Source organism: Chryseobacterium sp. WX (genome assembly GCF_029542485.1).
Taxonomy (GTDB): Bacteria; Bacteroidota; Bacteroidia; order Flavobacteriales; family Weeksellaceae; genus Chryseobacterium; species Chryseobacterium cucumeris.
Map to the genome: position 1 here is coordinate 1,672,473 of NZ_CP120710.1, position 461,373 is coordinate 2,133,845.

Sequence of the window (461,373 nt, forward strand, 5' to 3'; positions counted from 1 at the left end):
ATAATTCCACATTGCCCAGATTATCTGAAACGGCTTCCCAGATAATATTTTTCTTATCATCCAATAGTTTTATTTTCTCCCCTATTACCGGTTTTCTGTCTTTATTGACCAACTGAACTGAAATCCTTTTATCAGGAAAGAATTTCCATGTATTTTTATATTGATCCAGTGTAGGAACTGCAATATCTTTCCAATAATCCCACTTAGAAAAATCGTTAACTTCTCCTGCTGTGAGCTGGCCTGCTTTGGGAAGTTCTTTTTCAGGTTCTTCAGCTTCTTTTAGTATTTTCTCAGCATTGTCTGAAGATAACTTTTTGAGTTTTTTTATTTCATCGTTAGATAAACCTTTTGTGGTCATTATAACAACTCCGTTATTAGCTTTGCTTCCATACAGGGCAGTAGCTTCAAGCCCTTTCAGTACTTTTAATTCTTTTATTTTTTTTGGATCCAGAGTATTTAAAAATCCAGATTCTCTGCCTAAAACAACTCCATCAACAATATATAAAGGAGCCGTCGAGCGACCATCTATACTTCTTGAACCCCTTATTAATATTGCATCATGCTTTTTAATTCCGGTTGACACTTCTAACCCGGCAACTCTTCCAGCCAGTGAAGAAACGGCAGCCGGAGCATGCACAGGAATTTTATCTGTAGAAGCAATCATAACTGTTGAAGATGCTGTAACGGACTCATAACTCTTTTTAATCCCATACGCCGTGACAACAACTTCATCAATTTCTTGTGTTTTTAAGGTATCACTGTATATCTGAGGCAGAGATGCTGTTACTGTCTCAGAAGCTTCCAATGGTGGTATATTACAGATAGGATGAGATTTATAAGGATCTATTCCTGCAAATGATGAAGATTTAAGTTCTGTGGGAAGAGGTACTGTTACAGGCAATTCTTCTTTTCTGATATTCTCCTTGATGGTCCTGTCTATCTTTGCAATATCTGTTTTATTAATCGGGCCACCTGAGCTTGTATTCTCTGCAATTACAGGCTGTAAAGGTTCTGCAGTCTCTTTTTTATTCATAAAGTAAAAAGCCCCAAGACCAATCATCAAACTTGCTGCAATACCATAGGGCAGCCAAAGAGGAATGATTTTTTTATCTTCTTTTTTATCTAATTTCTCTTCAATCTTATCCCATACTTTCTCAAAACCAGGAAAAACAGCTGGCTCTTCTGAAAGTCTGGAAGCTTCATTGAATTGTTGATCTATATGATTATTTTCCATTGTTGTAAAAGTTTAAATGTTTTGATTCACTAGAAGTTCCTGCAGCTTTTTTCGTGCAAAATTGAGCTGGGATTTTGATGTTCCTTCGCTGATGGAAAGCATGGTGGCTATTTCCTTATGAGGATATCCTTCAATAGCAAAAAGATTAAAGATAGCTCTGCAGCCTTCCGGGAGAAAATTCAGTAAGCTCAGAATATCTTTTTCCAAGGAAAGGTTTTCCGTTGTTCCTTCAGAATGATCGGTGAAATTTTCTTCCAGGGAAATAAACAGTCCTTTGCTGGATCTTAGTTTCTGCAGGCATTCATTTACCGCAATTTTTCTTGCCCATGCTTCAAAGGTATCGGCATTCTGAAGCTGGGTGATTTTCGTGAAGATTTTGTAGAATGTATCGGCCAATACTTCTTCGATATCTTCATCGTTTTTCAAATAGCGCTTGCAGACTGAGTAAAGCCTGCCCGCCATTTTCTCGTAAACTATCCGCTGGGCATTGCGGTTGTTACGCTGGCATTCCAATAATAATTCTTGTTCCATAGTCAGGAGTTATACTATTATAGATGCAGAAACATTTGTGAGGGTTGGAAACATGATCAACATTTTTAAGCAAAGGGGCAAATGAGCTGATATGCCTATATTATTTCACCCTTTTTGTAATTTTTTTAATTTCAAATTTAACTTTTCCATCTGTAACAAATCTCTATTATCAACGACTTTTAATATAAATAATCTTTTTATAGTAATGAAAAATGCCAAAATTGCATCATTACTTTTTGTTTTGTCTGCAGGAAGTATGATGTTTGCCCAAGATGACTTAATCAACAAGTTAAAAAACAACCAATCACAAAATGCTAATTTTCAGTTCACAACGTTAAAAGACGTGGGTGCAACTTCTGTAAAGAACCAGGGTTCATCAGGAACTTGCTGGAGCTACTCCGGAAACTCTTTCCTTGAATCTGAAATGCAGAGAATGGGCAAAAAACCTGTAGATCTTGCTGAAATCTTTACTGCAAGAAATTCTTACCACGATAAAGCAAAATTATATGTTTTGAATAATGGCGCTATCAGCTGGGGTGACGGAGGAGAACTTCACGACGTAATCAATATGTACAAAAAATACGGAGCAGTTCCTCAGGATGTTTACACAGGATTAAAAGCTGGACAGACTACCAATAACTTTAAGGAAATGCAAGGCAAACTGAAACCAGTTCTTGACAGCCTTGTTCAGGCTTCTTCAAAAGGAAAACTGACAGATAACTGGATGGATTCTGTAGATGCTATTCTTGATGAATATTTAGGCAAAGTACCTTCTAACTTCACATATGAAGGGAAAAACTACACTCCGAAAACATTTGCTAAAGAAGTAGTAGGAATCAACCCTGAAGATTATGTGGAATTATCTTCTTATAAAGATTATCCATATTTTCAGAAATTTGTAGTTCCGATTCCTGATAACTGGAGCCACGATTCTGATTGGAATGTTCCGATGAAAGATCTTACTGCAATTATTGATAACGCTGTAAATAAAGGATATTCTGTAGGTTGGGCAACGGATGTTTCTGAGCCTTATTTCTCTTACAAAAACGGGGTAGCATACGTTCCGGACATGGATCTTGACCAGATTACTGCAGAGAACAAGCAGACTTTGTTTACAGAGCCTAAAAAAGATAAAACCATCACTGAAGACATGCGTCAGAAAGCACTTAACAACCTTTCTACAACGGATGACCATGGGATGCACATCGTAGGTTTGGCTAAAGATCAAACGGGTAAAGAATATTATATGGTGAAAAACTCATGGGGAGTAACCAATGACTTTGCCGGATATCTGTATGTAACAAGACCTTATGTTGAATATAAATCAACAGCAATACTTGTTCACAAAAATGCAATTCCCAAAAGCATCTTAAAGCAATTGAAACCAACTAAGAATATTGGTTTATAAGATAAAGAAATCATTTCTGCCATTTAATTAAAAGGTAGTTTTAGATATTTAAATCTGTTAAAACCCGCTTCTGGAAATTCCGGAAGCGGGTTTATTTTTAGAATATGTTATTTGAAAGAATATATTCCCATTTTTGCGCAAAATATTGTTTGATTTACAAAAAATATTATATTTGTATAAATCAACAAACTAATTAACATGAAAAATCTAAAGAAATTAACAAAATCGACATTAAAGAACATCATTGGAGGAAATGCTCCACAATGCGAAGGCGATACTGTTGCATGCCGACATAAAGCTGAAAATGGTGTTCCTGCCTATTGGTCATGTGAACCCGCTGCAACAGGATGCAGATTCTTATAAAATGAATTTAAGCTTTTAGAAAAGAAGCAAATAAAAACCCGATTTCAGAAATTCTGAAATCGGGTTCTTTAATAAATAGGTGAAAATTAAATATAAAATAAAGTGAATTACGCTAATTTATGACCATATTGAATCGTCAATTCCTCTTCCCAAGTGAATAAATTATGCTGTTAAAAAACCACTGCGAAACAAATTCACAATTCATTATTGATATTAAAATAAAACGCCCATACTTTCTGCTGAAAAATCAAGAAGGGCTTCCGTATTACCATCTTTGATCTTCTGTACCCACTGGTGATCCTGCAAAATAGCTCTTCCTACTGCAACAAGATCAAATTCCTCATTATCAAGTCTTCTGATTAGTTCTGTAAGATCTCTTTTTTCTGTTCCCTGCCCTGCAAAAGCATTAAGGAAATCTCCGTTCAAGCCTACAGAACCTACGGTAATAGTTGGCTGCCCGGTAATTTTTTTTGCCCATCCTGCAAAGTTTAAGTCAGAACCTTCAAATTCCGGTTCCCAGAAACGACGCTGTGAACAATGGAAAATATCTACTCCAGCTTCTTTTAATGGTAATAACCACTCTTCCATTTCATTAGGAGTAAATGCCAGTCTGGTTTTATAATCTTGTTGTTTCCATTGTGAAAGGCGGATAATAATGGTAAAATCCTCTCCCACTGCTGCTCTGATCGCTTTTACTACTTCTACAGCAAATCTGCTTCTTTCTTTCAATGTTTTACCGCCATATTCATCGGTTCTGGTATTGGTTACTTCCCAGAAAAACTGGTCGATAAGGTATCCGTGTGCACCATGAATTTCAATACAGTCGAAACCAAGGTCTTTTGCTGATTTTGCAGATGCTGCAAACTGCGCAATGGTATCCTGAATATCTTCAATAGTCATTGTTGAAGCCTTTTCCATTGGAACCAACGGATAGTCCTCAGACATTCTCGTATCTCCTACGTGCCAGATCTGAGGTCCCATTTTACCTCCATTCTGATGTACAGTATCAATAACATTTTTCCAGCCGTTTAAAGCTTCTGTACCATAGAAATCAGGAATATTCTGCATATTTTTTGATCCCGGTCTGTTGATCACAGTTCCTTCAGAAAGAATCAATCCTACTTCTGAAGCGGCTCTTCTTCCATAATAATCTGCGATGTTCTGTGTAGGAACTCCATTGTCAGACTGTGCTCTGGTCATTGGAGCCATTACAATTCTATTTTTAAGCTGTAAATTCTTGTATTGAAACGGTTTAAATAATGATGATGTGCTCATATTTAAATTTATATTTTATAATTGTTACACAAAGTAACTAATAATAGTTCACTTTTGTATCTTTTATATAAAAAATAGTGGTAACTTCGCAGTAACTTACATTAGTAACATCAAAGTAACATATGAAACTGCAGTTTCATATGATATTAAAATAAAGATCTCTCTATGAAAAAGAATGAATTAATGCAATACAGCTGCCCTCTGGGTAAGGCAATGGCCGCTTTGGGAAGCAAATGGAAACCTATTATAGTTCTTGTTATCAAGGACAGGAAGTTACGTTTCGGGGAACTGGCAGTACGTATTAATGTTATTTCCAGAAAGGTCTTGACCGATCAGCTGAGGGAGATGGAAACTGATGGATTGGTAATCCGTGAAGAGTTTAAAGAACTTCCTCCAAGAGTGGAATATTCTCTTACAGAAAAGGGATTGGCTTTGCTCCCTATTTTATATTTACTTGAGGAGTGGGAAGCAAAATATCAGGTGAAAGGACAGCATGAAGATAAAGATTGTGCTTTTCTGAATGAAGATGTAAAAAATAAAAAGGCTGTCAATGTGTGATAGCCTTTTATCTTGGATAGCACTTTCAAAAAGGTAAGTATATCACCAAAATGTAAGTATATAGTTTCAAAACCATTTCTGATGCAAATTTGCAGAAAAAATTGCATTATGAATTACAAAGAAATTGCAAAAGAAACCATTGGAAATCTCTACAGAGCCCATAACAGCATTAGAAAATCCGGTATTGATGAAAAACTGATTGCCTTAGTGGAGCTTCGGGTATCTCAGATCAATGGCTGTGCCTATTGCTGCAGTTATCATGCTAAAGAGCTCTCTGATTTTGGCTTTGAACAAGATGTCATCAACAGACTTTCGGGCTGGAAACACACCAATGTCTTTAATGACCAACAAAAGCTTGTTTTAGAATGGGCAGAAGCTCTCACTTATGGTAAAGATGGCTGGCTGGAAATTAAAACAAAACTTGCAAAGCAATTCACAGAACGGGAGATTGTGGAGCTTACGGCAAGTATAACGCTGATGAATACTTTGAATACACTAAGAATTGCTTTGGCGGAAGAAGATTAGCAAACAAAAACCGCTCCCCAAAGGAAGCGGTTTTAAATTTATCTAAAATCCCGATTAGAATATCGCTGGATATTTCTGAGGATTTGTTTCATTAAACATTGCGTAGATTTTTTCTACCATATCGTCTGCAGACGGCTTACTGAAATAATCACCATCACTTGCATAAGCAGGTCTGTGATCATTAGCAGAAATCGTCAACGGATCTGAATCAAGATATCTGAATGCCTTTTGCTTTTCAAGAATCTGTTGCAGGATAAATCCTGTAGTTCCCCCTTGTACATCTTCGTCAATCACGACTAATCTGTTGGTTTTCTTAACACTTTCAGCAATTTCGTGAGATAAATCGAAAGGGATTAACGACTGGATATCAATTACTTCAGCAGAAATTCCTAATTTTTCCAATTCATTAGCTGCTTCCGTTACAATCCTCCATGTAGATCCATAAGTGACCAAAGTAACATCTTTTCCTTCTTTTGTTACTTCAATTTTCCCTACAGGAACAGTGAATTCGCCTAAGTTATCCGGTTGCTTTTCTTTCAATCTGTATCCGTTCAGACATTCTACGATGATCGCAGGTTCGTCAGCCTGAAGCATTGTGTTGTAGAATCCTGCTGCTTTCGTAAGGTTTCTAGGAACCAATACCAAAATACCTTTTGAAAGGTTCAGTATACCAGCCATTGGAGAACCTGAATGCCAGATTCCTTCTAATCTGTGCCCTCTCGTTCTGATAATCAACGGAGCTTTCTGGCCACCTTTGGTTCTGTAATGCACGGTTGCCAGGTCATCACTCATTCCCTGTAAACAGTAAAGAACATAGTCTAAGTATTGGATTTCAGCGATTGGTCTTAAACCTCTCATCGCCATCCCAATTCCCTGTCCAAGAATTGTTGCTTCACGGATTCCTGTATCAGCGATACGTAGAGCACCGTATTTTTCCTGCATTCCTTCCAACCCCTGGTTGACGTCACCAATGTTTCCGGTATCTTCTCCAAAGATTAAAGTTTCAGGATATTTTTCAAAAATTTTGTCAAAATTGTTTCTGATCACCACTCTTCCGTCTACATCCTCAGAGCTGTCAGAATATACAGGCTTGATTTCCTGTACGTTTTCAGCCTTCCATTCAGACTGAGAATATAAGTGAGAAGAATAGTTGTCTTTTTCAACAGCAGATACTTCATTGTATTTCTGCATCAGCTGATTTCTTTCCGCAGAATTTGTTCCTCTTGTCGCCAGTAAAGTCTGTCTTACCAAATGGAAAATATCTTTCTTAGCTTTTGAAACTAATTTGTTGAAATGAGCAATATAAGTTTCCACTTCAGCATTTTGTCCTTTAAGATTTTCTACTAAAGGTAAAATAGACTGAATAAGTTCTGAAATAGCTTTCTGATAGTTTTCCCAAGCTACTTTTTGTCCTGTTTTTGCTGCTTTTTTCGCTTCTTCATCTATCGCCTCCAATTCTTCAGCAGTAGCAATTACTTCTTCTTTTCCATCAATTTCGATAGAATAGTTCAGAATCCACTCTTTGAATTTTGCCAGTCCGTCATACTCTGCTTCCCAAGCCAGACGTTCTTCGTTTTTATATCTTTCATGAGATCCTGATGTAGAGTGTCCCTGAGGCTGAGTAACGTCTACCACGTGCACTACCACCGGTACACTTTCTGTTCTTGCAAAATGTTCTGCCTTAGCATAGGCATCTAATAATGCAGGATAATCCCAAGCTCTTACCTGGATAATCTCACATCCCTGGTTTTCTCCTTCTTTTCTCTGGAAACCACTTAGCATTTCACTGATATCAGCTTTTGCTCTCTGATTTTTCGTAGGAACTGAAATTCCATATCCGTCATCCCAGATAGAAACGATCATAGGAACCTGAAGAGCACATGCTGCATTCAGAGTTTCCCAGAAGTGTCCTTCTGCTGTAGAAGCATCCCCAATAGTACCGAAAGCAATTTCGTTACCTTCTCTTGAGAATTTTTCTGAACCATCAAATTTTACGCTTTTATAGATCGTTGAAGCCTGAGCCAATCCCAATAATCTTGGCATTTGTCCGGCTGTAGGAGAAATATCGGAAGAAATATTTTTCTGAGCTGTCAAATCTTTCCAGCTTCCGTCTTCATTTAAACTTCTTGTTGCGAAATGCCCGTTCATTTGTCTTCCTGCTGAAGCAGGCTCTCTTTCCACACTGGTATCTGCATACATCTGTGCAAAGAAACTTTCTACTGTTAAGGCATCTATTGCCAATGCAAAAGTCTGATCCCTGTAATATCCTGAACGGAAGTCTCCATTTCTGAAAACTTTCGCCATTGCAAGCTGAGGAAGTTCTTTTCCATCCCCAAAAATTCCAAATTTAGCTTTTCCAGTGAGTACTTCTCTCCTTCCGAGATAAGACATTTCACGAGAGATCCTTCCTAACCTGTAGTCTCCAAGTATTTGATTTTTAAAATCTTGAAAGGATATTTGCTGTGTTTCAATATAGGTTGTTTGCATAGCTAAGTAAAAAAGTTTTTTAATCTTCAAGTATTTTGCTAATATACACTTTTTAAATTAATTTTAATTTTTAATAATCTTTTTTAAAAATTTGATAATAAAAAAAATTGTGCTTTATTTTGAAAAAAATTGTAAAAGATGGAAAAAAAATCACCCCATATCTTGAATGCGTCCAGCAATCTTTTAGGATTTTCATTAATCATTATTACGTCACTGAAAATCTCTAAGATCAGTCAGAATACGTATTTGGACGAATTTGCGGGATTTGCCTGTATTCTTTTTGCCTGTAGCTGTTTCTTTTCATTTCTGGCGATCAGAACTCGTAATAGAAAGCGGGAATCTACGTTTGAGAACATTGCGGATTATTTATTTTTAATCGCTTTATTTTGTATAGTTCTAGCCGTTATTATTGTAACTCTGAAAATTATTTAATTTAAAAATTTCGCTCAATACCGTAATTTAGAGTAATACATAAGGGCAATCATATAAAAATTTGAGAATTCAATAAAAAGCTCTTTCTCATTTTTTACACTGAATCCATATCAGATTCTGAATATAAAAGAGAAAGTGTTCTGTATACATTTCCAGTTTCCTGAAAACATATACAAAACACTTTAGTTTTAATTATAATAAAAGATAGATTTATATCTTCTGAACAGTTACATTGGTGACATTACCACTTCCAGTAGATCCTGTTTCTGTTGAAATGATCGTAGCATTTTGATTCGGAGCTGCTGTAAAACGAATCTGGTATCCGGCTGTGGGAGCTACCACTACAGTCGTATAATTCATCAGCTCACCTACAGTTCCTGAAGCAGCAACTGCATTATAATGGCTTCCTCTTCCCAGGTAATTAGCATCCGGTACAGGTCTGATACCAATAAGCAACTGAGTATCTGCAGGCATATTGGTAAAACTTGCCTGTAACGTTACCAGATAATTTCCAGGCTGGTTAAAAGTCATCACTCCAGTTCCGGTATTATAGGAATAGAAAGGAGAAGTTGCTATTGGTGCAGCGAATAATAAAGTCGTGATCGTAGAAGAACTGATGTTCTGATTCGCTGCTAAACGCGCATGAAACAGTGAATAAGCAGTAAAGTCTATAGTCTTCAGTACTCCGGTAGCATCAGCTACAACCACCCTGTCAGTTCCTCCGACCCCGATATTTGAATTAATATTACGAATACGGGCATTTCCGGACGCTACATCTAATTTTTCAGTGGGTGAAACTGTTCCAATCCCTACTTTTGCACCTGACGTTACACTGAAATCATTATCCTGTTGAGCCACAGAAGGAATTCCTGTTGCAGGATTGTCTTTAGAGCCGTCAATATGAAAAGTTGTTTGGGGATTTTGAGTACCTATTCCCACTTGTGCGTACGTGATAAAGCTTGAGCTGATAGCACACGCTATCATCATTGTCTGAATTTTTCTCATTATTTGTTGTTTTTTCTTACGACAAATTAACAAAAATTATATGAAACATCAATGAATTGTTAACAAGCACTTTATGTGAATTATGCAAAATGCTAGTTTACAGCAATTTAATACCATAAAAATACACAGATAATCACAACTAATTGAATTATTGAAAGATAGCTCTATTTATTTCAATAAAATTTACGTACCATACGGGAATAAAAGAAAATAAATGAATAAAAAAATCAGAACGGATAAAATATTAATGTCAGAATTTTCGCTCAATAACATAATCAAGCATAATATGCAACGATTTCCTTGCTTCAGAATCCGGAAATTCATTCAGGATATCTTTTGCTTTCTGCTGAAATTCTTTCATCACTGTAATGGCATAATCCAATCCACCTGAACTTTTAACAAATTCTATAAGCTCCTTTACACGTTTGGGATTGTTATTATATCGTTTTATGGTATCGAAATAATACTTTCTATCTTTTTCAGGCGCTATTTTCAAGGTATGAATCAAAGGCAGGGTCATTTTCTGTTCTTTAATATCAATTCCTACAGGCTTACCGATGACGTTTGAACTTAAATAATCGAAAAGATCATCTTTGATCTGAAATGCCATTCCGGTAAAAGTACCGAAATCCATCATCTTCTTGGCAAGAGCTTCGTTTGCATTATTGGAAAGAACTCCTATTTCACAGCATGCAGCAATCAGAGTTGCTGTTTTCTGCCGGATAATTTCATAATAAACCTCTTCTGTGATATCCAGTTTTCTTGCTTTTTCCAGTTGCAGAAGTTCTCCTTCAGACATTTCACGGATGGTTCTGGAAATAACCCCAAGCAGATCATAATCTTTGTGATCTGTAGATAGTAAAACTGATTTTGATAAAAGGTAATCCCCCACCAAAACCGCAATTTTATTTTTCCACAATGCATTGATTGAAAAGAAATTACGACGTTTAAAACTTTCATCCACCACATCATCATGTACCAGAGTAGCGGTGTGAATCAGTTCGATCATAGAAGCACCGCGGTACGTTTTTTCCGTCACCTCACCCACCAGTTTGGCACAAAGAAAGACAAACATAGGACGCATCTGCTTTCCTTTGGTGGTAACAATAAAACGGGTTACTTTATCCAATAAAGCTACTTTACTCTGCATTGACTCATAAAACTTCTGTTCAAAAAGTTTCATTTCATCATTGATCGGTCGTTTAATCTCTTCTACAATGTTTGCCACAATCTGCGATACTGGGTGAATAATTATTAATTCTCACAAAGATAATTTTTTTCGCTCAATTTTAAGACAAATTAATCTTTGAGTTGTTCTTTCGGGATAAAATAAAATGAAGGTTTTGTAGTTCCCAACGGAGATCTGAACTTTTCCCCTGAAATATAAATTCCCGTTTCATCTGCACTTATTCCCTCAATCTGTGCTAATGAAAGCGCAGTCCCGAGGTAATAGTGCTTTGGTTTTTCTTTAAAAAATATTCCGGGTTCTGTTTCTGTAAAAATATCTAAAAAGACTTCTGTTTTCTTTGTATATCCTATCAAATAAAGCTTTTTATCAAAATAAGAGGCATCTGTAACTACAAAACCTGTTTTATAGGTTTCTATTTTTTTTGCTTTTTGCAGTTCTGAGAGTTCAGGATCTACAATATAGTGCGAGGTTGCTTTTGAAGTCCATCCTTTGGTAAATAGGTGCAATTTTCCATTCAGATAAATCATAGCTTCTGCATCGAAATCGTTCTTTGTGTTTTTAGCAATAAATTCGGTCTGTTCAGGATAATAAAACAAAATTTTCGTTCCATCTAAGGCCCTTTCCGAACCTGGAATTTTAATGGCATTAGACTCATCGAGACGTTCGTATGGAACTTTGTAAATCGTCAGATCCTTTCTTGTTCCGGTATTGTTTCCGAAATCCCCGATATAAAAATTTTCTCCGTCATTGGCTAACGCTTCCCAATCTGTATTGATTAAGTTGGTTTTCAGTATCCTGATAATTTCGCCACTTTTTTTATCCAATTCAAAAAGTTCGGCAGGATTTCCACTGTCATTGAATGTATACAATCTTCCGTTTAAAATATTCAGTCCTGAAGTTTCCTGAATTTTATCATCCAGGTAGTTTATTCTGTATTTTTTTATTTTCAGAAAATTAGTCCGCTGGGAAAATGCAGATTGGCCAACGAAAAGAGCAACAATCAGAAGGAGTTTTTTCATAAGACAAAAATAAGGTTTTATTGTGAGTTAGAGAGTTGGAGGGTTTGCATGTGATGCGAGATACGGGTATCGGGATGTGGGATGCGGGTTTGAGAGGAGAGTGTGGATTCCTGCGGAATATAAATACTGTATAGCCTTTGAAAAATGTCAATTCTAAAAATAGAAAAACGGACTAAAATAGCCCGTTTTTCACTTAGATTTCTATTGATTTTAAATCAAAAGTTAAGCAGTTTTCTGCTCTTTCTGATTTTGCTGTTGTTCTTTCTTTTGTGCCTGTCTTGCAAAATACTCTTTCTGGTACTGCCTTACGGTTTTTCCTGTTCCGTCATGTCTCCATCCCGGAGAATTAAAGATATAATTGATTCTATCTGTAAATTTTAGTCCTGGCTGCTTAAGATCTTTCCAGATTTTTCTCCATTCATAAAATAATACCGTATCCGGTCTGTTATCCGGCATTTTTGGATAGATTCCATATTTCACGGGTACATTCGGATCTTCTTTTTGGAAGGTTCCAAATATTTTATCCCAGATAATGAGACACATTCCCATATTTTTATCCAGGTATTTTACGTTACAAGCATGGTGTACACGGTGATGAGAAGGCGTTACCAGAATATATTCCAGAAATCCCATACTCTTCACAGTCTGCGTATGCACCCATGTCCCATACACTTGTCCGATGGCGTATGCCACCATGATGTGCCAGGGATTGAATCCTAAAAATGCAAGCGGTGAAAAATACAAATATCTGTAAAGCGGCTGTAATACAGGGCTTCTGAATCCTGTTGTCAGATTAAAATATTCTGAACTGTGATGCGTAATATGTACTGCCCAGAATGCTCTGGAACGGTGGTCCACATAATGCAGCACATAATAGGCAAAGTCTGTGATGATAAAACATGCCAGCAAGTACCATACGCTAAGGTCCCAAGAGAAAAGCCTGTGATGGTAAAAGAAGAACATTACGCCCATGGCAAATGCCTTCATGATAAGGTCAAGACCAAAGTTCATCAATGCAAGATAAACATTGGTGGCAAGATCTTTTCCACTATATAACTTAGCTTCTGAAACGTGGCTGTAAATCATTTCAGCTAAAATAACAGTGGCATGCAATGGGATTGCCCATGCATACACATTTTCCAGCCCGTCCTCGCTCATAAGAAAATCCATCATCACAAAATAATTTGTGCAAAGGTAGGGTTTTAAGCTATTTTTTAAGAAAGTTTTAGGCTTTTTTTAAGGAAATTTTAATCTGTTGTTTTGTTGGCTAACTGTCCGCAAGCGGCATCAATATCACCTCCACGGCTTCTTCTGACCATTACAGTAATCCCTGCATTTTCAAGCTGACGGATATAATTTTCTTCTGCCTGTTTGTTGCACTGGTCATATTTTCCGTCCCCGATCGGATTGTATTGAATCAGGTTTACTTTTGAAGGAACCTGTTTGCAGTATTTGATTAAAGCTTTAATATCCTCATCGCCGTCATTGATTCCTTTCCATACACAGTATTCAAATGTAATAACAGAACCGGTCTTCTGATACCAGTACTGAAGAGCCTCCATAATATCCGTTAACGGGAATTTATCAGAGAAAGGCATGATCTCATTACGCTTGGATTCGATAGCAGAGTGAAGGGATAAAGCCAGCTTCACACGCAGTTCGTCATCTGCAAGCATTTTGATCATCTTAGGAATACCGGATGTAGAAACGGTAATTCTTCTTGGAGACATTCCCAAACCTTCCGGCTGGGTAATTTTTTTGATGGCTTCCACTACGTTTTTGTAATTCATCATCGGCTCTCCCATTCCCATAAATACGATATTGGAAAGCGGTCTGTCGAAATACATTCTACTCTGGCTGTCAATCAGAGCTACCTGATCTACAATTTCAGCAACTTCAAGGTTTCTCATCCTTTTCAGCCTTGCCGTAGCACAGAATTCGCAGTTTAATGAGCATCCTACCTGTGAAGATACACAGGCTGTAGTTCTTGTTTCTGTAGGAATAAGAACAGATTCCACCATCAGCCCGTCGTGAAGTTTCACTCCGTTTTTGATGGTTCCGTCAGAGCTTTTCTGAAGAAGGTCTACGGAAACAGGATTAATGGTATATTCTTCCGAAATTCTCTCACGAAGTGATTTTGAAAGATTCGTCATTTCGTCAATCGAATGGAGGTTTTTACTCCATAGCCAGTCATAGACCTGTTTCGCACGAAACGGCTTTTCTCCTAAAGATACAAAGTAGTCTTTAAGTTGGTCTAATGATAATGTACGGATATCTTTCATAATATTAAAGAGCCAAGTTAAAAGTAAAAGGTTTAAAGTTTAGTATTGTTAACTATTGCAGCCAAAATGTTTTTCAATTCGTTACTTTCATTCAATAAAGCTTTAAATTCCTCAGAATCATAACCATCTAATTCTTCTAAAACTCTAAGCCAAAAATGACTTTCTCTGGCTTCTCTCAAAGCAATTTTTACTTTATTTTTAAAATCTGCCTTAGAAGATCCTGCCTGGGATTCTTCATAATTAGCGCCTATTGAAGTAGCTGATTTTCCGAGCTGAAATCGTATTAATTTACTTTCAGAATCATTGGGAAGTGTTCTTAAAAACTTAAGACAATCAACTCCAAATGTAAAAGTTCTTATAAGTAAATCATTTTGTCTCATCTCTACTTCTATTACCTTTAACTTGGCTCTTTTTACTTTTTTTTATAGAATTAACATTGCGTCACCATAAGAATAGAATTTATACTTTTCTTTTACGGCTTCTTCATAAGCGTGCATTACGAAATCTCTTCCGGCAAATGCAGCAATCATCATGATCAGAGTAGACTTCGGTGTGTGGAAGTTCGTGATCATTGAGTTCGCTACACCAAAATCGTGAGGAGGATAAATGAATTTGTTTGTCCATCCGTTGAAAGCAGAGATTTTTTTGTTTGAAGAAACAGAAGTTTCCAGTGCTCTCATGGTAGTAGTACCTACTGCACATACTCTTCTGTGAGATTCAACTGCTTTATTAATGATGGCAGCGTTTTTCTCATCGATGATAATCTCTTCAGATTCCATTTTGTGCTTGGAAAGATCTTCTACCTCAATCGGGTTGAATGTTCCCAATCCTACGTGAAGGGTAACTTCAGCAAAATTGATTCCTTTGATCTCCAATCTCTTCATCAAATGCTTGGAGAAGTGAAGACCTGCTGTAGGGGCAGCCACTGCTCCTTCTACTTTTGCATAGATTGTCTGATATCTTTCTGCATCTTCCGGCTCTACTGCTCTTTTGATATATTTTGGAAGCGGAGTTTCTCCCAATTCTTTTAATTTCGTTCTGAATTCGTCGTAAGAACCGTCGAATAAGAATCTTAATGTTCTTCCTCTTGAAGTTGTGTTATCAATAACCTCAGCTACCAAAGACTCATCTTCTGTGAAGAATAATTTGTTACCAATTCTGATTTTTCTTGCAGGGTCTACCAAAACGTCCCAAACTCTGGTTTCTTTATCAAGCTCTCTTAATAAGAAAACCTCAATTTTAGCACCTGTTTTTTCTTTATTTCCGTAAAGACGTGCAGGGAAAACTTTTGTATTGTTGAAGATGAACAAATCTTCTTCATCAAAATAATCCACAACATCCTTGAATAATTTGTGCTCGATAGTCTGTGTTTTTCTATCAAGTACCATTAATCTCGCTTCGTCTCTGTGCTCTGATGGGTGTTCTGCTAATAATTCCGCAGGAAGATCAAAATTAAAATCTGATGTTTTCATTTTTTAAATTACGGTTTAAAAATTACTGAAATTACAAGGTGTAATTTTCGGAGTGCAAATATACGACATTGAACACCCCTTTGTCAAGTATTATTTACAATCAAATATAAAACCGTGATTTTACGGGGATTTCCAAGGCATAAAAAGAGTATTTTTGGAAAAATTAAAATTCAACATGGAATCTGTAAGTAAAATATACTTCATTGATAATCCGTATCCTAATGGCCACAAAATTGAAACCTTTAGCTGGAGCGGGCGGATTGATGAATATGGATTTATCTGGTTTGATTTTCATTTAAAAACTGAAAATTATTACGCCAATGACGATGAAAACGGGGAAGAAGACGACGAAGATCTGTCCGACTGGGACTCCAAAATCGTATGGAGAAACTATCATGCCTGTACACTCTCGTCCAACTATTGGAGTGAACAGAGAGGAATCAGAATTAATAACCTTGATGAAAAATTAGATTTCGATGCTGTTGTTCAAAATGATCTTTTCAGTAATGATCTTCCGTCTGAACAACATTCTGATGATGATGATCTTGCTTTCAACATCTACCTGCTGGGACATGATAGCTGTGCAGGACATCAGATCCGGTTTTCAAAAACAGAGAATAACCGATATGATATTACATGGACGGGCAAAATAGCACTGACCTACGCAGGCGATTATGAGTTTTCACATGATTTCAAAGCAGAAATTTTCAATACTGAATTTGAAGGTTTTCATTATCCTAAAACATGGTCATTAGAAAAAGCAACTGAAATGTTCAAAACCAGACTTGCCAATTTTGAAGCGTATGAATTTGTAGATCTGAATCCTAAAAGTAACAAAAGGGATTATAAACTCGACAAACTAAAGTAATAACACTATAAAAACAGCCAATTAAAAAATATCATTATGAGTAAATATTCAATTGAAGCATTTATCAACGAAACGAAAGAAAATCCGCAGCAAAGAGATTATTTTGAACTGGAAACGAAACATCTTCTGGAAATCAACCTTAACAATCAGGCAGTATGGACGAAAAGAGGAAGCATGGTAAGCTATGTGGGAAATATCAATTTTGAAAGACAGGGAATGCTGTCCGGAGGAATTGGAAATCTTTTAAAGAAAGCTATCAGCGGTGAAGGAGCCAGGCTGATGAAAGCAGAAGGAACCGGAAAACTATATGTTGCAGATTCCGGGAAGAAAGTCCGTATTCTATATCTGAATAATGAATCTGTTTGTGTAAACGGAAATGATATCCTTGCCCACGAACAAAGCGTCAAAAGCGATATCACCATGCTGAAAAGTATTGCAGGAATGATGTCCGGAGGACTTTTTCAGGCAAAACTTTCAGGAACGGGACATATTGCCATTACAACTCACGGAGATCCTCTTACATTGTTGGTTACTCCAGATACTCCTGTGTTTACAGATCCGAATGCTACTGTGGCATGGTCCGGAAACCTAAGCCCGGAACTGAAAACGAATGTTTCTTTCAAAAGTCTTATCGGCAGAGGAAGCGGCGAAGAGTTTCAGATGAAATTTTCAGGACATGGATGGGTACTGATTCAGCCTTATGAGGAGGTATACTATATGGAAAAATAAGACCAACAAAACTTAGAAGTGATTTAGAATTTTCGTAATAATTAAGATTTGCAGCCCATGAATACCCTTATAAAGCTATTTTTTGTGGTCATCATACTACCTAGCCTAATGATTGCCCAGACTTCAAAGAAAAATTACGAATATTCTATAGATCTTCTTCATATGTCCAATGATGAAGTCCGGGTATCTTTTTCGCCTCCAAAGAATAATCTTAAACAGGGCAAATTTATCATTCCCAAACTGATACCCGGGTTTTATCAGGCTATGAATTTCGGACAATATGTTTCTGATTTCACCGCCACCGATAAAAACGGTAAAAAAGTAGTAACCGAACGTCTGGATAAAAACAGCTGGATGGTACATGATCTCAATCGTGTAAATAAAATATCTTATCAGGTAGCTGACGGGTGGGACTCTCTGGAAAAAGAATCTAACGAAGCCAGATCTGCCGGCAGCATGTTTATAAAAGACAGTGTTTTTGTCATCAATTATAATTCTTTAGTGGGATATTTTGAAGAACTAAAAGATATTCCTTATAAGATTACCATTACAAAGAATAAGGATTTCTACGCATCTTCTGCTTTAAATTATCAACAGAAAAATAAGAATACGGATATGGTTTGGGCAAAGGATTACCGTGAACTGGTAGATTCTCCCGTTTTATATTCCGTTCCTGATACCACCTGGCTGAAAATAGGTCATACCAAAGTACTTGTCTCATTCTACAATAAAAAGGAAAGACATTACTCCAAAACGATTGCTCACGAAATAAAAAATATTCTGAAAAATCAGCAGGCTTATCTTGGCGGAACATTACCTGTCAACAAATATGCTTTTCTGATTTATTATGAATCTTCCAATGAGAACGGATTTTTAGGGGACGGACTTGAACATTCCCACTCTACGGTCTGCCTGTACCGTTCCGGAAGTATGAAGTTTCTTCCAAATGCTCTGAACAGAGTGGCTTCCCATGAGTTTTTCCATGTTGTTACTCCACTCAACATTCATTCAGGGGAAATTCAGCATTATGATTTCCTGAATCCTGTCATGTCTCAACACCTTTGGTTATATGAAGGGATGACTGAATATGCGACCATTCATATGCCTATCAAACAAAAAATGATCAGTCTGGAAGATTTTGAAAAAAGCCTGGAAGAAAAGATTGAGGGTATGAAAGCATTTGACAACACTCTATCTTTAACGGAAATGAGTAAAAAATCTATGGAAAGACAGGATCAGTATATGAACTTTTATATGAAAGGAGCATTAATCGCATTGTGTCTGGACATAAGACTAAGAGAACTTTCTAACGGGAAAACAGGAACTCAGGATCTGATGCAGATGCTTATGAAAAAATATGGAGCGGGTAAATATTTTAATGATGATGAGCTTTTTAATGAGATTACCAAAATGACCTTTCCGGAAATCCGTACATTTTTCAGAGATTATGTAGAGGGTACTCAACCCATTCCTTTAAAAGAGTATCTGGAAAAAGCAGGATTCAATTATGATGAAGCTACCGGAAAGGTAACTCCTGTTTCCAACCCCGATTCAAAACAAATTGCATTAAGAAAAGCCTGGATCAATCAATAAATTTTTACGCATATAACAAAGTATGTAAAAAAAATATAAATGATCAAAATAGAGAAAAAAGCGAAAATTAATAATCCATACGTCAACAATTCCAAAATCATTCAACTTTAAAATCCAACAAGCTACAAATTCTCACCAACTACTTCTGTTTCTTAATTCTCCTATTATCTATCACTTTATCGGGATTTACAAAAGTTTTAATATATTTAAGAAAAAAAATAGATGAACAATAGTAACTCCCGCAGAAACTTTCTTAAGACCGCAGCTTTAGCAAGCTTTGGGGCATTGGTTTTACCCAATTCTTTATTTGCTTATTCCAATGATTTTAAAACGGATAAAAAAGTCCGCGTCGGTTTTATCGGCGTAGGCCTTCGTGGCCAGGAGCATGTAAAATTACTGGCAAAACGTAATGATGTAGAGATTGTTGCGTTTGCAGATCCGGAGAAAAGAATGCTTGCTGCTTCTCAAAAAATCTTAAAAGACAACAATAAACCGGCTGCTCAGGAGTTTTCCAACGGGGAATATGACTATCGAAATCTTTTAAAATTAAAAACTATAGACGCTGTTGTGATTGCTACTCCATGGGAATGGCATCTTACCCAGGGCGTAGAAGCTATGCGTGCTAAAAAAATTGTGGGCATGGAAGTTTCCGGGGCTATAAAGCTTCAGGACTGCTGGGAATTTGTAAAGGTATATGAGGAAACGAAAGTTCCTATCTTCATGATGGAAAACGTGTGTTACCGCAGAGATATTATGGCCATCCTGAATATGGTCCGTAAAGGAATGTTCGGAGAGCTGGTGCATGGAAGAGGTGGTTATCAGCATGATCTGAGAGGCGTTCTTTTCAATGATGGAGTTAATCCGTACAATTCCGGGGCTGAATTTGGAGAAAAAGGATTCAGTGAAGCAAAATGGAGAACCGAACATTATGTAAAGCGTAATGGAGAGCTTTATCCTACCCATGGATTAGGTCCGGTTGCGATGATGATGGATATCAACAGAGGAAATCGTTTAACGAGGCTTTCTTCATTCTCATCAAAATCTGTAGGCCTTCATAAATATATTGTTGAACATCCAAAAGGAGGAGAAAACCATCCTAGTGCCAAAGTAAAATTCAACCAGGGAGATATTGTAACCACACAGATTGCCTGTGCCAATGGAGAGACTATCCTTCTTACTCATGATACAAGTTTGCAGAGACCATATGATCTTGGCTTCAGAGTTCAGGGAACTGAGGGATTGTGGCAGGATTTCGGATGGGGAGATTTCAACCAGGGACATATCTATTTTGAAAAAACAATGAACCATACCCACCGTTGGGATAATACTGAAAAATGGATGAAAGAATATGATCATCCAATGTGGAAGAAGTTTGAAACTACCGCTGCAGGCGCCGGACATGGCGGGATGGATTTCTTTGTAATGAATACTTTTATTGAATGTATCAAACGAAATATAGAATTCCCGATGGATGTATATGATCTTGCCCTATGGTATTCTATAACCCCATTGAGTGAAGAGTCTATTGCCAAAGGTGGTCAGGTAGTTGATATCCCTGATTTTACCAATGGAAAATGGAAAACCCGTAAACCTGTATTTGGAATGACTGATGAGTTCTAAGAAGACATTACTCATATTGGCAGGCGGGTTAGGCAGTAGGTACAAAGGACTTAAACAAATAGACGGAATACTTGATAACGGTTCCCCGATTCTTGAGTATTCTATCTTTGATGCTTTGGAAGCCGGTTTCCAAAAAGTAGTTATTATTGTCAACAAACTGATTCCTGAAAGTTATATTGAAAGGCTCAACAGCATTTCAAAAGCTAAAAATTTTGAATTGCTTTGGGTATATCAGGAGATAGATACCATTCCTATTTCACTGGAAGGCTTTGATTATCCGGATCGTGAGAAACCATGGGGAACTGCTCATGCTGTACTTTGTGCCAAATATTCAATACAGGAACCTTTTGTGATGATCAATGCAGATGATTTCTACGGAAAAGAAGCCTATCGACTGGCTGCTGATGAAATTAACCATCATTATATTTCAGATACACAATTAGGGATGATTGCTTATCCTGTGGGTACAACATTGAGTGGCAACGGTGCTGTAGCAAGAGGAATATGTACGTTGGATGCTGAAAATTATCTGATTAAAGTAGAGGAACAAACTTCTATTCAAAAGATCAATCATTCAATCATTTATGTTGAAAACGGAGAAAATATAAAATTAGATCCCGAAACATTGGTATCCATGAACTTTTTTATTTTCCATCCTCATATTTTTTGTTATCTGGAAGCCTATTTCTATGATTTCATAGAATCTGATCCACTGCCCAATCAGGAATTTTACATTCCTTCCGCAGTACAAAAAATGATGAACGAAAACAGAGTCAAAGTAAAAGTGAAAACATCTCCATCCCGATGGATGGGAGTTACCTATGCTGACGATAAAAAGGAAATTATAGATTTTCTGACTTCAGAGATTAAAAATAACAGATACCCGGAAGATTTATGGAGCTAAATGATATTATTGCTGCTTTTATAACGACGAATAATTACGAACTCACTTCTATTACTGATGGATTGATCAATACCACTTATCTTTTGGAGAATAAAGATCAGGGAAAAAAGTTTATTCTGCAGAAAATCAACAATCATGTTTTTAAACAGCCGGAAGTGGTCGTTAATAACCATTTAATGATCAATGAAGTGCTCAGGTCAAATAATTATCAATTTGAAATTATAGAACCTATTCCTTCTCTTGCCGGTAAAATTCTGGTAAAAGATAAAAATGGTCAGCCATGGCGTATGTTAAGTTTTGTAGAAAACAGCACTACATTCCTTACTGCTCCCTCCTTACAGACGGCTTTTGATGCGGCTAAAACCTTCAGTTATTTTCTCAATACGGTAAATACTGAACAATTACCTGCCATTGAAGATTCTCTTCCCAATTTCCTCAATTTTGAGAAGAGGGTTGCAGATTATAAAGACTCTTTAAAAAATGCAGAGCCTTATTTTATAGAAAATGCTAAGACTGAAATAGAAATCACCAACCAGCTTTTGTCCTTACCTGACCGATGGATTGAAATGGAGAAAAACAACCAGATCCCTAAAAGGATTATTCATGCCGATGTAAAAATCAGTAATATTCTCTTTGATCAGAACCGTAATCCATTAGCTGTGATTGATCTTGATACCATGATGATTTCTACTATTTTGTATGATTTTGGAACCATGATTCAGTCTTACACCAATACAACACAGGAAGATGACGGGACAGCCCAAAACAATTTCAACCCTGAAATGTATAAGGTAGTAAAAGAGGGATTCTTATTTCATTTAAAGGAAAAGCTGACGCCTGAAGAATATGAGAATCTTGATTATGCAGCACAAGTCGCTATTTATATTCAGGAACTTCGCTTTTTAACAGATTACCTTAACGGAAGTACCTACTATTCTATCATGCATCCTGAACATAATCTGGACAGGACAAAAAACCAGCTGGAACTGTTGAAGGGATTGAGAGAATATCTGGAAGCTAATGGGTTTCAGAGTGGGAAAGTTTGAGGGTTAGTTTTGTAAGACCATAGATTTCTAAAAAATGACAAAGGGTGCATATAAATAAAGCGCTCTGTTTGTCATTTCTCAGAAATCTAGCTTTATCTTCTCACTCTCAAACCCTGTCATTCCAAAACTCTCAAATTCTCCCACACTCAAACCAAAAAATCCAGTATTTTCCTCCACTCTTCCAGCTTTTTTTCAAAGGAAACGGTATGAAGCGGACTTGTAGAAGGCAATAAAAAAACGGGAAGTTTATAATTTTTCCCCAACAACTTTTGTAAGTTTTTGTAAGACTTTCCGCCATTGCAAAAAATAGCTTTTACATTCGGATGTTTTTCCAACAGTTCAGCAATCTGATTGGCTTCTTCATTCCTGATTTCAGAATCCAGGCTTCCTTTTCTCTCGCAGGAATCAATGACATCCCACAGGGCAATATGATGTTTCTTTATCGTTTCAATTCTTTGTTTGTAATCATCAGTAAATTCTTCCTTCAGTAATTCAAAAATGATTTTCCAGAATTTATTTTGCGGATGGGCATAATACTGCTGTTTTTCCAGTGATTTCACTCCGGGAATTGATCCTAAAATCAGAATTTCAGACTGAGCATCAATAATGGGTGGAAATGAAGAAATACGGCTTTGCATATTCAAATATAAAGATTTAATTTATTTTTAATTAGGCTGGAAGCCGGGAGCCTGAAGAAAGAAGTTATTGAGGTTTTGGCTAAAGTCATTGTTTTTTTAATTAAAAAAAACGGGCTAAAGCCCGTTTCTATTGATATTTTATATTGTTTGTCTACAAAGTTTCCTTCAGCCAGTCGAAGAATTCTCTCTGCCATACCAATCCGTTTTGTGGATGAAGTACCCAGTGGTTTTCGTTCGGGAAGTACACCAGTTTAGATTTTAATCCTCTTAATTTTGCAGCCTGGAAAGCTTCCTGACCCTGCTCGTAGGGAACACGGAAATCAATTCCTCCCTGAACAATCATAATCGGCTTGTTCCACTTTTCTACGAAGTTGCTTGGATTGAATTCTGTGTATGCTTTTGGAAGTGGTTTTTCCCATGGAGAACCAAGATCCCAATTTGCAAACCACAATTCTTCCGTAGTCAGATACCATGATTTCATATCAAATAAACCATCATGAGCGATGAAAGTTTTGAATCTGTTCTCATGAATTCCTGCCAGCATAAATACACTGTATCCTCCGTAGCTTGCTCCTACTGCTGCTACTCTGTCACCATCTACGTAAGATAAAGTTTTCGCAAAGTCTGTTGCCGCCAGATAATCTCTCATTGGCTGTCCGCCCCAGTCTTTGGAAATTTCTTCGTTCCATTTTGTTCCCCAGCCTGGCATTCCTCTTCTGTTTGGAGCTACTACGATATAATCGTTAGCTGTCATAAGAGCAAAGTTCCATCTTACACTGAAATATTGAGTAAGTGCAGACTGTGGTCCACCCTGGCAGTATACCAAAGTAGGATATTTTTTGTTCGGGTCAAAGTTCGGTGGATAGTGGAACCAAACTCCCATTTCTTTACCGTCTGAAGTTTTCACCATTTTAAGTTCAGATTTCCCCTGAGCCAGCTTAGCATAAGTTTCCTTGTTGGCTTCAGTAACCTGCTTCATTTCTCCATTTTTAACGTTTACAGAGAATAATTCTGTGGCATGGTTTACGTCTGTTCTTCCTACCAGGAGTGAAGTTTTATTATCTGTAAAGATTTCGTTAACGTCAAAATCTCCTTTGGTGATCTGCTGTACTTTTGCTGATTTTGAATCCAGCGAGAAAAGCTGTTTTGTACCTCTGAATGCCGCTGTGAAGTAGATTGTTTTTGAATCTGCTCCCCAAAGCACATCTCCTGAAACACTTTCGTCCCAACCTGAAGTAAGGTTAGTCGTCTTCCCTGACTTCCAGTCTAAGATTTTCACATCATTTTTATCTGCTTCATATCCGTCTCTGGCCATACTCTGCCAGATTAAAGATTTTCCGTCCGGGCTGAATTTTGGGTTTACATCATATCCTTTGTTGGATTCTGTAAGGTTTTTGGTAGTACCTGATGCCAGATCATAAGCAAAGATATCGGTATTGGTACTTGTAGCATATTCTTTACCACTTTTAGGTTTGGTAACATATAAAAGCTGGGCAGAATCCGGGCTCCAGATAAAATCTTCAGCACCACCGAAAGGTCTTTGAGGAGAATCCCATGTTTTTCCTTCCAAAAGGTCTTTCGCTCCTTCTACTTTATCGGCTGTATTCACTACAAATACATGGTTATATTTTCCTTCATTGAAATAATCCCAGTGTCTGTGGTTCAGATCCGTGTATACCTGCGCCGTTGTTTTAGGAGTATCGCTGAATTTATCTTTCCCCATTACTTTCTCTACCAATACCTGCTTGCTGAAAGCAATTTTCTTTCCGTCAGGAGAAATTACGATATTATCTGCTTCACCAATGGTATAAAATTCTGTCCAGGTTTTTCCGGCATCTTTGGAAAGATAAATTTTATCTCCTTCCTGAGCATAGATTCCGTTTTTATCCCACTGAATAAGTGCTTTTTTACCGAAATCAATTTTGGAAGACTGATGATTAAGAACATTCAGAAAATAGTTCTCGTTTTTCGTTTTCTCTGTTTTCAGGTCTACCTGTCCTACTTTATAGATAAGGGAACCCTGATCCGGTGAAACTGCCTGTACTCCAACTTTTTTCAAAGTCCAAAGGATTTCAGGCGTCATTACTTGTTGTGCATTCATTAAAAGCGGAGCTGCCAAAGCCAGCAGACTGTACTTAAGTTTCATATGTTGATATTCATTTTTTTTAACGGATTTATGAAATTGCAGTGATTTCATTCATCCTTTTATTAAATTCAAAGATTGCCAAAGTTAATATTTAAAATAAAAACGGACGAAAGAATTAACATTAAAATTCTTTTTTCACAGATGAGCTCTTTTCGGGGAAAACACCTACTTTTTAAATATGGGGATTTTCTCTGTTACTCTGCCTGTCTGAAATAGTGAAATTTACAATATCAGACGTCCGATATAACCAATAACAATCTAATTAAAATTTTACATTATGAGTACACCAGACACAGGCGATTTTAAAGCAACGCGTGTAGACGCAGGCGCACCCAATCTTTGGCACGTCCATGAAGGCCATTTCAAGTATGGATCTATAAAGGAAACGAGAGTCAATTTTGCAGGAAGGACTCTTGAACAGATCATGGCAAATATTGCAGAAAACGAACCGATTAATGCCCCTTACATGAAGAAAGATAACCAGAAACTGACTTACGAAGACTGTATTAAGTGGATTAAAAAGAACTGTTAAAAAAAGAATAGGCTGTCCTTTTGGACAGCCTATTGTATGTAATCGTTATTGGTATTCTATTCTCCATCTGAGAACATTGAATTCGCCAGAGAAGTTACAATTGATAATAATATACTGAAGATAAATGCCCACCAGAAGCCATCTACAACCATACTGTCTATGAAATAGTCTGCAATAAGGACAATTGCGGCATTAATTACCAGCGCAAAGAATCCTAAGGTAAGAATAGTCAGCGGAAGGCCAAACAGACTTAAAATTGGCTTTACAAATATGTTAAGAACCCCAAGCACAATCGCAAAGATGATGGCTGAAGAAAATCCTTCAAACTGTACTCCCGGTAAAATTTTAGTTAAAAGATAAGCAACAATTGCTGTAATAAAAAGTCGGATAATTAAGTTCATTGTGATATTTTTTAATGTTTATGGGGTTTGTTGAGCAAAAGCTATTCCATTTCGGAAAAAAAATGCTTTGAAACCCTTTATTGAAGGAATATCTTGTCTTTTATTTTCTCTTAATTTCTTATTTTATTTTCATCATGGTTACTAATGAGGTGGCTACATGACTTTCAGAATCAGAACCTTCGGTCTGGACATAGATTTCCGTTCTCACCACAACAATTTTCCCTCCCCCTTTGATAACATAGGATTTCGAAATCAAAGCATCACCCATTGCCGGACGAAGGTAGTTCACTTTCAATTCAACGGTCACTACATAACAGTCTTCCGGATAATGGCTCACAGCGGCATATCCTGAAGAAACGTCTACCAGAGAGGCGATCATTGCGCCATTGAACATGCCTGCTTTTCGGGTCATCATTTCCATCTTAGGGATCTTCATCGATATAAAATCAGTTTCTACTTCCAGCAGTTCTGCTTTATAGAATTTCAAGGTTTCCGAGCGGCTGAAGCTGTCTGTAATGAGTTTCTTTTTTTCTGGTGTCATGAATTTTATTTTAAACAAAGGTAAGCGCTATAAAGTTTTTGATCTCAATGATCTTTCAATTTTTCATTAAAAAGCCGCTCCATGAACAGGAAATGGCTTCTTTTCAAGTTTTTAAACCCTTCTTACACAACAAACGATAACTTTTCAGATAAACCTGACGCTTTCAGATGATGATCTTCTCTGATCATATCGGCTTCTTTTTCAACAATCATAATGGTAGGTGCGTTGGTATTTCCGGAAACCACATCCGGCATGATCGATACGTCAGCTATCCTTAATCCTTTTATTCCATATACTCTCAGTCTCGGATCTACTACAGAATGGCTGTCGATTCCCATTTTACAGGTTCCGGTCATATGATGATAGGTGGAACATGATTTTTTGATATGATCTATCACTTCCTCTTTTGTTTTTCCCATTTCACGGCATATTTCAACACATTGATAAAATGCTTCCAGATCGGATTCTTCAGAAAGAATCCTTATCAATCTGAGAGATCTGAACTGGAGCTGGCTATGATTTTATGTAAGCATCATGAGGAGATTAAAAGCGATGTGGATGGCTGGTATGAGAAGTTATTCCGGTAAAACTACCTGTCAAAAAAAGTGTAAGGCCGGATTTCTTCGGAATGAAATTTACGACGTTTAGTTTATTCGTACATAATGTGGTTTCGTAAGAATCTCTGGATAGATAGGTTGGAAAACGCAAAGTCGCCAATTGTCGCCAAACTATTTGTTTTTGAGGCGTTAAGATTTGATCTCCGATAAAATATAATATTGCTTTACATTTACAAAAAAATTTATTTAACTTTCCTATTATTGAATTCAAAAACTCACGTACTCCATTATGCTGAATGATTACAAAAAACACGAATTATTTGGGAAAACCCTGATACAGAAAATTGATATATCGGGATCCTTCAGGTATGATTTTCCGGTTTCGGAGCAAGCCTGCTTTCTGTATGTGCTTAAAGGTGAGTTTCAGTACAAAACAGAGGAACAGGAGTTTGATGTTTCTGCAAATTATTCTCTTTTTCTGAACTGTATCAGCTCCGGAAAACATATTCAGAACTCAGCGTCAGAAGATCATTGTGAGATTGTGATCGTTACGTTCTATCCTGAAATCCTGAAAAAAATCTATGACAGAGAATTGCCTTTATTACTGCAAAAACCTTCCGATATCGTTTCGAATAAATCCAATGAGAAAATAAACAATGACTTTCTGATTCAGAAGTATGTAGAAGGGCTGCTTTTTTATTTTGAAAACCCTTCCCTCGTTAATGAAGATATATTGGTTCTAAAACTCAAGGAAATCATTTTGCTGTTGGCTCAGTCACAGAATGCTAAGGCCGTTCAGCTGATCCTGTCACAGCTTTTCTCTCCCACCACTTATTCTTTTAAGCAAATCATTGAAGCGAATTTATTTTCACAGCTAACAATCGAACAGCTTGCTGAGCAAAGCAATTTAAGTGTATCATCTTTCAAAAGAGAATTTGCAAAACTTTACAATGATACCCCCGCCAATTATATAAGAAACAAAAAACTGGAAAAAGCCGCCGAATTACTTTTAATATCCGATGAACGCATTACCGATATCGCGTTCGAATGCGGATTCAACGATCTGGCCACTTTTACCAAAAACTTCAGCGATAAATTTCATATAACGCCATCCAATTACCGCCAGGAACGGAAAGGATGATAATCGTACCTTTTTAAAGATTATAAATGTATTTCCTGTTTTGATAAGGAGTTCTTTTCTGAACCAAAATCCCAAATTCTTGAACTAAATCACAAAATCATTTCTGTATTTCTATCGCAAATTTGTACCGTCAGTTACAGGGAACAATAATATACCTGCAGCTCATAAGTATCAATTTTAAAATATAATCAATATGAATCTATCAGGTTTAGGAATTTTTCACACTATTATTGGCGTAACAGCTCTTGTTGGCGCAGTGATAGGATTTATCAGATATGGTAAAATCAATCTGGCTAAGCCGTCAGGAAAAGTCTATTTTTATACGACGGCCGTCACTTCACTTACAGCATTAGGTATCTCCAAAAACGGAGGTTTTAATGCAGGACATGTGTTCTCATTATTTATCCTTGTTTTGATCACTGTGGCCTATTTTCTTTTTGCCAATAAAAAAGAAAGTAAGAAAGCCAGGTATTTTGAGAATTTCCTGTTGTCATTCAGCTTTTTTCTGTCGCTTGTCCCAACTGTTAATGAGACATTCACACGGGTTCCGATTGGACATCCTTTGGCCAAAGACATCAAAGATCCGATCATTGGGCAGACTCTTCTTGTTATTTTACTGCTTTTTATTGTTGGATCTGTTTTTCAGTTTATCAAACAGAAAAGAGAGAATGTTGAAGTTTCATGATGACACGGTATTTAAGAAACTGTAAAACCACCCCGTCAAAAATTCTTTGAATTTTTGCCACCCCTCCACTGGAGAGGAATTTTTACGTCTTTAGTTGGGGTATTTGTAAATAGGATAACTATTCTAATTCTAAAGATAAGTGTATGGTTGGCTTCCGCTGAATGACAAATACAACGTTTTGCTTATCCGTACACTTTGTCATTCCATAGAATCTATGTATAGATGGGTTGGAAAACGCAAAGGCGCAAGTTTTGCTCCTAAGTTTTATATTGTAAGACGCAAGGATTTTATCTCCGATAAAATGTGATAACATCAAAAGCTGAATCACCTATCTGAGCCAAGTTCATGCAATTATTTTATTATCTTTGAGAGAATGTTTATCTCATTCCATTATGTATAGCGTATACAAAAAACTATTGCGTTTGACTGGCAGTCAAAAGGCCACGGGTTCGAATCCCGTATTCTCCACTTGATAATTCTACTTAGTTTATTTTTTCCAAATGGTAGTTGATAATTTGGACCAAGTATACTATTGATTAGCTCAATTGTACCTGGAAATCATCACTTAAAGTCAAAACACCTTCTGTGATTGCTTCCGGGTGGGTAGAGAAGCCTTTTAATTTTGAAGTTTTTCCTTTTAATACCAAATCTAAAAGTTGTTTATCGGATAGTTTCTTGCCGAAGATTTCGAACGTAATTTTAAAACCGCAGTTTTTGAAATCGGAGCAGCCTACGGCGGTTTTTCCTTTGATCAGATTATGTTCTTTACATTTCGGGCATTTCGTTTCTTCCCAGGACTGAAGTTCTTTTTTCTGCGCAGGTTCTCTTTTTTTCTTCTCCTTGACTTCTTCTTTTTCTTCTTCCTGGAGGGTAATTACTTTTCCTTTTCCGTACACCACTTTTTCAGTGAGTTCTGTCACCATCTGAATCAGTTCTTCTTTGAAAAGATTAGCTTCATACTCTCCTTTTTCAATTTTACGAAGTTTGGATTCCCATTCTCCGGTCAGTTCCGGGCTTTTTAACAGTTCGTCTTCAATGGTATCGATCAGCTGGATTCCGGTTTGGGTAGCGATCAGATTTTTTCTTTTTTTCTCGATGTATTTTCTTTTGAAAAGGGTTTCGATGATGTTGGCACGGGTAGATGGTCTTCCGATCCCGTTGTTTTTCAGCATTTCACGCAATTCTTCATCTTCAACCTGTTTTCCGGCAGTTTCCATCGCTCTCAGCAGTGTTGCTTCGGTATAAGGTTTTGGAGGCGTTGTTTTTCCCTGGTGGATCATCGGATCGTGGGGCCCGGTTTCTCCTACAGTAAATTCAGGGATGGTTTGTTCTTCCTCTTTTTCTTTTTCCTTATCGGTGGTTTCTTCTTTAGGTTCTTTGGCGTAAACTGCTCGCCATCCTGCTTCAAGAACCTGTCTTCCGCTGGTTTTGAAAGGAATGGTTCCTACTTTTCCTTCTACCAAAGTATTGGAAATTTTACATTCCGGATAGAATACTGCTATAAAACGTTTTGCAATCAGATCATAAATCAGTTTTTCTTCTCTGCTCAAATTCTGAGAAGGCGGAATTTCCGTAGGAATGATCGCATGGTGATCGGTTACTTTGGTATCGTCGAAAACCGCTTTTGATTTTGGAATCGGAGCTTCCAGCAACGGAGCAATCAGATCCTGATAAGGATACATTTTCTGAAGAATTCCTGCAATTTTCGGATATAAACTGTCTGATAAGTAGGTGGTATCAACACGGGGATAAGTTACGTGCTTCTTTTCGTAAAGACTTTGCACATAATTCAAGGTATTTTCTGCTGAATATCCGTATTTTTTATTGGCTTCTACCTGAAGTCCGGTCAAATCGAAAAGTCGTGGATTTTTTTCTTTTCCTTCTTTAATTTCGAAAGAAACGATTTCAAATGGATTTACTTTAAGGTATTCCAGCCCTTTTTCTGCACGTTCCAACGTTTTTAAACGATCAATCGCTGCGTTGAAAATAACGTCACGGTATTTGGTTTTCAGTTCCCAATATTCTTCTGTGGTAAAGGCATCAATTTCTTTCTGACGCTGCACAAGCATCGCCAATGTAGGAGTTTGCACTCTTCCAATGGAAAGAACTGCTTTATTTCCGCCAAATTTTTTCGTAAAAAGCCTAGTTGCATTAATCCCTAACAACCAATCTCCTATGGCTCTGGCATTTCCGGCCAGATAAAGGTTTTTATAATCTTCTGCCGGTTTTAAACTGGCAAATCCTTCTTTAATAGCATCTTCCGTTAGTGAAGAAATCCATAAACGCTGAATCGGTTTGTTGCACTTTGCTTTCTGCAATACCCAACGCTGAATGAGTTCTCCCTCCTGCCCGGCATCCCCGCAGTTAATGACCTCATCACATTCTTCAACTAATTTTTCAATGACTTTAAACTGATTTTCAACACCTTTATTAGGGATCAGCTTGATTCCAAAGCTGCTGGGAATAATCGGCAGTGAAAAAAGGTTCCAGGATTTGAACTGTGGACCGTAATCGTGTGGTTCTTTCAGGGTACAAAGGTGTCCGAACGTCCATGTTACGCAATAGCCGTTTCCTTCCATATAGCCTTGTTTAGGCGTGGTAGCGCCCAATACTTTGGCGATATCTCTGGCAACACTGGGTTTCTCGGCAATACATAATTTCATGAACTCGGGTTTATTGGAGGAGTGCAAAAATCGGGATTTTTTTTGACTTTGCAAATTTCGTTGAATGTTGAGGTCTTAGCGTTGAGAAAGAGTAAATTACGTTTTGTTCTATAAAAGGAGTAAAGTTTTACAATATATTTTCACGCAAAGGTTATTGGATTCTATTATTTATTTGAGGGAGCAAAGAAATGCGGCTAAAGTCGCTGATGGAGCAGAAGGATAATCCATAAGCTTGGAAAGAATCAATTTCATTGATTCCATCTTTGCTCTCTTAAAATTTAAGGGAATATATATTCAACTTTGCGTTTAACAAATTGCTTTTTAGATATATAATCGTAATTATTTTTATACAAAAAGCCCTCTAAAAAAGAGGGCCGGATCAACAATGTAATGAAACTAGTTCATTATTTCTTTTTTACTTCTGAAATGGCATCGGAAATTCCTCCGCCTGCGGTTTCAAAGAAGGCAGGACCAGCCAGAAGATATACTTTTTCTAATTTTTTGGTGGTGGATAATTTGTGTTCTTTCAGGTAATTTTCAGAACGGTTGGCATGTACGATTCCTCTTACTACATTTCCCGCTACCAAAGCAGTGGGTGAATCTATTCCGGCGTCTTTCAGATCGCTGGCGAATGCAAAATTGGTAACGCCTAATCTCATAGCTTCACGGGCTGCCACTTCGCCTACGGAAGTCATTAAATCAGGAGTGAATTTATTACGGTCACCTAAACCGATCAGCAATAATTTCTTTGCAGACATCGATCCTGCAGGAGGTGTAATTAAAATCGTTTCCAAGGAATGTCCCTGAAACTGTCCTGCTTTTCTAAGGTTGGTCAGTTCTCCTTTTAAGGCCTCATCCAGATGAACCAATCCGTTCAATTTAGCAGGCAATGCCTGAGCGTTGAAGATGTCTCCTTCTGTATATTCGAAAACACAGGCTACCTGAAGCTGGGCGTCAGCAGACGATGGGCCCTGTACCAATCCTATCATGGAAATTCCGTCTACGGTTCCCCAGGTTTTGGAAGTTCCGATGGCTGTTGTTTTTGCAGGAGCTGTGGTTGTAATTTGTGCAAAGTTTAAGGTAGATAATGCTAAAGCTGCAATTACCAGTGATTGTTTTAGTGTATTTTTCATGTGATTTATTTTTTGTTGTTTGTTACGAGGTGCGAGTTGCGGGTTATTTTTGTTGCGGGTTTTAATTTTTGTTTGTTGGAATAACGCAAGGGCGCAAAGTTTTTTTAAGGTTTATGTTGTTAAGGCGCGAGTCGCTTCGCTCCGGCTAATTTTATTTCTTTTCAAAGGTAGTTTCTGTGATGGAGAGGTGCATTGATGTGGGATAATTGTTCAATTTATTTTCAAATGATCTCATTTTCAAATTTCAAATTCCTTGTGTGTGTTTAAAATTTAAATACAATTCTGGAATTGATGAAGAGTCCGTCTTTGTGGTTGTCGATTACATCGTTAATGAAAGCTCCGGTATTGAAATACTGTATTCCTGTATTAAAGGTTAAAAATGGATTGATCTTATAATTGAAACTTCCTAAAAATGCGGTTCCGATGTATCTCTTTTTTGAGTTGGAAGACGCCAGGTTTAGTGTTCCGCTGGGTCTGTAAATCCCGTCCTGGATAGAATATCTCCAGTTGAAAACTACGTCTGCCTGCACTGTTATTTTTTTACCTAAATCAATCGTTGCATAAGGATGAATATCAATTAAATTCACCGGGCCGATCTGAGGATTAAATCCAAAATACCCACCTTTCGGATACAATGGATTGAATGTTCCCAATGTTCCATCTCCTTTATTACTGTCTCCTGAAATATAATCGTTTCTAAGGTTGATGGTCGGTTTTCCTTTTACATTCTCAAACATGTATCCGATGTCTGCAGAAGCCGTCCATGCACTGATATTTCCTTTATTAAAGTTCCCAAACTGATAGGCTGCTTCAAAATTGTAAATAAGCCCTCCTCCATATTTCCAGAATCTTCCGCCAAAAGTATGCCTGTTCTCATCGGAAAGTCCATCTTCAAAACGTACATCCTTTCTGTGAATCCCCAGATAATAGAGCTCCAGATTTCCGCTTCTGGGAATAATCCATGTGTTGTAACTTCCCCAAAGGTTGATTGATTTTGAAGATTTGTTATCAAATGCTCCCGGACTTATTTCACTGGCAGCCATCATAAAGGCATCAGATCTGAAGTTCCCTCTTTTGTACATGAATTTTAATCCATCAAAATAGAGTCTTAAATTCGGACCTTCTCTTACCGAGATCAGTCTTCCGCTTCCATAATCAAGTTCCTGTCTTCCGGCACGTACGGTCAACTTTTCTTTATCATTTTTCAAAATATCAACATCAATGAAAAGATTCTGAATATTCAAATGGTCTTCGTCAATAGGTCTCGGACCATTCTTTCTTCCATTTTCCCATGCACTTCTCACCTGTCCGAAAATTCTTACTCTTGAGCCCAGATGCAGATCTGCATGTACACTGTATCTTTGAATCAGAAAAGGATTGCTTCCAATTCCCATTCTTCCCCAATCTTCATTATTAAAGTCTACAAATTCCAGTCTTGCTTCTCCTCCCAATGAAAGATAATTGTTGCTTTTTTCTGCAATCGGTATGTATTTGATGGAGTTGTAAAAAGTTTTTGCAGAGTCTTTATAGGAAGCATAATCTTCATCAAACCTCATCAGCTTAAACTGAGCAGAAATTTGAACGGGAATAAAAATCTGCAGCAACAGTACAATGGCGATCAGTTTTTTCATGATGATTTCTTTGTTAAATAATGATCCACCGAATATCTTCCAGCTCCCATAAACAGTAAAAACAGATAACATAAACTGTACATAAAAGGAGTATCTTTCACCAGTAAAGCATCATTCCAATGAAGTATAAAATATCCTGTAAGGGTAACTGCCAGGATTGGTAATACTGCAATTCTTGTGAAAAAACCAAAGATCACAAATACCGGAAATATCAGATTGGCTGCATCAGCAAAAAGACTGTTGAAAGCTTCAGGAAGATGCAGCGGGTTGGGTACCTGCTCTGCTTCTGAAACGCCTACTCCTATTTTTTTTAATCCGTGCGCTACGATTAATTCTACAGAAAGGAAGATTCTAAAAGCTAGAAGGGCAACATCTGTTAATTTTCTTCCGGGATTGGTATTGGTGATGATATGGATTAACTTTTTCATGATTGGAATGAATTTTAGCTATGAATTAAATTGATTGTCGTGATTGTATTAATGCTGGGTTGACCACCCCGTCAAAAATTCTTTGAATTTTTGCCACCCCTCCAAAGGAGGGGAATTTTCACCCCTTCAGTTGGAACGTTGGTTGATACTTGAATAATTAAAAACTTTTATGGCTAAAAAATTATTTTGTCTGATAGCCTCCGTAATATTTTACAGGTGACCAGTCGGGGATGACTGGAAGTGGTGCCGGAGCTGCTGTTTTGTAGGTTTCATCTCCGTATACAACTTTTCCGTCTACGATCGTCAATTTTGAGGTGATGTTTTTGATGTCTTCATCATTGACTGTGAAATAATCTTTATCCAGAATGGTAAGATCTGCAAAGTATCCTTTCTGTATTTTTCCTTTCTGATAGTCTTTAATGAGTTCGTATCCTCCGTAAGTAGAAAGTGATAAAGCAGTTTTTCTGTCCAGCGTATTTTCTTTACCCATCACCTGAGTTCCTCCTATTGTTTTTCCTGTGGTGATCCAGTATAAAGCTACCCATGGGTTGTAACTTGCGACTCTTGTTCCGTCTGTTCCTAATCCAACCGGAATTCCCATTTCCAGCATTTTTTTCACCGGAGGAGATGCCAAAGCTGGTTTTTTACCATATCTGTGGATGAAGCTTTCTCCCTGATACGCCATTCTGTGCTGTACTGCAATTCCTCCGCCCAACGCTTTGATTCTTTTCATATTATCTTCGGTAACGGTTTCTGCGTGGTCGATAAACCATACTAATCCGTTCAAAGGAGTTTCTTTGTTTACTTCTTCAATGACATTTAAAAATCTGGTGATACTTTCATTATACGTCGCATGAATTCTGAAAGGCCATTTGTTTTTTACCAGAAGACTTACCACCTCTTTCATATTTTTCTCCATCGTAGCCGGAAGTTCCGGTCGTGGGAAAAGAAAGTTTTCAAAGTCGGCTCCGTCTGATACCAGGTTTTCCCCTCCACCGTTGACATGATAATCGATTTCATTAAAATCATTATGACCATGGTCGTCAATTTCTACCATTCCAATCCATTTGGTGTAATCGGCAAGCTCAGATCCTTTTTTCTGGGCAAATAAATAGTAAGGAAGACGAACGGTAATTTTCCCTTGTTTGTTCAGCTGATCTGTTGTTCCGTAGTCATCCGGAAAATTCTGGAATCCTCCACCTGCGTCCATTACTGCAGTCACTCCCAATCTGTTCAGTTCCGTCATGTATTGAAGGGTAGAATTTACTTTTTCTTCTTCTTTCAGTTCCGGAAGTTTCGCTAATGTTGAATAAAGAATAAATGCATTCGGTTCTGCCACCAATAATCCTGTGGGATCTCCGTTATTGTCTTTTTCAATTAAACCTTGAGCAGGGTTTGGGGTATCTCCATTGATATTCAGTTCTTTTAATCCGGCTTTGTTCAGCCAGGCTTTTCCATAGAGATACATGATGAAAGTAGGCACATTTCCCGTAGCTTCATTAATTTCAGCCAGTGTGGGAAGTCTTTTTTCTTCAAACTGATATTCATTCCAGCCTCCAATGACTCTTACCCATTGTCCCTTCGGTGTTCTCTGAGCCTGTTCTTTCAGCATTTCCAAAGCTCTTTTTAAAGATTTCACACCATCCCAACGAAGTTCGGTATTGTAAAATCGTCCTCCTCTGATTACATGCAAATGGCTGTCAAATAAGCCTGGAATCACTCTGTTTCCTTTAGCATCAATGACTTTTGTATTGCCGTTTTTTAATTTTAAAATCTGGGCATTGGTTCCTACCTGTAAGATTTTATGGTCTTTGATGGCAACAGCCTGTACTTCCGGATTTTTATCATCCATTGTGGTAATCTTTCCATTGGTAATGATCATGTCTGCTTTCTGAGCATTCAGAATTCCTGCTGCCAAAACTGTGGAAAGGGTAAGTATATTCAGTAGTTTCATAATTTCAATATTTAAGTTTGAAGGTTTCGGCAGGCTTTCAGCCTGCCGAAACAGTTCCATTAGTGTTTTAACATTTCCTGAGCATACTGAATTCCAATACCGTAAGCTCCACCATGTTTTTTCATCAGATCATTAACAGGTTTGTATGTTTCTTTTCTAGCCCAGTCTCTCTGCAGTTCCAATACATACTGCACAGAAGTGATAGGATGTGCTCCTGCCTGAACCATACGGGTGATTGACTGATCGTGCGCTTCTTTAGAAATATCCCCAGAAGCATCTGTTACTACATATACATCGTAACCTTCGTCAATCGCTGATAATACAGGTCCTACGATACATACACTTGTCCATAATCCTGCGAAAACCAGTTTCTTTTTATTTTTTCCTGTAATGGCTTTATGGGCATTAACGTCTTCCCATGTATTCATGGTAGTTCTGTCTACATATCCGCTTGTTGCTTGCGGATATACTTCTGAAATTTCCGGGAAAACAGGTCCGCTGAATGACTTTTCTGCCACCGTTGTTACTACTGTAGGAACATTGAATATTTTTGATCCACCCGCTACCAGTGCCACATTATTTCTTAATTCTTCCATACTGATGCTTTTGGTTGCAAAAGCCATTTGTCCTTCGTGGTCTATAAGCACTACGGCATGATTGGTAGGATTTAATAATGATTTTCCGGGGTTTTGAGCTGATGCTGCTAATGATAATAAACCAGCTGCAAATGATAGGATTAATTTTTTCATAATAATTTAAAATTTAAGGGTTGTTATTTCTGTTTAATTTTTATAGTGTCATCGGTACTTCCATTAAAAGGATTTCTGTACCTTCCTGAAGGGTTTTGATCGTAATTTCCTGAATATCCCAGACTCCGAATCCATCTCGTTCTTCTATAATCTCACCGCCTATTTCTGCGCTTCCCTTCAAAATAAAAGCATAGACTCCGTTTCCTTTTTTTCTGATCTGATAAAGCGTTTCTTTATTCTGATCAAAAGTTCCCAGATGAAACCATGCGTCCTGATGAATCCATACACCTTCGTCATCTGCATTGGGGGAAAGGATCTGCTGAAATTGATTGTGACTTTTGGTTTTATCTAATGTAATCTGATCATATCTCGGCGTCACATTTCTTTTTTTCGGATAAATCCAGATCTGAAGGAATTTTACAAGCTTATCGCTGTTTTTGTTGAACTCACTGTGCATAATTCCTGTTCCTGCACTCATGACCTGAATATCTCCGCTTCTGATCACCGCTGTATTTCCCATGCTGTCTTTGTGTTCAAGGTCACCTTCCAAAGGAATACTGATGATTTCCATATTGTCGTGAGGGTGGGTTCCGAAACCTCTTCCTGCTTCCACTTTATCATCATTCAGGACTCTCAATACTCCAAAGTGCATTCTTTCAGGGTTATAATAATTGGCAAAACTGAAAGTGTGCTGGCTCAACAGCCATCCGTGATCTGCCTTCCCTCTTGTATCAGCTCTGTGGATCACAGAGTTTTCTTTTATTTTTGATTCTGTATTGGGAAGATGATTGTATCCGATCGGTTCTAGTGGTTCGATCTCATCGATATCATTTTTCATAGCGCTTGCCAAAGAAGCTGATGCTACAAACATTCCTGTTCCCAATAATCCTTTCTTTAAAAAATCTTTTCTGTCCATATCAGATTGTTATTTGTTCTTGTTTGATGAGACAAATTTAGAGAGACCGGAAACCCTGCACATTTAACTAGTTTAATAAATGACTTTTCAGCAAAAAAAAATGCCGGATACTTTTGTATCTGGCAGTATGAAGTATATTGGATTGCTTTTTTTGAAATCTCTGCAATCTGCAAGTATAAAAAACTAAGATTTATTTCTCCTTTGAAGCAAGACGCTTCCTAATGGTGCTTACAAATTCTTTTGAAACCCCAAGGTAAGAAGCAATGTAGTATTGTGCTACTCTTTGCGGGATGGAAGGGTATACTTTGATGAACTCAAGATATCTGTCTGATGCGGTTTTGGAAATGGTATTCACCAGTCGGCTTTGCAGGGTTGCCAGGTTCCTCTGAACCAGCATTCTGAAAACTCTTTCAAATTTGGGAACTTCCTGCAGCAGTTTTTCTTTTGTTGACGGGTTCAACATATAGATTTCCGAGTCTTCCAGTGTTTCGATAAAAACCTTAGAAGGCTTCTGTTCATGAAATGATGCAATATCACTAATCCACCAATCTTCGATGGCAAACAGTAACGTTACTTCGGAACCATTATCATCCAAACAATACATTCTCACACATCCTTTATGAATATACCCTTCAAACTGGCAGATTTCTCCTTCTCTGAGCAAAACCGTTTTCTTTGGAAACGACTGGCAAACAAGCAGATCTGTAAAGGTTTTTTCTTCTTCAGGAGTGATTGAAATAAATCGTGTAATATTTTTGATGATATTTTCAAACATGGCGTCAGGTTTATCCCTGCAAATTAGGAAAAAGACTGTAAACTTCATTCTTTAAAAGTCCACTTCCTCCTCCGTAATGATCGATTACTTTAACGTCCTTATTCAAACCGGCACAGAATATTTTTATATCTTTCTCAAAATCTTCTTCCAATCCAGAGCTTAAAAGGACAATATCCACTGTATTATTTTTTATATACTCATAGCAGAAATTTTCATCACTTTGTATGTCTGCTGTCCAGCCTTCATTGTTTTCTATAATTCTTTTTAAAGTATCCAGAATTTCCTGGTTCTTTCCTATGACTAAAAAATGTAATGTTTTCATGTTGTTGAAGGTTTAAAGTTTAAAATTCAAGGTTCAAGGTTCAGAGTTTAATGTTTATACTGCTTATGTAAAGGGTAAAATGACGATTTGGATTTCTGCGGAATGACATAGTGTGTGAATAGATAAAGTGCTTAGTTTTTCCATTCGTAGAAATCTAAACACTTTTACTCCCAAATGCACCCAATCAATAACCCGAATCTGGAAACCTGCTCTACCCTAACAACACTCAAACCCTATGACTCTCAAGCCCGAAACCCCATCTCGTAATATCTCTATAAATGCTTATTTCCTGTAATTTTTAATTCATTCAGATCCAGTTGTGATTCTGCTTTTCGGATCTCGTCATCACTGAAGAGTTTTTCGCGTTTCATTTTAAAGAGTTCTTTTCTCTGTAAGGCAAATATATCCATCATTACTTTATGATATTCGGCCATATCGTTTTGCCTGTTGGTACACATTTCAATAGAATTGAGATGATTCTGGTGAAGTTTGATATCACTTTCCAGCGTATTTTTAAGATTTTCAAGGAGACTATTGCTGTTCAACACCTCATTGTATTCGTTATCAAGCCTCTGAACGGCAAGTTTATCCAGTCTCATCTGAATTCCGGCCTGCTGTTCGTGAGAAGGCAAAATATGATCGATCTCCCCTATTTTTGTTAATTTAATAATCAAAGGTAATGTCAATCCCTGAAACACTAATGTCACAAAAATGACGACAAATGTGATAAAAATGATCAGATTTCTCATAGGAAACTCAGCTTGTGAATTCATCATCACCGGAATAGACAAAGCTGTTGCTAGGGAAACCACTCCTCTCATTCCTGCCCAGCCTATGATTAAAGGATTTTTCCATCCCGGACTCGGATCACGGCGGGCTTTTTCACTGAACCACCTTGGAAGGTGAGCTACGGGATAGATCCATAAAAGACGTACCACAATGACAATCAAACTTATAACCAAACCATATTTGATGCCTTCCATTACTGAAATTTCACCCAATCCATTGATGATATCAGGAAGTTCAAGACCTATTAATACAAAAACCAAAGCATTCATCACAAAGATGAGCGTGTTCCAGACTCCTGTCATATTGATTCTGGTAGTTCCGGTTTTGAAAATCTCATGAGCACGGAATGACATAAACAATCCTCCGCTCACTACCGCCATCACTCCCGAAAAATGGAAATGTTCTGCAGAAAGAAATAAAATATATGGCGTCATTACGGTAAGTGCCGCATCAATAGCAGGTGTTGTAGGTAAAAAACGGTGAATGGCATAAAAAATATGTGCTCCGGCAATTCCTACGACAATTCCCATTCCTGCTACCAGAAAAAACTGTCCTGTAGCTTCATGCATTGAAAACGCTCCTGTCATTACAGCAGCTAGCGCAAACCTGAAAACAATCAGTGAGGAAGCATCATTGATAAGACTTTCTCCTTCCAGTATAGCGAGGGTACGTTTTGGTACTTTTAATCCTTTTAAAACCGTAGTGGCCGCCACAGCATCAGGCGGTGAAACAATTCCTCCCAATAAAAAACCTAAAGCCAGTGTAAATCCCGGAATCAGCATTTGTGAAGTGTAAGCAACAACCAAAGATGTAAGAAATACCAACCCAAATGCCAACAAGCTGATGGGACGTTTCCATTTCCAGAAATCATTCCATGAAGTGTACCAGGCTGCTTCGTATAAAAGAGGTGGTAAGAAAATCAGAAATATAATCTCCGGATCCAGCTTTAAAACAGGAACTCCGGGAATAAGGCTGATCCCCAACCCGGCAAGTACCAGAAAGATAGGATAGGCAATTTTGATCCGTTGTGCCAGCATCACCAGCAGCATGACGAGTAATAAAAGGCCTAATATTAAAAGTAATTGTTCGTGCATGTTTTTTGAAGTTAGATTTCAGATTCTGATCATTTATGTTTGGGCTAAAGCCAGTGGTAAATTTATTTTTTTAAAGGCGGGCTAAAGCCCGCCGTTATTGAATATATTCAAAGTTAAAAGTACTTATTTAAAGATAACCGAGTTGGCCAATTCAATTTCTTCTTCGTTAATAGAATGTCCAAAATTGGCATATACTTTTTCTGTTACCTCCGCATTCATTTCTCTTAAAATATTGGCTGTAGCATATACTCTTTCTACCGGAACATGAAAATCAGGATTGCTGGTTCCCAGGAAAACCGGAGTCCCTGCAAAATCACCTTTATAATTTTCACGGTTGATTTTATCTCCAATCACGCCACCAATAATAGCTGCCGCTCCACCGAACTTCTGAGCATTGCGGGCTAAAAATTCAAGGGTAAGACAGGCTCCCTGGGAAAATCCGAAAAAGTATATATTTTCAGGTTTTATTCCTGAATTGACAACCGCTTTTACCGTTTCTTCAACCATTTCAAGAGCTGATGATAACCACGGTTCGTTTTGTTCCACCGGAGCTATAAATGAAAAAGGATACCAGGTGTGATTCAAAGCCTGTGGGGCTAGAAGTGCATAGTCTTTTACATTCAAATGCTGGGATAAACTCAGAATATCCTGAGCACTTCCTCCGCGTCCGTGAATCATGATCAAAGCTTTTTCCGCCTGATTTAAGGGTATTCCTGCTGTTTTTATATTTAAAGTATGACTCATTATTTCTATCTGAATTTTTCTGTTGGATAATCGATTTTGGGAAGAACTTCTTTCAAACGTTCTCTTCTTTTTTCAAACTGTAGCGGCAATTGCAGATCTTCACCTAAAAATGCAGCTTCTTCATCCACATCGAACCCTGGGCCTGAAGTTGCTATTTCAAACAAAACGCCTCCCGGTTCTTTAAAATATACGGAAGTAAAATATTTTCTGTCTTTCACTTCGGTATGCTCCAATCCGTATGCGTTGAGTCTCTTTACCATTTCCAGCTGGGACTCTGCGTCGGGAGTAGCAAAAGCCACATGATGAACGGTACCTCTTCCTGCTAAACCTTTTAAGGCATTTGGGGTAGAAAGCAGATCTACATATTTTCCCGGCATGTTGTCGGTTCCCAATCTCAATCGGTCAGGGCTTTCTTTGATTACTTTATGATCCATCTGGGTCGTCAGAAGTGCTGCTGTTCTTTCATAGGCATCCTGCCAGATTTCCACATGATGAATCCCTTTGATGGCATAATCTTTTGGAATATAACCATTGTAATATCCTTTTCTTTCGTCTTTACTATTAAAAACCAATTCCAGTCCCAGTCCGTCAAAATCTTCCAGGTAAATGAAAACTTCATCAGAAAATCTTTGCTGCGGCTGTTTGAAGGGAATATTAAACTGCTCCAGACGGTTCATCCAATAATCCAGGGCGTCTATAGAAACTGAAAAAGCAGTGGTATTAAGCATTCCTTTGCCATGTCTGCCATTAATCAGATCTTTACCATAGGGAAAAGTAGTCATAATCGTTCCCGGTGTTCCGTATTCGTCACCGAAATAAAAATGATAAACATCCGAGTAATCAAAATTAACCGTTTTTTTGACTAAACGAAGTCCTAAAACTCCTGTATAAAAGTCTATATTTTCCTGTGCATTGCCCGTAATTGCCGTAACGTGATGCAATCCTGTGATAAGTTTCATTGTGATAAAATTGTTAATTGGTTATTATAATGGAGGCGAGATTTCGGGGTTCGGGATTCGAGTTGATAAGTTCGAGAATAACTTTATTCATCTTCTGTTTTTAGCTCAAGATTCTCAAACCCTCTTCCCCTCAGACTCTCAAACTCGAATCTCAAAAACCCGAATCTCGAAAACCCGCATCCCGACTCTCAAACTCCCTACAGTTCTTCCTTCAACCATACATCATTATATTCTTCCGGATGACGCTTAAACTGTGCGTGAACATAGGGACATAGCGGCAGAATCTTTAAATCGTTTTCTCTTGCGTAGGAAACCAGTCTTTCCAGTAAGATTTTGGCAAAGCCTTTTCCTTCGTATTCCGGATTTACTTCGGTATGGTAAACGGTCAGTTTTTTTCCTATAACTGATATGTCCATTTTACCTGCTTTATGATCGTCTGAGAAAAGCTGAATCTCTCCTTTTCTTCCTTCTAAAACTATTTCTGTTCTTTCCATTTTTCTTGTTTTTAATTTTTAATTCAAAATTAGCATCTTTATAAGTTCTGACCGATGACCTATGATAAGTTCGGCAATACTCCTTCTATTTTCTCACGCATTCCTTCGTATTGAACAGGAAGTTTAAGGTTGGTTCCCAACTCTTCCAAAGGCTCATCTACAGTGAATCCAGGATTATCGGTTGCTATTTCAAACAAAACACCACCCGGCTCACGGAAATACAGTGAGTAGAAATAATCTCTGTTGATTTTTGGTGTGATGCTTAGTCCTGCGGATAAGGCTTTCTCACGATATTCCATCAAAACATTATCATCTTTTACTCTGAATGCAATATGGTGATTGGTTCCAGCTGCATTTCTACCTGCCGGAATGGTATCATTTTCAATAATATCAACAATATTAGCGGTATCAATAGCATCAGTTGCTAATCTGTATCTTTCTCCCTCCTGTTTCTGCAAATCATATCCTAAAATATCGGTCAGAACTTTAATGGTAGGATCTGCTTTTTTTAAGGTTAGAGTGACATTGTGAAAACCTTTTAATGCATTTTCATCTTTGATATCATCCGTGGTCCATACTTTTCTGTTGTCTTCAACTAATGGTTCTATTAACTGTAACTGAAGTCCGTCCGGATCTTTAAAAGAAATCATCTTTTCTCCGAATATTTCGCCTTCTTCCGTGGTTACATTAAGGTTTTGTAAATGGTTTTTCCAAAAGTCAAGACTTCCTTTGGGTACAGAATACCCGATATGAGTAGCCATTCCACTTCCATTGGTTCCTTTTCCTATTCCTTCCCACGGAAAGAATGTAAGAATGGTTCCCGGAGTTCCGTTTTCATTTCCGAAATAAAAATGATACGTTCCCGGATCATCAAAGTTTACGGTTTTCTTTACCAGTCTTACGCCTAAAACTTTGGTATAAAAATCTAAATTTCTTTTGGCGTTGTCTGCAATAGCAGTAATATGATGCAGACCTAAAATTCTATTGTCCATGTCTTTTAATTTTGATGCTAAATTACAGTGAACAAAAATCCTGTGCATTTAACTAGTTTAATAAATGCAAAACTCTCTTTTGGGAAACACATTTAAATTATTTTTTAAACATCCCACAACCAACCTTTACACAATTCTCAAAAAATTCAGTTTATTTTATGTTTTCCACAACCCCAATTACCGGTCAATTTCTATAGTATTTGAATTAAAAAGCATAAAAAATCGATAAACACTTTAAAATAATCAAAAAATAAAAACACATAAAACACTGAATTAAATACAGTTAATCCATTAACAATAATTTAATATTTAAAAAGCCTACTTTTTTAGTGGACTAATAAAAATTATATTATATATTTGCAAACGTATTCAGGAAATAAGACAAAATGAAGGCAGAATTAAAATATAATTCAATTAAGAAACATAACATCAAAAATATGATGAAGGATATGTGTATGCCTATACATCAAGAATACTGTGGTTGACCTTACTTTTATTTAGATATATTTTCAAAGGCTTTACCACGTGGTAGAGCCTTTTTTCATTGAACACAACAACATTAAAAACATAAAAATGAGCAATTCTAAAAACAAATGGTTAATTCCATTGGCGTTTACAAACATCTATGTGATATGGGGAATTACGTTTTTAGCTATTTCATTTGGCTTAAAAGGATTTCCGCCATTCATTCTTTCGGGGTTAAGATTTCTGGTTGCCGGAATTCTGATGATAGGTTATCTTCTGTCTAAAGGGGAAAAAGCAAATTCTCTGATCAACTGGAAGAAAAATACCATAACCGGTATTCTTATTCTTACCGGAGGAACCGGGCTTGTTGCCTGGGGAGAACAGTATGTAACGGCTTCTGAGGCGGCCATTTCTATTGCAACAGGACCATTTTGGTTCATTGCTATCGATAAGAAAAACTGGAAATATTATTTTTCGGATAAATTTATTCCGATAGGATTAGTGATCGGTTTCGTAGGGCTGATTATGTTTTTAAAGGGCAGTGTAAATTCTAATGCCCATGCATTGGCAGATGGAAACCTGCGTATTACTGCGTTTGTGGTATTAGGACTAAGCTCCATTGCCTGGGTATTGGGTTCATTATATTCAAAGAAAAATCCGGCTTCCCAATCTACGTTTATGAATATTGCCCAACAGCTTATCGTAGCGGGATTAGCCTCTTTCATTATCGCCTTTTTCAGAAGAGAATGGACTGATTTTTCAGTTTCTGCGGTTCCATTATCGGCATGGTTTGGGGTTCTATTTTTGATCTTCTTTGGATCGATAGTCGCTTATTTGTCGTACATTTGGCTTCTGTCCGTAAAACCCGCTGCTTTGGTAAGCACCCATACCTACATCAATCCTATTGTAACCGTGATTGCTGGCTGGATTGTTGCCCACCAAAGCATCAATGGAGGTCAGCTGTATGGTTTATTCATCATATTGCTGGGAGTACTTCTAACGAATGTCACCAAGTATTTCAGACTTTCAAAACGGGCCAAGGTCAAAATCAGAAGAGTAAGGAGATTTTTAAACAGAACGGGCAGAAGATATCAGCCTATTTAAAAAGTATATAAAATCAGAATGATAGAAATCAGAAACATATCAAAAACATTTCATCAGAAAAAACAGTCTTTCAAAGCACTGGATAAGGTAAGTCTTACTATAGATAAAGGAGATATCGTAGGAATTATCGGTTTTTCAGGTGCAGGAAAAAGTACGCTGATCCGTACCGTAAATCTATTGGAAAGACCGGATGAAGGACAAATTATTATTAATGGAAAGGATTTTACAAAGCTCAGTTCCCAACAACTTGCTGAGGAGCGTAAAAAAATCGGAATGATCTTCCAGCATTTCAATCTTCTTTCTTCAAGAACTGTTTTTGATAATGTAGCGCTTCCTCTGGAACTGGATCATACCAGCAAGGACGAAATCAACAGAAAAGTAAACGAACTCCTGAAGATCGTAGGCCTTGAAGATAAAGCCAATGATTATCCAAAAAGCCTTTCAGGCGGGCAGAAACAAAGAGTGGCCATTGCCAGGGCATTAGCCAATGATCCTCACCTTCTGCTTTGTGATGAAGCAACCAGCGCACTGGATCCGGCAACAACACAGTCTATTCTGCAGCTTTTAAGAGATATCAATCAGAGACTGGGAATTACCATCCTTTTAATTACCCACGAAATGGAAGTCATCAAATCGGTCTGCAACCACGTTGCTGTGATCGACAAAGGAAAATTATTAACAAAAGGAACTTTAAGCGAGATTATTTCGGATAAAGAACACCCGATCATCCGCCAGTTCATCAATTCAGACATCATGACCCTGCCACAGGAACTCAGCAGCAGACTGCAGAAAGAACCAAAAGAAGGTTTATTTCCGCTGGTCGAAATAGAACTTAACGAAAACATCAGTGTTGAACAGATTCTTTCAACACTATACAGCCAATATAAAATCCCTTATAAATTGTTAAAGGCAGATGTAGAATATTTTGGAAATTCCAATTTCGGTAAACTACTTTTACAGCTTCAGGGTGAGACTGAAGAAAACCAGCAGGCGATCTATTATTTCAACCAAAATAAAATTCAAAATACAGTAAAAGGATATGCTTAGTGATACGGTAATTGCCCTTTTGGCAAAAGGAACCTGGGAAACGGTTTACATGACATTTTTATCCGGATTCTTTGGATTTGTACTTGGACTTCCGGTAGGAATCATGTTATTTTTAACCAGAAAAGGACAACTGCTGGAAAATACAGCCTACCATAGAGGATTATCTATTCTGGTTAATATTTTCCGTGCCATTCCCTTCATTATTTTAATTGTATGGATGATTCCTTTCACAAGAATTCTTGCAGGAACTTCTATTGGAGTAAATGCCGCTTTGGTTCCTCTAAGTGTGGGAGCTGCCCCTTTTATTGCAAGACTTGTAGAGAACAGCCTTATCGAAGTTCCACACGGCCTTATAGAGACGGCAAGAGCTTTGGGAGCTTCTCCGCTGCAGATCATCAGAAAAGTTTTGCTTCCTGAAGCACTTCCTTCATTAATCAATAATGCAACCATCACTTTGATTACCCTGGTAGGTTACTCTGCAATGGGTGGTGCTGTGGGAGCTGGCGGGCTTGGACAGGTGGGTTACCAGTACGGATATATCGGATATGATATTGTTATTATGAATACCGTTTTGATTCTGCTTGTTCTTTTGGTTTTCATCATTCAGTTTATGGGCGACAGATTGTCAAAAAGATTTGATCACAGGTAGTTTTTGGGTGAGAGAGTTTGAGAGTAGGAGTGTTTGAGATCCGGGGTGCGAGTTTCGGGATATGGGGATGAATGAGATCATTTTTTACTCTCTTGCTTCAATAGTATTTAAATAAAAAAATAGAATGAAAAAAATAAAGATTTTTGGTTTAGTGGCTGCCGGAATATTGCTGTTCAGTGCCTGTTCGGGAAGAAAGGATGATCCGAACTTTATCCGTGTCGGGATCACTTATGGCCCGGAGCAGGAAATTGCTGAAGTAGCTAAAAAAGTGGCTAAAGATAAGTACAATCTTGAAGTGGAACTGATCCCTTTCAACGATTATGTAGTTCCCAATGAAGCTTTGACTAACGGAGATATTGATGCCAATGCCTTTCAGCATATTCCTTATTTAACAGAACAGTCAAAGCAGAGAGGATATAACCTTGTGCCTGTAGGAAATACATTTGTGTATCCTATTGTTGCCTACTCCAAAAAAATTAAGAATATCAGTCAGTTACAGGAAGGCAACACGATTGTTATTCCCAATGATCCTACCAATGGAGGACGTTCTTTACTACTTCTGCAAAAAAGCGGTTTGCTGAAATTGAAAGATGGTGTGGGACTTCTTCCCAAAGTAACAGATATTACGGAAAATCCGAAACAACTGAAGATCATGGAGATCGAAGGTGCTCAGATTCCAAGAGTTTTGGATGACAGAGATGTTGTTGTAGGGGTAATTAATAATAATTTCGCAGCTCAGGCAGGGTTGGATCAGGAAAAACAAGGTATTCTTGTGGAAGATAAAGACTCACCTTATGTGAATGTAGTCGTTGCGAGACCAGATAATAAAAACAGCCAGAAAGTAAAAAACTTTGTAAAGGCCTATCAGTCTCCCGAAGTGGAAAAGAAAGCCAAAGAAATTTTCAAAGGAGGTGCGGTAAAAGGATGGGATTGATGAGTGAGAGGGTTTGAGGATATTAGAGTTGTGAGAGTGGATTCGGGTTTTTCTTTTTCACCTGATAACTTCTCTTCAGTTTTTTCGCATTTACACCTGCAATATTTAATAATAAGCTGTCTGCAAATGGGTGGGCAGTTTTTTTATTTGTGAATTTTTTATTTTCTCAATTTGAGATAATAAAATTTTTGTCTATTTTTGTTTTTAATCAAATAGAAAGGCATTATGTTAAAGAAAACCGTCATTATAAGTTTACTCACCTTTATTTCTGCTTCTTATATGGCTCAGACCAATACTACCATCCCTGTTTATTTAGATGAATCCAAACCTGTAGAACAGCGTATTCAGGATGCATTATCAAGAATGACACTGGAAGAAAAAGTGGCTATGCTTCATGCACAGTCGAAATTCAGTTCACCGGGTGTACCAAGATTGGGAATTCCTGAATTCTGGACAACAGATGGCCCGCACGGGGTTCGTCCTGAAGTAATGTGGGACGAATGGGATCAGGCCGGATGGACCAACGATTCTATTATCGCCTACCCTGCCCTGACTGCTTTATCCGCAACATGGAACAAAAAAATGTCATGGAACTATGGGAAAGCATTGGGTGAAGAAGCCCGCTACAGAAAAAAAGATATTCTTCTGGGACCTGGAGTTAATATTTACAGAACTCCACTGAACGGAAGAAATTTTGAATACATGGGTGAAGATCCTTATCTGACGTCCAAAATGGTAGTTCCTTATATTAAAGGTGTGCAGTCTAATGGCGTAGCAACTTCTGTAAAACATTTTGCCCTAAACAATCAGGAAATGTTCCGTCATACAAGCAATGTGAATGTGGATGACAGAGCATTGTATGAAATTTACCTTCCTGCCTTTAAAGCAGCGGTAACAGAAGGTGATTCGTGGACGATCATGGGAGCTTACGACATGTATAAAGGCCAGTATGCCAGCCAGAATCAATATCTTTTAAACGATATTTTAAAGAAAGAATGGAATTATAAAGGCGTAGTGGTATCCGACTGGGGTGCTGTAAACAATACAGAACAAGCTATCCACAATGGTCTTGATCTTGAATTCGGTTCATGGACCAACGGACTTTCTGCAGGAACTAAAAATGCCTATGACAATTATTATCTGGCAAAGCCTTACCTTGATTTGATTAAAGCAGGAAAAGTAGGAACTAAAGAATTGGATGACAAAGTAACCAGATTACTTCGTCTTGCTTATAAAACAACAATGAACCGTAACAAGCCTTTCGGAAATATTGCTTCCGAAGAGCATAAAGCGGTTGCCAAAGAAATCGGAGAAGAAGGAATTGTTCTATTAAAAAATCAGGGAAATGTTCTTCCGATTGATGTTAATAAGGCTAAAAAAATAGCGGTTATCGGAGAGAATGCCATCAAAATAATGACTGTTGGCGGTGGTTCTTCATCTTTAAAAGTGAAATATGAAACACTTCCTTTAGACGGAATCAAATCCAGATTCGGAAAACAGGCAGATGTACAGTATGCAAGAGGGTATGTGGGCGATATCGGAGGAGAATATAACGGAGTAAAATCCGGACAGGATTTAAAAGACACCCGTTCTGAAGCTGAATTACTGAATGAAGCCGTAGAACTAGCTAAAAAATCAGATTATGTCATTTTTGTAGGGGGGCTGAACAAAGCAGATTTCCAGGACAGTGAAGGAAACGACAGAAAAAGTTACGGACTCCCATATAATCAGGATCACGTGATTTCTGCTCTTGCGAAAGCGAATAAAAACCTTGCCGTTGTTTTAGTTTCAGGAAATGCTGTGGCAATGCCTTGGATTAAAGACGTTCCGACGGTTGTGCAAGCCTGGTATCTTGGATCCGAAGCCGGAAATTCTATTGCAGCCATTTTAGCAGGAGATGCCAACCCATCAGGAAAGCTGCCGTTTACCTTCCCTGTAAAACTTGAAGACAATTCCGCCCATCAGCTGGGAGAATATCCGGGACAGAAAGATGAGCTGGCTGCAGGAAAAGGAAAAGACCAGAAAAATCCCATCAATATTACTTACAATGAAGGCATTTTTGTAGGATATCGTTGGCATGACATGAAGAATATAAAACCTCTTTTCAGTTTCGGACATGGATTGAGCTATACGACTTTTGAATTCGGAAAGGCAAAAGCAGACCAGACTACTATTTCACAGGACGGTAAAATTACATTTACAGTAACCGTTAAAAACACAGGTAAAAAAGCAGGAGCTGAAGTGGCCCAGCTTTATATCAGTGATTTAAAATCTTCTGTTCCACGCCCTGCAAAAGAGCTGAAAGGTTTTGAAAAAATATATCTGAATCCGGGAGAACAGAAAGAAGTGAGTTTCACTATTGATAAAACGGCTTTAAGTTATTTTGATGCTCAAAAACACGATTGGGTAGCTGAACCGGGAGACTTTGAAGCACAGATTGGAAATTCTTCCGATGCTATTAAAACCAAGGTAAAGTTTACCCTTAAATAAAACTGAGATTTAAGAGTATAAACTCTATTTATAATTATTTGATAGAATGCAAACAGATCCCGGATTGGGGTCTGTTTTTTTAATTTTTCTCCCAAAGATCAAAGAGATTTCACAGATTTTTATAGACAATCAAGGACGTGCCTCACTACTTCTAGCTTCTAACTAAAAATAAAAAGCAGATTCCAATTGGAAACCTGCTTTCATTTTTATCTAACAATTCCTGAATTATTTTCCACCGCCACCGTTTTTCTCTACGTCAGTTTTTGTATTTTCTTTTACTTTCTGGTTTCCAAAACGTTTTACAAAAGTAAGGGAAAAACCGTACCAGTCCCATTTTGAGTACTCTCTGAACGTTCCGTCCGGGCTATAAGTTGTGTTATCACCATAAGGTCTTTTAAAGATATTCATCAGCTGCATGCTTAGTTCCATCTGCGTTTTCGGGAATATTTTGGTCACTGAAATATTATGGAAAACATTGGTATTATTCGCATAAGAGTTTCCGTTATTCTGGTTGGCCAGTTCTACCCATGCACTCAGATTAATATTTTTATTGAAAAGATTCGTATAAGATACGTTGGCAGAAGCTCCCCAATAACTGATATAGTCTTTACCCCTTAGATCATTCTTTTGGTTGAAATCCTTATTATTAATGTAATACCATCCGAATCCGGCATTCACATTCAGTTTATTTTTCAGGAAATTCTGATTGGTATTGGCAAAAAGGTAATATTTTTCAACCTTTCCGTCGAAGTTTCCTGGCAATGAAACTGTTCTTCCGTTTTCCGTAACATAAGTTGTCCAATAATCCTGATTGGTGTGCATATATCTTGCAGAGATAAAATACTTTTTCAGGATTCCCAATTTCAGATAAAGCCGGTCATTCGGATTGGGATTCAGATAAAGATTTCCTCTGGAATAGGTTCCGTTAATTTCAGGAACGAGGAAAGGATTAAATTCAGAATACCAAGGTCTCCATATGCTTCGGTTATAGGTAAGACTTAAGTCAAATTTCTCTGAAAAATTATATTTCAGCAATAAATTGGGAAGAAAGGTTCCGTATGAATCTTTTCTCTCTGTGCCTGCAACATCCTGTCTTACTTTATAATCAATGTATTCATAACGTACTCCGATTCTTGTTTCCAGTTTTTTGAAGAATGTCTTACTATAGTTAACATATAAAGAGCTCAGATTATCCTCATAATGAAAGGTATCATTTCTCGCAAGATTGTAAAATTCTGAATTACTATCATTCATACTGAATCCATACAGACTATTAGGAATAACATGGTTGTTAATTTCCGTTTTCCCTCCTACTTCCATCGTTCCGCCGGATTTCCCTAAAGGCTGTGTATAATCTACTTTCAGATAATAATTACGCATCTGATTTGAACTGATAACTCCCAGCTGCTGATTTGAGCTGCCGGTTTGATTATGAATTTGTTTATCAATTAAATTGTCATTGTCATTGCTGGAGTAATTGGTTCCTAAATTAATATCTAAAATTCTGTTCTTTTCTTTATCATAATATTTATAGAAAGCATTGGTTCCCAGGTTACGGTTGAATCCCCATGTATTCTGAGTCTGAAGAAAAGAATCTCCAGGCTCTCCGTTATTGAAGATCATTCCATTAGATTCAGACAGAGACAAATTTCTGCTCTGTGAATACTCTGCTACAAATCCGATATTATTTTTATCATTCAGTTCAAATTCTGAAGTGGAAGAAATAGACGGACTTTCGTTTCTCATCACATTCTCCAAATTAAACTGAGTCAGTTTATTTGTTGCATAACGGTTATCCCATGTTTGAGTCTTTTGTACATAATTTCCGCTATTGTAGCCTCCTATAAAGGTTTGGGTAAACCTTTTCTTATGATAGTTCAGGTTGAAGTTCGTGTATTGTGAGTTCTTCGTACTTTGTCTGTTGTTGAGGGAGATGCTTCCTTTTATCCCTTCGTCATCTCTTTTTTTAAGGACAATATTGATCACGGATCCTGAAGTTTCATAACGGGAAGACGGGCTGGTAATCACCTCAATTTTCATCAGGTTATCAGCTGGAATTGTTTTAAGATATTCCTTCAATTCTTTCCCTGTAAAAACCGATTTCCTGTCATTGATGTATACCGTTACCATTTGCCCTTCGGCTTTTACCTCATCATTGTTATCAATACTTACCAAAGGCGTCATTCTAAGAACATCCCATGTTGTATTTCCTGCCAGAATTGCACTATTGGCTACATTGAATACAGTTCTGTCTATTTTCGATTCTACTGTTGGTTTTCTGGCTACCAGAGTAACAGCTTCGATTTCTTTTGCATTTCCCTTTACAGTATCGTTGGCTGCCGGAGCTGGAGCTTGCTGAGCTATTGCTAATGAGCCTGTTAATAGTGCTATTGGAAATAATAGTATTTTCATGTGAAATTATAGTTTTATCTATAAGACCACTAACTCCATAATTTCGTTACATCAAAAAAGAAAAAAATTAAAATAAATACTTAATTACCAACAAGATACCAATACTGAATTTAAACATAAATTCAAAAACACTACACATTATTCAATAAAAACAAGTAATATAAATCACATTTATAATAAATATTCTTAAAAAAGTATTTTAAACATAATTTCAATTTATCTTAAAAATGTTTTAAAATCTACCATAATTACAGGAATATTTTACTACCAATGTGTAAAATCAGTTTTTATTTAAAAGAAACCCCATAAAAAAAGCCAGGATCTCACCCTGGCCGTTAGCAATAGCAAATTTACAAGGAATAATATTAAAAAATATATGCTTAGTTTACATTTTCAAAATAATGGATAACGCCTACTTCCGGCAAACGAAGCGGGTCTTGATTAAAATCTGACTCTTTATTTTTACTGCTTTCCAGAAAAGAATTACTGAAAAGCGCATAAGAAGGCTGTTCTGCCACTCCGTTTTTTAAAAGCTGATGGGCTTCCACAATTGTTTTTCCATATAATTTTCTGAAGTTTCCAATATTGTACTGTGAAAAGGAACCGTAATGAACAATAAACTTGAGAGCCAGATCAATTTTCGTACTCAAACTCTTACTCAACTCCTCTATCTTCCTGTTGAACGCACTTCTCATCTTCCACAACATGGTTGAAATACTCTGGTAGGATGGATTTTCATCATAACGGTAAAATAAAATGGCATCTCCCTCAATCTCGGAAATTTCAAAATACTGATCGTTCACATCAATCAGTGTAGACAATAATTGTCTCACAATATACTCGCCAGTGTACAATTTTGTATTGAACACAAATTCGGTAAATCCGCTGAAATCCGGAATGAGAATAATCCCCTCTTGTATACTTGTCTTCATAATGATAATGGATTAAAAACCAGCTTTAGCATTACAGACGAAGCAGACTCAATTTTACTTTATCATTTTTAAGACAAAAAAAGAATTCTGTGGAAATTTTACTTCTATTTTTTAAACAACAATCATCAGATCCTTATCATATCCATTATATTTTTCGTCAATATAGCCATGAGGATTGCAGATAATTTCTGTTTCTCCGATTTTATATCTTACGGGAGTATGAATGTGCCCGTGAATCCAGTATAAGGGTTGGTACTCTTTAATTACATCTTCCAAATCAGAAGCATAAGCCGCTGTTAACGGATCTTCTTTATAATGTTCAGGAACAGATTGTATACTGGGTGCATGATGGGTAACGACAATATTTTTAAATTCTTTTGAGTCTTCAAGACTTTCTTTTAGCCATTGTTTTGAAAGCTGATGAATTTTAAAGGTATCCAAAGTTCTCATTTTCGAATAAGAAGGATCTCTTTTGATCATCTTATAATCATTCATTTTGGGCTGACAAAGCATTCCGTACTGAACAGGATTTCCAAAGATGGAAAAATCAGTCCACAGCGTTGCCCCGTGAAAACGAATTCCCTCAATATCAACATGTGAATTTTCAAGCACATGAACATTGGAGTTCGACGCCGCCTCTTTGATCTTATGAAGTGTTTTAGGGTAAGAGCCTTTATAGTATTCATGATTGCCCAAAACATAGATCACAGGTTTATTGGGTATTGCTTCTTTAATCCATTCAAATCCTTTGGTCCCCAGATTGATATCACCTGCCAGCACCACGACATCTGCGTGATCAAAACATAATTCCGTACTTCCAAATTCCCGATGAAGATCGCTGATGACCTGTATTTTCATGATATATAGTAAACAGCAAAGGTAATAAAGGGAAACAGAATAGCAAAAATCAAAAAAAAAGAACCGGCACCTAAGCACCGATTCCTTCCTCATATAGTTTGTATATTTTTAAGGCCGCCTGTTATGAAACGGCTACTTCTGCCTGCTTCACTTTTACGCTTTTCAATATAAAATAAAATAACATTCCGAGAGCCAGTAAAGCGTAACTGATCAAAATAATCAGATTTAAGCTTCCCACTGATAATTCTGACGGAAAGATCTGACTCATTAATGTCATGAATGACAATCCGATACCTGCTCCCAGAAAGTAACTTGTAGAGCTCAGACTTGATGCCAATCCGTAATGTGCAGGTTCCACATCCTGGATTCCCATCACTGAAAGTGCGGTAAAACAAAACGTCATTCCAACTCCGGAGATACATGCAGCTCCCAATAAAACTACGGTTAGCGGATGTCCTGCATAAACAGAAATCAGCAGCAATAATCCTCCAGCCAGCATAAATGACCATCCTAAAACACCCATTTGAGAGGAACTCAGACGTTTTGATATGTGCGGCAGAATAAATTTGGCCGTTAACGCAGACAGAATACTGAAGGGAACAAGCATTAATCCTGCAGAAGCAGCGCTGTAGCCCATATCTTTCTGAAGCATCAGTGAAATCAGGAATAAAAACCCGATAAAAAACGCTCCCAGGGTAAAAAATACCGCATTGGAAACTACTAAAGATCTATGTTTAAACAGTTTTAAATCTACCAAAGGCTCTGCAACGGATTTTAAACGGTAGTACACCATAACAAGCAGTACTAATGCTAAAACCAAAGAACCAGTTATCAGGAAAGGCTGTTCTTTAATATGAATCAATTCATGCGTTCCGTAAGTAAGACTTAAAAGCCCAAGGACCATCAATATTCCTGAAACCATATCTGTTTTCTGAGCGGTTTCATTTTTCTCATCTGCCGGCAGATAATAGTACGACAACACCAATGTAATTAAAAGAATAGGAACATTGATCAGGAAAACCCAATGCCAGCTCAGGTAAGTACTGATAATTCCTCCTACTGAAAGACCGCTTCCTGAACCAATGGCAGCAAATGAACTGAAAATTCCGATAGCACGGTTTCTCTCCTGTTCCCCTCTGAAGGTATTGGTCACAATCGATAATGCTGACGGCATTACTAACGCTGCTCCCAATCCCTGCAAAGCACGGAATATAGCAAGCACTTCAAAGTTTTGAGATAATCCTGCTCCTAGTGAAGTGAGCATAAAGATCAATGCTCCAAGGAGAAACATTTTCTTTCTTCCAATCTGATCGGAAAGCTTTCCTCCAATAATCAGAAATCCTCCAAAGAACAGTACATAAAGCGTCTGCAGCCACTGAACCGTCTCTGCTCCAATCTGAAACTGCTGCTGAATAGAAGGAATGGTTAAATTAATAATGGCAATATCCAACGCCTCTACAAATGTTCCTACCGATGCTAAAATTAATATTAAGTTCTTCCTTGTACCCATGTTTCAAATTTCCTGCAAAATTAAAATTAACAGAACGTATTTGAAAATTTAACCTTAAATTTGGAACAATATTGAATATTTCAAATATTTAAAAGAACAAAACACCTGATCTACCAGGAAAAACCTATAAAAACAGAACAAAATGGCAACTGAAAACTATATTCCTGATGAAAAAGACTTATCTATCCTCCGTCTTCTTCAGAAAGATGCGAAGATGAGTATCCGTGATATTTCGGCCAGGATCAATTTGAGTCCTACACCTACGCATGAGCGTATCAAACGTATGGAAAAACAGGGAATCATTAAAGAGTATACTGCTGTGGTTGACCGTAAAAAGGTTAATAAAGGGATGATGGTGATCTGTATGATCGCTTTAAATGTTCACAACAAGAAAACTGCGGGAAAATTCATTGAGGAAGTGGGCAGATTGAAGGAAGTGGTAGAATTTTACAATATCAGCGGGGATTTTGACTTTATGCTGAAGATCCTTGCTCCCAATATGGATGAATTTCATGAGTTTTTCGTGAACAAATTATCAGAAATTGAAGGAATCGGCCAGACGAAGAGCATTTTTGTCATGAACAGCATTAAGGAAAGTGTGCAGATTATTTAAGCTAAAAAGCAGCCGCGTATTGTACATGGCTGCTTTTTTCTTTTCAACGGAATATTCCGGATTAGCTTGTTGTTTATTTCCAGTAATTCCAGACTGAGCCGTCAAATACCGCCAGTGTTTTACTGGTTGTATCATAGCACATCATTCCCGGATATGGATTTTTTACATTAAGATGCGGCGTGGCTATCTGAGGAAGAATCATCGCTTTATTCTGAGATTCCAGCACCAATACGCCATCAGCAGAACTTGTAGCTTCACCCATAATCACTCCCTTCCCTGTTTCAGCAGAATTATTGGCAGCAATTGCACTTGAACTTCCGGTATCTGACAAGGATTTCCACGCATCATTTTCGTAGACCTTCACTTTATTATCTGTTACATCAAAGATGAATGTTCCGTTCACCAGAGATCCTGCAGGAAATCCTGAGGTAGCGGGAAGAATTAAACCTTTTGTATTTCCTGATGTATTATCAAAATCTAATATCGTACTGTTTCCATCTACAGTCTGTTTACCAATCGCTACTTGCGCAAAAACTGAATTGAAAACGATTAAAGCAACTGCTATACTTATATTTCTTATATTTTTCATACTATTTATCGGTTAGATTAATCATTACAGCTTCTTTCTACACATTTCCATTCCGTACCGTTATAAAGCTTTACACATTTATCCTGAATATCATACAGAAGCATTCCTTCTTTCGGTTCTGCGATGGCATCTCCGGGCTGTGGCGTCTGGCTTACATGCTGAACTCTGGTAATCACAAAACCTTTATTTTTTGATTCCATAGCCAGAAATCCATTAGGAATATTTTCAGGCCACGAATCGCTTTTCTGCTGTACGGTAATTCCGAATTTTGTATATCCGTCAGTGGTTCCTGAAATGCCGGGTTTTGTACAAAATCCATCGATCTCATCAATAATCAGGGGTGCATTTCCACAACTTGTTTTAGCTTCAGACAATCCTTCAGGCCAAAGAGAGGGACACATTGCTTTTGTTGCATTTGGTCCACAGAAACTGGAATTCCCCATTCCTAGTCCTATTACGGATCCCATGACAATAGCTACGATCTGGCTGTCATCACTGATGATGGAAGCTCCTCCTCCGCCACTTACGTCTGCTTTTGCAATACAGTACGCTCTCCCGGTAGGAATACCTACATATTCAACAGAAGGATAGGTGGTAGACTGTTGGGTAAATGTTCCGCAAATCTCTACCACACTGCTTGTTCCCATTTCAATAACTGAAGTTGTTCCAGGATAAAAACCACCAAATGACGGATCTTCCTGAATCACTGATCCTACAAGGGATAGAAAGGATTTCGCTCCTAATGTAATTTTTGAATTCTTCTGAGATCCGAAAGTTCCTACTTTCACTGTTCCTGTCGATTTAACACTTGCACCATCACCAATTTCCAATACTCCATCGACCTGGATACTATTGGATTGCAATTGTCCGGATTGAATGATAAGGGTTGCTCCGTTCGGGATGCTGATATTGGTAGTCACACTGAGGGTTCCGTTAAGACAATAGGTATTTCCGCTTGTGAGCGCCTGTCCGGTGTAAGGAATACACTGGGCATAAGCCGTTGTACTGAAGACGAACATTAATAAAAAAGATAATTTTTTATTAATATTTAAAAAAAATAGGTTATTCATACACATTTATAATACTTTAACAAATTATTATTGTTTAAATAAAAAATATTTAAATTTTCAACATCATCGACCCCACTAACAACAATTAACACACCAAACAACTGTTTAATTTTTTCGTTTTTATATGATATTTAAACACTATATATGACTGCCAAGGCTATCAAAAAACACTTATAATTGTTACACCACAACAAATTACACTCTTCACATCGCACCTATATTCAACAGAATTATTTTCTGGATTTTATTTTTCAAATGGTATTTTCTTTCCATGTTTAATAGAAATAATTAGGCATTTATTGATATAGCAAATACATCTTTCATACAAACACATCCTCAAAACATAGCCTTTTTTTAACCTTAGCTGTTTTTAACTGAATACAACAATAGATAATCTGAATAACAGACGTCCATTCAAATTCACATTAAAAACCGTAAATTTGCAGCATGAATAACGATACGATATGTGCACTGGCTACGGCCAATGGAATAGGTGCTTTAGGCATCATCCGTGTTTCAGGAAATGAAGCTTTATCTGTGGTTCAGAAAAGTTTTCCGGCCAAAAATCTGGAAAAACAGAAATCCCATACCATTCATTACGGTTATTTTATGGATGAGGAGGAAGCTATTGACGAGGTGATGCTTTCTATTTTCCTGGCTCCGAAAAGTTTCACCACTGAGAATTCTGTGGAGATTGCTTTTCACGGCTCTCCGCATATCGGAAAACGTATTCTTGAAACCCTGATCAAAAACGGGGCGAGAATGGCCAAAGCAGGGGAATTTACCCTTCGTGCTTTTATCAATGGCAGAATTGATCTTTCCCAGGCAGAAGCGATTGCTGATGTCATCGCCTCTGAAAATGAAGCTTCGAGAAAAGTAGCCATCAACCAGCTGAAAGGAGGAATCACCAATGAAATCTCTGTATTGAGGACTGACCTTTTAAATTTCGTTTCCTTAATTGAACTGGAACTTGATTTTGCAGAAGAAGATGTGGAATTTGCAGACAGAAGTGCCCTAAGCGGATTACTGGATAAAATTGAAGTCAAATTAAATTCGTTGATTGAAAGTTTCCAATACGGAAATGCCATTAAAAACGGAACTGCGGTTGCCATCATTGGAAAACCGAACGCTGGAAAGTCTACGCTGCTGAACTCCCTTTTGAAGGAAGAAAGAGCGATTGTGAGTAATATTGCGGGAACAACGAGAGATACGATTGAAGAAGTTCTTCATATTAAAGGTCACGCTTTCCGGTTAATTGACACTGCCGGACTTCGTGAAACGGTAGATGAAATTGAAGCAATCGGGGTGAAAAAAGCTAAAGAAAAGGTAGAAAACGCCAATATTCTGGTGTATCTGGCAGATGCTGCTACCGAGGATTTTTCTGAAGATATTGAAATGATCCAATCTCTGTTAAGAGAAGATCTGAAGCTGATTATCTGCGCGACAAAAATTGATGAAGTCACTCCTACCAAATATGAAACAGTAGAAGATATTTTCAGAAGTGCTATTTCTCACGAATTTGATTTTATCAAAATCTCAGCAGTTGAAAATCAGAACATCCAGGATCTGAAAAATGAACTTTCCTCTTACGTGGAACATTTAAAAACTGAAGAAAATAACGTTGTCATCACTAACCAACGACACTTTGAAGCCTTGAGAAAGTCGATGGATGCCGTTCATAAAGTGAAAGAAGCTATTTCTTTCCAGATCTCTACAGAATTACTGGCATATGAACTTAGAAATGCCCTGGAACATCTTGGCGAAATTTCCGGAGAAGTGACCAATGATGAGGTGCTGGGGAATATTTTTTCTAAGTTTTGTATTGGGAAATAAATTCAATCATATTTTAAGAATTTTGAGTTTAAAATAAAAAACAGCCTTTTTTTAGGCTGTTTTTTTATTTATTGAATTTCCTGTTCGTGGTCTCTGAGCTTTGGAGCTTTATTACTGTCTCAAAGTCTGGAGACTTTGCTGAGCGGTGTATATCTCAAATCTCAACATAATAGATGAAATGGGATCCAAATAGAGAGATAGAGTGGCATATTTATTTGAATTAAATAATATAGTCAATATTATGACTTGCAACCTATTTGTATTTAAAACTTTAAAGGATTAATTTCTATAAAAAAGACAGACTAATTAAAGCCTGTCTTTTTATATTGATTTTAAAAATCATACCCAATCCTAAAACTTAAATTAGGAACTACCTGAAGTGAATAGTCAGATTTTAAAATTTTACCCACTCCTAATCCTAATTGAAGTTCATAATTGAAATTTTTTGCAAAATTTCTTCTTAATCCCCATGTAGGAATCAATGAAATCATTGGATTTACTTCTATTCCATCAACATTTGAAATAACAAACCAATCAGGAACGAATCCAAGTTTTGCAGAAAGATAGTTTGCGGAATTATACTTAGTATTCTTGCTTTTATTATGCCTTTGATTAATATTGTAGTACCATTTGGGAGTTACGGACAAAGCAGGTGCTAATGCAAAACCTGTTTTAGAGTACAAATCTCCTCCCCAAATCCCCGCATTCAAATCGATCTCACTTCTAAGTGTAAATTGTTCAGAAAGATTGACTTCATTATAGACATTTGCACCAAAAAGTCCAGCTTGAACTCCAAAGAATGATTTTTTTATTGATGATTTTTCTTGCGAATACATTAGGGTTACAGTAAATACTAATAAAATTAGAAATATTTTTTTCATCATATTATTTTTTATAAAATTCATAATTCCCAGTGAGATTACCTTTTGTCCATTTACCATTCATTGATTTATCATTTAAATATCCTGAAAAACTTAATCCAGCTTTTGTAGTTGCATCAAATTTACCACTAATCATTACATATCCTGATATACTTTCAGAAATATTGGAAGTAGTATAATATATCGTTCCTTCCATGTTACCTGTATCAGATACGTTAAATTTTATTTCGCCAGATAAATCTCCCTTAAAGTTTCCGATGTAATTCCCTTGATATTTAGAGTTCGATTGTAACCTTAAATTCTCATCTGAAATACAAGAGGTAATTGCAAGGAAAAATACAAGAAAAAAATATTTCATAATTTTAATTAGCGTTAAGTTTTACTCCATGCCAAGCTCCATTTTTCTTGGCTATTCCATACATACTAACTGCTACAGCATCAGGTTTTGAAAAATTCCACTTATAGCTTGTTACATCAAGTCCATTCCCCGTTCCTCCTCCAAAAGTGTAAGTAACCTGAGGAGAAGCAATCCCAAAATCGAAAACTCTTTCGATAACATCTTGGTTGTTTTCTATCTGGCTGAAATCGTAATAGCGTACGTATGATGCACTATATGAATCTACAACAAAAAGAACTCTATTCAGCTTTTTGTTTTGTCCTTCAATAAAATTATTTGCCTGTTTCCATGCAGTTTCCCAAAACAACTTATCCAATTTTTCTTCTGTAAGACCTGTAAAATCAACAGTAAACTGAATAAGCCCATCTAATTTAGAGGCAAATGGTAACGACGGAATGTTTTGGTTTTTTGAAAAAGTAAAGGAAATACCATCCGATGTGGTGTACATATTGCTACCAAACCAGTATGCTTGCTTAGGGACTCCCGCAGGAGCACTCATATTCATTGAGTGGTTAAAAGTCCATTTGATTGAATTAACACCTATACCCAGTTGGTCTGCATTTTCTTTTCTCCATAGTCCAGTCCATCCTTTATATTGATGTTTAACCTTGCAACCTATCGCATAAACAAGATATAAATTCTGTGAATAGAATTTAACTTTAACTCTTCTTCTGCTTTCATACTTATCATATGTTGTCCATGTTTTTCCAAAAATATTTCCTAACCATGGCTTTTTAACTTCACCAATTGGCAGTTTTTCAACTATTGAAGCTATTGAAGGCTCTTGAGGAACAGTGGGAGGTCTAAAACCACCATTATTACCACTTGTGCTGCCGCCACCAGTAAAACCACCAGTGCCTCCACTTCTTCTAGGTACAGATGATCTAAAATAGCTAATTTTATTATCAGTATTTGGCAAAGTGATCAATTCATCATTTGCTTTATCAGAGATGAAACTATCTCTTGTAAATGTTTCAGTTGGAACTAAAAGATTAGAAGATATTTTTCTAACTTCAAGATAATTTTCGAGCCTGGAATAATTTTCTTCTGTTGTAACAAATAATCCAACATCAGTATATTTGTATATTTTATCTGCAACTTGTATTTCAGCCTTTCCATTTAGCATAGTAGAGTATACTTCATCACCTACAATTTCTTCAAGATCATCTATATCATCATAAATGTCTTCGTCAGAAACCGAAACTGTCTTCATGGCACGAGATGATTTTTTTTCTAAATATTCTATCTTTCTAGATTTTAATTCAGAAATAACTTTATTTTCATTTTTTTGAGTAATGACTGGAACTAAAGACTCAATTCCTTTCTCGTCAATAAAATTTTGAACTGATTCAAGGTTCTCTTTTTTTAGGTTTTTGTAAGTAGCGGATAATGATTCTTTGTTTGGAAAATATAATCTTCCATTTTTTACAGCCGCTTGATCAATTATATTAGTTTTATCAGATGATGTGTCGGTAAGTTCTTCACGACAGGAGGTTGTAAAAGCTAATAGGCTGAAAATAGCTATTTTAAATAGATTTAAATTTTTCATTTGTTCAAAATAATTTTATCTCATTTGTACTTTACATACAACGACAAATAGATTTTTATTGTTAATGATATTATTACAATTTGTAGCCTGTATGCTTTTTTAGCAGATAATTACCAAGCTCGAAATTATCTGCTCTTAAATTTAAGAGTTTCATCATTTTTGTTTTTTTGCAAATTTAAAAATTAAACTATTCGAGACAAATTTTTCACATTAAAAAGATTTATTGAAGCAAATTTTCTCGTCTTAACTGTTACAAATATATTTTGCATCAACTTCAAAACATGTCGTATTAAAAAAAGGTTTTGAGCTATTTAGCATTTCTCTTTTTTGAAATACTTTTGGACTGCATTTATGGTGAGTTTTAAAGATCTCATGAGGTAATATGCGCAACCGATATACAAAATGAAATACGCGAACAGTATCGAAACAAATGAGACATCATCCCAAATGCCGTACGGTTTAAATTTTAATTGTGGTATATGTAACATCATTTTGGTACATCAAAAGGGGTTTGGTTATTTTTCATAAACACAGATCCCATCCTTTTATACTTCATAAGCTTACCATTTGTACATAAATCGTAAATCCCATTTGCTTTCTGTTCTGAAATGTATAAAAAACATCACTTTCGTTGCAGTCATTATCTAGTGCAACATATTTTCTAAAGTCTTCAATAGTTGCATCGACTTTTTTCAAAAAAGATTGGATTTTCTTATCTGGCGTAGGTTCTAGACAGTTTGCTGGTAAATCACATTTTTTGTCTTTTCCCGTTTCTTGTGCAAAAATAAAGCGTTGATACTACCAACATTAAAGTAAAGACTAATTTTTTCTTTTTGTTATTCTTGTAATACTATTTCCGTTATCGAAAGTAGATCCAATTTCCTCTATCACAATCAAAAAATTCAAATCCAAAAACATAAAAACAGCCCTTTCAAGGCTGTTTTTTAAATTTATTTAAGTCTATCCACACATAACTCACGCTTTCCGAAGTCTACTGACTTTGTTTTGCAAAACAAATATTTTATAATTTTAAATCATTTATTCTAAAGGTGTATCAAATAAAAGATTTTTCATAACGCCAATTGTAAGCATCACTAAAAAGAAGAGTAAAAAATAGGCGAAGAAATTGACAAGTCGTTTTTTATTATCATGATTTTGCAACGTATTAGTACTATAACTATTTACAAAACTTCTTAGCCCTAAAGTAAATACAACTATAATTGATGTAAAGGTAATATAAAGGATAATAGATTGCTTTAGTTCAAAAAAGAATAAGATTACTAAAATATCTATTAATGCGATAATCCAACTTAATTTAAATATTTTAAAGGACGATATATTTTTTTCCAACATTAAAAATATTGAATTTGAAAATATAATGATAAGAAGTATTATTTGTAAAATTGTATTCATAAGATTGAGTATTAAAAATTAATCTGAGCAAGGATTGGGGAAAGCAATCTTTATATCAGCATCCAAACTCAGCCCATCTGTTGCTTTCCTGAAACGTCCGATCTCCAAAATCAGGAGACTTTGCATAACAGACTTCAAAAATAGCGAAAAAGGGTAATTCCCTGGTAATGGTCTACACGGTAACTTTATCAAAAAATAAGTACCATGGACGCAATTATTAAAAAACTATCAATTTTAAGTGTACTGATTTCACTGATGAGTTTCTGTTCCTTCCTGTTGGCACAGGTTTATCCAATCGGACAGATGTTTTTGACTACTTATGGTCAGTCTTTTACGATGTATAATACGGGCGTAATTGTTCAGGATGGCAATCCGGGAAATGCAGGTCAGGCCGTATATGATCAGACCGGAATTAATTATCTGCGCTTACCGTCTGCTGTTCCCTATCAAAAGGCTTTTTTCCTGAATTTCAATAAAAACATTATAGAGCTGGATTACAGATATGGATACCGCGTCGTGGGTTATTCCAATATTCCTGTTCCTCCTCCGCCAGTTATGTATCTGCCAAAACCTACGTATGATAATGAAATAGGAATTGAAACCGCTGAAGGACTAAGACCGCTACCTACCCAGATTATTGACGAGCAAAAACCTTATGGGGATGTCATGATGACCAGTGAGCAGAATGCCGTAGACTGTTATAAGAATTCTTTGAATTTTGACGGATCATTAAATCAGATGAAATTCGGGGATTGTATGGTAACGAATATGGCTGGTCAGAAAGAGCTTGAAATTTATAAATGTGCCAAAAACTCGGCAACCATGGAGGAACAGAGTCTTTGTATGCTGAGTATATTGGGCGGTTCAAAAGAAAAGCAGATTACTCAGGATATGTTGAAGTGCTATAAAGAATATGGCGGCAATTATGAAATGTATCCCCTTTGTTTTGCTGATAAAGTAAACGATCCTGAACTCAAGCAATTAGTTTCCTGCTTTAAAGATCAGGCCAACAGTGGCGAAATATCTTTTATGGGAACTGCCGTGTGTTATGGAGCAAGTAAACTTAATCTGAATACAGAAGCCCAGATAGCCGTTGAGTGCGCGGTAAGCACCGGAGGACAGCCGTATGCATTTGCAGGATGTGCGGGCGGCCAGTTAACCTATCGTGAATTAAATAAATGTCTAACAAACGGAGTTGGCGGTGATAATGGATGTTTCGGAAAAAATAATACGATCGTTAAAGGACTAAATCAAATTGGAGACGCTTTAAAAGGTCAGTTTGGTCCTAATAACGATATCGTCAAAACATGGAATACTACCGTGCATGATTTACAATATGGCCCCGGGAAAAATCATGAAGCGGTAAAAGTGGTCAGAAACATAAGCAACGAACTGGGAAAAGCGGGAACTAATGTAGCCAAAGAAATAAAAAAAGTAGTTCCCAAAATAAAAATCAAATGGTAATCAAGAAGGTAAAATAAAAACAGATGCACTTGTCTAAGTGCATCTGTACAATATTCTCACTGCATCTATTTCTTCAGCATTTGAAAATTATATTTTATAGGATTGAAAGGATTGACAGCCGTCCCTTCAACGGTTATTTTACTTGCAAGCAGTTCAAAATTCATATTTTGTGTGTTCTGCTTGGTAAACAACCCTTTTTTGGAAGCCGTAAATGTAATGACCACTTTCTTGCTTACTCCATCCACAGGAACCTGAACCGTTAATTCTTTAGGAAGAAGATTAAGTTCTATCTCCTTTTTATACTGATATAGAACCGCAGTATAATCCAGGTCATATTTTATTTTTCCGATGGCTGTTAAGGCCTGATTGGCTTTCGCAGGATCAGAAATTACTGAGTAAATAATCTCTTTCATAGGAAATTCCGAATAGGAAATCAGGTTTTTCTTGGCTGAAAAGGTAACCGCCGTTTCTCCGTTCACAGTTCCCTGGGATATCCCAGCTTTTCCAGTGTATTCACCGTTAAGATCATCAAAACTGATCGTCACAGGGTTAGGTTTTGGAGTATCATCATCATTACTGCAGCTTGCCAGAACAAAAGGAATAGCCAGTAAGACCACAAGCATTGATATCAATTTTACATGATTGAATTTTTTCATTTTGATTTTGAATTTATTATTTTGATTAAAAAATATTGTATTGAGTACTCATCTATATAAATACAGAATTTCCATATCCTTGCTTGGGATTAAAAAAAATAAATTCAATCAACTGATTTACTGCCTGTTATTTTTAATATTTAAAACAATTAAAAGCACTACTTTATGATTAATCATAAAAAAATCCAACATCTTTCTGATATTGGATTTTTGTATCGTTGAAGATATAACAGATCAGTTAACAGATCAACAGCAGTCTATACTCTCCATCATTTTCGACAGGTGCTCTGTGAACACAAGGCAATGCTTCCTGATCAGGATGATCTACTGCAATGCGCCAAAGATGACCAACCCCTAAATTGACAGGTTCTGCATGAGGCTTAGGCTGATAATGAAGATCAAAGAAATACTCTTTCAGGAAGTCTTCAAATTCGTATTCACTACCGTCATGTAATTTTCTGAGCTGTTCCCGGATTTCAGGAATTAAAATTTTCTGTTCCACCTGATCATTAGCTATGATATCACTTGCCGTCCCGTGATAAGTACAAAGAAAAGTATCCGTCCCGACAGGTGAACGGTCGACATGATAGGAGTACACATCTGTTGAAATAAAACCGAGCTCCTCATCGCGTTCATAACATTTAAGCAAATTAAGGACGGGAGATGCGCCGAAATCTGTTAATAACTGCAGGTCATTTAAAATAATTTCTCTCGCCATACTCCCCTCTTCTGACAATTCCAATGCTAAAAGATCTTCACTGGAAACTTCCGTAATATTATCTTTCAGCAGAAGCTTTGTGACAATTTCTTTAAAGTCACCCACTAAATTCCTGTGCCAGCAAATGGCATTCATAATGCCCTGAAAACGGGTATTTACAAGTTCAGAAAAAGAAGAAACCACACCTACCTGATGATGATCAGAAAACATATTGTTCATATATTGGAATAAACAGTTTAGCCGCTTAATTCTGTACAAAAATACGGAATAGGTTTTTCAAAACCTCCGTTACAAAAATTACGATAAGTTTTATTATGGAAATTTAATTTCCAGGTTGATCTTTTCTCTTCATATCGTATTTATTCCTAACTTAGAACAAGCTAATCGTCAACGAATTAATCTGATTAACCGTTATGCAGATTTCACCATCCGCCAGCCTTGCACCTTATATAAAAAGTTACACCGTTGTTACCATTGATAAGGATCTCAGAGATGAAGTATTTTATCCGAGTGGATATATAGATCTCATTATCAATATTTCCGGTGGTTTTGCCGCTACTGTTATCAATGGCCAACACAAAAACACTCCCGATATAGAATTATTGGGACATCTCACACTTCCCACCCGGCTTAGTGCAGCGAAAGGGACTTCGGTGCTTATTGCGAGGATATTTCCGCATGCCGCCACTTTATTTTTTTCTGACCCTCTTTCAGAATTCACGAACTATGCCACTGATATGTATGATGTAACGGGGAGTGAAAACAGAAATTTGTATGACCGCATTATGAATACAGGGGATCTTTGTTCAAAAATAAATGTTTTAGAAAAGTATTTTCTTCAAAAGCTGAAAAAAAATGAATCTCATCTTAAAAAAGTGGCCATCCTCCACGCGCTTAATCAACAGCTTTTCATGAATCAGAATGTATTGAATTTGCCTGTTATAGCACAAAGCTCAGGGCTATCGGAAAGATATATTCAAAAACTTTACCTTACGAATATGGGCATAAGCCCTTCTTCTTTTGCTTCAGTAACAAGATTTAACAAAAGTCTGCCAATGGTTCTCAACACCCCTGAATCACTCACAACGATAGCTTACCACTGCGGATATTATGATCAGGCTCATTTTATCAAAGAGTTTAAAAAATTCACTGGCATTACCCCTTCTGCATCCAGACATTCGCTGATCAAAAACGACACTGATCTCCAACAGGCTGTTAATATTGGTTTTTAGTTTGATTTTGCAGGATGATTACTGCTGAACATGTCCCGGTGCATCTTCCAGCCATCTTTTGTATTCTTCCAGATAACGATCACTTTTCCATCGTCCAGTTTGTTGCCCTTTAAATCTGTCATCTCATAATAACTTTCTTCGGTTACTGAGGTTCTGCCATCTCCATACAGATTTTGAATCATAAACTTAACATGTACTTTCGGGCCGTTTTTAAAGAAATCAAGTATTTGCTCTTTTCCACATAATGGGGCGGTATTGGGTGGAAAAAGACATGCATCATCGGTATATCTGCTAAGAATAGAACCGTCATTTTTATTGGCAAGTTCCGCGTAGATTGCATTACTGGCTTCTATAACCTTCCTTACCGGCTTAAGATCTTTGTTTTGGGCATCAGACCATGAAGTAAGGAGTAATAATAAGCTTAGAATAAGTATTTTTTTCATTGTAAAATTTTTATACAAAGCAAAACATTCCTCAAACCCAAAAATTGTAAAATTGCGAACAAACCGATATTTTTCAATAAAAAAACGGTGTCCTCTCCTGGAAAACACCGTTTTATATATAAGGTTATTAATTTTCAGTTTTGTTTTTTTACTTCTTCAATATCTTTTCTGTTACTGTTGAAGATTTTGTATGTAGTTTAATGTAATATACTCCTGTCTGAAGAGAAGATAATACGATCTGTTCCTGCATTATATTCAAAGTTCCCTGCTTGACCAGTTGTCCTGCTGCTCCAAAGATCTCATAAGAAACCAAAGGCTCTTTACTTTTGATCGTCAATACATCCTGAACCGGATTAGGGTATAATTGCATTCCTGCCTGAGCAGCCGTTTCTTCTACTGACATCTGGCTGCACGTTGATTTAGCAAATTTTGTAAAAAAAGACTGAGATTTCCCTCCTGCTACATTAACCGCCATTGTGTTGACGTTATCATTGGCATCCGTAAATAGCTGATCGTGAAAAAAACCTCCCACTACGTAGTTGCCATCGTTATCTGCAGCAACTGCTGTAAATTCATCTATAACATAATAGTTACTACGGATTTCTCCTGTTCCCAAGACCTCTCCGGTATCTTTATTAAGTCTCACCAATAAAGGATCGGATCTGTCTCCATCAGGACGTATCATTGCATAGCTTCCCCAGACATCAGACCAGCTTCCTTTGGCAAAGGCTATTTCATTTCCATTAATGGCAATTGTTCCTTTGGTAAAACGATAACCAAACTGAAGACCAGACATTGCTTCCGGAGTTTTTGCCCATTGTACTGCACCCGCAGCATTCATTTTCATAACAAACGGAACGGCTTCCACATAACTTCTCAGAGGAAATGTATAAGTTCCGAAAGTTGCAGGCACTGTTATTCCGTTAAAATACCGTCCTGAAATATAAATATCTGAAGTTACGGGATCTTTGATAATAGAATGAATTTCATCATCAGTACTCGTTGTACCGTTATTAAGTTCTTTTCTCCATACCTCAGCTCCGGTAGTACCATCAAAAGCAAACACATAAGCCGCTTTTGTAAAGGGAACATTATTATAGGAAAGATCAACCAGATTACTGAATCCAGGATCCATTCTTTTACCAGCAATATAATAACGATTCAAACTTTCATCGTATACTACATTCACTTTTCCCTCTCTACCTACAATATTTATTGCATCTCCTGTAATAGGAAGTAACAAAGGAGTTGCGGGGGTCATATTTCCGTTATCATAATTGAACTTGACCGCATAATACTGATAGGTTGATGTGAAGGTTGAAGGCACTGTAATTAATCCATTCAGATGTGTTCCTGCTCTGAATCCCATTACAGCATGAATATTTTTGGAAGAATCCATATACATCATCTGAACATCGCACATGCGGGAAAAATAATTAACATCTCCCTGTAAAGATTTGCTCCATGCCAGTGTACCGTCCGAAGTATTGTATTTTAACAGAAAAGCCGCTTTATGGGCCGGTTCTATCGTTTGATCATAATAAGTATACAGCGGTTGTGTATGAGTATCATCAAAGTGCATAGGAACAGCATTAGGATCTCCTGCATATGAATTGTTATAAAGGGTTGCCAACACATATAATCCACCATTATTATCTACTTTAATATGCCATGCATTTTCTCCATCTCCTGAACCGCCTATTGGCCTGGACCATCGTATATTTCCTGCGCAATCAGCAGAGAACAGAAAAAGATCACTAAGACCGTAATTGGTTACAGAAGCGCCATTCAGATTTTGTTCCTGTTCACGCATGGTGGCAAGAAAATAGGTATTATTGTTGTTGTCTACTACAATATCCCTTATGGATTCATCAAAGACATAATGAAAACCCGGATCAGCTGAACCTGTTAATCCTCCTGCCTGTTTTCCCCATTGCCACTGATAAGCCTGACTAAAAGATAATCCTGGTACTATCAGAAGTAATCCCCAAAGTTTGTTTTTTAATCGTATCATAAAATTTCATTTAATTATCACATACTATAAAAAAACAGTGCTCTCCGAAGAGAACACTGCTTTATAAGCTACTAATTTTTAATTAGTTTTCCTTGTAATGAGGTGTCTCCCGTTTGTACGATAACAATATAAACACCCTGCAGCCAGCTGGTAACCTCCACGTCTACCTCTCCGGAAGCCGTTTTCAGTTCCTTACGGAATTTGACATTGCCCATGGCGTCAAAAACTGTAACCTGTTTTGCCAGTAATTTTTCATTGCCCGTATTATACGAGATTTTCACTTTTTCCTTCGCAGGATTTGGTGTCATTTTCAGAGAAGAAACTGACGTTGCCGCCACACTTCTTCCTGTATTTTTCATACCCATCCAGTTAGGATCTACCGCTTTGGTAGTAAACTTACATGTTTCATTGGAGAATAAAATCTCATCCGCACCCTGGAAGTTTGAGTTTGGATAGAATGCCAATGGATTAGCGTTCATATCATACACTCCACCAGCAGGAATTGTAATAATAGATGGAAGATAAATTCCAAATCCATTAAGACTTGAAACGGTAAGACTTATCGGCTGGCTTCCGCCGTTGTAGATCACACCATACACATTATAGTGATCTCCTACCCATTTCATGTCTTTGATACTTGCTTCCAGTTTACATTCTGTTTCGTATCCACATTCTTTACCCGGATAGTAATTCATGGTTCCTGAAGTAAACTGACATCCCAGATGGTCAATCTGCAACTGATAAGTTCCTGCAGCACCAATGTACAACGGATAAATATAATCATTGTTTCCACTCTGGATGCTGTTTCCAAACAACAGCCAATCATGATGATCGAAGACTCCTTTTGGTCCTAAAACATAGTTCTTTCTAAGGCATTCATCATAGCATCCTGTTGGGAATACCCACATCAGACTTTCAAGGCTTAATGGAACCTGTACATTACCTACAACCTTACATCCACTTGGTGCCGTGTAGATAACCTGATAAGCACCACCTTCATTTACTGTAATAGACTGACCTGTCATTCCGTTGCTCCAGTTATAAACACCTGCAGACGGCCCTGATGCTGTTAACATCACCTGATAAGGCTGACAACCTACCATACTATAGGTTACAGAAATCGGTGCCGGCGGGCTATTTACAGTAACTGTAAAGCTTTTGCTGCTTGTACATCCTGATGTACCCGGAGTTCTTACTTCCAGCGTATACACATAAGTACCAGCAGATAATGGTCCTGTACTTATAGCAATAGGATAAGGAGAAGAAGCCCATGGTACAATCACAGAATTTCCTTTTTTCCACTGATATTCTAAGGTGTTATCCGTTACAATACCGGTAAGTACCGTTGAAGATCCTTCACAGATATTCGCTGTTCCTGATATATTTACATATGGAGGATTTTTAAGCGTTACCGGGATTGCTTTGGTACTCATAATACTTGTTGTACATCCATCTGATGATACCAGCACAGGCCAGTAATTACCAGATTGCGTAGGTGTGAATACCGGAGAGTTTGGTGCACCTGCAACAGGCTGAGAGCCATTCATCCAGATATACTGACTAGGAGATCCAAGTGTACTGGTAAATACAATATTAGGAGCACTTCCCATACAAGCCACAAGAGAAGGAGGTGCTATAGTACCATCCAGAGTAGCTTCTTTCACATTCACACCAATGACAGCAGAAGTATATTCACATCCCATAGGTGTTTTAATTTTCAGCTGAATGGTTTTTGTTCCTGCTGTATTATACGTTATTGTAGCACCTGATCCTGTCGTAATATAAGATGTACCATCAAAAATCCATGTGTAGGTATTTCCGGGAACATAATTTATTGGACTGAATGTTATAGGCGAACGGGCACACAACCAGGCTGGAACCAAGAAAGATGTATCAGGAATAGGAGCTAATGTAATAGTCTGCGTAGTAGTACATGTTGGCTTCCCTGGTGCAGAAACCGTCATTGTAAAGGTATAAGTACCTGGCGCAAGATTATAAGTAGCAGACTGTCCTGTTTGGGTAGGCTGTCCCGGCGAAGTGAACGTGTAGGTAATAGACGCCGGATTGATTTCAAATATTGTAGAAGTATTAAAAAGTGTTACACTATAACCATTTCCACTACATACTGTACTGATATTGAATTTAGGTTCATAGTTCTTTCTCACTTCTACCCCTTTGCTGTACCAGCATGAACCGTATCTCAGGCGTACAAAAACAAGATGTGCTCCTGCAAGATTAGTCTGATATACCGGTGAAGCTGTTCCCTGACCTGAAACTAAAGTAAGGAAAGTATCAGACAACCATTGGATTTCATCCGGAGTTCCATTGTACGTTAAACCAGAAACCGTAATGTTATTACAAGCAGTCCATGCCGGCACGAAGTTGATCTGAGGATTTGCTGTACAACTTCCACTGCTCGGGCATGATTGTGTTACATTAATATTCTGTGAAGAAACCACACAACCGTTAATATCTACAGCCTGCACTCTATACGTTCCAAAAGCACCTGCTCCTGAGATGGTATACGAGTTGGTAGTTGCACCAGATATAATACCATTATTTTTATACCATTGCCAGGATATGATATTGGTAAGTCCTGTAGAGCTGTTAGCCGTAATAGTATACGGTGTCATTGTGGTAGGATCACAAACTGCAATATTATATACCGGAGAAACAGTAATAATGGTTTCAGGATATACAATAAAATTAGCACTTGCAGTAGGTTTATAATTACATCCGTTAGTACCTGCATAAGTTACAGTAACTGTGTGGGAAACATTATTTCCTGAATTATTCTGGATATATCCGTTATTCGGGAAGCTGTAAACCCCAGACGGATTAAAGGCTGTCGTAAACGTTCCGCCAGCAAAAGTGAAAGTAACACTTGTGGCTGAAGTAATAGTTCCCTGATTTACTGTAAAAGTAAGATTTGATCCTAAACAAATTCCGCCAACATTGGTAAAGCTTACTACCGGAAGCGTAATTAAAGATACCGGCATAGTAATAATCTGTGTTACTCCACATTTTACTACTTTCAGAATAAGATCAGTAGTACTCGTTGAAGAAATCTCGTTGAAGTTTACGGTAATATTAGCTGTACCCTGTCCGCCTACTACACTTCCGAAGTTGGAACTGGCAAACGACCATTCCATAAAGTCAGGAACAATACCATTCAGGTTAGCACTGAAAGTTTGAGTACTGCTTGGGCAGAAAGGTCCTGGTTTTGGATTAATAACAATAGTACTAAGGTCTATTTTAGTTACGTTAAACGTTTTCGGAGCTGAAAGACATGCTGCACTGCTGATAGATTTGTTCTGTGCAGACACTGTATATGACGTTGCGCCGGCATTAAATATCACCGTAACAGATTGTCCTGCATTACTTCCTTGAATAGTTCCGTTGGTAACAGTCCAAACCGGTACCATTCCGGGATCCACTGAACTGATGGTATAAACATAAGGTTTTCCAGGACATACTTTTGTTTCTCCGGAAATGGTTCCGTTAGGTGCCTGTGGAATTGGTAATACCTTAATAATTCTTCCATTACTTTCACAACCTCCACCTTGCTTGGTAGCCGTCACAGTATATGTTCCTGCCGTAGCAAAGTTATAGTTGAATATTCCTGTCATGGGTGGAGAAGTATACGTAGATGTTCCTGTTGTTACTTTCCAGATCACCGGTAAATTAGGGACAGCTGTAAATCCCTGGCTTGTTCCGGCACAGATTTCATCCACACCACCACTTACCAATACTGGTGCTTCTACTACGATATCTATAGAAGCCTGTCCTTCACATCCCAATAAAGTATTAAAGTAATTTGCTGTAAGATGATAAGTCCCTGGCTGATTTGCGGAGAAAACAATTTCGTTTCTCTGTTGAGTATTCGTCAGCAGACCTCCCGCAGGACCTGTCACATTCCAGTTAACTTTGGTTGTTGGCCACTGAGGAATTGAACAAGTATACTGTCTGCCAGTACATATCACTCCCTGTCCTTTAATTTTTGCATTTTTTAAAACTACAGGAATTTTAATTGTCGTCCACTCAGGACATGCACATTCTGACATGTACATTACATATCCAAAGCCTTCAAGCGGATCTACCTGATCCCAAACCACTTCAATTTCATTACCGTTAATGTTGACAATTGATCCTCCGATAACTTTCCATTGTCCTTTGTTGCATCCATCCTGTACATTGTATTTTTCAGTACTCCCTTCACATACTACGGAAGCACAGTTGATCTGTACAGGATCAGCTTTTAATACCTTGATTTGTTTTTTAATTTTATCCTGGCAGCCGCACTTGTTGGTAACCGTCAGAGTAATTGTATAGTTTCCGGGATTAGCATACAAATGAGACGGCTCAAAAGCGGTAGAAGTTGTACCATCTCCAAAGTCCCAGAAGTAGTTAATGATATCCGATCCACCGTTCTGTTCAGAAAGATTGTCAAAATAGATCGTTGTATTCCTACATACAGTATCAGTCAGGTTTAACATTTCAAATTTAGCAATCGGCCTGTTAATCTTTTCGATACAAATGGTCTGGGTTTCCACAGTTCCGTCATTGTAGGTGATAACCGCCTGTAAAGATCCGTTCCCCGCTGCTCCCCAGCTTACATTCGCTACGGTATTCGCAGGTCCTGAAATAGCTGCTGTACCTCCTGAAACCGTCCATTGGACATTGGAAACATTCGGTCCCTGAATCTCGTATTTTACGGTTGATTGCTCACAGACCCGGAGACATTGGGATGAATTGATGTAGGAATAAGCGATTCCGTTGTCAGGGATCTGACCATCTTTTTCGCCACGGAATTCCTGGCATCCGACCTGAGCGGTCCATGTAATTCGAGCTTGAGCTTGTAGTACCCAGGGTACCAGAAGCCAACATAGCAGGAGCCATCTGAAGATGTGCTGCCTACCAAAATAGGTGTTGTTTTTCATAGTTATTAAAAAAGTGTTATTAATTTTTTGTCAAATTAGTAAAAATAATAATATAAAACTCATTTAATCGTGAAAAAACAACATTATTTCACAGTTGAATTTCAACAATATAGATAAATTCATACTTATATGCTATTTCACCAACTCATTAGTTATATAAAAAAAAATCATCTTTTTTTTAATTTCAGGGTCTCCAAGCCATTTTCAATCAAATAAAATCCTATTTTTTCTACCAATAAATCCCAAAATCAACAAGTAAAATTAAATTTAATTTATTTTTTACTAAATAATATCAATTTGTATTAAAATTAATCACATTCAAAACAGATAGAATAACAAGTTTTACCCATTCCTTAATTCTTAAAAAACTATATGTATTTCGACAACTTAATCTTCATTAAGCATTTCCTATTCATATCAATATCCATAAGGACAATCATTAGAATTGCCGACAAGATTAAAATAATTTATCTTTGTTTTTCAAGGCTTATCATAAACATTATATTCAACAACTCTTATATGAGAAACAAAAATTTTTTATTTTCCGCCAAAGGAATCTGTACTGCAGCTTTTCTTTCCTTAAACACAATCTTTTATGCACAGAAGACAGCAGATCTCTCAACCCTTTCAGAAAAAACATTAAATACCATTCTGGAAAAAAACAGAGCTTATTATACTCAGGGAAAAGTGGCAGATTACATTCCTGAACTAGGGAAAATGGATGCTAAAGCAATTGCCTTTTCAGTGGTTGATAAAAATGGAAAAGTATTCAACACCGGTGATGTAAGTAAGAAATTTACCATGCAAAGCATTTCCAAAATCATATCCTTAATGGTAGCCGTCAATGAAAAAGGAGAAACTCATATTTTTGATAAAATGGGATATTTCGGATCAGACAAGCCTTTCAACCATTTTTCCAATCTTGAAACCACAGGAAAGCCACTTAATCCAATGATGAATGCCGGAGCAATCCTTACCACTTCATTGATCTCAGGAGACGGAGAAAAACCATTCCTTAAAATCCTGGATATGGTAAGGTATATTACCAAAAACCCATCTATAGAATATAATAAGTCTGTTTACGAATCGGAAAAGTCAACAGGACACCGTAACCGTGGAATGTTTTACATCATGAAAAACAGCGGACTGATTTCAGGAAATGAAGACCAGCTGGACAACTATTTCAAACAATGCTCTATTGAACTTACTGCTGAAGATCTCGCAAAAATAGGATACTTCTTTGCCAACCAGTGTGTAAGATTTGACGGTGATGCCACTTATAAAAATGCAGATATGGCAAAATTAGTAGAATCACAGATGCTGACTGCCGGAATGTATGAATTCAGTGGGGAATACTCCAGAACTGTTGGTTTACCAAGCAAATCCGGTGTAGGAGGAGGTATTACGGTAAGTGTTCCGGGAAAAATAGGAATCGGAGTTTTCAGTCCTGCTTTAGATCAACATGGAAATTCTCTGGCCGGATATCATATGATTTTAGATCTGGCAAAACAGTATGGATTAAGTATCTTTTAAAGATTCTGGTACGTAAATTATCACAAAGGCTCCAAAACAAAATGTTTTGGAGCCTTTGCATAAAGGATTAATCATTCCTTCTCTTTAGTAAAAATGCATTTATTTTATCTGCCAGACCAACCAGCACATGTCCTTTATCTGGATCAACATAGGATTCAAAATCAGGAAGTAACCCTTCAAGTCTTTCTTTTATTTGTTGAGAATCCCTGACCACATCACCTGCTCCACCTATAAAAAAGACAGGCATGGTCATATTTTTCAATTCTTCATCAGAAAAGATATACTCCTTATCTATCCTTGCATTCACAGAGGACTGCATGAGGCTCATAAAGTCCAGAACAGACTGATCTATTTTTTGTGAACCCGTTATCAGTTTATTGATTTTTCTCTTCCCGGCATTTCCAAGTAGAGAAAAGAATATCGCTTTAAACACAAAGCTGCGCTGTGTTTTTACAATTCCTCCCGGAGAAAGAAGGACAAGCTGACTGATTTTTTCCGGATATCTGGCTGCAAACTTTATCGCAAGCCATCCGCCTTGAGACAATCCCAACAAAGAAGCTTTTGTTATTTTCAGTTGTTGGAAAACCTCAAACAGCCAATCACTGTAATAATTGCCTTTATAAGGAAGTCTGTTTTGTTCACTTTTACCTGGTTCCCCGATAATATCAATAGCATATACTTTGTATTCTTTGCTGTACAAAGCAAGATCCTTCATCCAGGATGCAGCGTTAGAATTAGCTCCATGAAGTAATATAAGTTTAGGATGATCTTCATTTCCATAACTGATAACATGGGTTTCTCCAAAGCTTGTTGGGACCGCTTGTTGACGGATATTTCCTTTAAAATTTGCTAATGCAGCATCATATTGCTCCATCACCCTTTCTTTGTGAGTACCTGATCTGAAAGTTGTTGTCTGTTTCATATATACCTGTTTTCTTTTGTTGTATTTTTTAAATCCAAAAACAAATTTCTGTATGACGCACCCCAAAAGTCAGATATCTTGAATCTGACTACAGTTATTCAAGATCGACCGGAAATTGGCCAATTTCAGAAAAGGAAGTCAATACGAATTGAGTATGGATAAGATTAGAAACCCGTTAAATCATCATAATTGCAAAAACAAGAGAAAACGAGCTTACTATTACAAACACAGGCATGTATAAATCATAATTTCATCAAATCAAATTATGATTGAGTTTTTAGGAGTACAAAAATACAAAAGTTTTATATAATAATCATAAAATACAATAAAAGCAATTGTTTTTTTTAAATCCCAGAAAGACCACCTATAGACATAACACATTAATAAACAGGTATTTTACCTTAAAAATAAAAAAAATACCAACCTTATGTATTTACTTTTTTTTATGAATTTCGGTAAGATATTTAAATTATTCTTAAAAATACCTATCTCTTTATTTATCAAAAAGATAGAAAAAGTTCATAAATAATTCAAATTAAATCACAATATATTGATTAATTTTATTTAAATTCGCTTTGTCATTTTATCAGATTGATAAAGGTAATTCTAACATTTCAGAACCGTATTCATTGTATATTATCTTTTTGTAATATACCTAAAAACAAATCTCTTGTTTTTGAAATATTTTATTTTTTATTCCTATATTTGCTTAACATTTTTTTAACTATAACCATTTATAGTTAAAATTTATAAGATTGTACCGGCCATGTTTCTAAGAATAAGGAAACAATAAATATACTTTAATAGCATTTGAACAATTGATATTTTCATATTAAAAAATCATTATCAAATAGCGTTTATAATTGAAGATATACGATTGTTTTATTATTTTTATTTCCTCATAACAGAAAATTGTTATTTATATGAATAACATTAGTGTTTTGCTATGAGATATCATTAACTATTTCTATACCGTAAATGCTATGAAAAACTTGACCAAAATCAGGCTGATGCCCTTTGAAAAGCCGGATATAATTACTACAATCCAAAATCTATCAACAAACGATAGATTATTAAATAATTACCATAAAACAATACATATTGTTAACGATTTAACAAAAACAATTTTTACTATATCATAGCAAAAAGTAATGATCTTAGCGAAAGACCTTGCATTCTGTTATGAAACTCTTGCTATCATTCAATAATTCAATTAACACGCCATGAAAAAATTAACCATTATTGGACTGACGCCTTTTGAAAAGCCGGACGTTAACCTTATATCCCGATTGCACCAGGCGGGTGCGTTCCCCGTACTAAGTTTAGGAAATGAGCTAACGAAAGCCCAGGAAGCGTTACATCAACTTGACGAGATAGACGTACCATCGTATGGTATTTATTTTTCTAACGACAATTTCACCACTCTGCAGATTCCGGAAAAAGTAAGATTTGCGATCCTACCGTTCGGAATGTCCACACCATTCAATGTACCTGCTATTTATCAGGTAACCAGTTTGGAAGAGGCCAGACAAGCTGAAGAATCAGGGGCACAAGGAATCATTATCAAAGGAAATGAAGCCGGTGGATTAGTAGGCTATGAATCCACGTTTGTATTATTCCAGCGTGTGATCAAAGAAATCCAGAGGATTCCGGTGTGGATACAGGGAGGAATTGGTCTCCATACTGCCGCCGCATCAAAAGCTTTGGGAGCAACAGGAATTGTTCTGGACAGCCAATTGGCGTTGTTCCCGGAAAGTTCAGTTCCTAAGGATCTGAAAGAAGTATGCTCAAAACTGAATGGTACAGAAACTAAGGTGATTGCTAACCATCGTGTATTGGTAAGACCTAACTCACCTGCTTTACCTGAAAATGCAACCGCTGAAGATCTGAAACAATACTTTACAGGTTTCGACCTTAGTACATGCTATATCCCTATGGGACAAGATATTTCATTAGCAACGGATCTGTATGAAGACTTCAAAACACTGAAAAAACTTATTTTCGGTTTCAAAGAAGCCATGTATGGACACCTGAAACAAGCCAAAGCACTTAAAGTAATTGATAAACACAACTCTTTAGCACAGGAACTGGGCTTGAGTTATCCTATCGCCCAAGGCCCAATGACCCGTGTGAGTGATGTTCCTTCCTTTGCCAATGCAGTAGCAGATGCAGGAGCCTTACCTTTTGTTGCTTTATCCTTATTGAAAGGAGAGTCTGCAAAATCTTTGGTAATGGATACCAAAAAACTGGCTGGTGAAAAAACATGGGGTGTGGGAATTTTAGGATTTGCTCCACAGGAATTAAGAGATGAACAGACATCCTATATATTAGAAGCAAAACCTCCTGTAGTTTTGATAGCCGGAGGAAGACCTGCACAGGCTAAAGTATTTGAAAAAGCAGGAATTAAATCATTTTTACACGTTCCTTCCCCTGCCCTTCTGGATATTTTCCTGAAAGAAGGAGCTAAAAACTTCATTTTTGAAGGACGAGAGTGTGGAGGTCACGTAGGACCCCTGTCCAGTACAGTTCTTTGGGAAAAACAAATTGAACGTATTTTAAAAGAAGATCATCCTGAAAACATCAGTGTCTTTTTTGCGGGAGGAATTCATAACGCTTTTTCAACGGCATTTGTTTCCATCATGGCTGCACCATTGGCTGCAAGAGGAGTAAAAATCGGGGTATTGATGGGCACAGCGTATCTGTATACCCACGAAGCTGTACAAACCGGAGCTATTCAGGAAGAATTCCAATCTCAGGCAATGCAGGCGAAGGATACCGTTTTACTGGAAACAGCTCCCGGACATGAAACCCGTTGTTTAAATACAGCTTTTGCCCACCATTTCAATACCGAAAAGGCAAAACTTCTTGCTGCCGGAATGGATAAAAAGCAGGTATGGGAACAACTTGAAAAATTGAATGTAGGCCGTTTACGTATTGCGGCTAAAGGTATAGAACGTCAGGGTGATAAATTGGTCAACATTCCTAAAGATGACCAACTGGACTTAGGAATGTATATGATCGGACAGGTAGCCACCATGCAGAATCGTGTGATCTCGCTGGCAGCACTTCATCAAAGTGTTGTAGACAATTACGAACATATTCAGGAGGCGGCATTACCGGAAGAACCCGTTTCTACGGAAAAACCGCTGGATATCGCTATCGTAGGAATGGAATGTATTTTCCCGGGAGCTAAAAACCTTGATGAATACTGGAGAAATATCATTTTAGGAAAAGACAGTGTTACCGAAGTACCGGATGAAAGATGGAATAAAGAACTTTATTATAAGCCGGATTCCAACGAACCGGATGTATCCCATTCCAAATGGGGAGGATTTATTCCTAAAATCGATTTCGATCCATTGGCATTTGGAATTCCGCCACAATCCCTTGCTGCTATTGAACCTACACAGTTGTTAACCTTATTGGTTGCCAAGCGTGCCATGGAAGATGCTGGATATGGAGAAAAACACATCAACAGAGAAAACATTTCTGTCATTATAGGTGCTGAAGGAGGTAATGACCTTGCCAACAGCTATAGTTTCAGAGGATATTATAAGCAGGTTTTCGGAGAACTTCATGAAGAAGTAAAAGAAGCCTTCCCACATACTACTGAAGATTCTTTTCCGGGTATTCTGGCAAATGTAATCGCAGGTAGGATTACGAACAGATTAGACCTTGGTGGAAGAAACTTTACGGTAGATGCAGCATGTGCTTCTTCTTTGGCAGCCATTGATCTGGCATGTCAGGAACTTGTATTAGGAAAATCTGATATGGTTCTTGCCGGAGGAGCAGATTTACACAATGGAATTAACGATTACCTGATGTTCTCGAGCACGCATGCCCTATCCAGAAAAGGAAGATGTGCTACATTTGATGATGACGCAGACGGTATTGCTCTTGGAGAAGGTATCGCTATCCTTGTTTTAAAAAGATACGAAGATGCTGTACGTGATGGTGACCGTATTTATTCAGTAATCAAAGGAGTTGGAGGATCCAGCGACGGAAAAGCCCTTGGATTGACTGCTCCTAGAAAAATAGGTCAGGTAAGAGCTCTGGAACGTGCTTATTCCCAGGCTGGGATCAGTCCTGCTTCTGTAGGCCTTGTAGAAGCGCATGGTACAGGAACGGTAGTAGGTGACAAAACTGAATTAAGTGCACTGACTAATTTATTCAGTCGCTCAGGAGCTTTACCAGGACAGACGCATTTAGGTTCCGTGAAAACACAGATCGGCCATACAAAATGTGCGGCAGGATTAGCAGGATTGATCAAGGCTTCCCTTGCAGTTTATCATGGTGTAAAGCCACCTACCCTTCACCTTCAGCAGCCAAATGCTTATTATAACGCAGAAACCAGTCCGTTTGCATTCCATGCTGAAAGTGGATTATGGGCAGAGAAAAACCGTTATGCAGGAATCAGTGCTTTCGGATTTGGGGGAACGAATTTCCATACCGTTATTGCGAACCATCCTAAACAGGACAATTCAATTGCCATGCAGTCGTGGCCTTCAGAATTGTTTGTCTTCCGCGGAGATACCTATGAAGAAGCGAAAGGACAGTCAAGCCAGGTTAAGGTATTATTAGAAATTAATGATGGTATTCCATTAAAAGATATTGCTTACAGTTTAAGCATCAGCTCAGAAAAACCAATCCAGTTCAGTATTGTCGCAGACACCGCTGAAGACCTGATGATGAAGCTTGAGTTAGTACTGCTAGGGATTGAGACAAAAGATACTTTCACCGTGAATAAAAAAGAAGGTAAAGTAGCATTCACCTTCCCGGGACAGGGCAGCCAGAGAATCAATATGGCTCGTGACTTATTTGTAGTTTTCCCGGCTATGCGTAAAATTATTGATGAATATCCTGAACTTGAAAAAGTAGTTTTCCCCTCTAAAACCTTTACCGAAGCTGATTTAAAACAACAAAAAGAAACCATTAAAGATACCCGTTTAGCACAACCACTTTTAGGAATTGTAGACCTTGCATTGGCAAAATTCCTAGAATCATTAGGCATTATCCCTGATATGCTGGCAGGCCACAGCTATGGTGAAATTCCGGCTTTATGCTTTGCAGGAGTATTTGGAGAGGATAAACTGGTGGACCTAAGTGTTAAGAGAGCTCAATCTATCTTAGATTCAGTAGAAGGCGGAGATCCGGGCTCAATGTTGGCAGCAAGTGCTGCTGCAGAACGTTTACGACCTATTATTGCTAAAGTTGAAGGATGCTATCCTGTGAATTTCAACGCTCCGACTCAATGTGTGATTGCTGGAAGTACGGAAGCTATCAATAAATTACTTGAAGTGCTTAAACAGGAAGGTATTTCTGCTAAAAAACTGGAAGTTGCCTGTGCATTCCACAGTCCATTACTAGCGAAATCCAAAGGTTTATACGCTGAAGTCTTAAAAGATCTTCCTTTCCAGGAAATGCAGATTCCTGTTTGGTCTAATACCACTGCAGAAGTATATCCAACGAATCCATCAGAAATAAAAGAAAGACTTACTGATCATCTGGTACAGCCTGTAAGATTTGTAGAACAGCTTCAGGCCATGTACAATGACGGTGCAAGAATATTCATCGAAGTAGGACCGGGAAAAGTACTTACCGGATTAACCAAATCCTGTCTTGAAAAAGATCAGCTCACCCTATATGTTGAAGACAACAGCCGTAATAAATTCAGCCATCTGCTTTGCATGCTGGCACAATATTTAGGAACAGGCAGAAGCTTTAACATTGATAAACTTTTTGACGGCAGAAGTGTTACGATTATTGATCTTAACCAACCTGAGCTTTACAAAAAAAAACCTGCTATCTGGCGTGTTAACGGGCAAACTGCCCACCCAACCACCGGTAATCTGCCATCTAATGGTGCATTACCACTTATAAACCCAATTCCCATGAACAATTTTACTAATAATCCACAGGCACCCGCAACGGAAGCCCAGTCTACTGCTGAACGCATGTTGCAGGAATATTTGAACAGCATGAAATTAATGATACAGGCACAACGCGATGTGATGCTTTCATTTATGGGACAGAATCCTCAGGCGTTCCCTGCTCCTGTATACCATTCACCAGCACCGGCTGCTGCACACCAACCTATATCTACGATTCCGGTTCAGCCAGTTCATCAGCAACCTGTAGCTGTAGCTCCTGTAAAACAAGCTCCGTCAAGAGATATTAAATCCCTATTACTACAGGTAGTAAGTGACAAAACAGGATACCCTCAGGAAATGCTGGGTATGGAAATGGACCTGGAAGCGGATTTAAGTATCGACTCTATTAAAAGAGTTGAGATCATCGGAACACTTCGTAACGAATTGGGAACTCTGGGCAACGGAAACACCAGCGAAGACACCGTTATGGAACAGCTGGCAGGCATAAAAACATTAAGCGGATTAGTTTCATGGCTTACTGAATTCTCAGGTGCTGAAACAACTGCTGCGACAGAAAAAAATGGATCTGCGGCCGAATCAGCGCCTTCAAAACCACAGGCTCAGCCGGTATTCTCACTGGAGGACCTTCAAAATGCTATTTTGAATATCGTGAGCGAAAAAACAGGATATCCAAAAGAAATGCTGGGGCTTGATCTTGATCTGGAAGCAGATTTAAGCATAGATTCCATCAAACGTATGGAAATCATCGGAGATCTTAAAACTAAGATCGGATTTGGTCAAAACCTTGAACAGGCTGATGATGTGATGGAAAAACTGGCAGCCATTAAAACCCTTCGTGGTCTGGCAAGCTGGATCAGCGAAATGAATGGGGAAACCAACGAAGCAGTTCCGGAAGCGAAAGAAGAAAATACTACAGAGCCAACTCAAAATGTATTGTCACGTCTTCGTTTTGACATCACTCCTACTGATGTTTCTAAAGTACAAAATACTGAAGTATTGCAGGGAAAACGTTTTGCCATTACACAGGATAACAGCAAACAAACTTCTGCGATCAAAGAAACTCTGGAAAAACATGGAGCTATCGTAGAAATAGTAGATACGGATAAAGATCTTTCAAATATCGACGGATTAATTATGTTAGACCTATTCTCTGCCGTTGATAAACCAAGTATTATCGATCATGTAGATCTGATCAAGAAACTGGATTTTGATAAAGCAAAATGGGTATATCTTATTTCTGATATTCCTGCACATATTCAGGAAATTACAGATGCAAGTATATTACGTCATCATCAGGGATATCCGGGACTTTTCAAAAGTTTAGCCAGAGAATTTGATAATACAACATGCAGACTCATCAGCCTGAGCACCCCTCAGGAAGTAGATCAGATTGCTGAAATTACATTGAAAGAGATCCTTACCAACGATAAACCTGCTGAAGTGATTTATAAAAATGATCAGAGACACCAGGTAGACATCATTCCTTCTCCATTATCCACGAGTTTACATGAGGCCCATATCCAGCTAGATCAAAAATCTGTGGTATTGGTATTGGGAGGCGCACAGGGAATCACTGCTGAATTGGTAAAACATATGTCTCAGGCTTATCCTTGCACCTATATTCTGGTAGGAAGATCGGCAGACCCGAGAAATGAGCTTTCGGCTAAAGACTTTGAGGGGATGAAAACCAAAGAAGAAATCAGAGGTTTCCTGATCAAGTCTGGCCAATTCACTTCTCCTGCAGAAATAGAAAAAGAAACGACGAAGATTTTCAAAAATAATCAGATCCTGCGTACTATCCGTGACATGGAAAACCTTGGAAACACCATCATTTACCAATCACTGGATCTTTGTGACGAAGAAGGTTTAAGCAATCTGATCAGCAGTATTTATGAGAAATACAACCGTCTGGATGGAGTCATCCACGGAGCAGGTCTTTTAGAAGATAAATTATTCAAACAAAAGACCACAAGCTCCTTCGGACGTGTATTTGATACCAAAGTAAAACCCCTTCGTGTATTGGCAGAACAACTTCGTTCAGACTGTCAGTTTGTAGTATTATTCTCAAGTATTGCTTCCGTATACGGTAACAAAGGTCAGACAGATTATGCCGCAGCCAACAGTGTACTGGATGATTACGCGAATGCTTTAAACAAAAGGTTAAAAGGAAAAGTAATCTCTATCAACTGGGGACCATGGAAAGGTGCCGGAATGGTCTCTTCCACCCTGGAATCTGAGTATGAGCGCAGAGGTATTTCAATGATTCCATTGGATGAAGGAAAAGAAATCTTCCTTAACGAGATTAAATATGGAACGGAAAGCCAGGTGCTGATCATGTCAGGAAATAATTGGTAAAACACTGTATAAACAAAGTATGAAAAAAACAGATGTTGCTGTAATTGGTCTATCCTGTGTCTTTCCCGGGGCACAGGATGCCAACACTTTTTGGCAGAATATTGTCAATAAAGTTGATTCTACCGAACTCGCTCCGGCGGATCGGATAGATCCGGTTCATTTCAGTGATGCCACAAGTCCCGTTGACCGTTTTTACTGTCAGCGTGGAGGGTTTATCCCTGATTATACTTTCGATCCTACCGCATTTGGTATTTTGCCATTAGCCGTTGAAGGAACGGAACCTGATCATCTGCTTACCCTTGATCTGGTACAGAAAGCACTGGAAGATGCAGGTATATTTCAGAAAAACATTTCCCTTGATAAAACGGGAATCATCATTGGTAAAGGAAACTACACAGGCCCAGGTGCGACCCGAGCTATAGAAATTGTAAGAACCGGAGAACAGATTTCTTCATTGTTACAAGAGTTACTGCCTCACGTTTCTTCTTCCGATATTGAAAAGGTAAAGCATGCATTTCAGGAACGTAAAGGTCGTTTTGCAGCAGATACTGCGATGGGATTAATTCCCAATCTTGTTGCTTCACTTGTCGCCAACCGTTTCAATCTGGGAGGTGCTGCATTCACTGTAGATGCCGCTTGTGCCTCTGCTTTAATTGCTGTAGATCATGCAGTGCAGGAACTTCAGAGAGGCCGTTCCGATATCATGATCGCAGGAGGTGTACACACAGGACAGAATGCTGCCTTCTGGAGTATTTTTGCCCAGCTGGGAGCGATGTCACGTCAGCAGCAGATCAAACCTTTCAGTATGGATGCTGATGGTCTGTTAATCGGAGAAGGTTGTGGTTTCGTAGTCTTAAAAAGACTGGAAGATGCCGTTCGCGATCAGGATAAGATCTATGCAGTTATTAAAGGCGTTGGCGTAAGCAGTGATGGTACCGGAACCAGCGTAATGAGCCCGTCCGTAAAAGGTCAGCTGAAAGCGTTGGAACAGGCTTGGATCAATGCTGATTTAGATAAAAATAAAGTGGGATACCTTGAGGCTCACGGCACAGGAACACCGCTTGGAGATAAAACAGAACTTCAGACCTTGGCTCAATTCTTTGGAAAAGAAGAAGCTGCTCCGGCTGCAGGTATCGGATCTGTAAAGTCCAATATCGGACATGCCATGCCAGCTGCCGGAATTGCAGGATTAATTAAAACCTGTCTTGCCTTACATCACGATACTTTACCACCAACCCTATATTGCGAAAATCCGACTTCGGAGATGCAGAATACAAGGTTTGAACCGGTACAGGAAGCCAGAAACTGGTCAAAAACAGGACTGCCAAAAGTAGCTGCGGTGAATGCTTTCGGATTCGGAGGAATCAATGCACACGTTGTTTTGGAAGGGTATGATATGCCTAAAAAAGATCAGGTATTGATCTTGGCCAGACCTACTCATGAAGAACTGCTATTTGCATTACAAAATAATGAAACAGCTATTGGCGAAGGAGATTTCAGAGTTGCGATATTCGATCCAATTCCTGCCAGAATAGAAAAAGCCATAAAAATTGTTTCCAAAAATATCATCTGGAAAAACAAACAGGATATCTGGTACACTTCTACCCCATTATTAAAAGATGGAGGTAAAGTAGCCTTTGTATTCCCTGGATTAGATGGTCTGGCAAAAGGTGAGGTAGAAACGGTAAGCCGTTATTTCGGATTATCAGCACCTATCGAAACAGAAGGTGAAGGGCTTCTAACCGATGCTTTAAACATTTTCAACAACTGCAGTATCCTTGATAATTCACTTAAAAAACTGGGAATTATTCCGGATATGAATGCAGGACACAGCTTAGGAGAATGGCTGGCCGGTTACTCTTCGGAATTAGCAGAAGCCAATTCTGTAAAAGCCTTAATTGATGTACTGAATCCTGAAACTTTTGAACTAAAAGATTCCAAGTTCATTGCCATAGGAGCCGGAATTGAGGTGATAAAACCTTTTATTGCTGAAATTTCAAACCTCTATGTTTCCAATGACAACTGCCCTAATCAGGTGATTCTTTGCGGAAGCAATGCAGCTCTGGATGAATTGGTTCCTCTGTTAAAAGCAAAACAGATCTTCCATCAGGTATTGCCGTTCCAGTCTGGATTCCACTCTCCTTTTATCGCTGATAAACTGGATGTGATCCTTGCGGGAATGGAAAAAGCACAGTTCCAGCAGACGAAAATTCCATTGTGGTCTGCTACTACCTTAGAACCTTATCCTGCAGATCAGGCAGCGATCAGAAAACTGAGTGCAGAGCATTTGGTAGAACCTGTTCGTTTCCGTGAACTGACAGACAAATTATACGAAGAAGGCGCAAGAGTCTTCATTCAGGTCGGTACAGGAGGACTGATCGGATTTATTGATGATACCTTGAAAGGAAAAGCATTCAGTACGATTGCTTCCAGCGTTCCAACCCGTTCTGCATTGGCGCAGTTACAGCGTGTAGTTGCTTCCCTATTTGTAGAAGGAAAAACAATTGCTCTTGACTTTCTGGAGATTCAGAATCATTCGAAAAAAGCTTCAGGAAAAGGTATTAAGCTGGAATTAGGTTCACCTATCATCCGTAATTTTAAAGAGGTGAAAGCGTTGGCTCAGTCTTTTGACACGCCAAAACAATATGCAGCAACAGCTTCAGCTATTGCTACAAAAAGCGGACATCCTCTGGTACAGGCATTTCAGGATAACGTTGCCGATATGATCCGTATGCAGGAAGAAGTATTGACTTTATTCCAGAACCGTCCGGAAATCACCATCCAAAGACCTGCACCTGTAGTTCATGCTGCTCCACAACCCGTAAGAAGTACAAATTTTACAAAAGATTTATATGTAACGCTGGAAAGTCATCCTTACCTGATCGATCACAGCTTATTGAGACAGCCTAAAGGATGGGCTCATGTAGCAGATATGGAACCGGTAATCCCGATGACTATGATCTTTGAACAGCTTGCAGAAATTGCAGAAGCAGAGATCCCGGGAACATTAGTTCATAAAATCATGAATGTAAGTGTATTCCAATGGATGAACGTGGCCAAACCTTTCGAAAAAACCGTAAAAGGAGAATGGCGTTCACCGAATCATGCCTATCTTGACATTGAAAACTTTGCCAACGCAGAAGTAGTCTTAAAATCTGCTCCTGTTCCAACACCTGACTTCAATCTTTCCATCGGTAATCTTTTACCTATCGAAAGAACCCCTGAAGAAATCTACGACATGCACATGTTCCATGGAGACCAATATCAGGGAATTACAGAAGTTTCTGCCGTAGGAGATAAAGGAATCATTGGGAAGATAAAAGGAAACGGAGGTAAAGGCTCATTGCTTGACAATGCAGGACAGCTATTCGGGCTTTGGCTGCAGCTTACTTTGGTGAAAGACCGTATTGCATTCCCTGTAAAAATCAGAGATATTGAATTCTTCGGAGATATGCATGATCAGGAAGGTATTTTTGAATGTACCTGCATGCTGACTGAATTGAATGATGAATTCGCCATCGCAGATATCATCCTGAAAAGAGACGAAAAAATATGGTGCGCGATTACCGGATGGCAGAACAGAAGACTGGAAATTGATGCCGCTTTATGGAATGTTTCCATGTCACCACTGCACAACAGACTTTCAGAAGAGATTGCTCCTGAAGTATTTTTCTTCCATCAGGCCTATACCAGAGTGGCTTCATGGGACTTTATCCTGAAAAGATATTTCAACCAGACGGAAAAACAGCATCACCAGCAGCTATTACCTAACAAAAAGAAAAACTGGATGGTAAGCCGTGTGGCGGTGAAAGATGCCGTAAGAAATCTTCTTCGCAAAGAAAAAAATCATGCCTGCTTCCCGATTACGTTTGAAATCCGTTCCGATGAAGTGGGGAAACCTTACCTTATCAGTGATTTTACAGATAACATCCATATTTCTCTGGCTCATAAAGGAAAAGAAGCTGTTGGGATCGCGAGATATGGAAAATCTGTAGGAATTGATATGGAACTGATGGAAGAACGCAGTTCAGGATTCTATGACATGGTATTTACCGACAAAGAATTAACCTTATTAAAAGACAGAGATCAGGCGGAGTGGACCACCCGTTTCTGGGTAGCCAAAGAAGCTTATGGAAAGTTTCTGGGAACAGGACTGAAAGGGAATCCTAAAGCCTTCGAAGTCGAATTGATAAAAGATGATCACTTGTGGATCAACAACATTGAAATCAAAACTATTAAACATAAAAATTATATTATCGGATGGACACTGTAAACGCAACATTAAAAATGAACCACGAAGAACTTTTTACTTTATTAAAAGGTTTTATTACTGAAGTGATAGGTGCTGAATTTGTAGAAGAGATGGACATTACTCCTGAAAGTTCATTCACCAGAGATCTTGAGATGGACAGCATAGAGATTGTCTCTTTCTCTGAAAAGATCAAGGCGCATTTTGGCGATCAGATCGACTTTACAGGTTGGCTATCATCTATGGATCTTGACCAGCTTATTAATCTTGACCTTAGTATGATCATCAATTATATCTACGAATGCCAATAATCACTGTCAATAACAGACAAGTTCATATACAGGAACTCAACAAAGGAGCCGAACAAACCGTGGTACTCATCCACGGTATGTTCAGTAACCTGTCCATTTATTATTTTAATATTGCCCCAATTCTGGCAAAACATTTCCATGTGGTGATGTACGATCTGAAAAGCCACGGTATGAGTGAACGCTTTCTGGATGGGTACGACCTTGACAATATGTCATCCGATTTAATAGGTTTAATAGATCACCTTCAACTGGAAAAAGTACACCTTGTCGGCTATAGTTTCGGAGGGCTTATTGCACTGAAAACAGCTTTAGAATACCCGGACCGCGTGAATCAGCTAGTGGTGATGGAAGCGCCGGATCCTCAGGATGAAAAAGCCCGTAACATCATTGATGAATACAGCAAAGAGTTTCTTGAGCATTACGTGGCCAACTTTACAGACACCACCAAAGTACAGATGGGCAAAAGACAAATGGAGAAGAACCACCGTATGTATGAATTTCTGTTTAACCAAACCAGCATTAAAGCAGATATGATTAAGGAAAAACATTTCCTGGGTGAAACCGACTTCAACAAATTGACAGCTCCTACTCTATTGCTTTATGGCGCTGATTCCAATTGCAGACCTACAGGTGAATGGCTGCAATCTCAAATCAGCGGATCTGAACTTGAATTAATTCCGGGCGATCACAATATTCCTATCCAGGAACCGAATCTGATTGCAGAAACAATCGCTCAATTTTTATCTAAAATCCTAACACAAAACCATGGCTAAATTTGCATTTATAGTTCCACCATTGACAGGACATGTCAACCCTACTTTAAGCATCGGTGCTACGCTGCTGGAAAGAGGACATGAAGTAGCCTGGATCAGCCTTGACCCTACTTTAGAGGCCAAACTTCCCGAAGGAGGAAAATTATTACTGATCCAGTACGATCAGACCGACGAAGAAAAAAAAGAAAGTGAACAATATCTCGATATTATCTCCAAAAAAGTAGTGTATGGTATAGACAGCGTTAAGTTCCTGTATGAAGAGGTTCTTATCCCGCTGAACAGACATTGCTATAATGGTATTGTTGCTTTATTAAAAATAGAGCAGCCCGATTTGATTATCGGGGATCATCAGTTATTTGCAGCTCCGGTTGCAGCCAAAACTCTTGGTATTCCTTATGCCACTTCTGTTACCGCTCCGGCAGCTATCAAAATTATGAATGAGCTTCCAAAAGTACACGAATGGGAAGTGAATCAAATCATTGATCTGCAGAAAGAACTCGGTTTCCGGGAAGAACGTTCTCTGGCCACTTCAGATTTGCTGACACTTGTTCTGACTTCCGGTTATTTCTTTGGGGAAATGGAAGATCTGCCGTCTCAATACCAATTCACAGGTCCGGTTCTTACGGAAAGACGTGTTTCATGTGAATTCGACTGGGAAAAATTAAAAAGCAAAGACAATAAAAAGATCTTGGTAAGTATCGGAACTACCTTCGATCACGATCATAAAAAGGCATTTTTCCAAAAGGTAATCGATGCTTTTAAAGATGAAGATTTAACCGTTGTAGTCGTTTCTGACCCACAGCTTTTTGAGCAGTGGCCGGATAACTTTATGGTGTATCAACAAGTTCCGCAACTGGATCTGCTGCCTCATCTTGACGGCGTAGTTTGCCATGGCGGTCATAATACCGTTTCTGAAACATTATCCAACGGTATTCCTTTGGTCGTGATTCCGATTGCGTATGATCAGTCGCATGTTGCAGGACGTGTGGTGCGTACAGAAGCGGGTGAGCGCCTGAATTTTAACCGATTTAAAGCCAATCACCTGAGAGAAGCGGTACAACAGATTTTAAATACTCCAAGCTACCGTGAAGCAGCTCAGAAAGTAGGTCACTCTTTTGTGGAAGCAGGAGGAGCAGCTACAGCAGCTAACTTATTGGAACAAGCGATATCAAAGGCTTCAAAACCTGAAAAACCGTCTAAATTTTTATTTGTAGTTCCTCCGTTTTTCGGACATGTGAGCCCGACTCTGAGTGTGGGAGCAAGTCTGATTGCCCGCGGACATGAAGTAAAATGGTTCGGGATAACCCCTTTAGACAGTAAACATATTCCTGAAGGAGGTTCTTATTTCTACCCTGAAGAAGATCTTGTTCCGTATCAGGAGGAAATCGCCCGTATCTTGAAAAGGCAGGATGACGGACCTGCATGTTCCGGTCCTGAAGTAATGAAGCTGGCTCTGGAAGAAACCTATGTTCCTTTCGCTAAAATGATGATGCCGGGATTAACGAGACTCACTGAAAGCTGGATGCCGGATGTAATCGTGAACGACTGTATCACTTTCGGAGGGGCTCTTTTCGCTCATAAACATCATATTCCTTGTGTAACGACAACACCTGTTCCTCCGGATGTGATGGGAGACACGGAAAAAAGTGCCCCTAAAATCTGGGAATGGCAGCAAAAACTGATCAAAGATCTGCAAAAAGAAGTAGGAATTCATGAGGAGGGAATTTATATCCATTCTCATAAACTGAATATGGTATTTACCTCTCAGGCTTTCGCTGGTTTTGAAACCGTTCCGCCTCATATGAAATTTGTAGGTCCTGTGAAAGGTCGTCCGAACGATGCTCCGTTTGACTGGGATAAACTGAATGCATCCACCACTCCAAAGATATTTGTGTCATTGGGAACACTGTTGGTAGATATCAGAAAAGCTTTCTTTGAAAAAATCATTGCTGCATTCAAAGACCAGCCGGTGACCGTGATTGCCGCTACTCCACCGGAAATCTTTGAAGAATGGCCGGACAACTTTATTGTGAACAGCTTTGTCCCTCAATCTGCAGTGATGCAGCAAATGGATATGGTGATTTGCCACGGCGGTTTCAATACCGTAAACGATACTTTCCGTAACGGTTTACCGATGTTGATCACTCCCATTGCATATGACCACTTCCATATTGCCAAACTGATTGAGCAGGCAGGCTGCGGAATCAGCATACGGTACAAAAGACTTCGTGTAGATGCCCTTCGTGAAACTGTTTTTGAATTATTGGAAAATCCAAAATACAGAACCGCTGCTCAGGAAGTCCGCAATACATTCACGCTTGCCGGAGGAAATGATAAAGCCGTAGAACTATTAGAAAATTTTGTACACGAACATTCAATATTAGCTTCAGTGTAGCCTATGAATCAACCTATTAAAAGAAGATTGCTATTTGGAGAACGTATGTTATTGGGAGACGGCTCAGAACCCTTTAACGCAGTTATTCCGTTCAGACTGAGAGGTACCTTTACTTTAAAAGATATCCAGCAGGCTCTGGCACGAATCCAAAATAAACACCCATGGCTGAGAACATTGATCAGCCATGATGAAAAAAATATTCCATGGTTTAATGTTCCTGAAAAACCTGTTTCTATTCCTGTAAGAATCGTCACCAGACAAAGTGAAGATCAATGGCAGGAGGAATCCAGGAGAGAATGGAACACCACTTTTAATTACGAAAAATTTCCCCTGATCCGGTTTATCTGGATCAAAGGGGAAGACGTTTCTGACATGCTGTTTGCGTTCCACCATTGTCTTTGCGATGGTGGTTCTGCAATGGCCTTTTTAAAAGAATTTCTTATCGTTCTGGACAATCCGTCTGCCGATATCGGGATAGAAAATCCCATAATGGGAATTCAGGATGTGGTTCCTTCCCCTATTCTGAACAGCAGAAGACAGAAACTGAAAGCCAGATTTATCGGAAGACTGGCTGCTACTGCCATCAAATGGCTTCCGGTAAACAAAAAACCTGTTGAAAGACAGAATGACTATCTGATCCATGGAAAACTGGATGAGGAAACAAGTCAGCAAGTGATCGCTTATTGCAAATCGCAGGAAGTTACTGTCAATACATTTTTGAGTGTTGCATTGTTACATTCATTTAAAAAAGTAAGAGGTAAAAAATCTTTCAATAAAGTTTCCTGCCCGGTAGACATCCGACGTTTTGCCAAACAGATTAAAGCAGATCATATCTTCGCTTTCGGGCTGATGATTGTGATTTCCTTGGATGAAAAGCTAAGCTTCACAGAGAATCTCCGTGCCATGCAGAAATCTGTAGAACAAAAAGCCTCAAAACTGGATCCTTATATCACCATGATGGTGATGGAGTCCGGACATGATGCACTGAAAAGTTTCACAAGGCTTTTAAAGAACGGAAAATCTTCCAACGACTGTATGTTTTCTAATCTGGGACCACTTCAGATTCCTCATGAGTATAAAGAGTTTACAGTAGAGACCATCTTCAGTCCGTCAGTCATTGGTCCGCTCGGAAACACCACAACTCTGGTGGTTTCTACTTACCGTGGAAGGATGGATTTCTCAATCATGGGAAGCGAAGGTTATATACCTCATACTGAAGTAGTAGCCATCCGTGATGAAGTTATCAGAACAATTCAATCACAAATAAAACAGACTGCAGTATCATGATCAAAAGACCTTTAATGATGGTGGAAAGGATCATGTATGTAGATCCGGAAACACCTTTAAATTGTATTTATACAGCAAGAATCAAGGGAGAAATTCCTGAAGAAAATTTTAAAACGGCTTTAATAAGAATCCAACAGAAACATCCTATTCTGAGAACCAATATTGATCATAACAAAGGACGCTACCCTTTTTTTATGGGACAAAGAGATATTGAACCTATTCCCCTTCGTATTGTGGAGCGTAAAACAGACGAAGATTGGTTTAAAGAATCTGAAAAAGGATGGTTTAAACTTTTTGAAACTCCCAAAAAACCACTTGCCGAAGTAGTATGGGTAAAAGGACAGGGTACTTCCGAAATCCTTTGGATTATGCCTCACTGTATATCCGATGGGACCACCGGTGTCACTTTACTACGTGAACTTCTAAGCTTACTGGACAATCCTTATGGTCCGTTAATTCCTTATGTTGCTTTTGAATCTGTTGATGACTTCCTGCCTTCGGACTTTAACATCGGAATAAAAAAATATAAGGCCGGTCTTTACCTTCTGTTTGCTAAAATATTCTTTTCCATACAGAAGAAAAGTAAAAAGAGAAATCAGGGAAAAAACTACGCCATTCATTGGAAAATGACTCCAAAGGACACCAAAATGATCACTGAAAAATGTAAAGCCAACGGAATTTCCGTGCATGCTTTACTTTGTTCTTCGGTGATGCAGGCGTTTCGTGATGTTCAGGGAGACCGCGCCAAAGGTAAGGTAATCAGTCCTGTAGATGTACGTCATTTTATCCCGGAAATTAAAGATGATCATTTGTTTGCTTTTGCCCCAACGGTAGAACTTTCCTTAAAAAAAGGCAGCCAGGATGTTCTGAGTAATGCCAAAGAGATCAAAAAGGATCTTATTGAGAAAATCAACAAGCTGGAAGCCCGTGAACTCCTTTGGATGGGTGAACATATGCATCCTGTTGTGGAACGTATGATCAACATGCTGAAGTCCAGCGAAGGCGGGCATGATATAACCTTATCCAATATGGGAAAGATCAATATCCCGAATGATTATAAAAATTTCAATCTGGAAACAGTTTTTAGTCCTACCGTGGCTTTCCCATGGCTGAATTCTAATACGTTAGTCACCAGTACATACAACCAACAGATGGACTTCACTTTCATGTCCAATGAAAATTTTCTTCCCAAAGAGGAAGCTCATCTGATAAAAGATAAAGCCATTGAGCTTTTGACCACCTCTCTATGAAATTTAAAATAAAGCCTCCGAAGCCCAAACCAATAAAGAAAACCACCCTCAAACGCTTTCTCATTAAGCGTACAATTTACTATGTCCTTCCGAATGTATTTTTTAATTTCATTATTGCCTATGCCAGTTTCAAGGAATTAGGCTACACGCATTTTTTCTCCGGGACCCAAAACCTGGCCCGTCTTACCCTGCCAATGGCCATTTTTCTTCCAGTGGTCCTTACCATTGATATCATCAAAAGAGTAACGGATGCCGCCAGCCAGGAAGCCATTGAGTTTACGGTAGATGAACAGTTGAATATTAAAAAACTTATGACCAGGCTTAGCATTGTACACGGTTTGATTACAGGACTATTGGTATTATCCTTACTCTTTATAGGACAGTATAATTTCTCAAAAGATTATAAACTGGATGCAACAGCAATGGCTGTCGTGGTGGGAACATTGGCAGGAATTCTGTCAGTGATTTTTGTATATCTGCCGGTTTGGAGGTTGAGAAGATGGATGTGCAAAGTGACATCAGTATCTGCAGAGACAAACCCTTGATTTTCGGACAAAAACAGCTATACCATTGTATATCATTTAATTAAAAAAAAAAAAAAGGATAACGATACCCGGATGATCATAAGGTCACCGGGTATTTTTACGCACAGACTCACTTAATTTTTTTCTTTAAAACTAGATATTTGGTAAATTTTTTATATTTATATGAAAAATTTGCAAGAATTTTTCTTGGACAGAATGACTAACAATGTATGTACAGAATAACGGATCAGTTAAAGAATATAGGATTCAGTATCAATCGTTTAGATTATCTTATCAACAGAAATAACAACAAAAGAGAATTCAACACCTTAGAATATTTTTGTATTTATATCATTCTGGAAGATATCCAGTTAACGATAGACAATGTTCCCTACCCGCTAAAAGGGGGAAATATTGCCTTTGTTGGCCCCCAAAAGAAAATCGTTTTTGGGGAAACCAAAAGATCGGATGTCTATTCCATTGCTTTTTCATCCAGTTTTTATGAAAGATCAACGAAAGACAGCCTTTTTATCAATTCGCAGCTTTTTTATAATTATAATTCTGAAATATTTATTGCTCCTTTCTTCAATGCAGAACAGATGAGGGTAATATTCCTGGAACGTATGGAAAGTTTCCGGAAAAAGGACGAAAGCCTATATATAGCTGCTGCCCATAATGCCATAGAAAGACTGATGCTGGATGCCCTTTTACATATTCCCACCGAAGAAATCAAAAAGGACATCAAATTTGACTATATGTACTATGTCAACCGGTTCAAAATTCTGCTGCAAAGAGATTACAAAAAGGCAAAGAAAGTGGCTTATTATGCGGAAGAACTTAATATCTCTTCAAGGAAACTGACTGAGATGACAGAGTATGTACTGGGCAAAACAGCCAAACATATCATTATTGAAAAACTCATTACTGAATGCAGAAAAGCCCTGAATTTTTCAAATTCCACGATCTCTGAAATATCTTATGATCTGGGTTTCAGCAATGAAGGAAATTTTACCAATTTTATTAAAAAACATACCGGAAAAAATCCCTCAGAAATGAAATAATTTGTATATTTACATAAGTAACCTTTTGGGGAAAAATACAGGTTATATGCTTGCAAAGTACATAATATTCATTTTGTTCTATTTTGCTATTACAAAATCATTTGCCCAGGCAGCAGACGGTTTAAGGCTTAACGTAAGGCTTTATCCGGTACAGATGCTTGCTATAGGCTCAGGATTTTCGGACGATGGGAATGAGTCTTCCTTCCGGGAGGTTCAGTCTGTAACCATCTCAAGCCCTACAGGGTTTCAGCTGAATGCAAAGTATGATGAATATCGAAGTACAATCGGTAATTCCGAAAGCAACAGAGAAAAGTTTGAAGAATATCCTCTTATTAACCATTCTAAAGGAGTGGTTCAGGAGCAATATCCTATTCAACATGAGATTGAAAATGCTATGGAAAATTTAAGCGTTAACAAAAGTGACGACGAAAATTTTTTAATATTAACTCTAATTTCTCAGTAAAAAATAAAGCAAGGCCTAAAAAAATAACTATGCATTGAATAATAATCTTGCAATTTATTCATTCCCTATATATTAAGTAAAATTAATGTTTAAGATTAATTAAGCATTCTTTTTACTTTATGGTGATTTTATCAGCATTTAAATGATACTTTTTATGTAATTATTCATAAAAAGTACTGATTAGTGCGCGCCTGTTTCTTCGTAAAAATTCACAAATAATAAGTATCTTTTCACAAAGGTCCTGATGTGCTTTGTATTTACCTTTGCATCCGCAATTTTAAAAACAAATAATACAAAAAACATCCTTAACCTTATGAAAAATTTGATCTTAGCTTCTTTTGCTATCCTGGGGTTCACAACATTACAAGCACAACAGAATGTAACCCTTAACGTGAGACTTAAACCTATTCAGACTCTTGTTGTTAACAACGCTCAAAAAATCGTTAACCTAGACTACGAAACCAAAGATGACTATGCCAACGGGGTATCTTCTCTTAACGCAGATCACTTAAGCATTTACAGCACAGGAGGATTCCAGGTAAAAGTAAAAGGTGGTAACGATGTACTACAGCAGGGAGGTAAAAACATCCAGGCTAACACGATCCAGATTATTGCAAGCGCAGGCTCGGACGCTGTAAACGGTGCCCAATATGCTCAGAATGTACATTTATCATCTAACGAAACTACTTTGTTAACTTCTTCTACCGGAGGTGTAGACAAAAAAATCAATATTGAATATAAAGGTGCAGGAAATAATACTTACCTGGATAACTATATCGCGGGACAAGGTCCAACAGTATATACTACTGAACTTACGTATACCATTATTTCTCAATAATAGATATCATTTTGTAATGATAAAGTGTTGTACCTACCACAGCACTTTATCAACATTTAAAAACTAATCTCCGTCATGAGCAGACTTTCTCTTCTCCTTTTCAGTCTTCTTTTCCTACTATCTTTTCACGGATATGCACAAACAGGAGTTTCGGTTTCACCGCCAAGACTGTACTTTGAGTCGGGAAACGGAAACAGCAATACCCAGACAATAACGGTAACAAATGTAAGTGCCAAAAATTCTCTGGACCTGGCTGTAAGTTTAGGAGATTGGGAATATGACGGCAAAGGTGAAAATGTAACGTATCCCGCCAATACCCTTCCCACGTCCTGCGCAAGTTGGGTTTCGGTCAAAAAAGAAGATAATTACTTTACGCTGGCTCCGGGAGAAAAAAAAGATATTGAGGTTACCATTACGGTTCCTAATGCACTTTCAGACCAACTGGCTGCCCATACGGCCGTTTTATATGTAAGCCAGATGAATCCGGTAGATGATGTGGATCATAAAGGCGCCAATATCAAGGTAAGCATCCGCTCAGGAATCAAATTATTCCACAAGCTGCCTGCCGCCAAAACGAAAAAACTTGAAATCCACAATCTGGTATACGGAAAAACAACCAATACAGTCAACCTCTTTTTTGAAAATCAGGGCGATATATGGGGCGACGGAAAAATTTACACTGACTTTGTGAATACCCAAACCGGAAAAAAAGTATCACTGGATCCGGTTATCTTTTATTCCATGCCCGGAAACAAAAGAGAGATGAATATCCCTCTTCCGGCAAGCCTTGAAAAAGGAAAGTACACCGCTTCTGTAATGATTGATTATGGAGACAACAACAATCTGGAATTAGGAGAATTAAGTTTCAGCTATGAATAGTAAAAAACTCTTCTGTTTCTTTCTGTTGATTTCCCTGAACTGCTTCTCACAGATCAATTACAACTCATGGGTGAACAGTTACCTGCAGATTAATTCCTACAGCGGAAATACCAATCCGGATGCATACACCTTTACCCTGGCCGGTAACGGCGCATTTAATATTCCTTACTGGAAAATATCCATGAAGCTGAAGCAGCCTATCACTTCTACGGACGGAAATTATACAATGCCTGCCAACAAGATATCATTTCAGCCGGTTTCCACATCAGGACAGGCTTATCCGGGACCTGTGCCCACCATTCCTCAGATCGGAATGCCGTTAAACACTTTTCTTCAGGCCAACCAGGAAGTCTTTTTAATTCCACAATCCAATGCAGCACTATACAACCAGCCGCCACATCCCAACGGTTACTATAACCTGCAGGTAAAATACAGCCTGACCGTTATGGGAGGATCTTATCTGGGAAGCTACCCTTCCTGGACCCGATTTAATGTTCCGGTTCAGTTTACAGCGTATGACCAGTACAACAATATTATCGGCAGGGCTGATCATAATTTCCAGATTCACATCGGAACGCTAAGCGGAACTCCGACCGATGTACCCGAAATGTCGCTTCAATTTTCCGCAAAAGCAGTCAACGGATCACTGGAATTCAAAAGTATGCCGGATTATATCAACGGAGTAAGTGTCACCTATTCCAATGGACTGATTGTAAAAAGCAATACCAATTACCAGATCAAATTACGTTCTCTTCAGGGGCAGTTCAGCTCTCCAGCCGGAAACTACATTGCTTTAGGAACCGTAAAAATGAATCTCATCCCCGTTTCTGGAAACAATGGGAATGTATATCCTATTCTGCTGAGTGCTTCTCCCCAGCTTATTGCGACTGGAGGCTCCACCGGAAATTCAAGCTTATATTACGATATCCGATATTCCACCAAAGCCAATGATGAAAGACTGATTAATGCCAAATCGGAAGAATATTCCACCACTCTTCAATACGAGATTATCCCCCAATAACCATGCTTCAAGACCTGTTCAAAAAAATCTTTTTCATTTTTTTGATTTCGTTTCAGATATGGATTCCGGCGCAAAGCAGTTCCGGGATAAGTCTTGATATCCGTAATGAATCCAGAACAGATAAAACAGGCATTCTGGATCTGATCATTGTCCTTGACAATCAAAGCACAAATGATTTCAAAGGAAAAATAAACATTACCATTCCTCAAGGTTTCAGAAATATTTCGGGCAACAGTCTTCAGGTCGAAATGAAATCCGGTGAACATCTTTTCATTCCGGTAAAAATTGTAGTCAGTAATAATGCCGTTTCGGGTGAATCCCGTATGGCTTTCCGTCTTTCTGACCAGCAGAATAAAACAATGGCGGAAAAAGAAATACCTTACACCGTTACTGAAAACAATGCCATGCGCATCACGGCAGAAACTCCTCTGATTTATGTGAATAAGGCTACCGATTCGGTAGAAGTAAGGGCAAGGGTTTCCAATCTTGGAAACAGAAAGCAGCATGTAACGGTTGTCTTTAAAATTCCGGAAGCTGAGCAGGGAAATGCTTTTATAGAGAAAACAGGAAGTATTGGCGTGCAGAAAGATTCAGTCTTTGTGTTCCGTTTTCTGCCTTCCAGAATCAGATCCCGAAGCACTCAGATTTCCGTTAATATTGCAGGTTTCAGAGAGCCGGACAGAGAAATATTCGGTAATACCAGTGTTTCCGTCCAGAATGTTTCTTCGGTGCAGCGTTATGAGGATATGGAATCCACTGCTTTTTCCAACTTTACGCGGAATACCATCACGGCAAGTTACAGGCATGCCGGAGAAAACCTGGACATGTATCAATTGGTAGGTTCCGGAGGTTTCAACCTTCCTTCAGGATATATTTTCATCCGGGGGAATATCTATACCATGAAGAACCAGAGCGATCCCATTGTCAACAATACCTATCTGACCTATCACAGGGAAAACAGTGAATTCACCATCGGAAACATCAATAAATTACTGGAACTTTCTCTATTCGGAAGAGGGCTGGAATATTCCTACACTTCTCCGGATAAAGACAAAAAAATTGAAGCAGGTTTTGTAGACCAGACCTACAGCCTGATCGAAAGAAATTCTTTTCTGAAATATGGTTATGGATTTTACACCAGAGGAACCCTTGGGGCTCAAAATGCTTCCCGCAATCTCTCCGGAACGTATATTTTCAGGGACGATCCTTATGAAAAAGCCAGACATCATGTAGCCGGAACAGACCTTCAGTATGCTTTCGGCAAAGACTGGAGAACCAATACCAAGGTCTATGGCGGACTGAGTTTCTACGAAAACAACCAGCCCTCCAAGCCTTCTTTAGCTTTGGAATCCCAATATTCCGGAATGATCAAAAAGGTCAATCTGAACGGAAATTATTTCTACAGCACAGATTATTATCCCGGAAACAGAAGAGGAATTTTACAGATTCAGCAGAATTTCTCTACCATGATTTTCAAAGATCATTATGTGTATGCCAACATTACAGCTTCCCATTTTTCACCTAAGTTCTACTTTTACGACAACACCCTGAATTCAAGCAATATAAGACTGGATACGGGAATCAACTTTCCTAAAAAAGGGAATTTCGGGATGGGACTTGGCTACCAGTATCAGGAAGAAAATTCCAATTCTTATAATAATTTCTTCAATGCCCAGCCTTACGAGAACACAAAACAGCTGAAAGCACAACGTTTTACGGAATACCTTACCTGGCTGAGCCCTGATAAGCAACACTCCTCCATCTTAAGCATGGAAACAGGATTGGTTCAATATCCCGACAACGACAAACAGCAGTTTCAGATGAAAGCAAGCGGAACTTACAGCTACAAATGGCTTACCGTGAACGGGATCTATCAGCATGGAAGTTATTTCCTTTCCGAATATGCTTTTTCAAAAATGATGAACCAGAACACTCCCTACAAAAAGCTTTCCCTTTCTGCTTTTGTGAATAAAAACTTCTTCAACCGTCAGCTGAATGTCACTTCAGGTGTTTCTTATACGGATGATGTTCTGTACGGAAAATCGCCTTCCGGCTTTATGAACCTGAAGTATTCAAGGGAAAAGTATGCCCTGTACCTGAACTCTTCCTACTTCAGTTATACTGCAGGAAGCTTCACCAATAATCTGTTGACCGTGGAAGCCGGTGTTACCGTCAACCTCAGAAACAGCACCCTTGATCCGGGTAAAAAGGGTGATATCAAAGCATTTGTCTATTATGACCTGAACGAAAACAATATCTATGATGAGGGCGACAAAGAAGCAGCAGGCTATCTCATTATGCTCAACAATATTTCATTTAAAACCGACCCGTCAGGTTCTATCAGCTATCGTTCTATCCCTTACGGAAAGTATGCCCTGAAACAGGTGATCCAGCAAGGCTGGTATTACGATGAAACCGAATTTACCGTAGACAAACATCACTACTCTTTTGAGATCCCTCTTCATCAAAACGGAACGACCCAGGGAAAAATAACCTATGATTTTGACACCAAAACAGCAGTAGATTTCACACCCAAAGTCGGAGGTATTCTTTTCAATATTTACCGAAACGAACAGTTAGTACATCATATCATCACCGACGACAACGGGGAATTTGCCTCCTTCCTACCTTCCGGAAACTACAGGATTGAGCTGAACAAAAACTCTCTGCCTTCCAACACCTATTGCGAACGCTCTACTGATACCTTCAAAGTGGAAGCCGGGAAAATAGTACAACTTGAGCCTTTTGTGATTAAGGTGAGGGAGAAGGTGATCAGGGTGAAGAAGTTTGGGAGTTAGAATAATGAAATATAAGTCACTTGTTCTTTACTGAGGTCTCACTGCAAGTAGAGACCTAAAATGGGCTGTTGAAAAGAGTATTTTATTAAAATCCGGAGAACAGAGGTTGACAGAATATTGGTTTAAAGAATGATGATGTAATTCCTTTTATTTTTGTGATATGAAGATTAAGGAGATAGCCCAAGACTATTGCTTTGGATTTAAATTCATAGTTTATTTTCATATACATGTTTTAAAAAATATTTTCAACATTTATATTCAAAATTTCCATAATAAACTGATATTTTCAACATAATTATGCCAAAGTTTTTACTATTTTTAAAGTTGAATTAAATTCGCTTTAGTAAATAATACCATGATAGATAAAAGTACAATAGAAAAGCTTATAAAATTTCGTGATGACAGAGACTGGGAACAGTTTCATAATTCAAAAGATTTAGCAGTCGCTTTATCTATTGAAGCTTCTGAGCTGTTAGAAATATTCTTATGGAAGGAAAACGAAGATTTTGATCAAGATAAATTAGAAGAAGAATTAGCAGATGTATTTATGTATGGTTTACTCCTTGCAAATAAAAATAATATAGATATCAATAGCATTATTTTAAAGAAATTACAGAGAAATAACGAAAAATATCCTGTAGAAAAAGCAAAAGGAAAATCAAATAAGTACGATGATTTGTAGTACAAGAAATGAAGAATTTTACAATTACAGAGGAATACGATTTTGATCACCTCATAGAAACAAAAATAAATAACAATCACAAAGACTACTTATCCTGGCCAATAGTTTATTTTTTGAAAAATAAAAAAACTAAAGCAGCTTATATAGGAGAAACTACAGATGTATTAACCAGAATAAATACCCATTTAAAGTCAGATGAAAAGAAACATCTTTCATCAGTAAATCTCATCTTAAGCAATTTATTTCACAAATCCGCAACTTTAGATTTAGAATCAAATCTTATAAAATACATTTCTGCTGACGGACAGTACACATTACAAAACGGTAATCTTGGTATTTCCAATCATCAATATCATGAAAAGAAAGTGTATTGGAATTTATTCAAAGATATCTGGGATGAACTAAGACAGCTAGGCATATCCCGACACTCTCTGGATTTTATCAATAACTCAGATCTTTTCAAATATTCTCCTTATAAATCTCTTTCCAAAGAACAAATCAAGGGATTGAAAATGATTCTAAACTGTTTGTTGGATGAAAATGCTAAGGTTAGTCTTATTCATGGAGGAGCGGGAACGGGAAAATCCATTTTAGCTATTTTTTTATTTAAATTATTAAAAACTAATTTAGAAGATTTTAATTACGCTGATTTTGATGAAGATGATGACGAGCTTTTTCTCTTATTAAAAAGAGTAAAAGAGAAATACACAGATTTGAATATGGCATTGGTTATTCCAATGGCATCATTCAGAAAAACGATTTCTAATGTTTTTAAGAATGTAAACGGATTATCACAAAAGATGGTAATAGGACCTTCAGATTTAGCACAAAATAAATATGACCTTATCATCGTTGACGAAGGGCATCGCTTAAGAAGAAGAGTAAATTTAGGTTCATACTTTGGAACGTTCGATCGTAACTGTGAAAAGCTAGGTTTAAATAAATTTACCGCATCGGAATTAGATTGGGTTATTATGCAAAGTAATAAATCTATTATTTTTTATGATCAATATCAATCTATAAAGCCTTCCGATACCCCTAAAGAAAGTTTTAAGAAATTAGAATTGGCTCCTTCAACCCGTGTTGAAAAATTAAAAACTCAGCTTCGGGTACGTGGCGGAAATAAGTATATAAAGTTAATTCATAAAATTTTTGATGCACCTTCTACCCTTTCTTTACAGCAATATAAAACAGATGACTACGAATTATATCTTTTTGATAATCTTTCTCAAATGATTAACAGAATAAAAGAGAAAAACGAACTTCATGGTTTATCAAGAATAGTAGCAGGATATGCCTGGGAATGGGTTTCAAATAAAAATACTGAGGCTTATGATATTGTTATTGGTGAAAATCAGTTAAAATGGAATAGTATTTCTGTAGATTGGGTAAATTCACCTAATTCTATAGATGAGGTAGGGTGCATCCATACCACACAAGGTTACGATTTGAATTATACAGGAGTCATTATAGGTCCTGAATTGGACTATGATTTTACATCCGGAAAACTTACTGTTGATAAGCAAAGGTATAAAGATAAGAATGGTAAAAACTCGATTAAAAATGAAGAAGAATTATTAGATTTTATTATCAATATTTATAAGACCATATTGCTGAGAGGGATAGAAGGCACTTACATTTATGCATGTAATGAAAATTTGAGACGCTTTCTCCAACAATTTATTCCACCTTATGCCCCTTCTTCCAATGAGGAAAAATTAATACAAATTTCAAATACTCCTACAGAAAGCTCAATTCCTTTCTACGATCTAAATATTGCGGCAGGCTCTTTTTCTGAACTGCAGGAATTAGAGAATGTAAAATATATAGAACTGGATAGTCTAGAAAATAGAGATGATTATTTTGCATGCACTGTTATAGGTGAATCTATGAACAAAATCATTCCTAATGGGAGTATTTGTTTGTTCAAAAAATATAGCGGAGGTTCTCGTAACGGCTTAATCACTCTAGTTGAAGGAAGAAACATTACTGACTTAGAATTTGGAAGTAATTACACTATTAAAGAGTATTCCAGCAAAAAAATTACTGATGAAGAAGGGTGGCATCATGAAGAAATAGTATTGCTACCTCAATCCTACGATTCTAATTTTGAGCCTATCATTCTTAGAGATGAGGAAACGATTGATTTTAAAACTCTAGGTATTTTTGTGAAAGTATTGAAAAAGTAAAAAAGGTTCAGCTCGCGCTGAACCCTTTTGTATCTTAAGTTATCCCTTCTCAATCAACCTCCCCATCATCTCATCCTTCTCCTTCAGCATCCTTTCATAAAGTTCCATCTTTTCTTCATGCAACTTCTTTATTTCTTCTAATGCTTTAAGCCATTTTTCAGAAGTATTAATTGTAGGGTTTATCTGAAACACTTGACCTGTAGCATGATCATTAACAGTAGTTACTGTATTTGCAATAATATTCACCGCATGCTCCTCATCAAATTCTGAAACGCTTCCACCAGAATTTTCAATACTTCAGAAATTCTTTTCAGTAAAGGGTCTTCAATAATTTCTTTCTGTTCCAGCAGAGAAACTTCCTTCTGGTTCCAGTGGTCCCCAAGGTCAAAAGCCAATGCTTCCTGCTTGATGTCCAGCATTTCTCTGAATCGTTTTACATTGCGTCCCTGATGTATTGTATGTTCCATGATAATTCAACATTTATGTATAGAAGAATATTTATAAAAATGCCCCTTAAAAAACAGCTTAATTATAATTTCTGTTCTCATGATGATGCTGTGAAATGGGATTCCTCTCCTATTTCGCCATTTCCGTTTTTATTCCCGCTTTTTTTCATCAAAAAGTCAGAAAGAATAAACCTTGTTATCTGGTTTTCATTTTCTGATGAACACCCTCTGAAAATCTTACAACACCCTGTTTTTCTATGCCTGGCACACGCTATATTTGATCATACAAACCCAAAAAACACAATATTATGGCACTAGACAATTTAATCAGTGTAAGCTTTTCAAAAAGTGATCTGGAAACGATTGATAAAGCAATTCAGGACATCCAGTCTGTACTGTTGGGAAAAACCATCAACCTTACTCCGGATCAGCGACAGCAATACGGAAGAATTGCAGAACAAAACAAGCTCTTCGTGAATAAAGCCAAAATCTATATGGAGAAATATGCCCAATATGTTCCTAACTTCTTGGATAAAGCAGAATTCGATAAAGATTATATCGCCAGAGAACAGATCGAACAAAGGCTGCAACAGCTGGATTCTTTAACAGAACAGCTTTCAGACACCAAAGTATTGCTGGATCACGATAACTATCATAACGCCATCAGTTTCTACCGAAGCATCAGATACCTTTCCGAAGAGAATGTACCGGGTACCAATGATATTTATGATGATATGAAGCAGTTTTTTGTGACGGGACAGACCTCAGGCCCCACTGAAACACCACCTGCATCCGGTTCAAACAACAATCAGTAAGAATAAATACTTTTTTGAGAGCACGTGAAAACGTGCTTTTTTGTGGTTATCTGTTTACCATATTTTGGTTGGGAATCGCAAAGACGCAAACTCTTATGATAAGGACGCTGTTTAAGGCGCAAAGATTTTATCTCCGATAAAATTGCTATAACCCAATATACTTACCTGCTGAAAATCTTTGATTTTCCTGCGCCTTACAAAACATATCAATATTGAAAACTTTGCGACCTTGCGTTTAAAACAAAATAATAAGCCATTGCATCTGAAGAAACAGAATATTTTAAAATGCAAAGGTTTTATTGATTCGAATTGATGATTGGAGGGAGCAAAGGAATGGTGGCTGTACCACTGATGAAGCCATATGAAAAGCGCGAATGATTCTTACAATAGTACTTTACTCCTCTTACCTCCTTCCTAACACCCTCCAGGGAGTATAGCAACCGTCTCCGCCCCTTTGGACAACGGTATCTACCCTCTTATATAAGTAGGTGGAACCCCTTATCCAAGTCCGTCTACCCCCTTACCCAAGGGGGTATATCCCCTTCATGAAGGGGGTGGAGACCGTTCATAAAGTCCCTCCAGGGGCTTGGTGAAGAGGCTAGAGGGACTTTGGAAGGGTCTTGGGATATTTCTGAGCAATGTTTATAGTGACTTTCAAGAAAATTTACGCTTTCCCGTAAGCAGAAACTGGAGATTTTCGTTATTATTGCCAAGAAGAGTAAAAACAGATTAACTAATACATCATGAACGATTATATTTCTTTTTTCCGGGAGATCCAGGCCCGCTCTAAGTTTGAGATGGAATATGAAAAAAGACATTCTAACAAATTAGCTTCTAAATTCAATGCTATGAAGTTCCTGAACTGGAACGAAAATAAAGTCTCCGAAATAATAGCATTTTTTCTGGATCCAAATGAAGACCATGGCCAGGGAGATATTTATTTGAAATTGTTCAAAGAAGAATTAGGATTGTATTTCCCTTATGATACTCCGAAAAAAGTTCAGGTTATTTTAGAAGATTCAACCTTTGAAAACAGACGAGTAGACATTGTCCTAAGGAACCAGGACCAATCAAGTGTTCTGGGAATTGAAAATAAAATTTATCCCTGGACAAAAGATCAGGAAAATCAGGTTGAAGATTACTTAAAATACTTACAGTATATCAGTAATAATCATTATCAGCTGCTCTATTTAACCCCAAAATCAAAGGAATTAACAGAGTACAGTGGTGGAAAAGAGATTGAAAGACTGATAGAAACAGGAAAACTCTATTTAATCAACTACGAAGAGCATATCATACCTTTATTAAAAGAATTTATAAAAAATACAGAAAATGAAAGAGTACGTTGTTTTCTGGTAGATTTTGAAAGTCAACTTATTGAAAATTATATGGGAAAAGAAAATTTAGACCTGGGTTCATTAAATCATTTTATCACTGAAACTGAAGAAAATATAGAAACGGCTTTTAAAGTATCCAATACTTTAAATTCGATTAAACAGGAAATGAAAAATCTTGTTGATCAGCAAATGTATCAACTTGTAGATGAGCTAACCGAAGAATTAAAAATGCGGATCATATATAATGAACAGTTTCATCATTTTGAAATTCCTGTCTTTAAAAACTTTTTCATAAAATTCAATTATGAAGAAGGTGGAGTTATTTATGGTTTGGTAAAAACACCTCAATATATGGATTCACACTACGATAAAGTATACCTGAATGATCTTAGAAATTATTTAGGCGTAAAATTCAGAACTTCACATTGGTGGCCTTTATTTTTCTTACAATATCACAACATAGAACATGATGCTGCATTCTGGATTGATGTTAAAAATGGTACATTTAAAGAATTTATGAAGAGTTTTATTATTACTGTTTTACAGTCACCTAATGAATTAAAACAGGATCTATAGTGTATATGAATTATTTCATGTGCCATATACTCAATAAATCTGTGTTTCCTCATGAGTAAAACTAAAGATTTTCTTATTATTGCTATCGAATATTTCCAAAAATTAAACATTCTAAATCAAAGCGTAATTCCTTTTATTCTGAATAATAATTAAAAAAGAACAAAATTTCAAAAAACCATGATTTCAAAACAAAAAACACAATACATTCAAAAAATATGGGATAATTATGTCGCTAATCAAAAAGTGCATGATACCAAAGGGAATGAGCTTCCTAATATTGACGAGGAAAGGCTCGCTGCAATTGTTGAATTAAAAAAATTCATCAATGACTTTCAGTCGGATAAAATTAATATTTATCAATTTAAGACCAATGTAGATAGTTTTAATAAAAGAAATAATTTGTGGGGATTTACTGCAACAAAAGGACAAATGTTTTTCAATCAATTAGTGAAGAATAGCGAATCCAATATCAAGGACTTAACCAAACTAATCCAAGAAACCATTGCCGAGCCTAAAAACCTGGAAGAAAGTTTTACTAAAATTGCTGCTTTAGAAAAATATAGCCAAAATATTTATTCAAAAGCAAAAGATAAAAGAAGGGCTCCTAATCCTGGTTCAGTATCTTATTTTCTGTCTTATTTCTGGCAAGTTCAAGATTATGAGAAGTGGCCCATTTTGTATACATCATTAATAAATTCTTATAGAGAGCTTGAACTTTGGAATGAAACGGAGAGCCAGGTTGAAGCATATAAATATTTTTACTTATTAAATGAAGAAATAAAAAAGCTTTTAGGCTCTTACTCCGGGAAGGATATAAACAACTGGTCAGCGGAGCATGCTTTCTGGAACTTTAAAGGGAATCCTAATAAACAGTCTCCTGCTAAGTTGAAAAAAGAAGAAGTCGAAATTTTAGAAGTTGAGGAGGAAAAGACCATTACAGTCAGTACCTCTTTCGAACTGACAGACTATCTGATTCCAAAAGTGGCTAAACTTATTGAACTGGGAAATGACAAAGAAAAATCATCTTCTTCAAAGGGAAGTGCTTATGAAAAACTAGTTTGCGAAATTTTTAAGCAACTGGATTTTGAAGTGAATATATTAGGACAGGGCTCAGGACGCAATCCTGATGCCATTATTAAACACAGTGATGATGATACTGCATTTCTGATGGATGCCAAAGCATATTCAAACGGCTATGCTCTTGGGCTTGATGACAGAGCTATCAAAGAGTATATTGATAAGATTATCCCAAGCTTACAAAAGGAACGATATAAAAAATTTGGGTTTATTATTGTCAGTAATTCATTCAAATCAAATTTGGATAGTTTCATTAATGAAATTACCTGGAATACAGATGTTAGAAGATTTATATTGCTAACTTCTGAGGCTCTATTATATTTACTGGCGTATAAAACAAAAAATAGAATTTCAACTTCTTCAATCATTGAAACTTTAATTAGTCTGGGAAATCCAATTGAGGCTAAAGACATCATTGGAAAGTTAGATGATGTTTAATCTTTTAATTGATCATTTTCTTACCTAAGCTGCTCCGGATTTAATTCTTTTAAAAGATTGATTGAAATATAAATTTTATAATAAAAAAGTTTAGATTCCTACGGAATGAATAGGTGGGTGTTTCTTTGTGAGTGCAGATCCACTTACTTGCTCCAGACAAAATACAAACTATTCGCTTAGACTATCCACAACGTTTGTCATTCCGTAGGAATCCAGGCACAAAAAGCTTGTGATAATGAATGAGGATAAAATAAGAGTTTAGATTCCTGCGGAATGACTAGGTGGGTGCTTATTTGTGTGTGCATAATCTCTTACTTGCCCCAGACAAAATACAAACTGCTCACTTAGACTATCCACACCGTTTGTCATTCCATAGGAATCCAGGCACAAAAAGCTTGTGATAATGAATGAGGATAAAATAAGAGTTTAGATTCCTGCGGAATGACAAGGTGGGTGTTTTTGTGTGCGTGCATAGCCACTTACTTGCTCCAGACATAATACAAACTATTCACTTAGCTTATCCATACTGTTTGTCATTCCGTAGGAATCCAGACGCAGAAAGCTTTCTGATAATTAGTGATGATAAAATAACAGTGACATCCTGCCGAATGACAAGCCGTGGAATAAAAACAAGTAAATCCAATTGAAAAACCAGTGGTACTATATTTTTTGTACCTTTTGTAAAACAAATACACAAATGACTGCGTTTTCAAAAGGAAGATATACCTACTATATCTATATTCTTACCAATAAAAACAGAAGAGTTCTTTATACAGGTGTTACAGGCAACCTACACAGGAGATTGTATCAACACAAAACGAAGCTAAATCCAGGCAGTTTCACTGCAAGATATAATCTTGAGTTTCTAGTTTATTATGAAAAATATGATTGGATTCACCATGCCATTCAAAGAGAAAAGGAAATCAAAAACTGGTCAAGAAATAAGAAACTTGAACTGATAAGGAGCACAAATCCTAATTTAGAATTTTTGAATTACCTGTTTGAAAACTGGATTTGATACGGATATTTTATATGAATTACAAAATTGGATATCGTCAGATTAATAATGTAGAAAGTTCATAGAGAATGTTTTAATTCGGAGGATAAAATAAGAGTCGATATTCCTGCAGAATGACAAGGTGGGTGTTTCTATGTGCACGCATAGCCACTTACTTGATCCAGACATAATACAAACTATTCACTTAGACTATCCACAACGTTTGTCATTCCGTAGGAATCCAGGCCTAGAAAGCTTTATGATGATAAGTGATGACAATATAAGAGTTTAGATTCCTGCGGAATGACAAAGTGGGCGCTTATTTGTGTGTGCATAATCTCTTACTTGCCCCAGACAAAATACAAACTGCTCACTTAGACTATCCACACCGTTTGTCATTCCGCAGGAATCTCAATATAATACGTTTAAGTTCAGGCTAAAGCCAAAGGGATGCTTTCTTATTAAAATGGCCTGAAGCCCATTTCTATTGAATTTCTGCTACAAACTAAGATAGAAGAGTGCTGCCGAGCCCAAACTCCTACGCCCTTCATAATACTTTAACACCCTTTATACCCTCTCCCCCGATAAATTTTCGTTCTTTTGCAAAAAGTTTTAATTTTTACCTAACCGCATGTCTAAGTTTGATGAAATCCGGTATTTCTATGATCAGGAAGTGAATGAGAGATTACAGAGCATAGCCCGTGATCCCATGATGAAAGCCTTTATGAATTTTACTTTTCCTGATACGGATGAGCAGGTTTGGCTGGAACAGTTTAAGCATGTTCATTCCATCAGTGATTTCCAGCATCAGTTTGTAGCCTTTGCCGTTCGCCAGATCCTTGCAAAAAGTTCTGACGGTTTAACGACTTCAGGATTTGATAAGCTGGATAAAAACACTTCTTACCTATTCATCTCGAACCACAGGGATATCGTTCTGGATACATCACTGCTTAATCTGGTATTGCTGGAAGGCGGTTATGTAATGACTGCTTCTGCCATTGGCGATAATCTTGTCCGTAAAAAGTTCTTAAATGTGCTGGCAAAACTAAACCGGAATTTTTTGGTACAAAGAGGTCTGCCACTTCGTGAACAGCTGACAAGCTCACAGACCATGTCTGAATATATTAAAGAGCTTCTGCTTCAGGAAAACCGTTCTGTATGGATTGCCCAGCGTGAAGGCCGTACCAAAGACGGCAACGATTCTACCCAGCAAGGGGTTTTGAAAATGCTTGCCATGGCAGCCGGAGATCAATCGGTTATAGATTATTTTAAAACATTAAAGATTGTTCCGATCTCCATTTCCTATGAGTATGACCCTACAGATTCGTTAAAAATGCCTCAACTGCTTGCACAGCACAGGGATGAGGAATATGTTAAAGGTAAAAACGAAGATTTTACCAACATCATCAGTGGAATTCTGGGTCAAAAAAAACGCATCCACCTTCATGCCGGTGATGTTCTGGATCAGGAACTGGATGAAATAGCAGCCAGCATTGATAATAAAAACAAACAGCTGCAGGCCATTGCACTGGTAATTGACCAATCCATCATCAGTAATTATAAGCTTTGGCCGACCAAGTATATTGCGTATGATCTTCTGCACAACACCAATACTTACGCTTCCGAATATACGGAGCAGGAAAAACAGTTATTTGTCCGCAGGCTTGAAATGCGTATTGATCCGTCTGATCCTGTTTCCAGAGAGTATTTCCTGGCCATGTATGCCAATCCTTTGGTAAATAAGCTGAAGCTTGAAGAAGAATCTGAAAACTAGTTGAGGATAAAATAAAGATAAAAAACCACTGCTCAATACAGTGGTTTTGTTGTATCCTTTCAGATTTTTATCTGAATTGCGACATAGAGTCTACTTCTATAATTGCATCTGCAAAAGCTTTTGGAGCTTCCTGCGGTAAATTATGTCCAATTCCACCTGTTAAGGTATGGTGTGCATATTTGCCTGTAAATCTGGAAGCATAACTTTCCGGTGCGGGAAATGCTGCTCCGTTGGCATCACCTTCCAGAGTAACCGTTGGAACTGAAATGGACGGAGATTTTGCCAGCCTGGCTTCAAGTGCATCATATTGTTTTTCTCCTTTTGCCAATCCCAGACGCCAGCGGTAATTATGGATCACGATATCTACATGATCAGGATTATCGAATGCTTTGGCAGAACGCTCGTAGATCTGGTCATCAAAAGCCCATTTTGGTGAAGCCGTTTTCCAGATCAGTTTATTAAAGGCTAAAGTATTGGCTTTATACCCCTTATACCCTCTTTCCGTTGAAAAATAATACTGATACCACCATAACAACTCGGCATTCGGAGGCAAGGGTTTTTCATTGGCCTTTGGGCTTCCAATCAAATAGCCGCTTACCGCTACCAGTCCGGTGCATCGTTCAGACCACAGGGCAGCCATGATATCTGCAGTTCTGGCTCCCCAATCGAAACCGCCAATGATGGCCTTATCGATTTTCAGGGCATCCATAAAAGCAATGATATCCAATGCAACAGCACTCTGCTGACCGTTTCGTTTTGTATTGGGAGAAACAAAGGTCGTTGTACCATATCCTCTTAAATAAGGGACCAGAACACGGTAACCTTTTTCAGCAAGTATAGCGGAGGACTCTTCAAAACTATGGATATCATAGGGCCATCCATGAAGCAGGATAACCGGTTTTCCATTGGCCGGACCCACTTCTGCATACCCAACGTTCAATAACCCGGCTTTTATTTGTTTTGTGTTCTGAAAAGCGGATCTGATGTTTTCCGCATCTTTATCACCCGTGGTATACGTCTGTGCGTGTAAAGACAATAATCCTGTTCCCATAAAAATAATCAGGGACAAAACGGATTGTATTTTTTTACTGAAGTTCAATGTAGTATTCATAATAGTGATGTTTTGTGATGGTAAAATTATAGTAAAGCAGAGCCGGAATAAGAACAAATACTTTGAACAGGTCATATTAAACGTTGAATACTGATTTTCGGGCGGTAAACAAGACAGCTTCCCTACTCTTCTTCATTATTTTAATTTCAAAAGAAAGAATTTCCGGGGTATAAAAAAGTACCACATCTTGTAAAAACATCATGATAATCATTCTATTAAAAGTAAAATTGTTTATATTTAATTAGATATATGCAAAAAAAATTTCATGTTGTAAAAGGCAGGATAATTGCAATACTCTACAAAATCACACAAAATAAGACTTATGAATATACAGTTAGACCCACAATCTAAGACTGAAAAAAATGCTGTTGATCATTTCCGTTCAGATGTTTTGAACGGACTTCAAAATGCTCCTAAAAAATTATCTTCAAAGTATTTTTACGATAAGATAGGTGATCATCTTTTTCAGGAAATCATGGCCATGCCTTCCTATTATCTGACCCGGTGTGAACTGGATATCTTCAAAAATAAAACAGATGAACTTCTTGATCTGCTTATTCCCGGAAACGAACCTTTCGACCTGATTGAATTAGGGGCAGGAGACGCCATGAAATCGACCTACTTACTTGAACAGCTGATCAGGAAAGGGATTGACTTTACTTACATGCCGATTGATATCTCAGGAAATATCCTTTCGATACTCCACAAAAAACTAAGCAATCAGCTTCCGGAAATGAAAATTACCTGTCTGGAAGGGGATTATTTTGAAATGCTTCAAAAAGCAGCTTCCTTATCGGACCGGAGAAAAGTTGTTTTATTTTTAGGAAGCAATATCGGGAATATGACTCCTGAAGAGGCTGAAGACTTCTGTCTGCATCTGAATAGCAATCTATCCCCAAAAGATCGTGTATTGGTAGGATTTGACCTCAAGAAAAATCCGCACATCATTCTGGAGGCTTATAATGACAAAGAAGGAATTACCGCTTCTTTTAACCTTAATCTTCTGACCCGTATCAACAATGAACTGGGTGGTGATTTCGATGTGAAACAATTTCAGCATTACCAGACTTATGATCCTGTTACCGGAGCCTGCAGAAGTTTTCTGATCAGCCTTATCAGCCAGGATGTTATGATTGACAATACAAAGATTTCTTTTGAAGAAAACGAACTTATCGATATGGAAATTTCACAGAAATTTTCTCCTGAAAACATCAGGGAATTGGGCGAGAAATCAGGTTTTACCATCACAGGAGAAATCAAAGATGCTAAAAAATGGTTTTTAGACAGCATCTGGCAGGTAAAATAAAAAGAGATGATACACACAGCCAATCTGCAAAAGTGAAAAAATAAAACATCCTTATTTCATAGAATTGTAATCATTAAAAACTAAAAGACATGACACCAGAGATCATCGCAAAAGATATTACCAAAAAGTATCGGAACATCCGCAGACGTTCTGAAGAAATCTGTGCTCCGCTGGAAATCGAAGATTATGTAGTACAGCCGATTGTAGATGTAAGCCCTCCTAAGTGGCATCTTGGTCATACCACCTGGTTTTTTGAGACTTTCATCCTTACCCCGCATTTTCCGGATTACAAGGTTTTTGATCCACAGTATAATTTTGTTTTCAACAGCTACTATGAAACTATCGGAGCAAGGGTGATCCGGACCGACCGCGGAAACCTCAGCCGTCCTTCTGTTTCAGAGGTGTATCAATATCGAAAATATGTAGATGAGCATATGGAAGCTTTTCTTGAAAGCTCATTTCTGACAGAAGCTCTTGAACCGCTGTTGGAACTGGGGCTTAACCATGAGCAACAACACCAGGAATTATTAGTGACTGACATTAAATATATTTTAGGGCACAATCCGCTTTTCCCGGCGTATACAAAAGAAGAAAAACCCGGAAAAAACAACTCCGGAGATCTGGAAATGCTCAGGTTTCCTGAAGGAGTCTATGAAATTGGATATAAAGGAGATGGATTTTGCTTTGATAATGAATTAGGAAGGCATAAAGTATATCTTACAGATTTTAAAATTGCCAGCCGGCTTGTCACCAATAGTGAATATTTAGAATTTATGAAAGCAGGCGGATATGAAGATTTCAGACACTGGCATGCTGAAGGATGGGATTGGGTGAAACAGAATGCTGCAAAATCTCCGCTGTACTGGCATTATATCGAAAATAAATGGATGTATTATACCCTCAATGGCTTACAGGAAATAGACCCTGACGCCCCATTGTGCCATATCAATTTCTACGAAGCGTCTGCTTTTGCCTCATGGAAAGGAATGCGTCTGCCTACTGAAGAAGAATGGGAAACGGCTTCCGTTTATTTTGACTGGGGAACACGTTGGGAATGGACGAATTCTGCTTATCTGCCCTACCCTCATTTTAAGAAAGAAGCAGGAGCTGTAGGGGAATATAACGGAAAATTCATGATCAATCAAATGGTCTTAAGAGGAGCTTCGGAAGCTACTCCTCCGGGACACAGCAGAAATACATACCGCAATTTTTTTCAGCCTAATTTAAAATGGCAGTTCACAGGAATCAGACTTGCCCAGTAATTTTTTGCCGATGATCACAGTAGAATCAATTTCAAAAAGTTTTAACGGAAAAAAGGCAGTAGATCAAATTTCTTTTCAGGCATTTGATCAGGAGATTCTTGTTCTTTTAGGAACCAGCGGATGTGGGAAAACAACCACGCTTAAGATGATCAACCGTCTCATAGAATCAGATTCCGGAAATATTTTCATAGATGGCAAAAATATCCGTGATCAGAAGGCTGAGGAACTGAGAATGGGAATTGGTTTTGTCATGCAGCATTCGGGGTTATTTCCCCATTATACAATTCAGCAGAATATTGCAGTAGTTCCTGAGCTATTGAAATGGGACAAAAAGAAGACGAAAAGGAAAACGGATGAGCTTTTGGCCAAACTCCATCTTTCTGAAGAGGTACTTTCCCGGTTTCCCCACGAGTTGAGCGGCGGACAACAACAGCGGGTAGGTATTGCAAGAGCTTTGATTGCAGATAATCCTGTTTTGCTGATGGACGAACCTTTCGGAGCGCTTGATACGATTACCAAGGCTGATATTCATTCGGAATTTAAATCTCTGGAAGAACTTAAAAGTAAAACTATCATATTGGTTACTCATGATGTACAGGAAGCCTTTGAGCTGGGTCACCGGATATGTCTGATGGATCAGGGAAAAATTGTACAGACCGGTACTCCCAGAGAAATGCTTTACCACCCTGAAAATGACTTTGTGCGTGATTTTTTCACCAAAAACCGTCTTTTATTAGAGTATAAAGTAACATCGTTACATCACATCAGCCCGTTTCTTATACCAGAAAATGTATACTACAGACCCAACGGTACGGGTAGTAAAAGTGTATGGGATATTTTACAGCAATTGAGTTCGGATCACCAAAACGCTGAAGTGTATGAAGAAGTGGTTAGAGCGTTTAATCAGTATAGAAAATCACAGATGGTATGACGCAGCAGCAGAGTCTTTGGCAATTTATTGCGGAACAGCACGAAAAATTAACCACCCAGATCATTCAGCATCTTGGGCTTACCTTTTTGTCTCTGCTTTTGGCTATCATTGTGGGAGTGCCATTAGGAATACTGATTTCCAGAAAAAAGAAGCTTTCCAGTCCGGTGCTGGGCATCGCCGGAATTTTACAGACTATTCCGAGTATTGCCTTGCTGGGATTTATGATTCCTGTTTTAGGCATTGGTCCGAAGCCCGCCATTGCTGCTTTATTGATCTATGCCCTTCTTCCCATTATCCGGAATACCTATACCGGAATTACGGGTGTAGATCCAGCTGTGATTGAGGCTGCAAAGGCCATGGGAATGAACAGAAACCAGCTTCTTTTTAAGGTAAAGCTTCCCTTGGCCATGCCGGTTATTATAGCAGGTATCAGGACCGCTGCTGTTATTAATGTTGGAGTGGCTACTCTGGCCTCTTTTGTGGCAGCAGGAGGTTTGGGAGAGTTTATCTTCGGGGGAATTTCGCTCAACAATACGAATATGATTCTGGCTGGAGCCATTCCCGCGGCATTATTAGCTGTTTTTCTGGATCAGATTATTGCCATGATCCAGAAATCGGGTTATCGGTTCTTTCAAAAACTAAAATATATTCTTCCTGTTATCCTTATTATTCTGGGAATAGGATATGTTCTGATTTTTGGGTCACACCGTACGATTAAAGCGGGTTTTACACCGGAATTTATGGGGAGACAGGATGGTGATATCGGGCTTCGCTCAGTCTATGGACTCAATGTAAATCCTCTTGTGGTAAGTGATGCGATTATGTATAAGGCTGCTTATGAGAATGAACTGGATCTGATCAGCGGATATTCTACAGACGGCAGAATCAAAGCGTATGATCTTTATGTACTGGATGATGATAAAAAAATATTTCCTCCTTATTATGCGGCTCCCATTATCAAGACCAAAACGCTGAAAAAATTTCCGGAGCTGGAGAGAACCTTAAACCTATTGGCAGGAAAGTTCACAGATTCCATCATGACAGACCTGAATTACAGAGCTGATCATCTCCATGAAACCCCGGAAAAGATTGCAAAGGAATTTCTCATCAGAAATAGTCTGTATAAAAGTCCTGGAAAAAGAAATTCCGGAACAGTCAGAATTGGTTCAAAAATCTTTGGTGAGCAATATATTCTCGCAGAAATGTATACGATGCTTATTGAAGGGTATACAGATTATAAAGTGGAAACGAAAACGGGTTTAGGGGGAACAAAAATATGTTTTGATGCGTTAATGAATGATGCCATAGATTTTTATCCTGAATATACCGGAACAGGGCTTCTAGTGCTTTTAAAACCTTCCACAGAGACCATCAGCAATGTGTCCAAAAGTCCTGAGACAACCTATGAATATGTGAATACCGAGTTTGAAAAACAATATGGGATTCAATGGCTGAAACCGTTAGGATTTAATAATGCTTATGCTCTGATGATGCGAAGAAAGCAGGCTGAAGATCTTCATATCAAAAATATATCTGATCTTACCCATTATTTTGATCAATAGTCTTTGAAATCCATCAGTTTTTTTAAAAACCCTATCTTCGTATCTGAAAAAATTGACAAAATGAAAAAAATACTATTGCTGGCTTCGGTTGTATTGGTTCTCCAATCATGTGTGGTAAGAACGGCTACAAAAGTAGTATCAGGTGCAGTAAGCTTAAGTTATAAAGCGGTAAAAGGTACAGTAAACGGGATTAGCTGGGCCGTAAGCAAGGCTAAGGGAAAGATAGATGAAGACCGTCTGGATGGTACCTGGAAAGTAGTAGGTGTTTACCGTGGTTCTTTTGAAGATTTTTCAAAAGATCAGAATCCGGACGGAACATTTACTTCGGAATGTACGGAAGGTTTTGATCAGATTGTTTTCAAGGCTAAAAAGTCTAAATTCAAGCCCGTACACTGCAGTACACAGGATGAAGATTGGGTAAAATATTCTATGGAATTCGGAAAAAATCCTTCAACGAAAGAAAAGGAGAATTATATAGAGTATAATTCCAACAATTATATATCTGTGATTGATGTGACTAATAAAACTATGGTTCTGGAAGGCAATCTTATGCCTAAACAGGGATTTTCCGGTGGTAAGTTATATCTTCTTGAAAAAGTAAAATAGAACTAAGGGCTGCATTTTTGCAGCTGCAGTTTCTGTTCACTGTTTAAACCTTCAAAACGATGCATAATCTTACTCCTTTCTTCGAAACAGCACTATATCCTTTGTTTGATCTTACCGATGAGGAGAAAGAAATGATCCTTGCCGAAGCAAAAGTATGGCATCTGGAAAGCAACAGTTATGTCATACGGGAAAACTCAACGGCAGACAGCCTTTTTTTTCTTCAAAAAGGAGTTATCAGAAGTTTTTATATAAAAGACCATAGAGAGATCAACACTGAATTTTTCTTTGAACACGATTTTTTTACAGCACTGACAAGCTATCTGACCGGCGAAAAAACATCTCTTAATTTTCAATGTCTGGAAGCTTCAGAAATTATTATTCTTCCCAAAAAACTGACAGACAAGCTTTTAAAAGATCCGAAATGGCATCAGTTCATGAATCAAATCCTTACGAAAGAGTTTATTAAAAAATGCCGCCGTGAAAGCTCTTTCCTGCTTCAGGATTCTTATGAACGGTATCTTTATTTTCTTGAACAGTTTCCGCATTCTGAAACCAGAATTCCTCTTTTCCATATTGCTTCTTATCTGGGGATGAGTCCTGAAACCTTAAGCAGGATCCGAAGTAAAAAAATAAAGCAAATTGATTTAAGTCAAGTAAACAGAATCTGATTTTCTTCACTTTTGTCTAAATATTTTAATAATGGACAAAAGGGTACAATTTGATTTTGAAGTGTATTTTACCAATGGGGGAAGCCTTAAAGGGGAAGAATTCAGACTTGACATTGCAGGAGATCATATTACAGACCAGGAACTGATTGATTATATTATTGATGATCTCCGGCTTCTTATGGCTGGTAAAGTCAATATCCTGAATAAGCAGGTCATTAACGAACCCCATAAAAGAAAGACTGTACAACAAAAACCTCCTGTGGAACGGCTGATCGATCTGAGCCACACGATTGAAGAAGGACTTATTACTTATAAAGGGCTTCCCGCTCCTCACATCTGTGATTATCTCAGCAGAACGGAATCTCAGAAATTGTATGAGGAAGGAACTTCGTTTCAAATTGGTAAGATTGAAATGGTTACGAATACAGGAACTTATATCGACTGTCCTTTCCACAGGTTTGAAAACGGAAAAGACACCGCTGAAATGGAACTGGAAAAACTGGTTGAATTAGAGGCGGTAGTAATCCGGATTCCTTATACGGAAACATTGGAGATTACAGATCAATATCTCAGAAACCGGGAAATCAGAAATAAAGCGGTACTTATCCATACGGGATGGGATAGCCACTGGAATACGGAGACGTATTATGAAAATCATCCTTACCTTACGCAAAGCGCGGCAGAATATCTTAAAGACTGCCAGGTAAAACTTGTAGGGATTGACTCTCATAATATTGATAACACAAAAGGCAAAAACCGTCCCGTACACACCATTCTTCTGGGCGATGAAATAGTAATTGCGGAGCATCTTTGTCGTTTGGAACAGCTTCCTGATGAAGGTTTTACCTTTACGGCTGCCCCTCCAAAATTCAAAGGAGCCGGAACTTTTCCGGTAAGGGCCTTTGCTTCAGTACAACAAAACTTATAAAGAGTTTCCTTGAAAACAGCTCAAGAAATTGATAATGAAGATTATTTTAAAAACCGTTCTGCAATAAAATACCCGCTTCCCACCACCAGTAGTGGCAGTGCTATTGAAATCAGGATTAAAGGCCAGGCAAAAATTCTGAAATAGGTATATAAACTTACTGAGGAAGGATCCTCAGGATCGTAGATCACAGTCTCTGTTTCTCCAATGGCCCAGGCCGAGGGATTGGTTCCTTCCGCCAGTTCAAAAGTATGTTCCATATTATTTTGGGACCGGAAGGTAAAGACCGGACTGAATACGGTTCCCTCTGATTCATATTCCCTTAATGAGGTAACGGTTGCCGTTGCCTTTTCTGCTTTTTTTAAGAATGAAAGAGTATTTTTAAAGCTCATTAATGCTGCTGCAAACAGAATGATTCCTGCTGTAAGGATGATATAATATTGCCACATAGCTTTCGTTTTTTTTCTGTCCATACTATTTCATCCTGAAAACATATATTTTGATTATCTTTCTTGTTTTCAGATTGATACCCCGAAGATACAAAGATTTATGACATCATTATTTAACCCTTAAAAAACAATCTGTTATCTGGTTTCTATATCTACAATTTGCTTTCCTTCATTACCCAGATAATGAAGAACCAACTTCTCATATACTTTATAACCGTCATCAATATTGGTAAAAATTATAATTCCCTTCCCTGAGCCGGGTATGATGATGGCAATACATTGTGTTCCCTGATCAGCTCCGCCGTGGGATAAGGCATAATCACCGTTTCCAAGGTCGTATATCTCAAACCCCAGTCCAAAATATTTTTGATCTTTTACTTTGACCTGTTTTTTGATCATTTCCTGAAAAACATCCGGTTTCAGATTTTTCTTATTCATGACACTGACCATAAAGTTGCCGTAATCTTCAACCGTAGTATAAAGATCATCAGCCGCATTGGCCGTTTTGTTTTTTTCGGTTGGATAAGGTTTACCATCTTTATCATATCCTATAGCCAATCTTGATTCGTCGGTATTCTGATCCCAGATATAATGGGTATCATTCATCCCGAATGGCTGAAAAACAAGTTCTTTTGCCAGCTGATCCAGTGATTTTCCAAGCTTTTTTTCCAGTGCTTTCCGAAGGTATTCAAAACCTTCTCCTGAGTATTGGTATCTGGTGCCGGGATCAAACTGAAAATTCAGCTTTTTATCTGCATTCATCCATCTCCAGTTCGGGAAACCTGTCTGGTGGCTCAGGATCATTCTGGTGGTTAATTTTTGATGCCGTGGATCATTAGAAATATCGGGATCTATCCAGTAAGTATCAAGAGGTTCGTCCAGTTTCCACTTGCCTGAACTTATCAGGCGTAAGGCTACCATAGCTGTAACGGGTTTGGTAAGAGATGCTACATTAAATAAGGCATTATGAGGTACTGGAATTCCTTTCCTGATCCCGCCAAAAACTTTTACCTGCTGTAATTTTCCATCTTCGATAATTCCTAATCCCAGCGTTGGAATATTGTTTTCTTTCAACCAGCTTTTCATCGACTGATCGTTATCAAACATGGTTTCACTATCGGTAGTCTGCTTCGGATGGTGATTAAAGCTCAATGAATTTTTAAGCTTCCACTCATCATTTTCCAGTATCCATAAATGGGTAAATTTTGCTTCCCCTACTAGTTTCTCCGCCTGGCTCCCCATCTTTTCATAAAACAGATGATCTCCATTCTGAATGGCAGCATAGATCTTCCCGTCTTTATACATAGGATAAACTTCTGTGCTTTTATCAACCAGTACTCTTTTGAGCTGATAAGTTTCCGGGGATTTGCACAATCCGTTTTTAAAATCAATGATAAAATTTTTCCTGTCTTCGAAACCTCCTTTGTCGTGGTAAAATTCAAAACTATCGCTCAACAGATTTTCCATCTGCTTGATGTTGCAGGTATTGTAGCCTGTAGAAAAAAACAGGCTGTCTTTCGACATAATGGTTTTATAAAGGGGATCTGTTTTTTCTATCTGTGCCTGCATGACACTCATGAACAGCATTAAAAAAGGAAGGGTGAACCTTGAAAACTTTGTCATTGTTATTTTTTGACAAAGATTCAATTTCCTTTTGTTTTTCTGCTAAAAATGAACCCGACAAAAACCCGACAAAGTCATGACAGGCTTTATATCATACTGAATTTCAGTCTGAAATAGAGTTTTTTATTCTTATCTATTTCGGCTGCATTTCTAAGGATGATAAATACATTGGAAAGCACAATCAGGATCATCAGGATCAGGGTAAACTGTTTTCCGAACTTTAAAAAGATGCCAAGCATGAAGGTAATAGGCGCCATCACTGTCCAGATCATCTGAACTGAAATAATCTGTCTGGCCAGGCTGTTTCTCTGCTTCATACTATGCATGAGAATAAGCGGAACGAAAATGTTCAGTGGTGGTAAAAGGGTAAAGATGAGTGAGGAAAGATTAATGATTTTAATGTATGAATAATTGATTGGAGCGTCCTCTTCTTTTGCTTCTATTTCAACCTCATCTGTTTCTGAAATTGCTGCCGGCTGATCCTGCTGCAATTCAATCTCTTCTATTTCCAGAGCCTGAGCCAGTGATCTTAACGTATGTCCCTTCGGCTCTGTTCCGGATTCTATCCTTTGAATGGTTCTTACGGAAATCTTGGATTGTTCTGACAGCTCTTCCTGGGTCAGATTTTTTTGTTCTCTTATGGCTTTTAGCTTGGACATCGTTGGGGATATTCTGAAAAAAATGTTTTGGCTAATTTACAGTTTTCCTTATTAAAATTTTTTCTTACATCTACTGATATTTAAATTATTAATCATATAAAAAATAAGTGTATTTTTATTTAAAAATAACTTTCTATTTTTCAGTTATTTACAAACACTAACACCACATCAGTTTATGGAAAATACACTATCCAAATCCGAAATCAGGAAGAATATTGCTACTTATCTGATTCTTACTCTGCTTTTCTGTCTTCCAGTCTATTATATGTGTATTCGTACAGGAAAACTTGGCGGCGGAATGATCTCTTATGCAACAATTGTCATGTGGTGTCCTGCTATTGCTGCATTTCTTACCTGCCGTATCCGGAATATCCCCATTTCTTCTCTGGGATGGAAATGGGGACTTACAAAATACCAGATCATGGCGTACTGCATCCCCCTTCTTTACAGCTTGGTTCCTTACCTCATCATCTGGATCAGTGGAGCTGGCGGTTTTTACAATCGTGAATTTGTCGCGGAAATTGGCAAAGGAATGGGCTGGAATCTTCCAGATGGTCTCACGATCATTCTGTATGTTATTCTGATGAGTAGTTTTGGCATGGTACGTTCAGTAGGCTCTGCATTAGGTGAAGAAATAGGCTGGCGTGGTCTTTTAACTCCTCAGCTGGCCAAAATGAATTCTTATACTGCTACTTCTCTTTGGATGGGTGTAATCTGGTCGATCTACCATTATCCTCTCCTGCTTTTTTCCAATTATAATACAGGCGGACCTAAATGGCTGGCTCTTCTATGTTTTACGGTTATGATATTTGCAGCTTGTTTCATCTTTACATGGTTAAGATTAAAATCCGGGAGTTTATGGACAGGTGTTATTTTACATGCCAGTCATAATCTTTTTATACAGTCTATTTTTACTCCTCTAACTGCAGATACGGGAAATACGAATTATTATATTGATGAGTTTGGTATTGCGCTGCCTATTGCAACGGCTGTTGTGGCTTATTTCTTCTGGAGGAAGAGGAAAGAACTGGAGGATGATCATCCACTTTCAGCAACCTCCTGATTAAAAAGACAGCCTTTTATTGAAAGGGCTGTCTTTTTGATATATTATTAATTTTGAAAAATCTATTCCGGAGCAATTACTTCAATAAGCCGTATTCTGCTGAGCAGATCTTGAAATATTTCCTGGGTATCTCTGCTCTCACCTAACGAAATACTTAATCCCTCTCCTTCCTTATCTTCATTTTTAAGGCCAATTCTACCTGCTTTTTGGCCTTCACTGTTACTTATTTCTTCAAACGGTATTTCGTTATCTTCAAACCATGATTTAATTTTTGCTACCGCAGAATTACTATTTTTGGATGTTCTTTGTAAAACTAACTGCTCCGGCTCTCCAAAGAATCCTTTAGCATTCTTATTCAATACAAACTGCACGAGAAATTTAAACTGATGCTTATCAGGTCTCGCATACCATCTGGCCTGGCTGTATCCGCCCAAATGATGACGAACGGGTATCTCATTCGGGATATTATCGTTGGCAAATACCTTTGTATTCATTATTTCATGATGGAAAGTAAGATCAGTTTTAATATTTCCACCTTCTGTCCTATATTTTTCAGCCCATTCACTTATTCCTTTAAACTCTGTTTCTCCCATTGTTCTGTAGAATGTCATCGTATGGAGATCAGGACTGCCTTCTGTTCCGTTTCTCAATAAACCAAGTCTTTGCCTCATAAATTCTTTACTTTTACTTCCGTTATCCCATCTTCTTTCATGAAATTTTTTGATAAAAAACAATTGCTGCAGATCCCGATATACAGAAGATGTAACAACCTGGGTATTCATAATGATATTAACTTCATGCCTTTCCTTTTCGCTGACATCCCCATACTTTTCTTTTCTTTCATTTTCATACTTGTCACTTTCCCACTGATCATGGTTGAATTTATAGTCTCCTTCAGATAGATAGTCTGCGTTATAAATGTCAAGTACCTGAATGATATCTTTTATATCTCCTCCCATCAGCTCCAGGGTTTCCAGCATCTTTCTTTCGTTTTCCCTGCTGTTTATAAAGTAGGTATTGAAGACCTCCTGCACAGTCATTGCTTTTATCTTTCCGTTTTTCAGCCTGATTCCTATCTTAGCTTTGTTATTTGTTCCTTTTGCACTGAAAAACAAATCGTTGTATTTTCCTATAATGCTCATAATCGTTTTATTTAAGGTTATTTATTTGATTTCTGAAATTTTTCTCTATTCTGACTTCCAGAGTTTTTATCCATATAATAACACAAATTTCTGCGGAAACATTCTGACTCGTTAAAGGGGGAAAACCCATTTTTAGAAATTCAGGGTTTACCCTTATTTACAGGTAATGTATTTGTTTATTTCATTCATTAAGTTCTTAGATATCGTAAAAGAGTCATGATTAAAATTTCACTCATAGGAGAATTCCCTTATTTTTTAAAATTCCGTTTTTTCCCTTAATGAAGATTTATTTTATTTAATGAAATTTGTATCAGACAAAAGAGATCAACAATCTCATAGTCAATATTTAAATCAAAAAAAATAGTAACCCATTAAAACCAGAATATGGCAGAAACAGTAAACACCCAGACTACAGATGCAGTAACGCAGACTAACGTTACGGTACTTGGTGAGTCTCCCGCACAGGCTATGAGTATGCTTTACCAGATGGCCACGCATGCCAGTGGAATTTCCATTCAGAATTCTGTGACAAACCAGCAGAACTTGAACCAGCTCAACCCTGCGATTGTTGCAGATGCCATTAAAATTTTAAAAGGATAATTTAAAACCTTACCATCATGAGTGAAAACAACAGTGAAACCCAACAATCCCAGGCAGCCAATGCTACCACTCCGGCGGAGAAAGCTGTAGTATTTGTGAACAGTGAGGTATTGGCTCCGCCTAAAGCTTCTCCAATGACCGGAGTAACCAAAGTAATGATAGAACAGTCTACAGGAATGATGGTTCAGGATTTACAGTCATTCTTAAAAGGATTTGAGCAGGTAGGTTTAATTGCATTGAGCAGATTGGCTAATAATTTATTGACCTACGGAACGACTTTCGGGCCGGCTCCGGGCAATAAAGAGACCTCTGTTCAGATGGCTGAAAATATTCAAGGCCAGGATGCAGGAAAAGGCAATGAAATGATGAAAGACTTATTCAAAATGGTAAGTGATTATGCTGAAGTAAAGGCAAAAATTTCCAATACTATTTACAATGTCAATGCGCTTCCTGTCTCAGAAGCCCTTCCTTCTCCCCCATCTTACACGGAAGTTTCCTCTGAGGCTGAAGATCCTGAAAAAAAAAACGAGTAGATCCAGTTCCGGAAGAAGTCTCATCAGAAAAAGAGAGTATGAGAAAAAGCTCTATTACGGCTGATCATGGGGGAAAATTAGTATTAAAGTCAGTTAAACTGACACAGCCACTCGTAAAACCAGAGATTAAAGAAGCGGTAATTTCTTCTATAGAAACGGAAGTTAATCCCAAGAAAAGAACAATAATAGCCCAACTCATTGAAAAAATTAAAATAAATAAGAGATGAATTACTCCTCAGCAACCAAACCTGCCAAAATTTTAAACCTGGAAAGTTTAAATGATTTGAATGAAAGACTTTATCTGACCAAAAGCAATGATATTCTTTATCTGAATCCCAAAAGTACAGATATAAAAAAGAGCGATCATTCGGAACGTTTTGTATTTAATCTTCAGACCTCGGACATTAATATTCAGCCTTCCATAAGACTCGTCAGCTGTATCAACAGATTAGGGAAAAGGTACAATCATTTTCAGTGTTTTGTAGTAGAACCTAAAGATCAATCAACGGGGATAGCTGTGATCATGGTCAAACTGGATGATCCAAAAGCCTTTTACTGTAATGTGAGAATTTTACCTCTCAGCACTTTAAGTGAAGTAGCTTCTCCGGAAATTGACTCAAAGCTTCTTACCATCAATCTTGAAAAATCAAAATGTATACTCAAAACCGATATTACGATTACACCGTCTAATACAGGGGAAGCACAGTATGCGGTACATGATGTGGATGTGTCAGCTATTTCGGAACTGGTAAGCCAGAATGAAATCATAGAATTAAAAAGAGAACTGGAATTCCAGGCTTCCAAATTGATTGCCCACTATTTTCAGGAAATCCTGAGTATTATAGTAAACGAAACAACTCCAAATAACGGTACACCACCCGTGATTCCGGATGATTATGTCCTGACTCTTCCTTCCAACCAGCTTAAAGAAATGTTGTCGGCCAGTGCCATCTCAGCATGTATCGCTCTGGAGATTACCGGATATAATGTAGTGAAAGAAATCAACCGGGACTGGAGATCTGCTGCTGCATTTATTAATTATCTGCTGTAAAAAACAGATGTTCTAATCTCATAAAAATATAAAGTATGCGCAGAAAAATCAGTAAGAAATCTCCTGCTCCCAGACCACCGGTGCCTGTGACAGAACCTGAAATGGTAGAAAAAGAAATCATGCCTTTTGTTTTAAGACATGAAGACGAAATCATTACTTATATCAAGGAGAAAGCCATCAAAGAGACCATGAAGTCCCTGGCTCCTCTTCTTGAAAAACTGGAAGAAGCCGTAAAACAGCATGAAGCAGCTCCTGTTCCTGTGGCCAGTCCACCACCACCTGATACTCCTGTAATGAATTATGAAGAACAGCTGAAAAAACTGCAGGAAGCCTCAACAGCAAAAATAAAGGAGAAAGAACTTAAAATAATGGAGCGAATGAATAAGCTGAATACAAGATTGGGTAATATCAAACCTTAGAACCAACAAAACGAATGAATATGAACGAAATTGATACAATCGTAACCGGAATGTCTACCGCAGTACCTCAGGCTATTTCTGCACAGGTAAGCGCACATTCCACCGGACAGATGCAAATCAATTCTGCATTGAACCAGCAACGGAATGCTATGACCGGGATCAGCTATTATGTGATGGGATTAAAAAAAATGAGTCCCAAAAATATAAAAATAAAGGAATTGGAGTCATTTAGAAAACAGCGTTTCTAATTCCTGTTCTACACAACTACGGATGCGGTTTATTTCTCTGCAAAGATGAAATCCGGTGCTCTCAGCATATATACAATCAGGTCAACATTTATTTTTGCACCGCCTTTCAGATGCTGTCAATGTACAAAAGCAATCATTCAGAATCCATCGTTAGCCCAAGGAATCCGGCATTGACGGCATACCTGCAGCAGGAATTTATTTTTGAGACAGATATTAAAAATAAAGACCGCATCCTTTTACAAAAAAAATATGCTTTAAACTCGCACAGGTTTTACAGATAGGGTTTCAACCATTGTATTCAGAGCCACCCTTCAGATCCAGTTTATTCATAACCTGTTAATACCAATGCTTTTGAAATATATTCATCTGCAGGATCTGTGGTGAGTTTAAAACTCCAACATAAAACTAGTTTACCTCAATAATTTATTAACCGAGATCCGATCTCAAAAAAAACAATTACCATTATGCCAGTTAATGAACAAATCACAGACGCAGTAACACAATCGAACGTAAAAGTAGTAGGAGAATCTCCTGCAATGGCACTAGCCAACGTGTATCAATCTGCAGCCCATTCTACAGGAATCATGTTTGAAAATGCGGTAAATACGCAAAATCAGCAGAACATTTTAGGCCAGGCAGCGACCACTCAGGGAATCCTGCAGATCTATAGCCTGGATACTGTAGCTGACGCAGTTTCTATTGCGAAGATCCTTAAGCCTTAATTTTTAAGCTATTTGATCCAAGTAATGACCTCAACCGGAAAGCCCGGTTGTTTTTAACCTAATAAACCTTACTCATTATGCCAGTTAATGAACAAATCACAGACGCGGTAACGCAGTCTAACGTAAAAGTAGTAGCAGAATCTCCCGCAATGGCGTTAAGTAATGTGTATCAATCTGCTGCACATTCTACAGGAATTATGTTTGAAAATGCAACAAACGCTCAAAATCAACATAATATTGTTACCCAGGCAGCCACTACTCAGGGTGTGACTCAAATCTACAGCAAAGACACCATCGCTGATGCTCTTTCTATTGCTAAAATTCTTAAACCTTAAACCAATTCTGCAGACCGCAGAATACATTAACCTGCCGGAAAACCCGGTAATTTTAACCCAAATAAACAATAATCATTATGCCAGTAAACGAAAAAATCACAGACGCAGTAACGCAATCCAACGTAAAAGTAGTAGCAGAATCTCCTGCAATGGCTCTAAGCAACGTGTATCAATCTGCAGCACATTCCACAGGAATCATGTTTGAAAATGCAATCAACACTCAAAACCAGCAGAATATTGTTACCCAGGCAGCGACTACACAGGGAGTAACTCAAATTTACAGTCTGGATACGATAGCCGATGCGGTTTCTATTGCTAAAATCCTTACTCCGTAATCACTTTTTACGAAACTATTATAATCAATTATCCGAACAGCCGGAAACTCCGGTTGTTTTTTAAACCAAAATAAACAATAATCATTATGCCAGTAAACGAACAAATCACAGACGCGGTAACGCAATCCAACGTAAAAGTAGTAGCAGAATCTCCTGCAATGGCGATGGCCAACGTATATCAATCAGCGGCCCATTCTACAGGAATCCTGTTTGAAAATGCAGTGAATACTCAAAATCAGCAAAACATTGTTACGCAAGCAGCAACGACACAAGGTATTGCTCAGATCTACAGCCTGGATACTGTGGCAGATGCAGTTTCTATTGCTAAGATCCTTAATCCTTAATCCCTTTTTGCGAATAGCTTAAATACCATTACCGTAACAACCGGAAATTCCGGTTGTTTTTAACCCAAATAAACAATAATCATTATGCCAGTAAACGAACAAATCACAGACGCGGTAACGCAATCCAACGTAAAAGTAGTAGGAGAATCTCCAGCAATGGCTCTTGCCAACGTATATCAATCTGCTGCCCATTCTACAGGAATTATGTTTGAAAATGCAGTGAATGCACAAAACCAGCAGAACATCTTAGGTCAGGCAGCCACTACACAGGGTGTTATCCAGATCTACAGCCTGGATACTGTGGCAGATGCAGTGTCTATTGCTAAAATTTTACATCCTAAATTATAGTGTTTTTAGATTTCTTGTTATCAGGGAGTACATTAATGTGCTCCCTGATTCTTTTTGGATCAAACTATTTATCAAATAATACAATCTCATCCGGATCTATCACCTTATTCTGTACGGCATAAATAACAAGTCCTGCCATATTTTTCACTCCGGTTTTGATCATGAGATTGGTCTTGTGAGTTTCTACCGTTTTGGGTGAAATAAACAGAGAATCTGCAATTTCTTTGGTGCTCAACTGCTGGCAGACCAGTCTTAAAACATCTATTTCTCTTTCTGTGAGTTCATTTCTGGAAAAAGCATGAAATTCCGGAAGCTTATTGGAAAGCTGGGTTCTCATAACATTAATCTGGTCATTGGAAAAATAATGTCCGGTATGATGAACTGTCTTGATTACGGATAATAATTCTTCGAGTTCAATTTCTTTGGGTAAAAAAGCATGAGCACCCATTTTCAGCATCTGCCCCATGAATGAACGACGGTAGAAACTGGAAAGAACAATGATTTTTGTTTCGGTTTCTTTTTTAGCAAGTTCAGCCATGACTTCAAGGCCATCTCCATTGGTCATCCGAAGATCCAGAATCAGGATATCTAAAGATGCAGAATCCTGTTCTTTAAGAAAATGATATCCGCCTGTTGAGGTAAGCAACACCTGAAAGTCTCCATTATTTTCAATATAATTTTTCAAAAGCTGTACAAACAGCAGGTCATCATCTACAATTCCGATTTTAATTTTTGAGTGTTCCATGTTTATTTTTATTGTAATGCCAGACAGGCAATGAATTTTGTACCTTTTTGAGGCTGTGTCTTAAGTTTATAAATTGCTTTAATTTTTTGAGCTCTGGACTGAATATTCCTCAGCCCGATCCCTCCTGACTGTTTTTCTATGATAAATCCGCAGCCGTTATCTTCTATGGTTAGTATCAGATAATTCAGAGAGATTCTTAGGGAAACATCTACTCTGGTAGCTTCAGCATGTTTTAAAATATTGGCGATCAGTTCCTGAACAATTCTGAAAAGATTAAGTTTTACAGGATTACTGATGGCCGTCCTTATTGTCATATGACGGAAAATAACCTCTACATTTTTATTGATCTGATCAAGATAGTCTGCAATTAAATCTTCCAGTTCTATCTCATCGAGATCAGGTGGCGTAAGATTATGAGATAACTCCCGGATCAGCTGCATTGATTTTTTTAAATCATGATTAAGATCTTCCGGTCTTTTATCATTGATATTCAAACGGATAAGATTCAATTGTGAAATAATATTATCATGAAGTTCTTCTGCCAGGCGTTCCCTGTCCTGTTCCTGCCAAAGCAGCATATTATCCCGATATTCTTTTTGGGTATTTCGGACCAGCTTTGAAACCTTTTGTTTGTTTTTCTTTATACTTTTCAAATAATTAATCACCAATAACGTAACGAATAGCGTTGTTAAAAAAAACAGCCCAATACCGATCCATATCCATAGAACTATCTGATCCTGATTTTCCCAAAGCCACATCCCAGATTAATAAATGCTATATAAAAAGACAATAATAAGATCCCTCTAAAAAGCCAGATAGGTGCTACCCAGCTCAGGTGATTGCTGATTAAAAAATTAAAGGTAGTGGATATGATACATTCTATAGAAAAAAACAGGAAAACAAGAATGTTCACAATAAACATATTCCTGTCTGCCCTGCCCTGCCTGATGATTTTCATAAAATAAGAGGCGGCATAGCTACAAATAATAATACTGGTGATAATATTGGAATAAAAAGTAATCCGTGTATTGTCTTGCACATATAACAGATTAGTAATCAATGCCAATATAGCATAACAATAGATCATCCATCTTAATTTAAGGGAAAGCTGGATATAATAATGATTATAAATCACGGTAAGAGTCATCAAACCAAAAAACTGACTTAATGTATAATTGTAGATATTGAGTGTATTTAATTTCATCAGCCGGTCCGTTAAGTCCGTCAGCTCCAGCATCAATTCTCCTGTGAGCAGTATAATCACAGGAAGTTTTGTCTTGATCCCTTCCTTTATCAATACAATCAGCCCGATACATAAGACCAGATTAATCATAATTTGTAAATACAGGGATAGGCTGTTATACGAAAACACTGGTACTTTGCTTCAGAAGTTGATAATCATTAAGAGTATCAATAATCGTAAAAGGAGGCCTTGGGGTGGAATAATTTTCAGCAGTCTCGCTCATATGATTAATGGCCAGACTTTTCACTGTAATGATTTCGATATGATAAGGGAAGTCGGGATCTTTTCTTTCCAGATCATCTGTAAGTCCAAAGAAACTGGTACAGGTCTGTCCTGCGGTAATTCCAATATTTTTATAATCTGAAAACGGTATGGAAATCAATTGAAAGATATCTTCTGTTTTCTGAGCCTGCAGCCAGGAAGTCCCAAACATGTTCCATCTGAAGTTACGGTTAATGGCTGATTCAGCAGTAATGGGAGGAACATCTATCACAATATCATTGCTGCTTTCTATTTTTGATTCACTGAATTCTACTAAGAAATCTTTAACAAGAATGGTATTGAAATGAGCATCTTTATCACTTTTAGAATCAATCAGGAAAAATTTCAGCCGACCTTCATGAATTCCTACATAAGCATGAATCATTTTGAAGTCATCAGTTCCAAAATTTTTTTCCCACAGTGCAATGTCTTCACCTGAAACGCTGAAGTGAGTTCCCTGATTCAAATAATTCAAAATTTCTGCTCCATTGGTATCAATTCCGTTTTTGTAGGAATCAATAAGATGTTTCCATTTTCTGATAGCTTCAAAGATGTTTTCAGTAGTCATGATAATATTTATTTGTGAATGATAATTATTTTATGAGTTGAAATTTACAAAAAAAACAGACTGATCTATTTTTTAAATCACATTCAGGTGGAAAATAAAATATAATTTGAGAAAAAAATACTTTTTCTTCTATCTCTGATAAAATTAAACCGGAAACACCACTTATCTTTGTACCGGAAATCCCTTTAAATATGTACTAACATGATTCCATTTCACGAGCTTATATTTTTTATTCTAGCCGCACTTATTTTAGTCATCAGCCCTGGTCCTAATATGATTTATCTGATTTCAAAATCTATAACGCAGGGAAAAAAATCCGGATTTATCTCATTAGCCGGAGTCGTATGTGGATTTTTATTCCATATCATCATGGTTTCATTTGGTCTTACAGCTGTTTTGCTGGCTGTTCCACTCGCGTATACCGTTCTTAAAACCCTGGGAACGGTCTATCTTTTATATCTTGCTTATCAAGCTATTAAACCCAAAAGCAAAAATATTTTTGATTTTGACAAAAATGTTGCTCATGATAGTCCCAAAAAGCTTTTCACCATTGGTTTTTTAACGAATGTACTGAATCCGAAAGTGGCTGTCTTTTACCTGTCTTTCTTTCCTCAGTTCATCAAACCCGAGTATGGCTCGATATTTGCCCAAAGTCTGGAACTAGGGATCATTCAGGTTCTGATCAGCTTCAGCATCAACTTTATCATTGTATTAACAGCTGCAAAAGTTGCTGTATTCTTTTCCAATAATCCGGTGTGGATAAAGGTCCAGAAATGGTTTATGGCCAGCGTATTAACTTATTTAGCTATAAAAATGGCATTTTCAAAAGCAAAATAAAATCCGGAACAGGTTCTTTTTCTGTTCCGAATTCCGGTGTATAATCATATAAAATCTGACTTGAAGAAACATCATGGTTATGCACCGCGAATTTGAGATTAAAATCCGGGATGTAAAACCGTGAAAATACGTAATTTTGCTGTTCCGTATTATCCTCATCAAAACAGGTTTAAAGATGAAACAGACCATTCCCACCTATGATTTAAATGGTATTACCCATCATCAGTTCCATATCAAAAGGATGGATAAACAGCCTTATGATTCTGGGGATATTCTTCTGGACAAAGGAATCCATCGGGACAGTCATTATATTTTCACCTGCATGGAAAGCGGGCATGTAAGAATGATGGTCGATTTTAAAACAGTTGAAGCAAGAGAGTCTACTATTTTCTGCGTATTGCCGGGACAGGTACATCAGGGACTTTTAATGAAAAATGTCTGCGGATGGTTTGTGGCAGTAAAAGCAGAACTTGTTCCTGACACGGTACGTTCTTTTTTTGATGAATCTTTGGGTGAAATACAGCCTCTGTCTGTGGATAAGAACCTTGTCAAAAACCTTAATACGACAGCCGGCCTACTTCATGCCTCATATACAAACGAAATGCTTTCCACTAAAGAAGGATTTCTCATCGTTCAATCGCTGCTTAATGCTTTTCTCGGAATGTTTGCTCTGATGTATTCCCGGAAGAATATTTCTCCGGCTTCAGATGAAAACCGTGCTTTACAGCTGTCAAGAGCATTCAGAATTTTGGTTCGGAAAGATTTTAAAACCATGAAAAGTCCATCTGAATATGCTGCAGCTTTAAACATTACAAGAGGATATTTAACGGAAACGGTTCGTGAAGTCACAGGAAAGCCTGTACAACATTGGATTCACCAGGAAATTCTGATTGAAGCCAAAAGATTACTGGTCTTTACCAATCTGAGTATAAAAGAGGTAGCTTATGAACTGGGATACAGTGATCACACCTATTTCAGCCGTTTGTTTTCAAAACTGGAAGACCGGTCTCCATCAGAATTCCGGAATCAGCACCAATAAATACTCGACCACGAATAGTCCAATTAATTCCCCGAAACCGCTATCGGTATTTTCTGATTTTGCAACGTCCTTTGCAATAAAAAATCACGTATGCCAAGCCTACCAAAATGGATCAATGACACCGTAGAAAATGTCTGGTCCTCAAAATTCAAAGAATGCACCGTTAACCATATAGAACAGATCACCAATGATCTCCGACTGATACGCTTTGAAACAGAATTAGAGAATGTTCCTTATGAACCTGCCTATGCCATCGGAATAAGAATCAACGACAGGGATTTCAGGAATTATTCTCCTTTTAATTTTAACAAAGAAACAGGAACTTTCGATGTTTTGTTTCATTTGCATGACATGTCTGCTGCAGGAAGTCATTTTGTAACCCGACTGAGAGAAGGAGATTCCATAAAGCTTTTAATGCCCAGAGGAAAACAATTCTTTACTCAAGGTGCCCGGATTCATTTTTCTCTGGGAGATGAAACATCATTGGGAAGTTCTCTTTCGATCAAGGAAGCTGTGGAGGAATCCGGTTCTTTGTTCATTTGTCTTCATGAGCTTGATGATTGTTCTGCTCTTGAAAAGCTTAATTTATATGGCTATCACTGTCCTAAAAACAATACCATGAGAATGATTGAAGCTTTGAATGATTTTCTGCGGGAAGAAAAAGAATCCATCTCTGATGATGAGGTTATCTTTTATCTCACAGGAAACGGAGAAAGAATGTCATTAATCAGAAAATTTCTTAAAGCCAGAGGCGTCTCTCCAAAATGTATCAAATCACAGGCATATTGGATTGAGGGCAAAAAAGGACTATAAAAATGGAGAAACAAACGCTTCTTCACTTTAATAATGAAACTTTATCTGATAATAAAAGACCCTATTACCAGATAAAGTTATCATTTTCTGTTACCAAAAAAATAAGGTGCAAACTATTTATGCTTCTTTCCTAATTCCTTCACTTTCCTAAGCCATTGAGTCCTCTGTTCATCTTTAGAATTTCTGATAATACCTACATAAGTCACTTTCACCGGTTTTACCCCACAGTATTCAAGGATAGATTTTCTAAGCTGATTTACGCTTGGTCTGCCAAAAAACAGACGGTAATACCATCCCGGTTGGTCTAATGTTGTTATGATATGTGCTGTTTTACCTTTTAAAAGCTTGTCCCACCATACCGAATTTTCACGGTATTTATAAGCCATTCCCGGTAAAAAAAGCCGGTCTATAAATCCTTTCATTATGGCAGGAAATCCTCCCCACCAAACCGGATGTACCCAAACGAGATGATCTGCCCACTGAATAATTTCCCAGGCTTTCAGTAAATCCGGCTCAAGCTCCATTCTTTTCTGATATCCAAACTGTAAATTGGGATTGAAGTTGAGATCCCGTATAACGATTTCCCGCACTTCTGCTCCTGCTTCTGAGGCTTCCAACCTGTAAGCTTCTGTTACCCCAAAATTGAACGAATCTTTATTGGGATGCCCGTTGATAATGGCTATTTTTTTCATGATTTCACATTAATATTGATAGAATCGTAGGCATTAAGCTGTGCCATTAATGATAAAGGCTCATGCAGCTGATGGCTGAAATACACCTTGTTTTCATGAGGATTTCTCAGCAGTTCTTCGGTGTGCAGAACAGCAGATAAAGCGGTTAATTCTGCTTGTCCTTTTTCACTCTGCAAACTCAGTTTCTTTTGTCCTGAATGATCATCAACTACAATTTCAAAGACCGACTGATCTCCGTTTCCACTGGACCCAAAAATCATTTTTCTTTCTTTTAAAGACAAAATATTGTAGATTCTGAGATATTGAAATGCTCCCAGCAGCCAGGTAATGAATTTTGAATTGTAGGTCATTTTCACAGTCACATCGGAAATTCTTTCCACTTTGTTGAGAATATACAAGTCGGGCACATCAAAATTATAGGCGCTTCTCTTCCCTATTCCAAAGGAAAAATTAAAAACTTCTGTATCTAAAAAATGTCTGATAGAAACCGCTTTATCATTCTTATAATGCACAAAAGGAACGGCTACATTTTCTGCCATAAAGTGAGCAGAACTCTCGCCTGCAAGATCCTTTACGGAATAATAGACAAAGAGTTTTACTTCATTAATATCTCCTGAGTCTGAAAGAATATTAGCCAATCCCGGGACAATCCCGCCCATCCATCCTGAGCTGAAGACAATTCTGCTGTTGATGTCTGATTTTCTGGCAATATCATAAGCTTTCACCAAAGCCGGAGTAGGTTTGGTAATATCCAGATAATCTATTTGATGATCAATGGCAAAACGAAGTACATGGTCTTCTTTATCATTCACAGAAAGAATGATGAGGTGTATCTTTTTTTCGGAAATAATTTTAAAAGAGGAAGGGTCTGTAACATCAATCTTCAGGTCTTTATCCGTTTTTCCGCCTTTTCTTCCCCCAATAAAAACAGTAACATGAGGATTTCTTGATTTCAGAATTCTGGAAATTGTTTTTCCCACCAATCCATTTCCTCCGATAATTAAAATATTTTGCTCCATAACTTTTTTTGACAAAAGTAGAGCGCTGCTGTTTCAATAAGCAGGACAAATGTCTAAAAAGAAATTTCCTTTCTGATACGGCTCAGGTGACGTTGGGTAATGCCAAGGTAGGAAGCCAGATACTGCAATGGAATGTTTTGAATATAATCAGGATGATTCTTTAATAATGTTTCATACCGCTGGCCGGCACTGTCTCTCTGGAGCTGGAAAAACCGTGTTTCAAGTTCAAGATATTCCTGCTCTGCGATAATCTTTAAAAATTTCGTCCAGCTTACACTATTTTTTACCAGTTCATCTACCGCTTCTTTTTTAAAGATAATCACCTCAGCATTGGTAATAGCCTGCATACTTTCTTTGCTTGGGCATCCGGAAACAAATGACGAATAGGCGGCGATCATATGATTGGGAAACCTGAAGCAATATGTCATATCTTTTCCCTCGTCAGAAGTATAAAAAGAACGGAAAATACCAGACTTCACCAAGCCTACTTCCTTACAAAGCTCTCCTTCCTGTATGAAATAATCATTTTTATTGATAAGTCTGAACTCAGAAAACTTCAGAAATTCTTCAATTTCATCTTCTGAAAACAGATTAAAGCTTCGAAAATAGTCACGTTCCATGATATCAAATAAGTTTCAGCGAAAATAAATAAAATACTTCTTTGTAAACGCAGCATTTTCATTTTTATAAAATTCTATTTTAAGAAAGCAAACACGGAGACTATCTCAAAAGTGAAATAATTTGGCTTTTGTCATTGACTATGTCGAATCTTCGATTTCTGACGAAGGAAAAATCTCATTAATAATCAGAATCGTGAGATTCTTCACTACATTCCTGAACTGCGTTCGCAGACTTTCAGTCTGTGTTCAGAATGACACTTTTAGACTTGGGATAGCCTCTTTTTAAAGAAGGAATAGTCATACAAATTTCAATTGAAAACAAAAAAAATCATCTCAGGACGAGATGATCTACCGTTTTGAATTTACTTGAGTTATTTATGAAGATATGAATGATGTTTTGTTGTAACAAAGATAGGTGAACCTTATTTTTTATGCATCAGTGGAATCCCTAAAATTATATCCGTAAAAATACGGTTGTATAAAAAGAAAAGCCCTGAAGGAAATACCTTACAGGACTTTTGGATTATCTAACAATATCCAGTTTAATGTTTATCATTCAAGGTTTAAAGTGATGATTGACACCTGATTTCACCTTTGAATGTTTATTAAAGAGGGCTTACCAGTTGCAGGAACCATTCTTTAACTTCTCCATCCAGGTGTGGAGCAAGCTTTTCTTCACAAGTTTTATGGTAACCATTCAGCCATGCAATTTCACTTTCTGAAAGCATCTCTTTCACCACAGTATCTTTGAAGAACGGGCAGAATGTTAATGTTTCAAATTCATAGAATGTTCCGTGAATTGTTTTCTCTGCTTCTTTTACTGCAATCAGGTTTTCATGACGAATTCCATAGTGTCCTTCAAGATAGTAACCGGGTTCATTTGAACAAACCATTCCCGGAAGAAGTTCCTGAGGGTTCAGATCTTTTCTGATGTTTTGCGGTCCTTCGTGTACATTCATGAAGCTTCCTACCCCATGTCCTGTTCCGTGGTTGAAATCTTTACCTTCCATCCATAGCGGAAGTCTTGCAATAGCATCCAGGTGTACTCCTTTTGTTCCTTTCGGGAATTTCACCATTGATAAGCGGATCAGTCCCTGTAATACCAATGTTGAATTTCTTTTAAACTCTTCCGAAGGTGTTCCCAGGGCAAAAGTTCTTGTAATATCTGTAGTTCCTTCAAGGTACTGGCCTCCTGAATCTACCAGGATCGTGTCCTCATTGGTAACTTCTTTACTACCTTCTTTTTTGGCAGAATAGTGCATGATAGCACCGTTATCTTTATATCCTACGATAGAACCGAAGCTTTCTCCGACAAAGTTTTCACCTTCTGCACGGAATCCTCTCAGTTTCTGACCGATAGAATATTCATTCATAGCTTCTTTTCCGGCATTGTGCGTTAGCCAATAAAGGAATTTCACCATCGCAACTCCGTCTCTTACCATTACTGTTCTGAAACCTTCCAGCTCAGCTTCATTTTTCTGGGCTTTCATAAGATTCCCCGGAACCGGAGCTTTAATAAACTGATTGTCTGATTTTAATGTTTCAAAAATCTGTTGGTTGCTGTTCGGAGAAACCAGAACTTTTTCGTTTTTGAAAGTCTTCAGATAATTGTAAAATTCTTCGTAAGGCATCATTTTTACAAAGGAATCATCCATTTGTTTTCTCGCAGCCACTTCCATCTTTTCTAATCCTGTGAACAGAACAGCGTCGTTTTTAGTAATCACAATGTATCCTAAGAATACAGGATTACTTTCTACATCACTTCCTCTCAGATTCAGTGTCCATGCCACATCATCAAGACTTGAGATAATGTGTACGGTAGCTTCCTGTTCTTCCATTTTCTGACGGATGGCAGCAATTTTATCGGATACTGATTTACCGGCTCTTTCTACCGGATGCACAAAAATCGGGTTAGCAGATGGAGTTCCTCTGTCTTTCCATACTTCTTTTAAAAGCGGAATATCTGCCAGCGTAATATTTTTGGAGTTGAATTTTTGAGAAAGCAGTTCCCAGTTGGCATGAGAGGCTGCAACAGCATTTACCGCCACTTTACCGCCTGCAGGAATTTCTGAAATAATCCAGTCGATATAATTGGGAGTTCCTTCCATTCCATCTTTGAAAAGATCAATTCCGGAACCTTCCAGCTCTAAAGCAGCTTGTGTAAAGTATCTTCCGTCTGTCCAAAGTCCGCCTTTATCTTTGGTAATTACCACAAAACCGGCAGAACCTAAGAAGCCGGAAAGCCATGCTCTCTCCTGCCATTCTTCAGGAAGGTATTCGCTCATATGCGGATCTGCAGAATATACTATAAATGCATCAACATTATTTTTCTGCATTTCTTCACGAAGCGCAGCAACTTTTTCCTTTGAAGTCATTCTTTTTATTTTTAACCACCGAAAGTTACAAAAAATTTGATGTAGGAAAGTAAATCTACCCGCTATTTTGCTTTATAATTCTTTATTGTCAAAGAGAGCAGCAAAAATCCAACCACTAAATATATTTCATAAAATATATCATTTTTAAGTAAAAAAAACTACCACATTATCAAAATAATAAATTTTTGGAAAGATTATTGCTACATTTTATTGCATGAAACAGCAAAACTACAATAACCACAGGAAATTTTATCCGCCACATCATTTTATTTATCTTCCATTGCTCATTATATTGGAGATTCTAGGAATTTATAAAATCTGGGACGACCCCGGAAATCAACTGATCTGGATATTGTTTTCTGTCGTGATTTTTTTGCTTTTTTATCTGGCATTTATGACAAGGCAGCATTATGCACTGGGACTTCAAAACCGTATGGTAGTTCTGGAATTTAAACAGCGTTATTTTGAGATCTTCAATAAAAGGTCTGATGAAACTGCTGAGAAACTGAAATTCGATCAGATTGCTGCCCTGAGATTTACCTATGATGATGAATTCAAAGAGCTTTTATACAGAGCACTGCATGAAAACATCTCAGGAGATGAAATTAAAAGGTCTATCAAAAAATGGAGAGCTGACCGGCTCCGAATCTAGTACACCCACAAAAATTGACACCTATGAAAAAATGGAGCTTTTACAGTATTACAATATTAATGTTGTTGACACTCACAAGTTGTGAAGCCGTAGAAACGATTTTTAAGGCAGGAATGTGGTGGGGAATAATCTTAGTCTGTGTGATAGTAGGAATTCTTTTACTGATTTTTTCGAAGGGTAAAAACTCTTAACCATGTTTTTATGGAGAAGAATACAGACTTGGAGATGATTTCTCACCTTAAGCCTTCAAAAATTGTTAAAATAATGAAGGATCCGGAAGCTTCTGCAAAGGCGGTACATCTCGTATATACCACCGATGCGGAAACCGCCGGAATTACCCGTAAGAAAACCGGAAAGAAATATTCCTATTATAAAGACGGGGAAAAAATAAAGGATAAAGAAGAAATTACCAGGATCAATAAACTGGTGATTCCGCCTGCCTGGGAAAATGTATGGATCTGTGCTCTTGACAATGGCCATCTTCAGGCCACAGGTTTCGATGTAAAAAAAAGAAAACAGTACCGCTACCACCCTCTTTGGAGTGCTTTAAGAAATCATACAAAATTTTACAGAATGCTTCAGTTCGGGTATGCATTACCGGACATCCGTCTGCATATAGAACAGGATCTTGCCCTGAGAAATTTTGAGAAACGAAAAATCCTTGCCTTAATTGTAAGCCTTATGCAAAGAACCAATATCCGTATTGGAAATAATGTATACGAAAAGCTGTACGGTTCTTTCGGCCTGACCACATTAAAGGATAAACATGTAAAGGTAAAAGGACAAAAAATTTCTTTTTCTTTTAAAGGAAAGAAAGGCATCATGCATCAAATCGACCTCAGGAGTCCAAGGCTGGCAAGGCTTATTCAGAAATGCAAGGATATTCCCGGGAAAGAGCTTTTTCAATATTTTGATGATGAAGGAAACCGTCATTCTGTAGATTCAGGGATGGTGAACGACTATATCAAAGAGATCAGTGGTGAAGATTTTACAGCAAAGGATTTCAGAACATGGTCCGGAACCGTAAGTGCTCTGATCGCTTTTAAAGAAATCGGATATGCGGAAAATGACACTGAATATAAAAAGAAGGTAAAAGAAGCCCTGGATATCGTGGCAGAAAACCTGGGAAATACATCGGCTGTCTGCAAAAAGTATTATGTTCATCCTTTAGTCATTAACCTTTATGAGAATAATAGTATCAAAAAATATCTTGATGAACTGGAAGTGATAGAAGAAAATGACGGAAAAGCCGATCTTACAAAAGAAGAAAGACTGGTGCTGAAGATTCTGGAAAATGAAAAGATGTAAGGGAGACCAATCAATAGTGAATGGTGAATTTGCTTCGCAGTGAATTTTTTATTCTGTACTTCAGCATCATTGACTATTCAGTTGCGCAGCAAAAATTGACCATTGACATTACACAAATTCGATTCTTTATATCAGACTGAAATCCTGCTGTTATTCAAAAACTGAACCCTGTATTCCTTTGGCGTAATTCCTGCAATTTTTTTGAAAAGCTGGGTAAAATGGGATGCGGTATGGAAATTCAGTTCGTAGGCAATCTCTGCAATATCTTTACTGGAGTGAAGTAGTGCTTTGCTGTAATTGATATCAATCTCATTGATCCACTGTTTTGGAGATTTTTGAGTAACCCCTTTGACACACTTATTCAGATAACTTTCCGTAACGGACAGTTTATCAGCATAAAAAGCTACTCTCTTTTCCCCAACATGATATTTAAACAGAAGATCACGGAACTGAAGAGACAGTTCCATGGGACGGGTTGCAGATTTGTGATGAGTATCAGAATCTGTGCTCAGCATTTTGATGAGAATCAAATGAAGCATTGTCACAACGACATTATTCACATTGAGATTATTCAACCATAATTCCTGTTCCATTATCGGAAGAAGCTGTGTGATGGTTCCGTAGGTCAGGCTATCCAGATTAAGGAAAGGGGTCATGAAAAATATACTGCTTTTATGTTTTGGCAGTTCCTGCTCAGACAAAATATTATTTTCATAAGCAAGGAAGAAACCTTCAATATCGTCTGACAGCTCTACGGTTGCGGTAATTGTTCCTTGTTTGATAAAGATCACGCCTCCTTTTTCAGCATGATATTCTTTATTTTCAAGATACTGTCGGATATGGCCATTGGTAACGAAAATAATAAAATTGAATGTGGTACGATACGGAATCACCGGCATCAGAATACCTTTAAGATAATTTTCTATCCGATACAGCTGTATATCAGCATTATTAGCCAATATCTTATCCGTAATATTCGGAAGAAAGAGCTTTTTATATTGAAAATTGGATAGTACTTCCATATCCTTGTTATGATTATTTAAAGTTATACAAAATATTTTAAAGCAAAGGAGGTAAGTAAAAGAGTGAAAAAGCTAAAGTGGAAAGAGTAAAGACCCCGAAACACGTATCCCGAAACCCATAATTTACTCTCTTCAACCCTTCTACTCTCAAACTCTCTCACCCTCTCACTCTACTACTCTCCCACTCTCATGTTTAGAACTTATAATACACTCCTACTCTCACTCCAAAAGGACTTCCTGGTGTATAAGTAAGATCTGTAATGGGTTCTGCTTCTCCTTTTAACTGCGTTTCTGTGGCAAACTGAGCTTCATTCCATTTTACATTGAAAAGGTTGTTCATCTGAATATTCGCTCCCCATTTCTGACGGTTATAAGAAAGCATCAAATCATTCACAAAATAGGCTTTCGTTCTGATGCTGTTATCCTCAACAGCGGGTCTTGCTCCCAGATATCTGTACTGAAGTCCCAGAGAAAAACCATTCAGGAAGTCCCAGTTGACAGATCCGGTACTGGTAACTACCGGAGCCAGTGGAACGTAGTCCTGACCTTTTTCTTCTTCAGTAAATCTGGCATGGGAATAATTGATATCTGCATTCAGGTAAAAATTTTCCAACGGCTGGAAACGAACACCAAGATCAGCCCCGAAACGTCTTGATTTTCCGGAAGGTTCTACTACTGCATCATCTCCTACATACACAAATTCCTGCTGAAGATCCATATACCATAATGCCGGAGTAATGATCAAGGATTTTAACGGGTGTAATCTCACCCCGAAGTCCGCTCCGATGGAGTACGGAAGGGTATTTTCGTTCTTATTGGGAACTACAACCCTCAGGTCATTGGAGTGGAAACCCATTCCTGTTTTCAGGAACCACATGACATTGTCATTCTGAGCATAGGAAAAATTCAGTTTGGGACTCAGTCTTGTTGCTTCTTTCGACTGTCCGGAAGGTAATTGCTCCACATCCAGCAGATTGTGCATATTAAATATAAAATGATCCACTCTCAAAGCTGGATTGATGGTCCATTTTCCTGTCTTCCATATCAATCCTGAATAGGCATGAAGATTGGTTTCCGTTCCTGTCACATCGGATAGTCTGTCCAGCAGAAGGTCTCTGTGATAAACATGATTAAGCTGCAAAGTATTAATATCATCATTTCTTAATCCGATTCCTGAAGTCCAGTTTAAAGAGCTGTTGGCAAAAGAAAAAGTCTTTGTATACTTTACTTCAGCACCGTAAATATTTCTTCCATCCGTCTGCTGAATTTCGTCTCCATGCTCTTTATCCTTTAAATTAAAGGTAAAATCGGAATACAGGTTGAAATTGTATTTTGAATAAAAAGCCATCGCATCAATCTGCTCGGAAGGAGAAATAATATGCTTAAAATTCATCTGGAGGTTTGTTCTGGAAGTTTTCCCACCTTCAGTAGGGTCTATACTACCCCATCGGCCAATGATTCCTTCGTCTACAGCACGTTCCGGAATCTGTCCGGAAGCATTCCATGAAGAATTGAATGTTGAAAACTGGATATTGAAGTAATCTTTGTCAGTCAGCCATTGATTGTATTTACCGAAGATATTAACCCTGTTAAAATTCTGTTTTACATCAAAAGGTCCGTCGGTATAGTTGTATTCCGCTGCCACATACGCATTCTTTCTACCAAGATCATCATGCAGAATATTGAACATTCCCAATACTCTTTTGGAGTTGAAAGAACCTCCTTCCAGTTTAATCATACTGTTTTTCAAACCATTGTAGGTCTGAAAATCAACATAACCAGCGGTATTAAAGTCCCCACGGTCCATGTAATAGGCTCCTTTTCCAAAATCGATATTGTTTACTGTTTCAGGAATCACAAAATGTAAATCAGAATATCCCTGACCGTGGGCGTGAGAAACAATGTTCACAGGCATTCCGTCTACATTGACGCTTACATCGGTACCATGATCCGCATCAAATCCTCTTAGAAAAAGCTGTTCTGCTTTTCCTCCTCCGGCATGCTGTGCAATAAATAATCCGGGAACTTTTCTCAACAGATCCTGCGCTGAATTGACCGGAAATTTATTCAGATCAACTTTTGTAATAGCAGACAGAAATGAACTGTGATTGATGGCTACTTCAGAAATCTGAAAGGGCTTATGCTGTAAAAAAATAACTTTATTTTTATCATCATCATTGGTCACCACCCATTTTACCTCATCGTATCCCTGACGGCTGATCACAAGGGTATCAGGAAGGGATTTTACAGGAACGGCAAATGTTCCGTCTGTTCCTGTGTGGGTATGGCTGTTTCCGTGGTCATATTTTACCAAAGCATCGGCAATGGGAAATTTGTCATCTGCATCTTTTATCAGCAACTGTTTTTCTGCTTCCTGCGCCATCATTTTTCCACTGAATGCCATAGCCAGAAATACGGCTGCTATTTTTGTTACTTTCATTTTTTAGTTTAATTATATTTTGATTTTAGAAACTAGAGGTTAGAAGTTAGAGGAATATCAATGGTGAATTTTGCTTCGCAAGTGAGTTGTCAATCATTATGAAAAAAACCGTAAACATTGAACTGTCTCACTCTTAAACTCTAAGACTCTCCAACTTTTTTATTTTTTTGTTTTAAGAAATACTTTTTGAATCAAAAGCGTAATCCAAGTTCCGGCTACAAATGGGAAAGTAAATACTCCGCCCACCATATCCAGGCAGTGATTGTCTATTAAAAGATCATCAATGACAATGGTAATGAGAACGGCGATCAAGACCCATAAACCATCCGTTTTTTTGACTCCGGAAAAAACAATTGCGGAAAGCACTGCATTAAATCCAAATAATCCCATGTGAATTTCTTTGATGGGTTCGCCATTCAACTGTGATAATCCTGCACCCAAAATAGACGCTGCCAATCCATATAAAGCAGCTATCGGAGAGCTAATAAAAACAGCCAGAAAGAAAATAATCCCGGAAAGCACTCCTCCCTGAAATATCACTTCCCCAAAGCCATTGGTACAGGTAAGAAAGTCATCATATTCTGAAGGAACCACTTCACTGCTTAGCATTTCAGAAGGCGGAATATTGGTAAAATGATGGAGTACAAATACCAATATCCATGTAATAATGATAAAAGGAAAAGTAAACACCGGTATTTTCTTTTGGATAAAGAAATGCTGAATAACAGCCGCCAATGCACCGCCCAAAACTATTAAAATCCAGATCAGCAAGGTTGTCTCAAATAGAAATGCCAATGCTACCCCTACAAGAGCTGCACTGAAACCATAAAGTCCCGCATTGATTTCAGATTTGTCATAATTAAGCTTCATTGCGATAAAAGTTCCGGCTGCTGTTGAAAGCAATACGGCCACTCCACACTGCCAGCTTCCCATAAAAATTCCTATTAAAAACAGAAGTCCTGTCCATCTGTTTTCCTGGAGCATAATCTGCCCGATTCCTTTTAAAATATTGTCTAAAAAAGGCAGTTTTTTGAAAAATTCGTCCATAGTTTTTTTAATTTATTAATAATGGGGTTGTTGCTTGTTTTTCGTTGCTAGATGCGGGTTGCAAGTTACGAGTTGTGGGTTGCGGGTTGCGGGGATTAGATTAAGATAAAAGATATGAGATTGACAGTTCTTCTTTTTCAGCTTCAATTTTTTCTTCAACCTTAAAACTCTCAAACTCTCCCGCTCGAATCCCGAAACCCGTTTACCATCCAAGAAAGACCATTCCAACTCCGCAAACAGTTACTACTGCTCCGCTTACCACGCCCATATATCTTTCCAGTTTTTCTGTATTGAATAGTGTTGAGTAACCATAGCGTCCCAAAAGAACCATTCCAAGCATGGTCAACACTGTTGTTGCTGTGAAAGAAGTGACCAGTACCGCAATTTCTGACATTGAATGTTTTACTCCTGAATAAAATAATAGGGGAATCAAAGGTTCACTTGGTCCCATCACGAAAATCATGAACAGGACAAGCGGTGTTACCTTTATTCTTTTTTGAGGCATTACGATTTCGCTGTGGTTATGTTCGTATACGTACACATCATCACCCATTACATCAAAATGCTTATGCGGTTTGTTTCTGATCGCCTGGATGAGGCCGTACACAAGGTAAACACCGCCAAAGATCAGCAGTGCCCATCCTGAGAAATTCCCTCTCATATCCTGAAACCAGGAGATTTTATTCAGCTGCCATCCGAGGAAAACGCCGATAAAACCTAAAATCAGAGAACTGAATACGTGTCCGAAACCGCAGACAACCGTTAATATGGCTGTTTTCATGCCGCTCCACTTCTTAGATTTTGAGATCACTATGAAAGGCAGGTAATGATCCGGTCCTGAAGCGGTGTGTATAAAACTTATTGAAACGGCGCTTACAAGAAGTGCCCAAACTGTACTATCCATTTTTTATTAATTCTGTTATTTCAGATTCTTTATTAAGTTTTGGCTGAAGCCAATGGAAGATTTCTTTTTGTTAAGCGGTCAAAAGCCCGCTTCTTGACAAGGACCTCTTTTTACTCCAACGACCAGAGAATCTCCTGAATATGCAGGAAGAAGTTGTACATCAACTCTCCTCCATGTCCCAAAGCTCTTACTACAAAACCATTTTCATCCATTGCAGAAACCCCTACTTCCATTTGCTCATGGTGCTGTGCGGCGGCTTCAACAATCTCTTTAATCAATCCATTTTTGTCTACATTTTCCTTTGTACTATAGAAGATCAGAGTTCCCTGGTGCGTATACTGTTCCAGATTTCCGATGCTGCTGATCGGGATCATGTCAGGTTGAATCAGAACGTTATCTTTCACCACAAGCTTGTTGTTATGATAGATTTCCATGATATTCTGAAAACGTTTCAGTTTAAAAACTTCTCCATAATGTTTTCTCCCACAGGTAATAATCTCGCTGATGATGATCTGACTGTTTTTACCGACATGAATATTGGCTTTACTTTTAAAGTTGGAATCCTCGTGAGGAACAATCGGATGAGGAACATAAGCGAAAGAAGTTTCATCCTCCATAGAAACATTGAGTTCCTGAAGCGCTTTTTTCTGCATGTTGAAAAGCCTTTGGTAGGATTGTGACTGCAACTGAAGCGCAGCTCCTTTTTCAAGTGCAACATCCAAATGATAGTGATCTCCATCCAGAATTCCCGGAGAGGAGCTCATCACCATCTGATAGAGCTTTTTGTCACTTTTTCGCTGCCCAACAGAAACTACTCTGAAAGGAAGCGAGACATAAAGGTCTTTCACATAGGATTCTCCTCCCTTAAATCCTGCAATAATTTTTAAATGACTATCCATTTATCTTACCAAATTCGGTTCTTCAATTTCTTCTAAAAGGGCATATTTTTTAATCCAACCAATTACTTTATCCAGTCCTTCATCTGTTTTGAGGTTGGTGAACACGAAAGGATTTCCTTTTCTCATTCTTCGGGCATCATTTTCCATCACTTCAAGGCTGGCACCTACGTAAGGGGCAAGATCAATTTTATTGATGATCAGTAAATCTGATCTTGTAATACCAGGACCTCCTTTTCTAGGGATTTTTTCTCCTTCTGCTACGTCGATGATAAAGATGGTAACATCTGCAAGGTCCGGGCTGAATGTCGCTGAAAGGTTATCACCTCCACTTTCAATCAAAACCAGTTCGATTTCCGGAAAACGTGCTGCCAGTTCGTCTACCGCTTCAAGGTTCATACTTGCATCTTCACGGATGGCGGTATGAGGACAGCCTCCTGTTTCTACTCCGATAATTCTGTCATGAGGAAGAAGACTATTTTTCGCCATAAATTCAGCATCTTCTTTGGTATAAATATCATTCGTGATGACTCCAAGATCATAAGTCCCGAATAATTTTCTGCTTAAACGTTCCAATAATGCAGTTTTTCCTGAACCTACAGGTCCTGCTACTCCTACTTTTATATATTTTCTGTTTTCCATTTTATTTAAATTTTATTTTTTAACGCTATATGCGCTAATTTTTTTTGATTGTGAATATTTTTCGATCGCAAGGACGTTTCACTCAATGGGCAATTCGTCAATTTGCTCTTTTACCTTTTACCTTCTACGACATATAAAGTCTTGAATAAAGCCTCTCATGCTGCATACATCTGATATCAAAGGCCGTATTACAAAGTCCCACCATGTCTCTGTCCAGATCTATAGTTTCTAAAGCTGTTTTTTCCATGACGGGATATAGTGAAAATAGAATATCCTGTCCATCCAGCTGTCCAAGAGGAACAAGCTTTACAGCGTTGGTAATCATCCCGGCAACCGAAGTGTAATAAAATCCTAAAAGGGCTTCGAACAAAGGAATTTTCATTAAATAAGCATACACTCCGAACACAATACAGTAATGAGAATTGGCTTCTTTATGCTGAATGGCTTTCTCAAAAGCTTCCATTAAAGGAGAATTTTCTCTTCTTTTGAAGATTTTAATCAGTCTGAGACCCAGTTTCTGGCTCGCCTGGCGGATTTCCTTTGGACATTTTATAGCATTACATTCATTATCCAGTTCTAAAAGCTGCTGCAAATCTCCCTTTTGTGCTGCATCATAAGCCAGTTTTACAAAAGCACCGTCATTGAATTTAAGGTTGTACTGAAGCATGTTCTGTACAAATTCTTTCGCGGTTGCCAGATCATGTACAATTCTTTCCTGCACATACGTTTCAAGTCCGTTGGAATGGGTATATCCTCCGATGGGAAGTGTAGGATCTGCAAGGTGAAGCAATCCTGACAGGAAATTTATATTATTCATCTTTCGGAGCCGCCATTTTTAAGATTTTTGTAAAGATTGTGGAGCCGAGACTTCCATGTCCATGAGGCTCTACATTAGATTTAAGAAGATTAAGCAGTTTCACAGATTGTTTCTCCGGTTTGAAACCACTTGCTTCCAGCCATCTGAACATCGGCATTTCAAAAGGGAGCAAAACTTTGTCATTCTGAATAAAAAGCGGAATATGTTTGTTCCCGATCTCATAACATACAGTTCCCATTTCCAGCAGTGAAACTGGTGACATCACAATAGCTTCCGTTTCCAGAACGTTGATTGCAATTATTTTTTCGGCATCCTCAAAAAGAATATCTCCTTCACGTAATCGTTGTCCTTCTCTGAGAAATTTGATGGCAACATCAATTCCCTGTCTGGTTTTTTTACGCTGGATTCTTTTGGTGGTTTCAAACCATTCCAGATCAAGATAGTCTATGGCTTTCTCCGTAGGATTTTCAGCAAGATTGCCTATGATTTGATTAATGATCATTTTTGTTTTTTTTTCTGAAGTCTAAGTTTTTGGAGATTCCCACCCCGAATGTTGAACCGCTGATTCCTGCTACGTAGCTTTTCGTCCAGCCTTCTTCTTTTGTTTTGGTCTGAAGCATTGAAAGTTCTGCAAATTTGAATTTCAGGGCCCAGCCTCCTCCTAATACTATTCCGATCAAAGGATAGGCACGAAGACGGAATCCGTTAAAATTCTGCATAGCATCCGCTGCTGTTGAAAGTTGCTGTCCCCAAACATAGTGGGCATCCACCTGACCAATCAACATAAAATATTTTCCAAGCATTACTGAAGGACTATACCAGATTCCTGCTTCATTTTGCTTGTAAACTACATTGTGGTCCACTGTATTCTGCGAGTAAGCATAATTAACTCCGATAAGATCATTATTATTGATGAAGTACCCTACTCCAAGCGGTGCACTGGAAACGGTACTGCTGCTGCTTGATGGTGTTGTAATTTTAGAATAGTCTAATGAACCGTACACCATAAACTGCCCTTTTGGTCCGTCTTCATCACTTTTAAGCCTGTGTCCGCCCAAAAACTGGGCACTTACATTACCGGAAAGTAATGACATTCCGGCTATCGCAAGAGAAACAACTGTTTTATTTAAATATTTCATTTTACACTTAGTTCTATAATTGTTTAAAATAGAGTCTGATAAATCTTTTTTTGTTGTTAAATAGACCTAACAGGTTTTTGAAACCTGTTAGGTTTATTTGTAAAATTTATCTTAGAACAAGTAATACAACTGTGTTAAAGGAAGTGTTTCTGCCGGTTCACAAGTGATGTATTCTCCGTCTACCGTTACTTTATAGTTTTCAGGATTCACTTCAATTAAAGGTGTCTTATCATTATGGATAAGGTCTTTTTTACCAATATTTCTACAGTTTTTCACCGGAAGAATCATTTTTTCAAGTTTGTAAGAAGCAATGGTTCCATTGTCAATTGAGATCTGAGAAACGAAGTTCGCACAAGTACCAAACTTAGCTTTTCCATGGGCTCCAAACATATTTCTGTAAATAATAGGCTGAGGTGTTGGAATAGAAGCATTAGGATCTCCCATTTTAGCAGCAATAACAAATCCTCCTTTTACAATCATTTCCGGTTTTACTCCAAATAAGGCAGGTTTCCAGATCACCAAATCCGCTAATTTTCCTTCTTCAACAGATCCTACATATTCTGAAATACCGTGTGCTATAGCCGGGTTGATGGTATACTTCGCTACATATCTTTTTGCACGGTAATTGTCATTTCCACTGTCTTTATCTTCAGTAAGATCACCTCTCTGCTCTTTCATTTTACTTGCCGTCTGCCATGTTCTGGTAATCACTTCTCCTGGTCTTCCCATCGCCTGAGAGTCTGAACTCATGATACTGAAAACGCCCATATCATGAAGAATATCTTCTGCTGCAATGGTTTCGGGGCGGATACGTGAATCTGCAAACGCTACATCCTCAGGAATGTTTTTACTCAAATGATGGCAAACCATCAGCATATCCAGGTGCTCATCAATTGTATTTACGGTGTAAGGGCGCGTAGGATTTGTTGAAGCCGGCAATACATTCGGATACATAGCAGCTTTAATAATGTCCGGTGCGTGACCTCCACCTGCTCCTTCTGTGTGGAAAGTATGGATTACCCTTCCGTTGATGGCTCTCATGGTGTCTTCAAGGAATCCTCCTTCATTCAGTGTATCTGTGTGGATGGCCACCTGAACGTCATATTTATCGGCTACTTTCAATGCTGCATCAATGGTTGCAGGAGTTGCTCCCCAATCTTCATGGATTTTCACTCCCAAAGCACCTGCTTCCACCTGCTCTTCAATGGGTTCTTCAGCGGAACAGTTTCCTTTTCCGAAGAAACCAAGATTCATAGGATATTCTTCTGCTGCTTCCAGCATTTTCTGCATATTGAATCTTCCGGGAGTAACTGTTGTAGCATTGGTTCCGTCATTGGGGCCTGTACCACCACCAATCATTGTGGTGATTCCGCTGTAAAGAGATGTTTCAATCTGTTGAGGGCAGATGTAGTGAATGTGAGTGTCAATTCCTCCGGCAGTTACAATATATCCTTTCCCTCCGTGAACTTCCGTTGAGGCGCCGATGATCATATTAGGTGTTACACCGTCCATCGTATCAGGGTTTCCGGCTTTTCCGATTCCTACGATCTTTCCGTCTTTGATTCCGATATCTCCTTTTACAATTCCCCAATGGTCAATAATTACCGCTCCTGTGATGCAAAGATCCAGAACGCCTTCGTCTCTTTTGGCCGTGACATTCTGTCCCATCCCGTCACGAACGGTTTTTCCTCCGCCGAAAACGGCTTCGTCTCCGTAATGGGTGAAATCTTTTTCGATTTCAATAATAATTTCAGTATCGCCCAGTCTGATTTTATCTCCGGCTGTAGGACCTAATATATTGGCGTATTGTTTTCTGTCTACGTGTAAGCTCATCTTAATGATTTTTAAAGTTTAACTCTTCAACTTTTGCAAGGCTTACTTTTTTCTGTTCTTCAGAATCTACCTGCCCATCGACAAGATTATTGAAGCCCATTGCTTTTTTGGTTCCTCCTATTTCTACCAATTCCACTTCTTTTTCTTCTCCCGGTTCGAAACGTACTGCAGTACTTGCTACAATATTCAGTCTCTTTCCGAAAGCTTTTTCCCGGTCAAAGCTCATCGCTTTATTAACTTCAAAAAAATGGAAGTGTGAACCTACCTGAATAGGTCTGTCACCTGTATTGGTTACTTTTATTTTCACAGTTTCTCTGCCTTCATTGCAGATAATTGTTCCTTCTTTTACAAAAATTTCTCCTGGTATCATAATCAGTAGTATTAGCGGATTGGATTGTGTACGGTGACCAACTTTGTCCCATCCGGGAAAGTGGCTTCAATCTGAACATCGTGGATCATTTCTGAAACGCCTGGCATCACATCTTCTTTGGTCAGAAGGTTGGCTCCTTCCTGCATCAGTTCAGCTACTTTTTTCCCATCTCTTGCGCCTTCAAGCAGAAAGTGGCTGATCAGAGCTATTGATTCCGGGTAGTTTAATTTAAGGCCTCTTGCCTTTCTTTTCAGAGCGAGTTCGCCTGCCAGAAATAGCATAAGCTTCTCCGTTTCTCTCGGTGTTAAGTGCATAATATTTTTTATTTAAAATTGGACAAACAATATCCTATTCACCTCTCCGTAAAGGCAAACAGACATGTTCAAAAATGTAAATCGGGAATGATTTTTACTAGTCTGTACTCATGGGAATACAAACCATAGCGGATCATTAAAAATTAAAAAGAATTAGCAGCCCGCTATCTGCAGGGAATGATACAGAATGTACCTTGGCGCTGTAATGTAAATACGGTTTTGAACGGCCGCAACCCGTGTGTTGTAAGTATAATCTGCAAAGAAATAGTGTAACCACTGCTGTGCAAATATTGAATAATCAAATTTTACTTTCTCCCAGTCATTGGAATCCTGTACATCCTGCGCATCTGAAAAACTATAGATTTCAGGCTGGGTCTGCTGATCAGATTTCTGTTGTAAAAGATGAATTTTTGAAAGGATATCAGAATATGGCTGAGTTTTACCCTTGTGTGCAAAAAGACCTGCACACAACGTTGAGAAAAATATCACAAAAGAGAAAAATAAAACTCTTTTTTTCATACCTGATAATAATGATGTAAAATTAGAATAATCTGATCCCTCCGGGTATCAAAAAAATTATTTAAAATGTTCAAAATCGCAACAAAAGTGAATTTATATAATTTTAACATTCCATTATAAATCCCTTATTTACAGCCATTAATAGCTATTTTTAAACTATGACAAATATTTTATTGTCCTAATTCCTATAATTACAATAAAATGACGCATTTTTTTCTAAAAGCTAAAAAATCATCAAAACATCCCAGGATTTAATAAAATCTATCATCAAAAAAAGCTTAAATATCATCAGAAAATTCATTTTATATTTTATTTGACAAAAACAGATGTCATTTTTTCTTTCTTTATAATTATTGTAAATTTGTATACACATCTTATTTAATTTAATAAAATAATAAAACGTAATATGTCAAAAGCAATTTCGCAAGTACCATTAGCGGTAAACGAGCCTGTAAACTCATATGAACCGGGATCTCCGGAAGTTAAAAGCCTTATCGACACGTATAAAAAAATGTGGGCTGAAAAGGTAGAAATCCCAATGATCATCAACGGAAAAGAAGTAAAAACTGAAACAAAAGTACAGCTTCAGTCTCCACAGGATCATACGCATGATTTCGGATTCTACTATCAGGGTGGTATGCAGCATGTGGATGACGCTATCAACGCGGCATTGGCAGCTAAACAGGAATGGAATGAACTAGGCTGGGAACAGCGTGCAGCAATTTTCTTAAAGGCAGCTGATCTTTTGGCTGGTCCTTACAGAGATGTAATTAATGCAGCGACAATGATCGGACAGTCTAAAAATGTTCACCAGGCTGAAATTGATTCTGCTTGTGAGTTTATCGACTTCTTAAGATTCAACGTAGAGTTCATGACAGAAATGTATGCTGAACAGCCGGTTTCTGACAACGGAATCTGGAACCGTGTTGAGTACAGACCATTAGAAGGGTTCTGCTTTGCGGTAACTCCATTCAACTTTACAGCGATTTCAGGAAACCTTCCGACTTGTATGGCCATGCTAGGAAACGTAGTGGTTTGGAAGCCGTCTGACAAACAGGTATATTCTGCAAAAGTCATCATGGATGTATTAATTGAAGCGGGTCTTCCTGCAGGAGTTATCAACATGATCTTTACTGATGGAAAGGAAACTGCTGAAAAAGTATTAGCGCACAGAGATTTCGCTGGTCTTCACTTCACAGGGTCTACAAAAGTATTCCAGGGAATGTGGAAAATGATCGGTGATAATATCCACAACTACAGAACATATCCAAGAATCGTTGGAGAAACAGGGGGTAAAGACTTTGTGATTGCTCACCCTTCTGCTAACGTAGAAGCTGTAGCAACTGCATTGGTAAGAGGTGCTTTCGAATATCAGGGACAGAAATGTTCTGCTGCTTCAAGAGCTTATATTCCTAAGTCTCTTTGGGCTGATGTGAAAAAAGTGATGGAAGCTCAGATGAGCACCATCAAAATAGGTTCTCCGGAAGATCCTTCTAACTTCGTAAACGCTGTCATCGACAAGAATTCTTTCGAGAAATGTAAAGGATATATCGACAGAGCTAATGCTTCAGGTGAAGCTACTGTAGCTATCGGTGGTAAAGTAGATGATTCTAAAGGATGGTTTGTACACCCAACAGTAATTGAAACTACAAATCCTCAATACGAAAGTATGGTAGAAGAGATCTTCGGCCCAATCCTTTCTGTATTTGTATATGAAGATCAAGATTGGAAAGAGACCCTTAAGTTAGTAGATTCTTCTTCTCCATATTCATTGACAGGTTCTGTATTCTCACAAGACCGTTACGCAATTAACGAAGCTTACAAGGCTTTAGAGAACGCATCCGGTAACTTCTACATCAATGATAAACCAACAGGTGCCGTAGTAGGACAGCAGCCTTTCGGTGGTGGTAGGGCTTCAGGAACTAATGATAAAGCAGGTTCAAAAATGAATCTTCTAAGATGGACGTCTGTAAGAAGCGTAAAAGAGACTTTTGTTTCTCCAAAAAACTACAAATATCCATACCTTGGGTAATTAATAAATAATGAGTAATAGGCAATGAGTAATTGTTGTCAGTTCTTTGAATACAGCCTCGGAATTTCGGTTTCGGGGCTTTTTTGTGGCGTTTGGGAGTTTGAGAGTGGAGAGTATGGTGGCAATAAAGTATTCCGGATTATCACTTTAAACTTTAAACTCCTAATATCTAATCTCTGTTACCTGTTACCTAACATCTTTTAACAAACTTTACCGATATTTTACGATTCTTCAGACCCTGTTAGGAATAATTGTTGATTTTCATTAATACAACACCACAAAATAGAAGAATATGAAAAAGTTATTGCTAACAGCCGTTGGAATAGGAATATTTGCAGTGAGCTGTGGAACCAAAGAATCGACAATGTCAACGAGTAGCCGGGATTCAGCGGCAGTAGGTAATACGCAGAAAAGTATGACACCTTCCACTACTGATACAATGACTACAAAAATGACGAATCCTGATACTACCAAGATAAAAAGGGATTCTATGGCAACGTCTCCTGTCAAGTAGTAATGATAACATTCAATCTAAAAATGGAAATCTGCAGATGAAAGCTCTGCAGATTTTTTTTGTTGAAAGATCAAAAATTAAAATATGAAGTGATAATTAAGTTTTGTTTTGAAAGATGCTTATTTTTTTTAAGTTTTCCTAAAACAAATGGATAGATTATTTACGGTTAGCTAGGTTAAGCCCAGCCCTATTTGAATCTTATTAAAACATCTTTTATCTTTTATCTTTTATCTTTTAATTAAATCCTTATATTTGATTAACATCAACAATAAAAATTAACTATTATGAGAAAATTATGGATAGGAACAGTTCTTGGACTTCTTTTCCTTGGAAGCTGTGCTCAAAACAAAGAAAAAAGAGAGGAATATAAAGATGCTCACGATAAAGATTCTTTAAGAAACAGAATGGGTGATTCTGCCGTAGCGAACTCCATACCTTCACCCGCAACCTCCGATACTTCAAAAGTAAAAACCGACAGTATAAAAGTTAAATAAAATCACAAATCCACAGAAGTTCTGTGGATTTGCACTTAAAAAAACTTGACTGAAAAAAAACCGGGCAATCAACCCCGATTATTGCATATGGCAGATATTCTGATCAGAATATTTCCTTTAAAAATTTAAAAATGGGAATGCAGTTTCTCTTATAATGATCTTAGTTCAGAAATGAAATAAAAGCGATAAGCTGTAACAGAATTGTCTTGTGCACTGCGAAACTGGCGCAAAGATATGATAGCAAGGGTTTCCTTTAAAATAATAGGTTGTTCATTTTCATGAAAATAGCAATATAGAATTGAATAAAATGCCCGTTTTTAATCATTTTCGGGAAAATGACTACTTTTATATGATCCGGGTTCATTATCCAGATATTTAATGTAAGCTGATGGAGAATAGTCTGTGACCGCCTTAAAGACTGCTGCAAATTTACTGTGGGAAGAAAATCCGCATTCATCAGCAAGGATACTTATTTTATACTGTCTGTACTTCTCATCATTGATCAGTTTGTCTACAATATAATTGATTCTTAAACGGTTGACATAGGTTTTGAAATCCGCATTTTTATGCTGATTGATTACATACGAAAGATATTTTGTATTGGTATTCAGTTCACCTGCAAGAAAAGAAAGGGACATGCCTTTATTGTTATAAAGATCACCTTTTTCAAAATCCTCAAGCAGTTCCAGCAGTTTTGATTCTGTTTCAGGGGTCATCAGAGAATCATTTCTTCTTCTGTCTGTCTCTGAATCTTTCTCATCTATTTCTTCCACAAAAATATTGGAAAACTCAAAATCACCAGATTGTTTTAAAGGATAGTGTGTCCTGTTACCGATCATGTTAAACTGAGTTCTGATGATATTTCTAAGCTTTGACCGCTGTTTCTTCTGTTTCCTTCTAATAAAAATAAACAGACCAACCAATGAAATGGACAGAATGACAATAGCGGCATTCTTTACTCCATTCATCTGCGCATTTTTTTTGTTAGCCCTTCCTTTTGGATTTTCAAAATCTTTTATGGCAAAACTCTGGTTACGGGCTGCAATACTATCATAAGCACGTATATATTTCACCGCATATAATGAAGCTTTAAAATTGTCTCCAATTCCTTCGTAATAATCATTAATATTGGAATAAACAGCTTTTTTAAGCTTAAGGCTCCTGGATGTATCTGCAATTTTTTCTGCTTTTTTAAGATATAGCTCAGCATCTTTCCAATTTTTCTGCTTCAGGCGAATGCCTCCTAATCCATTATACACCAACCCCAGTGTACAGCTTCCATTGTTCAGCAGGCTTTCTGCTTTTCGATAATAGTCTTCGGAAACAGCATAATCATTAAGCTTGAAATAGACATCTCCCAGCAGCTGATAAGAAGCTGCGGCTGTTCTGTTTCCGTTCTGGCTGTTTATTTTTCCAAAATATTTCAGAGAAGACTCAATATTACGTATTGCATTGGGAAAATTTCCCATTTCCATTTCATAGAAGGCCATTTCCTGATTCAGCAATCCTGCGGCTTCACTCCTTTTATGAAAATCAACAATCTGACCTGAAGCCTGAAGTCCTTTTATAATATATTTTTTTGATCTTTCATATAACCCTACCTGTCTATATTGCCGCGCAAGTAATCTGGTCACCACAGCCATCCATTCCGGGTCATTGATCTGATTGATTACCGAGTGGGCATTTTCACTGTAACAGATTGCTTTTTTAAGTTCACCTGCATGATGGTATAATTCTGAAGAAAGTACCAGGCATTTTATTTTCTCTGAAGGTTTTTGCGCCTTCATATAGAGCGAATCTGCAGTTTTGATTGCTTTGGGTAAATCTTTATACGCTGTAACAGAAGAGGTCTTCTCACAGATAAGATCAAAGTTATTTTTTTTCTGAGCGAATATGGGAACTGCTGTTGCCAGCAGAAATAAAAATTGCAAAAGACTTTTAGGCATAGAAAAATAAATTATTATTTTGATTTTATAATAATTCATCATTGATTTCACGGAGTGTCTTTTTGTTTTTTACAAAACTAGTGATATTTTATTTTTTATTAAAATATTATATTGAAATTTAATCATTTAACCCAGAATAGCAATTTACATTAATTTTAATAATAAGACTAAAATAATAGATGATTATCTTTAATATAATCTGATGCCTGTTTTAAAACCAAAGTTCCTGTATAATTATTTTCAATATGAACGGCTCATGTGTCATCATATTTATTACATTTGCATGGAATAAAAAGTTTTTATGAAAAAAATAGCAATACTTTCCTCAATCTTTATAGGGGTGCTTGCGTGGGCACAGGGAATTAAATTTGAAGAAGGCAATTTTGCCTCTATTCTGGCCAAAGCAAAAAAAGAAAAAAAACTGGTCTTTATTGACGCATATGCTTCATGGTGTGGACCTTGTAAACTGATGGTTAAAAATATTTTTCCACTTCAGTCTGTAGGAGATTATTACAATTCTCACTTTATCAATGCTAAAATTGATATGGAAAAAGGAGAAGGAATTGAGCTGGCCAAAAAATATAATGTAAAAGCATTCCCTACTTACCTGTTTATTGATGGAAATGGTGAAGCTGTACACAGAACTTTAGGATATGTGGAAGAAAAAGACTTTATCCAGTTTGCAAAAGACGCGGAAGATCCAAACAAAAGACTGACTTCTCTGAAGCAACAGTTTGAAAAAGGAGAAAAAGATCCTGAGTTTTTAAAGAATCTTGCGGGCCTTACCATGTATAACGATGCTGAGTTTGCCGGGAAAGTTCTTAACCGTTACTTTCAGCAGAAAACAAGTTTAGACCAGGAAGATATCCAAATGCTTCTTTCAGGAGTACAAACTACAGATAGTCCTTTGTATAAAATTTTCCAGGATAAGAAAGCTGATATCGTTAAATTCTTCCCGGAAGATAAATATGAAAAGTTTGATAAAAATATTAAACTGAATACTGTTTCTAAAAAAGCCTATAATCCGGATACAAAGAAATGGGATGATAACTATTTCATGGCTGAAACCCAAAAATTTCTAAGCAAAGAGGAAGCTGACAAGATCTTAAAAAGAATGAAAGCCAACAGAGCTTTGAAGAATAAAGATATTCCTGAATACGAAAAACTAATTCTTGACCTTTACAAAGATTATTCTGCAGTTGGCTCTGAAGAACTGAATTCTCTTGCCTGGAACTTTTTTGAAAATGTGAGCAATAAAGCTTCTCTGGAAAAGGCCATTGCATGGGCGCAGGAATCTGTAAAGAAAGACCAGAACTTTGCCAATACAGATACCTTAGCTAATCTTTACAATAAGGTTGGTGATAAGAAAAATGCAAAAATATGGGCCGAAAAGTCTATTGAACTGGCAAAAAGCACAGGACAAGATTCTTCCGACACAGAAAAATTATTAAAAAGCCTTTAAATAAGGCTCTGTTTATAATACAAAAAACCGCAGAACTGAGGTCCTGCGGTTTTTGTTTATTTTATTAATACTTAATTATTATAGACTAAAACCTGCATCTTGGTAAGCATTGATTCTACGTCACCATTATATCCAGAGTAAGTAGTAGGATTTACATTTACTTTTGCAAGACCTGACCAGGCGGCATACTGAACTTTAAAAGTATATGTACCCGCAGGAAGCGTCACCGATTTTAGAAAAGTTACCGGTGTAGGAAGATCATTCAAACCTCCTCCAGCTCCTATTTTAGTGGTATAGGCTGATGATATTTTAACATTATTCTGTGCTAAAATAAAAACCCCCTGACTGGAAACGCCACCACTAGGGAAATTAGTGGCATATCCAAGAATGGTAAACAGAAAAGTTTGGGTACGTCCTGTTGGCACCGTTAAGGTAATTGTTACTCCAGGTACGTCAATTGTTGTTCCCTGAGCTGCGGTTGCTTCGGTAGTTCCCTGCACATAATAAGCACTGTTAATGGTTCCACTTATCGTATTCAGGGTTTGCCATGAAGGAGCTGCCGCTGCACCATTAGAAGTTAAAATCTGACCGGTGGTTCCTGCTGAACCTGCAGTTGTGGCATTTCCTCCTACATTTAATTCATTCACTACCTGTAATGCACCGTTAACGTGCAAAGTTTTCTGAGGAGTAGAGGTTTGTATCCCCACCTGCGCACAGAAGGATAAGGGAACTAAAAAAGTTCCAAGTAATAAATAGTTTTTCATTTCTTTGTTTTTAGAATTTTTAACAGAATAAAAATACAATAAAAAATAATCGAAAAAATTATAGTATAATAAATATTTTCAATCAAAAACAATAAATTATATCACAATCTCTATAATTTAAAACTAATAAAAAGTTAAAAGCTTTATATAGCAAAAAAACCTAAACTAAAGCCTATGGTTTTTATTTTGATCTTAATTATTATAGACTAAAATCTGCATCTTGGTAAGCATAGACTCTGTATCCCCATTATATCCACCGTAAGTAGTAGGATTTACATTTACTTTTGCAGTACCTGACCAGGCAGCATACTGTACTTTAAAAGTATATGTACCCGCAGGAAGCGTCACCGATTTTAGAAAGGTTACCGGAACGGGAAGGTCTACTAATCCTCCTCCATTTCCTATTTTGGTGGTATACGCTGACGATATTTTAACATTATTCTGGGCCAGAATAAAAACCCCCTGACTGGAAACGCCACCACTAGGGAAATTAGTGGCATATCCAAGAATGGTAAACAAAAAAGTTTGGGTACGTCCTGTTGGCACTGTTAAGGTAATTGTTGCTCCAGGTACGTCAATTGTTGTTCCCTGAGCTGCGGTTGCTTCGGTAGTTCCCTGCACATAATAAGCACTGTTAATGGTTCCGCTTATCGTATTCAGGGTTTGCCATGAAGGAGCTGCCGCTGCACCATTAGAAGTTAAAATCTGACCGGTGGTTCCTGCTGAACCTGCAGTTGTGGCATTTCCTCCTACATTTAATTCATTTACTACCTGTAATGAACCGTTAACGTGCAAGGTTTTCTGAGGAGTAGAGGTCTGTATCCCCACCTGTGCACAGAAGAATAAGGGAACTAAAAAAGTTCCAAGTAATAAATAGTTTTTCATTTTTTTGTTTTTAGAATTTTTAACAGAATAAAATTACAACAAAAAACAATTGAAAAAATTACAATACTATAACTATTTTCAATCAAAAAATAACAAATTATATTGTAATTTCTATAATTCAAAACTAATAAAAAGTTTAATGATCTTTTTCATATTCAAATACCCAAACCAATTATTACAGTTAACATAAAAAAGTTAAAAGCTTTATATAGCAAAAAACCATAAACAATAGTTTATGGTTTTTTGACTTATTTTTTATCCTAGTTATTATATATTAAAATCTGCATTTTGGTAAGCATACATTCTGTATCCAGATCATATCCTGAATATGTAGTCGGATTTACATTCACTTTCGCAAGACCGTACCAGGCAGAATACTGTACTTTAAAAGTATATGTACCCGCAGGAAGTGTTACCGATTTTAAAAAAGTTACCGGAACGGGAAGATCATTTAGCCCTCCTCCACCAACTCCGATCTTAGTTGTATAACCTGACGATATTTTAACGCCATCCTGTAACAAACTGAAGACCCCTTGTGAACTATTTCCTCCAGAAGGATAATTCGTAGCATATCCCAAAATAGTAAACAAAAGTGTCTGTGTTCTTCCTGCGGGAACTGTAATGGTATAGGTAATTCCCGGCACATCAATAGTAGCGCCCTGTGCTGCAGTCGCTTCTGTAGTTCCCTGAACATAGACTGCTTTACTGACACTTCCGCTTATTGTATTCAGAGTCTGCCATGAAGGGGCAGCCCCTGCTCCCTGAGAAGTCAAAATCTGGCCGGAGGTTCCTGCTGAGCCAGCTGTTGTGGCATTGCCTCCAACATTTATTTCATTCACTACTTGTAGTGAACCATTAACATGTAAAGTTTTTTGGGGAGTTGTCGTTTGTATTCCAATTTGTGAAAACAAGGATAATGGAACTAGAAAAGTTCCAAGTAATAAATTCTTTTTCATCTTGTTAAATTTAAAGTTAATATATCTTATAAATCATGTCAAATGTGCAACATAAATTTAAATAAAATATTGACACCGTAAACAAAAAAAGAAATAAAAATCAAACTCATAATAAAGTGAATTATAAGCTATTAAAAAAGTGAGCCGGACTCAATATCCGGCTCACTTTTTATAATTCAAAATTAATATTCAAAAAGAACACTACCCCATGTGAATCCACTTCCAAATGCTGAAAGAAGTACAAGATCACCTCTTTTTATTTTTCCCTGCTCAATTGCTTCGCTTAAAGCAATGGGAATAGAAGCTGCTGTTGTATTTCCATATTTCTGGATATTGTTGAAGACTTTCTCATTCGGTAATCCGAATTTTTCCTGTACAAACTGGGCAATTCTCAGGTTCGCCTGGTGCGGAATAAACATATCAAGATCTTCAACCGTCTTTCCGGCTTTGTTCAAAGCTTCCATCATGGTTTCGGGGAATCTTGTTACCGCATGCTTGAATACGAAGTTTCCATTCATGATCGGATATACTTCTTTGTTCGTTACATTTTCAGGATCTTTTCTCATTCTGTCACTCCATCCGAATTTTGAACCCGGGAACTGGGTACAAAGATCGTCAGCATATTTTCCTTCAGAATGCATATTCATCGCTAAAATATCTCCTGCATTTTCATCTTCTGATGCAGAAAGAACGATTGCTCCTGCCCCATCACCAAAAATAACCGACACTCCTCTACCTTCGTCAGAAAAATCCAGTCCGAAGGAGTGAACCTCTGCTCCTACCACAAGAATATTTTTATAGGTACCTGATTTGATGAATGCATTGGCCACACTCATAGAATACACAAATCCTGAACACTGATTTCTTACATCCAATGCTCCGATCGTATCACATCCCAGCATATCCTGAAGCAGGACACCACATCCCGGAAAATAATAATCCGGTGAAAGTGTTGCAAAAACAATGTAATCAATATCTTTTGAGGTAAGACCAGCATTACGGATGGCTTTTTCTGCAGCTTTAAAACCTAGATAAGCGCTGGTTTCCTGAGAGTCATATCTGTTTTTTCTGTGTCTTCTTTCCTTGATACCTGTTCTTTCCGTAATCCACTCGTCATTGGTAGTCATTAGTTTTGCTAAATCATCATTTGTAACAACGTTATCTGGAACATAAAATCCCACACCTTTTATTGTACTTTTAATCATATAGTTTTTTAATTTTGGCAAAGATAAAACTTATTTAACACATAGTTTTTCAAAATATTAGTATTTTTACTTTATGCCAATTGATACGATATACAGAACCTCCCAGTGCGAATGGGTAGATGTAGAGGCTCCTACTTTAGAAGACCTGAAATTTCTTCATGAAAGATATGAAATCAACAACCTTCTTCTGGAAGATACGATGGACCCTAATCACCTTCCGAAATATGAAGAAGACGGGAATGTAAAATTCTTTTTACTCCGAGAAAGTACCGAACTGGAAAGAAAGAATTTGAATACCATCAGTGATATCAGCACCAAAATCGGAATCTTTCTTGTGGAAAATACCATTATTACTATCCACAGGATGAAAACCAGAAGTATTTCCGAGACCAAAAAAAAAGTGTCTTTGATTCAGGAAGATCTTAAACCTCAGCAAATCATGCTGATGATTGCTATATTGATCATGAAAAGTTTTGATGATGAATCTTTAAGCCTGTTCGAAACGATGGACAATATTGAGAATGAGATTTTCCTTAAAAATACCAATCATACCAGCCAGATCCGCCGTCTTTACAAGCTGAAACGAAAATCTGGATTAAACTCCCGCGTACTGGTAATTTCTACAGATGCTATTGATAAATTTAAACTGCTGAATTTACAGGACTCAGAAATTGTCGATTTGAAAGATAAGCATAAGGATGTAGTTGCCGATTTTGATCATTTAAACATTCAGATTACCAACCTTATTTCCATGTTCCTGGCACTTTCGGACCAAAAAGCCAACCAGGTGATGAAGGTGTTGGCCATTTATTCTGTTTACTTTTTACCCATCACTTTCATTGCCGGGGTTTATGGGATGAATTTCGATAATATGCCTGAGCTTCATCATAAGTATGGCTATTTTATAACATTGGGAGCGATGGCTACTGTTGTGATCAGTACGTTTATTTACGTAAGGCGAAAACAGTGGTGATTCGTTTTTATATCAATACATAGGCACAAAGATTTTGATTACCCAATTGATCATCTTTGTCTTTTACCGGCACATCCTCAAAACAAAATACCATGACTACCGAAAACCTCAACAAAATTTTGGAAGATCCTTCTCTTTCACAGACATCCAAAGATAAATTGCTTGCTTTACACGGGAATATAGCTGCCAAAGAATTCTCTGATCTTCTGGATCAGTCCGGTAATCAGTATATAGAATTTGTACAGGAAGGTGGCGGTGTGTGGGGAAGCGCACTGGTAGGCTATCTTTATGGTCTGGAAATATTCGGGATCCGTTTTCTGAAAGTAGCAGGAACGAGTGCCGGAGCTATTAACACCATGCTTATTGCAGCCTGCAAAACCAAAGAAGAAGCTAAAAGTGAGCTGATCAAGGATATACTTTTCAGCTGGAATTTTGCGGATTTTATGGATGGGAAAACGTATGTAAAAACGACGCTCCATGCTTTGCTGAACAATAAGGATTTCTTTAAGATCAATGCTGTTATTGCCGTTATCCTTTTTATTATTCTGATCAGCATTCCTTTTCTGGCACCTTCAACTACGATCCAGAATGCCAAACTGATGTTTCTGATTCCCTTGATTCCGGCTGTCATCCTCTTTTTCTGCATCCAAAAACTGTATAATAATTTCAGGAAAGAAAACAGCGGACTGAATCCCGGAAATATTTTTCAAAATACCATGCAAAATGCTCTGGATCAATTTGGAATAAAAACAGTTGCCCATCTTAACGAAAAATTCATTCAGAAAGAAAAAGACCTTAATCTCAGCTACCGCTATGGGAACGGGCAGGAATATTATCTCATGGCTTTGCAAAGCATTGAAAAAATTAAAGTCAAAAATCAGGAACATATCGACCAAACCCGATACAGAATTTTCTACGAAAGCGCCGTCAACAATGATTATTATAAAAACAATCCCTTCTACCTTCTGAAGTCTGAATATGTAATTATTACCACAGATATCAATGCTAAAATTAAAGTAGAACTTCCTACGATGGCCAATCTCTACTGGTCGGAAGAGGAACTGAAGCACATCAGCCCTGCTGAATTTGTAAGGGCTTCTATGGCAGTTCCTTTTTTCTTTGAACCTTTCCAGAAACAAATCAATAAAGATGATGATTCTGTAAAATATGCATGGAGATACTGGATGAATACCCAACCTGAAGACATCAACCCTGCAGGAGTTTTCATTGATGGCGGCAGTATTTCCAATTTTCCTATTGACTTATTTCATGCTGATGAAGTTTTTTATCCGAGAATGCCACTTTTTGGGGTACAGCTAACCAGTGATTCTGCCATTCTTTCTGAAAAAGGGAAAACCAGTGAAGAAATTCTTAAAACACCGTTCAGCTATGCTGGAAATATCATCAGCACTCTGAAAGGGTTTAATGATAAAACATTCCTTACCAAACATACTTTTTATAAGCTATACAGCATACAGACCGTTAACTGTGGGACCAGCACCTGGCTGAATTTCTTTATGAAAAGAGAAGAAAAGGAAGAACTCTTCAACAGAGGTTTTCAGGCTGCCCTTGATTTTCTCAACACATTTGATTGGGAAAAGTACAAATATGAAAGAATGATGCTTACGATGAAGGAGAAAAAAATACTCAAAGAAGAGGATACTCCTACGGTGGGATAAGGATTTTAGCTTTTAAATTTAATCAACATTATAAATAAAATACGATGACGAAATACATCTGCCAATGCTGCGGTGAAGAGAAAGAAGACTGGCCTGCGATAGCCTATAATGCCCCTTATTTCTATTACTGCTTATCGGAAGAGGAGTTAAAAAATACTGAACTTACCTCAGATGTATGTGTCGTTGAAGATCCTGAAGATACCCATAGATTTATCCGTACTGTTCTGGTACAGGAAGTTACGGATGACTGCAGAGATCTGGATTATGGAATCTGGGTTTCACTGAGTGAAAAAAACTTTAATGAATATGTTGAAAACTATGATAACAAGGAATTTGAAGCTGAATATTTCGGATGGCTTTCCACTTATCTTCCGGATTATGAGTTTGAGGAAAGTGTTCCTACAACCGTGGTAGTCAATAATTCTATCGGGCGTCCATTTGTTTATCCTCACCAAAGCTATGAGCATCCGTTTGTACACGACTTTTATAATGGCATTACAAAAGAAGAAGCAGAGAAAAGAATAAATAGGGTTTTAAATAAAGAATAAATGAACTGGATTATCAGAAGTACAAAAAAGGTTAAATTCCATACCAATCTTCAAGAGGTTTTGAAACCTATATGGAATGATCTTGCCATTTATAAATGGATTTTGACGGATTTAGATTTTATATCTGATCAGACTCTTCCCATTAATTTTGATGAAGATTATTTTGTGTTGGATCATCCGGAATTTGAACAGCTCTATCAAAGTAATACTCAGATCATTTGGGGGATCATTTCAGCCGTTCCAAATACTATTGAACCCGATACTTCAGCCTTTTCTATCTTATCTGTTGAAGATACAAGTGTTTGGAAATCTGATCATTTTTTAATTCAGGAAAGCATTTTAGAAATTATTGCTTTTGACAGCGGATATACCCTTGTGAAATTTAAAGATATAAATCTTTCAGATACATTTAAAGAATACTTCCAGGAACAGGCAATAGATCTGCAGAAGTTCAACGAGAAATATAGAACTGGAGTATGAAAAAATTGATCTCAGAAAAATTTCATATTATTCTTTTGATACTCACTTTAGGATGTATCATATTCTGTTTAATTAGTGCCAATTTAGGAACTAATGGCATCCTTAAAAACCCTAAATATACCATTGGAGAAGCTATATCAGACTGGCATCACAAAAACAATAATGGTGTAGGAATAGATTAAAAATATGATGTTAATGGTATTATCTATTCTAAAATGGCCAATTTCTCTTATAAGAAAGGAGATAAATTTCTGATCATTTTTGATTCTATAAAACCCAATAATTCAGCGATACTTGACATCTATTCTATTGAAAACTACCTTATAGATGTAAAAGTTCCTTCAAAAGGCTGGAATATCAGGATGTTCCCTTTAATATTGACAGTAATACCATAAAGAAATATGTACAGGACTGGAATGTGGAACCTTTTGAATACATACAAAAGTAAATTGAACCCGTTTTAATTCAAGTTCAATTTTACTCTCATTCAGTTATAAATTGTCCAGAAACTCCAGATACATCGGAACACTTCTGTTGATCCATTCATCGGAAGAATCTCTCTCAATTCCATAATACACGAATGGTTTTTTATAATCGGCTTTTATATAATCGAAAGTCAGTTCATAAGGTCGGAAAAGTTCATTCATCGTGTATTTATATTCCCCTGTTTCAGAATATCCATCTTCATCTATTCCTGCGGTAACAGCCAGTGTCATTTTCTTTCCGGCCAGTTTGAAACCGCTGTTACTTCCATACGCCCAGCCGTATAAAACGACTTCATCCAGCCATTGTTTTAAAAGCGGCGGGCTGCTGAACCAGTAAAAAGGAAACTGAAATACAATCTTGTCATACGATTCCATCATCTTCTGCTCTTCTGCCACATTGATTTTTCCATCAGGATAAGCTTCGTACAGTTGATGAACTGTGTATTTTTCAGGATATTTTTTTAACTCGTCAATCCATTTTTTATTAATCACTGATTTTTCAATATCAGGATGGGTAACAATTACTAAAGTCTTCATTCTGTTTAAATTTCTGTTACAAAATTACAACATGTAACTTACATTTTGTACATTAGCAACCTATTGTATGGTACTATAAAAAATGTAAGTAATGACTAAAATAAAGGAAACCTCTACCAATTTTGCCAATAAGAAAGCCCTTGCTGATGAATGTCCGGAAATCTATGCCTCCAACACTATCGGAGGGCAATGGGCATTGGCCATCTGTTGTTATCTGATCAATGGGAAAATGAGATTCGGAGAACTTAGAAAAAAGCTTCAAAATATTACTGAACGTATGCTTACACTTCAGCTCCGCAGACTGGAAGAAGACAAAATTATTACCAGAACCGTATATGCAGAAGTTCCGCCAAGAGTAGAATATGAACTTACAGAAATTGGCTATAAGTTGAAGCCTATCATTCTTGAATTTGAAAAATGGGGAAATGAGCATAAAGAACTGATGAAACAAGCATCAAAAGATAATTGAAAAATGAGATTCCTGCGGAATGACTGAGTGTATGCATAATGTTAAATACTTCTATCTGTCACTCCGTAGTAATCCCTATATATTATTTCACTGTTTTTTCTTCCACAAAGGCTTTTGAGCTAATACTTTTGCGTGAATCGGGCAGCTTTCATGATGAGCGCCTTTTAGATATCCGGTGCTCATAAGAAATTCGTTTACAATTTCTCCACCAGTGAATTTGAATGTTTTTTTGAAAAGCTTCATCCATTCCTGCAAAGTCAGTGGATGATGATGCTCCAGCCATTTTTCAAAAGAACCAAATTCCTTTTGTAATGCAATGATTGTTTTAGCATTTTCAATGGCAGCATTTACTTTTAGCTTATTCCTTATAATTCCCGGATCGCTCAATAATCTTTCACGGTCTTCTTCTGTATAATCTGCTATTTTCTGAATATCAAATTGGTCATATGCTTTTCTGAAACTCTCTTCTTTTTTCAGAACCGTTTCCCAGCTTAATCCTGCCTGATTGATTTCAAGAATCAGTCTTCCAAACAATTCATTATCATCATGAATAGGAAACCCATAATAATGGTCATGGTAATTTTTGTGCAGTTCTTTTCTACTTTCGGGCTGCATTCCTTCTATTGCTAAACAATAACTCATTACAATATATTTTCTGTTTTCGTTAAAAATTTGTCCACGGCTTCGTTAATATTAATTCCTGTACGGTCTGCCAGAACAATCAGCCACCAGATATTTTCGGCTAATTTATGCTCCAGTTCTTCTGCTGAATCTTTCTTCAGCCATGTTTTCTGATGGGACATTACATTCCTCCCTACCAATCCGGCATCGGTAAGATATGCAAGTGCATCTTCTTCCAATGACCATTCTTTTCCGTTGCTTTTTATTTCCAGCTGATGATACTTCTCTCTGATGTCTAAAGAACGTTTGACGATGGTATCAAAATTATTGGTGTCCATATTTCTCTGTTTTTAAGTAAAGACTTTCGAAAGGTAAAAATAAACCAGAGTTGTGACAACTGTCCGTCAGTAGTGATTTCAATTTTTAAATGTAATCATAATTCCCTTCATTTGATCTTCTTTTGCCCAGAATATTTAGTAGTTTTGAGAAGTTAAAAACGACATCATGAAATCTGTGTTTTTCTTTCTTTTTATTATATGTTCGCTCCTCTTCAAAGCACAGAATTTATATTCAAAAGCGTATGGAAATCCCCAAAACCCACCTGTTATTTTTATCCATGGCGGACCAAGCGGAGATGCTACTTTGTTTGAAGGAACTACCGCTCACATGCTTGCTAATAAAGGATTTTATGTGATCGTTTATGACAGACGCGGTGAAGGGCGCTCAAAGGATGAGAATGCTACCATGACATTCAAAGAAAGTTTTGAGGATTTAAAAGATATTTACACCACTTATCACCTCCAAAATGCAAATATACTTGCCCATAGTTTTGGTGGGATCATCGGGACTTTATTTACAGATCAGTTTCCTGAAAAAGTAAAAACACTTACATTGGCAGGAGCTTTATTTACCCAACAGGAAACCTATGATCATATTTTAAAACAGGCTAAAGAACATTTTAAAAATGATGCTGCTCAGCTTCAAGAGATTTCACAAATAGAAAGTCTGGAGAAAAATTCTGCTGCTTACAGAAAAAGATGCTATGATATGGCCGGGAAACTTGGCTTCTTTGATATGCCTCATCCTACTCCTGAAAGTGAAATGCTGAGAACGGAATACAACACAGGCGAATTTTACAAAAACAATATAAGAAATGCTGAGTCTCCTATTAAATTCTATCAAAATGAGCCTCAGAATAATCTGGATAATACCTCGGTTTTAAAAGATATTCGAAAAAAAGGAATTCCCGTTTTTGCAGTGTATGGTAAGAATGACGGCATATTTTCAGAAAAACAGATGAATGATCTCAAAAATATAGTTGGAAAGACAAATTTCAGACTCATTGATAACTGTTCCCATTACTTATTTGTTGATCAGCAAAACGATTTTTTAGAATTTATTAAGCTTACATTGAAATAAAGTGTAGTTTTGTAATCATGCACAATTCAGGAGTCCATATGAAAACCTATAAAGCAATCATTACGATGCTTATTTTGGTGTTTTCATTATCTCCTTGTTCTGTAAAAAGAAATGTTCTTGATATTTTTGACATTCAGTTCATAAGCGGACTGAATAAGATTAAAACAACCTCTTCAATTTCCTTTAGCTGTGATGTGGCATCTGCTACTTCCGGAATTTCGGTTTCAAAAAACAAAACTCAGAGCCAATACAAAAATTCTTTTCCTGGTTTTTCTTCAACAACCGGAAATTCTGTCGAAAAAAAGATTTCTTTCAATAACTACTCAGGGCATTCTACAGGTAACAGCCCACCGAAATATATTTTATTTAAAAGACTGAAGCTTAATCTGGTTTAAACTTTTTTTAAATCGAATTAAAAATCAGTTTTTTACAATACAATAGTAATTTCAATGAAACATATCTTAAACCGTCAGTCTTCGGAACTGGCCGGATTATACACTTTATCCCTCCGTATGGTTATCGGATGGACTTACTTTTCAGCGTTTTGGCGCAGATTGATCCTCGAAAACAAGCTTATTCCTGATGAAAAGGGATATATCGGGGAAAAATTCAATCACTTCTTACCCAATGCCCTGGGAATAAAACCAATTATTGAATACCTGGTAACTCATCCTGATGCTTTGCAACGCTCTATGATGATTTTTACCATTATCGAAGCCATTGTGGGTTTATTCATCATCCTCGGATTATTGACCCGCTTAATGAGTATAGGAATTTTCAGTCTTGCTCTAGGAATTTTACTAGGTTCCGGATGGCTGGGAACAACTTGTCTTGATGAATGGCAGATTGGTGTTTTAGGTATTGCAGGCGGATTTGTACTGTTTCTTACAGGAAGCGGATCTTATTCTCTGGACTATTATTTCATAAAAAACAACAAAAATTTCACCCAGAAAAGATGGTTTCAATGGTTGGGTTCAGGGAGTTTTCCTATTTCAAACCCAAAAGTTCTTGTACTGGCAGGCTCAGTGATTATATTCGGACTGACTCTCTTTACCAATCAATATTTTCATGGAGGTGTATGGGGAACACTGCATAATAAGTCTGTAAAACCTAAACTTGAGATTTCAAATATTTCTCATAACAATTCGAAGCTGACATTTGAAATCTACAGAACAGAAGGTGCTGATGTGTACGGTTCTTTTCTGATAGGTATTCATGTTCTCGACAAAAACGGAAAGATTTTAAAGGAACTTGATCATAAAGAACTCTCCGGAATTTCAAAAGAAAATATAAAGAATCATTATGTTGCCAAAGTGAAACCCGGAAAACACAGTCTTGTGATTCCGTTGGGAGCCAAGGCTGATGTTACCCTGAATATTGATGATATTTTTCAAAAAAATGATATCCACACTTTGAAACTGATTGATGTAAGTGGTATTGAGTGGGTAGAGAATATTGAATAAGGTTTGGGATTCGCGATACGAGGTTCGGGGTTCAGGGATTGGAGTTTATTATTATAACGTTTTATGATTTGGCTAAAGCCGTTGGAAGATATTTTTTTTGTAAATGGGCTTTCTTCGTCTACGCTCTTGATGATAGCCCATCCCTAATTAATTTTTCCTCTATGACTATAATTTTGTTAAATTAAAATCTGCAGAATCAACAAAATCTGCGAGATGCTTTATACATTTCGGGTAAAACCATTGGATATTCATTTACACAAAAAAGCGGACTTTAGTCCGCTTTTATTCATATCTGATGTTACTTTTCTGAAATAAAAACATGATAACTGCATGAGCTATCCGGATCAAGTTTGAGTACTTTTATATCCAATAAAACATCCAGTCCCATAGTGTCGCAAATGCCCTGTATAAAAGGTTTTATGACTGGCCATTTCAGCAGACCTGCAATTTGCAGGCTATGGGTTATTTTGTGGTAACGGTCTACTCCTTTAATGAGCAATTCGCATTTGTAGTCATTTAATTCTTTAAATTCAAAATTATATTCAGGACTGGATGTAAAAACTGCTCCCATCAATATTTTTGCAACAGCCGGAATTCCAGGCTGCAGATTGGGTTTTGCTTCAAGATTCCTCAGTGTCATTCTTGATCCCAGATCGTACATAAAAGTACTGGAAAGCTGTTCAATAGCTTCAGCTCCGTAAAGTTTTCCAATCTGTTTGAGCATACCTCCGTAAAAAGCCCCTGTAATATCAGAGAGGCGCTGGGTAAGCTCTGTAAAAGTTCCGGGAAAGAAATCTGCAATAAGCTGAGCCTGATTCATTTCAGGAAGATAGACGTCATTTTTTCTGAAATCTGATAATGCCGCATAAGTTTCCGGCAGTTGAATTTGATTCATATATAATAAGTTATTAGTGGCTTGAAATCATGATTTAGCTAAATAATAAAACGGAATACAATACTTCATACCGTTTTCGGATATTGGGAAATTGCCTTTATTAACTATAAAAAGCAAGTGAAGAACAGTCAGGTCTTTCAGTTCAATAACCGGAAATCAGATAAAGTGTGACACAACATTCCGGCAAATCCTTTTTGAATGGATTATTACAAGGTGAGGGAATTTATTCATATTTTTTTCATTTGGTGATGTAAAACTAGAAAAAATAAATAAACTCTCCAATAAGTGATATTATTTTTTATTTAACAAAATGAAAACAGAAAGTATTGTCTCTTATCATGTTAAGGCAGATACAACAAAAAAGACCTTCGAAATTTCGAAGGTCTTTTTTAAATCTAGTGCATGGCTTCACTCAAATCTATTTTTTCTTTGCTCTTTCTTTCTTTTACGAGTAAGATAAACGGAATACATATCAGGAATACGATTCCGAGGTAAAGAAATACATCCATATAAGATAAAACAGTGGCCTGTTTTGTTACAGATAAATCGAGCATTTTATAGGCGGCATTCATTGCTGCATCAGGAGTCATCCCTTTTGCTATAAAATTGGCTTTCAATGCTGCCAGTCTTTGCTGAACATCAAAACTGTTTTCGTCCAGATGGGAAATTAAGTTGTTTCTATACTTCTGCCCTGCATTGGCAATAAAGGTCGTGATCGCTGCAATCCCGAAAGATCCTCCCAGCTGTCTCATCATCCCTGTAAAGGCTGCTCCCTGACCGATCTCCTGCCCTTTCAGGGTACTTAATGACAAAGAGGTAATCGGAATAAATAATAATCCCAGCCCCGCACCTCTTACAATAAGCATCCAGAAGAAGGCATCTTTACTGGTATCCGGTGTCAGAATTTTGTATCCCCAGAAACTGTAAACAAAGAAGATAAATAGTCCTAATGAAACCAGGATCTGCTGTTTTGCTCCTTTTGCCAGTAGTCTCCCAATGATAGGCATCATAAAGGCTGTCGTTAATGCAGCCGGAATCATCAAAGCTCCTGACTGAAGTGCTGTCCATCCCAAAATACTCTGGGTGTACAAAGGAACGATGAATGTAGAACCATACAATCCGAATCCAAGAACGAATGACATCATAGTCCCGATTCTCAGGTTACTGTTTTTAAGCACTCTGAGCTCAACAATCGGGTACTTAAAGGTAAGTTCCCGCCAAAGGAATAGTATAAATCCTAAAATTGCTGCTACAGTGAAGGCTACGATCATTCCGCTTTCAAACCAGTCTTCTTCATGTCCTCTTTCCAGAATAAACTGTAATGAACCTACTGTTACTGCCAGCAGAGCAATTCCAAGCCAGTCAACATCTGAAGCTTTACGTTTTTCTGCATATTTCGGGCTTCTTACAAACTGAAGAGTCATCAGCGTTGCTGCAATCCCAATCGGAATATTAATATAGAAAATATAGGGCCAGCTGAAGTTATCAACGATGTATCCTCCAAGAGGCGGACCTAGTGTAGGACCGATAATTACCCCAAGGCCGTAAATAGCCTGAGCCATACTTCTTTTTTCAATCGGATAAGATTCCGTAATAATCGTTTGTGAGGTTACCAATAAGGCTCCACCCCCGATTCCCTGCATCAATCTGAAAAACACGAGTTCCCAGATATTGGTCGCATTTCCACATAAGAATGAAAATACGGTGAATATAATGATGGATGCCGCAAAGTAATTTCTACGCCCAAACTGCTGTGAAAGCCAGCTCGTCATCGGAACAATGATAACATTCCCGATGGCATACGCCGTAATCACCCACCCTACTTCTGAAAGCGTAGCTCCAAGATTCCCCTTCATTTCATTCAAGGCAACATTGACAATCGTGGAGTCTACAATTTCAAGAAGGGCACAAAGGATAGCCGTAATCGTAATAATTACTCTCCGCGCTCCATATTCTACTAATGAATCTTGCATAAGTTTTTTTCGATGTGAAAAATCAACGGCGAATTTTGCTTCGCAGGTGAATGGTGAATTGTAAAGCCTGCCGTTTTAATTGACAGCAAAGCTGATTCACTCATGACAACGAAGTTCATTGATTTTTAACAATTTTAAATATTATTTCAAAGCAACTTCTGCTTTCACGTTCATTCCTGTTCTTAATCTTTTGGCAATATTCTTGTCAAGATTTACAAAATCAATTTTTACAGGAAGTCTCTGAACTACTTTTACGAAGTTACCACTCGCATTATCCGGAGGAAGAATAGAGAAAGTAGCTCCAGTAGCAGGAGAGAATGAGCTTACTACTCCTTCAAATTCTTTATCAGGGAAGGCATCAATCTCAATTTTCACTTTCTGCCCTTCTACCATTTTATCTACCTGCGTTTCCTTAAAGTTAGCTACCACCCATTTCTGGTCATCTTTAACCAAAGCAAACAACTGTGCCCCAGCCTGCAGATACTGACCTGCCTGTGTAGGTACTTTTCCTACGTATCCATCTTCAGGAGCAAGGATTACAGTATAGGATAGATTCAATTTTGCATTTTCTACATCTACTTCTCTTTGTTTAGCAACAGATCCTGCCACACTGATTTGTTGTGAGCTTGCAGCCGTCTGAGAAGAAGCGATGTGAGTTTGCTGAGCAATTTGGTTTCTCTGATCCACTAAAACCTGCAACTGTCTGTCTGCAGATTGTTTTGCAGCCAAAGCCTGCTCATATTGTTGTTCTGTAATAGAATGGTCTTTTACAAGATTAGCATATCTTTTCAAATCCTGAGAAGTTTTCCAGACATTTACTTTTGCTGCTTCTATCTGAGCATTAGCAGTAACTACCGCTGCTTCAGAAGAACCGATATTTTTTGAAGTCGCTGTGGTAGTAGCTTCTGCATTGGAGATATTACTTTTAGCTGTAGATAATGCTGCCTGAGCCTGATCAAGAGCCATTTTCTGATCTCTGTTATCCAAAATCACCAAGGTATCTCCTTTCTTCACAAACTGGTTGTCTTTTACTTTCACCTGAGCTACATAGCCGGAGATTTTAGAAATTACCGGTGCCATATTGGAAGCAATCTGAGCATCATCAGTCTCTTCGTGATACTGTCCATAAGTAAAGGCTCTGTAACCGTAGATTCCTCCTCCGATTACTACTGCCGCTAAAATGATAGGAAAAACTAAACTTTTTTTCTTTTTAGGTTCAGCTGCCTGTGTATTATTATTTTCCATTTTGGTTTCGATCTGATTATTTAATTGTTAAAGTTCCTGTTGTCTGTAATAGTTTTCTGTATGCAAGTGCAGCATCTGCCTTGGCATTGATCACGCCAACATTGGCAGCAATCTGAGCTGCGTCTGCATCCAGCAATTCAGTCATGGTTGCCAACCCGTTGTCGTATTTATTTTTGGTAATTCTGTAATTTTCATTAGCCTGCTCCGCAGATTTTTCAAAAACAGCAATTCTCTTTTTTGAATAATCTGTGTTTTGATATTCTCTGTTGACATCAAGCTTGATGTTATCATTCAGTAATTCATCAGTTGCCGCAAGCTGCTTTTCTCTCGCCTGCGATTGTCTCAATGAAGAATTTTCTTTCCAAAGATTAGACAGGTTATAAGAAACCCCGATTCCTACATTGATGGCATTGTATACGGTAAGAAACTTAGGGATATCAGCTGCTACATAACCTCCTGTAAATGCGATGGAAGGAAGATTTTCTGCTTTTGCTGCCTTCGAACCTAATTCCGCTGCTTTTCTCTGCTGTGCCAGAGCCTGTAAATCCTTACGGTTTTCTCTGGCTTCGGTAACATAATAATCAACAGGTTTTACGTCTGATCCTTCTTCAATATAATTTTCATCTACTGTAAGTTCTGTAGTTTCAGGAAGCCCCAATAAAAGATCCATATTGATGTTGGCAATATTATAGTTATTCTTAGCTTCCAATAGTTGAAGTTCAATATTTGAAGTCTGAAGGTTCGCCTTTAATCTATCATTTCTTGCGATCAAACCATTATTTTCCATTTTAAGGAAGGTTTCATCTCTTTTTTGAGAAGCGGCAAGATTTTCTTCAAAAACTTTGATAGACTGGTTAGCTTTAAACAAATTGTTATAAGCCTGGGCAACGTTGTAAGCAATAGCAATTTTATCATTCTCAGTGCTTAGTTTAGACGCCTCTACAAGATATTTAGCGGACTGAATCCCATATTTGATTCTTCCGCCGCTGTAAATAGGAACGCTAAGGTTAGCAGAACCGTAAACTACCTGATGTATTTCAGGCCCGCCAGCTCCGCCTGCAACACCAGGAAGTTTTATATCAACATTGGGTTTTATCGGAAGGTACATATAGCTACCTGACACTTTTAATTCCGGTAGCTGTCTGTTTTTAGCCTCCAAAAGATCAGCTGTAGCCTCTTCGATCTTGGCTGCATCGATCTTGAGATTCTTGCTGTTCTGGATTCCCAGCTGCACGGCCTCGTCAAGAGTAAGTGTTCTTTTCTCCTGAGCATTTGCATTTGCTATTCCTACGAATAGTGATAATGCAATCACTGAGTTATTTATTCTCTTCATAACCTAAAAGGTCTTTTAGTAAATATTTAATATGTTTATTAAGTTCTGTGTAGTATCTTTCGTCAAAAGCTTCTTCATCTTCTGTTTCATTCAGGAACTCTTTATACATTTCTTTCGCATTAAATGCATAAAACAAAGTTCCGCTTACGGTAGAATGAAGGAGATAAATAGGTGGATTTTTGGTGAAAATTCCATTTTTAAGACCACTTTCCAATATTTGTGAATACATGGAAAGGAATCCCATTTTGGTTTGCTTCAAAAATTCTACAATCTGAGGATTTTTAGTATGCAGCTGCTCTCTCTGCATAATCCTGTAGAAGCACTTTTGAGTCTGGATCTTGTGAGAAAACTGATCGATTACTCTTTCAATCTTCTGCCATTCGTTGATGTCTGTTCTTCCCAAAAGATCTTTAGAAAAAAACTGACCTTCATTCATTCTGTATTCTACTAATTTCTCATAAAGTTTTTCTTTAGAGCCAAAATAATACGAGATCATAGAAATATTAACATTCGCATCCTTTGCAATTTCTCTGGTGGAAGTTCCTTCGAATCCCTTTTCTGCAAAGAGCTTCTCAGCTGCGAATAATATATTTTCTTCTTTTGAAATCATGTTAGTGTTCATTTTTCAGGGCGCAAATGTACACAAGTTTTAACACAAATCAAACGATTGATTGATTTTTTAATATAGATTTAATTTATTGCAAAGAAAAGACGTTTTCTATAATATATGCTGAATACGCAACAGAGGCAGTTTTTAATGGAAAACAATAAAAAGAGAGCTCATTTTTAATTCATATATGGGAAATATTTCAATGATAATTTTAATTATTTCCAGCCTATATTCAATTAAAGTATACATAAAAAAGGCAGGAAAGTAAAGCTAAAATGATAATCTCCAGAATAAAATAAAAACTCCGGCGTTAACCAGAGTTTTTATTTATGTACTTTTATGAATATATCTTGATAGTTTAATTCCCAGATCGGTCCAGACAATTTTGGGGTTTCCGTTTCTGGTAAGGTGAAGATCGGCTGTACTAATTTCCTCCAAAATACTCTCAATATTAGCCCCACTGATAAATTTTGAAAAGCCGGCCCAATTGAAACCGTTCGCATTGATCTTTTTGTAGACCAGATTTTCAGATTGATAGTTCTGAAGCAATGCCAGTCTGAAAATCTCAGAACAGTAATTAAGAAAATTTTTCTGTTTTTCCCTGTTCCATCCTGCAATTTCTCTTGCCCAGACAATAATGCTTCTGAGATATTCCGGTTTCTTCTTTACCATAAATGCATCTCTCACCCATTGTACAAAAAGCTTTTCAAACTCGTTGCTTTTATCTCCGGAATTCAACAATTTTATAGCCTCATTGAGATCTCCCTGAGCTTCATGAACAATCTCTCTCACTTTTTCTTCTGAAACAGAGAAATTCTTTTTAAGATAACTTTCTATATCTTCATCATTAATTCTCGGAATTTCTACAATCTGTGTTCTGGAAAGAATAGTTGGAAGAATATCGTTTGTACTTTCAGCTGTAAGAAGAATGACCGTTTTTGCTGGTGGTTCTTCCAAAAATTTCAAAAACTTATTAGAAGCGGCGACATTCATTTTATCTGCTCTCCACACGATAAGAATTTTGGTTCCTCCTTCATAACTTTTTAAAGAGAACTTCTGATTCTGGTCATCCACTTCATCCGCAGAAATAAATAACTGTTTATTTTCTGATTCTAAAAAAGCGGTCCAGTCATCATAACTTGCATAGGGTGAAGCCAAGATCATTTCTCTGAATTCATCAAATTTATTCTTGCTTAATGAGTTTTTATTGTCTGTAAAAACCGGAAAGCTGAAATGCAGATCCAGATGATTGAGATGCTCAACCTTCGCAGCAGCATGTTCGTTTTCCTGACTGAAAATTTCCCTTGCATAGGCCAGTACCATGGGCAGTGTTCCGTATCCCTCTTTTCCTACAAAAAGTTGGGCATGGCTCACTCTGTTTTCAGCAATGCTTTCTCTAAGAAGTTTTTTCAGATTCGTCTGTCCGGCGATGTTCTCCCAATTCATGTTTCAAAGATAAAAAATCTTATTTCATTTCATAAAATTAAGTCAGCTTAAAATGGATAAAAATGCAGATCCTACCTTTTGAGTTTCTTTAAATCTATAAAAATGAAGGATGCAGTCAAACCATTAAGAAGGATTGAAGAAATAAAGAATTATTAAGATGAATTATTCTGATTTTAAACTTAAGCGAAGCTTATCTTAATATCTTCATACAATCTCAATAACTCAAAATAAAGTTTATAAAGAAATACATTATAGGTAATATCAATAACAGGATTAGAGTAAAATATAAAATTAAATTTTACGCAATTTAATTTTAAGCAATACATTTGTTCAGTGAAATTATTCGTAAATTTATTACCATTTCACACCAATTTCAAATATTAAAATTGTAAACCAATGGATACTAACCTGGAACAAAAAATCAAAGGCATATTTCAGCAGCAGAAAGCCTTTTTCAAAACCAATCAGACAAAAAATATTGAATTCAGAAAAGCACAACTAAAAAAATTCCGGGATGTTTTTCTTCAGCATACCGATGCACTTTGTGAGGCTTTGAATACAGATTTGGGAAAAAGCAGAAAAGAAGCGGAATATGTGGAGATTCAAATAGTGATCAGCGAACTTGATTATTTGCTTGAAAATATTGATGAATGGGCAAAACCTACTTCCGTCCCCTCAAAACCACATCCTTCAGGCGCTGAAGTTGAGAGCAAAATAACCTATCAGCCTTATGGGGTTAACTATATTATCGGACCTTTCAACTATCCAGTTCAATTGACGTTCAGTCCGCTTATCGGAGCTTTGATCTCCGGAAATACAGCAATCATAAAACCATCCGAAAATACACCACATGTCGCGCAGGTGCTTGAAGATATTGTGAAAGCATCTTTTGATGAATCTTATGTAGCCGTTATTCAGGGAGCTATTGAGGAAAATACTCTTTTACTCAGCTTACCTTTTGATTATATTTTCTTTACAGGAAGCCCGAATGTCGGGAAAATTGTGATGAAAGCCGCTGCAGAACAATTAATTCCGGTTACCTTGGAACTTGGAGGAAAATCTCCTACCATCGTTCACAAAGATGCTGATCTTGATAAAGCTGTAGCCAGAATATCTTACGGAAAATGGATTAATTGCGGACAAACCTGTGTGGCTCCTGACTATATTTATATCCATAAATCTGTAAAAGATGCATTTATTGAAAAATTTAAAGCTCATTTAAATGCTGCTTATGAAGGGAATTCTTTGGGAAAAATCGGGAAGATTGTAAGCCAGAACCAAATTAAACATCTTGCAGGTTACCTTGAAGCAACGCCGGAAAAAGTAATTTATGGAGGACATTATGATCTTGAGACCCGTCACTTTGAAGCCACTTTAATGGATAATGTGAACTGGGATGATAAGGTGATGCAGCAAGAGATTTTCGGCCCTATTCTTCCTATTATGATCTATAATGATATTGAGGAAGCGTTGGAGGAAATCAATAGCCGCCCTAAACCATTGGCATTATATGTTTTCACAGAGGATCAGGAATTTGCCGATTATGTTTTAGACCACACCACAAGTGGAGATGCTGAGATTAACAGCGCTATTATCCACGTGGGGTCACATTACTTACCTTTTGGAGGTGTAGGAACTTCGGGAATGGGAAAATATCACGGAAAATTCAGTTTTGAATGTTTCAGCCACAGCCGTTCTGTTCTCCAGGTAAAATAATAGTATAAATGCTTATTCATATAAACCGGGACTGTTCATCATAGAACAGTCTTTTTTTACAAAACAGAATTGATATTTTTATGGCGGAAAAATTGCATTTTTCTTTTAAAGACAAGCCCTTAACAAACTTTAACCACATATAATTTTTACAATTCATTAATATTTAAGATATTTGCGCATTGTTTTAAAAATAAAGAATGAAAAAAATCTTTGTAGTATCATTCATATCAGTTGGATATTTTCTGAATGCGCAGAGTCTAAGCAACTCTCCTTATGCAACTTATGGAATTGGAGATGTGAAATATGATAATACGATCGAAACTACTTCTATGGGAGGTATATCTACTGCTTTTATTAGTGATTTTACCAGTAGTTTCAATTTTGCCAACCCGGCAAACAACGCCAATTTTGAACTTACGAGTATCAGACTGGAAGCTACCAACGAAAACAATTATTTCAAATCGAACTATAACGATATGAAATCTACAAAGCATTCTACGTATCTTTCCAATATTTCGATTGCATTTCCATTATCTTCAAAAGTGAAAATGGGGATCTCTTATCAGCCATACAGTTCTAAAAGCTACGACATCGTAACAGAACAGCTTGCCAGTGATAACACGACTCCTCTTTACAGAAATAATTTCAAAGGAAGTGGAACTTTGAACACAGCACAGCTTGCAGTTTCTTATAAAATCAATCAGGAATTATCAGTAGGAGCAAAAGCAAACCTTTATTTTGGAGATCTTAATGACCTAAATGAATTCCGAGCTTACAACAGCAACCTTGGTACGTATGCAGGTGAATACGTTAATGGATATGAGACTAAAAACAGAATCAGAAACTTTAATTTTACACTGGGAACAAGTTACCAGACTTTAAATACACGTACTGATAAAAAGTTCACGGTAGGAGCTACCGCTACTTTTGGTAATACAAGTAATATGACTACTCAATACACCAATAGTACGTACAGATATTCTGATGCTCAGGAAACGACTAAAGTTAGCGGATCAGAAACAATCATCGAACAAAAAGAAACGAAGTCTAAAAATCTTCTTCCATTACAGGCATCCTTAGGGGTTGGATACGGAAGTGAGAACCATTGGTTTGTATCAGGACAGGTAGATTATAAAAAAGGAGAAGATATCTCTTACTTTGGTAAAGATTTCAGTTTCCAGGATACGTACAGAATTTCTGCAGGGGGATGGTACCTTCCCAATTATAACAACTTCAGAAGCTACTTCTCAAGAGTAATCTACAGATATGGAGCATTTTATGAAAGAGGAAATCTGAATCTGGAAGGGAACAGTATTAACAAATTCGGTATTTCTGCCGGAGTAATGTTACCATTCAAAAACAGTAGTATCACCAGAATGAGTGGTCTTGAAATCGGATTAGAAGTTGGTAAGAGAGGAACTCTTAAGAACAACCTGATCAACCAGAATTTCATCAACCTGAGAATCGGCTTTAATTTTGCTGATAAGTGGTTCAGAAAGACTCTTTATAACTAAAATGAACTTTTCAAAAAAAATATCATATAAAAATATAGCATGCCTTTTTAGTTGTGCTATATTTTTTATATTGACATCCTGTGAGGAAGATCTTACCAAAAGAAATGGCAGTCAAAGCAAAAACTTTCCTTCACAGATCATCAACAACGCTAATATTATACAGCGTGATTCCGGCTTTATTACGTTAAAAGCCAAAGCACCCATCATTGAAAAATACGAACTGATTGACAGTCCATATGTAATAGCCAGAAAAGGAATTGACATTGAGTTTTTTGATAAAAAGAAACCTAAAGTTCCAGGAAGAATTACCGCTAAATATGCCCGTATTTTTGAATACAAAAAATTCTATGAAGCTAAAGGTGATGTAAAGATAAAAACCAATGAAGGACAGAGATTTGCCATGCAGAGTATTTATTGGGACCAGAAAAAAAACAGAATCTATACCAAAGATACGGTTTATGTTACCATGGAAGACGGTTCTACACTGGTAGGTGCCAACGGAATGACCGCCAAGGATGACTTTTCCGAATACACATTCTATAACAACTCCGGAGATTTCAGTTCCAAAAGAATTTCTGAAAATAAAAAATAAATCCAAAAAATAATGAAAGCGCTGGCTATTGGGTTGATGTCCGGGACAAGTCTGGATGGTTTGGATATCTGTCTCGCTGAATTTGAAAAGCAGGACACATGGACCTTTCAAATCCTTAAAGCTGAGACACTCTCCTATTCTGAGGATTGGGAAACTCAACTTAGAAACTCTATTCATCTTTCTTCTGAAGATTTATTGGAACTGCATTCAGGCTATGGTTTTTATCTTGGACAACAGGTTAAAAAGTTTATTCATCAACATAAGCTTGAAAATATTGACCTGATTGCCTCTCATGGCCATACTGTTTTTCATCAGCCTCAAAAAAAATTCACATTACAAATCGGCGACGGCAGAGCTATAAAACTGGAAACCGGACTTCCTGTTATCTATGATTTCAGAAGTCAGGACGTGCTTATGAAAGGAAATGGAGCACCTTTGGTTCCTATAGGTGATGAATTGCTTTTCTCTGCATACAGTGCTTGCCTGAACCTGGGCGGATTCTCCAATATTTCTTTACGTTCGGAAGGAAAAAGAATTGCCTTTGATATCGCCCCGGTAAATATTGTTTTGAACCATCTGGCCCAGCAACTGCATAAAAATTTTGATGAAAACGGAGCATTGGCAGCAAAGGGAAAAATAGATGAAACCCTACTGAATCAACTTAACGCCCTGGATTTCTATCAAACTTCACATCCAAAATCTTTGGGAATAGAATGGTGCCATCAACATATATTTCCACTTCTTGAAAATATTGAAACACTGGATGCACTGGCTACTTTTACGGAACATGCTGCCCAGCAGATTACCAATGTCATCAATCAATATAGTATAAAAGATATTCTTATCACCGGAGGAGGCGCTTACAACACGTTTTTAATTGAAAAAATAAGAGCGAAAACAAAAGCCGAAGTCATCATCCCTGAAAAAGAGATCATCAATTATAAAGAAGCCCTGATTTTTGCCTTTATGGGTGTTTTAAAAATGAATAACGAGATCAATGTGTTGTCTTCTGCGACTGGAAGTACAGCAGATCATTGTTCGGGAGTTATTGCTTAGATATTTTCATACTTGTATGTTACCGATCCTCGCTCCCGCACGAATCCCTTTGTGTGGAACTTATCCTGCTAATTCAGTATTTATTATTTGATGAATTCAGAATAATAAAGAGCTTCTTTTAAAAATATAAGATCATTAAAAACAAAAGTTTTTAGGAATTCAATCTGATGTTTTGATCTATAGTTTTAAACTAAATTACACGAAAGGATTTGTGCGGTAGCAAGGGATTTGACAAGCTTATATTATCAAAATATTCTGTCTCCCAATTTTAGAGGTATTTGGTATCCCTTGGGCTATACTTAATTTGTCAAAAGAACTTATTACATAAACCATTGTTCAACTACAGTGGTTTTTTCCTATCTTTTGTTAAATAAATTATTCAATGAAATATTGTATTCTTATAGCATTAATTTCAGTAACAAGTTGTAAAAAGAGTAATACATATAAAGGAGAAAAGACTCTAACAGATAAAGAAATTGCCATTTCCATAGCTGAAAGGAAATGGAAGCAAGTTTATGGTAAATCAGCAATAAATAAACAAAAACCATTTGTTGCAGAAAAGAAAAATGACAGCATTTGGATTGTACAGGGAAATCTTCCATCACCACCGGGAATAGGTGGAGTTGCTTATGCCGAAGTAAATATAAAATCAAAAAAAGTGGTTAAATATACGCATGGAGAATAAAAGCAGTATTCTTTATCACTTTAGGAATATCACAATAAGGTCAGATGATAAGAATTTATGTACTGAAGGGCTTTATTTGATTATCGGGAAAGAATTGAAGTTACAGACAGACAATCAAAAAACTGAAGATTACTTAGAAGTACTCAAATATCTTATTAACTACTGTGTAGATACTAATCTTGTGATTATGGACAGTCAAAATATTGGCTATTATTCATGGCTTTTACAATTCAGGCTGGATGAAGATAACTGCTATGATCTATATGAAGCAAACGCTGATGGTAGCGGTTTTAATAAAGGTTGTGACACGGCAATTTCAGTTGTTAGACAGCAAAGTGAAATGTGTTTACAATATGATCTTATTCCTCTATTTCCAAACTTCAATCAGTCAGTGGTTATATCAGATGGTGTTTATGAAGGAAAAGATATTGAAGGAATCAGATATGATTCGCCTCAGGGCGAAAGTGGCTGGTATCTTATCACAGACGACTATAATGATGATATTAAATCATTGAAGATGGTTCACTTTTATCATGTTGCTTTTGCCCGACCTGATATTTTACAATATCTGGCAATACCTTTCGGATACAGATTTATTATGAAAAACGGAAATGTTTAAATATGTAGAGATGAGGAAGAGTAATGCTCAAGCATGTTTCAAAAGGTTATTTTCCATTATTAAATGACATTGACAAAGAAAATTATAAATAAATAATTGACTAATCCTTTTAATTAATACTCAAGATTAGTGATTAATAACGGTGTTCTTATTGGGAACCCTTCGACAGGCTCAGGGTGACAAGTCAAATACCAGCCGAAATTTTTAAGCGTTGTCAGGCTGAGCCTGTCGAAGCCGTTATTGCTGAAAGAGATAGGATAATAATTACAAAAACAGGTATTTATTGATTGCCTGTCTTATTTTCGCCAACTTTCCTGTAAAAATAAAAAAACCTTCAGAAATGAAGGTTTTAATTATTTATAAGCTTCGATTTTATCGGTAAGCGTATTGATAAAGTTCTGTAAAGGTTTTTCTACCATCATTTTGATGAACGGATTGAATTTTCCTTCAAATAACATCTGAACTTCAGTCTGGTTTTCACTGATTGGGTTCAGTGTAGCGGTTAATGAGAAGTCCAGACTTGAACTTGCAGATCTTAAAACAGCTTTCTGATCGTCTACTTCATCAATTTTTAATGCGATTTCAGGCATTCCCTGTAATCCAAATTTAAATCCGTTATCTCTTGTTTCAAATTTCTGAAGACCGTCCGGCATAAAATCTTTATAATTTTCAGGTGATTTCAACAACTCGGTAAGTTCTTTAGATGATTTATTGACAATAATCTTTCGTCCTTCTAAATTCATTTTTTATTTTTGTATTAAATTCTTAACTATTACAAATGTATAAAGTTTTTGTCAACGAAAAAAAATTATTACTATCTAAGCATCCTGAAGAGCTTGAAAAAAAGCTTGGGTATGAAAATTATACCACTTTAGAAATCGCTTTGGATCTTCTGGAGAATACTTCTGTGCAGGAACTGAATGTGTATGGAGAGAATTTGGAAGAAATCTGGCAGGAGTTTCAGAAGCTTTTCAGAATTATAGAAGCTGCAGGAGGGCTTGTTAATAATCCTGAAGGTAAAATTCTTTTTATCAAAAGACTCGGCAAATGGGACCTTCCTAAGGGTAAGATGGAAAAAGGAGAATCCAGAGAAGAGTCTGCAGTAAGGGAAATAGAAGAAGAAACAGGTTTGAGTGATGTTGAACTTGTACAATTCATCAATACTACTTACCATATCTATGTAGAAAGAAATGGGGAGAAAATCTTAAAATGTACGCATTGGTTTGAAATGAACTTTGACGGCGAAGATACTTCCAAACCGCAAATAGAAGAAGGTATCACCGAAGTTGCCTGGAAAACGACCTCAGAAATTGAAAATGAAGTATTCCCAAGTACTTTTAAAAATATCAAACTGATCGTAAAAGAATTCTGGAATTTGAAGAAATCTTAAAAGCCGGAAGCTGGAAGAATGAAGCCGGAAGTTACTATCCGGCCAATTACCTCTTTAAGTGTTTATTGATCAATGAAATTTTATAAAGCTGAAGAAATAAGAGAACGGTCTTCAATTTCCTTCATGCACTCTCCTCTCCCAGCGCCCAGCTTCCTTACATTAAATAAAGTCGATCACTTTCTCCAGCGCAATTCCTCTGGATCCTTTCAACAATATGTTTTCCGACTGAATTATATTCTGTTTTAAATAGTCTGTTAATTCCGCTGTATTTTCAAAAGCAAGGCCTGAAGCATTCACTGCTTTAAAATGTTTTCCAACAGTAATAATCTCATTGAAATGAAGGTCCTGAGCTAATTTTAAGATGTTCTGATGCTCTTTCTCACTTTCATCACCCAATTCCAGCATATCACCGATAATAATGGTTTTACTGCCTTCAAAACTGATGAAATTATTCAGAGAAGCGGTCATAGAACTTGGATTGGCATTATACGTATCCAGAACCAAAGTCCTCCCCTCTTTTTTCACCACCTGAGATCTCATATTCGTTGGAGTGTAGAGTTCCAACGCATGTTTTATTTTTTCAAAGCTGATTCCAAAGTGAAGTCCTAAACTGGCAGCAGCACAAAGATTGGTAAAATTGTACTCTCCTGTCAGTTTTGAAACCGCTTTTACTCCCTGATAGATCAATCCTACAAAATGCTCTTCTGAAAAAGATTCAAAATGATAATTAGAGGTTTCTGCTCCAAAAGTAATTTTAGGAGAATAGTTTTCAGTTTTCTCTACCTGAATAGGATCGTTTTCATTAACAACAATAGTTCTGTTATTGTTTTTAAGATAATCATAGAGCTCAGACTTTCCTTTGATTACTCCCTCAAAGCCTCCGAATCCTTCCAGATGAGCTTTTCCAAAATTGGTAATATATCCGAAATCAGGTTGTGAAATAGTACACAGAAATTCAATTTCTTTCTGATGATTGGCCCCCATTTCAATTACGGCCATTTCATGTTCCGGTTTAATGGAAAGGATAGTCAGCGGAACTCCGATATGGTTATTCAGATTTCCAGCAGTATACTGAACATTAAATTTTTCAGATAGAACAGCGTGAATCAACTCTTTGGTAGTGGTCTTTCCATTACTTCCCGTAAGTCCTATAAAAGGAATAGCAAGCTTACTTCTATGATAGATTGCCAGCTGTTGTAAAAACTCAAGAGTAGATGGAACATAGAAAATATTTTTATCTCTGTTTTCAAATTCCGGAAGTTCAACAATCACTGCCAAAGCTCTGTCATCAATGGCTTTTTCGGCCAGCGTAGCTGCATTGAAATTCTCACCGGAAAAGGCAAAGAAAATATCATTCTCTGCTATTTTTCTACTGTCAATGGTTACTTTTGCCGCCTGCAAAAATAAAGGATAAAACTGTTCTATATTCATGTGGAAAATATATATCTTTTTTTAAATAGCATGCAATCGCCAAATCTATATAAGCGTTTTAAGCTTTTTAGTCCAAGCGATTTCACGAGTCAAAAATAAAAAAACCTTCCGAGAGTTCGGAAGGTTTTTTATAAGTATTTTTTGATAAATATTATCTTCTAGTTCTACTCTTATCGCTGGCTTTAGCATCCTGTGCAACACGGAATCCTACCCAACCATAAGCTCTGTTTTGATTTTTATATCTTCTTTGTCCCGGATCCAGCCAGTAAGCTGTATCCTGCCAAGAACCACCTTTTACCACTCTGACCTCGTTAGAAATTCCGGAAGTTCTTTCTTTAGTATCTTTCTGTAACTTCACTCTACCCGTTGCATCTACCACAAAGCTTTTCTTAGGAGCATTGTACATATCGAATCCTGCAGCAGAATCAGAAGCTCTGTAATATTCTAAAGAAGACTGTCTGTCACCATCTCTGTAGTTTCTGTAGTCAGCGATAGTTTGTCTTTCAAATTGTCCGGGAAGCCCTCTGTAAACTAATCTTCCGTCAGCTAAAGTATCGTATTTGATAGTACCTTCGTCGATCATTTTGTAAGTACCGTCACCGTTTCTTACAATCGCCTGAGGCATATTTCCTCTATAGTAGTTGAAATCGTTGTAATCTTCATCGATAATAGGTCTGTAAACGTCAGCCGTCCATTCAGAAACGTTTCCGTACATTCCATAGATTCCTAAATCGTTAGATGGATATTGTCTTACGTCAGAAGTCTGAGCAGATCCGTCATTCTTCCATCCAGCGATACCAGAATAGTCCCCTTTACCCATTTTGAAGTTTTCAAGGAACATTCCTCTATTTCTTCCTTTAGTACCTCTTAATCTTTCGATTTCAGGTTTTTTACCAAGATATTGGTTATATTCTCTGTTTTTAGCCATACCAAGAGCAGCATATTCCCATTCTACTTCAGTAGGAAGTCTGAACTTCTGTACCATTGCAGAATTTGGAGCTCTGTTAGCAGCCAGCAATCTCTGGTTGGTTGTTTTCATACCAGTTTTTTGCTGCATTCTTTTCTCATTGATGTATCCTTGCATTTCAGGATCATTCGCTTTGAATTTATCCATGTTGAAAGCAGTACCTCCCTGGTTATTGGATTCGTTGATATACAAATCTTTAGCAATAATACCAGCCTGCATTAAAGCTTTTTCGTTCGCTCTGTCTGACAGCCATTCACAGTATCTGTTTGCCTGAGTCCAGGAAACTCCTACTACCGGATAGTAATCAAATTCCGGAGAACGTAAATACGTTTCGTTATAATCGTTTCTTGCTAATTTGTTGTCCCATAATAAGGTATCCGGTAAAGCACCGTTATAGATCTCCTTAAAACTCGGGTCACTTGGTGGGAATACATACTTCAACCATGTAAGGTATTCGCGGTATTCGTAGTTAGTAATTTCAGTTTCACCGATAAAGAATGAACTTACCTGCATTCTGCGAGGTGTGTTATTCCAATCGTGCATAACATCATCTTTCACTAATCCCATTGTAAAAGTTCCACCTTCTACATATACCATCCCAGGCCAACCCTTCTGCTTCTGTTGCTTTCCTGCAAAAAACCAACCCTGTTTTTCGTTTGGTTTCCAACCTGTTTTGCTGACAAATTTTTTGGTACCGCCACCTTTGCTGGTTCCTGATCCGCCACAGCTGGTTAATGCAAGTGTAGAACTTAATGCTATTAATGAAAACAACTTTAGTTTTTTCATAGTCGATATAAATATTTTCAAAGTACAAAGAAAAAATAAATTATTCAATAAATCAAGTAAACATTTGATTTTTTTGAAAAACGTTAACAAATTAATTTTATTGTATCACAATTTAATTCTAAAATTTTCATTTATTTTGTAATTTAGCAATTTCAATAGTAAACATGAAACGAAAAATTACGATTTTATCTTTAATCGCTTTTGCATCAACACTTTACGCTCAAAGAAACACCATTGAATGGAATGGTTCTAAAATTCAGGATTTTGGTGACACAAAATTAAATCTTCCCAATTTTAAAAATGAAGGTTTTTCTTACAGCCAAAATAATGTTTTTATCGTAAGCAAGCAAAAAATTGGAGAAAAGCAATTAAAAATCTCAGACCTTGTTTGGGAAAACGTTTCTAACCAGGAATTGTTTGAACTGGATAAAGGCAGACTTCCGGATTATGATGTAGCAGATGTTTCCTATTATACTTTAGAGGGTGAAAGCTATGCCAGCATTAGTATTGCTTTATTTAAAAATGTAAAAGGACGCGTTCAGAGATTATCTTCATTTAATGTTTCAGAAGCTTCTTCTTTTATCAATACGACAGGAACTGTTAATAAAATAGGAACCACCGGTAATCCTTTATCAAGTGGAAATTTTTACAAGATAAAAGTAGACAAGTCCGGAATATTCAAAATCACTTCCCAGTTTCTAAAAGACAACGGAATCAATCCGAGTTCTGTAAATCCTAAAAATTTCAGAATTTATGGAAACGGGGGAATCATGCTTCCCGAATACAATCAGGATCCAAGATACGGAGCTTTACAGGAAAATTCCATTCAGGTAGTAGGTGAAGATGATGGAGTATGGAATGATAATGACTATGCGCTTTTCTATGCGCAGGGACCTGATGGGTATAACCTCTATGACACGGGCAATGGAAATGGTTTTAAAAGACACGATACCCGATTCAGTGAAAGAAGTAATAATGTCAAAAATATTTATGAAGATTTCTCCTATTATTATATCAACTTTGATAAAGGCGCGGGAAAAAGGGTTGCGACCGTAGACGGAAACCTTCCAGCCCAGCTGATCACAAGATATGACAGTTACCAGGTCATTAACAAGGATCAGAAAAATCTTTTAAAAGTAGGAAGAACATGGGTAGAGGATACTCCTTTTTCCAATGAAAAGACCATAACATTGACTACTAATTCACCCATACAGGCGAATGATGTAGTACGATACAGGACTCAGGTGGTGGCGTATAACTCCCAACAGAATACGGTTGATTTTAAAATCAACAATTTACATCCTCATCCGCTGCAAACTATTCCTACAGATACGCCAACCTATCAGTATACTTTCTATCCTGTAACGTATACCGGTACATTGACTAATCTTACCGGAAACCAGTTTACACTGGTTTATAATCCTGATATTTCCAAAAACCCAAATGGAACATTCTATTTTGATTATCTGGAAGTTCAGTATAAGGAAAACCTTACATTCAATGGTTCACAAATGAACTTCAGGGATTATTCAATTGTAAGTGGAAGCAATACAGACTACGGTTTCAGCATTACTAATGCAGCTAATATAGAACAGGTATGGGATGTAACGGATATTACCAACGCTAACAGAAGAGTGAATAAAGCAGGAGGCGGTTCTTTCAACTTTGCCTACACTGCTGCTGATCAGAATTTCAATAATGAATTTGTAGCTTTCCGTGCGGATGCTGCTTACACTCCACAGTTTGTAGGAAGAATTTCCAATCAGAATCTATCTGCAATACAAAATGTAGATTATCTTATCCTTACCGTACCCGAAATGATGGGGCAGGCACAGAGAATTGCCAGCTACCATCAAACCAAGAATAACTATAAGGTAGAAATTGTTGATATCAATAAAATCTACGAGGAATATGGCAGCGGAAGTAAAGACCTTACCGCGATAAGAGATTTCGTAAGCAAACTCAACACTCCTCTGGGGAGACTTCAATATGTATTTATTCTTGGGGATGCTTCATATGATTATAAAAACAGGGTTCCGAATAATTCAAACGTTGTTGCCAGCTACCAGAGTGAACAATCTTCAGATTACGTATCATCATTTGTGACGGATGATTATATCGTAATGACCAAGCCACAAACCACATTATTAATTGAAAACAATTTGCCGGATGTGCCTGTAGGTAGAATTCCAGCAGCCAATGTAAGTGAAGCAGGGGATATGATCAATAAGACACTGGCTTATAACAATTCCCTTCAAGGGCAGTCATCTCCTTTCGGAGACTGGCGTATGCGACTTGACTTTGTAGTGGATGATAATGAGGAAGGAGGAGGTCCTTTTCACAATGTAATGAACAATTCACTGGTGAATATTTTTGAACAGCCAGGCCAGCTGGATCTTAAAGAATATAATGTTAAAAAATTATACATGGATGCCTTTACCGCTCAGAGTACATCCGGAGGGCGAAGATATCCGCAGGTAAATCAGGCCATTTCCAACGCTATAGGAAACAGTTTGTACCTGTTTTATTTCGGACACGGAGGTATCAATGGTTGGGCACAGGAAAGAGTGCTGACCAGCACAGAAGTTCAAAATGCCAACAATTTTTCCAATGTATACAGCAGATTCCCTTTTGTATCTACCATCACTTGTGAATTCACATTATGGGATGAACCTTCCACCAACTCTGTAGGGGAACAGTTTATTAAAATGAAGCAGGGAGGCGTTTCTACCATGATTACTTCCAGCCGTGCTATTGGGGTAGATTATGGACGTGATTTTACCAATACATTCACTCAGAATATTTTTAAATTAACCAATGACGATTTTAATTCATTAGGGAACGCTCACTTAATTGCTAAAAAGCAAAAAGGGCCAAACAGCAACCATTTAAAAGTAAACTTCCTGGGTGATCCGGCTATGAAATTAAGCAGACCTCAAAGACTTTTGGTTATTGATAATATTGAAACTCCGGTTCCAGGATTGATCAGAGGTTTGGATTTTGTGAAAATTAAAGGACACATCAATAATCCGAACGGAACACTGAACAATACCTTCAACGGAAAAGTCAGCATCAATATTTTTGATAAGAGATTAAACAAAAAAACACTCAATAACAGTGGAATTTTAACTCCGGTTTTAGAATATACTGAAGAAGGAAGTGCGATTGTAAAATCTGCCGGAACTGCAGTAAACGGAGTATTCACTGCCGAATTCTATGTTCCTAAAGATATTAACTATGCTGTAGGACAAGGAAGAATACTAGCTTATGCTGACAACAAAGCAACAGATGTTTTCAACAACCAGGCTGTACAGGTAGGTGATATCAATCCTAATGGAATCAATGATAATCAACCCCCAAAAGTAAAGTTGTATATGAACAATACCAACTTTGCAGATGGTGGAATCACCAATCAGAATCCTATGCTTCTTGCCTGTCTTACCGACGATACAGGAATCAACTCAACAGGATCCGGTGTGGGACATGATATAACAGTATATCTTGACGGACAGATTATCAATACTGTTGTTTTGAATGATTTTTATGCTCCGGGAGAAGGAAACGGATGCTTAAACCCAAGTCTTGCTGAATATCAGAAAGGAAATGTAACTTACCCCTTCAGAAATCTGGCAATAGGACAACATCAATTAACATTTAAAGTTTGGGATATAAACAATAATTCTACAACTGCTACGTTAAATTTTGAAGTTAAAGATGAGTCCGATCAACACCTGACAATCAACCGTCCGTTGAACTGGCCAAATCCATTTACCAATAAAACGTATATTCAGTTTGAACACAACTGTGATGATATTCTGGATGTGAACGTGCAAATTTATACAATAACCGGAAGATTGGTAAGAACTTTATCGCAGCCAGTGGTTGCAGAACCGTTCCTACAGGGCTTTAGAACCCCTCGCCAGGCCATAGAATGGGACGGAAGAGATGATTTTGGAGCTACAGTAGCAAAAGGTACGTATATTTTTAAGATATTTGCAAAAAGTCAAAATCAAGAAAAATGCAAAGGAAGTGCTACAGCTGTAGAAAAAATGGTACTTTTGAAATAATTAAACAGAACAATAGATAATAATATTAATAAAAAACTGATAATATATAAAAGACAACATATGAATTTAACTACTAAACTGCTATTAGGATTTGGTTTGAGTGCTGGTTTTTTAGGCTATTCGCAAGATTTAGGTAAAGTAAACCCAGTTCTTACCGGAGCTCCTTTCTTAAGAATTGCACCTGATGCAAGATCGGGAGGTATGGGAGATCAGGGGGTGGTAACCTCTCCGGATGCATTTTCACAATTCTGGAATGCGGCTAAATACCCTTTCAGCAGGACAAGTTCTTCCGTAGGTCTTAACTATACGCCTTACATGGGAAAACTTACCAATGATGTATTCTTATTATATGCTTCGTTCCATAAGTTTTTAGGACAGGAAGAAAGATCTACAATCTCCGCGAGTATCTATTATTTCAATATGGGACAGGTAGACCTGACTCAATTGGTGGGTACAGAAATTGCTTCTATGGGTACATCAAAACCAAACGAATTCTCCATTGACGTTGCCTACGCTTTGAAACTTTCTGATTCATTCTCCGGAGCTGTTACCGGTAGATTTATCCGTTCAGACTTAGCCGGAGGATTCAACACAGATACAACACTTAAGGCTGCGAACAGTTTTGCAGTAGACGTTTCAGGATACTATACCTCTCCAAGATTCTCCAGTATTGGCGGATATGATGGTAAAATCAATGCAGGTTTAGCTATTCAGAACTTAGGTCCGAAACTGGATTATACAGGAAATGAAGAATCAAGATCTTATCTGCCTACTATGGCAAGATTAGGGGTTGGATACGATATGTACCTGGATGATATGAACAGAGTTGGAATCTCTGTGGAAGGTTCAAAACTATTAGTTCCTGGATCTGAGTATGCCGGAATAGACCCGAATACAAGACAGCCTATCTACCAGATCCCGAATGTAGGACCAATGGCTGGTATCGGAAAATCTTTCAAAAATAAAAACAGTATCATGTATAGTGGTGCTTTGGAATATTCTTATGACAATGCATTTTCTGTTAGAGGAGGTTACTTCCATGAAAGTGAAGAGCAGGGAGCAAGACAGTTTGCAACTGCAGGGGTTGGGTTAAGATACCGTTCTTTCGGACTTGATCTTTCTTACCTGATCAATATGTCTAAGATCAACAGTGCTTTGGATAACACGCTTCGTTTCGGTCTAACCTGGAACATCGGAGAAGAAACATCCAACAACGATCGTTAATAAAAGCAACAGCTCTATAAAAAAAGCCTCATACATTTTTGTATGGAGGCTTTTTTTATGTCAATCGTCAATGGTGAATTCGCTTCGCTTGTCAATTTTTTTACATCAAGCATTCACCATTCACTTTGGATTCGTGAATAGTCAATCGTCAATCCGCTCCGCTTGTCATTTTTTTTATGCTGCAAGCATTCACCATTCACTTTGCAAAGCAAAGATTCACTTTTGACCTTTAAATAATGTAATCGTATAGTCAAGAAGTTTTCCATCACCGTAGTCGCCATGGCCGGGAACTACAATTTTCACATCCGGATATTCTTTTTTTACTTTTTCAACGGTATTGGACCAGGCAGAAACATTGGCATCACCCAAATATCCTTTACCTGCCTCCAGCTCTTTTAATAAACAGCCTCCAAATAAAATATTCTCGTTTGGAAAATATCCCACAGCATTATCTTTTGTATGCCCTTCACCAAAAAATTTTGCAATGACATCTTTATTCCCGACTTTTAAAATAACAGAATCAGTAAAACTGTTTTCAGGAATAACAAAATTATTTTCTCTGGCCAGCTCAATTGTTTTCACATAGGAATAGGATGGAATATTCTTTTTATGGAAAGCCATTAATCCTCCCAAGCTATCATCATGAAAATGGGTTGGAACAATGGCCTTAATTTTCGAATCAAGATTTTCATTAATCCATTGTATCAGCTCTTCTGAACTTTTATCATTGGTAGGTGTATCAAAAACAACGGTTTCGTGATAATCTTTTACAATCAATCCATTACAGGGTACATTCCCGAAATCATTGGTCTGTTTAAAGGAGGTATGAATAAAACAATTCTCTGAAATCTGAGTAATGATCAGGGTTTTTGATTCATATATTTTCTTTGCTTTAAAACTGTTTTTGCTCTGTGTACTACAGCTTAACATAATCAAAGAAAACAAAATGACCAATATATTTTTACTGATGAAATTCATAAAATGATAATTTACGCTTGAGATAAGCTAAGATAGGAATTCGTGGAACAGGATTTGTTAGCTGTTGTGTTAAAAAATGACGAATTGTAAGTGGCGAATCATCCATATGTTTCATCTGTCAATTTATTTTAAATAATACTACATCTTAATTAAAAAAAATATAATATTTAAGTTAATAAAAGTCTCTTATTTATGGCGATTTTCTTAAATTCAATAGCTATTTTTGTAATATGAACTATTCGGCGGAACTAAAAAAATTTGTAACCAGTCAATATGTATATTCTGCGATCAGAATTACATTAGCTACTGTTCTGCCTTGTTTAGTCCTCGCCCACTTCGGGATTTTGAAAGAATACTTCCTTTTCCCTCTCGGAACCAGCTTTGTAGCTCTTACCGACCAGCCCGGTCCTTTTATCCGAAGAAGAAATGCCCTTACTTTTGCGATCTGCTGTTTTGTCTTTGTAGCACTTATTGCCAGTCTTGTGATGAATATTAAAGTACTGGTCATTCTGGAAGTCATTGTTTTCGGGATGTTTTTCTCCCTGATTGGCGTTTATGGCCAGAGATTGGCTGCAGTAGGCTCATTATCTTTGGTAGTACTGGCCATCTTTATTGACGGGCATCTTACAGGAAGCAATATCTTTAAAAGTCTGCTGATATTTGCTTCAGGCTGTATCTGGTTTCTGTTGATATTCCTTATTGTAACTACCATTCGTCCTTATAAACTGGCAAGCCAGATGATTGGCGAAAATTATCTTCAGCTGGCAGAGTTTTTAAAGATCAAAGCCAATTATTATCAGAAAAATCCGGATTTTAATAAACTGACCACTCAGGTTATTGCCAAGCAGATTGAAATAAAAAACCTTCAGGAAGATACCAGAGAAACCGTTTTCAAAACAAGAACTATCGTCAATGAATCTACGACCACCAGCCGTCTATTAATGCTGATGTTCCTGAACTCGATGGACCTTCATGAAAAACTGATGACCTCTGAAAGTGACTATCAGAAACTGCAACAGAGTTTTGAAGAAAGTATGATCCTGGTGAATATCCATGATTATCTTAATCTTCTGGCTGAGGAGATCACCAATATCGGAATTGCTCTTCAAAGTGGTACCAGAGCAAAGCCAATGTTTAACCTGGAACAGGAATTAAAAAGCTTAAATTATAATTATTTCGAACTCAGAAATAAGCAGCTTTCGCCGGACAATCTGGAAAATTTCATGATCCTGCGCCAGATCCTGATGCGTATCTATGAGATAACGAAAGAAATTAATGAGATCTATAAAGTATTTTCACAGGATATCAAACTGGCGAAAAGTTTATCTACAGGGCTAGACCTTAAAAAATTCATGCCTAATGAACCTAAACTTAATGCCAAGGTTCTAAGAAATAATATTTCCTTATCATCTTCCCATTTCCGCCATGCTATTAGAATTACAACAGCTCTGCTATTGGGATACGTTTTCTCTATGTTCGATTTTCTGGGACTGGGACACACGTATTGGATATTAATTACCATTACAGCGATCTTAAAACCCGCTTATTCCATCACTAAACAGAGAAACCTTCTCCGTCTCTATGGAACCATTGCCGGAGCAAGTATTGCTTATGCCATTCTGTATTTTGTACATATTAACGGCGTTTTATTTGCTATTCTGCTCATTAGTATGATCATGTGTTTCAGCTTTTTGAAAGGACGGTATTTCTGGGCGGTATTATTCATGACGATTTATGTTTTCCTTAGCTTTAATTTTTTAAATCCGGGGAAGGTTAATATTATTTTTAAAGACAGAATCCTGGATACTGCTATTGCGGGAATCATTGCTTTTGCAGTGTCTTATATCGTATTGCCTGTTTGGGAACACACCCAAAATCTGGATCTGATGAAAAAGTCTGCCGCAGACAACCTTATTTATTTCCAGAGTGTGATTTCTAAATTCTTAGAGGGAAAGTTTGATCTTGAAGATTATAAGGTAAAGCGAAAAAATGCCATTATTTCACTGGCCAATCTTTCTGATAATTTCCAGAGAATGATTTCCGATCCTAAAAATCAACAGAAAAAGCTGGAAGTTGTACACCAGTTTGTAGCTACATCACATTTGATTACGGCCTATACCGCTTCTCTGTCTCAATATTCCAAAAGTAATGAGCAATATCCTGAAATAGATGCTGAAAGCTGGAGCAGAAAGATTGAGGCAGAAATGCAGCAGACCTCTACCCTTCTCAGCGGAAATGATATCAACGAAACGTTGAAAATGGAAAGCCGCCTTGAGCCGGAAGATTCTTCCATTGAAGATATGCTCCTGAAAAGAAAAACAGAGATTGAAGAAAATGAAATTGTGGACCGAAGAGATCCTGATAAAATTTCACATTTAACCGAGCTTAAAAATATCCACGATATTCTGGAGCTGATCTATGATGTCGCAAAGGAACAGAGAAAAGTGATCGAAAAATATAAAAATGAAACTGAGCCTACTCCTCCACAATCGTAAAGCAGTAGTCATCAAAAAACTCTACCCTCGCTTTGAACTCATCTGAAAACTCATCATCATATACCCGGCAGCTTATTTTATGAAGATGCTTCAGCTCAAAAGGCTTTACTTCATAATTCTTTTTTAAAGACCAGTATTTTGAATGATGGATTTTGTACATACTTTCCTTCACACTCCATATAATGGTATAGAAAGTATCCGCTTTGTCTTCCGGAATAAATCCACGTTCATTTTCATAGGTGAATTTATCAATCACCCTTAAAATTTTAGGATTGAACTTCTCTACGTCAATTCCTATTTTATTTTTAGAAATAGCAATGGCTGCAAAGGGAAAAGAATGCGTAATGGAAATTTCCGCATCATTGGGAGAAAGAAAAGGTTCTCTTTCTTTATATAAAATTTTAGAATTAGGCTTTAATCCTTTCAGGAGCTTGCGAACCATCAGGACTTCCAGCAATTTTTTAGGATGATAATCTTTTACCTTCTCAGCATTTTCAGGCTCCAGAAGTTGGTTGATATCAAGTTCTTCACTTTCATCGTACTTCCAAACCAGAATTGTGGCATTATCATCTGAAAAATCTCTGTAGAGGGGCATTCTTTTTTTATTAGGCAAAAATAGTGAAAAGATGCGGAAGTTGAAAGTAATGGAAGATGGATGCCGGATGCTACCATTCGTGATAAAAAAAATTTTCAGACCGAAAAATCTGTTGAGGAAAAAACAAACTCTTTGTTTCCTTAATCTTTATAACTTCCAGCATCATTCTTCCAGCTTCCAGCTAATTATTTAGACTGATGATTCGCATCATTTCTATGCTCTATAATTTCCAGATTGGCATCCACAAAATAAGCACTTCCAAATCCGTTGACATAAGATCCTTTTACAGGTTGAAGGGCAATTAAAATAAAATCTCCCATGTCGGAAATTACCTCTACAACTTTGCCGTGAGTTTCTCTAAGTTTCGCAACAACAGCATTCCATACTTCAGAATCTCTTTCAATCTGAGAAGTAGTTGCATCAATAGTAAGGCGTTCGCGGGCATAGATCTGTTTGGTGGCAGATTCATCTTCAATAAACATAATGGATGTCTTTCTTCCGTCTGCAAGGTTTTTAGTATGTTTTGCCATGAAAGATACCAGAATATAGAATGTCTGATCTACCTGTACAAAAGGTGCATAGCTTGAATTAGGATTTCCTTCGGCATCAACAGTAGCAAGAATTACACTTTTTGAAGCATTGATCAGTTCCTGTACTTTGGGAGCAACAGGTTTGATTCTCTTTTCTGTATGGGTTTGATTCATAATATATTTGTTTATCAGCTAAAATTAGTTATTTATATTAAGACTAAATAATATTAAACTATGTTTAATCTCATAAACCTGAACTTGCTCGGTTGTTTTTATATCTTAATTATAAATCGTAATTTTGCCTTTCGTTATCAATTGAATTTTAAAACTATTCATTACATATGAGTACTACAACACAATACGTTCCTTATAAAGTTAAGGATATCTCCCTTGCAGAATGGGGTAGAAAAGAAATTACCCTTGCAGAAGCAGAAATGCCAGGTCTGATGGCTATCCGTGAAGAATACGGACCGTCTCAGCCACTGAAAGGAGCAAGAATCGCAGGATGTCTTCACATGACTATCCAAACGGCTGTGCTTATCGAGACTCTTGTAGCTTTAGGAGCTGAAGTTACATGGTCATCTTGTAATATTTTCTCTACACAGGATCACGCTGCTGCTGCTATTGCTGCTGCTGGAATTCCGGTGTATGCATGGAAAGGATTAAATGAAGAGGAATTTGACTGGTGTATTGAGCAGACTTTATTCTTTGGTGAAGACAGAAAGCCATTAAACATGATTTTGGATGATGGTGGAGATTTAACAAACATGGTTTTTGATAAATATCCTGAGTTCACAAAAGATATCAAAGGTCTTTCTGAAGAAACCACTACCGGTGTTCACAGACTTTACGAAAGAATGAAGAACGGAACTTTAGTAATGCCTGCCATCAACGTAAATGATTCGGTTACTAAATCTAAATTCGACAACAAATACGGATGTAAAGAATCTGCTGTAGATGCAGTAAGAAGAGCTACAGACGTAATGCTTGCTGGAAAAAGAGTGGTAGTTTGCGGATACGGAGACGTAGGTAAAGGTACTGCTGCTTCATTCAGAGGAGCCGGTTCTATCGTTACTGTTACTGAAATTGACCCGATCTGTGCACTTCAGGCTGCTATGGACGGTTACGAAGTAAAAAGATTAGACACTGTGGTAGACAATGCTGATATCATCATCACTACAACAGGTAACTTCAATATCGTAAGAGGAGAACATTTCCTTAAAATGAAAGATAAAGCGATCGTTTGTAACATCGGTCACTTCGATAATGAAATCGATATGGCATGGTTGAACAAAAACTACGGTCAGACTAAATCTGAAGTGAAGCCTCAGGTAGATATCTACACTATTGAAGGAAAAGAGGTAATCATCCTTGCAGAAGGTAGATTGGTTAACTTAGGATGTGCTACAGGCCACCCAAGTTTCGTAATGTCTAACTCTTTCTCAAACCAGACGTTGGCACAGATAGAGCTATGGAATAACTCTGCAGCTTACAAAAACGAAGTATATATGCTTCCTAAGCACCTGGATGAAAAAGTAGCTGCTTTACACCTTAAGAAATTAAGCGTAGAGCTTGAAACTCTTTCTCCTGAGCAGGCTGAGTATATCGGAGTAGACGTAAAAGGGCCATTCAAGCCTGAGTACTACAGATACTAGATCTTAACAAAACATGATATGATCCCACTATTTCTAAGATAGTGGGATTTTTTTATGGAGAGAAATAATCCATTCGTTATTTTTGTCCCCTAAAAAAATAACATGAAAAAATTCTTATTTCTGGGACTCATGAGTTCTGTGGTATTCTTTAACAGCTGCAGCAGTAATGATGATAATGAGGGAAACAATACCTCTTCTAAAGTATTGTTAAGCAAAGTCACAATAGTTTATTATGACAACCCATCGCAGCCGCAGACAAGCATACAAACTCTGGAATACAATAATCAGGGTGAGCTTATCAAAACAACATCAGCTTTAGGAACTTCCAAGTTCGAATATAGTAATGGAAAACCAACTAAAACCACATATTATAAACCAGATGGTACGGTAGACTATTACTCAGCATATAGTTACAATGGAGATCTGCTTACGACGGTTAAAGCCATTTATACTACTAATCCGGATTATAACAGAACCATTACTTATAATTATAATACCAACGGACAGGTAATTTCTTCATCTCTTTGCCAGTCACCAGCCTGTTCCAACCCCATCGTGGATACTTATACTTATGATGGAAACAATATTTCAACAGAAATTTCAGAAGGTGGAGGATCCAGCTACAGCACAAAAATTGTTTACTCATATGATGATAAACAGAACCCATACATCAATATCAACAAATATTTAAAAATTATGATGGGAAGAGCCTACGCTGTAAGTCAAAATAATTATCTGACGGAAAAAATCAGCTATAAAAGTAATGGAGTCTGGACACAAAATCAAACCCGAACTTCCACCATTCAATACAACAGCGCTGGTTATCCTACTGAGGTGATTTCAAAAGAAGCCAACGGAAATCTTTCAGCGAAGTATACTTACGAATATATCACTCAATAATAAGGCTTTAACTCTTCAAAATTTGGAGAGTTTTTTTATCTGATATATTCGTCATCAATTAAGCCTGTTTTTATAAATAATGAATATATTTAATCCTTATTTAATAAAACTTTTAAATACATGAAAAACCAATTATTTATCGGGTTGATGAGCTCATTTTTATTCCTCAACTGCAGTAGCAATAATGACGAAAATAATGAACCCAATCCTTCTGATTCTCAAATATTATTAAGTAAAGTCACTACAGTTTATTATACAAGTCCCTCCGGACCGCACACCAGTATTACAAAATTAGATTATAACAGTCAGAAACAATTACTTAAAATTACATCAGAAACTACAACCTCCGTTCTGGAATATGACGGTGCCGGAAAACCTTCAAAAATTACTTACCATAAAGCAGATGGTACCGTAGCTTATTATAAAACGTTTACTTATAATGGTGATCAGCTTACGATGATTAAGAAAATAGATCCAGATACTCACTATAATACAACAATGACGTATACCAATGGTAAAGTTACTGGAACTTCTACTTGTGAGTCTTCCAGTTGTCCCATTCCGTCTACCATGTCATATACTTATAGTGGTGATAATGTTTCGGAAGAAATTTCGGTTAGTGATGGTATCGGCGGTCCACATACTAATAAAAAAGAATTTTCATATGATAATAAGGTAAATCCCTATTCTTTGATGGGCAAATATTTTAGAATGATTATGGGAGGAGCAGAGTTTTTAAGTCAAAATAATTACACCACAGTAAAAATAAGTGGCAAAGATGGCACTGGAAACTGGAGTCAAATTATGAATTTTACCTATCAGATAGAATATAATAGTAATCAACTGCCAACTCAGGTCATGGTAAAACTGGATAATAATGATTATGCAAAATATACTTACGAATATATCACTCAGTAAAACAAGGCTCTCCATTTTGGAGAGTTTTTTTATGAGCTGATTCCCGCTATCCACTCATACTCCTCGCCCCAACCTACCCCAGCCTCTTACCCACCAACTCTCCCTCTCATGCTCCGGGGTAAACGCTGCTATCGGGGCTAGGAGAAAATGATGAATTATAATTGATAAATGATGAGTGATGAATGATGAATAGATTTATATTATTCAATGGTAACGGGTTATATCCTGAGTTTAGACGAAGGGAGCCTGAAACATACACCTACTTCATCATTTCATCCAGTATTTTTCCCATATTTTCCCTTTGTCAGAGCTCTATTTATAAAAAATGAATATCTTAGCCCTCTTAAACAAAACATTAAACTATGAAAAAACAAAGAGTATCGAATGCATTTGTAGCTGCGTCGTGGGTAGCATTGGGAGCAGGAATGATTGGCTTTATTGTCGGTCTTGCAAGAGCAGAAATGCTGCTGAATGAGAAGGGATATTATTTCACCATCCTTCTTTATGGTTTATTCGCTGTGGTTTCTTTACAGAAAGCAGTACGTGACAGATTAGAAAACATTCAGGTAACAGATATTTATTATGGAATCTGCTGGTTTGCTACATTATCATCCATTGTATTACTGGCCATCGGACTTTGGAATGCCACCATCCTTCCAAGTGAAAAAGGTTTTTATGCCTTTGCCTTTCTACTGGCACTCTTCGGAGCTATTGCAGTTCAGAAAAACACCCGTGATAATATGCTTCAGGAATAAAGTAAACTCTCCAAAACGGAGAGTTTTTTATTTAAATAATTTCATTGAAATTTATAAATTACTACAAACTTTACATTTAAGTTAAAAATATATTAAGTTTTTTGCTATTTTAGCTGTGCTTATTTCACAAACTAATGACATGTACAAAAAACTAATAATTTCTGCTCTGTTTATAGCAGCATTCCAACTTTCAAAAGCACAAAATGAGTTTATAACGATCTGGAAAACGCAAAACTCACAACTCATTAAATTTCCCGGCAGAGGAACCAATTTCAAAGTATATTGGGAAGAAGTAGGATATCCTCAGCATAATGGTACAATGAGTAATGTAACTTCCACGACCGAATTCATAATCAACTTGGGTGTACCTTTTAATCCTGTATCATCTCAAGCAAGTTACAGAATTAAAATCAGTGACGGCACTGGAAGTTTTGACCAGGTAAGATTCTTCGACAATACATTAACTCCCACTTACAATGCTCCAGACCGCTCAAAAATAACCCAGATTGCCCAGTGGGGAAATATAAAATGGAAAAGCTTTGACAATGCTTTTGTATACTGCGACAACATGGATGTTACAGCTACTGATGCACCGGACCTCAGCATGGCCACCAGTATGCGTCAGATGTTTTATTTGTGTATGTCACTCATCGGCAATCCTTCTTTTGATACCTGGAACACTTCTACCATCACCGATATGTATTATATGTTTGGTGACAATTATCTCTTCAACCAGCCACTGGGAAACTGGGATACTTCGAATGTTACGGATATGTCATATATGTTTGACTATACCGGATTCAACCAATCTTTGAGTAAGTGGAACACAGCGAAGGTGACCACCATGAGACATATGTTTCATGATTCTGGAAATTTTAACCAGGACCTTCAAAACTGGAATACCTCCAATGTTACTGATATGAGTGAAATGTTCTCTGGCACTGCTTTTAATCAAAATATCGGAAGATGGAATTTAAGTTCATTAACAACAGCCACCGGAATGTTTCTCAATTCTGCCATGAGCTGTGTGAATTATGATAAAACGCTTTTTGGATGGAGCCAGAGTTCATCAACACCCAGTAATATTAACTTATCCAGTGCTTCGCCATTAATCTATTCTCATGCCGATGCCGTAACTGCCAGAAATTATTTAATTAATTCTAAAGGATGGATTATATCAGGTGATGCTTACAACGGACTCTGCAACCAGACACTTTCAACGTCTGAAAAGGAGATCAGTAATAAACCTGCTATTTACCCAAATCCTGCAAAGGATGTGATTTATCTTAAAAATATTCAGCATCCGGTAAGTTTTATCATCACCGATATGAGCGGAAGAACTGTCGCCAAAGACAATCTTGAACATGAAAAGATTGCTATCGGACTTTTGACTCCGGGAAATTATATTCTACAAATTTTGACAAAGGATACAATTCATTCACTTCCGTTCATCAAACAATAAACTAATCATAAAACGATAACCATGATTCTAAAGAAAATTCCAACACTCATTTTTATTTTGTTACTATTTCTGGCAAAGGCACAAAATGAATTTATCACTATCTGGAAGCCGGCCTCTACAGTATTACCAGCTGTAAATGTAGATGCTCCTTATCAGGCAACTACACAGCAAATATGGTTTCCCGGAATTGGTGATAATTATGATATTTACTGGGAGGAAGTAGGCTATCCGCAACACAATGGTTCTCTTCTCGATGTAACTTCCACAAAACAGGTTCTTATAGACTTCGGGACGTCAATCGCAGAAAAAAATGATGCCAAATACAGGGTAAAAGTTACAAATGGAAATGGAACTTTCAGGCAGATAAAATTCGGAACGCCTCAACTATTTCCTGGTCCTGAGCAAGTTTTTCCTATCTGGCAGATCAATGGAAGTTCAGATAAAATATTAGAAATAGAACAATGGGGTAATATTTCTTGGACCACCATGGAGAGCGCCTTCAGTCTGTGCAGGCTTATGCAGCTTACAGCAACAGATACTCCCAATCTTAATAATGTAGAGGATGCTTCTTTCATGTTTTATGGCACAACCAGCTTTACGGGCGCCAGCTCTATGCAAAACTGGGATACTTCGAAAATTAAGAATTTTAGTTTTATGCTTTCTCTTTTATTTGATGTGAATCCTTCTGCTACATTAATAGAACAGTTCAACTCACCTTATCTGGACAGCTGGAATATGTCTTCAGCCACCAACCTCAGCTATATGTTTGGAAACAGAACAGTTTTTAACCAGACTCTCAATAGCTGGGATGTCTCAAAGGTGACCGATATGAGCTGGATGTTTGGCCAGTGCTTAAGTTTCAATCAGCGACTGGATAACTGGGATACTTCAAGCCTTGAGGACATGCATTTTATGTTTCATATGATTCCTGTTTTCAATCAGCCATTAAACTGGAATACTTCCAAAGTGACCAATATGGCGCATATATTTCATGGCTGTACAACCTTTAATCAGCCTTTAGACCATTGGGATATGACAAAAGTGACCAGAATAGACCAGATCCTTAATTTTGCTTCAGGTTTCAATCAGTCATTAGGAAACTGGAACTTAGTTTCTCTTAACAATGGTAATGCTGCTTTAACAATGTCTGGTCTTAACTGTGAAAATTACAGCAAAACCCTTATGGGATGGGCAGACAATCCCAATACAGCCAACAATGTTTCATTAGGTTCTGTACAAGGATTAAAATATGCGTCCAATGTATCAGACAAAAGGGATATTCTCGTCAATAAAGGCTGGTCAATAGTAGGTGATGTGGTGGGAAGCTGTTTACTATCTTCATCGGATATAAAGCTAAATAAAAAAACTCTGCTTTACCCTAATCCTGCTGTAGATGATATTCATATTGAAGGATTAAGTGATATAAAAAATTACAAGATTTATGATGCGAGCGGAAGACTGGTAAAGGAAGGAAATCCCAATAATGATATCATCAATGTAAGTTCCTTACCTAAAGGGAATTATATGATACAACTGATCATGAAAGAAAAAACAATTTCTTCAAAATTCATTAAGAAATAACTATAAAACCTCAATATGGTATTGAAAAAATTTTCGACAGGACTTTTTATTTTCCTGTTGTGTATAGTAAAAGCCCAGAATGAGTTTATCACGATCTGGAAGCCTGCTTCTACGGTAATACAGCCTGTCACTGTAAGTGCTCCCTACCAGGCAAGTTCTCAGCAAATATGGTTTCCCGGAATTGGTGAAAACTATGATATTTATTGGGAAGAGGTAGACTATCCCCAGCACAACGGTTCTCTTACCAATATAACCTCTACAAAACAGGTTCTTATTGATTTTGGTACATCAATCGCAGAAAAGAATGATGCAAAATATAGGGTAAAAGTGAGTAACGGGAATGGAGTTTTTCAACACATAAAATTTGGAGATGTACAAGAGGTTCAGCTTCAGGATCAGATTTTCCCGGTGTGGCAGATCAACGGAAGTGCAGATAAGATACTGGAAATAGAACAATGGGGAAATATTGCATGGACAACGATGAACAGTGCTTTCAGCCAATGTAAACTTGTTCAGCTTACTGCTACAGATATCCCAAATCTTAGTAATGTTGAAGATGCTTCTTATATGTTTTATGGCGCAAAAACCTTTACAGGTGCAAGCTCCATGCAAAACTGGAATACTTCTAAGATTAAGAATTTCAGATTTATGTTTGCGATTATCTTTGACAGTATCAATAACTCACTTCCTGATCAGTTCAACCCTCCTTATTTTAATAGCTGGAATATGTCGTCAGCAACTGATCTCAGTTTTATGTTTGGAGGAAGGGGAATCTTTAATCAGACCTTAAACAACTGGAACGTTTCTAATGTCACTGATATGAAATGGATGTTTGCTCTTTGTCCAAACTATAATCAGCCTATGGATAACTGGGATACCTCAAGCCTTGAAGACATCCGTTTTATGTTCCATTTTGATTCCAGTTTCAATCAATCCTTAAATAATTGGAATACGTCTAAAATTACCAATATGGCCCATGCTATTCATGGCTGCACGGCCTATAGTCATTCCCTGGAAAACTGGGATATGACCAAGGTTACCAGAATAGACCAGATTCTTAAGGAAACGCCCAACTTTAATCATTCCCTTGCAAGCTGGAATCTTGCCAGCGTTAATAACGGAGCCCAGGCTTTGATGCAGACAGGAATAGATTGTGAAAATTTCAGTAAAACACTTGCAGCATGGGCAGATAATCCTGATACTGCCAATAATGTTGATTTAGATATTGTAACCCCTTTGACTTATGCTTCCAATGCCGCAGATAAAAGAAATATTCTCATCAGCAAAGGATGGACGATGTCGGGTGATACGGTAGGAAACTGTTTACTGTCCTCATCAGAAGTCAGGCTGAATAAAAAACTTTCACTATATCCCAATCCCGCTGTGGATGATATTCATATTGAAGGACTAAGTGACATTAAAAAGTACAGAATTTTTGATGCAAGTGGAAGGCTTGTACTGGAAGGAAATCCTAATAAAGAAATGATCAATGTAGGATCATTACCGAAAGGAAATTATATTTTACAGCTCATTTTGAAAGATCAGACCATCTCTTCAAAATTCATTAAAAAATAAAGTAAAAAGCCTCGCTGAAAAGTGAGGCTTTTATTTTGAGTTGAAAAATAATCTATTGGTCAAAGTAATTAGGATGCTGGGCTTTGATATCATCTACTGTTCCCAGTACTTTATCTTTTAAAGAATCCTGATATTTCTGAAGTTTTGCAGCGACTTCTTCATTACCGCTTCCTAAAATTTTTGCAGCTAAAATCCCGGCATTCAAAGCTCCGTTCAAAGCTACGGTAGCTACCGGAATCCCACCGGGCATCTGAAGGATAGATAAAACAGAGTCCCATCCGTCTATAGAATTACTGGACAAAATAGGAACCCCGATTACCGGAAGTGTAGTACAACTCGCCACCATCCCCGGAAGATGTGCTGCTCCACCTGCTCCGGCTACAATGACCTTCAGCCCTCTTTCCTTAGCAGTTTTTGCATAATCGAACATTCTTTCCGGAGTTCTGTGCGCTGAAACTACTGTCAATTCATAAGGGATATCAAGGCTTTTAAGAAAATTTGCAGCCTGTTCCATAATCGGCAGATCACTCTGACTGCCCATAATAATTCCTACCATCTTCAATTTTATTAGATGTTCAAAGATAAAAAATAAAAATGTAAAGAGGAAAGAGTACAAAAAATCCGGGACACGATTTATGATTATAATTCCTAAAATAATTTAATCTTTCAATAGATCTTCCATTTAAAATGTAAAGAATTAATAAAGTTATTTTTGGCTCAAATTTTTCATCTGTACTCCTATAAATTACAGGATCTGTATCCATAAAAATCGCTGGAGAAATAGATATATTTGCTGTTACACCACATTAAAATTGAAAGATTATAAACTTACACTGGCTGTATGTACCGTTGCTATTGTCTGGGGTACTACGTTTTTATCAATAAGGGTTGCGGTAGAAACTATTCCTGCCTGGTTTGTCGCAGGAATACGTCAATTTCTTGCAGCGATTATCATGTTCCTTATTCTTACCTATAGAAAAGAATTCAAATGGATAGGCTGGACAAGCCTGAAATACCAGTTTATCTTCTCTTTATTAATGCTTGTGATTGCAAACGGAATGACTACAGTAGCGGAAGAGGAAGTTACCAGCAGCCTTACTTCACTGATAAGTGCCTGCTCTCCTATCCTGGTATTTTTCGGAAGTATGGCTTTAGGCCTGCAGAAATTCAGCTGGCGGGCTTTTACCGGAGTTGTTCTGTGTTTCAGCGGCATTCTTTTTATTTTCTGGGATGGCATTAATGATCTGAAAAACCCGGATTATGCACTGGGAATATTATTTTTATTCATTGCCATTGCGGGATGGGCTTCAGGAACTATTTTCACCAAAAAACTGAACATTCAAAGCGGAAATATCTCACTTAATCTCTTTTATCAGTTTGCCTTTGCAGGAATTATCCAGATAATTTTTGCCTTCCTTTTTTCAGAAAACTACAACTTCGGAAACTGGAGTCTGAAAAGTATTTCTGCGATGCTTTATTTATCCTGTTTTGGCTCTGTAGCGGCATTTTTTGCTTTTCATTATGCATTGACCAAAGTTTCTCCGGTTCAGGTATCCATCCTGGCCTATATTAATACGGTAATTTCCATTTTTTTAAGCTGGCTGATTCTTGATGAAAAAATTTCTGCCAAATTCATCATCGCTGCCATACTTATTATTGTTGGGGTCTTTGTGATCAATTACAATCCGGCCATGTTTAAAAAACAAAGAATCGAGTCGTAAATCAGAAAATAATATTCATTATTTCAACCCTAGATCCCGCTGTTTTTTAATGTATTAAATAGAATTAAAAGCAGATCAGTTATATGGGGATTTTCTATTTCCTTCATTTTTTCTTATATTGTATACTCCAACCGATACAATATGCTGAAAAACACATTTTTTTTATTGCTGGCTGCCTCTTTTCTATTGGTAAGCTGTGATTACAAAGAGAAGGAAAAGAACCTGACAGACAGGGAAAAACAACTTTTAGACAAAGAGAAATTATTCGCGAAGAAAGAATCCGAATATCAGTCACTTCTGAAAATGAGAGACAGTATTTTTTCCAAAAAAGATTCTGTAGTAATTGCTGCTGTATGGCCTACAGAAATTTCCGGCCCTTGGAATGGTAAAGTAATCTGTACAGAATCCAACTGCAGCGAATATGCTGTAGGCGACCAGCGTACTGACATCTGGGAATTCGATAATGATTCTACCCAGCCCATTACCAAAATCATCAATAACAATAATCTGGTAAGGCTGTATACAGGCAAGTTTGAAAACAATGAAATCAGACTGTCTTTCAAAACCGATTCTACAGCCAAAAAGAATGTAGAAATGAGCGTTCTTCTTAATGATATTTCAGACAACAAGATCAAAGGAACCAGAACCATTACTTCTGATGGCTGTACCGCCAAGTTCTCTGTTGAATTAGTACGTTCCACAAAATAAACACATATGATTTTACTGAGTATACACAACCTGAGCCTTCCTATAGAAGATCCGGTACTGAAGTTCCTGTTGGTACTGGTCATCATTCTGGCAGCCCCATTGCTGCTTAATAAAATTAAAGTCCCTCATCTCCTGGGACTTATCATTGCCGGAGCGATTATTGGTCCGAACGGATTCAATGTATTATCCAGGGACAGCAGTATTGTAGTAACCGGAACCACCGGGCTTCTATACATTATGTTTCTGGCAGGTCTTGAGATCGACATGGGGGATTTTAAGAAGAATAAATGGAAAAGTCTCACCTTTGGTATCTATACCTTTACAGTTCCTTTTGTACTGGGATATCTGGGAGGATATTATATTTTACACTTCTCTATGCTGACTTCCATTCTGTTTGCCAGTCTTTTTTCGTCTCACACGCTTATCGCTTATCCATTGGTGAGTAAGTTGGGAATTGCGAAAAATAAAGCAGTTAACATCACCGTTGGTGGTACGATGATCACAGATATTCTTGCTTTATTGGTACTTGCTGTGATTGTGGGAATGTCTCAAGGTGATGTGGGAACAGAATTCTGGGTTAAATTATCGGTCTCTTTTGTCGTTTTTGCCCTTATTGTACTTATTGTATTCCCTATTATAGGACGATGGTTTTTCAAAAGAGTGGATGATAAAATCTCACAGTATATTTTTGTACTGGTTATGATTTATCTGGCTGCTATGCTGGCTGAACTGGCTGGTGTGGAAGCTATCATCGGAGCATTCTTTGCCGGACTGGCGTTAAACAGACTTATCCCTCACACTTCTTCTCTGATGAACAGAGTTGAGTTTGTAGGAAATGCCATATTTATCCCGTTCTTTTTGATCAGTGTAGGAATGCTGATTGATTTTAAAGTTTTCTTCAAAAGCTGGGAAACACTTGAAGTTGCCGCAATTATGCTGGTTGCTTCTATCGGAGGAAAATACCTTTCTGCGGTTGCCACTCAAAAAACATTCAGACTAACCAAAGAGGAAGGAAAACTGATCTTCGGATTAAGCTCCGCTTCGGCAGCCGCAACACTGGCTTCTGTAATGGTAGGATACAACATCATCCTTTCCGAAACCGAAACCGGAGAACCTGTAAGATTATTAAACGAACACGTACTGAACGGAAGTATTCTCCTTATCCTGATTTCCTGTACCATTTCTTCTTTTATTTCCATGGCGAGCGCTCAGAAAATTGCGGAGAGTGATAATGAAGATACCGTTTCCGGAAACACCCATGAGGAAGAAAATATTCTCTTAGCCATCAACCACGAAGCCACTGTTGAGAGAATGGTGAATCTGGGAATTCTGATCAAAGCACATTCGAATACAGAAGATCTTTTTGCTTTGAATGTCATCAACGAAGACAAAAATGAATCTTCGGTAAAGAATGCGGAGAAACTTCTTCACCAGGCAGCAGATGCAGCCGCGGCGGCAGATGTGAAATTACAGGCTTTAAAAAGATATGACAATGATGTCATCAACGGGGTCAATAATGTGATTAAAGAACAGAAAATAACGGATCTTATCATCGGATTGGAAGATGAAAAAGGGTTCTCCCCTTCTTTTGTGTATAACCTTTACAATGGTTATCTGCAGAATGATGATGTGAATGTGCTGGTTTACCATGCTGCACAACCGCTTTCCACCATTAAGAAATATGCAGTGATGATTCCTGAAAATGCTCATCAGGAAGCAGGGTTCTTCCATGCATTGCTGAGAGTATGGAACATTGCCAGAAATTCCGGAGCTACAGTTGTTTTTTATGCTCCTGAAAACATTATTGATATTCTTCAGAAAATCATTAAAAAAGCCAATATAGAAGCTGAATTCATTATCATGAGCACATGGCAGGACGGAGAAAGAACCGCAGCACAGCTGAAAGATGATGAAGCCTTGATTATTCTGATGGCCAAGCGCGGTATGAAGTCATATATTCCAAGAATGAGACTGATCCCTGAACTGCTGAACAGGAATTTGAAAGACAATAATTACCTTCTGATTTTCCCTTTCTCGGAGTATGACAAAAACAGCCCTGAAATACGTTCTGTAGGAAATCACGGGGATTTTGTGGAGATTGGAAATGTGATTCAGAAGATATTTAAATAAAAAGGCTGGAAGAAGGAAGAAGGGTGCGAGAAGTTTCTTCTCTGCGAATAATCAATTTTTCTTTATGATTAAACAATTAAATCTTCAATAGCTTCCGAGCTTTAGCCCGATGTGAACCATAGGAAAAAATTAGCTTTACCGAAACCTAAAATTAAGTTTCGGCTAAAGCCAATTGAGTTGACAATTATTTTTAAACGGGCTAAAGCCCGTTTCTATTGAATAATCTTATAAATAAAAGGGAGCTGTTTTTAAAGTTAAAACAGCTCCCTTTTATTTATCTTAAATGATATTACTCAGCAATTACTCTTACCATTCCTTTTACCTGTACAAGCTTTTCCATAAGCTCTTCTCTGGAATCTGCAAGAACGTTGATATGTCCCATTTTTCTTCCCGGCTTGGTTTCAGTTTTTCCGTATAAGTGGATGTATGTTTCAGGAAGCTTAAGAACATCTTCCATTCCTTCATAGACTACTTTTCCGGAATATCCTTCTGCTCCTACAAGATTCAGCATTCCGCTGTAAGTGATGGCGTCAGTATCCGCTAATGGTAAATTTTTAACCACGCGGTACATTTGCTCAAATTGGGAATTAGTATTTCCTTCCTGACTCTGATGTCCTGAATTGTGAAGCCTTGGAGCAGTTTCATTTACCCATACTTTTCCTTCTTTATCAAGGAATAATTCGATGGCAAACAACCCCGGAGAGTTCACTGCAGCCAGAAATTTTTCAGTAATGGAATCAATCTGGTTCTGAACATCTTCCGTCAGCAGAACCGGACATACATTGAAATCCAATAGATTCAGTTTTGGATCGGCAACCATTTCCGTTACCGGGAAAATATTGGTTTCTCCTTTTTCGTTTCTTGCTACAATGACAGAAAGTTCTTTTTCAATATCAACAAGACTTTCAATGACAGAAGGTTCAGTCCATAGTTGCTGATAGTCTTCTTCCGTTTTGATCACCTGTACTCCTTTTCCATCATAGCCTCCGGTATTCATCTTCTGAACAAACGGCAATGGCATGATGATTTTCTCATCACTGTTCCATACCACCTGAAATTCCGGGCTTGGAATATCATGAGCTTTATAAAATTCTTTCTGAAGGATTTTTTGCTGAATTGTTTTGATGATATTGGCATTAGGAACCACTTTTATTCCCTGCTTTTCAAGTTCTGCCAGTGCATCAGCATTTACGTGTTCTATTTCAATGGTTACAACATCTTTATCTTTTCCGAAATTCAAAACTGTTTCATAGTCATTGAAATTTCCCTGTGTAAAATACGAGATATTATGACATGGTGCATCAGAGGCCGGATCCAGAGTATAAAACTCATCATCATACTTCAGTGCACTTTGTATCAACATTCTTCCCAGCTGTCCGCCTCCCAGAATTCCTATTTTCATTTTTTATTTTTATTAGATTTACTCTTATTGAATTTTATCAATTTTTAAATAGCCTAGCCCCATTGGGTTCTCTTGATTTTCTTCATCAGACTTTTGAAGAATGATTGCATATTTTTCTTTCATATACGCAGGAAGAATATCGCTCACATTGAAAATATCATCAATATCCACTCCATGCTTATCATCAATATGGCTTACTGCACCTTCAAATCCCATGGTCTGATAGAATTCTGTAGCTTTTGCTCTTTTAACAATCTCCCCCATAGACTGCCCTACCATTAAGTGCTGCTCATGAAATTCTTCAAAGAAACCAGGCTTATAACCTCCTAAATTCAGAAAAAACAACTGGTTTTCTGATGTCTTCTCTCCCTTTTCTACAATTTTCACCTTGTAACCGTCTGCAAATTTCACTTCCTGGTAACAATCCAGGTGAATTTTTCCTTCTGCTTCCTTCCAAAATTCTTTCATATCAGGAATCAGATCTTTCAGATTCTCCGCAATTCCGAAGAAAACATCGTGCTGCTCTATATTTCTGCCTTTGGGTGTTGCCCCGAGGATGACATAAAATAATTTCAATTCATTTTTCATGCATACAAAAATACGTTAAATTTATCTTTTTCAAATGTTTGGCAGACTACTACAATAATTTTATATTTGTAACATTATTTGTAGTATGTCAGAAATCATCATACTCTTCCTTGGCGCAATTTCCGCGGGTCTTTTAGGTTCACTTACGGGTTTAGGAGGGGGAGTTATCATCATTCCTTTATTAACGCTCGGTTTTGGCGTTCCAATGCATTATGCTATCGGTGCTTCACTCATCTCTGTGATCGGAACCTCTTCCGGTGCGGCTGTAGCTTTCGTAAAAGAAGGTTTTACCAATATGAGAATCGGGATGTTTCTCGAAATAGCAACCACCGCAGGCGCTATTGTGGGCGCTCTGGTTTCAGGAATCCTTAACCCGAATACCATCGGAATTATTTTCGCAAGTATCCTTCTTTTAACCGTTATTTTAAATCTTAAAGGGAAACCTGATCACCAGGAACCTTTGGTAAAAGGAAGTCTGGAGGAAAAGCTGAAACTGTACGGAACATTTCCCGATAAAGGAGTATTGAAAAGCTATTCTGCGAGAAATACAGTTCCCGGATTTTTGATGATGATGTTTGCAGGGGCCATGTCCGGGCTTTTAGGAATAGGTTCCGGTGCATTGAAAGTATTGGCGATGGACAATATGATGAAGCTTCCTTTCAAAGTATCTACCACTACCAGTAATTTCATGATCGGAGTAACGGCAGTGGCCAGTGCCCTGATCTATTTCCAGAGAGGTGAAATTATTCCTGTGATTGTAGCTCCTGTACTGATTGGAGTTGTGATCGGAAGTTTTATCGGTTCAAAAACGCTGATGGTATCGAAGACCAAAAAATTAAAAGTATTTTTTGCCATTGTGATTACCATTCTTTCCATTTATATGATGTATAACGGTATCAACAAAAGTTTCAGATAATGAAAAAGAATTTTACAGATGTAGATCTGAACCGTTCGGTAGGAAATCTTCTGAGACTGGGTGTTATTCTGTCTGTGGCTACATCATTGATCGGTTTTATCAAGTTATTTTTTGAAGGCTTTAAAATGCCCGAAAAATATACCAGCCTTGTCGTAGGTACTTCTTCTGAAAAGGTCTGGGGACATTTCTGGGACTCTCTATGTAAAGGAGAAGGTACAGCTATTATTCAGCTGGGTATTCTTTTGCTGATCTTCACTCCTCTGATGAGAATCGTTTTTGCTTTAATAGGTTATTTAAAAGAAAAAGACTACGTATATGTAGTGATTTCTTCTATTGTTTTAGCCATTATGGCGGTGAGTTTCTTTGCAGGTTACGCGCACTAATTTTTACATTTCATAAAACTCTAACGGCAGCTGGTCGGGATCCTGGGTAAAGAAAAATTCTTTTCCTGTGAATTCGTCTATGCGAATTTCTTCACAGTTTAATCCTTTTCTGATCAGTTCATTCCTCTTTTCCGTAACATTTTCTACCGAGAAAGCAAGATGCCTTAAACCACATGCTTCGGGACGTGACGGACGTTGGGGAGGATAGGGAAAGGAAAACAGTTCGATCACATAGTGGTCTCCTATAGCAAGATCAAGTTTATAAGACTGTCTTTCTTCGCGGTATACTTCACGGATGATATTCAGATCTAAAATTTCCGTATAAAACTTCTTTGAAACGGCATAATCTGAACAGATGATGGCAATATGGTGAATCTTCATTTTTATTTTAACCTGATTTTCAATTGAACTTTATTATTGTATTTCTTTACAGTTATCCTTTCTTCTTGTATCAATAATATACTGAATCTTCCATTCATTATTCTGCTTTACCAGCTGAAAACTGTTAGCCCCGCAGTGTGATAATTTTCCTTTTAAATAAAAAGAATACGGGGTAAACACAGTTGCCAGATTGCCATCTGTATGAATAGCTTCCACTATAATTCTTTCATCCAGATCTCCTTTTGTAAATTTGGAAACCGAAGCAATGAAATCCGAAATACTATCACTTTTCACAGTACCGTCCTTGGTGATGGTTTGAAGTACTGCACTCTCTGCAAAAGCGGATTTTACCAACTCAGGATCTGCATTTTTCATACCAAGAAACAGGTTTCGGATAGGTTTTTCAATATCTGTATTCTGCTGGCCTAAGCATGAAATACTGATCAGAACAAGAAATGCCATTATTTTATTCATAGTATAGATTTAGATAATTAAAAATAGATAAAATAAAATTTAAATTGATTAATAAATTTTAAAATTCATTTTCCTTAAATTGTGGTCAAAATTATTTCAGAGCTTTTTATATGTGGATTATTTACCTGACTCTGGCCATAGTTCTTCTGGTCATGACAATACTGCCAAAAATACAGCATTCTCACTGGATATTTAGGGTTCCTGAATTTGCCAAAATACAGGTTACCTACCTTATATTCTTTACTTTTTTATTAGGCTTTTTCACAGACTCTACAGAATATTTCTGGTATTATCAGGGGCTTCTGCTGGTTATGTTTATTCATCACGGCCAAACACTGATCAGATACACCCATTTCTATCCTGTAAAAAAACACAGACAGCGTCACAGATCTTCTGATAAACTACATTTTATTTCTGCCAATGTATATCAGTTTAATAAAGAGTATGAGAAATTCATAGGGCTTGTTAAAAAACATAACCCTGATTTTTTCATGACCATGGAAAGCAACAGTGACTGGGAGAAAGCAATGAGACCTCTGGAAAAAGAATATTCCTACCAGCATAAAGTGACTCTTGAAAATACCTATGGGATGCATTTTTATTCAAAAGTTGAGATTAAGGAAGCGAAAACCCATTATTTCGTTGCTGATGACATCCCGAGCATTGAGATCCATATGAAAACCGCTGATGGCTTTTCTTTTGTTTTCTTTGGGGTTCACCCGCCGCCGCCAAGTCCTACGGAAGAAGAAACATCAAAGGAAAGGGATGGTGATCTTTTAAGTACTGCCAAGCGTGTAAAAGATATTAAAAAGCCTGTTATTGTCGTGGGAGACTTCAATAATGTAGCCTGGTCGAGATCATCTGTCTTGTTCAGAAAAACAAGCCACCTGATAGACCCCAGAATCGGGCATTCTTTCGTTTCTACTTTCCATGCGAAATACCGTCTTTTAAGATTCCCTATTGATCTGATGTTTCACAGTGAAGATATTTTTATCCAACAGCTGAAGACCTTGGAAAATTTTGGTTCAGACCACCTTCCGGTATACTGTGAGTTTTTCATAGATCATCACAATGATGAACAGGAAGAACTGATAGAAACTGCAACTGCTGAAGAGAAAGCTGAGGCTGAAATCATGATAGAGGAAGGAAAGAAAGAAGATGGAGAACGCGAAGCTGTTGTTACTGAAGATTAATAAAAAAAGTGGGTTTTAGCCCACTCCTATTGATTTTTTTAATTTAAAATTTCATCACATCTTTCACTACTCCATTCTTTTGAGTATGTTGTAATAATTCAGCTTCAATGAAGGTTTTAATCTGTTCTTCAGATCCGTTACTAGGGAACAGAAGGTGAACATTCGCTCCGGCATCCAGTGTAAAGAATAATGGAAGTCCTGTTTCTCTTCTGAAATCCCAGATTTTATTGATGACTTCCAATGTTCCTGTTTTCATCAGGATAAAAGCAGGATCACTCATCATCATCATGGCATGCAGGGTAAGTGCTTCATGTTCTACCAATTTGATAAAGCTTTCCATATCTCCTTTTTTCAGGATGTCTTTCATGGGAATAAAATTTTCCCTTGCTTCCTGAAATCTTCTTTCTGCATAAGGATTCGTCTTCATCAGGCCGTGTCCTACTGTTGAAGAAACACTTTTCTGCCCTTCATGGATTAACAGAACCCAATCATTAAAATTTTTGAATACTTCATGAATTTCAGCATCGGGATACTGTACTCCGAACAAATCTGAACTTCCTTTTACCTCATCGGTTTCACCCCACACGACAAGTCCGTTGTATAGGCTTCGGCATGCACTTCCACTTCCTAGTCTTGCTAAAAATGAAGCTTTTCTCAAAGATTCTTCTTCAGAAGTTTTTCCTGTAAATGAAACATCCAATGCCATCAGACATTTTGCAATCGCTCCAAATCCTGAAGCAGAACTTGCAATCCCGGAACTATGCGGGAATGTATTCTCTGTTCTGATGATATATTTTCCTTTCAGAATCCATGGAAGATACTGTTCTATACTTCTGAAATATTTTTCAATTTTTTCGGCAAACTTCACTTCTTCATTTCCAGCCAGAAAAGTTTGTACTGAAAAAGGCTCATTCGCAGTAAATTCCATTGAAGTATTGGTCTTACAATGATTTAATGTGTAGCTGATGCTTGGGTTAGCAGGAATCTGATCAGCATATTTTCCCCAATATTTAATCAGGGCAATATTAGACGGACAGCTTTCCGAAACCGTTTGGGTATGAATGGTGAAATTTTCTTTTCCTATAAAATCCTGTGTTGTCATAGTTTACTTTAAGTCGTTATTTTGAATCACCCCAACAAAAATTCTTTGAATTTTTGCCACCCCTCCAAAAGAGGGGAATTTTCACGTCTTCAGTTGTAATTGATGTGAAAAAGGAGATTAAAATTTTTAATACATCTTCTCTATAATATCCGCATATTTTTTGATCACCACATTTCTTTTGACTTTCAGAGTGGGAGTAATTTCTCCTGTGTTGATGTCAAATTCAGCCGGCATTAGCGTGAATTTCTTCACTTTTTCATAATCTGCCAGGTGGCTCTGTAATTCTTTGATTTTTTCTTTGTAAAGATCGATTACTTTCTCATTTTTTACAGCATCTTCCCATTTGGTAAAAGGAATATTATTTTTCTTAATATAATCCTGTAAGAATTCGAAATTAGGAACAATCAGTGCTGAAACAAACTGTCTTCCTTCCGCAATCAGCATGATCTGCTGGATAAAATTATTGTTGGTCAGAAGGTTTTCTATCTGTTGCGGAGCGATGTATTTTCCGTTGGAAGTTTTCATCAGGTCTTTAATTCTGTCTGTGATGATCAGGTTTCCTTTCTCATCAAACTTTCCGGCATCACCAGTTTTGAACCATCCGTCTTCTGTGAATACTTTCTGAGTTTCTTCAGGTTTCTTGTAGTATCCTTTCATGATTCCGTTTCCTCTGGCCTGGATCTCATCATTTTCACCGATACGCATTTCTACTCCAGGAAGAGGCTTTCCACTGGTTCCATGCTCAAAGTGAGTTAAAGGGAAAAGGGTCAATGTTGCAGTAGTTTCCGTTAATCCGTATCCAACAGTTACGTGAATGCCCACCGATTCAAAGAAACGGGTAACTTCGGGTGATAATGAAGCTCCACCGCAAGGTAAAAACCAAAGTCTGCCACCCATTTTATTTTTAATTTTACTGAAAACCAGCATATCAGCTACAGATTCTTTGAATTTTAATCCAAAAGGAACCGGTCTTTCATTTCTTCTTAATTCTGCGGTCTCCCATCCGGTTTTAAGCGCCCAGTCAAAGATTTTCTTTTTCAGAGCTGAACCTTCTTCCGCTTTTTCAAGAACTCCGGCATATACTTTCTGGAAAAATCTTGGCACGGCACACATGGCGGTAGGTTTTACTTCTTCCAGTGCTTTGGCAACATTTTTCGGATCTTCAAGGAAATACACACGGGCACCACCGTACAAACAAAGTAAACTCCAGCTTCTTTCAAATACATGGCTTAAAGGTAAGAATGCCAATGAAAGTTCTTCTTCAAAGTTTTTAAACTTAAAAAATTCAAAGTGTGAGTCGAATGCTTTGATGAAATTTCCATGGGTAAGCATTACTCCTTTTGGAATTCCGGTAGTTCCGGAAGTATAGATTAATGTAGCGGTATCATCATTTTCTTTCTTACAGATCTCCAGCTCCGGCGAGGCTTTTGCGATAAAATCTTCAAGATAAAAACTATTGAACTCTTTCTTAATCCACACTGCTTTTTTAGAAACAATAATGGTTTCAAGATTGTTTTCTTTTTTATGTAAAAACTCAAGGCAGGCATCGTACTGCATCTGGTTTCCTACCAAAACGGCTTTAGCACCGGAATCGTTGATGATATGTTCTGCCTGTTCAGCATTATTCGTGGAATAAACAGGTACTGTGACAGCACCGATAGCCAGAGAAGCCAAATCCATAATCATCCATTCTGATGAATTGTCTGAATAAATCGCGACTCTGTCATTCTCCTGAACACCAGATTCTTTTAAAGCATTGGCTGTTTTAAAAATAATTTCACTGAATTTTTTCCAGCTCAGCTCTTTCCAGGCATCTTTCTTTTTAAATCCGATGGCCGCTTTTATAGGATGTTTTTCTACATTTTTAAGGATAATTGCCTCTGCAAGATTCATTTCTTCAGCTTTTTGTCGTTAATATAATTATTCAGGTGAAAGTCTATACTTTCTTTTACAGGAATAAACTGATAGTTCAGTTTTTCTTTGACTTTGTGATTGGAAATGGTGTTGAATGAAGAGATGGCCTCAATATTTGATTTGGTCACCATCCTTAGTTTGGGAATCAGCCATCCGAAAAGGGTGTTGGCTATTCTTCCTATATTCAGCTGGGTTTGGGTAAGAATTTTTGCTTCTTTAAGCCCCAGACGTGATCTTACCTGTTTGGCAAGTTCAGCATATCTGTTGTTTTCAGCGACAATAATAAAACGTTCTCCGAAAAGGTTATTTTCCATTAATCCGATAGCCGTATTGGCTACGTCCCTTACGTCAACATACGCAGAACCTCCTGAAAAGGTAAAGCTATTGTCTTCAAAGGTTGAGAAAAGCTCACCGCTGCTTTGGTTCCAGTTTCCGCTTCCTACGATCATGCCGGGATTAATGATCACCACATTCAGTCCTTCTGCTGACGCTCTCCATGCCTCCATTTCGGATAAATGCTTAGAGATGGCGTAGGCAGAATGTTCCAATTTTGGATTAAAGTCAGAATCTTCGTCCAGTTCTCCTTTTTCATTAAAGTTATCAAGAACGGCAACAGAACTTACGTGGAGAAATTTTTTAACCTCCGATCCTTCACAGGCAAACAATAGATTTTCTGTACCCTTGATATTGGTATGGTACATTTCTTTTTCATCTTTCGGATGAAAACTTACTTTGGCAGCACAGTGATACACCTCATCTACGCCTTGCAGTGCAGTTTTTAAAGAATCGAGATCATCAAAATCTACGTTTACCCATTCAATTTTATTGAAAAAATCGTCAGGATTCTCCGTATAAAAGCTGTATGAATGCTTTACTTCGTTTAAATTGCTGCCCGGCCTTTTGGAAGCACGTACACTTTTCCCTCTTTTAAGAAGTTCCAGTACAATTATTCTTCCCAGAATTCCGGTAGCACCCGTTACAAAAATCATTAATTATTTTACTTGATTGCTGACTAAAATATAACAATATTTTCTATCCGGCAATGCTTCCGGATCGGTAAAAATTATTTGGAAAAACCGTTTTTGCAAATTTGCGATTTTTAAAGCATAATTCAACTTAATTTAACCAATATTATCATTCCGAATACCACAAACCTGAAAATTTAAATCACAAAAGGGTATCCAAGTGAAAAGTCCTGAAAGAATTGACAACTTTCAGGACTTTTTATATTTAAAATTCTTTATTGCTTACGCCATTACCTCATTATTTCTTCTTGGCGCTTTGTCGCAGAGAACATCTGCAATGCTTTTGGAAATAAGGTTTCCATCTGTAAGATTATCCAGCCAGAAGAACTCTCCTGCCGCATTGATCTCGATAAAATAATATTCGTCTTCAGGGGATACAATCATATCTATGGCTCCATAGTCAACATTATAAATATCAAGCAGTTCAAGCAGTTTCGCTTCTACATCTGCCGGAAGTTCTGTTCTGCTCCATTTATCGATGAGATTAACCCCGTCTTTTCTCCAGTCTATTTTGGCATCTTCAGACTGCTGGGAATCTATTTCGAATGCATACACATCTCTTCCCACAATGGTAATACGAAGTTCTTTTTTCTTCTGAATCATCTGCTGAAACTGCATTGGGCAATACAATAATGAATCCAGCTCTTCCAGTTTATCTTCGCCCACAACGTTCGTAAACACTACATTTTCTACTCCATCTTCATAAATGGCAAAACCGGTTTGCATTTTAGCCACCACATTTTGATGCTTTATAATAAATTTCCTTGCCTCATCAGGATTGTTGGTAAGACATGTTGCAGGAATGGTCAGCCCTAATTTATCTGCAATTTTCAATTGTTCTTCCTTGCTGTCTAACCTTCTGTAAACACTTGGTTTTCCTAAAGAATAAACATCCACAGATTCAAAGAAACCAAAAAGAGTATTTCTGATTTCTCCCATAGCTGCACCGTAAAATTTTGAGTCCATTTCTTCTTTTAATCCTTTTCCGATATTGTAGGCTCTTCTGTACCAGATGGCTGAAATATCGTCCAAACGATGTTTTGCTTCAGGCGTTTCCAGATAGCTTACCCATTCTCCATCCTGGAAAATAGTGGACAGTTTGTTTTGTAATGGATAAACGTCCACATCAAAGCGAATGACTTCACAATTATTTTTTTCAATGTATTCTGTTACTTTTTCAATGGAAAAGTTATCTGCGGTATGGGTAATTATTAAAATTTTATTCATAGAAATTAATTCTTTTGATAAGGTTGTCGGCAATTCTTTCTGCGATGGGAAATCCCAGCTCTTTCTGAAGCATTCCCCATTCTCCCTGAGGATTGACTTCAAGGAAGTAATACGCACCGTCTCTTCCTTTGATCATATCAATCGCTCCTATATAAAGTCCCATTTCTTTCATCATGGAAGTGAGATTGGCTTTAATGGTATCAGGTAATTCGTATTCTTCCCAGAAATATCCTTCACGGGCAACTCTCCAGTCCGCATTTTCACTGTTATTGATTTTTCCTGTAAAAAACTCACCATCTACATACACGATTCGTAATTCATATTCTTTATCAATATAGGGTTGAAAAATCATCGGACAGTATGAAATATCTGAAAGGTGTTCCAGAGACTCTTCCTCAATAATGGTAGTGGAAATCATATTTTCCCCTGACATTGTTTTTGCGGTAACTCCGTGAAGCTTCGCTATGGCTTTTCCCTGGCAGTATTGATAGAAAAATGTCGTTATTTTTTCTTCGTCATTGGAAAAAATGGTTTTGGGAATGGTTAAGTTATTTCTTTGTGCTATTTTCAGCTGCAATATCTTATTTCCATCTATTTTTTTTTCATTTTCATAAGGGTTGATCCAGGGAATATGTTCTAAAGCTGTTATCAGGTTATACCTAAGGCTGCCATATTCGTTGAGAAAGATTTTTTCGTAATCCTGATCAAGCTCTTCGGGAGCGCTGATCTTCCATGCTTTTCTGTGCCATACGCCTTTGATATCATCAGAATGGATGGTATTTCCTGATTCGTCAGTCAATTCAAATGAATCTTCATGAATACTGATTTTCTGAAGGTGGTTCAGACGGTCAGAATTCAGTCTAAAATAAGGAATATTTTGGGAAGCCAGGTATTCGAAAAAGAGATCAATATTATAAAAATCCTGTGAATGGGTGATGCAGAGAATCATTTGCCGGTTTTATTAAAAAGGGAAACTTATTATTTAAGTTTCCCCTACTATTTTATTTAATATTCTTTCTGATCTTACAGTGGAAGAGTGATTGTATCATCATCACCGTCAGAAGGATATTTCAGCGTGTGCATCATATCGTCTTTTGGAGAAGTTACAGTATCTATTGCTGGCTTTGTGATCAAATCTCTTTCAGCAAGGGTGATATCACTTCCTCCTTTTACCGTTTCCGGATCTTTTACCTGTTTTTCCAAGAATGATGCGAAAAACGGCTTCTTCTTTGAGTTGTTGCTTTTCATAATGTTTTAGTTTTGGTTTGATATATAATTGAGCTTAAGCTTTAGTATATTTCTTATGCTTCTAAAACATCCTCATCACCGTCAGAAGGATATTTCATTGTTACATTGTCATTGTCAGGCTTTGTAACACTGTCTTCAAGTGCTGTAGTCGTGATATGATCTTTGATTACTGATGTAATCTGATCAGCAAGTACAGAAGTAATACCTCCTCCTTTTACTGTTTCAGGATCTTTAACCTGTTTTTCTAAGAATGATGCAAAAAACGGCTTCTTTTTTGAATTTTTGTTTTCCATAAGTTAATATTTTTATTGTTTTTTGAAAATCCAAAGTACAAAAATTTCAACTCATGGAGAAATAATATATGTTTTTAATAAAATTTTAACACAATATTGAAAATCAAAGTATAAAATTAATTTAAACCAAGAAACTCCTTAACAACATTTGCAAAATCAACAGGATTTTCCGCTTGTACCCAATGTCCTGCATTCTTTACCGTCACTATTTTAGCTTTAGGGAATTGCTGCTTGATTCCGAATTCGTCCTGTGGCAGGATATAATTGGATTTTGCCCCTGCTATAAACAAAGTTTCTCCTTCAAAAATCCCAAATTTAATTGCATTGGAAACAAATTCAGTATATTTTTCAGATAATGTCTTAAGATTGAATCTCCAGCCCAGTTTTTTATTATCATCCCAATACAGGTTTTTCGTCAGAAACTGTACAGTAGATCTTTCCGGAATATATTGATTCAGGACAGCTTCCACTTCATTTCTTGAAGTTACCGTATTGAAATCAACGGTTTCCAGTGCTTTGATAATTCCCTGATGATGCGGTGGATATGCTTTAGGTGAAATATCTACAACAATCAGTTTTTCAACACGTTCAGGGTATTTTATGGCAAACTGCATCACCGCTTTTCCTCCCAGAGAATGCCCTAAAACATGAGCTTTTTGAATTCCATAATGATCCATATAACGGGCAATATCATCTGCAAGGTCATCATGAGACATGCTGTCTGAATGAAAGCTTCTCCCATGGTTTCTAAGATCGATCAGGTGTACCGGAAGATATTCTCCCAGATCCTTTCCGAAACTTCCCCAGTTGTCAAGCATTCCGAATAATCCGTGAAATACAAGAAGCGGCGTATTGGTCACATTTTCGCCGAATATTTTTGAGTTTAAAATTTCCATATTTTAGAAGTTAGATGTGAGAAATCAGAAGTTAGAAATCAAAAGAAAGTTGTACTAACTTCTAATTTCTAACTTCTGGTTTCTTATATTTACCATTTTGCAAGTCTCTTCAGATAAGCCTGAACTGTATTTTCCAATCCCATATAAAGAGCTTCTGAAACCAAAGCATGTCCGATAGATACTTCCAACAGATTCGGAATGGTATCTGCAAAATATTTCAGATTTTCTAAGCTCAAATCATGACCTGCATTGATTCCCAATCCGAAATTGGTAGCTTCAACCGCAGTATCATAATAAGGTTTTATGGCTTGTTCTTTATTAATAAGATAATTTTTTGCGTAAGCTTCTGTGTACAGCTCAATTCTATCTGCTCCTGTTTTTGCTGCATATTCTACAAGTTCCGGTAAAGGATCCAGGAAAACAGAAGTACGGATTCCAGCTTTTTTAAATTCTGCAATAATCTCTGTAAGGTAATCAAGATGTTTTTTTGTATCCCAGCCTGCATTGGAGGTAATGGCATCATCAGCATCCGGCACCAGCGTTACCTGCTCAGGTTTTACTTCCAATACCATATCAATAAAATCCTGATGAGGATTTCCTTCAATATTAAACTCAGTCGTAACCAACGGCTTCAGATCATAGACATCTTTTCTTGTTATATGCCTTTCATCAGGTCTTGGATGGATGGTAATTCCCTGCCCGCCAAATTCCTGAATTTTTACAGCAGCTTCTGTAACACTTGGGGTCTCACCTCCTCTTGCATTTCTTAACGTCGCAATTTTATTAATGTTTACGCTTAGTTTTGTCATTTTATTTTAGATGTTAGATATGAGATGTGAGAAGTTAGAGGCTTGGGGCTGGAGGCAAATCCAGGCATTGTACTTCTATTGGTGCTTCCACATTCATGATCATTTAAAAGTTTAATTTAAAGTTTTTTTGAAAAGGCTGAAACTTACAGTTTCCCTTCTCTGTTTTCCAGCTGTTACACTTTCACGCTTACCTGCATTACCTGAAGTTCAAATTCTTTTGAAGCTACTAATAAATGGTCAAAAATATCTGCCTGTATCTGCTCAAAACGTTCCCATTTGGAATCACTGGCAAAACAATATACTTCAAGGGGTAATCCTTGTGGGGTAATCTCCAGCTGACGAACCATTCTGGTTCCGTTTTTATCTATATCGGGATCATTTTCAATATATTTCTGTGCATAATATCTGAAAACACCAATATTGGTAAGCTGTCTTCCATTCACAATTTTATCTTTATGTTCCAAGCTTTCCTTTTCTTTTTTGATCTCTGAAGTTCTTTCTTCCAGATAATCCGAAATCAGGTTAATTTCCTTTAAACGCTCTACATCTTCATCAGTAAGAAACTTGAAAGAATTAATGTTAAAGTAAATTGATTTTTTTATTCTTCGGGTGTTTGACTCAGACATCACCTGCATATTCTTGATCTCGGTGGTCATCAGATCATAAGTGGGAATCGTTGAAACTGTTTTATCAAAATTGGTAATTTTGGTGGTTAAAAGGTTGATCTCTGTAATATTACCTTCGATGCTGTATTTGGGAATACTTACCCAATCCCCTACTTTCAGATTTTTGGAGGTTGCCACGTGAAGACCTGTTACAAACCCCAGGATAGTATCTCTGAAAACCAATACCAGAACAGCTGTAATAGCTCCCAGACTTCCTACAATTGTTGTTCCTTTGATTCCGAAAATCACACAAAGGCCTACTACAGTAAATATAAAAAGTCCTAAAATTTTTACAGTTTCTGAAATGGCATTGAGTGCCATTATTTTATAGAAATCCTGTTTGATACTAAAATAGTTTCTGAAAGCTGTCAGCGATCTGTAGAGCATTCCTGCTAATATCAATACTAATCCCAGATTGATACATCTTATGATAAAAATGGTGGTCTTCGGCAGTGCATTTTCCGGAAATATGGAACCCTGAATACCGTCCACAACAATCAAAGCTGCAAAATGCGCTACAGAATTGGTGATTTTCGACTGATAAATAGATTTTAAAATGGGAAACTTCTGTTCATTATGAAATAACCTGAATACAGAATTGATAATGAACTTAAAAACAAAATCAGTAATAAAAAACAGGACAAGAAGTAAACTCAGTTTTACAATAATATGAAAAACCCAATCCAGCCCGGAGGGTGATATCTGGGTAATATAAATGTAAAGCCGTTCGCTCAGCTCCTGTATAAAGTTTTTGGTTTCTTGTAACTGGTCATTCATTACAGCAAATTTATGAAATTAAGAATCATCATTTTACTATTCATAATCAATTTTCATCCCAAAAAGTATTATCCGGAAATTTGATATAAAAAAATCCGTGAACTCAGCTGTAAAATATCAAATCCTCTACAACCTTTAATTATAAATGAAAAATTAACTACAAATAACCTATTTAAGTAAAAAATATTAAAATAAATTACAATTTAATTGTTTCAATATTAAAAATTTATTAAATTTGGTTAAAACTAAACCCATCAAAATCAATTAAATATGAGACAAAATTACTTGTTCATCGTACTATGCAGCCTTGTGCTCTTAGTAAACTGTAAAGGAGGTGATGACTCAGTGAATCCGGAAGATTCCAAAACTTTACCCACTGGAACTATAGAAGGTAAAGTATTTGCTAAAAACGGAACAAAACCCATTGGTGGTGCCACGGTGTTTACTATTGACAGCAAAAATCAGGTTTATCACACGTATTCCAATGCGGATGGTTCCTTCAGTCTGACTGCACCTGAAGGAAAAACAACTCTTCACATTCAGACCGGTAATGGCCTTAATTTCAGAACTGAAATTCCTGTTACCATTAACAAAAATGAAACAACTAGTGTTCCCAGCAAAGATTCCAAACTGAACCAGATTGCAAAAATAGCTTATGTAGAAGGCAGTTATGACGAAATAGAGGCTATTATTACAAATCTTGGGTACACCGCAACAGAAATCAGCTATCAGGATTTAAAAAACTTCAACACCATTTCTCAGTATGATATTATTTTCCTGAACTGCGGTTCACGTAATCTTGCACAGACGGGAACCAGCTCACCTGGTAACGACCTTTCCGTTTTCAGTAATCTCTCTACTTTTATCACAAACGGCGGAAGCATTTACAGCTCAGACTGGGCTGCTGCGTATCTGGTAGGCGGAAATCAAAATGCGCAATCCTGCGGTATAGCCGGAGGCTTTCTGGATTTTACGAAGATATGTTTTAATATCAATGGAAATGCCAGTATGTATAACAACTGTACTGTTTCCAATACTGCTATGGCTTCAGCATTAGGGTTTAGTACATTAGATATCCAGTATGATATGTCTCTGTGGCAAAAAATCCAGTATTATGATCCTTTATTCTGGGAAGTATTGGTACAGAAAGATAACGAACCACTGATGATAAGAACCAATAAGTACGTGGATAAAACCGCCCCTAAAACCACTGTGGGAACGTCTTTAAACAATAATCACATGACGATCTGCCATCATACGGCAAATGGCAACACAATTACCATTACCATTAATCAGAATGCATGGAATGCTCATCAGGCGCATGGCGATTATATGGGATCATGTTCAGGAACGACAAGCAGTGGAAATATTTATTATACCACATTCCATAATCATGCAAGTGGAAATATCGGCAAAGCAGGACCGATTCTGGAATACGTAATCTTAAATTTGTAATAAAATTTTATAACTCAGTTCTCAAAGTGGCTTTTTATAAGGCCACTTTTTTTATATTGCATGTATATTTTTTAAAAGAATGGATACAACGATTATCAATATTTTCTGCCTTATTCTGTTATTTATAGGAATATTAGGAACTTTTCTTCCGGTATTACCTGGTCTTTTGCTGAGTATCTGCGGACTTTTGATCTATAAATTCGGGACGGATGCTGATCTTTCTATGATTTATATCTGGGCATTCGGAATTCTTACACTTGCTTCTGTAGTGTTAAGTTATGTAATTCCGGCAAAGACCAACAGAAAATATGGCGGTACCCGCTGGGGAAGCATTGGCTCTGTGATTGGAACAATTGTTGGGATATTTATTCCTATTCCGTTGGGATTTCTGATAGGAATGTTTGCAGGGGTATTTATTGGTGAGTTACTTCACGACAGTAAGGATATGAATAAAGCCTTACGATCAACCAAAGGAGCACTGATTGGATTCATTTATGGAACCGGATTCAGTTTTGTGGTAGGAGTGGCAATGTTTTTGGTAGTATTACTTAATATGTTTAACGTCATTTAATTAAATATAAGAAACTATGTTCCATAAAATTGTCATACTCAGTCTGGGAATATTTGCATTAACAGGATGCGATGCCCAAAAGAAATCCAGAATTAATACAAAAGCTACTGAAATGTCCACAGGTACAAAAACAACAAGTTCTGATCATCAGAAAGACGGTGTTATTTATCTGACTGAAGGAGAAAATAAGTTTTTACGAGAATACCAGATGAATGTGACATTCAAAGGAGTTTCTGAAGACAGCCGTTGTCCTGAAGGAGCTCAATGTATATGGGCTGGTGTTGCTCTTGCTCAGGTGGAAGTAATGGGAACTTCTACCCGACCGATGACCCTGAACCTTGCAAGCGCAGATTACCCGGCAAGAAATTATCATCAGTCGACAGAATTTAACGGATATACTATCACATTACAAGACATTGCTCCTCATCCAAAATCGCAGGATGGGACAAAAGCATTAGCCGGAAAATATAAAATCGGAATTACAATAAAAAAAGCAGATCAATCTGCTGATTCTACCAGGAAATAGGCTTCTTCCCTTTGGAAACAAGATATTCATTAATTTTTGAGAAAGGCTTGCTTCCAAAAAAACCTCTGTACACAGAAAAAGGTGAAGGATGTGCCGATTTAATAATAAAATGTTTAGCCGGATCTATGAGTTCGGCTTTTTTTTGTGCAAAAGCGCCCCATAAAACAAAAACCACATTCTCCTTTTTATCTGAAATTTCCTTAATAATAAAGTTGGTAAATTTTTCCCAGCCTAAATCTTTATGAGAATTGGGTGAATGCGCACGAACCGTTAAGGTAGCATTCAACAGTAAAACGCCCTGTTTTCCCCAATCATCAAGTTCTTTAGAAGTTCTTACCACTCCCAGATCATCTTTTAACTCTATAAAAATATTTTTCAGGGATGGCGGTGCTGCAACCTGCTCAGAAACAGAGAAACACAATCCATTCGCCTGATAATCGTTATGATAAGGATCCTGGCCAATAATCACTACTTCCACATCATCAAAAGCTGTAAGTTCCAATGCTCTGAAAATCTGATTTTTGGGTGGAAAAACTTTGGTTGTTGCATATTCATTCTTCACTTTCTCCCAAAGGGTGGTAAAGTATTCCGTACTTTTTATCGGGGCTAAAATTTCTGTCCAGGTCATAGTGCAAAAATAATAATATTAAAATAAAATAAGAGCCTCCATTATACTTTAAATATCTTCACTTTTCTTTCAATCAGCATATACGAAAAATAGGACAGCAATAATGAAAAGGAGATTAATAACACATTATTAAGATGATAAGAATTTACAATAATGAAATTCTGTTTCTTCACCATATAATGGATAATGTATAACGAATAGGAAATATTTCCTAAAAAATACACCGCTTTAGTTTCTAAAAATGCTTTCAGATAATTTGAATTTCCTTCATACAGATATTTGATCATCAATGCTGATAATAAAGGGATAAACAAGAGCCCTTTTTCCACAAAAAGCATAAACCCAAACAATAGGAGAATGATATAAAGGAACAGGTTTTCCTTCTTCGTTTTAAATGGTGGCAGAAGGGCAATTCCAATTCCAAGAAAATAGGAAGAAACCGTTCTTAGCAGAGAAACCAGTCCGTAAGGAAGATCAAGATATCTTGGTGATTCCCCTACTTGCATTGGATGTTCAGAACCTATATATAAATGATCGGGAATATATGGAAGTGCAAACCTCAAAACCAGACTGGCAATAATTAAAATTTCGCTGCGTATTTTATAATGCAGAACAAGCCATAGCATAAAAGGAAATATCAAATAACAAACCCATTCTGTACTGAGTGACCAATAGACCACATTCAGCAGATAATCAGGATTAAAAAAACACTGTAATAAGCTTGCATTAATCAGAAATCCTGCTATAGAAGTTTTCATTAAAAACAAAGCAATAAAAACAACTGATATAATATAGACAGGATAAATTCTGTTAACTCTCTTTTTATAAAAAACCTCTATTGCTTTATAGTTCAGATTTTTAAATTTATCGGAGTAAGAAATTGTCAGTAAGAAAGCACTCAGCACAAAAAAGATATCAACCGCTACATACCCTTTTCCTACTATATCCTGAATGAATTCATTCCTAAAAAAACTAAAATGAAAAAACGCTACCCATAATGCAACAATCCCTCTAAGTCCCGTTAAAGATTTTATTTCATTTTTCATATGTAATTTCAATCGGTGATAAAGATAGAGAAAAACCTGCTAGATTTCTTACAGACGATCACCCGATAGCCTTTTCAAACTAAAAATAATATTATCCGGAAAACCTTCATCTTTTTTTCCTTCCTGCAAAATAAAATGATGTTTTAAAAGAAGTCCTTTTGAATTTTCATTGAATGTACTGGTAATGGCCAAAATTTCCTGTAAATGGAGCTCGTTAAATCCGTACTCTACAACCGCATTTAAAGCTTCAGACATAATTCCTTTTCTGTGGTACTCTGGCAACAGTTCATAGCCGACTTCTGCTGTCTTCCGGTCTTCAGAAAAATTCCAAAGACAAATGGTTCCGATAAGATGGGACTGATCTTTTAAAGAAATTCCCCAATAGACCGTTTGATTATTTTGAGTTCTTTGCTTAATTGTTAAAATAAACTGAAGCGCGTCATAGTTGGTCTTTGGTGAAACTCTTTTCACAAATTTATTGACTTCCGGATTGCCTCGGATTTTTAAAATGTCTTCTGTATTATTTTCATTGATTCCTTTTAAAATCAATCTTGATGTTTCTAGTTTCACATCTCAAATGTAATAAAAAGAATAGCATCAATTTATATAAATGCAAAGGTTATTGCATTCTATTACTCATTTTAAGTAAGCAAAGAAATACGACTAAATTGCTGATGAAGTGGCAGAATGGGCAAATCGCTTAGAAAGAATCAATGTATTGATTTCACTCTTTGCATCCTTAAAAGAGATAAGGTTTAGTAATAAAAAACTTTGCGTGTAAAAAAATTGATCTTTTTTGAAGTTTTAAAATTTTCGAGAAAAAAGCACCCCTATAATCATTAAACTCGCCGTTAATTTATTCTGTAAATCTCTCAGATATACGTAATAATCAAAATTCTCACTAAATTTGCATTGTGTATATAGATAAAGAAGATTTAGACGAATTAGAGTTTCCGCAATTGCTCGCGGAAATCTCCCCATTTGCGTATTCTCCAAAAACAAGAGAAAAAATTCTTCAACTTCGTCCGATGGAAATTGACGAGGCGGAACTTTCATTAAAAAAAACCTCAGAATATCTGTCGAGTTTTGAAAGTTCAAACGCGATTCCGTTTGATGAATATGAAGATATTGAAAGTGAGCTGAAATTGATGCTGATTGAGAACTACCGTCTGGAAAATGCTGCTTTCATCAAAATAAAAACCATCACGGAACAAATCGGAAGACTTCAGAAATTCTTCCCTACCATGCCGGAAACGTTTCCTACTTTGTTAGAAGAGGTTTCTGTACTGGAATTCAGAAAAGAGATTATTGAGAAGGTAGATAAGGTTTTTAACCGTTTTGGTGAAGTAAAAAATGAAGCTTCTCCAGCTCTGAAAGGGATAAGAACTGAAATTCAGCTTGCTAAAAAGGCGATTCAGGAAAACTTCAACCGTGCGCTTACCACGTATGGACAGAGTGACTTTCTGGATGATATCCGGGAAACGATTATTGACGACCAAAGGGTTCTGGCCGTAAAATCAGGATTCAAAAAAAGGGTTGCCGGAAGAACATTAGGAATTTCCAAAACAGGTTCCATCACGTATATTCAGCCGGACAGTGTGGTAAAGCACTATTTCAAACTGCGTGAAAATGAAGAGGAAGAGAAAAAAGAAATTGATAAAGTTCTCCGTAAACTTACTGCAGAACTGGCCGAATTTCAACCTCAGCTATGGAGATATCAGGTGTATATTTTTGACCTTGACCTTACGAGAGCTAAAGCGAAATTTGGTGAAGTGATCAACGGAGTTCTTCCGAAAATCAACCATCATAAAACGCTGAGACTAAAAGATGCTTACCATCCTCTTTTATGGTTAAGAAACAGAGTTGAAAACAAAACCATTCATCCTCAGACACTTACCTTAACAGAACATAACAGGATCATCTGTATTTCCGGTCCGAATGCCGGTGGAAAGTCAATTACCCTGAAAACGGTAGGATTATTACAGCTGATGATTCAGAGTGGCATCCTGGTTCCGGTTCATCCTAAGTCTGAAATGTTTTTCTTTGAGAAAATCATGACTGATATTGGGGACAACCAGTCCATTGAAAACCATTTATCTACCTATTCATCGAGGTTGAAGAAAATGTCCGGGATCATTCGTGAGGCTGATGCCAATACGCTTCTGCTTATTGATGAGTTCGGTACAGGTTCTGATCCGGAGCTTGGAGGTGCGCTTGCAGAAAGTTTCATGGAGTTTTTCTATGACAAAAAGAGTTTCGCCATCATTACGACGCACTATACCAATATTAAACTGGTAATAGAACAGCTTCCCAATGCCCAGAATGCAGCCATGCTTTTCAATGAAGAAACATTGGAACCGATGTATAAGCTGGAAGTGGGACAGGCAGGAAGTTCATTTACTTTTGAAGTTGCGGAAAAGAATAAAATTCCAAGATTCATTATCCATTCTGCGAAGAAAAAAGTAGAACATGATATTGTGAATCTTGACAAAACGATTGTAAAACTGCAACAGGAAAAATTTGAGGTAGAAAAACTGAAATCTGATCTTGCAGAAAGAAAAGAATCTGTAGAAGATAAACGTGATAATCTTCAGAAACTAAATGAGCAGCTTCAGCAGAAACTGTTCAATTTCCAGAAACTTTATGAAGAGGAACACCGAAAACTACAGTTCGGGAATAAGATTGAAACATTCATTGACAGCTATACCAAAGGAAAATCCAGAAAGGATGTGGTAAAAGATTTTGTAAAACTTCTTGAACAGGAGAAATTCAGAAAACTGGGCAGTGATAAGGATGAAACCAAACGCCTGCAGGTTGTTAAGAGAAAAATCACTCAACAGCTGAAAAAGGAAGAGGTTATTGAAAAAATTGCTGAGACCAATGAAAAACTGGAAGAAAAACGTAAAACCGACCGTGCTGTGTGGATGAAAATCGGACAGCGTGTTCGTATTACCGGAAGCACCAGTGTAGGAACCATTGAAAAAATTTCCAGAAATAAAGTGATCGTCAATTACGGAACTTTCAAGACCACGATTGATGCGGATGAACTTGAAAGAATTTAATGAATAAGAAATTAAATTAACGCAAATATAAAGAGAGAGCACCAGAAGGTACTCTCTTTTTTATATTATGCTTCATTTTTCTATTGCTATGCTTAAGGCTTTCCCTACATTTGAATATAAATGGGGAGCTTTGGAATGATAAACTGTATTCATATATAGTAAATATAAAAAAAATATTTCACGTTTAAAGGATTTTTTGTGACATTTTATGGAAAATTATAAAAACTAATTGCTACATTTACAAAAAATAAACTTACCATGAAAAATCTTAAAAAACTATCAAGAATTGAACTAAGAACTCTAAAAGGAGGTTTAGAACCTAATTGTCATTGTAGTCCGTCAGGATCTGGATTACCTCCAATAGACACTATTGCAGATAATGCAGAAGCTTGCTTTAATATTTGTAGATGCTATAGAAATGAGCCAACATGCATTCGTTAACATCAATCTGAATATGGAAAAATCATATTTAAGTAAGAGGATATCATATATCCTCTTATTTTATTTCTCCACTTTTGCCTCCCAAAAAGTATCCATAACAAATAATACAGGAGAAATCATCGTCATAAATAATAACCAAAAAGAAATTGTTATCAATGATCATGAAAAAAAAGAGCTTCCTGATATTACAGAGGGAATCTCAGTCAAAAATAATAATAGACTTGATAAATTTATTAATGTATTTCTTGAACCCAAAGAAAAGCTTAATATTATTATTACAAATGATAATAATATTATTTACAATGGTGATAAGGCCAATATCCATGAATACATTAATGAGAAACTGAATATTGAAACATTTGGAAAAATAAATATTTACCTAAATGCCATTAAGAAAAAAAATCTTGGAGAATTAAAAAGATCTTCAGAACTTATCTTGCTTAACATTATGAATAATATCAAGCAAGAAAGTATTATATCGGCGGATACTGAGAACAATTCTGTAAAGAAAATGAAAAATTATATCAAATACAATTGGCTTAACACCATTTTTTCGGCTGTCAACAGCACAGAAAATAAGAATTTTTCTCAGGAGGCCATTGACTATTATTATAAAAAATATATAAAAACTGATATTTTAAAATTCAGTTGTAATGATTATTATCATTATAAAATTATAGAGATCTTAGCAAAAAATAAAGATGTATTACGAATAGAGCTTCCAACCTATACTATCATTGAAACTACAAAAGATGACAATACTAATCAGTATTTATCCAAAAGTTGTCAAAAATTTTATTTCCTTAACAAGTTTCGCTATTTGGACTATATAAATAGTTCTGAAAAAGAATTTTATCAAAAAATATTAAGTGAAAAATTTAATGATTAATAAAAGTATTTTATCCAAAGTCGTTAGTATTATATTCCTTTTGGGATCTTTCTCTATTTATTTTGGACAAAATTATCAAATTATTTACGAAGTCAGGTTTAAACCTTTAAAACAAAGTGATTCATTTGCAAAAGAGTATATGGCCTTAAAAATAATTAATGGACAAAGTATTTTTTATAATCTGAATAAAGAAAAAATAGATTCCCTTGTTAAAGAAAATAATTTTAAAGATGTGGCATTCGTTACTAGTTCATTTCTGAGGTTTAAAATTTTTAAAGATTTATCAAAAAATCATTACATCATAGGAGGTAATTTTAACCAGTTTAATTACTGGTATAAGGAAAACAATATCAAGTATTACAATATCAAGAAGTTTGGAAAGTACAATGATTACATATCTTATGAAGCTTTTGCTAATTTTGGAAAGAGAGAATGGAAACTTTTATACACTCATGATATTCCAATCAACGATGGACCTTATGTTTTTTCAGGACTACCAGGTTTAGTCATTAAAGCTGAATCATTAGATAAGGATTATTGTTTTGAACTGATTGAAATTAAAAAGTTGAATGAGCAGTCAGAAATAACAAACAACAAAGAAAATATAAGAAAAGAAAAGCTAGTAAAGGACATCAATGATTTTATGAATGACCCTGCCGCTCATCACATTAACTTCAAAAATGATTTGGGAGATAGTTTTAATTATGAGTTTAAGGGGATTAAAGATAAAAATTATGAGGCAACAAATGAATATTTACAGAAAATAATCAATCAGTTTAATAACTATCCGGATAAGGATGTTCCTATAATAACATTCTAATTGAATAAAAAATCAATTTTGAATATTCAAAATACAATATTTTACTACACAATTCCTAGATTAAAAAAAGAGTATTTTTTCAAATACTCTTTTCTATTTTTACTTCTTAATGAACTTTAATCGGGTTACTTTTTCTTTATCTTTCAACTGGATAAAATAAACTCCTTTTGATAAATGGTTAAGGTTTACATGGTGATTTGAAACTTTTCCTTCGTCAATTTTCTGTCCTGCAATATTATAAATTTCATAATCGGCGGCTTCTGAAATCCCTGAAATATTTAAGACATCAGAGGCAGGGTTAGGATAAATTTCAGGTTTTACAGACTTTCCTGATTCTTCCAATCCAAGGGTGAGATTGATTAAATCTACTCCATAATCTTCAACTTCCCCATAGGTAAATGTACTGCAGGCATCTAAAGGTATTGTTTGACTGGAGATAACTCTCATAGTAACGCCGCATAGTGTCACTGCTGCCAAACTTGGAATCGTAAATACAGATACAGCCGGAGCAGCCTGAGTAACATTATTGGCCACCATCACTCTTTCGTTGGATTCAAAAATTCCGTTGGCATTAAGATCAATCCACGCCGTTACTGTTGTTGTGCCTGGAGTTCCCGTCCAGGTATTGGTTACTAAAAGCTTATTTCCTGTAGTTCCTATAAAAAACTTAACTCTACGGCTTAGGTCACTTCTGTAATCTATATAATTGGAAGGTCCGGAGTCACTTACCATTGGTGTGTTAACTCCTGTAGAATTTACGGTCACATTGGAAATATGCATCATCGTGGTATCTGTAGAAGCACTTGCACAATAATTAATGGTAGTGGTAAAAAATATAGGATCAGACCATAATCCCTGTGTTGTACACACTTTCACTACCTGTACTTCATACGTTGTACAAGGTTGCAAACCTGTAATTGTGAAAGAGTTTTGACCCGATACGGGTGTACCCGTCATCCAGAAAGTTGTTCCTGGTATTCTATATCTTATCATATTATCCGGACTATTAGGATCAGCAGTCCAGGTAACTGTTCCAGAAGTAAGTGTTATATTCGACATCTGAGCTCCTGTTGGAGCATTGGTATCACAGTACAATAAAGATTGAGGTTCTTCTTCTATTTTGTGGGTTGCCTGAAGGCTTGAAATTCCCAACATAAAAGAGAATACAAAAAGTAGTTTTTTGGTCATGTTTATCAGTTTTAAAATTTCCTTGAAAAATAGGGTATTTTTTCAAATATAGCTTATACTTTCTCCATATAGCATTGTATTTTTTAATATTTTTGACAATAAAGTGTAAAACACACAGAAACTCTATGCTTTAATATATGTTCAAAAGTATTTCTACTCTCTGGATTTTTTATAAAAAAATAATAATTCCCACCTTGATATTTTCTTTATTAGCTTCTTGTTTATCCTCTTTCAATATTGAGAACTTTGGATTGAGTTTTCTTTTAATATCTCTTGTTCTTCATTATTTTATATATGAACTCCGGTTTAAAAATGAATATTACTTTTATGCCAATTTAGGGTTTTCCAGAGGTTTCCTTTGGGGATTCACGGTAGCTGTCTGTGTGATTGTCAAAATAATAACAGGAATTTTATGAGCAAGCTTCATATTGACAGCATAACCAAGTCTTTTAAAGATAATAATATCCTTCGGGATATTTATTTAGGATGTGAAACCGGGCAGATTATTGGAATTCTGGGCAGAAATGGTGTTGGCAAATCAACATTATTAAAAATTATTTTTGGAACTGTCAGTAGTGATACCCAGTTTATAAGATACAATGACAAAGTTCTGAAAAGCATTTCTGATAGAAAAAACAGAATTGCTTACCTGCCACAGGATATTTTCTTACCGAAGTACAATACCATTAAAACCTTAATTCCTCTTTTTTGCAATAAAAAAAATACAGATCTGTTATTGACTTCAGATCTGATCCGTCCTTTTTTGTCGGAAAAACCTAAAGATCTTTCCAGAGGTGAGCAGAGAGTCATTGAAGCTTTAATGATAATTTATTCTGAAGCTGATTTTGTTTTACTGGACGAGCCCTTCCATAGCCTTTCTCCAAAAATTTCTGCAGCATTGAAAGCTGCAATCATTGAACAGTCTGCGTATAAGGGATTCATTATTTCTGATCATAATTATCAGGAAGTTCTTGATATTTCACACCAAATATTTCTTCTGCGTGAAGGCTATCTAAAACAAATACAAGATTTAAAAGAACTGCAGCGGTATAATTATCTTCCGAAAAGCATTTAATTTATATATTTGAGGGATCAAAAAATTTTCATGATGACTTTCATAAACAAAGCATTCTATTTATCCGCTTTCAGTATTTTATCTATTGCTTTTGTAAAAGGGCAGACTAAAGTTCCTTTTGGAGTTGTAAAAGCTGAAGAAGGATATGCCAACGTACGTGTACATAAAGACGATTACCGAAAAATTGTAGACAAGATCCGTATGCGTAAAGGAGATGTATTTGTTTATGTAAAACCTGCTCCCGGAGAAACAGAATGGATCTGGATCAAATATCCGGAGAAACAGGATGACGACAAACCTTTTGTACGGTATGAAACTCTGGATAAAGAAGGAATGGTAAATAAAGGGCGTATTGCTTATGTAGACCAGCTTCCTGCCTACACTCCATCTAAATCTAAAAACGGAAGATCTCTTATTTTTACTGACAATTCTGATCCTAAGATTCCTACTGCCCAAAGAAGCAAAGTGGTGATTGATATTTATCCTTCCAATGCAGGATACCGTAAAAAGGAAAAAGATGCAGAAGGAAAAATTCTTACCATTGATAAAGTAAAACCATGGGGAATTGGAAATGACCTTCCTGAAGGAATGACTGAAATCAAATCCATCAGAGTACAGCAACCCGGAAGAGGATCTGTTTTTGTAAGAGAAGCCATCAAAAATATGTTCCAGCCTACCATGGATTTTGAAAACGTTGGAGTAACCTCACTTGACAACGATAATATTTTTCTTTATATGATAAACGGTTCAGGGGAAAACAGATACACTACTCTCTGGACGATTAAGAAAGGAAGAGTAATCAGCCAGATTATTTACCATAATCCGGAATAAATTCATTATTTTTGCATTCGAAAAGTTTTTACGCTTATTCATCACAGAAATTGGTTCTGCATCACTGCAGATTAAAAGGGAACCGTGTGAAAATCACGGACTGTCGCGCAACTGTAAGTAACTGAAGTCTTTATCAAAGATCCACTGTGCGAGGCATGGGAAGGAGATAAATGATGTTACAAGTCAGGAGACCTGCCTTTTTCTTAAACATGTAACTTTCGCGATTTGAAGTTGTATTGATCTGATGGATTGTTTCAGGAATTCTATAAGTTCCTGTTATTATTCTGTTGTTTCCAATCATTTCCTATCGCTTTAATTAATAATGATATATGACTACAGAAGAAAGAATTGAAGCATCCGAAACCAGAATCTTTAAAGCGGTTTTCCCTAACACAACCAATCACTATGATACCCTTTTTGGAGGTACAGCGATGCAGCTGATGGATGAGGTAGCTTTTATCACCGCAACCCGTTTTGCCAGAAAAAGAGTGGTAACGGTAAGCAGTGACAAGATCGATTTTAAAAAACCTATTCCTGCCGGAACCATCGTTGAGCTGATCGGGAAAGTTTCATACGTGGGAAAAACCAGTATGAAAGTAAACGTTGAAATTTACACCGAGCAGATGTATTCCTATGAAAGAGAAAAAGCAATTATTGGTGATTTTACTTTTGTAGCGATTGACGAATTCAAGAAACCAATCCAAATACTATAAACAATAAAGTTTCGGGCGGCCAGAGGCCGCCCGAAACTTTTCCATTCAACACAACATAGTATATCTCAACCAAAGAATGATTGGACTTCATTTGTTTTTTTATTTACTTTTAGCATGGCAAAAAAATTATTTTTACATTGCTGTCACTAAAAACTATAGAAGAACCGATATTTCATGAAAAAGATTATTGTAATCATTACCCTTATCCTATCCATTACATTAAGAGCACAAAAAGACGTTAAAATTGAACTTTCAGAAAGTTACGAATTAGGAAATATTATTCTGGCCCTCACTGAATATGGCAGAACAGATCCTTATGACGTACAGAAAATCCCACCATATTATGATGAAATCATCACGTATTTTGAGCCTGTAAAAGATCATCCTTTACTAAAAAAAGTAAATTATTCAAGAAAAGATTGGAAAAAATTCTTAGGCTTCCGAACTGATTTCTATGCATTTTCTTTTGATGAAAAAGGCTTACTTAAAAGAGATTTTCCTTTCAATTCCTTTGGTCCTAAAGAAGTAGATGAAAATCTGGAGCTCATCAATGACTTTGTAAAGAAATCAAATTACAGAACCTTTTATAAAAATCATCAGTCGTTTTACAATACTTTAATTGCCAATTACAAAGAGTATTATTACATCAATGATACTTATACTTTTTTGGATAAAATAGCAAAAAGACCAGCCAATGAAACAGATAAGAAATACATTATTGCCATATCTCCTTTGGTAGGCGGACAGAATTGCCACAGGGATATCAATAGCTCCTTAACTGTAGACTTTCCAAATATCGGAGAAGATCTTATCCTTGGAAATTTAAAAGGTAATCTCGCAAGAAGGATTCTTGATAATCACACCGTATTTTCAGAAATCGATCATGGGTATGTAAATCCTATTTCAGATCAGTACTCAAAGGAAATAACGGAAAGCTTCAACCTTACGAATTGGGATAAAAAATCAGGATACCCGGGAATAAATTCATTCAATGAATATATGACATGGGCTGTTTACGATTTGTTCATCAACGAAAAATTTCCAGAAGAAAAAACAGACAGTCTTTCGGCGATTTATCATAAAGTGAATATCCGACGCGGTTTTATTGCTCAGAATTTATTCTCGGAGAAGCTTATAGAGCTTTATAAAAAGGAAAAGAATCTGGAAAAATTATATATTCCATTATTAAAGTGGACGAAGAAAACAGGAAACAAAATTTCCCAGCCTTCCGTTGTCAATTCCAATAATAAAGAATTTGAGAAAACTGATCTCAATAATATCGTGGTACAATTCACAGAGCCTATGAAAAAAACAAAGACTCTTCAGCTCAAATTATATGAATACATTGATGGAAAAGAAACCCGCAATACCATCATTATCGTTAAAAATCCGGTCTGGTCTAAAGACGGGAAAGAAGTGAAATTCAGCCTGGATACTTCTTATAAAAATTTTGTACTGGGATTTTATGTACATAACAGTATGGCTGGATTTTATTCAAAGAAGGGAATTTTATTAAATCCCGACAATTACTTATTACTAGCCTCTTAAAACATTTCAGATGATCTATAAAAAGACCCTGCCCAATAAGCGGGCAGGGTCTTCTTTTTTCAATTATTTCAGTACTTTTTCTGTTTCCAGACTTCTGTTCAGCAAAAGCTCAAAAGCCTCTCCCATTTCATCAGATGCTCTGCTGATTGCATTTTCAAGCATATTTCGAATTTGTCTTTCTGTCACTCCAGCTTCAGTCCAGCTTTTTCCGGAAGTATGAGAATTTAAGATAAACGGCATGATTCTGTCAATTCCACATGCAAAGATAGCATCCGGAGTTTTCTCATCTTCAAACTCAAGCCATAAATTAAAGAATTCTGTACGTAAAGGTTCATCCAGAATTCCAAAGATTTTCTGAGCAGAAGCTTTCTCTCTTTCGAACTTTCCTACCATTGCCTTTTCATCAAAAATAAAAGTGTCTCCGGCATCAATCTCCACAAGATCATGAATGGAAAGCATTCTTATCACTCTTAACAAATCAATATCTGCACGGTTTTTAGCATACGGATAAAGGATCTGAGCCAGAATAATAATCTGCCATGAGTGTTCCGCTGTATTCTCTCTCCGGGAATCGTCTGCATTATAATTTCTTCGCTGTACATTTTTAAGTGCATCTACTGCCAGAATAAAATCGATCTCTTTCTGAATTTTCATCTTACTTCTTATTTCTGTTATATTGATCAGACGGATATACCTTTGTTTTGGTAATCCATTTATTATTTATCTTTTCTTTAGTGGTCACTTTTACACTACCTTCAATGCTCATATCCTCTTCTTTTTCAAAGACTTTATCAAGTCCTTTATTCGGAATTACAACATATTCTGATGTAAAAATATCACAGCAGCCGGACTTTCCATAAGAAATTAGACGTTTACGCTTGGCATCAACATCAAAAATATCCAGACCGTTTGAACCCAGCTCTGTAAGTTCATCACTTTTTACAAACCCTAATCTTGTCTTGTTGAAGACATATACATCATAAGATGCCCCGCTATAATTTCCCATATTTCCGTTCCTTATGGCAACATCTTCCGTTCCATCGAAATTAAAATCATCTATAATTACGGCACGCTGATCTTTCAAAAGGGGGATCAATTTCCCCTGGATCGGTTTTTGACCTTGTTCTGTATATAAAACCAGATCCTCTGAAACAAAAGTCTGTACTTTGCTGTTTTTATGATCAAACAATTCCACCGTTCCCTTTCCTCCGCATCTGTCATCATAACAATTTTCTACATGGATGACAGCATCATAACTTTTTGATACATTTTTAACCTCAAACTGATATTGCCCGAAACATAAGGGACCTAATAAAAGAAATGCCGATAAGTGCCAGTACTTATTCAAAATATTCATGGTAATAGTAAATGATTTAGGTGTTTTTATTGCTAACAAAAATACGAATCATAATAGCGATCTCAAAATCCCGGTCTCATTATCTGTCAGAATTACCCTTTCAATAAAAGTGTATTCATAGATAAGAAGCTGTTTCCCGCTATCCGCTCATACTCCTCGCTCCTGCCTAAAGCCATAGCTGCTGTGGGGTAACCACTGCTATCGGGGCTATGACATGAGTAATCTGTAATGAGTAATGGGTAATAATTAATAAAAGATCATTTTTTCTATCAATTTTATTTAAAAATTAAAGATTTCTGAGCTATTTTCTGTTAAAATTCATTTTACGTAAAATTCAAGATAAAATTTATTTAATTGATTTTCAATATTTTAAATAATTTATTTTGAAAATTTCACTACTTTGTATTGCATAATACCATTTTATTTACATATCTTTGTAATGTAAAATTAGAATAGGCTCAACTAGCTAGGGGCATTTTTCTAAAAATATAACTAATTAACAAAACTTATCAAAGATGAATACCGAAAATACCAAAGCGCAAATGCGAAAAGGAATTCTGGAATTCTGTATTCTAAGTCTCATCAATAACCGTGAAATGTATGTTTCTGATCTTATTGACGAACTGAAAAAAGGAAAACTGGATGTAGTGGAAGGGACCCTCTACCCTCTTCTTACAAGACTTAAAAACGGAGAGTTTCTCTCTTACAGATGGGAAGAATCTACAGGAGGACCACCCAGAAAATATTATCAGATCACAGAAAAAGGAAAACTTTTCCTGGATGAACTACTCAATACATGGAATGAACTGACAGCCTCAGTAAACCAAATCACCCAACAAAATTAAAAAACAAAGCTATGAACAAGACACTCTCAATAGGACTCGCAGGTTTTTCTTTTACCATAGAAGAACACGCATATATAAAGCTCAGCGATTACCTGAATGCACTGAGAAGCTCTCTGGATGCTTCTGAGGCTGATGAAGTAATGCATGACATAGAAATAAGAATGGTGGAGATTTTCAAAGATTCTTTAGGAAAACGTGAAGTGATTAACGATACCGATGTAGAAAAGGTAATCGCACAAATCGGAAGCCCTGAAAAAATCGAAGAACAGGAAGAAGCTTATTTTTCTGAAAAAACATCTGCCAGAAAAGAATATTCCGGATCCAATTATACCGATAAAAAACAACTGTTCCGTGATCCGGAAAAACAAAAAGTAGCAGGGGTTTGTGCAGGTTTAGCTCAATATGTAGGAATGGATATTACTACCATGAGAGCAATCTGGCTGGGAATCTTCATACTAGGAATTTTTACAGCAGCCATTTCCTCTTCTTTAATAGGTCTTTTATATGTAATCCTTTGGATCGTACTTCCAAAAGCTGAAACAGCAGCAGATTTCCTGAAAATGCAGGGAAAGCCTATGAACTTCGACAATCTTAAGAATGAGTCTAATAAATTGGTACAATTTGCCAATGAATCTACTCAGAGGGTCGGAGAAATCTACAACGAAAACAAACCTTATATCAACAATGCAAGCAGCGGAGTTTGGAATGTGTTCAAGTATATTGTAGGAGGTTTCTTTGTACTAATGGCTGTAAGCAGCATTATCGGAGTATTTGTATTATTTGCCCTTTTCGCAATGGATACAGACTTCCCCGGAGCTAATGAAATCAGATTCTACATGGACGATCAGGGACTTGATAAAGTACTGGCTGCGATGATGGTGATCGGAAGTTTAATCCCGGCAATCCTTTTCAGCTTATTGAGCATCAAGATTTTCTCTCCGAAAACAAAACTGAGAAATATCGGATGGGTTGTAGGTGGTTTATTCCTTCTTTTGATCGGACTTGGAACTTACTTCGGAATCAGTATGGCTAAAAAAGACATGATCTATAGAGGAAGCAAGGAAGATGTAGAAAATGTTGCCATCAACACCACTTCAGATACAGTGTATGTAGACGTAAAACAGATCAACATTCCTCAGAATTTCAAAGGGTATAACAATGATATTTATTCTGATAAAAGAACAGTGTATGAAGAAGATTATATTTCTGTAGATGTAACCAGAAAACCAGATATTAAAACACCTTATCTGATCATTAAAAAAGAAGGAAAAGGATATAACTTCCCAATCCAGATGACGGTTCCTGTAGAAATTGTAAACAACAAAGTATTACTTCCTAACTACATCAAATATCCGTACGAACACAGATTCAGAGATTACAGCCTTGATTACGAACTTGTGGTTCCGCAAAAAGCAGTTGTTTTATCCATGAATAAAAATCGTATCCACATGGACGGAGATTTAGACGGAGACGGTATCAATGACGAAGACCAGGACAGAGATGAAGACCATAACAATGTCCGAATTGAAAAAAATAAAATAACGGTAAACGGTTCCAGTATCGAATACAACTCTGATGACAAAGACAGCATCATTGTAAACGGTAAAAAAGTTCCTAACAACCAGGCAAAGAAAGTTATTGATTCTGCAGTGTCTACTATCAAAAAATCAAATAAAGATATGGACATCAAAATCAAAGACGGAAAAAACGAAATTTCCATACAAACTAAATAATTAACTTCAGAGAGTGGTAGAAGGTGTGGGTGGATGGCAACCGTTTGAAATTCACACCCTTCTTCTCTCAGAAAAGTAAAAATAAAACCATATTTAGTTTCTTATGTGAAAAAAAAGTTTTAATTTCGTAAAGCTAAAATTTAATAACCAACCAATCAAAAACACAGCCTTATCATGATACAATTTGCAATGGAATTCGTAATGAAAATCGTAGATTTAATTAGCGGTTTGTTTTAAGAGCAATAATATTTCAATATATTTGTAAAGTATAACCAAAGTTTGGTTATACTTTTTTGTTTTTAATCCAAGAAATCTATGAAAAAGCTGTTAGGCAAAGCAATGTTAAAAGTATTAGGTTGGAAAGTCGTTCTTCAGGGCGATGTCAACAATCTGAACAGGTGTATCCTAGTGGTAGCACCACATACCCATAATATGGAGTACATTTTAGGAAATTTCGCCTATTGGTCTTTGGAAAAACCTTTAAAAATTATCATTAAAGATGCACACACCAAAGCATGGTATGGAAGTATTGTAAAAGGACTTGGAGGTATTGGTATCGACAGAAGCCAGAAAAACGATCTTGTAAATTTCGTAGCCAACCAGTTTTCCAAAGAAGATTTCAGTCTTGTGATTACTCCGGAAGGAACCAGAAGCTGGGTACCGAAATGGAGAAAAGGATTCTATCACATGGCTTTGGCAGCTAAAGTTCCTATTGTGCTGGCAGCAGGTGATTTTAAAAGAAAAATTGTTTACCTGGGCTACACTATACCTTATGAAAGAATAGCATCCGTATCTTTTTCAGAAATCATGCAGGAAATTCAGGACTATTATGTAAAAAATGATATTGTTCCTAAAGTACCGGAAAACTGGAATCCTAATATTATGGGAACTGAGTCAGAAGCTAGAAGCTAGAAGCAAAATTAATTACCATTTATCAATTATTAAAATGAAAGGTCAGACAAAAGAAGAAATATTAGCATTCATCAATAACTGGGGAGATGTAACTCTTGCCAAAACACTTGAAATCAAATTCATTGATATTGATCTCGAAAATGAAACCCTTACTGCAACCATGCCTGTTCTGCCAAGAACTCACCAACCCTTTGGAATCATGCACGGAGGAGCAAGCTGTGTTTTAGCTGAAACCTTAGGGTCAAGCCTGTCTAATATTTTTATCGATGGCGAAAAATATTACGGAGTAGGAACCAACATCAATTCTAACCATTTAAGAAGCAAAAAAGATGGTATTGTAACTGCTACAGCACGCTTTATCAGAAAAGGTAAGACCATGCACGTATCAGAAATTGAAATTCGTGATGAAAAAGGAGTTTTAATTAATCATACCACAATGACGAATAATATTATTCACAGGTAATACTTACTGCAACATAAAAAATAAGGAGCTTAAACTAAATTTAAGCTCTTTTTATTTTGACATCTTTTAGACTAGTAATACCTTTGCAAAAAGAAAAGTTACGCTGGGAATTTCCTATATTATTTCCGGCTGTTGGTTTCCAAAATTCCTTCATAGCTCATGATTTATTTCAAACTTCCCTTCGACGAAAGATTATTGTCTGCAGATGAAAAAAGCACTAAAAATGCAGTTAACTTTTTTTCTTATAATGGCTTAGATCAGATTAGCTTCAGCGGAAATATTTCTGAAATACCCCCCAATGAAGTTGATCAAAAATTGATTACCAATGAAGTTTTGAATGATGATACCACAAATTATTACGCTGAAACCAAAGAAGAATACTGCCACACTTTACAGCAAGTAATTAAAGTCATCAAAGAAAACAATTTGCCAAAACTTGTTTATTCAAGAAGGAAAATATTTACAAATTTTCATACAGTCAATTATACAGAGAGTTTTAAAAACTTATGTAAATCATATCCCAATGCTTTCAGATATCTTTTTAATGATGGAAAAAATGCATGGATGGGAGCTTTCTCGGAAGTATTAGGGAAGTTTAATAAAACTACGCACGAATTTGAAACCATGGCCCTTGCCGGAACTCTTCCGGTATCTGAGGAGTGGTCCGAAAAAGAAATTGAAGAACAAAAGCCGGTTACCAATTATATTCAGAATATTCTGACAAATTATTCTGACAATATAGATCAGTCAGAAACCTATGACCATATTTCCGGTAATATCAAACATTTACGAACAGATTTTAAAACCAGTATACAACCTGAAGATCTTGATAAAATTATTCAGGATCTGCACCCTACTCCTGCAGTCTGTGGTATTCCAAAAGATTTTTGCAATGAGAATATCCGTAAATATGAAAAATTCCCCCGTGAATTTTATGCAGGTTATATCAAGGTTGAAACGGATGAGAGTATCCTGTATTTTGTCAATCTGCGTTGTGCAAGACTTTATAAAGACTCCGTACACGTTTTTGTAGGAGGCGGAATAACAGCTCAAAGTGATCCGGAAAAAGAATGGAGAGAAACAGAACTAAAGTCTGAGGCGATATTGAAAAACCTGATTGTTTCCTAATATTTTTAGATTTGCCCACAGATTCTACAGAAACCTGTATTATGCTAAGTAAACGTCTTTGAGAACGATTTATCGTCCTTCTGCGGACTTTGCCTTATATAGGCTTAGGCTAAAACCAATTGGTCTCTTTATCCTTTTTCCTGAACAGGCTAAAGCCCGTCCCTATTGAATAGGAAAAGCAGATATGGATATTTATACTAAACCTAATCCCATGCTACCTTTTATCTGAAAGCTGCAATCTATAACCCCATTAAAAAACCTCCTTCAAAAAGAAAGAGGCTATATCTATATTGAAATATTCAATTTATTTCTTTAAACCGATTCTACTCCATGTATCCATTACGAAAAGCAGGATAAGACCTATTGCAGCAGCTCCAGCTGAGAATGCAAATCTAACGTTATCTTCATCTCCTAAGATATCTGTCGCCTGCCAGTTAATAGCATAAAGATTAATGGTGATGAATACAATGAACAGTACTAAAAATACTTTATAAAACTTCTTCATGACTCTTAAAAATTAATATAATTCTGCACCAACTGGGCAAAATTTGCGGTGAATAATTTAATTGAAATTGCCAAAAGGATAATTCCGAAAACTTTCTGAAGGATCATCAAAGTAGCATCCCCAATTTTCTTCTCCAGCCATTTCGCTGATTTCAGCACCAAATATACGAAAATTGTATTAAGAATAATTCCGCAGATAATATTAATATCATGAAATTCAGCTCTAAGAGATAGTGCAGTTGTTAATGTTCCAGCTCCGGCAACCAATGGAAATGCGATGGGTACAATGGATGCAGCCTTTGCCTCAGTGGTTTTATTAATTTCAATTCCTAAAATCATTTCCAGCGCTATGACAAAAATCACAAAAGCTCCGGCAATAGCAAAAGAATTTACATCCACTCCGATAAGCTTAAGAATCTTATTTCCTACGAACAGGAAAACAATCATAATAGCTCCGGCAGTAATGGCTGCCTTTCCAGCTTCAATCTGTCCGAACTTCTGCTGAAGGCTTACAATAATAGGAACTGAGCCAATGATATCGATCACGGCAAAAAGAACCATAAAGCTGGTAACAATCTCTTTAAAAGAAAAACCATCAAAAATTTCCATCTCTTTGTAATTAAAAATTTCGCAAAAATATGAAAATAAACTGATTATTTGCTAATTTGTGAATATAAATTAACAATAGTTTTCAAAAGTTCTTCAAGAGCTTCGGCAGATTTCACAGGATTGTATTTTTCCATCTGAACTTTCTGCTGCAGTTTACTGTATTCTTCTGCAACCGAAGAACCTTTGTGCTTTTCAAGAAAATCCTTAAACTCCGGGATAGACGCCTGAAAATACTGTCCTCTTACTTCTTCATCCAATTCTTCAAGAGTTGCAAAGAACTTTTCATACTCTCCGTTATCTTTAAGATTTTCCAGATATCCGAAATAATCATTGATATCAGTTTTCATCAATTCTCTTATCTCTTTTTCTGTTTCGGCCACTGAACCTAAAGGTTTTGACGGTATAGTTTCCCTAACTAATGTACGTTTTTTTTGCCAATTTTTAAATAACAGATATCCAACAAATAAGCTTATCAGAATAGCTATATTGGTCAAAAGAATATTCCAGTGGAATTTGTTTTTTTCTTTTACTTTGAATGAAGTGGTTTTTAATACGGGAGTATTTACCGTCTCCAGAAGATTATTGGTGTAGTCGTTTACTTTTTCTACAGTAGAGCGTGCCTCAAGAATCTGATCGTGAGAAAATGCATTCAGATCCAGTGTTTTCTGTCCAAGATCTACATATTCTTTACTCGCAGGATCAAAGAAAGCGAATTGTTCTGTTTTAATTGAAATGACACCCGATTTTTTAGGAATAATCACATAATTAGCCAGGATCTCTCCTTTCATTCCTGAAGTTCCAGGAGCTACTTTAGAGGTAATTTTCGGGGCAAAAACTTCATAATCCGGAGAGGCGGCAATTTTAGGAAGTTCCATATCCGGTAAATTACCTTCACCTGAAACTTTTACTACCACATTCAGAGGTTTTTGCGCTTCCGGTTTTTCCTTGGAAGCATTATATACGTTGACATTAAAGTTCCCAACAGCATTTTTAAAACATTCAGGAGCTCCTTCAGGAAGCTTTCTTACGTTGATTTTAACTTTATTGGAAACAATTTTTGTTTTATTTGAATAGGTACTTACTGAAGCAGATACTCCGGGAACTTCCACATACCCTGCTTCATTCGGAAAAACCATAAACATAGCCAGAACCTGTGAAGGCATGTTGCCGTATCCTGAAGGATCTATCTCAGACTTATCAAAATTGATAGGATGTACATTGATATTATCCTGTTTCGGAAGATGAATATTTTTCACCTTTCTCAGATTATCCATATTTCTTGAATACACTCTCAGAACGGCTACCGTAGGCTGATCCTGATAGACATCCCGATCATCAATTTCCATATTCAGATAAACATCATTGGAGGTATTCGCTGCCAATGATCTTCTGTCGACAATATCACGGATATTGACATCAAAAGGTTCGGTTTTATAGATTCTGTTGTTTACGGTAACAAGAACGGAACCGATTTTTATTTTCCCTTTTTTCTTAGGCTCAAGGGCAATTCTGGAAACTTTCTGGGTAATTAAAGTATTGGTAGCAGGATCAATCACGGTATTGGTTACAGATCCACTTCCTATGATATTAAATTTTGAAAGATCCGGAAGCTGAAAACCTGTCTGCTGTACAAGATCACTTCCGTTAAGTTCAAGAACAATGGTCAGATTGATAATATCCTTACCTGCATACTCTGTTTTATCTGCATCCATAGATAGATTTACCTGTCCGTAAGTAATTACGGATGCAAGAGTAAGCAATATGTAAATCAATTTGTGCTGCATCACCAATCTTTCTCGTTGCTTTCAGGCATCGAATAAGAATTTTTGTTTAAAATTCTTCTGGCGGTTTCTTTTTCTTTTTCGTTTATTTTATCTAAGATCGCATTTTCAAGATTCTTGGGCATTCTGCCTTCATTATTTTGATTCTGCTTAGGATTGTCACCCTGGTCACTTTTGCCTTCGTTTTGCGGGCCGTTACCCTGATCCTGTTTTTTGTCTTTGTCGCCTTTCTGATCATCCCCTTTGTTCTGATCATTTCCGCCGCCACCTTTTCCTGAATTATTCTGTTCGTTTTTTTGCTGTTGTTTTTCTTTCTCTTTCAGTTTGGCAATCTCATAATTTTTTCGAGTTACCTCGCTGTGGGGATCCTGCTTCAAAGCTTTCTTATAATATTCAGCAGCTTTTTCAGGCTGATTCATCTGCATGTAAGCATTCCCTAAATTATGAAGAGCAGCCATTTTATCGGGAAGAGTTTGTGAAAGTTTTTCTGCTTTTTCAAACTCTGCTTTTGCCTCTTCATATTTTTTACTTTTATACAACGCATTCCCCATATTGTAATGAGCGGTAAAATCTTTATCATTGGATTTTATCGCTTCCATATATTTGGAGGAGGCTCCATCATAATCTTTACCGTCAAATTTCTGATTGCCTTCATATACTAAATTCCTATAGCTTTCCTGCCCAAACACGAAGCCTGAGAATGAAATGGCAACAATAAACGATAAAAATATGATTTTAGTATTCATCACTTGCAAAATTATTCCTTTATATGTTAAGAAACAGAGTTTTATTTGTTAAAATTCGGTTAAAGTACTTGTAGAATTTCTTCTATAAATAAAGGAATTCTACACATTAAAATCTTTTTTAGGATTAAAAATATAAATTAAAAAGAAAAACAGAAGAGATACCGCAAGAAAATATTGATAATAATGATTGGCATTCTGCGATTTCACCATTGTCTCTGCACCTGCAGATTTTTTATTAACTGCATCTACAATTCTGTCCGGAGCTTCATTGATATTATTTCCATCAATATAAGTTCCGTCTGTAGATTCAGCCATTTTCTTTAATGCTTCGGTCTGTCTTTTTGAAATCACCGTACTACCGTTGGCATCGGTTTTATATCCCATTAATTGTCCGAACACATATTCCGGAACCGGAGCACCTTCATCTGTACCCACTCCTACGGAAGTAATGCTTATTCCTTCTTTATTAGCTAATCTGATGGCAGCGTTATCATTTCCTTCATTATCTTCACCATCACTCAGCAGAATCACTTTTCTGGATCCTTTGCTTACGTTTTTAAATTTTTCAGCAGCAGCCTGCATTCCTTTCAGAAAATCCGTTCCCTGAATCTGCATAGAACTGGTTTCAATACCGCTGATATAAGTTTCCGCAGAATTATAATCAGTTGTCAGAGGCATAATAGACATTCCATTCCCTGCAAAAATCACAATACCTACCTTATCATTATTCATTTTCTTCATGGTAGCCAGCATCAGATTTTTGGCTTCCGTCAGACGGCTTGGTTCTATATCCTCAGCATTCATAGAATTGGATACATCCAGCATAAAGATTACATTGTTCAGCTTCTGGGTACTTTTCACTTCTTCTGAACCGTTCAAAAGGTCAATGATAGAGAATATCAGAAATAATGTTCCCAATAAATATAATGCAGGAAAAAACTTTGTAAATCCTGATCTTTTTTCAAATAAAATCTCATGAAACTGGCTCGCAGCAAAAATTTCTCTCTTTTTATTTCTCCATTGTAGAAAACGGATCAAAAACGTAGCTAACAGCGGCAGAAGCAACAGTAAAAATAAATACCAATAATTTCCTAAAGACCAACTCATCAGCTTAAAATTTTATAAAACACCCATCTTAACAATGCATCCAACACCAACATAGCCAGTGCAATCCAAAGGAATATTTTGAAATATTCTTCATAATTGTACAGCTTGGAAACCTTCACATCAGATTTTTCCAGTTGGTTGATTTCATTGTATACTTCTTCCAGACTACTGTTTGAGGTAGCTCTGAAATATTTGCCTCCCGTAGTCTGTGCTATTTCTCTCAAGGTATTTTCATCAATGGTAACCTCTGTTTCGGTAAAGATAAGCTCTCCAAAAATGTCCTGCGATGTAGGCATCAGCGCATAACCATTGGTCCCGATTCCGATTGAATATACTTTTATATTATTATTCTTTGCCAGTTCAGCGGCAAGCTGTGGAGGAATCGCATTCTGAATATTGCTTACTCCATCCGTCATCAGGATGACCACTTTACTTTTGGCCTTGCTTTTAATCAAATGATTCACTGCTACAGAAAGGCCTTCCCCAATGGCTGTTCCAGGTTCAAGACCTGCAGAATTCAGATTTTTAATTTCATCAATAACCACCTGATGATCTGAGGTTACCGGAACTTTAGTAAAAGCTTCTGCAGCATATGCTACCACCCCTATCCTGTCATTCGGACGCTTCTGAACAAATTTTACGGCAATATCTTTTAGGGCAGTAATTCGGTCCGGGGTTAAATCCTTCGCCAGCATACTTAGAGAAACATCAATAGATAACATAATATCCACTCCCTTTGTATCATCTCTGTCCTGAGAAATGGTAAACGTTCTCGGCCTTGCCATCGCAATAATCAACGCAGAAAGAATGATATATTTTGATATTTTCAGCAAAAAAAGTACACCCTGGATACTCCCGCTGTGATCCATATTCTTTATGGTAGGAACTTTTATACCTTTTCTTTTACTTCTTCCAATATCTTTAATTAAAAGTGGAATAAACAGCAGAAAAAGCAGCAAAAACCATGGGCTGTAAAACTCAAAATTAAACATCCTTTCTTAAGTTTTCGAATTCTAAATCTTTGGATGATCTTTTCACAAAATCTCTGATATTGACAAAATCTCTTTCCATTGTTTCCTGGTCCGGGAAGGTTTTGGCAAATTTCACCAGGTCTCCCCTAAGGAAAACATCTTCTATTATTTTTTCGTTGTCCTGCGAGATTGTATTATTTTTTTTCATGACATCTATAAGATCATCAGTAAGAAGTACATCTGCCGGAAGGCGATATTGTTTTGTAATGAAGGTTCTGGAAATATCAATCAGTTCCACATAAAACGAACGGAAGTTTCCTCCTTCAATATATTTTTTCTTTTTAAGAGAATCAAGCTCTTTTAAGGTCTGATTAGTAGCCACTACAGGAGAGCTCTTTGATTTTCTTCCCCATTTTACAAACATAATAATGGCAATAACCAGTGCAATACCAGCCAATGCTGCAAGAATATAAAACTTATAAAGCTCCCAATAATCTTTGGGTTCAAGTTTCACCTGCTTATTATTCATGATGTCATTGATCTGATCTGCTTTTTGAGCCGTATTAATGACATCTATTTCGTAAGGGATTGTTTTAAGTATTTTATCTCCTACTTTGAATTCCAGTTCAGGAATGGTAAATTTTCCTTCTTCAAAAACAGCAAATTCGATCTTTCTTTCATAGGTGTTAGCCGTTTGCCCGATACTGTCTTTGGTTTCTTCAAAATGAAAAGGCAACAGCTCATTCTTAGCTGCTGAAGTAACCTGTTGCTCATTAAGATTGTCAATCTTTATGGTAAGATGATTGATTTCTCCCAGAGCAAGGGTTTTCTTTTCTACGTTAGAGGATAATATCTGTGAAAAAGCATTTGCACAGATCAGAAAAGATAATATTAAAAGTATTTTTCTCAATGTTAAAATAATAAAGGCAAAATGCCTTCTGTTTTTTATTTACGAGCTAAGCCCGATGTTATTTTTTCTGAAAGTAATTATACAATAATTTTGAATAATCTGAGCCGGTACTAATATTCATAAGACTGGCAGAGCTGTTGGCAAAATCTTCTTCCAGAGCTCTCAGTTTTTGTTTTTGAGCTTCCGCAAAGGTATATCGCCATCTTGCACTGGAAGTATTGGCCCATATTTCTTTTCCGGTTTCCACATCAAGTAAACGGGCGTAGCCTACATCAGGAATCTCATTATCTTTTTCATCATAAATCCTCATTCCCAGCAACTGATGTTTCTTTGAGGCCACTCTCAGCATTTTGGAATCATAGGCATCTTCAAAATCTGAAAACAAAAACACCAGAGATTTCCTTTTGAAAATCCCCATCATATATTCCATTGCCTTATCTATTTTAGATTCTGCCGGAACATAATCTGCAGTGAGAATATTACTGATAATGGAAAGAATGTGTTTTCTTCCTTTTTGAGGAGGAATGACTTTATATACTTTATCTGCAAACAAAATCAAGCCTACTTTATCATTATTGCCAGCGGCTGAAAATCCTAAGCTGGCTGCAATTTCGGCTACATATTCTCTTTTCAGTTGAACCTTTGTTCCATAATCCATAGAAGCGGAAATGTCTACGAGAATCATCATTGTCAATTCCCTTTCTTCTTCCATTACTTTTACAAATGGCTCACGGAAACGTGCGGTTTTATTCCAGTCGATTCTTCTGATTTCATCTCCAAACTGATACGGTCGAACTTCCGAGAAAGTCATCCCCTGCCCTTTAAAGGCGCTGTGATATTGCCCCATTAAAGCAGCCTCCGTCTTTTTTCTGGTACGGATTTCAATCTGCTTTACTTTTTTTACAATATCTTTTATCTGCATAGACGAATTCAAAATTCAAGGTTTAACATTCAAAGTTTAATGTTGATGTCGGGATCCGGGTTTTGGGTTAGTCTATAAACTCAATGGATACGTTCGACCACTCATTGTCAAACTTTGTATTATACTTTTTATAAAAATTGATGGCTGGTTCATTCCAGTTCAATACCTGAAATACCATTCCACTGTAATTATTGGTTTGACCATATTCCAGTGTTGCATCAAATAATTTTTTTCCAATCTGCTTTCCTCTTAGCTTTTCAGTTACTACAAGATCTTCAAGATACAGCCTTCTTCCTTTCCAGGTTGAATACCTGTCATAATACAGGGATATTCCAACTATTTCTCCTTCATATTCTGCCACGAAAGCTCCCCATACAGGAGAAGTTCCGAAACCATCCTGAATAAAATCATCCAAAGTCACTGTTACTTCATGCAGTGCTTTTTCATATTCCGCTAGTTCTTTAATTAAATCAAGCATGGAAGAACAGTCTTCCAGAACAGCTTTTCTTACAACTACATCACTCATTATGGTGCCTGGATTTTTGCTAAAATTCTATTGATAATTTCCTCAGTTGTGATTTCTTCTGCTTCTGCTTCAAAGGTCAATCCCATTCTGTGTCTCAATACATCTTTTGCCAATGCTTTTACATCTTCCGGAATGACAAATGCTCTTCCTTTTAAGAAAGCGTAGGCTCTTGAGGCGATAGCAAGATTAATGGATGCTCTTGGAGAAGCTCCGAAACTGATATAATTTTTAAGTTCAGAAAGCCCATAATTTTCCGGATAACGTGTTGCAAACACCATATCCAGGATATATTTTTCAATTTTCTCGTCGAGATAGATCTGGTTGATCAGTTCTTTTGCATCTACAATATCCTGAAGGGAGATTACAGGCTTCACCGTTGGCTGGTGTGAGGTTGAAACCATTCTCATCACCTGTCTTTCATCTTCAAAAGCAGGATAATCTATGGTACACTTCAGCATAAAACGGTCGCTTTGTGCTTCAGGAAGCAGGTAAGTTCCTTCCTGGTCAATAGGGTTTTGTGTCGCCAGTACCAGGAACGGTTTTGGAAGCTTCATGGTTTCGTCACCAATCGTCACCTGTTTTTCCTGCATGACCTCCAGAAGCGCTGACTGTACTTTTGCCGGCGCACGGTTGATCTCATCTGCCAAAACAAAGTTCGCAAATACAGGTCCTTTTTTTATAGAGAAATCATTGTCTTTGATATTATAAATCATGGTTCCCACTACATCTGCAGGAAGTAAATCCGGAGTAAACTGAATCCTTGAGAAATCTCCATGAACAGCATCAGCCAGTGTTTTTATCGCTAAGGTTTTAGCCAGACCGGGAACTCCTTCAAGAAGAACGTGTCCATTTCCCAAAAGCCCTACCAAAAGACGGTCTACCATGTATTCCTGTCCAATAATAACTTTGTTGATTTCCTGTCTCAGAAGAGAAAATAAGTAGTTTTTTTCTTTTACTTTTTCCGTCAATTGGCGGATATCTTCAGCTTGATATATCTCTGACATAGCTTGATTTAAAATAAGTGGTAAATTTCTGATAAATACTTGCATTAATCAACATAATAAATGCCATTTTTGAGTTAAAGTTTGTTAAAAATTCCGGCATTGACGAGATATTTAATGCTATAATGTTGAATTTCTTATCTATAAATAAATCCAGAAATTCAAATTCCCTTCATAAAACCATCCCGTTTTTTCTTCTCATTATCCATAAAAAAATGTCACAAAATCACTTTTGCAACATTTGTATTTTTAATCAGAAACTTGATTATTTAATTTTAAAGCTTGTTTATTGTAATGGTGAATATATTTTCAGGAGCATCAGTAGTATCTTCATACGCTCCGACATTTACAAAATATTCTGTTCCTGATACTGTGGTAATCGTAAGAGTTTCCGCAGCACCTCCGCCACCATTGTCTACAGTTCCTGTACATGACAAATTACTACAGCTGCCACTATATACACCTATCTGCGGATCATAGCTGCTGCCTGAAGGCATAGTCACTTTAATAGTATACTGACTGCCATCACCAGTCAGTTTAAACCATGTCCCATCGTTCATTCCTGTGTCTCCATTACTTGTACATACGCTTATATTTCCGGCATTATTAGTGGTCGATACAGCATCATTCTGAGTATAAGAATAAGGAAATACCAATGCCTGCAATGCTCCAGTACATGCATCGTTTACAGGTATTGGAGGAACAGTCTTAAAAACAAGTTCAGAACATCCTGAGGATTCTGTACTCCCCGACACTGATATTACTTTTAAATAATAAGTTGTTCCGGCTGTAAGCGCTGTGGAAGGGGTAAAGCTACTTCCTAAAACTGTTTGCTGATTAATAATATCAGAGCTTCCTGAACTCGTTCCTAACGAAACTTTGTAGGATGTAGCCCCTGAAGCCGGAAGCCAGCTGAAATTGGGAGTTAAAGAAATATTCTGACTATTATTTACCGGATAAACGACAAAAGGACATGCCGGTCCGGCACTTGGTATAAGGCCTGAAATGGTAACTGACGATTTATAATCCGCCCTGATTCCTCCGGGAGGAGATGCAATATCCACTACTGCACGATCTCCTTTATAATACAGCGTTGAGTAAGGGATATGAGGATAAACATGAAAAGCTTCATCAAAATTATTGATATCGATATTCGGAGAATTCTCTTTTGCTGCAACAACCAGGTTATCAACATTATTATAAGTAAATGGTGTTGTAAAAACAACTTCAACTTTATTATTATTCTTGCTTACGGCTCCTGTGAACACCTGAGTCAACTGTGCTGCAGGAATCCAGTCTGTACCGGAAGCAAAGGCTGTTTTTGACGTATGTCCGAGATATACCGTCCAGTTTGAAGATTCAGTAATTGTAGAGGAAGGATCCACATAAAATGTAAGCCCTGTAATATTGCCTGCAGCATTGGCGTTAATTTCCTGCTTAGGATATATCTGCTGTACATAAGAATAGGAAAAAAAACTGCTTACAGGAGCAACACCAACATTTGGACTCCCAATATTGATATTGATTTGGGCGTTAATCACCACCACTACAAAAAACAAAGCTAAAAGTAAAAATCTTTTCATTATTAATAACATTAATCTGGTATACCATGCTAATTTAATAATAAATACTATGATTATAGCAATAAAAAAAATATTTCATTATATAATTCAACGCAAAAAAAAATTTAAACAAAAACACATCCAATATTAAAAACAATACACATTCAATAACAAAATAATAACAAAACATAAAAATAAAATAAATTAAAAGTAATTTCAATACATATTTCATATATTTACACTAAACATCAATAACATGTATAAAAAGCTATTCTTTTCCAGTTTTTTGATTACCCATCTCGTTTTCGCCCAAACGACAATGACCAATATAATTTCAGATGCAGTATACTACGATGGCTATGCTACTATGGTATCCAACCCTGTACCTGCCGGTTTGACAAGACTGACGAATGCCAGGTATACCAGAAAACTTACTGATGTAGAACTAGATGCTTTTAAAGCTAAAATTGCTATGCGTGTAACCATTGCTCCTTTATGTGACAATTATGACCGTCTTGGAGAAGTCTTCTTAGCAATGGTTCCTAAAAATCAAACTACTTATACAATCAATGACACTAATGTCAAAAGAATTGAAATAGGCAGATATATTACTCCTTTCATGAATAAAAACAGGACTCCTTCTGAAGTTCCTTACACTTATGATGTCAGCAATTTATACAGCATATTCCATGACACAACATTGCGCAGCATGTATGATCTCTATATGGAACTGGATGTTTTCGGGGTTCCCTATGCAGCACAAACGCAGGTTTCAGGCTGTGCAAACAGAATTGATGTTTTTTCAGGAACTCTTACCTTTTTCTCAACAGATACAGGAGCAACCCCTACAGACACCAACAGCATTGTACCTATATTAAGTTATAACACCCTTAACAACTATAACAACACTGATGTTACCGGGGAAACCGTTAGAATTGTCACTTTTAATCTTCCAGACCCTGTTACCAATGCCCGCTTCTTCGTAATATCAACTCCTCATGGCGCTAACAGTGGTGGTGAAGAATATATCAGAAGACAAAATTACACCTATATAGATGACGTACAAGTACTCACCTATACTCCCGGAGGTATTTCATGTGAACCGTACCGTGTATACAATACTCAAGGAAACGGAATCTATGGTTCTACTCCTAAAACTTTTGCTGACTGGACTTCATGGAATAACTGGTGTCCCGGAAATTCTGTTCCCATCAGAGAATTTACATTACCCAACTTAACTGCAGGTAATCATACTTTGAAACACACAATTCCAACTGCAGTTTTCAACCAACAGCAGGGATATGTCATGCTATCCGTTTATATGCAGGGAAAAAGCAATACAGCTTTGAATGTAAAAGAGATCAAAACAGTAGATGTGAATATTTACCCCAACCCTACTGCTGACTTTGTGAATGTAAAATCAAAAGTAGAGGTCAGCTCAATAAGCCTTTTCAATATGGAAGGAAGAAAACTTTCCGAAACTTATAAAGAGAACAGAATAGATCTTTCCTTATACAGCACAGGAGTTTATTTTTTACATATTGTTTTAAAAGACGGAACTGCCTTTAAACACAAAATCATAAAAAAGTAACTTTAACACATCTTTTAAAAACAAAATAACAAAACCCTCTCTGAAACTCCACTCAAGAGGGTTTTTCTATTGATCATCATGTAAAATTAACTGTAAAAAACATTCTGATATCAATAAAAACTAATCAAAAGATGAACCTTACTTCACTCTTTTTCAAAATAGTTAAAAAATTTTAACTTTAATCCTCTAGTCAAAAAAATTGTCATTTCCAGTTTATTAAACTATTTTTGGTGATTAAAAATTTTGCAAAATGAATTATCATTTTCAAGCACACAGACAGGTAAGAAAGAACCTTTTAGATATCCTTCAGAACACATCTCATGAAGATCTGATCCTGATTCCGGATGGTTTCAACAACAATATTTACTGGAATATTGCACATACTGTTGCTACACAACAACTACTGCACTATTACCTGAGCGGAAATCCTTTCCGTATTGACAAGTATTGGATTGAAACCTACAAAAAAGGAACTTTACCCAACTTAAATGTTCAGAAATCAGAAGTGGAAGATTTAGAATTTTTACTTACTGAAACTTCAAAGATTTTAATGAAGGATTATGACAGTGATTTCTTCTCAGATTACACTCCCTACACCACAAGTTTCGGCATGGATCTGAAAAGCATTCAGGATGCAATTATCTTCAACAATATGCATGAAAGCCTTCATTACGGGTATGTGATGGCACAGAAAAGAGCAATTTTAGGAGAGAAAGGGAGATAGTGAATCTTGCTACGCAAGTCAATGGTCAGAAGTGAATAGGCATCCAACCAATTGACTTACAAAGTAAAATTCAAGATTGACCATTCACTCTATAACTATATAATACATTTTCAATGAAAGACGATTTTATTTTCGGGCTACGTCCCGTGATTGAAGCAATTGAAGCGGGAAAAACGATTGACAAGATCTTTGTGCAGAATGCACTTCAGGGTCCTATTTATGCTGAATTAAAAGCCATTTTAGCGAAAAATAAAATCCGTCCCAATTATGTTCCGGTTGAAAAACTGAACCGTTTTACAAGAAAAAACCACCAGGGTGTGGTAGCTTTTATTTCGGATGTACCGTTTCATAAAGTGGAGGATATTGTTCCACAATTATTCGAACAGGGAAAAACACCTTTCCTTTTAATTCTGGACAGACTTACCGATGTAAGAAACTTTGGAGCCATCTGCAGAACAGCGGAATGCGTAGGAATAGATGCAGTTATTATTCCTGAAAAAGGAGCTGCTCCTATCAATTCCGATGCGATAAAAACTTCTGCCGGAGCGATCTATAATATCAAAATATGTAAGGAAAACAATCTTGCCCACACGGTAGACTTCCTTCAGCAAAGCGGAATTTCTGTATATGCAGCCAGTGAAAAAGCTCAGAAACTTATCTATGATGTTAATATGACAGAGCCATGTGCTATCGTGATGGGAAATGAGGAAACCGGAATTTCTAAAGAAGTACTGCATCATGCTGATGAAAAAATAAAACTTCCTATTGAAGGAAAAACTCAGTCCCTGAATGTTTCTGTAGCATGTGGAGCGATTTTGTATGAAGCGGTAAGACAGAAAATGTCCGTGATACCTAATCCATAACCATGAAAATACAATCACTTTTACCTTTATTTTTTGTCCCGTTGGCTTTTAATGCCCAGACAAAAAAAACAGCAACAGACAACCGTCTTGCCACTGATCTTGATAAGATGGTTCAGAAAGAAGCTGTTGCTTATATGCAGGATCCTGCACGTGTAGGAATTTCAATAGGCATTTTTAAAGATGGTAAAAGTTATTTCTATAATTATGGGACAACGGAAATAGGGAAATCAGAGCTTCCAACCTCGCAAAGTCCATATGAGATTGCATCCATCACAAAGACCTTTACCGGAACACTTCTGGCTCATGCTTTAGTAGATGGTAAAATCAAAATGGATGATGATATCCGGAAATATATAGGAAATTATCCTAATCTTGAATTTGAAAAGCACCCGATAACGATCGGTAATCTAACCAATCATTCATCAGGATTGCCTCAGTTTTTACCGGATCAGTCTGAAACGTTCAAAAAACCGATGGACTCTGTTGCCCTGGCATTGTCGGATTTTTATAAAAACTATTCAAAAAAGAATTTTTATAAGGATCTTCATCAGGCTAAAGTGGATTTTGTACCCGGAACAGAATATAAATATTCCAATGTAGGAACACAGATTGCCGGGGATATCCTTGAAAAAGTATATCATACAAGCTATGAAAACCTGCTTTCAGAGTATATTACAAAGCCTCTGAAAATGAATCATACTATTATTGGTACGAATTCTGCACAGCTATTGACTCGTTATAACGAAAAAGGAAAGATAATGCCCAGAAATTTCACAACCATTTTTGCTCCCGCAGGAGGAATCATTTCTACTACAGGAGATCTTGTGAAATACATGCAGTATCATCTGGATAAGAACAATAAATATGTGAAAACATCTCATACACCTTTTGTAAAAGGTGAAGGAGATGCCATTGGACTGTACTGGAGATTACATACATATGAAGATGGAACTCAAACCGTTTATCATACAGGAGGTACATTTGGATTTTCAAGCGTACTTCAGATTTATCCTTCAAAAAACATGGGAGTGGTAGTGCTTTCCAATGAATCTGATGGAGAGTCTCAGGGGAAACTGCACGACATTGCAGATAGTATATTAAGAAATAGTAGTAAAAAATAAAGTTAAAAAATCAAATGAAGAATATTGCAGCGCTTGCGCTTATATCATCAATAGCCCTTGTGTCTTGTAAAAAAGAAACGGCAAAAATAACAAAAGTAGATCCTAAAACCGGAAAGACAGTAACTGTAGAAGTTCCTGCTGATTCTGTAACGAAAGTTGCAGAAAACCCGGCTATCAAAGATTCTGCGGGAGTTATCACCCAAACTTTTAAGCTTGAAAAAGGAAAAACATATCCTCTTACCACTTATCAGAGAGATGTAAAAACAATGACAGATCCTCAAGGGAAATCTATCACTGCAACAAGCGAATCTACGGATGAAATGAATTTTGTAGTGGATGATATCAAAGGAAATGTATATGAGATGACTCTTAATCTTGTAGCAAAGAGAAGCTCTCAATCTGCACAGGGAAAAACGGTAGTAGTAGACACCAAACTTCCACTTCCAAAAGAAGATGATCTAAAAATGATCTGGAACGTCAACAAAGCACTTACCGGAAACAAACTTCAGATGAAGATGGATACAAAAGGGAATGTAATTTCTATTACAGGATTTGATGCTGTTTACACAAAAGTAGGTAACGCAGTTGGTACACTTATCAAAGATGCCAATGAAAAAGCAAGTGTAGTAGCAAGTCTTAAGCAGTCATTCAACGAAAAAGTACTGAAAGATCAGTTCCATAAAAACCTGATGATTATTCCTAAAAAAGGAGTTAAAATCGGAGAAAAATGGTCAACTTCTGAAAATGCTGACGCCAGCGGAGCTGTTAAAGTAACCTCCAATTATGTAATGAAAAGCTTAGGAAACGGAGCTGCAGAAATTGCAGTAACCGGAGGTATTCCCAAGAAAACAGAAAAGAAAACTCAGGGACCTATCACACACAGCCTGAGCAGTGAACTTGTTCAGAACGGAACCATTAAGTTTGACGAAAGCACGGGATGGATAACCAACCAGAATATCAACGTAAAAACAACTCAGATAGAAACCATTTCCGATGGAAAACAGTCTCAGTCTATGAAAAGCGTTTCCAATTCTTCGGTAATGGTAAACCCATCTGCTAAATAACTTGAATAAACATTCAGGGTTTAAAGTTTGCATGTTAAACCCTGAACTTTAAACAAAAAAATTATGAAGTACATTCTTGAGTTAGTACTCACTGCCATTATTATATTCTTTGTCTGGAATATTCTGAAAAGAATTTTCTTTAAGACATTCTATAGTTACCGTTTTAATAACAATAATCAAAACAACGGGCAGCAGGACATCAACAACTCGAATAAGAATAACAAAAAGAACCTTAAGTGGGATGCAGAAACGGTAGACTACGAAGAGGTAAAAGAGAGTAATGACAAAAGGTAAAAATTCCAAGAAATAAAAGATAATAACCAGCATGGCAAAAAATAAAAACTTAATTTATATTGCAATTTCATTAGTAGTATTTATAGTTTTAGCATTTTTATATTCCACTCCTGTATTTTCAGGAAAACAGCTTTTCCAGCATGATATCGTACAGTACAGAGGAGGAGCAAAAGAACTGCTCGACTATAGAGCCAATACCGGAAATGAAACCTATTGGAGTGACTCCATGTTTGGGGGAATGCCGACTTATCAGATGGGAAGCCAGTTCAAAGGTGATGTCATCAAAAAAATAGACAGCAATCTGAATTTCCTGCCAAGGCCGGTTAATTATCTCTTCCTGCTATTTGCAGGTTTTTTCCTTTTGGGAATGGTAGTGGTCAGAAATTGGAAATATGCTCTTTTAGGAGCCACTTTCTTCGGGCTTTCAACCTATTTTTATATTATTATTGCAGCCGGACATAATGGTAAAGTCAATACCATTGAGTATTTTGCCCCGTTGCTAGCCGGAATTTTACTGGTGTATATCAGGAAACAATACATCTGGGGGTTCATTGTCACTACCCTTTTTATGGGTCTTCAAATTGCTGCAAACCACCCACAAATGACCTATTATCTGTTCATTGCGTTAGGATTCTTATTCCTTTCTGAACTGATCAGAGCCATCCAGAAAAAGACACCGATGAAGCACTTCCTTATTTCATCAGGGATTATCGCAGCAGCATGTGTTATTGGAGTAGGAATGAATTCACAAAGAATCATGGCCAATTCTGAATATGTAAAAGAAACAGTTCGTGGAAAGCAGATTTTAAATAACGACAGCCATACTTCGGGAAAATCCGGAATGGACAAAGAGAGTATGCTGATGTGGAGCTATGGGCAGCTGGAAACTTTAAACCTTTTCATTCCAAGATTAATGGGTGGAGGAAGCCAGGAACCTGAAGGAAAAGAAATCATGAACAGAGTTCAGGAACTGGTTCAGGAAAATGTAGGTTCACAGGCTGAAATGGATAGAATTTCCAAAGGTTTCAGCGGAGTAACCTACTGGGGAGACCAGCCGGGAACATCAGGACCTGCTTATCAGGGAGCTATCGTATGTTTCCTTGCCTTATTAGGATTCTTTTTTGCTTCAAAAAAATACCGTTACTGGATTTTGGGAGCTTCCATCCTGACCATTTTACTGGCATGGGGAAGTAACTTTATGCCATTATCGGATTTCTTTATCGATTATGTACCGTTCTATAATAAATTCAGAGCTCCTTCTTCAATCTTAGTGGTAGTAGAGTTATTATTCCCATTAATTGCCATTTTGGGATTATACAGATTCTTTACAGATGAAAAGTTGACTGAAGAATATAAGCAGAAAATTCTGATGTATGTAGGAGGTGGAACGTTAGGATTTTTATTGATTCTTTTAATCTTTGGAAAATCATTGTTAGGTTTTGCTACAGAAAACGAAAAAACCTACTTCCCTCCTTTCCTGCTTGATTATCTTGTAGATGAAAGATATAAACTATTCAGAATAGATGCCATAAAAGCATTCATTTATGTAGCGATTACTGCGGCAGCTCTATTCTTAACTTTAAAGAAAAAGCTTAATCAGAATATTGCTTTGGTAGTGATTGGGCTTGTAAGTTTATTTGACCTTTGGACGGTAAACAAGCGTTACTTAAACGATGAAAACTATGTAGATAAAATCTTTGCTGAAAATCCTTTCCAGACAGAAAGTTCAGACCTGTTGGCTGAAAAAGTACAGGGAAATCCAAACCTGGAATCTATTTTATCCAATGTTAACATCAACAAAACATTGGAAACTATTGCTGAGAAAGACAAAACACACTACAGAATTTACAACCAGACATTAGGAGTTACCAGCGAAACCAATACCTCTTATTTTAAGGCTTCCATCGGCGGTTATCACGCTGTAAAATTAAGAAGATATGACGATGTACTGAATGAATACATCAATAGTATTGACAGTGTAAAAACACCTAATGTATTAAATTTACTGAATGCTAAATACATGGTTTTCGGAGGTCCTGAGCAGCCACAGGTTGTTCCTAATCCTAAAGCTAATGGCAATGCATGGTTTGTAAGCGATTTAAAATTTGTAGATACTCCTAATCAGGAAATAAAAGCGATCGGGACTATTGACAACAAGAAAACAGCTGTCATTGCTTCATCTGACAAATCATATTTTGATAACAAACCTGTTCAGGCAGATTCTACAGCATTTATCACTCTTACGAAATATCAGCCTAACGAACTTGAATTTAAATCTCAGTCGAAAACACCTCAATTGGCTGTATTCTCTGAAGTTTATTATCCTCATGGATGGAAAGTGTTAGTAGACGAGAAAGAAGTTCCTTATATCAAAGCAGATTATTTGCTTCGTGCCGTACATGTTCCGGCAGGAAACCACCATATCAGAATGGTTTTTGAACCTGAAGTGATTGAAAAAGGAAAATGGCTTTCTCTTCTTTCGTTCGGATTATTTATCCTGTTGGCTGCATTTGGACTTTTCTGGATGAATAAGAACAAGAAAAAAGAGATTGTAGCTGAACAGAATGCTTAAACAATATAAATAGTGTTGCGCAATGAGATTCTTCACTGCGCTACGCTTGGTTCAGAATGACAAAGACCATTAAGTAAAAAATGGAACAGAAGAAAATATTGATTATCACCTATTACTGGCCTCCTGCGGGAGGTCCTGGTGTTCAAAGATGGCTGAAGTTTGCAAAATATCTACCTGATTTTGGTTGGAAACCTATCATCTATACTCCGGAAAATCCAAGCTATCCATTGCTGGACGAAACACTGATGAAAGATGTTCCGGAAAATATCGAGATGGTAAGAACCAAAATCTGGGAACCTTATCAGCTTGCTGAAAAACTGAATAAGAGCAATAAAAAATTCAAAGCCGGACAATTTGATGTAGGCAAAAACCAAAGTTGGAAATCTAAACTTTCAATTTGGGTAAGAGGTAATTTTTTCATTCCTGATGCCAGAGTTTTTTGGGTAAAACCATCCGTTACATTTCTGGAAAAATACCTGAAAGAAAATAAAATAGACACCATCGTTACTTCCGGTCCGCCACACTCTCTGCATTTGATTGGTTTAGGGCTAAAAAATAAAATGCCGGATCTGAAATGGGTTGCTGATTTCCGTGATCCATGGACAGAGATTTCTTACTACAAACATCTGAAATTAACTAAAAGTTCAGATAAAAAACACCGGCAGCTGGAAAGTGCTGTATTTAAGAATGCAGACATCACTTTGGCTACAAGTTATACTGATGCTGAAAACTTCAGAAAGGCCGGAGCTAATGCATTTTGTATTACGAATGGATTTGATGAAAGCGATTCAAGCAAAAAAGCAGGTGAAAATAAAAATTCACAAATTGAAAAAGCATTTACGCTAAGCTATATCGGAGTTTTGGAACAGCTGAGAAACCCTGAAAATCTTTGGAAAGCACTCGACGAACTGGTGAAAGAAAATGCTGAATTTGCGGCTGATTTTAAGTTGAAATTTGTAGGACGAATAGATGATAAAATCCTCCACTCCATTGAAAATTCAAGTCTGAAAAATCATATTCTGAATCTTGGATATCTTGCCCATGGGAAAGCTGTTGAAGAAATGCAAAACTCGGATATGCTTCTTATTACCAATTTCCCGAACGAAGCTTCAAAAGGAATTATCCCTGGAAAAATATTTGAATATCTGGCTTCAGGAAAGCAGATTCTATCTTTCGGTCCGGACAAAGCAGATGTCGCAAAAATTCTGGAAGAAACGCAGGCAGGAAAACATTTCAGTTATCAGGATACAGAAAACATTAAAAAGTTTATTCTTGAAAAATATGAACTGTGGAAAAATGACAGCCTTATTGAAAACACCCAGCATATTGAACAGTTTTCAAGAAAAAATCTTACTCAGCAACTGACTGAAGTTTTGAAATAAAAAAGAAAGGAAGTTAGAGGCTGGAAGTTTATTCCAGTCGCTAACTTCTAACTTCTAACTTCTAACTTCTAACTTCTAACTTCTAACTTCTAACTTCTATATTGTCCACTGGTCATTCACAACAGCAACCAGGTAATATTTGCCCTGAAATTCTTCAAATACAAAACGAACGGTTTTCCAATCCATTTCACCGGATTTTTCAGTTCCTTTGATATAGTTTTCTGTAAAATCAGCTTTTGGATAAATTTCCTTTAAATTATTCAGGGAATTACCTCCACCGATAAATTTATTCAGCGAATATTGTGATGTTGTAAAATCTTTAGAAAACACCCATTTTCCTAGATAATCATTGATCGTTGCTTTATAAGGATCACCTGAGCCATCCTGTGCTCCCCAGGTAAACAAGGTTTTGGTAGGCTGATATTTTTCAAAATCTGCTTTAGAAAAATGTTTATCTTCCTTCAGATTAACAAAAGCGTACATTGAAAAACGAACTCCTTTTTCGGGATGAATCAAAGAGGTAAAAGTAGTATAATCTTTTGTCTTTAGTGCTTTCAAAACCTCATCATTAGTCTGCTTTAAAACGGCTTCTTTATCAGCATGAGTCTGAACAATACCTGCACTGTCTGTTTTATTTTGTGCGATAGAATCTATTTCACTGGGAACAGGTTTTCCGGCTTCTTTTTTGCAGGCTACAATCATACTCAGAGCGAAAACCGCGATCAATAATTTTTTCATATTTTACATTTTGAAATTGGTAAAAAACACCAAAACTGATGCCAAGTGGTAAATGATGTAAAGAGATAAAGACTATGAGAGTTGATGGGTTCGGGCTTCTCATTTTAAAAATTACATCGTACATTTGTTAGATGGAAATATTGGATATTCTGATTATCGGAGCCGGACCAATCGGTTTAAACTGCGCCCTTGAAGCTCAAAAAAACAATCTTAGTCATGTAATCATAGAAAAAGGAACCATTGTCAATTCACTGTACAATTATCCTTTGTACATGCGTTTTTTCTCCACTGCTGAAAAGCTGGAAATTGATGAGATTCCCTTTATTTCTACTGCTCCAAAGCCGGGGAGGCAGGAAGCTCTGGAATACTATCAGGGCATTGCAAGACAAAAAAGCCTGAATATTAACCTGTATGAAAAAGTTCTGAGCGTTTCAAAGAAGGATGAGATATTTGAGATCAAAACCACCAAAGCAAATTATCAGGCTAAAAATGTAGTCATCGCTACGGGGTTTTATGATATTCCTAACCTGATGAATATTCCCGGTGAAGACCTTCCTAAAGTTAAGCATTATTATACGGAACCTTACCCTTACGCAAAGCAGAAAATTATGGTGGTAGGCTCCAGTAATTCTGCTGTAGATGCAGCCCTGGAAACCTACAGAAAAGGAGCTGAAGTGACGATGATTGTCCGTCATGCCGAGATTTCAAAAAGTGTAAAATATTGGGTAAAACCCGATATTGAAAACAGAATTGCAGAGGGCAGCATTAAAGCTCATTTTAATGCAGAAATGATCGAGATTAAAGAAAATTCTGTTGTTTTTAAAGATGAGAACGGAGCTATTCATGAAATTGACAATGATTTTGTACTGGCCATGACAGGCTATCTTCCTGATTTTGATTTTCTGAAAAATTCAGGAATAGAACTTAACGGGGACTGCCTGAATCCATTTTACAATCCTGAAACTATGGAAACTAATATTTCCAACCTTTACCTTGCAGGAGTTGTATGCGGAGGAAAAGATACTCATCTATGGTTTATTGAAAATTCAAGGATTCATGCGAATATGATCATCAATTCGATTCTTTCCAGATTTTCATCGTAAATGATTAAAAAATAAAAAGCGTTATATCATCTCTTTTTCTACCTTATTTTTATCCTTAAGCATCCATGGAACGATAAAATAAAAACCAATAGCGATAACTGCCGCCAGAACTCCTGTTCCGATCCATAATGCATTGAAACCTAATTTTTCTGCTATCAGTGTTCCTATATAAGGTGTTACAATAAACGCAATGGAGAATGACATTCCGTTCAGTCCCATGTAAGCGCCTTTATTGTTCTCTCCCGAACGTAATGCCGTAATCGTTGACATAAAAGGAAGTGTCCAAATTTCTCCCACGCAAAGCAATGTCATAGAAAGCACAAGGGTAATCAGACTGTAATCGAAAGCCAGCATGGCATAGGAAATCCCACACAGGAAAGTCCCGAACAGCATTGTAAAGGCTAAAGTAAAATACTTCTCAGCAATCTGTACCAGCCCCATTTCAAGCAGAACTATCAGAAAACCACTGTATCCCAGAATATATCCGATATTCTGCTGGCTTAGATGAGCTGTATCCTTATAAAATATCGTCAGGGTACTGAACAGCTGGAAGAAACATATGGAAAACAGCATACAGAATACACAATAAATAAGGAATTTACTGTCTCGGTAGGGTGAACTTTCTTTTTTAATAATAATAGCTTTTTTTACTTTTTTTGCTTTCAGTTTAGCTAATCGCGCCCGGTTTTTAAAGAACCAGATATACATCAATCCTGCCAGCAAAGCAGCCAATGCATTGCTGAAAAACAGAAATTCATAAGAAATAGCCGACAAAATACCACCCAGTGCAGGACCAATAGAAAACCCAAGGTTAACGGCCATACGATTGAGCGAGAAAGCACGGGTAATATTTTCAGGTTTTGCATATTTGGTAATCGCCACCGAGTTTGCGGGACGGAACGTTTCACTTACAATACTTTGGGCTAAAATAATTCCCGCCAGACCAGCTTCTGTAGTAAAGAGCGGAATCAAGCAGAATAAAGGAACGCTGAGCAGCAAACTCAGACTCTGCACCCTGTACTCTCCTATTTTATCCGTAATCATACCTCCAAGCCATGATCCGATAACCGAACCTATTCCAAAAAAACTCAGTACAATTCCGGAATTTTCAATACTGAAATGCAAATGATTCGTCATATAAACTCCCAGAAACGGAAGTACCATAGAACCGGCCCTGTTGATGAGCATTACCAACGCCAGCATCCAACTCTCCTGCGAGAGTCCTTTGAAAGAACTCGTATATACGTTAATTAATCTCACAATAATATTTTGGGGAAATTTGACAGTGCAAAATTAGATAAAAATAACCCAAAAGTCTTTGTTTAAACCCTATTTTTATCAATAACCTTCAACAGACAATCAACTTTAATCTGAAAAAACAGTTTTATCTGCTATATAAAAACAATAAACTTTTATAAAAATCGTAAATTGCAGTAACAACAGATGCTTTTATACTAAATTCACTTAGAAACATAATAAAATTTTAACCAATACTGAAGAATGATAACCTACGAAAATTTACATGATACGCTATCTTTTTACAGTATTGACTGCTGCCAATCCTATTACATTTCTTCCGGAAAACCCATTTTTGAATTTCCAAAAGCTCCTTTCAGAATGGATTATTATGCACTATGTATCTGTACTGCCGGAGAAATCAATATTGAAATAGACCGTCAGAAATACAAAGTAGATGCTGACAGCTTTCTTATTGCAGCACCTTCTACCATTGTGAAATTTGGAAAAACCAGTGATGATTTTACGATGAAACTGCTGTTCTTCGACAAGAACTTTCTGATTAAAAATATTTCCAATCCTTTTATCATTGAGAAAATGAATCTTTTCTCCAAAGGTTCATACAGCATCGTAAAAACTACGGCAACCAATTCTTCACTTCTGCAAAATCTTCTGGATTACCTCGATAAAAAATCGAAAAAGCAGGGAAAATTTACAGAGGAGATTATCCGTACCATTATTTTCAATCTTCTGCTGGAGACTGCTGAGATCATGGAACAGGAAAATGCTGCAAATCCGGAAAAAGAAGAAGGAAAAAAAGACCTTTATCTCAAATTCAGTAAACTGATCCGTGAAAACATCACCCGGGAAAGAACGGTTCAGTTTTATGCGGATCAACTTCATGTTTCCAATAAATACCTCATCGAAATCATTAAGAAATCAAGCGGAAAAACACCTCATGAAGTGATTGATGAAGCATTACTGAAGGAAGCGTATGTCATGCTTGGAAACCCTGAAATCACCATATCGGAGATCGCCTTTGAGCTTCAGTTTAACTCAGCATCAGCTTTCGGCCGTTTCTTTAAAAAACATACGGCACTTTCCCCTTCGGAGTACAGAACTAAAGAAAATATTCAGTCATGAGAATTTGGGGATAATAATTCTGAACTTGGGGATATATATCGCTTTCTGAATAGAGGTACCTTTATACTGTTAATTAAAAACAATAAAAGATGAGTACGATCAATTCAAAATTCGATAAAGTTTTAAATGCCTCTGAGCAGTTTGGAAATGTAAACCACGAACCGGATTCAAGCAAAGAAGTTCAGATTAACACTCCTGAAAAGACGATGCCTTTTTCCGACCAGATCGGAAACTACCAGCGTAATAAAGGCATCCCTTTACAATCTTACGAAAACAGTAAAATCTATATTGTTGGAAGCGGAATTGCCGGCATGTCGGCAGCATATTATTTTATCCGTGATGGCCGTGTACCCGGCAAAAATATTATTTTCCTCGACCAGCTGAATGTGGAAGGCGGATCTTTGGATGGAGCTGGTAACGCAAAAGACGGTTACATCATCCGTGGAGGTAGAGAAATGGATATGACTTATGAAAATCTATGGGATATGTTCCAGGATATTCCGGCTTTGGAACTGCCTGCTCCTTATAGTGTATTGGATGAATACCGTCTTGTTAATGACAACGACCCGAATTACTCAAAAGCAAGATTGATCCACAATCAAGGACAGATCAAGGATTTTAGCAAATTCGGACTTGAGAAAAAAGATCAGCTGGCGATTGTAAAACTATTGCTTAAGAAAAAAGAAGAACTGGATGATCTTACAATTGAAGATTATTTTTCTCAATCTTTCCTCAACAGTAATTTCTGGTTCTTCTGGCGTTCTATGTTTGCCTTCGAAAACTGGCACAGCTTACTGGAACTGAAACTGTATATGCACAGATTCCTTCACGCCATTGACGGAATGAAAGACTTCTCATGTCTGGTATTCCCCAAATATAACCAGTACGACACGTATGTAACTCCATTAAAAAACTTCCTGGTGGAAAAAGGGGTGCAGATCCAGTTTAATACTTTGGTAAAAGATCTTGATATTCATATTAATACGGAAGGAAAAACTGTAGAAGGAATTATCACTGAACAAAATGGCGAAGAAGTAAGAATACCGGTTGGTAAAGACGACTACGTTATTGTAACTACCGGATCTATGACAGAAAGTACATTCTACGGTGACAACAATACCGTTCCTGAGGTTACGATAGACAACAGCAGTGCAGGACAAAGTGCAGGATGGAAGCTTTGGAAAAATCTTGCTGCAAAATCTGAAGTATTCGGAAAACCTGAAAAATTCTGTAGCCACATTGAAAAATCTTCATGGGAGTCTGCTACCTTAACCTGCCGTCCTTCTGCTTTCACAGAGAAACTCAAAGAACTGTGTGTAAATGATCCTTATTCAGGAAGAACAGCCACAGGAGGTATTATTACCATTACAGATTCTAATTGGGTAATGAGTTTTACCTGCAACAGGCAACCGCACTTCCCTACTCAGCCGGATGACATCCTTGTAGTTTGGGTATATGCTTTACTGATGGATAAAGAAGGTAATTATATCAAAAAAACAATGCCTCAGTGTACCGGGAACGAGATTCTGTCCGAGCTTTGCTACCACCTTGGAATAACAGATCAGCTGGATAATGTCACAGAAAATACCATTGTACGTACCGCATTCATGCCTTATATCACGTCTATGTTTATGCCTAGAGCGATGGGAGACCGTCCGAGAGTGGTTCCTGAAGGATGTACCAACTTAGGTCTTGTAGGACAGTTTGTAGAAACCAATAACGATGTTGTCTTCACTATGGAAAGCTCTGTGAGAACTGCGAGAATAGCTGTTTACAGCCTTCTTAACCTTAATAAACAAGTGCCGGATATCAATCCGTTACAATATGACATCCGACATTTATTAAAAGCTACCCAGGCTTTGAATGACTATAAACCTTTCTTAGGAGAAGGGATTTTAAGAAAAATATTAAAAGGAACTTATTTTGAACATATTCTGGTAAACCGTCCGGAAGAAAAAGAAGAACATGAATCTTTCTTAACCAGATTTCAGGAATGGGTAAAAGGAGTAAAAGACTAAAAATAAATCTCATGGATTTTAAAAATATAACGATAGCGGGAAGCGGCGTATTAGGATATCAGATCGCTTTCCAGACGGCCTATCACGGTTTCAACGTTACCGTATATGATATTAATGATGAAGTATTGGAAAAAGCCAAAGGTAAATTCACCGCTTTAAGTGAAGCTTACAAAAAAGATCTGGGCGCAACGAAGGAACAACTTGATGCCACATTTAAAAATATCAATTATTCATCAGACCTTGCTGAAGCAGTAAAAGATGCCGATCTTCTGATAGAAGCTGTTCCAGAAGATCCAGCAATTAAAACAGAATTCTACCATAAGCTGGCTAAGATTGCCCCGGAAAAAACAGTATTTGCAACGAATTCTTCTACTCTTCTTCCAAGTCAGTTTGCTGAGGATACAGGAAGACCGGAGAAATTTGTAGCCCTCCATTTTGCCAATGAAATCTGGAAGCACAATACCGGAGAGGTAATGCGGCATCCGGGAACTTCTCAGGAGGTATTTGATTCTGTAATCAGATTTGCGAAAGCGATTGGAATGGTAGCACTACCTATCCAGAAGGAACAACCCGGGTATATTGTCAATTCATTATTGGTTCCGCTGCTTGGCGCTGCAGTCAATCTCTGGGTTGATGAAGTATCAGATATAGAAACCATTGATAAGACATGGATGGTAGCTACAGGAGCACCTGCAGGGCCATTTGGTATTCTGGATATTGTAGGAATTACGACGGCTTATAATATCAATAAGATGGAAGCTGAAGAAACTCAGGATCCGTTAAAGATAAAAGCTGTAGAAAAATTAAAAAAAGAATATATTGATAAAGGAAAACTGGGAGTATTGACCGGGGAGGGATTTTATAAATATCCAAATCCCGCCTATCAGGACAAGGATTTTCTGAAGTAGAATCCTACAATTCAAGATTTTAAGCTATTAAATAGTAAAAGCAGGACTTGTATGAAGTCCTGCTTTTTGTTTTTATGATCTATTCCTTAAAATTATTCAGGTTTATAAGAATCTTTCAATGTTACTGTTCTGTTAAATACCAATGTATCATCTGTAGAATCCTGATCTTTCGTAAAATATCCGATTCTCTGAAACTGTAATGGTTCTCCCACAGCAACTTCTTTCAGGCTCGGTTCAGCAAATCCTTTCACTGTAGTTACAGACTCAGGATTGATGAAGTTTAAGAAATCTACATCTTTTTCCGCATCAGGCTGTTCCACTGTAAACAGTTGGTTGTAGATTCTTACTTCTACAGGAATAGCATGTTTTGCAGATACCCAATGTAAAGTTCCTTTTACTTTTCTTAAACTTTCCTCTGTTCCGCTTCCTGACTTACTCTTCTCATCATACGTAGCGTAGATAGTTGTAATCTCACCATTTTCATCCTTCTCCACCCTTTCGGCTTTGATGATGTAAGCAGACTTCAAACGAACTTCTCCTCCTAATTTGAGTCTGAAGAATTTATTGTTAGCTTCTTCTTTGAAATCTTCACGTTCAATATAGATTTCTCTTGAGAATGGAACTTCTCTTGTTCCTGCATTTTCCTGTTCAGGATTATTCTCAGTTTCTAACCATTCTTCCTTATCTTCCGGATAGTTTTCAATCACTAATTTCACTGGATCTACTACTGCCATTACACGCTTGGCAACCTTATTCAGGTCTTCACGCACGCAGAAATCCAGTAACTGAATTTCGATAAGGTTTTCTCTTTTCGCTACCCCTACTTTTTCAATAAAGTTTCTGATAGAAGTAGGAGTAAATCCTTTTCTTCTCATCCCAGAGATAGTAGGCATTCTAGGATCATCCCATCCGGTTACTACTCCTTCAGCTACCAATCTTTGCAGCTTTCTTTTGGAAGTAATCATATAGGAAACATTCATCCTTGCAAATTCTCTCTGCTTATTTTTAACATTTCCTTCTTCATAAACCTGATCTAAATACCAGTTATACAAAGGTCTGTGATTTTCAAACTCCAGAGAACAAAGGGAATGTGAAACCTGTTCTATATAATCGGATTCACCATGAGCCCAGTCGTACATAGGATAAATTTTCCAAGCTGTACCGGTTCTGTGGTGAGGTTTATTCAAAATTCTGTACATCACAGGGTCACGCATATTCATGTTGGGTGAAACCATGTCAATTTTTGCACGAAGAGACATTGAACCACTTTCAAATTCTCCGTTTTTCATCCTTTCGAATAAATCTAAAGACTCTTCAACAGGACGATTTCTGTATGGGGATTCAATTCCCGGCTCTGCAGGATTTTTTCTTTGCTCAGTAATCACTTCAGACGGCTGCTCATCTACGTAAGCTTTTCCTTCTTTAATTAACCGAACTGCCCAATCATAAAGCTGCTGGAAGTAATCGGATGCATACAAAACTTTATCCCATTTGAAACCTAACCATTCTACATCTTTCATAATAGAATCTACGAATTCCTGTTCTTCTTTCTCAGGGTTCGTATCGTCGAAACGAAGGTTTACCGGAGCATTGTATTTTTCACCAAGCCCAAAGTTGATGCAGATGGCTTTTGTATGCCCTACATGCAGATAACCATTGGGTTCAGGTGGAAAACGGAAACGGATCTGATCTCTTCTTAAACCGTTTGCCAGATCATCTTCTATAATTTGCTCAATAAAATTGAGTGATTTTTTTTCTTCTTCCATTAAAGTAGCTTTTATTTTTTTGCAAAAAAAGTTTCACAAAGTTACGGAAAAATAAGCTTTTGTAAAAGTGGTAATTTAAATGCCTTACCTGTTGTATTTCAATATTTTTCACTAATTTCGGAAAGCTAATACCATTTTAACCATTAACCGTTATGGCTGTTTATATCTTAAGCAACCGGAAAATTATCCGGCATAAAGGTGAAAGAGTAGACTCTTTTTCCAATGAAGAATACTCGATTCCCAATTTCAGGATCGCCAAATGCAATTTTGACAATTATAAGGAACCTACTGCACAGGCCAAAAAGAAAAAAGACTATACCAACAGAAACATTTTAGATTACAAACTTTTTTCTGAGCCTGAAAAACAGGGGTATGAAGAGGTTTTAGACGTTCTGTTGAGCGAAAAAGGAATTAAAAACTCCCCTCTTAAAGCCAATAATCTTGGTGGCACCCAAAGAATGTTTTATGAATTGTACAAAAACATGTCTTCTACAAAAGACAGAAGCGATGTCATGATATTCATCCATGGTTATTTATATGATTTTGATGATGAGTTAAAAGCCATACTTGATCTGAAAAAAATATTTATTGATAATCCAGCCTCTCCTGTTGAGCATATTTTATTTGTAAGCTGGCCCGCCTCCGGCAGTATAATCCCATTGAGTTATTTTGATGATAAAGCTTCCAGCATCAATTCGGGAACATCTTTGATGAGATTGTTCTATTTCTATACTCAGTTTTTAAAAGATATTTTTTCCAACCGGGATCTTGCTCCCTGCAATCAAAGAATACATCTTGTGGCTCACTCTATGGGAAACAGAGTGCTTCAAAGTATGTTATACAGCCTTAAAAGGGAAAATATCCTTCGTGTTATCGACCAGGTCATCCTGTTAAATGCTGACGTGAGCTATAAAGTATTTGAAGATGCTGAGGATTCATTTAATAAGCTGCCCTTACTGGCTAACAGGATTTCTATTTACTTAAACAGACAGGATATTATTCTGGCGGCTTCTCAGTTCACGAAAAATATTCTCACTCCAAGGCTGGGTAAAAATGGTCCGAGCGGTATTGATCAATATAAAGATATTGTGTCTGTCATCGACTGTACCTTTGTAAAAGATGATCTTCTCAATAGTCTTAAATATGAAGTAGGAAATCATTGGGGATATCTTTCAAGCTCGCAGGTACAGCATGATATTTTCCAAAATTTATATGGAATTGACAGAAATCTTATTTCCAACAGATCTAAAGATAGTGAAAACATTTTCACAATTTTTTCTTAACAAATAATTAAAATAATCTCCAAAAAATGAATTATAAGTTAAAAATCTGCTAAGAAATATCAGTATGGCACAATGATTGCTAATTCATTTGTTAGGGAATTACAATTTTTAATTATGGGACAGATTAAAAAAAGGTTTTCTGATATATTAAACTATATAAAGAAAGCCATTTTCGTAAAAGATGTGATTTAATTGAGTAACAACCTCTAAATCAACAAAATATTCGATCTATAACTGCCAGGTCCTCCTACAGACCGGATTAAAAAAAATTCAAATATTCTGAACAGGAAGGGATTGCAGGTGCAAACTGAAACCAACCAAATTCATATTCAACACTATCTAAATATTTCAGGGAAATTGTTAAATAATATTAAATAATTCCCCACATGTTGTATAATTCAAAATAGTTATCGACATTTACTTACCAATCAAATAAAATCAATAACATGAAAAATCTAAAGAAAATCAAAAGAGGAGAATTAAAAACCATCAAAGGAGGAAGACCACCTCTTGGATGCAACAGTTGGAATCCGGTTGCCATGTGCTGCAGATCATGGGCTCCTGACTATTGTGGACAAACTACCTGCCCGGATTCTCCTCCACCATTATGCTAATTAATTTTTAACAGTTATATTTTGAACCACAGCAGCTCATTTCTGAGTTCTAAATCGGATTCAAAATTATTGACAAATAAAGCTCCAGTGCCTAAACCTTGAGGCATTGGATTTTTTTTGGTAAATGTATACTGAGCAATGGCGTTCAAGCCGATATTACTTTCCAAAGCTGAAGTAATCCACCAACCTATATTCTGATTTTCTGCCAGAGAAATCCATTCATCTGAACCAGAAAATCCTCCTACTAAGGCAGGTTTCAGAATAATATATTGAGGATTTATGCTTTCTAAAAGTTGTTTCTTTTTTTCAGGATCAATAATTCCGATCAGTTCTTCATCCAATGCAATCGGAGTAGGTGTTTTTGCACATAGCTCAGCCATATCATCCCAATTTCCAGCCTTGATAGGCTGTTCAATGGAATGAATATGAAGATCAGCAAGTTGTTGTAAAACAGTAACCGCTTCCTCTTTACTGAATCCCCCATTGGCATCCACACGAAGTTCCAGTTGTTCTTTGGAGAACTTTTCTCTTAATTTCTGAAGAATAACATGCTCAGATTTCCAGTCGACACCAATTTTTAATTTGATACAGTGAAAGCCTTTTTCCAGTTTTTCCTGAATCTGTTCTTCCATATACGCTGCGTCGCCCATCCATATCAGACCGTTGATGGTAATGGCAGACTTTCCTTCGGTAAATTCACTTGGAAAATATAGGCTGCCTCCATATCTTAAATTCTGAATGGCCTGCTCATATCCAAACCAGATGGAAGGAAATTCTTTCAGTTCTCCTTTCAAAAAGTCGGTATCCTGATTGATATTCTCACAAAGCCACTTCAGTTTTTCTTCATAATCGGGTCTGTCATCAAAACTCAGTCCTCTGAAGATAGCGCATTCCCCTAGTCCTTTTCTTCCATCTTCGGAAATGGTCAGAATAAAAGTCTCTTTATCAAGCAAAACGCCGCGAGATGTTCCACTCGGGCGTTTAAATTGTAATAAATATTGTAAGTATGTTGCTTCCATTTATTTCACGCTGTCGATACGCATAAATTCTTCAGCTTTTTCTACCATTTCAATACTTCCACAGAAGAAAGGAATTCTTTGGTGAAGTTCTGTAGGCTCTATTTCAAGAATTCTTCTGAATCCATCGGTTGCTTTTGCTCCTGCCTGCTCTGCCAGGAAGGCCATTGGATTACATTCGTATAAAAGTCTTAATTTACCATTCGGAGCTTGTGAATAAGAAGGATAAATATAAATACCTCCTTTCAACATGTTTCTGTGGAAGTCTGCTACCAAAGAACCGATATATCTTGAAGTATATGGGCGGTCACCTTCTTCCATCTGGCAGTATTTAAGGTAGTTTTTTACTCCCTGAGGAAATTTGATATAGTTACCTTCGTTAATAGAATAGATTTTACCCGTTTTTGGGAAAGTCATGTTAGGATGAGAAAGATAATATGTTCCTAAAGATGGATCTAATGTAAATCCGTTTACTCCATTTCCTGTTGTGTAAACAATCATGGTAGATGAACCGTAAATAACATATCCTGCAGCAATCTGGTTGATTCCTTTCTGTAAAAAGTCTTCCAACTGTACCGGTGTTCCAGGTTCTGTAACTCTCCTGTAGATCGAGAAAATAGTTCCTACGGAAACATTTACGTCAATATTGGAAGATCCGTCCAAAGGATCAATTAATACAACATATTTACTCAAATGTCCGTTTTCACCACATTTAATATCAATAAAGTCATCATTTTCTTCAGAAGCAATACCACAAACAACCTCTCTCTGAGACAAAGCCGTAATAAAAATTTCGTTAGCGATAACGTCTAATTTCTGCTGCTCTTCTCCCTGAACGTTTTGGTTTCCTGCAGCCCCTGTAATATCTACGATTCCGGCTTTATTTACTTCTCTGTTTACCACTTTCGAAGCCAATCTTATTGCACTTAGAAGACGAGAGAATTCACCTGTAGAATACTGAAAATCGTCCTGTTTATCTATAAGAAATTCTCCTAAAGTCTGTAATGGTTGATTTGACATATTTTTCTTTTTACGTTTTGCCCAAATTTCGGAAAATTTATTGCATTAAGAAAATTTAATTAAAAAAGAGATTAAGTACTGTATTTCAACACAATACAAATAAAACATAACATAACACCTGGTCATTATTAAAAATTACACCTCCAAATTTGTTTGCTAAGACCCACAAAAAAATAAATTATTTCATTATTTGTTGATTTTAAGGAAATCTTAATTCTATCTCTGCGCCAGGCTATTTCATATCTCGTTGTAAATTTATAATTTTGACGTCCGTAAAAAACTCATGTAATTTTTTATCTAACAATTTTATTTTTAACAATTTAATGAAAATTTTCAAGTTTGGTGGAGCATCCGTAAAAGATGCTGACAGTGTAAAAAATGTGTCCATGGTTCTAAAAAGCCAGGGATTTGCCAAATGCTTGCTGGTAATTTCAGCAATGGGCAAGACTACAAATGAGTTGGAAAAAGTTGTAGAACTTTATTTCAAAAAAGATAACTATCAAACTGAGATCGAAAAGATAAAACGAAAACACATGGAGATTGCGGAAGGACTTTTTCCTGAAAATCATGCGGTTTTTGCTGAAATTAATCTCTTCTTTGATGATATTGATTCTTTTTTAAGAAGAAATAAATCTCCTAACTACAACTTCGTATACGATCAGGTGGTAAGTTGCGGAGAAATGATCTCTACTAAAATTGTGAGTGAGTATCTGAATGAAATTCAATTTACGAATCAGTGGCTGGATGCCAGAGATTATGTAAAAACGGATAATTCTTACAGAGAAGGCACGGTAGACTGGGCAAGAACAGAAGAGTTTATTTCCCATCTAAATCCTGAAATCTGCTATGTAACACAAGGATTTATTGGATCTGACGACAATAATTTTACGGTAACGTTAGGAAGAGAGGGTTCTGACTACTCTGCTGCTATTTTTGCATACTGCTTAAATGCAGAAGCAATGACGATCTGGAAAGATGTACCGGGAGTAATGACCGGAGATCCGAGAAAATTCAACGATGTAGCTCTTCTTTCCAACATTTCTTATGAAGAAGCAATTGAAATGGCTTATTATGGAGCAAGTGTTATTCACCCAAAAACATTACAGCCGCTACAGCAAAAAAACATTCCTTTTTATGTAAAATCTTTCTTAGACCCTACCAAAGAAGGAACAAAAGTAGGTGCTTCCGACAAAAACCAACAGGAAGAATCTTATATTCTGAAAGAAAACCAGGATCTTTTGAAAATCTCTACCAGAGACTTCTCTTTTATTGCAGAAGATCATATGAGCCTGATTTTTGGATACTTGTCTAAGTACAAAATTAAAGTTTCCCTGATGCAGAATTCTGCAATCTCTCTGGCACTGTGCCTTGAGGATAAATTTAATCATATTGATGAGCTCAACGAAGAGCTTCAAAAAATTTTTAAAACCGAAGCAATTAAAAATGTATCTTTATTCACAGTAAGAAATGCGAAGAAGGATCACATTGATAAATTTTACCGTGAAAAAAATGTATTATTGGAACAAATCTCCAAGAATACTCTTCAAATGGTAACACAATAATATTAATTGCGACTAAACACACATGAGTTTAATTTCGAAAAACGATCTGATCAAAGCTTCCGGCTTAAATAAAATTGGGTTTCTCAAGAACCCGGTAGCATCTGCTGTGATGAGCATTGCTAAAATAAACAAAGTAAATAAATTATACGATAAATTAAAAGACAAGGAAGGCAAAGACTTTTTCGACTCATTTGTGAGAGAAAGAAACCTAAGCTATGTAGCTTTTGAAGAGGATCTGGCAAAGATTCCGAAAACGGGACCGTTTATTCTCGTTTCCAATCACCCGCTGGGTGCTATTGACGGTATTCTGATGTGCAAGGTCCTGACAGAGGTTCGTCCGGATTTCAAAGTAATGGGGAATTTCCTTTTGGAAAAGATCAAACCTATGGAACCGTATGTAATCGCTGTAAATCCTTTTGAAAACAGAAAAGAAGCGTACAGCAGCTCTTCAGGAATGCGAGAAACCCTCAAGCATTTGCAAAACGGAGGCTGTGTAGGTATATTCCCGGCAGGAGAAGTTTCTAATAAAAACAATCCTTATGGAGAAATTTTAGATAAGGAATGGGAAAAAACGGCACTTAAGCTGATCAGAATGGCTAAAGTGCCGGTAGTTCCTATGTATTTCCATGCTAAGAACAGCCGACTTTTTTATCAGGTGGCTAAGCTTCACCCGAATTTACAGACACTGATGCTTCCAGCAGAAATGATGAATGACAGGGAAAAACCTATCAGAATCAGAATCGGACGTCCTATTACCGTAAAGGCAATGGATGATATGGAAACGATTGAGGAATTGGGAGAGTTTCTGAAACGTAAGGTGTATATGATGAAATCTTACTATGAAAAGAGAAAATCTCTTGCTCAAAGCATCAATCTTCAGAATTTATCGGTAAAGTTTCCTTTATTGAAGGAAGAAAACATTGTTCAGAATATCATTGATGAAACTCCTCTGGAAGACATTATTAAAGATGTTGATAAACTGAGAGGAACTGATAAAATGCTTTTCAGTAACGGAAATTATGAGATCTACTTTACGACTTACGAAGAAATCCCTTCTATTATGAGGGAAATCGGACGTCAGAGAGAGCTTACTTTCCGTGCAGTAGGTGAGGGAAGTAATCTTCCATTTGACCTTGATGAGTATGACAAACATTACCATCACCTGTTCCTTTGGGACAATGGTGAGAAAAAGCTGGCTGGTGCTTACAGAATGGCATTGGGTAGAGAGGTAATGAAGAAATATGGTATCAAAGGCTTCTATACAAGCTCTTTATTTGAGTTTGAACAGGACATTCATCCTTTCTTCAAAAAAGTGATTGAAATGGGTCGTGCTTACATCTGCCAGGAATATCAGCAGAAACCTCTTCCACTCTTCCTTTTATGGAGAGGGATTGTGCATGTATGTCTGAGAAATCCTGATCATAAATTCCTTATGGGTGGCGTGAGTATTTCGAACAAGTTCTCTGAGTTCTCAAAATCGCTGATGATTGAGTTTATGCGTTCCAATTATTTTGATTCCGCAGTAGCTCAGTATATCACTCCAAGGAATGAATATAAAGTAAAGCTTCGTGACAGAGATAAAAACATTTTCTTTGAGGAAATGGAGTCTGATTTGAATAAGCTGGACAAGATTATTGATGATCTTGAACCTGAATTGAGACTTCCTGTTCTGATCAAAAAATACATCAAACAAAATGCTAAAGTAATTGCTTTCAACGTTGACCCTAACTTCAATGATGCCATTGACGGATTGATGTACATCCGCATCAGTGATCTTCCGGAAAACACGATCAAACCGGTATTGGAGGAGATGAGCGAGCAAATCAGAAAGGAGCAGGAAAATAATCCGACTGATAATCAGTAAGTTTTTAACTTTATTCAAAAAAAGTACGATGAATACTTGCTTTGTATACTAAAACTTACTACTTTTGCATCACTTTAAAACAACGAAGTAAGTCAAACAAAAATATAATGGTTTCTTAGCTCAGTTGGTAGAGCAATGGATTGAAAATCCATGTGTCCCTGGTTCGATTCCTGGAGAAACCACTTTAAAACCTCTGATTAGTCAGAGGTTTTTTTGTTTTCTATTTATTCCGATTCATGTCCCATAATTCCCTGAACTCGTACCAAACTAGCTTTTAAATCAGACAGCCCATAATTCTAGATTCCCAGCCACCCTATTCCTATCATTTTTTATTGAACAAAAAATCATAGGTATTTGCAAGATAAGCTACCATTTTTTTTAAATAAAAGCACAGTTAGATTTAAAATGTGCTTTATATATTATTTTTTAGGATGCTGTTTTCTCCATTCTGTAATATTCATAGGTTGGTTATCTGGACCGCAGGTAGCGTTATACTCACATTCTTCAACAACATATTCATCGTGGTCTGCATTGTCCCACTATTCTTTAAATTTAGGAAGGTTAAAATAATTATTTTTCTGTAAAATATTTACTTCCTCCTGATCTAAAAGAAACGTAACCTCCCCATCAATTTTAGAGTTTTCTCCGTATCCTTAAACAAATCTTTTGTCATACTGAGCCTTCCATTTTAGTATGACTGCTGCTGTTATACCCCAAAAATTTAGGATTGGCATGAACAGCATTCAGTTCTACCTGAACATCTGTCGCATTACTTCCATAGACAAGAGAGATCGGTTTTCAGAAGTCGGAAGTTTGCCAAAATGAAGTACTTCACCATCATAGTAAAACTGTTCTCCGTAAGCTTCGGCTGTTCTTGCAATTGAGCTTTCCCAAGAGAATCATGGGCCAGAATAAGTTCAAAATTGTGCTGGCGTCTCGCACTCTGCTGTAGGCGGAAATGCTTGAAGTGTTTGATTATTTTGCCTTCAATCACAATATCCAGTTTTACCACACGGTTGATTCCGGGAATATGATTCTCAGAAATCTTATCGGAATTTGAGGCATTTTTATTCATAGTGATTAGGTGTTTTTTCAGAACTTTATTTGGAATAAACAGTCGTTCTATAAGGTTAAAAAAGGCAGAACAGTGTCCCTTGAAACGGGTGTACTATTCTGCCTGATATTTAAATTCTGAATATGCTTAAGAAGGCCATGCTCCAAAGTACGAAGAATTCCCCAGATCTATCTGCTCTGCACTTACCACAAAACTAATATACATACTGTTGTCATCCACAGCGTCGAAATCTACTTCATGCTGAATTACATAACCATTGTTCCACTTTAATGTTGTTAGTGTTCCTTCTTCGTGAGATTTGTTGAAAGTAATCTCTCCTACTGTAGGCTTATACTTTCCGTTCAGTAAACTTTCCAGGATGTCTGATTTATCCGTAGCTTCCACCGTAATTTTGATAAGAGCATTGGAAGGATCTGATGCTACACGTCCTGATACATCTGTAGCTCTTGATACGCTATAATTAAGTTTTAATAGCTTTTGTCCTTCTCCGTTGTTGAATTTTAAAATTCCTCTTGAGTTTCTTTCTGCCATGATTATAAATTTTAATGGTTAATGTATTGTGATTGTTTGCTTTCTATATCACCAAATATAGATGTATTTATAAAAAGCAAATAGTGTTTATTATTAAATTTAAAAAAATGTAGTAATAGTACGACTAACACTTGTTAGGTGAATTAAGTATTATAAATCAAGTGTTTGCTGTTTTTCACAATTAAAAATCGGATTATTTTATGGCCTGTTTAACATTGTTTGAAGAAGCAACAATTTAACTCCAAAAATAGTCCAGCAGAAAAAATCTTCTCCTCCATCATTTGTAAGTACAATATTTTTGGAAAAAATCGCTAGATATCAGGTCTGAAAATCTTTTAATAAGGCTCTTTGAGAATTATATTCAAAAGACAGAAAAAAAATAAAACATACCAAAAGACTGATGAACAATACATTAAAGCTATAATCCAGTTATACCAGCATATTTATTCAAAAAAATTAACCGAAAAACTTGTGCGGTATTATAAAATGTTATACTTTTGCATCACTTTAAAACAACGAAGTAATAAACGAAAACATAAATGGTTTCTTAGCTCAGTTGGTAGAGCAATGGATTGAAAATCCATGTGTCCCTGGTTCGATTCCTGGAGAAACCACTTCAAAACCTCTAATTTATTTTAGAGGTTTTTTGTTTTTTTATATGGAACTTCTTTTCAGCGGTCTCTAAAGTTGAGCCACATCAAAAAATTAATCAATTGTTAAGTCTAATCGGATATTAATAAACTGAAAATTTGTATATAGTTGAATGTTTATATACATTTTTAGGAGTTAGTATAGGTGATGGAAAATGAGATTGATTAATAGCGTCGGGAAAATTTTGCGTTTCTAAACAAAAAGCTTCTCTTTCCTGGTAGATGTGATCTTCTTTTCCTTTTATATTTTTTATCCAATTGGCAGTATATAACTGCAAACCGGGCATAGTGGTAAAGACTTCCATTTTTCTACCGGACCGTGGCTCTATAACAGTAGCTGCTAAATCTAAACGATGAATAGGGTGCTTTAAAACAAAATTATGATCATATCCATTTCCAATCTTAAGTTGATCATGATCCGTATTAATTCTGTCTCCAATACCTGTTAAGGAGGTAAAATCAAACGGAGTATTTTTTACTGTTAAAATCTCGCCTGTAGGTTCAAGATTTTTTGTAAGAGGAGTGTAAAAATCAGCCTCAATCTGCAATTGATGGTTATTTATTGTACCACTACCCTCTCCTGCTAAATTAAAATAAGAATGGTTTACCAGATTGAGTATGGTTTCCTGGTCTGTTGTCCCTGAATAATCTAACCTTAATTCATTATTTTCATTAATGGAATAAGTTACCGTTACAGATAGTGTACCAGGGTAGCCCTCTTCCCCGTCAGGAGAAGTGTATTGAAAAGTCACTTCCGAGGCAGAAGATTCTTTAACATCCCATAATTTTTTATCAAAACCCTTCAGACCACCATGTAAATGATTATCTTCATTATTAACTGTTAATGAGTATTCTTTTCTGTTTAATATGAATTTTCCTTTCCTGACACGATTAGCGCATCTCCCACAAATGGCACCTTGATAAAATTCATTATTGTCTATGTATTCTTGTGCTGTTTCATATCCCTGTACCACATCTGCCTGTTTTCCGTCTTTATCTTTCACATTAATGCTCACTATAATTGCTCCATAATTTGTCACCTGTACAATCATTCCATTTTGATTGTTAAGAGTAAATAACCGGACTTTTTGTCGGTTGTGAACTGTATTAAAAGTCACTTCATTGATGACACCCATTTTTAAAAGTCTAATTTAACAACTCCTTTTTGCCTGATGAATAAGGGATGACAGGAACCTGCTCCAAATAAATGATTTAAAGTTGTGGTATATTTATCAAGTAAATTTTCAGGGACAAAGGCCTGTATTGTTCCTGCAAACCCTCCACCATGCACACGCCAGGCTCCGGCACCTTTTAGTACCAATTCGCTGTAAGCTAGTCCCAATGACACGGCTTGTTCACGTATATTATTTGCTACATAAACATTTTGATTGTACATATACGAACTATGCCCCGAGTCTATGACCAATTGCAAAAATTTTTTAAAATCATTATTCTCTAATGCAGTCACTTCGTCTACTACCCGGTCATTTTCACATTCAAAATGAATGGCTCTTAAAATAGCCCGGTCTCCTACTTTCTTACGGATAGAAGGGGCGATATCCATCACTTTTTCCAGAGTGGTTTCTCTCAGCACACTACATCCTAAATGGGCGGCAACGTCTTTCATTTCTTTAGGTAAAACAGCGTATTCATCATTCAAATTAGTGTGATCGCCCTGAGTATCTGTGATCACTAAAGAAAAACCAGTAGATTCAAAATCAAAATTTACTTTTTTAACAACAGGATTGGTTACGTCTGCAAAGTCGATGATTACCAATCCTCCCACTGAACAAGCTACCTGATCCATTAATCCACAAGGTTTTCCAAAGAAAACATTTTCTGCATATTGTCCAATACGGGCATTTAGTATAGGATCTATGTTACCATCATTAAATAAATGACTTACAATTGCGCCAATTAAAACCTCAAATGATGCTGATGAACTTAATCCGGAACCTTTAGGAACGCATCCATCAATTACAGCATCAAATCCTCCTATTTTATATCCCAATTCATTTAATCGGGCGTTAATTCCACGAACAAGGGCATTAGAGGTTAAAAATTCGTTCTCATTGGGAATAAGGTGGTTCAAATCTACTTCAAATGATTGATAACCTGAAGATTCAATTCGGATCACATTGGAGTTATTTTTAGCAGCAACGGCTATATTATCTAAGTTTATGGCACTCGCTAATACGCGACCATGATTATGATCTGTGTGGTTACCTCCAATTTCGGTTCGCCCCGGTGAACTAAAAACAGAAACCTCTTTTTCTCCAAAAATTTCTTTAAAACGAGATAATGTTTTGGTATACCGGATTGCTTGCTGATGTAATAATTCTGAGTTTTGTCCGTACAACTCTCTAAATTGAGGAATATCACCTTCACTAATTAAAGAATCAATATATTTATTATTTGACATGTATTGGTATCTGATTTATAAAACAGTCTATTTTTATGAAGAGCTATTCTATTTATTTTTATAATGAATTGTTGAGCTTTTTTTAAGAATCTCAGCACTTTGTTCGGGAGTAATATCTCTTTGGGCTTCTGCTAACATTTCGTATCCTACCATGAATTTTTTCACACTAGCTGAACGAAGCAAAGGAGGATAAAAATGCATATGAAAATGCCATTCTTCATGTGATTCCAAGTCTGTAGGTGCCTGATGTATTCCTGCAGAATAAGGGAAAGAAATTGAGAAAATATTATCGTATTTCGTGGTCAGATCTTTCAATATCTGAGCAAATAAAGCCTGGTCCTCATGTGAAAAATCCGATAGACTATTTAAAGGTATCTTACTAATGATCATTGTTTCATAGGGCCAGGTTGCCCAAAATGGAACCAGAGCCACAAAACCTTTATTTTCTAAAATAATTCGCTCCTTACTTTCAATTTCTTTTTGAAGATAATCATACAAAAGAGTTGTTCCATGTTTATCATAATAGCTTTTCAAATTTTGCTGTGTTCTGACCACTTGAGAAGGAATGGATGCCTGTGCCCAAATCTGACCATGAGGATGAGGATTACTACAACCCATCACTGCCCCTTTGTTTTCAAAAATCTGAACATAATTAATATAATCCAGTTTCCCGAGACTCTGATATTCTTCTTTCCAGACAGACACCACCTTTGTAATTGCTTCTACAGACATTTCAGGAAGAGTCAATGAATGGTCATGTGAAAAGCAGATGACCCGGTTAATTCCTCTTTCAGGTTTCATTATAAATAACTCATCCTCTTCAGCATCCGCTTTATCTGTGGTTACTTCTTCTTTCAATAAAGCTCCAAAATCATTATCGAATACATATACACCTTCATAATGGGGGTTTTGGGTCTCATTAGCTCTTGAATTTCCGGAACATAAATAACATTTTGGATCATATTGATTTTGAATGCTTGTTAAGGGCTTTTCCTCTTGTCCCTGCCATGGGCGTTTAGCCCTTTGAGGTGATACCAAAACCCATTCATCCAATAAAGGATTATATCTTCTATGTGGATGATTTTTGCTGTTAAATGAATTACTCATACTGAGTTTATTATTTATATCAGTTTGACCCGTTTTCAGGGTTTAATTTGTCCAAAATAGGTTCGGATAATGTGTTTAATTCTTTTTGAAGTTTATTATTTTTTTGTTCAAAAATAACAATCTCATTATTCCCCTTTTTTAAGTAGCATCCCGGTAAATACAGAGTCTGTTGTGGTCCTACCGACCAATATCTTCCCAGATTAATTCCATTAACAAATACAATCCCTTTTCCGAAAGGCCGCATATCTAAAAAAGTGTCTCCCACCTGCGATACATTAAAATTCCCTTTATAGATAACTGGTCTGTTCTCTTTCACATCGGATTTTTGTTTTGCATCAATTACCGGAGCCTTTTCAAAAGGAAGTCCGTACATTTCCCAATCTCCTGTTATTTTTCGGTCATTAATAAATACAGGGGAAATAATTCCTTTTGTATTCTTATTAATCTCAGACCCGTAATTAATTCTCCCCATGTTTTCTACTATAATGTCTAATTTTCCATTGAAGGGTATATTAACATTACATTCATATTTTTTATAATAACGGTTAAGCTCTCCTACTTTTTCCCCATTCACATATACAATCGCATAATCTCTTAATCCATCTAGTTTTAAAGTTCCTTTAATGGGCTGATTAAAATTTTTGCTATACCAAACATAGCCATGCCCTTGATTTAACTGCTCAAAAGTCAAAGGATTATCATTAATTACTGGTTTTATATTCTTTTTTAAATCTTCTAAATCAATTGCCTGAGATAGTTGAATACCCGCAATCTTAATAACTGGAATTCTAGAAGGAACAGGAGGGGTAGAGGAATTTTTTAATAATTCTCTTAATTTCATATACTTTTCGGTTTCCCAACCTGCCTCAGTAATAGGTGCATCATAATCATAACTGGTCATACTTGGCTGTATAGCATGATCTTTATCGTAATTAGCTCCAGAGGTAAATCCGAAGTTAGTTCCTCCATGTACCATATAAATATTAAAAGAAATATCATTATTCATGAATTTTTCAATGTGACCTTTTACTCTTTCTGCTGCTTTACGGGGAAAAGGTTCTGCCCAATGGTCTAACCAGCCCGGATAGTATTCCGCTACCATAAAAGGGCCTTTCCCATTATGGTATTTTTTCACCTCTTTCTTAATATTTTCCGGGTCTTCATCTCCATTTGCCGTTGGTAAAGCGCCAGGCAAAGCACCTCCTTCAAATAACCAGTCTCCGTCTGAGGTAAAAAACTCCATTCCTTTGAAACCAACTTCTTTTAATTGATCAAATACTGAAGAACTGTATTTTTTATGATCTTCCAACTTAATGTCCTCCCGTTGACTAACAAAAGATCCGAATTCATTTTCTCCCTGCACCATAACAATAGGACCTCCATTAACAATCAAATAAGGTTTCACCACCTTATAAAGCTCTGTAAAATAAGCTTTTGTTGAATTTAAAAATGGAGTATTATATTCTCTGATTTTCATATCCTTGTCGTTTTGTAAAAACCAGGGATAACCACCGAATTCCCATTCTGCACATACATAAGGACCTGGGCGAAGGATTACCATTAAACCTTCTTCTTTTGCTATTTTTAAAAATTCAGCTAAGTTTCGATTTCCGGTTTGAAAATCCCATTTTCCAGGAGCCATTTCATGATAATTCCAAAAAACATAAGTAGCTATCGTATTTAAACCCATAGCTTTAACCATTTGTAACCGATGTCTCCAATAAGCCTGGGGAATTCTGGCGTAATGAATCTCACCAGAATGCAATTTAATTGACTGTCCGTTCAATTTAAATTCTCCATCTTCAATTTTGAAAGATTCATATTTAAGAGGTTTTTGCTGGGCATTTATTACAGTTGCTCCCACTAAACAAAAGGCTAAAATTATGTTTTTAATAAACTTCATTGTATATGTTGTATTAGCGATTAAAGTTAATTATGTATTAAAACAAATTTATAAATTTACCTGATGCTGCCATACTGGTTACCACCGGTTTTTGCAGCTTTACCACCAGTTGAAAAAATATTTAAATATTATGAAACTTGTTAAAATTCTTCAAATGCAAAACTCAAAATTATTCCTGTTACCAAAAACGAACATAAATAGCAGTGAGAATTAATACAATAATGACGATCAGGAATAATGTTCTATTGTCCACATTGAACATATTTTTGTCTGTAACAAAAGCTTTTGGATTTATTTTTGGGCCAAAGACACTTAAGAGTACCATTACCACTACAGTAATGAAAAATGACCAACCCATATTGATCAGGAAAGGAATCTCTGTAATGGATTTTACCATGCCATTTTCCAACTTTTCATAAGTGAATGCTGTATACATCCATGTTTCTTTTCCAAATAGTTCAACTGCAAAACTGTTAAAGAATATAGATAATAAAAAACCGAGCATAACTCCAACTATAGCAGCAGTTCCGGTAGTTCTTTTCCAAAACATTCCTAAAATAAACATAGCAAATACACCCGGACTAATAAAACCGGTATATTTTTGTATAAATGTAAAACCACCTTCACCACCGATTCCCAAAATATCTGTCCATGTAAATACCAAAGCAATAAGCATCGCCACTATAATTGTCAAACGTCCTGTTCTTACCATTTGCGATTCAGATGTATTAGTTTTTAAATATTTTTTATAAATATCTAAAGTAAAAATGGTGGATATACTGTTTACTTTTCCGGCAAGTGATGCTACTATTGCAGCTGTTAAAGCAGCCACTGCAAGACCTTTAAGTCCGGATGGAAGCAGCCCCAGGATTGCAGAATAAGCACTGTCTTTCACCCCATTAAAATTGGACAAATGACCTTTTGTATAAAGTACATAAGCTGCAATACCAGGAAGCACAACAATTAGAGGCATAAAAAGTTTCAAAAATCCTGCAAATAAAATTCCCGTTCTTGCTGTTTTTAGATCTGCTCCTAATGCTCTTTGGGTAATGTATTGGTTACATCCCCAATAATTAAGTTGTACAATCCATTGTCCAGCAAGATACATTGCTAAACCCGGCAAAACTATATATTTCCGTACCGCTAAATTTTCTGACATTGATAAAGTAGTGGTGGTAATTTGTGGTTTATCAAGAATGAGTTTGAAATGTCCCGGAGCTTCTTTCAAAAGGGTATTTAAACCCATTAAAGCATTTCCAACAGCAGCACCATTAATTCTTTGATCCACAACCTGTAATGCCATATAAACTGTAGCAAAGCCACCAATAATAAGAACAGCCACCTGAATAACATCCGTGTAGCCAATGACTTTCATTCCACCCAATCCAATAACCAAAGCCATTAGTAAAAGTGCAACCATAATGATATGCAGATGCCCTCCACCGAGCAATGAATCAATAGCTACAGCTCCTAAATAAAGAATGGAAGTAAGATTAACAATTACATATAAAAATAGCCAAAAAACAGCCATAATAAGAGAAACAGCCTTATTATATCGTGTTTCCAAAAACTGAGGCATTGTATAAATCTTATTTTTGAGGTAAATAGGAATAAACCATACTGCAATAATTATCAGTGCAATGGCAGCCAGCCATTCATAAGCAGCAACAGCTACTCCCGTGAAAAAACCTTCTCCACTCATCCCAATAAATTGTTCTGCTGAAATATTAGATGCAATCAAACTCGCTCCAATTGCCCACCATGTCAATGAGCCCTCTGCAAGGAAATAATCTTTACTTCCTGTAGTTTTTGATTTTTTCCGATTGTATATCCATAGGCCATATACTGTTACAACAAAAAAATACATTAGAAATATAACAAAATCAAGTGTCGATAGTTTTCCCACGCTTAAAAATTTTTATAGTAAGTTTATCATAGATTTCTATACTTTCCAGCACTTTCAAGTACTATAAAGTATTTAATAGTTTAGCACTCTTAATAGATCATTTAGAACAATTCTGAATCTTTCACACTAAAATCACACAAAAGAAAACCTTCTATTATCAAATGTATAAATTTGAAAAGCACAACCATACTTGTTCCTACCGGTTTTTGTATATTTACTACTAGTTTAAAAAATTGGCAATGTTATGAAGCTTATTAAAATAATCCCCGATTCAGTTATTCCTAAATACCAACAGATTATAAATTCCATTGAACAAGCTCTTGCCCAACAACTACTAAAAAAAAATGACAAATTACCTTCCATCAATAAAGTGTGTATGGAATTCGGTATTTCCAGAGACACTGTTCTTTATGCCTACGAGATACTGAAAAAGAAAGGAATAGTAAATGCTATTTTGGGCAAAGGATACTATATAAAAAGTACTGATTGGAATTTTGAAGAGCGCATTTTTTTACTGTTTGATGAACTGAATGCTTTTAAGGAAAATCTTTATTATTCCTTTTTGGAAGAGATACAGCAAAGAGCGAATGTACATGTATTTTTCCATTATTTCAATATTGATGTCTTCAAGAAATTAATAGAAGAAAACAATGGAAGCTACACAAAATATATCATTATGCCCGGGAATATGAATGATACAGCTCCCGTTATTAAGATGCTTCCTAAGAAAGACGTATATATATTGGATCAAACCAATATATTTTTAAGGGAATATTCATCAGTACATCAGAATTTTGCAAAAGATATGCACAATGGGTTATTAAAAGCAAAAACTAAGCTTGAAGCCTATCAAAGGTTAATTCTTATTTTTCCCGGGCAAAAAGAGCCTGTAGGTATGGTAAAAGGATTTACCAGTTTTTGTGAGCAGTATAAAATGAAGCATGAGATCATCTGTAATTTTACTGATAGAGAAATCCTGAATGGAGACGTATTTATTATTGTAGATGATAAGCATTTGGTCAACGTCATTAAGCAATCTAAAAAGCAGAAGCTAAAGATCAGAAAGGATTTTGGAATTATCTCCTACAACGAAACGCCTCTTAAAGGTATTGTAGAAAATGGCATTACTACAATTTCTACGGATTTTTGGCAAATGGGAAAGATTTTGGCGGAAATGGTTCTTAATTCCAAAGAAGGAAGAATTGAAAATGCTTCTAATTTAATCATAAGAAATTCTCTATAATTATTTTGAACAAAGGCTCAGATTATAAAATCCGAGCCTTTATTTTTTAGCTTTAAACTTCTGGATTAAAAGTCAATAGAATTCAGTGTTTTATCCACCAGTAATCCGTTAACAGCTTTTATATTAAATGATCCGTTTCGCTTGGCTTTAAATTTAAGAATGAATAAATCTGTTGTGCCTTCTAAAGGTTGTTTTTGCCCTGTATTAACGAGTGTAGGATATAATACTTTCTCTTTATTGGTATGCAATCGATCATAAGTGAGGTTTTCCATTTGTTTAATATGTAATGGTGTAATACCTATATATTCCAGTTCCTGCTGGTTATATGGAATGGCAAAACTCAGTGCATTTACAGATTGCAGATTATTACCTTTTACCACTACTTCTACAATATCATTCTTAGCATATTGCTGTTTTGAGACAGAGACTGTAATGTTACCTTGCAGTGGTTTCAACTCTTCATCATTTATCCCTCCATCAATTTTTGTAGCGACGTTAGAAATATCAAATGCATCAATGAAACCGTTCTTATTAATATCACCATTACTGATATATCCCTCAAAGTCAGAATCTCCTTTTCTCAAACCTGTATAATTCATATATGAAGTAAAGTCATTACTATCAATTTTCTGATCATTATTGATATCACCAGGAAGCAAACTTACAGAACCTGGTACTTTAAAAACGTATAGCTCATTTCCAGAACTAAAGTTTCTGAAGGCATTGCTGACTTCAATTTTAATGAATCGTGTGGTAGGATGTGTGGCAAAATCCAAAGATTTGGTTTTGTTATTTCTATCCCAGATAAAAGAGCCAAGTTCTGTCCAATCTTTTTTATTAGCACTATGTGAAATTTTACCTTTCATCCATATTCCGTTGTAACCGCTGCTCCTAGGTATGTATTCCAATTTACTTATTGTATTCACAGATCCTAAATCTAAAATCATTTCAAAAGGAACCTTGCTCTTTTCATAATCTGAATGCCAGCCTGTACTCACATCCTGATCAAAAAGATTTTCTATCCCTTCTCCTTCCTGACTTGGAATTGTAGCGGTGGCTTTTATCCCTTTAATCGCAAATTCGTAAGGATTTTTATTGGTTTGGGATGAAAAAGAAACCCAAGCAGAAGTATTGGTTTTATTTACAGCTCTTACTTTGAAATCATATTTTGTTTCAGGAGCTAATCCTTCAAACAAGAAAGAACTATCTTTTATATTACTGTATACCATATTATTATATAGTATTTCGTAATAATCAGCATTAGGTATTTTATTCCACGATGGCAGTATTGAATAGGCAGTGTTTGTATTTTCGGAAGTGACTGGTTTTAAAGGTTCTGCCAATGCCCCGGAATTATTTTTCAATTGATTGGAATTGGTAAATTGGTAATCTTTAATGACAAGCTCTACTTTGTTTTTGCTGATATCGGTGATTTCTGATTTTACCCAAAGTTGTGGATTTCTGGTAATTGAAAACTTTGAAAATTCAGAATCTTTTGTAGAGAAATTATTGAATTCCGGTTGACTATTGTAAAAATATACGTTTGTGGCACTATTGAATTCATCTAACGTATTTACTGTTTTCAGTTTTATATTTTTTCCTCCAATAGAAAGTTTTACACCGGATGGTTTTTTAGTAACATTAATTCTAAATTCTGTTATTTTTTCTTTTTCAAAACCATTAAAATTACCTTGAGCAGGAGAAATGCTTATTGTCGCAGTATTTTTAACTACATTACTTTCTATAAGAGTGCTTACAGATTCGTTTTTCTTATAATTTTCGGTTACGCCATCATCATCATATTCTGTAAAACTGGATTTTTCTGAAGGATACACTTCATAAATTCTTAATTTTTTATTGATTTGACTAACATTATTATTAGCATTTACCATCGGAATAATAGCACCTGGCTTCACAAATAGAGGAAGCTTCCAAATGGGTGCATCGAAATGATTTAAAATAACTCCTCCTTCATACGTTTGTCCTGTGAAGTAATCAATCCAATTTCCTTTTGGGAGGTAAATATTATTTCTGATATCATTCCCTTCTTTATCCATTTTTGTGGCTTGATATATGGGAGCCACTAAAAAATAGGGACCATACAGATACTGGTACTGAGTAGATTTTCCGAGGGTATAATCATTAGCCTGTTGTAAAAACATTGCTCTGATGATTGGCAATCCATCTACAGCTTCCTTAGCCACACTATAAGTATAAGGAAGTAAGCTCGACTTTAATTTCAAATAATTTCTGTTGATAGAAGTAACTGGTTCACCCAAGGCGTGAGGATACTTTTCATTGGCTCCCCAGCCATCCATATTAAGCTGCATGGGAGTGAAGGTTTTCCATTGAAAATCTCTGGTATTGATAACCGGGTTTTGCCCACCAAAAATACCATCCATATCCGAAGTAATATTAGGCTGGCCAGACAAGCCTGAACCTATGTACGTAGGAATATGAAATCTGATGTATTCCCACTCTCCGCCAGTTTGATCTCCGGTCCAGATACCTGCATATCGTTGTGAACCCGCCCATCCGTCCAGCGAAATAATAAAAGGGCGACTTCCATTACCATAGCGCGGCATTATTTGAGCTACATCTGAAATACCATTCAGCCCGAATGAGTAGCCAGGACCTACCCAGGCGACATCCGTTTTTAAAACCCTTACGCCTGCATCCCCCACTTCTTTTATAATATCTCTCTGCAAAAGAGCAGCTACTCCTTCTTTTGGATGTAAATCTGACTGTGTCCACAATCCTATTTCTACGCCATTTTTTCTGGCATATGCTCCAAATGATTTTAAATTGGCGACGTTGCCTTCCAAAGTTTCAGTTTGTCCATATCCAGCTCCATACCCATCATTGGGCAATATCCATCCTAATGGCATATCTGCATTTTTATAACGGTCTATAACTGCTCTGGCTGAAAACTGATAATTGTTTTTTTCACCATTTAACGATTCTTTAACTCCTCCATTGTCTTTTTGGCTCTCTTTATATCTTTTTCGGTCTTCAAATGGTATTCCTTTATCGTCTTCCTTCCAATAATCTCTGTTGTAGGCATTAAGATGTCCTTCATAAAAACCGAACTTAGGCAAAAGTACAGGGTTTCCTGTAAGCTGGTAAAAATCATTCAACAAAGATTTAGGCTGATCATCTACCATAAAGAAAACGTCCAGATAATTAGTCTCATGAGCCAGTTTCACTTCATTTTTATTTTGTTTACCAAAATCATAATATCCTTTTTTGAAGGTATGCCACATAAAACCATATCCATTTGTGGACCAGTAATAAGGATTGGGAGATGCTACGCCACCGTCAGTCCAGTTATTTTGATTTACAATAAAAATAGTATTTCCTTTATGGGAGAATCTCCCATTCTGCACACCGCCTCCATAGAAATATTCATCTTTTCCCTGAGATAAAGTCAGTACTACTTCTTTAGAGTTAAATTCAATAGGAGCTATAAAAGAAAAGATCTCTTTGTGAAGGTTCAAGTCAAATACTTTAAATAGAGAAGTAGCCTTTTCAATTTCTATTTTAATTTTATTGGTGGAGACAGAAACAGTCTGTGATAGATTATTAATAGCAATTCCTTTTATTTTTTTTCTGGGCTGATCTGCCAAAATCTGAGCAGGAGGCACCGCTTCCGGATTTCTTATTTCTCCACCTTTGGGATCTAAAAATAATCTGAAAATATTTTCTCCATAAAAATCTATTACCATTTTTTTGTTGCCGGAAAGCAAAACTTCTACAGAAGTTTCTCCTTTCTTAGAAACATTCTCAATATTTTGAGCCTTGGTTTTTCCAATGGAGAAGAAAAGAAAAGAACTCAGGAGTAAAATCTTTTGAATTTTTGGATTTAAAACTGTATTCATGTATGTTGACTTTATCTATTAATTTACATTTTATACTACCCTAAGAAAATATGATAAATATTTCAGATAAAATAACTATAATCTTTTGTAATATTAAAACTTTCAAAAATCAGTACCCTTTTGCTGCCTGGGCTTCTTTTAATTTTGGATTTAAATCCACTGCAGTCTGAGGATAAGGGAATCTGTAAAATTTATCATTCCAGACTCTTGTTGCAACCTGTGTATTTGTGATATCGTAGACTGTTTTCATTACATTGGGAGCAATTTTCCATCTCCTGATATCATAGAATCTATGTCCTTCATTAGCGAGCTCTATTCTTCTTTCATTTCTAATAATATTCCTCAAGGTCTCCTTTGTCTGAGTTCTGCTAACTCCTGTCATGCCTACTCTACTTCTGATTTTATCTAATGCATCATAAATGGAGGCATCTGGCCCATAAAATTCATTTTTTGCTTCAGCATAAGTAAGCAATACCTCTGCATAGCGAATCAGCATAAAATTATTACTTGCATTCAAGTTTTCATCTAATGAGTTATAGTCTGCCATTTTTTTATAGTTATAGCCAATTTTTGATGTATTGTTTCCTCCTTTACCCCATGTGAAAAGATGGTTCGTTCCAAAGCCTTTTAGATAGGACCAAGGACCATTTGGGTGCATAATACTTGCATATAAACGGGTGTCTCTGTTTTTGAATTCGTCCAGGTAGGAGCCATTTGGATTTCCATTGTTATAGTTTAATGCTCTTGTATCATTAGAAGGAGGTGTAAATGCTGTTCCATCTTTTTTCCAATATGCATTCACCAGATCAATTGTTGGGGTGATAGAGCTCCATCCACTCTCTTCATTGGGCAGTAGAAGAAGGGTCATGTAGTTGCTATATGTTCCTTTTGAATCTGGTACATATTGAGCTTCTAAAATTGATTCTATACTGCCTTCATTTTTAGCCCAGAATAATGCCTGATAATTACTTAAACCTTTGTAAAAATTATCTTTATCCGTAGTAGAAGTAAAAGTAACAAAGCTATCGTAGTCTGTACTTGTGTCTACTGAAGCTGTATTGAAAAGCCCGTAAATTCCGGAATTCATTACCAGTTGAGCAGCTTCATAGGCTTCTTTATATTTTCCTGTGTATAAATAGACCCTTGCCTTAAATGCTAATACGGCTCCTTTTGTTATTCTACCCTTATCTTGACCGGAGGTATAGATAGCTGGTAAATCATTTTCAATAGCATTTAATTCACTGGTTACAAAATCATCAATTTCAGCTTCAGAAACAGGTGTAAGAGAGGCGCCATCTAATTCGCCTGATTTCTGCACTAATGGAAGTGCTCCGAAGCGCTGAGATAAATCAAAATAATTAAAAGCTTTTATAAATCTTGCTTCTGCAATATATCTTTTAGCAAGATCTTTGTCCATTGGGATTTTATCAATATTTTCTAAAAATGTATTTACTCTTCTGATTGTTGTAAAATCATACCCGAAATCTGTAGAAGGGAGTATGTCTCCTGCAGAAGCATCTACTGCAGTTGTTTCCCAAGTATATTGAGCATATGAGTTATCGGTATAACTATCATTATACAAACTGCTATAAGCCGCGGAAGACATGTATGCATAAATACCGTTGAGTGCCATGGTAGCATCTTTTTCAGTTTTCCAAAAGGTTTCTTGTGATATTTTGTCTTCCGGAAACCTATCCAAATTACAAGAACCAGTAGCTATAGTCAGAGTAATTGATAGCAGTATAATTTTTATTTTTTTCATTTTTATTTTTTTCATTTTAAGTTAAAAGGTTGCATTGATACCAAACGATACGGTTTTTAAATTCGGATATGTGGCACGAGCACTAGCCATTTCAGGATCAAAATCTTTCACCCTTTTGTCTCCTCTCAGCGTAAAGTAATTTTCTAAGTTTGCATATATTCTGAATTTTTTCAATCCTATGCGGCTAACTACTTCCTGAGGAAGGGAATATCCTAAAGTAACAGACTTGATTCTGAAGTAACTTGCATCAAAAAGCCAAAAATCTGAAGTGACACCTATATTCTGAGTTCCACCCCCAGCCGGCAATACTCTATGGTACAAAGCATTAGGATCTGGATTTTCAGGAGTCCATCTGTTATCTAAAACATATTGCTTTACCCCTGCACCATTGAAAAATGCCTGAGAGGATTCTTTATCCAGATATACCTGAACATTCGCTACCCCTTGCCCTACTACGCTGAGATCAAAATTTTTATATCTGCCTCCTATACTTAAACCATACGTGAAACTGGGAACATCATTTCCTATTACCGTTCTATCATTTTCATTAACAACTCCGTCTCCATTGATATCTACATACTTGATATCGCCAGGCTGAGAGGAACTGTATAATCTGGGATAATTATTGTTAATATCTTCCTGGGTTAAGAGACCAGCAGTTTTATATCCGTAGAAATCACCAATTGAACCTCCTACTTGCGTTATCCAATAATCATTGTATAGGGGTTTGCTATTGACAAGTGATAGAATATTATTCTGATTTTTAGCAAAATTAGCATTGATGTAAAAGTCCCCATTTTCAAAATTTTTATTATATCCCAAAGTAACTTCTATTCCTTTATTTTCTACATTACCGGCATTAATTGGAGGTGTTTGATTTTTGTCTTGATTACTGTCTATGAGTACACCTGTTTCATAAGCTAATTGATTATTCATTAATGCACCTTTTGTAAGACGGTTATAAAAATCTACTGAGAAAGTGAAAGTATTACCGAATAAAGATCCATCTAAACCTATATTTTTGGTAACAATTGTTTCCCAACCGATACCCGAAAAACCAAGTTTACCCGGAACCACTGCCCCTACTATAGCATTCCCCAGAACTGAAGAACTATTATCCATATAGGTCTGACTGTCATAATAACCAATAGTATTGATAGATCCGGCGCTTCCATAAGAACCTCTCAATTTCAGGGTATTAATAAAATTCAGGTTTTTAATAAAATTTTCTTTATCTAACCTCCAGGAAGCCATAACTGCCGGAAAATAGCCCCATCTGTTTTCTTTAGCAAAACGTGAAGATGCATCTGCCCTTATAATACCCTCTAAAAAATATTTTTCCTGATAATTATAATTGATACGGGCGAAAGCAGACTGGAAAGCATATTGCTGAGTATTAGATTTCAATTCATCTAAGGTTCCATCAAGGGTACTAAGAGCACTTAAAGAATGTAATCCATCTTTTGGTATATTGGATTTTTTACCTTCTATTTTTCTATAGGTATAATCCTCATAAGAAGCCCCTCCCAACACTTTAAAATAATGTGATGATATATTTTTTTCATAACTTACCAAGACCTGAGTATTGAGTAATTCATCAGATTCCCATTTTTCTTTATAGTTATTAACTGCTCTCGCAGTTGCACTAATAGGAGCTTGAGTTAAAAAATTGTATACAGGGTTTAGTGTATTTGTAAATTCCCCTAAACGATAGTTCCAGTTTGAGTAACTGACTTGGGCATCTATATTTAATCCCTTTAGAGGAACATAGTTTGCAGATAATGCCCCCATAAATTTTTGATCATTTGACTTAGAATCTCCGCCTTCTATGTTATTTCTCACGGGGTTGGTATTTGCAAATGTATTATCGACTTTACCAGCATTGATAGATCCCCACCATCCATTGGACTGTCTTACTGCCATAGTAGGAGTTATTCTTGCCAATTCTGTAGTATTAATATCATCTCCCTTATCATTGATCATTTGCTTGATAAATGATATATTAGAGTTTACTGTAAGTTTATCACTTAATTTAGAGGAGGTGTTTGTTCTGAAAGAATATCTATCCATTCCTTTTGTAGGAGATAGAGACTCCTGTTTCAAATATCCTAAGCTTGCAAAATAACGAGTTTTATCTCCACCCGATACATTAATCTCATTATTAAGCACATTGGCCATTTTTCTGTAAGTTTCTTTATACCAATCTGTGTTAGGGTATCTGTCTGGATCTGTACCTGCAGCAGTAAAGTCTATTTGCTCTTCCTTATACTGAGAAAAATGACCAACATTATTATTAGCATTGTAATAGGCTTCATTTTTTAGCTTCATATATCCAACAGCATCTGCATATTTAGGTAAATAAGTGGGAGTCTGATAGGCATTATACATATTATAACTTATAATCATCTTACCTCCACCCCCTTTTTTGGTCTCGACAAGAACTACCCCGTAGCCAGCTCTTGTACCATAGATAGCTGCTGAAGCATCTTTTAATATGCTTATATTTTCTACATCAGCCGGACTTAGTCTGGAAAAGTCTGCAGCACTTGAGAGAATACCATCAATAATATAAAGTGGGGAATTACCTGCAACACTCCTTCCCCTTATATTTAAATCAGGTACAGAACCTACATCTTTTAAAGAAGATTTAATTGTAACTCCGGGTAAAGCACCTTGTATACTGGCGGTTAAACTTGTTGTTGGGCGATCCTGTAGTATCCTTTTGTCAACAGAAGCTATAGATCCGGAAACAGTTCCTTTTTTCTGTTTTCCGTATCCTACCAAAACAATTTCTTCCACATTTTTTACTTTCTTCATGAGGGTGTCCGAAGGTTTGTTTTTAGTTTCCTGTGCATACACAAATGGTATAGAGGACATTAGAACTGCACTCAAAATAATCTTTTTTTTCTTCATGCTTTTATTAATTTTATTTATTGGATAATATTTTACCTAAGAGTAGTTGCTTTCTTACTAATCTCTTTTTCTTATTTTTTCCTTTGCCTGAGAGGGAACTGGCTATTACTAAAACATTAACTATTTGTTAATCAAATGTATATTTTTACTTCACACCTGCATACTGGTAACCACCAGTTTTTATCCCTTTACCACCAGTTTGAAAAAGATTAGAATATGCCTTATTAAAAAGCCTCCTGTAAATTGATGATGGTTGACAGACTTAATTCTTACTTTTAATAAGAACAACACAAAAACACCGATAACATTTAATATATCAGCGCTTTAACTTTATTCCAATGGATCAACAATTAAATATTAAGGTTAGTTTTTTAAAGGTTAAAAAAATCTTCAGTAAGCAAGTTTAGAGTTCATTTTCAAAATGTTTCAGGTAACCTTTTTACCGTTCCATAGCAACATTTTTCACGCAAAAAGTATGTTTTACCCGCTTCTGTTTTGTGTTTTTTTAATAATGAATAATAAGCCAAAAAACATTGAAAGATACCTTCAACATCTTTGGCTTTACAACTTTTTTTGCATTGAAAGAAAAAGAATTGTGAATAAGTTTAGAAAGGTTTCCCAAACCATCATTAATTAATTCAAAAAGATGTACAATAAGGTGTACCTAAATTAGATTGATAAGATTTTGCATTAGTGAAGAATTACTTCTTATCAAAGCATGGAATAAAGTGCAAAGAATTTCGAGTACAACTACCCAAATACTTTGCAAAATCTTTAAAATTTCTGCAATATATTCTTAAAATATAGGCATAATGCCCTTTAATTAACCTTTAAAATTTGTTCTACATCATTTACGGCCTTTACCAGAGCTTGTATTTTTTGTTTACCCTGTTTATTGAATTTTAATTTTTTAGAATCTCCACCTTACAAAAGCTTCCATGGCAGCATAAGTAGCAAGCCCCATTTTATGATAGGTTTCAGCTGTTTCTCTGTTTCTTTCTTCTGCTCTTTGCCAGAATTCTCTCATATCCGTTCCCTGGAATACGACTCCATCTTTTTGAGATTGATGCTTGAAAATTCCATAGCGTTTCTCCAAAATCTGGTCCGGGCTTAGGGGAACTGCCATTTCTATTTCTCCTATAGACCATTCTTTCCATGCTCCTCTGTATAGCCATAGCCAACAATCTTTCATGTATTCCTTCGATTTTAAATTCTTAACAGATTCAAAAACAGCATCTAAACATACTTTGTGTGTTCCATGAGGATCTGCTAAGTCACCAGCTGCGTATATCTGATGTGGTTTTACTTTGTCTATTATATCTGTTACAATTTTTATATCTTCTGTACTTAATGGTTTTTTTTCTATTCTGCCTGTCTCATAGAAAGGCATTTCTAAAAAATGAATCTGACTATCTGGTATTCCCACGTAATAGCAAGTGGATTTTGCTTCTCCTTTCCTTATTAAGCCCTTGATATGCCTTACCTCAGGAATGTCTATATCACTATTTTTTTTATTTTGTAAAAATTTGGTTGCTTTGTCAAAAATCTTTTGTGCCGCATTATTTTCTATACCAAACATTTCGTTGTAGTCACAAACAAAATTAGCAAACCGCAATGCTTCAGAATCTGCTACGGCTATATTTCCGGAAGTTTGATAAGCAACGTGAACCTCATGCCCCTGCTGGTGTAGCCTTATGAAAGTTCCGCCCATACTAATAATATCATCATCCGGATGCGGACTGAATATAAGAACTCTTTTCTTGGCCGGAGTTTTCCTTTCTGGTCTATTACTATCATCTGCTCCTGGTTTACCTCCCGGCCACCCCGTTATGGTGTGTTGTAATTTATTGAAAATTTGAATATTGATATTGTAGGCTGGCCCTTTATCTGCCAACAGATCGCTCATTCCGTTTTCTATATAATCCGAATCGGTAAGCATCAATATTGGTTTTTTTATTTTTTGGGCTAACCCCAAAACTGCTTTTCGGATTAATGCATCAGTCCATTCTATTTTTTCTACCAGCCATGGAGTATTAATTCGGGTAAGCTTATGAGCAGCTGCCTGATCTAACACAAAAGTGGCATTTTTGTGTTCCTGCAGATAAGAGGCTGGTACTAGATTGGTAACAGGGCCTTCTACAGACTCTTTTATAATATTTGATTTAGATTCCCCCCACGCCAGGAGTATTACTCTTTTCGCTTCCATTATTTTCTTCACTCCCAATGTAATAGCTGTTCTGGGAGTATTCGACAGTCCTAAAAACTCATTGCTTGCTGCTACTCTTGTGATATGATCTAAAGCTACAAGACGGGTTTTGGAATTTTGCAGGGAACCCGATTCATTAAATCCGATATGACCATTACCACCAATACCCAGAACCTGCAAATCTATCCCGCCTAAGGCTTCTATTTTAAGTTCGTATTCTGTACAATAATCTGCTATTTCTTCTTTGGATAATGTTCCATCAGGAATGTGATAATTTTCAGAAAGAATATCTACTTTATCAAACAATAACTCTTTCATAAAACGAACATAACTATGTACGGAATCTGGTTCCATAGGATAATATTCGTCAAGGTTGAAAGTAATTACGTTTTTAAAGCTCAGACCTTCTTCTCTGTGCATTCGTACCAATTCTGCGTATAAGCTCTTGGGAGAAGACCCTGTAGCCAGCCCTAAAATACAAGGTTGTTTCTGGGACTGCTTGACGCGTATAAGATCAGAAATTTCTTTTGCTACAGATTTTGAAGCTGAAAGCGAATCCGTGAAAATAACTGTTTCTATCTTTTCAAATCTTTTCTCGAATCCTGTAGAGGAATCTATTGTGCTTTTTAACATATTAATTTGGTTTTTGGGAAGTGCTAAAATTAAATTTATACCTAATTGTTGAAACCTGTGAGAATCTGCTGTTGAATGCTTACATTAAAATTGTAATGCCAGCTTATTCCCATAAATTCTCAGGATACAGCTTCTTCATTCTTAGTTCTGAAATCCTTTTTTGTACAATTTCTTTATCTTCAGAATAGGTAACTCCAAACCACCTGTCATTAGATTTCAGTAATTTTACGTTAACTTTTCCGGATGCTATACTGTCGGCAACCAAAGTGGGTAAATAGTATTCTGCTTTCAAACTCCCTTTGTTTTTCTCTAAAAAACGCTTAAAAGAATCATTGCCAAATTCAAAACACCTGGGTGTGAAACCCCAAAAATTCATAGATACTGTTACCTCCTCTTCAATTGTTGTAAAACTCTCATCTTCTTCTTTGTACCTTAGCCCGTTTTCACTTTTCTCTATATATGTTCTTTCTGTTACATTTAATAAGTTTCCATTACAATCTACCTCACATACACCCCGGGAAACATAGCCATGGTCCGAAACCGTATTCTTCAGTAAATAGCCTATCATACTAAAATGATAAGAGTTGATATCTGTCTTTTTTAGAAAATCATACATCACCATAAAGGCATCTCTCCCATAAAAATCATCAGCATTAATAATGGCGAAGTTTTCGTGTACCACATCTTTGGTAAGCAGTAAGGCATGTCCTGTTCCCCAGGGTTTGGTACGTTCTGCATTTAGATATTCCTGAGGGACACGATCAATCTCCTGATACACGTACTCTATTTCGGCTTTTCCTTTTATTTTTTTTTCTATTAATGACTTAAACTCATTTTCAAAACTTTCACGAATAATGAAAACAAACTTCTTAAAACCAGCCTGCAATGCATCATATAAAGAAAAATCTATAATGGTATCTCCCTGTGGAGTAAATATATCTAACTGTTTAAGACCTCCATATCTGCTGCCCATTCCGGCTGCTAAAATGATAAGTGTAGGATGGTGGTGATTTGTATTCATTTTCTTTAATAAATTTTGGATAAGTATCTTGAAAATTATAATCTACATTCGGGGATTTTCTAAGCAAACTTTAAGTTTCCGACAAAAATTACTACAAATTCATAAGATGAAACCTTATACAAAACTTATATATTTTCAATAAAAAACAAAAAGAACAGGTACTACAAAGATACACTACAACAATATACAATTGATTTACAACCACTTAATATTATAAAAATAAATAAGTATGATGATAACAATGAATTTGTTCCAATTCTTTATGACCAGAAAATCACAGAATTTTGTAAAATAATAAGATGTGATAAGGTTTAATTTAAAGTTATGGGTTGTTCACAATGGGTGAAATTTTAAAAACAAGAGCGGAAGCTGCAAATAAAAATTTTACTACAAAATCATTATTAATTCATTAATAAGTGTATTATATTCAATTGATACATGTTATACAAATTACTGAATAACAACATATTGAAAACAAAAACAAATCATGTAGTATCGGTGTAGTAGATTTTTTTTATTATTTTGGTTAATAATTTTCACATTTGAAAATGATTGCTCAGAAAAAGATTAAATGATGAAAAAAGAATCTTTCGAGGAATTTTTGGCTTCAAGATAAAATCTTTAATAAAATGATAGATTATTTCTGTAACTGAAAAATAAAATTACTTATTCAACCAGCTTAAACATTCAGCGATTTGCATTTTACTGATAAAAATTTCAGTATTCACTTCCGGTTCCGGTGAAAGTCTAAGCTCTACTTTCTGGCTGGAATGCTTGATAATTTCGGAAACCACATCTTTATTAATGATAAATTTCCTGTTGATCTTAAAGAAAATTTCAGGGTTCAGCTTCTGAATAATATCTTTAATGGTATCATCATAAATATAGGTCTGATGGTCTTTAGTAGTCAGGAAAAGGTACTTCCCGGAGGCAAAAAAGTAGGCAGTGTTATGCTCGTCTATTGATTTGAGTTTATTTCCTTCTCTTACCATGAAACGTTTCATTACCTCATCTTCTGCCTGTCGCAGTGATGAAATAGATTTAAGAACCGGTTCAGGATCAAAATTATTTCTTATAGAAATAAATTTCTGTAAAGCTTTATGCAAATCTTCTTCCTCGAAAGGCTTCAGAAGGTAATCAATGGTGAAATGCCTGAAAACCCTCATGGCATATTCGTCAAATGCGGTAATGAAAATAATTGGGCTAAAAAGCTCTATCTGTTCAAAAATTTCAAGGCTCATTCCATCTCCAAGATGAATATCCATAAAAATAAGATCAGCCGAATCTTTCTCAAAGAACTCAATTGCCTGTTTTTTGGAACGAAGAATAACCGTCTCTGTAACAGGGACTATGCTCTGTGTATCCAAAAGATTTTTCAGATAATTCACAGCCAGCAGTTCATCTTCTATAATGGCAATTTTCATAACGATGCAAAAGTACAAAAAAACCGCTGAAACAATTAAGTTCAAGCGGTTTCCTCTGTATTGAATTTGATATGAAGTTCTATAAATTAGGGTTATTCTTCTTCGCACTCATTGGATATTCAATGGTATATCGCGGATCATTCTGCTGAAGAATATACTCATTACCACTAATGGTGTGGCTTATTTTTTTCTGATTTGCTCTTCTTAAGTCGAACCATCTTTGGCCTTCCAGAGCAAATTCTCTGAATCTCTCATCCAGGATAAAGTTCATAAATGCTGTGGAATCCATTGAGTTCACCGCATTTTGTACTGAAGTATATCCATCCGGAGTATATCTGTTTTTCATTACTTTCAGAAGTGTTTCTTTAGCCTCTGCAAGCTTGTTCAATTTTAACAATGCTTCAGATTTTATAAAATACTGCTCTGCTGTTCTGAAAGACACTTTGAATTCTAAACTTCCTCCTTTGGTGACTTTATACTTACTACCATTTTTTTCAAAATACATGCCAAACCTTTTATCTGCCGTAGTATTGTATGAAGAAATCAATTCCGGAGATGCAAAAGACAAGTTTTTTATAGAATTATCCCATGTATTATCCAAAGCCATGATCGATTCCGGGGAAGCATAATGGTTAGGTGGTGTGTTTACCGTATTTAAATTGCTCAGATCTCCTTTTACTGCCAATACCTGATCTGCATAGTTTAAAGCCTTATTCCAGTCTCTTTCATATAGGGCTGCCCTTGCTTCAAAAGCCAGCAATGCAACTTTTGAAAATCTGTAGTTCAATCCTGTTGCTTGTTTCTGTTCTACCATCAGATCTTCTGCTTTTTTAAGATCTGCATGAACCTGATTGTACACCTCCTGTACTGAAGATGGTTTTAATACCTGCTCAAGATCGATTTCAAGACTGATCGGAACGCCTCTGTCGGTAGAAGCTGTAGCACTATTGTACGGTTTTCCATATAAATTCACCATATCAAAATACAGGTAAGCACGAAGAGCATACGCCTCTGCTAAAATCTGATTCTTTTCAGGAGAATCCTGCATGGTTTTACTTCCTTCATTGATAATCTGATTCAGATAAAAGTTCACGGAATAAAAGCTTACCCATGGAAATTCTGTAGATGCCTGATCATTATTAGCGTCTTTCCACATCGCAATTTCACGATAGGAAATAAAATCCGTTGAATTATCATCAATATTCACCTCATCGGTACGAAGGGCTACCAGAGATTTATGAACAGGATATTTTGAATAGGCAGATGTAAGTACTTTTCTGTAATCTTCAACTGTGGTAGGAATAACTTTTCCCTCAGGCTGAATATCCAGAAACCTGTCACATCCGATATTGATAAAGCTGATTGCTGCAAGAGCTATGATTGCTGTAATTTTTCTCATTTTTCTCAAGTTTTAAAAAGAAACATTAAATCCTACGGTCACCGACTTGGTGATAGGCTGTGCATAAATATTACCATACGTTTCCGGATCGAAATATCCTTTGTATCCGTTGCTGAATACAAACAGGTTACGCCCTTCAACACTCAGTCTCAAACTTGTGATCCCCATCGGATTTGTAAATTCTTTAGGAAGTGTATACCCTAAACGGATGCTGCTGATTCTGATATAGCTGATTTCTTTTGCCCATACATCCAGTAAGCTGTAGGCATTGGAACGGTTTCCTGTAAACCATTTATTGGCCATCCATCCGTCCGGGTTAGCTTCCATATCAGGACTTGTAATTCCCGGAAGCGAACCTCCAGCTTCATAAATATCTCTTGTGTAGTTTCTTCCTCTGTCTAACTCCATACCTCGGTAAGAAGGCGTTCTCATTACTGTCTGCTTCAGGTTGAATGTTGCAGAGATGGTAAGGTCAAAATTACTTACTTTAAAGGTGTTGATAATCCCTCCGGTAAATTTCGGATCTCTGTCTCCTACATAAGTAAACAGGCTTCTCAGCTCAGCATTTGAAAGTTTGGTATCAACAAGCTGCCCTGGCAGGAAATCTGCATACACATCATATAACTTAAAGAATTCTGCTGCTGAAATTTTCTGATCTCCTTTCCAGAATAATGGGTTTCCCTGTTCATCCATTCCTGCAGTTTTCAAAGCAAAGACAGCATTTACCGGAAGTCCTTCTCTTGATGGAAGCAATGCATTATCACGCGGCTGCTCACTCAATACTCTGCTCTTGTTGTGTGCAAAGTTAATGGTAGTCGTCCATTTGAAATTATCATGATTGATATTTCTGGTAGATATCGCCAGTTCAAACCCTTTGTTGGTCAGGCTTCCCCAGTTCATCATCGTATATTCGAATCCTGTTTCCAAAGGAGTTTCTTTCATACTGATCATATCCGTACCTTTTCTGCTGTAGACATCAGCGGTAAGGCTTACACGGTTATTAAACAATCCCAAATCAAGACCTAAGTTGGTATTGGTTGTTTTTTCCCATCTCAGTTTATCGTTCGGAGGGCTGAGAACATTGATAATGGATTCTTTTCCTCCAGGAAGAATGGTGGCATCATTATATTCACCGATAAAGAATGGTGAGGTGTTTCTGTCGATATTTCCCTGAAGACCGTAAGATGCTCTCAATCTAAGGTTAGATACAGCAGAAATATTTTTCATAAAGTCTTCCTTCGTTACCAGCCATGACCCTGAAACGGCCCATATCGGAAGGTATTTATACTTTTTGTTAACTCCAAACAGGTTAGTACCGTCATATCTCACACTTCCAAAGAATGTATATTTCTGATCATACGTATAAGAAGCTGTAGCAAACATAGATGCATAGGCATTCTCGATAGGAGCTGCTTCACGGTAGGTTTCATATCTTTTATCAGCTGCAAAACTTGAATTCGGGAAAACGATTGCTGTGGCTCTTCTTGTCACAGGATCGTATCCGAAAGCCCTCGTGATGGTTGTGTTATCTTCTGTTTTACGGATTTCTGTTCCTGCCATCAAATCAATTTCATGCTTATTGATCTTCGTGCTATATGCCGCCTGTAATTTCCAGTTGTACTGGAAGAAATCATTATCCCAGTTTTGTTTTACCGCACCAGCCGGCAGAAAGTAATTGTATTTACCGTCTTTGTAGTAACGGGTATTTTCTTTCATTTTTCTGGTAAAATAGGTATTCTCCGCTGCAAATTTCTCTGTTTTATTAGCATCATACTGAAGTCCCAACTGAGAAGTAAATCTTAAACTTTTTGAAGCTTTATATTCTAAATCTAAAATTGCTTTCAAAGAGTTATTTTTCAGTGAATAGTTGGTATTTTCTCTTTCTTCAAGGAAGTTGAAAGGAATATAACGATCTTCAAAACCATCCATATCTCTATCATAATTGTAGCTTCCATCCGCATTGAAAGGCTTCATGTAAGGATTGGCATTTCTTGAATAATTCACGGGGTTGATTGAAGCATCAGCATCTGTTACAAAAGATGTACGTTCGCTCTGCGTTCCGAAAATAGAGATTCCTGCATTTAACTTATCGCTTAGTTTATAATTGTTTTTTAAAGTAAGGTTATAACGCTTAAAACCTGTACCGATAGTTGTTCCTTCTTCATCATAATATCCCAGGGAGAAATAGTAATCTGCGCGGTCACTTCCTCCTGAAACACTTAATCCGTATTGTTTGTTGATGGCATTTCTGTATAACAGTTTGCCCCAGTCTGTATTGTTATTTCTTAAACCGTTAATTTGTTGGCGTGTGAATGAGTTCAAAGCATCAAACCCTCCGTTTCTGAAAGCATCAAGCTGGTTATTCTGCGTCAGAATTCTCATTACTTCTCCTTTATCGGCACGGTACGTAAGATCTGCACGCTTGGCAAGCATCAGTTCCAGATCTACTTTTTCGGAAGCATTTAAAAGATTCAGCTTATCAAAATCAGGACGAGAGGTAACGAAAGTGTCTGCTGAGAAGTTCAGTTTCAGACTTCCTTTCTTTCCTTTTTTGGTGGTGATAGAGATAACTCCGTTGGCTGCTCTTGCTCCATAAATAGCTGTTGCCGCTGCATCTTTAAGGATGGTAATATCTTCAATATCGTTAGGGTTTAAGCCTGCGATAGAGAAGTTCTGGAGCTGATCAATATTGTCTTTATCCGTAAAATTCGGAACATCATTTCCTTCTAACGGAAGACCGTCAATGACCCATAGCGGATCCTGGGGACCGGAAAGGGAAGCTGTCCCTCTGATTCTGATCTTCGCCGGACTTCCCGGAGCTCCCGTTTCAGGAGTTACTGCCACACCGGCAATCTGCCCTGCCAGCATCTGGTCTACACTGGCAACACCAGCCTGGCTGATGTTGTCCATTTTCACGGTAGAAACCGCTGAGGTCTGCTTACGCTTTTCAATTTTCTGATACCCTGTGATAATAACTTCCTGGATTTTATTTTTATCCGAAATCTCAGAAGTCAGTCTGATGGTATAGTTGGTCTGTCCTTCATTCAGCTGAATGACTCTGGACTCATAACCCGGATAACTTACCAATACCGTTTTTGTATCAGCAGGGATTTCCAATATAAATTTTCCGTCCTTATCTGTCACCGTACCTACTGATACACTTTCGATAATTCCTTCCAACTCTGTTTTTGTAGAGACCGATTGGGTCTCGATTTTTATAGATGCACCGGTGATAACCTGAGACGTATTTCCGTCTTCTATTTTCCCGGTGATGGTTTTCTTTTGCTGGGCCATTGCTATATTAGCAGCCAAAAGAGGTAAAAGTATTAGAGTTTTTTTCATTGCCGTTTATTTGTTTAAAGCCTCTTGTATACGAATGATTAAATCTGTGTAATGTGCTCTGGAAGCATCATCACCTCTGTACCTTGTTCTGTTCAGTAAATCCAGAACTTTCTGAAGTTCTGCTCTCTTGTAAGTTGTCACTTCAGATACTCTTTTCATGGATGAATAATTGATGTTCCTCAAACCATGATCATCTTCATGAAAATTACAGATGGTAGGCATATTCAAAGTATCATCTACTTTCAATCCTTTCACTGCTGTTTTTTCAAATAATTTGTTCACAGAGACAATCAAAGCATCCACATAATTTTTCTGAGTCATTTTCTCAAGCATCGTAAGGCTTCCTTTTTTACTGAAAATGGCAGTTCTAACCTGATCAAATAGATTTTCAACCGTATAGATTTCTTCTTTAGAGCCAGACACCTGATGTTTCAGCTCATTTTCAAGTAACCTCAACAATCGGTCATCCATAAACAAAGAATAGATATTTGCATACTGCATTCCTCTTGCCATGGTATATGGTGTCTGCTCGAATGGTCCCATTGGTGAATCCTTAACCGGATACGTTTTTTCTGTAATCGGATTAAAGAATAACCATTCCGGAAGGTTGATGGCATTTTTAACAAGATAATCAACTGCTCTTCTCTGAATTTCTGCAGGAACAGCTTCATAGGCTTTCTTCTTGTTACCAAAAACAGTATTGTTCAGGTAAATTCCTCCTACATTTGCCATCACATGACCTGTATACAAATCCCACTGCCCGATCACGCCCAGATACAGTTTCCCGGCATCTGTATATTCTTTACCATCTTCATACGTCCATTTCAGGAGGTTGTTAATTACCACTTTCAGGTTTTTGATTCCGTACTCGCTGGCTTTCATCGCATCATCACCTAAATCTTCAGACTGCGAACGCGGATCAATGGTTTCCAGGTAGCTCTGCTGCTCTCCATAGAAGTACATCGGGTCATCTGCATGTTTTTCAATTAAGTTTTTCAGCGCTTTTTTCTCTACGAATTCATCCGGATACCAACGGTACCCCCACTCGATGGCATATTTATCGTAAATACCGATTTTTGGAGTGATTGCTGTAACTCCATCTTCCGGCTGAGCTACATAATTGTAACGGGCATAATCCATAATGGAAGGTGCCGTACCACCCATTTTGTCTGTAAATTCTTTGGAACGAAGCGACTCTACCGGGAATGCAAAGGATGCTCCCATATTGTGCTTCAGTCCGAAAGTGTGCCCTACCTCATGGGATGAAACAAAACGGATCGCTTCTCCCATATGTTCATCACTGAATTTATTTCCTCTTGCTTTAGGATCAATAGGTCCGGTTTGAATTCTCATCCAGTCGTGAAGAGAAGTCATTACATTATGCCACCAGATGATATCTGCTTCGATAATTTCCCCACTTCTCGGGTCTACTACTGATGGCCCCATTGCATTTGACTTTGGCGACGCGGCGTAAGTAATTACAGAATATCTTACATCATCAATATCAAAATCTTCATCTTTCTCATCCGGCATTTTCGCAATCACTGCATTTTTGAATCCTGCCTGCTCAAACGCCGCCTGCCAGTCATGTACTCCGGCGATAATCTTTTCACGCCATTGTTTCGGTGTTGCCGGATCGATATAATAAACAATCGGTTTCTTAGGCTCTACCAGCTCACCTTTTAAATATTTTTCTTTGTCCTCGTCCTTCGGTTCAAGATTCCATTTGGTAATAAAGAATTTCTCATCCATTTTTTGCTGATTGTCATTAAACGACCAGTGTTTTTCGGAGAAAAATCCAACTCTTGAATCAGCTACTCTTGGTTTCATCGGTATTTTAGAAAGCAGAACCAGATTGGTTGTAACGCCTAAAGTTACCGGAAGATCTACCCCGCCTTCATTGACAGAAGTGGACAATTGGGACTTCACCACAAGGTTCTTGGGAAATGTTTTCACTCCTTCTATATAAGAAAGACTTGACTTCACAGATCCTCCCAATCCTACATTGGCCAGCACATCATTAAAACTTTTCTGATTTCCGTCAAAAACTTTGTTCACTTTAATGGCTACAGCCGTAGAGTCGTTGTTTTGTGCTTCAATATCAAAGACTTCAATCACAGATTCTGAAAAGTTATCTTTCACAGATTTTGTAATGGCGTCATTTTTAGGGGATGACACTTTAGGAACCACCGTTTTTACCCATACTTTTTTAGCTACAGGATCACGGTAAAAAGAGATGACCTTATTCTCATAGTTCATTCCTTTGTTTAAACCTGCCTCATTGACCTGCATGGGTACCTGAGAAAGCTTGTTGACCACCAAAAACTGACGCCCCATCAAACTGTCAGGTATTTCAAAATAAATATCCGTCTTTACCTGAATGGTATTAAAGAGTCCTTTTTTATAGGTTCCCTTTTTGATCAGGTCTTCAATTTTTTTTGTTTTCTTTGAGGAAGAGGCCTCTGTCTTATCTGTTTTTTCTTTGTTAACCTTTACCGTATCTTTATCTTTTTTCTGTGCTATTGCCATTGGTGAGGCCATAGCAAGACCGAGATACAGTGCAAGTCTGTAATTCTTCATTAAAATAGTCCGATTCATTCCAAATAGTAAATATCTTAGTTTCAGCCAGCAAAGCTATAGGTATCATGAATCATATATATAATATTAGGGAGTGAATGGTGCTAATTCGGGAGTGAATGGATTTTTATTTTACTTCATTAAAGGCAAAAAACATACGAAATATTCACTATCTACAGAAATATGAAGAAGATTATTCTTAAAATATCCATAAACCTGATTCAAATATTCAATTCCGAATTTCTCTCCCTGTACCGTTTCCGTCTTAGGCTGCAAGGTATTCTTTACCGTGATCCCGTCCTCATCAACGATAATGATAATTTCCAAAGGCTGATCCATCGTTGCAATATTATGTTTGGTCGCATTTTCCGTGACTATCTGAAGGGATAAATACGGAATTCTTTTTTCAAGACTTTCAGGAGCATTAATAATCAATTCAAACTTCAGTTCTTCATCAAACCTGCTTTTCAGAAGTTCCATATAGTGCTGTATAAATTTAATTTCCTGCGAAACCGGAACAATATTATCTTTTGGAGGTACTATAAGATACCTGTAAATCCTGGAAAGATTCATGGTAAACTTCTGTGCATTTTCTTTATTAATCCCGATCAGCATATAAAGGGAATTCAATGAGTTGAAAAGAAAATGGGGATTGATATTATTTTTAAGCTGCTGAAGCTGATTGATCACTTCTGCTTTGTGCATCTTTTCGTTTTCTACCAACAATAAATTCTTCTCAGACTGTATTTTTTCTTTTTCCTGATAAGCCAGGCTAGTTGCTCTCTGAAACAATATGAATACCGTTACAATGAGAAACAACGCTGCCAGAAAAATATAAACAGTATAGGTTTTTATCTTGCTGATATTTTCGTCAATAATAAAATTTACATGGTTCACTACCGTGTATCCATCAAAATTATCAGTCTTCAATGGTTTTATAAAGCGTGTTACCTCCACTCCCAGATATTCTGAAACGGCTGTTCCTTTAGTATATCCTGCTTCAGTTTTGCTGGTCAGTGTATCATTAGCTTTAATATCTGTAAAGTCAAAAATATTCTTTCCGATATACTTCTTCTCAGGATGGGTAATACAGATTCCTTCTTTGGTAAAGACATAAGCGTAGGTATTGGAACTTTTATCGACATTAATAAAATATTGATGAAGATCATCCAGGCTTACGGTAGAGCCATAGTACAATTTGTTTTTATCAGGTAGTATCAAAGAATCGTAACTAATCCAATACATGCTGTCCTTTTTGGTAAGCAAAAGGTCTTTAAAATGTCCCGGTCCGTTATTCTTTATCACAATAGAATTTTCTTTACGATCTGTCTTCCTGAAAATACCGGATAAAGGATTATTACTATCTGTTTTTCCTGAAGTGGTGTTTTCATAATAATACCAGCTATAGGGCAGCAGATTTCTTTTTTTATTTAAATCATTTAAAACCGAAGAATAATCCTTGTAATTCTTCAGTCCGTCTTTCTGAATCAGAGCACGAAGCAAATACTGATAATCCTCAATATTCCTGAACTCATGTTCTATCGATTCATACTTTCGGAAGAATGTTTTCTTTGCAAAATCATCGGTATTCTTACGGCTGTCTTCTGTAATCAGTAGACTCAAAACAGCAAATGCTGCCACTGCGATCAGGCAGGCAGATAAAGCAGTAATATAAATGGATTTTTTGGATAAGGCGTGCTTAAAATTAATAATCAAATTCTCTAAATTATGGATTCCTCTACGTATAAATTATTCGTTTGCAAAGATATAACAAAGATTTCAGGACCATAAAGTGAATTAAATTTAGATTTCATATTTTAAAGTAAAAAACAAAAATCCAGATAAGCTGAAGTCTTAAAGTTCGTTAATATCGTCATTGATACCACCAATTCAGCATGCTATATTTTTAAAATTAATTATCTTCGCCTACAAATCTTATTTGAAAATGAAGAAGATCATCTCCGGGTTATCTATTTTTTGTGCCATCGCGATCTCTGCTCAGGAAGCCATACAGTTTCAGGAGCTGCCATTCAAAGATATTATTGCAAAAGCCAAGAAGGAAAAGAAATTGGTTTTTATTGATGCCTATGCTTCCTGGTGTGGCCCATGCAAAATGATGGAAAAAAATGTATTCACACAGAAAGCAGTAAGTGACTACTACAACACCAACTTCATTAATGCAAGATTTGACATGGAGAAGGGAGAAGGCAGAGATATCGCTTCAAAATTCGGAGTACGTTCCTATCCTACTTATCTTTTCCTGAACGGTGAAGGAGAACTTGTTTCCAGAAATACCGGTTATATGGAAGAAAGTCTGTTTGTGGCAATGGCACAGGACATTAATTCACCCGGAAATAAAAAAGGCTCTCTTAAAGACCGTTTTGCCGGCGGTGAAAAAGACCCGGAATTCCTGATCAACATTATGAAGCTTAACGCTAACTCAGATTATGAATTTGCCAAAAAAGCTTCCGAAAGATATTTCCAGAATAAAAAGAAAACTGAAGAGCTTACAAAGGATGAAATCGGATTTCTTCTTTACTTCGTAAAATCATCGGAAGATACCAACTATCCTGTTTTTGCATCCAGAAAAGCAGAGATTATTAAATTCCTTCCTGAAGAAACGTACAATGAATTTGATGCCCAGCTGAAACTGGGAAAAATAGTAGAACAGTCTATTGATGATAAAAATAAAAAAATCAATGATGACTACTTCATGAAAGCTGCCGAACCATTGGTAGGGAAAGAAGCTGCTGTTAAAAAGCTGAATCAGACTAAACTCAGCTATTATGAACAGAACAGTAATTTTTCTGAATATGAGAAAGCGGCTTTAGATTATTATAAAAATTCTGATGCTTTTGATCCGAATGAACTCCTGAGAGCAGCATGGATATTTGCAGATCATGTGAAAACTCCTTCTTCATTAAAGAAAGCTACAGAATGGGCAGAAAAATCTGTTATGAGAAGCGAGACTTCGGAAAACACTTATATTCTTGCCAAACTTTATCACCTTACGGGAAATAAAGAGATGGCAAAAAACTATGCTGAAATGTCTAAAAATTTAGCAGTTCAGGGCAATAAGGATTCTCAACTGGCAGATGAACTATTAAAGCAGATAAAATAAACATTATAAACCGGATGAAATATAAATTATTAGCAGCAGGCATTTTAGCTTTCCTGTCAGCAACTACTTTGAGCGCTCAGGAACAAGGGGGACAGGATAAAAGTTTATACATAAAAGGTAATGCTTTATTTGCTCCAATAGGGATTTTAAACCTTGGAATAGAAAAACAAATCAGTCCAAAATATACCCTTCAGGGAGATGTTTTCATTTCGCCGTGGAAATCTTTCGGAGGGCATAAACTACAGTTTTACTCTATTTCTGCAGAAGGAAGATATTACTTTACTGAGGCTTTCAAACATTGGTATGTAGGTGCTAACGTATCCGTAGCTGCTTACAATGCCGCAAAATGGAGTTATTGGAATGACAGCACTTTTGAAAACTGGAATGGAGAAATCCTTAAAAACTCCAACCTGTACCAGAAAGGATTTTCTGTGATGCTGGGTGTTACAGCAGGATATCAATTTCAATTATCTGAGCGTTGGAATCTGGACATTTATGGAACAATCGGAACATCACAAGGATTTTATAAAGGCTATGACAAATCTACAGGAAAACGTTATGATTCTGCAGAAAAGTTTAACAAAAGTGGTGAAATCATCCCATACAGAGGAGGTGTCATGATTTCTTATAAATTAAAATAATACAATGAAACCATTCGGAAGAAATCATATTATCATTTCAGTTATCACTTTTGTGATACTTTTTTTAATGAACTATATCGGGAATGATTTACCTGATAAATTACAGAGAGCCTTAATGACAGCTTTTGCAGGAGTTGTTGGACTGACTGTGGGACTGTTTATATTAAATAAGGGCAGAAATGATAAAAATCCGCCCCAAAATTTTGATTAATTAATCTTCGTACACCACATATCTGGTTCTGATCTTTTCGAAACTTTCCAGATCTTTTTTCCACGAAGCCTTAATTTCCGGGATTGATTTTCCTGCGATAATCTGTTTTCTCAATTCATCAGTTCCGGATAATGTATCAAACCAAAGATTTTTCAGGAAGAAATCCTGCTGTGGATTTTTATAGTTTTGATAGGCTTTGATTACCCATTCAAGATTCAATTCTCTTAAATCTTTAGGATAACCGGAAAGGTTTTCACCATAACACAGCTTCCCGTTCAGGAAAGGGTCTTTAGCACCATAACTTGGTTTGGGCGTAAACTGATAAGGCAGATTTTCCGTCCATGGAGAACCATAAATCTGGAAAGGAAGATCTGTTCCTCTTCCTACAGAAACTTGTGTACCTTCAAAGAAGCAAAGGCTTGGATATAAATTAATTGCTTTATCATTGGGTAAATTAGGAGAAGGTTTATCAAGCATCGGATAACGCTGCTTTTTATGATAATTCTTCATCGGAACAAGCGTATATTTAGCCTGAACTTGATTCTTCAGCCATTTCTCTCCGTTCACCATTTTTCCATACTCTCCTATTGTCAGCCCATATACTACGGGAACTTCGTGAAGTCCAACAAAACTTGACCATTTTTTTCTCAGGACAGGTCCGTCAGTGTATCCGTCATGTGGATTGGGACGATCCAAAACCATGATCTCCACATTATTCTCAGCTCCGGCTTCCATCAGATAAGACAAAGTGGAAATATAGGTGTAAAACCTTACTCCTACATCCTGAATATCAAAAACAACGATGTCAATTCCTGAAAGTTGCTCCGGCTTTGGCTTTTTATTATTTCCATATAGTGAAACAATGGGAATTCCGGTCTTTACATCTACTCCGTTTTTCACTTTTGCCCCTGCATCAGCATCACCTCTGAAGCCATGTTCAGGTGCGAAAATAGATTTGATTTTAATTCCGTTTTTTACAAGAAAATCAACCAGATGGGTTTTATCACTCATTAAACCTGTCTGATTGGTCACCACCCCGATCGTTTTATTTTTTAACAGTGGCAGGTAAATTTCAGGCTGATCGGCACCCGTTTTAAAATCCGGTTGAATTTGAGTCTGAGAATAATATTGATTGAATACTCCTAAAAAAATTAGGCAAATCAGAAGTAAATTTTTAATTTTGAAATCTAAATTCATAAGCTTGAAATTTCCTTTATATTTCTCTAGAAAAATAGCATTTTCCAAAGATAACAAAAATAACCTTTCAAGGGTTATCATCTTCATTGGCAGGCTTTCCGTAGCATTGGGAATTATCGTTTCCCTCATTACCGTAGCCACTGGTTTTGGTTCAAAAAAAGCTATTAAAGAAAGGCTGGCTGATTTCAGCGGACATATTACCGTAAGGTCTACACGATCCAATTCTTCATACAATACTTCTGTACTGGACAATCAGGGACTCAATATTGCCAAGATAAAAGAACTTCCCGATGTGGAAAGTACCCAAAAATATGTAACGGTTACCGGAATTATGCGTAATGAGCACAATTTCGCAGGCATTATATTTAAGGGAATCGGTAAGGATTTTGACAGTCTAAGATTTAAAAAATTCCTTATAGCCGGAACAACTCCGAAGGTAACAGAAAAAGGATTCAATAGTGATGTTGCGATTTCACAGAAAGTGGCCAATGATCTTCATCTTAAAGTAAATGACAGCATTGTTACTGTATTTTTAAAAGCAGATCAAAAACCGCTTTACCGTAAATTCAGAGTTATCGGAATTTACAGAACTGACATTAAACTAATTGACGAACAATTTGTTATCGGAGGAATCAATCATGCAAGAAAGATTCAGGATATGAAACCAGATGAAATTGGCGGAATCGATATTTTCCTGAAGAACGTGAATGATATCGACAAAGATTTTCCTGACATCGAAAAACTGATCGGATATAAAAACTATGCTGAAAAAGCGACAGAAAAATTCCCGCAGATCACTGACTGGATCAGTATTTTTGATACCAATATTGCTTTAATCATTATCATCATGCTGATTGTAGTGGTGATCAATATCATTATGGTTCTTCTGATTCTTATTATCGAACGAACCAATTCTATTGGCCTTCTGAAAACATTAGGAGCAAGCAATTCACAGATAAGAGCTACTTTCATCAATTATACCCTGATTATTATGATCCCGGGGCTTTTGTACGGAAATGCTATCGGATTAGGACTGATTTTAATCCAGAAATTCTTTGGAATCATCAAACTTAATCCTGAAAATTACTACGTAAGTACTGTTCCGGTTGATCTTAACCCAATTGCCATTATTTCTATCTCAGTAGGAATTCTTATTATCTCAGGGCTGGCCTTGATTATTCCGAGCTACCTGATCAGTAAGATTTCTCCGGTGAAAGCGATTAAGTACAACTAACCTGATAATTGATAATTGATAATTGATAATTGATAATTGATAATTGAAAGTTATTGATTGTGTATCAGTTGATTTCAGTGTTATCCACAACTTATCCACACGTTATCCACAGCGCAGATAATTTTAAAAGCCTTATCTTTGTGCCGCTTATAAAACATTTATGAAATACGCAAAAAATATCCTTGAAACGATAGGTAACACACCGCTGGTAAAGCTTAACAAAGTATTAGGTGAAGATTTTCCGGCATTGGTATTAGCAAAAGTAGAGACTTTCAATCCCGGAAACTCAGTGAAGGACAGAATGGCTCTTAAAATGATAGAGGATGCCGAAAAAGACGGCAGATTAAAACCTGGAGGAACCATTATTGAAGGAACTTCCGGAAATACAGGAATGGGACTGGCTTTGGCAGCCATCATCAAAGGGTACAAATGTATCTTTGTAACCAATTCAAAACAGTCAAAAGAAAAATGTGATATTCTTCGTGCTGTAGGAGCCGAAGTAATTGTTTGCCCTACTGACGTAAAACCTACCGATCCACGTTCTTATTATTCAGTTTCCAAAAGACTGGCAAAAGAGACGGAAAACGGATGGTATGTCAACCAATATGATAACCTGTCCAACAGAGCCGCTCATTATGAATCCACGGCTCCGGAGATCTGGGAACAGACAGAAGGAAAACTGACTCATTTTGTGGTAGGAGCCGGAACAGGAGGTACAATCACCGGGTGCGGAACATTTTTCAAAGAAAAAAATCCGGACATCAAAGTAATCGGAGTGGATACTTATGGCTCTATTCTGAAAGAATTCCACGAAACAGGTGAGCTTCATTATGATCACGCTTACACTTATATCACAGAAGGAATCGGGGAAGATATCATTCCTGAAAACTATGATATGTCTGTAATTGATCATTTTGAAAAAGTAACGGATAAAGACGGTGCTATCTATGCCAGAAAACTGGCGAAAGAGGAAGGTATTTTCTGTGGATATTCTGCCGGAAGTGCTATTGCATCTTTAATCCAGATGAAAGATCAGTTTACAAAAGATGATGTAATTGTCGTTTTACTTCATGACCATGGTTCAAGATATGTAGGAAAAATCTACAATGACGAATGGATGAAGGAAATGGGCTGGTTGGAAGAGAACAAATAAGCTAACTTGTATATAATAAAAAACGGAGCAAAATTATTTTGCTCCGTTTTTGTTTTTATTAATCGATTTTAATTTTCTCTTTCAATGTATTCTTGAGAAAACTGTATTCTTTCTCATTCATTGATTTTCTGGGAAACATGTAACTGTATTTTCCTTCAACAGAAATAAATTCATGAGTGCTGTCAAAGTATTCAAAATCTTTCCATTCGCTGGTCTCTTTTTCGCCATCAATATTGACTGTGAAAAAGTTATTACCAAATCTTATTTCGTATACTTTACATCTTTCAAGCGTGCTCAGATAATGATTCACCTGTTTTTTCCATCTTGAAACTTTATTAACGCTGACTGATAAAAAAACAGCACAAAGCAAAAATATAAAACTCAGGAAGTATAAAACGCCTGCATTTTCTTTACTCATAAAGTCTTTTAATAGAAAAACGATGAAAACAATCACTGCAGCAGCTATGGTAACGATAGTTTTACTTTTTGTAGTAGGTGAAAAAAGCAGACTTCCCTGATTACCGCTAAAATAAATATCTTCAAAAATCTTCCTGTCCGGCTTTAGTGTAATCACCTTTTCTTCATTCATAATTATAGAGTTTACTTTAAAAAGCTACAAAACTAAACTAAATATCTTCATATTGATCGCTTATAGCAGAAAGTTTATTCATCAGTTCTCTGTTTCTGCGGTTCAGGGCATCCAGTTTTTTCAGCATATTATGAATCACTTCAAGGCCGGGCAGGTTAATTTCGAGATCATAATGCCAGTTGGCAAATTTTTCCAGATCGGGCAGATCTTCATACATCAGATAATGAATATTATTCTCAATCTGAATATTCAGCAGCCCATAGTCTACAAGATCATCAAAAAAAGTGATTTCTATATTATAGATTTTTACGAGTTCTTCCCGTGATATTCTTTCACTCATAGCTTAGGAATTTTTTAGTTGTTCAAAAAGTTCTTTCTGCTTTTCGGTAAGGTTGGTTGGCAGTTTCACTTCATAGGTTACAAAAAGATCACCGTGTTCTCCTTCTTTTTTATAGACAGGGAAACCTTTTCCTTTAAGCCTTACCGTCATTCCGGTTTGGGTTTCCGGTTTTACTTTAAGGTTTACACTTCCATTCAGCGTATGTACTTTTACTTCGCCACCTAAAACGGCTGTGTACAGATCAATGGTTACTTTGGTTTTCAGGTCATCTCCTATTCTTTCAAAATCCGGATCAGCAGGGATATTGAAGGTGATATATAAATCTCCGTTTGGCCCACCGTTTACTCCGGGATTTCCATGTCCTTTTAATTTAATCTGCTGTCCGTCATACACTCCTGCAGGAATAGTGATTCTTACTTTCTTTCCATTGATTTCAAAAGTTTGCGGATGCGTGGTTGCGGCGTCTCTTAAATTGAGATTCAATTCGGCAGTGATATCCTGTCCTTTGAATTTACCGGAGGCTCTTCCTCTTGAACTTCTGCCAAATCCACCGCCTGCACCGCCAAACATATCCTGGAAGAAATCTGAGAAATCTTCACCTCCACCAAAATCTGCACCGGAATATCCTCCGTTATAACTTTGCTGTTGATACTGTCTTTGCTGTTGCTGCTGGGCTTTTTCGTATTCTTCGCCGTGCTTCCAGTGTTCTCCGTACTTGTCATATTTTGATCTGTTTTCCGGATTACTCAGCACTTCATTCGCTTCATTCAGTTCTTTGAATTTCTTTTCTGCTTCTTTGTCTCCGGGGTTGAGATCGGGATGATGTTTTCTAGCCTGTTTTCGATAGGCTTTTTTGATATCATCCTGTGTTGCGTTTTTATCTACGCCTAAAATTTTATAGTAATCTATATAAGCCATAGAAATGTGGTTTACCCAAATTTATGAATTTTAGGTCTGAAAATTGTATAACAGAATGTTAAAAATAAACCTATCTTTGATAAAAAGCTATACATGAAAGATGTATTGAAAAACTACTCCGGAATCATATTTTTACTTTTGGGAATCATTGTTGGAAGCATCATAGGAATTGTTGCTCCCGGTTTTGTGGAATACATTAAACCTTTGGGAGATATTTTTCTGAATCTTCTTTTTGTGAGTGTAGTACCATTGGTATTTTTTGCTGTTTCCAATTCTATTGCTTCTCTGGAGCAGCAATCAAAATTCGGTAAGATCATTCTTGTGATGGCACTTACCTTTCTGTTCTTTATTCTCACGGCAGCAGTGTTTACAATATGTGCAGTATATCTTTTCCCTGTTTCCGGGGTCTCAGGAAGTTCTGATATGATTGCAGAAGCAGCTAATGAAGACACATGGGGTAACAGGATTGTAAGTTTCTTTACCGTAGGAGAATTCACGGAGCTTTTCTCAAGAAGAAATATGCTGGCACTTTTGGTATTTGCTTTTCTGACAGGATTTGCAGCCCGAAAGACAGGAGAAAAAGGACAGCCTTTCAGGGTTTTTATTGCTTCTGGATATGAAGTGATGAAAGAACTTCTTCTGCTGGTGATGAAGCTTGCTCCTATTGGTCTGGGCGCTTATTTTGCTTATCAGGTCGCTACTTTAGGGCCACAACTTTTTGGATTTTATGCTAAACCTTTAGGGTTATATTATATTGCAGGAGTTATTTATTTCCTTGTGTTCTTTTCTATCTATGCATTCATGGCGAATGGGCAAAAAGGAGTGAAAAGCTTTTGGACCAATGCGATCTACCCTACTTTGACCGCCATAAGCACATGCAGCAGTTTTGCAACAATGCCTGCTAATTTACAGGCGGCTTCCAAAATCGGGATTCCGAATTCTATTGCCAATCTGGTGATTCCTATCGGGACTACACTGCATAAAAACGGATCTTCCATGTCATCTATTATCAAGATTTATGTAGCCTTTTTAATTATTGGAAAGGATTTTTTTGATCCTGCCAATCTGCTTTTAGCTTTGGGGATTACTGTTTTTGTGAGTATTGTAGCGGGTGGAATTCCTAACGGCGGGTACATTGGTGAGATGCTGATGATTTCTGTTTATAAACTGCCTCAGGAAGCGATTCCTGCGGTGATGATTATTGGAACGTTGGTAGATCCTTTAGCAACAGTGCTGAATGCTGTGGGAGATATTGTGGCGGCTATGTTTGTCAATCGGTTTGTCAAGGTCTGACTTTTTTGTTAAAGACCCTATTCACTACGTTTTACCGGTTCGAGGTTTTCATATTCTTCAGGAGTGAAAAGCCTGTAATGAACTTTAAATGTTTTACCCAAAGGAGTTTCCAGGGAGAAGCCGCCAGGTCCGAAACCGTCTGTAACATCAAGGGTAAAATGTGAATATTTCCAATATTCAAAAAGGTCGCGGTCTATCCAGAACTCATGCCCATTAATGGTTCCGATCATAGCATCATTCATTCTGGGAAAAAAGCCTCCTCTTTCGAAGCATTGTGGCTGGGTTCCTTCACAGCATCCGCCTGCCTGATAAAACATCAGAGGGCCATATTGCTCTTCCAGCTTGTCAATTACTTCAAGCGCTTGTTCTGTTGCGGAAAGTCTTGATATTTTTGTTTCCATTGTTTTTATTTTGGTTTAATCCAAACCTTATATTGATAAAAGATCCCGGTAAAATACATTCTAACCGGGATCAGCAACACATCATCAAATTAATTTGAGCCGGCAATATCTAAAACGATTCTGCCGTCAATCTGTCCTTTTTTCATTTTATCAAATACATCATTGATATCTTCCAGCTTTGCTGCAGTAACGGTAGCTTTTACCAATCCTTCATTGGCAAAATCCAGTGCTTCCTGCAGGTCTTTTCTTGTTCCTACAATAGAACCTCTTACGGTAATTCTTTTTAAAACCGTTTCGAAAATCGGAAGTTCAAAAGATCCGGGAGGAAGTCCATTGAGAGCAATGGTTCCTTTTCTTCTCAACACATCGATTCCCTGCTTGAAAGCAATAGGTGAAACTGCAGTAATTAAGGCACCGTGCATTCCACCGACTTCTTTATGCAAATATTCTCCGGGATCTGTGTTTTTTGCATTGACTACAAGGTCTGCTCCTAATTTTTTTGCAAGCTCAAGCTTATCGTCTGCTACATCAATAGCGGCTACGTGCATTCCCATTGCTTTGGCGTACTGAACGGCTACATGCCCCAGTCCTCCGATTCCTGAAATGGCTACCCATTCTCCGGGTTTTGTTTCTGTTTCTTTCAATCCTTTGTAAACTGTGACTCCGGCACATAAAATAGGGGCAATTTCCAAAAAGTTAACATCAGATTTCAAATGTCCCACATATCTTGAGTCTGCAATGACGTATTCTGCAAATCCACCATCGACACTGTAACCACCATTTTTCTGTGCTTCACAAAGGGTTTCCCACCCTGTAATACAATAATCACAGCATCCGCAAGCACTGTACAGCCATGGAACACCTACAGCATCTCCTTCTTTCACAAAAGCTTCCGGTCCGCAGGCTACTACGATACCAACTCCTTCATGTCCCGGAATAAGAGGCATTTTGGGTTTTGCAGGCCAATCGCCATCCACAGCGTGTAAGTCTGTATGACAAACTCCACAGGCAATTACTTTGACAAGGACTTCATATCTTCCGGGTTCTCTTACAGGTACTTCTTCTATTTTCAAAGGTTGGCCGTAGCCCTGAACTACTGCCGCTTTCATTGTTTTTGGAATCATATCTTATTTTTTGGATTGAGTTATTTGGGGTTATTTGTTTTTATCTCCACTTCTGTAATTTCCCTGCGTGAGGGATAGGAAGGGCGGCGAGGAACGAGCCGGTGCGAAATGCAATGGAGCACCGAAACGAAGTGCAGCCCTGGATAGCCCGACCGTGTTGCCCTGGAAAAAGCCAAGGCAATCGGGCACGTCCTAAATAATATTAAAAGAAACCTAGCTTATTCTTGTTATAAGAAATCAGCATGTTTTTGGTTTGACGGTAGTGATCGAGCATCATTTTATGGTTTTCTCTTCCAATTCCTGATTGTTTATAACCCCCGAAAGGTGCTCCGGCCGGATAAGAGTGATATTGGTTTACCCATACTCTTCCTGCTTCAATCTGGCGTGGAATATTGTACAACTGGTGAGCATCTCTGGTCCAGACTCCGGCTCCAAGACCGTAGATGGTATCATTGGCAATTTTTACAGCTTCTTCTTCATCTTTGAAAGTGGTAAATGCCAGCACCGGGCCGAAAATTTCTTCCTGGAAGATTCTCATTTTGTTGTTTCCTTTGAAAATCGTAGGCTGGATGTAGTATCCGCCTTCAAGATCTTCACCCAGGTTGTTTACAGCTCCTCCTACAAGCACTTCTGCTCCTTCTTCTATTCCCAATTGAATGTAAGAGAGGATTTTATCTTTCTGAATCTGTGAAGCCTGTGCTCCCATCATCACGGTTTTATCCAGTGGGTTTCCTACTTTGATGGCTTTTACTCTTTCGATTACTCTTTCGATAAAAGCATCTGCAATTCCTTCCTGAACAAGAAGTCTTGAAGGACATGTACAGATCTCTCCCTGATTCAGGGCAAAAAGAACGGCTCCTTCTATGGCTTTATCTAAAAATTCATCATCTGCATCCATTACTGAATTGAAGAAAACATTAGGGGATTTTCCTCCCAATTCCAACGTTACCGGAATAATATTTTCTGTAGCATATTGCATTACAAGTCTTCCTGTAGCGGTAGAACCGGTAAATGCTGCTTTTGCTACTTTCGGATTAGTAACGAGAGCTCTTCCAAGTTCTGCTCCAAATCCGTTAACAATATTAATAACTCCTGCCGGTAAAAGGTCACCGATCAATTCCATTAAAACCATAATGGAAACAGGTGTACTTTCTGCCGGTTTCAACACGACGCAGTTTCCTGCAGCCAATGCGGGAGCCAGTTTCCATACTGCCATCAGTATCGGGAAGTTCCATGGAATGATCTGAGCAATCACTCCAAGAGGTTCGTGAACAATTAAGGAAACAGTGTCTTTGTCCAGTTCGTTATGCGATCCTTCATCAGCACGGATTACTGAAGCAAAGTATCTGAAATGATCAATGGCTAAAGGTAAATCCGCTGCCAATGTTTCCCTTACTGCTTTTCCGTTATCTATTGTTTCTACTGTAGCCAGATATTCTAAGTTTTGTTCTATTCTGTCTGCAATTTTATTCAGAATGATGCTTCTTTCTGTGGAGGAAGTATTCTTCCATGTCTGAAATGCTTTTTCAGCGGCATCTACCGCTAGCTCCAAATCTTCTTTGGACGAATGGGCTACCTGAGTAAATTTTTTCCCATCAACCGGAGAAACTACGTCAAAATATTGTCCTTTAACAGGTGGAGTGAATTTTCCATCAATATAGTTATCGTATCTGTTTTTAAATTCCGGACGCTGTAAAAGTGTGGTTGATCTCGGTTCTGTAATAGTGCTCATATTAGTATTGTTTTTATTTTTTCGATAACGCCAAATTACACTGAGAAGCCAAAAAGAGTATAGCACAATCGTATAAAAAAAGTGGAAAATAGTGCAAGGAGTTCAATTTTAGTATTTTATTAACAGCAACATACTCTCAAATTTTCTATATTTGAGTTACCTCCGATTCAAAAAAATTTAGAAATGAATAACAATAGTAAGATTTTATTAAATACTCCTGAATTACGTAAGGAAAACCAACTATTGAGTCTTGTTGAAAACCAGACGAAATTCAATCTAAATAATTGTGAGTTTAGTATTTATGAGACTCATAAGGCTGCTTTTAATGTAAAACTTCATTTTGAAAATATTGCATTTACAGCGATGCTGAGAGGTAAAAAACATATGAAACTGGATAACAAGACCAATTATTTTGATTACTATCCGGGGGAAAGTATTCTGGTAGCACCGGGAGAAACAATGGTCATTGATTTTCCGGAAGCGGATGAAACGCCTACACAATGTATTTCTTTAAGCCTTAATCCCGATTTTATTGAGGATTCTCTTAATTATCTCAATTATCATCTTCCAAAGGTGGATGAAACTTCGCAATGGAATATTCAGCTGGATGAGTATTTTCTGTTTAATAATAAATCGCTGGCTTCTGCTACCAACAATATCATGAGAATTGCCATGGATGATAACTCACAAAAGGATATCATGGCAGATTTTGCACTGAAAGAACTTCTGATAAGATTGATGCAGACTCAGGCAAGAGGCATGGTGGAAAAGAATATTGTTAAAAATAAATCGAGAATTGGATTTGTGGTAGATTATATTAAAAGAAATCTGCACCAGAAATTGTCTATTGACAGTATTGCCAAACTGGCTTATGTAAGCAAGTCTAATTTCTTTAAAATGTTCAAAGACGAACTGGGTACTTCTCCTAATGATTTTATTCTGCAGGAGAGAATTACCAGAGCAAAGGAATTATTAGCCAGCCAGACCAGTATCAAGGAAACCGCTTTTCAGACAGGTTTTTCTGATACCAATTATTTTACAAGGGTATTTAAGCAACTGGAAGGAGTCACTCCGAAAAGTTACCAGGATCGTATGGTCATGAGATAACTTATTTATAAAATATCAATAAAAAAGAGCCCTATTGAATAGGGCTCTTCGTCTATATTATTAAAAATTAAATTTTAATACTGATCATTCTGCTTAATGTTCGGGTTTGCCTGAATAGCAGAAATAGGAATTGGCCACTGCCACTTGAAGCTTCCAGCTGCAAGAGTCTGTGCAACAGCAGGAGTACCTGTACCGTCAAAAAGGTCTCCTTTACCTGATCTCTGAACAGGAAGGTTTAATCTCTTCAATGTATACCATCTGTCATTTTCAAATGCAAGCTCCAATCTTCTTTCTTTCAGGATCGCATCTAAAAGAGCCTGTCCTGTTTCTGTACCAGGAGTAAATACAGTATATCTTTCAGCTCTTAATTTATTTAAAAGAACTAAAGCCTGTGCTCCATTACCTGTTCTGTAATATGCTTCTGCAACGTTTAGCAACACTTCTGCTCCTCTTAAATATCTTACAGGAACGATATTAGATGGTAAACCAGTAATACCTGCATATTTTGTAACATGATTATACTTTTGTTTACTATATACATCAGTAGTAAAATAAGCAGATTTTCTTACATCATTATTTGTATATGCAGTATATAAGTCATAATCTACAACAAACTCTGATCTTAAAGCTGGAACAGCTTGATTGTAAGCAACACCTACTGTGTTTTGCTCAGCTGCAGAATTTGATACCTGGAATAAAACTCCATCATTAACATCTCCTTCTTTTTCTTTCCAAATCTTATAGAAATTAGATTTTAGAGTAATACTTGAAGAAATTCCTAATGCCAATTCACCATATTTAATGGTGTTAGCATAGTCTCCTCTGTAAAGGTTTACTCTTGATAATAATCCGTAGATGGCAGCTTTGCTCAATCTTCCTTTATCCAAATCATTTTGGGTAATATTATCAGCCGCAAATAATAAATCTGCTATCACTTTATCATATACCTGATCAACAGTAAGATTTCTTGATGATGTATTATTTAGAGGAGAATAGGTTTCTGAATAATAAATTCCAATTGTATTCTTAGCACCTGCAGATTGAGTTGGGATTTGAGAATATGCTCTTACAATATCAAAATGAGCTATTGCTCTTAATGCTCTTGCTTCAGCTTCCAAATTTGTTTTCTGTGTTCCAGATAATACTCCGTTATTGATGTATTTCAAAACAAAGTTAGCTCTGCTGATCACAAGATAAGCAGCAGTATACAACCCTGTTGTCTGTGAATTATCTGATGAGAATTCGAAGTTTGATGCTGCAAAGTTGGTATTTCTTCCTGTAGTGGTACGAACAAGATTATCAGTGGTAAGATCACCCATGATAAGCTGGTTTCCTGTATCGCTGGTATAATATCCAGCTCCTTTAAGAGCTGCATAGGCTCCATCCATAGCCTGTCTGAAGGTCTCAGGTCTGGTCATTGCCTGCTCCTGATCTTCATTGATTGACGAGATTTGATCTAGATTTCTGTCGCAAGACGTTAACGTAACAAAGGCAGTTAACGCAGCTAAACTTATTTTTATTATATTCTTTTTCATAAAGCTATTCAATATTAAAATTCTAATTGCAGTCCTACCAAGATTGTTCTTACAGCAGGGTAAGTATAAAGGTTATATGCTCCTGGAACAAACAATGCTGTAGATTCACCGGATCCTACTGAAACCTCAGGTTCTCCGTGGAATTTAGTCACTGTAAATAAGTTTTGTCCCTGTACATAAGCTCTAAGCTTATTGATTGGTGATCCTTCTCCAAGGAATGCTTTATCAAATGTATATCCTAATGTAAGTGATCTTAATCTTAAGTAATCTGATTTTTCAATCCACTGATCAGAATCACGCATACCGTTTGAGTCAACTTTCTGGAATACTCCTGTATCTCCAGGGTTTTGCCAAACCTGAGCAGCAGCCTGAGCCATATTTCTACCTGCAACAGCCAACGTTGGATCCACAGCAGCAGCATACATGTTGTTATAAGTATATCCACCTAGCTTAAATGCGAAATCAGCGCTGAAATCAAGTCCTTTATATTGAACTGTAGTTCCGAATCCACCAAAACTTTTTGGGAATGGAGATTTATCGGTAAGAGGAACTGCATTGGAAGCACTGTAAACATCAGTAACATTTCCTGCTTTATCATAATATAATGCTTTTCCATTGCTTGGATCTACTCCGGCAAATCTAACATTATAGAATACATATGGAGTTTCTCCCACTTTAAGATAAGTATCTCCTAAATTTCTTTCCGACTGGCCATCTGCTAACTTGTCAAGAACAGACTTCTGGAAAGAAATATTAGCATGTAGATTCCATTGGAAATCTTTCTGCTTGATTACATCTACACTAAGTTCAACTTCAAGACCTTTCTGAGACATATCTCCTGCATTAATATACTGGTAGTATCCACCTTCCTGTTTATCTAAAGGCACAAGCTGTACGAAATCTTTTCTCTTGTTCTGATATACTTCTACGGATCCACGAACTCTTCTGTTCCACATTGTGAAATCAACCCCTAAGTTGGTAATCGCATTAGATTCCCATTTAAGATTGCTGTTCCCAATAATAAAATTACCTTGTGAAAGCGTACTAGGATATGAAGTACCGTTAGTACCATATAAACCGTAGCTGATATTATTGACATTATAGTAATCAGGCAAAGTACCATCGTTACCTGTTGTACCGTAAGATCCTCTAAGCTTTAAATCATTAATAAACCCACCTTTCATGAAGTCTTCCTTCGCGATATTCCAGGCAGCACTTGCAGACCAGAAAATACCACTTTGGTTATTGGCACCAAATCTTGATGAAGCATCTCTTCTCAATGATCCTGTTACCAAATATCTTCCTTCATAATCATAGTTTAGTAAACCTGCTAAACTGAATAAAGTATTTCTTACCTTAACTCCGGTAAATGTATTTCTGTCAGAAGGTGTTGTAATAGATGGAACATTGATTACCGGAGATTTCAATCCGTAAGCCCCGCCATTCATTGTTTCATTGTAGTTATCGTTATATTCGATAAATCCTAAGAAATCAAAGTTGTGGCCTCCATATGATTTTTTATAGTTAATGGAGTTATTCCAAGTGTAGTTAAAGGTATAGAATGAATTTTTGTTCAATGAACCTGTTGGAACTTTGTTCACTGTGATATCCAGGTTTGAACCTTTTTTCAACCACTGAGTTCCCATGTACCAATCAAAAAGTCCGTTAAAGTTTGTTTTAAACTTCAGACCATCGATAATTTTATATTCTGCGAATAAAGTAACCGGAATTCTCAGTCTCTGATCATCTAATCTATAGTTACGGATCTGCTCAACAACGTTAGAACCAGCTCTCATTGTCTGATTATAACTTCCATCGGCGTTATAAACCGGCTCATATGGAGCATATTTATACATTGCTCCAAATGGGTTCTGCGTATTGTTTCTGTCTCTGAAATTCTGAGTTTCCTGATACTGAACACCTAGGTTAATCCCTACGTTTAGTTTTTCACTCAGTTTATTGGTAAATCCAAAGTTACCTGTATATCTCTTAAGTCCGTCGATATCTCTGATAATCCCGTTATCAGAATCATATCCTAAAGAGTAATAGAAAGTACTTTCTCTAGATCCTCCCTGGGCACTGAATAAGTAGGATTGAATGCTTGAAGGCTTTAACAGATCTTTTTGCCAGTTGTGATCATAGGCAGCAAGTGCATCCATTTCTTGTTGAGTCCTTGGTTTAAATCCAAGGTACCCTAATTGATTCTGGAAATCCATCAACTCCCTGGAATTCATCATGGTATAATTCTTGTCTCTCAACTTTTCACTGAAACCAAACTTAGTCTCGAATGAATAGTGAGTTTTCCCAGCTTTTCCGGCTTTAGTAGTTACTACAACCACCCCATTTGCACCTCTCGCACCATACTGTGCTGTAGCAGCAGCATCTTTAAGAATTGAAATAGATTCTACGTCTGCAGGGTTGATTGCACTGAACTGTCTTGCAGTCATATACATACCATTTACTACATAAGTAGGCTCTGAAGAACCACCAACACCGGCAATACCTCTTACCTGAATGGTAGCAGCAGCACCTGGCTGTCCGGTAGTACTTTGTACAAATACCCCTGATGCTCTACCCTGTAAAGAGTTACCAATAGATGTTGTAGGAGAGTTTCTTCTGATTTCGTCACCCCCAACAACAGCCTGAGCCTGGGTAATTTCATCTGCTTTTTTCTTCTGGTATCCAGTAACGATTACCTCATCGATCTTATTCTCCTTCAGAACAGAATCATTCTTAGATTTTTGCGCAAAAGCAGCTTGTCCTAAAAAAAACAAAGCTCCTGCACTTAATACATGTAACTTCACATTCATATTAACAGATTTTAATATATTCAAGGGACAAATATGTAGATAAATATCTATACCATCAATTCATTAAACACTGAAAACAGGCTTCCAGAAAGGAGAGATTCACACTCATACTTAAAAAATGATGGAGAATTATTTTAATTACATTTAAAAAATTAACAAAAAATAAGTCAATTTATATATTAACGGAATTTTAATAAATTTGAAAATTAAAATCAATTTACTAAAAGAATAAACATTAGATTAAAAAAATAAACTTAAAAATAATTTTTGATTAAAAATTTGAATTAAATCAGTTTTAAATTTTTAGTAAAATAGAGAAAAAAACGGCTTATTTTCTTAAATTTTATATAAAAAACACCACTTTATATCCGCAGAACCCCGTTTTAAAAGAGGGTCGCTGAGATTAAAATTTAAAAACTGTAAATTTAATATTTACAGAATTTAGTTAATACATAAGAAGTATACCTACATGTTACCTGTATTTTTTTAACCATTTCACTCATAAAATTAAAAATAATCCAAGCATAAAAATCATGAAAACCAACAGGCTTTTTTCCATTGATAAAAAAGAAAAGCATCTCAAAATATGAGATGCTTTATATGATTTAATAGAAGATAATCTTACTTCTGATAACTATAATACCTAGCTCCAATTAAAACCGGATTTTCAGCCTCAATAGAAACAAGTCCAAAACCTTTATATTGATTATTTACAGATTCCTTCAATTGTTTTCTGTGAAGTTTCTCATAGGTATCAAAATCAACAGAAGCTCTTTGGTTTAGTTTTTCGAATAAATTCCATTTCTCTACTACTTTTCTCCAGCCATCAGACACTTTACCCGCAAAAACCTTTGATTTTGAACCACTTCCATAACCTATAAAACCAATTTCTTTTCCTGTAAGTTCTTCATTTTCATTAAAAGATGTTTGTAATGCGGAAAGAAATGCCATAAAAATAGAAGCAGTGTACATATTTCCGATCTCAGAAGAAGCTCTCTGGGTCTTTTCTATCTTATCATTAATTAGTTTCAGATAATTTTCTGACTTAGCAATTGCTTTCTGTTCGTCCGAAGTTTCATAAGAAAGACCATTCTCCAGACTATATATTTCTGTGAAAACTCTTTTTCCATGGAAGGCATAAGGAAGATGAAAGATAATGTACTTCCAGTTTTCATATGGTTTATCCTGCCCTGTTAGCTCTTTATAGTGATAATAAGCTTCTTTTATTCTATCCTGATAGCACTGGTTAGAATATTGTCCGTCAAAAACAGGTTCATCCGTGAAAATTTCAATCTTTTCGGGATAGGCTTCCGGAGCTCCACTCAAGTCTTCTTTATTATATGATCTTCTCGGTTTGAAAAAATCAAAGACACTTTCTGAAGCAACTCCCCAATTATTTTCTATTACAAGAAGATCTGGTTTTGAGGAAATCAAAAGAGCAACAGCACCACCTCCTTGTGTATATTCTCCTGATGAAGCCAATTCATATTTTGCATAATCACTGGCAATCACGACTGCTTTTTTATCAGGGTTTACTTTTACAAAGTCTAGCGCGTTATGCAATGCATCTACTCCTCCTACACAAGCAAAAGTCATATCAAGTACGTCACAGTTTCTGAAACATCTTGTTCCAAATTCTTCTTCCAATACTTTTTCTACCATTTGTACAGCATAGGAAGCTGTAGGCTTTGCAGCGTCCACTGCGCTTTCTGTACCAAGGTATACTCTTGCTATTTCTTTAGGATTGATTTGATAGTCTTTTATAAGCTTTAGTAATGCTTCTGCTGCAAAGGTGGCAGCATCTTCGTGAACATCAGAAAGTCCCATTTTATGAAGACCTAAGCCTTTTTCCAATTTTGCTGGTTCTATTCCTCTTTTTTCTGCTAAATCCTTAATTTCCAAATATAAACCAGGCACATAATAACCCGCTGCTTCAATTCCAAAACTCATAATTGTCCAAATTTTAAACGAATTTATGAAAGATAATGCAAAAAACAGTCGTAAAAAATGCTAATTTTTACAACATCGTTAAAAACCAATGTATTTAAAAATAAAATCCGACAATGTAGGTACACGTAACGATAAAAAGAAAGCCGGCAAATCTGCCGGCTTTCTTTTTATTTGTAATTTTCGATGGCTTTATTGATGACATCGATCTGTTTGTTGATACTTGCTGCATTTTGTGGATTCTGTTTCAGCAGTTCCATTTTTTTGCTCAAACCATCTTTCAGCATCTGAACCATCATCATTTTAGCTTGTGGATTATCTGCCATCTGATTTTTGGCATATCCTGCTATTTTCGTAATGCTTTCTGTTGCTTTCAGGTTATCGGAAGTCATGATCCAGTTGAAACCGTCTTCCGCCGCTTTTCCCAATTCCGGATTCTGGAATTTAATGAAGGGGTAAAAAGTAGCCAGAGGCGCAATATTTTCTATCTGAGAGGTAATTTTGTTTTTAACAATAATCGGAAGTAATTGTGCTCTGAGTTCGTCTGATACTCCTTTCATATCAATTTTATCAGCCAGATTGCCGGCTTTTGACGGGTCAATAGAAAGAAGCGCACTCAAAGAACTTCCTTTTACTGCATTGGAAACAGCATTCACTCCTTTTTCAAATAAAGGAAGGTATTTTTTATCTTTTGTTTTTCCTAAAGCCGTAATAGCTGCAGCTTGAGTCAATGTTTTCGGATCATTGGAAGCCAGTTTTTCAACTTCAGCACCCAATGCTTTCATTTGTTCAGGATTAGTAAGGTCTATTAAGTTTAATGCTTTTATTCTTACTCTGAAGAAAGGATCTTTTAATGCAGCAGCCAGTAATTTTACAACAGCAGGACTTTTCCCAGCCTGATCTTTAATTCCGTTTAAAGCAAGATATCTGCTTTTGAACTCTTTAGAATTGGTAAACTGCATCAGATTTTGTTCCGGAGTTTTAGTATCGGTGATTTCGGCTAATAAAACACCGTCTGCATTAATATTTACCAGATCAGGAGCTTTAGAAATATCAAAACTAAATATATTTTTTGATTCCGCATTTACCCAAACATTATATCTTTTAGGTTTTCCGTTGTCATATACATCAATCGCCAGAGGAAATTCAAATGGCTTTTCCTGTGTTTGATTAATTGTAACAGCAACCTGCTTTTTCACGGGTTCAAATGTGTAGGTGTAATTGATCTTCGGATTTCCGTTTCCGAAATACCATTGATTAAAGAACCAGTTCAGGTCTTTACCGGATACTTTTTCAAAAGAAAGCCTTAATTGATGAGCTTCTGCATTCTGATATTCGTTAGTTTTCAGATAATCATTCATTCCGGCAAAGAAGGCATCATCTCCAAGATAGTTTCTCAGCATATTTAAAATACCTCCTCCCTTCTGATAAGTTACCAGGTCAAAAACGTCTTCACGGGATTCATAATTGAACCTAACCAGATTCTTATTAAAGTCGGTTGGGTTGTGAAGATAATTATTCACATCTGTCATCAGGTGATAATCTGCCTGATCTTTTCCGTATTTGTATTCATTCCAAAGGTATTCGGAATAGTTAGCAAAGGATTCATTGACGGTAAGATTACTCCAGCTTTCTGCTGTAACAAGATCTCCAAACCAATGATGGAACAGTTCATGGGCAATGGTATCTTCCCATGTATTTTCATCGATAAGCTGCCCCGGTTTCTGCAGGATATCACTTCCATGAAGAGTGGCTGTGGTATTTTCCATTGCACCACTTACATAATCTCTTCCGGAAATCTGGGCATATTTCGCCCATGGATAGTCATAATTCAGTTTTTTGGAGAAAAAGTCGATCATTTCCGGAGTATTTCCGTAGATCTGTTTAGCATAAGGCTCGTATTCCTTTTCAATATAATAATCAACAGGAATGTTTTTCCATTTGTCTTTTACAACAGCATATTCTCCTACGCCCATAAAGAAAAGATAAGTAGAATGTCTCTTGTCCATCACCCAATGATCGGTTCTAAGTCCATTGGATTCTTTTTTAGAATCTTTCATAAGACCGTTTGAAAGCGTTACATATTTATCAGGAACTGTCATATAGATTTCCTGTGTTGTCTTTTGGTTGGGTTTATCAATAGTAGGAAACCATGCTGAAGAAGATTCTGTTTCTCCCTGTGTCCAGATTTGTGTTGGTGTGTTGGGATCTTTTCCCTGAGCGTTTATGAAATACAGCCCTTTCTCATCATTGATTGCCATGCTCCCCTGTTGTTTCACTTCATTCGGGCGGGAGGTATATTTGATGTAAACTGTATAATCCTGATTTCTCTGATAGGTTTTATCCAGTGTAATTTTTAGAATATCGTCTTTATATTCGTATTTTAAAGGAGACTTTTTGCCGTTGTTATCAAGAGCCACTTCATGAATCAGCATTCCTTTTGCATCAAGGGTAAGCTCATTGGTGGCATAGAAGTAAGGTGAAGCGGTAAGCCATTCTTCCCCATTCATCTGTTCTTTCTGATAATCAAAATTCACTTTCAGTTTTGTGTGCTTAAGCTCCGTTACTTTCGTGTGGGTAGCTCTGTATACTTTTTCTCTTCCTGAAGTTTCGGTTTGTGCTGATACATTGGCGGAACATAAAATTCCAAGTATAGCGATTGATAAAATGGCCTTTCTCATCGGTCTGCTTTATTATTTTTTTATGATTATATCGAAAATGTCATTAACTAGGGTTTCATAGTCACCCGTTTTAAGCTGTTCCTTCGTTTTTGCAAAAGCTTTTTTGAGTTCACTTTCAGGATTTTCGTCATCCACTATTTCTGCGGATGCCACACCTTTCAGCTGAAGTACTGCATTCTTCAGTGCTTCAATATCTGCATTTTCTTCAATATTAATTTTTAAATACTTCATAATTTATTTTTAAGCATTTCAAATTTATGATTTACTACCAGCCAGTGAATGGCCCTACAAAAAGGAATTCAAAGAAGCGGAGTTGTTCTTTCAAATGTAAGAAACAATTACCAAAAGAAAGTGTGCTAAAGTATTTATATTCTGATTTCCAACTTATGGATACAGATAATGCCGCCTACTCATGTTAAAATAATAGACGTAAATAAAAAAAATAAAGTGATGTAAGAATATTAAATGGCTACAGGAGCTTTGATCCCCGGATGCGGATCATAATTTTCTAAAATAAAGTCTTCGAAATCGAAATCAAAGATATTTTTAACGTCAGGATTCAATTTCATAGTCGGAAGTGCTTTTGGCTCTCTTCCAAGTTGTCTGTTAACCTGTTCAAAATGATTGTTATAAATATGAACATCTCCAAAGCTGTGAACATAATCCCCTACTTCAAGATCACATACCTGCGCTACCATCATCAGCAGCAATGCATAACTTGCAATATTGAACGGTACACCAAGGAAAACATCGGCACTTCTCTGATAAAGCTGCAGCGATAATTTACCATCAGCTACGTAGAACTGGAACAAGGCATGACAAGGAGCCAAAGCCATGTTAGGAATTTCTGCAACATTCCATGCTGATACGATAAGTCTTCTGGAATCCGGATTTTTTTTAATCTGGTCAATTACTTCTGTAATCTGATCTACCACTTTCCCGTCTGCACCACTCCAGCTTCTCCACTGCGCCCCGTAAACAGGTCCAAGATCTCCATTTTCATTGGCCCATTCATCCCAGATACTTACTCCGTTATCTTTAAGATATTTAATATTGGTATCTCCTTTCAGAAACCAAAGTAACTCATAGATAATGGATTTCAAATGCACTTTTTTTGTGGTTACCAAAGGAAATCCTTTTGACAGATCATATCTCAGCTGATAACCGAAAACACTTCTTGTTCCAGTGCCGGTTCTATCAGTTTTATCCGTTCCGTTGTCTAAAATATGCTGTAAAAGATCCAGGTAGTTTTGCATTTTGAATGAGATTTTAAGTTCCAAATTTAGTAAAAACCAATAAAAAAAGCACCCACTTTTATGAATGCTTTTTATAGAGACAATGATTATTTTCTATTAAACAACTGTATATCTGCAATCTAACAGATCGTAATTTTACCATATATTTTCAATAGTCTGATAAATGGTGTTGACAATGAAATTTTCTCCTGCTTTTTTATTATACATGATTTTCACCAAAGGAGATTCTGCAGAAACCGTCATGATTTTCTGATTTTCAAAAATAATTTCTCCCATAGAAACTGCTACGTAAAATAGTCCTTTATCGGTTTTTACCAAAGCTCCGTTCTGAACTTTTTCCGAAGGATCAGAAGTTATTTTCTGCAAAACAGCCTGCTGATTCAGCACTTCATTGAGCTGTCTCTGCAAATTATTGATTTCCTGCTGAAGCATTTCTCTTCCGGTTTCATATTTATCACCCATTGAGCTTTTGGTGTCGTTATTGGAAGCCCGTGTTTCTGCAATAAGGTTTTCAAAGTATTGGATTTTGTCAGCAGCTTTTGCTTTGATGATATTGATTATTTCCTGTTTGTTCATTGTAATGGTGGATTTTTATTGTAGGGCAGATAAACCACCCCGTCAAAATCTGTGATTTTGACACCCCTCCAGAGGAGGGGAAATGAGTACGCTAAAAGACTAATTGTTAATAATTAGTGCTTCAACCGGAAGTTCAGAGGTTTTTATTGCTTACTTTTCAAATACGGCATAATCAGAAACTTTGAAACTAAAGTCTTTTCCATTACTGAAATCTCTTTTCGTTTTATCAAAAACATTTCTGAATATTCCTGATAAGTGTTCGTCTTCAACAGAAAAGCTAACAGGTTCTTTTGACATATTCAAAACTACCAGTACTTCATCTTTTCCATTTTTCCTTACATAAGCGAGAATTTTATCGTTCGCTGTGGTATTCAGCAGATAGGTAGTTACATTAGGATCTCCACCTCTTAAAGCAGGGTTGACAGCTTTTAAATCCAATAGTGTTTTATAGAAATCAGCAACCTGATACGCATTGGTCCACTTAATAACATCTTTCTCGAAAAATTCCAGTCTCTTCATGTTCGGAAGTTCCTGTCCGGAATATAATAATGGCACACCATTCCATGTTGCAGAGAATACTGCCATAGGCTTTGTAATCACTCCATATTTTTCATATTCTGTTCCGTTCCACGAGTTTTCATCATGATTTGTGGTAAACCAGGCTCTCATCGATGTATCTCCGATATTAGAATACTGTCTCAAAAGATCTTTTAATTCCTGAAGAGGTTCATTCTTTTTATAATAATCCGCAGATTTGTGCATCCATTTCCAGGAATAACTTGCGTCGAAAACTTTACCATATTCCGGGCTTTCCAGTTCATCGAACTCTCCCAGCCAGAAAAGAGGTTTTATTTTTTCCACTTCAGGACGTGCCTGTTCCCAGAAATCGACTTCTACCCATGAAGCAAGATCACATCTGAAACCATCAATATTGGTTTCCCGTACCCAGTATTTCATGGCATCTATCATGGCCAGACGCATTTCCTGATTTTTATAATCCAATTCAATAATATCATCCATTCCGGAAGCAATATGGAATTTTCCGTCGGGGTCTTTAAGATAAAAATCAGGGTGTGTTTTGGTCCAAACATGATCCCAGCCAGTATGATTGGCTACCCAGTCAATGATTACTTTGAATCCCAGTCTGTGTGCCTCATTCACCATATCTTTAAAATCCTGCAGTGTTCCGAATTCAGGATTAATGGAAGTATAATCTGAAGCCGCATAAGGACTGCCCATACTTCCTTTTTTATTCTGTTGGGCAATTGGTGTGATCGGCATAAACCAAAGGGTTTTTATTCCCATAGATTTCAGGCGGGGCATTTCTTTTGCAAATGCTTTGAAAGTTCCTTCCTGAGTATATTGTCGTATGTTTACTTCGTAGATATTTGTAGTATGTTTCCAATCTTTTGGCAGTTCTGTCATCTTCCTGATATTTTTTTGAGTGGTACAGGAAACAATTCCCAGACCAATTACAGCTAACAAAATTAATTTTTTCATTAAACTATTTTTAACAAAAATAAGGATTGTTTTTGGGGTAAAAGGGTAAAAAGGCAAAATCGTTAAAAGCAGAATGGTAATTTGCTTTATTTAGCATAAAAAAGCCCCGGATCTAAATCCAGGGCCAGTATATTGTATGATTATCTTTCATCATCATTGTCATCCTCATCATCAAAGACATCGTCATTGTAATCTTCTTCTTCCTCATCATCAAAGCTGTCATCATCTTCATCCGAAAAGTTTCCACCCGCTACGAAATCGTCATCAAAACCAAATTCATCATCTACCAACGGCATTGCTGATTTCTTTTTGCCACCTCCGGCACCTCCGTTTTTGCTAGGAGCCTTTAAAGGAACGTTTCCGAATCTGTATACGGTAATAGGATAATTAACTCCTTTTGTTTCTTCAATAACTTCTACAAGCTCGCAGAAGAACTCCCAAAGATCAAGAAGCCCATACTGGAACTGTGCTTTGTCGCCTACGTTTTCAAAAGCTTCATCTATATAAACATCTGACATGATCTCACCATCACCATCATCACTCATATCTTCCAATGGGACACTTTTTACGATTGTTCCGTCATCTTCTAACAGATTAAAAGTAGAAAGCTCATCTCCCTGCAGACTGAATGCACTTTTAATTCCTAAATGTAAGTTCCATAACGTTTGTTTTCCCTTAACTTCGACATCACGGAAAATATCCTCTTTCGCATCTAATATTACGCGGATTTTGTAAACCATATCAGTTTCTTAAATTACTTTTTTGCCTTTATAATTATGATAAATCTCTGTTGCAAATATATAATAAATGACATGTGACAAAAAAATATTTCAGGATTTTTTAAAATATTTTTTTTTCTTACATTTTGCCGGAATTATTTACTTTTTTCGAGCATAAAACTGAACTTCGTCCCTTCAAGGTAGACACTTTCTACGGTAATGTTTTCATTGTGTGCTTCAAGGATGTGCTTTACAATGGCCAATCCAAGTCCTGAACCGCCTTCTCTTCTGCTTCTGCTGGTTTCCACACGATAAAATCTTTCGAAGATTCTTGGAAGAATTTCAGATTTGATTCCCATTCCGTTATCTATCACCTCTATCAGCACCTTATTTTTCAGAATGCTGGTTTTTACGATCACTTTCGCTTCCTGTCTGTTGGCATAATGAATGGCATTGGAGATCAGATTAATAAAAACCTGAGAAATTTTCTGTTTATCGGCTTCTACAAAGATCTGTGGATGAAGAGTCTGAATCTGTAATGTTGTATTTCTTTTTTCGGCTTCAAGATCAAGTAAGTCGAAGATTTCCTTGATCAGAAGGTTGACATCAAATTTTGAAACGGTAAGATTGATTTCACCGGCTTCCAGCCTGTTAATCATATCAAGATCTGTCACAATAGCGATCAGTCTTTCTACCGATTTATCAATTCTTTCGAGATATTTGTCGCGGATGGTAAGATTATCCACTCCGCCATCTCTTAAAGTCTCTACATATCCCTGAATAGAAAATAATGGAGTTTTAAGCTCATGAGAAACATTTCCGATGTATTCTTTACGATAACTTTCCATCTCTTTCATCATATCAATTTCTGATACCTGCTGTTGATTCAGATCTGAGAATCTTTCGCCTAATTCTTTAATGGTGATATTTTCGTCGTGATTCTGCACTATTTCCTGCGGCAGAAATCCGGAAAGACCTTTAACCTGTTTTCTGCTGTAGTAATTGAAAAGGAGTTCCAGTACTACACAGTTGATCAGGAAGATCAGAATAATACAGATGAAAAGACCCGTTTTGAACAAAGGGGTCTCATAATAGATATCTTTCAGCGAATCGAATACGACACCTAAAAGGAGCATTACCAGTGTCAGCAGACACGAGGCAACAAGGGTAAGTCTGTAAAATTTCAATTTTACAACGTTTTAATGATTGAACGTAAAGTTAAGATTTTTAAATAATTAAACGATCAGTTTATATCCAATCCCTTTTAATGTCTGAATCGTATTGATTCCCAGTTTTTCTCTTAGTCTTCTGATGTGAACATCAATAGTTCTTTCCCCTACAATCACATCATTACCCCAAACTTTCTCCAGAATCTCTTCTCTTTTGAAAACTTTTTCAGTATTGGAAGCCAAAAGGTAAAGCAAATCAAATTCTTTTTTGGGAAGAAGAAATTGCTGTCCGCTTTTGGAAACTCTGAAGTTATCTTTATCGATAACAAGGTCACCGATTTCAATAAGTTTTGCATTGTCAGACACCTGAGAGGTTAGCTGTAATAATGCATTCACTTTAGAAATAAGGATTTTCGGCTTGATCAGTTTTACAATGTAATCATTGGCTCCTGCCTGAAAACCTGCTAATTGAGAAAACTCTTCGCTTCTTGCAGAAAGGAACACAATAAGTGTTTTTTGCAGTTCTTTCACTTTACGAAGTTCCTGACAGGTTTCTATACCATCTTTTTCAGGCATCATGACATCTAATAAGATAAGATCCGGAACAATTTCCTTCGCTTTTTCTATACCTTCGTTACCATTGGTAGCGGTATAGATATCATACCCTTCCTTTTCCAAATTGTAAGACAGAATCTCTAAAATGTCCAGTTCATCGTCTATTAAAAGAATTTTTTTGCTCATCTTCTAGTTTAAGAATTCCCACAAAATTAATTATTTCAATTGATTTCATCTATCCGCCAAATGTTAACTAATTATTAAAAAACAACATTCTAAACACTAATTACAAAATCAATAAAAAAACTAACAAATAATTATACACAAATCAAATATAAGGAATAATAATTAACATTAAAACAAAAATTGTAATTATATAAATTAAACATCGATAAGTATAAAAGTCACGCTCCTGTTAATACAAACTTCATAATTAATTAAGATTCTCCTAAAGTTTTCTTAAAAACTTAGCCTTTATTTTGCCCTTGAAAAAGAAGTAAAAGAAGTAATAATGAAAAAACAACTCCACAAGAGCATCATGCTACTTGCCTTGTTTTCTGCTGGCTATGCTTTTGCACAAAGTCAGATTTTGGAAGGTAGGGTATTGGACGAGAAAGACAATTCTCCTATAGAAGGGGTAAAAGTAAAAGTAAATGGCCAGGAAGTAACTACTGACATTTCCGGATACTACTCTATCAACCTTTCTCCCGGAGCCAATTACATCGTAACGGTAAGTTCCAACGGGTATAACAGAAAAGAGATCAGTGAGGTTATTATAAAGAATGAAGGTAATACTCATCTTGACATCGTTCTGGATAAGCCATCTACCAAAGAAAAAGAAATTGAGGGAGTTGTCATAAAATCAAATGCAAGAAAAGAAACCATAGCCTCTACCATCGGTTTACAAAAGAACGCAGGTGTAGTTTCTCAGGTTATTGGTGTTGAAGCGATCAAAAGAAGTCCGGACAGGAACACAGGTGAAGTTCTGAAAAGAGTTTCCGGAGTGAGTTTATTTGACGGAAAATATATTGTAGTAAGAGGTTTATCAGACCGTTATAACCAGGCGATGCTGAATGGTATTCAGTTATCCAGCACGGAGCCTGACAGAAAGACTTTCTCTTTTGACCTTTTCCCTGCGAATGTTATCGAAACCCTTGTTATCAACAAAACGTTCATTCCTGAATATACAGGTGAATGGGGCGGTGCATTGATTCAGGTAAATACGAAAGACATTCCTAATAAAAATTTCTTCAATGTACAGGTAGGTGTAGGTGGAAACACCGCTACTATGGGACAGGAATTCCATATGCAGAAAGGAGGAAAGTGGGACTTTTTAGGAATCGATGACGGTTACAGAAAACTTCCTACCAATATGCCTGCAAAAAATGCTTTCAGTATTCTGACTGAAGCACAGAAAACAGAGATTGGTAAAGGATATACAAAGAATCTTGGATACAACAGTATCGGTTATCCTGAAAACTTAAGTTTACAACTTGACGGAGGTTTCAATACGAAATTATTCGGAAAAGATTTAGGAGTAATTGCTGTTTTAAACTATAGTAACAACAAAAGAAGAACGGAGTCTACCAACCGTTTCTTTACCATCAACAACCAGCTTGCTGATACCAACTTCGATTATTTTACAGAAAAATACAGCAATGATATTATTTTAGGAGGGATGCTGAACCTTTCTTTAAAGCTGAACAACAACAACAAAATTTCCCTGAAGAATATCATTACTAATAATACAGTAAACCACATGTCCTTCAGAACAGGAAAGGACTTTGAATTTGATCCGATTAACGGTACCAATATCATGGCAAGGGAAATTGGATTTAAAGAAACAACTTTCTATAACTCTACCCTTTCCGGTAATCATAAAATTGATGTTCTTGGCGGATTGACCGTAAACTGGTACGGAAGTTTCGGAATCCTTGATCAATACATTCCTTTGCTGCAGCGTTTACAGTATAACCAATATACAAACATGCCGGGAAGTCCTTATTTAGCTTTGATTTCCAACGGTCTTTCCCAAAAATCAGGAAGTGTATTCTACTCTACTCTGAGCGACTATCTGTATAATGCAGGAGGTGACGTATCCAAGACGTTTACGATGTTCGGACAAAAGCAAACGATCAAAGGAGGTTATTTATTCCAGGTTAAAGACAGAATATACAACTCAAGACCATTCTCTGTAAGACTTGAAAACTTCAATCAGGGATTACTTTCCCAGCCTTTTGAAACCATCTTCAATCCTGGTAACTTCGGAACCAACGGAGGATTTACATTTGATGAAATTGCTGGAAACCAGTACAGATATATTGCCAATACCATCCTTAACGCAGGATACTTACAGTTTGACAATAACTTCACACCATGGTTAAGAGCTGTCTGGGGATTAAGAGTGGAGAACTTTGACCAGTTGGTAGGTAGCACAAAAAAGAGTGATGACCGTTTTGTAAACACTCGTGTTACAGATTTCTTACCTGCTGTGAATTTAACATTCAAGGTAAATCCTAAAATGAATATCCGTCTTGCGGGTTCACAAACTGTTGTAAGACCGGAATTCAGAGAGGTTTCTCCTTTGGCATATTATGATTTTGACCTTGGAGCAACTGTAATCGGTAACAAATCTATCGAAAGAACTAAAATAACGAGTGCCGATCTTCGTTGGGAATTCTACCCAAGAAACGGGGAAATTATATCCGTGGCAGGTTTCTATAAAAACTTCAAAAAGCCTATCGAATTATACTTCAACCAATCAGGGGTAGGAACAAGTAACACTTTCAACTACCTTAACGTAGATAAAGCGGATGCTTATGGATTGGAAGTTGAAGCCAGAAAAAAACTGGATTTTGTAAGTGCTCTTAAAAACTTTACCCTTGGTGGAAACGTAGCATTAATCAAAAACAGAGTAACAGACGAAGCTACCAATATTGACAGACCAATGCAGGGACAATCTCCATATACTGTCAACCTAAGTCTTCAGTATGACACTGAAAAATCAGGATGGTCTTCAACGCTATTATTCAACATGATCGGAAGAAGAATCCTTTACGTAGGAAACGATCAGGTTCCACCAATCTGGGAAGCACCTAGACCTCTTCTGGATTTCCAGCTTGCTAAAAAACTATGGAGCAACAAGGGAGAGATCAAGCTGAATGTTTCAGATATCCTGAACCGTCGTGCTAAATTCTACCATGACCTGAATGACAATGGCAAGTATGACAGCAAAGATGCTCTTGCTATTGAAAGACTTACAGGAACCAATATCAGTTTAACACTGGGATACAATTTTTAATTCACTCAACAAATAATCTAATAAATAATTTAATTCTTTATAACATGAAAAAGTTCGTTTTATATTCTTTAATGCTTGGCGCTCTAGTATCAACTACCGCATGTAGAAATATAGAAGAAGATGGACCTACCATTATTCAAAATGGAGGTAATGGAAACGGAGACACTGAAAACCTTATTCTTTCAGGAAAAATCACTTCCAATACTACACTTAAAGCCAATAAAATCTATAAGCTGAGAGGACTGGTATATGTAACTAACGGAGCTACTTTAACGATCGAGCCAGGTACAAAGATTGTAGGTGAAGCTGATAAAAACGGAGCTTTAATCATTACAAGAGGAAGCAAAATCATGGCAGAAGGAACTGCTGCCAATCCTATTATCTTCACTTCAGAGAAAGCAAGTCCTAAAAGAGGAGACTGGGCAGGTTTAGTAATCTTAGGAAATGCTCCTACTAATGCATCTTTCGGAGGAACAAACGGCGTTGGAGAAATTGAAGGAGGTATTAACAACTCTGAAGGTCTTGGACTTTATGGAGGAAATAATGCTGCTGACAACAGTGGAGTATTAAAATATGTAAGAATAGAATATGCAGGATATGCATTCTTACCAGATAAAGAGATCAACGGACTTACATTCGGTGGTGTAGGTAGCGGAACTACAGTGGATTATGTAGAAGTTGCTTATGCTAACGATGACAGTTTTGAGTGGTTCGGAGGAACAGTAAACTGTTCTCACCTTATTTCTTATAAAGGTCTTGATGACGATTTCGATACTGACAACGGGTATTCAGGAAATGTACAGTTTGGTATCGCAGTAAGAGATTCTCAGGTAGCTGACGTTTCCGGTTCTAACGCATTTGAATCTGATAATGATGCCAACGGTTCTACTTTAACGCCTCAGACTTCAGCTACATTCTCTAACATGACGATTATCGGGCCAATCAACTCTGCTGCTCCGGGATCAATCAATGCGTTATTCCAGAATGCATTACAGATCAGAAGAAACTCTTCTATCTCTGTATTCAACTCTGTATTTACAGGATTCCCGGTTGGTTTATTCATTGATGCTACTAAAGGATCTCCAACGGATAACAACATCGTAGGTAACAAATTATTCTTTGAAAACAACGTTTTAGCAGGAAATACAACTCCTTTAAAATTCGGACCATCTACATCTACTCCGACAACATATACATTAAACGATCTTACGACTTGGTTTAATGCTAAAGGAAATACAATTCTTGCTTCTACAGCTGATGTAAAACTTGCTGGTGCATGGGCTCCTGCAGGAACTACACCAAACTTTACTCCTAATGCAGGTTCTCCATTGTTAACAGGTGGAGCGTTTACAAACCCTAAATTAGCAACCTGGTTTACACAGGTTACTTACAGAGGTGCTGTAAAAGATGCCACTGATACTTGGTATGCAGGATGGACTAACTTTAACTTATAACATCATCATATAAGTACCTAGATTTAATTTCAAATAAAAGGCCTTCGGAAATATTTTCTGAGGGCTTTTTTTATTGTTAAAAATGGTATTAATCCAAACATTTTAAATAGTGATTTAAAAATATCTTTTTACATTTATTTCACAATTTTAAAATCATGAATATCTTAAAACATTAATATTATGCTTATTGAAAATCCCGAAATACTGTTAATTGCATTTTTACTGTTTGCAATATTAAACATCTATACAATTAGAGATATTTTGAAAAATAAAAATCTAAGTAAACGACAAAAAAATAATTATGTCTGGTTACAGTTTGGATTCCCTATAATAGGAGCAATTATGTATTTTACTGATAAAAAAGTCATAAAGCAAAATTAAAATAATCATTAATAATTGAAAATAAAAAAGGGCTATTTCAAAACCAGATGCCCCTTTTTCATCATTATTCTCTGCTTTTACAGAATTCTGCATACTTCAATATTACGGGGCGTTCACATTACAAAATCTGAAGTTGGTCATTTCAACAGTTATTTTCTTTTGTCTGACCACGAATTTTCACAGATTATCACAGATTCTTAGTAGGTTTTGGCTAAAGCCAGAGGATTTTTTAACTAATTTCAAACGGGCTAAAGCCCGTCCCTATTGAATATAAAAAGTTCTAAGTTCACAATCAAAATCCCCAAACTCAAAACTCGAATCACGAATCTCAAAACCCGAAACCCGCACCCCATTCAAAAAAAGCCACCAGAAAAACTTCCGATGGCAGTTACAAAAAACAAGTGTATAAAAATATATATACTTCACATTAATTTCTCCAAAATAAATTCCCGTCCTTCATCAGGGCTTTTATTTCAGACATTCTGGAAACAGCTTCTGCAGAGCATGAAGCATCTGTCAGAACAATTGCTGCTTCATCACCGGCTTTTGGCCATTGCTGCTTTCCTTTTTCGTCCAGAGGAAGAGTACTTTGAGTAGCAAACTGCAAAGCTCTCGACAGAGAATATTCTGTAGCATAACCATACAGCTCCGCAATAAGATTAGCTTTCTGCAGCATATTTCCGGATCCGAAGGTACTCCAGTAGTCCTGCACATTATCATTTCCGATCAATACATTAACCCCATATTTTTTCAGCGTTGGAATAGGCATTATTTTTCCTTTAAAAGGTACGGAAGAAGCAATTCCCACTTTTCCGGCAGCCAGTCTTTCTGCAATCTGCTCTGTTTCTTTGGGTGAAAGATGGGCTAAAGCAAATGCATGGCTTACAAACGTTTTTCCCTGAAGTGCAGGGTTTTCCATCGCTTTATCAATCAGATAACTGATGGTTTTCATTCCAGACTCTCCTGCTTCGTGCAGGTGAATATCAATTCCTTTGTTGTGATCTAAAGCCAGCTGAACGGTAAAATCCATTACTTTCTCAATACTTCCATCAATACTTAAAGGATCCAGCCCACCAATGAATTCTACACTTTTCAACTGTGCAGCTTCTTTCATCAACGGAGCAGATTCCGTATAATACACTCCATGCTGTGGAAAAGCAACCAGCTCGGCTTTGAAAGAATCTCTTTTATTTTCAAGAGCCTGCTCAAGATGTTCCAGGGATTTCAATCCAGAGGTAGGATCAATATTAAAATGGGTTCTCGCAAAATGAGTTCCGTAATGCTGCTGCAAACTGATCAGCTGTTCTGCTCTGCTTACCGAAGTTTTCAGCAATTCAGGAATGATTTCCTGTTCATAGGCAATCATATCCTTCACGGTTCTTCTTTTCGGAGAAAGTGCCTGCCATGGAAGACCATACAGGGTTTTATCGAGATGAATATGCATGTCTCTGAAAGCAGGAAGCATCAGATAACCTTTTGCATCAATTGCTTTGGAAGCAGGATCATTAGCTTTTACTGTTTTTATTTTTCCGTCTTCAATTTCAATACTGAAAAGGCCTGTTTTTGTTCCGATAACCTCTTCATTTTCGTATTCAAAGCCAGTCTCCAGGCGGACATTTTTAAGGGAATAGTTTCCTTTTGCAGTTAATTGATAGGGAAATTGCATGATTTAAATTTTAACAATACAAAATTAACCCATGTTCAAGCTAAAACCGGTGTATCAATTATGTCTTGTTTTGTACAGATTATTCTTTAAACTGGGAAGGTGTCATTCCCGTTTGGGCTTTAAAGAATTTGGAAAAGCTGGCATGATCATAGAACCCGAGATCATAAACAATGTCTTTCACAGACATTTCGGAAACTTTCAACAGTCTTTTGGCTTCCAGTAAAATACGGTCCTGAATAAGGGATGAAGCTGAAGCATTGAGGTTTTTCTTGCAGACAATATTCAGATAATTGGCGGAAATATTCAGTTTATCTGCATAAAAAGAAACGGATCTTTCTGTTTTGAAATATTCATCAATAAGATGGAGAAACTTTGAAATAATAGGATTAGAATTGTAAATTTCAAAATCTTTGAAAGCACCCTCCACAGATTGGCTCACCAGCAAACCAATCAATTCACTTCTTTTTTGAATCAATTCCCAAAAGACTTTTTCCCCACTCAATTCTTTCTGGATAGCCTGAAATTCATACAGAAAAGTTTCAAAAACTTCCTTGGAAAGATTGATCACCGGATGATTCTGATAATACGAGGCAGAAAACCGTAATGAGGGCAGAAAACTTTCAAACCAATCTCTACTGATCATCAGCTGATACCCGATGGTTTCTTTTTCAATCACCCATTGGTGTACCTGATCGGGAAAAACAAGATGAATCTGATGGTCTTTAACCTGATATTCTGTAAAATCTATGGTATGCGAACCTACTCCCTTCTCAAAAAGATTGATGATAAAAAAATCATGTTTGTGCGGATCATCAATGGAGCGCGCTCCGGAAAGTTCATTGAACAGCAGATTACAGCTTTTCAACTGATTATCACTAAATTCCTGAATTCCCAAAATAGGAAAATGATCTGTATGGTAAGCCACTCTGCCTGATTTTCTCCTAAAATTACTAAAATTTACGAGAGAAAAAACTAAAACAACCACAAAAGGAACAAAAGCTTTATTGTATCACGCTATCTTCATTTTTCATCTTCGTTCGTGACTTTCGTAAACTTGCATCCCCTTTATGGTTGAAAAAACACAACTAGATTATATATTAATTTATTTAATCCTTTTATTCTAAATTAAAAAACAACGTTTCCATCGTGAACTAAAGACTCTACCTCTGAAATTCTTGATACTGCTTCTGCAGAACAGCTTGCGTTGATCAATACAAAATTTGCTTTATCACCTGACTTTGGCCATTGCTGAGTTCCTTTATCATCCAGCGGAAGAATATTTCCTGTTGCCAGTTTTAAACTTCTTGACAATAAAAACTCTGTTGAATATCCATACAATTGAGCCATTAAATTGGCTTTCTGAAGGACACTTCCGGTTCCGAAGGTATTCCAGTGGTCTACAATGCTGTCATTCCCGGTAAGGACAGTTACGTTATGTTTGTAAAGCGTTGGAATAGGCATAATCAACCTTCCGAAAGGTATTGTAGAGACAATTCCGATCTGTGCGTCGCCCAATTTCTCAGCAATTTCTTCCTGTTTTTCGGCTTCTAATTTTCCAAGAACAAAACAGTGGCTTAAATAAGTTTTCCCTTTCAGAGCAGGGTTTTCAGTCACTTTTTTAATCAGATATTCTACCGTTCTCAATCCCGAGTCTCCGGTTTCGTGTAAGTGAATATCTATTCCTTTTTTATTGTCTAAAGCAAGCTGAACCGTGAAATCGATCACTTTTTCGATATCTCCGTCGATGTTGAACGGGTCCACTCCTCCTATAAAATCAATATCCATCTTCGCCGCTTCTTTCAAATAAGGTACGGAATCCGTATAGAACACACCGTGCTGTGGAAAAGCCACCAGCTCAGCTCCAAAGCCTTTCTTTTTGTTTTCTAAAGCTTTCTGAAGATTTTTTAATGACTGAAGTTTTGAAGTGGGTTCAATATTCACGTGACTTCTTGCAAAGGAAGTTCCCTTAGACTGTAATAACTCAATCAGTTTTTCGGCTTTGAAAGTTGAATTCTTCAGCATCTCAGGAAGCATTTTCTGCTCCAGTTCTATCATTCCTTTTATGCCTCCGGTTCTCTTTCTCACAGCCTGCCATTGATCACCATAAAAGGTTTTATCCAAATGGATGTGCATATCCTTAAATGCAGGAAGCATCAACAGTCCTTTTGCATCTACCGCTTTAGCATTAGGTTGATTGGGTGAAATCTTTATAATTTTTCCGTTCTCAACTTCAACATAAAATAGATCCGTTTGGGTAGAAGACACTTCCCCATCCTGGTATTCAAATCCTGTTTCCAGACGAACATTCTTAAGGCTCATTTTTCCTTTTATTGAAAGATTTTTCTCATCGAAAGGCGATGCAGTCATGATATTGGGTATTAAGGTGAGTCCCGCTACAGCCAACGCTGAGTTTCGGATGAAATCTTTACGTGATATATTATTGTCTGAGGTCTTCATTTCCAATCTATTTAAGACAAAATTAAAAAGAAGTACCCTGAACGAAGTGTATGGTTTATTACAAAATCTGTATGATTTATACTTTGTGGTAATTCTCTGCTGAAATACTCAGTTTATCTTTCTACACTACAACTAAGAGTATCCCACAACGCTTGTCATTCCATAGGAATCCAGATAATGCTGTTTTTACTCTGTTAAGACTTCTACTGCAGCGACAGAGATTGCGTTGATTTTTTTCAATCTAAACTCATCAAATCAATTTTCTTTTCCATAAAAAAACCGGATCTAAAATCCGGTTTTATTTATTTTTATTTATTTGAATATTCAAATTTTCTTACTGCTTCCAGTGTCATATCAATCTCTTTATCCTTGATGGCATCACTGATGAAATATGTTTCGTAACCGCTTGGCGGAAGGTAAACTCCATTCTGAAGCATCTGGTGGAAGAAATTATTGAACAATGAATGATTAGCTTCCTGCGCTTCATCAAAGTTGGAAACACTGCTGATATGGAAGAATACCGACATCATAGAACCTTTTCTGTTGATTCTGTGAGCGATTCCTTTTTCATTAAGAATTTTTCCGATTTCAAAATCCAATGTTTCTGTTGTTTTCTCCAACCTGCTGAAAAATTCAGGGTCATTTTTAATAAGCTGAAGGGTTTTTAATCCGGCTCTCATTGCTAAAGGATTTCCACTTAATGTTCCCGCCTGGTAAACACCGCCTTTGGGTGCAAGATGATCCATGATTTCATTTCTACCAGCGAAAGCTCCTACCGGAAGACCTCCACCGATTACTTTTCCGTAAGTCACCAGGTCTGCTTTTACATTAAAAAGTTCCTGCGCTCCTCCGAAAGCTAATCTGAAACCGGTCATTACCTCATCAAAGATTAATAAAGTTCCGTTTTCGTCACAGATTTTTCTCAGATTCTGTAAGAAATCATTTTCTGGCAATACGCAGCCCATATTCCCCGCAACCGGTTCTATAATCACTGCAGCAATCTCTCCGTGATTGTGACGGAATAAATCCTCAACCTGTTCGAAATCATTGTAACGTGCTAATAAAGTATCTTTAGCTGTGCCCGCTGTTACTCCCGGAGAATTTGGGTTTCCGAATGTTGCTGCACCACTTCCCGCTTTGATCAGGAATGAATCTGAATGTCCGTGATAGCAGCCTTCAAATTTTACAATCTTATCCCTTCCTGTATATCCTCTTGCCAGTCTGATGGCACTCATACATGCTTCTGTTCCTGAAGAAACCATTCTGATCTGGTCAATATTCGGAACATTTTCAATGATGAATTTTGCAATTTCTGTTTCCAGTTCTGTAGGAGCTCCGAAAGAGAATCCTTTCTCTGCCTGTATTTTCAGTTCTTCCAATACTTCAGGATGTGTATGTCCTAAAATGGCTGGGCCCCATGAGTTAATATAATCGATGTAAGTATTGTCATCTGCATCGGTAAGGTAAGCTCCTTTTGCCGATTTCATGAAAACGGGCACTCCTCCTACGGATTTGAATGCTCTTACCGGAGAGTTTACACCTCCCGGAATGTATTTGTAGGCTTCATCAAATAAAGCCGAACTTCTTTGATATTTCATATATACTTAGTTGCTGTTGACAGTTGCTGGTTGGCATTTAGCTGTCAACGGTAGACTCTCAACAAAAAAATTAAATTAGTTTCGTGGTTTTTTGTCTATTAAATAAATAAGCTGTCCAGCAGATGGCTGCTGTCCTTCATCCATCCTGTTTTTAGCATATAATTTATTTAACTTGATTCCGAATTTTTGTGCGATATCATGCATATCTTCTCCGTATTCAGCTTTATAGGTGGCTGTATTTCCGGTTGAATTTTTAGACTCAAGGAAAACGATGTCATTTTTCTTCAACGTTTCGTTTTCAAGCTCATTCCATTTCATTAGTCTGCTTTCGCTTACTTTGAATTTGTTGGCAATGAATTTCACATCGGTATCTTCAGGAATGATAATATATTTCAACCCGTCATTCGGATGACTTTTGATCAGAATAGAATTAAGAATTTCAGCTTTCGTTTTAATTCTTTCTACTCTTTTTTGCTGTTGTGCATAAGAAGTCTGTTTATAAGGAACTTCAACGGTAACCGGTTCTTTCACTTTTCTGGTTGCTTTTGAAGGTTCCAGCTGTGCCATGAAAGTTCTGTCGTCTTTCAGATCCGGATACATTTTAAGAACAGCGTACAATACTTCATTAGAATTGGTATTGTCGTATTCATATAATTTATACTTTTCAATTTTGGAGATAAGAATGGAAGCATAGCGCGGGTTGGTAGCATATCCTGCTTTTTTTAAGCCGGTTGCCCACGCTCTGTAATCTTTCATATCCAATTTGAAAAGGTTAGCGTAATATTTTCTTGTGGATAAAAATATAGAATGGTCTTCATAAGACTGTCTTGGATCGTCGTACACACGGAAGCATTCGTTAGGTGCATCATCGGTATGTTTCATCGTTCTACCGGTCCAGTCTTCTTTACATTTTATACCGAAGTGGTTTTTACCTTCCTGTGCCAGTCTGCTCTGCCCGCCTCCGGTTTCCAGTAATCCCTGGGCAAGAGTGATAGAAGCCGGAATTTTGTATTTTTCCATTTCTTCTACTGCATATTTAGCAAACTTCTGAATATACTGATCTTCGGTTGCCCAAGTCTGGGCTGAAAATTTTGATAAAACTAAAAGGCTTATGGATAGAAAAAGTCTTTTCATCTTATATTTTTTATTGTTTTAAAATGAAAGATGGAACACTAAATGTTTCATGTTTTTCAATTTTACTTATATAATTAAATTTCTATTCTGTTTTTCCAACAGCAGATTAGCTCCTTCAATTCCCTGTAATCCACCAGTGTGAAAGCACAAAATCTTACTGTTTTCAGGAAAATATTCTTCTTCTATCAGTTCAAAAATCTTCTCCATCATTTTCCCTGTATAAATCGGTTCCAGAGGAATACCGTATCTCTCCTTGAAATCATTGATAAAATGGACGTTTCCATCACTTATTTTACCATAACCTCCAAAACATGAATTTATTAGATTAAAATTCTGTCTCAAAGTTAATTCAAAAATTTTATTTTCCAGAGAAGCATCGTCAACAGCTTTAAATCCTATAACTTTCTGATTCTCTTCACAAAATTTTGAAATTCCAGCAATAGTACCTCCGGTTCCAACTGCGGTGCAAAGATAGTCAAAATCTTTTGTTTGTTCGTTGAGCATCATTTTTACCCCTTCCACAGCCTCTTTATTGGTACCTCCTTCAGGAACTATCAATGCCTCAGGAAACTCCTGTTGAAGGAATTCCGTTAGTTTTTCTTTGTGACGGTATTCTTCGCGGGTGACAAATTTCAGGTTCATTCCATTTCTTTTGGCAAAAAGTAAAGTTGGATTGTCCCGCCATTTATGCAGCAGTTCTTCTCCTCTGATGATTCCTAGTGTTGGAATGCCAGCCATACTGCCTACTGCGGAAACCGCTGCAATGTGATTGGAAAAAGCACCTCCAAAAGTGATGATATAAGGATTATCTGGATTTCTTCCCAGATAATGATTAACATTGTGAAAGAGTTTCCAGTATTTATTCCCTGAAATTAACGGATGAATCTGATCTTCCCTTTTAATGAAAAGCTTTACGTTTTTATGAATTGGAATTTCCTTGATGGAAACAGGTTTTGTGGGAAGTTTTAATAGCATTTCAGTTTTACGAATCAGAGTTTATTCTTTACAAAAGTAGGAAAAGATTTAGTGTTGTGACAATTTGTTGTTTTTATTGTTTTTTTACCACAGAAAAACGGATTTCTACAGATGGTTGTTTGATACTTTTTTAAGTTTTGGCTAAAGCCGGATAAATTTTGCTTTTTTGATAAAAGGGCTAAAGCCCATTCCTATTGAATTATACAGTACTGCAATGCCAAAATATTCAGGTTATCTTGATGTGAAAGATCTTAATACTTCTGTCATTACAAAGAATAAATCGGAAGCCAGAATCCTGAACCCGAATCTCGTAACCCGGAACTCCAATGCATCATGCCCTTATTCTAAAGATATTTTCTAAAGTTCCAGAATTTTCTTTTTTTGAGATAATTCAGGTTGTTTTCATTAGCATAGGCTTCTCTTTCAAAGGAGATCCTTCTGTAGGCCAGATATCCGTCTTTGAGTTTAAAAAACCAGTAATAGTATTCAATACCATAGAAAATATAGAAGAAAATGATGAGCATTTCCAGTTGCTGGCGTAAATGAATTTTTTCGTGATTGATCAATACATTATTTTCCTTATCTTCGGGTTTCCTAATGAAGATAAAGGGAAAGAGAGCGATGCCATTAATTTTTAATTTTTTTAAAGGCTTTTGGCATACAATTATCATAGTAACAAATATAAAAAGTTTTTTGACTAGCATTTAACTTATGGCCCATTATGACATCAAAGAAGGTGAAGACTTCTACTATAATGAACAGGGGTACAAGGTTTTTACAGAAAAATTCCATCTGAAAAGAGGATACTGCTGTAAAAGCGGCTGCAGACACTGTCCTTACGGGTACGATAAAAAGACTGATACATTCATTAAAAGTGATAAAAAAAATAAATAAAATGAAAAAATATATTTTTATTTTGTTGGCATCTGCTACATTAGGCTTAACTTCTTGTAGCCCTTTTCAGGTACGTTCAGATTATGCTGAAACCGCCAATTTCAATTCTTATAAAACATATAAAATAAGAATTGATGATCTGAAACTGAATGATATTGATAAAGACAGAGTACTGAATGAACTGTCCAGACAGCTTCAGAGCAAAGGACTTCAGTCCGGAGAAAACCCTGATCTGATTATCAACGTAAAAGCAAATCATAAAAAAATCACGGATATCAATTCCTCTTCTCCTTACGGAATGTGGGGATGGGGCGGACCTTTCGGATGGGGTGTCGGCATGAGCAGAACATGGACAACCAATTATAATGAAGGTGCACTGATTGTTGACCTTATTGATGCAAAAAGCAACAAATTGGTTTGGCAGGGTATCGGAAGCGGAATTTCTGTAGATTCTCCAAAAGCGAAACAGAGACAAATCCCGGAGATTATGGCTGAGATTATGAAAAATTATCCGCCACAAAGAAAATAACATTAATGTCATCCATTATATAGCCGGTACGTTTTGTGTCGGCTTTTTTTATGGATAAAATTATTAAGTTTTAAGTTTTGGCTAAAGCCCGATGAATGGAATTACAATGTTAAGGCGGACTAAAGCCCACCTCTATTGAATACAGATACAGATATTTAACCACAACATCATTCATCATTCATCATTTATCATTTATCACTTATCATTCATCACTCATTATGTATCGCATACAGTGCATTTAAAATTAACAATTTTGTAATTTTTTATTCACAAAAATTGTGGTATTCTTGCTGAAACTTTATACTAAATATTAATTATGAAAAAAATCATTTTATTTTCTGTATTTGCGGGACTTGCCCACGCCCAGGCTCCTGCAGGATACTACAATTCTGCCAACGGACTGAGTGGTGCAGCACTGAAAACTGAATTAAGCAGCATTATCACCAACGGACATATGGATAAAGGGTACAGTGGGCTTTGGACAGCTTATAAAACCACTGATATCGATAAGGACTATGAAAATGACGGAACCATCCTTGATATTTATTCTGAAAGACCAGCAGGTAGTGATCCTTATACTTATACTCCGGGATCTGATCAGTGTGGAACGTATTCTACTGAAGGAAATTGTTATAACAGAGAGCATATTGTTCCTCAAAGCCTATTCAATCAAGCTTCGCCAATGGTTGCGGATATTCACTTTATCAGAGCTACAGACGGGAAAGTAAATGGAATGAGAAGTAATTATCCTTTCGGAAAGGTGGGAAGTGCTTCATTTACTTCACTGAATGGCTCCAAGCTTGGAACTTCTGCTTCTTCAGGATATTCAGGAACTGTATTTGAACCGATTGATGAGTTTAAAGGAGATGTGGCCCGTATGATTTTCTATTTTGTAACCCGTTACCAAAGCAAACTTTCAACATTTTCATCAGGAAATATGTTAGGAAGCTCTACTTTTCCGGGACTACAGACCTGGGAACTTAATGTTCTACTGGCATGGCATAATCAGGATCCTGTTTCTCAGGCTGAGATCAAAAGAAATAATGCTTCATATACTTTCCAGGGAAACAGAAACCCGTTTATCGACAATCCAAATTATGTTAACCTTATCTGGGGTTCTCAACAGCCCTCAGGTGACACTCAGGCACCTACTGCGGCAACAGGTCTGAATGTTTCAGGAACAACTTCCAGCAGTATTTCTCTTGCATGGAATGCTTCTACCGATAACGTAGGCGTAACAGCTTATAACGTTTATATGAACGGAAGTCTGCAAACTACGACAAGTTCGACTTCAACAACCATTTCAGGGCTCACTCCTTCTACAACTTACAGTTTTTATGTAGTAGCGAAGGATGCCGCAGGAAATTCATCATCAAACAGCTCAACAATTTCCGGCACTACTAATTCTGGCGGTACTACTCCGGGTACCAGCTGTGCCAATGAAAATTTTGAAACCATTCCTGCAGCCAGCTCTACCTATACAACGAGAACGTGGAGCAACGGAGGTACTTCCTGGACAGCAACGGATGCAAGAACAGACCAAACTATTAACAATAAATCGATTACGGTAAGAAACGGTTCTTTAACTTCCGGAAGCTCTGCAAACGGTATTGGATCTTTAACGGTAACTACGCAGCTTAAATTCTCAGGAACCAACGGTACTTTTGATGTAAAAGTAAACGGAACTACCGTAGGAACTATTCCTTACAGTACTTCAGTTACAACGACGACCATTAACAATATCAACATTTCAGGAAATGTAGTGGTAAGTCTGGTTAATACTTCATCAAGCAACAGAGTGGCTATTGATGATCTTGCATGGACATGTTATTCCGGATCAAGTGCAAGAATGGCTCAGAGTACAGCTACTGAAACTACTTCTAACAGTTTTAAAATCTCTCCTAACCCTATCACCAATCAGGAAATCTTTGTAAAAGGAGATCTTCAGAAGGTAAGAAAAGCGGAGATTTATAACCTTCAGGGGAAAACTCTTCAGACGATTGATCAGCCTTTCAGAAATGGAAACTCTATTAAAACAAGAAATCTTGGTCAGGGAGTTTATATTTTGAAGCTGGATCAGGTAACGATGCAGTTCTTAGTAAAATAATTCAAATACTGATTTGATATAAAAATGCCGGTTCTTTTTGGACCGGCATTTTTTTTTTTAACTCTCGCAGATTTTACTGATTGAGCAGATCTTTTCAACGCAGAGATTTTATTTTTCTAATGTTTTATTTTAGAGGACGAAGAGGAATCAGCAAGCTGATCCGGCTAAGCAAATGGTTTAATTTCTTTGCTATATTCTTTTAGTTCAGGGAGATTTTATCCAGGTCCGGATATCCTGACCCTTTCAGAAGGTCTTTCCATTCTTTATTTTTGAATACGAAGAGATTACAACGGTATTCGTCCGGTTTATTATCTATTTTGGTTTCACAGTAGTAATAGAGCATATCTCTGTTTCTCCAGATGGCAACTTCCTGTCTGAATTTATTGTGAGTCTGAATGATTTCATTGTCTTTAACTTCAGATTCAAAACCTTCGCGGATGGTATCAAAGCTAGGTTTCTGAAGTGTTTTATTCAGATTATCCAGAAGTGCTGTTTTTTCGTGTTCTGTATAGATATCAAGCTGATACATTCCCAATTCATCTTCTTTTTCATTAGCAAGCGGGCCGATTTCCTGATCTACTTTTCCAAAATGCAGAAGGACTTTATTGGTATTTTTATTATTTTTTCCTTCTAAATCTATCCCGTTGAAATGTAATAATTCTTTTGATGAAAAAGCCAGCTTTTCATTTCCGATCAGCGTAACGTCAGTGGTACGTACAGCATCCTTAGCCGTTGCTCCGGCAGATTTTAAAATTTCATTGATATTTTGTCCTACAGCAATTTTAGCAAGATTGAAGGGCTCTGTCTGAGTACTTCCCTGTGTTTCAACAAAAGACTCAGTCTCTTTATTTTTCTGATGTCCGCATGAAGCAATTGCCAAACAGACTATTGGTATTACTATATATTTCAATCTTTTCATAATGTTAGTGTTAGTATGCAGTTATCAATAATAGAACAGAAAAAAAGTAATTGAAGTATCCGGAGATGCTTTTTTATTTATTGCTTTCTATTTTTAAGCCCTATATTTAGTTCATATACTTATACCATGGAGACGCAGGAGGTGTTGAATATTTCAACCCAAAAACTGCGTTATTACGGTAAGCTTCTTTTGTCACAGAAATGTACTTATTTCTTATTTTCCCATCATCTTCAATGGAGATACTTAATATGGAATAATTTTTCCCGTCATCCCAGAAGAAAGAAGTAGGATATGTAAAGGAATTTTTTTCATTTTGATTCCATGACACTTTTTCCGGAGAAAGTTTTTTAAGCTTTTCAAAAATAGGTTTTACCAGTTTGGGATCTACCGTGGCTTTATCTGTAATAGAAGCAGTAGGATTTCCATTCTTTTTTACTATTTTTTCTACAAATTCCAGAGAAGATTTTTCGGCAGCATTGGTGTCGAGAGCTCCTACTTTTCCTTTGTATACTGTAATCCTTGTACCCATGCTATTATCTAATGGTATATTTCCGTAGGTTATTCCTTTGTTTTCATCAGCATAATATTGAATGATATCAGCTTTTGCTCCATCTTTCAGAAATAAGTCTTTGTTTTCAAAATCATACTTCTTTGCATCCTCCCCTAATGAAACTGATGACAGGTCAAATGATTGATTTCCACAACAGATATTGATCAATACTACAAAAATCAATACCAGCACTCTTGCTTTTTTCATCATGCTATATTTTTCTAAAATTACTGATTTTGTCTTTCCTTAATTATTTTAGACCAATCACTAAACATTTTGGTAATAGTATTGGCATTGATTAAACTGAAAACAAACATTCCCGTAAGTATCGTAAGCCAGCAATAGGCCAGTTTCACTCCATTTTTATCGGTAATAAAGAAAAGGATAAATATGGTCAGTGTTCCTATTATAAATGTAAAAAGCAAAGTATACATCAATACATGAATGATGTACATATTGAATTTCAGTTTTCTAAAGATCCATCCTATCATTGCTATCGGAATAAGCAGCAAAATGGGTACTAACATCGCTCCGAAAATGGTTGCTTCCGGGTAAGCAGCTATTTTGTCTTCTAATCCGAAAAAAGTATTAAAACTGAACCCCGTCATACTGTTTTTCTTCGTTTGTAATTTCCAGTAACGTTTTGTCTTTATAGCCTAACATTTTTGCCAGTATCACATTGGGAAATTCATGAATTCCAATATTATAAAGGTTTACACTGTCATTGAAAAATTCTCTTCTGTCTGCTATTTTGTTCTCCAGATCGGAAATTCTTTTCTGCAGTTCAAGAAAATTATTATTAGATTTCAGTTCCGGATAGTTTTCTGAAACCGCAAAGAATGAAGAAAGCGCTTTTGAGGTTTCATTGGCAATCTCGGTTCTCTTATTGGCATCAGTACTGTTATTGTAAAAAGTTCTGAGCTCTGTAAGGCGGGTAAGCAGCTTTTCTTCGTAGTTCATAAAATGTTTGGCAACGGTGACCAAATTGGGAATTTCATCCGCACGTTGTTTCAGCACCACATCAATATTGCCGTATGCTTTGTCAACGTTAAATTTGAGCATGACCAATTTGTTGTACAGATTGATCAGAAAACTTATAATAACTACCCCAAGCAGGATAAGTAATATGATAGCGACCGTCTGATTCATTATTGTGTAAGTATATAAATAATTATTAAAAGGATGATGGAACAGGTAAACATAAATGACCTCAGCAAGGGCTGGTATTTGTTCCAGACTGTGATTCCTGAGGAAGAAGTAATACCGAGTATTTTATAATAATCGTCTTTTCTGATGAAAGGTACTCCGTTTTTAGAATCGGCATAGCCTACCAGCAGCATCTTCTGACCATCTTTTAAAAGAGTTTCTTTGTACCTTTTACCGCCGTAGCTGCTTACATTGGTTTCTTCTAATAAAACCAGCTCTATTCCTTCCGGTTCTACTTCTATGATTCCTGTGTCATCTTTAACCCGGAAGATATTGCATTTCGTTTCCCTGTGAATGGTTCTGTAACTTTCTTTTCCGTCTGAATCTCTGTCAATATCTTCAATGGTATAATAATATCCGATGCAGGCTTCATTATTTACTGGTGAAAATAAAGGATTCATCATCATTAAAGTTCCTTCAATCTCTGCCAGTCCTTTTGCTACAGAATGGATCTTAGAGGTAGGCAGTGAGGATTGCAGGCGTAAAAAACGTTTTGAAGCAGTAGGCTTCATTAAAACAATAAAGATGAAAACAAAAAAAAGTAAAGGAAAAAAAACGATCGCTTTCTCTGCGTAACTGTCATAGTTATTGGAAATTTCAGAAGCATATTCATGCAGCGGCATTCTATCTTTGAAAATAATCCACAGAATAAAGTAAATAAAGCCTGCAGCTATTATTCCTAAAATACTATATGCAATGTATGGTCTTCCTTTTTTTACTTCCATCTATTTTGTTCTAAAATCTGGTGGAAATATCTGAATTTTGCTTCAGTATTTCTTTCTTTTAAATATTGCTATATAATCTCAAACTCATCCTTCCCTTCTGGGATATAAAATGTTATGGGCAGAACTAATTCCTCCTCACTTTCCGGATTTTCAAGGCGTAATGCAGACATCATATCTGTACATTTTAACGCGGCCAACTTTCCAAATGCTGAATATTCTACCTGAATATCATCCGGAAGGCTCTGCGCTTTGTATCCATTCTGCATATCCGAAATGATACTCTGCATCCTGCCTTCTGCCTGGCTTTTGCTAAGATACATGGCTACAGCGTTATTATTTTCTCTTTTTTGATATTGTGCTATGAACGAACTGTAATTGCCGCCATTAATCAGCTTTATAATTTCGTTATACTTTCTGATTAGTTTTTCTTTAACGTCGAACTTCGCGTCTTTAAGGTTCATTCCGTTCTGCCATGCCTCCAATTTATAAGGTACATCTGCTTCAAATGTACTTGCGTGTCCTATAAAAGGTATGTTTTTATCGGGCTTTTTGGTAAAATATTCATCAAACTGTTTTACAAAAGCATATTCTCCGGAAGCCATATCATAGAGATTCACTCTGTATCTTATGTAAGAATCTTCGTGTAACTCCTGATGCCCGTCCATGGGAAGACCTTTCACTTCAATCGTTTGTTTACCTCCTTCCAGAATAAGATGATTGATGGGAAAATCTGATCTGGTCTGTCCCTCAATACTCAATGAAATTAATTCCACATCATTAATTTTGATCTGAAATGAACACATTACCGCACTAAAATCTATTTCGTAATAAGGTTTCATTTTTTATTTTTTAGGATAAGCAAGGGTAAAACTGTCTAAGATGGAGAAAGTGCCGGCATCTGAAGAATTCTCCACTCTGGTTCCTTTCTTTACTACAATCAGTTTGGTATTGGTATATTTTGTATTGTCCTGTGTCAGTTCCTGAGTTTGGGTTAAAAATATCCATTTATTTTTAGCTGATGCATCCCAGAAGTAAGCAGCTCCTGTTTTATCAGTGGATCTTTTTTCCGGGTTACCATAGGTTTTAGTCAAATAATCAATCAGCTTTTTCCCTTCGTCTTCTTTAGCAAGGTTCAGTATAAATCCGAGGTATTGATTATTCTGGTAAGAGTTTACAAAAAGCGCAAGGTTGTTGTTGGAATAATCATATCCTTTGGGTACGGTATATTCAGAAAATGATACAGTTCCCAGCTTATAGTTTTTAACATCGGCCTGTTTATATGATAATAATCCGTAATTGGCTTCTGTTTCTTTTTCTCCCTTCGTAATATTATCCGATACTTTTTCATCAAATTTTAAAGATTCCAGATCGGTTTGTCCGTTGCAGGACACAATAGCCAAAAAGCTAAATAATAAGATAAGATTTTTCATTGTATGAATATTAATCATTTTTAATCAACGGAATATTTGCACTCATTCCAAATAAGGACTCTAATTCTTTTATCACATCAAAAGGAGGAATTACATTTTTAAAATCCCCTTTGGCAATTTCATATTTTCCATTTCTGCTTTCCTCCACTTTATGTTTATTTTTTGCAATTTTAATAGCAAGACCTACACTTATTGTAACTACATATTGGGCATCAAGGCCGTCAAATCCGAGAACAGGACGGTAATAAAGTCCTTTTTCATCATAGTTGATACCATGTCCATAGGTTATGGAAGCACTTCCGGATGCTGATGCTTCAAAATAAGCTTCTGCTTTTATAACAGCCAGTGAAACTTCTCCCTGAATTTTCACTCCTACTTTCAATTCCAATTTAAGTTTACTCTTACTTGAGACTTTAAATTCGGAATCTTTGAGTTTTCCTGCCGTATTAAATTTAAATTCGGATTCCACTTCTATCGTACTGGAAATAATAAGATCCATAAAGATATCAACAGATGCCTTGAAGCCTGCATTATCATTCCCTACATCTATTCCGGATTTCAGTTTTCCCTGAATTTCCTGATACAGCCTTGTGACTCCCGGCGCAGCTGTTCCTCCGCTTACCGCTCCGGAAATACCAAATACCAGGGCTCCCAGAAGATCAACTGTCATTTCCAGACCAATCAGCGGATTTGCTTTCAAACCTATAGCTACATCTGTACCAATAATGGCATTATTATCCTTAGGATGCTTTAAAAGCCAGTTACCTGACAATTCCATATTAGGAGGTTTCACAGCAAAGCTTACTGGAATCCCTTTAGGAGAAATGGAGCGTACTTTTCCTTTGGCCTGATTAAGAACTCCATCTGACAATGCTCCTATGGCAGCAAATGTATCATATATTTTTTTAAACTTGGTTTCGTACTGATATTTTAATTCTTTTTCCTGCTTATCATTGTTCCATTTTGCCTTTAAACTGAATGCAAGTGAGGCATCCTTTTGCTTCCATCTTTTTTCTGCTCCCATTTTACCTGCTTTTTTCTGCAGTTCTTTATGCTCATGGGGATCCATATTCATCCACTTTACACTGAGATCATTGGTAAGGTTCAGCGTAAAACTCAATGTCCAGTTGATATCCGGATAGGCTTTTATCAATACTGTCGTCCTTTTCTCATTGCTATAATATCTGCAGGTATGAACATGCAGATGAAACTGATTCGGATTTGTCCCTGCAGGCCAGATATATTGTATTGGAAGAGCATTAAATTGAGATAAATCTGAATATACTCCATAAGTAAAGGTAGGTGTGGTAAATGTTTTTACCGTATCTCCTTTATCGATTGCCTGTCCTACATCTACAACCTGAATCTGTTTTTTATGTTTTCCTTTACTATCCCTGAAACACTCATTGGTTTGAAAACCTGTGACATCAATGATGAGGTTTTTCTTTGTAGAGACATCTGGTGCTGTTACTTCATAATGAATAGTTTGTGCATCATGGGCATTAAAAACAAATGAGATATCTACTCTGCGGTTATTTTCGTAGTCTTTCTCATTTTTGTATTTGATATTGTCTCTTCCCATTTTATCATCGGTAGGATCTACTTCTCCTTTTCCTACGGATATTATTCTTCTGGGATCTAATCCACCATCAGCAAAGAATTTTTTGACAACGTCTGCTCTTCTTTGGGAAAGTCCTTTATTGTAATTTTCTTTTCCTATCACACAGGCATAGCCGCTGAGATTCATGGTAGCATCTTTATGTTCCAAAAGGAATTTGAGTACATTATTAAGAATAGCAACCCCATCTTTATCAATGACTGTGGAATCAAATTTATAATAGATTGTTCTCTGAATATGTTCCTGTAATGCAGCAGATTTTATCAGTTTAACGCCATTCCCATTGTCAAAAACTTTAACGGTTGTATTGCTGGCTTTTCCGTCCTTGGTTTCATTTTCAGTAATCTTGATCACTTCAAATTTGCAGGGCTCAAGTCTGACAGAGTTTACATCCGGCTTATATACTTTGGTTGGTGTCTGGTTCTGAGCACCGTTGGTATTGGTAGTGGCTACTTTATTTTTAACATTCAGATAGATGGCATGAAGATCATCACCCAATTTATCTTTGATATATTGTTTGGAAGCAACATCTTTCACTTTAACATAGAATTCCTCTACATTCTGGATATTGTCTACAAAGGCCATCCACGCAAAGGTGTTTTCTATTTTCAGATTGACTTCACCATCTATTACCTGTACATTGTTGTAGGTATGTACCAGTTTATCTGCCTTGGCTGTCTGCTGATTCCAGAGTTCGATACTGACTGTATTTCCATTAAGCCCTTCTGTCACGAGGTTCAGGTGAACAATATGTCCATAGGAAATGTAATCAACTTTTTTATTGTTTTTGATGCTTTTGCTGTTTTTCTGCGTAGACCATTTGCTGCTTATAATTTTAGGTTCACACCAGCCTTTTACATATATTCCTGTATCATTTTTGGGATCTCTTACTCCTGAAAGACTGGCTTCGATATAAAACTGATAGCTTCCGCAGTACTGCTTACCAATTAAAAATTTATATCCGGTAGCAGAGGTGATCTGATTGATGATAATTTTTTTGCTGCTGTTCTGTCTCATCCAGGTCAGCGGTTTCTTTTTGTCTGCATCTGTAGTGCCCGGCAGCCATTCGTCCACACCGAACTGCACCCACTGATCCGGTTTTATGGTAATTCTTTGCCCTAATACAGACATTTTTGGGTAATACAATCCGCTTACAACTTTTATTTTTTTTACGCCTTTTGCCATTTTCTTATCATTTAGATTGCACCATCCTGCCCTCCTCCTGAAGGCTGTTCGTTATACATTTCTTCAGAATCTACCAACGGATTGATCTGCTGCTGAACATCTTTATCGGCATTTTTAAAGTTCTGCTGGCTGGCTTCCGCTCTTTGCCCATGGTCTATAATCTCGATGCATGGCGTTCCTGCAACAGCACATACGGCTTTGCTGTCTTCCACAATGATATATCCGCCATTGCTGAGTTGTACTTTATCATAAAATTTCTGCCATTCTGTAACCATAATTTTGCACGGCGGCGGCGGCACTCCCATTTTGGTACAGTTTCCGAATGTATTTTTTTCAAATGTGGCGGCTCCAATTTCTTTCGTGGTGACGATCAGTTTTTTGGAAGCGCTTTTATCATTGGCATATTCTTTTTGATGTGTAAGTACTTTCAGCTTGTCCGGAACCTGCCCGAACTGGCATTTGCATAGGGCGCCCTGTACTACAATATGTTTTTCTGCCATATTAATTTTATCTTTAGTGAAGTGGTAATTTAGTTTTCATCAATTCCTGAAACTGATACTGAAATCTTTTTCTCTTCCTGCAGCATGATACTGCATTCGAGGTAAAGAGATTCCGGAAGTGAAGTTTCTCCTTTCAGATAGCTTATGAGTCTGAAATGTCCTTCTTCATTCATCACAGAGTCGTCTTCTATAATCAATGAAAAAGGTGATCTTCTTATAAAATCATCAATATTTCTTTCTTCATATAATTTTCCTGACCCTTCTATGGTAATCAGGCCTGTTTCTCCTTTCACCGGATCTGTTTCCAGTGTCAATTTGTAGCTGGGTTCAATTGCATTGTCTACTACAGGAAAGGTTGTTGTCATCTCTGTTTTAAATTCCTTTCCAAAACTTTGATATATTCCAAAAAATAAAGCACGGACGAAGTAATCATTTTTCAGGTAAAGACTGATCGCCTCAGGCTGGCTGATTACTTTTTCAATCTTTTCACAGTAGTCGCTTACCGTTTTGCCTTCAAATTCTTTATAGAGCTCTTCTTTTATAGCTGGCCATCTTTTTGAAAAAGCCTCAGCATTTTCTACTCCTTCAAATTGACCATGTTCATCCGTACTGATGTGTAAAGGGTATAAAACTTTAGAAGTTCTGTAAGCCAGCAGATCTGCAATTTCATTCACTTCTTCTTCATTGAGATAAAGCTTTGATGTTCTGTCTATCTCAAAAAAATGATGTCCTTTTTCTGTTTTCAGCCACCGAACGGATACTTCATACTTTAATTCGCTTTTATGTTCTCCTTTTTCAATGGTAATAACTACGCTATATCTTCGCACTGAAGTTTCCGGCTGAAGAGTAAGGCTGTTTCCTCTTCCGAATTTGACTAAAATGTTTTTATCTGCAACAGCAGTTCTCGGAACAAAAAGCTCTTTCTGCCCGTTAAGGTTAATCAGGATCATATCCTTAACGGCGCAGTGGTTATTATGGAAGAGTTTTAATGCATCTTTATCAAGCCCGTACAGTGAGGCTATACTTTTTAAAGTTTCATCTTTCTGAACGGTATGTATATTATATTTCTGCATAAAAATGTTCCTGCTTCAAATTCTTTTTTGGTATAATACTCTTATTTAAATGTTTAATGGATAACCCTTGTTCTGTTGGGTCTCGGATCCATTCCTATTTTTTCTCTTCTTGCAGACCAATGAAGGTACTCATGACGAAGCTTTCTTAAATCGTCCTGTTCCTTTACTTCTTTCTGATAAGCTGCCTGACGGTGTTCCGGGATTTCATTTCCTCCATAGGCATCCCTAAGCTCTTTGTAATGTCTGAAAGAATAAGGTTTACCGTCTCCCATGACGTAAGTTCTAAGACGGTCTTTTATTCCTATTAAAAACTGATCATTCAAAATGGAATATTTATCATCCGTCATCTTTTTTAAGGTGATAGGAAGATTTTTATCAATGCCGTATTCTGCCATAAAATGCAAAGGGATATAACTAAAAGTCTTCACAAGATCACGTGAACCTCTTAATGACAAATAGAATCCGGGGGTAATGGTGAGCTCACCTTTATGATACCATCCTTCATTTTCAAGCTCTGTCTTTAGTGCTTCTAATTTGCTGCTGGTAGTCCATGATGTCTCAACTTCTTCCCATGTTTCATTTCCGTTTTCATAGGCTCCGCCTACGTCACAGTGTACACCAGGGAATGTTTTTTCAGTTCCGATATGTACTCTTGTCAGGTCAAAGTTTTCTCTGTGTTCATCGGCTGCAATGAAGTGAACTACAGTCTGGGCTTTTCCAATTTCATTCAGGCTTAATTCTTCTACGTCATTGCTGAAATTGGGTACCGGTGACAGATATTTTGAATAGGAAGAAACAGTATCGTAGATTCCCAGAAATCTTACTTTTAAGACATCTACCTTTAATCCTGCTTCTTCGAGCTTGAGGCCAAGGTGCCCCCATCTTGGAAGTTCTTCAGAATCAACACTTTTCCCGTCATCATCTGAATAGGTGGTTACTGAAACAGCTTCGTTTGCGACGGTGCGTGAACTGGCTTTATATTTTGCCTTTCCTATTTCGTATACAAAATTACGTGCGGCAGCAGCTCCACGGCTGAATCCGAATACATCGAAAGTAAGTACCGCAATTTTATCAGCTTTCTTTTCAGCTTTAAGGGTTTTCACCTTTTTTACAATTTCTTCGCAGCCTTTTCTCACTTTTGATCTGATTCCGGTTTCCCCTGTTCCGAAAGCATATCCCAAGGTAGCATCTCCTTTCTTATCTTCTGTACCAATTCCTTCTATATAAATACCAAAGTTTTTATCATAGTTATCCCACATGCGGGCTACATTACTCCAGTCATTGTTATAACTGGTATTGTCTTTAGCTCCTCCTCCATGTTTTTTATGGGCATCTGTTCCCTTTTTTCTTTCGTCTGTATTGGTTTTATTATTCAGGGTTCCGTCAAAAAAAATCCCAATGGTAATATCCAGTACTTCCTCTTTGGATACAGATGGTGTATAACTTCCAAATTGATTGTTGTGCATCGTTCTTGTTTTTAAATTGACTGATTGAATGCTATTATTCTATCTTTCGGGATACCCTGATTTTTGCTTTGGTAACGGCCAGCTTTTCTTTTTCAGATTCTAAAGACACTAAAACTTTGGTATTATCTTCGTTGACTTTAATGGTCAGATCAATGTTTTTGTCTTTTCCTGATTTCTGAAACAGATCAAATATTTCTTTGTCATCAAAAGCGTCTATCCATACCGCATACCTGTTGTTATTTTTATCTTTCCAGTAAAAACCACAGAATTTTGGTATAGCTCTGCTTTTGTAAGTATTCTCTTTTAAACTTTGGTCAAAAAGATTTTCCTGCTCTCCATTATAATTGGTAAAACCAAAATCGATCCATGTGGCTCCTTCAGGAAGAATCACAACAGGTTTCCAGTTGTATTTCTCTCTGTATACGTTATAAATATCTGCTGCAGGATAGCCTTCTTTTTCAATTTTCTCACGAACTTCCGGCTTGAATGTCTTATAAGACGGATCTTTCAACATTCTTTCTGCAAAGCCTTCCTTCAACATATACTGAGCATTATCGTATGCTTTTTCTTTGGTAATAATGGTATCATGAGCCTGAAAAGCACCTACTTCTTTCTGGTTTCCAGGACCTTTCATCCAAAGCACTACTCTTCCCTGGGGAGCTAGTCCCACCACAAAGGAGTTGTAGGTAGCTTTCTTTTTCGTATCCTGATCTACAAATCCTTCATTAAAAAGGCTTTTAATCTTTTCTTTATCCAGATTCCATTTTCCGGTGTAGAATTTATTTTCTACCAGAGAATACCATGTGAATTCCAGTTCATGAGGTGCATCCATTCTTTCAGTATTGACGTTCATGGTGCCTCCTTCTTTCCCCCATCCTGTATTCTGTGTTCCCCAGATGGCATCAAAGCCGTAAGTAAAATCATCGGCAACAATAGCTCCTTCATAAACTTCCATCGGGTATTCCTGCGGTGCAGAAACGGTTCCCAGCCAACTGTATTTTTCTTCCATTTTTTTATTCTGACAATTCGTTAATGAAAAACACCATATAAAAAGAATCAGCAGGTTGTACTTACTTATGGCCATGGGACATAATCTTCTTGTTACTTGCTAAAACCAGGTTATCTCTGTGTGCTTCCACATTGATTTTTTTTGCTATTTTTTCAACCTTTTTTCCTACGCTCAGATGGTAAGAATCTTTCACCGTAATGCGCAGGTTGGTTGCTGTTTTGATGATCGCCATATCAGAAAAGTTTTGATTTTTCAGCACTGTTGAACTCTACAATCTTTCCGCTCTGCATGGTCATATTTTCCAGTTCGCTGAACATGGAAATTTCCCCTGCTATTTCATTGGATGTTTCAGATTGTCTTTTGAATTCTTTTTCAATCATTTCCGTTCTGGTGTCGGAGGTTTCCGTAATATCTCCCGAAGCGGTTAATTTCATATCTTTTCCTGCGATGGAAACAATATTATCGTTTGCGGTACTGGTAATACTTGCTCCTGCTCCTATTGAAATTTCTTTTCCTGCAGTGATATTGATATTGTCGCCTGCATTTAAAGTAAAGTTTTTAGGTGCTTTCATGCTGATATTACCCTGTCCGTCCATGTAATAGGTATTACCACTCGGATCAAGAATGGTTACACTTCCTTCTTCGTCATTCATGAGAATCCTGATTCCACTTCTGGTCTGTATAGACTTAAGATGATTGTTAACGCCACCTCCCAACGCTACGCCTCCATGGAACATTCCTCCCATTACGAAAGGTCTGTCCGGATGGCTGTGCACAAAGTTGACCATCACCTGATCCCCCACTTCCGGAATGGCTACATACCCACGGTTTTGGGTAATCTGATCGGTTCCTCCGGCATCTGGGCTCATCATACGGATAAAATGAGTGGTATCATTGGTCTGCCAGTCAAATCTTACCTGTATTCTTCCCTGTCCTTCGGGATCCGTATTGGAAATTACAGTGGCAGTTTGTGGCTCAGCTTTCGGAATGGTGTACTCAGGTTTTGGAAGAAATCCTGTATCTGCTGCTATTCCTACGAAGCTTCCTTTGTAATGACCTATTGTGTCAATCTCATGTTCTGATTCCGTAATCATTATCCTTGTGAAATAAGAGGTTTCATTAGAATCCTGTTTACGCATCTGGACATCTGCTACGCAACCCGGATGAAGGAAAGGAACTGTTGTATTTCCTGAAACAGAAAAAACATTTACCGCTTCGCTTCCAGCTGCACTTTTCTGAGAATACTCCACGTCTAAGTGTGTAGTTGCTTTGATGGGAGCTATCTGCAGAGCCGGAGTCTTATAAATAGTTTCGTTATGACTGTATGCTGTTTTTGCAAGATCACTTACATGTTTAATGGGTGTAGACCCGGACGTCAGCTTTTCATTTTTATTACTGTTGTAACCGTAAAATTGAGGTTTTGTATGTACTGCTTTCAGCTCAACTTTTATTTCATTGGCACTGCTTCCATAGGTAAGCGTAATGGGTTTATTCTGAGCAGGCAGTTTTCCGAAATGTAAAACTTCACCATCATAGTAAAACTGTTCACCATAAGCTTCTGCCATCCTTGCCAGATAGTTATAATGGGTTTCATCATACTGGCTGCTATAGATAATCTGAGAGAAGTTATTGGCATCTACTCTGACATCAAATCTGCTTTTATCAATTCCCTGCTTGATTACCTCTTCAGCAATGATTCCTACATTCACAGGCTGGTTTCCTCCAAAACTCTGAATATGCGGTGCACCGTCAAGAAGGATGGTAGGGCTGTAACCTGTAAGCACAATATTTCCTAAACTCATATGTTCCTGACTGAATCCCACTCCGGTAATTACTCCTACAAAGGTTCTTTCCGGACTGTTGTCAATATCTTTATAGGAAATAACGGCTGTAAGTCGCTTTCCAAGGAATTTATTAGCTTCTTCCAATGAATGGGTCTGTCTGTCTCCCAGAGTATCGTGTGCCAAAGTCAGCGTAAATTCGTGATGACGTCTGGTACTTTGCTTAAGCTTGAAATGCTTGTAGTACTTGATAATTTTCCCTTCTATGACAAGAGAAAGTTTTACCAGACGGTTGATACCTGTGTGATGGTTTTCGGAAATACCATCTGCATTCTGCGTCGGACGAAAAGACGTCGCTTGTGAGTTTCCAGGTGTATTTGACATATTTTTAGTGATTTGATTAGTTTTCTAAACGATTATTCAACAGAAAGAGAATTTAAAAATAAAAACAAAAGATCCTGCAGAATATAGTCTTAGGTAAAAAAAGACCGTCTTGTAAGGACAGTCTTTTATTTCTTGCTCATGAAAGACTTAGCTCATTGGCCAAAGTCCGTCATAAGATGAATTTCCATAGGTAATGCTTTCAGCACTTACTACGAAGCTGATCAGCATATTATTACTATCAATGGCATCGAAGTCTACTTCATGCTGGATTACATATCCGTTTTCCCACTTCAAAGAGATCAATGTTCCTTCTTCGTGAGATTTATTAAAGTTGATTTCTCCGCTTGTTGGTTTATATTTACTGTTTAATAAGCTTTCTAACACATCAGATTTTTCTGTTGCTTCAATTGTTACTTTGATCAATGCGTTTGACGGATCAGATGCTACACGTCCTGAAACATCTGTAGATCTTGACACGCTATAGTTAAGCTTTAACAACTTCTGACCTTCTCCTCCATTGAATTTTAAGATTCCTCTTGAATTTCCTGCCATATTCTTAAATTTTAATCATTAACGACTCTTCCCTGATATAGGATTTATATAACAAAGATAGAGTTCATGTTCTAATTTAAAAAGTTTTTAGGCCACTGTTTCAGAAATTGTAGTAGTTCTACGACATTTTAAAATTCTATCCAACAAAATAATACAGGAATTTTAATCTATTAAATTATGCTTTATGTTAAAATTTTTCTACACAAACTCCCATTAATCAATACAAGGCAGAAGGATCAAAACAAAAAAAAAAAACACTCACAACCAAACACTTAAACTCTTATCTTTTCATGGTTAATAATGTTTATATATATACCCAACTACCATAATAATAAGATTAATGATCACTAAAATCATTAAAATATTACCATATTTTCTTTTTTTATCGATGAAACTCACGCCAAGGATCAAAAAGAATAACAATAAGGTGTATACCGCCGGATACATTTGAAAAGCTTCTGAAAATTTTCCTTCAAATACCAATACGATTGCTCTCTGCGCACCACAACCGAGACATTCTACCCCTAAAAACTTCTTACTGGGACAGGTAAGCATAAAATCATTGATATCCATTTCTGTTGTTTTTACAGACTATTACGATCTTTAAGTAGAGATTTTGGCTCTGGTATACTGGTGTGGGAAAAAGCAGTCTTCTTTCATTTCAAAAGATCCCTGAACAGCAATATAAGGATTTCTCAGAATCTCTCTTGCTACGAAAATAAGATCGGCATCCCCTTTCTGAAGAATTTCTTCGGCTTGTTCTACCTTGGTAATCAGTCCTACAGCTCCTGTCTTCACTTCAGCCTCATTTCTCACCTGCGAAGAAAAAGGAACCTGATACCCTTCGAAAACTGAAATTTTCGCTCCATGGATATTTCCACCACTGGATACATCTACAAGGTCTACGGAATGTTCTTTTAGAATTTTCGCCAGTTCTACACTGCTATGAATATCCCAGCCATTTTCTGCATATTCCGTTCCTGAAATTCTTACAAAAAGGGCTGTATTTTCATCCAGCTCTTCGTTAACAGCATCTACAATTTCGATCAGAAACCTGATTCTGTTTTCAAAGCTTCCCCCATATTCATCTGTTCTGATATTGGAAAGCGGTGATAAGAACTGGTGGATCAGATATCCGTGAGCTCCATGAATTTCGATAATATCAAAACCTGCTTTCACAGCTCTTCGGGCTGCTTTCTTAAAATTTTGAATGATATCCTTCACCTCATCCGTACTCAATACATGCGGAATTCTTTCTGTAGGGTGATAAGGAATAGGGCTTGGTGCCACCGTTTCCCAACCTTCTTCCACAGGAATCTGTATATTATTCCATGTTGAACCTTTTCTTCCGGCATGAGCCAGCTGAATTCCTATTTTACTTTCTGAATTTTTGTGTACAAAATCAACAATTCTCTGTAATTTGTCCGCCTGTTCATCATTCCAGATTCCCATGCAGTGATTGGTGATTCTTCCTTTGGGTTCTACTCCTGTAGCTTCTACCATCAAAAGACCTGTACCGCCCTGCGATCTGCTTCCGTAGTGTACAAAATGGAAATCGTTAGCTTCTCCGTTTTCACATGAATACATACACATAGGTGACATGACCCATCTGTTTTTTAACTCTATATTCCTAAATTTTATTGGTGTGTATAACATTTTTAGTCTTAAAAAAATTGAACTTTTCCCCAGGAGAATAAAATATTGCCCACTTCATTAAAAAGAACTAATTTTACCCCCCTTTTTTAGTTGACAATATATGAAAAAAGACATACAGATCAGTTACGAATATTTTAAAAATAGCAGTGAGCTGAGCGATATAGAAAATACATTATTTGAAAGGGCCAAAGCGGCTCGTGAGAATGCATATGCACCGTATTCTCAATTTTTGGTAGGATGTTCCGTATTACTGGAAAACGGAGAGATCTATTCCGGAAACAATCAGGAGAACGCAGCCTACCCATCCGGACTCTGTGCCGAAAGGACTACTCTTTTTTGGGTAGCAGCCAATTTTCCGGATGTGAAAATAAAAAAGATTTTCGTTGTGGGCGGACCGAAAGAATTCCATGAGAAAAACCCTCCAATTCCCCCTTGTGGAGCATGCCGTCAGAGTCTGATTGAATACGAGACCAAGCAGAATGAAAATATCGACCTTTATTTTTCGAGTATGAATGAAGAGGTTGTAAAAGTGCATGCAGTGAAGGATCTTCTTCCTTTCTATTTTGATTCTACGTTTTTGTAACCAAGTGAAACCTGATTTTTAGCTCCTTGCCAAGGTTTGAATCATTGACACTTCGCATTGATTAGTCGTAAATGAGGGTTACAGTTAAAGGATATAATAAACCTAACAGGTTTTGGAAACCTGTTAGGTTTGTACGGTAAAGAATAAAGAATTGAATACTATAGAAGCCAAGAATCAGCATAAAAAAAGACTGTCTCCTGTATTGGAACAGCCTTTCTTTTTTTATTCTTCAGATTCTACATCGTCATCTTCGTCTTCGTACTGCTCCAGATAATAGCTGAAACTAAAATCTTCCACTTCTTCTTCAGCATCTTCCAAGGTAGTCAGCAAGTCTTCAAAAATCTCAAGCTGATCTACAGTCATGTTGACGAATTCTAAATGGAGCGGCATTTCCATATCTCCGGTGATCGTATCAAAAAGTGCATCAAGATTATCACCAAACTGCTCAGGAAGCTGAATTTTCTCCTTTAGCTGGGCGTAAAAATCTTCATAGTCACCTATGTCCGTAAAATCTATATATACTGTCTTCATATTGAATTAAATTTCCAATTTTTATTGATTAAAAAAGTTTTGCATTTTTTGCAAAAATCCGTTTCTTCATTGGTAGGATTCTTACCTTCTGCATCTCTCATAAAACACATTTTTTCCGGGCAATGTGGCAGCCCTTGTGTATGCCCCAGCTCATGAATGGCTATTTTGTAAAACTGCTCATCCCGGTTTTCTTTACTCAGTCTGAAACTTGAAGCCACGCAAGCTTTTCCTGGTCTATACCCCAACCCCATGATTCCAAAGTCTCTGATCTTTCCTCTGGTAGCACTGATATCCTTCGCTGTCAGACCAATTGTGACAAAACCTTCTTTTGTTTCTTTATTCAAAAACTTAATGATTGAATCAGCTCTATATCGGTTTCTCTCTTTATAATAAGTATTTTCAGGAAATTCTATCGCATCCAGAACTTTAACATTCGGGTATATATTTCTTATTCCTTCGGCTACTTTTGCTACAGTTTCCGGTTTAATATCTTTAAATGGCTGTATGAGTATTGTTACGGCTGGTTTTGCTGCTTTTTCCGCTATCATATTTTTCTTTTCTGAACATGAGTAGGTCAGAATCAAAAGAATAATAAAGTAAAAAAGTCTATAATTTTTCAAAATTAAGATTTATAATAATTACAATGTAAATTATACAATGGTCATTGCTTTTCAAAACTTTTATAGTGGTTTTTGGTAAGATATACATCACCATTTTGAGTGTAGATGATACGGTCAGCATTTCTTCCACCACAATGATAGTTTACATCTGCTTCAAAGTATCGTTCTCCATCCGGCAAACGTCCTTCTCTGTTTCCGAAATGATCTCCGCCGATAGCTTTTCCGGGAAGTACATCACAAAGATTTCCTTGAGAAGGATTCCAACCCTTTTTTCTTGCTTCCTTTTTAGTGATATAATAATCCGGAAGCTTATGATTTTGCTTTACATAGCTGATTACCGTTTTCTCTTCTGTAAGCTGGTCTATAGAAACCTGGACAGAGGAATTACCATCCGAAGAAGTACTGCCATAACTCACCGTTTCCTTTTTTGCAGAACCTGACTGTTCTTTTTTATCTTCAATAAAGTTCCTGTAGACGTACATCACAGACATTCCGAAAAGAAGCCCCAGACATATAAAAAATACAGATCTTATTTTACCGTTCATACCTGTTATTTATTGTAATGCTATTCTATGCTCTCCATTCTTCAGGAATATCGCAAACCGGAATAGGATCCATTTTATGTTTCGCAGCCTTATGCATTCTGTCGAAGATCTGGAAAACTTCCTTATCTCTGCCTTCGTAATCGTCAGCTGTTTTCGTTCCATATTCTTTCTGGATTTTTTCCAGTTCCGGATACGTAGCACCAATCTGCTGTTCATCTGTTCTTTCCGTATCCCAAAGGCCATCGGTAGGAATAGCCTCCTGAATGCTTTTGATAAGATTCAATCCTTTAGCAAGTTCGTATACTTCAGTTTTATAGAGATCTGCAATAGGTGAAACATCTACCCCGCCATCTCCATATTTCGTATAAAATCCAATTCCGAAATCTTCTACTTTATTTCCTGTTCCACAAACAAGAAGCCCGTTCAGCTGTCCGTAATAATAAAGTGTAAGCATTCTAAGACGTGCTCTTGTGTTGGCAAAAGTCAAATTCTCATTGGGATATACCTCATCATTTACATGGAAGGTTTTATAGATCTCTTCAAAAGCCGGCGTAAGATTGACGGATATTGTTTCTACATTGGGAAATCTGGATTTAAGGTCATTCATATGATCCTGTGCACGATCTACCTGATCAGCTTTCTGGCGGATCGGCATTCCAATCAGTAGTGTTTTCATGCCTGTCATTGCTGCTAAAGTAGAAACTACTCCGGAATCTACTCCTCCGGAAACTCCAATTACATATCCGTTTACTTTAGCATTTGTAGCATAATCCTTTAACCAGCTTACAATGTGATCTATTACTTTTTGTGTCTGCATTGTTTATATTTTTTAGTCTATTCCAAATTCATGAGGGTATTTTACCACTCCTTTTCTATCTTTTAATCCGTCTTTTACCAATTCTACAGCCATTCCGTTTTCTTCCGGAATATCAAATGGAAAAGAAATTCCAAAATTACTTGTTTTTTTGTAACCAAAGCGAGGATAATATTTTTCGTGCCCGATCAATATCACCGATTCATATCCCAATTCTTCCGCAATACGATGTCCCTCAAGAATCAGTTTCGCTCCGATTCCCTGATTCTGAAACTCCGGTTTTACTGAAACAGGTGCCAGTGCAAGGGAATCAAACGATTTTTCTTCATTGACAATTTTAATTTTAGTAAACAGAATATGTCCGACAATTACCCCGTTTTTATCTTCGCCCACCAATGATAATTCCGGGATGAAAGCTTCTGAACGTCTTAGTTTTTCTACCAGAAAGTGTTCCTGATGATCACTGTATTCCATTTCTCTGAAAGCTTCCTCCGTCAGCTGAAAGACCTTTTGATGATCTTCTTTTTCTTCTTTTCGTATTGTTATCATTTTTTACCGTAATTTTCACGCTTTAGTTCGTACCAAAAGCAAATGCCATCAGGTTCTTCAAATTCGCTGGTTTTTTCAAATCCTAATTTTCTTAGAATATGATTGGAAGCATCATGTTCAGAATGGGCATAGGCATAAATGACTTCCGCATTTAGGTCATTAAAACCATAATCCAGAGAAGCTATTCCGGATTCCACAGCATATCCTTTTCCCCATGATTCCGGCAGAAAACGATATCCCAGTTCCAGCACATTTTTATAGCCATTGGTTTCATGGGTAAGCAGTTTCAATCCGCTCCATCCTATCAGAAGTCCGCTCTCTTTTTCTACCACTCCAAGCCTTCCTACTCCATTCTCCTCATACTGTTTCTGAATCATGCTGATGACCTTTTTTGATTCATTGATATCCGTCAAAACCGGTACACCAATGTATTTCATAACTTCAGGATTGGAATCCAGCAAAAATATGCGTTCAAAATCTTCATCTTCGAGTTTTCTTAAAATCAGTCGTTCTGTTTCTATCATCATAATTATTAGTTTATTCTTCAGCTCCAAAAATGGTTACGTTAGTTTTAGCACCCTTCTTTATATCTGTTTCTCTTATCTTATTTCCCACTATATTAAGGGTTTGTAAGGCCAGGTTACCGGAAATATCAATTTTTTGAAGCTTGTTATGTTCCAGATTCAGTTTTCTTAATGTTTTCAACTGAAGCAGGTTTATTTCTTTTAATTGATTTAAAGATAATGTTAATTGGTCAATTTTTGGAATTCCTGCCAGCGAAATGTTTTGCAGTACATTATTATCCAGATATAACGCCGTTAAATTCTTAAGATTCTCTGCTTTGAATGAAGAGATTTTGCATCCTGTACACGAAAACAATTCTAGCTGATCTAGATCATTTATGACAATATTAGAAATCGTATTATCATCCAAAATAATCATTTTTACATTTTTAAAAAGGCGCAGATCTTCCGTGGAAGTAATTCCTTTCTGAACAAGGAACAGATTGGTGACCATTACGGCTTCCTGAGATTCAAGTATTCCGTTTTTATTCAGATCAAAATTTTCCAGTACTGCTTTTTCAAAGTTTTTGTCATTAAACTCAAACTTTTGTCCGAAGAGAAGAGAAAGTCCCAAAATAATAAAGATAACTGTAAATATTTTAATTTTCATCATGAATTGTGTATTTAATCCTTATTTTTGTCAACTTAAATTCCATGTAAAAATAATGAAGATTTTTAGATATATTGCGCTTTCTTCCGTTTTAGTTGCAGGGCTTGTTTCCTGCAAAAAAGAACCTGAAAATCAATGGAAGGTAGAAGTTAAACAAACTGCCGAAAAAGTTGACATCACAGATATTTCCAAAGAATTCTACAATCCGAATATTCCATTGGATCAGTTTAAAACTCAATTTCCATGGTTTCAGGGAAGTGTTTCTGATGCCGATTTCGGAAAAAGAAGAGCTGATTCCGAAGAGATCAAAATCTACAAGGAAGCTATTGGAAAAATAGATCAGGCAAAGCTGCAAAAAGAGCTACAAAGCCTATTTTCGCATATTAAATATTACTTTCCGCAGTTTAAAAATCCCAAAGTATATTTATTCTCATCTGCCTTACAGATGGTTCAGGACCCCATATTTTATGATGAAAAGGGTAATCTTTTATTCATAGATGTTACCGGTTTTATGGGAGACGGAAATGCTAATTATAAAGGATTGGAATTATATTTCCAAAAGTCGATGAACCCACAGAATATTGTTCCGAAAGTATCACAGCTTTTTGCAGAAAATATTGTCACCGAATCTCCTGATCACCAGAAATTTATTGATCAGATTATTCTTAACGGAAAAGTAATGATTCTTCAGGATGCTTTTCTTCCGGATACGCCCGATTATCTGAAAATGAATTATACCCAAAAGCAGTATGAATGGGCAACAAGTAATGAAGCCAATATCTGGAATTATTTTGTAGAAAGTAATCTGATCTTTGGAGATGATCCAAGATTGGGAGAACGTTTTATTTCACCAGGACCATTCTCGAAGTTTTATACAGAAATAGACAATGAATCTTCCCCACAAATCGGAATTTTTACGGGATGGCAGATCTGCAAGGCATATCTTAAGGAAAAACCTGAAACAAAATTAACGGAGTTCCTGAAAATGGATGCTACCACGATTTTTAATCAATCAGGATATAAACCAAAGTTAAAATAATTCTATAAAATTAAATATTTAAATCCTTTAGCTTACACTAAAGGATTTTTTTAAATAGAATTTAAACATCAATACTACTTTGTATTGCATACTACTATTTTATTGCATACTTTTGTTTCAAATACAATCACATATGAAAAACATTATTGAAATTCGAAACTTAAACTATGGATTTTCAAAGGATAAGAAAATTCTGAAAAATCTCAGCATTTCTATACCCAAGGGTAGCATCTTTGGTTTCCTGGGTGCCAACGGAGCAGGAAAATCCACAACAATGAAGTTACTTATTGGAGGGATACCCGATGAAACAAACAGTATACAGATTTTTGGTAAAAACCTTTCCGGGTTTTATCCGAATGGGTTTGGTAAAATCGGAAGTCTTATTGACAGTGCAGCATTTTATGACCATTTGTCCGGCTGGGAAAATCTGATCATCATTTCAAAATTAAGAAATCTTCCGAAAACAGAATGTGAAAGGGTATTGCATCTGGTTGATTTATGGGAAAACAGAAATCTGAAAATGAAGAAATATTCTTTAGGAATGAAACAACGACTTTCCATTGCAATGACTCTTTTGGGGAAACCAGAACTTCTGATTCTGGATGAACCGGTAAATGGACTGGACCCTAATGGAATGTTGGAAATCCGTGAATTATTGATAAAGCTTAACCAAGAAGAAGGTGTAACGATATTGATCTCGAGCCATTTATTGCAGGAAATTGAAAAAATGATTACTCATCTTGCTATTATTTCGCATGGAGAAATAAAATTTATAGGAAGCATAAAAGAATTGAATGAGTTGTACCGATACAATCACATCAAAATCGGATTGAATCATGCCCATAAGCATATGAATGAAATTCCGAAGAATTATTCCCCAAAATTAATTGATGAGAATACGATAGAAATTACGTCCAAATCAAAGGAGGATATTATTGACCTTGTGAAAAAACTGGTTTTAAACCATGCCGAGATTTTTGAAATCAAAAGCAGCGCAGGTTTGGAAGAATGGTTTATGGAAATTACAAAAAATTAAATTACACAAATGAAAAAATTAATCACAGCTATCAATATAGAATGGCTAAAAATAAAAGGTTTAGGGCTAATTTATACGGCTATTATCTTAGGAGCTTTAATACCTTTCATCAATTTTATTCCGTCTTTGTTAAGTCCGGATCCCATTGCTAAAGAATCACTTAAATATTCCATTTTTGAAGAATCCATAAGTGGAAGTCCTTTGAAATATTTTACATTTTTCATTCTGCTTTTATTTCTGATCATTGCAGCAAACAGAATTGCTCAAACGGATCATAAAAATAACGGATGGCAACTGATGGAGACACAGCCTGTCAATAAATTTCAGCTTTATATTTCGAAATATGTTATTTTACTATCCCTGAGCTTCATTTGTATTTTCTCCTATTTTAGTTTTAATATAATTTTATCACTCGCAGAATATTATATTCATCCAAATCCTGCAAAGTTATTAACCTTTGATGTATTATGGATGCTTAAGACCTGGATAAAAATTTTCGCTGCTATCCTGGGAATTGCGGCATTACAGTTATGCTTCTCTGTAGTTTTCCAGGGGTTTATATGGTCATTTCTTATTGGTATATTAGGATTGGGCTCTAATATATATTCAATAGTGGAAAAAAAGAGTTTTTTCTTTAATCCATACAGTTCGTTATATACATTCTGGAATGCTCCTGAAATAAGGGATCTGAATTATTTTATTTCTCACTCAGAGTATATAAGCTTTTTCTGGATGGTTGTTTTCCTGGTTATCGGATATTTCTGGTACAGTAAAAAAGGGTTTAAAAATGCTTTTCTTAAAAATAAAAAACAAATTGTCATTTCAACGGTTCTGTTAATTGCAGGAACAGGTCTACTCTATTTTATGCAAAAACCAAAACCTTATACAAGCGTTGGATCAGAAACTTCTATTTCAGGAACACTGGAAACGGATCTTAAAATTGATTCTGTGAAAATTGTTTCAAAGGAATTTCATAAAAAAATTGGAGCGGTTGCTGTTAAAAATAATACTTTCAACTGGTCTACCTCTCAAAATCTTCCTTTAGATGAGTACATTCTTGAAATTGGCAATAAAAAACTTGAGGTTGTGATGGGAAATGGTGACTGGTTTGATTTTGACATTAAATTAAATAACACCAAAATAACATTTAACTTAAAATCTAACAGAAAATCTGATCAGGTTTATAATAAAACTGAGAGTTCTTTCGGAATAGACTTTTGGCTCGCACTGGAAAATCAGAATTTAAATAATAACCCTGAAAAATTTTATGAATTAGCCCTATCTGACTGGGATGACAATAAAAAAAAATTAGATCATTATGCAGATGCAGAAAACAATGGTCTTTCAGAAGATTATAAGGCATATAGAAAACAGCTGATGGCAGTTCAGTACCTTAATGAAATCAATAATTACAGAAGAATGACCTCATGGTCTGATCCTAAATTTGCTCCTCCAAAACTATTTCTGAATGAACTCAATGAAAATATTTTGAAACCCACTCCGCTTTTAAGTAAAAATGATGATTATCTGCAATATAAACTGGATCAGATGCTTACAGATGATGATCAACGTTCTAATACGGACAGTATTTTATTTGCTAAAATCAATTTGCTTCCTCAAGGAAAAACTAAAGATCAACTATTATCAAAGCATCTATTAAAAAGTATTGAAATACAAACAGACAGTGCATTCAGAAACAAGCTTTTTGCAGCTGAGATTAGCAAAGTAAACGGTACTGATTATAAAAAAATGCTCTATTCAAAGCTTGAACAGATCAATATTTCACAGAAAGGATCACCTTTCCCAGAGCTGAAACTTCTGCAGGATAATGGAAGTTCTCAAAATCTTTCAAAATACAAAGGAAAATATATTGTAATAGATTTTTGGGCAAGTTGGTGTGGTCCATGCAAGCAAATTCGTCCTGTATTTGAAACAAGAAGTTATCAATATAGAAATGATAAAAATATCCAGTTTATTTCAATCAGCTTAGATCAGGAAAAATCAAAATGGCTGAATTATCTCAAGACAAAACCATCCAATATTCCACAATACTGGCTTGAAAATGCAGAGCAGTTTATGAATAAGTACAAAATACAATCTATTCCAAGATTTATCATTATAGATCCTGAAGGTAAAATTTTTAACTTTAATAGTCCATTTCCTGATGAAGATAATTTTGTAGAAGCCTTAGATAAGCTGAAGAAGTATTAACTTTGCACAAAATTAGAAACAAAAGAAAGTTATGAGAAAGACTCAGATTACGATAGATGTAGAGCTTGATGAAAATCACGTACCGGAAAATATTACATGGAACGCTCAGGATGGAGGTATTGACAAACAAGATACAAAAGCAACCATGATTTCTGTATGGGATGATAAGACAAGAGAAGCGTTAAGAATTGATCTTTGGACCAAAGAAATGCCTGTAGACCAGATGAAGATGTTTATCCACCAGATTTTAATATCTTTAGGAAGTACATACCAGAGAGCGACAGGTGAAGAGGATGTAGCGCAGTGGATGGAAGAAATTGCAGAAGAATTTGCGGTAAAATCTGCCATTAAGTAAAAAAATACAATTGCAATAAGCTGAAGGCAGTAAGCGGTAAGCTTTTTGTACTCAGCTAGAGCAACTTTTAATAAAAAACAATGAACATTAAACTCATATGCTTAATGTTCCAGCTTAAAGCAAAAAATTATGAATTTTAATACAAAAGTAATTCACGGAGGGCAGCACCACGAGTCTGCAACAGGTTCTGTAAATGTACCTGTATTTTTAACCTCTACATTTGCACAGAAAAGCCCGGGAGTACATTCCGGATATGAATATTCAAGAGCCGCTAACCCTACAAGACAGGCATTAGAGGATTCTTTGGCAAGTATTGAAAACGGAGCGAGAGGTTTAGCTTTCGGTTCTGGTCTTGCTGCCATCGACTGTGTTTTAAAATTATTAAACCCAGGTGATGAAGTAATTGCTGTAGATGATCTTTACGGAGGTACTTACAGAATGTTTACAAGACTTTTCGAAAAATATCAACTGAAGTTTACTTTCGTGAATTTTGATGATGCTTCTAAAATTGCTGATGTTATTACGGATAAAACAAAACTGATCTGGGTAGAAACTCCAACTAACCCATTGATGAAGTTAGTTGATATCAAAGCTGTTGTAGACATTGCTAAAGGGAAAGATATTCTAGTGGCGGTAGACAATACTTTTGCAACACCTTATATCCAGAGACCCATTGATTTGGGAGCTGATATTGTAATGCACTCTGCTACAAAATATTTAGGAGGACACTCTGATGTGATTGCCGGAGCGCTTATTGCTAAAGATGCTGAGTTAGGAGATAAGCTTCACTTCATTCAGTTTGCGAGTGGTGGTATTTTAGGACCACACGATTCTTACCTGGTATTGAGAGGAATCAAAACATTGGCATTAAGAATGCAGAGACACTCTGATAACGGTCTTGCAGTAGCAAAATATTTGGAAACTCACCCGGCGGTAGATAAAGTAATTTATCCAGGATTGGAATCTCACCCTCAATATGCACTGGCAAAATCTCAGATGAAGGAATCGGGAGGAATGGTTTCATTCACCTTTAAATCCGGAAAGAAAGAAGATGCTATCAAATTCTTAGAAAAAGTAAGAGTTTTCACGCTCGCAGAATCTTTAGGAGGAGTAGAATCTTTGGCTAACCACCCTGCTTTGATGACACACGCTTCAATTCCTGCAGAAAAACGTGCTGAATTGGGAATCACTGACGATCTTGTTCGTTTAAGTGTAGGTATTGAGGATGCTGAAGATCTTATTGCAGATTTAGAGAAAGCTTTTTCTTAATTTTAATAAGCATAAAATGAGAAGGATTATCTAATCTTTCTCATTTTATTATAACACCACTAATACTATGAAAAATACAAGAAAAGCAGTTCTTTCCGACTTACCACAATTGGCGGAATTGTTTGATCAGTACAGGATATTTTACCATAAAGCATCAGATATTCCTGCAGCAACAAATTTTCTTTCTGAAAGGATTGAAAATCAAGATTCTGAAATTTTTGTTGCGGAAGAAAATGGAAAACTGACAGGCTTCGTACAATTATACCCCATATTTTCATCAACAAGAATGCAGCGCTACTGGCTGCTAAATGATCTGTATGTTAATGACAACCATAGAGGAAAAGGCTTTTCTAAAGAATTAATTGAAGAATCCAAAGAACACTGCCGTTTCTCAAAAGCATGTGGTATCCTCTTAGAAACAGGAAAAAGCAATGACATCGGAAATCAACTCTATCCTGCCTGTGGCTTTGAGCTGTATGACTCCGTGAATTTCTACGAGTGGACTAATCATGAGCAATGAGCAATGGGTACTGAGTAATTAATACATTACACTCACTATCTCAAATCCCGAATCCCGAATCCCGAAACCCAAACAAAAAATAATATGACCGATTTTCAAAAATACATTCAAAGATATTTAGATCAGATTCCATCAGGAAACTGGATCAACGAGCTGCAGATATCAGCAGACAAAACCATCGGAATTTATTCCAATCTTACTGAAGAACAATCAAATTTTGCTTATGCCGAAGGAAAATGGACTTTGAAAGGTCTTCTACTCCACTTATCTGATACCGAAAGAGTTTTCCAATACAGAATATTGGCTTTCGCCAGAGGAGAGAAAAACAACCTTCCCGGATTTGATGAAAACGGATATGCAGACCAATCTTTTGCAAACGAAAGAACACTTGAATCCCTTTTGGAAGAATACAAACTGGTAAGGAAGTCTTCCCAGATTCTATTAGAAACACTTCAACCTTCTGCTCTACAAAACACAGGGACAGCCAATGGCCATGAAATATCTGTAGAAACTATCGGAAAACTAATTGTAGGCCACAATTACCACCATCTGAATATTATTGAGGAAAGGTATTTATCGAAATTGGGATGGATGTAATAGAAAGAAATTAAAAAATACTTTTGAATTAGGTTTGGCTAAAGCTCATTTCTATTGAATAGAATAATATCCCTAAAATTCATCACATTATCTTTAATAACGCTATAAGAATCAATAGGAACGGGCTTTAGCCCGTTTTGATATTATATACCATTCCTTTGGCTTTAGCCGAAACCTAAAAAATATTATTTTTGATAAAACAACACAAATGGCTTTTATCAAAATCTACATTCACCTTGTCTTCTCTACAAAAAACAGAGATTCTTTTCTCAATACATTCGACATACGTCTCAAAGTCTGGAAACATATTAAAGAATATGCTACAGAAAAAGGTATATTCTTAGATATGATTAATGGATATTCTGACCATTGTCATTGTCTTATTTCTCTTGGATCTGATCAGAATATAGAAAAAATTGTACAATTATTAAAAGGTGAATCTTCACATTGGATCAATAAAAATAAACTTACTTTAGGAAAATTCTCATGGCAAGATGAATATTTTGCTGTATCAGTTTCTGAGTCTATGATAGAAAGCGTAAGAAATTATATTAAAAATCAGGAAAAGCATCATCAGAAAAAAAGCTTTGGAGAGGAATATAAGGAATTTATTGAAAGATATAATTTAAAAAACTAAGTAGGTTTTGGCTAAAGCCGGAGGATTTATTTCTTTTATTTAAATGGGCTTTAGCCCATTTCTATTGAATTGGATCTCTAAAATTCATCGTATTATTTTTTTAATTAAATCAATAATCCTATTTAACTCTAAACATACTACAATCATTAATAGGAATGGGCTTTAGCCCGTTTTCAAATTATATAAATTCCATTGGCTTTAGCCAAAACCGATCAACAAGATCATATTTAAACCCCATTTTTTTGTCCAAAATTTACAGATTTTTTACCTTTATCCACTCTTTGAACTCACATACAATTATGGAACATATTATCGAAATATTAAAATCCGGCGGAACAATTCTTTATCCTACCGATACTATCTGGGGAATTGGTTGTGATGCCACCAATATAGAAGCGGTCAATAAAATTTTTGACATTAAAAAGCGCGAAAAAAATAAATCCATGATCATTCTTGTGGAATCTGAGAAAAGGCTTCAGGATCTTGTGGATGTTCCTGAAATGGCGTGGGAAATTATTGATCTTAGCGAAAAACCGGTAACAATTGTTTATGAAAACCCAAGAGGTTTGCCTAAAGAACTTCTTGCAGAAGACGGAAGCATCGGAATTCGTCTTGTAAAAAATGATTTCTGTAAAAAACTGATAACAAAGCTGAACAGACCTCTGGTATCTACCTCTGCCAACTTCAGTGGTGAAAAAAGTCCGTTAAAATTCTCTGATATTTCTGAGGAGATGATCAGCCTTGTAGATTATGCAGTGGAAGAAGACAGAGAAAAAGTTTCAAAATACTCAGGTTCTTCGGTGATCAAAATATGGAATGACAACAGAATAAAAGTTCTTAGAGAATAAGAATTCTGAACTTTTATGTTTACTTTTTAGAGTCTTGTCAGTTCATATCGGCAGGATTTCTTTTTTTTAATTCTATCTTTGCAAACTCAACTCATAAACTATTTGCTATGAATCATCACGAATTTGCTCAAATGTGGATCAATGCGTGGAATTCTCATGATCTAGAGGATATACTTTCTCATTATTCGGATGATATTGAGATCACCACTCCTATGATCGCTCTGGCTACTGAAGGTAAAGAAAGTTCTTTAAAAGGAAAAGAATCTGTCCGTGAATACTGGAAAAAGGCATTGGATAAGTTTCCGGACCTTCATTTTGATCTGAAACATTCCACAGCGGGAGTAGATTCTGTAGCATTATTTTATAAGTCGATTATGGATAAACATGCTGTTGAAGTTATGTTTTTTAATGAAGAGGGAAAAATTAGTAGAATGTATGCTCATTATGACTAATGGATAACATACGTAGAAATTGTCACTATTATTAACGATGAAAATTAATCTTAATCAAAATAAGAATTTAAAACTATTTAAAATCATTTCTGAAGCAGCAGAAAGGAATAACCAGTCTGTATACATAGTGGGCGGTTATGTACGAGACCTTCTGATGAACAGAAAAGCTTCTACAGATATAGACTTTGTAACGGAACAAAGCGGTATTGAGCTTGCTCAGAATGTAGCTCAGGATATAGATCCTAAATTAAAGGTTTCTGTATTCAAAACGTATGGAACCGCGATGATCAAGTACAAAGAACTTGAACTTGAATTTGTGGGAGCAAGAAAGGAAAGCTATACAGAAAACAGCCGAAAGCCGGAAGTGGAGGGCGGAAGCCTGGAAGATGACCAGAAAAGAAGAGATTTTACCATCAATGCGATGGCTATTTCTTTAAATAAAGAAAACTTCGGAGAACTGATTGATCCGTTCAATGGAATCGAAGATCTTGAAAAAGGAATTTTAAGAACACCGTTAGAACCTGCTCAAACTTATTCTGATGACCCATTAAGAATGATGAGGGCAGTACGTTTTGCTTCAACTTTAAATTTTAAAATTGAGGAAAACTCTTTGAAAGCGATCCAGCAGGAAGCAGAAAGAATCAAGATCGTTTCTATGGAAAGAATCATGGTAGAGTTCAACAAAATAATGTTGTCTGAAAAACCGTCTATCGGATTAAGACTAATGGAACAAACCGGTCTTATGAAGCTGATTATTCCAGAGCTGATCGAACTGAAAGGAGTGGAAGAAGTGGAAGGACAAACTCACAAAGATAATTTTTATCATACGCTGGAAGTAGTGGATAATATTTCGGTGAATACCGATAATCTTTGGCTTCGCTGGTCTGCCCTTCTTCATGACATTGGAAAAGCTCCAACAAAAAAGTTTGTAGAAGGAACAGGATGGACATTTCACGGACATGAATTTTTGGGCTCAAAAATGGTAAAAACACTTTTTCAAAGATTAAAACTGCCTTTGGGAAGTGACATGAAATATGTTCAGAAGATGGTGAAACTTTCGTCAAGACCTATCGCGCTGATCACGGATGATGCTTCAGATTCTGCATTGAGAAGACTTTTATTTGATGCCGGAGAAAATCTTGAAGATCTTTTCACGCTTTGCAAGGCAGACATTACCACTAAAAACTCTAAAAAGCAAGAAAAATTCAAAAGAAACTTTGAATATGTAGCCGTAAAGATCAAAGAAGTAGAGGAAAAAGATCAGGTAAGAAACTTTCAACCTCCTATTACCGGTGAAGAGATTATGGAAATGTTTCACCTTAAGCCAGGCCGTGAAATCGGAATTCTAAAAGAGAAGGTGAAAGAGGCTATTCTTGAGGGTGAAATTCCTAATGAAAAAGAAGAAGCAACAAAATTTGTGATTGCTGAGGCTGAAAAACTGGGGTTAACCCTATAATTCAACTGATATAAAATATAAAACCTGCGGGATGTTCCATCCCGCAGGTTTTTTTGTTTCCCTAGGAAAACAAAGCCGGCCGGTTTCTTCGAAACCGGCCGGAAAAAAACACAAATGATGAAAAAATAAAAAATTATTTCTTTATATGTTATCACACATTATGGATTCAGGTATGTTCCACTAGCACCGATACCTCCTGTTTTAAAAGAACTGATCTGAGCACCTGTAACTGCTGAATATACTACCATTTCACTATCCTGTGTGAACTGCTTAACGTCTGATGCAAAAATCCTTCCATCAATAACATTAAATCCATACAGTGTAAAGTAAGGACCGCCATCTGCAGCTGTTAATAATGGAGTTGCAGGAATTGCAGGTATAGCCAAACTCGTTGTATATACTTTATTGGCAGAACTGAAGTAGATTTTATCGTTATCAATCTGAAGGTTCGTAGCATTAGGAATTCCTGTCAAAGTAATTACCGGTGTAAGCGCTCCGGTACTTGAAATTTTATAGATATAAGAATCTGTAGCTGTTGAAGAAATTGTATAAACATTAGATTTGTATGATACTGTATTTCCAATCTGACCATTTGGAACGGTAATTTCAGTTTTAGCATCGTTAGAAGTATTGATATAAGTAATCTTATTTCCGTACCCTGATGAAGCATTCTGTACAAAAACATTTCCTCCTGCCTCTACTGTTTTATCAGAAACTTCAGTCATATTGATTTTACTTACAAATGAATAGTCAGAAGCCTTATATTTCGTTATACTTTGAGTATGTGCAGTAAAGTTGGTATTAGCAACATAGATGAAGTTGTTAGCAAAAGTAATTCCTCTTGGGTTATCAAGCTGATCTGTAATTACTCCTAACTTTTTGAATGTATAACGGTCTACTACTACAATTTTATTAGAGTTATTCAAAACAAGATAAGCTTTGTTTTCGTTAAGACCAATCGTCTGAAGAACATCACCAAGAATCTCTTTGTTGTTGTTATAACCATATACATCGTCTTGCTTCAGGCTTAAATTTCTTGTCACAAATGTTACCTTAGCTCCCTGACTGTTATAGTTTCCTTCATTAGAGATAAAATATCCGTTCTGATAAGTGATTGGAGAAACTTCAATCTCGTCAGAACTACTTGAACATGAAGAAATGTTAAACAATAACACTACTGCAAATAATACAGTTAAAAGTTTAGTTATTTTCATATTTACTCAATTTTAATTTTTAAAAATTTATTGCTGCATACACACTATAATTTCTTTTGGGTAAAGGATAGAAAGAAACCGTTTTGTAGTATGTATTGGTTAGATTATTCACTTTGAACCCTAAGGTATATTTTTTGGCTAAAGTTGCAGAGATTCCCATATTTAAAAGAAAATAAGGATCTATGGCATCTGACCTTTTTTCGTCACTTGTAGTATACGTAACGCCATTCAGCTGCCCCTGTGCGAAAAGTTTAAAGAAACCATATTCGTAATCTATATTGGCATTTCCTCTGTGCATAGGAACGTAAGGTCTCTGCATTTTCGTTTCTTTATCAATAGACTTTGCATAATAGTATCCTGCATTGGCCCGGATTTTATGATTACCCCATTGTTTGCTAAAGGACAACTGGGATTCTAATCCATAGGATTCAACTTTATTGACATTGAATGCCTGCCAGTATCCTTTAGCCGTTGGAAGCCATGCAATAAGATCTGTGATGTTCATATAGTATGGAGACAAAGTAAGTCTGAAATCTCCTGCTTTAAACACATTCGTCATATCGAACTGGGTAGAGGTTTCCGGTCTCAGGTCTTTATTTCCTCCCGGTTCATAGTAAATATCATTAAAGGATGGAAATCTGAAGTTTTTTGATACATTAAGGCTTACATCATACCATTTTGCTGCACTCCATTTTCCGGAGAACGAATACATCAACGGTGACTTCACATCTTCCACGAAATCTTTCTTGAATCCACCCTCAAAACGCAGATCTTTTGTTGCAAAATATCTTAACAATCCTGAAACAGAACCAATATTTCTACTGACGCTGGATATTCCGTTTTGATATCCTTCTCCTTTATTAACCTGAAACTCTCCTATGATATTAAAATTCCACTTTGAATTCAGGAAATAATTAAAGTCATTTTTAAAGATATAATTTTTCCCGGTTCCACTACTTGATTTAGGCTGATTTAACGAACCCAAAAATTGAAAATTCTCTTCCGTATAAGCTGCTTTAAGGGAATTACTGAACTTTGTTTTGTTCCAGTCCCAGGAAAGAAGGCTTCTTACACTTTGAGTTTTATATTTCGTTTTTGTTCCCGTTTCTTCATATACAGGAAAGCGTTGTGAAGAATCAAAAAACTGGCTCTGCCACGAAATTTTATGATCGTTTGTGATTTTATAGGATGTTCCTACATTGAACGTTGTATTGTAATAACTTCCGTTTCTGTTGATATAGTTCAGGTCACTTACCTTATAATCATTTTCACTTACAGAATAATTTCCAGAAGCCTTAAAACTGAACTTATCATTGCTGTAAGAACCTTTTATAAAGTTATTATAGGTATTAAAAGAAGCCACTTCAGAAAATAAAGAACCATGGAAGCCTTTATTAAAATCCAGGGTATTATTCAGGTGAATACTTCCCCCGATGGCACCACTTCCATATACTACACTTCCACCACCAGCTTTTATACCAATCTGATCATAGCCGAACAAAGCAATATTATTAATATCTCCCTGTCCCAGAAAATTAGAATTAATATTAATTCCATTCCACACAAAAGCAGTCTGCTGAGCGGTAGTTCCCCTGAAAGAAGGTGAAGAAACGGCACCACGGCCATTTTCTTTGATAAAAACCTGTGACTGAAATCTCAGAAGTTCAGAAAGATTACTGGAGTTTTTCTCAGCATCTTCTGCCGAAATTATTTTTACGGGATGAAAAAGTTTCACCCTATTCATCTGATTGTCGAAGACATAAACAGTATCGATGGCTTTCTCTTGTGCAAAAAGAAAACAGCCATAAGATGAAAAAAGCAGTACTAAAGATCTTTTTATATCCATACTTTTTTACTTTTCCTCCGAAAGCAATATGTTTTTTAATTATAATTCCGGCAGGTCTCCTGACTTTCGCATTCTGCACCTTCCCGTTATTAAACAGTGGTTTTTTGCAGAAACTTGAGTTGCGATTTACAGTTGCGGGGACAGTCCGGGAGTTACACCCGATTCCCTTTTCATTCCAAAATACTGGAAACCAAAATTTTTGCAAAGATAGTTTTTTATATGTATTCACCAAAAACCAGACTTTTCTATACACAACATGCTATCCTTTTGCTATATACACAAAAAAGAACGGCCGCTTTCAATATTGAAAACAGCCATTCATCCCACTACTTTACTATTTATATATGTTATTTTTTAATGAATTTATAAGTCTCTTGTTTTCCTCCCTTCATAGAGTATTGCAAAATATAATCTCCTTTTGACAGGGATGAAACATCAATCTGCCCTTCTACCGAATCAAATGATTTTACCTTTTGTCCCACCATATTATAAATTTCGGCTTTCTCTATTTTTCCTGTTCCTTTAAAACATAGAATATCAGTCACAGGATTAGGATAGACACCCATATTATTTTTCTCTTTCACTGCATCATTCACCGATAAAAATTGAGAAGTATCCAGATAAAAAGCGATCATCTGCCCTGAAGCATTCGTCCCTGATCCGGCAATTTTCTTTCCGTCCTGTGAAATGGCCAAAGGAAGCCCCATGGTTACTCCATTCGTTGCAATTCCCAAAGAGGCTGCATAATCATTCAGATTGATCCTTCCGGTAGCAGAAGTCCAGATAAAACCTTCCCCTGACATAGGAGGTGCTCCAAATGCTCTATAATATCCAATTACTTTTTTCCCATCAGCAGAAATCCCGGTGGCACCTCCTTTGAAGCTGAAAGAAGCATTAGGATGCGTTATATAAGTAAGTCCGCTCACAGCATTCCAGACATAGGGATTAGGATTTGCTGAGCCTATGATTGTATTTCCATCTGCAGAAATTCCTCCTGCTTCCCCTACATTATTTCCATTATTATCAGTAATAAAAGTTTCTACTCCATCCTGCCATTTAGCCCCACTTCTTGTTCCGGTTGGCTCATCCTGCCAACCTACAATTACTGTTCCTGCCGCATTGATTGCGTTTGCTCTGGAGCTGCGTCCTGCAACGATACTTCCCAGATCTACCATTCCGTTTACTTCATCCCATTTCACAGCATGTGCGTTTGCAGCAGTAAGAAAACCTAAACCTACAATCGTGCTTCCATTGGTAGTCATCCCCCAGGTTGAACTTACGCTACCGTCCCATCCTGTAGGAACAAGCCCGCCTCTGTTTACCCAGGTCGAAGTAGCTACATCATAGGTTGATATTTCATTAAATCCCGTTGCTGCATTTGTTATAGAGGACGAAATTTTGGTTCCGTCATTCGAAACAACAGTTCTACCCGCTGCCGGATAACCGTTTGATATAGAACCTATCTGTACAAGTCCTCCTGCTGCATTCCATTTATATATTCCTCCTGCGCTTGTATGCATGCTTACCACTCCATTGTCAGAGACTGCCCCTACATTATAATTTCCCAAACCTATTACAGTAAGCTGAGCTTCTGCAAAACCAAATTTCAGAAAAAGACAAGCTGTCAACATTTTCATTGATACTTTGTAAAAATTTTTCATATTTTATTATATTTAGCGTTTCGAATTGGTAAAAACAATATTAATACAATATTCACCTTACCAAAAGAAATTGGCTTTCATAATTCGTGAATTTTAAAAGAACTTATTTTTTATAAAACTGATAAACAAACAGATACAAAACAATATTTTGAATATGGATTTTACCAGAACTATTCAAAAAAACACAAAAAGCAAATTAACAAGACAAAAATTATTTCAAACTTTACTGTTTATTTTTATTTTCTGCTCCCTTACCACCAAAGGACAGTCCGGTCCGGACTTCAATATGTTAGCAGATAAAGCATTTCTGAAATTATATCAGAATCCTGACGAATGCATAAGTTATACCCAGGGAATTCTTGTGAGTGATCAAAACGCGGAACACAAAATTGTACTTCAAAATATTATTTCACAAGCTTTTGCCATGAAGGGGGAATATGTACAATCTGTCAATATTTTCGCTCAAAAAGAAGAGCCTGATCAGAAAAACGATCTTTCTTATTGTATGCAGGTCTTCAGTGATTATAACCTTGCCGATCAGTATCAGAATCTGGGTTTGTACAATCAATCGAAAAGAATTATTTCTCATCTTTTGTCTGATCAGAAGCTTCTTAAAAGCAATAGTCCGGCATTAAGAATTACCACTTCAAAATTATATCAACTTCAGGCATTGAACTCGGGAATCAACAGAAACTATCCTGAAGCCTTAAAAATTCTAGATCAGAGTAATCAATACCTTGGCGATTATAATGAAGAGAATAGAATTTTAACAATTGAAAACAGAATTTTCAGATCTTCCTATCTGCTGAAACTAAATAAACTACCTGAATATAAAACCCTTATAGACAGTATTATTACAGATCTTGAACATCAGAAAAACCAACCTTTTCTTTTAGCTCTGGCCTATGAAAACCTCTCCCAATATTATTTTCTGAGACAAGATTATGCAACAGCTATTGAAAAACTGGAAGCAGGTCTTCAATTGATTGAAAATCTTCCTTTTAATAATTTAAAAATTAAAATCTACGAATCACTTTCCCGTAATTACTACGCACTACATAATGATGCAAAATACCATCAGTACAATAAACTTTACAATGATGTAAAAACAAAAACAGATTCCAGCTCAAAAGAAGGAATACGATACCTTGTGAAGCTTGTGGAAACCAATCAAAATAAAAATATTGAATTTCAGAAACATCTTCTTATAAGATCTTTCTGGTTTCTAATCCTGATTTTATCTTTGATCATCCTGGTTTTGCTTACTTATTTTTTACTCATAAAAAGTAAAAATAAAGACTTAAAAAAACAGTTTGATTTCTTTGAAAAACAGATCAGTCGAAAATCTCAACCCATCATTTTACACAAAACAACTCCAGCGACAAAAGATCCTGGCACAACAAAAATATCCAGGGAAAAAGAAGATGAAATTCTCCAAAAGCTGGAAGAATTTGAAAAATCCGACCGGTTTCTCAATAAAAACATGTCTCTGTCTCTGCTTTCCTCTCAAATGGAAATCAATACAAAATACCTTTCAGAAATTATTAATAATAAGGAAAAAAACTTCAACGGATATATTAACAAGCTTAGAATCAATCATATTGTACAGTTATTAAGAACTGATTCTACTTTTCTTAATTATAAAGTAAGTTATCTGGCAGAATATTCAGGATTCTCATCACACAGTGCATTCACTACTGTTTTCAAATCCGTTACCGGAATGTCTCCCAATGCCTATATTCAGGAAATCAGTAAAACAAAAGCCTTATGAAATTAATTTTTAAAATAATAGTGTTGCTGGTTGCCTTTTGTAATGGTATGAAGGCACAAAAGACACCTGATAGTATCTTACTAAGAAAGGCCAAACTTGAAATTTACGACAACCCCGATAATACCATCAAAATCGGAGAACAATTATTAAAAAAATCTCATGATATCAAAACTTCAATTAATCTTTATATGCTGCTTTCAACAGCCAATATTGCTAAAAGAAATTTTGAAGAGTCTTTACAATATATTTTAAAAGCAAAAGAACTGTCTCAGAAAACCAATGATGCCAGAAGCCAGGCAGGTGTTCTCATTTCAGTGGCGATCCAATATCAGCAAATGGAACTTTTCAACAAATGCTTAGAAACACTGAATGAGGCAGAACAGTATATTGCAAAAATTCCTGAAAAAAATCCGGAGAAATATATCGAAACGGCTGCAAGCTACGCAATAAGAGGAATGGTATATAAAAGTCAGTCTAATTCAGAAATTGCTCTGGAAAAATTCCTGATTTCTATACGAAATTATGAAAAGGTTCCCATAAAGAAAACCACTTACTCCAATATGAGTGTGGTATACTACAATATTGGGTACTGTTATCTGAACCTTAATGAGATTGACAAAGCACAAGAGTCATTTTTACAGTCTGTCAGCTATGCCCGGAAGAATTATGGTAAAAGTTTGGAAGCATTCGCTTTGAAAGGAATTGCTGAAATACACAAACAGAGACATGAAAATCAAACAGCGATAAGTCTTTTACTAAAAGCTGAGGATCTTTCTAAAAATACCGGAGATATTATCCTGAACGAAGGACTTTATAAAGAATTGGCTGAGAATTATCTTGCTATGGGACAACAGAATCTCTATCAGCAGTTTAACAAAAAACACATGGAAATGAGATTTAAAAGAAAGCAGAATGAACTGAAATCTATTAATCAGGTGATCGACAACCACAACAAGGAAACAGCTTTGAAAAGTGAGAAACTGAAATCTCATTATCGTTATATTAAAATGGCTTCAGTTCTTCTGGGATGCATTTTGATCGTTTTGCTTCTATATTCTATTATAAAAATCAGAAAACAGAATAAGAAGTTTCATAAACAGATACAGCAAATGATAAGAACATCGTAAGCTATGAAAGCAAAAAACATCCCAAATTGGGATGTTTTTTTATGATATGAAATTTTCAATTTATTTACCAATAACTTCGGTAATCGGATTTCCTACATTTCCACTTGGAAACTGGATTTTCAATAAGGAAGATACCGTAGGAGCAATATCTGTCATGTGATATTCTTTGTTGCTTTCTCCCTGCTTCACTCCCCAACCCATAAAGATTAATGGAATGTGAGAATCGTAAGAATTCCATACACTGTGTGTAGTTCCTGTTTTAGAATATGGTGGAAGCATAGAATCATGAGAAATTAACTGGATATCCCCACTTCTCTGTCTGCTGATCCCGTTAATAATTCTTTGTTTAATTGGCTCCGGAATGCTTGACTCCTGAACTTTGTCCACAGAAACAGCATATAAAACGGTAGGATCCTTCTCAATTTCTTTTACAGCAAAGTTTCTAACATCATCCAATTCAAGCTTGTTGTCTGCCAATACTTTTCTGTCGAAATAAACCTGATAGTTATCAATGGCGTTGACCAGTTTATCGGCTCCGAATTTCTCTTTCAGTTTCTGGTTCAGATTCTTTTCCGCATCTTCTCCAAAGAAACCTGTCGGGATTTTATGTTCTTTAAGGAATCCTACAGAATGTGCTCCACCATGGTCAGCAGAAAGGAAAACGGTGTACTCTCCTTTTCCTACCTTTGAATCAAGATATTTGAAGAATTCTGCCAAATCCTGATCTAGTCTGATATAAACATCTTCTACTTCAATAGAATTCGGTCCGAATTTATGTCCTGCATAATCTGTAGATGCGAGGTTGATGGCTAAAAAGTCTGTGATATTATCTCCACCTAGTTTTTCACCTTCTACAGAAGCTTCAGCCAATTTTAAAGTCAGAGTATTTCCGAAAGGTGTATAACGGATATTGTCTTTTTTAGTCTGGTAGTCTTTTGCTAGATTACTGTAAGGGAAAGTAGGTGTTTTTGCACTTCCCAACAAACCTTCCCAAGGAGAATTGTCCGGTGCGCTTTCTGTATATTCGTTGATTGGAAGTAAAGTATTCCAGCCATTCGCTACTAATTTCTCAGGAAGATTCTGAGAGTTGAATGATTTTACCCACTGTGGAAGATCATTCATATACCATGTACTGGTAATGAAATTTCCTGTACTGTCATCAAACCAGAAAGCTCCGTTTGGAGTATGGCCTGCAGGAAGAATGGAAGCACGGTCTTTCAAAGAGACACCGACCACTTTTCCCTGGAAATTTGTTGCCAGTCTCAATTCGTCAGTTACTGTGGTAGACCAAAGGTTTTTCGGAGAGTGGCTTCCTGTTTTTGTATTGGTAGTTCCTACCGGCTGAACGCTCTCATCCGCGGTACAATAAACTCCTTTACCTGTTTCTTTATCCGTCCAGTCGTTTCCGGCAATACCATGAATAGCCGGTACAGATCCTGTATAGATACATGTATGCCCCAAAGCCGTAATGGTAGGAACATAAGGAATATGTACATTATTCAAAGAATATCCTGTATTCAAAAGTCTTTTAAAACCATCATTCCCATACTTACCGTAGAAACGGTACAAATAGTCCCAACGCATCTGGTCTACTACCAGACCAACAACTAATTTGGGTCTTTCCAGTTGAGTATTTCTGTTCTTCTGTGCATTGATTGTAACTACGGACAATAAAGTAGCTGCCGCAATTGAAATGTTCCTAAGCATCCAAGTAAATTTTTATTGACAACAAATTTAAGGGTTTTGAAAGTTTTGGAGTGTGAAATTTTATTTAAATTTGAACTAATCATTGATTTAATGTTTTGGAAAGAACTACTCATGTAATAACTGCTAAATCGATACAAGAGCTTCCTTGTATTGATTACCTCAGAAATATTCCTCGACAAAAAATAATCAGAATAGTTTTTGATCATCCTATCAATCATATCAGAGACGATTATGGTGAACAATTAACGAAAAATCTTCCTCATTTTCAAATAGATATTCATTCGATAGAGCCTAAAATTGAAGTAAAGAAACTCATTACAAAAGAGGAGATAATTGCCAACCAATTATTTTTTGTACAGTGTGCAAAAGACTACAGAAAACTTGGAGAAAAACTGGTCTGTTTATTTTTTGAAAAGAAGAAAGTAAAACTAAACAAAGATTTCCTTTTTCTTGCTTTTAATTATTTCAAAGGTCGAAGTAGAAGAACTCAGAGTGGAAAAATAGGTAAATGGAGATATTTCCTTCATGGTTTTCATTGTCACTTTCAAAATGTAACTACAAAACAGCAGATTGAAGTTCCTTTTATGTTTGGGATGGAATTTGGGGATCTTGATCCTTATTTTTTTTCTCGTTATATTAAGTCTACGCCTGACTATCATCCTCTTCCCGTTAATATTTATGAAGATTTTGCGGATGGAGAGAGAATATTAGATGTGATGCTCCAATTGGGACTATTGGAACAAATTAATTCAAACCTTGAAAATCATTCCGGGCTTGTAATCAAAGATAGAAATAAGGTTGACATTAAAATATATAATCCTGATAAAGATTATGAAAAAATTGAATTCAAATCCAGATTATCAAAATTTATACAGTTTTTTAATTTCTAAATTATTTAATAATCAATGATAGTAGGCGTATACTGGTATTTCAAATTCCCAGACCATTTATATGACTTTCAGTTTTTCAAATTCTTTCCTGGACTTGGAGGACATGCCGATAATCCTGCTGAACTGGCAGCAAGAATCCAGGTTAAAAATACAGATGATTTTATTCCTAAACTGGAAGCACTAAAATCAGATTTCAAGAAAACATATTTACACCTGAATATCGATGGAAATCAAATCATCATCAATATTGGAGACCATATGCTTTTTGATTTTCATTTTCAGTTTGCTGAAGAGGTTGAAGAATTATTGATCCGTGAAAATGCAGTATTATTGGATGCAAGTCTTCCTTTTACCATTCAATCCAGCAAAAACTATCCTCCGGAAAGAGAGGAATTCAAAAATATAGAGCACCGTTTCATTCAGATGGTGGGTTCTGACTTCAAAAAAAGTAATGCAGAACATTATGCTGCCAGAATTGATTGTAATCTGCCTTTGCAGTATAAAAAAGAATTGATTGATGACTTGATCCGGATTTCCAGAGAAGAAAACCTTCATGTATTTTATTATAATGATTTTGATTTTAAAGATCATTGTAACCTGATGCTCTTTTTCACCAATGGCAGACAGAAAAAAGAAACCATTCAAAAGGTTGACATCAATTCATTTGGACGTAAAGTGCGGCAGCTTAGCCAGAAATACCCTCTTCATTTCGGTCATTTTGGAAGTTTTAAAGAGTATCCTTTACATGGGCCTCATATAAAACTGATGATAGATGAAGAATATATTATCAACAAGAAATAAAAACATTTAAATTCAATCATATGATCAAATTCAAGTATGTCATTCTGTATGTAGAAGATGTAGAAATGTCTATGAGCTTTTATAAAAACACCTTTGGCTTTGAAATAAAATTCATCACTCCCGAAAAAGATTATGGTGAGCTCCTGACCGGAGAAACAAGTCTCTCATTCGCTTCTGTGAGCCTGGCTCAGTCCAATATTAAAAAAGGATTTATAACGGCAAAAACTGAAGACCAACCTTTCGGAATGGAACTTGGGTTTACGACAGATAATGTAGAGGCTTTGGTAGAAAAAGCAATACAAAACGGCGCTGTTCTTTATGAAGATATTGCTTTAAAACCATGGGGACAAAAAACAGCTTATATTAAAGATCCCAACAATTATCTGATAGAAATCTGTACTGAAATTCACTAAAATAAAAATATGGAAGGGTGGAAATAAAAAAATTACAAAAACTAACCTCTAATCAAAGTCTGGATTGGGGACATAACGGGTACACAACGGATCTAAGATATGTGGTTTCCTCTATTGAGTTTGGAGGTTCTTTTGAGTTTATTTTAAAAGAGAAGTCTTTGCCTTACCACAAAATATGGGAAACGACTTCTGAAGATCTTGAAGAATTGAATACCATCATTGAACAGGGAAATTCTTTCGGTGCTTTTGTTAATGAAGAATTGGCAGGCTGGATTATCTGTGAACAAAGAACATGGAACAATAGTTTTTATATTGAAAATATCCTGGTCAACGAAAAATACAGACGACAGGGAATCGGAATTAAATTGATTAAAAGCGCCATTAAAGAAGCCAGAAAATTGAACTCCAGAGTGATTGAACTGGAAACACAGAATACCAATTATCCTGCAATACAATTTTATAGAAGAATGGGATTCAATATTACCGGACTGAATACAAGATTGTATGAAAATCCAGAGGAAATTGCGCTTTTCATGACTTTAGATATAGAGTAATTTTACCACATTCATTAAAACACTTGCTGGTGTGTTAATTTTTTTTTACATTAGTAATCAACAAATTAAAAATGATTACTATGAAAAATTTAAAAAAATTAAAGAGAAATCAGCTTGTGTTGATTAGTGGTGGAGACACTCCTTATGCATTGTGTGATATGGATGGCAATTGTCCACCAACTATAGGTTCATACTATTGCAGTGGTGGTACATGCTACAGAGTTTCTGAGGGTGGCGGCGGTGACCCTGGCTGTACTGAACCTATGCGCCTGTGCCAGGAATGGGAAACAGGATGCGGATGTGTTTATATGTAAAAAATATTTGTTATATAAAATTTTGTTGAGGGCGGTTTTTTCCGCTCTTTTTTGTAATCAGCCCTGACATTCGTTAATTTGCATCTTGTAATATTACATCAAAGAATATCATTATGAAAACATTGATCTGGAAAGGAATATTTTATCAATCTCTTGAATATTTTAATTTACAATCTGATGATAAAATCTATACTGTAGAATCAAAGATCATCGGCTGTCTTGAAGATAAAATATATAGTATACAGTATAAAATTCACATTGATAAAGCCTGGATCGTTCAGGACTTCCTGATCGAATCGGAGATCAATAAGGTAAAAAGGACACTTGCCGGAAAAAGAATTCAGGACCAATGGGAAATTAACAATGTTATAAATCCGGAATTCAATAATTTTAAATTCATAGATATTTCTCTGACCCCCTTTACCAACACTTTACCCGTCAACAATTTAAAGCTTTCAGAAAACAGTTCTCAAAAAATTGATATCATCTATATTGATGTATTAAACCATCATATCAGACCTGTACAGCAGCAATATACCCGGACATCTGTTAATAAATACCTGTATGAAAATTTAGAAAATGATTTTAAAGCAGAAATTTCGGTGGATGAAGGTGGATTAGTCACCAACTACCCTGAATTGTTTGAAAAGATTGCAGACTCTGAAAGATATAAATAATTGAAATATCGAGAGAGGCTGATAACGACAATGATCTTTACTCCATCATTTCATTAATTTCATTAATTTCGCAGAAACCTAATTACCATAATGGATACTAAAAAAAATGTGCTGGAAAAAATGTCCAGTCAGGAACTTGAAAAATACATTAACCCTAATAGTAAATTTGTTCCACAGGCAGTACAATATGCCTATGAAATATTGCAGTCAAGAGGAAGAAAATTTACTGATGAGGAATCAGCACTCATTGCTTCCAGAACGGCGGATCTTGGCAAAAAACAGGAAATAACAATACACCCCAACCACACTAAAGCTTCTAATATTATGTATTTGTGTGGGGCATTAGGCATTGCAGGATTTATCTGGGCTTATGATCCTTTCAATTCCGGATTATCTATTTTTGTCGGGATAGCGACTTTAGCTTTTATTTTTGGAATGGGCTACCTGATAGGCAAAGGGAATGAAGTGGCAAAATACGTTCTCATAGTGACTTTTATATTAGGTCTTTTTGGATTTTCTTCTATTCTGAAAAATCTGTTCATCAATCCTGTACTGGGAATCATTAGTATAGTACAGACCATTCTTCAAATCTGGGTCATTATCCTTCTGGTAAGAATTCCTAAGAACAGCGTATCATAATTTTCATTATGGAAAACCCTTCTCAAAATATAATTTTCTGACATATAACCAATACCTAAGGTAAGTTGACAGCAACAGTAGTCTGACGCTGACGCGAGCGTAGGGATTTTAAGGTTGTTAAACGCCTTACGTAAACTAGAAGCGATAACAGATTTATTTTTGTAATCAGGGGTTTCGGCGCGGCCTCCAGCCGCGCCGAAACCTTTCCACCATTCAAATGTTCATAAAAACAAATCCGGCTGTTTCTTTGAAACAGCCGGGGTTTATTATTTTAATTCGTGCTTAAAGCAGGTACTTATTAAAATTTAAGATCTCCATTCACTTCTCTTACTGCATTAGCAGCTTCAGCGAATTTCAATTGCTCTTCAGCAGTCAAAGTTACGTTTACAATTGATTCTACTCCGTTTGCTCCGATAATAGCAGGAACACCAAGACAGATATCGTTTTGTCCGTATTCTCCTTCAAGCATTAAAGAACAAGGGATCATTTTCTTCTGGTCACATGCAATCGCCTGAACCATTACAGAAACTGCTGCACCTGGAGCATACCAAGCTGAAGTTCCTAATAATTTCGTAAGCGTAGCTCCTCCTACTTTAGTTTCTTCGATGACATATTTCTGTTGTTCATCACTTAAGAATTCAGTTACAGGAACACCGTTTCTTGTCGCTTTGCTCAATAATGGAAGCATACCTGTATCACTGTGAGCAGCGATTACCATTCCGTCAACATCAGAAATTGGAGCTTCTAATGCTTCAGCTAATCTGTATTTGAATCTTGCAGAGTCTAAAGCACCACCCATTCCGATGATTTTGTGCTTAGGAAGACCTGAAGTTTTGTGAACAAGGTAAGCCATAGTATCCATTGGGTTAGAAACCACGATGATGATTACTTCCGGAGAATGTTTTACTAAGTTTTCAGTAACTTCTTTCACGATACCAGCATTGATACCGATCAATTCTTCTCTTGTCATTCCAGGTTTTCTTGGAATCCCTGAAGTGATTACTGCTACATGAGAACCTGCAGTTTTGCTATAATCTCCTGTTGTACCCGTAATTTTCGTATCAAATCCGTTAAGAGATGCGGTCTGCATCAAATCCATTGCTTTCCCTTCAGCAAACCCTTCTTTAATGTCTACCAAAACTACTTCTGAACAGAAGTTCTTCATTGCGATGTATTCTGCACAGCTTGCTCCTACAGCGCCTGCACCTACTACAGTTACTTTCATATTGTTACTTTTTAAAAATTATTTTTTGTTAGTTAAGTTTAAATTTGAAACTCCCCAAATTTAACAATTCCTGAAAAATTGAGCAATTTTTCAGGAATTTAATTAGAATTAAAATAAATTAGTTAACGTTCAGTAAAAACATATATAGTTTTTTCGCCCCGGAAAGCACTTCACTATAGTTTTCTTCCGCGATTTCTGTATCCAGAACTTCCTTGAAGTTTTTCCACATTGGCCCCGTATTTTCCTGATAGCATCCGAAAAAGTTGAAAGTTACCTCATCAAAACCCTCCGTTTTGGAAAGTTGCTTTGCAATTACATTTCCACCAAGCGTAGAACCTTCAATCACATACATCGCTCCAAGTGCTTCATGTTCGTTATTGAACTCTAGGGGATAAGAAACTTCCTGATTTTTCAGGGAAAGACTTTGCAGGTCTTTTTCAATAAGTGAAAGCTTCTTTCTCGCATCAAGCTGAAGGCTTTCTGCATACTTATCAGAAAGGCTTCTGAATATTTTATCTTCGCTGTGAAGAAGCATCAGGTAATTGGTATGAATGATTTTTTTATAGTCTTCTAAAGTGAAGGTTTTATTGAAAATCTTCTCAGAATTAAAAAGTTTTTCTGCTGCATCGTGATACTCTGCTGTATTCTGTTTTAGATATTCTGATACCATAAGTACGTTTTAAAAGTTTCTCAAATATAAGGCTTTTTGAACGTTAAAATAAAGGAAGTCCCTTCACTATTACTTTCAAAATCTACATCTCCTCCCAATCTTTTCATGATGCGGTGTACTATAGACAGTCCTACTCCGTTTCCTTTAAACTTTTTGGCATTATCCATCCGGTTGAAGATTTTAAACATTTTATGCTTCTCCTCCACAGGGATACCGATACCGTTGTCTGAGATTCTGTAAATAATGGTCTGCCCGTCCTCTGCCCCTTCAATTTCCACTTTCGGAAGCTCTTTATGGGAAGAATATTTTACAGCATTGTTGATGATATTCAGAAATACCTGATGAAGCATGGTTTTATCAGCCAGTACATCAGGACATTCTTTAATGATAATTTCACTGTTCGGGCTGCCATAGGTTATCTTGGCATTTTCGGAAATTTTCTCAATTGTATGAGCTGTTTTCAGGCTTTCAAGCTGTATTTCGCTGTGTTTGGCTCGGCTGAGCTGCAACACATCATGCATCATTTCCGCCATATTGTCGATTTCCTCAATAATTGAATTGATCTTGGTTTTACTTTTTTCAGCATCAGCAGCAAGATTTCCCAACAGCATCTGTGCATTTAGTTTCATTACGGTCAGAGGAGTACCAAGGTCATGTGAGATGGTGTAAGAAAAACTGTCAAGTTCTTCATTTACTTTTTTAAGCTCATCATTAAGCCTTTTGATGGCGTTGTAATTTTTATGGGAAGTTTCTAAAATCAAATCCCTTACAGCCTGTACAGCACTTACATTTCTGGAATTCCATCTTTTAGAATAGCCTTTGATATTTTCTGTGAAAATCCGGAATGAAGTTCTTGGTGATATCATATGTTTTTCCTCTCCATTCTGAGAAAACACTTCTATTTTTTTCTCCGGATTTCCTGCCCAGTTGATATGTTCATCAAACTCTTTTCTGAACCAGATCAGCATTTCATTCTTATCTCTTTCAATAAAATAGATGGCAATTCCTGCCGCATTATCCGTCAATTCAAGTTCTTTACCGTGATCTTTAAGAAAGCTTCTGCTCACGTAGATACGCTCATCAGTATTCCCAAGAGCCCATTCTGCAATTCTTCCTAATGTTTCAACATCAGGTGTGTTGCCGTCTGTAATTATATTTTCATCCGAAATAATAGCAAGTCCGTCTGCTTCAGGTAAATTTTTGATCTCTTTTTTACATTCAATAAGAGAATCAAAGAGATGATTATGTTTCAAAAATTCCGTTTTCAGCTGAGATATTTTCTCATTCAGCTCCAAACGGTAATTCAGTTCGCTTTTTGATTTAAAAGATGAATAAGCATTGGCAGCAAGTGTTGTAAAAATTCCGGCCTGCACCCTGTCTTCAAGATCAATATGTTTGGGTTCCACATTCTGGCAGGTAACCAATCCCCAAAGATGGTCATCGATAATAATGGAAACACTGAAGCTTGAAGCTGCTCCCGAATTTTTAAGATACTGCCCGTGGACTGGTGACATCCCTCTTGATGCTGAAAAAGTGAGATCAATGCTCTCTGCGCTTTTGCTTAAAATAGGAACGGTATCCGCATACACATTGCTGAAGATTCTTTTTCTTTTTTTAAGATAAAGATCCCTTGCCTGCTTTGGAATATCAGACTCCGGGTAATGAAGCCCAAGGAAACTTTCCATGTTTTCATTCTTCTTTTCGGCAATTACTTTTCCGGAACCGTCCATCATGAATTTATAGACCATCATCCGATCATAGTTGATCACCTTCGAAAGCGTTTCCAGAAGATGATTCCAGAGTTCCTTTTCATTATCAATGATGTAAAAGTTATCATATTTATTGGAGATCCGTTTATTGGGATTAATGATTACTTCTTCAAACTCCAGAAAGATATAAAGTTCACTTCTGAAAACAGAAAAATGATACTCTTTATCATTGATAAAAATTTTATCGAAATAGGTTTCATTTTTACGTCTGGTAAACTTGTCCAGTGACATATAGATTTCTGAATCAATAATGCTCTGAAAACTTTCAGGAAAGTCAGTAATTTTTCTTCCGAACAGTTCTTTTGAACTTCCGACTTTAAATAAATCCGCAATATTCCGACTAAAAAAAGTAATGGTATGGGATTCTGCATCAATGCCAATCAAATAACCAAAACTCTGAATAGAACCCGGAATATGGATAGGTTCTTCATGGCACTCTATAAAATTCATATATCTTTTCAGTCTATATATCAAATATACTGTTTTTTTCAAACAGCTTTCTTCTTTGTGGTATCTAAATTTAAAGTCTGCTCCACCAAGTATTTATGAGAAATTTACAGCAAAAAAAGAATCAAAAATACATTCAAACATTCTTCATTTTTCCCCCTTTTTCATGTCAAATATCTAAAATATACGAAAAAAAATCCAATAATCAGGTTATGCACTCTTTAATCATGATTCATAACATGGATTACATATTATTAACCTTAATAATTGTTTTATTTAAACAAATTTTGCTAAATTTATATCACCAAATAATGAATATGATAAAAATCCATTGAATTATTCTCAATGAATTCAATATAAAATTTAAATTCAAATAATACTATTATGAAAAAGTTCCCATTAATTTTATTTTCTCTGATCCTCTCTATAGGATTATGGAATCCTTCAGAAGCCTGTACAAGGGTAGTTTACAAAGGCCCCCAGAATACTGTTATTACAGCTCGTTCTATGGACTGGCGTGACGAAATCCCCGCTAACTTATGGGTTCTCCCGAAAGGAATAGACCGCAACGGACTCGTAGGCCCAAAATCTGTAAAATGGACCGCCAAATACGGCAGCCTCATCAGCTCTTCATGGGATATTGCTTCAGCAGACGGAATGAATGAAAAGGGACTGGTAGCTAACCTGCTCTGGCTAGGAGAATCCCAATACCCAAAATTCGATGGAAAAGGAAGTAAAAAGGGAATTGCCATTTCATTATGGGCACAATATTATCTTGATAATTTTGCTACAGTAAAAGAGGCCGTAGAATTCTCCCGAAAAGAACCTTTCGTTATTGTAAGTGATTATATTCCTGGAACAGAAAGATTTACAACGGTTCATCTTTCCATTTCCGACGCTTCAGGAGACAATGCTGTTTTTGAATATATTGACGGAAAATTGGTTATTCATCATGATCCATCTTATACGGTAATGACCAACTCTCCGGTTTTTGAAGAGCAGCTTGCTCTTAACAACTACTGGAAGGGCATTCCGGGAACGGTTATGCTTCCGGGAACAAACCGTGCTGCAGACCGCTTTGTAAGAGCTTCTTATTATATTAATGCGATTCCTCAGACTGCAGATACCCGCACAGCAGTAGCCAGTGTTTTCAGTGTGATCAGAAACTGTTCTGTTCCTTATGGAATCACTTCTGCAACAGAACCTAATATTTCGTCAACAAGATGGCGTTCTGTTTCGGATCAGAAAAACCTGGTGTATTATTTTGAAACGGTTTTCACTCCCAACACTTTTTGGGTAGATCTTAAAGATTTTGATCTAAGCCCTAAAGGAAAAGTGATGAAACTTGACCTCAGCAATAACCGCACTTATAACGGAAAATCCAATGCAGAATTTAAAGAGTCTGCACCGTTCACGTTCTTAGGATTAAAATAGATTTTAACCACAAAAAATACTCGTGCTTAGTAGATATTGAACTAAGTATGCCCCATTATGATTAGACGAAATACTAAAAATCAAAAATTTGAGGGGATAAGTAAGCAGTTGTGTTAAAATAGAGTTCACAATAAAAAAACAAAAATAGATATGGCCTTTTTTTCGATTAAAAAGAAAAGCCTGATCCTGTGTATGCTGGCCTGTGGGTTATCAGCTTATGCACAAAATCAGGATTCTCTGAAGACCACACCTCCTCCACAGGCAGAAGACAATGTAAAATATCCGCAACTGCAGATCAAAGGCCTTTTTCAGGCACGTTACCTTGTAGGAATGAGTAAAGATGTAGATGTTAACGGACTTCATCACACCGACGGTTCCGGAACTGATAATAATTTCATGCTCAAATACATGAGGGTTCAGGTTCGGGCACAGATCAGTAAACGTACGGAAGTTGTTGTTTTGGCCAACCTTGCCGATTTTAAAAATGATCCCAAAAGCAGAGTTCTTGAAAATGCTTACCTGAAGTATACTTTCAATCCCAAATTAGCAATTACTGTAGGACAGTTCAGACCTTGGTTCGGTATCGAAGAGACCTATCCTATTGATATTATTAAGTCTTTAGACTGGTCCAATCAATACACAGAATTCGGAAAACTGGGCTGGACAAGCTTCCAGATCGGGATGTCTGCTACAGGGCAACTTCAACTGGGAGAAATTCCTTTCCAATATGCTGTTTCAGTAGTGAATGGAAATGGAAAAAACCAGATCAATGATAATGACAACGGAAAACAGTATTCTACCCGTCTGGTTTTCGGATTATCAAAAAAATACCACTTCAATGTAGGTGTGAATGGAGGTACCGGAGAAGTTTTCAGCAAAAAAGTATATGCGCTGGGCGTAGATCTAAGTTCACTGATCCAGTTTGATCCAAAATGGAGCCTTGATATGCAGCTGGAAGCCAAACAGGCAACCAATCACGTTCTATACAACTCCATTGCACCTGAATTACGTCCTGATAATCCTGACCAATATCTTATCCGCGGTGCTTATTTTCTTCCGAATCTAAGATATGAGATCAACCACAAAAATCTCAGCGCCTTCGAATTATCCTGCCGCTACGAATACCTTGATACGAATTTCAGAATGGCTTCCAACCCAAGACAAACAATCACCCCGATGTTCGGATTGGAATTCCTGAAAAATTACGGTGCAAGAATTCAGCTGGGAGTACAGTTTGACCGCTACAAACATCAGGTGGAAAACACATCACAATACAACAATAATCTATTCATTGTACAGGTACAGAGTAGGTTTTAAACGATTAAATAGTTAGTATCATGAAAGAAATTAATATTAAAAACGTAGCGATCACATTTGTTGTTGCGTTGATCATATGGTTCATTCCTGCTCCGGAAGGTGTTGCAGAGAATGCCTGGCATCTGTTTGCCATCTTTGCGGCAACCATTTTAGGAATTATTCTAAAAGCTGCTCCAATGGGAACAATGTGTATGATGGCCATTGGATTTACAGCCCTTACGCAGGTAGTTGCTCCGGGAGATGCGGGGAAATCTATTACCAAAGCGCTTTCCGGTTTTGGAGATAAAGTAATCTGGCTGATCGGGATTTCATTCTTTATTGCCAGAGGATTTATCAAAACAGGATTAGGAAATCGTATCGCCTTTTTATTCATCCGAGTTTTTGGGAAAAGCTCACTGGGATTGGCTTACGGATTAGGACTTGCCGATGTTTGTCTTGCTCCTGCTATTCCTAGTAACACAGCAAGAGGAGGTGGAATTATCTACCCGATCATGAAGTCTATGGCCATAAGCTTTGATTCTGTTCCTGAAAAGCCGGAAACCCATAGAAAGCTAGGGTCATTCCTGACTTTGAACAGTTATTACATGAACCTGATCGCTTCCTCTATGTTCCTTACCGGGACAGCCAGTAATCCAATGTGTCAGAAATTTGCCGCTAACCTTGGTATTGATATTACATGGATGTCATGGGCAGCAGCAGGTTTTATTCCGGGTGCAGTAGCATTCTTTATCGTTCCTTTGGTATTGTATAAATTATATCCGCCAGAATTGAAAAAAACAGGGGATGCTCCGAAAATGGCCGCTCAGAAATTAAAAGAAATGGGGCCTATCTCAAGAAATGAATGGCTGATGCTGCTGGCATTCTTCATTCTGTTAGCCCTTTGGATATTTGGAGGAGCACTCTCTATTGATGCTACTACTACAGCCTTTATCGGATTAACATTATTACTACTAACCTCAGTATTAACCTGGGAAGATGTAAAAGGTGAAAAAGGAGCTTGGGATACGATCGTTTGGTTCGCTGTACTGGTGATGATGGCAAGTTCTTTAAATGAATTAGGTTTCATTGGATGGTTCAGTAATCTTATCAAAGTACAGATTGGAGGTTTGAGCTGGCAGGTAGCTTTCCCGGTTATTATTGTAGTATATTTCTTCAGTCACTATATTTTTGCCAGTGCTACTGCTCACGTAGCGGCCATGTATGCTGCCTTGCTGGGTGTCGGTGTTTCTTTAGGAATCCCACCAATGCTGCTGGCAATGATGCTTGGTTTCATGGGTTCAATTTACGGGGTACTTACTCATTACGGCCACGGTCCTGCACCGGTATTCTTCGGAAGCGGATATGTTGACCTGAAAGTCTGGTGGCTCAGAGGTCTTGAAATTGGAATCGTTCTATTGATCATTTATATGGTTGTAGGAGGATTGTGGATGAAAGTCTTAGGATATTATTAACCAATAAATCAAAAATATGTTATCAACACTGTCAAGAAAAATGCTGATGTGCCTTACAGGACTCTTTTTGGGATTCTTCCTGTTGATTCATTTCCTTGGAAATCTTCAGCTTTTTCTTCCACAAGAACAAGCGCACCTGCAGTTTAATGCTTATTCGCATTTTTTATCAGGAAATATCATTATCAAAATAGTCTCTTACGTTTTATATGCCAGTATTATTCTGCACGCAGTAGACGGACTGATGATTACTTTAAAAAATAAAAAATCAGGAGGCGGTTATCAAACGGACAGACGTGGAAGAGCTAGCAAATGGGCTTCCAGAAATATGGGAATCCTGGGAACATTAATTCTGATTTTCCTGGTGATCCATTTCCAGAACTTCTGGTATATCTATAAATTCGGAAATCCTCCTTTGGATGAAAACGGAAATAAAGACCTCTACATTCTGGTAGTGAATGTCTTTAAAGAATGGTGGTACGTTATCATTTATGTTGTATCAATGATCGCTTTATGCTATCACCTGATTCATGGGATCCATAGTGCTGTAAGAACTCTGGGATTATATCATCCTAAGTTTGTACAATGGTTCAAAACTATCGGGATTGCGTATTCAATCATTATCTGTGTAGGTTTTGCATTGATGCCTGTGTATGTATTCTTCACTTATCATTAAAAGGAACGATTATGATTTTAGATTCAAAAATACCACAAGGCCCATTGGAACATAAATGGGAAAATTATAAAAAGAAAGCAAAACTCGTAAACCCTGCCAACCGTAAAAAACTGGATGTGATTGTTGTAGGAACAGGATTGGCGGGAAGTTCAATCGCAGCTTCTTTAGGGGAAATGGGATATAATGTCAAATCATTCTGTTTTCAGGACAGCCCGAGAAGAGCACACTCTGTGGCAGCACAGGGAGGTGTGAATGCCGCCAAAAACTATAAAAATGATGGTGACAGTGTCTACAGAATGTTTGTAGATACCTTAAAAGGAGGAGACTTCAGAGCCCGTGAAGCCAATGTCTACAGAATGGCAGAATGTTCTTTGAACCTCATCGACCAGGCTGTTGCACAAGGTGTACCTTTCGGGCGGGAATATGGCGGATATCTGAACAACCGATCCTTCGGAGGAGTTCAGGTGAGCCGTACTTTCTATGCGCGAGGACAAACGGGGCAGCAACTTCTTCTGGGAGCTTATCAGGCTTTAATGCGACAGGTTGGAAAAGGTTCCGTGCAATTATTTTCAAGACATGAAATGCTGGATCTGGTTACTGTTGATGGGAAAGCCAGAGGAATTATCGTAAGGAATTTAGACACAGGAGATATTGAGAGACATGCCGCCCACGCTGTAATATTGGCAACCGGAGGTTACGGAAAAATTTATTATCTGTCAACCCTTGCCATGGGATGTAACGGTTCTGCCATCTGGAGAGCCCATAAAAAAGGAGCTTTAATGGCTTCCCCAAGCTGGATTCAGGTACACCCTACTTCCCTTCCGCAATCCGGAGATTATCAGTCCAAACTGACTTTAATGTCTGAATCATTACGTAATGACGGCCGAATCTGGGTTCCATTAAAAGAAGGGGAAACAAGACAACCCAATGACATTCCGGAAAATGAAAGGGATTATTATCTTGAAAGAAGATATCCGGCTTTCGGAAACCTTGCTCCAAGGGATATTTCTTCCCGTGCTGCCAAGGAAAGAATTGATGCCGGTTTCGGAATCGGGCCTTTGAAAAATGCAGTATATCTTGATTTTTCCAAAGCAATACAGGAACAGGGAAAAGATAAGATTAAAGAAAAATATGGAAACTTATTCGATATGTATCTTAAAATAACAGGATATGATGCGTATAAAGAACCTATGATGATCTCTCCTTCTGCCCACTTTTCAATGGGTGGACTTTGGGTAGATTATGAACTGATGACTACTGTTCCCGGACTGTTTGCTTTAGGTGAAGCTAATTTTGCCGATCACGGAGCCAACAGATTAGGAGCCAACTCTCTTTTACAGGCGTCTGTAGACGGATATTTCATTGCGCCTTACACGATTGCCAATTATCTGGCAGATGAAATTCACACCGGAAAAATTTCACCGGATACTCCTGAATTTGAACAAGCTGAAAAGGCTGTTAAAGATCAGATCAACAATTTCATTAATATTAAAGGAACCAAAACCGTTGATTATTTCCACAAAACTTTAGGAAAGCTCCTCTATGATTATTGCGGACTGGCCAGAAATGAAGAAGGGTTGAAATATGCCATTCAGGAAATCCGAAAACTGAAACAGGAATTTTACAAAGACGTAAGGGTTTCCGGACAGGGAGATAAAATGAATACCGAACTGGAAAAAGCAGGCCGTGTAGCCGATTATTTCGAAATCGGAGAACTGATGTGCTACGATGCCTTAACCCGTAACGAATCCTGTGGAGCTCATTTCAGAGAAGAATATCAGACTCAGGACGGAGAAGCTATGAGAAATGATGCAGAATACCAATTTATTTCTGCATGGGCATGGAAAGGGGAAAATGGTGAACCTGAAATTATTAAGGAACCTTTAATCTTTGAAGAAATTCAGCCAACGGTAAGAAGTTACAAATAAAAACAGAAAATTATGGATTTACATCTTAAGATATGGAGACAGAAAGACAGAAAAAGTGAAGGAAAACTGGTAGGTTACGACCTGAAAGGATTGAATTCTCACATGTCTTTCTTAGAAATGCTGGACACTTTAAATGAAAAACTGATTATTGAGGGTGATGAACCTGTTGAGTTTGATCATGACTGTCGTGAAGGCATCTGCGGACAATGCGGGATGATGATTAATGGTATTGCCCATGGTCCTTTGAAAAATACAACCACCTGTCAGCTTCACTTAAGGTCCTTTAAAGATGGGGAAACGATTCTGATAGAGCCATTCCGTGCTGAAGCATTTCCGGTGAAGAAAGATTTAAAAGTAGACCGTTCTGCTTTTGACAGAATTATATCTTCAGGAGGTTTTGTATCTGTGAATACAGGCCAGGCTCCTGATGCTACAGCAATTCCGGTGACTCACCAGACAGCTGAGGAAGCTTTTGATTCTGCTGCGTGTATCGGATGTGGAGCCTGTGTTGCCACTTGTAAAAATGGAAGTGCAGCTTTATTTACCTCTGCAAAAATCACTCACATGGCACTCCTTCCTCAGGGAAAAGAAGAACGAAGCAAGAGAGTGCTGGATATGGTGGCTCAAATGGATACGGAATTATTCGGGCACTGCTCCAATACGGAAGCCTGTGAAGTAGAATGTCCTCAGGGAATTTCTGTTTTGAATATTGCCAGAATGAATTTTGAATACAACAGAGCTTTGTTTTTCAGAAAGAAAAATTAATCTGAGAAAGCAAAGATGATCATAATTAAAGGACGAATTTGTAAATTCAAATTCGTCCTTTTATTTCTTATTCTATCATCGCCACTACTCTGGCGGGAGCAGCAGAACCGCCAACAATTTTAAGGGGAAATACACAGATTTTAAATCCGGATGGAGGTAGTGCGCCCAGATTTGTAAGCTGTTCGATGTGTAAATATTCTTTTTCGATGCCTACGCGGTGGCCTTCCCAGAAAAATTCAGGATCATTGAGTTCTTTGGCTTTCTGAGCCATATATTTCAAAGGAAGATCCCAGCCCCATTGGTCGATTCCCATTACTTTTACGCCCTGATCAATCAGCCATTCTGTAGCTTCTTTACTCATTCCGGTGCCTTTTTCCACAAAATCTGGAGTTCCCATCATTTTGTCACGATCCGTTCTGATCAGAACAATATTTCCTTCCTGAATGGTAATTCCGTTTTTATAGAGATCTTTTTTCAAATCCTCAACAGTGATAGCAACAAAATCTTCTTTATGCGTACAATCAATCACAATTCCGTCTCCATAGCACCATTCCAACGGAATCTGGTCTATGGTTTTGGCAGGCTTCCCTTCCACTACAGGGCCATAATGCCAGGGAGCATCAATATGTGTAGTAGCATGAAGTCCCATATTTTTGATCGTGTCATCTGCCCAGCCTGTCCAGTTTTTAGGAAAAAGCCTTGATGGAAGCCTCAATGCCAGACGAATCAGCCAATGTGATTTTCTATGGGCTTTATGTTTAATTTTCACCCGCATGAACCACGGATCTCCTGCATTGTATTGGATAGGTTTTGTCAGATCGACAAGTGTTGTTTTCATATGATTTAGCTAAGAAAACAAAGATAATGAATAAGGCAAAAAAACGAATAGATATTAGCAAATGAAAAAAGATCAGCCATTACTAATCTTTTTCTAATTCTAGTGGGTTTTCGTATTTTTTGTTTTCTTCCCTTTCTTTCTGTCTTTGTTTTAGCATTTCCTCTCCCTGTATAATAGTTGTTCCATAACTTGCAAGTACACCAGTGACATTAGCTTGAATATTTCTTTGCGCCTGTTTCAACTTCGCTTGTGTAGTTTCTGTAGCTCCAATATATCTACTTTTCTTTATATTAACTAATTTACCTTTCAATATAGAAGTAGGCGAAGATTTTACAAGTTCAAAATCATAATCACCTCTATCATCTGTTATTTTAATAATTAACCCTGGCAACCCATTAAATTTCATCGGACCGTAAGACAAAGGAATTTCAGGAGAATACCATGCTATCCAGTTCCGACCTTTAAACTTAACTTCTGCCTTCTTACAAATAATTGTATTAATTGCTTTGGTCTCATTCATAAGCTTCCAATTCTTTATTACAGGTTCTTTATACATAAGTAATGACATGAAAGCAGAATCAAAATACTGGATATCTTCAGTTGATTGTATAATTGTAAAGTTGAAATTTGTTTTTGGAATAACTGCTTCCTTCTTATAGCTGAGAGTTATGCTTCCATCATAATTTTTTGTTGTAACCCTTGAATTTTCCATTACCGAATCTCCTTTCAATGATATAGTACTTGCAAAAAATGCACGTTTATTTCCCACTTGTAATGTGAAAAGTTCTTCATATTGATTGTCAGTTCGTTTATCGAACTTAGCTCTTAATCGATACGTGAACTCACCTCTTAAGCTATCTTCTTTGTATGATTGGGTATAATATAAGACACTGTATAAGAATATTAAAACCTGAAATATTTTTTTATGATAATTCATGAGAGGTATGATTAATCTATAAATACACATATAGCAGAATGACTCCACTACGAGTGCTCAATTTATTTTATGCTAAATGTTGAGCATCAGACCCAGAATAAGTAGGAGTTTTACAGTAATTTTTTTCAATTTCATCCACCCAAGCATTTGCCTGTTCAGCGGTCCATTCTTGAGTAGTCGTTGCTGTAAAACCACATTTGGTAATTGCAATCCAAACCTCACCTCCTTTTACAGTTTTAAGATCTTCGCGAGTCATTTTTTTAAATTTTTTCATAAATATGTTTTTAGTAAGTATCAAATATATACAACTAATTCACATATGAAGGATATTTTTCATTATGTTAAGTAATTGTTTATCTGACACAAACATATTTTTTACTTAAAAATTTCCGTATAAAATTAAATTGATTTTTATCCTGTTACTTAAACAAAATGCATTCATTAAAAAAAATTCATTTGGATATTTTTTTATATGTTAAATAGTCAATGTCAAACAGAGACTTTACATCTAAAGTCTGAAAATATGTAATTTTTCTGATGTCATATTATCAGATTTAGTGGTTTTGCCTTTTTGCTATTTCGCCTTTTTACTCCCTAAACTCCTCTGGGAATCATAATCTTCTTCGGATCATCCTCATCATACATAATCTCAATAGTTCCCTGTTTAGGAATGGAAGAGAGCTTTAGAAAGCTGACAATTTTCTTATATACCGCAATATGTTCAGTTCCTCTGAAATCTTTAAAACTTACCTGAAACATGATTTGTGGCTGATTATTAACAAGAAGACCTGTCTCACTTACACTGATGATATTGGCTTCAGCATTTCTTCCTGAAAAAAGAATGCGTTCTTCTTTTGTATTTTTTAAAAGCCTGCCAAAAATCAACTGAAAAACCAAGACATACATAATGGTCATCACCCCGCTGAAAAGAATTGGATGCATGAATGTCAGAAACCTCCAGCCGAAATCAAAGGATTCTCTACAATAGAAATAAGAGTATAAGCCAATAACATAAGCAATCAATAATACAAGAAACACAATTCTTAAAATCATTCCTGATGTATTGAATCCCACTTTCTGATCGCTTAAAATAAAGTAAGGCTCCTTTGATGCCTGAGGATTCAGCAGTACTTTTACTTTGTTTCCTGCATCAAATCTTTTTTCGTATGGTTTAGAATCATGAAACATCGTTTTATGTTCTATCACCGTATTGCTGAGATTAGGAAATGAAAGCGTAACCTGAATGAGGTTCATCTTTTTCTTAGCAATGTATTTGAGGAGTTTATAATCAATGATTTTGGCTTCTCTTGGAATTCCGTTTCTAAGAATAGACTTTATCGTATTTTTCTCTTTAAAAGTTGTAATGAAAAGCTTATTGATAAAGAAAATAATCACATATCCCCATATTAACAAAGAAAAACCGAGATACCCATAGCTCACCGCTAATGAATTTCTCGGTTCTGTTGCCAGCTCTTCACTCATCATATAAATGAAAATCGGAAAAGGAACGCAGAAAAAAAAGAGAAAAATTCCCCAGAAAATGATCATCAATTTCATAGCTGTTATTTTGTAATCAGCAATAAAGTTATGATATTATTATGGAACCGGAGATTTCTTTTTATACCTCTTTTTCGAAATAAAGTCTGTAATATTTTCCTTTATCATCCTCACCCATCTCGATTTTTTGTCGGTCTCCGTGGATGTAGATATGGAAGTTTTTATCTAATTTAATAATACTTTTAAAGTGTCTCTGTGTCTTTTTCACCGCAGCTTCACTGATTGGAAATTCCTCGGCAATATTCACCTGCATATCCTGTTCGTAATCTGTTTTAAAGTTCACAAAACTTTCAATTACATGCTCATCCCCCAGTACTTCATTGGCAAATTCATCCAGCTTAAATTCTTCTTTTTCCTTGAAGAAATTGATAGACTTATTCAGGAAATCTGCCTGGTCTGCTTTGGAAACTTCAAATTCCTGAGGAAGTTGTTTGGTGATATAATCTTTATACACCATCAGGGCTTCCTGCGTGTGGAAATATTCGTCATCACGCTGTTTTACTTTCAGAAAATCTTCGAACCAGTAGTACATATCCCCGTTTTTGTTGTTATCAACTACAGAAAGTACATATCCTGTTTCTTTATTGTTGTTGTAGATCAAAGCTGCTTTATCAATTTTGGATAAACCAATACCCTGGTCTTTTTCAATATCAAATGTCTCTTCAGCAGGATTGATTTTCAGGAAAGATTCTCTCTTCTCCGTTTTAAAAATCCCGATTTTATCCACTCTGTCCGGACGGTCGCTTTCATCTTCGAAAAGTACGATGAAAAGCTCTCCACTCTGAACTCTCGGGTTCTCAGCAGCCTCGAAAAGATGTTTGGCAATATTCTCAGATTCCCAGATAAACTTGGATTTATCATCAAAAATTTCAGATACTGCACTGTAAACCGGATTATTCACCAGATAAGTGTCACTGTAAAAATGGAAGGTTTCTTCCGATTTGAAGGATCCTAAAAAGTAATCTTCAAGCATTTCTGCCATTCCTTCTTCCAGCTTCAATTCCTCCTGGGAAAGTGTCAGCGAATCTCCGTTGATCTTATTTCCGACTCTGTGTACTATTATTTTTGAAAACATTTTTCTGAATATTTGGACTGCAAAGATATTCATTCTTATCCTTACTGCGAAACTTAAAAAATGTCATTTTATACTACTCTCTTTTAACCACCCCGTCAAAAATTCTTTGAATTTTCGCCACCCCTCCAAAGGATGGGAATTATCAGTCCTCAGATTAATAAGAAGGTGTGATAGCAGCAATTTTTGTCTTTTTATTTTTTCCAAATTGATAAAACCCTTATCATTTTGACAGGCTTTTTTGTTTAAAAAACTCAACTATAAAATCATAATTTATTAATTACCAACATATTAATTACATTCTATTTTCATCGGAATACCATTGGCATCATGATTTGAAAACATAGAAAAATGGACTTAAAGACTTTAAACAGAATCGACAAGCTCAGAAGGTTAAAAAGCAAAGGACCTGCAACTCCAAAATGGCTTAAGCCCTATCATATGCTCTTTTTTGCTTTTTTAACCATTTTCATTTTTGGAGCCTTCATCAAAATGCTCGAACACTATCACCATTAAAATATAATACGATGAACTATTTACAAGCCGTAAAGGAAATCACTGATGTGGTTCCCGATTTTGAAAACGAAGTAAAAGAGATTAAAATTCAAAACTCATACAGCATTATCCGCACCTTCACGGAACGTATTAAAAACATGATCCGACAGAATGACAGAAATCTGCTGTTCAGAAGTTTACAAAAAATGGACAAAATTTATACTGACGGAGACACGGTACTGAAGAATGCTATTGAAACTACTTTTATTTATTCTCTGGACAATTGTACCGCTTTCTGCAGTGAAGAATACAGAAAAGTGATTTTTAGTCACATTTCTGCCAACCTTCAGAAAGTATATTCAAGACAAATTTACACTCACGGCATATAACCGTTTTGTTACATTTTTTATCCGTTTCATTACAAAGTGTTTAAATTAAACAAAAATAAAAATAACTCACAATCAATAGATTATGAAAAATAAAATCAGAAGAATTTCAGACTGGAAAACCTGGAAAACCACTACTAACAGGCACAATGCAGAAATATTACTCACTCACATCGCTGTGATCGTCGGAGTATTTATTTTTGCAGCCTGTCTTTAAATTTTGGTATACATTTCGCTGCAATATAAAGTGTTTGAAAAATTCTTAATTATGATGAAAGTACAAATGCAAACTATTAATCAAAAAATAGCTGTTGAATACTTAAAATTTTTCTATCCGCCACTTCGCAATGAAATCACCCAGCTGTCTGTACAGGACAATTTCGCCGGGATCATGCAGGCTACCGTGAATTATCTGAAGCACCTGCTTCAGGAATCGAAGATCAATATCATTGCCCATCATATCAAGCTGATGGACTGGATCTACAGAAACGGGAATTCTTATGTAAGAACCATGATTGAAAACCTTTTTGTAAGATCTTTCGAAAGTTTTAAAAAACATGCAAAGATCCAACATTGGAAACTTCTTTACCAATATATGCCTGTAAGCTTTCAGATCATTTATAATGAACAACAGAAGCAGGATCAGATGTATTTTGGAAAATAAATGAAATTAAAAGACGAAAAGGCGAATCCATACATTTGCTCTTTCGTCTTTTTACTTTTGGTGCCTGTTACAGGGAATTTTCACCCTATTCTATTTCACAAGTCCGTGTAAAAGGCCTATTTTAGCAAAAAGTACCGATGAAATACCCATTTTATATTGCGATGCTGTCGTTATCGATGATCTCATGTGAGAATAATGACAATACGATTGATGATCCGAGACCTGTTGATAAAAATGTTTACCAGTTTCAATTTAAAAGCTATGTTGTAAAAAATACCGTGTTGTACCAGGGGGCAAAAGGAGAAAAATCTACTCCGGATGAATCTTATCTCAACAAGTATTGGAGTCTGTATCAGGAACCCGCCTGGGAAAAAATAAGCCTTGATCTTAAAAACAAGACTATCAAGTTGCTGTCAGAAACCTCAACTACAGATTTTACTTACAGTTTTACCATGATGAATGATTCCGTAATGATCAAAGAGAATAACAATAATAAGCCAACTTACATTGGTGATTTCCATAAAGACACTTCTTCGTTCACTTTAAAAAGAACGTACAGATATGTTAAAAAAGTCCCCCGAGATGATCATGACGCCCTATTGATTACTAAAAGCGCTCATTTTGGGACCACCCAATACGAAAATATTTTTGTCAATATATTTTCTACTCCTTCTGAAATGATCAAAACAGGAGATCAGGTTTTATGGAGCAATATTGAATATTCTTATAAATAATTGTAGTTACCCCTCATTTCTTAATTATTAAACTAAAAAAACTTCCTGTCTTATTAAGATCCAGGAAGTTTTCATTGATAAACCTTCTATAATAATATATGTCAAAGATCGTTTATTGATAAACCATACCATGAAAATAAAATTTTCACTATTCTTTCTGTTTTCATTATACTTATTCAATGCCCAGATTTCCGACCAGCTAAAACAACTTATCGACCCTATAGATAAAGAATATTTTGACTTAACGATTAAAGAGGATTATGATACAGACAAGTATTCCAAATTATCCGAAATGTATAATGAAATTGATAAAACAGCAACCAATGATCAACTGTTTTATTTGGCGGTTAACGGAAGTACATTTATAAGAATCAATGCAATATCTTCTCTTATAGATAGAAATGACAAAAGGATTGTAGATTTATACCGTTATTATTCTAAGTTTACCTTAATCTATTATCAGAAAATGGGATGCGTGGTCACGGCTCAGGATATGGCATTAAGCAGTATACGGGGAAAGATTATGAATAAAATTAAATATTATGAACTGTATAAGCATATGAAAACACAAAAAAATTGGGAACTTCTATTTTCTAATGAAGACATTGAATATTATAAAAAATTCAATGTGGGTGATTTTAAATCGTATGTAAAAGCATGTGATGAAATCGACAAAAAATTTATTCCAGAAAGAATAGAAACCAATGATTCCATCAAAGAAATATGGAAAGATAATAAACTTCATGTACCTTCATTATAAAAATAAATCCCAGGTAATATTCCCGGGATTTTATTTTTATTTCTTTACAAAGACTTTCTCTATAATCTGTGACTCTTCATTACTTAGTTTTGAGGCTTTCCCCAGCTTGGCAATGAAAGTGGTTACTTCTTCCGGTGTCGCAGGTGATCCCAGATTTTCTCCTTTAGCATCAAAAGAATCTGCCAATACTTCTCCTTTTGGATTTAGAATCAGCCAGAAAGGAAGCCCCGCATTTCCGCCTTTATATTTATTCATAAGTTCCTGCCCGCCTGGATTTTCAAGGCTCTTCTTATCACCTCTTTCCTGAACGTCTACATATGCGGTGACAAATCTTTTATCAAAAATAGGTTTGGTTTCAGGGAGATCCATATTCTTTTCCATCATTTTGCACCACTTGCACCATGAAGCATGGAACACCAGTAAAACATTTTTCTTTCCTGCTTTAGCTTCTGTGAAAGCTTTATTTAATACAACATCTGCATTTTCCTGTGCTGCTCCCAACTGGAACAGTAACAAGGTTGCAACGATAATAATTTTAGAGTATTTCATTCTGAATTTTTATTTAAAACTTAAACGAATTTAGGTATTTTTATCAATAATATAATTCTAGTTTTCAATCATTTTAGTTAAACATTTTGTAATTTCGCCTATAGCAAAGAAATTTCTTTCACAGTATAAAAATAGAAGTACCCCAATCTCTAACAGGTCTGCAAAATGATTGAAATAAAAAAATATTCTCATCAGTCCGGGCATTCTGAACCAAGAAGAGTCATCAGATACACCTTATTCTGGTGCCAGTCCGGAAATGCAGAAATTCTGATTGATGAAAATATTTTCATCATGACAGCCGGGCAAGTTGTAACGATTACCTCAGGGCAGTTCCATCAGTTAAAATCGGTGAAAGGAGAAGTGACTGCTCTGGAATTCACGCTGGATTATTTCTGTAAAAGCGACAATGATATTGAGCTTATTTTCCACAACGGACTTTTCTGTCATTTTGGAATGAATGAAATGATTGCTATACAAAACCCTTCATTTTTTACTGAAACGCTGAATGTTATTGAAAAAGAAATTCAGGAACAGCCTTACCAGTATCTGATCTCTACGCATTCTATGGTTGAATTGCTATTGGTGGAAATCAACCGCAATAAAATTGCCAATGGTGATGAAATCTGGAAACCGGATGCTTTATTTTTAAAATTCCTTGAAAGTGTAAGAGATCACTTCCAAGACAATTATCAGGTCTCTCATTTTGCAAATCTTCTTGGAACGACTGAAGCCAAACTGAATGAGATTTCAAAACTTCATACCAACAAAACGGCTCAGAATGTGATCTACAGTCTTACCATCTCCGAAGCCAAAAGACTTTTACTCTACGAAAAACTTACCGTAAAAGAAATCGCCTACCAGCTAGGCTTTAATGATCCTTTCTATTTTTCAAACTTCTTTAAAAAACATACCTCACGTTCTCCAAAAGAGTATCAGAAAGCGGTAAAGGAAATGTAAAAAAAGGAGTTTCAGTCTGAAGAAAAAAAATTAACAGCCTCTTATTAATTTCCCTCTTCCCTCAGATATTATATGCTTTTTCCAGAATTGTCTATTCTTTAGGTAACGGCTTTCGCTGAACTTTGTACTGTAATTAAAACCTAAAAATTATACGTATGAAAACGCAACAGGATACCGCCGTTTTTTTATTAAGAATTGCTCTGGCTGTCGGATTTTTATCTGCTGTGGCAAGCAGAATGAATCTTTGGGGAGCACAATCTTCCGGCTGGAAAAATTTTGTTCATTATACCGCGGAAACCAATTCATTTTTACCACAATCTTGGGCAGCCATTATTGCAATATTATCTACCATTGCTGAACTGTCAATCGGAATCCTGCTTCTTTTAGGTTTTCAGATAAAAAGAACAGCAACGTACGCCTCTATTCTCACTTTATTTTTCGCAATAGCCATGAGCATTTCTTTTGGAATTAAAGAGTCTCTGGACTATTCAGTCTTCGCATTCAGTGCCGGAGCGTTTCTTCTGCGTACTTTTCCCCGTTACGTATGGAGTTTAGACCAACTTTTACATCAATAACAATTAAAATTTACATATTATGAACACCAACATCCACGATTACATCGTAAAAACAGAACAGAAAGAATGGCAGCCTTTAATTGAGAAAGGGATTCATTATGAAGGGATTTTTGTAAAATCTTTGAAATTTGATCCTGAAAAAAAACGTTCTACCAGTATTCTTTTAAAATTTGAACCAGGAGCCAGCTATCCTTATCACAATCATCCTGCAGGAGAAGAATTGTTTATCATGGAAGGTGATGCAATTATTGCAGGAGCCCGGCTTGAAAGTGGTGATTATTTATACACTCCTCCAAATTTTAAACATGCCGTGAAGTCAGAGCAGGGCTGTATCATTCTTTTTATTATACCGGAAGAAGTGGAAATTCTTTAGGCTGATAGCCAGATAAAACCACAGTAAAACTTTTTTACTGTGGTTTATTATAATTCAAAAAAATAGGGTTGGATTTATTATTTCAAAGCTGTTTTGTCCGGTGATAGTGAATTGAAATCTATTAATGTTTTTTTCTTTCTTATAATATCTACCAAAGTCTGTACTGAAAATGTGAGCATGATATAGAATAGAATAAGTACTGATACATATCCAATTTCATGTTGTCTGTATCCGAAAATTCCTTTTCCCCATGAGATCAGTATCCATTGGATCATATACATTGAGGTTAAATTTTTACTGCAGTATTTTAAGACACGTATAAAACGATTTTCTTTAACTTTGGTAGTCATGGTATTGATTAACCATAAAAATAGTAAAGTCCAGCCTGCAAAATAAATAACACCTCCAGGACCCATATGATAAAAACCGTTGTAATTATAATCTCCATATAGAAAAACCAGCGGTGCTCCTATAGCAATGAACAATAATCCTACATACAGCATTTTTCTAAATATTTGTTTGATATCGTAGTTCAGTTCCTGAAACCATTTCCCGAAAAACATTCCGATGATGATAAAAGCCATCCATGGAAAAACAGGAAAATACACGTAGGCAGGATAATCGGTATTGAAAAGAAGATCCAGGATATAATTGATCACAGGATAATCAAGAGTAAGTCCGCTTACCTCTCTGGATATCAACGCAACGAATAAACCTAATGCCAGAATGATATATTTATTTTTCACATACGCCCTGATAAAGCCGGCAAATAATAAAGACATCCCCGCCAGCTGTAAAATATCACCCAACTGTACCAGATATACATACTGTTGCTCGATAGGTGCATGCCATCCGTATTTCTGAATAAAATTATCGGGAGCAAAATTAAAAATGACAGGAATCATAAACTTCATAAAATTCATCAAGAGGCCTCCAAATACCAATAAAACACCTCGTTTTAAAGCACTTTTAAGACTTTGATGGCTGGAAGTCATGAAAGTAATTCCCATACAGATCAGAAAAATGGAAGTTCCCCTTCCAAGAAAAACAATAAAACTGCCGACAGCTGTTTCATATTGTGATTTTACATTGGCATACACCAATAAAGTATGTATAATGATCATTCCGATGACACTTATACCCTTTATTATATCCAGAGTAAGGATTCTTTTGTTTTGTGATTCCATAGTTTTTAATGAGAATTTGGATTAGATGGACAAAATTGTATTCATTAATGATTTTCTTAAATTATATTTTTATTTATTCTAAATAAAAATCAAATATACAAATTAAAACCACTTCTCATAATTCATGAATCAATTTTCATAAAACAGTAATACTTACTCCACTATTAATTAGAATAATATTTCCAACGTTCAAGTATGTAATTTTCCCTTGAACTGTCCGAAAGTGAAACGGTTAATACTCCCTATCTTTTAATAAAAAAACTCTTCCGGACGGAAGAGTTCTTATCATATCTAAACTTATAACTCGGAAACATAATGTGATCTTTTAGAAATCATAGCCCCGAACCAAGCATTTTTATCCAGATCGGTTTATACTCCGGGTTTTTAATACCTTCCGTATGATAGGGATTACCATGAACAGGCTTATTGGATTGCTGACTAATAGGCTGATCTAAAGCAAAAATATTCTCTGCAGGAATATGAAGTTCTTTACAAATTTTCGCTAGCTCTGTTGCAGCACCTTCTTTCACATGGTAGGTTGCAAAAACATTTTGGGGTGATGTCACCAGTTTTTGAGAGTACCAGCCTGCAATTTTTTTTGTTTTAGAATCACTGTAATCCCAGCCACCAGAAAAGCTGATAATTCTTGCTACAGACTCATGCTGGGCAATAAATTCAGCCATTCCTCCACCCTGGGATTGACCATCTATGGCAATTTTGCTCCAAAGAGGTTTACCTGTGTTCTGATCCAGATATTGAGACCAGACACCCTCTTTATCATTTTTCGACAAATACTGTAAAAGTTTTGTCAGGCGAGGTACAATGGCATCCTGATACTGATCCGGAATAGGCAGAAAAGTATTATCACCATAAATACGTTTCCTACGAAACTCAGCAGCACAGTCAACATTTTGACTCAAATAATCACCTTTACAGACCTGCGAAACTCCAGGTGCACTCATAAAAGAGAGTGCAATAATTCTGTATCCCTGGTCCAATGCTGTTTTAAAAAAGCTCTGAGGAACATGATCAGTTGATCCTCCGGTTCCCGTAAGCCATAACAACACTTTATTGTTTTTAATGGCCTTGTCATAAATTACACGATGCGCACTGTCCCAATTCTTTACTGAAGGGTCAGCTTCACTGGGTTTCACCTTGAGTCTTTTATATGCTGAAAAATCAATAGTCGGACTTACCTTTTGCGCTGTCAAATTTGCGGACAAACTTACCATGACAAGTAAAATAAATGTCGCAATAGCAGATAACGAAATCTTTTTCTCCATAATATATATAATTAAATCAAACAATTAAAAACTCTTTAAACAAATATTAAAACTCAGATCTCAGGATAAAATCTACTCCCATTTGAGCATGTAGCAATGTGGTATTGAATATCGGTATATTCAGATCATTTTGCCCTATAATAAGGGGAAATTCAGTACATCCTAATATAATACCCTCCGCACCCTTTGATTCCAGAATTGCAATCTGATCCAATATGTATTTTTTTGTTTCAGGCTTTAAAATACCAAGAGACAGTTCTTTTTGTATAATGGTATGAAGCTTTTCTCGGTCTTTCTCTTGGTCGGGTACCATTATATCAATATCATATTTATCTTTTAGGATTTTTGCAATAAATGGCTCCTCCATGGTAAATATTGTTCCAATAAGCCCAACCTTACAGAGCCCTTTTTTCCGGACTGCAGCGCCTATTGCATCTCCAATGTGCAGTATGGGAATCATGCTATGCCGTTGCACATCGTGATACACTTTATGAGGTGTATTGGCACAAAACATTGTGGCAGATGCTCCGGCTTTATACAACTGATCACAAGCCTCAATCAGCATTCTTGCTATTGCATCCCATTGATCCGACTTTTGTAACTGATGCATACAATACTGATCAAGATTTACTAATACAAGAGGAGGATTTGTATTATTACCGAAATGATCATTGATGGTTTGATTCAGGTACATGTAATATTCCAGCGTTGAATGCCAGGAAAGACCTCCGATAAGACCTAATTTTCGTAACATAGGATGCTGCATATTTTGATGATTTTCTATAGAACTTGTATTGTAATTAAACATAAATTAATTGAAGTATTTTTTATTTTTATCTTAATAATATTTCATATAATCTTTAAATTATTCATTCCTAATTTCAATTACCTTAAAATTAGGCTATGATCCATTGCAGATTATACTCGTAATGAAAAATAAGCTATACCAAAAAGCATAGCTTATTTTTATATCTTGAAAATGGTCTCATATCAAAAACCTATATTGCAGATTTTCAACAAATAAGAAATCCTTATCTTTCTATTTACTAAATTACAGATCTTATATTTCTATATTTTATTGATAAGATATGCTACTTATTTCCCTAAATAAACAAACATATTCACACTTAAGCTTTGAGGCTGTATATTGATGGACTGCTGCGCTACACCACCGTTTACACTATTTGTGTTAAATGAATGGGAGTGCGGATTCTGGTATAATACATTAGTATTAACATGATCAAGATTTCTCGTACCTGTACCAATTTTTCCAGCTAAGAAGGTATATGAATAAGTATCAGTTGCTGGTCTACCATTGTTATTGATAATATCATACTTTATAGTAGGCTCAGCAGAACTGGTTGTACCGGATAACTGAAAATCAGGCAATTGATTCCTTGCTATTATACGGGAGTTGTTACTGTTAATACTTCCCAATCTTGTACCATCCTGTACTAAGTAAGAGTTACTGGCATTAGGAATATATGATGCAAAACCTAAAGAATTTGCCGCAGCTCTTTGAGTAGTAGTCAGACCACCTGTTGGTCTTCCATCTAGTTTTACCCATCCGTTATGATCAGAAACTGAAAAACTTGCCTTAATATCTCCAATATTAGCTGAGCTTACTCCAACAGTACCCCCATCGGTAGATCTCCAGTAAGAATTACTGAAAACATATTCCAGTGCTTTACCATTGGGAACGGTAACGCCATCCAGTGTAGCTCCAAATCCTCCTGTAGTATTATTATAAACGATCAGTCTCTGGCCCGCATTTGGAGCTGCTGGAGCCGAAATAGCCACATTTGCTGTAGCAGCACCAGTGAGCTGTACCTGGCTTACGTTAGGCGGAACGGTAACATTATTACCAGAAACAGTTAGTACAGTTTCACGATTGGTAATCGCTCCATTCACATCCATTGCTGTACCCGGGGTTGTGTTAACACCTACATTCCCCCCCGCTGGATTTAACACCAGAGGAAGTCCTGTAGTAGCTGTTTTGTTCTGGCTTGAAATATAAGATCCATAAGGAGAGTTTGCATAGGTTCCGAAATCAAGAGCATGATTACTGTTTCCATCAACCCGAAGTGTGGCATTGGTAGTTGCTGTACCCAGTGCAGAAGGCTGGGCATTGCTCCCAGCTACCACCAGTTTATTAGTGGGGGTCACAGTCCCTACTCCAACATTTCCGTCTGAGGTAATACTCACTTTCTGAGTATTATTGGTAGTAAATCTCAGATCATTAGCAGTAGTGGTCCCCACAGAAACTACACCTCCTCCGATATAGGATTTAAAATTAACTGTACCATTGGTATGATTCAATCCAAAGCTATTATCTGGTGTACTGATAGTAAGTTTGGTATCGGGTGTTGTGGTGCCGAGACCTACACGGTCATTAGCCGCATCCACAGAAAAGGTACTTCCATCCACAGAAAATGCATTGGTCTTTGTACCTGTAAATGCTAAGGTATTTCCTCCCTGTATTACTCTTCTGTGACCAGTAATAGTACCATCCGCATTATAAATATTGACAGAAGAAGCTCCCCCTGAACCACCATTAATAGATCTCCATCCAGAGTTACTGTATATATATTCTAAAGCTTTACCATTGGGAACAGTAACGCCATTCAAAGTAGCCCCAAACCCACCTGTGGTATTATTGTAGACAATAAGGCGCTGACCTGCATTAGGAGCTGCAGGGGCTACAACAGCTATGTCAGCGGTAGCTGACCCCGTAAGTTGTACCTGACTTACATTAGCTGGAATAGTAACAGAATTACCTGTAACATCCAATGTTGTTTCACGATTGGTAATCGCTCCGTTCACATCCAATGTTGTACCGGGAGTAATTGTACCAATCCCCAGATTACCATTGGGGGACATCATCAAATCATCTTTAGCCTGAGCTGCAGTAGGTACTCCTGTGGGTGGGTTATTTTTTAGCCCATCAACGCTAAGTATTCCCTGAGGATTCGCTGTATTAATCCCCACTTGTGACTTGGCCAACAGGGAAAAGATAACAAACATACTTGTTAGTAATAAATTTTTTTTCATCATTTGTGAATTAATTTTAAAAAATTAGTTAATATTAAAAAAAATCATTTGTGTGTGAATAATGTTATAAATAACATCAACAATATTAGAACACTTAAAATGAAGCTCAAAATAGAACCATACAACACACATGCATTTCACATACATCAATAGTACATCACATCTCAAATACTATAAAACTCATATAAAAGCATTACTAATTCACAAAAACAATATATTTAATATACCTGCTATATTTTTATAAAAATTACAATAATTTACTTGTTTATACTTAACAAAAAGTAAATTGAAAACGTCTGTATTCAGAGTTAATAATATAACAAACAGTTATTTATTTTTTTTCAATCATAGAAATAAGGAGTATTGCTCCCAAATAATAAATGATCAAATTAACTGGTTAATATGCCTGAAGTAAAAGTAGACAGCAAAGTTCCGAAATGATATTGGACATCTATTACCATTCAAAAAAGAAACATTTTGATTAATTGAGAGAATTATCCTTAAGCTGCTTATTAATCGGTATGAAAAAGCTAACCGGAAAGCTCAGCAGCTAAATTCTTTTTATGATAAATTTATTAAAAACTCAAAATTCCAATATGATAAGAAAAAGTATTAAATTCCTTGACGATAACTCAGAGGAGAAAATAATGTAATGACAGAATCTCAAGTACCTGAAAAAAAAAAAAATTCTACCCTATTATCCCCTTAATCAAATAATAGATTATTTATAACATAATAAAAAAACATTTTCTTAAAGTTGGCATTAATTAAATTAATAGATATAAAATGAAAATCTATATAATACAAGGCTGAATGTTTCATTATGCTATTCAAAATTTATGGCTCCGTTATAGATCTGAAAAAAAGATACAGATCTGTCTCGCTTTCCAGATTCAGTTTTTTCCGTATCCTGTATTTTTTTGTCTGTACAGATCTGTGCTCCATAGAGATACAATGTGCAATTTCCTTTGAAGAAAAGCCTAGCCATATCAAAGCACAAAAAGCTAAATCCGACTTGGAAAGATTAGAATTTATTTTTAACAATTCCTTATATAGCTCCGGATAGGTTTCCTGAAATTTTGGAAAAAAATCAACCTTTTTTTCTTTGGCAAGTTGAATAATATGCTCATAATTTTCACTGAGTTTTCTTTTTAAGTCTTTTGTTTCCTTTCCTATTTCAATAATTATTTTTTCGCTTTCCGCAAGCTTCTTTTTCTTTTTTCTTATACGCAAATAAAAATAAACAGCAATTAAAATAACTAAAAACATGGAGATACCACTATACCACAAAGCGGTATTATTTTCATTTTTAAGTTGAGCCTTTTCATTTTCCCTTTCTTTATTCAATATGTTAATGGAAAGATCTATGGCTTGGTTTTGGTTGGCATCCAAGCTGTCTTGCAATAAGATCGATTTGTTCAGATATTCATTTTCTTTATCAGAATTACCTTCTTTTTTATAAAGTGTAGACAATTCCTTATAATTGTCAAGAATAAGCTTGGGTCTATTGACCTGTTTTGCAAGCCCGATCGACTTCTTAATTGAATCGATAGCCTCGCTGATTTTTCCCTGACTGTGCAGAAATACCCCATAGTTCTGTAAAACAACAGCTCTCTGGTATTTGTTATGTTTGAAGTTCCTGGTTTCTAAAATCGTAAAAGCTTTTTGAAAGTAATACCAAGCAGAATCAGGCTTCGATTCAAATAAAGTATAGTGTTGTGCAATATTAGCTATATCGAGAGGATTTGCATCTATTTTCATAGATTTATGAAGATAAATAATGGCAGAATCAGGGTGTTTTATCTTATACATGTATACAGATCTGGTTGAATAGACATAGCGTAAAAACAGGCGGCAGTCCCGGTTATCTTTTCGCAGCTTCAAACCATAATTCATCGCTTTTGAATTATATTCCAAAGCCAACCTGCTCACATCCATTTTACTATAAACCTGGGCATACTCCTGATTAATTTTACCAAAAAGAAAATTATTATTGCTTTTCCTGGATATATCTTCAGCCTTCTTTAAATATTCCAGCCCCTTCTTTACATCACCTCCAAATATCAACCGGTTGGCAATATTGGTATACCCTATTGCCTCTCCTTCACGGTAGCCAATCCGGATTGCTTCTTTTATGATGCGTTTATTCCAACGAATAAGATCATCATCGGATATTCTTGTCCGAAGTACTTCGTTTGTTTTTATCAGTAAAGTATCAATATTACTTTCTGTATAGTGTTGGGACAATAATTCCGAACAGCACAGTAGTAAGGAAAGCAAAATTATTTTATTGATTTTTTTTAAAAAGAACATAATAATAAATAGTTAATTGAAGATAAAAAACTACTGATTAAGGCATAATCATTACAGAAAAAAACATGGCAATACTTCCCTATCCATCACAATTTTCCGTTCCATGTAATACAGTTATTATAAAATTCACCCTTTTCCGGATGATATTAATTTTTATGCAAAATTCAAAATCTCACGAGGAGATCAGTGGGTAACTTTTCTTATACACGTATCTATTTTATTTTTCACAAGGTTAAAAAAAGTAATAAAAAATACATAAAAACAACATACATCACACATACATCATACATCTAAATACTCATTAATAAAGACTCACAACACATGATACAACTTCACGACATCTGCTATAAAAGCACCTATTTCCACCTGGCAGCAAAAAAATTCCGTACAGAATCAACATATTTATCTGTCTCTTTATTAATTTAAATCAATAACACATTCATTTCTCCACCATAAACCGTGATTTGAAATTATAATGATAAACCAATCTTCATTTTCAACCTCTTTTAGTAAGCTGATAAAAAGCAACCAAGACAAAAAGTAAAGATAGCATCCTCCTTTTTAATTCACTACGTAGAGGTTTAATTTATTAATAATTTTTCCTCTTATCACTTATTTTTTTCAATAAAAACACGCAAATGATGTACCTATGATATACCCATGTTGTATCTATGGTAAGTATATAATACGCTTTACAAACTTCACCAAACATTACCTTTGCAAAATCAATAATAAGTAAAACATGTAGATAGTTCAGTAATATCTTCGTTGCTATTATAATTGTTGATATAAGAGATAATTAATTAACATATATTATGAAAAAAAATTTATTCGTAGTGGGGATGCTTGCTACTTTTTCATTGGTAAAATCACAGGTGGGGATTAATACCACAACTCCCACCGCAACCCTTGATGTGACAGCTAAAAACAGCACAGGTACTGGTACAACAGTAGAAGGACTGCTTATTCCCAGGGTAGACAGACAAAAAGCTCAGAGCATGACCGGAGTTCCGGTATCAACCCTTATCTATGTAAACAGTATTGCTACAGGTACTGCTACGGGTACTGCTTTAAATATTGATACCGTTGGCTATTATTATTATAATGGTACCATATGGACAAAGCTACATAACCCAACAAATTCAACTGCTGCTAATCTTTACAATACGGATGGTACCCTTACAGCAAACCGTACCGTTACACAGGGAGCCAATACCTTAGCATTTACAGGAACACAGACGAATGCATTTTCTGTAGATGGAAGTACCCTATCTATAGATGCTGCCAATGATCGTGTAGGTCTTGGTACCATAACACCTGATACCAAACTTACCATCAGTACGCCTGATAATAGCTTTGGATTAAATCATACCAATGGGACAGTGAACTTAAAAACATATATCGGAGGAGGAGTAGCCTCCGTGGGAACCACTACTGCTAATGATCTGAGATTCACAACGAATAACACTCAAAAAATGACTATTACTCCAGCAGGAGATGTAGGTATAGGTACCGTCACACCCGACACTAAACTTACCATCAGTACAGGAGATAACAGCTTTGGATTAAATCATACCAATGGGACAGTGAACTTAAAAACATATATCGGAGGAGGAGCAGGTTATCTGGGGACCACCACTTCAAATAATCTGAACCTGATGTCCAATAACAATACAAAAATGACCATTACTCCTGCAGGAAATGTCGGGGTAGGAGTTAATACTCCTGATAATTCGGCTTTGCTGGATCTTAATGCTGCCAATAAAGGGCTTTTACTTCCAAGAGTATCCCTTTCATCCACATCAGATGCCAGTACTGTTCCCGCACCCGCAAAAGGACTTATGGTATATAACAACAATGCAGCCATGTCGTCTCAGGGAGAAGGAATTTACTATAACGGAGGAACAAGCGCAGCACCAAACTGGGGTAAAATAGGCCCTGTTTCAAAAATGTATTTTAAATATTATACCTTTACAAACCCGAATGGAGATTTCATCTCTAATTTTGATACAAAAATACCTGTTTCTTCATATACTGCTATTGTGGTGGGGTTTGACACCAACAATCACGGCAGCACCACTGCTGGCTTTAAAGGTAATGGATCTACCAGTTTTGATTTTCAGGTACCAGATATATATACCTTTCAGCAGAACGGAACATGGAGAATTTATGCAGATGTTCCTAATGCAAGTAGTACATCAGGAAGTTCATTTGTTTGGGGAGTCAGGTTGTTGATCATTTCCAACGAACAAATGACTATTTTGAGTGATGGCGGTTATAACCTTGGAGGCAGCAGCGTCGGAGCAGCAACAGCTTCACCGGTTCCATAGCCGGAACAATAATGAAATCATCCGGAACATATCCGGATTCAAATACTCTTCAAAAAATATTTTGAAGAGTATTTGATTTATCGATCTGTCCCTTTTAGTAATGAAGCCGTTTAAACTCTTATATTATTATTTTTAACTACAAAAGACACAAAAGTTTAGACTCTTAATTTTTTTAGATTCAAACTTTATATATAATAATTCCATTTAAGCTTGGTGAAAATCTTTGCCTATTGAGCGAAGCCGACATGTCACTTATGTGAACTTTCCCACAGTCTCAAAGGTATTTTTAAATGAAACATTTTGTGACTTTTGTAGTTTTGTAAAGTTTAAACAACTTTAATAATAGCTTCGACGGGCTCAGCCTGATAACGTTTAAAAATTTTGGTTGCCACCCTGAGCCTGTCGGAGGGCTATTAATAAGAAAAACTTTATTACATATTAATCTCTGGTGTTAATAAAAGAGATATGTCAATAATATTATTAAGACGGGATAATTATTAGTATTCTGAGACTTACTCATCCTGGTTTGTATTTTTACACTTACAATGTGCAGTAATCACATTCAGACTTTTTAGAATTTTTATCCGTTTACAATCGCAAATATTTTTTAAACCGAAACATAAAAACCTTTAAAAAGGACTAAAGAATGTTAATATGCAGCAACAATTCCAAAGTTTAAATCAAAAAGAGAAAATGTATAAAAGGTTAATTATTTCACATAATAATGACAATTAAAAGTACAAAATACAAGTATTACACTCAAATAATGCATGCATGATGTATATATGGTGTATATCAAAAACACACAAATAGCTCAAATAAGATTTATTTTGCTAAAAATAATAAATATTTTATGAATATTATGAAACAAGTTTAAACCTAAAGAAAAAGCAATACCATAAAGCATGATTTTATTTTGTTTTAACCATCGAAATAAAAACAGAGAAGCAAAAAAAATGGATCTGATAGCAGATGTTAATCAGTATGGATACATTTTAGATATGATAGAGTTTTAAACAAGGAGATATTAATTTGTTCTAATCTTAATTTTTATACTTATGAAAAAAAAAATATTACTAGCAGGCTTGCTCACCACATTCTCTATGGTGGTTAAATCACAGGTCGGAATTAATACAACCAATCCTCAGGGAGTATTTAATATTGATGGATTAAAAAATAATCCAACAACCGGGATACCTACTGCTGCTCAGGCTAAAGATGACCTGGTGACAACTTCCAATGGCAATCTGGGGCTGGGTGTTATCAATCCCGGCACCACATTGGATGTGAACGGAGCAATTACCAACCGTGAAACGCCATTGGCTGTCACAGGTAATGCCGTTACGATCCCAGCTAATGTAAGTTTGGTACAGCTTACAGGAGCAGCTACTACAAACGTAGCTGTTACAGCGCCTGTTGCTCCTAATGCAGGTCAGCGCCTTATTGTCTACAATAATACCACAGGTGGATTTGGGGCTATTTTGAATGGCGTTACTGTTCCTAATGGTAAAGCACAGGAATTTATTTTCAGCAATTCATCCTGGAAGTCTATTGATGGTAGTTCCGGAGGAGGTTCTTCTGTCAATATTTATAACACTGATGGCACCCTTACGGGAAATAGAACGGTAACCCAGGGAGCCAATACCTTGGCATTCACAGGAACGCAAACCAATGCATTTTCCGTAGATGGAAATACCTTATCTGTGGATGCAGCCAATGGCCGTGTAGGAATAGGTACCACTACTCCTGATACCAAACTTACCATCAGTACTCCTGATAATAGCTTCGGTTTGAATCACACTAATGGTAGCGTTAATTTTAAATCCTATATCGGAGGAGGTGTAGTATCTGTAGGAACCACTACAGCTAATGATCTGAGATTTACTACCAACAATACCCAAAAAATGACAATCACTCCAGCTGGAAATGTCGGAGTTGGAACAATAACTCCCACTAATAAAATGGTGGTAGCTGGGAGCAATGCCCAGCCTTCTGCACTGGGTACAGCAACTACCAATGCCACGTTTCGGGTTGACGGGAGCACAAACCATGCTTTGGATTTCGGAACCTATGCAAACTCTCCTTATGGATCATATATTTCAAGCCAGAATAAAAGCTCGGCTGCAGGTCTTCCTTTAGTACTCAATCCAGTGGGAGGAAATGTTGGTGTAGGCACCAGTGCTCCTGATAATTCAGCTTTACTTGAGCTCAATGCAACCAATAGAGGTTTTTTACTGCCCAGGGTATCATTAACATCTATGACGGATGGATCTACAATTGCTTCTCCTGCAAAAGCGCTTATGGTTTATAATTCCAACACAGGATTAGCTCCTTATGGAGAGGGGGTTTATTATAATTCTGGAACTTCTACAGCTCCTAGCTGGAGTAAATTAGCTCCTCAGACAACTGACTATCAGCTTTTAGGGGTTTTTACTGATACAGCAACCTTTCCGGTAGATCAGCTAGCAACGGGAAATGGTGTTATTATAAATGATCTTGATCTGGGATTGTCTGTTTCCGTTACAGTTCCTGCCAATAGCACAGCTAAAATTGTTGTGGATTATAATGTTCCGGTCGGCACCACAAATACAGCTTCAAATGAATTAGGCTATTATGGTGTACGCTTTATCAGAAACGGCGGAGAAGAGCCAGCAGGCTCAAGAAAATATACTATTCCTGAAGGCAATAATGGTTCTCAAATGGTTTCTACCGTTGGAAAATATTCTGAAACCTATAACAATACCAGCGCTTCTCCTGTTATAATAACGTACACTTTAAATGGATATGTTGAAAGTACAAATCATCCAGTTAGGTTTAATATGTGGGCAGCTTCAGGACAAAACTTCAACTGGGGTGTAGGCTCAATATCTGCGACAGCTTTTGTTAAAGATAATTAATACAAAAAAAAGATTTAATAATTACTATAAAGGTCTTTTGGAGGAAACTTCAAGAGGCCTTTTTTATTTTCCTGAATCAATAAAATAAATATCAGATTTTAACTTTATTAACTAATCCTTTTAATTAATACCCGAGGTTAATGATTAACAAAGTTTTTTTATTGAGATGATTTAAGAATTACTGATTACAAAATATGTAAAACAGATATAAAATTTCGTTAATTATCTACCAGAGACTTAAGGAATTGATAAAGATCCACATCTGATCCGAGGTTGAGTTTTTTTCTCAATCTGCTTTTCTTTATCTGTACAGATCTGTGTTGCTTAAAAGTAAACTCAGCAATGTCTTTGGAAGAGAATCCTAACCAGATTAAAGCACAGAATGCCAGATTATCCTTAGTTAAATCCGGATTGATCGCCAATAGCTTTTGAGAAACATTAGGATAAACTTCATGAAACTTTTCCAAAAAACTAATATCATTATTTTTAGCCAATTGAATTAAATCTTCATGTACTCCTGAAATTCTTCTCTCCAATACTTTGGTTTCATCTTCTTTTCTGGAAATTATTTCTTTGCTTTCTAAGATTACTTTCTTTTTTTTATGATTCTGATAATATAAATAAGCCAATACTAACAAAATTAAAAAAATTATAATGCTGCTATAAATAAATATCTTTTTTTTGAGTGTTTTATTTTCTTCTGTTTTTTCTTTTTCTATTGTTTTTATAGATAACTCTACACCTTTGGCTTGTGAGTTTTCCAGGCTGTCTTTTAATTTTATATAATACTCCAGATATTGTTTCTCCTTTTCTAAATTACCCGAATTTTTATAACATGATATTAAAAGCTTGTATATATTTTTAGTATGCTCAATCGTTTTTAATTTTTTATTGTATTCAAGAGCTTTATCTAAAAATACGATTGCTTTTTCATAATTTTTTTCTTTAAAAAAATATTGTGCATAATAGTAATAAAAGACAGATATCTGATAATCATTAGGGTCATGTTTCTTTTTGCTTATTATATCCATTCCCTGACCAAGATAGGCTTTAGCAGAATTTTGGCTGGGTTGATATTCAATATAATGATTAGCAATTTGAGAGGTCGTGCTTAAGCTTTCATACAATAGAGAGGATTGTTTTAAATAATAGAGCGCAGAATCCAGATCTTTTTTTTCATAAAGAAAATTTGCTCTTGTAGTATACACGTAAGATAAAAATTTACCCCTTCTATCCTTATCTTCAATTTTATTTCCGTAATATCCCCCTTTAGAATTATACTTCAGACCTGTATCATACAGCTTCATGACATAATAGGCCTGCGAATATTCCTGATAGAGCTTAGCAATTGTAAAAAAATCAATCTCGCTTTCGTTTTTATGTAATATGCTCTCTGCTGCATTCAGATTTTTTATACTTTCTTCTCCATTTCCTAAATTCCAGCATTGATTGGCAATATTGATATGAGCCCAAATTATTCCTCTCACATAATTTTCTTTTTTCATTTTTTCTAACATCTCCTTATTCCAAAGAATAATTTTTTCTCTGGGAATATTTTTTTTCCCCATTTCTTTAGGCGTATTCAAAAGAATTGAATCATACTCTTTATATTTAAGATCTTGGGAAAACAGGAGTCCAGATGAGAAAAGAAACCCAACTGTAAATAAAAATTGAAATATGTGTTGAAAGTATTTCATTACATGCTAAAATAAAAATATTTTTAGAAAATAGCATTAAATTAATTAAATAGGAAACATATTTTATATATCATATATTTTTCTTAAACCATATTGCTTTTTATCTACATCTTTTTAATTGCTATTCGGTAAAATAATAATCTAATTCAAACTAAGAAATCTTCTGAAGAGTTATAAATAATATAAATATTAGAAAGGGTACAAAAAGATGAATGGAAAAATAGATGCATAAAAAACCCGCTTTAAAGTTTAAAGCGGGTTTAAATTATTTATTATTTATTAAATCAATAATTATTTTACTTCTTCGAAGTCAGCATCCTGTACATCCTCAGCTCCGGCGTTTCCACCTGCATTCTGAGCACCTGCTGCATCAGCACCTGGCTGTTGACCTGCTGCATATAATTCTTCAGAAGCGGCCATCCAAGCTGCATCTAACGCTTCAGTTTTAGCTTTTACGTCATCAGCATTTTTAGCTTCAAAAGCTGTTTTTAATTCTGCATGAGCTGCTTCGATTGCTGCTTTTTTGTCAGCAGAAAGTTTCTCACCGAATTCTTTCAATTGTTTTTCAGTCTGGAAAATCAATCCATCAGCCTTGTTGAAGATTTCAACTTCTTCTTTTCTCTTAGCATCCGCTGCAGAGTTTTCCTGAGCTTCCTTCTTCATTCTTTCGATTTCTTCGTCAGAAAGACCTGAAGAAGCCTGGATTTTAATAGACTGCTCTTTACCAGTTCCTTTATCTTTAGCAGATACACTTAGAATACCGTTAGCATCAATATCGAATGTTACTTCAATTTGAGGAACTCCTCTTGGTGCTGGTGGGATATCCTGAAGATCAAATCTACCGATTTCTTTGTTATCGTTGAACATTGGTCTTTCCCCCTGTCCTACTCTGATGCTTACAGCCGGCTGGTTATCAGAAGCTGTAGAGAATACTTCAGATTTTTTAGTTGGGATCGTAGTATTCGCTTCAATTAATTTTGTGAATACAGAACCCATTGTTTCGATACCTAAAGAAAGTGGAGTAACGTCAAGTAATAATACATCTTTTACATCACCTGTCAATACACCTCCCTGGATTGCTGCACCAATAGCTACAACTTCATCCGGGTTTACTCCTTTAGATGGTTTTTTACCGAAGAATTTTTCTACTTCTTCCTGGATGATTGGGATTCTTGTAGAACCACCTACCAGGATCACTTCGTCGATATCAGAAGTGGATAAACCAGCATCTTTTAATGCTTTAGCCACAGGCTCCATAGATCTTCTTACAAGATCAGCAGATAATTGCTCGAATTTAGCTTTTGTTAAAGTCTTCACTAAGTGTTTAGGACCTGTAGCAGTAGCTGTGATATATGGTAAGTTGATTTCAGTCTGAGGAGAAGAAGATAATTCAATTTTCGCTTTTTCAGCAGCTTCTTTCAATCTTTGAAGAGCAATGGCATCAGCTTTTAAATCTACACCTTCTTCAGCTTTGAACTCATCAGCCATCCAGTTGATAATCACATCATCAAAGTCATCACCTCCCAAGTGCGTATCACCGTTTGTAGACAATACTTCAAATACACCGTCTCCTAAATCAAGGATAGAGATATCGAAAGTACCACCACCAAGGTCATATACTGCGATTTTCTGATCTTTATGGTTTTTATCAAGACCATACGCTAACGCTGCAGCGGTAGGTTCGTTGATGATTCTTTCTACTTTAAGACCTGCAATTTCACCAGCTTCTTTAGTAGCTTGTCTCTGTGCGTCGTTGAAGTATGCAGGAACAGTGATTACCGCTCTTGTTACTTCCTGACCAAGATAATCTTCAGCAGTTTTCTTCATTTTCTGAAGAGTCATTGCAGAAATTTCCTGTGGAGTATATTCTCTATCGTCGATTTTTACTTTTACTGTATCGTTTGGTCCGGCAACTACTTTATAAGGTACTCTTGTGATTTCAGAAGCATCATCTTTAAAGTGGGTTCCGATAAATCTTTTGATAGAGTAAACAGTTTTTGTTGGATTCGTTACAGCCTGTCTTTTTGCAGGATCACCTACTTTTCTCTCTCCGTCTTCCGTAAAAGCTACGATAGAAGGAGTAGTTCTCTTACCTTCTGCGTTAGGAATAACAACAGGGTCTTTACCCTCCATTACAGCAACACAAGAGTTGGTTGTTCCTAAGTCAATTCCAATTATTTTACTCATAATATTTTATATTTTTTCTATTTTTAATTTAATTTACACTCTCAATTTCTCAATATCTGTACCATTCAAAAAATTATGACAAAATGACACAATAAAAATAAAAGCCCCGATAAAATCGAGGTTTTGAAATTATATTCAGGAAAAAAAATCATTTTTTATGTATGAAGATATGTCAACTTCTCCTCTGTGAGGTGAAAGATACTATTTACTTTCTTTTAAAACCCGGATTAAAAAGTACCCAAGATCAGGATCTACGGAATATATCCTTCCTGTATTAATGCCAACTCCCATTCCATTAGCTCCAAAACCTACACCGTCTATTCCAATGCCTGAAAAGCTGTAGAATTTATTAAACTGCTCCGGCTTCCATTTTACCCATACTGCCATTCCAGTAATTCCTCCTTTTACTATTTTAACCTCTTCATTTTCCTTTATTACTACAGTTGCGAATGTATTGTCTTTTACTTCTTTTCTGGCTCCGTTTACTTTAAACTTTGACGTATTTTCACTATTTAAAACGGGTTCCCCAATAATATAAATTCTATTTTTTTCAATCAGCAGACTTTGATCTTTGATATCAGAATCCCGGATATGATAAGTATCCAATATCAGTTCAGACTCATTTTGTTTATCTCCTTCTTTGAAACTCACAATAAAATAGGCATTGGCCCCTGCATTCTTTGCTTCATCGCTAATAGCTATAAACAAATGTCCGAGGTAGGTACCGGGATAATGAGCTTTATATCGTCCTAAAAAAGCAGATTTATAGTTTTCCTGATTCTGTAAAGGAATCATAAATTTTTGAGGAGACAGGTTTTCCAAATTTCCTTTTTCCAAGACCTCTACATATTGACTGTATACCCAACCAAATAACTGTAGCAGAAGTATAATCGTAATTTTTTTCATGGTTACAAGTTTTTATAATTCTTTAAAGCATTTTCTCCAATGAATATATATCCTGATTAATGGCAAATAGTTCGTGATATAAATATATCAAAAACCACTGAAAACCAATTACTTTATAAGGAAAATCGAAAATCACAAAGAACAACTCACCAAACCTTTAAAAATTAATCAAAGTTTAACCTAAGAAATAGAGGCAGAATCTTTGTGAATTATTATTTTTGATAAAATATACACATTTAGAATGTCAATACACTTTAATCCCCGAGATATTACTTGGCTTGCCTTTAATGAAAGAGTTTTGCAGGAAGCTATGGATGAAAAAGTTCCCTTACATTTAAGAATACGTTTCCTCGGAATTTTCTCCAACAATTTAGATGAATTTTTCAGAGTGCGTGTTGCCGGATTAAAGCGCGCCATGGATTTTAAGGAAAAAGTGATTGCCGAATCTTTTTATCAGCCGCCATCCAAGATCCTTCAAAGAATCAATGAAGTTGTGATGAGACAACAGCTGAATTTCGATAAAACCTGGAAAAAAATCCAGACCGAAATGGCTGATCATAAAGTTTTCATTAAAAACGCCAAAAACCTGACAGCCAACCAAAAAGAGTTTGTCAGACAATATTTCGATGAAGTGGTAGAATCCAATGTGATTCCGATTCTTCTTCATGAAAATACTCCTATGCCTTATCTGAGAGACAAAAGTCTTTATCTGGGAGTGGCTATGAGAAAAAAAGACTGGCAGTATTCCAGCAATTATGCCATTATTGAAATTCCATCCCGCTTTGTGGGAAGATTCGTATTGCTGCCAACGGAAGATCCGGAAGAAAAAAATGTCATGTTACTGGAAGATGTGATTACCTTTAACCTTCCGCATATTTTCTCTTATTTCGGATATGATGAATTTGCAGCCAATGCATTCAAAGTAACAAAAGATGCAGAACTGGATCTGGATAATGATATCAGAACCAACTTTGCAGAAAAAATAGAAAAAGGTCTTAAAAACAGAAGAAAAGGGAAGCCCACCCGTTTTGTTTTTGATAAAGATATGGATAAAGCTTTGCTGGAACTTTTGATCAGGAAACTGAACTTAACGAAGAAAGACAGCATCATCCCTGGAGGAAAAATTCATAATTTCAAACATTTCATGGATTTCCCTGATGTTTTTGAAAAGTATGAAAGACCTGTAGAAAGAACTTCTTTTACGCATCAGGCATTTGAACATGGGGGAAGGGTGACTGACGTAATTTTAAAAGAAGATGTACTCCTTACCTTCCCTTATCACAAGTACAATCCGGTGATTGATCTTCTCCGTGAAGCCGCTATGGATCCGGATGTAAAATCCATACAAATTACAGCGTACCGTCTGGCAAGCAGTTCAAAAATTATCAATGCTCTGATTTACGCTGCCAGAAATGGTAAAGAAGTGACTGTGATGCTGGAGCTTCAGGCAAGATTTGATGAAGAATCCAACCTGGAATGGAAAGACATGCTGGAGCCTGAAGGAATTACTGTTCTTGTAGGAATTCCTAATAAAAAAGTACACGCCAAACTTTGTGTCATCAAAAAGAGAGCCCACAATAAAACCATTCAGTATGGCTTTGTAAGTACCGGAAATTTCAACGAAAAAACAGCCAGAATATATGGTGATCACCTGCTGTTGACCGCTGACCGCGGCATCATGGCGGATATCAATAAAGTATTCAATGTATTGAAAAAACCGAAAGATGACTTTATTCCTATTTTGAAAACTTGTAAAAATTTATTAGTTTGCCCTCAGTTTATGCGTGAAAAGATTGTTCACCATATTGATAAAGAAATCGAAGAGGCCAAGGCAGGAAGAAAAGCAGAAATCATCGTTAAAGTCAACTCAATGAGTGATCGTGCTCTGATTGAAAAAATATATGAAGCTGCCAAAGCCGGAGTGGTGACCAGAATGATCGTAAGAGGGATCTATTGTGCCGTCAATCAAAAGGAATTCAGAGAAAAAATAAAAGCCATCAGTATTGTAGACGAATATCTTGAACATGCCAGAGTCATGTATTTTTACAATAAAGGGGCCGAGGATATGTACATTTCTTCCGCAGACTGGATGACCAGAAACCTGGATTACAGAATTGAAGCAGCCGCTAAAATCACTGATAAAAACCTTAAGAAGGAATTAAAAGACATTCTGGACATCCAACTTAAAGATAACGTAAAGGCAAGGATTTTAGACAAAAAACTGAGCAATGAATACGTAAGAAATGATAAACACGAATGCCGATCACAAATAGAAACCTATAAATATTTAAAAGCTAAAACAAGCAAGAAATGAAGATAGCAGCGATAGACATAGGGAGTAATGCAGCCCGCCTTCTTATCAATGAAGTAAAGATCAACAACAGAAAGCCTGAATTCATCAAGCTCAACCTTCTCAGAATTCCTCTGAGACTGGGAATGGATGTTTTTACCATCGGAAAAATTGGTCCGGAGAGAGAGAAAATGGTCATTGATTCCATGAAGATCTTTAGTGACCTGATGAAAATATACAAAGTAGATCATTACAGAGCCTGTGCTACCAGTGCCATGCGTGATGCTGCCAACGGTAATGATATCATCAATCTGGTAAAAGATACATCAGGAATCAATATTGAAATTATTTCCGGTGATGAGGAAGCTACCCTGATTTATGAAAATCATGTTGCAGAAGGTCTTGATAAAGAATTTGCCTATCTATATATTGACGTTGGTGGAGGTTCTACAGAGCTTACCTTCTATGAAAATGGTAAAATGGTCTATGAAAAATCTTTCAATATCGGAACGATCCGTCTTCTCAATAATCTTGTGACTATGGACAACTGGAAAGAAATGAAGGATGAGATCAAAAAAAATATTGTCAGCAAAAAGCCAATTGTTGCTATCGGTTCCGGAGGAAATATCAACAAAGTATTCTCTATGAGTAAAACCAAAGACGGAAAACCGATGTCTTTGTCTCATCTGAAAAAGGTTTACAAAGAATTCAATGAGCTTTCCGTAGAAGAAAGAATGACCAACTACAGCCTGAGAGAAGACCGTGCTGATGTACTGGTACACGCCCTGGGCGTCTTCAACAATGTGATGTCGTGGTCTGATATCAACAAAATTTTTGTTCCAAAAATTTCCGTAGCAGACGGATTGATCCATAATATTTACAGTCAGCTGCAACATAAAAAGTAACAACAAACAATACGATTGAAAGCCAGCCATTTTTGAGCTGGTTTTCTATTTTAAAAACATTTCCATGTCATTGCGAGGAACAATGTGACGAAGCAATTTCTATTATTAAGTTTTGGCTAAAGCCAAGAGAAGGTGGCTCATTTTTTAAGGCGGGCTAAAGCCCACCCCTATTGAATTATTGAATCCGGACATTTAAGACAACATCTTTTATCTTTTATCTTTTATCTTTTATCTTTTATCTTTTATCTTTTATCAAAAAAATTAAAGTAAAACCTCATCCTCATCCGTCATACCCATATCAATAGCAAAGCAATGAACCCAATCAAAATACTTCTTACAGGAGCTACGGGAATGGTAGGCGAAGGTGTTTTAATGGAATGTCTTGAAAATCCAAATGTTTCTGAAATCCTGAGTATAAGCCGAAAACCCTCCGGTAAAACACATCCCAAGCTGAAAGAATACCTTGTCTCTGACTTCCTTTCGATAGATCTTCATGATGAAAAACTGAAAGGTTATGATGCCTGTTTTTTCTGTGCCGGAATCAGCAGCGTTGGCATGAAGGAAGAAGAATATACCAAAATCACTTACGATACAACGCTTCACTTTGCCAAAGCTGTTTTGAACCAAAATCCTGAAATGGTGTTCAACTACGTATCCGGGGCAAGTACAGACAGTACGGAGAGTGGAAAACTGATGTGGGCACGGGTAAAAGGCAGAACAGAAAATGATTTGAAAAGAATGGGTTTCAGAGGAGCTTATAATTTCCGTCCCGGATTCATGAAACCTGTTGAGGGTCAAACCAATGTAAAGTGGTTTTTTAAACCTTTTATTTGGATTTTTCCTATTTTTTTTCAGTCAAAATCATTAACTTTACACGAAGTGGGTAGAGCAATGATCAATGTGACACAAAAAGGATACCCTACATCTACTTTAGAAATTAGAGATATTAAAAATTTAGCGCTATGAGAGACATGTTAAAAAGAATTGTTCTGGTTATTTTTGTACTCTTGCTTGTGACTGCTGTTTCAGGATATTTTTATATGCAGAAACATCCTTTGGAAGGAAATAAATCAAGAACGATTTTAAATTTTTCGGGAAAATCAGGAAAATAATTTCACTATAAAGTTTCTTATTCACATAATTTTTATTTTTTATTGGAAATAAACCTATTTTTTAAACATTTCTTAAAGTTCCATTAAAATAATTGCAAGGTATAAAGTTCATTTTTGTATTTATCTAATTGAAATAAAAAATGATCAACAACTACCTATTAAAAGGGTCTGTGATTGCCGCATTCTTCTTTCAGAGCGGTCTTTTCGGACAGACACTGATTCATTACTGGAATTTTAACGATAATACTTCTGCAGCTACAGTTACTACCCCTGCTTCTACGATGGTGAACGGTTCTCTTGCACCTATAGCAGGAGGAACAAGTGTCATCGATTTTGCCGGAGGTACCGGACAAAATTTTAGTCTGCAAAATTTAAATGCAAGAAACGGTGATGTTTCCGGAACCCATTTAAGATTCAATAATCCGATTGGAGGGGCTTTACAGTTTAATCTTCCTACAACGGGCTATAATAACATCGTTGTTAAGTTCACCACCAGAAGATCCGGTCAGGGAGCAGGAACACAGACATGGTCTTATTCCACCGACGGAACTACTTTTATGCAGTTTCAGACGGTGAATCCTCAGGATGCCGATCCACAATTGGTTACATTGGATTTTTCCACTATACAGGGAGCCAACAACAACCCTAACTTTAAATTAAAGGTAGAATTTTCCGCAACGGGAGGCGGAACAGGAGGAAACAATCGTTTTGACAACTTTACGGTGGATGCCACTCCTGCAGGAAATGTTGATACTACTCCACCAACAGTCACTTACCTGCCTGCCCATAATACCAATAACGCTTCAACAACTGTAAATCCAACCCTATCTTTCAATGAAAATGTAAGATTAACTGATAATTCTGCACTCAACAATTCCAATGCACAAAATCTTATTGAATTCCGTCTTGGAAATGCTACAGGTACACAAGTTCCGTTCACTACAACTTTCAGCAACAATACCATCACTGTAATCCCAACTTCCGGACTAGTGCCAGGGCAGACTTATTATCTGGCTCTCAAGCCCAATATGGTAGAAGATTTCAATGATAATGGGCTTACTGCCGTTACTTCCAGTACTTTTACCACTGCCGGAACAGCAATTTCTTTAGAAAAGAATTTCATCAAAGTCAATGAAAATTCAGGAAATCTTGCATTTAAAATCAATATTACCAATCCTTCTACCTCTACAGTGAATCTGGTTGTAAAGCCAGCACCGTTCAGTACAGCTGACGGTAATGATTTTACTTTAACTAATCAAACTATTAATATCACTCCATCTACAACGAGTTATACCGTCAATATTCCGATTATTGATGACACAGTGGCAGAACAGCAGGCTGAATATTTTGTGGTAAGCCTTGAAAATCCTGTTGGAGCAACTATTTCAGGAGACAATTCTGCAACGGTTTATATTGTAGATAATGATAAAGCGGCTCCGGTTCCTTCTCATCAGATCCAACTGAATTATCTTCTAAGTTTTGATCCTTCAGGAAATAATAGCAGCTCTACAGAAATTGTAGTTCATGATCCGTCAACACAACGTTTATTTACGATCAGCTCCATTACGGATGTTTTTGATATTATTGATTTCAGTAATCCTTCAATACCCTCAGTCATAAAAACAGTGAATATGGCTCCTTACGGTGGGATCACAAGTATCGCTGTGAAAAACGGAATTATTGCAGCCGCCTCTCCCAATACTGATCCTCAGCAAAATGGATCTGTGGTATTTTTTGACATCAATGGAAATTTCCTTAAGCAGGTAACTGTAGGAGCTTTACCGGATATGATAACATTCTCCCCTGACGGAACAAAAGTAGTTACTGCCAACGAAGGAGAGCCTAATGACGCTTATACCGTAGATCCTGAAGGAACTATTAGTATCATTGACATTTCAGGAGGTGTTGGAAATCTTACCCAAAGTAATGTAACGACACTTAATTTTAATAGTTTTGATAATCAGGTAGCAGCATTAACCGCTACCGGTTTAAGAAAAGTAAGAACAAATAATACCCTTTCTCAGGATCTGGAACCTGAATATGTAACCATCAGTGCCGACAGTCAGAAAGCATGGGTAACCCTTCAGGAAAATAATGCCATTGCTGAAATAAACCTGGCTACCAAAACGATCACAGGTATCTGGGGATTGGGCAAAAAAGACATGAGTCTTCCGGGTAACGGATTTGATGCTTCAGACAATAATGGTGAGGTTCTAATCGCCAACTGGCCGGTAAAAGCGTATTATGTACCGGATGCAGTACAAAATTACAAAGTAGGAAACACCAACTATATTGTAACCGCTAATGAAGGTGATGAAAAGGATCTTTCAGGATTTAGCGAAAGAACGACTGTGGGAGCAAGCACTTATATTTTAGATCCTGTATTGTTTCCGAATGCCAATGTTTTAAAAGCTTCCTATAACCTCGGCAGATTCAGGATTTCATCTGCTACAGGAAATATGGATGGAGATGCAGAGTTTGAAGAAATGGCAGCTTTAGGGGCCCGTTCATTCTCTATTTTCAATGCTGATACTAAACAGATTGTATATGACAGCGGAGATCAGTTTGAACGATATATTTCAGCTTATCATCCTTTGATTTTCAATTCGGATAATGAGTCTAACGCTACTAAAAA

408 protein-coding genes, 3 tRNA genes, 2 pseudogenes and 2 riboswitches (2 of these 415 running past the window's edge) are annotated in these 461,373 nt (G+C 36.7%); of the genes and pseudogenes, 195 read left to right on the forward strand and 218 right to left on the reverse strand.

Annotation, left to right across the window (positions count from 1 at the left end; translation table 11 throughout):
- On the reverse strand, positions 1-1,234 hold the 5' portion of the coding sequence (locus PZ898_RS07510; RefSeq protein WP_277695205.1) for a T9SS type A sorting domain-containing protein. 1,079 nt of this gene lie to the left of the window's left edge; 1,234 of the gene's 2,313 nt are visible here — the first part of the coding sequence; it begins with the start codon at positions 1,232-1,234; the stop codon falls past the left edge of the window.
- Positions 1,235-1,246: 12 nt separating this feature from the next.
- Complete coding sequence (locus PZ898_RS07515; protein WP_123279649.1) at positions 1,247-1,765, reverse strand: RNA polymerase sigma factor; 519 nt, start codon at positions 1,763-1,765, stop codon at positions 1,247-1,249.
- 205 nt (positions 1,766-1,970) lie between these two features.
- Here PZ898_RS07515 and PZ898_RS07520 point away from each other — a divergent pair, with 205 nt between their 5' ends.
- Positions 1,971-3,173, forward strand: coding sequence for a C1 family peptidase (locus tag PZ898_RS07520; protein ID WP_120231761.1), 1,203 nt, complete (start codon positions 1,971-1,973; stop codon positions 3,171-3,173).
- Positions 3,174-3,371: 198 nt separating this feature from the next.
- On the forward strand, positions 3,372-3,536 hold the full coding sequence (locus tag PZ898_RS07525) for a hypothetical protein (RefSeq protein WP_157885757.1): 165 nt from the start codon (positions 3,372-3,374) through the stop codon (positions 3,534-3,536).
- A 213-nt stretch (positions 3,537-3,749) separates the two neighbouring features.
- Here the strand turns inward: PZ898_RS07525 and PZ898_RS07530 are convergent, their stop codons facing one another.
- On the reverse strand, positions 3,750-4,811 hold the full coding sequence (locus tag PZ898_RS07530) for an NADH:flavin oxidoreductase (protein WP_062672031.1): 1,062 nt from the start codon (positions 4,809-4,811) through the stop codon (positions 3,750-3,752).
- Between the two features lie 165 nt (positions 4,812-4,976).
- On the opposite strand from PZ898_RS07530, the gene PZ898_RS07535 reads away from it, so the two are divergent.
- The gene (locus tag PZ898_RS07535; RefSeq protein ID WP_047388122.1) at positions 4,977-5,369 is read left to right on the forward strand and encodes a helix-turn-helix domain-containing protein; all 393 of its coding nucleotides are present in this window, start codon (positions 4,977-4,979) and stop codon (positions 5,367-5,369) included.
- A gap of 108 nt (positions 5,370-5,477) precedes the next feature.
- Positions 5,478-5,894, forward strand: a complete 417-nt coding sequence (locus PZ898_RS07540) for a carboxymuconolactone decarboxylase family protein (RefSeq protein ID WP_277695206.1) — start codon at positions 5,478-5,480, stop codon at positions 5,892-5,894.
- Positions 5,895-5,948: 54 nt separating this feature from the next.
- On the opposite strand, the gene PZ898_RS07545 is transcribed toward PZ898_RS07540, so the two are convergent.
- The 8 genes from PZ898_RS07545 to queA form a co-directional block, all read right to left on the reverse strand.
- Positions 5,949-8,381 (reverse strand): thiamine pyrophosphate-dependent enzyme, encoded by a 2,433-nt coding sequence (locus tag PZ898_RS07545; protein ID WP_120231772.1) that lies wholly within the window; start codon positions 8,379-8,381, stop codon positions 5,949-5,951.
- Positions 8,382-9,023: 642 nt separating this feature from the next.
- Positions 9,024-9,818: a hypothetical protein gene (locus PZ898_RS07550; protein ID WP_277695207.1), complete on the reverse strand. Its 795-nt coding sequence runs from the start codon at positions 9,816-9,818 to the stop codon at positions 9,024-9,026.
- 250 nt (positions 9,819-10,068) lie between these two features.
- On the reverse strand, positions 10,069-11,046 hold the full coding sequence (locus tag PZ898_RS07555; RefSeq protein ID WP_277695208.1) for a polyprenyl synthetase family protein: 978 nt from the start codon (positions 11,044-11,046) through the stop codon (positions 10,069-10,071).
- Positions 11,047-11,117: 71 nt separating this feature from the next.
- On the reverse strand, positions 11,118-12,026 hold the full coding sequence (locus PZ898_RS07560; RefSeq protein ID WP_216444240.1) for a hypothetical protein: 909 nt from the start codon (positions 12,024-12,026) through the stop codon (positions 11,118-11,120).
- Positions 12,027-12,248: 222 nt separating this feature from the next.
- Positions 12,249-13,199 (reverse strand): sterol desaturase family protein, encoded by a 951-nt coding sequence (locus PZ898_RS07565; RefSeq protein ID WP_062672048.1) that lies wholly within the window; start codon positions 13,197-13,199, stop codon positions 12,249-12,251.
- A 74-nt stretch (positions 13,200-13,273) separates the two neighbouring features.
- Positions 13,274-14,308, reverse strand: coding sequence for a 23S rRNA (adenine(2503)-C(2))-methyltransferase RlmN (gene rlmN / locus PZ898_RS07570; RefSeq protein WP_120231776.1), 1,035 nt, complete (start codon positions 14,306-14,308; stop codon positions 13,274-13,276).
- 32 nt (positions 14,309-14,340) lie between these two features.
- Positions 14,341-14,688, reverse strand: a complete 348-nt coding sequence (locus tag PZ898_RS07575; RefSeq protein ID WP_062672053.1) for a four helix bundle protein — start codon at positions 14,686-14,688, stop codon at positions 14,341-14,343.
- Positions 14,689-14,730: 42 nt separating this feature from the next.
- The gene (queA, locus tag PZ898_RS07580) at positions 14,731-15,780 is read right to left on the reverse strand and encodes a tRNA preQ1(34) S-adenosylmethionine ribosyltransferase-isomerase QueA (protein ID WP_034696367.1); all 1,050 of its coding nucleotides are present in this window, start codon (positions 15,778-15,780) and stop codon (positions 14,731-14,733) included.
- Positions 15,781-15,934: 154 nt separating this feature from the next.
- On the opposite strand from queA, the gene PZ898_RS07585 reads away from it, so the two are divergent.
- From PZ898_RS07585 to PZ898_RS07610, 6 genes are all read left to right on the forward strand, one after another.
- On the forward strand, positions 15,935-16,648 hold the full coding sequence (locus PZ898_RS07585; protein WP_277695209.1) for a hypothetical protein: 714 nt from the start codon (positions 15,935-15,937) through the stop codon (positions 16,646-16,648).
- 36 nt (positions 16,649-16,684) lie between these two features.
- Complete coding sequence (locus PZ898_RS07590; protein WP_062672057.1) at positions 16,685-17,377, forward strand: AIM24 family protein; 693 nt, start codon at positions 16,685-16,687, stop codon at positions 17,375-17,377.
- A 57-nt stretch (positions 17,378-17,434) separates the two neighbouring features.
- On the forward strand, positions 17,435-18,970 hold the full coding sequence (locus PZ898_RS07595) for a hypothetical protein (RefSeq protein WP_277695210.1): 1,536 nt from the start codon (positions 17,435-17,437) through the stop codon (positions 18,968-18,970).
- Between the two features lie 222 nt (positions 18,971-19,192).
- Positions 19,193-20,590: a Gfo/Idh/MocA family oxidoreductase gene (locus PZ898_RS07600; protein WP_062672061.1), complete on the forward strand. Its 1,398-nt coding sequence runs from the start codon at positions 19,193-19,195 to the stop codon at positions 20,588-20,590.
- The gene (locus PZ898_RS07605; protein WP_120231781.1) at positions 20,580-21,494 is read left to right on the forward strand and encodes a sugar phosphate nucleotidyltransferase; all 915 of its coding nucleotides are present in this window, start codon (positions 20,580-20,582) and stop codon (positions 21,492-21,494) included. The genes PZ898_RS07600 and PZ898_RS07605 overlap by 11 nt, the downstream gene beginning before the upstream one ends.
- The gene (locus PZ898_RS07610; RefSeq protein ID WP_277695211.1) at positions 21,485-22,540 is read left to right on the forward strand and encodes an aminoglycoside phosphotransferase family protein; all 1,056 of its coding nucleotides are present in this window, start codon (positions 21,485-21,487) and stop codon (positions 22,538-22,540) included. Before PZ898_RS07605 ends, PZ898_RS07610 begins: the two co-directional genes overlap by 10 nt.
- A 146-nt stretch (positions 22,541-22,686) precedes the next feature.
- On the opposite strand, the gene PZ898_RS07615 is transcribed toward PZ898_RS07610, so the two are convergent.
- Positions 22,687-23,178 carry a DNA-deoxyinosine glycosylase gene (locus PZ898_RS07615; protein ID WP_277695212.1) on the reverse strand — a complete coding sequence of 164 codons (492 nt, stop codon included), beginning with the start codon at positions 23,176-23,178 and terminating at the stop codon, positions 22,687-22,689.
- A gap of 151 nt (positions 23,179-23,329) precedes the next feature.
- Positions 23,330-25,324 (reverse strand): S9 family peptidase, encoded by a 1,995-nt coding sequence (locus PZ898_RS07620; RefSeq protein ID WP_277695213.1) that lies wholly within the window; start codon positions 25,322-25,324, stop codon positions 23,330-23,332.
- A gap of 277 nt (positions 25,325-25,601) precedes the next feature.
- On the opposite strand from PZ898_RS07620, the gene PZ898_RS07625 reads away from it, so the two are divergent.
- Positions 25,602-25,856, forward strand: a complete 255-nt coding sequence (locus tag PZ898_RS07625; RefSeq protein ID WP_062672070.1) for a hypothetical protein — start codon at positions 25,602-25,604, stop codon at positions 25,854-25,856.
- A 56-nt stretch (positions 25,857-25,912) separates the two neighbouring features.
- Here the strand turns inward: PZ898_RS07625 and PZ898_RS07630 are convergent, their stop codons facing one another.
- From PZ898_RS07630 to PZ898_RS07640, 3 genes are all read right to left on the reverse strand, one after another.
- Entirely contained in the window at positions 25,913-26,257 is a 345-nt protein-coding gene (locus PZ898_RS07630) for a phage holin family protein (RefSeq protein WP_062672072.1), read from the reverse strand.
- 118 nt (positions 26,258-26,375) lie between these two features.
- Positions 26,376-26,798 carry a PaaI family thioesterase gene (locus PZ898_RS07635; protein WP_062672074.1) on the reverse strand — a complete coding sequence of 141 codons (423 nt, stop codon included), beginning with the start codon at positions 26,796-26,798 and terminating at the stop codon, positions 26,376-26,378.
- A gap of 122 nt (positions 26,799-26,920) precedes the next feature.
- Entirely contained in the window at positions 26,921-27,217 is a 297-nt protein-coding gene (locus PZ898_RS07640; protein WP_277695214.1) for a GMC oxidoreductase, read from the reverse strand.
- A gap of 427 nt (positions 27,218-27,644) precedes the next feature.
- Here PZ898_RS07640 and PZ898_RS07645 point away from each other — a divergent pair, with 427 nt between their 5' ends.
- The 3 genes from PZ898_RS07645 (at position 27,645) to PZ898_RS07655 (ending at position 29,649) form a co-directional block, all read left to right on the forward strand.
- Positions 27,645-28,496 (forward strand): AraC family transcriptional regulator, encoded by an 852-nt coding sequence (locus PZ898_RS07645; RefSeq protein ID WP_277695215.1) that lies wholly within the window; start codon positions 27,645-27,647, stop codon positions 28,494-28,496.
- A gap of 193 nt (positions 28,497-28,689) precedes the next feature.
- Positions 28,690-29,181, forward strand: a complete 492-nt coding sequence (locus PZ898_RS07650; protein ID WP_277695216.1) for a hypothetical protein — start codon at positions 28,690-28,692, stop codon at positions 29,179-29,181.
- A 398-nt stretch (positions 29,182-29,579) separates the two neighbouring features.
- Positions 29,580-29,649 (forward strand) — tRNA-Ala (locus PZ898_RS07655).
- Between the two features lie 68 nt (positions 29,650-29,717).
- Here PZ898_RS07655 and PZ898_RS07660 read toward each other — a convergent pair.
- The 14 genes from PZ898_RS07660 to PZ898_RS07725 form a co-directional block, all read right to left on the reverse strand.
- Positions 29,718-31,844: a type IA DNA topoisomerase gene (locus PZ898_RS07660; protein ID WP_062672082.1), complete on the reverse strand. Its 2,127-nt coding sequence runs from the start codon at positions 31,842-31,844 to the stop codon at positions 29,718-29,720.
- 404 nt (positions 31,845-32,248) lie between these two features.
- Entirely contained in the window at positions 32,249-32,977 is a 729-nt protein-coding gene (locus tag PZ898_RS07665) for a M17 family peptidase N-terminal domain-containing protein (RefSeq protein ID WP_277695217.1), read from the reverse strand.
- Positions 32,978-33,240: 263 nt separating this feature from the next.
- A complete protein-coding gene (locus tag PZ898_RS07670; protein ID WP_277695218.1) occupies positions 33,241-34,608 on the reverse strand; it encodes an alginate export family protein in 1,368 nt (455 codons plus the stop codon).
- Positions 34,605-35,036: a DoxX family protein gene (locus tag PZ898_RS07675; protein WP_277695219.1), complete on the reverse strand. Its 432-nt coding sequence runs from the start codon at positions 35,034-35,036 to the stop codon at positions 34,605-34,607. Before PZ898_RS07675 ends, PZ898_RS07670 begins: the two co-directional genes overlap by 4 nt.
- Positions 35,037-35,217: 181 nt before the next feature.
- Positions 35,218-36,990 (reverse strand): amidohydrolase, encoded by a 1,773-nt coding sequence (locus PZ898_RS07680; RefSeq protein ID WP_120232231.1) that lies wholly within the window; start codon positions 36,988-36,990, stop codon positions 35,218-35,220.
- Between the two features lie 59 nt (positions 36,991-37,049).
- On the reverse strand, positions 37,050-37,739 hold the full coding sequence (locus PZ898_RS07685; RefSeq protein ID WP_062672090.1) for a hydrolase: 690 nt from the start codon (positions 37,737-37,739) through the stop codon (positions 37,050-37,052).
- Between the two features lie 40 nt (positions 37,740-37,779).
- On the reverse strand, positions 37,780-38,655 hold the full coding sequence (locus PZ898_RS07690) for a pirin family protein (protein WP_062672092.1): 876 nt from the start codon (positions 38,653-38,655) through the stop codon (positions 37,780-37,782).
- Between the two features lie 190 nt (positions 38,656-38,845).
- The gene (locus PZ898_RS07695; protein ID WP_062672096.1) at positions 38,846-39,430 is read right to left on the reverse strand and encodes a Crp/Fnr family transcriptional regulator; all 585 of its coding nucleotides are present in this window, start codon (positions 39,428-39,430) and stop codon (positions 38,846-38,848) included.
- Positions 39,431-39,440: 10 nt separating this feature from the next.
- The gene (locus tag PZ898_RS07700) at positions 39,441-39,752 is read right to left on the reverse strand and encodes a hypothetical protein (protein ID WP_062672098.1); all 312 of its coding nucleotides are present in this window, start codon (positions 39,750-39,752) and stop codon (positions 39,441-39,443) included.
- Positions 39,753-40,024: 272 nt separating this feature from the next.
- Positions 40,025-41,635: a Na+/H+ antiporter gene (locus PZ898_RS07705; RefSeq protein ID WP_062672100.1), complete on the reverse strand. Its 1,611-nt coding sequence runs from the start codon at positions 41,633-41,635 to the stop codon at positions 40,025-40,027.
- A 123-nt stretch (positions 41,636-41,758) separates the two neighbouring features.
- Positions 41,759-42,379 (reverse strand): dienelactone hydrolase family protein, encoded by a 621-nt coding sequence (locus PZ898_RS07710; protein WP_062672101.1) that lies wholly within the window; start codon positions 42,377-42,379, stop codon positions 41,759-41,761.
- A 5-nt stretch (positions 42,380-42,384) separates the two neighbouring features.
- Positions 42,385-43,338 carry a ring-cleaving dioxygenase gene (locus tag PZ898_RS07715; protein ID WP_062672102.1) on the reverse strand — a complete coding sequence of 318 codons (954 nt, stop codon included), beginning with the start codon at positions 43,336-43,338 and terminating at the stop codon, positions 42,385-42,387.
- Between the two features lie 197 nt (positions 43,339-43,535).
- Positions 43,536-43,832 carry a GNAT family N-acetyltransferase gene (locus tag PZ898_RS07720; RefSeq protein WP_047433770.1) on the reverse strand — a complete coding sequence of 99 codons (297 nt, stop codon included), beginning with the start codon at positions 43,830-43,832 and terminating at the stop codon, positions 43,536-43,538.
- A 59-nt stretch (positions 43,833-43,891) separates the two neighbouring features.
- Positions 43,892-44,824, reverse strand: a complete 933-nt coding sequence (locus PZ898_RS07725) for a ring-cleaving dioxygenase (protein ID WP_120232232.1) — start codon at positions 44,822-44,824, stop codon at positions 43,892-43,894.
- Positions 44,825-45,397: 573 nt separating this feature from the next.
- On the opposite strand from PZ898_RS07725, the gene PZ898_RS07730 reads away from it, so the two are divergent.
- From PZ898_RS07730 to PZ898_RS07750, 5 genes are all read left to right on the forward strand, one after another.
- On the forward strand, positions 45,398-46,393 hold the full coding sequence (locus PZ898_RS07730; protein ID WP_277695220.1) for an EamA family transporter: 996 nt from the start codon (positions 45,398-45,400) through the stop codon (positions 46,391-46,393).
- An 18-nt stretch (positions 46,394-46,411) separates the two neighbouring features.
- Positions 46,412-47,440, forward strand: a complete 1,029-nt coding sequence (locus PZ898_RS07735; RefSeq protein WP_120231801.1) for an ATP-binding cassette domain-containing protein — start codon at positions 46,412-46,414, stop codon at positions 47,438-47,440.
- Complete coding sequence (metI, locus tag PZ898_RS07740) at positions 47,433-48,089, forward strand: methionine ABC transporter permease MetI (protein WP_120231802.1); 657 nt, start codon at positions 47,433-47,435, stop codon at positions 48,087-48,089. Before PZ898_RS07735 ends, metI begins: the two co-directional genes overlap by 8 nt.
- 124 nt (positions 48,090-48,213) lie before the next feature.
- Positions 48,214-49,023, forward strand: coding sequence for a methionine ABC transporter substrate-binding lipoprotein MetQ (gene metQ / locus PZ898_RS07745; protein WP_062672109.1), 810 nt, complete (start codon positions 48,214-48,216; stop codon positions 49,021-49,023).
- A gap of 225 nt (positions 49,024-49,248) precedes the next feature.
- Positions 49,249-51,513, forward strand: a complete 2,265-nt coding sequence (locus PZ898_RS07750; RefSeq protein WP_123279674.1) for a glycoside hydrolase family 3 C-terminal domain-containing protein — start codon at positions 49,249-49,251, stop codon at positions 51,511-51,513.
- Between the two features lie 225 nt (positions 51,514-51,738).
- On the opposite strand, the gene PZ898_RS07755 is transcribed toward PZ898_RS07750, so the two are convergent.
- The 4 genes from PZ898_RS07755 to PZ898_RS07770 form a co-directional block, all read right to left on the reverse strand.
- Positions 51,739-53,925, reverse strand: coding sequence for a TonB-dependent receptor (locus PZ898_RS07755; protein WP_277695221.1), 2,187 nt, complete (start codon positions 53,923-53,925; stop codon positions 51,739-51,741).
- Between the two features lie 380 nt (positions 53,926-54,305).
- Complete coding sequence (locus PZ898_RS07760) at positions 54,306-54,857, reverse strand: DUF2652 domain-containing protein (protein WP_062672115.1); 552 nt, start codon at positions 54,855-54,857, stop codon at positions 54,306-54,308.
- A 111-nt stretch (positions 54,858-54,968) separates the two neighbouring features.
- Positions 54,969-55,715 (reverse strand): metallophosphoesterase, encoded by a 747-nt coding sequence (locus PZ898_RS07765; RefSeq protein ID WP_062672117.1) that lies wholly within the window; start codon positions 55,713-55,715, stop codon positions 54,969-54,971.
- A 121-nt stretch (positions 55,716-55,836) separates the two neighbouring features.
- Positions 55,837-57,225: an MFS transporter gene (locus tag PZ898_RS07770; RefSeq protein WP_123279676.1), complete on the reverse strand. Its 1,389-nt coding sequence runs from the start codon at positions 57,223-57,225 to the stop codon at positions 55,837-55,839.
- Positions 57,226-57,367: 142 nt separating this feature from the next.
- On the opposite strand from PZ898_RS07770, the gene PZ898_RS07775 reads away from it, so the two are divergent.
- Entirely contained in the window at positions 57,368-57,838 is a 471-nt protein-coding gene (locus PZ898_RS07775) for an Lrp/AsnC family transcriptional regulator (RefSeq protein WP_062672121.1), read from the forward strand.
- Between the two features lie 73 nt (positions 57,839-57,911).
- Here PZ898_RS07775 and PZ898_RS07780 read toward each other — a convergent pair whose 3' ends face one another.
- Together PZ898_RS07780 and PZ898_RS07785 are read right to left on the reverse strand one after the other, a co-directional pair.
- Entirely contained in the window at positions 57,912-58,427 is a 516-nt protein-coding gene (locus PZ898_RS07780; protein WP_120231809.1) for a hypothetical protein, read from the reverse strand.
- Positions 58,428-58,444: 17 nt separating this feature from the next.
- The gene (locus tag PZ898_RS07785; RefSeq protein ID WP_277695222.1) at positions 58,445-59,446 is read right to left on the reverse strand and encodes a hypothetical protein; all 1,002 of its coding nucleotides are present in this window, start codon (positions 59,444-59,446) and stop codon (positions 58,445-58,447) included.
- A gap of 498 nt (positions 59,447-59,944) precedes the next feature.
- Between PZ898_RS07785 and mnmE the strand changes: the two genes are divergently transcribed.
- Positions 59,945-61,330, forward strand: coding sequence for a tRNA uridine-5-carboxymethylaminomethyl(34) synthesis GTPase MnmE (gene mnmE / locus PZ898_RS07790; protein WP_120231810.1), 1,386 nt, complete (start codon positions 59,945-59,947; stop codon positions 61,328-61,330).
- A gap of 332 nt (positions 61,331-61,662) precedes the next feature.
- Here mnmE and PZ898_RS07795 read toward each other — a convergent pair whose 3' ends face one another.
- The 5 genes from PZ898_RS07795 to PZ898_RS07815 form a co-directional block, all read right to left on the reverse strand.
- On the reverse strand, positions 61,663-62,214 hold the full coding sequence (locus tag PZ898_RS07795; RefSeq protein ID WP_228432479.1) for a hypothetical protein: 552 nt from the start codon (positions 62,212-62,214) through the stop codon (positions 61,663-61,665).
- Position 62,215: 1 nt separating this feature from the next.
- Positions 62,216-62,569: a hypothetical protein gene (locus tag PZ898_RS07800; RefSeq protein WP_062674747.1), complete on the reverse strand. Its 354-nt coding sequence runs from the start codon at positions 62,567-62,569 to the stop codon at positions 62,216-62,218.
- A 4-nt stretch (positions 62,570-62,573) separates the two neighbouring features.
- Entirely contained in the window at positions 62,574-64,157 is a 1,584-nt protein-coding gene (locus tag PZ898_RS07805; RefSeq protein ID WP_277695223.1) for a hypothetical protein, read from the reverse strand.
- Positions 64,158-64,709: 552 nt separating this feature from the next.
- Positions 64,710-64,853: a hypothetical protein gene (locus PZ898_RS07810; protein WP_277695224.1), complete on the reverse strand. Its 144-nt coding sequence runs from the start codon at positions 64,851-64,853 to the stop codon at positions 64,710-64,712.
- Positions 64,854-65,195: 342 nt separating this feature from the next.
- Positions 65,196-65,570 carry a hypothetical protein gene (locus PZ898_RS07815; protein WP_277695225.1) on the reverse strand — a complete coding sequence of 125 codons (375 nt, stop codon included), beginning with the start codon at positions 65,568-65,570 and terminating at the stop codon, positions 65,196-65,198.
- A gap of 204 nt (positions 65,571-65,774) precedes the next feature.
- Between PZ898_RS07815 and PZ898_RS07820 the strand changes: the two genes are divergently transcribed.
- Entirely contained in the window at positions 65,775-67,034 is a 1,260-nt protein-coding gene (locus PZ898_RS07820; protein ID WP_277695226.1) for a hypothetical protein, read from the forward strand.
- A gap of 65 nt (positions 67,035-67,099) precedes the next feature.
- Here the strand turns inward: PZ898_RS07820 and PZ898_RS07825 are convergent, their stop codons facing one another.
- Positions 67,100-67,690, reverse strand: coding sequence for a DUF4840 domain-containing protein (locus PZ898_RS07825; RefSeq protein ID WP_277695227.1), 591 nt, complete (start codon positions 67,688-67,690; stop codon positions 67,100-67,102).
- A 238-nt stretch (positions 67,691-67,928) separates the two neighbouring features.
- A complete protein-coding gene (locus PZ898_RS07830) occupies positions 67,929-68,627 on the reverse strand; it encodes a DUF1826 domain-containing protein (RefSeq protein ID WP_277695228.1) in 699 nt (232 codons plus the stop codon).
- Between the two features lie 194 nt (positions 68,628-68,821).
- On the opposite strand from PZ898_RS07830, the gene PZ898_RS07835 reads away from it, so the two are divergent.
- Positions 68,822-69,640 carry a helix-turn-helix transcriptional regulator gene (locus PZ898_RS07835; RefSeq protein WP_277695229.1) on the forward strand — a complete coding sequence of 273 codons (819 nt, stop codon included), beginning with the start codon at positions 68,822-68,824 and terminating at the stop codon, positions 69,638-69,640.
- On the opposite strand, the gene PZ898_RS07840 is transcribed toward PZ898_RS07835, so the two are convergent.
- The 3 genes from PZ898_RS07840 to PZ898_RS07850 form a co-directional block, all read right to left on the reverse strand.
- Entirely contained in the window at positions 69,637-70,083 is a 447-nt protein-coding gene (locus PZ898_RS07840) for a hypothetical protein (RefSeq protein ID WP_277695230.1), read from the reverse strand. The genes PZ898_RS07835 and PZ898_RS07840 overlap by 4 nt on opposite strands.
- Positions 70,084-70,231: 148 nt before the next feature.
- Positions 70,232-72,097, reverse strand: a complete 1,866-nt coding sequence (locus PZ898_RS07845; protein ID WP_277695231.1) for a T9SS type A sorting domain-containing protein — start codon at positions 72,095-72,097, stop codon at positions 70,232-70,234.
- 71 nt (positions 72,098-72,168) lie between these two features.
- Positions 72,169-77,037, reverse strand: a complete 4,869-nt coding sequence (locus PZ898_RS07850) for a PKD domain-containing protein (protein WP_277695232.1) — start codon at positions 77,035-77,037, stop codon at positions 72,169-72,171.
- 519 nt (positions 77,038-77,556) lie between these two features.
- Here PZ898_RS07850 and glsA point away from each other — a divergent pair.
- Positions 77,557-78,570: a glutaminase A gene (glsA, locus tag PZ898_RS07855; protein WP_120231819.1), complete on the forward strand. Its 1,014-nt coding sequence runs from the start codon at positions 77,557-77,559 to the stop codon at positions 78,568-78,570.
- A gap of 67 nt (positions 78,571-78,637) precedes the next feature.
- On the opposite strand, the gene PZ898_RS07860 is transcribed toward glsA, so the two are convergent.
- The gene (locus PZ898_RS07860; protein ID WP_277695233.1) at positions 78,638-79,492 is read right to left on the reverse strand and encodes an alpha/beta hydrolase; all 855 of its coding nucleotides are present in this window, start codon (positions 79,490-79,492) and stop codon (positions 78,638-78,640) included.
- A gap of 1,223 nt (positions 79,493-80,715) precedes the next feature.
- Here PZ898_RS07860 and PZ898_RS07865 point away from each other — a divergent pair.
- The 16 genes from PZ898_RS07865 (at position 80,716) to PZ898_RS07940 (ending at position 108,458) form a co-directional block, all read left to right on the forward strand.
- Positions 80,716-87,738 (forward strand): type I polyketide synthase, encoded by a 7,023-nt coding sequence (locus PZ898_RS07865; RefSeq protein ID WP_277695234.1) that lies wholly within the window; start codon positions 80,716-80,718, stop codon positions 87,736-87,738.
- Between the two features lie 19 nt (positions 87,739-87,757).
- Complete coding sequence (locus PZ898_RS07870; RefSeq protein WP_277695235.1) at positions 87,758-92,011, forward strand: beta-ketoacyl synthase N-terminal-like domain-containing protein; 4,254 nt, start codon at positions 87,758-87,760, stop codon at positions 92,009-92,011.
- Complete coding sequence (locus tag PZ898_RS07875; RefSeq protein ID WP_034696900.1) at positions 91,999-92,298, forward strand: phosphopantetheine-binding protein; 300 nt, start codon at positions 91,999-92,001, stop codon at positions 92,296-92,298. The genes PZ898_RS07870 and PZ898_RS07875 overlap by 13 nt, the downstream gene beginning before the upstream one ends.
- Entirely contained in the window at positions 92,289-93,071 is a 783-nt protein-coding gene (locus PZ898_RS07880; RefSeq protein ID WP_277695236.1) for an alpha/beta hydrolase, read from the forward strand. Before PZ898_RS07875 ends, PZ898_RS07880 begins: the two co-directional genes overlap by 10 nt.
- Entirely contained in the window at positions 93,064-95,466 is a 2,403-nt protein-coding gene (locus PZ898_RS07885) for a nucleotide disphospho-sugar-binding domain-containing protein (protein WP_277695237.1), read from the forward strand. The genes PZ898_RS07880 and PZ898_RS07885 overlap by 8 nt, the downstream gene beginning before the upstream one ends.
- Before the next feature lie 3 nt (positions 95,467-95,469).
- Positions 95,470-96,753 carry a condensation domain-containing protein gene (locus PZ898_RS07890; protein WP_277695238.1) on the forward strand — a complete coding sequence of 428 codons (1,284 nt, stop codon included), beginning with the start codon at positions 95,470-95,472 and terminating at the stop codon, positions 96,751-96,753.
- Positions 96,750-98,003, forward strand: a complete 1,254-nt coding sequence (locus PZ898_RS07895) for a hypothetical protein (RefSeq protein WP_120231826.1) — start codon at positions 96,750-96,752, stop codon at positions 98,001-98,003. Before PZ898_RS07890 ends, PZ898_RS07895 begins: the two co-directional genes overlap by 4 nt.
- On the forward strand, positions 98,000-98,548 hold the full coding sequence (locus PZ898_RS07900; protein WP_062674710.1) for a hypothetical protein: 549 nt from the start codon (positions 98,000-98,002) through the stop codon (positions 98,546-98,548). The genes PZ898_RS07895 and PZ898_RS07900 overlap by 4 nt, the downstream gene beginning before the upstream one ends.
- A gap of 209 nt (positions 98,549-98,757) precedes the next feature.
- Complete coding sequence (locus PZ898_RS07905) at positions 98,758-99,588, forward strand: AraC family transcriptional regulator (RefSeq protein ID WP_277695239.1); 831 nt, start codon at positions 98,758-98,760, stop codon at positions 99,586-99,588.
- Positions 99,589-99,634: 46 nt separating this feature from the next.
- Positions 99,635-100,051, forward strand: a complete 417-nt coding sequence (locus PZ898_RS07910; protein ID WP_131797518.1) for a hypothetical protein — start codon at positions 99,635-99,637, stop codon at positions 100,049-100,051.
- Between the two features lie 313 nt (positions 100,052-100,364).
- Entirely contained in the window at positions 100,365-100,889 is a 525-nt protein-coding gene (locus PZ898_RS07915; protein WP_277695240.1) for a hypothetical protein, read from the forward strand.
- 75 nt (positions 100,890-100,964) lie between these two features.
- Positions 100,965-101,768, forward strand: a complete 804-nt coding sequence (locus PZ898_RS07920; RefSeq protein WP_277695241.1) for a molecular chaperone — start codon at positions 100,965-100,967, stop codon at positions 101,766-101,768.
- Positions 101,761-102,789: a hypothetical protein gene (locus tag PZ898_RS07925; RefSeq protein ID WP_277695242.1), complete on the forward strand. Its 1,029-nt coding sequence runs from the start codon at positions 101,761-101,763 to the stop codon at positions 102,787-102,789. Before PZ898_RS07920 ends, PZ898_RS07925 begins: the two co-directional genes overlap by 8 nt.
- 41 nt (positions 102,790-102,830) lie before the next feature.
- A complete protein-coding gene (locus PZ898_RS07930; RefSeq protein WP_277695243.1) occupies positions 102,831-105,587 on the forward strand; it encodes a hypothetical protein in 2,757 nt (918 codons plus the stop codon).
- Positions 105,588-105,942: 355 nt separating this feature from the next.
- The gene (locus tag PZ898_RS07935; protein ID WP_123872180.1) at positions 105,943-106,269 is read left to right on the forward strand and encodes a nucleotide pyrophosphohydrolase; all 327 of its coding nucleotides are present in this window, start codon (positions 105,943-105,945) and stop codon (positions 106,267-106,269) included.
- Between the two features lie 8 nt (positions 106,270-106,277).
- The gene (locus PZ898_RS07940) at positions 106,278-108,458 is read left to right on the forward strand and encodes a DNA/RNA helicase domain-containing protein (protein WP_277695244.1); all 2,181 of its coding nucleotides are present in this window, start codon (positions 106,278-106,280) and stop codon (positions 108,456-108,458) included.
- A 39-nt stretch (positions 108,459-108,497) separates the two neighbouring features.
- On the opposite strand, the pseudogene PZ898_RS07945 reads toward PZ898_RS07940, so the two are convergent.
- Positions 108,498-108,925: pseudogene (locus PZ898_RS07945) on the reverse strand (XRE family transcriptional regulator).
- Between the two features lie 287 nt (positions 108,926-109,212).
- Here PZ898_RS07945 and PZ898_RS07950 point away from each other — a divergent pair.
- The 5 genes from PZ898_RS07950 (at position 109,213) to PZ898_RS07970 (ending at position 115,918) form a co-directional block, all read left to right on the forward strand.
- Entirely contained in the window at positions 109,213-109,719 is a 507-nt protein-coding gene (locus PZ898_RS07950) for a hypothetical protein (protein WP_277695245.1), read from the forward strand.
- A gap of 743 nt (positions 109,720-110,462) precedes the next feature.
- On the forward strand, positions 110,463-111,632 hold the full coding sequence (locus PZ898_RS07955; RefSeq protein WP_241279995.1) for a PD-(D/E)XK nuclease family protein: 1,170 nt from the start codon (positions 110,463-110,465) through the stop codon (positions 111,630-111,632).
- A gap of 177 nt (positions 111,633-111,809) precedes the next feature.
- Complete coding sequence (locus PZ898_RS07960; RefSeq protein WP_277695246.1) at positions 111,810-113,147, forward strand: restriction endonuclease FokI C-terminal domain-containing protein; 1,338 nt, start codon at positions 111,810-111,812, stop codon at positions 113,145-113,147.
- A 697-nt stretch (positions 113,148-113,844) separates the two neighbouring features.
- Positions 113,845-114,165, forward strand: coding sequence for a GIY-YIG nuclease family protein (locus PZ898_RS07965; protein WP_062674680.1), 321 nt, complete (start codon positions 113,845-113,847; stop codon positions 114,163-114,165).
- A 610-nt stretch (positions 114,166-114,775) separates the two neighbouring features.
- Entirely contained in the window at positions 114,776-115,918 is a 1,143-nt protein-coding gene (locus tag PZ898_RS07970) for a 1-acyl-sn-glycerol-3-phosphate acyltransferase (protein ID WP_277695247.1), read from the forward strand.
- 67 nt (positions 115,919-115,985) lie between these two features.
- Here PZ898_RS07970 and PZ898_RS07975 read toward each other — a convergent pair whose 3' ends face one another.
- Positions 115,986-117,029 (reverse strand): alpha/beta hydrolase, encoded by a 1,044-nt coding sequence (locus PZ898_RS07975; RefSeq protein WP_277695248.1) that lies wholly within the window; start codon positions 117,027-117,029, stop codon positions 115,986-115,988.
- A 322-nt stretch (positions 117,030-117,351) separates the two neighbouring features.
- Here PZ898_RS07975 and PZ898_RS07980 point away from each other — a divergent pair, with 322 nt between their 5' ends.
- The 7 genes from PZ898_RS07980 to PZ898_RS08010 all read left to right on the forward strand — a co-directional run bounded on the left by PZ898_RS07980 (position 117,352) and on the right by PZ898_RS08010 (position 124,292).
- A complete protein-coding gene (locus PZ898_RS07980; protein WP_277695249.1) occupies positions 117,352-118,335 on the forward strand; it encodes an L-histidine N(alpha)-methyltransferase in 984 nt (327 codons plus the stop codon).
- A gap of 89 nt (positions 118,336-118,424) precedes the next feature.
- Positions 118,425-119,597, forward strand: a complete 1,173-nt coding sequence (egtB, locus tag PZ898_RS07985) for an ergothioneine biosynthesis protein EgtB (RefSeq protein ID WP_062674673.1) — start codon at positions 118,425-118,427, stop codon at positions 119,595-119,597.
- Between the two features lie 10 nt (positions 119,598-119,607).
- The gene (locus PZ898_RS07990; RefSeq protein WP_277695250.1) at positions 119,608-120,528 is read left to right on the forward strand and encodes an ABC transporter ATP-binding protein; all 921 of its coding nucleotides are present in this window, start codon (positions 119,608-119,610) and stop codon (positions 120,526-120,528) included.
- Positions 120,525-122,090 (forward strand): glycine betaine ABC transporter substrate-binding protein, encoded by a 1,566-nt coding sequence (locus tag PZ898_RS07995; RefSeq protein WP_277695251.1) that lies wholly within the window; start codon positions 120,525-120,527, stop codon positions 122,088-122,090. The genes PZ898_RS07990 and PZ898_RS07995 overlap by 4 nt, the downstream gene beginning before the upstream one ends.
- Before the next feature lie 60 nt (positions 122,091-122,150).
- Positions 122,151-122,696: a hypothetical protein gene (locus PZ898_RS08000; RefSeq protein ID WP_277695252.1), complete on the forward strand. Its 546-nt coding sequence runs from the start codon at positions 122,151-122,153 to the stop codon at positions 122,694-122,696.
- 59 nt (positions 122,697-122,755) lie between these two features.
- Positions 122,756-123,364: a Crp/Fnr family transcriptional regulator gene (locus PZ898_RS08005; RefSeq protein WP_277695253.1), complete on the forward strand. Its 609-nt coding sequence runs from the start codon at positions 122,756-122,758 to the stop codon at positions 123,362-123,364.
- A gap of 31 nt (positions 123,365-123,395) precedes the next feature.
- Positions 123,396-124,292: a cyclase family protein gene (locus tag PZ898_RS08010; RefSeq protein WP_277695254.1), complete on the forward strand. Its 897-nt coding sequence runs from the start codon at positions 123,396-123,398 to the stop codon at positions 124,290-124,292.
- Positions 124,293-124,333: 41 nt separating this feature from the next.
- Here the strand turns inward: PZ898_RS08010 and PZ898_RS08015 are convergent, their stop codons facing one another.
- The 3 genes from PZ898_RS08015 to PZ898_RS08025 form a co-directional block, all read right to left on the reverse strand.
- Entirely contained in the window at positions 124,334-124,762 is a 429-nt protein-coding gene (locus PZ898_RS08015; RefSeq protein WP_277695255.1) for a DUF3592 domain-containing protein, read from the reverse strand.
- Between the two features lie 111 nt (positions 124,763-124,873).
- Positions 124,874-126,361 (reverse strand): class A beta-lactamase-related serine hydrolase, encoded by a 1,488-nt coding sequence (locus PZ898_RS08020; RefSeq protein WP_277695256.1) that lies wholly within the window; start codon positions 126,359-126,361, stop codon positions 124,874-124,876.
- An 86-nt stretch (positions 126,362-126,447) separates the two neighbouring features.
- Positions 126,448-127,020 (reverse strand): helix-turn-helix transcriptional regulator, encoded by a 573-nt coding sequence (locus PZ898_RS08025; RefSeq protein WP_062674661.1) that lies wholly within the window; start codon positions 127,018-127,020, stop codon positions 126,448-126,450.
- 175 nt (positions 127,021-127,195) lie between these two features.
- Between PZ898_RS08025 and PZ898_RS08030 the strand changes: the two genes are divergently transcribed.
- The gene (locus PZ898_RS08030) at positions 127,196-128,083 is read left to right on the forward strand and encodes a CPBP family intramembrane glutamic endopeptidase (protein WP_277695257.1); all 888 of its coding nucleotides are present in this window, start codon (positions 127,196-127,198) and stop codon (positions 128,081-128,083) included.
- Positions 128,084-128,145: 62 nt separating this feature from the next.
- Here PZ898_RS08030 and PZ898_RS08035 read toward each other — a convergent pair whose 3' ends face one another.
- On the reverse strand, positions 128,146-129,225 hold the full coding sequence (locus PZ898_RS08035; RefSeq protein WP_277695258.1) for a hypothetical protein: 1,080 nt from the start codon (positions 129,223-129,225) through the stop codon (positions 128,146-128,148).
- A gap of 384 nt (positions 129,226-129,609) precedes the next feature.
- On the opposite strand from PZ898_RS08035, the gene PZ898_RS08040 reads away from it, so the two are divergent.
- The 11 genes from PZ898_RS08040 to PZ898_RS08090 all read left to right on the forward strand — a co-directional run bounded on the left by PZ898_RS08040 (position 129,610) and on the right by PZ898_RS08090 (position 134,160).
- Complete coding sequence (locus tag PZ898_RS08040; protein ID WP_034697211.1) at positions 129,610-129,825, forward strand: RebB family R body protein; 216 nt, start codon at positions 129,610-129,612, stop codon at positions 129,823-129,825.
- Between the two features lie 17 nt (positions 129,826-129,842).
- A complete protein-coding gene (locus tag PZ898_RS08045; protein WP_062674653.1) occupies positions 129,843-130,358 on the forward strand; it encodes a hypothetical protein in 516 nt (171 codons plus the stop codon).
- A gap of 38 nt (positions 130,359-130,396) precedes the next feature.
- On the forward strand, positions 130,397-130,585 hold the full coding sequence (locus PZ898_RS08050) for a hypothetical protein (RefSeq protein ID WP_123279496.1): 189 nt from the start codon (positions 130,397-130,399) through the stop codon (positions 130,583-130,585).
- Complete coding sequence (locus tag PZ898_RS08055) at positions 130,582-131,409, forward strand: hypothetical protein (protein WP_277695259.1); 828 nt, start codon at positions 130,582-130,584, stop codon at positions 131,407-131,409. Before PZ898_RS08050 ends, PZ898_RS08055 begins: the two co-directional genes overlap by 4 nt.
- A gap of 35 nt (positions 131,410-131,444) precedes the next feature.
- Positions 131,445-131,828 carry a hypothetical protein gene (locus PZ898_RS08060; RefSeq protein ID WP_277695260.1) on the forward strand — a complete coding sequence of 128 codons (384 nt, stop codon included), beginning with the start codon at positions 131,445-131,447 and terminating at the stop codon, positions 131,826-131,828.
- A gap of 20 nt (positions 131,829-131,848) precedes the next feature.
- Positions 131,849-132,076, forward strand: a complete 228-nt coding sequence (locus PZ898_RS08065; protein WP_277695261.1) for a RebB family R body protein — start codon at positions 131,849-131,851, stop codon at positions 132,074-132,076.
- Positions 132,077-132,540: 464 nt separating this feature from the next.
- Positions 132,541-132,798, forward strand: coding sequence for a RebB family R body protein (locus tag PZ898_RS08070; RefSeq protein ID WP_034697220.1), 258 nt, complete (start codon positions 132,541-132,543; stop codon positions 132,796-132,798).
- 77 nt (positions 132,799-132,875) lie between these two features.
- Positions 132,876-133,133, forward strand: a complete 258-nt coding sequence (locus PZ898_RS08075) for a RebB family R body protein (protein ID WP_034697223.1) — start codon at positions 132,876-132,878, stop codon at positions 133,131-133,133.
- A 77-nt stretch (positions 133,134-133,210) separates the two neighbouring features.
- Positions 133,211-133,468 carry a RebB family R body protein gene (locus PZ898_RS08080; protein ID WP_034697225.1) on the forward strand — a complete coding sequence of 86 codons (258 nt, stop codon included), beginning with the start codon at positions 133,211-133,213 and terminating at the stop codon, positions 133,466-133,468.
- A gap of 86 nt (positions 133,469-133,554) precedes the next feature.
- On the forward strand, positions 133,555-133,812 hold the full coding sequence (locus tag PZ898_RS08085; RefSeq protein ID WP_034697227.1) for a RebB family R body protein: 258 nt from the start codon (positions 133,555-133,557) through the stop codon (positions 133,810-133,812).
- Positions 133,813-133,896: 84 nt separating this feature from the next.
- On the forward strand, positions 133,897-134,160 hold the full coding sequence (locus PZ898_RS08090; RefSeq protein ID WP_034697228.1) for a RebB family R body protein: 264 nt from the start codon (positions 133,897-133,899) through the stop codon (positions 134,158-134,160).
- A 64-nt stretch (positions 134,161-134,224) separates the two neighbouring features.
- Here the strand turns inward: PZ898_RS08090 and PZ898_RS08095 are convergent, their stop codons facing one another.
- From PZ898_RS08095 to PZ898_RS08110, 4 genes are all read right to left on the reverse strand, one after another.
- Positions 134,225-134,905 (reverse strand): response regulator transcription factor, encoded by a 681-nt coding sequence (locus tag PZ898_RS08095; protein ID WP_062674641.1) that lies wholly within the window; start codon positions 134,903-134,905, stop codon positions 134,225-134,227.
- Positions 134,906-134,913: 8 nt separating this feature from the next.
- Positions 134,914-135,558 (reverse strand): ATP-binding protein, encoded by a 645-nt coding sequence (locus PZ898_RS08100; RefSeq protein ID WP_277695262.1) that lies wholly within the window; start codon positions 135,556-135,558, stop codon positions 134,914-134,916.
- Positions 135,559-135,632: 74 nt separating this feature from the next.
- Positions 135,633-136,238 (reverse strand): hypothetical protein, encoded by a 606-nt coding sequence (locus PZ898_RS08105; protein ID WP_062674638.1) that lies wholly within the window; start codon positions 136,236-136,238, stop codon positions 135,633-135,635.
- A gap of 25 nt (positions 136,239-136,263) precedes the next feature.
- The gene (locus PZ898_RS08110; RefSeq protein WP_277695263.1) at positions 136,264-136,977 is read right to left on the reverse strand and encodes a hypothetical protein; all 714 of its coding nucleotides are present in this window, start codon (positions 136,975-136,977) and stop codon (positions 136,264-136,266) included.
- A 201-nt stretch (positions 136,978-137,178) separates the two neighbouring features.
- Between PZ898_RS08110 and PZ898_RS08115 the strand changes: the two genes are divergently transcribed.
- The 3 genes from PZ898_RS08115 (at position 137,179) to PZ898_RS08125 (ending at position 139,666) form a co-directional block, all read left to right on the forward strand.
- Positions 137,179-137,814, forward strand: a complete 636-nt coding sequence (locus PZ898_RS08115) for a LysE family translocator (protein ID WP_277695264.1) — start codon at positions 137,179-137,181, stop codon at positions 137,812-137,814.
- Between the two features lie 175 nt (positions 137,815-137,989).
- Positions 137,990-138,853 carry a helix-turn-helix domain-containing protein gene (locus PZ898_RS08120; RefSeq protein WP_120231859.1) on the forward strand — a complete coding sequence of 288 codons (864 nt, stop codon included), beginning with the start codon at positions 137,990-137,992 and terminating at the stop codon, positions 138,851-138,853.
- A 90-nt stretch (positions 138,854-138,943) separates the two neighbouring features.
- Positions 138,944-139,666, forward strand: a complete 723-nt coding sequence (locus PZ898_RS08125; protein WP_277695265.1) for a siderophore-interacting protein — start codon at positions 138,944-138,946, stop codon at positions 139,664-139,666.
- A gap of 113 nt (positions 139,667-139,779) precedes the next feature.
- On the opposite strand, the gene PZ898_RS08130 is transcribed toward PZ898_RS08125, so the two are convergent.
- The 4 genes from PZ898_RS08130 to PZ898_RS08145 all read right to left on the reverse strand — a co-directional run bounded on the left by PZ898_RS08130 (position 139,780) and on the right by PZ898_RS08145 (position 144,372).
- On the reverse strand, positions 139,780-140,358 hold the full coding sequence (locus PZ898_RS08130) for an NAD(P)H-dependent oxidoreductase (protein ID WP_277695266.1): 579 nt from the start codon (positions 140,356-140,358) through the stop codon (positions 139,780-139,782).
- On the reverse strand, positions 140,355-141,377 hold the full coding sequence (locus tag PZ898_RS08135; protein WP_277695267.1) for a saccharopine dehydrogenase: 1,023 nt from the start codon (positions 141,375-141,377) through the stop codon (positions 140,355-140,357). Before PZ898_RS08135 ends, PZ898_RS08130 begins: the two co-directional genes overlap by 4 nt.
- Before the next feature lie 53 nt (positions 141,378-141,430).
- The gene (locus tag PZ898_RS08140; protein WP_120231863.1) at positions 141,431-141,997 is read right to left on the reverse strand and encodes a Crp/Fnr family transcriptional regulator; all 567 of its coding nucleotides are present in this window, start codon (positions 141,995-141,997) and stop codon (positions 141,431-141,433) included.
- Between the two features lie 605 nt (positions 141,998-142,602).
- Positions 142,603-144,372, reverse strand: a complete 1,770-nt coding sequence (locus PZ898_RS08145; RefSeq protein ID WP_277695268.1) for an aminopeptidase P family protein — start codon at positions 144,370-144,372, stop codon at positions 142,603-142,605.
- Positions 144,373-144,586: 214 nt separating this feature from the next.
- On the opposite strand from PZ898_RS08145, the gene PZ898_RS08150 reads away from it, so the two are divergent.
- Together PZ898_RS08150 and PZ898_RS08155 are read left to right on the forward strand one after the other, a co-directional pair.
- On the forward strand, positions 144,587-145,024 hold the full coding sequence (locus PZ898_RS08150; RefSeq protein WP_123279485.1) for a DUF6526 family protein: 438 nt from the start codon (positions 144,587-144,589) through the stop codon (positions 145,022-145,024).
- 201 nt (positions 145,025-145,225) lie between these two features.
- A complete protein-coding gene (locus PZ898_RS08155; RefSeq protein WP_277695269.1) occupies positions 145,226-146,332 on the forward strand; it encodes a DNA topoisomerase IB in 1,107 nt (368 codons plus the stop codon).
- A gap of 131 nt (positions 146,333-146,463) precedes the next feature.
- Here the strand turns inward: PZ898_RS08155 and PZ898_RS08160 are convergent, their stop codons facing one another.
- The 13 genes from PZ898_RS08160 to PZ898_RS08220 all read right to left on the reverse strand — a co-directional run bounded on the left by PZ898_RS08160 (position 146,464) and on the right by PZ898_RS08220 (position 158,275).
- Positions 146,464-147,354, reverse strand: coding sequence for a helix-turn-helix domain-containing protein (locus PZ898_RS08160; RefSeq protein ID WP_277695270.1), 891 nt, complete (start codon positions 147,352-147,354; stop codon positions 146,464-146,466).
- A 193-nt stretch (positions 147,355-147,547) separates the two neighbouring features.
- Positions 147,548-149,794: a TonB-dependent receptor plug domain-containing protein gene (locus PZ898_RS08165; RefSeq protein ID WP_277695271.1), complete on the reverse strand. Its 2,247-nt coding sequence runs from the start codon at positions 149,792-149,794 to the stop codon at positions 147,548-147,550.
- 159 nt (positions 149,795-149,953) lie between these two features.
- Positions 149,954-150,841, reverse strand: coding sequence for an urea transporter (locus PZ898_RS08170; RefSeq protein WP_277695272.1), 888 nt, complete (start codon positions 150,839-150,841; stop codon positions 149,954-149,956).
- Between the two features lie 202 nt (positions 150,842-151,043).
- Positions 151,044-151,745: a hypothetical protein gene (locus PZ898_RS08175; protein ID WP_120231868.1), complete on the reverse strand. Its 702-nt coding sequence runs from the start codon at positions 151,743-151,745 to the stop codon at positions 151,044-151,046.
- A 110-nt stretch (positions 151,746-151,855) separates the two neighbouring features.
- On the reverse strand, positions 151,856-152,644 hold the full coding sequence (locus tag PZ898_RS08180) for an urease accessory protein UreD (protein WP_277695273.1): 789 nt from the start codon (positions 152,642-152,644) through the stop codon (positions 151,856-151,858).
- Positions 152,645-153,283 carry an urease accessory protein UreG gene (gene ureG, locus PZ898_RS08185; protein WP_047094673.1) on the reverse strand — a complete coding sequence of 213 codons (639 nt, stop codon included), beginning with the start codon at positions 153,281-153,283 and terminating at the stop codon, positions 152,645-152,647. It abuts the gene before it with no gap.
- Positions 153,284-153,407: 124 nt separating this feature from the next.
- The gene (locus PZ898_RS08190; RefSeq protein ID WP_120231870.1) at positions 153,408-154,100 is read right to left on the reverse strand and encodes an urease accessory protein UreF; all 693 of its coding nucleotides are present in this window, start codon (positions 154,098-154,100) and stop codon (positions 153,408-153,410) included.
- Positions 154,093-154,602, reverse strand: coding sequence for an urease accessory protein UreE (ureE, locus tag PZ898_RS08195; RefSeq protein WP_062674602.1), 510 nt, complete (start codon positions 154,600-154,602; stop codon positions 154,093-154,095). Before ureE ends, PZ898_RS08190 begins: the two co-directional genes overlap by 8 nt.
- Positions 154,592-155,239: a hypothetical protein gene (locus tag PZ898_RS08200; protein WP_062674600.1), complete on the reverse strand. Its 648-nt coding sequence runs from the start codon at positions 155,237-155,239 to the stop codon at positions 154,592-154,594. Before PZ898_RS08200 ends, ureE begins: the two co-directional genes overlap by 11 nt.
- 111 nt (positions 155,240-155,350) lie before the next feature.
- The gene (gene ureC, locus PZ898_RS08205) at positions 155,351-157,072 is read right to left on the reverse strand and encodes an urease subunit alpha (RefSeq protein WP_062674599.1); all 1,722 of its coding nucleotides are present in this window, start codon (positions 157,070-157,072) and stop codon (positions 155,351-155,353) included.
- Between the two features lies 1 nt (position 157,073).
- The gene (ureB, locus tag PZ898_RS08210) at positions 157,074-157,442 is read right to left on the reverse strand and encodes an urease subunit beta (RefSeq protein WP_034697259.1); all 369 of its coding nucleotides are present in this window, start codon (positions 157,440-157,442) and stop codon (positions 157,074-157,076) included.
- Between the two features lie 11 nt (positions 157,443-157,453).
- Entirely contained in the window at positions 157,454-157,756 is a 303-nt protein-coding gene (gene ureA / locus PZ898_RS08215; protein ID WP_034697260.1) for an urease subunit gamma, read from the reverse strand.
- Positions 157,757-157,909: 153 nt separating this feature from the next.
- On the reverse strand, positions 157,910-158,275 hold the full coding sequence (locus PZ898_RS08220) for a hypothetical protein (protein WP_277695274.1): 366 nt from the start codon (positions 158,273-158,275) through the stop codon (positions 157,910-157,912).
- A gap of 406 nt (positions 158,276-158,681) precedes the next feature.
- Between PZ898_RS08220 and pruA the strand changes: the two genes are divergently transcribed.
- The 3 genes from pruA (at position 158,682) to PZ898_RS08235 (ending at position 161,315) form a co-directional block, all read left to right on the forward strand.
- Positions 158,682-160,307, forward strand: a complete 1,626-nt coding sequence (gene pruA / locus PZ898_RS08225; RefSeq protein ID WP_062674595.1) for an L-glutamate gamma-semialdehyde dehydrogenase — start codon at positions 158,682-158,684, stop codon at positions 160,305-160,307.
- 364 nt (positions 160,308-160,671) lie between these two features.
- Complete coding sequence (locus tag PZ898_RS08230) at positions 160,672-160,821, forward strand: hypothetical protein (protein ID WP_277695276.1); 150 nt, start codon at positions 160,672-160,674, stop codon at positions 160,819-160,821.
- Positions 160,822-161,105: 284 nt separating this feature from the next.
- On the forward strand, positions 161,106-161,315 hold the full coding sequence (locus PZ898_RS08235) for a hypothetical protein (RefSeq protein WP_062674591.1): 210 nt from the start codon (positions 161,106-161,108) through the stop codon (positions 161,313-161,315).
- A gap of 317 nt (positions 161,316-161,632) precedes the next feature.
- On the opposite strand, the gene PZ898_RS08240 is transcribed toward PZ898_RS08235, so the two are convergent.
- A complete protein-coding gene (locus PZ898_RS08240) occupies positions 161,633-163,261 on the reverse strand; it encodes an AraC family transcriptional regulator (RefSeq protein WP_277695277.1) in 1,629 nt (542 codons plus the stop codon).
- A 301-nt stretch (positions 163,262-163,562) separates the two neighbouring features.
- On the opposite strand from PZ898_RS08240, the gene PZ898_RS08245 reads away from it, so the two are divergent.
- A complete protein-coding gene (locus PZ898_RS08245) occupies positions 163,563-164,723 on the forward strand; it encodes a thioredoxin fold domain-containing protein (protein ID WP_277695278.1) in 1,161 nt (386 codons plus the stop codon).
- Positions 164,724-164,794: 71 nt separating this feature from the next.
- On the opposite strand, the gene PZ898_RS08250 is transcribed toward PZ898_RS08245, so the two are convergent.
- From PZ898_RS08250 to PZ898_RS08265, 4 genes are all read right to left on the reverse strand, one after another.
- Entirely contained in the window at positions 164,795-165,487 is a 693-nt protein-coding gene (locus tag PZ898_RS08250; RefSeq protein ID WP_131797515.1) for a hypothetical protein, read from the reverse strand.
- A 192-nt stretch (positions 165,488-165,679) separates the two neighbouring features.
- Positions 165,680-166,372 carry a hypothetical protein gene (locus PZ898_RS08255; RefSeq protein ID WP_277695279.1) on the reverse strand — a complete coding sequence of 231 codons (693 nt, stop codon included), beginning with the start codon at positions 166,370-166,372 and terminating at the stop codon, positions 165,680-165,682.
- 260 nt (positions 166,373-166,632) lie between these two features.
- Positions 166,633-167,328, reverse strand: coding sequence for a hypothetical protein (locus PZ898_RS08260; RefSeq protein ID WP_216444154.1), 696 nt, complete (start codon positions 167,326-167,328; stop codon positions 166,633-166,635).
- A 182-nt stretch (positions 167,329-167,510) separates the two neighbouring features.
- Positions 167,511-168,533 carry a beta-ketoacyl-ACP synthase III gene (locus PZ898_RS08265; RefSeq protein ID WP_062674578.1) on the reverse strand — a complete coding sequence of 341 codons (1,023 nt, stop codon included), beginning with the start codon at positions 168,531-168,533 and terminating at the stop codon, positions 167,511-167,513.
- A gap of 73 nt (positions 168,534-168,606) precedes the next feature.
- Here PZ898_RS08265 and PZ898_RS08270 point away from each other — a divergent pair, with 73 nt between their 5' ends.
- The 6 genes from PZ898_RS08270 (at position 168,607) to PZ898_RS08295 (ending at position 172,608) form a co-directional block, all read left to right on the forward strand.
- A complete protein-coding gene (locus PZ898_RS08270) occupies positions 168,607-169,506 on the forward strand; it encodes a CorA family divalent cation transporter (RefSeq protein WP_062674576.1) in 900 nt (299 codons plus the stop codon).
- A gap of 92 nt (positions 169,507-169,598) precedes the next feature.
- The gene (locus PZ898_RS08275; protein WP_277695280.1) at positions 169,599-171,185 is read left to right on the forward strand and encodes a patatin-like phospholipase family protein; all 1,587 of its coding nucleotides are present in this window, start codon (positions 169,599-169,601) and stop codon (positions 171,183-171,185) included.
- 44 nt (positions 171,186-171,229) lie between these two features.
- Entirely contained in the window at positions 171,230-171,733 is a 504-nt protein-coding gene (locus PZ898_RS08280; protein WP_277695281.1) for a DUF2199 domain-containing protein, read from the forward strand.
- Complete coding sequence (locus tag PZ898_RS08285; RefSeq protein WP_277695282.1) at positions 171,734-172,213, forward strand: hypothetical protein; 480 nt, start codon at positions 171,734-171,736, stop codon at positions 172,211-172,213.
- Positions 172,210-172,395, forward strand: a complete 186-nt coding sequence (locus PZ898_RS08290) for a hypothetical protein (protein ID WP_277695283.1) — start codon at positions 172,210-172,212, stop codon at positions 172,393-172,395. Before PZ898_RS08285 ends, PZ898_RS08290 begins: the two co-directional genes overlap by 4 nt.
- Positions 172,396-172,428: 33 nt before the next feature.
- The gene (locus tag PZ898_RS08295) at positions 172,429-172,608 is read left to right on the forward strand and encodes a hypothetical protein (protein WP_277695284.1); all 180 of its coding nucleotides are present in this window, start codon (positions 172,429-172,431) and stop codon (positions 172,606-172,608) included.
- Positions 172,609-172,704: 96 nt separating this feature from the next.
- Here the strand turns inward: PZ898_RS08295 and PZ898_RS08300 are convergent, their stop codons facing one another.
- On the reverse strand, positions 172,705-173,235 hold the full coding sequence (locus tag PZ898_RS08300; protein WP_120231883.1) for an NAD(P)H-dependent oxidoreductase: 531 nt from the start codon (positions 173,233-173,235) through the stop codon (positions 172,705-172,707).
- Positions 173,236-173,326: 91 nt separating this feature from the next.
- Between PZ898_RS08300 and PZ898_RS08305 the strand changes: the two genes are divergently transcribed.
- Positions 173,327-173,704: a helix-turn-helix domain-containing protein gene (locus PZ898_RS08305; protein WP_062674569.1), complete on the forward strand. Its 378-nt coding sequence runs from the start codon at positions 173,327-173,329 to the stop codon at positions 173,702-173,704.
- Between the two features lie 87 nt (positions 173,705-173,791).
- On the opposite strand, the gene PZ898_RS08310 is transcribed toward PZ898_RS08305, so the two are convergent.
- Complete coding sequence (locus PZ898_RS08310; protein ID WP_062674568.1) at positions 173,792-174,346, reverse strand: DNA-3-methyladenine glycosylase I; 555 nt, start codon at positions 174,344-174,346, stop codon at positions 173,792-173,794.
- Positions 174,346-174,663, reverse strand: coding sequence for a MazG-like protein (locus PZ898_RS08315; RefSeq protein ID WP_216444149.1), 318 nt, complete (start codon positions 174,661-174,663; stop codon positions 174,346-174,348). The genes PZ898_RS08310 and PZ898_RS08315 overlap by 1 nt, the downstream gene beginning before the upstream one ends.
- A 166-nt stretch (positions 174,664-174,829) precedes the next feature.
- Here PZ898_RS08315 and PZ898_RS08320 point away from each other — a divergent pair, with 166 nt between their 5' ends.
- Genes PZ898_RS08320 through PZ898_RS08330 form a run of 3 tightly spaced genes read left to right on the forward strand, consistent with a single transcriptional unit; the run spans position 174,830 to position 177,207 of the window.
- A complete protein-coding gene (locus tag PZ898_RS08320; protein ID WP_277695285.1) occupies positions 174,830-175,744 on the forward strand; it encodes an alpha/beta hydrolase in 915 nt (304 codons plus the stop codon).
- Between the two features lie 38 nt (positions 175,745-175,782).
- Positions 175,783-176,139 (forward strand): hypothetical protein, encoded by a 357-nt coding sequence (locus PZ898_RS08325; RefSeq protein ID WP_148045404.1) that lies wholly within the window; start codon positions 175,783-175,785, stop codon positions 176,137-176,139.
- A gap of 54 nt (positions 176,140-176,193) precedes the next feature.
- Complete coding sequence (locus tag PZ898_RS08330; protein WP_277695286.1) at positions 176,194-177,207, forward strand: TQO small subunit DoxD; 1,014 nt, start codon at positions 176,194-176,196, stop codon at positions 177,205-177,207.
- 298 nt (positions 177,208-177,505) lie between these two features.
- Here the strand turns inward: PZ898_RS08330 and PZ898_RS08335 are convergent, their stop codons facing one another.
- The 6 genes from PZ898_RS08335 to PZ898_RS08360 form a co-directional block, all read right to left on the reverse strand.
- The gene (locus PZ898_RS08335) at positions 177,506-178,102 is read right to left on the reverse strand and encodes a hypothetical protein (RefSeq protein ID WP_062674558.1); all 597 of its coding nucleotides are present in this window, start codon (positions 178,100-178,102) and stop codon (positions 177,506-177,508) included.
- A gap of 395 nt (positions 178,103-178,497) precedes the next feature.
- Entirely contained in the window at positions 178,498-180,075 is a 1,578-nt protein-coding gene (locus tag PZ898_RS08340; protein ID WP_062674556.1) for a DHA2 family efflux MFS transporter permease subunit, read from the reverse strand.
- A gap of 141 nt (positions 180,076-180,216) precedes the next feature.
- Complete coding sequence (locus tag PZ898_RS08345; protein ID WP_277695287.1) at positions 180,217-181,320, reverse strand: HlyD family secretion protein; 1,104 nt, start codon at positions 181,318-181,320, stop codon at positions 180,217-180,219.
- Between the two features lie 16 nt (positions 181,321-181,336).
- Positions 181,337-182,653 carry a TolC family protein gene (locus tag PZ898_RS08350; protein ID WP_120231891.1) on the reverse strand — a complete coding sequence of 439 codons (1,317 nt, stop codon included), beginning with the start codon at positions 182,651-182,653 and terminating at the stop codon, positions 181,337-181,339.
- On the reverse strand, positions 182,637-183,275 hold the full coding sequence (locus PZ898_RS08355) for a TetR family transcriptional regulator (RefSeq protein ID WP_277695288.1): 639 nt from the start codon (positions 183,273-183,275) through the stop codon (positions 182,637-182,639). Before PZ898_RS08355 ends, PZ898_RS08350 begins: the two co-directional genes overlap by 17 nt.
- Before the next feature lie 315 nt (positions 183,276-183,590).
- Positions 183,591-184,709 (reverse strand): DNA polymerase III subunit delta', encoded by a 1,119-nt coding sequence (locus PZ898_RS08360; RefSeq protein ID WP_277695289.1) that lies wholly within the window; start codon positions 184,707-184,709, stop codon positions 183,591-183,593.
- Positions 184,710-185,105: 396 nt separating this feature from the next.
- Between PZ898_RS08360 and mdlD the strand changes: the two genes are divergently transcribed.
- From mdlD to PZ898_RS08390, 6 genes are all read left to right on the forward strand, one after another.
- Positions 185,106-186,425: an NAD(P)-dependent benzaldehyde dehydrogenase MdlD gene (gene mdlD, locus PZ898_RS08365; protein WP_277695290.1), complete on the forward strand. Its 1,320-nt coding sequence runs from the start codon at positions 185,106-185,108 to the stop codon at positions 186,423-186,425.
- Positions 186,426-186,622: 197 nt separating this feature from the next.
- Complete coding sequence (locus PZ898_RS08370) at positions 186,623-187,939, forward strand: hypothetical protein (RefSeq protein ID WP_062674543.1); 1,317 nt, start codon at positions 186,623-186,625, stop codon at positions 187,937-187,939.
- Between the two features lies 1 nt (position 187,940).
- A complete protein-coding gene (lptC, locus tag PZ898_RS08375) occupies positions 187,941-188,531 on the forward strand; it encodes an LPS export ABC transporter periplasmic protein LptC (RefSeq protein WP_062674541.1) in 591 nt (196 codons plus the stop codon).
- A 12-nt stretch (positions 188,532-188,543) separates the two neighbouring features.
- Positions 188,544-189,587, forward strand: a complete 1,044-nt coding sequence (locus PZ898_RS08380) for an anhydro-N-acetylmuramic acid kinase (protein ID WP_277695291.1) — start codon at positions 188,544-188,546, stop codon at positions 189,585-189,587.
- Between the two features lie 382 nt (positions 189,588-189,969).
- Positions 189,970-190,272 (forward strand): NTF2 fold immunity protein, encoded by a 303-nt coding sequence (locus PZ898_RS08385; RefSeq protein WP_062674529.1) that lies wholly within the window; start codon positions 189,970-189,972, stop codon positions 190,270-190,272.
- Positions 190,262-190,891: a hypothetical protein gene (locus PZ898_RS08390; protein ID WP_277695292.1), complete on the forward strand. Its 630-nt coding sequence runs from the start codon at positions 190,262-190,264 to the stop codon at positions 190,889-190,891. Before PZ898_RS08385 ends, PZ898_RS08390 begins: the two co-directional genes overlap by 11 nt.
- A 353-nt stretch (positions 190,892-191,244) precedes the next feature.
- Here the strand turns inward: PZ898_RS08390 and PZ898_RS08395 are convergent, their stop codons facing one another.
- Positions 191,245-191,634: a hypothetical protein gene (locus PZ898_RS08395; protein ID WP_034699917.1), complete on the reverse strand. Its 390-nt coding sequence runs from the start codon at positions 191,632-191,634 to the stop codon at positions 191,245-191,247.
- Positions 191,635-191,669: 35 nt separating this feature from the next.
- On the opposite strand from PZ898_RS08395, the gene PZ898_RS08400 reads away from it, so the two are divergent.
- Positions 191,670-192,281 carry an NUDIX domain-containing protein gene (locus PZ898_RS08400; RefSeq protein WP_123279441.1) on the forward strand — a complete coding sequence of 204 codons (612 nt, stop codon included), beginning with the start codon at positions 191,670-191,672 and terminating at the stop codon, positions 192,279-192,281.
- Between the two features lie 159 nt (positions 192,282-192,440).
- Here the strand turns inward: PZ898_RS08400 and murF are convergent, their stop codons facing one another.
- Together murF and gldJ are read right to left on the reverse strand one after the other, a co-directional pair.
- Positions 192,441-193,712 (reverse strand): UDP-N-acetylmuramoyl-tripeptide--D-alanyl-D-alanine ligase, encoded by a 1,272-nt coding sequence (gene murF, locus PZ898_RS08405; RefSeq protein ID WP_277695293.1) that lies wholly within the window; start codon positions 193,710-193,712, stop codon positions 192,441-192,443.
- A gap of 151 nt (positions 193,713-193,863) precedes the next feature.
- Complete coding sequence (gldJ, locus tag PZ898_RS08410) at positions 193,864-195,465, reverse strand: gliding motility lipoprotein GldJ (protein WP_062674519.1); 1,602 nt, start codon at positions 195,463-195,465, stop codon at positions 193,864-193,866.
- 164 nt (positions 195,466-195,629) lie between these two features.
- Here gldJ and porU point away from each other — a divergent pair, with 164 nt between their 5' ends.
- Both porU and porV read left to right on the forward strand, forming a co-directional pair.
- Positions 195,630-199,532, forward strand: a complete 3,903-nt coding sequence (porU, locus tag PZ898_RS08415; RefSeq protein WP_277695294.1) for a type IX secretion system sortase PorU — start codon at positions 195,630-195,632, stop codon at positions 199,530-199,532.
- 60 nt (positions 199,533-199,592) lie between these two features.
- Complete coding sequence (porV, locus tag PZ898_RS08420) at positions 199,593-200,756, forward strand: type IX secretion system outer membrane channel protein PorV (RefSeq protein ID WP_062674515.1); 1,164 nt, start codon at positions 199,593-199,595, stop codon at positions 200,754-200,756.
- A 216-nt stretch (positions 200,757-200,972) separates the two neighbouring features.
- Here porV and blaCHM read toward each other — a convergent pair whose 3' ends face one another.
- Positions 200,973-201,734 (reverse strand): CHM family subclass B1 metallo-beta-lactamase, encoded by a 762-nt coding sequence (gene blaCHM, locus PZ898_RS08425; RefSeq protein WP_277695295.1) that lies wholly within the window; start codon positions 201,732-201,734, stop codon positions 200,973-200,975.
- A 230-nt stretch (positions 201,735-201,964) separates the two neighbouring features.
- On the opposite strand from blaCHM, the gene PZ898_RS08430 reads away from it, so the two are divergent.
- On the forward strand, positions 201,965-204,229 hold the full coding sequence (locus tag PZ898_RS08430) for an FUSC family membrane protein (protein ID WP_120231902.1): 2,265 nt from the start codon (positions 201,965-201,967) through the stop codon (positions 204,227-204,229).
- Here the strand turns inward: PZ898_RS08430 and PZ898_RS08435 are convergent.
- Positions 204,210-204,824: a 4'-phosphopantetheinyl transferase family protein gene (locus tag PZ898_RS08435; protein WP_034699899.1), complete on the reverse strand. Its 615-nt coding sequence runs from the start codon at positions 204,822-204,824 to the stop codon at positions 204,210-204,212. The genes PZ898_RS08430 and PZ898_RS08435 overlap by 20 nt on opposite strands.
- A gap of 185 nt (positions 204,825-205,009) precedes the next feature.
- A complete protein-coding gene (locus tag PZ898_RS08440) occupies positions 205,010-205,528 on the reverse strand; it encodes a pyridoxamine 5'-phosphate oxidase family protein (RefSeq protein ID WP_277695296.1) in 519 nt (172 codons plus the stop codon).
- A 167-nt stretch (positions 205,529-205,695) separates the two neighbouring features.
- On the opposite strand from PZ898_RS08440, the gene ahcY reads away from it, so the two are divergent.
- From ahcY to PZ898_RS08475, 7 genes are all read left to right on the forward strand, one after another.
- Complete coding sequence (gene ahcY, locus PZ898_RS08445) at positions 205,696-207,009, forward strand: adenosylhomocysteinase (RefSeq protein WP_047433999.1); 1,314 nt, start codon at positions 205,696-205,698, stop codon at positions 207,007-207,009.
- Positions 207,010-207,111: 102 nt separating this feature from the next.
- Positions 207,112-207,909 carry a hypothetical protein gene (locus PZ898_RS08450; protein WP_277695297.1) on the forward strand — a complete coding sequence of 266 codons (798 nt, stop codon included), beginning with the start codon at positions 207,112-207,114 and terminating at the stop codon, positions 207,907-207,909.
- Positions 207,910-208,029: 120 nt separating this feature from the next.
- Positions 208,030-208,827 carry a hypothetical protein gene (locus PZ898_RS08455; RefSeq protein WP_062674505.1) on the forward strand — a complete coding sequence of 266 codons (798 nt, stop codon included), beginning with the start codon at positions 208,030-208,032 and terminating at the stop codon, positions 208,825-208,827.
- A 362-nt stretch (positions 208,828-209,189) separates the two neighbouring features.
- Positions 209,190-209,582 (forward strand): inner membrane protein YiaA, encoded by a 393-nt coding sequence (gene yiaA, locus PZ898_RS08460; protein ID WP_034699887.1) that lies wholly within the window; start codon positions 209,190-209,192, stop codon positions 209,580-209,582.
- 139 nt (positions 209,583-209,721) lie between these two features.
- Positions 209,722-211,044, forward strand: coding sequence for a BspA family leucine-rich repeat surface protein (locus PZ898_RS08465; protein WP_120231906.1), 1,323 nt, complete (start codon positions 209,722-209,724; stop codon positions 211,042-211,044).
- 21 nt (positions 211,045-211,065) lie between these two features.
- The gene (locus PZ898_RS08470; protein WP_277695298.1) at positions 211,066-212,625 is read left to right on the forward strand and encodes a BspA family leucine-rich repeat surface protein; all 1,560 of its coding nucleotides are present in this window, start codon (positions 211,066-211,068) and stop codon (positions 212,623-212,625) included.
- 15 nt (positions 212,626-212,640) lie between these two features.
- Positions 212,641-214,200 (forward strand): BspA family leucine-rich repeat surface protein, encoded by a 1,560-nt coding sequence (locus PZ898_RS08475; RefSeq protein WP_123279432.1) that lies wholly within the window; start codon positions 212,641-212,643, stop codon positions 214,198-214,200.
- 52 nt (positions 214,201-214,252) lie between these two features.
- Here the strand turns inward: PZ898_RS08475 and purE are convergent, their stop codons facing one another.
- Complete coding sequence (purE, locus tag PZ898_RS08480; protein ID WP_123279431.1) at positions 214,253-214,756, reverse strand: 5-(carboxyamino)imidazole ribonucleotide mutase; 504 nt, start codon at positions 214,754-214,756, stop codon at positions 214,253-214,255.
- A 256-nt stretch (positions 214,757-215,012) separates the two neighbouring features.
- On the opposite strand from purE, the gene PZ898_RS08485 reads away from it, so the two are divergent.
- The 3 genes from PZ898_RS08485 (at position 215,013) to PZ898_RS08495 (ending at position 218,759) form a co-directional block, all read left to right on the forward strand.
- Positions 215,013-215,921, forward strand: a complete 909-nt coding sequence (locus tag PZ898_RS08485) for an EamA family transporter (RefSeq protein ID WP_277695299.1) — start codon at positions 215,013-215,015, stop codon at positions 215,919-215,921.
- Between the two features lie 141 nt (positions 215,922-216,062).
- Positions 216,063-216,629 carry a hypothetical protein gene (locus tag PZ898_RS08490; protein ID WP_062674493.1) on the forward strand — a complete coding sequence of 189 codons (567 nt, stop codon included), beginning with the start codon at positions 216,063-216,065 and terminating at the stop codon, positions 216,627-216,629.
- A 6-nt stretch (positions 216,630-216,635) separates the two neighbouring features.
- A complete protein-coding gene (locus tag PZ898_RS08495) occupies positions 216,636-218,759 on the forward strand; it encodes a cation:proton antiporter (protein ID WP_110011785.1) in 2,124 nt (707 codons plus the stop codon).
- Between the two features lie 289 nt (positions 218,760-219,048).
- Here the strand turns inward: PZ898_RS08495 and PZ898_RS08500 are convergent, their stop codons facing one another.
- Both PZ898_RS08500 and PZ898_RS08505 read right to left on the reverse strand, forming a co-directional pair.
- The gene (locus PZ898_RS08500) at positions 219,049-220,161 is read right to left on the reverse strand and encodes a 5-(carboxyamino)imidazole ribonucleotide synthase (RefSeq protein ID WP_123279428.1); all 1,113 of its coding nucleotides are present in this window, start codon (positions 220,159-220,161) and stop codon (positions 219,049-219,051) included.
- Positions 220,162-220,185: 24 nt separating this feature from the next.
- Entirely contained in the window at positions 220,186-220,749 is a 564-nt protein-coding gene (locus PZ898_RS08505; RefSeq protein WP_228432438.1) for a DUF1543 domain-containing protein, read from the reverse strand.
- Between the two features lie 85 nt (positions 220,750-220,834).
- On the opposite strand from PZ898_RS08505, the gene PZ898_RS08510 reads away from it, so the two are divergent.
- Both PZ898_RS08510 and PZ898_RS08515 read left to right on the forward strand, forming a co-directional pair.
- Positions 220,835-221,665 (forward strand): sulfite exporter TauE/SafE family protein, encoded by an 831-nt coding sequence (locus PZ898_RS08510; protein ID WP_277695300.1) that lies wholly within the window; start codon positions 220,835-220,837, stop codon positions 221,663-221,665.
- On the forward strand, positions 221,665-222,048 hold the full coding sequence (locus tag PZ898_RS08515) for a DUF1634 domain-containing protein (RefSeq protein WP_034699869.1): 384 nt from the start codon (positions 221,665-221,667) through the stop codon (positions 222,046-222,048). The genes PZ898_RS08510 and PZ898_RS08515 overlap by 1 nt, the downstream gene beginning before the upstream one ends.
- A 3-nt stretch (positions 222,049-222,051) precedes the next feature.
- On the opposite strand, the gene PZ898_RS08520 is transcribed toward PZ898_RS08515, so the two are convergent.
- Both PZ898_RS08520 and PZ898_RS08525 read right to left on the reverse strand, forming a co-directional pair.
- Positions 222,052-222,429 carry a VOC family protein gene (locus tag PZ898_RS08520; protein ID WP_277695301.1) on the reverse strand — a complete coding sequence of 126 codons (378 nt, stop codon included), beginning with the start codon at positions 222,427-222,429 and terminating at the stop codon, positions 222,052-222,054.
- Between the two features lie 33 nt (positions 222,430-222,462).
- Positions 222,463-222,903, reverse strand: coding sequence for a nuclear transport factor 2 family protein (locus PZ898_RS08525; protein WP_120231916.1), 441 nt, complete (start codon positions 222,901-222,903; stop codon positions 222,463-222,465).
- Between the two features lie 110 nt (positions 222,904-223,013).
- Between PZ898_RS08525 and PZ898_RS08530 the strand changes: the two genes are divergently transcribed.
- Entirely contained in the window at positions 223,014-224,096 is a 1,083-nt protein-coding gene (locus PZ898_RS08530) for an endonuclease/exonuclease/phosphatase family protein (protein ID WP_216444130.1), read from the forward strand.
- A gap of 43 nt (positions 224,097-224,139) precedes the next feature.
- Here the strand turns inward: PZ898_RS08530 and PZ898_RS08535 are convergent, their stop codons facing one another.
- From PZ898_RS08535 to PZ898_RS08580, 10 genes are all read right to left on the reverse strand, one after another.
- Complete coding sequence (locus PZ898_RS08535; RefSeq protein ID WP_277695302.1) at positions 224,140-225,198, reverse strand: diphosphomevalonate decarboxylase; 1,059 nt, start codon at positions 225,196-225,198, stop codon at positions 224,140-224,142.
- A gap of 126 nt (positions 225,199-225,324) precedes the next feature.
- Positions 225,325-227,091: a long-chain fatty acid--CoA ligase gene (locus PZ898_RS08540; RefSeq protein WP_216444128.1), complete on the reverse strand. Its 1,767-nt coding sequence runs from the start codon at positions 227,089-227,091 to the stop codon at positions 225,325-225,327.
- Positions 227,088-228,101, reverse strand: a complete 1,014-nt coding sequence (locus tag PZ898_RS08545) for an NAD-dependent epimerase/dehydratase family protein (RefSeq protein ID WP_062674473.1) — start codon at positions 228,099-228,101, stop codon at positions 227,088-227,090. Before PZ898_RS08545 ends, PZ898_RS08540 begins: the two co-directional genes overlap by 4 nt.
- Before the next feature lie 258 nt (positions 228,102-228,359).
- Positions 228,360-229,364, reverse strand: coding sequence for an MvdD family ATP-grasp ribosomal peptide maturase (locus PZ898_RS08550; protein ID WP_277695303.1), 1,005 nt, complete (start codon positions 229,362-229,364; stop codon positions 228,360-228,362).
- A complete protein-coding gene (locus tag PZ898_RS08555; protein ID WP_277695304.1) occupies positions 229,357-230,313 on the reverse strand; it encodes an MvdC family ATP-grasp ribosomal peptide maturase in 957 nt (318 codons plus the stop codon). The genes PZ898_RS08550 and PZ898_RS08555 overlap by 8 nt, the downstream gene beginning before the upstream one ends.
- A gap of 74 nt (positions 230,314-230,387) precedes the next feature.
- Positions 230,388-230,612 carry a microviridin/marinostatin family tricyclic proteinase inhibitor gene (locus PZ898_RS08560; RefSeq protein WP_062674467.1) on the reverse strand — a complete coding sequence of 75 codons (225 nt, stop codon included), beginning with the start codon at positions 230,610-230,612 and terminating at the stop codon, positions 230,388-230,390.
- 53 nt (positions 230,613-230,665) lie between these two features.
- The gene (locus tag PZ898_RS08565; protein ID WP_062674464.1) at positions 230,666-230,905 is read right to left on the reverse strand and encodes a microviridin/marinostatin family tricyclic proteinase inhibitor; all 240 of its coding nucleotides are present in this window, start codon (positions 230,903-230,905) and stop codon (positions 230,666-230,668) included.
- Positions 230,906-231,021: 116 nt separating this feature from the next.
- Positions 231,022-231,801, reverse strand: coding sequence for an alpha/beta fold hydrolase (locus PZ898_RS08570; RefSeq protein ID WP_277695305.1), 780 nt, complete (start codon positions 231,799-231,801; stop codon positions 231,022-231,024).
- Positions 231,802-231,890: 89 nt separating this feature from the next.
- Positions 231,891-232,610 (reverse strand): pyridoxine 5'-phosphate synthase, encoded by a 720-nt coding sequence (locus PZ898_RS08575; RefSeq protein WP_062674459.1) that lies wholly within the window; start codon positions 232,608-232,610, stop codon positions 231,891-231,893.
- Positions 232,611-232,783: 173 nt separating this feature from the next.
- Positions 232,784-234,052, reverse strand: coding sequence for a mechanosensitive ion channel domain-containing protein (locus PZ898_RS08580; protein WP_062674458.1), 1,269 nt, complete (start codon positions 234,050-234,052; stop codon positions 232,784-232,786).
- Between the two features lie 270 nt (positions 234,053-234,322).
- Between PZ898_RS08580 and PZ898_RS08585 the strand changes: the two genes are divergently transcribed.
- The 3 genes from PZ898_RS08585 to PZ898_RS08595 all read left to right on the forward strand — a co-directional run bounded on the left by PZ898_RS08585 (position 234,323) and on the right by PZ898_RS08595 (position 236,604).
- Positions 234,323-235,507: a carboxypeptidase-like regulatory domain-containing protein gene (locus tag PZ898_RS08585; RefSeq protein ID WP_277695306.1), complete on the forward strand. Its 1,185-nt coding sequence runs from the start codon at positions 234,323-234,325 to the stop codon at positions 235,505-235,507.
- Between the two features lie 79 nt (positions 235,508-235,586).
- Positions 235,587-236,078, forward strand: coding sequence for a DUF456 domain-containing protein (locus tag PZ898_RS08590; RefSeq protein WP_062674452.1), 492 nt, complete (start codon positions 235,587-235,589; stop codon positions 236,076-236,078).
- Positions 236,079-236,094: 16 nt separating this feature from the next.
- A complete protein-coding gene (locus PZ898_RS08595; RefSeq protein ID WP_277695307.1) occupies positions 236,095-236,604 on the forward strand; it encodes a hypothetical protein in 510 nt (169 codons plus the stop codon).
- Here the strand turns inward: PZ898_RS08595 and PZ898_RS08600 are convergent.
- The 3 genes from PZ898_RS08600 to PZ898_RS08610 are packed head-to-tail and all read right to left on the reverse strand — an operon-like array spanning position 236,591 to position 238,848.
- Positions 236,591-237,232, reverse strand: a complete 642-nt coding sequence (locus tag PZ898_RS08600; protein WP_123279415.1) for a uracil-DNA glycosylase — start codon at positions 237,230-237,232, stop codon at positions 236,591-236,593. The genes PZ898_RS08595 and PZ898_RS08600 overlap by 14 nt on opposite strands.
- Positions 237,233-237,273: 41 nt before the next feature.
- Complete coding sequence (locus PZ898_RS08605) at positions 237,274-238,278, reverse strand: acyltransferase (RefSeq protein WP_277695308.1); 1,005 nt, start codon at positions 238,276-238,278, stop codon at positions 237,274-237,276.
- Between the two features lie 48 nt (positions 238,279-238,326).
- The gene (locus PZ898_RS08610; protein ID WP_120231926.1) at positions 238,327-238,848 is read right to left on the reverse strand and encodes a GNAT family N-acetyltransferase; all 522 of its coding nucleotides are present in this window, start codon (positions 238,846-238,848) and stop codon (positions 238,327-238,329) included.
- Between the two features lie 344 nt (positions 238,849-239,192).
- Here PZ898_RS08610 and PZ898_RS08615 point away from each other — a divergent pair, with 344 nt between their 5' ends.
- The 3 genes from PZ898_RS08615 to PZ898_RS08625 all read left to right on the forward strand — a co-directional run bounded on the left by PZ898_RS08615 (position 239,193) and on the right by PZ898_RS08625 (position 243,490).
- Positions 239,193-241,340, forward strand: a complete 2,148-nt coding sequence (locus PZ898_RS08615) for a DNA mismatch repair protein MutS (RefSeq protein WP_062674442.1) — start codon at positions 239,193-239,195, stop codon at positions 241,338-241,340.
- Between the two features lie 454 nt (positions 241,341-241,794).
- Positions 241,795-242,670 carry a hypothetical protein gene (locus PZ898_RS08620; protein WP_148045402.1) on the forward strand — a complete coding sequence of 292 codons (876 nt, stop codon included), beginning with the start codon at positions 241,795-241,797 and terminating at the stop codon, positions 242,668-242,670.
- On the forward strand, positions 242,651-243,490 hold the full coding sequence (locus PZ898_RS08625) for a GLPGLI family protein (RefSeq protein ID WP_131797512.1): 840 nt from the start codon (positions 242,651-242,653) through the stop codon (positions 243,488-243,490). Before PZ898_RS08620 ends, PZ898_RS08625 begins: the two co-directional genes overlap by 20 nt.
- A 99-nt stretch (positions 243,491-243,589) precedes the next feature.
- Here the strand turns inward: PZ898_RS08625 and PZ898_RS08630 are convergent, their stop codons facing one another.
- Positions 243,590-244,678 carry a GEVED domain-containing protein gene (locus tag PZ898_RS08630; RefSeq protein WP_277695309.1) on the reverse strand — a complete coding sequence of 363 codons (1,089 nt, stop codon included), beginning with the start codon at positions 244,676-244,678 and terminating at the stop codon, positions 243,590-243,592.
- Between the two features lie 412 nt (positions 244,679-245,090).
- Between PZ898_RS08630 and PZ898_RS08635 the strand changes: the two genes are divergently transcribed.
- The 4 genes from PZ898_RS08635 (at position 245,091) to PZ898_RS08650 (ending at position 248,845) form a co-directional block, all read left to right on the forward strand.
- A complete protein-coding gene (locus PZ898_RS08635) occupies positions 245,091-245,753 on the forward strand; it encodes an ATP-binding cassette domain-containing protein (RefSeq protein ID WP_277695310.1) in 663 nt (220 codons plus the stop codon).
- Between the two features lie 30 nt (positions 245,754-245,783).
- Positions 245,784-246,584, forward strand: coding sequence for a hypothetical protein (locus PZ898_RS08640; RefSeq protein WP_123279410.1), 801 nt, complete (start codon positions 245,784-245,786; stop codon positions 246,582-246,584).
- 34 nt (positions 246,585-246,618) lie between these two features.
- A riboswitch (cobalamin riboswitch) is annotated at positions 246,619-246,799 on the forward strand.
- 114 nt (positions 246,800-246,913) lie between these two features.
- The gene (locus PZ898_RS08645) at positions 246,914-247,297 is read left to right on the forward strand and encodes an acyl-CoA thioesterase (RefSeq protein WP_034699813.1); all 384 of its coding nucleotides are present in this window, start codon (positions 246,914-246,916) and stop codon (positions 247,295-247,297) included.
- Between the two features lie 174 nt (positions 247,298-247,471).
- Positions 247,472-248,845 carry a DUF4932 domain-containing protein gene (locus tag PZ898_RS08650; RefSeq protein WP_277695311.1) on the forward strand — a complete coding sequence of 458 codons (1,374 nt, stop codon included), beginning with the start codon at positions 247,472-247,474 and terminating at the stop codon, positions 248,843-248,845.
- A gap of 63 nt (positions 248,846-248,908) precedes the next feature.
- On the opposite strand, the gene PZ898_RS08655 is transcribed toward PZ898_RS08650, so the two are convergent.
- Both PZ898_RS08655 and PZ898_RS08660 read right to left on the reverse strand, forming a co-directional pair.
- Complete coding sequence (locus tag PZ898_RS08655) at positions 248,909-249,499, reverse strand: HD domain-containing protein (protein WP_277695312.1); 591 nt, start codon at positions 249,497-249,499, stop codon at positions 248,909-248,911.
- A gap of 1 nt (position 249,500) precedes the next feature.
- Positions 249,501-250,202, reverse strand: a complete 702-nt coding sequence (locus tag PZ898_RS08660; protein WP_216444114.1) for a hypothetical protein — start codon at positions 250,200-250,202, stop codon at positions 249,501-249,503.
- Between the two features lie 515 nt (positions 250,203-250,717).
- Between PZ898_RS08660 and PZ898_RS08665 the strand changes: the two genes are divergently transcribed.
- The 5 genes from PZ898_RS08665 (at position 250,718) to PZ898_RS08685 (ending at position 255,283) form a co-directional block, all read left to right on the forward strand.
- Complete coding sequence (locus PZ898_RS08665; protein WP_002977573.1) at positions 250,718-251,047, forward strand: PadR family transcriptional regulator; 330 nt, start codon at positions 250,718-250,720, stop codon at positions 251,045-251,047.
- An 11-nt stretch (positions 251,048-251,058) separates the two neighbouring features.
- Positions 251,059-252,780 (forward strand): PspC domain-containing protein, encoded by a 1,722-nt coding sequence (locus PZ898_RS08670; RefSeq protein ID WP_062674422.1) that lies wholly within the window; start codon positions 251,059-251,061, stop codon positions 252,778-252,780.
- A gap of 315 nt (positions 252,781-253,095) precedes the next feature.
- Entirely contained in the window at positions 253,096-253,692 is a 597-nt protein-coding gene (locus PZ898_RS08675; protein ID WP_120231932.1) for a 1-acyl-sn-glycerol-3-phosphate acyltransferase, read from the forward strand.
- A gap of 34 nt (positions 253,693-253,726) precedes the next feature.
- Positions 253,727-254,155, forward strand: coding sequence for a hotdog fold thioesterase (locus tag PZ898_RS08680; protein WP_002977570.1), 429 nt, complete (start codon positions 253,727-253,729; stop codon positions 254,153-254,155).
- Positions 254,156-254,314: 159 nt separating this feature from the next.
- Positions 254,315-255,283, forward strand: a complete 969-nt coding sequence (locus PZ898_RS08685; RefSeq protein WP_277695313.1) for a chorismate-binding protein — start codon at positions 254,315-254,317, stop codon at positions 255,281-255,283.
- A 304-nt stretch (positions 255,284-255,587) separates the two neighbouring features.
- Here PZ898_RS08685 and PZ898_RS08690 read toward each other — a convergent pair whose 3' ends face one another.
- From PZ898_RS08690 to PZ898_RS08740, 11 genes are all read right to left on the reverse strand, one after another.
- The gene (locus tag PZ898_RS08690) at positions 255,588-255,788 is read right to left on the reverse strand and encodes a hypothetical protein (RefSeq protein ID WP_047378522.1); all 201 of its coding nucleotides are present in this window, start codon (positions 255,786-255,788) and stop codon (positions 255,588-255,590) included.
- Positions 255,789-255,793: 5 nt separating this feature from the next.
- Positions 255,794-256,396 carry a MarC family protein gene (locus PZ898_RS08695; protein ID WP_062674416.1) on the reverse strand — a complete coding sequence of 201 codons (603 nt, stop codon included), beginning with the start codon at positions 256,394-256,396 and terminating at the stop codon, positions 255,794-255,796.
- Positions 256,397-256,440: 44 nt separating this feature from the next.
- The gene (locus tag PZ898_RS08700; protein WP_277695314.1) at positions 256,441-258,180 is read right to left on the reverse strand and encodes a BatD family protein; all 1,740 of its coding nucleotides are present in this window, start codon (positions 258,178-258,180) and stop codon (positions 256,441-256,443) included.
- Positions 258,180-258,923: a tetratricopeptide repeat protein gene (locus PZ898_RS08705; RefSeq protein ID WP_277695315.1), complete on the reverse strand. Its 744-nt coding sequence runs from the start codon at positions 258,921-258,923 to the stop codon at positions 258,180-258,182. Before PZ898_RS08705 ends, PZ898_RS08700 begins: the two co-directional genes overlap by 1 nt.
- A gap of 99 nt (positions 258,924-259,022) precedes the next feature.
- The gene (locus PZ898_RS08710; RefSeq protein WP_277695316.1) at positions 259,023-260,030 is read right to left on the reverse strand and encodes a VWA domain-containing protein; all 1,008 of its coding nucleotides are present in this window, start codon (positions 260,028-260,030) and stop codon (positions 259,023-259,025) included.
- Positions 260,030-261,022 (reverse strand): VWA domain-containing protein, encoded by a 993-nt coding sequence (locus PZ898_RS08715; RefSeq protein WP_062674408.1) that lies wholly within the window; start codon positions 261,020-261,022, stop codon positions 260,030-260,032. Before PZ898_RS08715 ends, PZ898_RS08710 begins: the two co-directional genes overlap by 1 nt.
- Positions 261,015-261,911, reverse strand: a complete 897-nt coding sequence (locus PZ898_RS08720) for a BatD family protein (RefSeq protein WP_120231936.1) — start codon at positions 261,909-261,911, stop codon at positions 261,015-261,017. Before PZ898_RS08720 ends, PZ898_RS08715 begins: the two co-directional genes overlap by 8 nt.
- A 58-nt stretch (positions 261,912-261,969) precedes the next feature.
- Positions 261,970-262,833, reverse strand: coding sequence for a DUF58 domain-containing protein (locus PZ898_RS08725; RefSeq protein WP_062674404.1), 864 nt, complete (start codon positions 262,831-262,833; stop codon positions 261,970-261,972).
- A 67-nt stretch (positions 262,834-262,900) separates the two neighbouring features.
- The gene (locus tag PZ898_RS08730; protein WP_062674402.1) at positions 262,901-263,359 is read right to left on the reverse strand and encodes a GNAT family N-acetyltransferase; all 459 of its coding nucleotides are present in this window, start codon (positions 263,357-263,359) and stop codon (positions 262,901-262,903) included.
- On the reverse strand, positions 263,359-264,363 hold the full coding sequence (locus PZ898_RS08735) for a MoxR family ATPase (RefSeq protein WP_034695238.1): 1,005 nt from the start codon (positions 264,361-264,363) through the stop codon (positions 263,359-263,361). The genes PZ898_RS08730 and PZ898_RS08735 overlap by 1 nt, the downstream gene beginning before the upstream one ends.
- A 272-nt stretch (positions 264,364-264,635) precedes the next feature.
- Entirely contained in the window at positions 264,636-265,943 is a 1,308-nt protein-coding gene (locus PZ898_RS08740) for a hypothetical protein (RefSeq protein ID WP_277695317.1), read from the reverse strand.
- A 235-nt stretch (positions 265,944-266,178) separates the two neighbouring features.
- On the opposite strand from PZ898_RS08740, the gene PZ898_RS08745 reads away from it, so the two are divergent.
- The 8 genes from PZ898_RS08745 to PZ898_RS08780 all read left to right on the forward strand — a co-directional run bounded on the left by PZ898_RS08745 (position 266,179) and on the right by PZ898_RS08780 (position 275,533).
- Positions 266,179-267,513: a peptide-N-glycosidase F-related protein gene (locus tag PZ898_RS08745; RefSeq protein WP_277695318.1), complete on the forward strand. Its 1,335-nt coding sequence runs from the start codon at positions 266,179-266,181 to the stop codon at positions 267,511-267,513.
- Positions 267,514-267,763: 250 nt separating this feature from the next.
- The gene (locus tag PZ898_RS08750) at positions 267,764-268,237 is read left to right on the forward strand and encodes a DinB family protein (protein WP_047434092.1); all 474 of its coding nucleotides are present in this window, start codon (positions 267,764-267,766) and stop codon (positions 268,235-268,237) included.
- Between the two features lie 113 nt (positions 268,238-268,350).
- Entirely contained in the window at positions 268,351-269,100 is a 750-nt protein-coding gene (gene rlmB / locus PZ898_RS08755) for a 23S rRNA (guanosine(2251)-2'-O)-methyltransferase RlmB (RefSeq protein WP_062674398.1), read from the forward strand.
- A 2-nt stretch (positions 269,101-269,102) separates the two neighbouring features.
- The gene (locus tag PZ898_RS08760; RefSeq protein ID WP_216444110.1) at positions 269,103-270,221 is read left to right on the forward strand and encodes a serine hydrolase domain-containing protein; all 1,119 of its coding nucleotides are present in this window, start codon (positions 269,103-269,105) and stop codon (positions 270,219-270,221) included.
- A gap of 14 nt (positions 270,222-270,235) precedes the next feature.
- The gene (locus PZ898_RS08765) at positions 270,236-271,285 is read left to right on the forward strand and encodes a DUF6263 family protein (RefSeq protein WP_277695319.1); all 1,050 of its coding nucleotides are present in this window, start codon (positions 270,236-270,238) and stop codon (positions 271,283-271,285) included.
- Between the two features lie 63 nt (positions 271,286-271,348).
- Positions 271,349-271,579: a hypothetical protein gene (locus PZ898_RS08770; protein ID WP_110010142.1), complete on the forward strand. Its 231-nt coding sequence runs from the start codon at positions 271,349-271,351 to the stop codon at positions 271,577-271,579.
- 31 nt (positions 271,580-271,610) lie between these two features.
- Positions 271,611-274,151 carry a YfhO family protein gene (locus PZ898_RS08775; protein ID WP_277695320.1) on the forward strand — a complete coding sequence of 847 codons (2,541 nt, stop codon included), beginning with the start codon at positions 271,611-271,613 and terminating at the stop codon, positions 274,149-274,151.
- Between the two features lie 80 nt (positions 274,152-274,231).
- Positions 274,232-275,533 (forward strand): glycosyl transferase family 1, encoded by a 1,302-nt coding sequence (locus tag PZ898_RS08780; protein WP_277695321.1) that lies wholly within the window; start codon positions 274,232-274,234, stop codon positions 275,531-275,533.
- Positions 275,534-275,629: 96 nt separating this feature from the next.
- Here PZ898_RS08780 and PZ898_RS08785 read toward each other — a convergent pair whose 3' ends face one another.
- Positions 275,630-276,271 carry a hypothetical protein gene (locus PZ898_RS08785; RefSeq protein WP_120231943.1) on the reverse strand — a complete coding sequence of 214 codons (642 nt, stop codon included), beginning with the start codon at positions 276,269-276,271 and terminating at the stop codon, positions 275,630-275,632.
- A 131-nt stretch (positions 276,272-276,402) separates the two neighbouring features.
- On the opposite strand from PZ898_RS08785, the gene PZ898_RS08790 reads away from it, so the two are divergent.
- On the forward strand, positions 276,403-277,374 hold the full coding sequence (locus PZ898_RS08790) for a YpdA family putative bacillithiol disulfide reductase (RefSeq protein ID WP_277695322.1): 972 nt from the start codon (positions 276,403-276,405) through the stop codon (positions 277,372-277,374).
- A gap of 21 nt (positions 277,375-277,395) precedes the next feature.
- Here the strand turns inward: PZ898_RS08790 and PZ898_RS08795 are convergent, their stop codons facing one another.
- The gene (locus PZ898_RS08795; RefSeq protein WP_277695599.1) at positions 277,396-278,577 is read right to left on the reverse strand and encodes an MFS transporter; all 1,182 of its coding nucleotides are present in this window, start codon (positions 278,575-278,577) and stop codon (positions 277,396-277,398) included.
- A 297-nt stretch (positions 278,578-278,874) separates the two neighbouring features.
- Here PZ898_RS08795 and PZ898_RS08800 point away from each other — a divergent pair, with 297 nt between their 5' ends.
- The 3 genes from PZ898_RS08800 to PZ898_RS08810 all read left to right on the forward strand — a co-directional run bounded on the left by PZ898_RS08800 (position 278,875) and on the right by PZ898_RS08810 (position 282,679).
- On the forward strand, positions 278,875-279,753 hold the full coding sequence (locus PZ898_RS08800; RefSeq protein ID WP_120231945.1) for an AraC family transcriptional regulator: 879 nt from the start codon (positions 278,875-278,877) through the stop codon (positions 279,751-279,753).
- Positions 279,754-279,842: 89 nt separating this feature from the next.
- Positions 279,843-281,771 (forward strand): oleate hydratase, encoded by a 1,929-nt coding sequence (locus PZ898_RS08805; RefSeq protein ID WP_277695323.1) that lies wholly within the window; start codon positions 279,843-279,845, stop codon positions 281,769-281,771.
- An 11-nt stretch (positions 281,772-281,782) separates the two neighbouring features.
- The gene (locus tag PZ898_RS08810; protein ID WP_277695324.1) at positions 281,783-282,679 is read left to right on the forward strand and encodes a 3-hydroxyacyl-CoA dehydrogenase; all 897 of its coding nucleotides are present in this window, start codon (positions 281,783-281,785) and stop codon (positions 282,677-282,679) included.
- A gap of 92 nt (positions 282,680-282,771) precedes the next feature.
- On the opposite strand, the gene PZ898_RS08815 is transcribed toward PZ898_RS08810, so the two are convergent.
- A complete protein-coding gene (locus PZ898_RS08815; protein WP_062674372.1) occupies positions 282,772-284,445 on the reverse strand; it encodes a glutamine--tRNA ligase/YqeY domain fusion protein in 1,674 nt (557 codons plus the stop codon).
- Positions 284,446-284,597: 152 nt separating this feature from the next.
- Between PZ898_RS08815 and PZ898_RS08820 the strand changes: the two genes are divergently transcribed.
- Together PZ898_RS08820 and PZ898_RS08825 are read left to right on the forward strand one after the other, a co-directional pair.
- Complete coding sequence (locus PZ898_RS08820) at positions 284,598-285,728, forward strand: alpha/beta hydrolase (protein ID WP_123279395.1); 1,131 nt, start codon at positions 284,598-284,600, stop codon at positions 285,726-285,728.
- Between the two features lie 446 nt (positions 285,729-286,174).
- On the forward strand, positions 286,175-286,342 hold the full coding sequence (locus tag PZ898_RS08825) for a hypothetical protein (RefSeq protein WP_156121559.1): 168 nt from the start codon (positions 286,175-286,177) through the stop codon (positions 286,340-286,342).
- Positions 286,343-286,356: 14 nt separating this feature from the next.
- Here the strand turns inward: PZ898_RS08825 and PZ898_RS08830 are convergent, their stop codons facing one another.
- Both PZ898_RS08830 and fbp read right to left on the reverse strand, forming a co-directional pair.
- Complete coding sequence (locus PZ898_RS08830; RefSeq protein WP_277695325.1) at positions 286,357-287,361, reverse strand: o-succinylbenzoate synthase; 1,005 nt, start codon at positions 287,359-287,361, stop codon at positions 286,357-286,359.
- Positions 287,362-288,378 carry a class 1 fructose-bisphosphatase gene (fbp, locus tag PZ898_RS08835; RefSeq protein ID WP_034695188.1) on the reverse strand — a complete coding sequence of 339 codons (1,017 nt, stop codon included), beginning with the start codon at positions 288,376-288,378 and terminating at the stop codon, positions 287,362-287,364.
- Positions 288,379-288,701: 323 nt separating this feature from the next.
- Between fbp and PZ898_RS08840 the strand changes: the two genes are divergently transcribed.
- The 3 genes from PZ898_RS08840 to PZ898_RS08850 all read left to right on the forward strand — a co-directional run bounded on the left by PZ898_RS08840 (position 288,702) and on the right by PZ898_RS08850 (position 291,986).
- Positions 288,702-289,940, forward strand: a complete 1,239-nt coding sequence (locus PZ898_RS08840; protein ID WP_277695326.1) for an aspartate kinase — start codon at positions 288,702-288,704, stop codon at positions 289,938-289,940.
- Positions 289,941-289,962: 22 nt separating this feature from the next.
- Complete coding sequence (locus tag PZ898_RS08845) at positions 289,963-291,804, forward strand: lysophospholipid acyltransferase family protein (protein WP_277695327.1); 1,842 nt, start codon at positions 289,963-289,965, stop codon at positions 291,802-291,804.
- Between the two features lie 109 nt (positions 291,805-291,913).
- Positions 291,914-291,986: transfer RNA gene (locus PZ898_RS08850), tRNA-Phe, on the forward strand.
- Positions 291,987-292,488: 502 nt separating this feature from the next.
- Here PZ898_RS08850 and PZ898_RS08855 read toward each other — a convergent pair.
- Together PZ898_RS08855 and tssD (PZ898_RS08860) are read right to left on the reverse strand one after the other, a co-directional pair.
- A pseudogene (locus tag PZ898_RS08855) lies at positions 292,489-292,879 on the reverse strand (hypothetical protein); the annotation flags it as partial.
- A gap of 126 nt (positions 292,880-293,005) precedes the next feature.
- The gene (tssD, locus tag PZ898_RS08860) at positions 293,006-293,410 is read right to left on the reverse strand and encodes a type VI secretion system tube protein TssD (RefSeq protein WP_034695169.1); all 405 of its coding nucleotides are present in this window, start codon (positions 293,408-293,410) and stop codon (positions 293,006-293,008) included.
- 541 nt (positions 293,411-293,951) lie between these two features.
- On the opposite strand from tssD (PZ898_RS08860), the gene PZ898_RS08865 reads away from it, so the two are divergent.
- Positions 293,952-294,024, forward strand: a tRNA-Phe gene (locus PZ898_RS08865).
- 119 nt (positions 294,025-294,143) lie between these two features.
- Here PZ898_RS08865 and PZ898_RS08870 read toward each other — a convergent pair.
- The 5 genes from PZ898_RS08870 to PZ898_RS08890 all read right to left on the reverse strand — a co-directional run bounded on the left by PZ898_RS08870 (position 294,144) and on the right by PZ898_RS08890 (position 301,398).
- The gene (locus PZ898_RS08870) at positions 294,144-295,196 is read right to left on the reverse strand and encodes an aldose epimerase family protein (protein ID WP_277695328.1); all 1,053 of its coding nucleotides are present in this window, start codon (positions 295,194-295,196) and stop codon (positions 294,144-294,146) included.
- A 2-nt stretch (positions 295,197-295,198) separates the two neighbouring features.
- The gene (locus tag PZ898_RS08875) at positions 295,199-296,482 is read right to left on the reverse strand and encodes a galactokinase family protein (RefSeq protein ID WP_120231951.1); all 1,284 of its coding nucleotides are present in this window, start codon (positions 296,480-296,482) and stop codon (positions 295,199-295,201) included.
- 48 nt (positions 296,483-296,530) lie between these two features.
- Positions 296,531-297,589 (reverse strand): UDP-glucose--hexose-1-phosphate uridylyltransferase, encoded by a 1,059-nt coding sequence (locus tag PZ898_RS08880; RefSeq protein ID WP_277695329.1) that lies wholly within the window; start codon positions 297,587-297,589, stop codon positions 296,531-296,533.
- Between the two features lie 19 nt (positions 297,590-297,608).
- Positions 297,609-299,492, reverse strand: coding sequence for a beta-galactosidase (locus PZ898_RS08885; protein ID WP_277695330.1), 1,884 nt, complete (start codon positions 299,490-299,492; stop codon positions 297,609-297,611).
- Positions 299,493-299,670: 178 nt separating this feature from the next.
- A complete protein-coding gene (locus PZ898_RS08890) occupies positions 299,671-301,398 on the reverse strand; it encodes a sodium/solute symporter (RefSeq protein WP_277695331.1) in 1,728 nt (575 codons plus the stop codon).
- A 244-nt stretch (positions 301,399-301,642) separates the two neighbouring features.
- Here PZ898_RS08890 and PZ898_RS08895 point away from each other — a divergent pair, with 244 nt between their 5' ends.
- Positions 301,643-302,641, forward strand: a complete 999-nt coding sequence (locus PZ898_RS08895; protein ID WP_120231954.1) for a GntR family transcriptional regulator — start codon at positions 301,643-301,645, stop codon at positions 302,639-302,641.
- Positions 302,642-302,706: 65 nt separating this feature from the next.
- Here PZ898_RS08895 and PZ898_RS08900 read toward each other — a convergent pair whose 3' ends face one another.
- The 10 genes from PZ898_RS08900 to PZ898_RS08945 all read right to left on the reverse strand — a co-directional run bounded on the left by PZ898_RS08900 (position 302,707) and on the right by PZ898_RS08945 (position 325,512).
- Positions 302,707-306,519, reverse strand: a complete 3,813-nt coding sequence (locus PZ898_RS08900; RefSeq protein ID WP_277695332.1) for a TIM-barrel domain-containing protein — start codon at positions 306,517-306,519, stop codon at positions 302,707-302,709.
- Between the two features lie 109 nt (positions 306,520-306,628).
- Positions 306,629-308,281 carry a RagB/SusD family nutrient uptake outer membrane protein gene (locus PZ898_RS08905; protein ID WP_277695333.1) on the reverse strand — a complete coding sequence of 551 codons (1,653 nt, stop codon included), beginning with the start codon at positions 308,279-308,281 and terminating at the stop codon, positions 306,629-306,631.
- Positions 308,282-308,302: 21 nt separating this feature from the next.
- Positions 308,303-311,194, reverse strand: coding sequence for a SusC/RagA family TonB-linked outer membrane protein (locus tag PZ898_RS08910; protein ID WP_277695334.1), 2,892 nt, complete (start codon positions 311,192-311,194; stop codon positions 308,303-308,305).
- 910 nt (positions 311,195-312,104) lie between these two features.
- Positions 312,105-314,033, reverse strand: a complete 1,929-nt coding sequence (nagB, locus tag PZ898_RS08915; RefSeq protein ID WP_277695335.1) for a glucosamine-6-phosphate deaminase — start codon at positions 314,031-314,033, stop codon at positions 312,105-312,107.
- Between the two features lie 103 nt (positions 314,034-314,136).
- On the reverse strand, positions 314,137-315,054 hold the full coding sequence (locus tag PZ898_RS08920) for a sugar phosphate nucleotidyltransferase (RefSeq protein ID WP_277695336.1): 918 nt from the start codon (positions 315,052-315,054) through the stop codon (positions 314,137-314,139).
- 662 nt (positions 315,055-315,716) lie between these two features.
- Positions 315,717-316,478: a LytTR family DNA-binding domain-containing protein gene (locus tag PZ898_RS08925; protein ID WP_277695337.1), complete on the reverse strand. Its 762-nt coding sequence runs from the start codon at positions 316,476-316,478 to the stop codon at positions 315,717-315,719.
- Between the two features lie 79 nt (positions 316,479-316,557).
- Positions 316,558-317,877: a RagB/SusD family nutrient uptake outer membrane protein gene (locus PZ898_RS08930; RefSeq protein ID WP_277695338.1), complete on the reverse strand. Its 1,320-nt coding sequence runs from the start codon at positions 317,875-317,877 to the stop codon at positions 316,558-316,560.
- A gap of 12 nt (positions 317,878-317,889) precedes the next feature.
- Positions 317,890-321,219, reverse strand: coding sequence for a SusC/RagA family TonB-linked outer membrane protein (locus PZ898_RS08935; protein WP_277695339.1), 3,330 nt, complete (start codon positions 321,217-321,219; stop codon positions 317,890-317,892).
- A 6-nt stretch (positions 321,220-321,225) separates the two neighbouring features.
- Complete coding sequence (locus PZ898_RS08940) at positions 321,226-323,799, reverse strand: zinc-dependent metalloprotease (protein ID WP_277695340.1); 2,574 nt, start codon at positions 323,797-323,799, stop codon at positions 321,226-321,228.
- A gap of 129 nt (positions 323,800-323,928) precedes the next feature.
- Positions 323,929-325,512: a histidine kinase gene (locus tag PZ898_RS08945; RefSeq protein WP_277695341.1), complete on the reverse strand. Its 1,584-nt coding sequence runs from the start codon at positions 325,510-325,512 to the stop codon at positions 323,929-323,931.
- A gap of 229 nt (positions 325,513-325,741) precedes the next feature.
- Here PZ898_RS08945 and PZ898_RS08950 point away from each other — a divergent pair, with 229 nt between their 5' ends.
- The 3 genes from PZ898_RS08950 to PZ898_RS08960 are packed head-to-tail and all read left to right on the forward strand — an operon-like array spanning position 325,742 to position 327,769.
- Positions 325,742-326,917, forward strand: a complete 1,176-nt coding sequence (locus PZ898_RS08950; protein ID WP_062674328.1) for a thioredoxin fold domain-containing protein — start codon at positions 325,742-325,744, stop codon at positions 326,915-326,917.
- 14 nt (positions 326,918-326,931) lie between these two features.
- The gene (locus PZ898_RS08955; RefSeq protein ID WP_277695342.1) at positions 326,932-327,558 is read left to right on the forward strand and encodes a DUF3575 domain-containing protein; all 627 of its coding nucleotides are present in this window, start codon (positions 326,932-326,934) and stop codon (positions 327,556-327,558) included.
- Between the two features lie 4 nt (positions 327,559-327,562).
- The gene (locus PZ898_RS08960) at positions 327,563-327,769 is read left to right on the forward strand and encodes a hypothetical protein (RefSeq protein ID WP_062674325.1); all 207 of its coding nucleotides are present in this window, start codon (positions 327,563-327,565) and stop codon (positions 327,767-327,769) included.
- Here PZ898_RS08960 and PZ898_RS08965 read toward each other — a convergent pair whose 3' ends face one another.
- Positions 327,770-328,966, reverse strand: a complete 1,197-nt coding sequence (locus PZ898_RS08965; protein ID WP_277695343.1) for a DUF1343 domain-containing protein — start codon at positions 328,964-328,966, stop codon at positions 327,770-327,772.
- Positions 328,967-328,970: 4 nt separating this feature from the next.
- Here PZ898_RS08965 and PZ898_RS08970 point away from each other — a divergent pair, with 4 nt between their 5' ends.
- Together PZ898_RS08970 and PZ898_RS08975 are read left to right on the forward strand one after the other, a co-directional pair.
- The gene (locus PZ898_RS08970) at positions 328,971-330,200 is read left to right on the forward strand and encodes an FtsX-like permease family protein (protein ID WP_062674322.1); all 1,230 of its coding nucleotides are present in this window, start codon (positions 328,971-328,973) and stop codon (positions 330,198-330,200) included.
- A 160-nt stretch (positions 330,201-330,360) separates the two neighbouring features.
- Positions 330,361-331,353 carry a pyridoxal-phosphate dependent enzyme gene (locus PZ898_RS08975; protein ID WP_062674320.1) on the forward strand — a complete coding sequence of 331 codons (993 nt, stop codon included), beginning with the start codon at positions 330,361-330,363 and terminating at the stop codon, positions 331,351-331,353.
- A 58-nt stretch (positions 331,354-331,411) separates the two neighbouring features.
- Here PZ898_RS08975 and PZ898_RS08980 read toward each other — a convergent pair whose 3' ends face one another.
- The 3 genes from PZ898_RS08980 to PZ898_RS08990 are packed head-to-tail and all read right to left on the reverse strand — an operon-like array spanning position 331,412 to position 333,200.
- Positions 331,412-331,942, reverse strand: a complete 531-nt coding sequence (locus PZ898_RS08980; protein ID WP_277695344.1) for a hypothetical protein — start codon at positions 331,940-331,942, stop codon at positions 331,412-331,414.
- 37 nt (positions 331,943-331,979) lie between these two features.
- Entirely contained in the window at positions 331,980-332,282 is a 303-nt protein-coding gene (locus tag PZ898_RS08985) for a chaperone modulator CbpM (RefSeq protein WP_120231965.1), read from the reverse strand.
- Between the two features lie 3 nt (positions 332,283-332,285).
- On the reverse strand, positions 332,286-333,200 hold the full coding sequence (locus PZ898_RS08990; RefSeq protein ID WP_120231966.1) for a J domain-containing protein: 915 nt from the start codon (positions 333,198-333,200) through the stop codon (positions 332,286-332,288).
- 93 nt (positions 333,201-333,293) lie between these two features.
- On the opposite strand from PZ898_RS08990, the gene PZ898_RS08995 reads away from it, so the two are divergent.
- Complete coding sequence (locus PZ898_RS08995) at positions 333,294-334,493, forward strand: dicarboxylate/amino acid:cation symporter (RefSeq protein ID WP_277695345.1); 1,200 nt, start codon at positions 333,294-333,296, stop codon at positions 334,491-334,493.
- A 17-nt stretch (positions 334,494-334,510) separates the two neighbouring features.
- On the opposite strand, the gene PZ898_RS09000 is transcribed toward PZ898_RS08995, so the two are convergent.
- From PZ898_RS09000 to PZ898_RS09010, 3 genes are all read right to left on the reverse strand, one after another.
- Positions 334,511-334,894, reverse strand: coding sequence for a DUF779 domain-containing protein (locus PZ898_RS09000; RefSeq protein WP_277695346.1), 384 nt, complete (start codon positions 334,892-334,894; stop codon positions 334,511-334,513).
- 89 nt (positions 334,895-334,983) lie between these two features.
- Positions 334,984-336,018, reverse strand: a complete 1,035-nt coding sequence (gene adhP / locus PZ898_RS09005; RefSeq protein WP_076596100.1) for an alcohol dehydrogenase AdhP — start codon at positions 336,016-336,018, stop codon at positions 334,984-334,986.
- Positions 336,019-336,220: 202 nt separating this feature from the next.
- Positions 336,221-337,750: an aldehyde dehydrogenase family protein gene (locus PZ898_RS09010; protein WP_062674306.1), complete on the reverse strand. Its 1,530-nt coding sequence runs from the start codon at positions 337,748-337,750 to the stop codon at positions 336,221-336,223.
- Between the two features lie 183 nt (positions 337,751-337,933).
- Between PZ898_RS09010 and PZ898_RS09015 the strand changes: the two genes are divergently transcribed.
- Entirely contained in the window at positions 337,934-338,857 is a 924-nt protein-coding gene (locus tag PZ898_RS09015; RefSeq protein WP_123279377.1) for an AraC family transcriptional regulator, read from the forward strand.
- Positions 338,858-338,931: 74 nt separating this feature from the next.
- On the opposite strand, the gene PZ898_RS09020 is transcribed toward PZ898_RS09015, so the two are convergent.
- The 11 genes from PZ898_RS09020 to PZ898_RS09070 form a co-directional block, all read right to left on the reverse strand.
- Positions 338,932-340,392: a RagB/SusD family nutrient uptake outer membrane protein gene (locus PZ898_RS09020; RefSeq protein WP_277695347.1), complete on the reverse strand. Its 1,461-nt coding sequence runs from the start codon at positions 340,390-340,392 to the stop codon at positions 338,932-338,934.
- Between the two features lie 14 nt (positions 340,393-340,406).
- Positions 340,407-343,202, reverse strand: coding sequence for a SusC/RagA family TonB-linked outer membrane protein (locus PZ898_RS09025; RefSeq protein ID WP_062674300.1), 2,796 nt, complete (start codon positions 343,200-343,202; stop codon positions 340,407-340,409).
- 621 nt (positions 343,203-343,823) lie between these two features.
- Positions 343,824-345,152 (reverse strand): hydroxymethylglutaryl-CoA synthase, encoded by a 1,329-nt coding sequence (locus PZ898_RS09030; RefSeq protein WP_277695348.1) that lies wholly within the window; start codon positions 345,150-345,152, stop codon positions 343,824-343,826.
- 167 nt (positions 345,153-345,319) lie between these two features.
- A complete protein-coding gene (locus PZ898_RS09035; protein ID WP_277695349.1) occupies positions 345,320-347,830 on the reverse strand; it encodes a M1 family metallopeptidase in 2,511 nt (836 codons plus the stop codon).
- A 12-nt stretch (positions 347,831-347,842) separates the two neighbouring features.
- Positions 347,843-348,061, reverse strand: coding sequence for a hypothetical protein (locus PZ898_RS09040; RefSeq protein WP_062674294.1), 219 nt, complete (start codon positions 348,059-348,061; stop codon positions 347,843-347,845).
- A 230-nt stretch (positions 348,062-348,291) separates the two neighbouring features.
- Positions 348,292-349,086, reverse strand: a complete 795-nt coding sequence (locus PZ898_RS09045; protein ID WP_062674291.1) for a thymidylate synthase — start codon at positions 349,084-349,086, stop codon at positions 348,292-348,294.
- Between the two features lie 135 nt (positions 349,087-349,221).
- On the reverse strand, positions 349,222-349,662 hold the full coding sequence (locus tag PZ898_RS09050) for a hypothetical protein (protein ID WP_062674289.1): 441 nt from the start codon (positions 349,660-349,662) through the stop codon (positions 349,222-349,224).
- Positions 349,663-349,812: 150 nt separating this feature from the next.
- On the reverse strand, positions 349,813-351,162 hold the full coding sequence (locus tag PZ898_RS09055; protein ID WP_277695350.1) for an alpha-amylase family glycosyl hydrolase: 1,350 nt from the start codon (positions 351,160-351,162) through the stop codon (positions 349,813-349,815).
- 140 nt (positions 351,163-351,302) lie between these two features.
- Positions 351,303-351,902: a hypothetical protein gene (locus tag PZ898_RS09060; RefSeq protein WP_062674287.1), complete on the reverse strand. Its 600-nt coding sequence runs from the start codon at positions 351,900-351,902 to the stop codon at positions 351,303-351,305.
- 134 nt (positions 351,903-352,036) lie between these two features.
- On the reverse strand, positions 352,037-353,068 hold the full coding sequence (locus PZ898_RS09065) for an ATP-binding protein (protein WP_047434197.1): 1,032 nt from the start codon (positions 353,066-353,068) through the stop codon (positions 352,037-352,039).
- 48 nt (positions 353,069-353,116) lie between these two features.
- The gene (locus PZ898_RS09070) at positions 353,117-353,791 is read right to left on the reverse strand and encodes a response regulator transcription factor (RefSeq protein ID WP_002977493.1); all 675 of its coding nucleotides are present in this window, start codon (positions 353,789-353,791) and stop codon (positions 353,117-353,119) included.
- Between the two features lie 325 nt (positions 353,792-354,116).
- Here PZ898_RS09070 and PZ898_RS09075 point away from each other — a divergent pair, with 325 nt between their 5' ends.
- Together PZ898_RS09075 and PZ898_RS09080 are read left to right on the forward strand one after the other, a co-directional pair.
- Positions 354,117-356,906, forward strand: coding sequence for a TonB-dependent receptor (locus PZ898_RS09075; protein WP_062674286.1), 2,790 nt, complete (start codon positions 354,117-354,119; stop codon positions 356,904-356,906).
- Positions 356,907-356,950: 44 nt separating this feature from the next.
- A complete protein-coding gene (locus PZ898_RS09080) occupies positions 356,951-358,360 on the forward strand; it encodes a hypothetical protein (RefSeq protein ID WP_277695351.1) in 1,410 nt (469 codons plus the stop codon).
- Positions 358,361-359,168: 808 nt separating this feature from the next.
- On the opposite strand, the gene PZ898_RS09085 is transcribed toward PZ898_RS09080, so the two are convergent.
- From PZ898_RS09085 to PZ898_RS09110, 6 genes are all read right to left on the reverse strand, one after another.
- Positions 359,169-360,407: an amidohydrolase gene (locus PZ898_RS09085; protein ID WP_277695352.1), complete on the reverse strand. Its 1,239-nt coding sequence runs from the start codon at positions 360,405-360,407 to the stop codon at positions 359,169-359,171.
- Positions 360,408-360,486: 79 nt separating this feature from the next.
- Positions 360,487-361,332: a helix-turn-helix domain-containing protein gene (locus PZ898_RS09090; protein WP_062674278.1), complete on the reverse strand. Its 846-nt coding sequence runs from the start codon at positions 361,330-361,332 to the stop codon at positions 360,487-360,489.
- Between the two features lie 200 nt (positions 361,333-361,532).
- Positions 361,533-362,864, reverse strand: coding sequence for an amidohydrolase (locus PZ898_RS09095; protein WP_277695353.1), 1,332 nt, complete (start codon positions 362,862-362,864; stop codon positions 361,533-361,535).
- A gap of 308 nt (positions 362,865-363,172) precedes the next feature.
- Positions 363,173-364,462: a glutamate-1-semialdehyde 2,1-aminomutase gene (hemL, locus tag PZ898_RS09100; RefSeq protein ID WP_277695354.1), complete on the reverse strand. Its 1,290-nt coding sequence runs from the start codon at positions 364,460-364,462 to the stop codon at positions 363,173-363,175.
- A gap of 75 nt (positions 364,463-364,537) precedes the next feature.
- The gene (locus tag PZ898_RS09105; RefSeq protein WP_062674272.1) at positions 364,538-365,596 is read right to left on the reverse strand and encodes a glucosaminidase domain-containing protein; all 1,059 of its coding nucleotides are present in this window, start codon (positions 365,594-365,596) and stop codon (positions 364,538-364,540) included.
- A 66-nt stretch (positions 365,597-365,662) separates the two neighbouring features.
- The gene (locus PZ898_RS09110) at positions 365,663-366,571 is read right to left on the reverse strand and encodes a pyridoxal-phosphate dependent enzyme (protein ID WP_277695355.1); all 909 of its coding nucleotides are present in this window, start codon (positions 366,569-366,571) and stop codon (positions 365,663-365,665) included.
- Between the two features lie 214 nt (positions 366,572-366,785).
- On the opposite strand from PZ898_RS09110, the gene PZ898_RS09115 reads away from it, so the two are divergent.
- Positions 366,786-366,932, forward strand: coding sequence for a hypothetical protein (locus PZ898_RS09115; RefSeq protein ID WP_216444076.1), 147 nt, complete (start codon positions 366,786-366,788; stop codon positions 366,930-366,932).
- Here PZ898_RS09115 and PZ898_RS09120 read toward each other — a convergent pair.
- Positions 366,916-367,242, reverse strand: a complete 327-nt coding sequence (locus PZ898_RS09120) for a hypothetical protein (RefSeq protein WP_120231980.1) — start codon at positions 367,240-367,242, stop codon at positions 366,916-366,918. The genes PZ898_RS09115 and PZ898_RS09120 overlap by 17 nt on opposite strands.
- 40 nt (positions 367,243-367,282) lie before the next feature.
- Between PZ898_RS09120 and PZ898_RS09125 the strand changes: the two genes are divergently transcribed.
- The 3 genes from PZ898_RS09125 (at position 367,283) to PZ898_RS09135 (ending at position 370,101) form a co-directional block, all read left to right on the forward strand.
- Entirely contained in the window at positions 367,283-367,465 is a 183-nt protein-coding gene (locus PZ898_RS09125; protein WP_047434227.1) for a DUF5522 domain-containing protein, read from the forward strand.
- A gap of 1 nt (position 367,466) precedes the next feature.
- Positions 367,467-367,994, forward strand: a complete 528-nt coding sequence (locus PZ898_RS09130; protein ID WP_047434230.1) for a DUF4136 domain-containing protein — start codon at positions 367,467-367,469, stop codon at positions 367,992-367,994.
- Between the two features lie 316 nt (positions 367,995-368,310).
- Positions 368,311-370,101, forward strand: a complete 1,791-nt coding sequence (locus tag PZ898_RS09135; RefSeq protein WP_062674264.1) for an endonuclease — start codon at positions 368,311-368,313, stop codon at positions 370,099-370,101.
- 199 nt (positions 370,102-370,300) lie between these two features.
- Here the strand turns inward: PZ898_RS09135 and PZ898_RS09140 are convergent, their stop codons facing one another.
- From PZ898_RS09140 to namA, 17 genes are all read right to left on the reverse strand, one after another.
- Positions 370,301-371,020 (reverse strand): hypothetical protein, encoded by a 720-nt coding sequence (locus PZ898_RS09140; protein WP_123279365.1) that lies wholly within the window; start codon positions 371,018-371,020, stop codon positions 370,301-370,303.
- Positions 371,021-371,126: 106 nt separating this feature from the next.
- Positions 371,127-371,780, reverse strand: a complete 654-nt coding sequence (locus PZ898_RS09145; RefSeq protein ID WP_277695356.1) for a hypothetical protein — start codon at positions 371,778-371,780, stop codon at positions 371,127-371,129.
- 17 nt (positions 371,781-371,797) lie between these two features.
- Positions 371,798-372,178: a hypothetical protein gene (locus PZ898_RS09150; RefSeq protein WP_277695357.1), complete on the reverse strand. Its 381-nt coding sequence runs from the start codon at positions 372,176-372,178 to the stop codon at positions 371,798-371,800.
- On the reverse strand, positions 372,159-372,719 hold the full coding sequence (locus PZ898_RS09155; protein WP_136522569.1) for a LemA family protein: 561 nt from the start codon (positions 372,717-372,719) through the stop codon (positions 372,159-372,161). The genes PZ898_RS09150 and PZ898_RS09155 overlap by 20 nt, the downstream gene beginning before the upstream one ends.
- Positions 372,719-373,501: a hypothetical protein gene (locus PZ898_RS09160; RefSeq protein WP_277695358.1), complete on the reverse strand. Its 783-nt coding sequence runs from the start codon at positions 373,499-373,501 to the stop codon at positions 372,719-372,721. The genes PZ898_RS09155 and PZ898_RS09160 overlap by 1 nt, the downstream gene beginning before the upstream one ends.
- A gap of 68 nt (positions 373,502-373,569) precedes the next feature.
- A complete protein-coding gene (locus PZ898_RS09165; protein WP_216444072.1) occupies positions 373,570-374,340 on the reverse strand; it encodes a hypothetical protein in 771 nt (256 codons plus the stop codon).
- 3 nt (positions 374,341-374,343) lie between these two features.
- Positions 374,344-374,931, reverse strand: coding sequence for a hypothetical protein (locus PZ898_RS09170; protein ID WP_131797511.1), 588 nt, complete (start codon positions 374,929-374,931; stop codon positions 374,344-374,346).
- A gap of 10 nt (positions 374,932-374,941) precedes the next feature.
- Positions 374,942-377,734 (reverse strand): OmpA family protein, encoded by a 2,793-nt coding sequence (locus PZ898_RS09175; RefSeq protein WP_277695359.1) that lies wholly within the window; start codon positions 377,732-377,734, stop codon positions 374,942-374,944.
- Between the two features lie 11 nt (positions 377,735-377,745).
- Complete coding sequence (locus PZ898_RS09180) at positions 377,746-378,234, reverse strand: DUF4280 domain-containing protein (protein ID WP_062674244.1); 489 nt, start codon at positions 378,232-378,234, stop codon at positions 377,746-377,748.
- Between the two features lie 29 nt (positions 378,235-378,263).
- On the reverse strand, positions 378,264-379,307 hold the full coding sequence (locus tag PZ898_RS09185; RefSeq protein ID WP_277695360.1) for a hypothetical protein: 1,044 nt from the start codon (positions 379,305-379,307) through the stop codon (positions 378,264-378,266).
- Between the two features lie 53 nt (positions 379,308-379,360).
- Positions 379,361-380,773 carry a DUF2235 domain-containing protein gene (locus PZ898_RS09190; protein WP_277695361.1) on the reverse strand — a complete coding sequence of 471 codons (1,413 nt, stop codon included), beginning with the start codon at positions 380,771-380,773 and terminating at the stop codon, positions 379,361-379,363.
- 34 nt (positions 380,774-380,807) lie between these two features.
- Positions 380,808-381,782 carry a DUF2931 family protein gene (locus PZ898_RS09195; RefSeq protein WP_228432434.1) on the reverse strand — a complete coding sequence of 325 codons (975 nt, stop codon included), beginning with the start codon at positions 381,780-381,782 and terminating at the stop codon, positions 380,808-380,810.
- Positions 381,783-381,843: 61 nt separating this feature from the next.
- Positions 381,844-382,014 carry a hypothetical protein gene (locus tag PZ898_RS09200; RefSeq protein ID WP_156106421.1) on the reverse strand — a complete coding sequence of 57 codons (171 nt, stop codon included), beginning with the start codon at positions 382,012-382,014 and terminating at the stop codon, positions 381,844-381,846.
- 1 nt (position 382,015) lies between these two features.
- The gene (locus tag PZ898_RS09205) at positions 382,016-383,947 is read right to left on the reverse strand and encodes a phage baseplate assembly protein V (protein WP_120231988.1); all 1,932 of its coding nucleotides are present in this window, start codon (positions 383,945-383,947) and stop codon (positions 382,016-382,018) included.
- 147 nt (positions 383,948-384,094) lie between these two features.
- Positions 384,095-384,499 (reverse strand): type VI secretion system tube protein TssD, encoded by a 405-nt coding sequence (tssD, locus tag PZ898_RS09210; RefSeq protein WP_002977458.1) that lies wholly within the window; start codon positions 384,497-384,499, stop codon positions 384,095-384,097.
- Positions 384,500-384,793: 294 nt separating this feature from the next.
- Positions 384,794-385,072 (reverse strand): DUF2752 domain-containing protein, encoded by a 279-nt coding sequence (locus PZ898_RS09215; RefSeq protein ID WP_062674234.1) that lies wholly within the window; start codon positions 385,070-385,072, stop codon positions 384,794-384,796.
- A gap of 30 nt (positions 385,073-385,102) precedes the next feature.
- Positions 385,103-386,155, reverse strand: a complete 1,053-nt coding sequence (namA, locus tag PZ898_RS09220) for an NADPH dehydrogenase NamA (RefSeq protein WP_277695362.1) — start codon at positions 386,153-386,155, stop codon at positions 385,103-385,105.
- A 100-nt stretch (positions 386,156-386,255) separates the two neighbouring features.
- On the opposite strand from namA, the gene PZ898_RS09225 reads away from it, so the two are divergent.
- Complete coding sequence (locus PZ898_RS09225) at positions 386,256-386,738, forward strand: cytidine deaminase (RefSeq protein ID WP_062674230.1); 483 nt, start codon at positions 386,256-386,258, stop codon at positions 386,736-386,738.
- 222 nt (positions 386,739-386,960) lie between these two features.
- Here the strand turns inward: PZ898_RS09225 and PZ898_RS09230 are convergent, their stop codons facing one another.
- From PZ898_RS09230 to PZ898_RS09260, 7 genes are all read right to left on the reverse strand, one after another.
- The gene (locus tag PZ898_RS09230; RefSeq protein WP_062674228.1) at positions 386,961-387,269 is read right to left on the reverse strand and encodes a barstar family protein; all 309 of its coding nucleotides are present in this window, start codon (positions 387,267-387,269) and stop codon (positions 386,961-386,963) included.
- The gene (locus PZ898_RS09235) at positions 387,266-387,817 is read right to left on the reverse strand and encodes a hypothetical protein (RefSeq protein WP_062674803.1); all 552 of its coding nucleotides are present in this window, start codon (positions 387,815-387,817) and stop codon (positions 387,266-387,268) included. The genes PZ898_RS09230 and PZ898_RS09235 overlap by 4 nt, the downstream gene beginning before the upstream one ends.
- A gap of 113 nt (positions 387,818-387,930) precedes the next feature.
- A complete protein-coding gene (locus tag PZ898_RS09240) occupies positions 387,931-388,434 on the reverse strand; it encodes a ribonuclease domain-containing protein (RefSeq protein ID WP_216444067.1) in 504 nt (167 codons plus the stop codon).
- A gap of 25 nt (positions 388,435-388,459) precedes the next feature.
- The gene (nadE, locus tag PZ898_RS09245) at positions 388,460-389,251 is read right to left on the reverse strand and encodes an NAD(+) synthase (RefSeq protein ID WP_062674224.1); all 792 of its coding nucleotides are present in this window, start codon (positions 389,249-389,251) and stop codon (positions 388,460-388,462) included.
- A gap of 12 nt (positions 389,252-389,263) precedes the next feature.
- The gene (locus tag PZ898_RS09250) at positions 389,264-389,797 is read right to left on the reverse strand and encodes an N-acetyltransferase (protein ID WP_277695363.1); all 534 of its coding nucleotides are present in this window, start codon (positions 389,795-389,797) and stop codon (positions 389,264-389,266) included.
- Entirely contained in the window at positions 389,794-390,324 is a 531-nt protein-coding gene (locus tag PZ898_RS09255) for a GNAT family N-acetyltransferase (protein WP_227943114.1), read from the reverse strand. Before PZ898_RS09255 ends, PZ898_RS09250 begins: the two co-directional genes overlap by 4 nt.
- Before the next feature lie 10 nt (positions 390,325-390,334).
- Complete coding sequence (locus tag PZ898_RS09260; RefSeq protein ID WP_277695364.1) at positions 390,335-390,973, reverse strand: leucine-rich repeat domain-containing protein; 639 nt, start codon at positions 390,971-390,973, stop codon at positions 390,335-390,337.
- Between the two features lie 52 nt (positions 390,974-391,025).
- On the opposite strand from PZ898_RS09260, the gene PZ898_RS09265 reads away from it, so the two are divergent.
- From PZ898_RS09265 to PZ898_RS09315, 11 genes are all read left to right on the forward strand, one after another.
- On the forward strand, positions 391,026-392,009 hold the full coding sequence (locus PZ898_RS09265) for a gliding motility protein GldB (protein ID WP_277695365.1): 984 nt from the start codon (positions 391,026-391,028) through the stop codon (positions 392,007-392,009).
- A 133-nt stretch (positions 392,010-392,142) separates the two neighbouring features.
- Positions 392,143-393,045, forward strand: coding sequence for an ABC transporter ATP-binding protein (locus tag PZ898_RS09270; RefSeq protein WP_062674217.1), 903 nt, complete (start codon positions 392,143-392,145; stop codon positions 393,043-393,045).
- Between the two features lie 9 nt (positions 393,046-393,054).
- Positions 393,055-395,256 carry a thioredoxin-like domain-containing protein gene (locus PZ898_RS09275; protein WP_277695366.1) on the forward strand — a complete coding sequence of 734 codons (2,202 nt, stop codon included), beginning with the start codon at positions 393,055-393,057 and terminating at the stop codon, positions 395,254-395,256.
- 31 nt (positions 395,257-395,287) lie between these two features.
- On the forward strand, positions 395,288-395,611 hold the full coding sequence (gldC, locus tag PZ898_RS09280) for a gliding motility protein GldC (RefSeq protein ID WP_034695059.1): 324 nt from the start codon (positions 395,288-395,290) through the stop codon (positions 395,609-395,611).
- Positions 395,612-395,740: 129 nt separating this feature from the next.
- Positions 395,741-396,880 (forward strand): cystathionine gamma-synthase, encoded by a 1,140-nt coding sequence (locus tag PZ898_RS09285; RefSeq protein ID WP_062674213.1) that lies wholly within the window; start codon positions 395,741-395,743, stop codon positions 396,878-396,880.
- A gap of 67 nt (positions 396,881-396,947) precedes the next feature.
- Entirely contained in the window at positions 396,948-397,400 is a 453-nt protein-coding gene (locus PZ898_RS09290; protein ID WP_277695367.1) for a GNAT family N-acetyltransferase, read from the forward strand.
- A gap of 84 nt (positions 397,401-397,484) precedes the next feature.
- Complete coding sequence (locus PZ898_RS09295) at positions 397,485-397,997, forward strand: DinB family protein (protein ID WP_277695368.1); 513 nt, start codon at positions 397,485-397,487, stop codon at positions 397,995-397,997.
- A gap of 208 nt (positions 397,998-398,205) precedes the next feature.
- Complete coding sequence (gene tnpA / locus PZ898_RS09300) at positions 398,206-398,634, forward strand: IS200/IS605 family transposase (RefSeq protein WP_216444061.1); 429 nt, start codon at positions 398,206-398,208, stop codon at positions 398,632-398,634.
- A gap of 299 nt (positions 398,635-398,933) precedes the next feature.
- A complete protein-coding gene (locus tag PZ898_RS09305; protein ID WP_047378653.1) occupies positions 398,934-399,482 on the forward strand; it encodes an L-threonylcarbamoyladenylate synthase in 549 nt (182 codons plus the stop codon).
- A gap of 107 nt (positions 399,483-399,589) precedes the next feature.
- Positions 399,590-399,934 (forward strand): nuclear transport factor 2 family protein, encoded by a 345-nt coding sequence (locus PZ898_RS09310; protein WP_277695369.1) that lies wholly within the window; start codon positions 399,590-399,592, stop codon positions 399,932-399,934.
- Between the two features lie 37 nt (positions 399,935-399,971).
- A complete protein-coding gene (locus PZ898_RS09315) occupies positions 399,972-401,390 on the forward strand; it encodes an HD domain-containing protein (RefSeq protein WP_123279351.1) in 1,419 nt (472 codons plus the stop codon).
- A 158-nt stretch (positions 401,391-401,548) separates the two neighbouring features.
- Here the strand turns inward: PZ898_RS09315 and PZ898_RS09320 are convergent, their stop codons facing one another.
- The 3 genes from PZ898_RS09320 to PZ898_RS09330 all read right to left on the reverse strand — a co-directional run bounded on the left by PZ898_RS09320 (position 401,549) and on the right by PZ898_RS09330 (position 406,111).
- Positions 401,549-402,604 (reverse strand): DUF5074 domain-containing protein, encoded by a 1,056-nt coding sequence (locus PZ898_RS09320; RefSeq protein ID WP_062674200.1) that lies wholly within the window; start codon positions 402,602-402,604, stop codon positions 401,549-401,551.
- Positions 402,605-402,623: 19 nt separating this feature from the next.
- Entirely contained in the window at positions 402,624-404,450 is a 1,827-nt protein-coding gene (locus PZ898_RS09325; protein WP_277695370.1) for a TonB-dependent receptor, read from the reverse strand.
- A gap of 31 nt (positions 404,451-404,481) precedes the next feature.
- A riboswitch (cobalamin riboswitch) is annotated at positions 404,482-404,660 on the reverse strand.
- Positions 404,661-404,797: 137 nt separating this feature from the next.
- Entirely contained in the window at positions 404,798-406,111 is a 1,314-nt protein-coding gene (locus PZ898_RS09330; protein ID WP_277695371.1) for a T9SS type A sorting domain-containing protein, read from the reverse strand.
- Positions 406,112-406,265: 154 nt separating this feature from the next.
- On the opposite strand from PZ898_RS09330, the gene PZ898_RS09335 reads away from it, so the two are divergent.
- Together PZ898_RS09335 and PZ898_RS09340 are read left to right on the forward strand one after the other, a co-directional pair.
- Positions 406,266-407,882, forward strand: coding sequence for an AraC family transcriptional regulator (locus PZ898_RS09335; protein WP_277695372.1), 1,617 nt, complete (start codon positions 406,266-406,268; stop codon positions 407,880-407,882).
- The gene (locus PZ898_RS09340) at positions 407,879-409,009 is read left to right on the forward strand and encodes a tetratricopeptide repeat protein (protein WP_277695373.1); all 1,131 of its coding nucleotides are present in this window, start codon (positions 407,879-407,881) and stop codon (positions 409,007-409,009) included. The genes PZ898_RS09335 and PZ898_RS09340 overlap by 4 nt, the downstream gene beginning before the upstream one ends.
- A 60-nt stretch (positions 409,010-409,069) precedes the next feature.
- Here the strand turns inward: PZ898_RS09340 and pafA are convergent, their stop codons facing one another.
- Positions 409,070-410,716, reverse strand: a complete 1,647-nt coding sequence (gene pafA / locus PZ898_RS09345) for an alkaline phosphatase PafA (RefSeq protein WP_277695374.1) — start codon at positions 410,714-410,716, stop codon at positions 409,070-409,072.
- Between the two features lie 95 nt (positions 410,717-410,811).
- Here pafA and PZ898_RS09350 point away from each other — a divergent pair, with 95 nt between their 5' ends.
- The 7 genes from PZ898_RS09350 (at position 410,812) to PZ898_RS09380 (ending at position 415,004) form a co-directional block, all read left to right on the forward strand.
- Positions 410,812-411,606 (forward strand): hypothetical protein, encoded by a 795-nt coding sequence (locus PZ898_RS09350; protein WP_277695375.1) that lies wholly within the window; start codon positions 410,812-410,814, stop codon positions 411,604-411,606.
- A 15-nt stretch (positions 411,607-411,621) separates the two neighbouring features.
- Complete coding sequence (locus PZ898_RS09355; protein WP_062674187.1) at positions 411,622-412,407, forward strand: hypothetical protein; 786 nt, start codon at positions 411,622-411,624, stop codon at positions 412,405-412,407.
- Positions 412,408-412,427: 20 nt separating this feature from the next.
- Complete coding sequence (locus tag PZ898_RS09360; RefSeq protein ID WP_062674185.1) at positions 412,428-412,820, forward strand: VOC family protein; 393 nt, start codon at positions 412,428-412,430, stop codon at positions 412,818-412,820.
- A gap of 17 nt (positions 412,821-412,837) precedes the next feature.
- On the forward strand, positions 412,838-413,374 hold the full coding sequence (locus PZ898_RS09365; RefSeq protein ID WP_123279345.1) for a GNAT family N-acetyltransferase: 537 nt from the start codon (positions 412,838-412,840) through the stop codon (positions 413,372-413,374).
- Positions 413,375-413,490: 116 nt separating this feature from the next.
- A complete protein-coding gene (locus PZ898_RS09370; RefSeq protein ID WP_277695376.1) occupies positions 413,491-413,688 on the forward strand; it encodes a hypothetical protein in 198 nt (65 codons plus the stop codon).
- A 113-nt stretch (positions 413,689-413,801) separates the two neighbouring features.
- Positions 413,802-414,365: a putative glycolipid-binding domain-containing protein gene (locus PZ898_RS09375; protein ID WP_277695377.1), complete on the forward strand. Its 564-nt coding sequence runs from the start codon at positions 413,802-413,804 to the stop codon at positions 414,363-414,365.
- Between the two features lie 90 nt (positions 414,366-414,455).
- A complete protein-coding gene (locus PZ898_RS09380) occupies positions 414,456-415,004 on the forward strand; it encodes a hypothetical protein (protein ID WP_277695378.1) in 549 nt (182 codons plus the stop codon).
- 298 nt (positions 415,005-415,302) lie between these two features.
- Here the strand turns inward: PZ898_RS09380 and PZ898_RS09385 are convergent, their stop codons facing one another.
- The 3 genes from PZ898_RS09385 to PZ898_RS09395 form a co-directional block, all read right to left on the reverse strand.
- Positions 415,303-416,229 carry a malate dehydrogenase gene (locus tag PZ898_RS09385; protein WP_034699354.1) on the reverse strand — a complete coding sequence of 309 codons (927 nt, stop codon included), beginning with the start codon at positions 416,227-416,229 and terminating at the stop codon, positions 415,303-415,305.
- Positions 416,230-416,347: 118 nt separating this feature from the next.
- Positions 416,348-416,899: a biliverdin-producing heme oxygenase gene (locus tag PZ898_RS09390; protein ID WP_062674177.1), complete on the reverse strand. Its 552-nt coding sequence runs from the start codon at positions 416,897-416,899 to the stop codon at positions 416,348-416,350.
- A 20-nt stretch (positions 416,900-416,919) separates the two neighbouring features.
- The gene (locus PZ898_RS09395) at positions 416,920-419,118 is read right to left on the reverse strand and encodes an ATP-binding protein (protein ID WP_277695379.1); all 2,199 of its coding nucleotides are present in this window, start codon (positions 419,116-419,118) and stop codon (positions 416,920-416,922) included.
- A gap of 381 nt (positions 419,119-419,499) precedes the next feature.
- Between PZ898_RS09395 and PZ898_RS09400 the strand changes: the two genes are divergently transcribed.
- From PZ898_RS09400 to PZ898_RS09425, 6 genes are all read left to right on the forward strand, one after another.
- Positions 419,500-420,549: a linear amide C-N hydrolase gene (locus PZ898_RS09400; protein WP_062674173.1), complete on the forward strand. Its 1,050-nt coding sequence runs from the start codon at positions 419,500-419,502 to the stop codon at positions 420,547-420,549.
- Between the two features lie 150 nt (positions 420,550-420,699).
- Entirely contained in the window at positions 420,700-421,866 is a 1,167-nt protein-coding gene (locus PZ898_RS09405) for a porin (protein ID WP_277695380.1), read from the forward strand.
- Between the two features lie 20 nt (positions 421,867-421,886).
- Entirely contained in the window at positions 421,887-423,317 is a 1,431-nt protein-coding gene (locus PZ898_RS09410; protein WP_062674169.1) for an anion permease, read from the forward strand.
- A gap of 16 nt (positions 423,318-423,333) precedes the next feature.
- Positions 423,334-423,990, forward strand: a complete 657-nt coding sequence (locus PZ898_RS09415; RefSeq protein ID WP_062674167.1) for a succinate dehydrogenase cytochrome b subunit — start codon at positions 423,334-423,336, stop codon at positions 423,988-423,990.
- Between the two features lie 11 nt (positions 423,991-424,001).
- The gene (locus tag PZ898_RS09420; RefSeq protein WP_277695381.1) at positions 424,002-425,918 is read left to right on the forward strand and encodes a fumarate reductase/succinate dehydrogenase flavoprotein subunit; all 1,917 of its coding nucleotides are present in this window, start codon (positions 424,002-424,004) and stop codon (positions 425,916-425,918) included.
- A 12-nt stretch (positions 425,919-425,930) separates the two neighbouring features.
- The gene (locus PZ898_RS09425; protein ID WP_047434364.1) at positions 425,931-426,683 is read left to right on the forward strand and encodes a succinate dehydrogenase/fumarate reductase iron-sulfur subunit; all 753 of its coding nucleotides are present in this window, start codon (positions 425,931-425,933) and stop codon (positions 426,681-426,683) included.
- A gap of 67 nt (positions 426,684-426,750) precedes the next feature.
- Here PZ898_RS09425 and PZ898_RS09430 read toward each other — a convergent pair whose 3' ends face one another.
- The 5 genes from PZ898_RS09430 to PZ898_RS09450 form a co-directional block, all read right to left on the reverse strand.
- Positions 426,751-427,521 (reverse strand): cyclase family protein, encoded by a 771-nt coding sequence (locus tag PZ898_RS09430; RefSeq protein WP_062674163.1) that lies wholly within the window; start codon positions 427,519-427,521, stop codon positions 426,751-426,753.
- An 82-nt stretch (positions 427,522-427,603) separates the two neighbouring features.
- Positions 427,604-428,458, reverse strand: a complete 855-nt coding sequence (locus tag PZ898_RS09435; RefSeq protein WP_277695382.1) for a GLPGLI family protein — start codon at positions 428,456-428,458, stop codon at positions 427,604-427,606.
- A gap of 67 nt (positions 428,459-428,525) precedes the next feature.
- Positions 428,526-428,732 (reverse strand): hypothetical protein, encoded by a 207-nt coding sequence (locus tag PZ898_RS09440; protein WP_123279333.1) that lies wholly within the window; start codon positions 428,730-428,732, stop codon positions 428,526-428,528.
- 320 nt (positions 428,733-429,052) lie between these two features.
- Positions 429,053-430,015 (reverse strand): hypothetical protein, encoded by a 963-nt coding sequence (locus PZ898_RS09445; protein WP_277695383.1) that lies wholly within the window; start codon positions 430,013-430,015, stop codon positions 429,053-429,055.
- A 61-nt stretch (positions 430,016-430,076) separates the two neighbouring features.
- Entirely contained in the window at positions 430,077-431,090 is a 1,014-nt protein-coding gene (locus PZ898_RS09450; protein ID WP_062674158.1) for a nucleoid-associated protein, read from the reverse strand.
- 524 nt (positions 431,091-431,614) lie between these two features.
- On the opposite strand from PZ898_RS09450, the gene PZ898_RS09455 reads away from it, so the two are divergent.
- From PZ898_RS09455 to PZ898_RS09475, 5 genes are all read left to right on the forward strand, one after another.
- On the forward strand, positions 431,615-431,971 hold the full coding sequence (locus PZ898_RS09455; RefSeq protein ID WP_062674154.1) for a hypothetical protein: 357 nt from the start codon (positions 431,615-431,617) through the stop codon (positions 431,969-431,971).
- Positions 431,972-432,053: 82 nt separating this feature from the next.
- Positions 432,054-432,185, forward strand: coding sequence for a hypothetical protein (locus PZ898_RS09460; RefSeq protein WP_262486817.1), 132 nt, complete (start codon positions 432,054-432,056; stop codon positions 432,183-432,185).
- Positions 432,186-432,236: 51 nt separating this feature from the next.
- On the forward strand, positions 432,237-432,632 hold the full coding sequence (locus PZ898_RS09465; RefSeq protein WP_062674152.1) for a hypothetical protein: 396 nt from the start codon (positions 432,237-432,239) through the stop codon (positions 432,630-432,632).
- Positions 432,633-432,769: 137 nt separating this feature from the next.
- Positions 432,770-433,366 carry a hypothetical protein gene (locus PZ898_RS09470; RefSeq protein WP_148045398.1) on the forward strand — a complete coding sequence of 199 codons (597 nt, stop codon included), beginning with the start codon at positions 432,770-432,772 and terminating at the stop codon, positions 433,364-433,366.
- A gap of 130 nt (positions 433,367-433,496) precedes the next feature.
- Positions 433,497-434,126 (forward strand): hypothetical protein, encoded by a 630-nt coding sequence (locus tag PZ898_RS09475; protein ID WP_277695384.1) that lies wholly within the window; start codon positions 433,497-433,499, stop codon positions 434,124-434,126.
- A gap of 36 nt (positions 434,127-434,162) precedes the next feature.
- Here PZ898_RS09475 and PZ898_RS09480 read toward each other — a convergent pair whose 3' ends face one another.
- Positions 434,163-434,675, reverse strand: a complete 513-nt coding sequence (locus tag PZ898_RS09480; protein ID WP_216444033.1) for a thioredoxin family protein — start codon at positions 434,673-434,675, stop codon at positions 434,163-434,165.
- Positions 434,676-434,840: 165 nt separating this feature from the next.
- Between PZ898_RS09480 and PZ898_RS09485 the strand changes: the two genes are divergently transcribed.
- From PZ898_RS09485 to PZ898_RS09495, 3 genes are all read left to right on the forward strand, one after another.
- Complete coding sequence (locus PZ898_RS09485; RefSeq protein ID WP_277695385.1) at positions 434,841-435,632, forward strand: AraC family transcriptional regulator; 792 nt, start codon at positions 434,841-434,843, stop codon at positions 435,630-435,632.
- A 155-nt stretch (positions 435,633-435,787) separates the two neighbouring features.
- Positions 435,788-436,207 carry a DoxX family membrane protein gene (locus tag PZ898_RS09490; protein ID WP_123279326.1) on the forward strand — a complete coding sequence of 140 codons (420 nt, stop codon included), beginning with the start codon at positions 435,788-435,790 and terminating at the stop codon, positions 436,205-436,207.
- A gap of 19 nt (positions 436,208-436,226) precedes the next feature.
- Positions 436,227-436,580 carry a dimethylsulfonioproprionate lyase family protein gene (locus tag PZ898_RS09495; protein ID WP_123279325.1) on the forward strand — a complete coding sequence of 118 codons (354 nt, stop codon included), beginning with the start codon at positions 436,227-436,229 and terminating at the stop codon, positions 436,578-436,580.
- Between the two features lie 77 nt (positions 436,581-436,657).
- Here the strand turns inward: PZ898_RS09495 and PZ898_RS09500 are convergent, their stop codons facing one another.
- The 5 genes from PZ898_RS09500 to PZ898_RS09520 all read right to left on the reverse strand — a co-directional run bounded on the left by PZ898_RS09500 (position 436,658) and on the right by PZ898_RS09520 (position 444,381).
- Positions 436,658-437,767 (reverse strand): heparan-alpha-glucosaminide N-acetyltransferase domain-containing protein, encoded by a 1,110-nt coding sequence (locus PZ898_RS09500; RefSeq protein WP_277695386.1) that lies wholly within the window; start codon positions 437,765-437,767, stop codon positions 436,658-436,660.
- 332 nt (positions 437,768-438,099) lie between these two features.
- Entirely contained in the window at positions 438,100-439,050 is a 951-nt protein-coding gene (locus PZ898_RS09505; RefSeq protein ID WP_277695387.1) for a hypothetical protein, read from the reverse strand.
- 46 nt (positions 439,051-439,096) lie between these two features.
- Positions 439,097-439,804, reverse strand: a complete 708-nt coding sequence (locus tag PZ898_RS09510) for an amino acid racemase (RefSeq protein ID WP_277695388.1) — start codon at positions 439,802-439,804, stop codon at positions 439,097-439,099.
- A 341-nt stretch (positions 439,805-440,145) separates the two neighbouring features.
- The gene (locus tag PZ898_RS09515) at positions 440,146-442,104 is read right to left on the reverse strand and encodes a hypothetical protein (RefSeq protein ID WP_216444027.1); all 1,959 of its coding nucleotides are present in this window, start codon (positions 442,102-442,104) and stop codon (positions 440,146-440,148) included.
- A gap of 834 nt (positions 442,105-442,938) precedes the next feature.
- Positions 442,939-444,381: a LuxR C-terminal-related transcriptional regulator gene (locus tag PZ898_RS09520; RefSeq protein ID WP_277695389.1), complete on the reverse strand. Its 1,443-nt coding sequence runs from the start codon at positions 444,379-444,381 to the stop codon at positions 442,939-442,941.
- 848 nt (positions 444,382-445,229) lie between these two features.
- Here PZ898_RS09520 and PZ898_RS09525 point away from each other — a divergent pair.
- A complete protein-coding gene (locus tag PZ898_RS09525; RefSeq protein ID WP_277695390.1) occupies positions 445,230-446,744 on the forward strand; it encodes a hypothetical protein in 1,515 nt (504 codons plus the stop codon).
- Between the two features lie 1,058 nt (positions 446,745-447,802).
- On the forward strand, positions 447,803-449,641 hold the full coding sequence (locus PZ898_RS09530; RefSeq protein ID WP_277695391.1) for a hypothetical protein: 1,839 nt from the start codon (positions 447,803-447,805) through the stop codon (positions 449,639-449,641).
- 218 nt (positions 449,642-449,859) lie between these two features.
- Here the strand turns inward: PZ898_RS09530 and PZ898_RS09535 are convergent, their stop codons facing one another.
- The 3 genes from PZ898_RS09535 to PZ898_RS09545 form a co-directional block, all read right to left on the reverse strand.
- Positions 449,860-451,146: a hypothetical protein gene (locus PZ898_RS09535; RefSeq protein ID WP_277695392.1), complete on the reverse strand. Its 1,287-nt coding sequence runs from the start codon at positions 451,144-451,146 to the stop codon at positions 449,860-449,862.
- 483 nt (positions 451,147-451,629) lie between these two features.
- On the reverse strand, positions 451,630-453,525 hold the full coding sequence (gene dnaK, locus PZ898_RS09540; RefSeq protein ID WP_062674123.1) for a molecular chaperone DnaK: 1,896 nt from the start codon (positions 453,523-453,525) through the stop codon (positions 451,630-451,632).
- Positions 453,526-453,726: 201 nt separating this feature from the next.
- Entirely contained in the window at positions 453,727-454,431 is a 705-nt protein-coding gene (locus PZ898_RS09545) for a hypothetical protein (RefSeq protein ID WP_277695393.1), read from the reverse strand.
- A 241-nt stretch (positions 454,432-454,672) separates the two neighbouring features.
- Here PZ898_RS09545 and ppk1 point away from each other — a divergent pair, with 241 nt between their 5' ends.
- The 5 genes from ppk1 to PZ898_RS09570 all read left to right on the forward strand — a co-directional run.
- Entirely contained in the window at positions 454,673-456,745 is a 2,073-nt protein-coding gene (gene ppk1, locus PZ898_RS09550) for a polyphosphate kinase 1 (RefSeq protein WP_062674120.1), read from the forward strand.
- Positions 456,742-457,626, forward strand: a complete 885-nt coding sequence (locus PZ898_RS09555) for an exopolyphosphatase (protein WP_277695394.1) — start codon at positions 456,742-456,744, stop codon at positions 457,624-457,626. The genes ppk1 and PZ898_RS09555 overlap by 4 nt, the downstream gene beginning before the upstream one ends.
- 312 nt (positions 457,627-457,938) lie before the next feature.
- A complete protein-coding gene (locus tag PZ898_RS09560) occupies positions 457,939-458,592 on the forward strand; it encodes an NAD-dependent epimerase/dehydratase family protein (RefSeq protein ID WP_062674115.1) in 654 nt (217 codons plus the stop codon).
- Positions 458,589-458,738 (forward strand): hypothetical protein, encoded by a 150-nt coding sequence (locus PZ898_RS09565; RefSeq protein ID WP_157885769.1) that lies wholly within the window; start codon positions 458,589-458,591, stop codon positions 458,736-458,738. Before PZ898_RS09560 ends, PZ898_RS09565 begins: the two co-directional genes overlap by 4 nt.
- 140 nt (positions 458,739-458,878) lie before the next feature.
- A protein-coding gene (locus tag PZ898_RS09570; protein ID WP_277695395.1) for a choice-of-anchor I family protein crosses the window boundary here: on the forward strand, positions 458,879-461,373 show its 5' portion. It continues 544 nt past the right edge of the window; 2,495 of the gene's 3,039 nt are visible here — the first part of the coding sequence; the start codon lies at positions 458,879-458,881; its stop codon lies off the right edge, out of view.

Coding starts and splice junctions, on each gene's coding strand:
- PZ898_RS07515 (WP_123279649.1), bottom strand. CDS start 1,765: ATGGAACAAGAATTATTATTGGAATGCCAGCGTAACAACCGCAATGCC.
- PZ898_RS07520 (WP_120231761.1), top strand. CDS start 1,971: ATGAAAAATGCCAAAATTGCATCATTACTTTTTGTTTTGTCTGCAGGA.
- PZ898_RS07525 (WP_157885757.1), top strand. CDS start 3,372: ATGAAAAATCTAAAGAAATTAACAAAATCGACATTAAAGAACATCATT.
- PZ898_RS07530 (WP_062672031.1), bottom strand. CDS start 4,811: ATGAGCACATCATCATTATTTAAACCGTTTCAATACAAGAATTTACAG.
- PZ898_RS07535 (WP_047388122.1), top strand. CDS start 4,977: ATGAAAAAGAATGAATTAATGCAATACAGCTGCCCTCTGGGTAAGGCA.
- PZ898_RS07540 (WP_277695206.1), top strand. CDS start 5,478: ATGAATTACAAAGAAATTGCAAAAGAAACCATTGGAAATCTCTACAGA.
- PZ898_RS07545 (WP_120231772.1), bottom strand. CDS start 8,381: ATGCAAACAACCTATATTGAAACACAGCAAATATCCTTTCAAGATTTT.
- PZ898_RS07550 (WP_277695207.1), bottom strand. CDS start 9,818: ATGAGAAAAATTCAGACAATGATGATAGCGTGTGCTATCAGCTCAAGC.
- PZ898_RS07560 (WP_216444240.1), bottom strand. CDS start 12,026: ATGAAAAAACTCCTTCTGATTGTTGCTCTTTTCGTTGGCCAATCTGCA.
- PZ898_RS07565 (WP_062672048.1), bottom strand. CDS start 13,199: ATGATGGATTTTCTTATGAGCGAGGACGGGCTGGAAAATGTGTATGCA.
- rlmN (WP_120231776.1), bottom strand. CDS start 14,308: ATGAAAGATATCCGTACATTATCATTAGACCAACTTAAAGACTACTTT.
- PZ898_RS07575 (WP_062672053.1), bottom strand. CDS start 14,688: ATGAGACAAAATGATTTACTTATAAGAACTTTTACATTTGGAGTTGAT.
- queA (WP_034696367.1), bottom strand. CDS start 15,780: ATGAAAACATCAGATTTTAATTTTGATCTTCCTGCGGAATTATTAGCA.
- PZ898_RS07590 (WP_062672057.1), top strand. CDS start 16,685: ATGAGTAAATATTCAATTGAAGCATTTATCAACGAAACGAAAGAAAAT.
- PZ898_RS07595 (WP_277695210.1), top strand. CDS start 17,435: ATGAATACCCTTATAAAGCTATTTTTTGTGGTCATCATACTACCTAGC.
- PZ898_RS07600 (WP_062672061.1), top strand. CDS start 19,193: ATGAACAATAGTAACTCCCGCAGAAACTTTCTTAAGACCGCAGCTTTA.
- PZ898_RS07605 (WP_120231781.1), top strand. CDS start 20,580: ATGAGTTCTAAGAAGACATTACTCATATTGGCAGGCGGGTTAGGCAGT.
- PZ898_RS07610 (WP_277695211.1), top strand. CDS start 21,485: ATGGAGCTAAATGATATTATTGCTGCTTTTATAACGACGAATAATTAC.
- PZ898_RS07615 (WP_277695212.1), bottom strand. CDS start 23,178: ATGCAAAGCCGTATTTCTTCATTTCCACCCATTATTGATGCTCAGTCT.
- PZ898_RS07620 (WP_277695213.1), bottom strand. CDS start 25,324: ATGAAACTTAAGTACAGTCTGCTGGCTTTGGCAGCTCCGCTTTTAATG.
- PZ898_RS07625 (WP_062672070.1), top strand. CDS start 25,602: ATGAGTACACCAGACACAGGCGATTTTAAAGCAACGCGTGTAGACGCA.
- PZ898_RS07630 (WP_062672072.1), bottom strand. CDS start 26,257: ATGAACTTAATTATCCGACTTTTTATTACAGCAATTGTTGCTTATCTT.
- PZ898_RS07635 (WP_062672074.1), bottom strand. CDS start 26,798: ATGACACCAGAAAAAAAGAAACTCATTACAGACAGCTTCAGCCGCTCG.
- PZ898_RS07640 (WP_277695214.1), bottom strand. CDS start 27,217: ATGGGAAAAACAAAAGAGGAAGTGATAGATCATATCAAAAAATCATGT.
- PZ898_RS07645 (WP_277695215.1), top strand. CDS start 27,645: ATGCTGAATGATTACAAAAAACACGAATTATTTGGGAAAACCCTGATA.
- PZ898_RS07650 (WP_277695216.1), top strand. CDS start 28,690: ATGAATCTATCAGGTTTAGGAATTTTTCACACTATTATTGGCGTAACA.
- PZ898_RS07660 (WP_062672082.1), bottom strand. CDS start 31,844: ATGAAATTATGTATTGCCGAGAAACCCAGTGTTGCCAGAGATATCGCC.
- PZ898_RS07665 (WP_277695217.1), bottom strand. CDS start 32,977: ATGAAAAATACACTAAAACAATCACTGGTAATTGCAGCTTTAGCATTA.
- PZ898_RS07670 (WP_277695218.1), bottom strand. CDS start 34,608: ATGAAAAAACTGATCGCCATTGTACTGTTGCTGCAGATTTTTATTCCC.
- PZ898_RS07675 (WP_277695219.1), bottom strand. CDS start 35,036: ATGAAAAAGTTAATCCATATCATCACCAATACCAATCCCGGAAGAAAA.
- PZ898_RS07680 (WP_120232231.1), bottom strand. CDS start 36,990: ATGAAACTACTGAATATACTTACCCTTTCCACAGTTTTGGCAGCAGGA.
- PZ898_RS07685 (WP_062672090.1), bottom strand. CDS start 37,739: ATGAAAAAATTAATCCTATCATTTGCAGCTGGTTTATTATCATTAGCA.
- PZ898_RS07690 (WP_062672092.1), bottom strand. CDS start 38,655: ATGGACAGAAAAGATTTTTTAAAGAAAGGATTATTGGGAACAGGAATG.
- PZ898_RS07695 (WP_062672096.1), bottom strand. CDS start 39,430: ATGTTTGAAAATATCATCAAAAATATTACACGATTTATTTCAATCACT.
- PZ898_RS07700 (WP_062672098.1), bottom strand. CDS start 39,752: ATGAAAACATTACATTTTTTAGTCATAGGAAAGAACCAGGAAATTCTG.
- PZ898_RS07705 (WP_062672100.1), bottom strand. CDS start 41,635: ATGCACGAACAATTACTTTTAATATTAGGCCTTTTATTACTCGTCATG.
- PZ898_RS07710 (WP_062672101.1), bottom strand. CDS start 42,379: ATGAGTCATACTTTAAATATAAAAACAGCAGGAATACCCTTAAATCAG.
- PZ898_RS07715 (WP_062672102.1), bottom strand. CDS start 43,338: ATGAAACTTATCACAGGATTGCATCACGTTACGGCAATTACGGGCAAT.
- PZ898_RS07720 (WP_047433770.1), bottom strand. CDS start 43,832: ATGGAAAGAACAGAAATAGTTTTAGAAGGAAGAAAAGGAGAGATTCAG.
- PZ898_RS07725 (WP_120232232.1), bottom strand. CDS start 44,824: ATGGACAATAGAATTTTAGGTCTGCATCATATTACTGCTATTGCAGAC.
- PZ898_RS07730 (WP_277695220.1), top strand. CDS start 45,398: ATGAGCAATTCTAAAAACAAATGGTTAATTCCATTGGCGTTTACAAAC.
- PZ898_RS07735 (WP_120231801.1), top strand. CDS start 46,412: ATGATAGAAATCAGAAACATATCAAAAACATTTCATCAGAAAAAACAG.
- metI (WP_120231802.1), top strand. CDS start 47,433: ATGCTTAGTGATACGGTAATTGCCCTTTTGGCAAAAGGAACCTGGGAA.
- metQ (WP_062672109.1), top strand. CDS start 48,214: ATGAAAAAAATAAAGATTTTTGGTTTAGTGGCTGCCGGAATATTGCTG.
- PZ898_RS07750 (WP_123279674.1), top strand. CDS start 49,249: ATGTTAAAGAAAACCGTCATTATAAGTTTACTCACCTTTATTTCTGCT.
- PZ898_RS07755 (WP_277695221.1), bottom strand. CDS start 53,925: ATGAAAATACTATTATTTCCAATAGCACTATTAACAGGCTCATTAGCA.
- PZ898_RS07760 (WP_062672115.1), bottom strand. CDS start 54,857: ATGAAGACAAGTATACAAGAGGGGATTATTCTCATTCCGGATTTCAGC.
- PZ898_RS07765 (WP_062672117.1), bottom strand. CDS start 55,715: ATGAAAATACAGGTCATCAGCGATCTTCATCGGGAATTTGGAAGTACG.
- PZ898_RS07770 (WP_123279676.1), bottom strand. CDS start 57,225: ATGGGTACAAGGAAGAACTTAATATTAATTTTAGCATCGGTAGGAACA.
- PZ898_RS07775 (WP_062672121.1), top strand. CDS start 57,368: ATGGCAACTGAAAACTATATTCCTGATGAAAAAGACTTATCTATCCTC.
- PZ898_RS07780 (WP_120231809.1), bottom strand. CDS start 58,427: ATGAAAAATATAAGAAATATAAGTATAGCAGTTGCTTTAATCGTTTTC.
- PZ898_RS07785 (WP_277695222.1), bottom strand. CDS start 59,446: ATGTTCGTCTTCAGTACAACGGCTTATGCCCAGTGTATTCCTTACACC.
- mnmE (WP_120231810.1), top strand. CDS start 59,945: ATGAATAACGATACGATATGTGCACTGGCTACGGCCAATGGAATAGGT.
- PZ898_RS07795 (WP_228432479.1), bottom strand. CDS start 62,214: ATGATGAAAAAAATATTTCTAATTTTATTAGTATTTACTGTAACCCTA.
- PZ898_RS07800 (WP_062674747.1), bottom strand. CDS start 62,569: ATGAAATATTTTTTTCTTGTATTTTTCCTTGCAATTACCTCTTGTATT.
- PZ898_RS07805 (WP_277695223.1), bottom strand. CDS start 64,157: ATGAAAAATTTAAATCTATTTAAAATAGCTATTTTCAGCCTATTAGCT.
- PZ898_RS07815 (WP_277695225.1), bottom strand. CDS start 65,570: ATGAATACAATTTTACAAATAATACTTCTTATCATTATATTTTCAAAT.
- PZ898_RS07820 (WP_277695226.1), top strand. CDS start 65,775: ATGGACGCAATTATTAAAAAACTATCAATTTTAAGTGTACTGATTTCA.
- PZ898_RS07825 (WP_277695227.1), bottom strand. CDS start 67,690: ATGAAAAAATTCAATCATGTAAAATTGATATCAATGCTTGTGGTCTTA.
- PZ898_RS07830 (WP_277695228.1), bottom strand. CDS start 68,627: ATGAACAATATGTTTTCTGATCATCATCAGGTAGGTGTGGTTTCTTCT.
- PZ898_RS07835 (WP_277695229.1), top strand. CDS start 68,822: ATGCAGATTTCACCATCCGCCAGCCTTGCACCTTATATAAAAAGTTAC.
- PZ898_RS07840 (WP_277695230.1), bottom strand. CDS start 70,083: ATGAAAAAAATACTTATTCTAAGCTTATTATTACTCCTTACTTCATGG.
- PZ898_RS07845 (WP_277695231.1), bottom strand. CDS start 72,097: ATGATACGATTAAAAAACAAACTTTGGGGATTACTTCTGATAGTACCA.
- PZ898_RS07850 (WP_277695232.1), bottom strand. CDS start 77,037: ATGAAAAACAACACCTATTTTGGTAGGCAGCACATCTTCAGATGGCTC.
- glsA (WP_120231819.1), top strand. CDS start 77,557: ATGAGAAACAAAAATTTTTTATTTTCCGCCAAAGGAATCTGTACTGCA.
- PZ898_RS07860 (WP_277695233.1), bottom strand. CDS start 79,492: ATGAAACAGACAACAACTTTCAGATCAGGTACTCACAAAGAAAGGGTG.
- PZ898_RS07865 (WP_277695234.1), top strand. CDS start 80,716: ATGAAAAAATTAACCATTATTGGACTGACGCCTTTTGAAAAGCCGGAC.
- PZ898_RS07870 (WP_277695235.1), top strand. CDS start 87,758: ATGAAAAAAACAGATGTTGCTGTAATTGGTCTATCCTGTGTCTTTCCC.
- PZ898_RS07875 (WP_034696900.1), top strand. CDS start 91,999: ATGGACACTGTAAACGCAACATTAAAAATGAACCACGAAGAACTTTTT.
- PZ898_RS07880 (WP_277695236.1), top strand. CDS start 92,289: ATGCCAATAATCACTGTCAATAACAGACAAGTTCATATACAGGAACTC.
- PZ898_RS07885 (WP_277695237.1), top strand. CDS start 93,064: ATGGCTAAATTTGCATTTATAGTTCCACCATTGACAGGACATGTCAAC.
- PZ898_RS07890 (WP_277695238.1), top strand. CDS start 95,470: ATGAATCAACCTATTAAAAGAAGATTGCTATTTGGAGAACGTATGTTA.
- PZ898_RS07895 (WP_120231826.1), top strand. CDS start 96,750: ATGATCAAAAGACCTTTAATGATGGTGGAAAGGATCATGTATGTAGAT.
- PZ898_RS07900 (WP_062674710.1), top strand. CDS start 98,000: ATGAAATTTAAAATAAAGCCTCCGAAGCCCAAACCAATAAAGAAAACC.
- PZ898_RS07905 (WP_277695239.1), top strand. CDS start 98,758: ATGTACAGAATAACGGATCAGTTAAAGAATATAGGATTCAGTATCAAT.
- PZ898_RS07910 (WP_131797518.1), top strand. CDS start 99,635: ATGCTTGCAAAGTACATAATATTCATTTTGTTCTATTTTGCTATTACA.
- PZ898_RS07915 (WP_277695240.1), top strand. CDS start 100,365: ATGAAAAATTTGATCTTAGCTTCTTTTGCTATCCTGGGGTTCACAACA.
- PZ898_RS07920 (WP_277695241.1), top strand. CDS start 100,965: ATGAGCAGACTTTCTCTTCTCCTTTTCAGTCTTCTTTTCCTACTATCT.
- PZ898_RS07925 (WP_277695242.1), top strand. CDS start 101,761: ATGAATAGTAAAAAACTCTTCTGTTTCTTTCTGTTGATTTCCCTGAAC.
- PZ898_RS07935 (WP_123872180.1), top strand. CDS start 105,943: ATGATAGATAAAAGTACAATAGAAAAGCTTATAAAATTTCGTGATGAC.
- PZ898_RS07940 (WP_277695244.1), top strand. CDS start 106,278: ATGAAGAATTTTACAATTACAGAGGAATACGATTTTGATCACCTCATA.
- PZ898_RS07950 (WP_277695245.1), top strand. CDS start 109,213: ATGGCACTAGACAATTTAATCAGTGTAAGCTTTTCAAAAAGTGATCTG.
- PZ898_RS07955 (WP_241279995.1), top strand. CDS start 110,463: ATGAACGATTATATTTCTTTTTTCCGGGAGATCCAGGCCCGCTCTAAG.
- PZ898_RS07960 (WP_277695246.1), top strand. CDS start 111,810: ATGATTTCAAAACAAAAAACACAATACATTCAAAAAATATGGGATAAT.
- PZ898_RS07965 (WP_062674680.1), top strand. CDS start 113,845: ATGACTGCGTTTTCAAAAGGAAGATATACCTACTATATCTATATTCTT.
- PZ898_RS07970 (WP_277695247.1), top strand. CDS start 114,776: ATGTCTAAGTTTGATGAAATCCGGTATTTCTATGATCAGGAAGTGAAT.
- PZ898_RS07975 (WP_277695248.1), bottom strand. CDS start 117,029: ATGAATACTACATTGAACTTCAGTAAAAAAATACAATCCGTTTTGTCC.
- PZ898_RS07980 (WP_277695249.1), top strand. CDS start 117,352: ATGAATATACAGTTAGACCCACAATCTAAGACTGAAAAAAATGCTGTT.
- egtB (WP_062674673.1), top strand. CDS start 118,425: ATGACACCAGAGATCATCGCAAAAGATATTACCAAAAAGTATCGGAAC.
- PZ898_RS07990 (WP_277695250.1), top strand. CDS start 119,608: ATGATCACAGTAGAATCAATTTCAAAAAGTTTTAACGGAAAAAAGGCA.
- PZ898_RS07995 (WP_277695251.1), top strand. CDS start 120,525: ATGACGCAGCAGCAGAGTCTTTGGCAATTTATTGCGGAACAGCACGAA.
- PZ898_RS08000 (WP_277695252.1), top strand. CDS start 122,151: ATGAAAAAAATACTATTGCTGGCTTCGGTTGTATTGGTTCTCCAATCA.
- PZ898_RS08005 (WP_277695253.1), top strand. CDS start 122,756: ATGCATAATCTTACTCCTTTCTTCGAAACAGCACTATATCCTTTGTTT.
- PZ898_RS08010 (WP_277695254.1), top strand. CDS start 123,396: ATGGACAAAAGGGTACAATTTGATTTTGAAGTGTATTTTACCAATGGG.
- PZ898_RS08015 (WP_277695255.1), bottom strand. CDS start 124,762: ATGGACAGAAAAAAAACGAAAGCTATGTGGCAATATTATATCATCCTT.
- PZ898_RS08020 (WP_277695256.1), bottom strand. CDS start 126,361: ATGACAAAGTTTTCAAGGTTCACCCTTCCTTTTTTAATGCTGTTCATG.
- PZ898_RS08025 (WP_062674661.1), bottom strand. CDS start 127,020: ATGTCCAAGCTAAAAGCCATAAGAGAACAAAAAAATCTGACCCAGGAA.
- PZ898_RS08030 (WP_277695257.1), top strand. CDS start 127,196: ATGGAAAATACACTATCCAAATCCGAAATCAGGAAGAATATTGCTACT.
- PZ898_RS08035 (WP_277695258.1), bottom strand. CDS start 129,225: ATGAGCATTATAGGAAAATACAACGATTTGTTTTTCAGTGCAAAAGGA.
- PZ898_RS08040 (WP_034697211.1), top strand. CDS start 129,610: ATGGCAGAAACAGTAAACACCCAGACTACAGATGCAGTAACGCAGACT.
- PZ898_RS08045 (WP_062674653.1), top strand. CDS start 129,843: ATGAGTGAAAACAACAGTGAAACCCAACAATCCCAGGCAGCCAATGCT.
- PZ898_RS08050 (WP_123279496.1), top strand. CDS start 130,397: ATGAGAAAAAGCTCTATTACGGCTGATCATGGGGGAAAATTAGTATTA.
- PZ898_RS08055 (WP_277695259.1), top strand. CDS start 130,582: ATGAATTACTCCTCAGCAACCAAACCTGCCAAAATTTTAAACCTGGAA.
- PZ898_RS08060 (WP_277695260.1), top strand. CDS start 131,445: ATGCGCAGAAAAATCAGTAAGAAATCTCCTGCTCCCAGACCACCGGTG.
- PZ898_RS08065 (WP_277695261.1), top strand. CDS start 131,849: ATGAACGAAATTGATACAATCGTAACCGGAATGTCTACCGCAGTACCT.
- PZ898_RS08070 (WP_034697220.1), top strand. CDS start 132,541: ATGCCAGTTAATGAACAAATCACAGACGCAGTAACACAATCGAACGTA.
- PZ898_RS08075 (WP_034697223.1), top strand. CDS start 132,876: ATGCCAGTTAATGAACAAATCACAGACGCGGTAACGCAGTCTAACGTA.
- PZ898_RS08080 (WP_034697225.1), top strand. CDS start 133,211: ATGCCAGTAAACGAAAAAATCACAGACGCAGTAACGCAATCCAACGTA.
- PZ898_RS08085 (WP_034697227.1), top strand. CDS start 133,555: ATGCCAGTAAACGAACAAATCACAGACGCGGTAACGCAATCCAACGTA.
- PZ898_RS08090 (WP_034697228.1), top strand. CDS start 133,897: ATGCCAGTAAACGAACAAATCACAGACGCGGTAACGCAATCCAACGTA.
- PZ898_RS08095 (WP_062674641.1), bottom strand. CDS start 134,905: ATGGAACACTCAAAAATTAAAATCGGAATTGTAGATGATGACCTGCTG.
- PZ898_RS08105 (WP_062674638.1), bottom strand. CDS start 136,238: ATGATTAATCTGGTCTTATGTATCGGGCTGATTGTATTGATAAAGGAA.
- PZ898_RS08110 (WP_277695263.1), bottom strand. CDS start 136,977: ATGACTACTGAAAACATCTTTGAAGCTATCAGAAAATGGAAACATCTT.
- PZ898_RS08115 (WP_277695264.1), top strand. CDS start 137,179: ATGATTCCATTTCACGAGCTTATATTTTTTATTCTAGCCGCACTTATT.
- PZ898_RS08120 (WP_120231859.1), top strand. CDS start 137,990: ATGAAACAGACCATTCCCACCTATGATTTAAATGGTATTACCCATCAT.
- PZ898_RS08125 (WP_277695265.1), top strand. CDS start 138,944: ATGCCAAGCCTACCAAAATGGATCAATGACACCGTAGAAAATGTCTGG.
- PZ898_RS08130 (WP_277695266.1), bottom strand. CDS start 140,358: ATGAAAAAAATAGCCATTATCAACGGGCATCCCAATAAAGATTCGTTC.
- PZ898_RS08135 (WP_277695267.1), bottom strand. CDS start 141,377: ATGGAGCAAAATATTTTAATTATCGGAGGAAATGGATTGGTGGGAAAA.
- PZ898_RS08140 (WP_120231863.1), bottom strand. CDS start 141,997: ATGGAACGTGACTATTTTCGAAGCTTTAATCTGTTTTCAGAAGATGAA.
- PZ898_RS08145 (WP_277695268.1), bottom strand. CDS start 144,372: ATGACTTCAAAGGAAAAAGTTGCTGCGCTTCGTGAAGAAATGCAGAAA.
- PZ898_RS08150 (WP_123279485.1), top strand. CDS start 144,587: ATGAAACAGCAAAACTACAATAACCACAGGAAATTTTATCCGCCACAT.
- PZ898_RS08155 (WP_277695269.1), top strand. CDS start 145,226: ATGGAGAAGAATACAGACTTGGAGATGATTTCTCACCTTAAGCCTTCA.
- PZ898_RS08160 (WP_277695270.1), bottom strand. CDS start 147,354: ATGGAAGTACTATCCAATTTTCAATATAAAAAGCTCTTTCTTCCGAAT.
- PZ898_RS08165 (WP_277695271.1), bottom strand. CDS start 149,794: ATGAAAGTAACAAAAATAGCAGCCGTATTTCTGGCTATGGCATTCAGT.
- PZ898_RS08170 (WP_277695272.1), bottom strand. CDS start 150,841: ATGGACGAATTTTTCAAAAAACTGCCTTTTTTAGACAATATTTTAAAA.
- PZ898_RS08175 (WP_120231868.1), bottom strand. CDS start 151,745: ATGGATAGTACAGTTTGGGCACTTCTTGTAAGCGCCGTTTCAATAAGT.
- PZ898_RS08180 (WP_277695273.1), bottom strand. CDS start 152,644: ATGGATAGTCATTTAAAAATTATTGCAGGATTTAAGGGAGGAGAATCC.
- ureG (WP_047094673.1), bottom strand. CDS start 153,283: ATGGAAAACAGAAAATATATAAAAGTAGGAGTAGCAGGACCTGTAGGT.
- PZ898_RS08190 (WP_120231870.1), bottom strand. CDS start 154,100: ATGAATAATATAAATTTCCTGTCAGGATTGCTTCACCTTGCAGATCCT.
- ureE (WP_062674602.1), bottom strand. CDS start 154,602: ATGATCATTAATCAAATCATAGGCAATCTTGCTGAAAATCCTACGGAG.
- PZ898_RS08200 (WP_062674600.1), bottom strand. CDS start 155,239: ATGAAATATTTAAATAAAACAGTTGTTTCTCTTGCGATAGCCGGAATG.
- ureC (WP_062674599.1), bottom strand. CDS start 157,072: ATGAGCTTACACGTAGACAGAAAACAATACGCCAATATATTAGGTCCT.
- ureB (WP_034697259.1), bottom strand. CDS start 157,442: ATGATACCAGGAGAAATTTTTGTAAAAGAAGGAACAATTATCTGCAAT.
- ureA (WP_034697260.1), bottom strand. CDS start 157,756: ATGCACTTAACACCGAGAGAAACGGAGAAGCTTATGCTATTTCTGGCA.
- PZ898_RS08220 (WP_277695274.1), bottom strand. CDS start 158,275: ATGAAAAAAAGAGTTTTATTTTTCTCTTTTGTGATATTTTTCTCAACG.
- pruA (WP_062674595.1), top strand. CDS start 158,682: ATGTCAAAAGCAATTTCGCAAGTACCATTAGCGGTAAACGAGCCTGTA.
- PZ898_RS08230 (WP_277695276.1), top strand. CDS start 160,672: ATGTCAACGAGTAGCCGGGATTCAGCGGCAGTAGGTAATACGCAGAAA.
- PZ898_RS08235 (WP_062674591.1), top strand. CDS start 161,106: ATGAGAAAATTATGGATAGGAACAGTTCTTGGACTTCTTTTCCTTGGA.
- PZ898_RS08240 (WP_277695277.1), bottom strand. CDS start 163,261: ATGCCTAAAAGTCTTTTGCAATTTTTATTTCTGCTGGCAACAGCAGTT.
- PZ898_RS08245 (WP_277695278.1), top strand. CDS start 163,563: ATGAAAAAAATAGCAATACTTTCCTCAATCTTTATAGGGGTGCTTGCG.
- PZ898_RS08250 (WP_131797515.1), bottom strand. CDS start 165,487: ATGAAAAACTATTTATTACTTGGAACTTTTTTAGTTCCCTTATCCTTC.
- PZ898_RS08255 (WP_277695279.1), bottom strand. CDS start 166,372: ATGAAAAACTATTTATTACTTGGAACTTTTTTAGTTCCCTTATTCTTC.
- PZ898_RS08260 (WP_216444154.1), bottom strand. CDS start 167,328: ATGAAAAAGAATTTATTACTTGGAACTTTTCTAGTTCCATTATCCTTG.
- PZ898_RS08265 (WP_062674578.1), bottom strand. CDS start 168,533: ATGATTAAAAGTACAATAAAAGGTGTGGGATTTTATGTTCCAGATAAC.
- PZ898_RS08270 (WP_062674576.1), top strand. CDS start 168,607: ATGCCAATTGATACGATATACAGAACCTCCCAGTGCGAATGGGTAGAT.
- PZ898_RS08275 (WP_277695280.1), top strand. CDS start 169,599: ATGACTACCGAAAACCTCAACAAAATTTTGGAAGATCCTTCTCTTTCA.
- PZ898_RS08280 (WP_277695281.1), top strand. CDS start 171,230: ATGACGAAATACATCTGCCAATGCTGCGGTGAAGAGAAAGAAGACTGG.
- PZ898_RS08285 (WP_277695282.1), top strand. CDS start 171,734: ATGAACTGGATTATCAGAAGTACAAAAAAGGTTAAATTCCATACCAAT.
- PZ898_RS08290 (WP_277695283.1), top strand. CDS start 172,210: ATGAAAAAATTGATCTCAGAAAAATTTCATATTATTCTTTTGATACTC.
- PZ898_RS08295 (WP_277695284.1), top strand. CDS start 172,429: ATGGCCAATTTCTCTTATAAGAAAGGAGATAAATTTCTGATCATTTTT.
- PZ898_RS08300 (WP_120231883.1), bottom strand. CDS start 173,235: ATGAAGACTTTAGTAATTGTTACCCATCCTGATATTGAAAAATCAGTG.
- PZ898_RS08305 (WP_062674569.1), top strand. CDS start 173,327: ATGACTAAAATAAAGGAAACCTCTACCAATTTTGCCAATAAGAAAGCC.
- PZ898_RS08310 (WP_062674568.1), bottom strand. CDS start 174,346: ATGAGTTATTGTTTAGCAATAGAAGGAATGCAGCCCGAAAGTAGAAAA.
- PZ898_RS08315 (WP_216444149.1), bottom strand. CDS start 174,663: ATGGACACCAATAATTTTGATACCATCGTCAAACGTTCTTTAGACATC.
- PZ898_RS08320 (WP_277695285.1), top strand. CDS start 174,830: ATGAAATCTGTGTTTTTCTTTCTTTTTATTATATGTTCGCTCCTCTTC.
- PZ898_RS08325 (WP_148045404.1), top strand. CDS start 175,783: ATGAAAACCTATAAAGCAATCATTACGATGCTTATTTTGGTGTTTTCA.
- PZ898_RS08330 (WP_277695286.1), top strand. CDS start 176,194: ATGAAACATATCTTAAACCGTCAGTCTTCGGAACTGGCCGGATTATAC.
- PZ898_RS08335 (WP_062674558.1), bottom strand. CDS start 178,102: ATGAATCAAATTCAACTGCCGGAAACTTATGCGGCATTATCAGATTTC.
- PZ898_RS08340 (WP_062674556.1), bottom strand. CDS start 180,075: ATGCAAGATTCATTAGTAGAATATGGAGCGCGGAGAGTAATTATTACG.
- PZ898_RS08345 (WP_277695287.1), bottom strand. CDS start 181,320: ATGGAAAATAATAATACACAGGCAGCTGAACCTAAAAAGAAAAAAAGT.
- PZ898_RS08350 (WP_120231891.1), bottom strand. CDS start 182,653: ATGAAGAGAATAAATAACTCAGTGATTGCATTATCACTATTCGTAGGA.
- PZ898_RS08355 (WP_277695288.1), bottom strand. CDS start 183,275: ATGAACACTAACATGATTTCAAAAGAAGAAAATATATTATTCGCAGCT.
- PZ898_RS08360 (WP_277695289.1), bottom strand. CDS start 184,709: ATGAATTGGGAGAACATCGCCGGACAGACGAATCTGAAAAAACTTCTT.
- mdlD (WP_277695290.1), top strand. CDS start 185,106: ATGGATACTAACCTGGAACAAAAAATCAAAGGCATATTTCAGCAGCAG.
- PZ898_RS08370 (WP_062674543.1), top strand. CDS start 186,623: ATGAAAAAAATCTTTGTAGTATCATTCATATCAGTTGGATATTTTCTG.
- lptC (WP_062674541.1), top strand. CDS start 187,941: ATGAACTTTTCAAAAAAAATATCATATAAAAATATAGCATGCCTTTTT.
- PZ898_RS08380 (WP_277695291.1), top strand. CDS start 188,544: ATGAAAGCGCTGGCTATTGGGTTGATGTCCGGGACAAGTCTGGATGGT.
- PZ898_RS08385 (WP_062674529.1), top strand. CDS start 189,970: ATGAAATATTGTATTCTTATAGCATTAATTTCAGTAACAAGTTGTAAA.
- PZ898_RS08390 (WP_277695292.1), top strand. CDS start 190,262: ATGGAGAATAAAAGCAGTATTCTTTATCACTTTAGGAATATCACAATA.
- PZ898_RS08395 (WP_034699917.1), bottom strand. CDS start 191,634: ATGAATTTAGAAGGACGAAAGATTATTGTCAATAAATCATCTAAAGAA.
- PZ898_RS08400 (WP_123279441.1), top strand. CDS start 191,670: ATGTATAAAGTTTTTGTCAACGAAAAAAAATTATTACTATCTAAGCAT.
- murF (WP_277695293.1), bottom strand. CDS start 193,712: ATGAATATAGAACAGTTTTATCCTTTATTTTTGCAGGCGGCAAAAGTA.
- gldJ (WP_062674519.1), bottom strand. CDS start 195,465: ATGAAAAAACTAAAGTTGTTTTCATTAATAGCATTAAGTTCTACACTT.
- porU (WP_277695294.1), top strand. CDS start 195,630: ATGAAACGAAAAATTACGATTTTATCTTTAATCGCTTTTGCATCAACA.
- porV (WP_062674515.1), top strand. CDS start 199,593: ATGAATTTAACTACTAAACTGCTATTAGGATTTGGTTTGAGTGCTGGT.
- blaCHM (WP_277695295.1), bottom strand. CDS start 201,734: ATGAATTTCATCAGTAAAAATATATTGGTCATTTTGTTTTCTTTGATT.
- PZ898_RS08430 (WP_120231902.1), top strand. CDS start 201,965: ATGAACTATTCGGCGGAACTAAAAAAATTTGTAACCAGTCAATATGTA.
- PZ898_RS08435 (WP_034699899.1), bottom strand. CDS start 204,824: ATGCCCCTCTACAGAGATTTTTCAGATGATAATGCCACAATTCTGGTT.
- PZ898_RS08440 (WP_277695296.1), bottom strand. CDS start 205,528: ATGAATCAAACCCATACAGAAAAGAGAATCAAACCTGTTGCTCCCAAA.
- ahcY (WP_047433999.1), top strand. CDS start 205,696: ATGAGTACTACAACACAATACGTTCCTTATAAAGTTAAGGATATCTCC.
- PZ898_RS08450 (WP_277695297.1), top strand. CDS start 207,112: ATGAAAAAATTCTTATTTCTGGGACTCATGAGTTCTGTGGTATTCTTT.
- PZ898_RS08455 (WP_062674505.1), top strand. CDS start 208,030: ATGAAAAACCAATTATTTATCGGGTTGATGAGCTCATTTTTATTCCTC.
- yiaA (WP_034699887.1), top strand. CDS start 209,190: ATGAAAAAACAAAGAGTATCGAATGCATTTGTAGCTGCGTCGTGGGTA.
- PZ898_RS08465 (WP_120231906.1), top strand. CDS start 209,722: ATGTACAAAAAACTAATAATTTCTGCTCTGTTTATAGCAGCATTCCAA.
- PZ898_RS08470 (WP_277695298.1), top strand. CDS start 211,066: ATGATTCTAAAGAAAATTCCAACACTCATTTTTATTTTGTTACTATTT.
- PZ898_RS08475 (WP_123279432.1), top strand. CDS start 212,641: ATGGTATTGAAAAAATTTTCGACAGGACTTTTTATTTTCCTGTTGTGT.
- purE (WP_123279431.1), bottom strand. CDS start 214,756: ATGGTAGGAATTATTATGGGCAGTCAGAGTGATCTGCCGATTATGGAA.
- PZ898_RS08490 (WP_062674493.1), top strand. CDS start 216,063: ATGCTGAAAAACACATTTTTTTTATTGCTGGCTGCCTCTTTTCTATTG.
- PZ898_RS08495 (WP_110011785.1), top strand. CDS start 216,636: ATGATTTTACTGAGTATACACAACCTGAGCCTTCCTATAGAAGATCCG.
- PZ898_RS08500 (WP_123279428.1), bottom strand. CDS start 220,161: ATGAAAATAGGAATTCTGGGAGGCGGACAGCTGGGAAGAATGTTGATA.
- PZ898_RS08505 (WP_228432438.1), bottom strand. CDS start 220,749: ATGAAAAATGAATTGAAATTATTTTATGTCATCCTCGGGGCAACACCC.
- PZ898_RS08510 (WP_277695300.1), top strand. CDS start 220,835: ATGTCAGAAATCATCATACTCTTCCTTGGCGCAATTTCCGCGGGTCTT.
- PZ898_RS08515 (WP_034699869.1), top strand. CDS start 221,665: ATGAAAAAGAATTTTACAGATGTAGATCTGAACCGTTCGGTAGGAAAT.
- PZ898_RS08520 (WP_277695301.1), bottom strand. CDS start 222,429: ATGAAGATTCACCATATTGCCATCATCTGTTCAGATTATGCCGTTTCA.
- PZ898_RS08525 (WP_120231916.1), bottom strand. CDS start 222,903: ATGAATAAAATAATGGCATTTCTTGTTCTGATCAGTATTTCATGCTTA.
- PZ898_RS08530 (WP_216444130.1), top strand. CDS start 223,014: ATGTGGATTATTTACCTGACTCTGGCCATAGTTCTTCTGGTCATGACA.
- PZ898_RS08535 (WP_277695302.1), bottom strand. CDS start 225,198: ATGACAACACAGGATTTTATAGGAAAAGAAAATTTCACCATTCATACC.
- PZ898_RS08540 (WP_216444128.1), bottom strand. CDS start 227,091: ATGAATCTTGCAGAGGCAATTATCCTTAAAAATGTAGAAAAACATCCT.
- PZ898_RS08545 (WP_062674473.1), bottom strand. CDS start 228,101: ATGATTTTTGTAACGGGTGCTACCGGAATTCTGGGAAGAATAATTGTA.
- PZ898_RS08550 (WP_277695303.1), bottom strand. CDS start 229,364: ATGAATAAAATTTTAATAATTACCCATACCGCAGATAACTTTTCCATT.
- PZ898_RS08555 (WP_277695304.1), bottom strand. CDS start 230,313: ATGATTCTCTGCATCACCCATTCACAGGATTTTTATAATATTGATCTC.
- PZ898_RS08560 (WP_062674467.1), bottom strand. CDS start 230,612: ATGAAAAGCAACAACTCAAAGAAGAAGCCGTTTTTCGCATCATTCTTG.
- PZ898_RS08565 (WP_062674464.1), bottom strand. CDS start 230,905: ATGGAAAACAAAAATTCAAAAAAGAAGCCGTTTTTTGCATCATTCTTA.
- PZ898_RS08570 (WP_277695305.1), bottom strand. CDS start 231,801: ATGGAAATTTTAAACTCAAAAATATTCGGCGAAAATGTGACCAATACG.
- PZ898_RS08575 (WP_062674459.1), bottom strand. CDS start 232,610: ATGACAAAACTAAGCGTAAACATTAATAAAATTGCGACGTTAAGAAAT.
- PZ898_RS08580 (WP_062674458.1), bottom strand. CDS start 234,052: ATGAATGACCAGTTACAAGAAACCAAAAACTTTATACAGGAGCTGAGC.
- PZ898_RS08585 (WP_277695306.1), top strand. CDS start 234,323: ATGAGACAAAATTACTTGTTCATCGTACTATGCAGCCTTGTGCTCTTA.
- PZ898_RS08590 (WP_062674452.1), top strand. CDS start 235,587: ATGGATACAACGATTATCAATATTTTCTGCCTTATTCTGTTATTTATA.
- PZ898_RS08595 (WP_277695307.1), top strand. CDS start 236,095: ATGTTCCATAAAATTGTCATACTCAGTCTGGGAATATTTGCATTAACA.
- PZ898_RS08600 (WP_123279415.1), bottom strand. CDS start 237,232: ATGACCTGGACAGAAATTTTAGCCCCGATAAAAAGTACGGAATACTTT.
- PZ898_RS08605 (WP_277695308.1), bottom strand. CDS start 238,278: ATGAAAAATGAAATAAAATCTTTAACGGGACTTAGAGGGATTGTTGCA.
- PZ898_RS08620 (WP_148045402.1), top strand. CDS start 241,795: ATGGAAAAATCATATTTAAGTAAGAGGATATCATATATCCTCTTATTT.
- PZ898_RS08630 (WP_277695309.1), bottom strand. CDS start 244,678: ATGACCAAAAAACTACTTTTTGTATTCTCTTTTATGTTGGGAATTTCA.
- PZ898_RS08635 (WP_277695310.1), top strand. CDS start 245,091: ATGAGCAAGCTTCATATTGACAGCATAACCAAGTCTTTTAAAGATAAT.
- PZ898_RS08640 (WP_123279410.1), top strand. CDS start 245,784: ATGATGACTTTCATAAACAAAGCATTCTATTTATCCGCTTTCAGTATT.
- PZ898_RS08645 (WP_034699813.1), top strand. CDS start 246,914: ATGACTACAGAAGAAAGAATTGAAGCATCCGAAACCAGAATCTTTAAA.
- PZ898_RS08650 (WP_277695311.1), top strand. CDS start 247,472: ATGAAAAAGATTATTGTAATCATTACCCTTATCCTATCCATTACATTA.
- PZ898_RS08655 (WP_277695312.1), bottom strand. CDS start 249,499: ATGAAAATTCAGAAAGAGATCGATTTTATTCTGGCAGTAGATGCACTT.
- PZ898_RS08660 (WP_216444114.1), bottom strand. CDS start 250,202: ATGAATATTTTGAATAAGTACTGGCACTTATCGGCATTTCTTTTATTA.
- PZ898_RS08665 (WP_002977573.1), top strand. CDS start 250,718: ATGAATACCGAAAATACCAAAGCGCAAATGCGAAAAGGAATTCTGGAA.
- PZ898_RS08670 (WP_062674422.1), top strand. CDS start 251,059: ATGAACAAGACACTCTCAATAGGACTCGCAGGTTTTTCTTTTACCATA.
- PZ898_RS08675 (WP_120231932.1), top strand. CDS start 253,096: ATGAAAAAGCTGTTAGGCAAAGCAATGTTAAAAGTATTAGGTTGGAAA.
- PZ898_RS08680 (WP_002977570.1), top strand. CDS start 253,727: ATGAAAGGTCAGACAAAAGAAGAAATATTAGCATTCATCAATAACTGG.
- PZ898_RS08685 (WP_277695313.1), top strand. CDS start 254,315: ATGATTTATTTCAAACTTCCCTTCGACGAAAGATTATTGTCTGCAGAT.
- PZ898_RS08690 (WP_047378522.1), bottom strand. CDS start 255,788: ATGAAGAAGTTTTATAAAGTATTTTTAGTACTGTTCATTGTATTCATC.
- PZ898_RS08695 (WP_062674416.1), bottom strand. CDS start 256,396: ATGGAAATTTTTGATGGTTTTTCTTTTAAAGAGATTGTTACCAGCTTT.
- PZ898_RS08700 (WP_277695314.1), bottom strand. CDS start 258,180: ATGCAGCACAAATTGATTTACATATTGCTTACTCTTGCATCCGTAATT.
- PZ898_RS08705 (WP_277695315.1), bottom strand. CDS start 258,923: ATGAATACTAAAATCATATTTTTATCGTTTATTGTTGCCATTTCATTC.
- PZ898_RS08710 (WP_277695316.1), bottom strand. CDS start 260,030: ATGAGTTGGTCTTTAGGAAATTATTGGTATTTATTTTTACTGTTGCTT.
- PZ898_RS08715 (WP_062674408.1), bottom strand. CDS start 261,022: ATGTTTAATTTTGAGTTTTACAGCCCATGGTTTTTGCTGCTTTTTCTG.
- PZ898_RS08725 (WP_062674404.1), bottom strand. CDS start 262,833: ATGCAGATAAAAGATATTGTAAAAAAAGTAAAGCAGATTGAAATCCGT.
- PZ898_RS08730 (WP_062674402.1), bottom strand. CDS start 263,359: ATGAGTGATGTAGTTGTAAGAAAAGCTGTTCTGGAAGACTGTTCTTCC.
- PZ898_RS08735 (WP_034695238.1), bottom strand. CDS start 264,363: ATGTCAGAGATATATCAAGCTGAAGATATCCGCCAATTGACGGAAAAA.
- PZ898_RS08740 (WP_277695317.1), bottom strand. CDS start 265,943: ATGAAAAGATTTTTACTTTTAGCTTTGTTTTTTGTAGTGGTGGTGATT.
- PZ898_RS08745 (WP_277695318.1), top strand. CDS start 266,179: ATGTATAAAAAGCTATTCTTTTCCAGTTTTTTGATTACCCATCTCGTT.
- PZ898_RS08750 (WP_047434092.1), top strand. CDS start 267,764: ATGAATTATCATTTTCAAGCACACAGACAGGTAAGAAAGAACCTTTTA.
- rlmB (WP_062674398.1), top strand. CDS start 268,351: ATGAAAGACGATTTTATTTTCGGGCTACGTCCCGTGATTGAAGCAATT.
- PZ898_RS08760 (WP_216444110.1), top strand. CDS start 269,103: ATGAAAATACAATCACTTTTACCTTTATTTTTTGTCCCGTTGGCTTTT.
- PZ898_RS08765 (WP_277695319.1), top strand. CDS start 270,236: ATGAAGAATATTGCAGCGCTTGCGCTTATATCATCAATAGCCCTTGTG.
- PZ898_RS08770 (WP_110010142.1), top strand. CDS start 271,349: ATGAAGTACATTCTTGAGTTAGTACTCACTGCCATTATTATATTCTTT.
- PZ898_RS08775 (WP_277695320.1), top strand. CDS start 271,611: ATGGCAAAAAATAAAAACTTAATTTATATTGCAATTTCATTAGTAGTA.
- PZ898_RS08780 (WP_277695321.1), top strand. CDS start 274,232: ATGGAACAGAAGAAAATATTGATTATCACCTATTACTGGCCTCCTGCG.
- PZ898_RS08785 (WP_120231943.1), bottom strand. CDS start 276,271: ATGAAAAAATTATTGATCGCGGTTTTCGCTCTGAGTATGATTGTAGCC.
- PZ898_RS08790 (WP_277695322.1), top strand. CDS start 276,403: ATGGAAATATTGGATATTCTGATTATCGGAGCCGGACCAATCGGTTTA.
- PZ898_RS08795 (WP_277695599.1), bottom strand. CDS start 278,577: ATGCTGGCGTTGGTAATGCTCATCAACAGGGCCGGTTCTATGGTACTT.
- PZ898_RS08800 (WP_120231945.1), top strand. CDS start 278,875: ATGATAACCTACGAAAATTTACATGATACGCTATCTTTTTACAGTATT.
- PZ898_RS08805 (WP_277695323.1), top strand. CDS start 279,843: ATGAGTACGATCAATTCAAAATTCGATAAAGTTTTAAATGCCTCTGAG.
- PZ898_RS08810 (WP_277695324.1), top strand. CDS start 281,783: ATGGATTTTAAAAATATAACGATAGCGGGAAGCGGCGTATTAGGATAT.
- PZ898_RS08815 (WP_062674372.1), bottom strand. CDS start 284,445: ATGGAAGAAGAAAAAAAATCACTCAATTTTATTGAGCAAATTATAGAA.
- PZ898_RS08820 (WP_123279395.1), top strand. CDS start 284,598: ATGGCTGTTTATATCTTAAGCAACCGGAAAATTATCCGGCATAAAGGT.
- PZ898_RS08825 (WP_156121559.1), top strand. CDS start 286,175: ATGAAAAATCTAAAGAAAATCAAAAGAGGAGAATTAAAAACCATCAAA.
- PZ898_RS08830 (WP_277695325.1), bottom strand. CDS start 287,361: ATGGAAGCAACATACTTACAATATTTATTACAATTTAAACGCCCGAGT.
- fbp (WP_034695188.1), bottom strand. CDS start 288,378: ATGTCAAATCAACCATTACAGACTTTAGGAGAATTTCTTATAGATAAA.
- PZ898_RS08840 (WP_277695326.1), top strand. CDS start 288,702: ATGAAAATTTTCAAGTTTGGTGGAGCATCCGTAAAAGATGCTGACAGT.
- PZ898_RS08845 (WP_277695327.1), top strand. CDS start 289,963: ATGAGTTTAATTTCGAAAAACGATCTGATCAAAGCTTCCGGCTTAAAT.
- tssD (WP_034695169.1), bottom strand. CDS start 293,410: ATGGCAGAAAGAAACTCAAGAGGAATTTTAAAATTCAACAACGGAGAA.
- PZ898_RS08870 (WP_277695328.1), bottom strand. CDS start 295,196: ATGGGTGTCATCAATGAAGTGACTTTTAATACAGTTCACAACCGACAA.
- PZ898_RS08875 (WP_120231951.1), bottom strand. CDS start 296,482: ATGTCAAATAATAAATATATTGATTCTTTAATTAGTGAAGGTGATATT.
- PZ898_RS08880 (WP_277695329.1), bottom strand. CDS start 297,589: ATGAGTAATTCATTTAACAGCAAAAATCATCCACATAGAAGATATAAT.
- PZ898_RS08885 (WP_277695330.1), bottom strand. CDS start 299,492: ATGAAGTTTATTAAAAACATAATTTTAGCCTTTTGTTTAGTGGGAGCA.
- PZ898_RS08895 (WP_120231954.1), top strand. CDS start 301,643: ATGAAGCTTATTAAAATAATCCCCGATTCAGTTATTCCTAAATACCAA.
- PZ898_RS08900 (WP_277695332.1), bottom strand. CDS start 306,519: ATGAATACAGTTTTAAATCCAAAAATTCAAAAGATTTTACTCCTGAGT.
- PZ898_RS08905 (WP_277695333.1), bottom strand. CDS start 308,281: ATGAAAAAAATAAAAATTATACTGCTATCAATTACTCTGACTATAGCT.
- PZ898_RS08910 (WP_277695334.1), bottom strand. CDS start 311,194: ATGAAGAAAAAAAAGATTATTTTGAGTGCAGTTCTAATGTCCTCTATA.
- nagB (WP_277695335.1), bottom strand. CDS start 314,033: ATGTTAAAAAGCACAATAGATTCCTCTACAGGATTCGAGAAAAGATTT.
- PZ898_RS08920 (WP_277695336.1), bottom strand. CDS start 315,054: ATGAATACAAATCACCACCATCCTACACTTATCATTTTAGCAGCCGGA.
- PZ898_RS08925 (WP_277695337.1), bottom strand. CDS start 316,478: ATGAAAATTGCCATTATAGAAGATGAACTGCTGGCTGTGAATTATCTG.
- PZ898_RS08930 (WP_277695338.1), bottom strand. CDS start 317,877: ATGAGAAAAATTACAGCAATCATAGCTCTTGCAGCAATCAGCTTTATC.
- PZ898_RS08935 (WP_277695339.1), bottom strand. CDS start 321,219: ATGAAAAAAACTCTAATACTTTTACCTCTTTTGGCTGCTAATATAGCA.
- PZ898_RS08940 (WP_277695340.1), bottom strand. CDS start 323,799: ATGAAGAATTACAGACTTGCACTGTATCTCGGTCTTGCTATGGCCTCA.
- PZ898_RS08950 (WP_062674328.1), top strand. CDS start 325,742: ATGAAGAAGATCATCTCCGGGTTATCTATTTTTTGTGCCATCGCGATC.
- PZ898_RS08955 (WP_277695342.1), top strand. CDS start 326,932: ATGAAATATAAATTATTAGCAGCAGGCATTTTAGCTTTCCTGTCAGCA.
- PZ898_RS08960 (WP_062674325.1), top strand. CDS start 327,563: ATGAAACCATTCGGAAGAAATCATATTATCATTTCAGTTATCACTTTT.
- PZ898_RS08965 (WP_277695343.1), bottom strand. CDS start 328,966: ATGAATTTAGATTTCAAAATTAAAAATTTACTTCTGATTTGCCTAATT.
- PZ898_RS08975 (WP_062674320.1), top strand. CDS start 330,361: ATGAAATACGCAAAAAATATCCTTGAAACGATAGGTAACACACCGCTG.
- PZ898_RS08980 (WP_277695344.1), bottom strand. CDS start 331,942: ATGAATGAAGAAAAGGTGATTACACTAAAGCCGGACAGGAAGATTTTT.
- PZ898_RS08985 (WP_120231965.1), bottom strand. CDS start 332,282: ATGAGTGAAAGAATATCACGGGAAGAACTCGTAAAAATCTATAATATA.
- PZ898_RS08990 (WP_120231966.1), bottom strand. CDS start 333,200: ATGGCTTATATAGATTACTATAAAATTTTAGGCGTAGATAAAAACGCA.
- PZ898_RS08995 (WP_277695345.1), top strand. CDS start 333,294: ATGAAAGATGTATTGAAAAACTACTCCGGAATCATATTTTTACTTTTG.
- PZ898_RS09000 (WP_277695346.1), bottom strand. CDS start 334,894: ATGGAAACAAAAATATCAAGACTTTCCGCAACAGAACAAGCGCTTGAA.
- adhP (WP_076596100.1), bottom strand. CDS start 336,018: ATGATTCCAAAAACAATGAAAGCGGCAGTAGTTCAGGGCTACGGCCAA.
- PZ898_RS09010 (WP_062674306.1), bottom strand. CDS start 337,750: ATGAGCACTATTACAGAACCGAGATCAACCACACTTTTACAGCGTCCG.
- PZ898_RS09015 (WP_123279377.1), top strand. CDS start 337,934: ATGAATAACAATAGTAAGATTTTATTAAATACTCCTGAATTACGTAAG.
- PZ898_RS09020 (WP_277695347.1), bottom strand. CDS start 340,392: ATGAAAAAGAATATAATAAAAATAAGTTTAGCTGCGTTAACTGCCTTT.
- PZ898_RS09025 (WP_062674300.1), bottom strand. CDS start 343,202: ATGAATGTGAAGTTACATGTATTAAGTGCAGGAGCTTTGTTTTTTTTA.
- PZ898_RS09030 (WP_277695348.1), bottom strand. CDS start 345,152: ATGAGTTTTGGAATTGAAGCAGCGGGTTATTATGTGCCTGGTTTATAT.
- PZ898_RS09035 (WP_277695349.1), bottom strand. CDS start 347,830: ATGAGAAAGGCCATTTTATCAATCGCTATACTTGGAATTTTATGTTCC.
- PZ898_RS09040 (WP_062674294.1), bottom strand. CDS start 348,061: ATGAAGTATTTAAAAATTAATATTGAAGAAAATGCAGATATTGAAGCA.
- PZ898_RS09045 (WP_062674291.1), bottom strand. CDS start 349,086: ATGCAAAACTACCTGGATCTTTTACAGCATATTTTAGACAACGGAACG.
- PZ898_RS09050 (WP_062674289.1), bottom strand. CDS start 349,662: ATGAACAAACAGGAAATAATCAATATCATCAAAGCAAAAGCTGCTGAC.
- PZ898_RS09055 (WP_277695350.1), bottom strand. CDS start 351,162: ATGAAAAAATTAATTTTGTTAGCTGTAATTGGTCTGGGAATTGTTTCC.
- PZ898_RS09060 (WP_062674287.1), bottom strand. CDS start 351,902: ATGGTTTACAAAATCCGCGTAATATTAGATGCGAAAGAGGATATTTTC.
- PZ898_RS09070 (WP_002977493.1), bottom strand. CDS start 353,791: ATGAGCAAAAAAATTCTTTTAATAGACGATGAACTGGACATTTTAGAG.
- PZ898_RS09075 (WP_062674286.1), top strand. CDS start 354,117: ATGAAAAAACAACTCCACAAGAGCATCATGCTACTTGCCTTGTTTTCT.
- PZ898_RS09080 (WP_277695351.1), top strand. CDS start 356,951: ATGAAAAAGTTCGTTTTATATTCTTTAATGCTTGGCGCTCTAGTATCA.
- PZ898_RS09085 (WP_277695352.1), bottom strand. CDS start 360,407: ATGCAATTTCCCTATCAATTAACTGCAAAAGGAAACTATTCCCTTAAA.
- PZ898_RS09095 (WP_277695353.1), bottom strand. CDS start 362,864: ATGAAGACCTCAGACAATAATATATCACGTAAAGATTTCATCCGAAAC.
- hemL (WP_277695354.1), bottom strand. CDS start 364,462: ATGAAATATCAAAGAAGTTCGGCTTTATTTGATGAAGCCTACAAATAC.
- PZ898_RS09105 (WP_062674272.1), bottom strand. CDS start 365,596: ATGAAAAGACTTTTTCTATCCATAAGCCTTTTAGTTTTATCAAAATTT.
- PZ898_RS09110 (WP_277695355.1), bottom strand. CDS start 366,571: ATGCTATTAAAACTTCCCACAAAACCTGTTTCCATCAAGGAAATTCCA.
- PZ898_RS09115 (WP_216444076.1), top strand. CDS start 366,786: ATGCCAAAATATTCAGGTTATCTTGATGTGAAAGATCTTAATACTTCT.
- PZ898_RS09120 (WP_120231980.1), bottom strand. CDS start 367,242: ATGATAATTGTATGCCAAAAGCCTTTAAAAAAATTAAAAATTAATGGC.
- PZ898_RS09125 (WP_047434227.1), top strand. CDS start 367,283: ATGGCCCATTATGACATCAAAGAAGGTGAAGACTTCTACTATAATGAA.
- PZ898_RS09130 (WP_047434230.1), top strand. CDS start 367,467: ATGAAAAAATATATTTTTATTTTGTTGGCATCTGCTACATTAGGCTTA.
- PZ898_RS09135 (WP_062674264.1), top strand. CDS start 368,311: ATGAAAAAAATCATTTTATTTTCTGTATTTGCGGGACTTGCCCACGCC.
- PZ898_RS09140 (WP_123279365.1), bottom strand. CDS start 371,020: ATGAAAAGATTGAAATATATAGTAATACCAATAGTCTGTTTGGCAATT.
- PZ898_RS09145 (WP_277695356.1), bottom strand. CDS start 371,780: ATGATGAAAAAAGCAAGAGTGCTGGTATTGATTTTTGTAGTATTGATC.
- PZ898_RS09150 (WP_277695357.1), bottom strand. CDS start 372,178: ATGACGGGGTTCAGTTTTAATACTTTTTTCGGATTAGAAGACAAAATA.
- PZ898_RS09155 (WP_136522569.1), bottom strand. CDS start 372,719: ATGAATCAGACGGTCGCTATCATATTACTTATCCTGCTTGGGGTAGTT.
- PZ898_RS09160 (WP_277695358.1), bottom strand. CDS start 373,501: ATGGAAGTAAAAAAAGGAAGACCATACATTGCATATAGTATTTTAGGA.
- PZ898_RS09165 (WP_216444072.1), bottom strand. CDS start 374,340: ATGAAACCTTATTACGAAATAGATTTTAGTGCGGTAATGTGTTCATTT.
- PZ898_RS09170 (WP_131797511.1), bottom strand. CDS start 374,931: ATGAAAAATCTTATCTTATTATTTAGCTTTTTGGCTATTGTGTCCTGC.
- PZ898_RS09175 (WP_277695359.1), bottom strand. CDS start 377,734: ATGGCAAAAGGCGTAAAAAAAATAAAAGTTGTAAGCGGATTGTATTAC.
- PZ898_RS09180 (WP_062674244.1), bottom strand. CDS start 378,234: ATGGCAGAAAAACATATTGTAGTACAGGGCGCCCTATGCAAATGCCAG.
- PZ898_RS09185 (WP_277695360.1), bottom strand. CDS start 379,307: ATGCAGAAATATAATATACATACCGTTCAGAAAGATGAAACTTTAAAA.
- PZ898_RS09190 (WP_277695361.1), bottom strand. CDS start 380,773: ATGCACAACAATCAATTTGGAAGTTATACACCATCTGTATCCAAAGAG.
- PZ898_RS09195 (WP_228432434.1), bottom strand. CDS start 381,782: ATGGAAGAAAAATACAGTTGGCTGGGAACCGTTTCTGCACCGCAGGAA.
- PZ898_RS09200 (WP_156106421.1), bottom strand. CDS start 382,014: ATGGCGATCATCAAAACAGCAACCAACCTGCGCATTACGGTGAAAGAT.
- PZ898_RS09205 (WP_120231988.1), bottom strand. CDS start 383,947: ATGTCAAATACACCTGGAAACTCACAAGCGACGTCTTTTCGTCCGACG.
- tssD (WP_002977458.1), bottom strand. CDS start 384,499: ATGGCAGGAAATTCAAGAGGAATCTTAAAATTCAATGGAGGAGAAGGT.
- PZ898_RS09215 (WP_062674234.1), bottom strand. CDS start 385,072: ATGGATATCAATGATTTTATGCTTACCTGTCCCAGTAAGAAGTTTTTA.
- namA (WP_277695362.1), bottom strand. CDS start 386,155: ATGTTATACACACCAATAAAATTTAGGAATATAGAGTTAAAAAACAGA.
- PZ898_RS09225 (WP_062674230.1), top strand. CDS start 386,256: ATGAAAAAAGACATACAGATCAGTTACGAATATTTTAAAAATAGCAGT.
- PZ898_RS09230 (WP_062674228.1), bottom strand. CDS start 387,269: ATGAAGACAGTATATATAGATTTTACGGACATAGGTGACTATGAAGAT.
- PZ898_RS09235 (WP_062674803.1), bottom strand. CDS start 387,817: ATGATAGCGGAAAAAGCAGCAAAACCAGCCGTAACAATACTCATACAG.
- PZ898_RS09240 (WP_216444067.1), bottom strand. CDS start 388,434: ATGAACGGTAAAATAAGATCTGTATTTTTTATATGTCTGGGGCTTCTT.
- nadE (WP_062674224.1), bottom strand. CDS start 389,251: ATGCAGACACAAAAAGTAATAGATCACATTGTAAGCTGGTTAAAGGAT.
- PZ898_RS09250 (WP_277695363.1), bottom strand. CDS start 389,797: ATGATAACAATACGAAAAGAAGAAAAAGAAGATCATCAAAAGGTCTTT.
- PZ898_RS09255 (WP_227943114.1), bottom strand. CDS start 390,324: ATGATGATAGAAACAGAACGACTGATTTTAAGAAAACTCGAAGATGAA.
- PZ898_RS09260 (WP_277695364.1), bottom strand. CDS start 390,973: ATGATGAAAATTAAAATATTTACAGTTATCTTTATTATTTTGGGACTT.
- PZ898_RS09265 (WP_277695365.1), top strand. CDS start 391,026: ATGAAGATTTTTAGATATATTGCGCTTTCTTCCGTTTTAGTTGCAGGG.
- PZ898_RS09270 (WP_062674217.1), top strand. CDS start 392,143: ATGAAAAACATTATTGAAATTCGAAACTTAAACTATGGATTTTCAAAG.
- PZ898_RS09275 (WP_277695366.1), top strand. CDS start 393,055: ATGAAAAAATTAATCACAGCTATCAATATAGAATGGCTAAAAATAAAA.
- gldC (WP_034695059.1), top strand. CDS start 395,288: ATGAGAAAGACTCAGATTACGATAGATGTAGAGCTTGATGAAAATCAC.
- PZ898_RS09285 (WP_062674213.1), top strand. CDS start 395,741: ATGAATTTTAATACAAAAGTAATTCACGGAGGGCAGCACCACGAGTCT.
- PZ898_RS09290 (WP_277695367.1), top strand. CDS start 396,948: ATGAAAAATACAAGAAAAGCAGTTCTTTCCGACTTACCACAATTGGCG.
- PZ898_RS09295 (WP_277695368.1), top strand. CDS start 397,485: ATGACCGATTTTCAAAAATACATTCAAAGATATTTAGATCAGATTCCA.
- tnpA (WP_216444061.1), top strand. CDS start 398,206: ATGGCTTTTATCAAAATCTACATTCACCTTGTCTTCTCTACAAAAAAC.
- PZ898_RS09305 (WP_047378653.1), top strand. CDS start 398,934: ATGGAACATATTATCGAAATATTAAAATCCGGCGGAACAATTCTTTAT.
- PZ898_RS09310 (WP_277695369.1), top strand. CDS start 399,590: ATGAATCATCACGAATTTGCTCAAATGTGGATCAATGCGTGGAATTCT.
- PZ898_RS09315 (WP_123279351.1), top strand. CDS start 399,972: ATGAAAATTAATCTTAATCAAAATAAGAATTTAAAACTATTTAAAATC.
- PZ898_RS09320 (WP_062674200.1), bottom strand. CDS start 402,604: ATGAAAATAACTAAACTTTTAACTGTATTATTTGCAGTAGTGTTATTG.
- PZ898_RS09325 (WP_277695370.1), bottom strand. CDS start 404,450: ATGGATATAAAAAGATCTTTAGTACTGCTTTTTTCATCTTATGGCTGT.
- PZ898_RS09330 (WP_277695371.1), bottom strand. CDS start 406,111: ATGAAAAATTTTTACAAAGTATCAATGAAAATGTTGACAGCTTGTCTT.
- PZ898_RS09335 (WP_277695372.1), top strand. CDS start 406,266: ATGGATTTTACCAGAACTATTCAAAAAAACACAAAAAGCAAATTAACA.
- PZ898_RS09340 (WP_277695373.1), top strand. CDS start 407,879: ATGAAATTAATTTTTAAAATAATAGTGTTGCTGGTTGCCTTTTGTAAT.
- pafA (WP_277695374.1), bottom strand. CDS start 410,716: ATGCTTAGGAACATTTCAATTGCGGCAGCTACTTTATTGTCCGTAGTT.
- PZ898_RS09355 (WP_062674187.1), top strand. CDS start 411,622: ATGATAGTAGGCGTATACTGGTATTTCAAATTCCCAGACCATTTATAT.
- PZ898_RS09360 (WP_062674185.1), top strand. CDS start 412,428: ATGATCAAATTCAAGTATGTCATTCTGTATGTAGAAGATGTAGAAATG.
- PZ898_RS09375 (WP_277695377.1), top strand. CDS start 413,802: ATGAAAACATTGATCTGGAAAGGAATATTTTATCAATCTCTTGAATAT.
- PZ898_RS09380 (WP_277695378.1), top strand. CDS start 414,456: ATGGATACTAAAAAAAATGTGCTGGAAAAAATGTCCAGTCAGGAACTT.
- PZ898_RS09385 (WP_034699354.1), bottom strand. CDS start 416,229: ATGAAAGTAACTGTAGTAGGTGCAGGCGCTGTAGGAGCAAGCTGTGCA.
- PZ898_RS09390 (WP_062674177.1), bottom strand. CDS start 416,899: ATGGTATCAGAATATCTAAAACAGAATACAGCAGAGTATCACGATGCA.
- PZ898_RS09395 (WP_277695379.1), bottom strand. CDS start 419,118: ATGAATTTTATAGAGTGCCATGAAGAACCTATCCATATTCCGGGTTCT.
- PZ898_RS09400 (WP_062674173.1), top strand. CDS start 419,500: ATGAAAAAGTTCCCATTAATTTTATTTTCTCTGATCCTCTCTATAGGA.
- PZ898_RS09405 (WP_277695380.1), top strand. CDS start 420,700: ATGGCCTTTTTTTCGATTAAAAAGAAAAGCCTGATCCTGTGTATGCTG.
- PZ898_RS09410 (WP_062674169.1), top strand. CDS start 421,887: ATGAAAGAAATTAATATTAAAAACGTAGCGATCACATTTGTTGTTGCG.
- PZ898_RS09415 (WP_062674167.1), top strand. CDS start 423,334: ATGTTATCAACACTGTCAAGAAAAATGCTGATGTGCCTTACAGGACTC.
- PZ898_RS09420 (WP_277695381.1), top strand. CDS start 424,002: ATGATTTTAGATTCAAAAATACCACAAGGCCCATTGGAACATAAATGG.
- PZ898_RS09425 (WP_047434364.1), top strand. CDS start 425,931: ATGGATTTACATCTTAAGATATGGAGACAGAAAGACAGAAAAAGTGAA.
- PZ898_RS09430 (WP_062674163.1), bottom strand. CDS start 427,521: ATGAAAACAACACTTGTCGATCTGACAAAACCTATCCAATACAATGCA.
- PZ898_RS09435 (WP_277695382.1), bottom strand. CDS start 428,458: ATGAATTATCATAAAAAAATATTTCAGGTTTTAATATTCTTATACAGT.
- PZ898_RS09440 (WP_123279333.1), bottom strand. CDS start 428,732: ATGAAAAAATTTAAAAAAATGACTCGCGAAGATCTTAAAACTGTAAAA.
- PZ898_RS09445 (WP_277695383.1), bottom strand. CDS start 430,015: ATGAAATTGATGATCATTTTCTGGGGAATTTTTCTCTTTTTTTTCTGC.
- PZ898_RS09450 (WP_062674158.1), bottom strand. CDS start 431,090: ATGTTTTCAAAAATAATAGTACACAGAGTCGGAAATAAGATCAACGGA.
- PZ898_RS09455 (WP_062674154.1), top strand. CDS start 431,615: ATGAACTATTTACAAGCCGTAAAGGAAATCACTGATGTGGTTCCCGAT.
- PZ898_RS09460 (WP_262486817.1), top strand. CDS start 432,054: ATGAAAAATAAAATCAGAAGAATTTCAGACTGGAAAACCTGGAAAACC.
- PZ898_RS09465 (WP_062674152.1), top strand. CDS start 432,237: ATGATGAAAGTACAAATGCAAACTATTAATCAAAAAATAGCTGTTGAA.
- PZ898_RS09470 (WP_148045398.1), top strand. CDS start 432,770: ATGAAATACCCATTTTATATTGCGATGCTGTCGTTATCGATGATCTCA.
- PZ898_RS09475 (WP_277695384.1), top strand. CDS start 433,497: ATGAAAATAAAATTTTCACTATTCTTTCTGTTTTCATTATACTTATTC.
- PZ898_RS09480 (WP_216444033.1), bottom strand. CDS start 434,675: ATGAAATACTCTAAAATTATTATCGTTGCAACCTTGTTACTGTTCCAG.
- PZ898_RS09485 (WP_277695385.1), top strand. CDS start 434,841: ATGATTGAAATAAAAAAATATTCTCATCAGTCCGGGCATTCTGAACCA.
- PZ898_RS09490 (WP_123279326.1), top strand. CDS start 435,788: ATGAAAACGCAACAGGATACCGCCGTTTTTTTATTAAGAATTGCTCTG.
- PZ898_RS09495 (WP_123279325.1), top strand. CDS start 436,227: ATGAACACCAACATCCACGATTACATCGTAAAAACAGAACAGAAAGAA.
- PZ898_RS09500 (WP_277695386.1), bottom strand. CDS start 437,767: ATGGAATCACAAAACAAAAGAATCCTTACTCTGGATATAATAAAGGGT.
- PZ898_RS09505 (WP_277695387.1), bottom strand. CDS start 439,050: ATGGAGAAAAAGATTTCGTTATCTGCTATTGCGACATTTATTTTACTT.
- PZ898_RS09510 (WP_277695388.1), bottom strand. CDS start 439,804: ATGTTACGAAAATTAGGTCTTATCGGAGGTCTTTCCTGGCATTCAACG.
- PZ898_RS09515 (WP_216444027.1), bottom strand. CDS start 442,104: ATGATGAAAAAAAATTTATTACTAACAAGTATGTTTGTTATCTTTTCC.
- PZ898_RS09525 (WP_277695390.1), top strand. CDS start 445,230: ATGAAAAAAAATTTATTCGTAGTGGGGATGCTTGCTACTTTTTCATTG.
- PZ898_RS09530 (WP_277695391.1), top strand. CDS start 447,803: ATGAAAAAAAAAATATTACTAGCAGGCTTGCTCACCACATTCTCTATG.
- PZ898_RS09535 (WP_277695392.1), bottom strand. CDS start 451,146: ATGAAAAAAGAAAATTATGTGAGAGGAATAATTTGGGCTCATATCAAT.
- dnaK (WP_062674123.1), bottom strand. CDS start 453,525: ATGAGTAAAATAATTGGAATTGACTTAGGAACAACCAACTCTTGTGTT.
- PZ898_RS09545 (WP_277695393.1), bottom strand. CDS start 454,431: ATGAAAAAAATTACGATTATACTTCTGCTACAGTTATTTGGTTGGGTA.
- ppk1 (WP_062674120.1), top strand. CDS start 454,673: ATGTCAATACACTTTAATCCCCGAGATATTACTTGGCTTGCCTTTAAT.
- PZ898_RS09555 (WP_277695394.1), top strand. CDS start 456,742: ATGAAGATAGCAGCGATAGACATAGGGAGTAATGCAGCCCGCCTTCTT.
- PZ898_RS09560 (WP_062674115.1), top strand. CDS start 457,939: ATGAACCCAATCAAAATACTTCTTACAGGAGCTACGGGAATGGTAGGC.
- PZ898_RS09565 (WP_157885769.1), top strand. CDS start 458,589: ATGAGAGACATGTTAAAAAGAATTGTTCTGGTTATTTTTGTACTCTTG.